Source organism: Niastella sp. OAS944 (genome assembly GCA_024809215.1).
Lineage (GTDB): Bacteria > Bacteroidota > Bacteroidia > Chitinophagales > Chitinophagaceae > Niastella.
Genome location: JANUBW010000002.1, coordinates 57,672 through 519,044, shown reverse-complemented (window position 1 = coordinate 519,044; position 461,373 = coordinate 57,672). Strand labels below are relative to the sequence as shown.

The window sequence follows — 461,373 nt, the reverse complement described above, 5'->3', positions numbered from 1 at the left end:
CGCTAAGCATGATGACGGTGAAGCGTTTTAGTTTTTTCAAACCAAAAAATATGATGGCCCGGGAGTAGAAGATAACAAAGGCCAGAAATGCTACAATAAAGGGTAGCAATATGAAAAAATTAGTCGGTAATAGTTTCATATGATAACGGATAAGTGTATAAACTTAAAATCCGTCATTTTATTATATAGATTGATATGCCTGACCCAGAAAATCAATTAAATCTGTGGCAATTAGGGAAAATTGAGAGGAATAAGCCGCTGCAAGGTCGCCCGACCGGCCGTGCAGGAACACCCCGGCAATAGCTGCATGTAAGGGTGGATGCTTTTGCGCCAATAAGCCGGCGATAATACCAGTTAGTACATCGCCGGTGCCGCCGGTGGCCATGCCGGGGTTGCCCGAACTGTTAAAATATCCTTTGCCATCGGGGGCCGCAATAAATGTATAACGACCCTTTAACACCAGGTATAAATTATGCTCTGCCGCTTTTTGCAGGGCAGTTTGTATTCGTTCGTAATCGTTGGCGGTTTTGCCAAACAGCCGCTCAAATTCTTTGGGGTGTGGGGTGAGAATAGATTGTGGCGGCACCTTTTTCAACAACATTTTATCCCCGGCTAAAGTGTTTAGCCCATCTGCATCAATGACCATTGGGCGGCGGTTCTGTTCAAAAACCGATTGTAAAAGATTACTGTTGCCTGCATGTGAACCCAGTCCGGGCCCAATGGCAATGGTGTCGTATTTGTCCATTTCCTGCGCCGGATGCGTTTCTTCGCCCGTTTTGCACATGGCTTCGGGAACGGAGGTCTGCATAATGGTGTATCCCGATGCCGGAATATGGCAGGTGAGTTTACCAACGCCGCTGCGTAAACAGGCGCGGGCGCATAGAACGGCCGCCCCCATCATTCCATAGCTGCCGGCAACAATGGCGGCATGGCCATAATCGCCTTTATGCGAAAATGGTTTGCGGGGCGTAATTATGTGGCCCACCATCGCCTGGTCAACAAGTTCAAAGGGAGAATCCTGTATTTTAAGGAAACCAGGGTGTAAGCCTATATCGAGCAAATGCACCTGGCCAATGTGTTCGGCATTTTCGGGCATCAAAAAAGCCGGTTTAAAACATTGAAAGCTAAGGGTGTTTTGCGCTTTAACTACAATATTGCCCCGGGCGCTGTGATCAACGAATAAACCGCTGGGGATGTCGATGGCAATCACTTCATTGCCGCTATTATTAATATGTTTTATAAGGCTGGCGGTAAGTCCGTCGGCCGGGCGGTTAATGCCCGAACCAAGCAGGGCGTCAATTACGACAGCTTTGGCGGGAATGGAATGGAGATTTTCTTCTGACGAAATAAACCGGATATCGGTATTGGTTTCGTGTAACCGGGCCAGGTTAATTTGAAAATCTTCTGTGCCCTTGTGGCCAAATTCAAGAATGTGTACCGTAACCTTATGATTGCTTTGGGCCAGCAGGCGTGCTATTACCAGGCCATCGCCACCATTATTACCTTTTCCGCAATAAATGGCAAAGCTGTGGTCTTTGTAATTGTTCTGTAAAAGCCATTCGTAGCAGGCCGTGGCGGCGCGCTCCATAAGGTCAACAGACGTAATGGGTTCGTGACGAATGGTGTATTCGTCCCAGGCTCTGATCTGTTCAGTAGCAAAAATTTGCATCCGGAAAATTAATTACTTTTTGGCAGTACCGCGGCGATGGGTGCTTTTCTTTCTTGCCGTAGCATGAGACTTGCGTTTTGCCTTTGGCTTTTCGGCAGCCGCTGCCTGCTGCGGAGCGGCGGTTGGGTCGTCGTCCTCATAGCGGTTATTGTTCTGCAAATAATCACCAAAGATGTCGGCCAGTTCCTTTACTTTATAAACGTAGCGGCAGTCGTTGTTACAAAGTGCGATGATGGTGGCGTTTTCGTCGTTCATGCGGTAGAACGAGGTGCGGTTGCCATGCCACCAGCCATTGTGGTACACCAGCTTTTTACCATTATTAAGCAGGTACATACGCCAGCCAAGCCCATAATTGTGAGTACCTGGTTTTTCAAAACTATAACCGGCATAAGCCTGTTCTAAAGTAGACTTTTTAAAGAAGTGCTCGTTTTTCAACGCCTGGTCCCATTTCAACAGGTCGCGCACGGTGCTGTACACGTTCTTGTCGCCATACACCGCATCGAGGAATTCGAACCTGTATTCTCTATTATTATAGTAGAAAGAAGGCATATAGCGGGCCGAGTCGGCGAGGGTGAACACATATGTATCTTTCATGCCCAGCGGATCGAAAAATGTTCTTTTCAGAAAATCGGGGTAAGTGGTGCCGCTCACTTTTTCAATAATGAGGGCCAGTAGCGCGTAGTTTGTATTGGAATAGCTGAAGCCGGTATTAGGCCGGGCGATAGGTATTTTTTTGTAGTTGGCAATAAGGAAATCAAGTACATCCTGGTTTGAGATCATCTTATGTTTATCCCAACCCATTTCGCCCATATAGTGATCGTACTTGGGAATACCACTGCGGTGGTTGAGCAAAAGCCGTACAGTTACGCCTTCCAGCGGAAAACCTGGTAAATATTTTGAAACGGGATCGTCGATATTAAGCTTGCTTTCTTCCCACAATTTCATGGTGGCCATGCCGGTAAATGTCTTTGATACAGAGGCCAGATGGAAAGGGGTGGAAGGAGTGATGGAGTCGCGCTGGGTGCGGGGATCAACAAATCCTTTGTATTCTTCAAAAACGATTTGTCCATTTTTTGCCACTAGTACACTGCCATTAAAGCGGCTTCTGCCCAGTGTAGAATCGAGATGGTTTTGCACCATTCGCTTGTAATAGTTCAACTCATCGGAGGTTAAAGGAGTTGCATGGGGCATAGATGAAGTATCACCTTCATTCAATGGGCCTGAAGTTACCTTTTTATTGTTAACGCGTGCACAACTCTCCAAAACCAATAGGGTTAGCAATAATCCGATTATGTTTTTCACCAGGACTGTCTTATTTTTTAGTTTCCGTAATTTGCGAAAATAGTTAAAGTTGGCCAGTTACGGCCCATGTATGCATTTTTCATGCCTAACTTTTTGCAACTATGAGCTATATTTGCAATCTTTTAACTAAGATAACGTAAAAGCAGTAGGATTCATTATGACCGACAAACAAATTACGAGTTATCCCAAGGAAAAGATAAATATTCTTCTACTTGAGAACATCAGTGACACGGCTGTTAAATTCTTTAAAGACAATGGTTACACGTCCGTTAAAAAGATAACGGGGGCATTAAGTGAAGAAGACCTGATCCGTGAAGTGAAGGACGTACATTTGCTGGGTATCCGATCCAAAACGCAGATCACTCCGCGTGTACTGGACGCTGCTAAGAAATTACAGGCAATTGGTTGCTTTTGTATTGGTGTGAACCAGGTTGATCTGAAATATGCTAAACAACAGGGTGTTGCGGTGTTCAATGCACCGTATTCCAATACCCGTTCAGTAGCAGAGTTAGTGATTGGTCTATCGATCCTGTTGATCAGACGCATCGTTGACAAGAATAAGGCCGCTCATGAAGGCGTATGGCTGAAGGATGCAAAAGGCAGTTACGAAATGCGCGGCAAAACGCTGGGTATTGTTGGCTATGGTAACATTGGTACACAGGTAAGCGTTCTGGCCGAAGCGCTGGGCATGCATGTTATCTTCTATGATACCATTACAAAATTACCCTTAGGTAATGCGGTAGCCAAGAAATCGTTGAAAGACCTGGTAAGCCAGGCCGATGTGGTTACATTGCACGTACCTGAGACCGATGCTACCAAGAACCTGATCAATAAGAATATCATCAAACATTTCAAAAAAGGTTCTATACTTATAAACTATGCCCGCGGTGAAGTGGTTGACCTCGATGCACTGGCAAAAGCCCTGCAGGAAGGCGCTATGAGTGGTGCCGCGGTTGACGTATACCCCTGGGAGCCGGAAAAGAACGGTGATAAATTCACTACGCCTTTACAAGGGTTGCCCAACGTGATACTTACTCCACACATTGGTGGTAGTACCGAAGAAGCACAACAGAACATTGGTGAAGATGTGAGCAATAAATTGTTCCAGTACCTCGAAATGGGTGTGAGTATTGGTTCGCACACGGTGCCACCGTTGAGCCTGCCGTTGCATGAAGATGCACACCGCATTTTGCACGTACACCGTAATAAACCAGGTGTGTTGTCGGCTATCAACACTACTTTAGCCAATAACAAGATCAACATCCTTGGCCAGTACCTGAAAACAAATGATGAAATAGGGTATGTGGTGCTTGACCTCGATCGTAAGATCAGTAACACAGCAGTACAGCTGTTGAAAGAGGTGAAGGATACTATAAAGGTGAGATTGTTGTATTAATACAGAATATTGATTAGTTTTGCGTTTGTAAAGGCGCAAAAAATAATTGGAAAAAGGTTATCAGTCATTTTATGATTGGTGGCCTTTTTTTATTGGACAAAGTGTTCGGCCTTTTTTAATTATTTAATTCTATTCATTATCATGAACTTGTTCCGACCCCTGGCAACCCTTGGAAGCATTGTGTGTTTTAGTGTTTTATTATCAATCTGGACTTCCTGTAGCAAAGACGGTAAAGACGAGAACGTACCGCCGGTAATACTTCGTGATTCTGCCAAACTGATCACCTACTTTTCTATTACTAAAGCAGGCGATGTTGCATTGGACCTTAAAGAAGTTGGTGTTGAAATTAAAAGCGACAGTATTCTGGTAGCTGTACCGGCTGGTACCGACCTTACCAAAATGACGCCCGCCATTACTTTTAAAGGCGTGATATTAACGCCTTCAGCAACCGTTGCCCAGGATTTTTCTCAACCGGTAACGTACACCGTTATAGCCGAGGATTCTACCAGCCATAAATATGTGGTGGTTGTAAAAAAACGCCCTATTAGTAATATGGTATTTGTAGGCGGCGGCGGCAATAACAAAAGCTTTTATGCGCTGAATGCCGTAACAGGCGCCAAGATTTGGGAATATACCGGCACTAAGGGCTTTGATTATTCATGCGCTGCTTTTAAAGACAGTATCGTGTATGTAGGCGGCCTTGACAATTATGTATATGCATTTCATGCCCTTACAGGCCAGGTACTTTGGAAGGTATTAACTGGCTCCACCGGTATTGAAGCACCGGTGACTGTTGATGGCAATACGGTTTACGTGGGTTGTAACGACGATATTTTTTATGCACTGGATGCACAAACCGGTAAAGAAAAATGGCGATATAATACCTTCGGCAACATTAGTACCGGCGCAGTAGTGGTAAACGGTACAGTATATTTTGGCTGTTCAGATGGCAGGGTGTATGCATTGAATGCAGAATCAGGAAAATTGAAATGGTTTTATGCCGCCTTTGACATGATCAACGCATCGGGCCCTGCGGTAGTTAACGGTGTAGTTTATTTTGGCAGCCGCGATAAATATTTGTATGCGATAGATGCCAATACCGGCGCTCACCTGTGGTGGTACAATTGCGGTGTGTCACTCGAAATGAGCAGTCCAACCGTAGTAAATGGCGTAGTATATATTGGCGGTTGGTATGATGTCAGCAATTTCAATAAAGCAGGAAGTTTATTTGCCATTAATGCCACTACCGGCGCCCTTGTTTGGGAGAAATTGCCAAATACCGGGTTCTCTTCAAGTCCTGTAGTGTCGAACGGTATGTTATATATATCCGCTGATGGCGGCAACTTTAATGCAATAAATACAACGACCGGCGATGTGGCGTGGAGCAAACGAATACTTCCGAACGGCGCCGATCCTACAGTTGCTGACGGCGTAGTGTTTGTAGGCGGTGGTGGTAATTTCGGTTTCTTTAGAGCATATGATGCTGCTACTGGTGCCGAAAAGTGGAAGTTTGATACAAACAATACGGCGCTTACATTTTCGGGCCCCCTGGTGCTCGATTCATTAGGTAAGGCGCATTATCCGGGCGCATCGGGGATGCAGCAGTGATGAAGTTGACAAGTTAACAGTTGATAGGTTGACAAGGAGTTGAAAAGTTGATACAGTTGAAAGAGGAAATACAGAAAGCAGGTTGACAAGTTAACATGTTGACAGGTTGACAAGGAAATACAAACAGGCCTTTCGGTATACCGGAAGGCCTGTTTATTTGTTGGAACTTTGTAGCGAGTCCCGAAATAAGGAACTATGAACTATAAACTGAGAACTTACAAACTGTATCCGTGTCGCAAACCACCCCTTAAATTGTCCCTTACACACCCCGTTAAAGCTGTTTATTGATGTTAGTTTTGTTTCAACAAACAAACAAATAATCAACGCTTAAATTAATTTTTATGAAAAAGATCAATATTTTCTACTGGGTGTTTACCGGACTATTAGCTTTCTTAATGTTAGGTTCTTCAATACCTGATATTATAAGCCATCCTCTTGCTGTGAAAGGAATGCACGAAGAGCTGGGTTATCCGGTATATATTATTCCGTTCATTGGCGTGGCTAAGTTTTTGGGTGTGGTGGCTATTCTTACCCCCGGATTCCACCGGTTGAAAGAATTTGCCTATGCAGGCTTTTATTTTGATCTCATCGGCGCTACATATTCTATTGCCATGATAGGCAAACCCGACTGGATGTTTAATGTATTGCCTATTGCTTTGCTTACGGCTTCATATGTGTTCTACCAAAAAAGAAAGAAATTGCTGGCTACCAAAGCAGAAAATCAATCTTCTGTAGCTTTTAAAGGAGCAATAGCTTAAATACATTCAGGTGTGCCACATATTGTGGCATGCCTTTTTCTGCAAGTCTGGTAAATATTAAACCATATGAGCCAGACCACCGTTGGTAAAACCTATCTTAAAGAACTGGAAGCCGAAGTAACAGCCACCCGTAAATGTTTAGAACGTATACCGTTGGAGGTGTACAAGTTCAAACCCCACGAAAGCTCCATGGAAATGGGATATCTCACCCTGCTGGTAGCAGATATTCCCCGGTGGATGGCCCTTATTGTTGAACAGGCCGATATTGATTTTGCCACCGATGAAAGGTTCACACCTGCCACCGCCGAGGATGTTGTAAAGCGTTTTGATGAAAATGTACAACGCGCTAAAAAAGCATTATCAAACGTACAGGATGAAACGCTTCAGGAAACATTCTCGCTGAAAAACAGCGGCCAGGTCCTTTACAGTTCGCCCAAGCTATCGCAGTTGGAGCAAACCGTAAATCATATGGTGCACCATCGCGGACAGCTTACCGTTTATATGCGGATGAATAAAATAGCAGTTCCTTCAATATATGGACCATCTGCCGATGAAAGGAATTTTTGATAGTGAGTGGTGAGTGGTGAATGGTGAGTAGTCTCCGAAGTTCCAGGAGTCTGAAAAACTATGGGCATCGCAATTGTTCAGAGATCTAAAAAAATAGCGAGCCAACTCACCACTTACCACTCACCACTTACCACTCACTCATTTCAAAAATCTATAAGTCCATTTCACCAAAAATATATTCCTCGCAGCCTGGTTATCAAATGCGTTATTGAACAAACTCTTTGGTAGGGCTACATCTTTTTCAAGATCGCCATTGGCATCGGGCGTATTGCTTTGCGACCATACCAGGTATAGCTCTGAACCGGGTTTATATTCCCACCGTACTACAAAGTTCGATCTGAATTGAACGAAGTTGAAATCGGGTTTGCTAAAGCTATAATCAATGATGCCATCATTTTGTTCGTCTACCTCATACCTGCCGTTCTTTTCTGTGATCTCGCCATTATTGAATACATGAAAACGATCGTTGAGGTTTTTAGCCATTGGATCTGTTACATAGGCAAAGTGATTATACAGGGGGCGGTTGATGTATGGTTGTCCGTAGTATTGCAAGGTAAGATCAGGTGTTATATTATAGCTCAACCGGCCTACAAACCGTAACGTATGTTGCTTTACTTCACCTACAATGGTACGAAGGGTATTGCCATAAGATACATTGCTTACAAACTGGTCCTGTTTGCGCCATGAGTAACTATAGTTTGCACTCAGGCTGATACGCATAGCATTGATGGGTTGATAGTATAACGTCAATTCCGAGTTGCTGTTTTTCATGGTGCGCTGAAATCCCCAGAAAGTGTTGGTATTAAAGTTTACGTAAAACTTTTTGCGATAATCGCTGGTAACATAAAAGTTATGATTTATACCCGGCAGGCGCTTAATGGCCGCAGCACCGCGTAATGCATTGTTTGAGATCCCAAATACGGCCCAGGTTGCACCGGTGCCGGTTTGCCAGTTGTTGTTGAAGGTAGCGTGCGAATTAAAGTTGAATCCCTGGTAAATGAATTTGCCACTGAAATCCCACCGCGACCAGTGATTGTAATTCAACCGGGCCTGCCTAAAGATGAGGAACGATTTGGGCCAATGAAAACCTGCCCAGGTAAAATGGTTTATTTCATTGGACGTAAGCATAAAGCCAATATCATTAAGTTCTAACTCGGGTGAACGGGTAGTGATGCCCGTTTCGAATTTAAACAGGCGCCCGTGTTTACCCGATTTGCCGCCTTGTTTACCAAAACGGAAGGTAGCGCCTGTGCCCGTAAGAGAAGTACGGTTACTGTCAACCGATACCTCGCTGGCATCAGGACGTTGAAAAAGATGTTCAAAAGAGGTTTGGGTATTGAGGATGGCTGTTTTACTACCCTGTACCTGGCTAAACACTACGTTACCACGTATGTACCAGATCCGGTTCTTCCAGGTATGAAAAAAATCGAGCCCGCCCGAGTAAGCGCTGCGATGCAACAGGTCGTTCAGGCCATTGTCGCGGTTGACGGCGGTAAAAATACCGCCCAAAACAGTTTTACCGCCATTGATATCTTTTTGCAGGCGGCCTACAAAATAGCTGGTGAGTGGTTCTACCAGTTCTTTTCTTTTATCACCGCTATTATCGATGGTGGCCATTTCGCGCTCGGTAATACTTTCCAGTATGCCTATGCTCCAGCCTTTGCGGGTTTTACCGCTGAACTTGGCAGCGCCAAGGATAGAGGTGTTCTGTGGCATTTTCACATACTCGTTGTTTCCCAGCGTGGGGGAGGTGTGTGGTGAGCTGCCTACCCGGCGGCTGTAAAATAGCAGGTCTGAATCGTAGTCGCCACCGGCCTCTGAGCCGGTGAGCTGGTAATCGAAAATGTTGCGGCTTTCCATAAAAAAGGGCCGGCGTTCTTCAAAGAAGTTTTGAAAGCCGTCGATGCGTACCTGCGATGGATCGGCTTCTACCTGACCGAAATCGGGGTTTACCGTAAAGTCGAGAATAAGGTCGTTGGTAACGGCAAATTTACCATCGAGGCCACCGGTTACCCGCGAGTCGAACCCCGTGGCAAAGGGGTTGCCGTTTACCTTTTTATATTTATCGGCCTGTATGGTTACGTAGGGGGCTATTTCTACCTGGCGGTGCAGGGGAATGTTCTTTAAACCGTTCAATTCGCCAAAACGGCTTACCCATACGCCCGAGTTTTGGGGAATATATTGCCAGGTGCTCATTTCGTCCTGGCGAAAAATGCGCCTGGTTACCTGTATGCCCCAGGTTTTATCGGCTTCGTTGCCGTAACGGAGCTGGCTGAACGGAATCTTTACTTCGGCCGTCCAACCGGTTTCACCAATATGGGTTTTGGCAAACCAAATGGGATTCCAGTTCACATCCCAGTTATTACCGTCGTTTGAAACGAATTCATCACCGCGCACGCCCGATACCGATAGTGTGAAGGAAAATGCCGTTCGTTGGTCGTGGTAGCTGTCGATATTTATTTCAACCCAATCGCCGGGGAACTGGTCGCGGCGGTCCATACGTTTAATAATGGAGTCGGGGTACTTATCAATACAATGATAGGCTACGTATAAATATTTTTCGTCGTACAGGATCTTGAATTGGGTAGGTTGGGCCGGCGCCTTGCCTTCATTGGGTTTCCATTGAATGAAGTCGCCCGACCAGGGAACCGAATTCCAGGCTTCTTCGTTTGGGATGCCATCTAATGTTACAGTACCTTGTATATGCTGGGTGGTATAGGATCGTTTTACAACCGTTGTATCGGCGAAATTACTCATGGCGGTTGTGGAAAGTGCAAAACAGATTAGCACAAGCAGTATGCTCCGGTTCATATATCAAGTCTACTAATTCTTATAAATCTTTTCATGTTAAAGTATAACAACGGTGTTTTGTTAAAAAGGGCCGGGGCGCACATTTTGCTGTGGTAGAGGGGAAAGCGCGGCCGGTATAATTGATGAAAAAAACGTATTTTAATGATGAGCGGAAAAGAGCAATTAGCTAATGTGATAATATGCTAATTTGCTAATGCCGAACGGCCCCATTAAAAGCGAAGTTTCCGCTAAAAAGATCTTTTCCTGTATTCAATTATCATATTATCAAATTATCAAATTGAGTTATCTCATTGTTACTTATATTTATTTTAAAACTTGCCGTTATGAGTTCTCGTCGAAACTTTCTACAACAACTGGCTGCCTCGGTAGTTGCATTTCCTTTGATACCTGCCGAAGCCTGCGCACTACATGAAAACACTGATAAAACAACCTATGACGGTGCGCCATTGCGCGTAGCCATTTTAGGACTGGGTAGTTATGGTACCCGCGTGGCCGAAGCCATGAAGGATTGCAAACGGGCCCGGTTAACCGGTGTAGTTAGTGGAACGCCTGCCAAGATCACCAACTGGCAACAGAAATACAGCATTCCCGAAAAGAACTGTTATAATTACGAGAACTTCGATAGTATAAAAGATAATCCCGATATAGATGTGGTATACGTAATAACGCCCAATGCGCTGCATAAGGATTTTGTGATACGGGCCGCAAAAGCGGGTAAGCATGTTATTTGTGAAAAGCCTATGGCGGTAAATGCAAAGGAAGGCCAGGAAATGGTTGACGCCTGTAAGAAAGCGAATGTAAAACTGCTGGTTGGCTATAGAATGCACTTTGAACCTAAAACACTTGAGATCATTCGCATGCGAAAAGATGGTGAGTTGGGTAAGATCACTTTCTTTCAGGGGCTGAGCGGCTTTACGGCCGGCGATCCCAACCAATGGCGATTGAATAAAGCGCTGGCCGGCGGCGGCGCCATGATGGATATTGGCATTTACTCAATTAATGGTGCGCGTTATATGGTTGGCGAAGAGCCGGTGTGGGTTACAGCGCAGGAAACAAAGACCAACCCCGAAAAGTTTAAACCCGGTGTTGATGAAACCATACAGTTTCAGCTGGGTTTTCCGAGTGGGGCAGTTGCTTCGTGCCTCAGTACCTATAACATGAATAACCTCGATCGCTTTTTTCTCGATGGCACCCAGGGCTATGCAGAGCTGTGGCCCTCTACAGGTTATGGCCCCATAAAGGGAAGAACAAACAAAGGCGAACTAACACAGCCGCATATGACACACCAAACAGTACAAATGGATGAAATGGCGGGGATTATATTAGATGGTAAACAACCTGTAGTACCCGTTGATGGCGAAGAAGGGGTACGGGACCTGAAAATAATAGATGCTATTTATAAGGCAGCCAGTACCGGAAAGAAAGTTGAGTTAAAGTAAGAAGATAAATTGCGCGATTTAGGGATTTAGAGATTTTGAGATTTGCCTTAATGCTGCCTCAAAAGAAATCTCAAAATCCCGAAATCTCAAAAATCTCAAAACTGTTTGTACATGCCTGTATCTTTGTTGGTATGAATGTACATCAACAATTTATAAACAGGTGTTTTGAGCTGGCGCAAATGGCCGTTGCAGAAGGAGAAAGTGCTGTAGGCAGCTTCTTACGCAATAAGGCATTATAAAATAAGTGCGGTGGTGTTTACAAAATTATCAGGTGAGTCGGGCGGTACCAGACAGCCTTTTAATGTGCTTACTACAACAGAGCTCGGTTTATGGGGCCAACCACCAACAGTGATACATTTTGTAAATAACGGATAGTATTCTACTTTGCAAAAAAAATACCGCTTAGTATCTAAATATGAAGAAGGCCGAAGCAACCAGGTTGAGCATTTTGCAAAAGTCATTTGAGCTTATTTATGTAAAGGGTTATCAAACAACCAGTATCGATGATATTCTGGCCACTACACAGGTAACAAAAGGCGCCTTCTATTATCATTTTAAAAATAAAGATGAAATGGGTTTGGCAATTATTAATGAATTGCTGAAACCCGCTTTTGCTGCAACATTTATGCGGCCGCTTCAATCGGGCGGCAACCCGGTTAAAGTGCTCTATGATATGATGTATGAGATACTGATGAAAGATAAATTTATGAAAGTAGAGTATGGGTGCCCAGCTGCCAACCTCACCCTCGAAATGGCGCCCTGGCATAAGGACTTTACCATTGCGTTAAACAACCTGTCGGAAGAATGGAAGAAGTCCATTATACAATGTATTAAGAATGGAAAGAAAAACGGCGACATTAGGGCCGATGTAAAACCTGAACAGGTTGCCGTATTTATAATGTCCGGTTACTGGGGCATTAGAAATATGGGAAAACTGGAAAACAGTAAATCTGTATATCTCATCTACTTAAAGCAACTGAAAGACTACCTTACTTCCCTCCGTTAATTTTTTTTCTTCAAAAACATACTACTTAGTATGTTTTATTATAGCTTTGCGCAAGTATGTACCACATTCTTATTGTTCTGCATTCTTATGTAAGATGGTTTGTCTTGCTAAGTATGATCATTGCCGTAGGCAAAGCATTCAATGGATATTTCTCTAATAAAGTGTTTTCAAAAGGTGATAACGCCCTGCGCCACTGGACGGCCACCTTTGCGCATATACAATTGATGATCGGTATGATCTTGTATTTTCAAAGCCCGGTTATCAAATATTTCTTAAAGAATAAAACGGAAGCGGGTTCCGATTATTCATTCTTTGGCATGATACACAGTACGCTTATGCTGGCGGCCATTGTAATTGTTACCATTGGCTCGGCACTGGCTAAAAGAAAGGAAAACGATAAAGAGAAATTTAAAACAATGCTGCTGTGGTATTCACTGGCGTTAGGCGTGATCTTTATAGCCATACCCTGGCCATTTTCTCCATTTGCTAACAGACCCTATTTACGATAAACTATGCAATCATTATTAAAAACAAAAGTTGGCCGCTTACGTATACTCGGCTTCGTTGAAGGAATTTCGTTGTTATTACTGTTGTTTATTGCAGTGCCAATAAAGTATGGCGCCAATGACGACACCTATACAAAACTGCTTGGCCCCATTCATGGCGCCCTGTTCCTTCTTTTTATAATAAATACATTGAGTGTGGGTGTTGAACAAAAATGGGCATTCGGTAAAACCACCTGGAAGGTGATACTGGCGTGTTTTGTTCCCTTTGGTACCTTTTATATCGATAGAAAGATATTGAGTAAAGTATAAGCTTACATATTGCGCGGGTTCTTCCAGCCTTTCAATAACCGGTCGAGTGTATCGGTTACCCGTTGCTTACGGGTCTCTTCCGGTTTGGCAGTAACCACCCATTCAACATACTCCTTTTTATTGGTAAATGAAAGCGACTCAAAAAAGGAACCGGCCTTTTTGTTTTTTGTGAGCAGCTCTTTTAAGTCATCGGGCAGGCGAACGATCTTTTGTTTGGGATCAATGTAGTCGAGAATAGGCCGTTCTTTTGGTTTGGCTTCTTTCTTTACATCGGCATCGGTTTTCTGGCGAAAAGCAAAGGCCGACCAGGTATCGTTAAAGGAGATCAAACTGATCCAATGAAATTCCTCGTGTTGAAGCAGATTGTCCCACCCTTTATCGCGGGTAAGATCGGTTTGCAGGTTGCTGGTGCCTTTGGGATAATAACACCAGCAAAGCACATCGCCCTTTACCAGGGGCATTACTTTAGGTAATTCTTTATCGAGCTGGGCCTTGTTAAGCACAAACCAATGGACCTGCTGAAAATTCTTTCCGCTGTTTGTAATGGTTACATCATTTGGCAGGGCGCCGAGTTGTTTTTTAAAATCGGCCGGCGCATTGATGGTGCGCAGGGTAAAGCCTTCTTTTATTTTGAACTTTTGTGCAAGGGAAGTGGCCATGGGTGAAGGTTTATGGCTAAGTTAGGTATTTAGTTAATATGTTTGCAAGCTGAAAACAGATAGTAGCATTGTATACAAATAATGTCTTTCTTTATACATTATAAATAAAGAACGATGGCTTTAAAAGGAAAGCCTAAACACTAGCACGTCAACAAAATGCAGGTGTGAACTGTATATTATTATTAAACAGCCTCAACATGTCTATAGCAACCGCAGAAGAATTAACCGGTATGAAGGAAGCAAGTGAAGCCGTAGCCGTAACGCTTCGCGAAATGAGAGCCTATGCACAGCCCGGGATGAGCACTTTAGAACTGGACCAGTACGGACGAAAAATGCTGGAAGGGTTCGGCGCCAAATCGGCCCCGGCGCTTACCTACAATTTTCCCGGGTATACCTGTATTAGTGTAAATGAAGAATTTGCGCACGGCATTCCCGCAACACACAAAATATTAAAGGAAGGTGATCTGATAAATATCGATGTATCGGCTGAGTTGAATGGTTTTTGGGCCGACAATGGCGGTTCTTTTGTTTTGGGTAACGACATTCACGGCCATCAGCGCCTGGTTGATGCTTCAAAAGCCATATTAGAAAAAGCAATAAAGAATATCAAAGGCGGTGTTTATGTACGTGATATTGGCCATTTAATAGAAACTGCAGCCAGTAAAGAGGGCTACAGAGTAATCAGGAATCTTACCGGTCATGGCGTGGGCCGCAGTCTGCATGAAGCGCCACATGAAATAGCCAATTTCAGGGACAAGCATAACCGCACCCGCTTTCGTAAAAATAGTGTTGTGGCGGTAGAAACTTTTATTGCAACTACATCTACCATGGCCAATACCGGTGCAGATGGTTGGACCTTAACCGGCAACCGTGGCGGTTTTGTTGCCCAGCACGAACATACCATTGTGATCACCGATGGCATACCCATGATCCTCACAGAAAAGAATGAGATCTGGAATTGAGTATTATGTCAGACAAAAAACCTTTATCGTCGGAAATATACGGTGATGCCGCTTTTGCGCAACAGTATGCAGCGAATATAATAGACAATGCATGGAACGCTTATTATGAGCGGCCGGCCAGTTTGTCGTTGGCGGCTGCTGATCTGCACAATAAATCGGTTTTAGATGCTGGTTGCGGACCCGGTATTACAACTGCCTGGTTTGTAAACCAGGGAGCTAATGTTACGGGCATCGATTACAGTGAAGAAATGATATCGATAGCCCGTAACAACACAGAAGACAGGGCAAGGTTACTTCGACACGATTTGAACCAGGAACTAAATATGTTCAACCAGTCGGAGTTTGACATTATTTACTGTTCCCTGGTAATACATTATATAGATGACCTGGATCTTTTGTTTAAAGAATTTTCGAGGGTGCTTAAGCCAAACGGTATCCTCATTTTTTCAACCGATCATCCCAATGCTCCATTTGTAAAAGCTATTCCGGTTAGTGGCCGCGAACAGAAGTCTTTTTTCTGGAACAACTTCGGCATTTACATGGATGCCTATTTGCGACCCTGGAACCACATTACCGATAGCCTTGAAAAAAATCAGTTCGTCATCGATAAAACAATCGACCCTGTTCCAACTCAGGAATGTAGGGTTAAGTTTCCCGATATATATGAACAGCTTATTGCTAACCCCAATTTTATCTGCGTAAGAGCTATCAATAAAAAGTGAATCCTTTAGCCATTTGTTGAGCAATGTTGACAGCACTGTTATAATTATATATATACCATCTCCACTTATTCCTCTTTTACATTCACCAAACTGTTAACGTTTTTTCGAACAGTAGTACCCGTCGTAGGGGTGATGCTCCACTCAAACTTATGCAAGTGTTTGATTTTCAATTTTAATGTTTTGGCTTGATGAGGTTTTGTAGTACCCGATAATTTTAACAATTCTTCATTTATACCAAAATTGCAGGAGCGTTTTTACAACGAGTCAGCCTTTTTAAACCAGGTAAAAACCCCAACGAAATGCTTGTCAACTTTAAGATCTATTTCCCGCGTGGGCGCGGGATCATACGGCCTCCTTCATAGGATCATTCTGCACGCTCCCGATTTTCAGTTTAACTAAAGTGTTTCAGAACAAATTTCATTACTAACCAAAACAACTTATGAGAGTTATGAACAAAAGACAACTTTTGTGTCGGCTTCTGCTATTTTTTCTGGCGCTTGTTGTTCAGCAACAAAGCATCGCTCAAAGCAGAAAAATTAGTGGTACCATTAAAGATGATAAAGGAACGCCGTTGAGCGGCGTATCTGTAGAAGCTATTAAATCATCTGGCAATGGTATTGGCACCGCCACAGACGCTCAGGGGAATTTCTCACTAACGATTGATGCTACATATAAATTATTGAGTATAACCGGTATAGGTTATACTGCGCAGGATATAGCTATAGGTTCAACAAACAATTTTACTATTACCCTGCTAAAGAACGAAGCGGTTAACTTAAGCGATGTAATTGTGGTGGCGTACGGCCAGCAAAAAAAGGCTTCTGTAACTGCGGCCATCAGTACCATCTCTGCCAAAGAAGTGGTGCAGTCGCCGGTAGCCAACATTAGTAATGCACTGGCAGGCCGTTTACCTGGTTTGATCTCTGTACAAAGTACAGGTAAACCTGGCGCCGATGCTTCAACCCTTTACATTCGCGGGCTTGGTACATATGCCGGTAGCACGGCGCCATTGATCCTTATCGATGGAATTGTACGCGATTCTTACAACGACATTGATCCCAATGAAATAGATAATATCAGCATTCTTAAAGATGCTTCGGCTACAGCCGTATTTGGCGTACGTGGCGCTAATGGCGTAATTATGATCAATACAAAGCGTGGTAAAGAAGGCACACCCAAAGTAAGCGCAACCACGCAAACGGCCATTAACCAGTTTTCGAGAATGCCCGATTACGTAAATGCCTACCAATACGCGCTTTTGCGTAATGAACAAACTGAGCAGGAATACTGGCAGAAGCGTGCCAATGACGCCGATATAAAGGGGCAGGATAATGGATGGGCTGCTTTCATACATAAAAAAAACATTGGTTATGATAATTATTCGCTCCCAAATTCCGAGGAGAAACTGAAGTATTATCAAAACGCACATACGCCTACGTTGGCCGATGGTTCGCCCAATCCTTATTACGCTCCGTATGATTATCCCGACCAGGACTGGCAGGCACAGCTTTATAAAAAATTTGCACCGCAAAGCCAGGCCAACGTTAATATTACCGGTGGTACCAAAGGCCTGAAATATTTTCTTTCTGCCGGTTACCTAACCCAGCGCGGTCTTTTCAAAACCGATTATATGCCTTTCTCCAAGGAAATGGACTACAGAAAGGACAGGTATAACGTAAGAGGCAACTTTGACTTTGATGTAAACGATGCATTCAAAATTTCAGTTGATATAGGCACCCAGTTTGTTCAGATCTCGGGTATGAATAACGACGGGTATAACTATGAGAAGAACCTGATGTGGACCAATCCCATGGGTTCACCCGGTTATGTAAATGGAAAGTTCTTGTTCATTGAAGATAGAGAGCAGGAACAAAACAATCCTTTGTATAGCCTGGCCATGCGTAATGATTATAACATCAATAATAACAGTACCCTTAATTCAGCTATTCGTTTAACGCATAAGCTAGATTTCATTACAAAGGGCCTTTCTGTAAACGTAAGGGCTTCTTACGATAGTTATTTTTCAAGTACATCGGGTGGAAAGTCGTTCCCGGTATATTATATAGTTCGTCCCAATCCTAATGGCGATAAGTTGAACCCCCTTATCATTCAAAAGAACATTGAGCAACCTTCGCAACGCTGGCCTAACTGGTATACTTATAAATGGCGTACCTGGTATACCGAATTCGCTTTGAACTATAACCGCACTTTTGGCGATCATAACTTTACCGGTTTGGCAATGGGTAACCTGAGCAAGAAGTTTGATCCCAGATTGAAATATCACCTGCCACACGCTTACCAAAGCCTTGTTGGCCGTTTAACCTATGCGTACAAAGGAAAATACCTGGCCGAATTTAATATGGGTTATAACGGATCAGAAAACTTCCCTGAAGGAAAACGGTTTGGTTTCTTCCCGGCTTATTCACTGGGTTGGGTAGCAAGTAAAGAAGGTTTTTGGCCAGAGAATGACTATGTTACTTTTCTGAAAGTTAGAGGATCGTTGGGTAAAGTAGGTAACGATGAAGTGAATGGCGATCGTTTCATGTACCTGCCCGATGTGTGGTCTTACAATGGTGCATCGGTGGGCGGCTATTACTTTGGCCAATATGGGGTTAACCGAAACAATGTGCGTGCCGCTGGTGAAAGTACATTAGGTAATCCCAATATTACCTGGGAAACTTCGCAAAAAGCAAATATTGGCTTTGAAGCCAATTTGTGGCGCGATAAACTCAATATAGTCTTTGATCATTTTGTTGAAAACAGAAAAGACATTCTTTCTCCCAGAGGTACCATTCCAGGTATTGTTGCAGCCACCCTGCCCAGTTATAATTTAGGTGAAGTAAAAAATTGGGGTAATGAATTTGAGTTCACATACCGCGACCGGGTTGGAAAAGATATTAACTACTGGATAAAGGGAAATATCGCTAACAACAAGAATAAGATCGTTTTCCGTGATGAAGCCATAGCACCTGGCATGGAATACCAGGCTGAAACCGGCAAACCAATAGGGCAAAAGAAATTATTTCAGGCGGCTGGCCTGTATGGTTCATGGGCCGAGTTATATGAAGTAGATGCTAATAATAATCCCATTTTGTCGAAACCGGTATTAGCTAAGGGACCAGATGGTAAAGCTTATCAAAATGCGGCAGGACAGAACGTTTATGAAAAAGACCTTTCGTTCACCGATATACCGCTGCAGCCGGGGGATATTAAAATGAAAGATATCAATTACGATGGCGCCATCAATTCAAGAGATCAGGTAAGATCGGGGTATACGAATATTCCAAGGATCACCTATGGCGTGTCGTTGGGTTTTGGTTATAAAGGCTTCGATATGTCGGTATTGTTCCAGGGAGCAAATGGTGTAGCCAATAATCCCATGCCTGGCACCAACCTGCATTTTAACGGTACCACAGAAGCATTGTTTGAGGTTGACTGGACACGCTTTACTCCTGAACGTTATGCCGCCGGCGAAAAGATCAACTTTCCCATACCTGCTTATAACCGAAAGGCATATCAAAGCACCTACTTCAATTTAAATACATCATACCTGCGTTTGAAGAACGTAGAAGTGGGTTACACTTTTTCACGTGGTTTAGTGGGCAAAGCCGGACTTGGTTCTGTTCGGGTATATGCTAACGGGTTCAACCTGTACACCTGGAGCAAGAATAAGATCTGGGGCGATCCTGAAAATCTGGGCTTTATGGGTTATCCGCTTACCCGTACCTACAATGCAGGTATCAATGTTGGATTTTAATTGTTGACAAGAAAAACGAACGAATAATGAAAAGAATATACATTCCTTTTATGCTTGTAGCCGTGATCGTTACGGCCGGCATGATGACTGGTTGTAAAAAGGATTTCCTTGAAAAACCCAAAGGGGGCGATGTAACGGTTGATACTATTTTCCATACACAAAAACAGGCGCAATATGCGATAGCAGATATGTATAACTGGTGTGTGCCAACGGGTTTTGTAATGAACAATTCGGCCGATAGCCGTGAAGATGTTCTTACCGACCAGGTTCATTTATTATTGCCCGGTGCGGCCTGGGTTGCCGGTAACTTAAACTATCAGTATTATATAGCTGCTGGTATGGCCCCTGCTTACAGCATCGACAGAGGCCCAATTACACAACGTGGTAACACCGCTGCCGTTGCATTTGTAGGTTGGTATAAATCCATCAGAAAAGCAAATCTGGTGTTGAAGAATATAGATAAAGTAGGAGATGCTTCTCCCGAATGGATCTCTGACGTAAAAGGGCAGGCCATTTTTTGCCGGGCTATGGCTCACTATAGTGCATTTCGCCTGTATGGCGGTATTCCGCTTGTAGCGGAAGTGCTGGGTGAAGGAAAAGTGCTTTATCAGCGTGCCGCTATTCAGTCGGTAGTAGATACACTTGTTAAATGGTGCGATATGGCTGCGGCTTTGTTGCCTCCTGCAAGACCGTCGAACGATTATGGAAAAGTTACCAGCCTTGCAGCGCTGGCATTAAAAGCAAGAGTATTGTTATATGCCGCAAGCCCGCTGTACAATACGCCGGCCGATTTGAAAGCTGCCATAGCCGGCGCCCGTTATAATGATGGCAGAGATACTTTGTTATGTTATGAAACCTATAGTAAAGAACGATGGAAAAGAGCCGCCGATGCTGCCAAAGCAGTGATAGATGCCGCTGGTGCTTCTGGTGTTGTTTTATATAATACCGGCAAACCAACTACCACCGTTAAAACTGATAATTATGCCGGTTTGGGCGATTATGAAGCTGTATGTAACAACGTAATGGGAACTACCGGTACTTACGGCAATCCCGAAATGATATTGGTGAACACCTACAACCAGAACGACCCTAACCGCGATGGCTGGGCCGATTGGGGCCGGTACAACACTTCTAAAGTTCGTCAAATGGGCTGGGGCGCTAAAAACGATGTGCCTGTTGAGTTCCTCGAAATGTATGAGAAAAGAGATGGCACTAAATGGACCGCCACTCCAACAGGAACTGATTTTAAAACTTACTGGGAAGGATTGAACCTTGACCCACGTGCCTACCAATGCCTTGCCTGGGCCGGCCAATGGTATAATGGCGGTAAAACATTCCTGGCTTATTACAAAGGAACTGCAGATGGTACAACTTATGTAAAAGGCGGCCTGGTTGATGACACCAATGCCGGCGATAATACCGGCAGCGCCATTGAATGCTCAAAATTTGTTGCCCGTGTAGATAATAATAACGATGCCCACTTTGCATGGCCGGTTTTCCGTTTGGCCGAATTTTACTTAAGCTATGCCGAAGCATTGAACGAATATGCCGGACCTTCGGCAGATGCGTTTACTTATTTAAATCTCGTTAGGCAACGCGCAGGCATGCCCGATAAAACGGCCGCCATGCTGCCCGATCAAATAGCATTCAGAACAGCTGTTCAAAACGAGCGTTCAATAGAATTAGCATTTGAAGACCACAGATATAACGACCTGCACCGTTGGTTAACTGCGCACGTTGTATTAAACAAAAGCTTTCGTGGGTTTGCTGTAACTGCATCAACAAATGGTGTTAGTCCAAAACCAACCAATCCATTCCTCAACTGGAGCCTAGTTTCCTATGGCTCAAGAAATTTCCCTGTCAACTATTACTATGTGCCGTTTCCTTTGGCCGAAGTTAGTATGCGGTATTTAGGTGGCAATACATGGGATGGTCAAAACCCGGGATGGCAATAATGCTTATTGAACGTTTAATCTGAAAACAATGAAATTTAAAAATATAAAGCTTTCTGTTTTACTGGCCCTGTGCTCAGGGGTAACGGCAACGCAGGCGCAAACGACAAACGCCAGCCAGCCCGATACTATAATAATACCCTCGAAATTGCCTGCTAATACCATTGACTATGGTATTAGAAAAGAGCAAAGCTGGCGAACCACAGGTGCTGTGTTTTCCATTACGGGTGAAGAACTGGCAAAGACCAATGCCGGTAACTTATTAAATACATTACAGGCAAGAATACCCGGGTTAACTGTAGCAACCGGTTCGGGCGAACCCGGCTACGATAATCCTACTTTGTACGTACGCGGACAAAGTAGTTGGAATATAGCGGGTAATGCGCTGGCTATTTATCTCGATGGGTTCCCTATTGATGCGAATGCCTTAGCGGCCCTGTCGCCATTTGAAATAGAATCCATCACCTTATTGAAAGATGCTGCAGCGTTATCAATGTACGGTTTCAACAGCGGCGCCGGTGTATTGACTGTTCGCACCAAAGAAGGTACTGCCGAAGGCAAAACCAAAATTGAAGTGAATGCCCGCTATGGCAACCTGCGGCCAATAGCCATGCCTAAAGTAATGGATGCCTATGGGTATGTAACGGCTTATAATAAAGCATTACAAAATGACGGATTGCCAATTAAGTATTATAATCCTGAATTGTATAAAGCCAGCGACGATCCTTTTCATCCCAATGTGAACTGGTACGATAAAATGTTGACCAACAGCTCGGCCACACAGGATTATAGCATTTCTTTCAGAGGTGGTAACAGTAAGGCCAGGTATTTTGTAATGGGCGGTTATACCGATTTTCAGGGCGCCTATAGAGATGCAGATGCCATAGATATTGATTATGGTACCAATGCCAAATACAAAAGGCTTAACCTGAGAACGAACATTAACTTGCAGTTGAATAAGAACCTCTCAATAAAAGCAACCGTATCGGGTATTACCGAAGACCGTAAAACGCCATCCGGTTTTACCGCTTCAACATTATTTTCAAATTTATTACGGATACCGGCAGCTGCATTTCCGGTAAAGAATTTAAATGGCACCTGGGGTAATAACTCAGTTTACGATTTTAACCCCGTACAGCGATTAAGACAGTACGGTATTTACAACTCACATACAAGAAGCCTGGGTACCAATTTAAGCTTCAATCAAAAACTTGATGCGTTGGTTAAGGGGCTGTCATTTAATGGCGCAATTTCATATACAAACCTTTATATAGGTATTCTTGACAGACAATTTACGGTACCGTCGGCAGAAGTACCAAAGGATGCGTATGACAACCCGATCTTAGATGCCAGTGGCTATGTAACGTATAAAACCATGGGAGCTGTAAGCCAGCCCGAGCCACCAGATGGCGGTAATGTGCACTGGAACAGGAATACAACCCAGGTAGGATTTGGGTACGACAGAACTTTTGGTAAACATGCTTTCACCGGTATGATGCAGGTGTACCGTCAAAGCTATAACCACGACGGGCAGTATTACCCTGTGGTTGAACAGGGATTGCGCGGTGCAGTTAGTTATGATTATGACCAGAAGTATATAGCCGATGTGTCATTCTCTTATGCTGGTTCAGGCGATTTTGAGAAAGGTAAACAATATGGTTTGTTCCCCGCAATAGGCCTGGGTTGGGTAGCCAGTAAGGAAGCGTTCCTCGCCGATAACGGTGTTGCCGACTTCCTGAAAGTAAGGGCATCTTACGGTGTAACAGCCAATACCAATGAAGATTTTCGTTTCTTATACGAACGTTGGGGTGTAGGCGATGATGGCGTTATTATAGGAAATGCTACCACTGCAAATGGCGGCCGTAGTGAAGGCCCTTATCAAAACAGCAATTTTACGTGGGAAGAAAAGACGATCGCCAATATTGGTTTTGATGTAACCCTGCTGCAAAAATTAAATGCAACGGTTGATGTGTTCAGTGAGAAACGCACCGGTATACTGGAAGCGCCGGTTGGGGTTCCTGCCTACACGGGTTTTGAATTTAGAAATACCAATACCGGCAAAGCAACAAACAAAGGGGTAGAAGTAGCCCTGCAATACCGCGACAAAGCAAGTTCGGGCTTTGAATATTATGCCGGCGCTGCTTTTTCTTACGCCCGTAACAAAACAACTAAGCGGGCACAGGATGCACAGCCATTCGATTACCTGTACCTGAAAGGTCAGCGAATAAACCAGTTCAGGGCATTGCAGGGCGCCGGGTTTTACCAGGTGGAAGATTTTGATGCCAATGGAACGCTTAACCCCGGTGTTGTTAAATCAAGCTATGGTGCTGTACGCCCCGGCGATCTGAAATATGTTGATGTAACCGGTGATAGTATCATTAACGATTATGATAAAGTACCTATGAAATTTACCAAGCTGCCTGAAATTACCCTCGGCTTTAATGTGGGCTTTAAATATGCAGGTTTTGATTTTGATGCGTTTGTTCAGGGAGTATTGAACAGAACGGTGAGCTTGCTTGATGATGCATTTGCTTATACACATCCTTTGGCTAGCAATAATAATAATATTACCGCTTTTTCAAACAACCCATGGACACCCGAAACAGCCGGCACTGCTACTTCACCAAGATTGAGTACACTGGCGAATAACAACAACAACCAGGCGGCCGATTTCTGGCTTCGCAGCGGTAATTTCTTCAAATTGCGCAGTGTTGAAGTGGGATATACACTCCCTGCTAAAAGTTTCCTGAAAAAATTTGAGTTGTTCAGATTGTACCTGAGCGGTAATAATTTGTTAAGCACAAAGATCGAAGGACTGGAAGCCGAAAGACTATCAATGGGCTATCCTTTGATGAAAACGGTTACCCTGGGAGCTAAAGTAAAATTCTAGTACGAACAATGAAATCTTGCAGAATGAAAAAACATCATTATATCATATTTATAATATTTGCGGTATTCAGTCTTGCTTCGTGTAAGAAGGATTTTCTGGATGTAAAGAATATACCTGCTGATATGCCCATCAACCTGTTATACAAACAATACGATTATATACAGGGTATTGTTTGGAATGCTTACAGCTATTTACCCGATGGGTTTGAATGGGTTGATATGGAAGCTGCAACCGACGATGCTTACCATACCAACGTTAATAACAGGTCGCATACGTTCAATTATGGCGTTTGGGACCAGTTCAATAACCCCGATAATGCATGGGCCAATTGCTTCAAAGGTATTTACCAGGCGAATTTGTTTTTGGCGCATAGAGGCGAAGTAGATCTGTCGGTGCAGTCGGCTGCTATAAAGAACAACGATTCAACGCAGTACAAAAGAACGGTTTTGAACCTGAAGTTCATGGAAGGGGAGTGCTATTTTCTTAAGGCATTTTTCTACTTTGAACTGGTAAAACGCTATGGCGGCGTTCCTATTATTGATAAGGCGTTGGATTATAATGATGCCAGCAGCTGGAAAGACCTGCCAAAGAACACAGTAAACGAATGCTTTAGATACATTGTTTCATTGTGCGATAAAGCGGCTGTTATTATTCCTGATAGCGTACGCACCAGCTCGGCAACAAGTTTTTACGAATCGGGCCGCGCTACAAATGGCGCCATAAAAGCGCTAAAGGCAAGAGCGATCCTGTACGCTGCCAGCCCTTTGTATTATGAAGCGGGTTCTTATACCTGGGTAGATGCAGCCGCTGCAGCAAAGGATGTAATTGCCATGAACGCATATAGCCTCGATGCTTCGTATACAAACCTTTCCAGCGCCACCAACTGGAACTCTCTTGAAACCATTTATCATAAGAAATATGGTAACACAAATAGTTTTGAAAAGAACAATTTTCCTATTGTGTTTGAGAACAGCAATGGTAACAGTGTTACGCCCACCCAGAACTTTGTAGATGAATTTGAAGTGAAGAACGGAAGCCTATCGGTGCCGTTCGACTGGAACAACCCAACACATGCTTCTAACCCATATGCTAACAGAGACCCACGTTTGGCCGCAACAGTTACATATAACGGTGCTTCATTTAAATCAACCACTATTCAAACCTACTTCGGTGGTAATAGCGGTCAGCCTAAATTGAATGCTTCCAAAACGGGGTATTATTTGGTAAAACATGTTAACTCAACGGTTGACCTGGTTAACAATACCAATACTACACACCAGTGGTTGTATTTCAGATATGCAGAAGTTTTATTGAACTATGCCGAAGCCATGTTTAATGCTTATGGCGCCAATCTCGACCCGTTGAATTATGGTATGACGGCTGTACAGGCTATCAACAAAGTAAGAGCACGTAGCACTATGCCTAACCTTACTGATTTAAATGACGATGCTATAGTTCATGAGCGCCGGGTTGAGCTGGGCTTTGAAGGCCATCGCTGGTGGGATATTCGCCGCTGGCAAAAAGGAAGTGTTTTCGCTAATCCTGTAAGAAGAATTTCAATTACACTCAACGGATCAAACTTTACGTATACCCCTGTTAAACTCGAAGACAGGGTGTATGATAAGGCCCGCATGAACTGGTATCCCATTCCACAAAGTGAGATCACCAAAACCGGGTGGTCGCAAAATACAGGCTGGTAAGAAATTTAGAGATTTAGGATTTGGGGATTTTGGGATTTGTCGGAAGGCAAAAATCTGATGAGATCCCGAAATCCCTAAATCTCAAAATCAGAAATCGTATTTAATGATTATCGTAAACACGTTTAAAATTAAGATCATGAAATCATCAAAGGTTCTCAACATATACAAACCCCTGTTTCCTTTGATCCTGTGCGCATTGATACTTGTTGGCTGCAACAAAGAATCGAATAATAGCTATGAAGTATATGCACCGGTTGATAGCCTGGCAGCAGCTTTTACCGTAACACCTGTGCCTGGTAACGATACCAAATTTGTGATCACCAATACCACGCCCGGTGAATTTGTTGGCACCCGGTGGGACATAGGCAAGGGGAGTGGGTTACAAATGGGCAAAACGTCAGATACTGTTTTTTATCCTCAGGCCGGCACGTATACCATCAAAATGCAGGCTTTGGATAAAAGAGGTAAACTGTACAGCGCAACACCAATAAGCTTAACTACTACAAAAAGCGACCCATTATTTGATAACCTGATAAAGGGTGGTAAAATGAATGCCGGCGACGATCAGTATTGGGGCCGGTACGATGCAACTACCAATAAAATAGTATGGACACTGGCAAACAATGCTTATACTGCCACAACGGCTACAAGACCGGTAACCTCACAGGTCAATGGCGGCACTTATCAGGCCGTACAGGTAGTGGCCAATAAAACCTACCGGTTTAAAATGAATGTATCGTATGCCGCGCCTCAGGATGCCTGGCTGGAATTATATTTTGGAACAGCTGTACCTGCTGAAGGCAAAGATTATGTTGATAATAAGAAGTTAAGTCTTATTGCCTGGGGCACCTGGGTTGGATTCACCGGTGAAAAATTTGTTGATGTTACCTTTGGAGCAAGTGGGACCATTTATGTAGTAATTAAAATGGGCTGCAATTCTCCTAGCGGCGGATTTAGCCAGCAGGGCATTGGTATCAGCAATGTCGATTTTCGTCGAATACAGGAATAAGTAATATATAGTTGACACTAAGTAAAAATCCCTCCCGATGCATCGGGAGGGATTTTTACTTAGTGATATTGGATCTTTTAAATATCTTATTCAATCAGTTTTGTAACACTGGGATGTCTTTCCAGGGTGTCGATAGTGGCAGTATTAATGTCTAAAGGCACAACCGTTTGCTTGCGTGCCACCGTCCATCTGCCCAGGGTAATATTGTAAGTTCCCCCCATCATATTATACAAACCGGCATCGCTGACAATTGACCCAAATACAGGGTAGGGCATACTGGTCATATTTACAGCGGAACGGTAATGCAAATAAGGTACTATCGTGGGCTTATAAGTACCCTGGTCAATAATTACCGAATACATCGAGTACCAGTCGTTGTTACAGATCCTGTAGCCAAGTATGGGCGATTTAGTTGCGTCGTATACAGTGGTGGTGCCACCTGTTGCAATAAACAATACATCTTCTGGTACCGATGTTTCGGTAATAGAAGTTCCTTTAAACAGCGCTACGCCACAGGTGTTTCCGATGTTGGCAAAGGGACCCGATGTTCCATGTTCACTTACTTTTACAAGCCCGCCATCGCCAATATTTGGAAGATTTACAGCACCTGTAACCGCATTATTTCCGCTGGTAATGTATGATTTTTGATAGAAGGTAGCTCCCGGGAAAGTATCGATACTGTTGGGGCCATTTATTTTTTTAGTTTGAAAACCAAAATAAAAGAACTTCCCTTTTTTTACACTCATTGATGTAATGTTGTATTTGAGCGTACGTTGGCCACCGGTAGCCCAGCCGGCAGTAAGCGGTGTGGCAGAACTGGAATTGCCTGAATTAATGCTAAATACAATACAGTATGGCGTAACTGCAAAGTCTATATCTTTTGTAGCCAGCATTTGTACGTATTCACAACCTCCGTCGCCACCTTTGGGATCGGTTTGAAGGCCGGTTATCAGCAGGTCCTGTGCCGATGATCCCATATCTACTATGTCATTTACGTTCCTTATTCTAAGCTGTATACCTCCTTCGTTGGTTCTCAAAGGAATTCCCACATAAGCAGCCAGCCCATAAGGCGCATTATGGGCAAAGCTTACCTTGGTATCAGTATAAAGGCTAACATTTTCGAACCCATCATTGATCACTTTCGTTCCACTTATTACGTCGCCTGGTTTTGGCGAAGGATTGAAACTGGATTTATTCAGCAGGCAGAGTGTGCTTTCATAGATGTCGGGGTTGGCATTCAACTGCTTTGAGGTAATTGCGTTAATATCAACTATCCCTTTACCTACAACGGTAACCTGCGATGCTGTTACGCCGGTAATGGTAAGGATACCATTTTTACGGGTTAATGTACCTCCGTCTATCTGTATCATTACCGAGTCGCCCGGATGGTAATTGGCTGCAGCAGCGCCCAGCTCTATTGAAATACCTCTTATGGTGTTAAGCAGGCGGCGGCTGTCCTGTACTATCAGCAGGCCCTCGGGAAGATTTTTTTCTGTATGGTCAGAAATAACTACTGCAGCCAGTTTGGTGCCGCCATATAACACGTCTTTAGTAAGCGTTACATCTTCGCCTTTATAAACAGGACGTACATCTACAATAGAAATTACGTCGTAAGGCGTAGCGCCGAAATAATCTTCGTAGGTATCTCTGTTGCAACTGTTCAAAGCTGCTGCAATGATCATTATTGAAAAAAGATTTACTAAATATTTCATCTTTATGATTTTTTAGAATGATACACTTAAGGGCGCTGCCACCAAACCTGTGTGTTTATTTCATCAAGGCCCTGTGCAGCTACTGCAGCTTTATAATTGCCGGGGTTGGTAGCCTGAACGTACACGGGGTATACCAGGCGGGCGGGCATTATACCGCCGTTCGACAATCCCTTTCCTTTAGGTAGAACCGGATGCCCAGTGCGCCGGTATTCAAACCACTGTTGATGGTCGGTCATAAACAGCGCAAAGTATTTCTGTAAGTGGATCATTTCCATTTGTTCTTCTAAAGAATAAACAGCATTATCTTTCCAAACTATACCTCCGGCATCGAGGTTGTCGAGGTGTTTGCCAAACTCAACTGAAGAAATATTTTCGGGAAAGGCAGCCACCCAATAATTAATGGCCGATGCAATGCCCTGGTAAAAATAGGTTTGTGCCTTGCCTGCTATCCATCCCCGGGCAGCAGCTTCTGCAAGTATAAACTGTACTTCTGCGTATTGCATTATGATACCTGTTAACTTACTTTGCTGAAGCGACAATTCGCCGCCTGTGGATGTGTTATCGTTGCTTTGAAAATAACAGCCTTTTGTATCACCCTTGCCGGGCTCGTATCCGCTTGCTACACCATACCAGCCGCCACCGCTTGCCTGCGAAATGCCAAACCGGCCTATGCTGCCATTTCCATACGGAAGTGAAGAAACATAACGAGGGTCGCTCCACGCAATTAGCTTGTCTATGAAGAAGCTGCAAATAGCCGTGGCGCGAAAATCCTGCGCGCGTACGTTGTTTACATACGGCGATGTGTATGGGTCGGTAGTGCTTGTGCCGCCGCTCCAAAGTATTCTGGCGCCGTCTGCATTACTCTGAAAGATCGGATATTGGGCAGGGTTCTCCACGATCTCTTTAATTTTTGCAACACATTGCTGTTGAACCTCGCTTTTGCCCGATACGCGCAACAAAAGACGGAGGTATAATGAATTGGCAAATTTTCTCCATTTAGCGATATCTCCTTTGTAAACCGGATCGCTGGACACTACAATAGAAGCGCCTTGCGAAAGCAGGGTATTGGCCTCTTCCAATTGCCTGAACATATCGAGGTAGATCTCTTTCTGACTGTCAAAAGGCGGTATTACATTGTTTTGATCGCCTTCCAGTGCGTGGAAGTAAGGAATATCGCCGTAAATATCTGTAAGCATAGAGAACAGCCATACTTTGCCTATTTTTCCGATACCCTGGTAAGAGGTGTTGGCGGTTTCTTCGTTTACACGCGCCAGACTGTCTACCTGTTTAAAGTTGGTCAGTTGTACATAATATGCATTCCATAAATAGTCTGACCAGTTATCCCTGAATGCAAATCTGAATACGGAATTATCACCGTCGCTTTGTGCTACGGTCACCTGCATCAGTTCGTTGTTAAAGCTCCGGTTGCGGTTCATACCGGGCCAAATGGCATTAACCAGCGCCGGGGCCAGCAGTTTGTCGGGTGTAGTGCTGGTAATTCTAACGGGGTCTGTGTTCAACTCCTCAAATCCTTTTTTGCACGAATAGAGTGTTGGCACCGCCATCGAAACCATACATGCTATAATTAAATTCTTTCTCATCCTTATGTTTTTACTTTTTTTATTACTGATCAGATCTTATGTTATTAAAATCCGAACGATAAATTAAAGCCCATCGTGCGGGTGGAGGGAAGCTGTCCGGTTTCAAAACCTCTTACAATGTCCGATCCCGCCAGTGTACCAAATTCCGGATCGAATATGGGCCATGGTGACCAAATGAACAGGTCGCGACCGTAAATACCAATGGTTGCCGAGGCCAGGCCAAGCCTTTTAAGTAATTTGGGTTTGAAGGCATAGTTTAACGAAGCCTCACGGAACTTCACAAAGTCGGTACTGAAAGTGCTTCCTTCAGCATTGAAGCTACCCATGGAGTATTGATAATACTTGTCGATATCGGTTGCCACCACATCGTTGGTACGGTATTTCCCATCGGCGGTTTCAACTACACCGTTGCCAATAATGCCATTGTACCTGCCCGGTAGTGTTGATTTAAGTTTGCCCTGCTCAACCATTTTGTAATGGGTAAGCGAATAACCCACTGCTCCCACCTGTGCATCGAACAGTACATTTAAGCTGAAGTTCTTATAGCGAAAGGTATTACCAAGGCTGAACTTGTATTTGGGTATTGTATTGCCCAGGTAAATAATACTTTCAGTGAGCTTGGGAAAGCCGGTAGCTGCATCAAAGATCACCTGTCCGTTGGGACTGCGCTGATAACCGGTGCCATACATATCGCCCATGCTGCCACCTTCGGTAAGTACTATTTGACCATTGGCTATATTGCCGGCCCGCAGTACCAGCGAACTATCGGGCATTGAAATAACCTTGTTCTGGTTGTAAGAAAAAGTTCCAAAAATGCTCCAGTCGAAGCCGGATTTACTTATAAAGGGTTTGACATTAAGATTTAACTCTATGCCATTGTTCCTTACTTTACCCGCATTGATAATGGCCGAAGTGTAACCCGAAGAAGCGTCTATGGTCCTTGTGAAGATCTGATGTTGCGTGTTACCGAAATATACGGTTACATCTAACCCTAACCTGTTCTTGAAGAACTGTAATTCTGTACCCAGCTCAAATGTTTGGGTGGCAAGTGGTTTTAAGTTAAAGTTAGGCAAAAGGGCAGGGGCTTGTACGGCACTATCGGGGAAAGTACCATTGTTTGCCGGTGAGTATCTATATGAAGTTAAATAGGCTGAAGTACCGCCACTGCCCACGGCTGCAAATGATGCCCTTAACTTGGCATAGCTGATAATATAGGGTAGGTCTGCTACTTCCGACAATACAAAACCGGTATTGATAGAGGGATAGAAAAACCCTACGTTGCCCGTTCTTTTTGTTTGGGCCAATGTACTGCTCCAGTCCTGCCTGCTGGTGATTTCTGCATTCAGGAAGTTTTTATAGCCCAGGTTTATGATACCGTATAAACTGTTTATTTGATACTGGCTTATATCATCGGGCATATGAATAAGACCGTACTCCGTATTCTCAAGGGTATATATACCGGGTAAGTGTAAACCGTCGTTGCGTACATCCGTCTTTTTATAATCGTTACGCAACTGGCTGCCGCCAAGGGTCACGCCAAGCCTTACATTGGGGTTCAGGCTTTTATTGTACCTGGCCATGAAGTCGTAACTCTTTTCCTGCGAATTGATGTCCTGCCTTCTTACAGATCCCTTGGGGAGGCGTACGCCTGCATCCCATGGCCTGTCCTGCTCACGTTTATCACCCGCCCAGTCGAAATTACCACGCAGCATCAGGTTCAGGTCTTTGGTAAGCTGGTAGTTGAGGGTAACGTTGCCGGTTACGTTGTTCCTTCTTGTTTTATTTAAAAATTCGTATGCTATTGCATAAGGATTTTCGGGGTAAGAAGAGAATGGATATTTGATCAGTTTGTAAAGGCTGTCGGTTGCCCAATAGTTTTTCAGCCAGTTAACATCGGCATTGGGCTGCCAAAAGATGTACCAGTACATCAACGACTGGTTCCCATATCCTGCTGCAGGCAGGTTATCACTGTTCCTGAAACCGTAGTTTACTTTGGTTGAAAGTTTTAATTTTTTGGTAAGCTCTGTATTAGTGGTAAGGCTCATGTTCTTGCGCACCATACCCGTGTTGGGTACTATCCATTTGTTGTTTTCTGTACTCATGGTTACCCGAATACCCGTACTACCCAGTTTACCATCAACGCTGATATTGTTCCTGAGATCGCGGCCCAGGTCCCAAAAATCATTGATATTATCGTAGGGCACCCAAGGTGTGCGTTCTTTACCTGCCTTTTGGGTGGTGGGGTCGTATTGGTAGAACGACTGGCCATCGAACTTGGGTCCGTAAGCTGAACTGGTGCCGTTGGTGCCGGCGCCATCATCGGTTGTGCCGTAAGAATAGTAAATGGCTCCCCCGGTACCCTGGCCGTATTCATATTGCAGGTCGGGATATCTGTTCACCTGTTCAAGGTTTCCGTTAGCGGTGTAGCGTACGCTAAAATGGCCTTTCTTTTTTTGTTGAGAAGATTTTGTGGTGATAACGATGGCGCCGTTAGCTGCCCGTTGGCCGTATAATGCGGCAGCTGCGGGGCCGGGCAGAACAGAAACACTTTCTATATCCTGCGGGTTAATGTCATTTACAGAGCTGCCATAATCTGCCGGCAGGTTATCGGCGCCGGTAGCATACACCTGGTCGCTGGCGTTGGCCGAACGGCGACCGCTTCCATTATTGATCACCACATTATCCACTACTATCAGGGCTTCATTATCGCTATTAAGGTTGTTTTCGCCGCGAAGAATGATCTTGCTTGAAGCGGCAGGGCCCGAGCCGGAACGAACGAGGTTCAAACCGGCTACTTTACCCGAAAGAGCATCGAGCCAGTTGGAAGACGCCGCATCGGTAAGCTGGTTGCTATCTACTTTGGTAAGTGAATAACCCAGCGATCTTTGCGATTTTTTAATACCCAATGCCGTTACCACCACATTCTGCATTTGCTGATCGTCTTTCTGCAACACGAGGTCTAAAGGTTGCGCATCGGCAGTGAATTTTTTTCTCAGTGGTTTGTAACCAACGGCAGTGATCTCAACAAAACCACCCGATACAACCGGCAGGGTTTTGCTGAACTGTCCATTGTCATTGGCTATGGACACCACATTTTTTTGTCCTTCCTGTTTAATGATCACAGTAGCGCTGGGAACAGGAGCGCCACCTTCCATAATGGTACCTTTCAATACCATGGTAGCTGCTTTTTTAGGTGCATCACTTTTTTTGATGACCCAGCTGCTGCCGCTGGCGGTGGCTGAAAAGCCGCCGGGTTCCAATACTTTATTCAATAACTCACCAACACTGCCTGCCTCATACGATGCACCGGGCACCTGTACTGCAGCCAGTTCATCATTTGCATAAGCCAGTTTCACTTTAAATACACGGCCAAATTCTTCAGCAATTGCGGCTAAATTACCAGCTGCATGCCGATAGTGCAATTGCGCCGTTTGCGCCTGCAGGTTAATAAACCCTGCCATAAGCAATAATAGAAGCGCGGTGAACGGTTTAGTTAGTTTTACGTGTTCCATATATTCATTTACATTATAAACAATACAGTGCCGCTCCGCTTTTCAGCAGATCAAAAAATGGGTGTTGGTAAGGATGATTAGTGGATATTGAAACCGGTCAATGTGTTCAGCACCGTTAAATTATCGTGCAAAGAAATCGTCAGGTCCCAGGTTAGCGTTACCTTTTTTTTATCATCAACAGTGTTGTGTGTAAGCTTAACCTGGTAATATGTTTCAATTCTATTCAGCAATTCGGATAACGTAATGTTTTGCAATCGTACTTGTTGTTTCAGCCACCAGTCTGCCGAAACCGGGTCAATGGTATGCACCGTACCCGTTATAGCATTGGTGGTAACCACCTGCTGGCCTGCTGTGAGCAACCGGTTGCCGCTTGTGTTTTTCAATGACACTTTACCTTCTTTAACGGTAAGTTGCAGATCAACCGAATCGAGTTTACGAATGGTAAATGCTGTACCTACAACTGTTACCTGTTGCCGGTTAATATCAATGGTAAACGGATGTTGTGCATCTTTTGCCACGCTGAAAAAAGCCGTTCCCTTTAATAATACCGTGCTGCGCTGTTTTTGAAAATCAGTGTGCACTTTTACCGTTGACCCGGGCGCCAGCCAAACAACCGAACCATCATCAAGCATGATCTTCTTTGAGCTGTCGGTACTGGCCAGCTCCTGCCATGGGTTTGTATTTATCTGCGAACCATTACCTGGTATCTTAATAAAGATGGCAATTAGTATGGCGGCTGCCGCACTTAAACCAATAAAGAAGAACTGCTTTTTATGCTTCTTCCGGTTATCTATGCGATCGTTGATACTATTTAGCAACAGTTGCTTTTTTTGCATGCCCATATCGCCGGGTGATTTCCATGCCTGCTGCCATTGCTCATCGTTATTACTTATATTATCCTTGTTGTGCCTTGATTTACGGGGCATGCAAAATAGCTTTAGTTAAAAGACGTTGGTTGAAACAAACCGGTACTAGAATAAATGTTGAGTTAACAATTTGGTCACATAGCTAAATTCCAAATCACAAGTTCCAAGAACCAAATAAAAAATACAAAAACACAAAATACAAGAACCAATTATGAAATCTCAAATCACATGAACCAAAAAAGAAATCACAAAACCCAAAATGCAATGACCAAATAAAGCAATCCAAAGTCATATGGGATGATTAAGCCCTGTATTCTTTTGGAACTTGAGATTTGGATTTTGAGATTTTTGGGCGAATTTGAGATTTCTATTGGCGTAACATTTTCATCACCCTTTGGCCGGCGGTGTGTAGTTGGTTCTTTACCGTTTGTTCGCTCAGTTGTAATTCAGAGGCGATCTCTTTTACTGATAATTGTTCTTCGTTCTTCATGGAGTAAATGCGGCGCATTTGGCCGGGCAGTTTGTTGGTGGCATTTTTCCAGATATGATATACCTGTTTGTATTGATACTGCTCATCGGGGAGGGGCTTTTCTTCTATATACTCGGGAAACTCTTCGGTAAGTGTATATCTTTTTCTTTTAGAAGCCCGTTGGTGATCGCTGATGCAATGCTGAACGATGCGGTATAAATAGTTGCGGAATGAAGATTGGATAACAATAGATGCACGTTTGTTCCACAGGCGAAAGAAAACCTCCTGCAGAACATCATCGCCTTCTTCCGATCCGTTCAGCCGTGCACGTATGTACGTGTGAATGGGATCGGCAAACCGGTTAAAAATTTCATCAAAAGCAATTGGGTCTCCCTGTTTCAGTTGCGTCAACAGTTCATTTTCATCAGGAACAATTGGCTGAAAATTCATATGGGTGCAAACTTAACACCCATATTTTCTAACCTAAAGAAACCTATTTTACCAAATGTTTAAGTTTTTTAAAGTAGAATACGGGTTTTTCGCTTACATAATCGATTGTATGGTTTAATTACCTTATGCATCAGCCGCAAAAAGACGCAAAAATGAAACAAAAACACCGTTTGCGAAACCGGGAATGGTACCATTCAGGTTGAAAAACAAAAAAGTGTGTTGCTAAAGTGTCGCGCTGCCTGATTACACATTATAAGTGCGTAATTATGGTGTACAGGTGGCTGACTTTCCTGCGCGGGTGCGTATTTGTGGGCGGCAAGTGTGTTATCCCAGGCTGTAAATGTCACACGTTCCTTTTCAGGTGCGGCACTTACGATCAAATGCAGGCAGCAAACCTCCTAAGTGCGGCAGCAAAGCCATAATGCCAGCAAAAGAGTGGGGGGACGCACTTGTACAAAGAAGACGGTATCGAAATCTAAAACCTCACCGGGCAAATCACTCTCTCCTGGCTGCTATTGTTTTTTCTAAAGCTTTTAAACGTTAACCCCAATTCAAAACCGCCACGCATTTGGCTGCCTGTTTTTAAGGGGGATGTATTGATGTCATAACTTAACGAAACGGAAAATGATCGAATGTCCATTTTAACTACGGGAACAACCGCATCTTTATATCGGATAAATAAACCGCCATGCAGCACATAGGAAGGGTTGTCGGAAAAATCGCCTAACGTATTTGAATACCAGCCGCCACCAATAATTTCCCGAGACGAACCCTGTATGAATACGTCCTGGTGAAATGTGAAACTATGAAAATCGTCGATGGTAAATTTAAGCCCGGTTGAAAACACATATTTTGGTTTTAACTCAATAGCCGCATTTTTATAAAACGAGGTTTTAGGCCGGTTTATATGGTGGTAAGCTGCCCCAATAAAAAACATATGCTTATCCTCGCTACCTAAAGAAGTATTAAAATTCATTCCTACGCTTCCATCCCAATAGCCAATGGTAGGGTCTGTAAAGTATTCGCCGGTAGGCGCCCCTGCATTCCAGTTCTCATCATAATACTGGTTGTTGGTTGTTATTTTGGAATAGTCTATGCTTTTTTGGACCCAGCCCCCCATAAAACCCAATGAAATATAGCTTGTTCGTTGGGTGCTGAGCGACTTATGGTAATTTACAACTGGCAATATATGCGTGGTAGATTGAACGGCAGAACCGGCTTTATCTAATAGCAACTGTGCACCTACTGTGATAAAATCATCGCCGCCACTAACCGGCATTTTGTACTCGCCGTTGATGGAGGCGGTGCGAAATGAATTTGGTGTAACACTCTTCCACTGGTCGCGGTACACCATTTGCAAGCGCAAATCGCCATCAAATAAACCTGCCAGTGAAGGATTGCGCAATAGTGGCGCCTCAAAAAACTGGGAGAAATGTATATCCTGGGCATATGTGTGTGTTAGTGCCACCACTAATGCCAGGCTTGTCATAATTTTTTTGAATAGCGTTTTCATAGTTATCTTATCAACGTAACATCTCCTTTAAATGTTAGGGCTTGTCCGTTTTCACAAACCACTTCAACAACATATACAAATACATCCTCGTTTACCGGGGCGCCTTTATACGTACCATCCCATCCTTTTGAAGCATCGTTGGTGTAAAAGGCCAGTTGTTTAAATATTTCCTCGCCCCAGCGATTGTAAACGCGGAACCTTTGTATATACGAAATGCCTTTTCCTCTTGGGAAAAACACATCATTATTACCATCGCCATTAGGGGAGAAGGTATTGGGTATAAATATATTTTCTCCGTTACATACTACTAAAAGCGTAACAGAGCTTTCGGTTACACATCCACCTTCGTTGGCAACCTGCAGCTTATGTTGAATGGTTTGTTTGGGTGTACTTACCGGTGCCGCGCAGTTGGTGCAACTAAGCCAGTCGGCAGGCGACCAGTTGATGCTTACTACATCTGCTGAAAGCGTTGGCTGCAACTTCACCGAAGTGCCTACGATTACGGTCTTTTCCTTCTCCAGCGTTATTGTAGGATATGGATATACGACCACCGGTACATACGCCGTGTCTGCAAAACAATTGTTCTTATCCTTTCCAATTACCTGGTACAAGGTAGTTGTCTGCGGTTTAGCAATGGGGCTGGCATTTTGAGCATTATCCAATCCAATAGCCGGTGTCCAGTTATACAGATCGGTCCCACTGGCTTGTAATCTGTAGGTTTCACCTATACAAATGGTGTCGCCGTTATTGACCGCAACGGTAAATGGTTGTTGTACTGTTACCAATACCGAGTCGGTGGCCTTACAACCAAATGCACTTTCCCCTTCTACATAATATTTTACAGTTGAGGTTGGGTTCACCATTATACTGCTGCAGGTGGTGCACGACAGGTTGCCGGTTGAGCTCCATTTGTAATTTACAGCACCCGAAGCCTGTAATAGTTTGGGTTGATCGCGGCAAACTACAATAGGGTTACCTGCATCAATAGGAGGCAGCGGGTGAACAACAATTGGATAAACCATTTTTCCTGAGCAATTGTAGGAATTGGTAATCGTTAGCGCTACATTATAATTGCCCGCCCGGGTGTAATTAGCAAGCGGCGGATCTTTTACATTTGCCGTTTGTCCGTTATCAAAATCCCACGACCATGATAATGCATAAGGATTAAGGTTTAACAGGCTGCCGGCAAATTGAAAATTCACAGGTTCACAAGCCGAGGTTGGGCCGGTAATGCCTGCCTTGGGCGATGGTATTACCTTCAGGGGAACGGTTAACGCTGTATCGTGTTTACAATTATGCAGGGTGGTCACTTCCAGTTTTACCGGGTAATCGCCCACGGCCAGGTATTCATGAGAGAACGATTTGGTGGTAGCAGTAGTGCCGTCGCCAAGGGTCCATACATAACCAGTGATAAGATCATTCGTTATAGAAGCATCATTGAACTGAATGAAACCTCTGTCGCACAACGATTGTTTGTCTGTAGTAAAACCGGCCTGTATGCCATAAACATAAAGGGTATCTTTTCCGGCTACGGGTACCTGGCATCCCTGTGCATCTTTCAATATCATTCTTGGTAAATAGCTGCCGGGCCTGTCATACGTATGTGCTGTTGTAGGATTGACCGGGGTGGTTGTAGTTGTGGCGCCATCATTGAAATCCCATACAAATGATACGGCATCGGTGGTATTACCTGTAAAATTCACAGCAAGGGGCGCACAGCCCGGTGTTTTATTATAAGTTAGCGTGCCTTTGGGGCCGAGGATGGTAATTTTTTGATCGTGAATAATATCTACACAACCTCCCTTACTGGTTACTTTCAGTATGGGCCAGTACTCACCGGGATACGTATAAAAATGTGAAGGGCTGTTTAGGTTAGATGTATTGCCGTCACCAAAATCCCATTCAACACTTTCAGCATATTGTGAGGTGCTGGAGAACTTCACTACCAGCGGCGGACAGCTGCTTTGATTGGCGCTGATTGAAAAGGTGGCAACGGGGTCATTTATTTGAACATAATTCAATTTGGTAAACGAATTGCGACAGCCATACTGATCGGTATAGCCAAGTTTTATGCTATAGGTTCCCTGTTTGTTATAACTATGCACCGGGTTGGCGCCGGTGGTGGTTTGTCCATCACCAAAATCCCAGGTATAGGTATACGATGGATCACCAATACTTTTAAATGCAATATTTTTTAAAGTACAACTCATAGAGTCGGGCGACATAAAGCTTGCCTTCGGATCGGCAATAAGAATTTTTCCCGAAGTGCTGTCTGTACACCCTTTGCTATCGGTTACTTTTAACGTAATGGTATAATTGCCGGCCTGTGACCAGGTATGTCTAAAGGATACAGGGTTTATTTCATCGGGTGTTCCATCACCATAATTTATGGTTCGGCCAAAAATGGAAAGCGGCGCATCAACAGTCGACCAATCGGTAACAACAGCCGGTGCATTGATACAGGCAGCAGCGGGCGGAGCCAGGGCGGCGGTGGTTTTAATTACTTTTACCGGCAGGGCAATTTGTTTCTGACATTTATTGGTGTCAATTATTACGGCGTATACCGTATAGTTGCCAGGTTTAGTATAGGTTTCTGTAACAATAGATTGGTTGAACCAGCTGCGTACTGAATAGTTTGATGTAATATGTTTTGAGATCAGGTTGGTGGTATCGCTGATCGTCATGTTAAAGGTAATGTCTGTATTGGGGCAAATGGTGTCTTTTGTAGCCGTAAAGGTCAACGTATTGTCAACGATAAAAACATTTGTTGAGGTGGTATGACGGCAGCCGCCATTTACCACTGTTAAGGTTACAGTATACTTACCGGTAGCGGCATATACATGTGAAGGATATTCGAGGTTCGAAGTGGTTCCATCACCAAAATCCCAATGGAAAGACAGAGGTGCCATTGATCTGTCAAACAGGGAGGTATTGTCGAACCCTCTCCAGAAAGGATTACCGCAGCTTATTATTTGTTTGAAGCGGGCAATGGGCGGTGCTATCCTTACATAATTAGGATAGGTTATCCACGAAGCACAGCCATTGCTTTTTACCGTTAGTGATACGCTGAAACGGCCTGTGTCTGTATAAATATAGGTAGGGTTTTGTTGGTCGGCTGTGCCGCCATCGCCAAACTGCCAGAACCATTCTTCTATTTTATCGGTTGATGGCGGAATGCTTTTTGAAAGATCGGTAAAGTTAACCGGGTCCGAAGCGCATACCTGCAAGGGGCTGGCTGTAAAGGCCACCGTTACTTTATTACCTACTTTTATCAGATTGCTTTTACTGATGGTTTCCTGGCATCCATCCTTTGTTGTATATGTAACGCTGAGGGTATACAGCCCTTTTTGCGTATATACATGGGTGGGTTTGGGATCGGTACTGGTGGTGCCATCGCCAAAATCCCACAAATAGCTGATGATGGCTACAGGCGAATTAATATCCAGGGTGGGCGAGAAGTTATAGGGTACACAGCTTTCCTGAAAAATATCCACTATTCTTACTATCGGTTTTTGCACCACCACATAACCAGGCTTTTCAATTGTTTCGCTACAACCGGCACTATTGGTAATGGTAAGCGAAACTTTAAAGGAGCCTTCTGTATTATAAATATGAACAGGCGCCTTATCGGTACTGGTGGTGCCATCGCCAAAGTCCCATTTCCAGTCCACTGCATCCGGGGCATTTGCCTGGAAGGCGGCAGAGTAGGGGGCTTTACAGGATAACCTGTCAGGTGAGGTGAAATCAACGACAGACCGTTTTATAATTTGAATAGAACCGGTTCGGGTATCGATGCAACTTCCAAAATTAACTACCTGGGTAATTGGGTAAGTGCCTATGGCTGCATAGGCGTGGGTAACCGAGGCGCCGGTGGCAGTAGCGCCGTCGCCAAAATTCCAGAAAACGCTTACCGGATTGGTTGTCGATGAATTACTGAAAGTAACCGGTTTACTTACACAACTAATAGCGGGGGAAGTAAATTTGGCTTCGTTAAGGCCCACCTCAACGTTGTTGTTAATAAATGTATCGGTACAACCACTATTGTTTTTTATGGCCAGTTTTACTATGTAATGGCCGGCGGCAGTATACGTATGAAAAGGATCTTTAGCTGTGGATTGACTGCCGTCGCCAAAATCCCAGGCATAGCTCATGGTCCCTGTGCCGGTGCTTGTGTTGGTAAAGGGTACTGTAGCCGGCGCTTTACAACTGGTGGCGCTTCCCGCTGTGAATGCGGCTTTTACCCCTGTTTGAATATCTATCGCTTTAAGCCGGGTAACAGACGCGTTACACCCATTACTGTTTACCGACCGTAATGAAATGTTGTATTGCCCCGTGCTGCTGTATGTATGTTCGGGATGCTGCAGGGTGCTGGTAGTGCCATCGCCGAAATCCCATAAATAGCTAACGGCGTTACCGCTGCCAGGGATACTTTGGTTTGTAAAGGAAACTTTTAGCGGAAAACAACCCACCGTTGCCGATTGGGTAAAATCGATGACAGGCGAAGCATATGCGTTTATATATTGTGTTTTGGTTATTGAGGCGGAGGCAGTTCCTTTTTTAACAGTAAGTTTTATGGTATAAATCCCGGGATTGAAATAGGTTAATGAAGGATGCTGATAGTAGGAGATAGTACCATTGCCAAGGTCCCATTCCCATTGGTCGGGATTACCGGTAGAGGCGTCGGTAAAATTAACCAGAAGCGGCGCGCAACCTGCTACCGGCGTAGCAGAAAAGTTTGCAGTGAGCTGGGCTTGTATGTTATTGAAAAAAAACAGTAAACATAGGGCCACGCTGATCTTATACAGCGCAATGTTAGTTTTCATAAATATTGGAACGTGCTTAAGTAGGGTATTACTGGTAAAACGCTGCGTATAGTAATTAAAGTATTGACTGTTAGGGATTCTTACAGTATTTCAAGATAAGCAGGTAGTAGAAATACAACGATCGGAATAAAAATAAAATGTAAACCGGTATCAGGTAATGATTTATACTTTACAAAATGATTTATGCGGAAAATACGGAGTGTGGATTTTTTTTGATTTCGTTTACAGGGCCTTTTGTCATATTGCCTGGCACAAATTATGGATGATAAGTGAGGAGGGCTATGTATGCTATCTAACAGGGAAATAAGCCGTTTGCTAAGCCTGTATGCCGAATTGCTACAGCTACACGGTAAAAACGAACGCCTGTCGCATATTTTATCAGGCGCCGCTTTCCATATAGGCAGGCTGGGCAATGAACTGGCCACCATGTCAAAAAAAGAACTACAGGCAGAGCTGCGTCCAGAAACGGTAAAGATAATCCTGGAAGTAAGAGAAAAAGGTTCCATTGAAGAACTGGATGAACTTATACAGCTAACTCCGCCCGGATTATTCGATATGATGCGAATAAGGGGATTAGGGGGCAAAAAACTCCACGCGTTATGGCATATTGGAAAGATTGACAATGTTAACGATCTGCTGGCAGTTTGTAAAGCAGGAACGCTTGATATACCTGGTTTTGGTGAAAAATCGCAACAGAATATTATAAAAGCGATAGAAGCATTAAACGAGCAAAAAACGCTGTTCCATTATGCAAGTGTTGCCGATAGCGGTAACCAGTTGGTAAAAGCATTACAAACGCTATTCAAATCAAAGCTGGTTAGTCTTTGCGGTGCTATTCGCCGGCAAACAACTACCGTAGAGGGTATAGAGCTTATTATGGCTGTTACCACCGCTAAATTGAAAAAGACAACAGCTGTTAAACGGTGGCTGGTAATTGATTCGCAAACAACTGATATTACCAATGCTCATACCCTAGACGAACTTCCTGTAACTATTTATCATACAAACAAAGACAGTTTCTATGAACAACTGTTTCGAAGAACAGGTGTAGAAGCGCATGTAAGCAAAGTGCTGAAGAAAATAAAAGGTGCGCTGGCTGTTTCATCAGAAGCCGCAATTTATGAAAAGGCCAGGCTGCCTTATATAGAGCCGGAAATGCGGGAAGACCTGGTGGAATGGGATTTCCATCGCCGGAAAGAACATCTGCTAACGGTAAACGATATTACCGGTGTGGTTCACAACCATACAGATTGGAGCGACGGGGTTGACAGCCTGGAGGCATTTGTAAATGCCTGCAAAAGAAAAGGCTATCAATATTGTGTGGTGTCTGATCATTCGAAAAATGCTCATTATGCCGGCGGGTTAAAGGAAAAGGATGTGATAGACCAGATTGCGGCAATAACGGCGCTCAATAAAAAGCTGACACCATTCAGGGTATTTACCAGCATTGAATGTGATATTCTGGTGTCGGGTGAGTTAGATTATGATCCTTCCTTATTAGGTAAACTGGATCTGGTGATCATATCTGTTCATCAATTACTGAGGATGGATGAGCAAAAAGCTACTAAACGGCTCATCAAAGCGATAGAGAATCCTTATACAACTATATTAGGTCATATGACCGGCAGGCAATTACTGATTCGGCCAGGTTACCCTGTAGATTTTAAAAAGGTAATTGATGCATGTGCTGCCAATGGTGTTATTATCGAGGTGAACGCCAACCCTTATCGCCTCGATGTTGACTGGTTGCACCTGCCATATGCAATGGAAAAAGGCGTAATGATCTCTATCGATCCGGATGCACATAGCATTGCAGAGATAGATAATATCCGTTGGGGTGTAAGTGCTGCAAGGAAAGGCGGTTTAACAAAGGAACTGACCTGGAACGCCCAGCCACTCGACTGGATTGAGAAGTATTTAAAAAAGCGCAAAGGGGCCATAAAGCGTAGGAAGGAATAAATGAGTTTTAGTTAGGTATTAGGTTCGCGGAATCTGCAAAACTACTGTTTATGCAAAGTGGCAGTTTTTAGCATCATGAATGTATGATTAAATTTCTTTGTTCAACTCTTTGTTCTCTTTTGTGTTTACTGTTCGTTCAGGGACAGGATACAAAAGAAAATGCTGCTTTTTTCAACCTGATTCAGGATATTGTTGCTACTGAAAGGGTAGGCAACAATCTTGTTTATAGGTTAGACACTTTAAAAGCAAAGTTTATACCTTCAAGAAGTAACCTAAACGATTACTTCAACCGGGATATTGACTTCGGCTTTAAACACCGCCGGATCAATTTGAGGTTGAATTTTGCGAGGTATCAAATAGACCTTCTTTGCAGGAATGATACAATCTTTTTAAGCTCCATTTCATCTGCCGGCTACAAAAGCATCAACTACAACAACTACAATAAAGAAGTGATTGCTCTATTCTTAGAGGAGCGTAATAAACTTTATCGCTCACACAAAACTCCGGCAGAACTAATTAAAGATCTTTCATTGCCTGAAGAATATGCCTTTCATTGTGGTGACGGTATGCCAAAAACAAAAAAGGGGCAATACATTGAGCGCCTGGTTGATGAAGAAAACACCGTAGCCCTGATTGATATGCTGAAAAGCTTTAATTGTGAAACACAGGCTTATGGCGTCGCAGGATTGGAAATGCTTAAGAAGCAGGATTATCAGATTTCGGATGGTGCTCAAAAGCTAATTGACCATATTAAAAAGCGAAATTCAGACCTGATAGTATGCGCAGGTTGTTTGTCGGGGCTAATTGAGAAAGTGTATTCAAGGGAATAACGCAAGTGGGTATTTTGGGCATTTATGGCAATTGTTTGCCCCTCTGTTAATGATCAAGAATAGATTGCCTTACAACTGGCAAGCGTTTTGATAAACAAGCAGGATTTTATAATGCTCTATAGCCGTGCGTACTATTTCATCGAAATAATACGATACGCTATCACAGTAGAAACCAAATTCCCTGAATAAATATGAAAATGTCTATGCGCCCTATGCGAATTCTTATCGTGTTACTATTTGCGTTTTCCTCAACCTCGGCTTTTGCAAAACTTAAAATTCCTTTTGGTGAAAGAGAAGTATTAAAAAAAGTGTATGACCTGCCTGATACCGATTCATTCAAAGTAAAGGAAGGTCAATATTTTGATTTGGCTACACTTCACAAGGAATATAACATTGCCTGGTTTCTTCCATTATACATCACCGAAGAACCCAGGCTGGTGGGTTACGACGGACAGGCAGATAGTTATTATGATATACCCCAGGACGAGATAGATGCCATTTTAGCATCACAAAAGCTAAATAAAGCAAGCATCAACAAATTATCTTTCTATACAAGATATGGAGGTAAATTAGTTGGCTTGTTAATTCTTGGTCTTATCATTTATGGAGCTATTCCTTCAAAAAAGGAAAAGGTGGAACCTAAAACCGTTTAAACCAAACCTTACATTAGTTCTGTAACTTATGGACCCGATACTTTTTTTGATCCCGGTAGTATTGGTTATTGCATGTGTGGTGTTTATGGTCATAATGAACAAACGTCACAAGGCTGCAAAAACCGAAATAAATATTGACCAGGAGCGTGGGCATTATTCTTTATACAAGGATGAGTTATTGAAGCAGGATTTTTCTTTTCTTCATGAGTGGATGAATGGTAAAGCAATTGATGCATTCAGCGCTGCGTCTATACCTCAAAGCACCGCCAGTAAAGCGCAAACCTTTGTAGGTGACGGTCTCAAAAGGGCAGCGTTATCGGGTGTTGGAATAAAATTTTACCGGGTAGAAACGGATGCTTATTGGGTATTGAGTGGTAATGAACTGCATTTTTTTACAACCGATACCGAAGGAGAATTGGAAGAGCATTTGATCTTTGATAATTCGCGTATAGAAAAAGCGCAACTACAAAATGGTGGCGTATTAAAATCTCAATTGGGAGTATATGCGAAACAGGCAGAAGAATATTTACCCAAAGTTCATATTATCACATTCGATATTGATGGCACCCGGTTAGCGCTTGAAATTCATGATAGGTTAAAATACGCAGCAAACGCTGCAGATCTCTGGAATCTAAAAAAGCAACTTCAGGTTAGGGCCAAATATCAGGTGGTAGGGGAACGATTGGTAACGGAACTAAAATCGCGATTCTCTAATTTGACAGCTTAATGAAATAAAAAAGCCTCGATTTGATCGGGGCTTTTTTATTTATGCATATTTTACAAAACGACTTAAGAGCATTAACTTACCGCATCGTTTATGAACAACCTCCTGCAATCCTTTGCCGCGCTGCCCGAAACGCTTGTATGGGGCATCTTCCTGGCCGAAAACCTGCTGCTTACCGGATTGGTCCTTCTGGTGGGCCGCTTCATTCAGCGCTGCTACGATCCTGCAACGGTTACCCCTTACGTCGACAACAGGCGTGAATGGTTTATCTGCATCATCACGAATATCCTCAACACAATCATTACCTATCTTGGTTACTGGCTTTGGAAAAAAGGGTTCATAGTTACCGGCACAACCATTACCTGGCATATCATTATCGATTTTTTTCTGCTGTTCCTGGCCATGGACCTGCTGATGTACCTTTTTCACTTTCTCATACACAAAACAGTGCTCTACAAGCTGATCCATCAACTGCACCACGAAGCCGTACATCCCAAACCAATAGACCTGTTCATTCTGCATCCTATAGAAACGCTCTCCTTTGGCGCACTCTGGTTGGTGCTGCTCGTTTGCTATGCTTTCAATATCTGGGCTATCATTATCTATCTTACGGTAAATCTGGTATTCGGGCTTGCCGGTCACCTCGGTATCAAGCCCCTGCCTGTTGCTATAAGGCGCCTGCCTATATTCAATGTGCTTGGCTCCTCTACTTTTCACCACGACCACCACGAAGATGTAGCCTATAACTTTGGTTTTTATACCAACCTGTGGGACCGGCTGTTTGGAACATGGAAGCGTCCGTGAGATAATAATGCCATTGGTACTAATTGTATTACCGCCTGCAAACCGAATGTAAAGGTCATTAACAGTGCCGGACAAACGGTACCGCAGTTTACAAACCTGAGCACGCTGCCTTTATGTTCAACATATCTCGCCATTAACAATCTTTACCGGTTGCGACAACGTTTGCATAAAAAAAGTAGGTTAGGAACTTACAATACCACCAATGTGGTACCATACTTGAAGTAAGCGGGCAAATTAAATGTTCACATGAGAAAACAGTTCGTACCCTTACTATTTGGGGGCGCCTTATGCCTTATCAGTCCGTTTGCAAAAAGTCAATGTACCGTTACCGGCTGGGCCAGCCAGAATGGTGGAGTTACCGGTGGCGGTACTACCACTGCTGTAACGGTGACCACTTACGCAGAACTTAAATCAGCTATTACTACTTCCTCGGTAAAAAATGTGGCCGTTTCAGGCACAATTACCATCCCTTCGGGTGGCCGTATCAGTTTCCAGGACCAGAGCGGCAAAACCATTTTCGGCATGCCCGGCAGCAAACTGGTGTCAACCGATCTTACAGCAGATAATTCAGGCATCATCTACGTAAAAAGATGTACGAATATAATTTTCAGAAACCTCATCCTGGAAGGTCCCGGGGCGTATGATACAGACGGTTATGATAACATGACCCTCGATAATTGCAGCAATGTGTGGGTAGATCATTGTGAATTTCAGGATGGCCTCGATGGTAATTTTGATATCAAGAATATGAGTGATTACATCAACGTAACCTGGTGCAAATTCATTTATAACAAAGCGCCCATAGCCGGAGGGCCCGGTGGTGCCGACGATCATCGGTTCAGCGATCTGTTTGGCTCCGGCGATGGCGCTACAGCCGATCGGGGGCACCTGCGCGTTACCATGCAAAACAACTGGTGGGCGCAGGGATGTGTGGCCCGCATGCCCCGCGTGCGGTTCGGAAAGGTGCATATAGTAAACAACCTGTTCAACAGCACTGTTGCCAAACAATGTATACAGGCAGGTTTTGAAGCCGATCTGCTGATCGAAAGCAACGTGTTTGAAAATGTTGCTAAGCCTATTGATAAAATGAATAATGACTTTACGGCTATCACTGAGCAGAATAATATTTATACCAATACAACAGGTAATAAAACCGGAAGCGGCACGGCATTTACGCCGCCGTATACCCTTAATACAACACCTGTTGCCAATGTAAAAAGCCAGGTAATGGCCAGCGCCGGCGCCACCTTAACAGCCGATTGTATGATCGTACTTGACCTGCAACCCAAAAACAAACCATCTGCGCAGGAAGAGATAACACGCACGGTCATCTATCCCAATCCGGTGAAAGACAAAGTAACTATAACTGTTGCATTGAAAAAGAATGAACAGGCTGAGATCAGGATCTATGATGCACAGGGACGTCTGGTAGATGTGCTGCAAACCGTTACGGCTGTCACGGCCGGCACGCAAAGCATTCCTTATATAATAAAGGGTAATATACAGGGAATTTATAATGTAGTTATAACAACCAATCAGGGGATGAGGTCAACGTATAAGCTGATTGTGCAGTAATCGGCTTTTTTTAAATAAATAGCAATATAATAGCGTTAATAAGTAATGACGCAGGAAGAACAGTTTAGTAATATATGGAATACGAAGGACCTTTCTAAACAGATAGAAATGGCCGATAGCTATTTATCTGTGTATCCTGATATAGATTGTGTGATTGGTAAGGATATTTATTTTAAGAATTCACTCTTGCATTTAGCCTGTTCGGTTGATAATATTGATTTAGTGAAGTTCTTACTCGAAAGAAAGGCAAATGTAAATAAAGTTTATAGAGGTCAAAATCCACTTCATTCTGCTATAACTAATGGCAATAAACATAACAACCAATTTGAAATTATTAAATTACTAACAAAAAGCGGGGTTAATATTCGGCAACGAATTGAAGATGGATACAAGCAATCCTGCTTTCTTCTGGCTTTGCAATGCTGTAAGTTAGAGATTGTAGAATACCTGGATAAGAACTTTCCTGAAAGTTGTTCAAAAGGTATTGAATTTGTTTCCAGTGGGCTTCATGCTGCAAGCCACAACCATGCCAACTTAAAAGTACTAACATATTGTTTACAGCTGGACCAGGACGTAAACAAAGTTGATGAATATGGAAATACTCCAATACTGGATACTCATGGAAAAAAAGGTAACGTAGAACAACTCTTAAAGTATGGAGCAGATATTAATTTTCAAAACCCATATGGTTCAACAGTTTTACATGTGAGCGTTGGTACTGAAATTGAAACTTCAATAAATTATACGGATGAGTTAGATATCTCAAATACAGAATTTTTATTGGCTAATGGTGCAGATAAAACAAAAGTAAACGAAGATGGTTTTACAGCACTTGACATTGCAACGCTTGGTTATGGGGGCGGGTACCTGACTGAGATATATACTGAGTTATTTGCGAAATATTGAACATAAATAGCGATCGACCTTACCAAAACCGAAACCTATGACGACAGATAAGAAAAAAATGGGACTGGCCAAAGTTAAACCTAACTGGGACTTTTGGGGCATTATTGACCCTAACGGAAATTATGTACTTGAACCAATCTGCCATTATATTTTTAACTGGGCGGAGGGAATTGCCTGCCTTGAAAAAGTTCCCAGCAAAATTGATATAGGTAACAATTGGAAAAATCATTATAATGGAGAATATGGCTTTATAAATGCCGAAGGAGAAATGATAACGGATTTTTCCTTCGGTTATGCAAAAAGCTTTTACAATGGAATGGCTGCAGTTAACAAAGGTAAAAAGTGGGGGTTTATAGATAAAAAAGGAGAAATTATTTTTCCTTGTGAGTTCGATGATGTTCATCATTTTAACGAACTGGGTTGTATTGCATCACTTAACAATAAATGGGGGTTAATAGACAGGAGCGGAAAATGGAAAATTGAAAATACGTTTGAAAGTATATCGGGGTTTTCTTTTGGACTTTCAGTTGCTGCTACCAATGGAAATAGTTTTATAATAGACACTAGCGGAAATAAGATTGTTGACCTTCCTAAAGAATGGAATTGGTTTGAACCTGTTTCGGAAAAGTTGATTTTATTCGGCAATGCAAATTATTATACAGGCGGATATATTTATGGTTTTATGGACTTGCACGGAAGAGTTAAATCAAAACCTCATTTCTGCACAAGCGATGATTATTTTACTGCAGGATTTACCGATGGAAAATTATTTGTAGAAACCCTGGACGGGAAGAGTGGTTTTGTAAATGAAGAAGGCGAGTTTCAAATTTCAAGCGTAACTAATGTTACGAACGTAACGGCGAAAATCGAAACTCCCCAAAGACCATTTGACGAAGTGTTGAAATTCTCAGAAGGATTCGCAGTTGCCAGAAAAGGAGAGCTTTGGGGAGTAATTAACGAGCGCAATGAAGTGGTGATTGACTTTATATACAAACAATGGTTCGTGCGAAGTCGTGGTGACCAGGGGTTATTCTTTTCTGACATTTCTCCTGAATTCTCTTGCGGACTAATTGGCGTGTGTGAAGAGCGGGAGACAATATATTCAGGCTATATTGATAAAAGCGGCCAAACAGCAATTGAATTAAAATTTAGAATTGCCGAACCATTTTATTATTATAAAGAATAAATAAGACCGTGATTTATGTTTTAAAGGGGGGCTACCGAGATGCAGCAGACGCGCTTTTTGGCCAAAATAACACAGTTATTATCTAAAACAACGCACTTATTAGATTTCTTTCAATTGTTACAATCATATAATATCTTTACTACTGCCAGAATAGTGTTAGTACAATAATCTTATGAACCTGTTCCTGTTAAAAGTCCCCTGATGAAAACCTGTTTATTATTTATTACCCTGCACCTTTTCCTTTTATCCGCATTGGCCCAGGAAATTACGCGGCCGGTTCAATTGAAAAGTGGCATTCTTGCCAAATCAAAAGATCTTCGCAACCAATTTCATCTTACTGATTCGCTAAAAAAGTTTCATTTCAAAAACCGGTTTTATACCCTTATTCAGTTTAAAGAATTACCAGGTGCAACAGAACGACGGGCACTTGCACAGGACGGAATAGTTTTATACGACTATATTCCCGATAACACCTTTCTGGCCGAAATAAATGATAACATTGGGTTAAGCCGGCTTAAAAAAAGCAATATCAGCGGAATTTATACTTTACATACAACCGCCAAAATTGCTCCTGATCTTGTTCAGGAATTAAAGCACGCGGCAAGGGATGCGGATAAGGCGATAGCCGTAAGTTTTTATGGAAATATTGACAAAGCCGGCGCCATTGCCGAATTTAAAAAAGCAGGCGCCCAAATTATAGAAACAGCCATTGAGCCGGCCCGTGTTGTTTTTATTGATGCCTCAGCTGCGGTTGTACAAAAGATCGCGGCACTTCCTTTCGTATCTTACATAAGCAGCCAGTATTTAAAAACAACACCCCTTAACTATAGGAACCGCGGCGCACATGCGGTGAATCCGTTAAGCGCCCCGGCCGGTCGCAACCTGCAGGGTACAAATGTTACAGTGGGTATTGGCGATGTGGGCTATCCGGGTTCGCATATTGATCTTACTGGGCGATTATTAAACGAGGACCTTTCATTGGCCGACGACCATCCCACCATCGTAACAGGAAATGTAGCAGGTGGCGGCAACCTGAACCCAAAATATAAGGGTATGGCGCCGGAAGCCAATATCATTAATAAAAATACGTCTCAAATTGTTACAGACGCCCCGCAGCTGGTAACAAATTACAATATGGTGCTTACCAATAATTCTTATGGCAGCGGCCCGCCCGCTTGTGCAGACGGGGGCTATAATGTTTTGAGTAATTACATTGATGAGCAAATGAACACTTATCCCTCTCTGTTGCATGTGTTTGCCTCAGGGAACGCGGGCGAGACTGCTGTATGCACGCCTTACCCGGCCGGATTTGCTACTGTAGGTAGTGGATTTCAATCGGCGAAAAATGTGTTAACCGTTGGCGCTATAGACAATTACAATTACAACATTCCCGGTTTCTCAAGCCGTGGCCCCGCCGCCGATGGCCGCCTGAAGCCCGAGTTGGTTGCGGGCGGAGTCGCCATTGTGTCTACTCTTCCTGAAAATAAATATATTACCACTTATGGCACCAGCTGCTCGGCACCAACGGTAACCGGTATTCTGGCCCTGCTATATGAGCGGTACAAACAGCTGCACGGTGGCAGCAATCCCTCATCGGCATTAATAAAAGCGGTAGCCTGTAATGGTGCAGTTGATGTGGGTAACCCGGGACCCGACTATACATTTGGATTTGGGAATATAAACGCGCGCAATTCAGTAGAAGCTATTGAAAATAATACCTGGTTTACAGGTACCCTTGATAATGGCGGTGCTGCCAGCTTTAATGTTCCGGCTGTTCCGGCAGGCACAGCACAAATAAAAATATTACTATATTGGAATGATCGTGCTGCTTCTGTGAGCGCTACCAGTTCGCTGGTAAATAACCTGGACCTTACTGTTACAACCCCCGATGCTATGGTTCACTACCCCCTGGTATTGGACCCCTCGGCCGCCAACGTTAACAGTGTAGCCGTGGAAGGTATCGACAACAGGAATAATATTGAACAGGTTGTAATTAACAACCCGCCTGCGGGAAATTGTACCATAACTGTGAAGGGCAGTGGCATTGCCCAGGGGCCGCAGGAGTATGTAGTGGTTTACCAGGTAATTGAACCAGGTGTAAAGGTAGAATATCCTTTTGGCGGGGAAACGCTGGTGCCTGGTGAGCAGGAGATCATTCGCTGGAACGCATCCGCTGACAATACCAATTCTTTTACTATTGAATATTCGTTGAATAACGGCGGCACCTGGCTTACTATCGACAATAACGTGGCTGCCACAAACCGTAATTATGTATGGACGATGCCAGCTTCAATAGCAACTACTACCGCGTTGATACGGGTGAGCCGCAACAGTACGGCTTATACAGATGTAAGCGATTATAGTTTTGTTGTATTAGACACTACCAGCGTTGTTGTTACAGATACCAGCGCATTTGCAGGTAATGCCAGATTATTATGGAGCAGCATACCGGCTGCCACCAGTTATGAAGTTATGATGCTGCGGGGAAAGAATATGCAGGTGATTGCCAGCACCACTAATACCAGTTATTCGCTGAGTGGGTTAAGTGCCGACAGTACTTATTGGGTAGCAGTACGCGGTGTAATGGGATCAACTGCAGGTCGCCGTTCAACCGCTCAGTGCATTAATCCAAAGTTTGTTGCTCCGCCTGCTGACCTTGCTCTTGTATCGGTTACAAATTTAATCTGCGGCCGTAAAAATACTTCTTCACAATTAGGTATAGTGGCTCCCCAGGTGTATATAAATAACCGGAGGTATAAGATAACATCCGGTTCTGCCAGCATCAGCTACCAGGTAAATGATGGCATACCGGTAACAGAAACTGCTTCCATAAACCTTGCTGCCTATGGAAATACCATGTATACGTTTGCAGCCGGCTATGATTTTAGCAACACTGGAAATTACAGTGTTAAAGTGTGGATCGATTATCCCGGCGATATCGCGAAAAGCAATGATACTGTAAAATTCACCGTAAAACATTTAACAAACGATCCAATAGTATTGGCCCCTTCCTTTACTGAAGGATTTGAAAACGCTGCTGTACAAACGTATTCTAACGGCGCCATTGGGTTTAACGGACTCGATCGCTGCGACTTTTTTAGTAGCAGCCCAAATGGCCGGGCGCGAACATTTGTAGATGCCGCAATGGTTCGCACCGGCAACCGGGCAGTGACACTTGATCAGGACATTTATAAGGTTAACAGAAGTGCCGACAGCCTGATCATTACTTTTAATCTGAGTAATTATATTTCATCAGATAAAGACTTGTGGTTATTGCTTTATTTCCGCAATGAAGGAATAGATTTTTCTGCTGAGGGCAACAAAATATGGATCAGGGGAAGTGACCGGGATGCCTGGATACCTGTTTATACATTGCCTTACAACCCTGCAGATTTTGGCGTTTACCGCGCCATGCCTAAAGTTAATATTAATCAAACATTAGCCCATGCTTCACCGGTGCAAACAATTACCAGCAGCTTTCAGGTAAAATGTGGTCAGGAGGGATATTATTCTGTCATTTCTGTTGCACCTGGTGCTAACGATGGTTTTACTTTTGATGATATAACAATTGGGTTTTTGGATGATGACGTAAGTATGCAACAGCTGGTGGAACCAACTGCTGCGGGTGTGCCAGGTGGCAATCAGTCTATTACTGTTCAGGTTAAAAACCACAATCCTGCAGCGGCAATTACCAATGTACCGGTATCTTATAAGGTAAATAGTGCGCCAACCGTTACTGAAAATATACCTTATATAGCACCCGGCGCTACAGTAAATTATACATTTACCCAAACCGCCGACATGGCGCATTTCACGAAATATACAATTGCAGCATGGGTGTATTACAGTACAGATACTTTGCCAGCCAACGACACGCTCATTACCACCATTACAAAAACTGATACTTTACCTCCTATAACCAGTTTCCCTTACCTGGAAGGTTTTGAAAGCGCTGATCCGCGAGGCTGGTATGCAACCGGTACCAATAACAGCTGGTTATGTGGCGCTCCATCAGGTATCGTTATAAACAAAGCAGCCAACGGTAGCAAAGCCTGGGTCACTAATTTAAGCGGAAATTACAACAACAATGAATCGTCATACCTGTATTCACCCCGCTTTGACCTCAGCACGCTGGCACAGCCGGTATTATCATTCAGCCGTATTTTACATACGGAAAGTAACGACTATACTCAAGTTGAATACAGCACTGACGGACAAACCTGGCAAACCGCATATGGTTATATTGGAAGTATCTTCTTGCGGTGGCATGTGTCAAGTTTTGAGATTCCAACAAGAGCAACCAGCGTACGGTTCAGGTTCGCATTGCACAGCGATGAAAGTGGCACCGCTGAAGGCCTAGGTATCGACGATGTTCATATTTATGACAAAGCTTCCATGTACTTCAGCGAAGGCATCCCCGGCCACTCAACAAAGCCGGTAAGTGGTAATAACTGGATTGATTTTACTTCTGATGCAGGTTATGAGGGCTACAAGCTCTTCGCCTCCATCAATGCAAATGGGCAAGACCTTGGCAATGTCGACGCAAGCGTATACTTAGCTCAATTCTATTTTCCATACAACGATGGACATCAATATTATCTCGGCAGGAATATCGTAATAAAACCAACCAATCAACCTGCTGCTCCGGTAAAGGTTCGATTTTATTTTTCAGAAGCTGAGGTTGAGTCGCAGGATTATGTTGAGGATTGCAATAGCTGTACAAAACTGCCGGATGCATATGCCGCCGGAATTACGCAATACAGTAATGCCCCGGCCGAAGAGGACAGTACTTTAAGTAATAATATCAGCGGCACGTGGCGTTTTATTACGCCTTCGCAGGTAGAGGTTATACCTTACGATTATGGATATTATGCAGAATTTGAAGTAAGCAATTTATCGGAATTCTGGATCAATCCCCTTCCGCGGCTGACTGCGCCGTTACCACTGCAATTGGGCGATTTTACTGTTACAAGAGTTGCGAAAACCGCTTTATTACAATGGGCAACGTATTCAGAATCCAATACAAGCCAGTTTATTATTGAAAGAAGCACCGATGGTGTCAATTTCGTAGCTATAGGCGCTGTGCCGGCCAGCGGAAACAGTAATACTAAAAAACAATACCGGTTTACCGATGAACATCCGGCAAAAGGAATAAATTACTATCGCCTTAAACAAACCGATATTGATGGGAAATTCAGCCATTCGCCCATACGAAAAATAAGTGTTGATGATAATTTCACCATTACATTGAAACCTAACCCGGTAACACAAGGTGTGTTATTCATTACCAGCACAGTTAACTGTAGCCGAGTTGAGTTGCGTGAGGCAACAGGCAGATTAGTTAAAACGGCATCTGTTAATGCAATGCAAACGCAGTTGCCCGTACACGATGTAGCCAGGGGAATGTATTATATCACTGTAGTAACCGATAATGGCAGTGAAGTTAAAAAGGTGCTTATTGAATGATTGAATTAAACCGTTTCCTCATATCAAACATTTAACACTGTCGCCGGTGAAACCGTAAAGCCAGTGACACCGGTATCCTGTCTTCCAGCAACTCGTTTTTCACTAGTCCCCATACGCTGGCCGACTGGTAGGTGATCCCCCATTTCGTGCGGTCTATTGTAAGCGACGCTGTGGCAATAATATTCTCCCCATTCCTGACAATTGTGGCCGGGAAATGGATTTCCTGCGTTATGGCCCTCAAGGTCAGTTGGCCGGTAATATAATACGAAGAATCGTTGGAGGCTTTAACTGCCCTGGTTAATTGAAATGCACCCTTGGGATACTTCCTCACATCAAAGAAGTCGGGGTCTTTCAAGTGCGATACCAGTCCGTTATCGCTGCTCGTGTCTTTTTTGTCTGTAGTGGTAATTGTATTCATATCCAGTTCAAAATAGGCCCCTGCAATATTGCCGATGCCATCAAAAGCCAGGGTGCCCGCCAGGGGTTTGATATAGCCCTGATGTCCATTTCCGCCCATGACATGCATACCTTTCCAATTGACAAAGCTTTCTGCTATAACAAGGGAATACCCCACCACACTTCCTGCCTGGATGGAAGGAGCCGGGGCAAGTGTGGGGGCGTTGATAGCCGCCGCTGAACGGTCGCGGCAGGCGACGGTGCCTGTTAGGCAGAAGGAGGCATAGATGAAATATAAGATAGACCGCATAAGATGTTGATTTATGTGTTGACGCAAACCTACAGCGTCCGTCTCCGGGAGTGGTAAAAGCGAGGTAAAAACTTTGTAAACGAATGTAAAATCTGTGGTGTTACAGGGGGGCGAAATTTCCCATATTATACTATCTTGCGGATTATGGATAAGGAACTGTATATTATCAGGCATGGAGAAACCGATTACAACAAGTTGGGCATTGTGCAGGGGAGAGGTGTAAATAGTGATCTTAATGAGCTGGGAAGAGAACAGGGGGAAGCTTTTTACCAATATTATAAACATGTGCCTTTTGTTAAGGTATATACATCCGTTCTTAAGCGCACTCATCAAACAGTAAAAAAATTTATAGAAGAAGGTGTTCCGTGGGAGCAATTGCCGGGACTAGATGAACTGTCTTTTGGTATTTGGGAAGGGAAGGAAAGTAAAGAAGGTTGGGGAAACGCATTCCACGAAATGAGAAATTACTGGGAGAGTGGACAATGTGACTTGTCCTTTGAAAAAGGCGAAAGCCCCAACCAGGTTTCTGAACGTTTACAGGAAGCGCTGGACGTTATTCTTTCCAGGCCGGATGAAAAGCGGGTGCTAATCTGTATGCACGGTCGCTCATTGCTGATATTGTTGTGCATGCTCAGTCAATCACCTATCAGTTGTATGGCAAACTTCAGCCATAGTAATACCTGTCTTTATCGTGTGTCTTATAGTAATGGCCAATTTAGTATCCTGGAAGCAAATGATGTTCGCCATTTAACCAATTTCAAGGTAGTATAAGGCATTTTGCCAGTTAAACCCTGGCTGGCCCATTTTAAGGCAATAAAAAAGCCCTGTAAGTAAATGACTTACAGGGCTAATTGGTGCGTCTTTATTTTGTTATACAATTCTATCCTGAATGGGCTTTAGTTGATAGACTTTATAAAAAAAGCGATCAGCCTCATGTTGATCAGCCGCGAAATTTACCACTTCAACAATTTTTCCATCTACAATTTTCCAAAGCAGGCACCACAGTATGTCGATGTTATTGCCATCTTCCCGATTGCTCCATCCGCGATGGCAATCAATTACGTATTGGTCGTTTACTCCTAATACAATGGGGTCTGCTTTAAAATTCGATTTGCCAAGATGGGTGAAGAATGCAAGAACTTCGTCTATTCCCACTTTGGTGCCACTTAATGGATGGTGCCCGGGAATTGTCCATTTTACATTTTCGGCTACTACTTCACGCATGGCATTCAGATCAAATTTTCCATAAGCCTCAAAAAATCTGTTGATGATTGCAAGATTGGGATGCTGTTGATTCATTGATTGTTTAATATTTACTGCAATATAACTAAGTCATTTATTCCCATCAACAGCTTGTTGGTACCTGTTTAACGAACAATCATCAATTTTTTCGTTTCTTTATACATGCCACTACTTTTTTCTATAAAGTAAATGCCCCGTTGCAGCCCGGCCACATTTAACGATACCCGTTGTGCTGCCGTAATGATTTACTTTATATTTGCGCTGTAACAATAGCCCTTTGTATGAAAGCGATTAACATTTTTTCGATTGCCGCTTCAACCTTTGCCTTGGTATTTATTTTTAGTTGTAATAAGAACTCCGATATAAAATCTCCTTTGTTAAATCCTCCAGTCATTATCACGAGACCAGTCACCGTGATTAATTCCACGTCAGTTGTTTCAGGTGGGGAGTTCACTAATACCACTACCATTACAGACAAGGGAATAATATGGGGGACTGATAGCAGCGCCCTAACGGTTTCAACCATAAATAAGATCAGCAACGGAGCAGCTTTGGCGAATTTTATGGATACCATTCAAGTTTTACAGCCCAACACTACCTATTATGTAAAAGCCTTTGCTGTTTACAGTACGGGTGTAAGTTATGGTGCAGCTATTAAATTCACTACTCCACCGACAGTGTATACTGCAGGCTATCATGGCACGTCGGCAGCTTATTGGAAAGATGGCAAATTATTTCCACTTGCAGGAGGCACTTATGCTCATTCTATTTATGTGGTGGGGAATGATGTGTATGTAGCTGGTGAAAACAATAACGGAAATCTTCAGGCAGTATACTGGAAAAATGGGGTGCCAGTAATGCTGTCCAATGGAACAAATGCGGCATTAGCCAATTCAATTTATGTAGTTGGAACTGATGTTTATGTTGGCGGGTATGAACTTTATAACAACAATGCTATCTCTCCAGTTGCAAAATATTGGAAAAATGGCGTTGCTGTGTCACTTACCGATGCACCTGATTATAATGGCATTATTTCTTCAGTTTATGTAGTTGGAAACGACGTGTACGCAGCCGGATGGAAAGCCAGAGTTCCTGGTGGCTACCAGGTTGCAACCTATTGGAAGAATGGCATTGCTGTTCACCTCAATGATAGTACGACAACCATAGCCTCTGCACAGTCTATTTTTGTTAAAGGAAATGATGTTTATGTATGTGGCAAAGAACAAAGTCAAAATGGTGTTTTTGGGGGAATTCCTGTAGCAAAATATTGGAAGAATGGCATAGCAGTTTCTTTAACTGATGGCTTACAATTCGCTGGAGCCAATTCTATTTTCGTAAATGGAGGCGATGTGTATACCTCTGGCTATGAGTATAGCGGTGTCACTGGATATTCTGTTGCAAAGTATTGGAAGAATGGCGTGCCAACTTCTTTGACCGACGGTACTAAATATGGAAATGCTTATTCCATTTATTCAGTTGGAAGTGATGTGTATGTCGCTGGTGGCGAGGGGGATTACTTTAATGCCATGTGTTGGAAAAATGGAGTATCGCTGCCCATTGATATCAATGCACAGTATTCCAGGTCTGTTTCTATTTTTGTGCAATAAGTGTTTTGCCGCTATTGCTGGCTTACGAATAAATCCTCATCGAATGGGGACATTTTTTACAGAACAAACTTATACAAATGTGGATGCAGTGTTTGTGTTCGGATATTAAGGCTGTGCATAACAGGGTATTCCAGGAAATGCAGGCGAACAACAGTTGACAACATACGCCCAATACCTAAAACCAATTTGACTTGATCCGAATTTGCTCTATTTATATGAGCCTAAAGTATATGCAAACACTCACAATTCAAATAGCCAGCGATAACGGTCTCAAGGCAATACATGCTATTGAAGAAAAGCATCATATAAAGATCGTCGAGCTTTTTATGTGGCGTAAATAGCTATTTATGACGTTAGTTACTAATTATGCTGCGGCAGTAACTTATTATGACTCATCCCGGGCTAAGTATGACACGTTGGTAGCTAATAACGAAACATAAGTAGCTTTTTAAAGAACATCCCTAGGTAACTTTGGCTCATAAGTCGATTTTTTTGGAATGTTCCTCTCTCTTTTTGGATCTAAGTTTTTTATATACAATCGATATTTAAGTACCGATGTTCCATTTTTTCGTACTAACGAGAAAAAGTTAGCTACTGACGATCCATACAAAGTTATAGGTGCAGCGATTTTGGTAAGGGCTATATCATATTAACAGCCGGATGATCCAAAATAAGCGGGGAATGAGTCATTATAAGCACAGGATATTGCATAAATAGCCACCGACAGTAAATATAAAGTTTATGAGAAGATAAAGGGAAATCGTATAGTTTCTCATTTTAAGGTTAGGGTTATGGAGTGACTTTTAACAGACATTTTACTTTCATAACGAGACGCAAAAGGAAAAGATTTGCATATTTTACATAAGGCCAGAAAGGAATACATACAGAAACTATGAAATTACTTATTTTCCTTTTTTTTAATTTGTTTGCCCTTTTTTGCACTGCCCAGAAAAAAGTAAAATTTGAGTATGCTGGTGGGCATGGCTGCGTAGACAACTCTTTATTCCTGTACACTGACTCAACTTATGAATTTTCATCAAGTACAGCGTTTTTATTCAGTCATACCTCTACCCAAAAAGGTAATTACGTAATGAATGATACCTCTATCACTTTATATATCAAGAAGAGAATGGCATTTTTAATGCCCAAATCCAGGAGATATCATTACGATACATATCGAATTCGGGATAACAACATTTTGATGTATTCTGTGCAGGACGAGTTATCGAAGGATAGCAGTTTTATCAGGGCTTATCAAACCATGCATTTTCTGGAAGAAGAAACTGATTCAAACTAAAAGGCTTCAGGTCTAATGACTTAAAGCCTTTTTTTCGTGCCCGGATTGGAGCAAAATGTAATGTTGGCGGTCATTGTCAACAAAAATTCAACTAAAGTCAATGAGAACAAAAACAATCTTTACAATATTACTGCTGTTCTTAGCACAACTAACTTTTTCGCAATCAAATTTAAAGCGCAAAACGACATGGGCTCTTTCTGAAGTCAAAGAATGGGCACAAGACAACAAGAATACTCCGACCTGGCATGGTTGGCTACTTTATCAGGGTTCAGACACAGCAGCACACTATTTTATATCAAGGGTAATGGACGAATGGATATGGTTTACCGTCAATCGGACAGAACTTGCAATGAAAGACGAGCGACAACACAAAACAACATCGTCAGCGCGGTTAGGGTACTATTTCGTTGATGCCACGAAAGACTTTATAAAAATCAAAGATTATTAACACCGACTCAACTCTGAAATCGTTAATTGAAAAAAGCATGTAGATCACGAGGCATCTGCCTACCTCTTTCTTTACCCGATATTTGAGCACATGCGATGCTCATGCTTATATTTCAACTTGAGATACCCCTTCAGCCCAACACATGAGACCCTTCCGTGCATTTATAACCATTTTTTAGCCACAGATTCCCGGATATCTAATAGAGCATAAACTGATGCTGAAATAGCAGAGGTAAAGAAGGATATTGAGGCGAAAAAGAAGAAAGGGTAGTGGAGGATAGAAAAGAATGATAAATCTCAAGAGCATTACATTGAAGAGATTAAATTTGATAAAGAATGAAAGTCAGAGTATCGACATATACTTATAGGTTTACTATCTTATTGGGATTGGCACTTGCTTTTATCCTTTTTCAGTTTGTTACGGTAGCTGAAAAAAAATCTAAATCCAAAAAGGAATGAAAAAAGTAAAATATTCAATTCTCGTCTTCTGTAGTTTACTTGGTTTTCATATAAATACAAAGGCCCAGGCGGGGAGAGTAGTAAGCCATGTGCAGAAGTATGTAGACAGTATTGATCGGATGGTAGGAATAAATAAAAACGAATTATTGAAGGGGAGCGATTCTGTTATAATATTTCATCATAAAGGTTCTGTCTATCAGTTTACTCAAACTGCTGAAAGGTATAGAATTATCCAAATATTAATAGTTCACAAAAAGGTAGATGATAAAGGGAAGAAGGATTTTTTTAGACCTATAACCAAAAGAGATACGTTCTATTTTGCCAAAGAACTTAATGATAGTTCCATAAACAAGAGAGTGTTTAATGTATTGTTCAACCTGAATAACGCTACAGGTGATAAGTCATCATTGAAATTTGGAAGTATGGAGCCTAATACTCCAAGTATTTTTGACCTTTATCTTGAGTCTTTAAGCAATGGTGATTATAAATTCCGTGAGCTTTTGGTCTTTTTACTTGATGATATTTACTGCAATGAAGAAAATCTTAAACAATACCTGAAACGCCTGTTCATAAGACTTCATCATTGGGAGGGAATTGAAAAAATGGTGAAAGAAAATGGATATGGCACTTATAAATATGGAAAGTACGATATGGGTGTCATATTCGAATATTTGCCAGGTAATAATTATAAAGTAGCAGGGTATCCTAAACTAGTAAGTACGCTGCCAAAATTTTAAGATTTTAATAAACTAAATAGCTACTTGTAGAGGAAAACCCCGATTCTGCTCCTAAAATATACATCCTGAAATCAGCCGAAAAAACAGGAGGATGCTCTTTCAGTAATCCATGTTCCTGTGCCTTCCTGAAGGTAGGAGCGTGAAGAGCGTGCGCATTGCGTTCAAGAGGGCAAACGTGTGGGGCTTTGGTAAATGGCAGTCAAACCTAACTTAATGGTATTGCGCAACGGGTAGCCGCATACTATTTTTTGCAAAATGTTATATAAAGCAATACCAGGAATTGAAGGTAATGCTGATTTTTACCAGGATAAATCTTCCTTCTTCCGTTGTGATAATTCACCTGGTAGAATTTCCTGACTGCGCGCCGACGCAAGGTCTGCGTAATACCATTCAGTTATCTATTTAGGTTTGTTCTATTGGTTCTATTGTCCCTTCTTTTTAACCCAAAAAGACCGAGAAGTCCCAGAAGGCCAACCAGGCCCCACTTGTTTAAAACACCATTTAAAGCCTGCTCTGTGAGTGAAACAACAACTGTTGATGGGAAAAAAACTGGTTGGATGCACTATGAAAAAGACCGCTATTATTAGAGCGTTTATTCTGCGGTAAACGAAAGTGCTCCCTGGTTCGGCCGGTCAGGAATTTGTATTTTATAGTGGCGACAACAGTTGGTTCATTTATCCACAGGAACCTTCTTGTAAAATGAAAGTCATCTTCCTGCGCCTATAATCAAATATTATTTCATCTGGCCAAACTATTTACCATTTCTTATTTCAAAAATTTATTCAATGGACAATCCTTAACTGAACGTAAGCCTTCGACTACTGAGGCCGCATTCAATTCTGCACCCTTTTTATTGGTATGGGTATGATCGCCCGGAAAAAAGACTTTTACAGCGTCAGGCCCCATTTGCTCCCATTTTTTCACAATGATTTGGTTTATATCAATGAAATAAGCCCCTTCTGACCTGGCCACCTCCTGTGCCCAATTCACATATTCAATTTCACGATCTACTTTACCATTCTTCCATTTTTCTCTGGGCACCAGCGAACAAACAATAGGGGTAGTTCCTTTCTCTTTTGCTTCACGAATAAACTTTCGCATATACCATCCATAGGTATGTACAGTTTCCTGTGTTTTTGTTTTAAGGTTAAATATTTCCTGTATCTCTTCTCCTGTTCCTTTTATAGTTCCTTTGGCTCTGGAAGAATCATTAATTTCAGCCTGGTCGTTATGACCAAACTGCATGATCACAAAATCGCCGCTCTTTAATGTTGCCAGAACCTTTGTCCATCTTCCATCTGTAATAAATGTGCGGGTGCTGGTGCCAGATTTTGCATGATTACGTAATGTTATCTGCGTTGTATCAAGATAAGCATTTAATAATGTGCCCCAGCCCCAGTATTCATTCTTTCCGTTACCATCGTTATTCTGAACAGTAGAGTCGCCAATGATGTATAAAACAGGCTTCTCAGATTGTTTTAAGGATGTTAAAGTGAACAATAAAGAAATTGTAACTGCCAATTTACCGCCGGGTGAAAATAGGTAATGGAAAAGTTTCATATGGTTGTTATTTGTATAGGCGCTATTCAAATGCCTTATAATGGCGAATTTATTTGATGGTAGAAAAATGAAGGTTCAATTTTCGATATGATAGGTAGAATTTTGATTCGCAGTTTAGGACATTTACTGAAAACCAGCTTTTTACGATTGACGCATTTGCCGGCTTCAACACAGGTACGGCCATCCATTGCACCCGACCGGTTATCTGTGAATATGGTTGGCAGTCCCGAAACCCCGGTAGCGCAAAATAATTACCGTTTTGAAGACCTGGTTGCCACCGGCCGCCGCCAGTTTCCCAAATGGGACAGTGTTGACGTGTACTATTGGGCGCTTTCGAAAAAACAATACCATGGCCCTTATACAAGCGAGGCGTGGCAGGCCATGAGCGGCACCATGAGAATAGAAAATGCGCTGGCAAAAATCCTCGCGCCGGCCATTATACTAAAAGCCGATGCATTGCCTGAAGTGCGTAAAACCAATGAAGATGCCGCCCGGGTTATGCCGAAAGGGAAATTGGTTCATATTGACGGCGCAGGCCATAACCTGCATCATGATCAACTGGCCCGTACAGTAGAAGTGTTACAGTCATTTTTGTCAACACTGTAAAAGCGTATACAATATTTACTGCTACATATTAATAACTTAAAGCCCGGCCATTCCTGGCCCGGCTGATTTTATGTTTGGTTTTTGTAATTGATCAGCTTCAAAACTGCTTTTTTGTACTAAAAAGTACCCCTTTTGTGTGAATTACCCCCCTAATTCACCCCTTCGCGGACAATAATTTGCTACAGAATGTAATCGGTTACATTTTCCCCAACGATCATTGCTTAAACCAAACAATACGCATATGAAAATTAAGCTGCTTTTTCCCAAAGGGCCTTTGTTAGGCCTTCTATGGCTCATGACCCTTCTGTCATTTATTTCCAATGCGCAGGAAAAGAATAGGATCATAAGAGGTACTGTGCGTGGTGAAAACAATCAACCCGTTGCCGGTGCTACGGTTATGATCAAAGGTTCGCAAGCCGGAACTACTACAAACCAGCAGGGCGAGTTTAGCATTAATGCCCCGGAAAATGCTACATTGGTAATTACGGCTTTGGCCTATGAAACCGGTGAGATTCCGGTCAAAAACCGGATTGACATAAGTATTTCGCTGAAGCAGACTGAAAAGTCGTTGGGCGAAGTGGTGGTTATTGGTTATGGTACACAAAAGAAGAAGGATATTACAGGCTCGGTTGCCCGGGTGAACCTTGAAACCATGAAAAACTCTCCTAATACCAATCTGGGGCAGCTTTTGCAGGGTACCGTACCCGGGTTGAATGTAGGCGTTTCGACATTTGCCGGTGGTACGCCACCTATTTCAGTAAGAGGGCAGGTTACTTTAAATGGTAATACAAGTGTTTTGATCATCCTCGATGGCATTCAGTATAATGGTTCACTGTCCTCAATTAACCCCGATGACATTGCCTCCATTGATATATTGAAAGATGCCAGCGCCACCGCAGTTTACGGAGCCCAGGCTGCCAACGGCGTTATCTTAATTACCTCCCGAAAAGGACATGCCGGTCAAAAGCCACGTATTGCTTATTCAGGCTCTTACGCTTCCCAGCGTCCTTCTGTAAATCTCAGGCCGCTGAACCGCGATGAGTATTTGCAAAGGGTTACCGATGCGTTTTGGCGGCAGGCTTACCTGGCGCCCGACTATACCACGCCAAACCCTGCCTTTAACCTGGCTACCAAGGTCGATGCTTCCATGCGGGATGCTTCGGGCAATCTGCTTCCAAATGATTATGACTGGTGGGGCAATGCCACAAATCCTGGCAGCATCTGGGAAAACAGCCTAAGCATTTCCGGGGGTACCGATAATGTTAGTTATCTTTTGTCGGGCAGTATGGTCGATCAAAAGAATTTTATAATTAATGATATATTTAAACGCAATACGCTTCGGGCAAACCTCGAAATAAAGCCCGTCAAATTCTGGAAAATTGGTTTGGTATCTTCCGGGTCGTTTGTAAACCAGGATGGAGCTGAACCTACCATGAGCGAAATAATACGGCATTCACCACTGCTTGTGCCATTCGACTCATTGGGTAATCTCATTCCCAGCCCAACAAACACGGTTACATTCAACCCGTTCCGCACCTATTATGTCGACGACAGGGAACGCCATCAGTACTACTTTGCCAACATTTACTCCGATCTTGACATCCCTTTTATCAAGGGATTGAATTACAGGCTGAACTTCGGAAACAACCTTACAAACAATCAACACTATTTTGCCAGCAAATATGATGGAGGCTTTACAGGCCGGGCTTATAAGGACAACAGCCAATATTATGATTATACACTGGACAATATACTCACGTACACAAAAAATTTCGGCAAGCATGATGTAAGTGTAACAGCAGTTTACGGTGCTGTGGAAAGGAAATTTGAGCGCACCTATACGGAGGGCACCGGTTTTTCGCGTCTCAACCTTAGTTACAATGGTATTGGCAGCGCAAACACCATACTTACCAACCCCGACAAGTTAAGAACTACAAGTGACCCATATCCGTTTGGCTGGAATGAAACGCTGAACTATCAAATGGGAAGATTGAATTACAAATACAATGATAAATATTTAATAACGGCTACTTTGCGAAGAGATGGTTTTTCAGGTTTTGCCGAAAATTTTAAATATGCTTTGTTCCCTTCAGTAGGGTTGGGGTGGGTGCTTTCGGCTGAGCCCTTTATGCAAAAAATATCGATGGTAGATTTGCTCAAACTCAGGGCAACTTACGGATCTATAGGTAACCAAACCGGGCGTTATTCTTCACTGGCAAAAGTACAAACCAACGCAGCTTATGTGTTTGGTGATGGGGGCGGTACCGCATTCGGGCAGCAGGTGGTTTCATTACCCAATCCAAATTTGAAGTGGGAACGTACCAAAGGGTTAAACCTTGGTGTTGATTTTGGATTGCTGAACAACCATCTGAGTGGTACTCTTGAGTATTATAATAATAATACCTACGATCTCTTGTATTCTGTTACTTTACCTTCTGTTACAGGTTTTAGTAGTATTCAAACCAACCTTGGCCAAATTCAAAATACAGGGTTCGAAGCATCCCTCACTTATCAAATTGTTAATCATAAAGACTTTAAATGGTCAGCCACATATAATTTCTGGACAAACAAAAACAAAATAATTCAGCTCACGGGAGTTAAAGATGCTACTGGTAAAGAACAGGACCTGGTTGCAGATAATTTGTTTATCAATAAATCAATAGGGGCCATTTATAATTACCAGGCCGGTCCTATTTACCAGTTGAATGAAACGCCTATGCCTGGGTTTGTAACGGGCAGCCTAAGCGTTGTAGACCAAAATAAAGATGGTGATATTACCCCCGCCGACCGGGTATTTATTGGTACAACCGCTCCTAAGTACAAGATGAGCATATTCAATACAGTAAGTTATAAAGGAATTACACTAAGCTTTTTACTGAATACCATACAGGGTGGAAAAGATGGATACCTTGGCAATAACACCAGGCTTTTCTTCCGCGACGACAATGGCATTCGCGACAATGACCTGAGTGCCGTTGATTACTGGTCGCCACGTACGCCTAACGCCAAATACCCCCGTATTATTGATGGCAGCCATTCCAAAGTAGAACCTCCCATGTACCAAAGCAGAAGCTTTGTAAGGTTGCAGGATTTGTCGCTGGCTTATAACCTGCCAGCCAAAATACTTGCAAAGATAAAAGCGCAGGCAGTCAACGTATTTGTAAGCGGCAAGAACCTGGTTACATGGACGAATTGGGAAGGATGGGACCCTGAAGCCCTCAACGCCAACGGTGCCGTGCAGGGTCTGATACTGGACGGGCGGCCGGTAATGAGATCGTTATCCGTTGGTGTGCATATTACTTACTAAAACCTGCTTCTCATTCTGCAAAAAATATTTGATATGAAAAGATCGATGTTACCAATTATAATACTTCTCCTTATTGGAGGCGTATCGTGCAAAAAAAATTTCCTGGAGGAAACACCCGTGGATTTTTTAAGTTCCTCCAATGCGTTCCAAAATGCCTCAGACTTTGATGCATCAGTTAACAATTTGTACAAATTGTTACGTACCGAGCTTTATACAGCAAACGAGAACGACCCATGGGAATACGCTTACAGAACGGATATGGGAGTAAATGTTCCATCCGGTAATCCGCCCAATTTTACCGGCGAATACGACCCGGTAAATTCTTTTAGCAACAAACACTGGGACCCCTGGTATAAAATTGTAGCAGAATCCAATACCATTATCAGCCGTTTGCCCAAATCAAAACTTTCTGACAACGATAAAAAACTGTACGAAGCCCGCGCCCGTTTTTTCCGTGCTTTTGCTTACCGTAGCCTGGCTTATTTATTTGGCGGAGTTCCGCTTGAACTGGAAGAAGTGGTTGCACCCAAAACAGACTATACCCGCGCCAGCAGAAAAGATGTTTATAAACAGGTAATTGAAGACCTGGTGTTTGCTGCGGCTAATTTGCCAGGTATCGCTGCTGTTAGGGATGGTGAAGTGTCTAATCTGGCCGCTGATCATCTGCTGTCGGAAGTATATATCGCAGATGGTCAGTACCAAAAAGCAGTAGATGCTGCTACAATGGTAATTAACGATCCTGCAACAGATCTAATGACAACCCGCTTTGGCACCCGTAAATCAGAAACACCAGGCGATGTATACTGGGACTTATTCCGCCGGGGCAATCAGAACCGTAAATCTGCCGGTAATAGAGAAGCCATCCTGGTAATACAAATAGAAAACGATGTGCCCGGAGGCGCCGGGTCAACCACGCCAACCAGTTTTCCGTTTCCCGACCTTTATAATTTAGAGCGGGTACACGGACCATTGGTTCGGGACGTGAGACTGCCTGCCGGCGGTACCACTACAAAGCCTGCTTTCAACTGGCCGGCTGCTGATTATTCAAGCGGAGGAAGAGGGGTTGGATTTCTGGCACCCTCCATGTATTTTGCCCATAAGGCTTATCAATATCAGGGTACAGGGTCCACACCCGATTCAGTGAATGATATAAGAAACGCTAACCACAATTTTGTACGAAAGTTTAAAGTTACAACTGCAGGCAATCCGTTGTACCCTGTAGGCACTGAGATCGATTTTGACAATATTCCTGCGGGAACAACCGGGTTTAATGGAGCTCCGTTGGTTTCGGGCGATACCTATAACCGGTCGTTATATCCTTATCAAACTAAATGCACCGAACCCTACAATCCCCCGGCCAATTTGCTTGATCCCGCAAAGGCGTTCCCTTATCAATTGAAGGGCGTGGCAGCAGGCACTTACCGTGATGAATACCTGTTCAGGCTGGCAGAAACCTATCTGCTGCGTGCAGAGGCTTATTTGGGCTTGGGCAATACGACAGCAGCGGCAGCGGATGTCAATACAGTGAGAACCCGTTCGAATGCTTCGCCAGTAGCGGCAGGTAACATGAATATTGATCTTGTACTGGATGAAAGAATGCGTGAGTTTGGCGTAGAAGAAAAGCGAATGTTTACCCTTATGCGTACAGATAAATGGTATGACAGGGTAAAGAAATGCAACCCGTTCTATGCGCCGTCTGCCGATCCAAAATACAATCTCTGGCCCATTCCTCAATATGAAATTGAAAGAAACAGGAGTGCAAAGCTGGAGCAAAACCCTGGCTATTAGTGTTCTTAAACCCGTTAATTGTTCATGTAGCGTAAAAGCGAAGAGGGAAACCTCTTTGCTTTTTATAACATATAACGGCTATCAAATTTATTATCTGAATGAAGATCATCTTTATATTGTTTTTCTTATTGACCGGGCTGCTTTCACTTGCACAAAAGCAGAAAAGATATGATGCCATCTATTCCGGTATTTCCTGGTTCGATGAAAAAGGGAATACCGTTAGTGCACATGGAGCAAATATTGTAAAAGATAAAAGCAGGTATTATCTTTTTGGCGAACGTCATACCGATACCAGTAATGCTTTTGCCGGCTTCAGTTGTTATTCATCCACTGATTTGTACAACTGGAAATTCGAAAGTATAGCGCTCCCCGTTCAAGATAGTGGCAAGTTAGGCCCCGGCCGGGTTGGGGAACGGCCAAAGGTGATGAAGTGCCCGGTCACAGGCGAATACATCATGTATATGCATGTTGACACACTCGGGCATGTTGATCAATTTGTTGGTTATGCCACTTCAAACAATATTACCGGCCCATATACCTATCATGGGCCCTTACTTTTCGATGGCAGGCCCATCCGCAAATGGGATATGGGCACCTTCCAGGACAAAGACGGTGCAGGTTATGTGCTGCTGCACGGTGGTGACATTTATAAGCTGAACGATGATTATAAAACTATTGCACAGCAGGTATGCAAAAGTTTTACGAATGGTTTTGAATCACCTGCCATATTCCGAAAGAATAGCCTCTATTACTTTTTAGGCTCACACCTAACAAGCTGGGAGCGTAATGATAACGAATACTACACCGCTGCCTCTTTAGAAGGCCCCTGGATAAAAAGAGGAATGTTTTGTGCAGAAGGCTCACTTACCTGGAACTCACAAACAACATTTGTGCTGCCTGTTGAGGGCTCAATAGATACTACCTATATGTTTATGGGCGATCGCTGGTCTTTTCCCAAACAAACATCGGCAGCCACCTATGTATGGCAACCGTTAACGATTGAAGGCCCTTCCATTTCAATTCCCAGATATCGTGAGGCCTGGATGATCAATACTTCGTCTGGGGTTGCATCAATTGTACGGGTTAAAGGAAAAGAAATCAATAATACAGACAAAACATTAATTACCTATTCGGGGCGATGGATAAACGATACTTTGTCGATGATGAGCTCAGCCCTGAAGGATGCTTCTTTTACTTTAAAGTTTACTGGTACCCGGGTTGGTTTTTATGGGCTGGCCCGGCCCAATGGTGGTTATGCCCTGGTAACCATCCGCAACAGCAAAGGAAAAGTGGTGCTCACTTCCATTGTTGATATGTATTGTAAATACGCGGTGCAGTCGCTAAAGTTTTTAAGTCCGTTTCTGAAAAAAGATCATTACACTTTTACAGTTTCGGTAATGGGCGGGCATGGTAACTGGCATGACAAACGAAAGAACATGTATGGCAGTACAGGCAATGTTATTTCCCTTGATAAATTAGTGATCAACGAATAAGTATAACACATGAAACAGATAAGCAGTATACTATTGGTGTTCGTTATAATTGCATTTTGTGTGCCGGCAAAAAAGAAAATAAAGATCTTAATGGCGGGCGATTCAACCATGGCAATTAAGCAGCCCCGGGCTTTTCCTGAAACCGGTTGGGGAATGCCCTTTGTGTATTTTTGGGATAGCAGTATAACAGTGATCGATAAAGCTAAAAACGGAGCCAGCACAAAAACATTCATTTCCGACGGGCTATGGGAATCTATTATGCAAAATGCCGAAGCGGGAGACTATATTTTTATTCAGTTTGGTCACAACGATGAAGTTGCCACAAAAAAATCCTTTACAACAGAAAATGAGTTCAGTACCAATCTTATAAAATTCATTAGTGATTCAAGAAGCAAAAATGCAATTCCTGTTTTGCTTACTCCCGTTGCACGGCGAAAGTTTGATTCAGCCGGACAAATTGAAGGCACGCATGAAGCGTATTCGCAGTTGGTGCGCAATGTAGCGGCAGAACAAAAAGTGTTGTTAATTGACCTCGATAAAAAAAGCCAGGCGCTGTATCAACAATTGGGTAGGGAAGGGTCACAACTTCTTTTTATGCATTTACAAAAAGGGGAACATCCAAACTATCCGGATGGCAAGCAGGATGATACCCATTTTTCAGAATTGGGCGCCAGGCTGGTAGCTGAGTTGGTGTTACATGAAATTGAAGAAAATATACATGAACTAGCACAACGAATTGTATCCCGAAAAAGTTAAACGCATGAAAGCTTTTTTGAAATATTTCTTTTGGCTCACATTTATTCTTTATTCTTTTTCGCTATCAGCCCAGCTAAAATCTACCGGGTTCAATAGCAAACATATGGCTGCTGCACAGCATGCCACATTTCCGATTGTTACCAAAGCTAACAAGGTTACCATCGTTTATGATAAAAATGGCCCTGCGCTTGATTCTATTCTGGCCAATTTGCTGGCAGAAGATATAGAGCGGGTCACTTCTTGTAAACCCCGTGTAATAACAGCCGTTTCAGAAGCGAAGGGAAACGTAATAGTTATTGGCTCCGTTGAATTGGCATTAATAAAAAAAATAGTGGGTGAACAATCAGGTTTTATTAAACAACTAACCAAAAAGTGGGAACGTTTTGGGATAACGATCGTAAACAAACCATCAGCTGCTATTTCAAAAGCATTGGTAATTGCCGGAAGTGACGCGCGAGGCACTTCTTATGGCGTGTTTACACTTTCTGAAAAAATAGGCGTTTCACCCTGGTCCTGGTGGGCCGATGCGCCTGTAAAGAAAAAGACCGAACTGACCATTACGCAAAACAGTTACATTTCATCTGTTCCTGCTGTAAAGTACCGGGGCATTTTCATCAATGATGAAGATTGGGGGCTGCAACCATGGGCCGCCAAAACATTTGAACCGGAAACAGGCGACATTGGTCCTAAAACATACGCCAAAGTATTTGAGTTATTATTACGGTTAAAAGGCAATTTAATATGGCCGGCTATGCATCCAAGCACTAAAGCCTTTTTTCATTATCCGGGGAATGTTAAAGCGGCAGCAGATTATCAGATCGTCATTGGATCGTCGCATGCAGAACCTATGCTTCGTAATAATGTGGATGAATGGAATGAAAAAACGATGGGGCATTTTAATTACCTCACCAACAAAGAGCAGGTTGAAAAATATTGGGAAGACCGTATAAAAGAAACCAGCGGCATCAATGCTATTTATACACTTGGTATGCGTGGAATTCATGACGGGCAAATGGAAGGTGTAAAAGACATGAAAGAAGCAGTTCCGGTAGTAGAGCAGATCATTCGGGATGAACGTGCCCTGCTTTCGAAATACATTGACAGCAATGTAACTACCATACCCCAGGTGCTTACTCCCTATAAAGAGGTGCTTGAGATCTATGACAACGGTTTAAAAGTTCCCAATGATGTAACGCTTGTATGGCCCGATGACAATTACGGTTATATACACCGGCTCAACAATGAAAATGAAACAGGCCGTAAAGGTGGAGCAGGCGTATACTATCATGCTTCTTATTGGGGCCGGCCGCACGATTACCTGTGGCTGCCTTCTACCCATCCTTCTTTGGTAAGGGAAGAAATGATGAAGGCATACGAAACAGGCGCCAGCAGGCTGTGGGTACTGAATGCTGGCGACATAAAACCCCAGGAATACAACATACAGCAATTCCTTGATATGGCCTGGGACCCCGCACCCTTTAAAGACAGCAAGTATACCAAACAACATTTACTCAATTGGGCTACTTCAATATTTGGAAAAGAAACCGCACAAATAATACAGCCGGTTTTATGGGAATACTTTCAACTGGCTTTTGAACGGCGGCCCGAGTTTATGGGATGGAGCCAGACAGAACCTATTACCCAAACAACCTATACTGCCTACAATCATTTTTACTATGGCGATGAAGCGCAAAAGCGTATAGACCGCTATGATTCCCTGGAGGCAGCAGTGAAAAGGCTACGAAAACAAATAAGACCTGAACGGGTAAATGCATTTTACCAGTTAGTGTATTACCCCGTAGTAAACGCCTCATGGATCAACAAAAAGTTTTTATACCGTGATAAATGTTTTTGGTATGCGAAACAAAACAGGTTAAGTGCATACGATTACGCACAATTATCAAAAGCTGCATATGACAGTATTGTAAAGGAAACGGAATATTTTAATTCGCAGCTGGCTAATGGTAAATGGCAACACATGATGTCAATGAACCCCAGGAACCTGCCTGTATATCAACCGCCCGTTCTGCCTCCAATTGCTATTGACAGTACAATTGCCTGGAATATTATGCCCGAAGGCTATGCAACAAAAGATTCATCTCTTATAAGTGACAATGATCTTATGTCATTGCCTTCTTTCGATGATCTAAACAGGCAAAAGTACTTTGTCGATATTTTCCTGAGTAAAAATGAAACCCTCAAATGGATTGCAATAGCCTCTCACCCCTGGATCCGCCTGTCAAAAAGCAATGGGGTGCTTACCAGGGGACAGAGGCAAACACGCATTTGGGTAGATGTTGATTGGAACAGGTTCTCCAACAAAGAAAAGGCAGCGGGGGCAATTACATTTGCCGGTGGCGATAGAAAAATGGTAATAAGGCTGCAGGCGGCTACAATAAATAAACGCGAACTGGCCGGTTACAAAGGCTTCATTGAGAACAATGGCTTTATTTCCATAAGGGCTACGAATTTTACAAGGCAAACAAAGAGGGGCACCAGGCAATGGAATGTTATCAGCGACTTTGGATACGCCAGGAACGTGTTGCAGGCCTTTCCGCTTTCCATTAAAGGGAGACCGATTACAGCCCCGGACTCCGTTAAACGAATGAACGCTGTTGTGGAATACGATTTCTATACGCTTTCTTCAGCAACGCCATCCATAACCGTTTATGCAATACCAACCCATCCTGTCAACAACCACTTCAGCCTTCGCTATGCCCTTTCAATAGATGATGGGCCATTGAAGATCGTTGACATCAAAACAGTTGGCCGAAGCGAAGAATGGAAACAAAATGTTTTAAGCAACCGGGCCGAAAGGATAATACCCATGCCTTTCCTTAAAGCAGGAAAACATACGTTGAAAATATATGCCGTTGACCCGGGCGTTATCCTTGATGAAATTCGGATCGATACAGGTGGTTTAATAAAAGCATATAGTACTGTTCCTGAAACAAGAACCCTCCATGACCAGTAAAAAAGAATTGACCATATACGATCTGGCAGAGCGGCTGAACCTTTCTATTGCCACTGTTAGCAGAGCATTGAACAATGATCCTACTGTAAATAAAAAAACAAAGCGAAAAGTGTGTGAACTGGCAGAAGCGATGGGGTACAGAAAGAACAACTTTGCAAGCGGGCTTAGAATGCAAAAAACGAACACTATAGGAATTATCGTTCATGAGCTTAACAGCCATTTTATCGCTTCTGTTCTTAGTGGTATAGAAGAAGTGTTGACCGCCGCAGAATATATTATTGTTATAGGACATTCTTCCGAATCCTCTGTAACAGAAGTGGCAAATGCAAATAACTTATTTCATAAACGGGTTGACGGGCTGATTGTATCCCTTGCCAACGACACGGTTAATCTTGACCATTATGACCCTTTTGTAAAACGGGGGATACCCATTGTATTCTTTGACCGGGTAAGAAAGGAGGCGCCGGGTATTAAGGTTATCATCGATAACGAAAAGGCTGGTTATGAGGCCACCGCACACCTTATACAACAAGGTTGCCGCAGGCTCATGCACATAACCGGCAACCTCGCTCAAAATGTATATGTCGACAGGCTGAACGGATTTAAAAAGGCGCTGCGGGATAAAAATCTACCTGACGAACCAGGCCATGTTCTCGTTACCGATCTTAGTGAGAGAGCAGGGAGGGAGGTGGCCAGGCAAATATTGGAATTGAAAAGAAAGCCCGATGGGTTGTTTTTTTCGAATGACCTATGTGCAGCAGTATGTATGAAAACCCTTAAAGAGGCCGGTATAAAAGTTCCGCAGGAGATTGCTGTTGTAGGTTTTAATAACGATACCATCAGCAGGTTGGTAGAACCGCAGTTGAGTACCGTTAATTACGCCGGCAGCGAAATGGGCCGGGTTGCTGCAAATAATCTGTTATCTCAGTTAAACAGTTCTTTAGGTGTGGCCAGTTATACCGTTGTTCTTACGTCACAACTGATGATCCGGGAATCTTCCTTAAGGTATGCCATACTTTAAAAGTGTGGCAAACTGCTGCTTAATCTTTCGGCTTTTCCTTCAACACCTTCGTTGAGATCTGATAAGCCTTATTAAAAGGATCGCGGTATTTTTTTATATATTCAGATGGGTTCATGCCAAATAATATATTGAACTGCCGCCTGAAATACTTGGCATCATTAAAGCCCACCTGAAATGCAGCGTCATTTACGTTACAATTAGTCTTTATCATCAGCTCTGCCGATTTTTTAAGCCGGATGTACCTGATAAAACCTGCGACGGATTGTCCGGACATCAACTTTACTTTTTTGTACAGGTAAGAATGGCTCATTCCAATTTCCTGCGCCAGTACCTTTATTGAAAACTGGTCATCATGCAGGTGTTGTTCTACGATGGCAATGCATTTGTCGAGGAATGCCTTGTATTCAGGCGAGATCTTAAGGGTGTTTTTTTGTAGTGTAACCTCATTAAAGAAATACTTTTGAAGCTCACTGCGGCTATTAAAAAGATTCTCCACTTTGGCAAGCAGAATATCTTTATCGAATGGCTTGGTGATATAGGCATCGGCGCCGCCCTCGATGCTTTGCAGTTCCACATCATCCCCATTGCTTCCGGTGAGCAGTATTACCGGGATATGATTCAGGTTTTGATCCTGTTTTATTTGCCGGCAAAGTTCGATCCCGTTTAAGCCGTCCATTCTGATATCGCTGATCACCAGGTCGGGAAATTTTTCCTGTGCTGTTTTCAGCGCCTCCATTCCATTCTCCGCTTCCAGTAACTCGTATTTGTGCTTTAAGATCTGCTGCAGGTAGCGCCTTATAGCATCGTCGTCGTCTGCTAGCAAAATGGTTTGGCGGTCTGTGACCAGTTCTTCAGTTTTGGCCGTTGATTCACTAACGACTGTTTCGTCATGAACATCTTCAGTTAGTTCCGTTAACAGGGCTGTCTTCTCCTTCAGTGGCTCATTTACGATAAGCTGTTCCTTTAAATGCTTTTTATCTTTCTTTAAAGTTACAAGGAAAGTGGTGCCTTTTCCTTCCTCTGTATGGAAAGTGACTGCGCCATTATGAGCTCTCACAAAACGGTCAACGACATACAAACCAATTCCAAAGCCTGATTTAGCCGGTGCTTTTGGGGAGCTGGACTGGTAAAACTTCTCAAACAACCGGGACGCTGCCTCCCCTGAAATGCCATGGCCGTTGTCTATAACAGCAATGTTTACTTCCTCATTGGTTTCCGTTACACGGAAGATGATCTTTCCATGCTCGGGTGTATATTTAATAGCATTCGATATAAGGTTAAACAATGCTATTTCAATTTTTTCCCTGTCAACATACAGTTCCAGGTCCTGGTTCTCAAATTCAAACAGGTATTCCTGGTTATTGGCTTTTGCCTGTTGCAGAAAACAGATAAAGACCTCATTGCATAACTGGTAGAAATTGTGCCGCGAAAATTTCAGGTTATCGATTGCAGCATCTGCTTTTCGGAAAAGGAGCAATTGGTCTATAAGGCTTAACAAACGGCGTGCATTCCTATGCACAATATTTAATTCCTGCTGTTCATCGGGCGTGTCAATTTTTTGGATCAGGTCTTTGATCGGATTGATTATAAGGGTAAGAGGTGCGCGGAACTCATGTGAAATATGGGTAAAAAAGGAAAGCTTTTTTTCAGTTAACTCCTTTTCTTTTTCTTTTTCATAATTAGCCAGTTTGATCTCGTACCTAAGCCGTTCGTGCCGTTTATTATAGATTATATACAAATAAGCTGCTGATACAACAAGAACGGCATACATACAGTAAGCCCACCAGGTCCTATACCAGGGTGGAAGCACCACTACGGTGAGGAGGCTGGCGGCTTCGCTCCAGGGGCCAGCGCCATTGCTTACTTTAATTTTAAAAGAATAGGTTCCCTCGTGAAGTCGTGAATAATTGGCCGTGCGGGTGTTGTTTAAATAAATCCAGTTTTTATCCCATCCTTCTAATTTATATGCATATTTTATATTATCAGCAGCAACGTAATCCAGGGCCACATAATCGAGCGAGAGAATTGCCTCGTCAAATGGCAGCTCAATTGTTTCAATCCGATCCGAAGCCCTTTTGCTTACATAGGAATCATCTTCTTCAACAGGCTTGTTGTTAATTTTCAGTTCCGTGAGGTATATGTTGAAAGGTTCCTTTTTATCATAAATACTATCCGGATAAAAAATGTTAAATCCTTTAATTCCGCCAAATACAAATTCACCCGATCGTAAAGCCAGTGCCGCATTAAAGCCAAACTGAGTGCTTTGCAAACCATCGGATTTTGAATAGTTCCGGAAAGTGCGGTGGATGGTATTGAATTTACACAGGCCGTTATAAGTGCTCAGCCACAGGTTATTTTTATCATCTTCCAGCATGCGAAGGATGGTGTTACTCGGCAAACCATTTGAGGTGGTATATTGTTCGTAGGTCCCTTTTGTACAATCGAATAACAACAGTCCGCCGCCATCGGTTCCTACCCAAAGGTTTTTATTGCGGTCTTCGCAAATACTACGCACTGAATGTCCTACAGGCCACAACCGATGCTTTTTATTTACCAGGTCTATTTGCAATAAGGAGTTTCGGTAACCCGCTAAAATATTGCCCTGCCTGTCTTCCGCGATGCATAGAATAGTGGTTAATTTTTCATCAAAAACTTCGAAACGATTGGTGTTCCGATTGAATACATACAGCGCCCCGCCATTAGCAGTAGTAACCCATAATTGTTTGCGGGAATCTTCAAAAACCAGCCAGGCGTTTTTGTCAACAATGCCGGTGTAAGAATTATAACAACTAAAATGTTCAAAGTTTTTAGAACCTTTTTTTAGCCGGTTAACACCGCCAAGCCAGCTAACGGCCCATAGATCGCCCTGCGAGTCACAAACAACGTTGGTAATAAAATCACTGCTGATAGTAGCGTAATTGCTGGCATCATGCCTGTAAGTTATGGATGTATCATTCGTACGGTCCCAGTACCTCAGTCCTGCGCCATCGGTGCCAATCCATACATTACCTTTCTTATCTTCAGCAAAACAAAAAATAAAATCCTCAATACTGTTTTTTTGTCCGGTACCAGCATATGTAATATGGTTAAATAAATTGCGCCGTAGTTGAATCATCGTGATTCCTCCGTGCTTTGTTGCTACCCATTTATTGCCTTGAAGATCATCATAAATGGCGTATATAGAATTGCCATTGATCAATGAAGTGCCTGAAGCTGATAAATAAACAGCAGGCCTGTTTTCACCAACGCGCATTGACCACACGCCATTACCATCGCAGGAGATCCACAATACATGTTGCCTGTCTTCAAAAAGATGCATTACTCTGCCCCTGAAGGGTAATACATTGTTTGAAAAAACATTGGTGCTGATGTCGTAGTTAAAAAGTCCATTTTCGTTTCCCAACCATAAGTTGCCGTTACTGTCTAATTTTAAACAACCGGCCTTTTTAATGGACCCATTAATTAACTTCAGCTCTTTACTTTTTATATTATAAAGGCAAAGCCCTGCCTCCTGAATAAATACCCACGCCAGTTGCCGGTTTGCATCCAAAGTCATAGCTGTTACATCATATTCGTCTTCATGCCCTTTCCAGGAAAGGAAAGGAATTTGCACGCCCGTCGCGCTATTTTTTTCAAATATCAATAAACCGCTGTTGTGGGCGCCAACCAACATGCATCCATCTTTATCATTCTGCTGAATGGCGCTGATAGAATTTTCTAATGGTTTTAAGGATGTATTGTCACTGGATCTGAATTTTGCATTATAAAAGTTTGCTTTAACCGGGTTATAGACATTCACTCCTTTTGCGGTGCCTACCCAAAGATGGTGGTTGAGGTCTTCGGCCATTACCCTAATATAGTTGGATTTAAGAGAAGTAGTGTCACTAAGTACGTTGCGGAAAACCTTAAAGCTGTAACCATCGTAACGGTTGAGACCGTCAAAAGTACCAAACCACATAAATCCATTGTGGTCCTGAAAAATGCTGATGACACCATTATTGGATAGTCCCTGATCAATTCCCAGGTATTTTACCGGCGGGTCGCTAAAAGCAGCGCAAGGCGTTCTGGCAATTAAAAGAAGTATAAAAAAGATAAAAATAGTACTTCGGAACATCGTTTCTCTCCACGTTGGCATTGAGTTACATGAAAGTTGCAGGCGTATGAAAACAGGAAGTTATAAAAATATTTTTGAATAGGAAAGAATTGTCAATGTTACCTGAAATACGTCCCGCGCTTCTTCTGCAAAAACGTAATTGTATCCTGAACATTTGTTTTACGTCTGTAATGTCTGGTCCGGACCTATTGTGTCGTAAGAAATGTTTTATATTGCAAGCGTTTGGTTTCTAAGCCAGGTAAACCGCCTGCTATTTCAATCCTTCAGGAAAAATGTTATTTAAGTTAAAGTGTTCCATCGATGGCGATTACTTGTAAACATGGTGCGGGTTTGTTTGCGATACTTATTTTGTGCATGCTGAAAGCTGCTGCACAGCCAAAATGCAAAGTAGAGTATTATTCCACCGAACAGGGACTTTCGCACCAGGCAGTGACCTGCATGCTCAAAGACCGTGAAGGCTTTATGTGGTTTGGTACCTGGGATGGCATCAATCGCTTCGATGGTCATTCGTTCCTTTCTTTTAAATCTTTACCTGGCGACCACTCCCGGTTGGGTAATGGGCGGGTTGACCAGATCGTAGAAGATCAGTCGGATCACCTGTGGATTCAGGCTTACGACAGGCAGATCTACCGCTTTGATAAGAAGAGCGGCCAGTTCGCGCCGTTATCACCGCTCATTGATCCGGAGGACAAACAAAAAATAAATTTTAGCAGGATCTTATCTGCGGGTAACGGTTGGGTATGGCTGCAGTCGGTAAATGAAGGCCTTTTTTGTGTTTCTCAAAACGATCTGTCGACTAAGGGCGTTGTCCGGTATAATAAAGCATCTGCTCACGAATATCAATTGCCCGCAAACGCCATCAATTTTTTTCATGAAGACCACGAACGGCTGATCTGGATAGGAACGCCGGAAGGATTAGCCTGTTTGGCGCCATCAGGACCGGGTATTTATACAAACAGCAAAATAGCTTCATTGGAAATGGCTGGCAGAAATGACTTTACTGCATTTGATGAAGATGCCGGTTGCCTGTATTTTGGCACTGCCGACGGCCATCTCTTTATTTATGAGAAAAAAACAAGATCCTTTTCTGTTCGCAAGGTTGCCGCCAGCCGTTTAAATGCATTATTGCGATCGAAAAAAAGCGATTGCATATATACAATCACCAATGCCGGGGAGTTGATCAGCTGTCCCTTAAAAGATGGAAAAAATAAAACGGTCAGCTATCGCCGTAATGAGCCGCTTACAAATTTATATGAAGACAAAAAAGGCATTTTATGGATAGCGCCGGAAAAAGAAGGCGTTCTTCGTTTCGATCCTGCTGCCATGTCGTTCAATTATTATTTCCATGAGAACATCGACCGGTTAAACGTGCCAAGAAATCCTTTCAGCGTTTTCGAAGATAATAATGGAGTAACGTGGGTTTATATGAAGGGCGGCGGTTTTGGTTATTATAACGATGCTACCCGGTCGTTAAATTATATTCTACAAACGCCCGATGCAGGCAGCGCTAGCCTTCCGGCTACCTGTTACCGGGTATTTTACGACAGTACCGGTTTGTTTTGGCTTACTACCAATGAAAGGCAGCTCATCAGGGTTTTATTGCAAAGCAATGTTTTTGAACAACAGCTGTTGGTGGGGCATCCGGTCTCAAAATTCGATAACGAGATCAGGGGAATGTATTATGATAATAAGAACAGGCTCTGGCTAGGCGCGAAAAACGGTAAGGTTTATCTGTATCAACATGGTAAAAGGCTCACCGGCGTTTTTGACAACGAGCCGGCAGAGGGGCCAGGGCAGGTGTATGCCATTTTACAGGACAGCCGTGGAAATATGTGGCTCGGTACAAAAGGAAATGGTTTATATAAAGCGGCGCCGGTTAATAAAGAGGAAACGAAGTATCATCTCATACATTATTTTCCAAACAAAGCAAATGCAAATAACGCTGGTTTACCCTGCAATGATATTTATGCATTGCTTGAAGACAGGCGGGCACGCATCTGGATCGGTTCATTTGACAAAGGCCTCTTTCAGATGCAGGGCGTTGCCGATTCCATACAATTTGTGCAGAGTGGTGATGCCTTTAGAAATTATCCCCAGGAAACTTTTAACAAGATCAGGCATCTGGCGCTGGATTCCACCGGTAATATCTGGATTGGCACAACGAATGGATTATTGTTACTGAATGCCGACGACCGTAATTCACCGGTATACGGGTACACACCATACCGCAAAATTCCTGGCGACGGGCAAAGCCTCGGTAATAACGATATTCAATTTATTTACCGCGATTCAAAGAACCACATGTGGCTTTCCACTTCAGGAGGTGGATTTTGCAGAGCTGTCGGCAATCAGCCGTTTCGGTCATTGAGGTTCAAAAATTATACAACGAAAGACGGTATGCCCAACAATTATGTGCTGGGTTGTACCGAAGACCGCGCTGGTAATTTATGGATAGCTACTGAAAACGGGCTTTCCAGGTTCAACCCCCACAATGAAAGCTTCCGGAATTACGATTCTTATTATGGGTTGGCCCGGGTTAGTTTTTCCGAAGCGGCTGTGTGCCGTTCCAGCGATGGCCGGCTTTTTTACGGAAGTAACAGGGGGTATATAACTTTTGACCCAAACCAGATAAATAATAATAATGATAAACGGATAGCAGCCAATATCGTCTTTACGGCTTTGCGCATCAATAATGAAAAGGTGCAGCCGGGGTTGAATGCGCTATTGAAAGAAGACATCAATTATTTGACTGATTGTACGCTTCAGCATGATCAGAATATTATCAGTATCGATTACGCCATCCTCGACAACCGCTTAGGAAACCGGCAGGCGCTTGTTTACCGTTTACTTGGTTTTGATAGCGTGTGGCACGACGATGGCCTTCAAGGAAGGGCCACGTATACGAACCTGCCTCCGGGGCAATATGTTTTTGAAGTGAAAAGCAGCGCCATGGATCTGTATTCCAACGTGCCTTACCGGCGCCTGGCCATCACTATTTTGCCGCCCCTATGGAAAACATGGTGGGCATATCTTTTATATGCCATTCTCATTGGGTTAATACTGGTGTTCATCCGGCGTAACGCCCTGGCCATGGTGCGCCTGCGAAACAAGATAGCGGTAGAACAAAAACTGGCTGTGCTTAAAGCGGATTTTTTTACCAATGTCTCGCACGAGCTGAGAACGCCGCTTACACTTATTGTTAACCCGATAGAACAGTTGGCCAAAAAAGAAAATTTGTCTTCAGACGGAGCTGCTTATGTTGAAGTGGCAAAGAAGAACGCCGGCCGTATGATGCGTTTTATCAACCAACTGCTCGATCTGCGAAAGATAGAGAGTAACAAAGCAACGCTGCATATTTCGCGGTTGGAAATAATAAGCTTTGTAACAAACGTTGGCGAACACTTTAGGGTAGAACTGGAAAACAGGGGCATTCAACTAGATATTATGTCCGAACAACAGGAGCTCATTGCGTGGGCCGATGCAGAAAAACTGGACGTAGTGATCTTTAACCTGCTGGCGAACGCTGTAAAGTTTACACCCGAAGGAAAAAAGATAACGATCATTGTCAGGTCGCTTGCTGATGAAAACTGCTTTACCATTGAGGTTCGCGACCAGGGCCCGGGTGTTGACAAGGAAAAGCTTAAACAGATTTTCGAGCTTTTTTATGAAGGCGATCAGCCGCCCGCCAGCGGTCAAAAGGGATCTGGCATCGGCCTTGCACTGTGTCGTGAGCTGGCGCATTTACATGGCGGAAGCATTTATGCCGCAAATAATGCCGAGGGCGGCCTTTCAGTTACAGTAAAACTGAAGTTGGGCAACGACCATTATAAACAGGAAGAAATTACATTGATCGATGGAGAGCAGGCATCCCCGCAATATCAGGCACCACCGGTACAACCATTGCTCCGGGGGCAGGCCAATGCAGTGCCCGTACCTGTTAGTGAAGAGGCGCCGTTGCTGTTGCTGGTAGAGGATAACGACGACCTGCGCGCCTTTCTCGAAAAACAGCTCAGCGAGCGGTACCGGGTAGTGGTGGCCCCGGATGGTGCAGCAGGTTGCCGGAAGGCCATACAGCTGATGCCCGATGTGATCGTGAGCGATATCATGATGCCGGTGATGGATGGCATTCAAATGCTCGATAAAATAAAGAACGACATAAATACCAGCCATATTCCGGTAGTTCTTTTATCGGCGAGGCATTCAATAGAAAGCCAGATAGAAGGATTGCGATATGGCGCCGATCATTATATTACCAAGCCATTCAATAATGAGTTTCTGTTCGCTTCCATCGATAACCTGCTGCAGCAGCGAAAGAAATTGTTTGATACGCTGGTGAATAAAAAAACGACCCCTGAATTGATCACGGCGCCTTTATTCACCACCGGTGATGAAAACTTTTTGAAAGAGGTGATCGCCATAGTGGAGGAAAAAATGACCGATCCCGGCTTTACCCTGGAAATGGTTGCCGGAGACATGAAAATGAGTCGGAGCACTTTTTATAAAAAATTCAAAAGCTTAACCGGTATCATGCCGGTTGAATTTGTGCGGGATATGCGGTTGCTGCGGGCCAAACGGTATCTCGATGCAGGAAGCACCAACATTGGCGAAGTGGCATATTTGTCGGGCTTCAGCAGCCCTAAATATTTCAGCACCTGTTTCCGCGAAAAATATCAGCTTACTCCTTCCGAATACATAAAGTCGAAAGATAAAGTATAGCCATAGATTTTGAGCTTCAAAAATTATAGAACCTTGAGCCTTGAACCTTGTGCCTTGATTTCCAATAAATATTTTGCTTAAATACCCAAAATTGAACCATTAAATATCTTTTATTGAACCTTTTTAATGCGGCTTTCAGGGAGATTTGATGCTACCAATCAATTCTAAACTGCGAGCTTGCATATGAAAAGACAACTCTCTTTTTTCGTGCTCCTGATGCTTTGTGTGACTATAGCAAGGAGCCAGACGCGAATAGTTTCGGGGCGCGTTATTTCCGACAGTACAAAGAAGCCTTTGAGTGGCGTAACCGTCACTATAAAAGGCAGCAAAGCCGGAACTTCTACCGACAGTGAAGGGCAATATAGTATTGCCTTACCGGACAAGGAGAACACCATCCTTGTTTTCAGTTCCATTGGATATGTTTCCCATGAGGCGGCAGTGGGTCAGAAGACAACGGTGAATGTGAGCCTGTCTACCGCCTTTGGCGACATGAGTGAGATCGTGATCATAGGTTATCAGCCTGTTCGAAAAAAGGATTTGCTGGCCTCTTCCTCGGCCGTTACTTCAAAAGATCTTAAAGACAATCCATTGAATAATGCAGCGGAGGTGCTGCAGGGCCGGCTGGCCGGCGTTCAGGTAACGCTTTCAGAAGGGGCGCCGGGCGCCGATGCGGTTATCAATATCAGGGGACGCGGGTCCATTACACAAAGTGGCGATCCGTTGTATGTGGTGGATGGCATTCCTATGGACAATGCCCTTACGGTATTGAATCCCCAGGACATTGAAAGTCTCAACGTATTGAAAGATGCGGCTTCTACGGCCATCTATGGTTCGCGCGGCGCCAACGGGGTAGTGGTGATCACTACCAAAGGTGGAAAGAATACCAACGGTAAAACGAATGTTAGCTATAATATGTATTATGGCTTTCAGCAACTGGCGCAAAAAATTCCTATGATGAATGCCTATGATTACGTTTCATATCAATATGACCGTGCCTGGTGGCTGGGCGATACGGCCGGTGTGATAAAAAAATACATTCGCTTTCCAACCAATTTCGATACGCTTGCCTCTTATAAAGACAATCCCGGTTTCGACTGGCAGGAAAGAACCATGGGAAGAAACGCGCCGCAATGGTCTCATAATATTACGATCTCGGGCGGTAATGCCAATACCACCTATAACCTCAGTCTTACGGCCAATAAGCAGGATGGTATTCTCATCAATTCAGATCTCGATAGAAAGATCGCCGCCTTCCGGCTCGATCATAAGGCCAATGACCGGTTTAAATTTGGCGTCAATACGCGGTATACCCATCAGCTGATAAACGGCGCGGGCACTTCTGATGCAAGAGGCGGCGGCGCAAACCGGCTGAAGCAGTATACCCGCTACAAACCTTTATTAATGCCCGGTGAAGAAGAAGATTCCTACGATCCGGACCTCGATTTAAATAATGCAGGAAATGGATTCAATATACTGAACCCTATTTTGCTGGCCCAGGCAGAAACAAGAAGAAGGTACTATACACAATTAATTTTAAACGCCTACATCCAGTTCAATATCCTGAGAAATCTTTCTTTACGGTCAACCGCTGCCTATACAGTAAACAGTACGCGCAACAGGTCATTCGACGATACGCTTACAAACAATGCCAAAACCTATAACAAGCAACCGGTAATTGTTTTTGACAACAGCCAGTCGATACTGATAACGAATTCAAATGTGCTCACCTATACCAATTCTTCGCTGTTTGGTTCAAAGCATAGCCTAAGCGTATTGGCAGGGCAGGAAATACAAAAGACCACCAACAACGCCGACCGCACCGAACTTCGATATTTCCCTATTGGTATTACCGCCGATGAAGCGTTTAATAATTTACAGCTGGCGGCTGCTTCTACGCAGGCTAATCCGCAACCGTTGCCATCCTCTTCACAGGTGCCGGTATCGCTGGCTTCGTTCTTTTCTACCATTGACTATAATTATGCACAGAAATATTACGCCAAGTTTACCGTAAGGGCCGATGGCAGCTCCATATTTAATCAACAGAACAGGTGGGGTTATTTTCCGTCGGGTGTTTTTTCATGGCGTGTAAGCCGCGAAAACTTTTTCCCGCATGGTACGCTGGTCAATGATCTGCGTTTACGCTTTTCGTATGGTACGTCTGGAAATAACCGTATTACGCCATTTTCTTACAGAACACAATATTCATCCCCTGCCAATGGCGGATATGGATTGAATGGCGCTTTATATGGCGTATATAACCCAAGCAACCTGGGCAATGAAGAGCTGCGCTGGGAAAGCCAGGTGGCCCAGAACCTTGGCCTCGACATTTCTTTATGGAATGAACGTGTTACCGTAACCATCGATGCGTATTCCAATAGATCTGATAAATTGTTACTTAACCAAACCATTCCTTCATCTACCGGTTATATCACCCAGTTTCAAAATATAGGTTCTACCACCAACCGGGGAATGGAAGCACAGATCGCAGCAACCATGGTGCGGTCGAAAAATTTTAGCTGGTCGGGCAATTTCAATATTGCCTTTAATAAGAACAGGATCACCTCGCTGGGAGGCAATGATCAGATATTGCGTAACAGCGGTTGGTTCAGCACCAGCAATTTCCCAGCCGATTACGTGCTGAAAGTAGGAGAGGAAATAGGGGCCATGTACGGTTATATCAATGACGGATTTTATACCCTGGACGATTTTACATCTGCTCCTTATTCCAATACTGCGTACCCTCAGTATAATACCATCTATACGTTAAATCCGAAAGTGGCGTCGGCCGCAGGTATTCTTGCCAACCCGCTGCAACCCGGGTCGCCAAAATTTAAAGACCTGAATGACGATGGCAAAATAGACGCCGATAACGACCGCACGATTATTGGTCATGCACAGCCAAAATTCTTTGGCGGCCTGAGCCAGACATTTACTTACAAAGCATTTGATCTGTCGGTGTTTTGCAATTTTGTATACGGTAACGATGTGTTCAATGCCAATAAGCTCGAATATTCGAGTGCTTATGGTTCGGAAGTCAATTTATTGAATATCGATAACGGGCGCTGGCGCATGACCGATGAAAATGGAAAGCCGGTGCAGCGTACGATAACTACAGGCGGTGTAACCTCGATCCTTGGCGCCGACCCGGCCACGTTAGGGGAGGTAAATAAAAACGCGACCATCTGGTTCCCTTCAACCAGCATCAACGGATTTTACTCGCAGCGCTTTGCCATTGAAAACGGTTCTTACCTGCGTATCAACAATGTGACCTTAGGTTACAATTTACCTAAAAGCCTGTTATCAAAGGTGAAGATCTCGACATTCCGCCTGTATGCAACAGTCAATAACCTGGCTACCCTTACCGGCTATACCGGTTATGATCCCGATGCAAGCACCCGGCGTGCAGATCCTACAACCCCCGGTGTTGACTATGCGGCTTATCCACGGGCCAGGACCTTTGTTGCCGGCCTGAATATTACTTTCTAATCCACAAACCCGTGTCACGGTTCCCCCTTCGACGCCTTCGGCTTCGCTCAGGGCAGGCCGCTCAGGACGGTGGCACGGTAAATAAAGAAAACCGTGCCACGGTACCATAAAATTTGTCAACCATAACGAAAGCTTATGAAAAGGATGAAATCAATTATAAAGGTTGCGTTGATAGCCATGCTGCCAACCACCATTTTTATCTCGTGCAAAAAACATCTTGATCCCGAGGCCATCTCATCTTTCGACCCGGGATATGTTTTCAATAATATTCCCAATGCGCAAAAGGCGTTGCTGGGCGCCTATATGGCCATGGCCGGCGATTATGGATATGGTATCCGCCTGAGCGGTTACTGGGCCTACGATTCAGATGAAATGATGAAAGGAACAAATGCGGCGCCTACCGATGAGGGCCAGCTGCTGGCCAAGTATCTGGCTATACCCGGAAACCTGCAGATCACGAATCCTTTCAACCAGATGTACCAGGGTATAGAAAGGGCCAATCTTTGCATTTATTACATTCCTAAAATGAATGCCTATATCAACGGTTCCACGCAGCAGCAGGCGCAATTGAAACGCATGCATGGCGAAGCATTGGTATTGAGGGCGCAATATTATTATGAGTTGTGCCGCAATTTCGGCGACGTGCCGGCGCAATGGGGGCCCTCACAGTTCGAAGCGGATTTCTATAAGCCCCGCCTGAGCAGGGATTCAATTTACGACCGGTTGTTGGCCGACCTTGAACTGGCCGCAACAATGATGCCCTGGCGAAAGGATGTGGCTTCAACAGGCGATGCAATTGATCAGCGTTTTACAAAGGGTGCAGCCAAGGCCCTGCGGGCAAAGATCGCTTTAACAAGAGGCGGTTATGCATTGCCGGTTACCGGCGGCGCGTTGGTGCGGCCCGCGAACTACCGCGATTATTACAAGATCGCTCATGACGAATGTGCCGACATCATTGCCAGCGGGCAACATGGATTAATGCCTTCTTATAAAGAGCTGTTCAAAAAGCATTTGCTTGGTCACGATCTGAATGATCCGGCCGGTGAATTTATGATGGTGGCGTCCATGGCTTTCGGAACCAATTCTGATAGTAAGTTGGGCATACAAACAGGAACAAGGATGAACGGAGTTGGCGGAAACAACCTGTTTATTATACCTACCTATTTTTATATGTTCGATTCAACGGATATCCGTCGCGACATTACCTGTGTACCGTATGAAATAGTTTTTGATACCATCAAGATCGGTCATTCCATTAACGTCATGTATGATGGTAAGTTCAGAAGAGAATGGGTCACTAATCCTGGCTATATATTCAGCAGTGGCAAAGCCACCGAGTCGAACCGGCCGGCCATCAATAATAGCCTGCAGAATATGCAATTAAGCTGGCCGTTGATAAGGTATGCCGATGTGTTGTTGTGGTTTGCCGAAACGGAAAATGAACTCAATAATGGCCCCACAGCTGCCGCTATAGATGCTGTAAGCCAGATCAACTTAAGAGGGCATGGCGGATCTTATAAAGAAACTCCGCCTGTTATTCCAACTTCGAAAGAAGGTTTCTTTAAATTCCTCGTAAAGGAAAGAATGCTTGAATTTGGCAATGAGGGTATACGTAAATACGACCTGTTGCGTTGGGGACTATTGAGTACTGCCATCGCTGAAACAAGGGCCAGGCTCAATGCGTGGACCTCTGCAACGGCCACCAACCATCCTAAATTTTCCCCTTTTTCTTATATGGAAGATGGCCCTGCATATGCAATCGATGCCACACAGCTTCCCACTTATTTATATTTCTACAGCAAACCGCCCAGATCAAACATAGACGATTTCAATCCGTTTATAACATCATTTTATAAGCCGGTGCCAAGCCCTGCGCCCAACGGAGCTACAAGAGTGAACTGGTGGCTGGGCGGCAGCGTTCCGCAATCCTTTGCCAATGCATTTGCCAATGGTTTTAACACCGGAAAAAGCGAGCTGATGCCTATACCGCAAACGCAGCGCGACGCAAATCCAAATCTTTCGCAAAACTTCGGTTATTGATGGGAATGGTGAATCGTCAATGGTCAATAGAACCCGACTGTAGATGTTTCGAAACCAATAGCGAAATGCGAAATTGAGAGGGCCATTCACCACACACCACACACCATTCACCATTACCATTACGAACTATCTTTTTTCTTATTCAAACCATTTAACGATTTTATGAAAATGCCTGCCAGATTGCTGCTTTGTACTGTACTAACAGCAATGTATATTTCATGTACCCTTACTTCAGCTGCTCAAACGCCGGCTTTCCCGGGGGCGGAGGGCGCGGGGATGTACACGACCGGTGGCCGCGGTACTGCCACCATACCAACCACTGTATTTGAAGTCACTAATCTCAACGATGATGGCCTGCCGGGCAGTTTGCGGTATGCGCTTACAGCTTCGGCTACCTATCGTACCATCGTATTCCGCGTATCGGGAACCATTCATTTGAGTGCAAGACTTCACATTCCGGCTAATACGACCATTGCCGGACAAACAGCGCCGGGCGACGGTATTTGCATGGCCGATTATCCGGTATACATAACCGGCAACAATGTGATCGTACGGTATATGCGTTTCAGGCTGGGCGACAAAAATCAAAAGAAAACAGATGCCAATGATAACCCCGTTGACGGCAGTGGGGGCGATGATGCTTTTGGCGGTGCAGCCGTTAATAACATTATTATAGATCACGTAACAGCCAGTTGGAGCAACGACGAAGCGCTCACCATATACAGGGGCGATAACCTCACAATACAATGGTGTATGATGAGCGAGCCACTGAACTATTCTTACCATTTCGAAACCGGCGATACCGATTATGAGCACCATGGTTATGGCGGTATCTGGGGCGCAAAAAGAGGCTCCATGCACCATAACCTGTTTGCGCACTGCAAAAACAGGTCGCCGCGTTTTGCCGGCGTAAGCACCTATACGCCAGCCGTGCAGGGTGCTGAAATGGTCGACTTCCGCAACAATGTCATTTACAACTGGGGTATCAATAATATTTATGGCGGTGAAGGCGGTTACTACAATGTGGTGAACAACTATCTAAAGCCGGGACCTTCTACCACCAGCCGTAAAACACAAACTGTTTCGGTAGATTCAGGCAGTGGTTTTCCCTTTGCCAAATATTATTTAACGGGCAATTACATTACATCTTCTGCTGTTAATTCGAATAATAACTGGTCGGGGGCCACCATGGGAAGCGGAAAATTGTCCGATACCGTTTACTCAAAAGTGACCACACCGTTCGATTTTGGTTTTCCGGTAACCACGCAATCTGCAGCCGATGCATATGATGCGGTATTGAATTATGCAGGCTGTTCTTTGCCCAACCGCGATACGCTGGACCAGCGCATCATGAATGATGTAAGAAACGGCACCGGCAGCATTATTGATGTGCAGGGCGGCTATCCGCATGGCACTTCGTACGACCAAACGGTGAATGCCTGGCCTGCATTAAATTCAACTACTCCGCCAACAGACACCGATCATGATGGCATGCCCGACAGTTGGGAGATCAGTCATGGTTTAGATGCCAATAATGCGGCTGACCGGAACGGATCTGCAGCGAATGGTTATACTAATTTGGAGAATTATTTAAACAGCTTAACCAACGGTGCTGCAAGCACGAATGCAACCATTTATGCCAATCACTCATTTACGGCATTTGCACAAACCATTGGTTCGCCTTCAGCGGTACAAACGTTCCAGCTTTCCGGTACTAACCTTTCGGGCAATATAACCGTGACGGCTCCCGCCAATTATGAGCTTTCGTTGAACGGTACTACGTGGAGCAGCAATGTCACATTGACCGCCAATGCAGGGTCCGTGCCGGCTACCACCATCAGTGTTCGTTTGAACGCACCGGCCAATGGCTCCTACAGTGGAATTATTTCTGCCGCCAGTACAGGAGCAGCCACTATCAATATGCCGGTGAGCGGTACAACAGCCAATGCGCTTCCACCTGTCATCAATCAAAAACAAATTATCGGCGTATATCCCCTGATGGAAGGCGGTTTTGAAAATCAGCCTGCCGGCGCGGTGTCCACTGCTGTGCCTACAGGCGCAGCCAATCCTTCGCCAACGGTATGGACAACCAGCGGCAGTGCGAATATCGTAAGCGACGGAAGCGCCAGAACAGGTAATAATTATTTCACCTATACAAGCACCAGCCTTAGTACAAAAAATAATTTTTCACCTGCCGTTTCCACACCCATATTTACCAACGGCACCAAATATATTGTTCAATACTACTACCGGGCGCCGGCTCCTGCCACAGGGAACCAGATGAGCGGCCTTATTGCAGTTACCGATAATTCGGGAGCTACTAATTTTACTACCGTTTATAACTACCAAACGCCCGCTAATTCGAATGGCGGATGGCTGAAATTTACCAGTGTACAATCGGTAAGCCCTGCTTATACGCCTACCACTTCCTTTGGCGGTTTTCGCTTCAATGGCGGTGGCGCTGCCATTGCGAAACCTTTCGACATAGACGATTTCGTGGTGTATGCGGCCGACAACCAGGCTTCGCCTGCACCCGATGCAACAGCACCGGATGCGGCTAAAGCGCCAACAGCTAAGGAAAAGGCGGGCAGCATCGATGTTAGCTGGACCGCTCCGGCAACAGGCATTGATGGCGGCGGATATATTGTGGTAAGAAGCAATGCCGCCACACCACCGGTATTAAATGCCAACGGTATTTATTCAACCGGTCATACAATAAGCGCCGGAAATGTAATTGTATTCATTGGTACCAATACCAGCTTTGCCGATGATGGAACCGTAGCATCGGTAATAGCAGGCGCCACTTATTACTATCATATTTTTACCGCCGACAAAGCATTTAATTATTCAACGGCTGCAACGGTTTCAGGTGCTACTGCGGCTACAGGTCCGGTAGTGATCGTGTCGGGTAATGTAAGTTCATTTTCACAAACGGTGGGAACCCCGGCCGCTGCACAAACATTCACTGTACAGGGTAATAATCTTACAAGCAATGTTCAGGTAAGTGCACCTGCAGGGTTTGAATTATCCGCAGATAATAATGCCTGGAATTCTTCTATAAATCTGGCGCCTCAAAATAACAGCGTAAATGGAATCGCCTTTGTACGGCTGAATGCAGCCAATGCCGGTTCTTTCAGTGGCAATATTACCGTAGCCAGTTCGGGTGCAACCAATGCTACGCTGGCAGTGAGTGGTATGGCCGCTAATCCTGTACCCCAGGGTTATGATGTGGTGGTGGCGCAGGATGGCACTGGCAACTATATCAGTTTGCAGGCCGCAATTAATGCAGCGCCTGCTAACAGGACCACCCCCTACAGGATCCTGGTGCGCAAGGGAAAATATATTGAAAAAGTGACCATTCCCAATAACAAACCTTTTCTCTATGTAATAGGAGAGGGTATTAACGACGTGGTGTTTTCCTGGGATGATTATGCCGGAAAAGCGGGCGTAACAGAAATTGCCACCATTACCATTAATTCCAATGACTGTCTTTTTATGAATCTGACAGTTGAAAATTCATGGGGGCGTAAGAACGACGGGCCGCAGGCATTGGCGGTAAAAGCAACCGGGGACCGCATCATCTTTAAAAACTGTAAAATGGTGAGCGGGCAGGACACGGTAATGGCGCATGGCATTGGCAAAAGACAATACTTCCGTAATTGTTATATCGACGGTAATACCGATTATGTCTATGGCGCTGCCATTGCTATTTTCGACTCCTGTGTGCTGTTTAACAGAGATAGGGTAGATGGTAGCAACGGTGGGGTGTTTACGGCTGCCAGCACACCTGCGGGACAAACCTATGGGTATGTGTTCAGAGATTGTTTACTACCTAATAATAATGGCCAAACCACGTATACATTAGGCCGTCCCTGGGGCAATTCTGAACCGCCGCATACTTCAGAAACAAAAGTGGTATTTCTGAATTGCAGAATGGGTACAACAGTAAAGCCCGAACGCTGGCAGGTATGGTCAACAGGTACCGACACTTCGTTAATTACATACGCCGAATACAAAACAAGATATTTTAACGGCGGCCTGGTTGACCTTAGTAAACGGTTAAGCTGGACAAAAGAATTCAATGACGCGCAGGCAGCGCCTTATTTTGTGAACAGTAATATGTTCGGTTCATGGGATCCTTGCACAGTATTGGCAGAGGTGTGTGCGCCTTTTGCTGCACCCATTTCGCTGAGCAATTTCAGGGTGAACAGGTCTGCTTCGCTGTCGACCATTCTGTTTAATATCTGCTGGCCCATAAATGGTGTAACCTATGAGCTGCACAGAAGCACAGACAGTGTAAATTTTTCTGCTGTTAAATCATTTACCAGCACTACCGATACAACCGCAGCATTTCAGTTTACTGATGCGGTACCGGCAAAAGGTGTTTCATATTTTTATAAGCTCGTTGCGAAAAAGAGCGGTTACGTTACCTGCATTACCGATACTGTGATAAAAGTAAACACATCGGCGCCATTGACCAATGACTTCAGATCGGTGAACAACGGACCGGTGAACAACTCGATTACTACAACAGTTACCCTCAGTTCAGGTGGTGTTACAGGGGTTACAGTTACAGGGAGTGTGGAAGGGTTAACCGGTACGCCCACCTGTACGTTTACTGCAGCGCCATCGGGTGGCACAACAGCCACCGGTACAGCCGTGGTTACCAACGGCAAAGTAACCGGCGTTACCATATCCAATGCCGGTTCAGGTTATACTACGGCACCATCCATAACATGGAATTTTAGCGGAGCCGGCGGTAATACCGTGTGGCAAAAGTACAGCGGTACTGAATGGGTAAATCAGCCATTGGGCACAGCGCCTTCCAATACCAATGTTACCATTTCATCGGGTACTATAGTAACGCTTACGGCTTTAAGCGCCAACAATAACCTTACCATTGAAACCGGTGGTGTATTAAAGGGGAATGGAACCTCTCAATTATTCAGGCTGAAAGGTGATATTTACAATGATGGCGTTTTTGGCGGCGTCGATGCAAATGCGAACAAGTTAAGCCTGCAATTGGATGACCATACTGTGTTCAATAGCATTTGCAATATAAAAGGGGCCGGAACATATCAGTTCACCAATCTCACCTGCATGGAGCAGGTAAAGACCTGCGCCATCAATATAGCTACCGATCTTAATTTGGCCGGCACCTTACAGGGATGGTATAACAATTCGGCTGCAACCTTAAACAACGATGATTCCGTTACAGTAAATATATTACCGGGGGTTACTGTTATCGCTGCTTCATTGCACGCTTCCACAACTTCAATGAACTACAAAACCGCCGGCGTATATGTTTATAATATCGATGGCACCCTTGATATGAGCAACAGCACTACACTGAGCAGTCTCATACCACAAGATACCATCGTTGGGAATAGTGTGCGGCTAAATATCAATGGTATGCTGAAGACTGGCACCCAGTTCAGAACGGTGAGCACCACTACCGCTGCTTCCGGCAAAGTGAATCTTACTATTGGTTCGAACGGTATACTGGACGCTTCTAAAATTACAACAGTTGCCAACTTTACGGTGTTGCCAAATTTCTTTGTGGTTTCGCCGGGCGGAAAGATAATAAGGCCTGTAGCATCAACTGATGTGGTATTTCCAATTGGAACTTCGGCGGGCAACCCTAACCGCGCAACGCTGAAGAACAGCGGTATAGCAGATAAATTTTCTGTAACTGTAAAAAACACCTTCGATCACCCGCTTGCCGACCCAACCCGGGTAGTGAACAAACAATGGGATATAACCGAAGAGGTGGCTGGTGGCAGCAATGCAACGGTTTCATTAACCTGGACTACCGGCGACCAGGCTTCAACATTTGATCCTGCACAACCCGTTTTCGTTATACGCTATAACGGTATGGCCTGGGAGCAATATACAGCTACCGTAACAGGTGCGGGAACGGTAACGAATCCATATTCGGCCAGCGTTTCGGGCATTACCGGATTCTCTTCGTTTAGTGTTGCCAACTATATGGATACAACCGCACCTGTAATTACATCGTGTCCCGTAATGCCGGTACAATGTTATGCCGACAGTGGAACATACAGCATTCCCTTGCTGACGGCCACAGATAATTCGGGAAGCGTAAATATTAGTTACTCCATTAGCGGCGCAACCGGTCGAACCGGCCAGGGCCCTGATGCAAGCGGCAGCTTTAATGAAGGAGTAAGTACGGTCAACTGGACGGTCATAGATAACCGGGGCAATAAAGCCGGCTGTAAAACAACAGTTACAGTAAATCCGCGTATGTCAGTAGCGATCCCGGATGTGTATGCCATGAATCCTGCTGTGGATGCAAAGAATACCCTTTATATGGGCTATGGTCCTGCTTCCCTTAACATCAGTGCAATGCCTGCGGGCGGTACTTCGCCGTATACTTATCAATGGAGTAACGGACAAACTACGAAGGCGGTATCCGTTGCTGCGGCCGGCACCTATACTGTTGCGGTAAGCGATGTGAACAACTGTTCTGCCCAGGCCGGCATTGTGATAAAAGCAGCAGATGTAAGATGCGGTAAAGACAGCAGTAAGGTAATGCTCTGTCACAATGGTAAAGTGATCTGTATAGAACCGGCCTCGGTGCAGGACCATCTGAACCATGGCGATCGGTTAAACAGCTGTGACACGGGTGCAAGAATGGCCGACAGTACTTTAATTGGTAACAGAGTAGCGGGATATGTTAATGTATACCCCAATCCTGCTGTGGATATATTGAAAATACAGGTAGGCAACCTGGAACCTGGAGCAACGGTACAAATCTATGATCAAACAGGTATATTGGTGCGTTCTGTACGACTGGTGAATACAACACAAACTGTTTCTATAAAAGGCATCATGAACGGAATATATTTAGTGATGGTCAGGAACGGCGGTATGGTAACTACGCGAAAACTATTCATTCAATAGGTATTTTCCAGGAAAAATCCTTTGATGATTAACGAGGGCCGGCTATAAGTTTAGCCGGCTCTTCACCATCTCAGGTAGTTCGTAACCGCCAATATGAATAACACTAACGTCCCAACCATAGTCAAAGCCATTGAGGTATATATAGAGACGCTTTTTACCATAGATAATCACAATATTAAAAGCATACAATGCTGCAGAGCAGTTTTTATTACAGGCAATTGTATTAAATTATTTTCCCACCCTTACAGACCCGTTTGAAGCACATTATCTACAGCAGACCGCCATTCCTCTATTGAAACTTCTTTGAATGGAACATTGCCTATCGAGGCACTTGAAATTACTATTGTAGGTTCAAGATCTTTTAGAAGAAGAAGGCTATTCTTAATTTCTGATTTTGAGCCTCCGGCATATCCGTTTACCCGTGATTCCCAAATACCATTGCTCACATAGATTGTGTCTCCTGTGAAAAGATATTTTCTTCCATCAGCAGCATGTACAAGAAAGCATACACTGCCATCAGTATGACCGGGTGTTGGAATAACCTCAATATTGCCGAGTAGGGTTTCCCTTTTGTAGAATAGGTAGTCAACAGTTGCTATACTTTTAACAGAGCTTTCTTCAAGTTTGTGGCAGCAGAGTTTTGAACCGAATACTTCTTTAATTTCTGCTAATGAAGGTCCTACTTCATCTCTATGGCTTAGAAACTGGTAGGCAAGACCTCCCAACGCTTTAATTTGCGGATATTCCTGTTGTAAACCCGTATTATAAAAAAGAATGTTGCCTGTGTCTTGAACAAGCAGATAGGCATGTGTGCTACTTAAGGAAATTTTAAGCTATTTTATCACATACCTATATCCATAACCTTCACAGTAAATAATATTTTTAGCAGAGCGGTCAGCATCCAATAATTTTCCCTCTACCAAAAAGCCGAATTCAAGGAAACTACCATAGGACCGGATAGCACTGATTGATTTATTAAGTTTCCATCGCTTCGCATTTGTATCATATTTCATTTTCCATGCTTCATTATCTTTAGTCCAATTGTTAAAATTGGCAGAGACATACACGTTTTTCAGTGAACCGGAGCCACTGTAAAGAAATTCAATTGTGTCGTTGCTTATTTTATATCCATCCTGAAAAGTAGCAGAAGAAGAAGCAAATAGCGATAATATTAAACTTGGGTGTATCATAATATTTTAATTTGGTAATGAATAAATGATTTTCCCAAACATTGACTTTGACTACTTATTTGAGATTGCTTCCATAAAAGAACTTCCCGTCATTGGGATATGGTCAGGAATAATTTGCGTTTGAATATTTGTGAAATAAGCATCGTAAACCGTTGCTCTTTCGTGTTGCAATGGAGTTGGACAATAGCATAATTCAGTCCAATTGATATCCCCATTTCTATCAATTCTTGCTCTATTCATGGAGTTCACAATTTCCAATCCTTCAGGTTTTTGGTTCCCAATCGTTCCATCCGTTAATTCTTGATAGAATTGTTTTGATTTATTGAAGTTAAATTTTGCTTTTACTTGATATATCATAGGTGATTAATTAAAAGATTGTCTGAATTGAAGGGGCGAAAGGGTTGTTTTAGCTTTAAACAATTTGCTGAAAGATTGCGAATGCTCGAAACCCAATTCATAAGCAATTTCAGCTACCGTTAAGTTTGTTGTTGACAGTTTTTCCTTTGCTTTTTCAATTAGCTTGTCATGAATATGCTGTTGGGTATTTTTCCCGTTAATCACCCTTAACAGGTTGGTTAAATAAGTACTGGAAACGTTTAGTTTTTCAGCTACTAATTGAACGGTAGGCAATCCTGTTTTCAATATTTCATCACTATTAAAGTAGTCATCCAAAAATTCTTCCAGGCGGTTTAAGATTTGATGATTACTTATTTTTCTTGTTATAAACTGTCTTTGATAAAACCGTTCTGCATAATTTAGCAACGTTTCAATATTGGAAATGATAATGTTCTGACTGAATTTGTCAATATTAGAGTGATATTCCCGTTTAATATTCTGTACAACATTGTTGATTATACTTTCTTCTTTGTCAGAAAGAAACAGTGCTTCATTTACGGAGTAATCAAAATAATCGTAACGCTTAATTGATTTTGCAAGTGCTGTATTCCAAAGAAAATCAGGATGGATTAGCAACATCCATCCTGAATGTTCTGACGCTGTATCAATAGTAACAGTGAGCACCTGACCTGGTGCAATAAAAAACATAACGCCTTCGTCAAAGTCATATTCCTATTGCCCATACTTGAACTTTGTATTTAATGCTCTTTTTATGGAAACGGAATAGAAATTCATTGACCAGCTTATGTTTTCATTTTCCGGGGTAATTTTAATTAAGCTATAATCCACCAAACTTATTAAGGGATGTTCCGGCTTAGGTAAATCAAAAAGTTGATGGAATTGACTTATCGTTTTTACTTTAATGATTTTATTATTTGACATCTACTTTTATATTTCAGACAGCTATAAAATTATCAATTATAAAATCATTGATTTTCTTTCCCGAATTTTTTAGGCCTGTTTTTTTGATAATCAGCAAACATATGGCTCCTTAGATTTTTATTGTTTTTTAATCAACATAAGAGAAAAGTTATTTAAGGGCATTATACGCAGCTGCAAAATTTTCTTGTATAAAATCTTTTAGTTTCCTTTTCCCTAATGCCGCTGCAGGTTTGTTTTTATGATAATCCTCAAACATTTTTCCATTACGTCTCCATGCAGTCATTTCTACATAAAGTTTAGCTGATGCAGGTTTCATTCCTATTGAAATCATGCTTTCTAAAAGCTGTTCATCAGAAATTACTACCCAGTTTATTTTAGGCTTACCCACAGCCTCGGCTAACAGTTGAGCAACTTCAATACCAGTCAATTCTTCACTGGCTACATAAAGGATTTCTCTCTTTTCAAATGGCTTTTCCATTTCCTCTGCAATAACATTTGCGATATCCAATGTAGAAACCCAGGGTTCAGGTTCTATTCCTTCGTAATTAGCAAATATTGAATCCTGTGCTTTAATTGTTTGTATGTAATAAAATACATTTTGAAAAAAGCTGGCAGCACGAATAAACTTGATAATTACATCTTCTGGAAGCTGTCGTAAGATCTTTTCAACATTATGATGAATAACTAGTATCCCATTGTCTTTGTCTGTGTGTGCCCCATTACTGCTAAGGTGTACTATTCGTTTCACTCCCGATTGCTCAATAGCTTTCTTGAATTTAATACCAATGTCAGTTTTGGACGCCACAAAATCAAGATTGTGGTCAAAAAAATCACCAACATCACCCGGTTCCATTAAATATACTACATCAGCACCGGTAAATGTTTCGGTAAGAAAATCAACATCTTGTAAAGTTCCGATAGCAGCTTTAGCTCCCAAAGCTTCAATGTCTTTTTGTTTGTCTTTTTTACTGCTAATTACAGTTACCGAATGACCTTTTTGCACCAACTCCTGTGTTAATGGCTTACTTATGTTCCCTAAAGAACCTGTTACAACTATTTTCATTTTTTATTTGTTTTGTCGATGTAAAATTGATTCAAATAAAAAAAGAGGTTGTAGCCAAATTTGCTTTTGTTGTAGCCAAAACCAAGGCTTGATGTAAGACTCGCGTTGGACGGCTTGGCATTGTGGCGGTATTTGAAAAGCGTCAGCCAACAACTGTCGATTGCAATGGAAACCCTATGGCACGTTGTTTAGCGACATGGAGATGCTCGAAAAATATATTGGTGAATGAAGTGCAGATGATTTCGAATTTAGAAAAAAGATTCGTGACATTTCAGTATCATCACTAGCTAAAAATAATTCAGTCTTGATACGAACTGCTATTCAAGTGCTTATTGTTGTTGGTGATGAAAAGGACATGCAAGTAGTTCAACACTTTGTTGACAATGAAGATTTAGATATTAAAAATGGCGCTAAGTGTGCTTTATTTGAACATGGAATCAAACTAACAAAACCTAAATACGAATAGAATAAATTGCGCCCACTGGGTTTGGTTCTACACTTTGACGAATATGCTCTGGTATAAATATCGCCATAACCCCCCGCAACTGGAGGTAACGAACCGCTCTACCCGGAACCAGGAGATAGGGGATTTGGAACTTGTTTTTAAACTTAAACCGTTAATAAATAGATCAGCACGCAAATAACAAATCTATCTGAGGCAAGTCTGTATCACTCCTGTTTTACATTTCACTGCCCTTTGCTAACGACAATACCAGCCTAACCTACAATTCGGGGCAATAGGGTAGAAATGAAATTTTATTAATACATTTGATTTCGGTTACGTGCCAACGAATTAGGCCGTCTCCGTTGCCTCCCGTAATCCAACACCTAAAGATGAAAGAGAATGAATAATTTGAATAACAAATTTGACATTATTAGTTTTACTGCGGACAATAAACAATACTATCCTGCTTCAATGAAAAAAGAAAGCTGGATGCCAGACTCATACGTTAAACATACTGATATAGAGATACCTTTAGGACATTCCCGATATGGTGGACCGGTCATAGACCTTCCCAACGGCATTGAGCATCCTGAAGGCTTGCGATTCGCAGGACAACTTGACCTGGCTAGGTTGTCACCATTTGACAAAACCGAGCTTCTTCCTAAAACCGGCCAACTCATTTTCTTTGCCGACATTTTGAATGACACCGGAAAAGTGATTTATGCTGATGTAACAAACAACAGTTTGGTTAGAGTAATTAGAGAGCATGAAGACAATTTCTTTTTAGGCGTTTTGATTGACAATATTTTTTCGGATGAAGAAACTTTTTCTGACCGTTTTCGAGAAGTTGAAGACGAATATGAAGCAGAAGATGCAAATTCAGAAGGAAAACTTTGGGACGCCTTTGCTGGCAGCGACAAGTCAAAAATTTTTGGCATTTATACACATTGCCAATATGGACAAGAACAAATAGAACAAATTACTTTCTCTGACAAGCTTTTGCTTTTGCAGGTTGGTGAAAACGGATTTAATGACGAAGGTGTATTTAGTGTACTAATAAGCCGGGAAGACTTAGCAAATAGAAACTTCAACAATTGTGAATTTGCCTGGGGCCAATCATAGAAAAGGGAAAAAAAATCGCAAAGACGGGTTTGGTGCTTTTAATTTAGGAATCGAACCGTATAAATTATTCCGGATCAGGGATTTGAATTGTTGATAGTGATATAAGGAATTTAATGCAAACTAAAAAGGCCTCAAGTCCAACGACTTAAAGCCTTTTCTTTTTTGGTGCCCAGGACTGGATTCTCTAGTCACTGGTTTTCAATATTTTACAACCTCCGTGTGTCAAATTTGTGTCGCCGATCCTTAAAGAGCGCAAATGCGTGCCAGTTAGGCGTGCTTTTTCACGCTTTTACCTGTCGGGGCAAATATAAAAGATTAATCAATAACATTTTTTTGGCCTTCCAGTTTGATGCCCCACATTGTGAATTATCTAGCATCGAAATGGAGGATTTAAGCTGGATGCATGTTAATATCATTATATTTAAAGGAAGTGTTGAGTCTACTGGAAACGTTAAGATTATTTACCTTTAGTTTTCGGGGCCGTAAATTGTATTCGCTTAGTTAAGTCAATACCGATAACTTTGACTTCTTCTATGTTTGGATATTTTATAGATATTTTCTGCCAATGTTGCTGAAGAGCCTCAATTAATTCCGAGAATCCAGCTTTACGATTTCCTCCAATAATCTCCCATGAAACTTTTTCTCCTCTGTACACAAGTAAAAAGATTCCATATGGAGAACGTTTGTCACGTAAATAATCACCGCATAATTGATTTTCTAATCTTTCCTGCAATTTAGCACCGCTCCAATTATTATCTGCAAGTTTTAATTCTATTGGAATGGCGCAATCAAAACCGGATCCCAAAAAGCGAATATCAGATCTTTTTGAATCAGAAAACTCTTCTTCTTGAGGAACTGAATATTTTCCTTGAGATCGATCGCGACACCATCCACCAACATAATTCCTGATTTTTGTCTCTTCGGTAACATCAAGTAAAATTGGTGCGATACTGGTATCGCCATCTTCAAGATCATGCTTCAAATCTAAAAGGCGTTGCACTGCTAGATCAAAAAGTTCACGGGGATTAACTGGCGTGCTTTCTAAGGATTTGGTAAACTCATTAAATTTATCGATTGACCAAGGTGAGATATCTGCATCTAACTCAGCGCGCTCTTTTGCTACATTCATCATCCAAACCCTATGCCCCATAACTGGGTGGGACTTCGAAAGTTCTACCATAGCTAAATAAGATTCTTTACCAGGTATCTCTCTTAACATCGCAAACAATCTGCTTCGGGCCTCCTGTGCATCATCGCGTAAAGTCGGAGAATAAGCTCCTTTTCCAAATCTATCTAAATCTTCTGTAACCTTTATATATTGGTGCATTAGAAGATAAAGGCTCTTTAGATAACTTGCGGTTTTATAATTTTCTTTTGTTCGTGTTTCCGATTTTCTATCTCCAACCAAATTAACAAGTACCTGCATCGCAAGATTTTTTGCGCTTTCTTGATCGACATTGTCGATATTTGCCAAATGAGTAGCAAAAGTCTTAATAGAGTTTTCAGGATCAATCCCTATCCATGTAGCATACCAATAAGATAAATTCTCCATTGAAGTTAGAGTGTTACATTTTCTAGCTGCTAGCTCGCACAGTTCATTTTCAGAAACAGTTGAACTTCCTTGTATTATTTTCAGTGCATGTCCTAATTTTTCACCACTGAGACATTCGTTTTCCATTTTTTTAAAAAGACTAGGGGCCAGGTCATTCCACATCCATTCACAATTCCAGCTAACCTTACTTATTATATAATAACTTGGCTCTTCCTTTTTATCATTGCTTAATTCCCAATCAATTTCTTTTAAGAGAAGTTGAATTACAATTCTTGGAAACTTATTATATAAATTTGAAAACCAGTGAGGGAAATCATTTAGCTCTTCTAATGCATAGCGACATGCTAATTCAGCTTCTTTATCGTTTAAATTGCTCGGCCAGCCTTTCGTTTCCAATGATTCGACTTCCAAACCTGATAACCCAAATAATACAGCAAATGGGATTTTGTTTTTTTCGACTTTTTCAGAACGAAGATATGGAGTATAATTTCGCCAGAAAGCTAGTAAGCCGTCGTGAAATGCGGTGGCTACTTCCACTCCATATTCTTTGATTAGAGATTGCCAATTACCATTAGTCCACTTTGATGAATTTTCATTATAGTCCCTCATTCGTTCATATACGTAACGCTGAGAATTAGACACAAGGCCTTTTTCCAAACCATTATTTCGTAGTTCCTGATAATTTGCACGAAGCCATTCTGTAGATTTTATGTGATCTTCTTCTTGTCTTCTTCTAAGCTTGTTATCACGTCGATCCCATTGAGCTTGCTGCTGTCTCAATCTTTTCATTGCAGGAGATTGTGCAGGAGGATGAAGAAGCTCTTTAAGTCTTTTTTCTAATGCCTCATTATTTAATGTAGCTTTTTTTAATTTAGCTAGGTATTTCTTCGGTCTGTCATTTTCTTTATAAAGCTGAAATGCTAACGATAATGCAACGAGTTTGTCATCTAAAAAATCGCGTATCGTTATGTCATTTATAATTGTATTAATGTCTTTTATGCTAAATTTCCAATAGCTGCCACGAATAAAAATTTGCCAGTAGTTAATTAATGGCTCTTCGTTTTTTTGATATAAGACTTTTCTAGTTTCTTCGATACTTTTCCAGAATAGCCTGTGATTTAATTCATTCCATTCTGTAATCAAGATAGAAATATCTTGGTTAATAAAACTATTTTCAAAATCTCTATAATCTTGAAAAGCGGGAAAGAGAGTAAAAATAAAAAGACTTTCTTCGCTTAATGAAAATGGATGTCGATTAATAATTAGCTTTTCGACAGCTTTTAAACCGATTGGCATTAACCAACCAAACTTCTCAGAAATTTCGCAGTATCTTCTTTCAATAAAAGGTTTTTGTTGTAATAATTTATCTATACCTTTTATTAATGTAGGAATTACCTCTAATTCTGAACGCTCTACAAAGTTTAAAAGGGTCTGACTAAGGCCATCATGCTCATGCCTTTTCTTATCTTGAGTATTTTCTATTGCTTCAAATATCCATGTTACCATTTCTTCGGTAGAATCTATTAAAGCGATTATCTCGGCCAATACTCTTCGATCGTGTTTGCTTTTTTCAGAACCAAAAGATTTTAAAATATCAGAAAAATCTTCATTTGCGCCAATTTCTTTTGTAGCCCTAATTGCTGCAGTTCTATTATATTTTTCCGTTAGGGGATTTAATGCAAGCGATTTTGATTCGGGAAGCGCTTCTTTTATGCGTCCCTGCCAGATCATGCGTAACAAATATGAAAGTACGTTATTGTTGGTTTTAAATCGGCACATTAGCTTTTTGATTTCATCACTAAGCTCTTCGGACGCAAAGCGTTGAACTGCTGAATGGTCTCCAATCTCCTTACTAGAAGTGCCTAAAGAAATTTTCTCGCAAATTGTTTGAAGTATATCTTTTCTTGTTTCAAGAGGAAGTTTACTAGGATCTCCGCCTTCTAGAATTATTTCTGGCTCAATATTATAAACTTTTTGCATGATCTTGTCATCAAACAAGACCAACCAAGACAATACTGGTTTCATTGATGGTATTACTACCTGCATCCCATATTGATTTCTAAAAAGTAAATCCTCGATTTTCTGACGAGATCCTGCTTTTTTAAGTAATTCAAACAGCCATTCGGCGGTAAGATATTCTCTTACCGATCTATGATGGAAACGAACAGACCCATATATTGCCTCATCAAATATTGGACGACTTAACAAGATTTGACATTCTTTATCATTCCAGCCTGATAATATGGATTTCGCATCAATCCCCTTTGAGTTATTTGCGCCATCAGGAACTCTTATTGTAGATTTGTGAAGCAATGTACATGCCGCAGCAAGTAACAATACTCCTTCTCGAGCTTTTTCTAAAGAAAGTGGATTAGACTCTGCTCTATCCTCGTCTCTTTCTTTAATCCTTCTCGCAACACTATGCTTCATTAACTCTAAACGCGTTCCGATCCTTTTTTGATCTGTCCAAAATTCTATAATCTCCTCCAAGTCTTGCGGCCGAGTAGTAAACGCCCATGCATCTTGCCTTTCAATTTCTTCTAAAAATTTGATATCGTCTATAATATTTTTAGCTCTTGCGAAACGGCAAATTTGATCACGCGATAAGTCAGTTAAAGAATATATTTTAAATCCTGGGATATTGTCAGTTTCTACTTCTTTATGCTTTTTTGTAATGCTTTGCCGTTTTACTGAAGACTTTAGCATACCGTCATTACTATCTGATACTTCCTGTTCATTTAGTTGTAAAAATGGAAATCGAAGATTGCACGTCGATAAATCGGTATTAGGTCTCCATGCAGTTACTCTTGAGGTTATGAGAATATGTGCACGTTGTAAAGCAGGAGAAATTTGAGAAGAAAGTTTTTTGATTGCACTCTCAAAATCTTTAATGTTTTTTAGCCGTGCTTCATCAACTGAATCAAGAAAAATCCAGCCCTCCTCATTTGAGTGGAGCCAATTTTTAAATTCCTGAAATGAACCTTCTTCAAATGCTGTATCAAAATCGGCGGTGATGTGTTCAAGGCGTAAGAAAAAGGCAAATTTACTGTCAGCTATTAATTTCTGCGTTATGTGACGGATTTCCTGGGTTTTTCCAGCACCGGCTTCGGCTAACAGAATGACCCTGTATTCTTTTAGTAAACCATCCCAAGCTATCGTATTTCCTATACGGAAATCGAGGCGTTCCTTTATATCAATATCGTCAGTTTTAGCACCTTGACCATAATCAGACGGTAGTTGATAGAATGTTCTATTAAGTTCTATGTAGTTTTGCAATGGCTTTTAATATTAATTTAAACTACTATTACTATTTTGGATGCCAATTAAATAAATTTTAGTGTATACACCTTGAACGTTCGTCAGTCTTTCTACAGGTCGTTATAATAGTCATTGCTTTGTTTTTCATCTAGAAAACGTATGGCTTCATCATGAACACCTTCAAAATAGTTCGTCATTTTAATTATAATTTCCTTTAGATTGCTTAAGTCAATAGTAAATGAAGGCGTAGAATATTTAACTGGGTCGTTTATTTTTTTTGCTCCAACGAAGGGATATCTAAATCCAAAAGAGCTTTTGTCTAAATTTTCTATTTCAGTAATAACCGATTCAACAGCTTTGTTTGTATTTAAGTACTCCTGCCTGCTATTCCCTTCGTAGTATTCAATGTTTTTTTCCAAAAATGGCTTCAGTTCATTCCAAAGATTAAGCAAAGAATGAGTACTTACGTACCCAACTTCATCAGAATATGAATTATTATTCAAAATATTATAATAACGAATAGTACTTTTAAGAATAGCTTCGAGATAATGCCTAAAAAGAAATAGAATTGGATAAATTTTACTGTCAATCTTCAGCCAATCTATATCTTTATCGTTCATTAAATTTGTTAACAAATCTTTTGTTGATTCTCTATACCCCTCAATTATTAAAAATTCTGAATGATGATTATTTAATCCCCTTGTTCTATTAATTGATGCATAATCATAATCAAGGCCGTCCTTTTCTACAAATAGCTTATTTCCAATTTCAGGCAAACCTAATTCTAGTTCTTCTCGTGACATTTTTTAATTTTTGATTAACTAATGGCTATAGCAAACATTTTTATACGGCGTATATATACATTTATCTAAAACGGATTGACTAAATACTCATAAATAGCTCCCTCAACAGGGTGGTTCATCGAAAATATAACCTGAACAATGGGTACTGATTGTCCTTTGTCATCAAGTATTGTGCTTTGGGAAAAATTCATTGGAGTTACTTCGCCCATATAATAAAAATCTGATCCCTCGTCGTTGCCCTTTTTAACAAAGAGAGACAGTCGTAAGCCATCTTTGTAATTTTGAATTTGGATGATTTCTTTACTTTCTAATGTCCTACGAGACCTAGACATCCATCGGAATTCATAGTTATTTATAAAGCCATCTTCATATTTGGTGGTACTTACTATATCTTCTTCCTTGTGGTAGTTTACGAAAATGGGACAGGCGTCATTCTTGATTTTATAGCCATACATTGTTGTATGCTCATCCTTCTCGTAATTTAAAATTCTACAAACGTCTTTTCTCGAATATTTATGATATAGGATAAACCCATCAATGTATTTCTTTTTATCAAAATGCTGATCGTATTGGATCTGCGCATAATCTAAGGCATCGTTAAGGAATCGACTAAAACAGTCATTCTTTAACAGCGCTAAAATCTGATCGTGAAAGCGGAATATGTCATTCTCTACATAAACAACTTTCTGGGGTGTGTTAACAAATTCGAAATTGATATTAGTAATACAGGAAGCTATTGTGGCGTCACTAACCTGAACGCCGTATTTATTAAAGAATATTTCTTTGAATGTAGATGTTCTTACTGACCCATTGGTGATGATTTCTTTTAAAAGAATAACTTCTTCAATTCGCTTTGCGTCAGCAATATTTAAAGAAATAAGTTCTATCAATTTTATTTCCAATAATGATAACTTGCCTAATAAGCTATTCTCCTGTTCCGAAATAAAATTGAAGTAAGACTTGGAATAGTCTACATACTGAAACGGATCGCGTGATCCATGTTCGATAAAATCTACCATCATCGGTATCTTACCAATTTTATATTTCAATAAATGATAGTCTTTGATAAGATCTCTTCTTAAGCTTAAATTGGCCGTATCTATAGCTTTAAAAATTCTTTCGCGAGCTATTTTATCAAAATTAACTGTTGAGGCGCCTGGAATTAAACTGCTGCCTCCTTTCATTAATTTCCGAAGGGTATCTTTATTGTACGTAGTGTCACCAAACAAGGCGATTGGAACCATATAGTTATTGCTATAATTTCCAATAAAATCAATGACGGTTAAATAAGCCTTGTCATCTGCTTTACGTAATCCTCTCCCTAATTGCTGTACGAAAATGATGGCTGATACAGTAGGGCGGAGGAGGATTATTTGATTTACTTTAGGAATATCAATGCCTTCATTAAAGATATCTACAGTAAATATATAATCTAATTTTTCACTTTCATTATTACTTTCTAGACGTGTAATAGCCGCTGCTCTTTTTTCTTCGCTGTCTTCTCCGCTTAATGCAACGGTTCTGTAGCCCTTTTTATTGAATGCTTCGGATAATGCTTTGCTTTCTTTAATGGAGCTGCAGAATATTAACCCTCTAACGCATCCATTATCGCAGCCATAAAGGATCGCTTTTTCAATAACTTTATTCACGCGCTCATCAGATACCAATAAGTCGAAAGCCACATCCTCTTTTAATGATCTTTCCTCAACTATAACATCGGTAATGCCATAGTAATGAAAAGAACACAACATATCTTCCTCTAGCGCTCTTTGTAATCGAATTTCATAGGCAATGTCGTGATTGAATTGCTTAAATATGTCAAAGCCATCGGTTCTCTCAGGAGTAGCCGTCATACCCAATAAAAACTTAGGCTTGAAATAATTTAAAATTTTCTGATACGATTCTGCACCTGAGCGATGCGTTTCATCAATGATTATATAATCAAAAGCGTCTTTATTAAACTCAAGTAAGTTGGTTTCTTTAGATATTGTTTGAACCGTGCAGAACAGGAAATCGGCAGTTGTTTCTTTTCTTTCTCCAGAAAACATGCCCATTGTTTTCGTGTTACCGAATATTCGTATAAAGCTTTCCATAGCAGCTTCTGCGATGTTCGCTCTATGCACAATGAACAAGCATCTTTTAGCGCAAGTCTCCTTAACATCAAATGCCGACAAATATGTTTTTCCTGTTGCTGTAGCCGAGATAAGTAATGCTTTTTCTTTATTTTGCGCTCTCAGCAGTTTTAAATTGGCTAAGGCTTCTGTCTGCATCTTATTGGGCTTTATACCCAACAATTGCATGGTCTCGTGTGCAACAGTATGATTGTTCCTGCGGGTCTTTTGTTCTTTATATTTGATTTCATAATCTTGAATAAATTTGGCGTTAACTAATTGCGCATTCTTAAATTCTCTATTAAATTCAACCAGTGCATTGTGTATAATGTCACTATTTTCAGTAGCGGAAATTTTTATATTCAATTCTTTGTTTACACTCAAAGCTTTATCGGTAAGGTTGCTGCTGCCAATTATAAGACTATAGCCGTCTTTCTTTTTGAAAAGATACCCCTTGGCATGAAAATCACCTATTACGGCCATCTTCAATTGAATATTGGTAAGTTGCAAAAGCGTTTTTAATGCTTCTGGTTCGGTAAAGTATTGATATTGGGAAGCTAATATTTTGCCCGTAATTCCTCGTGCTTCAAGCTCTTTAAGCGTATTTATGATGGTTGCCACGCCTCCTTTGGTTACAAAGGCGACAGAAAACCAAAATTCTTGGCACTCACTTAATTCTTTAAGTATGGTTGTTAAAACCTTTTTTCCATCGGCATTAACAAGCAATTGTGGTAGATGCTCCTTTTTACAAGGGATATGTTGATCCAGAAAGCCCGTTTTAATACTTTCTGCTAAATCATTATAAAATAAATTCATTCAAGGCAGTTAGGCTGTCATTAATTTATCAACGATAGGAATGTCCGCAGCCGCCCAATCAAGTGATTTTAATTCGGTTTTATTAAGCCATTGAAAGGCGACATGTTCTTTGAGGTTGAATTCAGTTGTAGCAGAATTACATAAGAAGCTATGCATTGTCAATTTAAAATCCGGGTATTCATGCTCAACAGTTAAATATTGCTTCTCCAGTGAAATATCTAAATCAAGCTCTTCTTTAATTTCTCTTACCAAGGCAGCTTCATTAGACTCGCCAGGTTCAACCTTGCCACCTGGAAATTCATATTTATAAGATAGGTAAGCATGTTTACTGGAATTCCGTTGCATACATAGGAACCTATCTTCATGTTTAATTATCGCTGCTACTACGGTGTAGTGTTTCATAATACCTTGCTACTTTTTTCTAAAAGTAAAAATAAGAGAAGTGACATAGTATAATAATTATTCACAAGATAATCCCATTTTAGGTTTGATATTCAGCGCTTTAAAGCACTTGACCTTAATGGTAATTGGCGAGAAATTAGAAAAATGGAAAACTCCTTACAAGTCAAGAAGTAGGTTTATATTGATAATCAAAGCATTACGATTTAGGATTATAAGGACGCTCAAATTTCCACACGCATTGCAACTTTGCTATTTTTTTGTAATAAATGAGTGATTTTCATAAAATTTTAAATAAATTTACGCATTGCATCTTTGCGATAATATTGTTATGAAGAATGATTTTAATATAGATAACCTAATTCTTGATCTATTTAGTCCAGATACCCTAAAAGACGTATTTGAGAAACGGTTAACAGAGTTAAAAATTTCAACCACTACCGCTTCGGAAATATTGGATATTGACTATCGTGCAATGATTAACATTATACATGGCACTAAAAAAATTGCCGACTTTACGAATCTGATAAAGATTGCCAATTTTCTGCAGTTATCTACTTCTGAAGTAGCAAGACTTTATATCAACACATTGGAAAAGAATTTTCCAGAGCAATCCATAATTTCTCCTGAAGAAATTAAATTTATTAAAGAGAACTTTGATCTAGCTGCTTTAAAAAAAGCTAAATTCATAAAAAGCATAACAGATTTCAATGAGATAAACACAAAACTAACTAAAGCCTTGGGCTTAAGGAGCATTTTAGACTATCAAAAGCCATCAGGTGACGTAGCTTTTTCTGCCGGAAAACGTAAGCCTAAAACTGAAAATAACCGTTCTCAGTGGATTGCTTTCGCAAAGGAAACATTCGAGGAGATTCATAATGAACATGACTATGATAGGAAAGAATTAGTCGAGTATTTCCCTAAGATAAGATGGCATTGTACAAATATTGAATTTGGATTGCCTTCTGTAATAAAAGATTTATTTAAGATGGGAGTAACGGTAATTTATCAAGAGGCCCTTCCTGCCTTACATTTACGTGGTGCAACCTTCGCTGTTTATGATAAACCTTGTGTGGTCCTAACCAATTACAGAGGTTTTTATCCTACTCTATTTTTTGCCTTAATCCATGAGCTGTTTCACGTATTGTTTGATTGGGAAGAGATTAAAGTGAATGGCTATCATTTATCAGATGACGACGAAAATGAATTATCTGTTAAGGCAAAGGAAGATGAAGCTGACAGTTTTGCAAGAGAATATCTCTTTTCAAAAGAGAAAACAAAATTTCTAAAACCTTATTTGAATAATAATCCTGCTTTTGTAGAAAAGTTCACAACAGACAACCATGTACATCCAAGTTTTGCATATGTATTTAATGCCTTTGATCTTGGAAAAACACATAGATGGGCATGGGCACTGGCAAACAGTTTTAATCCAAAAAATGAAATGGAGGTTTTATTGGGAAAGCTAAGAAATCCGTGGGAAAACCTACAACCTGTGAAAGAGCATGCTAGATATTTAAAAAATATATTTAATTATTAAAAACAATGGCAAAGAAAAAAAAGATCCAGCCAATAATAGACACGAATCAGACTGGTAAAGTTGATGACAGGTATTCATTACCGAGTTTACTAATTAAGGGTGCAGAAGAAGAGGTTTTAAAACAGTATTCGGACTATCAATTAGACCGCGCTAATGAAAAATTCCGGCTTTTAAATGGCGATGAAACTTCTTGGAAAGAACTACTTGAAGCCCACTTAAAGTTTAAAAAATTTTTCAACGCAAAACAGAGAGAGTGGCAGTTAACATTTCCTGAAGAGATTTATCGACAGTGGAGGAGGTTAAATGGCTGGGATATGAATTCTAAAAGTCGACCCATGTTATTTGCCGCCTATACTGTTCGGGATATTTACGGAAGCTTACCTAAAGAAATCTATTCAACCCTAGACGGAATAAATGAATATATATGGCCTGGAATAAGGAGATATAAACACTTTCAACTTTTAACTGAAGAATGTCATGATGATGTGAGGAAGATAATCAAAACAGCGATTGACCTGGCTAAATCTTCGAATGACCTATATGAATATCGGGTGAAATTGGCCTCAATTTATGGTACCCCTTTTAGCAAATCGGTATGTCAATTAGATGCTTTTAGGAATAATGACGATATTATTAAAACTATATAAACTTTCTCATTTTATAAGCTGCTTTTGCCAATCATAAGAGCTCCTTTGCTATTCGTCCTTTGGCATCGTTTTGCCGTTTTTAATCCTACCATGTACTGAATACGATTACCCGCTTTAGTTGGAGAGATTTCCTATTTACCCACAAAGAAATATATAAACCATTAAACCACTGGTCCCTTTCAGTAGGCATCTTAGCATACTTATAATGAGGTACCTATTCAAAAGCCCACCGATAGATATCAGTGGGCCACACCTACTAACGCCCTGGTGCGTATAATGGGCTATTTCTGGTTAATAATTATCCAGTGGAAAGAATATTTCTGGTCCAAACCGAGTTTGGCTATTTGTATTTGGTTTATTACGATGCTCTGCTATGGTAATACCTGCGAGACATATTGATACCAAAATGCCTGAAGGTTCGTCCTGGCAGGACATTATAGCTGCTTTTTAATTTGATATAGGGGCTTACTACCCCATAGCATTTGCTTAGGTACTATTTCTCTTTCTTCTTTTTAATGGTGGCATTAGCCGATTCTGTGAAATGGGCTTACCCAACGTCTGACACAACCGAACCATTTCTTGTACACAATCATCCAGATAACTATCGTTATTACCATCATAAGTCACCTTTGTTTCTGCGTACTCCATTGATTTTTCAATGATCTTGGAAATTTCCGAAACACCTATTCCGGCATTCTTTAGAGTAACAGTGAAATGCTCTATATGGTGCATCATACAGGTTGTTTCAATTATACAACGAAGATGCATCATTCTGAGAAACTCAATGGCAAAAAACGTTTCGGCCACTTTCAACTTTCCTTCAAAATTTTTAATGGCGAAAGCTATTGTCATAGCGATACCTGTCATCAATTCATCAAAGTCGTTTATTTTAACGTCAAGCTTCTTTAATACATCGAACGCCTCCTTTAAAATCGCTTCTGTTTCCAGCTTACTGGCATTCTCAAATAACTCCATTTTGTATTTGTCAATAAGCCACACCAAACGCTCTCCTATATATACAACATCCTTTTCATTCTTTAGTGGAATCCTTGCTTCTATTCTTTCACCGATGTAGTTAACAGACGCTTTTACAGATTTCGATTTTACCATATTAATTTTGAATTGAAAGGAAAATAAATGCTGCCCTAGTATAAATTAAAAGACGGTATGATTTTAAATATGCCCACCGATTGAAATCGGTGGGAGTTTTCTACTAAAAAAATGGACCTCATCAGCAAAGATGTGTTATACTTATGGGTTAGTAGAGTGCCTGTATTATTTAAATGGCGGTTCAGTGAGGTTGTATAAAACTCTTATATTGATTATGGAATAAAAAGAATCCCGTTCAAGCTGGTAAAAATCAGAATAGATATAAAAATATAGATTGCCGAGATTTGCCGGGCTGACAAGACGACCATTCGGCATATGTAACCATTCAACAGAGTAATCACCGGTAAAACCTAAATACACATTTTTGCATATTCCCTGGGCAATAAGATCTATATACTTTTTTTTAAAATCATCCAACGGGCATATAATAGCTGGAGGGCCTTGTAAACGAAAAATCAATGTGTCATTGATACGATCGGAAGTGGCATTTATCTCGCCTGAATAGTTTTTAGCCATGCTAGCCAAAAAAGCAGGGATATCTTGATTACTTCTTGTCTCTGACTTGTTATTTTCAATACTCTTATTACACGAGCATAATAATGTTACAATCGTTATATAAATTATAAAATTCATAGGGCAAGATTGATTATTTCGAATTGTTATTGCAAAACAGCTTTCAGTTCCGTAAGAGACACAAGGGTGGCTTTGATTTCACTTACGCCATCTGCTTTAGAAACTACAGCATGAGCGCCGGCAACTTTATCATTTCTCCCTTTGATAATGCTCATAGAAAATACCATGATCTTAATTTGTGGCCATGATTTACTGAGTATTTTAATGGTTTCATATCCATCAAGCTCCGGCATATTAATGTCAAGAATGCATATATCTGGCATGTTTTCATCTGATATCTGATCTAGTAAATTCTTACCATTACATGCTTGTATTATAACCGAATAACCCCAAAGGGTAAGGCAGTTATATAAACATTCACGTATCATAGTGTGATCATCAGCGAATGCTACTTTTATTGTAGCCAAAGGGGATGTTGTCATATAATTAAGGTTTGTGTTAATAGGAATAAGTGATAAGGTTTAGTTTTTATGCTTCACCTGTCTTTTCAGATTTTTATTGTTGTAACTATTTCGACAGTTATAGTGACAGAATTTTTTATCTGGCCGCCCATCAAATTCTTTGTTACAGAATAAGCAATAGCGTTTCATTACGCTTTCGGCGTTCAATTTTGAAACATTACGCATAAGCACACTTTATTTGTGAGTATGGCCGATAGAAGTCAATGAATCATGAATTTTGCCAGGTCAATTCTCACCCCATTGTGTTGGCAGATTGTTACAACGTTTAGTAACCAGTCTGAAATAAACTTAGTTTCATCTAGCGGGTGCGATATTTTTTCGTCAATTCTATCTAGCGCCATTCCTAATACGTCCTCCGGGTCTTCAACATGATGAGTTCTCAACTTTCGATGGAATACATGGTAAAACTTTCTTATTATATCATCAATTTCCATATAACGCGCTTTAAAATTTATTACAAACTGTTGACAAAAAAACTCTTCTGATACAAGGAGCGTTGCGTTTTCCTGCTTCATTGTTTCCAAATACACGCAGGCTACCTGTTCAACTAATTTGTCTACAGTATTAATCTCAAAGCGTCCTTCATGGATAGAAATGGTGTTAAATATTTTATCAATAATTCTCAGACAGAAGCATGGTTCTGCATTATTAAAAAACTCTTCGGTAAAATCACAAGACATCCAGTTGAACTTTGATTTAGCATAAGCTATTCTACTGGAATCATGTAACGGTAATCTTTTGTGTAATCGGGTAAACGAGAATGGAATATCCGGTTTGAGCATACAATCAATTTTAGGGTAAAAATTAATTGAGCGATAACCAGGTGTTTTCAAAGGGATGGATAGCTAACTATAGTTATGATGGCCTACTAGTCAGAGAGGGAAGACTATGTGGAGAATTTTATTCCCTCCAGCTTGATTACTATATCGTTTTTTTCTTTTATTGTATAGAATGAAATACTTTGTATATCTACAGTATGACCTTTTCGTGTTACTCGCTCTGAATCATTTTCTGGGATTATTTCATTGCCAAATTGTTCAGCGCAACTACGCAATCGTTTAATGGCTTCATCAACTTGGTTTTCCAGCCATTTTAAATCCTCTTCTTTAAGTGGGCTATTTGCTACAGACGGAATGTCAGTGCCTTTGGCAAATTCTTTAATAAGTCTTTTGGGAAGATCAGTAAGCACAGCGATTTCCTTCCATACAAAGCCAAGGTTAGTTAATAGTGTAATTTTCTCACGAATAGAATCCCTTATGGCGATAGCCAATTCGTTAGATGAATTTTCTTTCATGAAGTATATATTTTAATGTTTATTAATCTGCATAAATGATACTACAAGCCAGATTGACAATTGCAGGTTATTCCAACCCTACCCCCGCCTGACATGTCCAGGCGGGGAGGGCAATCAAAACTCTCCTTTGGTCATAGGGTACGGACCTCTCCGTAAACGGTAGTAACCTGTTAGAGTGGGTCAATTAACTGTTTGTAATTACTAGAAGGCCAAATTGGCTTATGAACAAATTCAAAAGGAGTCTTTGGAGAGAACCAATGCGGAAAAAATTAGGCGCAGGCCTCTACTTACTGCTACCGAGGGTTACCACACCCTTGAACGCAAGTAAGCGAGTACCCACGCCCAAAGCGTGGGCATTCTACTTACAAGGCTTGCGTTCATTGAAAAGTGGTAATTTCGGTAGCAAGACTTTAAGCGAATGCTTCAATTATTTTATGAAGAAACGCGAAAATACAATTTGTTACATAAATTTGATATAAGGTTTATGCTTCATTTTGCTTAATTAGAATGCTAAAGTGTGAATTTCTTTGGATAAGTAGGCAATTTTTGCGTTAGTTTTACCTCTGTTTATATCAGTCTAAAACAAGTCAACATATGAACCATTTGGATGAAAATACCCAGTTTACGGTTCTGGAGAATAAAACAATCGGTAGGAATATCTCTTTGTATAGGAAAATACGTGAAATGAAGGCGTTAGAGGTTGCAGATTTACTAGGAATGAAAGAGGCGACATATACCCGATATGAACGAGGCGAGGCTTCAATAACTATTGATTTTATTCAACAGGTATCGCAGGTTTTAAAAATTGACCCAATTATGCTGTTATCGGTTCCCCCTGGTAGTATAGTTGACAGCGGAAATAACTCTCCTAACGCAATTGTTGCCCTGAATGCCAGTAACTGTCAAACGACAAACCCTGAACAAAACCAAATGATGCTTAAATTGATTGAAAGCACAATGGAATTAAATAGGAGGATGATGGAATTACTAGAAAAAAAGGATAAATAATATTATTATTTTACAAAATATATTGAAGTCATAGAGGCTGTCTCAACAGTAAGAGACAGCCTCTTTTTATTCGGGTACCTGATGGAGACAGGTAGTCGTTTAAGCGATTCTCAGGGCCTTCGTTTACTTTTGATACAACCTCTATTATTAGGAAAGTATTTCATTAAACAAAGTTATGTGCCAAATACAGGAACCACTTTCTTATTAACTGATGTCGGCTTTTTAACTTGGACAGTTTCATATTCTGCTTTTTCTACGATGGCTACAATCTCAACCATTACTGCTATTCCATAAGTAGAATTAGGATTTTTGATACCCAAGAAAAAATTATTGCTTGTACAGCAGTTACGTACCTGTACAATTCCTGACATCAGGTTTGACCGAGATCCTTCACTAGCATATCGCCATTTACCATCTTCCTTATTCAGAAAGGACGCTCTGTTAGCAGCGTCTAGCAAATAAATGTCACAATAATCTGCACCTGGTGGTTGGGTAAGTGCGTTTATTCCAAATGCCAAGCTACCAGTCTGGTCAATTACTCGCGTTAAATCGCTGAATAATTTCATAGTCGATTTCGTAGCCTGCACTGCGCTTTTATTTCGGGTTGCGGCAAAACTATAATACCAGGAAATGGTATTTTCCGGGAGCATGATAGGGATATCAATTCTTGATTTACCTCCCAATAAAGTAGCGTTACTACCACTATTAACAAACATATCGATGGGTGCTTGTAGGGTTACCGGTTCATATTTACTTGATACTTTTCTTTTTTCTTCTACAATTGTAAAAGTGGTATCAGAAATAGTTTTCCAGGCTACATTACAGTTAAAGTTTTTGGTAGAATCTGCGGCAGGAATACGTTTGAGGCTCACCTTGCACTGCCGGTCGAACATGTGATTAGTAGCAAATTCAAATTTATAAACATTAGACTTGGTAACTTTTATTCTAACTCCATCCAATGTTTGAAACTGATTATTGGAATAGACAATTGAATTACTGCCATATTCCATTACCTCTATTATTTGGGTTCCTTTTTTATTATCCGTTGTAAAATCGATGATAATTTCGTCTCCGGCAGCAAATCCATAAACCAGCTTTGGATATTTAAAATTTTCCTTTGGGTGGTCATTTTTCCAGTTGGCAACAGCTAAGCCACCAGGAATTGTAATACTTTGGGTAGTTACAGCAATAGGTTCATTGGACTGGCTGAATGAAGTTATGCAGGATAGCATTCCTGCAAGCAAAGCGATCGGTTTCATAATATTGGCGTTTAAGGGCTTGGTATCGATTATAAATAAACGCCAAGATAAAAATGCTATTGCATAGACACAATAAGGTTTATCTTTTAGTGCAACATGTACATATTACAGTATAGCTAAGTGTAAATACATAACAATTCTGTATCAATCTCTTTAGATTGATTATCATATATCAGAAGAAACAAAAGCCTTTTAAGAAGCAACCTTTTATTACTTCTTAAAATTATTCATTCATCTAGTGCTTTTAGCCCTTGTGCTTTTTATAGGTATTAATGTGAAGTAGTCCAGGTTCTCCGGCTTATTTAATATCATCCAAATTAGACGGGATGCCCAAAAATGTGAAAATAGTTTTCACCTGTTCAACAGAATAAAAATGACCTTTTCGTTCGCCAATCTTAACCTTAAAAGGAATAAGCCATTTGGCAAATGTTTGTTTTGATACGCCATACAGATCTGCTAGCTCTTTGTGTTTGTACGGTTTGATTTGTTTAACCAAGGGAGTCATCGGTTCGGGTTTAAGTTCGCAATAAGTATAAGTCCTGCCATTTACGTGTCAGTGAAATAAGGTTTATGCACATTTCCCTTAGCCGGGATAGGTTTTCCCGTTATAACTGAGTTGCTGGAGTTGAGTTGCTTACCGTTGGGGTCTGATTAAATATCTGATTATAAATTAGAGAAAAATGTTGCATTAACCTGCATTCAAATAGTTAAAAAAAACAAATTTTGGTAATATTTTCAGAAAACAGCGTGTTTTTAATATCAAACACCAGAAGTTCGGCGACGCATTATTGGTATTTTGAATGTTTTCAGGGCTTTCTAAGGAGAACTAAATGATTTTTTAAAGCAAATCGAATGTTTTGATATAATTCTGAATTGATTCCAACATATCCGTAAAAGTTAGGTAACTGCATAGAATAACCGATACAAATTGAACCAAATTATACAAAATTGAACATTATCGTAAAATATCGATTGCATTCGCGCAAAAGTGTATATAATCGATAACCTGGTCTTCCTGGCTGTCGGATATTTGATCTACAAAGACAGCAACATGACTAAGATTATCCAACTCAAAAATCGTTTTCAGAAACTTACTACAGATGTCTATATAGCAGCAGCCTGGAACTTTGCTCTTATTGCACTCTGGCCTTTTGAAAAAATTTCGAAAAGTAGAGTAAGGATTTGTCAGTCTTATATTAGACGATATCTGCTCAGTAATCCTGACATACAAGTATCTTTTACTACCTTCTGTGAAAAAGTACTTTTAATTAATAGAACACTCTCTATTACTAATCCATATATTATTGACCCTCCTATAATTTGGCTAAATCCAGATTTTAAAGATGGGTATGCATCCACGGATGAGTTACACATATTAATAACAAAGAATCGGGATGTGCCCGCCCATTATTTAGAAGGAATTACTTTTTTGGCAAAGGGATATTGGGATTTTATAAACCAGCCAACATCTTCGGTTTTATTAAAAATACATGAACGTCTTTTCTATCTCCGGCAATACGACTTAATAAGCCTTCTCGGCCAGGTAGCACTTAAATATATTTTAGTCTCTAAAAAGCTTATATGAGCCAGAGAAAAAAGGAACATGCAATACCCATAAGGCCGTACACATTGAAAGAACTCGCTGGTTTATACTGTGTCAGTAAACTAACTTTTAAAAGATGGCTGAAGCCTTTTGAAAAAGACATCGGCGATAGGAACGGGTACTTTTATTCAATTCAGCAAATCAAAACCATACTTGCAAAACTGGGCACGCCGGACGGTATAGATGACCGTGAATAAAATTGCTAATAGTAAAATCCAATATTATGAGGACTGAAACCACCGCCTATCAGGGTGCAATCAATAATGTATTTCTACCAGGAACAATTCTGCTTGCCAATATTGATGTTACCGGTCTTTTGGAGTATGCTTTAAAAGCAGGTGTTGGCGGCTTTATTTGGTTAGGTTTTAAGTTGGCCGGCGAGTACCTGGAGCGAAAGAAAAAGCTTGAACAAAAACAGGATGCAGGTAAGCCATTCCGTAAGCGGAAATAAAAAAAATCAAACAATGGCATCGCTGAATAAAATTGTATTGGGTACCGCTGTTGGTGCTGGTATTATTGCACTAATTAGTTACTTCTCAAGAATGAAAAGAGCTTCGGTTCAACTAGAAGTAATACCCAGCGCATCCATTCATTCTATTAGTCTGACGGGGTTAACAATTAAAGTAAATGCAATCCTTAAAAACCCTACAGCGGCCAATTTTAAAGTAAAATTTCCTTATATAAAAATAAGCCATAAAGACACAACGCTGGGAAGTAGTCAGGTAATTAATAAGGATATAGAAATTCCTGCTTATGGGCAAGTTGTAATTGATAACATGTTGGTGGAGATTGGGACTTTGAGTTTTTTATCTGTGGCATATGATGTTATAAAAGCACTGAATAATAAAGAAAGCATAACACTTATAGTCCAGATTATAACCACCATTGATTTGGGCTGGTCGAAAATTCCCTACGAGGAAAAGAAAGAAATAATGCTCAAAAAGTAAATCATGGAAGCCGCGTATAAAAGGAATATCAAACAAGGGCGGGAATATGATTATCTGTTTCCTGAAGCTCTGAATAAAGACAAGACCGTAAAAGAAAACGCTACGCTGGAAGACACGATTGCGTTTATTCATAAAGTGGTTGGTAAAACACTGGCTCAAACAAAAGGTATCGCTCAAAAACTGGCAGGTAAAACGCTACACGAAACATGCAGTAATATTTGGCACTTTGTATACGACAATGTAGCATACAAAAAAGATGATGACGGTTTTGAACAGATCCGTAGCCCGCGCAGAACATGGAGGGACAGGAAAACAGGCGTTGACTGCGATTGCTATAGCACTTTTATCAGCAGCATTCTTACAAACCTACGTATACCACACAAACTGCGAATAACAAAATACAAACGGGACCATTTTCAACACATTTATCCCGTGGTACCAGATGGTGGGCGGTTTATTACAATTGATTGTGTAACTGATCAATTTGATTACGAAGTTCCTTACAGTGAAAAAAAAGATATTACTATGGACTTACAATATTTAGATGGTTTACAGGGAAGCAGTTTTGGCGACCGGGGTAATGACCTGGTTTTTGATGGGACGTTCAGCATTGGCGAACTGGGTAAAGCAAAGGGGAAAAAGAAAGGCTTTTTTAAAAAAGTAATAAGCAAGATTAATAAGATTAACCCGGCTACAGTTCTATTGCGAAATGGCTTCCTTGCTGCCATGAAACTTAATCTTTTTAAGGTTGCCAGCAGGATTAAGTATGCCTACCTGACACCAGAAGAAGCCACAAAGCGTGGCATACTTGCAGACAAGTTCCAGAAGCTGGTTAAGACCAGGGAGAAGCTGGAAAACATTTTTACAACTGCCGGTGGTAATATTAATAATCTGAAGAAAGCCATATTAAAAGGTAAGGGTAATAAAAATAATGAAGTAGCAGTAAGTGGTTTGGGGTTTCTTGGTAGTGACGCATCTGTTTTATATATGGACACTAACACACCATTATCTCAATTACTTGGACCTGATATTTATTATGACGAGAATGTGCGAGGAATGGAAGGATTTGAAGGTTTGGGTGAATTAGGTATAGCCACAAGTGCCGCTGTTGCAGCAGCATCTGGCGCAGTAGCGGCTATCGCCAAAATTTTATCAAGCATCGGAAACATTTTTGGTGGTAATCAAAAAGGTGCTGAGGATTTTTCAGAAGGTGAAGCCGCGGCGGCCAATAAGGAAATAACAGACATTCCCCCAGCGAGCAATACCAACACCTTGTTGCCTGCTGCAACCGTCCCTGCCACATCTTCACCGGCATATCTACCTGCTGCGCCTGATTATGCTGAGGGCGCAAGCGCTGCCCAGGTTTTACCAGAAAGTACAAGTTCAGCTGCTCTTGTAGATACTGACCCGGAAAGCAGTGCGAGTTTACCGGTTACGTCTGCCACAACCATGAATGCTACCTCAACCAATACTACATTGACCGATGCATCATCAGCTACAAAAGATGGTTTTTGGAAGAAAAATAAAAAGTGGTTGTTACCCACAGTGATCGGTGTCGGTGGAATTGCGGCCATTGCTATTGGGATGAAATTACTTAAACCTACGCATAAGCCTGTTAATGGGCCACTTGCAGGAACTCCCAGGAAAAGAAAATCGCCTAAGAAAAAGAATGGAGGAAAAAAGAAAGGTGGCAAAAAGAAGGCAATAAGTCTTCTGTAATAATTGAGATAACAATATAAAAATGTCCTATGGCAAAAAATAAATATGCAAAAAAGGCAGAGCGCGCTCAGATTCTTGCTATGACCAGTAAGCTGGAAACAAAAGGCAATATTAAAAATACGCTGATTGAAACCGGTAAAGATCTGCTGGTGGCAGTGATAGCTGGTGGTTTTGCGGGGTCCGCAATCGGTAAACCAAGCCTGGCGATTGGTGCCGGAGTAACAGCGCTTGGTCATTTCAAAGGTAGCCGGCTATTGAGTTTGCTCGGTATTGGAATGATGGCTGCAAATGGATTTCAAACTTCCTCTGTAAGTGGTGTCGAAGAACAAGGTATGGATGGAGTAAAAGACCGGGTGATGGCATTTAAAAACTCCTTTAGTCAAAAGCTATATCTCGATAAGATAATAAAGAAGAAAACAGCTTCAGTGGCAGGTATTGGTAATCTCCAGTATTTCAACTATGCCAATGAGATTGCAGGATTAGAAGCACTCAGCAATGTTGAAGAACAAATCGAAAACAGTGCTTTAAACCGGCTTCAAATGAACGGCACCGGTATAGGTTCTGCGGATGATGCACTCCCTGGTATGCAAGGGCCTCTGGCAGAGCTTTCAGATGTATCTGATTACATTCTTTAATCCACCTTATTATAAACTTTAAAAACATACTATTATGTTAGGACTTGATGGCCTGGCTGCAATTGAAGAATATAACAATCAGGGCGCACTATTAGGAATTGATGGCCCTGATGGAGATGAGCTTATCGGCGAACTGCGAAGAATGAATCCGGTAAAACGGCAGCGTACAATTAATAAACTGGCAAGCACCGGTGCGCCCAGTAAAGGTTCACGGGCTGAAATGGAAAAGTTTTTTGCCGAATTGCCCGCTTCTATTAAAGAATCACTTGTTAAAGGCGAATTGCGTCTGGCAGATACAATGGTTTATTCCATAAAGCCTGTCAATTCGAAAACTATTAAGATGTGGGAAACCCAGGATGACAAAGAAGTGGGTTTGCGAAACATCAGCAATGCGAAGCTGCCTAAAAATCAAGCCCTGCTTGTTTCCGGTATCGTACTACTTGCAGCTACAGCGGCAGATGGTTCAAAGGATAAGATCATTGCAGCCGATTATAAAGGACTGGAGAATTTTCCCGCATTACTTAATGGTGAGTTTAACCTTAAGTATAACAAAAGGCAAATAGTTCCCGAAACTTCAAATTATGTTTTCCGCACCCAATCATATAACTACGTGCCATTGGGCTATTATAAACTTGCTAACCCGCGTCTTATAGTAGATGATGTGTTGATTGAATTAACAATTGAACTAGGTAGTACTGACGGAATACCAGCCAACACTTTTGTATACGCTGGTTTGCATGGAACAATAACTACGCCCTAGTTAATTTTTGTGGTACCGTTTATGTCATGATAGGCGGCAGGTGTCTACCTGCTGCATTTAAAAAAATCCTATGAGCATTATTGTAAAAAAGCGTTTTGATGTGGCTATTACTGCTGCTGACAAAGTGTATTCCCAGTCTTTTGAACTTGATAAAACAATCACCTTCATTAAAGGTATTCTGCTAACAGCAGATAAGGAAGATCTGTTGTATTATCGTGGCTCCCAAAAAATTGAGGTTAATAAGCAGGAAGTGTTTCCAGAAGACTATGCAAGCAAGCTGCTAATGACCGGCATAAATATTTCCCCCAATCAACGCTATTACGACACTGGTAATTTACCTGTAGGAAATGGAATCGTTAAAATTGAGTACAAAGATCAAAATGATACCCGGTTGGCATTTGAGCCATATCGAATCAGTATCTACCTGGACTGTGAACAACGCGAACTATGAATGGCAATATTCTTATAGAAAAGCTTTTGGTTACCCGCGCCAGTCAACAACAATATTTCCAGTTTAATATTCCACGGGATGTAACCACTATAACAGGCATTTTGACTACCGTTCAGCTCATTGATGTACCTGTGGTATCTGGAACTGGACAAGTGGGTTTCCTCCAATTGCAGTCCACAGGTAAAGCAAACGGATGCTACAATTCAATTGTGAAGCTGGAGCCGGCGGTTGCCCTAAAATCGGATTTAAGTCTAAAATCATATCAGGCCGGCTTTACGCAAACAAATGCGCTGTTATTAAATGGCCTGGCACAACGAGGTATAACAAAACCGGAGATCATTAATCTGTCTGCCTGTAACAATGTATATGGTAATTATAAGGATTTGTTAGGGAAAATATTATCAAAAGACATTCAGTACCGTGTAGCCATTACGTTGTGGACTAAAACCATAAGACTATGACAACTGCATTGGCGCAAGATTACCTCCGGGGAAGAATGCAAGAACTTGGGTTTGCCGATCAATATTATTTAAGGCTTCGGCATTTTGTTTTGAGGCCCAAGGAAAAAGTTTCCATACATGCAGATGTTCACTTATACCTGCTCATTCACCCGCCGTTTATGGTTCGAATACAAAGTTTGTATGGTATTTATGATTTGACAGTGGACAATGTAAACGAACTACAGTATGAACACCAGGGTATTATTGAGGTTGAAAATTATGCCAGTCATTTACAACATGTACAATTTATTCAGGTAATTATTCAAAATAACGACTATGCCCCTCCACGACCTAAAGTTTGATCAACATAAGATCGATAGCTTGAAACGCTATTTGCAACGGGAAGCTGAAAAAGGTAGAACAAAAGACTATGAAATTATAATAGATGGTTTTCGCGTTGTTTCCCGGACCGATGATATCACGGAGTTTGACGATTACGAACAGGAGATAAAAAGTGATACCAGGAATATCAGTATTCTAATATTCGACGGACCGGGTACAAACCGCAATACCCGGTATTCCTTTTCGCTTCAAAGTGATTCATCAAACAGGTCAAATGGTTCCTTAAACGGCTTAGGTGAAATAGAACAAGTTATTGCCGACAAACTTGCAGAGCGGGAACGTGAACACGATCTACAACAGGTAAAAGAGCAACTAAAAGCCACAAAACAACAATTAGCAGAATCTGAAGAGTATTCAGAAACATTAGAGCAACGGATAAAGGATATGGAATCGAAACGGTTTACCAATGCTGTTTCAATAGGTGAAGTGGCAAGCCTTGTTTTAAATTCTCTTATCAAAAAGAACATTGATCGTATACCTGGTGGCCAGGCTTTGGCCGGGCTTTTAGGAGCAGATGAACCGGATGAAAGTACATCTTCTCCAAACTCATCACCTGCACCGGTGAGTTTTGAAAAACAGTCAGGTGGTAACGGCCTTGATGAGCAAACCCAAAACCGGCTGGCTTTGATTGAACAAATGCAGCAGAATTTTAATGAACAACAAATGATCGGGGTATTTAGCATTCTGGATATACTGGTTGCCTCACCTGATAAAATAGATGTGTTATTAATGCAATTGCAACCAGGCGCAACAATGCAGACTGCGGCTTAATTCCTTCATCACTTAATTTCAATCATATGAAAGAGCACAATTACAATATCCGTATACCGGCAGTGTTGGAAAAGGAAGCGGACGAAAAAATAGCAGCCCTGGCAATTTTAGCCTCTCAGTTGACCGCCAAAGAGCTGACTAAACTCGCTCATATTGTTAAAACCGACCCGGTTAAAACGGCATTGGCAAAAAAATATCTGGGCGTATGATAACGGGCAAACAAACTTTAATACTTCTTTCTTCAGGTTTGGGCTTAGGTATTGGTAGTTACTTCCTGTTTAGGAAATCAAATACTCAACTGAAACGTGAAATACTTCAAAAAACACCTGATTATGATAAAAGCCAATTTGCGTCTATTCTTGATCAAATGACTAGGCAAGAGCTTTTAGATACGGCGCAGATCATTCAATACACAGAAAGCACACCTAAAAGCATTACTGATAAGATAGACCCGTTACTTAAAGTTAGGCTTGCAGCTATTTCGAAGAAGTATAACATATTTACTTAATAATGGCCTTATGCCGTCTTCTCAATCATCTGAATTAACAACACGCGAAAAAATACAGTATGGTCTAATAGGTTTAGCCGTATTAGGTGGAGCTGCTTTTCTGATCAACAATCTAATCAAAAAATCCAAGTCCAATTTGGAAGAGCGTTTAACCCTGGAGGATGGCGGCGCTGCAACTTTCGCCAAACAATTGAAAATGGCGTTTGAGAATGACGGATGGTTTGGGACTGATGAGGAAGCCATACGACAGGTATTGCGGAAGGTTGCCAGTAAAGAAGATTTTCAAAAAGTGATTGATTCCTATCAGCGCCTGTATAGTAATAGTCTTTTGCGTGATATGAAAGACGAACTATCCTCCAGTGAATACGCTGAAATGATTGCAATCATAAGCTCTAAACCTGATCGATATGACAAAAATGGACAGGCGCAAGGAGTAACAGCATTACAACATGTATCATGGGCCAGGCGATTAAAAGCAGCTTTTGATTATTTCCCCGGTACTGATGAAGATGCTATTCGGGCTGTTTTTATAGAAATACCAACCCAAACGGATTTTCAGCAGGTGGCCAGCAGTTATCGTTCAGAATATGGTGCTGATTTAATATCCGACCTGCGAGGTGAACTTGAATTTTGGGAGTATGGGGCAATGATGAAATTAATAACAGACAAGCCAAAATAATTTTTCCTATGAAAACCACGGGTAAACACAAACCCACCAGGAAAGTTAAACCGTCCTCCACTCGTAAGACGGCTTCTAAAAAGAAAGCTAAGAGTAAAATAGTACTTACAAGTCTTGCAGTGGGGGCGGTTGGCATCCTGGGTTATCTGGCATGGCAGTTTTATAAAAAGCGTAGGACATCAAATTTCTCAAGAAGTGCAAGCGCTGATTATATTTTGCCAACTGCCGCAGCAGCGGTGGTTTATCCCACTTCTGCAAGTACATCGTCGGTTAGTCCGTCGGCTTCTATACCAATGCCATCGACACAAACCAAGACTAAAAAAGCAACCACAGCCACCAGTAGTTTTCCGCTTAAAAAAGGAAGCAAGAATGAATTAGTAAAAAGCCTTCAGTTAGCCTTGATTGCCAAATATGGGGCAGGTGTTCTTCCTCGCTATGGCGCGGATGGCGACTTTGGCTCTGAAACGGTGGCAGCACTTACGAAAGCGGGGCTACCTGCAACTATTGATGAAACCACCTATTATGTATTAATTCAAGGCAGCAGTAGTGTTAGTGATAAAAGTGCATTGGCCATCAAATTTCTCAATGCAGCGGCAGGTAGTGATTTTAATGCAGTTCTTGCTTTGTTAAAACAACTAAAGAGTAAAGAAGATTATCGGCAAGTAAGTGAAGTTTTTGTCCAATACAGGCTTCGAGGTGTTCGGCAGACGCTTGTAAACGGCCTTCTTAACACATTCACCAATGAGAAACAAAAGGAGCAGATCAGATATGAGTTCATCCGCATGGGCCTCAAATACGATGGCAAGCAATGGTCACTTGATGGATTTGATGGCCGGCCTATAGTAACTACAGAGCCTACAAATGTATGGATAAGTGCAACTGAAAATGTGGGCGTACAGGCAAGTGTGGTTTTAGGTGCAGAGGTTAGTCGAAAGCTGGATTACACATTGTTTGAAAATAACGGCAGGTATTTCCTTGTTGCTACTAAAAGCATTAGATACCTGTGATTAAATAACCAAATTACCCATATGAAAACTCAAAACCATTTGGTAAGCTATATAATCGTTCATATCATCCCTTTGAATGTTTGGGCTACCATTCCTTACCAGGAGAAAAAACGTTATCATCATGTGGTTACAGTTAGTGGTAAAGCTGTTAAACTAAAAAAGTTACTTTCCTCTGATGGTTGTATTGAGGTCGTTTTTATCGGGAGCGATAGTTATGCGCATGATAGCGGTGCATTATTTTCTTTGCTCATTGACCTTTGGATTAATCACCCTGTAGCTAAAATTATTTATGCGACAGATTTGTACAATAATACCATGAAAAGCCCAATTATTTCCGCTGCCCATTGGTTAATTATGCATATGCCAGTTTGGCTTCAACGCAGATTGCCCAAATGTAGTAACCTGGTTACTCTTCACTCATTACTTCCGCTCATTTTTTAAACTTCAATTATATGGAAAATATATTGTATCTGGCCCTTGTACAACGGGGGTATAAGGTAGCCATGCGCCCGTTCGAATTAAACGTTATTGGTATTAGGTCAAATACCAGTGTGCCAAACGTATTTAATGATAGTCTTAACGTACTGTTTATGGATAACACAGGTAGGTTGGCAAGTGTTAGCTGGAGGGCAACCACAGATCCAGGTACCTATTGGCTCAAAAGTCCTATGAATCCGCAGGGAACTGCTATTTTAAAACCCGGCCAGTATGTGGGTAGTCATGGGCTAGGTATGCATAGAGGTAAATACCTTGCTTTAGTGCAAATTCGTCCAGTTACCGTTATTCGGGATTTCAATCGCGATGGCAAATTAGATTATACTAGTGGAAAAGAAGAAACGGGGCTTTTTGGCATCAACATACATAGGGCTATGGTGGAAGGAACTACCAAAACAATTGATAAATATTCTGCCGGATGCCAGGTCTTTGCTAACGCCAATGATTTTTCAGTATTCCTGTCATTAGCGGAACGTCATAAGAATCTATACGGAAACAGTTTTACCTACACACTACTGTCGGGTTTACCTGATGGCAGTATACCTGAATTTGATAAATACGGAAAGCCGATTTCAAAAAAAAATTGATGCTAGGTCTGGCTGGGTTACTGATTGCGGCCAGTCTGTCCATGATAACCTATCACTATATCAATAATGACACATGAATGCCAAAGACTTTTTCCGACAATTACTTAAAGATAAAAATCATAGTTACAGTTTACGGGAATTTGTTGTCGCTGTTTTGTTACTGGTTTTAATTATAAGTTGGATAGGTCAGCAATTCTTCAACAAACCTGTATCTGATAATATGTTTTTCACCTTTGCAAGTCTTATAGCAACGGGTTGTTTTGGCTATAGCTTTGAAAAGAAGAGTGGCTCGGATTGCCGACCTCCTCAACAATAATTGCTCATCATTTTAATTCATATCCCTATGAACCTAACAAGATTCAGATTAATCTTAGCTATTGCTATTGCAATAATCGTTATTCTGTTCTGCACGCGATTTTTATCCTGTAATTACAATTCCGACAAAAAGGTTATTATTGATAACACCGCTCAACTTCGCAAAGACTTGAACCGGCAGGAGGCAAATTACAATGCTAAATTAGATTCCATCAATCAGGTGAATCAAACCCTGCGTTCTCAGTCGGTCAGTTCACAGTCAGCTATCCTTAAAGTAAAACAGGAAAATCGTTCACTAAAAAGAACGATAAAAGATCTGCTTACTGTTCATTATACCACAACTGATACCTCCATTAAGTTGCAGAATTGTGATAGCCTGGCAGTGGTTCTTCAGGAAACAGAAGTATTAAGCAATAAAAAGGACAGTATTTACGAAAGCTTGACCGGAAACCTCCAAAGGCAGCTTGAAATACAGGATAGCGTAATCGATATACAAAAGTTTCAGAACGATAGTTTGCAAACAAGCTACCATAATCTACTTGATCAACAAACCGCTTTATTTAAAGAGAATGCTGAACAACGTAAAACCATAAAGAAGCAGAAAAGGAATAAAGTCTTTTTGGGTGTTGCGGTAGGCGTAGTTGCTGGTTTGTTTACCTGGCATTCACTTAAATAACCCTATATATCATTTGTATGGAAAGTCGGGAAAGAGCTGTGATCGCAACCACTACGCTTATCAGCTCACTTGCTTTTTATTGGTATGCTCAAGCGAAGGGAAAACCCGAAGCGCCATATCTTTTACTTGGTGGTTTTGTCGGGGCTATCATTGCTGAAGTTGTTATTACTCAAACAAAAAAATAATAGAACAATGAGCGTTCAAATATACAGTTATAACGGGTTCGTTCGTCTTGTAACAGATAGTAGTGTGTTGTTACTGGCTAAGACCCAGATAAAAAGTATAGAAGCAGTTCGGGATGACAGCGTAAAAATTAGCTTGGGTGAAGGCCCTTTAAATGAGATTGTGGTTAAGTTATCGGATGTTACGATGCCGTCCGGTCTTGTAGACGTGGCTGCATTAAGGGATGCGATAGCCCACATGCTTGATCATGCAAATCTATATGAAGATGAAGCATTAATAAAACTGCAATCGCAAATAGACCAGTTAATTGAGATTAAGCATCTTTTTAATCTTTGGCAGGGCAGCCTTCAGGTTGACCTTAATTTTCAACAATTACAGGTAAATGCGTTGGTAGCAATCAATAACCGACTTTTAGAATCGAAAGAAAACGATGAAAGGCTTATTAATCAGGGGCATGATCAGTTTACCGAAACAAAAGCGCAAACGCTACAACTCGTTTCTATTGGTAACGGTGTAGAAAGCATAAAGGTAAGTAATCAAACTGCTCTTAGTAATCAAGAAGTTCAAACGACTGAATTAAGAAATATTATTGCTCAGATAGTCAGCTCCAATAGTTATTTGACCGCTGTTCAGGGGTTGATGAACACCAATTTAATAAAGCAGGATACATTAATTGCAGTTTTAAATGAAATGAAAAACAGCCTTACCGAAATTTCATTTTACACGCAAGCTCTGACTGGTGAAATATCTACTAATACAATGATGTTAGTGGATATTAAAGCTCAGAATGCGTCCATGTTGCTTAAAGCTGATAGTCAGGTTACTTTGCTAACTGGTATTCTCAATGCCCTGAACAACGGTTCAACCCCTGTTGTGATAGATGATGGTAATTAGGTAAAATAGAAGTGCATGAAACAAAAAGAGTTTGTCAGGCGGGTGGTTGCTACATTAAGCAAAGGCATTGCAACTAATAAGCGTTCCGTTGAACGTGAGGCTGCAACGTACGGCATCACCGACAAAACAATGGTTAAGGAACTTACGGAGCTAGCCATTGTAAAGTATGCTCGGATTATAGCTCACCAAACTTTGTCACTCAACCAGAAATATGAAAAGATTGTTGAATTATATAACCGGCAGGTGAATTTGTCTCACCGTACAAGCCAGTCGATTTTACTTCAGCAATATTCCACGCCTGCGCCGATTGGTTTTCTTGCAGGTGTATTTTGTGGCTTAGATAATTTGCAAAATTCATTTGGTCTTGCATTTGAACCATCGGCAGGAAACGGTTTGCTGACCATTGCTGCCAATGCTGATCGTGTATATGTAAATGAAATTGACAACGTTCGAAACAGTAATTTGCTAACTCAGGGTTTTGCTAAGGTATTAAAACAGGATGCTACTCGTCCATTTATAGGTTATGAGAAACGCTTTTCCGCTGTTCTGACTAATCCTCCTTTCGGCTTCATGGACAAACCTGTTTACTATGAAACTTATAAGATTACTACCCTTGAGCAAATGATGGCATTGCGGGCATTGGACACCATGACAGATAATGGTAAAGCTGCTATAATCATTGGCGGACATACCAGATGGGATGATAAAGGCCGTATTCAGGCCGGAAGGAACCGGATTTTTTTCAATTATCTGTATAGCCGCTATTATGTAATTGATGTGATCAGTATCGATGGCCATAAATTATTTTCCCGACAGGGAACCTCCTTTAATGTTCGATTGATACTTATTGCTGGCCGAAAAGCAGTCCCATCAGGTGCGTCCCCGGTTTACAACTCAGAAAAGGACCTGGTAGTTAAATCCTTTGATGCGCTATATGTAAGGGTAACGGATGCAATGGATAAAGCAAAAGGTATCATTACCACTTACCAAAATGATGACAATATGAAACGTTTAGCCCTGGAAGCAGAGGCGCTGGCCCTGGAATTGGAATTGCTAGCAACCGGCGAAGAGGAGTTGGGTGCGCCCTATATACCAGCATCTGAATCATGTATAGTGCTGAATACACAGGTGCCGGACAGTATGGCGTTTGAAACACAAACGGCTATTCAACAAATTAAACAGGAAGTGGGCGGCGATATAGACAATTTTGTAAGGCACAGGTTACGATACCCCACAAAAACGGCGCTATGTAGGGTATTATCTGCCGAACAGATAGACGCCGTGGCAATGGCTATTTACAATATTGAAGCACGCAGCCAGGGAATGATTATCGGTGATCAAACCGGCATAGGTAAAGGGCGGGTGGCTGCGGCCATGATCCGCTACGGTGTTTTGCAAGGGATGAAGCCTGTTTTTCTGACAGAAAAAGCCAATCTTTTTTCTGATATATACCGCGACCTGGCTGCTATCGGTTCCGCTCATTTAAAGCCATTTATTGTAAACAACCGGGAATCAAAAACAGATATTAAAGATGAAGACGGTAACGTTATCTATCAGGCTCCAGCGCCGGTGGAACAACAAAATATTATTCAGAGCAGAACCGTTTCATCAAAATTTGATTTTGTAGTAGCTACCTATTCGCAATTCAATTCCATCGAAAAAAAACCGGAAAAACCTCTCTTTTTAAAAGCTATAGCTGAGGACAATATCTTTATCATGGATGAAGCTCATAATTCCAGCGGCTCAGGGAATACCGGTGAATTATTGCAGAGCGTTGTGCGAAATACCAGGGGTGTTGTTTTCTTGTCGGCCACTTTTGCCAAAAGGCCCGATAACATGCCTATCTATGCAATGCGTACTGCCATCAGCGATTGTAACATGACAAAAGATGACCTGGTAGAAGCCATAAGCCGGGGCGGGGTGGCTTTGCAGGAAGTATTATCCTCGCAATTGGTGGCCGAAGGACAAATGTTACGCCGGGAAAGGAGTTTTGAAGGCATTGAAGTGAACTATGGTATATTGGAAGAAAAGGCTCAGGAACATAAAGCCATTTCAGATAACATAACCGATATATTACGGGATATAATTGCTTTTCAAGGTAACCACATTAACACAGAGATTGAAGAACTGGATAAAATAGCTGTTGCTGAAGGCAAGGAAGTGGAAATAAGGGAAGGAACGTCACAGGCGGGTGTAGATAACATGCCGTATTTCTCCAAAGTGTTCCAGGTGATAAATCAAATGCTGTTTAGCCTGAAAGCCGAAGCTGTTGCAGAAAAGACCATAGAACGTTTGAAAAATGGCAAAAAAGTAGTTATAGCCTTTGCGTCTACTATGGGGAGCTTTATAGAATCAATGGAAAATGAACAAGGGATGCCTGTAAGCGATGGAGATGCCATCAATGCCGACTTTGCCGAAGTGTTGAAACGGGGATTAGAGGGAGTATTGAGGTATACGGTAAAAGACGTAGACGGCAATCCGATTTATAAAATGTTTTCCATAACGAATCTTTCATCCGAAGCACAAGCGGAATATAGACGCATTATGGAAAAGATTAAAAGTGCTTCTACAGGTATTACCATTTCTCCAATAGATGCGATCATTCAAAAATTGAAGCAAGCTGGATTTAGTGTTGCCGAAGTTACTGGGAGGAAATTTGAGCTTCAGCTTAGTCCTAACGGGAATAAAGCACTTGTATTATCGCGAAAACGAGTGAATACTAATGATGCCTTCCGGCGGTTTAATAATAATGAGGTTGATATATTAATGATTAACCAGGCTGGTAGTACGGGTGCATCCGCCCATGCTATACCAACTGCCAAAGTCCCTCCAGAACAGGTAAAGCAACGTGTAATGATTGTGTTACAGGCGGACTTGGACATAAGTACCGAAGTTCAAAAAAGAGGAAGGATAAATAGAACTGGACAAATTTTAAAACCCATCTACGACTATATATCGACAGCGATCCCTGCAGAAAAACGGTTAATGATGATGTTGCAAAAAAAATTAAAATCGCTTGATGCCAATACTACTTCCAATCAAAAGCAATCCACCAAAATATTAGATGTGCCTGATTTTCTTAATAAGTATGGCGATAAAGTAGTCTCAGAATACATATATGAGCATCCAGATATAAACGCTTTACTTGATTATCCTTTAGATCGTAACAATTATACAAAAACCAAAATTATTGACAACTCCAGCATTGTTGATGATGCAGCTATGAAGGTCTCGGGGCGTGTGGCAGTGCTTTCTTCCAAAATGCAGGAGGAGTTTTATAATGAGACTGTTGAGCGGTATAGTGATTATGTAGAATATCTCAAGCAGGTCGGTGAATATGATTTGGAAGTAGAAGCCATGAACCTGGAAGCCGAAACTATTTCCAGTAAAATATTTAAAATGGGCAAAGGAGGAGAAAGTGCATTTGGTGATGACAGTATCCTTGAAATTATACGAGCCAACGTATTAAAGAAGCCGTTTACCCAAACAGAGCTGGAAAACCTTATTAAAGAATCTTTAAAAGGACAAGATGCGTTAACGCTACAGAGTGAAATTATGGCAGAATATTCCGGTGATGCTAATAAAAAATTAGAAGAGTTGAATGAGGAAGCCAATGCCCGGTATGATCAATTGATACAGGAAATACCCAATGAAAAGAAAATCAAAAATATGGAAGGCGATCATGCCGCCTGGCAAAAAGCCGTAACAGAAAGGGAAAAGGAGTTGAATACGGCCAGAGAAGAACAGCTCAAGCATACGCAAAAGACATTCAACAACCGAAAGGATTATATAGAAAGAATATTAAAGTATTTCTATGTTGGCCGCCTGCTTAATTATCCGGTAACAAGCTTTGACAATGGCAGTGAAATGATACCGGCTGTATTCCTTGGTTTTATTATCGACCGGAAAAAGAATAATCCATATGCCCCGTCTGCAATGAAACTTCGATTTGCCATTGCAAATGGCAATAAATACCTGGCCATGCCGGGTTCATACTCAGAAGAGATTATGGCCATAATAGGTGCAAGTGCAGATCTACGGCAACCAGGCATAGAAAAGTTGCTCACTGATTGGGATGGCTATACCAAAGAAAACAATGTAGACCGTAAAATTCGTTACGTCATTACCGGGAATCTGTTACAGGCATTTAGCGATATGAAAGGAAAGCTGGTGAGTTACACGACCTCATCCGGCCAGGTTAAAAAAGGAATACTGCTACCGGAACACTGGAATACTGGTGAGAAGGTACAGGATAAAGTGTTAGTGCCGATCCTAAAAGCATTACCCATCATTAAATCACTTACAATAAATAACCAGGTAGAAACCAATAATGGGTTATCTATTTTACGAAACGGTAATAATTTCAAGCTTATTATTAGTGCTGCCAGGTCAAAAGGCGGCGATATATACCTGGATAAAGACATTTTGAAGCTGGTAGAGAAAAACAATTTTGAAAAGACATCTGATAAGATGGTTGCTATGTTGCCGGAAAGTAAAATAGATAACCTGGTTGCATTATTACAGAATAACCATAGTAGCTCTATTGCCATCGGTTCACACCAGCTAAAAGACCTGCAACATAAAGCAATCATTAGCAATAACAGGAAGCGAATTGAATTACCACCGCCTGAGCATGAAGATACCAGCCAAAGGAATAATGTTATTTCCCTCTTGGAGCTGGAAGCTGAAGCACTGGTATTGGAATTAGAGTTGTTAGCAGCTTAACCCAACCTTATGTTTACCATTGAGAATTATTTCGACGGCATACGTCACATTGATTTTTCCAAGTACCCCGAAGCTATACAAAAGGGGCATGAGTTTGTATTAAAAATTACAAGCAACGGAGCTAACTGGGATAACTACCATGCAAGTAACGCCATTAAGAAAACGGTAGATATTTACCTGTCGAAGCTGAATGCCTTTGTCAATGGTAATACTACCGGCAAGCAGGAAAAGAAAAGAAAGATAGCAGCGCCCCAAAAGCATATTCCCAAAGAAAAAGAACCTGAACAGCCGGGCACGCCAATAAACCTGGTTGAACGAATACCGGAAGAATTGCGGTTTATAAAGCGATTTGTGAACCTTGATGGAAAAACAAAAACCAAAGAAGAATTGTTGCGGTTCATAAATTCATTACAAAAGGCCATCCTGGAAAAGCGAATCCGCAAAACGTCCACTTGGGCCGAACAGATCGTTTATATACAGGAAAGTCTTATCCAGGTGTACAACACCATGAAGCAAAAAATTAAAATTGAACTCAAACCGGAAACAAGGGATAAGTTCAGGCAACTGGCCGGCGATGAAAAAGTGTTGCCATCTATTGGTTTTATAAAACGGTACATTGGCTTAAACGGTAAAACAGGCATAAAAGAAAAAGCCCGTAAACTATTAGATCAGATCAACAAGACAATGGACAAGGGTAAGATCACCGATTACGACCGGTATATATCAGAAATACATACCATCAAAAAGAACCTGAAGGCGTTCATTTCTCACAAGGCAGAAAAGACACTGGAAATTGAAAAGGCCGAATTAAACGGATTGCAAGGCATTTTAGGTTGCAACTGCCAGCAGCTAAACGGTAATGAATAGTGTTGATTTTACAAAACTGGAGTTTGATACGATAGGCTTAACCGGTAAATGGCGGGAACTAATAGGTGACCCTTCCCGAAACTTTACGGCAATGGTATTCGGCAAACCCAAGATGGGCAAGTCGTACCTATGTATTGATTTTGCCGGATACCTGGCCCGCTATCATGGAAAGGTTTTGTATGTAGCGAATGAAGAAGGGCTGGATATGACCTTGCAAAAGAAGTTGCAGGATAAACGTGTGGTACACCCCAATCTTTTTGTTGCATCCGTATTGCCAGCCTCATTAGCCATGTACGATTTTATTTTCCTGGATAGCGTAAATAAGCTCGATCTATCGCCCGGCGATCTGAACAGGCTCAAACAAGCCAACCCCTCAAAATCATTCATATTCATTTTTCAAACAACCAAAGACGGCAAGTTCCGAGGAACCAACACCTTCCAGCATGATGTGGATGTAGTGATTGAGATACCGGAAAAAGGAAAGGCTGTACAATTTGGCCGGTTCAACCAGGGCGGGGAAATGGATATTTTCGCTGCTGCGTTATAGATACACTATTGTAAATGCTTTAAAACCAATCCTATGATAAAGCGTGAAGAATTAATTGCCATGCGGGCAATAGCATTATGTTTCAAACCGTTTTTGAAGCCGGAAGAAGCATGTATTTACACCAATTTAGGGAGAACCCAGTTCGTAAAGAAATGTGAGGCGTTTGGGGTTTATAAAAATAATAACGGTTACTACAAACGAGAAGAAATTGATAAGATGTTGGCTGGGGAGGATATCTCATTAAAGGAACCTGTAATTCGAACGATTAAAAAAACGTGAAAAACACCCATTTTCAGTTAATTAAATATTGGTAAAATAACCCTGAAATCAAATACACTTTATAATGAGGAGCTGAATGGAAATATTCCCATTTCGTATTTGTGCCGTAACAATGAAAAAGGCGAATATTAAAACATTGACTATCAACAATGATTCTTTACAAATAGAAGTGGTTACGGCACATATTTATGCGTTAGGCACAATTCTAAACTACCCAACAATAAACAATAAACCTAGTGAAAAAAAGCACTCTTGAAAGAATTTTAAAAGTCACAGTAATACTTACGGTGATAGCAATTTTAGTATTTCAACTAATTGGAATAAATATTTTTACAAAGGCTGGAGTAATAAAAATTCCAACTTTGATTAGCTTAGTTGTGCTTTTTTGGATTTCTATATTAGCATTGGCTGGAAATGGCCGTTGTTTAAGTATATTGTATATCAAGAAAATATTAACGGTACGTGGCTTGGGACTTATTCCTCAACCGACTTTACGACTGAACAAAAGTATAGTGGCGAAATTGCCATAGTGATTCGCCAATCTTTTTTAAGGATAGATGTGAAATCATTGACTATTAACTACATTAATTATTCCTTTGGAGAGGCTTTTACACATGATTCAAAAAGCGATTCAAATCAATTGATTTATTTGTACTCTCAAAGTCAGTTCAATCCCGCTGATGACACAATAAGAAAAGGGACATCTGAGTTGATGTTACATTTCAATGTTAACCAAAAAGAATTTTTTGGAGACTTTTGGACCAACCATAACTCTAAAGGAAATTTAAATTTAAAAAAAGTAACAAGTAAGCATGCCAAATCATTTTTAGAAGCTAAGAAATTTGTAAAATGAAATACATATACATAGACGGGGATAACATTGGATTAAAGATTGAACAAAGTTTTTTGAATAACGATGAAGAGAAACTTAGTATAACTAATTTAGAAGTAATAAACGCCGTATCTCAAATTTCTTCCTATTTGGGGAACAAAAAACAACAAATAATATTTGCAGGAGCTGACGGAATAATAGCGAAAGGACAAGAATTGGAAATATGTGAGTTGCTTCAATTTGTTCGAAATGTTCAACCTAGCCTTACTTTTTCGATTGGTATTGGAGTTAATTTGAAAGACTGTTACATGGCATTAAGATATGCGAAATCCTTTGGTAAAAATATCGCCGTCGACCATTCAGACAAATCCGGCTTCATAGTAATTGAGAAATAAGAACTGTGCCTAACAACTAAGGTTTGCCGCAAGGCTGGCGGACGGAATAACAATCGGCAGTTGTACTTCTATCAGCTAATATCGGGCTTGACCGAATACTATTCGTCTTTTAGTTGTTAACTTCAACATCAGTAATTTTAATCGGCTTCAGTTGCCGGGCAGACAGTTATAAAATATCAGCCCTGCGGCAAGCCTCGAACGTTGTGCGGTATGCTTGTGGACATTACATTCTTCGATAATTATCTAATAAATAAATCCATTGAAAGAGAGGCAAAAAGAACATTTCAAACATTTGAAAGAAGAAGAAGTTAAAAAATTGACGCAAAGTGTCGACTTGATTAATTCATTTAAGCAGCAATGTGAAAAAAAAGGAATTGTTTTAACAGACCAAAATTTTAAATACGTTCAGACTATAGGAATTGTTGCTTGCTATCCAAATCTTGTTGAGCATTTATGTACTGATTTTTCAAAAGACAAAGAGGGATTAGTTGACTTTGCTCTATTAAATAACAAATTTCAGAGACAGCCTTTTGCTAAAGGCTTTTTGTATAGTGACAAATACATGTTAATGGCTCATCCTTATTTTAGGCGGGGATTTCATGAAAACAGCAACTTTGCACCAAGATTCATAGAATTATTTTGGAGCTTTAACGACCCTAATATTGACTCTTATATTTCACTTGATTACAATAGGGTTCGTATAAATGTTGACAATTCTGCCTACATGGAATTTGATACATGGTATGGTGCTCAATTTACAAATGACATAAGTAAAATATCAGATGGTGTAAGCAAACTAAAGCCGCCCCCAGACTTAGATGACTTTACCAATTCATTTCTTTTCGCCGATGCTTATTCCTTAGATATAAAATGGGAGACAAAAAATGGCATTAAATCCTTTCAGGCAGAAGAATTCAAAACAGACAAAGAAAAATTAACCAAGGATGGAAAAGAATATTTCCCAGTAAGGTATATTCATGCTGAGTTCGATACAACAAAAAATACATTTCGACATTTCGATGGAGCAATTCATCTTTATACACAAGAAGAATATTATGACAGAAGAGATTCTGACTTCAATTACAATGCTAAAAATAGTCTCAAAATAAAAACTGCTTCGGAAAAATTATTTAAAATGAACGGAACTGTTAGTGTTGAAAATTGGATTAAATTCTCAAGTCATTTTCTAACAGGAAACCCTTTATTAATTGAATACTTTGAAGGGAAATATCCTGACAATGTTTCAGAAATTTTAGAAGCCTTACGTAAAGCAAAGGAAAATGGAGCATAAAGACCTGCTCGTTACCAGCAACCCTAACAGACAACGTTAAACAGAAACAACAATGGCAATATTTACACCACGAGGACTAAAAATAAGATTAGCTACTGACTTAGCTTTTACATATATCGCCAGGCTACAACCGACATTTACAGCGTTCCAAGTATTAAAAACGGTTGAAGGAATTGAATTAATTCCTAGTACTTTTGCATTTATAACTGGACTATATCTTTTCCTTAATAACTACTCCCCGACAGACATCGCAATTTATGTGGGCGTTGGTGCCGTAATTGGTGGGTTGATTACGACTTTTGGACTTTACGTAATTCCGTTTATGGTTCGGTTTATTACGGGACTAAGCTATCTACACGGTTTCGGAATTTTCACTATAGGAATAATAATATCAGGTTTGCTAACAATAGGCTGGAAAGGAGTAGTATTCTACTTCATCGGAAGATACACTGCTTCGTTTATTCTCTTTATCATAGACACTTGGCAAATGAAAATGGCACACAAGAAAACCGGCTTTGCACTGACAGCAAGTGAAAGGAATTTCTTTAACTCATACAGACTACACGCATCTCGTATTGGTGTGACAACAAGTTTAGAATTAGAGAACGGAGAACTTGAAAGTGAAAAATGGAAACTACCATATATGATGTTAGAACAAAAGTGGCCGAAAGTTACAGCTCGGTTTACAGACAACTAAAATAGACAAAGTGAATTTTTATTGGAAAGGGCTGTCTTGATTTAGAAGACAGCCCTTTTGCTTATTTGCCTATGTTTAAGAAATACGGCGCCTGCTCCGGCGATGGTAGCTGACTAATGGTTTCCGTCTGATCCTTCGGGCGATGCCTTTTATACGTTTTCCTCACCTGATCTGTGGTAGTATGCCCCATAAGGTAAGCCACGGTCGCATCATCTACATTTTTATCCTGCAACAGTATCGAAAAGCTCAACCGTGCGCATGACCAGGTAATGTACTTGTCAATGCCGGCTGATTTTACCCAAGCATCCAGTATCTTATTAGCGCCGTCTGCAGTTGGTAGTGAAAACACTTCCGGGTTCTGGATCTTGACCGCTTCCAGCTTTGCTTTTTGTTTTTCAATGGTGGCTTTTGCAATTGGATGCAGCGTCAACGTTACCGGCTGGCCGGTTTTCGCCTGGATGATCCGGGTAGTAAGAACATTACCCCTAATATCTTTCCATCCCAGCTGTTTTACATCTACCCAACGCAGACCGGTATAACAGCAAAAAAGGAAAGCCGCCTTTACTTCTTCATTTAAGCAGGGAGTAGTGAGCAGTTTCAGATATTCATCCACCTCCAGGTTCTCCTTTAATTTACTGCTGGGGTTTGATTTTGAATTTACCTTTTCGGTAGGGTTCTTCTGAAAATACCCATCGCTTTCCGCTGCGCTCACTGCCCATTTGAACCGGGAATAATAATTACCGGGTGTTTCCCCTGTATACTTGTCTAATAGGAACTGCCGAAATCGCTTACAGAAGTTTTCGGTAATGTCAATGGGCGCAATGAAATCACGTTTTATAAATAGCTTAAACTGCGCCAGGCTATTAGCCAAATGCCGGTTCCCTTTACGAGCGTTCAGCTTTACATATTCCTCATAATACTCCAGGAAGTTAGCTTTGAACTTATGAGCAGGAATAAACGCACTGCCAATCGCCTGCTGGTCAATTGTTGCCTGGCTTTTTTTAACCTCCAGCAGTTTTAAAGCCTCTTTGTTATGATTCTTTTGAATCTGATCTTTTGGATTGGTATAAATGAAAATACCGGTAGATGGTCGTTGACCTGGGCCACGACCATAGTCATACAGGAAATAGATTTTATCGCCCTTTTTGTTTGGTCTTTCAAGGATATTCATAGGATTGCGATTTTAAAGGTGATAGAATCGTGGTTCAATGAATATGCCGAATACCCCGCGTGTGTCAGAAGCTGTGCCTGATTTGACACACGGTAATGAGTAGCGGTAAAATGTGATGAAAAATGAACGAAAAAATTTTCTTTAAAACTCGCTGTAACTATTGTCAGTACTGACATTTCAGCGGATTGACTACTGTCAAAAGTGTGTGTCAAACCGTGTGTCAAAAAAGGTGGAGGAAGCGTGTGCCTGAAGGTCGCTTTTGGCGTGTTTTGCAGTTTTCGTTGTGCCTGACCGAAATGGTGTGCCGGTCGTGTTCCTGCGGTTGTGCGTGTCATTGAGTGTGTCAATTATGTGTCAGAAATAGTGGTAGAAAGCGTGAAAAACGACACATATTTGACATACAGGAAATAAAAAAGCCCTGTAAATCAATGACTTACAGGGCTAAATGGTGCCCAGGACTGGATTCGAACCAGCACACCCTTGCGAGCGCTGCGACCTGAACACAGTGCGTCTACCAATTTCGCCACCTGGGCATTTCAAATCTATTATAAAAATAGAAAGAACTTATTGATTTCCGAACCTTTTCGCCTCATTTTCAGTGGCTTGTTTTTGAATTCGGGTTGCAAAGATAACCGTAAATGTCAATTGACCAAAAAAAAGTAATAATATTTTAAAAAAAATGCGCGCTATGGGTTTCTAACCAGGCGGTTGCAGCTTCACTTTGGATAATTTTGAACCTCATGAAGCAGATCTTTGGCGGGAACCGATCTTACCTGCCCGTCTTTATCCTCTATCACCAGCTCTTCATCATTGTTTGCACTGGTTTCAACAAGCTTTCTCATCGCTTTTTTCAAACCATATAAAAGCTTTTCGGAAAATTCATCAAGGTAAACTGTTTTATCTTCCATAACATTTCGTTGATTTAAAAATGCATTCCAAACTTCGGAATTTAAAATCATGTTATCATCAGTCATAGCCCCCTTTGCAATAATGGTGGGCCCTACATTCATATTATCAAATACGGTCCACTTGTCAACGATAGGTATATATAAGTTCAGCAAATTTGCTATTCCTCTGTAATACCGGCGTTCTACAACCTCATCAGGAATATGATGTCCGCCCTGGCTCACTCTTTTAGCCACACGTTGTTTGGCAAAATCAGGCGACCTCAACCAAAAGGAAAGCAATGTAATTTTATATCCATTTATTCTGGCTTTCTTTATGAATGATACATAGCTTCGGGTGCTTAAGGTTGTTTCAAAAGCAAAATCTTCTTTATCCTCCACTAGCCGTTGAATTCTTTGCAGCATTATACGCCCGGCTTCAAAGGCCACACTTTCCACATTAAACGGAGAAAGCCCCGCTGCAATACTATCTGCATTTACAAACTCCTTACATTTTAAAATTTCAGGAAGGATCGTAAAACTGGCTGTTGTTTTGCCTGCGCCATTGCAACCGGCTATTATGTACAAACTCGGCATCAAAAATGCTTTTTCTAACCATGAATATACTAATCATCTCCACACCTAACCAAAGTCAATCTTTCTTTTATACAATCCTGTAATTTTACCTTCGCTTAAGCATACATAATGAAATATTTTATCGTTTTGGTTCTCGTCATACATTGTATTGGCTGTACCCAACCGGTTATTAAAGCCGGGCCGGCAGTGCAAATTGATAATATGCCTGGTCAATGCCCATACCTTACCAAAGATGAAAATGGCAATACGGCTATCAGTTGGGTGCGTATGATCAATGATAGTACGTCTGCATTTTGTTATGCCATTAGTAAAGATGGAAGATCATTTGGTGCGCCTGTTGTAATTCCGGGTAGCGGTAATATTCAACCTCATGGGGAGAATCTTCCCAAGATCATCTTTAAGCCATCGCATGAGATCATTGCCTTATGGGGCGCCGCTAATCCAAATCCTAAGAATAAATACTCCGGACTGATATTTTATGTGCAGTCTTTTGATGAAGGTAAAAGCTGGACGGCCCCAAAAACGCTGGTGACCGATACGGCGAGTTATGATCAGCGTTATTATGATATTGCCTTATTGCCCAACGGTGAAGCAGGCATCATCTGGCTCGATAATAGAAAAACGGTAACAAAGGAAGGGTCGGGGTTATATTTTGCAACTACCAATGGTAAAAATGGTTTTGAGAACGCGCGCTTAATAAGCCAGCCTTGTTGCCAGTGCTGCCGTACCGATCTTTTTGTTGACAAAAAAGAAAATGTGCATGTGTTGTACCGTGGCATCATTCAGGACAGTATTCGCGATATGGTGCATATTGTATCTACCAACAAAGGACAGTCGTTTAGCGCTCCCGAAAGAATTAGTAATGATAACTGGGTTATTAGTGGTTGTCCGCATACCGGCCCGGCCTTGACGGAGAATGCCGATGGCCTTCACTTCGCCTGGTTTACCGGTGGAAAAAAGCATGGTTGTTTTTATACCAGATCAACCGATAATGGCGCCACGTTTATAATGCAGGATAGTGTAAGCGCAGCTGGTTCGCACCCACAGCTTACGTCGCTTACTAATGGCAATGTGGTAATTGTTTGGGATGAATCTATGACGATCGGTAATAAACCTGGTAAAAAGATCGGTATCCAGGTAAGAAATAAAGAGGGGAGAAGTGAGTTGAGAACATACCTTACCGATGATAATACATTGGCAAGCTACCCGGTATTGTCGCCATTAAATGAGCATACATCTATTGTTGCTTACACCGCTAAGAGTGGTGATAAGCCATTTGTTTCTTATCAGTTGGTTGATATTAAGTAAGGCTATATTCTTCACTTTGCAGTAATGATCCTGATCATTGTTGGCACGCGGCGATGCGTTGCTGTGATGCTATGACGTTTTGTAGACGCGTTTGCTGAGATCGCAGTGCTGTTACGACCTCATCCCGCGCCGTTTGGTGACGTCGCAGGCTTGCAATAATAAGCTCCCGCGCTGTTACGTCACGTCGCAGTGACGGGGCGTGGTCGGAAACGCGTTGATACAACTTCTTGCCGCGCCGTTAACCGACGTTGCGCTCACACTTCCTAACAACGCTGCAATGCGTCGCAGCAAGCCTGCAACGCCGGGAAAACAACAAACAACGTTTATATACTGGTTAACAACCAACCCGAAAACCCGTTGATGGAATAAAACAACTTATCCGGATTTAGCCGCTGCAACTTTTCAGGTTCGGCAGTGCCGGCCCAGGCAGCAGCAATAACAGGTATTCCTGCCTTTCTGCTGGCTATAATATCGCTGGGCGCATCACCTACATAAATTACTTCCTCTTTGTTTATACCTGTTAGCCCGTCTAAAATAAGTTGTATGCCTTCGGCTTTTCTGGCTCCTTTGGGCGAACCGGTTTCAATAGCCTCAAAATAATGGGTAAGCTCAAAGTGTTTTAACGAAATAAATGTACTGTGTTTGCCCTTGCCCGTTACCATGGCAATTCGAATGCCTTTCTCCTGTAAAGCTTGCAGCAGTTCTTTCATACCCTCAAATGGCACCGGGCACATACCATGTAAATTTTCATAAAAATGCAGGTAATCGGCAACGCCTTTATCATAATGATCGGGAGCAAGCGCCATAATGGTACCTTCTTCCGAAGGGCCAAAGGTGGCAATAATTTCTGCGTCGGAAACTGACCGGTTTATAAGCGGTTCCACCGATTGGCGAAATGCCTGTATGCAAAGCGGCAACGTATCGGCTAAAGTTCCATCAAGGTCAAAGATTACAGCTTTAATTCTTTTCATTCTTATTCTGGTATGATTATTCCGGGACTTTGCTAATTTAACGATCTTATTTCCGAAAGCTTTGCTAAAACTATATTTTTGTTTATACCTATGAGTAAAATGATCGATGCGATCCGCAACTTTGAAAATGACACCAATGACCGGGGCTTGCTTATTGAGTTTACCGAACCTATGGCTATGGAGCAAATAAGAGCCGTAGAGGAAAAATTTGACTTTACATTTCCCGAGGAATATTCCACATTCATTTCTACTTATGGTTTGATGGGGTTTAGAAATGTAAACACAGACCGAACGATGTGCGATATGCTTGCCCCCTGGGAAATTGCAGAAGATATGGAGTTTGTGCTCGATGCCGAAGGAGAATGGAGTGGTAATGTGGTCGTATTTCAAAAGTTCGATCTGCCCGACCGGTTCGATTTTTACGCTTTTCGAAAAAACGGCAATACTGTTGACGTTGTTTCGTATTTCGACGATGGCGCTGAGGTAAGAATGGTGGCCACAACTTTTGCTGAACATATCGAAATGCTGGTTAAGAGTATGGGCGATGGATCGTACCGCAATAAATACACGCCGCATCTGCCATACGATAAAGACGCTTTTGACGCAGCTGAACAACAAAAGGCTAACCAGGCAGCTATGCTGGCCACCTTTCAGCAGGCGGGGCAGTTCTTTAAAAAGTACAACAATAAAGAAAGTTTGCTAAAGGCGGTTGAACTGTACAATGAGGTACTTACCTGGTTTACCTCGGGCAAGGTGGCAGACGATCACGTTTTTCTAAACACCCATTACCTGAAATCCAGGGCTTATGTTTACCTTAAAGCCTACTGCAGTCAGCACTATACCCCAAATGAATTGAATGAGCTTAGGAAGCTGATCGTTGATCAATCGCGGTATACGCTTTCCCTGGTTCCGGTCGCAACCGAATTACCCTATTACAAAGATATTATAAGAGCGTGCTGTAACTCCGTTGCCTGGAATATGGCCGAAGCGGCTACTGGTACCAATGAGTTAGAACAGGCGCTTAATAGCTTACAGCAAGGCCTTACCCTTATTGAAATACCAGACCATTATTTTCTATACGATACACAGGTAAGGATACTTTTAAAACTGGAACGGAAGGAAGATGCATATGTGATCGTAAAGACGGTATTGACGCAATTGCCCGATTTTGGCGATTTTCAGGATATTAAACAAGATGCAGATTACAAAACCTGGCTACAAAATTAGATCATGAAAAAACTATTATATCCCACATTGTTCTTAGCCATCATTGGCGGAACCGGAAAGGCGCAACAAAACAGCCACAAACAGACCTCTGGCAATCCCGTTTTCCCAGGTTGGTATGCCGACCCTGAGGGGGCCATCTTCAACAAACAATATTGGATCTATCCAACCTATTCGGCGCCTTATAACCAACAGGTGTTTATGGATGCCTTTTCGTCGAAAGACCTGGTAAACTGGACGAAACACGAACGCATTATTGATACCGCCGCCATTAAATGGGCAAAGCGGGCCATGTGGGCGCCGGCTATTGTTCATAAAGACGGCAGGTACTTTTTGTTCTTTGCCGCCAATGATATTCAAAACGAACAACAGCCCGGCGGTATTGGCGTAGCGGTAGCCGGCAAACCCGAAGGGCCGTTCAAAGACTACCTGGGTAAACCCCTGCTCGATAAAATTGTGAACAAGGCCCAACCCATCGATCAGTTTGTGTTTAAGGATAAAGACGGGCAGTATTACATGATCTATGGCGGTTGGGGGCATTGCAACATCACTAAACTAAAAGCCGATTTTACGGGCTTTATGCCGTTTGAGGATGGCAGCACTTTTCGCGAAATAACACCTAAGGGTTATGTAGAAGGGCCCATTATGTTTATGCGTAACAATAAATATTATTTTATGTGGAGCGAGGGTGGCTGGACGGGCCCCGATTACCGCGTAGCCTATGCCATTGGCGATTCACCGTTTGGCCCATTTGAGCGTATTGGCACCGTGCTGCAACAGGATGCGGCCGTGGCAACCGGCGCCGGCCACCATTCGGTGCTTCAATATCCCAATAGCAATGAATGGTATATTGTTTACCATCGCCGTCCGTTAGGCGAAACAGATGGCAACCATCGCGTAACCTGTATTGAAAAAATGGAGTTTGATGAAAAAGGTTTCATTAAACCGGTGAAAATAACTTTTGAGGGGGTTAGTAAGAAGATGTTGAAGTAGGTTTGTTTTTTCTGCGACTTCTTTCATAATAAAATATGGGTAGTTTTCTATGTTCCACAGGAATATGCGAATTGATAATGTCTACAATTTTTTTAGCTGTAGTATCTGGTGCATTATGTAGGTTGAATACCATTTTCTTTTCATCAGTATCTATACGAATACTGATGGCAACACCGCTCATGATTAGGAGATTGGCTTTATCAATAACTGAGTCTTTGATTGGGTTAATAAGATTTTTTATTGAATCAATTGCTGATGGCCTGAAATCACCCTTTAACAACGTGTCTCTTTTGATTTCTGTTTGGTCTGGCATTCGCCAAACTTCTTCTGATGTATAAACGAATTTTGTTCCCTTTATCCTGAAGATCGGTTGCATTTTCCACATGTTAGACCCAAACCCAATGCATACATACTCCAGTGTAAAATTTATGTCTGGTTGCGGGATCGGTTGTTTTGGTAAGTTAAAAACAAAGAGCAATAAATAAAGCAGAGTTAGTTTCATTACAGTTTGGGATAAGGACCAAAGTTATTTATTGGTATTAATCCTAACTGTTAAAGATCTCATTAAAAAAGCCTTCCCCGCGAACAGGAAAGGCTTTTTTATAACATAGTGTAAGTAATTACTGACACGCTATTTCCTGCAATACTATTGAAGAACCAAAATTGAGGGATGTAATATCTTTGAATTTCATAGCGCCATTCTCCTCAACAGATTCGCCATAACCTTCAACATACGTATTGCCCACTTTTTTGAATGCCACCTGCCTGATCGACTTTGTTCCTTCCGAATTAAAGGTATAATCAGCCACCAGGATATCTCCCCTCATAACGCCCTGAATAGTTCCCATGTTCCTGTCTTTCTCCTTAAATAAATAAACCAGCGATCCGGAATAAGAATCCCCCAGGTGTACCAGTTTCAGGGAAACCGTGTCGCCCTGGCTTGCATACTGATAACACGTCATAGGGATCTCTTCTTTTGCCTTCTCCTGCGTGTTGGATTGTTTCTCTGTTTTTTCAGGTTGTGAGCCGCATGAAGTTAATAGCGCCAGTGCAATAATAATAAAGCTCGTCGTTTTCATATTTTGTAGTAGGATTAAAACTTGATGTTGAGTTTCTGCGAAACCAGTTTGCCGTCTTTATAGTATTCAAAGATCCATTCACCGTCTTTCTTAAACACCACGCCATTGGCGCCTTCTGCAATAAAATGGTCCTGCACACTTGTTTTCAGCAGGGTCAATACTTTTTTAGGCGTAGTGTCAATTAACTGAAAGCCATTGGCTGTAGGCTGTGCATATAAAATGCCGGTGGCATCGGTAACTGCTACAGCAGGGGCGGGTGCAGGGGTAGTAGGCTGTGGTGTTATCTGAGCCGGTGCAGCCGCAGCAACCTGTTGGGCTGGCGCCTCGGTAGTGCTATCGTATTTGTACGGGGTGTTTTTAAGCGAGGAATAAGCATCTCTCAGCGCCTCATCGTATGCTGTTGGCCATTCTTTTTCCCTGCTTTTTCCTTCCTTGCTTTTGAAAACCACATTACCCTGGCAGTCTTTTAAGATCAGGATCACAGTGGTTACAAAGAATCCTTTTTTGTCTTCCAGTTCCGCTTTCAGGGCGTTACACTTGTTACCGGCTAAATGGGTTGGTAATTCTGAATTATCCATATAAACAGTAAAGCCTTTATCTTCCAGCAGCAATTTGGTCATGGTATTCATGCCATACTGGTTATCTGTTTTAAAAATGCCAAACCTTTCGGGTACCAGTACATACTTGTAATTGTTGATGGTCTTTTGGGAGTAGCCAGCTACGGTAAATAGTACCGAAATAAATAATGCAAGTGCTTTCATATAATAATTTGCTTCGTATTGTTACGAAAATATACAAAACTTGTAAAGTCCGGCAAAAAAAATGAATATATGCCTATGTATATGAAAAGGCGAACTTCAAAAATGAGGGTTGGTAGAATAAAGATGTGAAATAAGAAGTAGGAAATAAGAAGTATGAAGAGCTTGAAATTCCAAAAGCGCAAATGATCACGAGCCTCGTGTATCGGGTTTTTCCTACTTCCTACTTCTTATTTCTTATTTCTTTTATCTCAGCAGTATCACAGTTCCCTTTCTGTTCAATGGCCGGCCTTTGTAATCGATGGCCGATGCCACATACACATAGGTGCCGGCTTCGGCTTTCTGGCCTTTGACCGTTCCATCCCAGCCTTCGTTAAAATTCGTTGTGCGAAAAACCAGTTGTCCCCAACGGTTATATACCGCAAAATAACTAAACGACCTATAACCCACCGGTTTCACTTTTAACCTGTCGTTAATGCCGTTGTTATCGGGCGTAAACGCATTGGGAACATATAAGTCGGGCCCTGCAAAACGCTTCACCAGTATTTGTGATTGCTTTTTACAGCCCTGCGCACTTACCGAGTACAGGAAGTAACGCTGGTCGTGGTCGAGGGTGGCAATGGGCTTTTCAATATCCCAATGGTTGAGGCCGGTAGCCGGTGACCAAACATATTTCATATTGGGTTCACCCTTTGCATCCAATTGCACCGGCTCCATAAATGCCGCCAGGGTATCTTCGCCCGCAAAAGAGTTATTGGTGTACAAATAGAATGGCCGGTAAATAGTATCCTTACATCCTTTGTCGGTAAACGTATATAAGGTGAAGGGCCTTTCGCCTGCAGTAGTGTATGTTTTTGTAATGCTGGTAAAACTTCCTGGTTCTTTTACAGCCCCTTTTAAATACCATTTGTAATCTACCACATTACCCACCAGGTCGGTTGCCGAAATGGTAACGGGCACATAAATACAGGAATCTGAAATATCGAGTTTTACAATTGGTTTTGGGTATATTTCAAAACTACGTTCTGCTGCTTCGCTTTTACAACCCGCGGCGCTTTCAGAAATAAACTTCACCTTATGGGTGCCCGCAGTAAAAAAGGCCCTGGGGTTTTGAGGTGTTGTAGTAATGGTATTATCATAGGTCCAATACCATTTTGATACGGTTTCGCCACTGGCGCCGGGTGCAAAATAAGATCTGTCGGTAAGTTTAATGACCTCATTATTACACATAAGATCACCTACATCAAATGCTGCTTTCGGATTATAGTGCACATTTAAAACAGTGGTATTGGTATCTGACTTACAGCCCTCTACAGTAGATACTGCAAGCCTTACCGGATAAGGGCCTGCGGGCGGGGCTATATTCACGGGTATCGTTTTGCTTTGTATAATAGTACCATTTACATTCCACCACCATTTATTTATAGTAGAAAAACCCGTTTGAACCGAAGACAGGTCAGTTAAAACGATGGGTGTTTTATTTTCACAGATCGGCGTTGGAAAAGAGAAGGCTGCTATTGGTTTAGGTATTACCGTTACCGGTTGTTTGCTTACGCTTGCACAGCCATTGGCGTTCATGGTAGTGAGCGATACATTAAAAAAGCCAAAGTTCGGGTAGCTGTACACAGCCGAGGTATTGGGTGATGTTTGGGTTTGCCCGTCACCAAAGTCCCAGGTATACGAAGGGCTGTTGAGGTTGGTTGAAGTGCTTTTGAAACTAAAGCTGTTACCTACCTGGCATTGTCTTGTGTTACTGTTTATGTTAAATGAAGCAGCCGGGGTGGGGGAAATTTGTACCGTAATTTCACGCCTGAAACCTTCACAGCCAAACAGGGCTTTTTGCGAAACATACCATTTAGTGGTTCCCGGGCTGGCTGTTGATGGTACGGGTGCCGTACCATCGCCAATTCCACCCACATTACTTGTGTACCAAAGTAAGGTATGGCCAGGCATAGCTTTGGCCGTTAATGGCGTTGAGGTTGAAAACTGGCAATAATCTATCAGTATTTTGGCGTCGGGGGTATCGGGTACCGGCATTGGTTTTACATACGCCTGTAAGGTGTCGCGGCACCCAAAACCGGGATACGGTATTACATCAACGTAAAAAACACCCTGGGTGGCCGGGGGCGGACTGATAGTCATTGACTGGCCAGAACCTATTATTTGTGAAAAATCTGAATTATACCAGGTATAGCTTTGAAAGCCAAATGGCGCGTCGAGAATGAGTGAATTGGTCTCTATACAATAAGGCGCTGTAGCCAAAATGTTTGAGCAGGCGCTGGCGATATCAAGATAGGCATAGCCAAAATGACCGGTACGGGTACAATCGGCCGTACGGAACTCAAGGCGAACGGTATGGCCGCCCAAACCGGCAAATTGCAGCGAAGTGGGGGTCCACCCCTTAAACAATACCTCGGGGTCCATCGTAGATTGTTTAAAACCGGGCAGCCCGGAAGTTGAAACATAATCGAAAGAAGCGCAGTTAATAAGATCGCCTGTTCCCACATCATAAGCCGTCACAAAAAAACGGGGCTGTTCGGGCAGCGCGTGTTGCGGGTTCTGAAAAACTACTGCATAAAAATAGGTGAATGTAAACGTATCGACGGTAGTAGGTACCTGAAACGTGTACGAAAGTCCTTCGGCCTGGGAGCCGGTTTGTTCATTTCCCAATTTTACCGAATAATTGCCGCCATAGGGACATAACCTGGGAAACTTACCAAAATAATCAAGTTCGGGCATATCGGTAGCAGTGATGATCGTGTGCCTGCCAGGCGTGGGGTCCGAGGGACTAAGCAACATCCGGTTTTTACCGTCGATGGTATCGGTGCTACCAACAAAACATTGCCATCCCGAAAAGTTGCCGTCCTCAAAATCAAGATTGGGCGGACAAGACGATTGCGTATAGCCTTTGGTTAGAAAGCATAGAATAAATAATAGACAGACTGCTACAGATCTGAACATCGGCTAGGGGTTAAATGGTTTGGGGAAAACCACAAAATTCTTAGGGTTAAATGCTGACACGGATTAATTCGCGGTTTAAGATAATACCTTTTTTAGAGAAAAAAAATGCCACAACGATATTGGCCGAATTTCAAATTAGATTTTAATGTAATCATTGAAAAAAACATTCTATCTTTATTACAAATAACAGGACTTCCTTTTTCCAACATCTTCTGAATACTCCACTTTACATCTTCTTTTTGATTTGTGCGCCCCTAAAGACTTTCAATTTTAAAGTGTTAATTCATTTCCTTTTAGGCCGATACTGGTCCATTTTATCTATGGTGTAAAACCTTATTGAAAGCTATGTGCTCACCTTTGTAAAAAGATGCTTTCATGAAATGGTATGCTCTTGATTGTCGCGATCGATTTATCAACCAAATTAATTCGAGTATGAAAGTTAATCTACCCGCTAACGCCAGCCGTGCCACGTTTAAATTTTTACAACCAGGCGTATTAGTTGTATTAAGTGTATTGTTGATACAAAGTTGCCAAAAGTCTATTTCGCATGATCTAAGGACCCTGGATATGCAATTAGTAGCAGAGGATTTTGTATCGCCTATTCAACTGGTTTCTTCAAACGCCAGCCAACGGCTTTATGTAGTTGACCAAATTGGTAAAATATGGACCATTGACAAGGACGGATATAAAAATCCAACTCCTTTTCTCGACATTAGCAGCAAAATAGTATCGCTTAATCCAGATGGTGATGAACGGGGTTTACTGGGGCTTGCTTTTCACAAAGACTTTAAGACCAATGGGCGCTTTTTTATTTACTATCAGTTGCCACCCCGCGCCGGCGGTCCCGTACCGGGCGCTACCTGGAATAACCTGAGCCGTGTTTCTGAATTCAATGTTATACCCGACGCAATAAGGGCTGACCCCAATTCTGAAAAAGTGATCCTGGAGTGGGACGATCCGCAAGGTAACCACAATGGGGGCTCGCTGGCGTTTGGTCATGATAATTACCTGTATATAGCCGTTGGCGATGGCGGTGGCGCTAACGATGTGGGGCCGGGTCATTTCGACGACTGGTATACGCCCAATGCCGGTGGCAATGCACAGAACCTTGAAGCCAATTTTCTGGGTAAGATCCTGTGTATTGATATTGACGTCGCATCGCCGTATGGAATTCCGCCAGCAAATCCTTTTGTAGGCAAACCTGGTCTCGATGAGATCTGGGCATTTGGCTTCCGCAATCCTTATCGTATGTCGTTCGATATGGGCGAATCGAAAGAGTTAATTGCAGGTGATGCCGGCCAGTCGTTATGGGAAGAGATCGATGTTGTTAAAAAAGGCGGTAATTATGGTTGGAATGTTAGAGAAGGCAGGCATTGCTTTAATGCCGCTGACAATACAAAGGAATTGGCTGGCTGCCCCGATGTTGATGACAGAGGCAAAAGGTTACTCAATCCCGTAATTGAGCTAAACAACTGGAAGAACCCGGCTGGTGGAAAAGCCACTACAATTATAGGTGGATATGTTTATCGCGGCGAAGCCATAAAAGAATGGCAGGGCAAATATATTTTTGGCACCTTTTCGCAAACAGCAACTACCCCCGATGGACAATTGTTTATAGCAACACCAACAAACTGGGACAATACCGGCTCCTGGGAATATAAACCAATTTCGCTTGCCAGCCATACCTATGATCTCGGCTATTTCCTCCGCGGCTTTGGCCAGGATGAAGATGGTGAAGTATATATAACTGTTTCATCAAACGCCGGCCCACAGGGTAATACCGGCAAGGTGTATAAGTTAGTGAAAAATTAAAAGTCCCTTTTACAGAGCAGGAGCAGGAGTGAAGAACTTTCTGGCTCCTGCTCTTCCATTTTCAACCAGCGCCATTATTGTTTTCTTAGGCAACTTGCGTACCCGCCCCGACATATTCAGGTTATCAATGGCAATGGTCCTGCGCAAACTGTTAGGATGTGTTACTTCCGGGTTGGCTTTATCAATAAGTGTATGGTACAGGGCTTTTAAATAATCGTTCATGCTATAAATGGCAAACGGATAAATGCCTGGCTGTTGCGTATTGTATTGGATCTGTTGAGGTATTTCCATTAGCAAACCCAGTGTTTCGGGGTTTTCGGTAAAAGAACCGGCAATAGGAATATTGCTGTTTATATACTTGGTTGAATCGAATAGGAATAATGGGTAATTACTCAGTACGCCACCGTCTACCATAACATGCAATAGTTGTTTGCCATCGGGCCTGTCGTAAATTTTACCCTCATCGTCCATTAATACAGCACGGTAATACAAGGGTATTGATAATGAAATACGCACTGCATCGCAGATGCGCATATTGGGATAATTTTCATAAGAGAACACCCGCAACATTTGATAGGTAAGGTCGGTACCTGTTATATACAGGTCTTTGTAACCCTTTTCGGCACTTTGTGCATGTAGTTCTGCAAAGGTGATTTGGCCGTTACCGGTTTTGGCTTCAATCAGATCTTCAATCCATTTGGCTATTTTTTCACCTTTATACCACCCGAATTGTTTACGCAGCCGGCTTATACCGCCCGCAAGCATCCAGGCGCCATCGTTGAATTGTTTTAAAGGAATATGGGACGTGAGCTCAATAATTTCATTGGAAGAGTAACCAACCGCAACCAGGGCGCCCTGAATGGCCCCAACAGAGGTCCCTGCTACCCGTTGAATGTCCTTTAATATGCCCATACTGTCGAGCACCTGAATAGCGCCTGCATAAGCAAACCCCTTCACGCCGGCACCTTCCATTACCAGGTTGCGGTATTTTACTGTTTGAGAACGGCCAATGCCAAATGCCGTGATCAGTATGGCTGCTAACAGTATTTTTTTCATTGGGAGGAATGTTTGGCATACAAGATACAGGAATCGATGGGTACCAGGCAAGCGGTAAATGACAATAAGCAGTTAAATATTTACTTATTCTTACCTTAGCCCCATGTACCAAACAGCACTTCCCACACCCGGCCTGCGCAATTATGTTTCCTGTTTTTGGGAAGGGGAGTTAATCATGGGCCAACACCAAACCCATACATACCATGCCATTGCAACAAGTAAAGTAGAATGGCTTTTTTGTTATGCAGGTAACTATTCAACCAATAACATATACGGACAACAGGTAAAGCTGCCTGCAGCTTGTTTTTACGGGCAATCAAACAGCTGTAAACAATATACCTCAACCGATACTACCAATGCTATTTTCGGTGTTCGTTTATATGCCCACGCTATACCGCTGCTTTTTGATCTTCCGGCAACGGAGCTAACCAATCAATATGCGGATATTTCTTCTTTACTGAACAATCGTGGTAAAGAACTGGATGACGAAATACGGCAGGCCAGTACATTTGAAAAAAGAGTGGCCATCATTTCTGGTTTTCTTGAATCGCAAATTCAAAACAGGTTGGCAACCTTAAACAGGTTCGAGGTGTTCATTACCACAATGCATAAAACAGGCTTGTCTGTAGGTGAGCTGTGCAGCCAGGTGAATCTTTCGCAACGGCAGTTTGAGCGGCATTTTAAATACCTCACAGGTTTTTCGGCAAAGGCATTTTTTAAGATAGCGCGTTTTGAAAATATGATAGAACAGTTGGGATGTTGCACAGGTAATGTTCCGCAAAACCTCACAAGTATGGCGCTTGAACATGGTTATTACGACCAGAGCCATTTGAACCGCCATTTTAAAGAGTTTACCGGTATGGCGCCTGGTGGTTATCTAAAGTTGATAAGTTGATAGAGTTGATATAGTTGATAAAGGTAATACAGAGTTGACAGGTTGACAAGTTAACAGGTTAACAAGTAGGTTGAATAGGTATATAGGTGATAAGGCAATACAGAGTTGAAAAGTTGATAGAGTTGATATAGTTGATGGAGGCAATACAGTGAATATTGTTATAAGATTAGCGAGTCTGACAATTAATCAGGCTTCTCAATTATAAGATTCCTCTATCAACTCTATCACCTTTATCAACGTGTTAACTAACAATGTCGCTTCCGTACAATCTCAGGTGAAGGCAGATCATGAACTTTACTCCATGACTCTAGTAAAGACACCACACTACGCCCTTCCATTATTGCCATGCATAAGTATAAACGAAACAGAAACTTTTTACAAAGCATTAGGCGCTATAGTAACCTATAAGCAAAAGGTGCCTAATAATTATATCGGGTTCAGCTTAAGTGGCATTGAGGTGCATTTCTTTGCCATGAAGCAATTGAAACCGGCGGAGAATTACAGTACCTGTTACCTGTATGTTACAAACATCGATGTGCTTTATGAAACCTGCCGGGCCGGTCTTAAATCCTTATATAACAAAGTACCGCTGAAAGGAGTTCCACGCATTAACCCGTTAAAAGATATTCCGGCCTATGGCGTAAGGCAGTTCATTATAGTTGATTGCAGTGGTAATTATATCAGGATCGGGCAACCTATTACAAAAACAGACAGCCTGATCTTTACTGAAAACAATAAAGCACCGGTGACGGGCACGCCATTGGCAAAGGCCTATGAATTGGGAAGCCGCCTGGCCGATTCGCATGGTGATTTTGAAATGGCAGCACGAACGCTTGATAAAGCGCTTACTAATGCCGAAGAAAGTGATCCTTTGAATTTGCTAAAGGTATTGTTATTGCGTGCCGATGTAGCGCAGCGGCTGAGTGACACAGCTCGCTTTACCGAATTGATTAAAGCGGCTGAGAAATTGTTGGTGAGTTTTTCTCCTGCAGAAGTAGAGGAGGAGAGGAGATTGTTTGCAGAGTTGAAAAGTTGATAGAGTTGATATGGTTGATAAAGGGAATACAGGTTTAAGATTAGCGAGCTTAGCTATTAGTCATGGATCTCAGGTATAGGGTCCTCTATCACCTCTATCACCTTTATCAACGTATCAACTTTCTTCTACTTATTCAATCTGTTTCAAACCTATTCCCTGCGTTTCAAAATAGAACACGCTGCCCATCGAGCCTGCTAAACAACGAAATTCGTAGTACACTTATTTACATTAAACTTTTTTCTATGACCAAACCGATTGCTGTACTACGAAACGTAGCCATATGTGCATTGCTGCCTACATTGGCAGCGGCCCAAATAAACTGGCCTGCCGGTCAGTTGTTGCCTTCTTTTCCTGCAGCAGCGCAAACGCAGGACCTCATCACATTACGCGAATCATCAACACGTTGGGAAGGCGAGGGGCCATATCTCAGTCATAAGACCGGCCGCCTCGAAACCGATGGCTGGCTTTGCCAAACGGGTATCGATGCTGCCAACGATCACATGATCTATGGTCCCTACGATGCCAGCATTCCATCGGGACCTAATGTGGCAGAGTTTAGAATGAAGATCGATAACAACACGGCTAATAACGATCCGGTTGTTGATCTCGATGTCAGGAATGCTACTACCGGTGCTATATTGGCCAGCCGTACCATTACGCGCCAGCAATTTCCCATTGCTTCAGCGTATACCAATTTCACGCTGGCTTTTACCATGCCGGCTAATAATCAGTCTATTGAGTTACGGGTATACTGGCGGGGTACTGCTTATACCAAGGTCGACTGGGTAGCAGTACAACAAAACAATACTTCTGCCGAAATGTACTTGTTTGCTTCCCTCAAGGGCATTGTTAACAAAACCCAGCCCCGCATTTTTTCTTATGAAGGCGATGCATTTGCCGAAGGGCCATATACCTGGTTGCAGTCGCTGGGCCTAAGCTATACAGAGGTTACCGACAAATGGACCCTCATCACCAAATACCGCAATGAGCTTTCGGGCCTCATCATTTACGATCCCAATCAAATACATACCGTAAACCTGGCCACTATGCTGGCTAAAAGTAAGAACGCATTAATTGCTTCACCAGCGCTTTCAACAAAACTCACCACTGCGCCTTACAATTTACCCGTGTTGCTCGATCTGCGTGGGCAGTTTACCAGCAAATTACAGGTATACCAAACTCTATATAACACGTATTGGCCCAATATCGATCACCGGTTGTTGATAGGCCTGAACCCCGAAGTTCATAAAGCCGCCTTACGCGAATATGCTACTGCGTTGGGTGCCGCCGTTATTTGGCTCGATCCCAATGTTGCAGCAGAAAGCACTTTGCTGAACAGCTTTTTGTCATCTATGCCTTCAGGTTCAAATGTAATGGGCTGGTGGCCCGAAGAAGCGCCCGGGGTGCAAAGAGCATCGCAATATGGTATTGCCACCATTGCCAGCGACTGGTGCGCTAATCTTACAGTACATAGCGGTACAAGCAGAACGGTGAACCTGAAACAGCCGCCGCCAAAGCCAGCCTTGCAAAACAAGATCTATGTTGCATTTATCCTGAGCGATGGCGATAACCTGCAATATATAGAGCACCTGATGCGCAAGCTTTGGAACAATGCCGACCGTGGCTCGGTGCCCATGGGCTGGACACTTTCGCCTGCCATGCTCGATGCTATGCCCGGTGCGCTTAACTTTTATTCGCAAACGGCTACCAATAACGATAACCTCATCTCTGGCCCATCGGGTTATGGGTATGCTTACCCAAACAGTTTTCCTAACCAGAGCCTGCTCGACCAGTTTGTTGCCAAAACAGAAAACTACAACAAGCGGGCAGGTTTTAAGGTGATCACCATTTGGAATACCATTACAGGCGGCATCAATCAAAACGTTGGGCAATCATTTGCTGCCAATGCGCCAACCCTGCTTGGATTAACTGCTCAAAATACCGGCGGCGGGTTAACCATTTATAATAACAGTTTGCCCGGTATGGCGCTCTCCTGTAACTACTGCACCAGCGAACAGGCCATGAAAGACCATATTGCCACTGCTTCTGCCGGTTGGAACGGCGCCCAGCCGCGTTTTGTGATCATTCAGGCCCAACCCTGGACAGACATAAAGCCTACCAATTTCAAAAATGTGGCCGCTTCGCTCAACGCTAATTATATAGTGATTAGGCCCGATCATATTTTTCAACTTATAAGGGAAGCCAACGGATTGCCGGTGAATCCTGGGGCAACTCCCATCACCAAAATGGGTGCTACCACTTGTACCGGGCTAACCAACACGGGTATTACTTCAGGAAAAAAGCAGGAGTAACAAAGTATAACAAGGAATTACTACGGAGCTTTCAAGGACCTCATAAGGACTTAACAGGGATTTTGCCCTTGCGAGGTCCCTGTGAGGTCCCTGTTATGTCCCTGCCAGGTCCTGTTATTCACGCCTCATTCTGGCCCCAATCCCTGTCAACATGTAACCAATTACTCAAACCGCAGCACAGAGGAAACTCTCGTCATCTCGCCAACCCTTAGTCAACCCGCTGCACAGAAACCCTCTATCAACTCCATCACCTTTATCATCTTTTCAACTATCAACCTGCTGCACAGAAACCCTCGTCAACCCGTTAACCCGTCAACTCCTTCTATTAGGTACATATGACACTTTTTTGTCAGAGAGGTGCTTTTTAAGTTAATTTGTTCCTGTAACCAGACTTGCGAATGAACTTTAACTCACCTGAGAATAAGCGGGAAGGGGAATATTTTGACGATTGGCTGCTTGACGGTGCTTCCTTTGAGGAGTTCTTCAAAAAGCACTTCTTGTCCCTTTGTGCGTACTGCCAGTTTAAATTCAGCCTCGACCTGCAAACGGCCAAAGAAGTAGTACACACCGGGTTTATAAAACTATGGGACGCCCGGCAAAACCTCACCGCCGGCATTTCGCCAAAATCGTACCTGTACAAGATCATCACCAATAATGTGCTCGATATATTAAAACACCAGAAGGTGCGGCAGCAATATGTTCAGTTTGTTTTACAAACGGTACCTGAGGAGGCTGAAGTAAATGGTTTTGATCAGGTTGATATAAAACAATTGCAGGCCGATATAGATGCCGCCATTGCTGAGTTGCCCGAACAAATGCGTCGCATTTTTGAAATGAGCCGTTTTGAGGGTTTGAAGTATGCCCAAATAGCCGAACAGTTGAACATTTCCATTAAAACGGTAGAGACCCAGATGAGCAGGGCGCTGGTGAAGTTGCGTGAAAAGCTGGGTGCCTACCTTTCCAGCATCATTATCGCATTGATTCTCACTATGCTTTTAAATAAATAACATTTTTTTAAAAAACCTGTAAGGGTAAGTCCTTGCTGAGTCGTATCAATTGTTAGTGCAATGGAACGAAATAATCAAATGAAGGAGCTGATAGTAAAATACCTGGTAAATGAACTGAGTGAAGAAGAAGATTCGCTTATTGTTGAATGGATCAAAGCAAGTGAGGAGAACCGGCGCTATTTTAATGATATAAAAGAAGCCTGGCAGCTTACGGCAATAAAGCTTACGCAGCAGGTGAATGAAGAAGCTGAATGGGATGTTTTTAAACAACACATTGCCGCAAGGGAAACGAAAGTTGTTACCCTCGATGAATATGCAGAAGAGGAGCGTGTACAGTTCAAGCGGGTCATTTATCGCAGAATAGGAATGGTGGCAGCAGCCGTTGCCGCAGTGCTGGTCATCGCTTTAGGCTGGAATTACTTTTTTACCGGCAGCAATATGCCCGAAGTAATTACCAAGACTGATAATAGTAAGGACGAAGTTGTAAAACCGGTATTACAACATGAAATAAATACAACCGGAAAAGAAAAGAATATAAAACTGGCCGATGGTTCGGTGGTAGTGCTGTTCAATAACAGTGAGCTCATTTTTGAAAAACCATTTGTGCGCAGGAATATAAAACTAATTGGCAAAGCGTTATTCAGAGTAGCAAAAGATGTTACAAAACCTTTCACTGTTGAAAGCGGAGCAATTGCTACCACGGCGCTGGGTACTGAATTTACGGTTACTGCTTTTGCTCACAAACCACAATTGTTGGTAAGGCTGTATGAAGGTAAGGTGGTTATTAAACCAACTGAACAGGGCAACAGTTTAATGAAGAACGATGTGTTCCTGATACCCGGTGAGGAGTTTGTTTACGGGCCCGACAAAACACTGGTAAGAAGTTTCAAAACCGGTCAAAACCAAACAGCCAAAGAACAAATGGCTGCCGACAATCCTTCTTTGCCGGTAAATGCCAAAGGCTCGTGGCATATGTACAATAACCAGGCCCTGTCGAAGGTGTTTGATCATTTGGCTGCGGTGTATAACGTAACCATTTTGTACGATGAAAAAGATGTGCAGAAGAAATATTTTGTAGGGCAATTTAAAACAACAGATTCTATAGCAACGATATTGAACTTAATAACCAAGGCGAATAAACTAAAATATACCAGAGAGGATCATATTTATATAATCCATCAGTAAGGACATCATTACCATTTACCTGATTTAGACCATCAAAATTTTTTTATACGGTGCCCAGGATAGGAGAAACTGCTTCCTGCCCTGGCAATAGGACCGTTTTATTTAAAAATTGCACGCTATATGAGATTAACGATTGTTAAATCCAGGGCCATTGTATTGCCCCTAATCATTCTATGTCAACTACTAATGCTTTCGCAAGCCAACGCCCAGCAAAAGACCAGTACGGTCACCGGCGTTGTTTCCAATGAAAAGAATTTACCATTGCCAAATGTTACCGTGGTTGTACGGAACGCTGAAACAAATTTTATGGCCGGTACCACTACCGATACGGCAGGCGTATTTTCGTTCAACAACCTGCAGGCGGGCGGGCCGTACAATTTTTCATTTTCTGTAGTAAGTTATAAAGCACAGAACATGAATGGTTATACGCTGAAGGCAGGCGCTTCCTTATCACTTGTTGTTACACTACAGGAAATTGAAAACTCCTTAGACCAGGTAGTGGTAGTGGGTTATGGTACCCGTAAAAAAAGTGAAGTAACCAGTTCTATCGTAAGTATAAATGCAGAAGATATCCGCTCGCGGCCGGTAACCAATGCCATGCAGGCATTACAGGGCAAAGCAGCCGGTATCGACATCACTTCTAACGAGCGCCCGGGGGAAATGGGCAAGGTGCTCATCAGAGGCGTTCGTTCTTTAGCCTCTACTCTTACTCAACGCGCCAATGACCCATTGTATGTAGTTGATGGTATTCCACTCAACTTTGGCAACCAGGGTAATGTGGGTGCTATAAACCCAAATGATATTGAGACCATCGACGTATTGAAAGATGCATCTGCCACGGCCATTTACGGATCGAGAGGCGCAAATGGGGTAGTACTTATTACCACTAAAAAAGGTAAGAAAGGAACTATCAACCTCGACTATGTAGGAACACTTACTGTTGAAGATATTCAGGACCGGATGGACCTCATGAACGCCGGGCAATATATTGAGCTCCGTCGTGATGCCTATCGCCGGGCAAAGTACCTCGATCCCAAAGCTATTGCATCTGCAACATACCCCGATGCGCCAACGATAACAGACGATCAGCGGCTTTTTGGTACCGATACCTACGCCTGGGAAAACGTAAAGAAAGGCTGGGCAAACGGTAGCTGGGATGGCAGCCTGGTAAATACAACCGACTGGCGCAGCCTGGTAAAACAAACCGGCATAACCAACGATCATACCATTAGTATTAGCGGTGGTTCCGATAAAATTAGGGCCTATGCATCGTTCGGGTATCTGAAGCAAAAGGGTACTCAGCTTGGTCAGGACTATACTCGTTATTCTTCTAAGTTCAATATAGAGATTACGCCATTAAAGTGGTTCAGTATGGGAACAAGCATAACCGCTACCTATGGTTTGCAGAATTATGGGTTCTCAAGCGGTAGCGCAACCGGTCCCGGTTCATTGTACGCAGCAGCGGCTGGTATGTTGCCTTTTGCCGTACCGTACGACAATGACGGTAAACGTATAAATTTACCAGGTGGCGATATTAATATCAATAGCCCCATAGGCGAAGAAAATTATAATATCAACCTACGCAAAAACCTGCGTGGCCTGGGCGCGTTCCATATTGATTTCACGCCCATCAACGGTTTGCGTTACCGGGTAAGCTTTGGGCCCGATTACAATAACTTTTATAATGGACGCTACCAGGATTCCATGTCAATCAACCGGGGTAGTGGTCAACCCGGCTCAAGCAATTATGCTCAATTAAACCAGGATAACAGTTTTGCATGGACGCTCGACCATTTACTTACTTATAACAAATCGTTGGGTGGCGGTCACGACTTCGGCGCCAGTTTCCTGTACAGTTCAACCAAAATACGGGAAGAAACTTCAAGCATTACGGCTTCAAAGCTGCCCTGGAGCAGCCAGAAATGGTATGCGCTGAACTCTGTAGGAACCCCCGATGCCTATAGCTCAGGTTTAACGGAAAGATCGCTGCTTAGCTATATGGGCCGTCTCAATTATTCGTACAAAGGTAAATATTACCTTGATGTATATACCCGCGGGGATGGCGCTTCACAGTTGGCTGAAGGTCACAAGTGGGATGTATTCCCTGCCGCTTCACTTGCATGGCGCGTGAGCGAAGAACCTTTTATGCAATCGGTGAGTTGGCTTAGCTCATTGAAGTTACGCGCAGGGGTAGGTAGTGTAGGTAATGCCACTGTTAACCCTTATACTACAAAAGGTGCCTTGCAAACCCTGTACTATACCTGGGGCAGTGCAGTAGATGCCGGTTATGTATCATCAGACCCTTCATCGGCCAACCCGGTATCACTGCCTAACAAAACTTTGAAATGGGAACGTACCACCCAGGCAAACGTAGGTATCGATTTTCGGGTGCTGAATGGAAGGATCGATGGTACCGTTGACCTGTATACTTCAAGAACAAAAGACTTGCTGATGTTGCGTTTGATCCCTTCCATTTCGGGCTATACACAATCGCTCGACAATGTGGGAGTAACTGCTAACCGCGGTATCGACGTGAGCCTGAACACAGTGAATTTACAACTGCCGGATTTCACCTGGAACTCAACGATCAATTTTTCTGCCACTCGCGACCGCGTAGTTGAAACGGCCTATGGTAAGAACGATGACCGTAGTAACCGTTGGTTTATTGGCAAACCGCTTAACATATTTTACGATTATCAGTACGAAGGCATTTGGCAGGAGAGCGAAAAGGATGAACTGCAAAAGAACTGGAACCCGGGTTTGGCCTGGGAAAAGTGGACAACCACACCGGGTATGATCAAAGCGAAAGACCTGAATGGCGATTATAAAGTAGATGCCAATAATGATTATGTAATTGTTGGAAGAGCGCAACCCAAATGGAATGGGGGTATTACCAACGAGTTTAATTATAAAAACTGGAGTTTGAATGTATTCGTTTTCGCTCGCTGGGGCTTCACTGTTGAAAGCGGCGCCGAATCATTGCAGGGCCGTTATGCACAACGGGTAGTAGATTACTGGACGCCTTCCAATACCGGCGCCAGATACCCTGCGCCTAACTATGCCAACGCTACAGGCGATGCCCGCCGTACTGCCCTGAATTACCAGGATGGTTCATTTGTGAAGATCAGGAATATCTCCCTGTCGTACAGAATGCCGAAAGGTGTTATAGACAGGCTGAAAATGAAAAACTGCCGCCTATACGCACAGGCTATGAACCCGGGTTTAATATACTCAAGGGTCGACTGGATAGATCCGGACCTGGGTGGTTCAACCTGGAACAGAGGTTTTGTATTTGGTGTGAATGCCGGCTTTTAATTACTAACGATTTAATACTTACATATGAATTTGTCCAAAATATTGATACCTGCCAGTGCTATAGCCCTGTTGCTAACGGCAGGGGCCTGTAAAAGATCATTTCTCGATGAAGAGCTTATCACTTCAAGAAGTACCCAGGATTATGAAACACAAGTAGGGTTAGATGGACTGGCTACCGGTATGTACCAAAGTCTTCGGTTTCATTTTAACTATGAGTGGGCTTACGCCAGCACCAACTATGGTGTTGATGAATTTACCGTAGGTGGCGACCCTGTAATGGAAATGTGGAATTCATACGGCCAGAACCTGAACTCCACAACTACAGATGTAAGAACAGTTTGGGATAACATGTATGGCGCTATCAACTCGGCAAACATCCTTATTGAGAATGTGCCAAAGTTTTATGCCGAAGGGCCTAACAAGAACGTTCGTTTAGGTGAAGGCTATTTTATGCGGGCGTTTAATTATTTCAAGCTCGTAAATCAGTATGGCGGAGTGCCATTGAAATTGAAGCAGTCTGAAAGTGTTGAGTTCGAATATACCCGCGCCAGCGTGCAGGAAGTGTATGATCAAATTATAAGTGATATGAAACAGGCTTATGACCTGTTGCCTACTACAGTTGCGCAACGGGGCCGCATCACCAAATGGGCCGCTGCCCATTACCTGGCCAAAATTTACCTGTTCCGCGCCAGCGAAGTGAACAGCAGCTGGAACAGCGCTACCAAAGCCGCTGACCTCGACAATGTGATCAAATACGGCAATGAGGTGATCACAAGCAGCGGTCATAAACTGGCTACTAATTTCAAGGACCTTTGGGAATACACCGGGCCCGATGGAGCCAATGAAACAAACGCCGAGATCATTTTGAGTGCCCAGTTCAGCAATAACACAACTACTCAGGGCCGTTATGGCAACCAGATGCATTTATACTACCTCAGTATTTATCAAACCCTGCCGGGCATGGTGCGCGATATTCCCGGTGGCCGCGAGTTTCAACGGCTGCGTTCAACCGACTATGCCATGGATGTGTATGACCGGGTAAATGATTCACGTTTCTGGAAAAGTTTTAAGACACGATACCTGTGCAATAATCCGAAAGGTGCGCCTATATGGGATACAGCCTTTGCACCGCCGGGCGAGATAGGTAAACAGAAGTTCGCCGGTGGCGATACCTCTATCCTGTATATTGTAAACGACGCAGGTGATAACAGGTATACGGTAGATACACTTAAGCGCCGCAGGCCACATATGTTCGTACGTTATTTTGTTGGTCAAACGCAGGACTATCTGAGCAATCATGGAAATTACACAGGGAGCCGTTTTGTTGGCTTATCGAAGTTTGCCGATGGCTCAAGAGCCGACGTTGCCAACCAGTTTGGCCGCCGCGATGGTATACTGGCCCGTTTGGCCGATACCTATTTGATGGTTGCTGAAGCGTATGGCCGTAAAGGACAGTATACCGATGCGCTGCCCTTTATAAATGCCGTGCGCGACCGGGCTGCTTATAAAGCCGGCGAAGACCGCAGCGCTTATGTTGACGGTGGGGTATCATACAAGAACAACACGGCTGCCAATACCGCGGCATTTGTGTCGTATAGCGACAAGAACACCTATTACGAATCGAATAATAATATGGCGGTAACAACAGCCAGCACACTTGCCAGTATGCACCTCAACAGCGCGGCAGATATATTAAACTCTACCCGCGACTTTTATAACGTGCTGGAGGTTGGAAGCGATGCAGATAAATTCCTGAACTTCATCCTGAATGAACGTTCACGTGAATTGATGGGTGAGATGTTTCGCTGGGAAGACCTGACCCGCACCAGAACGCTGGTTAAGCGTTGTAATGTTTTCAATGCTGCAGCAAAACCCCAGGCCAATAAAGATTACCTGCGCCCGCTGCCGCAAACCTTCCTGGAAACTATTAAAACCGCTGGAAGGCCTTTAACCGCAGAAGAAAGAACCGCCATGCAGAATGCTGGCTGGTAAAAGTTTATACGTTTAAGCTCTGATTTAAGCAAGGTGAGTTGTTTGCCAGTCGGCAGACGGCCCACCTTTTTTATTGCTGATTTCGGGATTTTGAGATGTTGAGATTTCATTTAATGCAGGCCCTCCGATACATCGCTAAATCCCTAAATATCCAAATCCCGCAATTGCATAATCGCTAATTTTCTTACTCTCCTTCGTGGTTATTCGAAGTAACCCTACTACAGTCTAAAACATAATGTAATACATACGTTTTTTTTCAATGTCTGGTATTGTTTTTGCTCCCAAGAAGCCATACTTTGCAGAAAGTATAAAATTTCTAATCCATTACCAATGAAAATGAATGTCCCTATTGCCATTTGCATAATGGCTGTTTTCGCGTCGTGCACTGCCGGCTACCAGGTACAAAAAAGTGTATGGACAGTACAGGAGGTGCAACAATGGTACAATAAAGACACAGCCAAAGCTAACACCAACAGCATTCTTTACCGCGGGTCCGACACTCAGCAACATTTTTTCTTAAGTCAGTTTGTTGACAAATGGGTATTCCTTACCGTCAAGAAAAATGAACTGGCTATCCCTGAAGAAAAGCCTTACAAAGTTGATTCAGTTGTAAAGCTGGGCTACTATTATGTTGACCCCAACAATCATTTCGTAAAAATCCGGGACTTTAACTAATTGGGCGGAGCAGGCCGGGTAAATATACGTTTACCAGCCCTGTCTGTATCCTCCGTATTATTCCACATAGGCACAAATCAATTCCAAAGGACAGGAAAATGGTTTTGTCCTATGTGGTTTAAAAAAATATAAGCGGAACCATTGCATTTGTTATACCTAATAATTAAATTTCAACATTAATCTAAAATCCAGTACCATGTGGAAATCACTTGCCAACACCCAACGGGTTATCCAAGGAGATAAGATCCGTTTCAACACTTCTCGTCGCGATCTCAGCACCGACACATTATTCCAGGTTGTAAAAGCAGATGAACATTACTTTGAAGTATGCCCCATTTCTCAGGAATGTGATGTCTTACAAGAGTTTGCCCGGAAAATTGTACGTTACTTCGATATCGGATATTACGTTCAAATTGAGATTTGGAATGAAGAGCCTGCCATAGCGTAGGAAATTTATGCACCGGTAAAATAATGTATGAATTAAATAAATAACATATCTTAGCCTCCTCGTAAACAGCTGACTTTCGGTTATACTTACCCAACCCCTGTTAACAATCCCGTATAAAAGTCCGGCCCGTAGCACTATTTGTTTATAACCAAATAAAAGAGTGTTTATGCTGGACAATCTATTTAACCTCGTTAAGCAGCAGGCCGGGGATGCCATCATCAACAATCCTGCAATTCCCAATCAAAAGAACGATGAAGCCGTACAGGCTGCAGGCAGTTCCATTGTGGATACGCTTAAGAATGCACTGGCGGGCGGTCAAATTACTGATGTAATGCATTTATTTGCCAATGGCCAGGCTACTGCAGACCAACCCGTGGTACAGCAGGCTACAGGCAATTTTATGGAAAAACTCCAAACACAGTTCGGGCTCAATGGCAGCCAGGCGGCTGGTGTTGCCAATAACCTCATCCCGAACGTAATGAACCAGTTTGCGCAAAAAACGGCAAATCCCGCCGACAACAGCTTCGACGTACAACAGATCTTCAATCAACTTAGCGGTGGTAAAACATCGGGCATGAACATCCAGAGCCTGATAAACAAACTTAAAGGCGGGCTCGACAAAGACGGAGACGGCGATGTTGACCTCCAGGACCTGAAATCCCTGTTTGCGGGCGGCGGGTCGGTTGTTGACAAGTTAAAAGGTTTCCTGGGCTAACCAGACCCATCCCAATGCGCACTATCTCCATCTTTCAATAATTATTCATTGATCATAATGCCGGCATCGTAATTATGCCGGCTTTTATTTTTTATCTTCATAGGGTTGTATTATATTAGTAGCACAGCGGCTATTTCACTGCCGATTGATCATACACATTGCTCTGTTGCCCAGCTCTGGCAAGACTTTTTTATTACACTATTTATTGTATCGTCCCAACTAAACGGCATTCAAACATGCGCGAAAAAACAGCGTTGAAAGATCAATGGTTGAAAGATATTGTACCTGAACAAAAAACGGGGCAATCTTCTTTTACCCATAGCCTGCTTGAATGCCGCAACAATACCCATGCAAAGGAATGTTACACCATTGCTTCAACCCGCTTACGTAATGTAAACAAATGGAATGATTTTGCCGGTAAACCAACGGCTACCTTTCAATTGTTTGATGAAAGCGGCAATGCAGTGAACAGGACTGTGCAAAAAGGCGATTACCTGCGAATAAATATTCCCGGTCCCGATAACCCCGAAGGTGATGGCGCCGATTGGGTACAGGTACAACAGGTAGGCGAAATGCTTAACGATGAGCGCCAACTTACATTCATTACAGTAAGGGCTTCCTCCAATCCATTAGTGAAGGATACAACACCTTCACATTTTTTCGACCGGCCGGCTACATCAACGTTCCTCATTTATAGAACACAACTAACCATTATGGCTGCTGTGTTTGGCAGGAACGAACATAGCAATCGGAGTAGCTCAAATTTATTAACAAGGATAAGGAACTGGTTTGTATATATAGGCGCCCAATTGGGTTTAGCCAACCTGCAATGGAAGGCATTAACACTTGGCTTATTAAAATAGAACTGCTTAATATTTTTTTTCAACTAAATGCTGCTGTATGATCCGTTTTATCTTATTGTTCTCTTGTTGTATTGGTCTGTACACTACTGCCTGCAAAAAAATGATCTGTGGCGAAGGACCTATGGACAGGCTTACTACCATTTTTAAAGACGATACTTTTCAACTGACCGGGGTGGCTGTTTCGCCGCAGGGCCGTGTGTTCACGAATTATTCATTGGGACCATCTGTTTATAAAGATGAAATCATAGACGCAGACGGGCGGGTTAGTGCACAGGCAATATATGCCGATGAAAATAATTATTTATGGGTAGTTGATCCCGCTTCTCTAAAAATGGAAAATAGTCATAAACTGGTGAAAATAAATCTGGCCACCAATGCCATTGAGCGTACTTATTTTTTTGAAGGTGTGGCTGGGGCAATAAGTTATGTTAGCGATGTGCGGGTTGATAACAAACTGCAGGTTGCCTATCTTACCAATTCGGGTGAAGGCGGTATTATAATAGTGGACCTGGCTACAGGAAAAGCGAAACAGGTATTACAGGATCATTACTCAACTAAATCTGATCCTGAGTATAACCTGATGATCGACGGGCATGAATTGATGAAGAACGGTGTGCCGGTAAAAATACATTCAGATGGTATTGCGTTAACGCCCGATGGCGACTGGCTGTATTACAAACCCCTTACCGACGATAAACTGTATCGCATTCGAACCGGGCATTTACGTAGCGATACTATGAGCAACACCACATTGGGCGAAAAAGTGGAAGATCTGGGGCATTTTTTCCCTACCGATGGAATGATCTTCGATGCAAAAGGCAATTTATACCTGGGCGATGTGCGTACAAACTCTATTAAACGAATATCGCCCGATCTAAAAGTGCTCAACCTCATTACGGACGAACGGCTTATTTGGCCCGGCAGCTATTCCATTACAGAAGATGGTTATTTATACATCAGCTGTTCGCAAATGCATAAACAATCCGAATATAATAATGGCGTTAACAAACGCACTACACCGTATGCTATTTACAAACTAAAAGTGTTTTGACGTTGTTATAATTAAAAGCCCTATTTAATGGTTGAGTTTATTTCAATATTTGTGATAATAGGGGTTATTGCTTTTATAATTGTTGCCATTGTTTTAAGGAGAAAAGGGCAGGACTTTGGAGAAAGGGACCAGAAATAAAAGCTGCTTGCAGCTTAGGCCAGGTATTTTTTATAATCTTCTATTTTTTGCATCAACCGGTTAGCCAGGTATTCATTGCCATCTTTCAGGTGGAGGTGAATGGTTTTGGCTTCTTCGAGATAACTCAGTTTTTTCTGATTGTCCCAATAATAGGGTGGGGCATACAAATTACAAATACGGTCGGCCAGTTTAACCGCCCAAACTTCTTTGTGTTGCGCTTTTATGCGGGTAAGGCTATCGATCATTTGCTGGTCTTTGGGTTTGTTCTTGTCTTTTGTAAGGGCCAGAACACCGGCGGTTACCTGTTCGCCATACAATTGTTTTAACTCTTCAATAGTCAGTGTGGTATCTTCAATAGAATCGTGGAGCAATGCACAGCTTACGGCCAGTTCGCCATTGAAGTTTTCGGTGTGGGCGCATGCGTTCAGGATCTCAAATACAACGCTGCCGATGTGATTGATGTATTCAATTTTTTCGTCCTTGTGCTGCCCGCCATAGGTTTGTCCGCTGTGGAGTACAGTTACTTTTTGCCACATCTGCTGCAGCCTGTCGATGCTGAGGGTACTATTCATTTTATTAATTTATATAATGTAAATATGTTAGCAATTTAATCAGGTGAAATAGATTACGGCCTTCTTTTTTTCGTAATTTTTCTGAATAATAATGCTCAGCAACCAAAAATCAATACTATGAACCTTCCTCAGCAAATAGCCACCAATTTCAGAACGGTATACTTTGGTAAAAACTGGACAGATGTGAACCTGAAAGATTCGTTGGCCGGGGTTGACTGGGAACTGGCCACCACCCAGATCTATTCATGCAATACCATTGCAGTGCTTATATACCATATGAACTATTATGTAAGCAATGTATTGAAGGTGCTGCGTGGACAATCGCTTGAAGCAAGTGATAAATATGCTTTTGATTGCCCACCCGTAAAAAACCAGCAAGATTGGGAGAATTTACAGAAACAGGTGTTTGCCGATGCCGAAGCGCTTGCCGCTGAAATTGAAAAACTACCTGAAAGTAAATTATGGGAAATTTTCGAGAATGAGAAATATGGTAACTATTACCGCAATATTCATGGAATAGTAGAGCATAATCATTATCATCTGGGGCAGATAGTGTTGTTAAAAAAGATAATAGGTCAACTGGAATAGGATTTCTGATTTCTGATTTCGGGATTTTGAGATTTGGAGATTTCACGGACAAAATTCCAAATCTCAAATCACAAGATCCAAATAATAAATTCCAAATCTCAAATCACAAGATCCAAATAACAAATTCCAAATTTCAAATCACAAGAACCAAAGAAGAAAACACAAATCCCAAAACCGGTTAGATGACTTAATTGGTGTTTTGTATTTTTTATTTGGATCTTGGTGCTTGATTCTTGGAGTTTCCCGCCGCAGGCGGGCAATTTATTGATGTTTGGGATTTGACTTTTTGTATTATTTTTTTTGGATCTTGGGATTTGTGATTTGAGATTTGGATATTTTTGACGGATAACCCAAAACCTTGAAAAAGTTTCCCGTACTGCTTGTAGTGCTGTTATCGTACTTTACTGCTTTTGCCCAACCTGTTTATACCTTAAGTGACAGTGCAGCTGTTAAAATTAAAAGCTATGCCTTGTTGCCAGATGGGGGTTATAGCTTTAACAGGATACTTACTGATTCATCATTACCTTTTATCGTAAGCGATTCGTTACGGCCGGCACAGTATAATAAATACTGGCTAAAACTGGTTATTGCCAATCCATTTAAAGAAGCTATTCCTTATAGTTTACAGATAAGCCCATCGCTCAATAATGTACTTTATTATTACGATGCCAATGCCCGCAACTGGGTGAATAGCGAGGCGGGTATACTTAATATTGAGGCACAAAGCCGAATTAATAATACAGGTATGAATTGTATTATGCAGGCGCAAACCACCAATACGTTTTATGTACTTGTAGATGTAAAAGCAATTGAAAAGGCCGGTTATGCGCTGGAGCCCGATGTGCGCCTTGAAAAAGGAGTGGTGGCCGAAGAACAGGAAAGGACCATCCGCATCACCTGGATAACTTCCCTTACCGTGCTATTGCTGTTTTTCCTGAACAATGTATATGTATGGGTAAGTTTTAAAGACAAAACGGTTCTTTCATACCTTACTGCGCAATTGGGCGGAATGGTGTTTATAACTGCGTATAAATATATTTTTCCCGTTCTATTCCATTGCCCTGTTTATACCATCGACGTGTGGCCAAACGGAACAATGACCTCTTATAGCCTGAACGATGTTTTGCTGCACCTGAGCATTTTGGTTGTAATGTACAGTATGGTGCAATTCTGCCGTTCGTACCTTAATACCCGGCAATTGCTGCCCCGGCTCGATGCCCTGCTTAAATTCAGTTTATATACGTACCTGCCATTGAGCTTTGTATTTATTGTCATAAATACCTTATTTGTTTGTACAGAAACTTATTACTGGTTGGTTGATAATATATTTTCAGGTGTTTTATTTGCTGCCATTATGTATACAGGGTGGGTGGGGTACAGACGCAAACTGCCGGCATCACGCGTTTTTTTGCTGGCCAATATTGTATCAATCGGGTTTATGCTGGCCCTGCCGGTGTATCATTTGTTGGCCAACTTCAATAATGTACATTATTCGGTGGTGAAATCGTTGCTGCCCGACCTCATCATTATTACCCAAACCTTTGGTTTTTCGGTAGCACTGGTGGCCCGTACCCGGGCCATACAACGCGAGCTGGCTGCAAAAGAAGAAGAAGCCAGGCAATTGGAAACCGACCTTCGGGAAATAGCTTTGCGCCATGCAGAAATTGACCAGGAAAACCAGAAGATCACAAATGAAATAGCACAGGAGAAAACCCGCAATGGGCAATTACAGGAAAAACTCGAAGCCAATCAACGCGAACTGGCCTCTTCTACTTTGTATATGGTGCAGAAGAATGAATTGCTTACCCGGTTAAAGGCGCAGATAAAAGAATTGAATAATTTAAACCCCGACCATAAAAAACAGGAGTTGCAGCATATTGAATCAACCCTGCAAAAGAGTATGTACCTCGATGCCGATTGGGCAAAGTTCAAGCTGCATTTTGAGCAGGTGCATCCGCATTTCTTTGCCGACCTGCAATCGCAACATCCAACACTTACCAGGAATGAGATCAGGCTATGCGCCTATTTCCACATTAATTTATCTACAAAAGAAATAGCCTCACTGCTCAACATCGATCCCGCCAGCGTACGCCGTGCTAAAACCCGTTTGTATAAAAAAATGGGTGTCAATAATCCTAATAAAGTGGGGGAAGAGGAAGAATAGGCCTTTAAATTACGGAATTAACAAACTTGTCTACACTTTGTCTATGGTCCTTTTCATGATTTAGGAAAGGAAAAAGGTTGCTTTGCAGCCTGAGTTTTTTACTACCTGAATTAGCCATGAACAACAGGTATTGTGGTATGTGATGAAATAACCAACTTTTTTCATCAGGGTACATAAGGGTCGTCCGTTCACCTTCCGGGCGGCCTTTTTATTGTATGATGTAGTAACCAGCCATTGCCACCAATGCCCCAATAAGCGTATTTAAAAAATTTACCTGGTCGTTCTTTAACCAGTCTTTGCGTTCAAGGGAAGCACCAAGAACTGAGTCGGCCATATTGCCAATAAAACCCGCCAGCACCATCCAAAATGCAAGTGGGCTGTAGCCATAGGCGATCACAAAGATCAATGCGATCAATGCGCTGCCGGCAATACCCCATAAAGTGCCTTCAAGGCTTATTACGCCGTCGAGGCCACACTTGTCTTTTTTAAAGGTGAGAATATTATAGAACGATTTGCCATATACGCTGCCCATTTCCGAGGAGAGCGTATCGGCGCTGGCTGAGGCCAGGGAACCCGCAATGGCCATTTGCCATAACGAGGCTTGTTGTGGATACAACCAGGCGAGCAAACCCGCTATTGCGGCTACGCCGCCATTGGCCAGTACCTGCCAGGCATTCCGTTGCCCTTTGTTGTTTTCTGCTATGCCCAGTTGTTCTTTTCTGTTACGGCCAAAAGCAGTTGCTGCCGAACCGGCCACAAAAAAAGCGCCCAGCATAACAATACCGGTAATGCCTGCTCCTTTGTACAGCAGGCCTGCTAAGATGCCGCCTGTAAGGGCGCCAGCCACCGTTAATTTGCGAAAAACAATACTGGCAGTAACTATGGCGCAAATAAAAACCAGAACGATCCAGTCCATTGTATGCATCGGGGCAAATATCGTAAAACGGCAAATCCCGACAAAGTCGGGACAGGCTGTGAAACGTGAAAGGGAACGCCTAATTTCGTGGCTCGCGCCTTTTTCGGCAGTCGGCAATCATAAATGGCAAATACACCCAGACTGCTTTTAAAAAATAAGTGTTTTGGTGATCGTGAAAGATTGCTTCAGGTTACCCACCTCAATGGTGAACGTGCCGGCTTCCAGGTGTTTTTTCAGGTCTACGCCTGTAAAGGCCAGGTCCTTTAAAACTAAATGAAACTTTATCGTTTGTGATTCGCCGGCCTGCAATTCCACCTTTTCAAAGGCCCGTAAGCGTTTTACATCGGGTGTTAATGAAGCAACCAAATCAGATACAAAAAGCTGCACCACTTCTTTACCTGTTTTGCTGCCTGTATTGGTAACTTTTATTGTAATGGTTGCCACGGCCGCCGGGTCATAGCTGCTTTTATCTATTGTGAGCTCACTATATGCGAAGCTGGTATACGATAACCCAAACCCAAATGGGTATTGCGGCGCTGTGGCTCCGCCTTGCGGATTGCCACTGCCCTCTGAAGGTTTATGAATATAACCGGCCAGGTCATTGGCATAGCGCGGATAGGTGATAGGTAATTTACCACTTGGGTTAACCGTGCCGGTAAGCACATCAGCCAATGCATCGGCGCCAAAATTACCTGGTAAGTAAATATCAACAATAGCCGCTGTGCCGGGTTCTATTTGACTGATGATCCGCGGCCGCCCTTCATTCAGGATATAGATCACAGGCTTACCTGTTTTTATTAAAGCATTGGCCAGCGCCGTTTGATTGGCCGATAAGCTGAGGTCATTTGTATTGCCCGGTGTTTCGGTATAACTGTTCTCCCCAATGCACAATAGAACGTAATCTGCATTGGCTGCTGCCTGTACGGCCGCTTCAATATTTACAATGGAATCTTCAAAATACTGCCCCTTCATTTTATACGCAACTCCTTGTTCATACACCACATTTGCTGCACCCAGTTTCTTTTGCAGGGCTTCAAGTATGGTATTGTATTTTGCGGCATACTCATCGGTCTTTTCACCCTGCCATGAGTAGGTCCACCCGCCGTTAAGAGTGCGCATACTGTTGGCGTTGGGACCGGTTACCAATACTTTTGCATTGGCTTTTAAAGGCAATGTATTGTTGTTATTTTTTAAAAGAGTAATAGATTCTGCTGCGGTGTTGTAAGCCGCCTGTTCAAATTCGGCACTGCCAAATTTGGGGTAATCTTTTAACCAGGTTACCGGTGTTTCAAAAATACCAGCTTCATGTTTTACGCGAAGTATTCTTCTTACCGCATCATCAATTCTGGTTTGTGGTACCACGCCTTCTTTTACCAGTGCAATAAGATCGGTGCAAAATGATTTATAATCATAAGGGATCATCGACATATCGATGCCGGCATTGATGGCCAGCCCTATGGCTTCTTTGATACTATTGGTCATTTTATCGCGGCGGTATACGTTCTCAATATCCTGCCAGTCGGTAACGATGAAACCGGTAAAGTTGAGTTCTTTTTTTAAGATGTCGGTAAGGATGTGTTTATTGATATGGGTGGGAATGCCATTGATAAGGGCTGAATTTACCATCACATTCCTGGCGTTTGCCTGAATGGCTTTTGTAAATGGCGGCAGGTGATATTCGCGTAAATAATGTTCGGGTATCCAGGCGTCGGACCTGTCCTTACCAGATTTAGGGTCGCTGTAAGCCATATAGTGTTTAAGGCTTACGATCAGTTTTTCTTTATGGCCCAGGGGTTGTTGTACGGCGTTTATAAACTGGTTGCCAAGTTCTGAGATCAGGTAAGGGTCTTCGCCATAACCCTCCCACATGCGCGGCCATAGGGGATTGGTGCCAAGGTCTAACACGGGCGAGAAGGTCCATGGTACGCCGGCCGCCCTTGATTCATAAGCGGTGATCTCACCACAGGTATGTACCAGCTTACGGTTCCAGGTAGCCGCCTGGCCTATTTGTTGAGGAAACAGGGTAGAACCGCCTACATAGTTTACTCCGTGAATATCATCGAGACCGTATAGAACGGGGATCTTTAATTTGGTTTGTTTGGCTGCTTCCTGAATTTCGGCTATGATGCGGTTCCAGTCGGCAGCGGTTTGCAGGCCAGGTGTGTTTAGAATAGAGCCGATCTTGTAGTTCACTACGGCATCTTTCATTTTATCGGAAAAGGAGAATACATTGTTGTTGGTGGCACCCAACGATTCAATAGATACCTGCGCCATTTGGCCAACCTTTTCTTCAAGGCTCATTTGTTTTAACAGGGCATCAACTTTCTTTTCAATAGCGGCATCAATTCTTTGCTGCGCCTTTGTTTCACAAACAGGCAAAAGAAACAGCACCATGCTGTAAGCAAGGCCGTTAAACCAGGACATTTTCATATAGCTTTATTTAGGCGGTTGCAAGCTATTGATAATTGCAGTAACCTGCATGGCTAACTGTTTGAGAAATGTTTTTCTGCAAAGATTTGCATAGTAAAGGCAAAAAGAATACAGCCCCAAAACCCGAAACTAACGTCCTGGCAACACTGGCTGCCGCATTTTCCATGGTTGCGCGGTTATAGATTCCAGAAAGGCTATAAGATCGGGAATTGCTAAAATGCAAAAATGGTCCCTTTTTGAAGGACCATTTTACCCCAACCGGGAAATTACCGTATTACCCAGTTACCTCGTCATTATTCAACTACAGTAATGCCGCTAGCCGTAAACCTGATCTCTTTCTTTGGTTGTGTAATGGCATTGATCTCGGCCTGTGATTTTTTGGCGTCTTTGGCGTAGTGTTGTAACTCACTTACACCCGTTGTCAGCATCTTTACTTCGCCATCCAACACAATGGTTTTTCCTTTTACTGCGGTTGGTAAAAAGAATGCATAATCTTTCATTTTTACAAACGCCGTAGTGCTGTCGTTAACAGCCAGTTTTAACCAGCAGCCTTTTTTCGGACAAACATCCAACACCTTTGCTTTTACTTTGGTGTTTAAGGATTCCTTGTCTTTCAGTTTCGCCGGAATTTGTGCAATGTCGATGGCATTGGCAATGTCTACTTTCTCGCCATACCAATCACCAGGTTTTGCATCACCGGCCGGTGGCTGTGCAGATGCTTTTATAATGCTAAAGGCAATAAGTGCCGTGAGGATTAGTTGTTTCATGTAACAAATTTAAACAAAAAAGTAAGACCTGTTATTCGTTAACTGAACTTACTGTTTAACTACCTTCACCGTCTTCACACTATTATCAATACGTGTTAACTTAATAATATATACGCCTGTATTCAATGATTGAATATTGATGCTGTTGCCAGGATTGTTTACTTTCAGTACTTCCTGTCCCTTAAGATCATACACTGCCAGTGTTTGCACTTTTTCATAACCTTTCAGGTACAGCTGGTTGCGAACCGGGTTGGGCGAAATGGTCAATGCACTGTTTTCTGCCACTGCCGGTTGTTGCTGAATATTTTGCATAGCCAGGCGGGCCGATAAATTATCAGTTATGGTGAAATAATTAATGTTGAAACCGCCGGTAGCAGTAGCAATACCAATAGAGTAAGTACCCGCTGGTAATGTAACATTGTGTGCTACGTTCGTCCAGTTTTGCCAGCCACCGGTATTAGGAATGGTCACTGAACCTAATTGCGTGGCGCCGGCATCTTTTTCCAAACGTAGGGTAGTGCCGGTGTTGGGGCTGGCCACACGATAAATAACGCGATAGGTGCCTGCCACCGGAATAGTTACAGTGTACGACATCCAGTCGCCTGCTTCTATATAACCCACATTCTGTCCGCCGCCGGCATCTGTGGTGGTTTCTTTTTCAACACCGGCCATATAGGTATAGTCTTCAGCCTGTATCACAGTTGAGAACGATGAACTGTTTGTTTCTACTTTTAGAGATGATGTAGAATCATTAAAGCTGTCGTCAACCAGGCAGGCGTCGTCACCGGTTTTTACAACGGTGCTGCCGCCAAAACTGTCGTGCTTGTACAGCGTTACTTTATAACCACTGTTTACTTTTAATGAAGAAATATCATCGTTCAAAATACCAGCTGCATTCAGTTGGCTTAACGTGTATGAACCCGTATTCAATGCTACAGCAGTACCGCCATAGTTACAATCTTTGTAAAAAGTGGCTACACCACTTGTTGGTAAACCGGCAAAACCGCCAATGGTAACAGTGGCGCGTATAGGCGATGATGCATTGATGGTTGATGATTTATCAAACACGTCATCATAGCAGAATGAATACGTTAAACTGTTAAGGCTGATATCGGGCTGGTGCCAGAATTTACAATACCAGTTATAGGGCGCCGTTACATAGTATTTTGAATCGGTAGCAAGATCCTGTGTAACACCGGTAGCCAAAGTAAGGTCAATAGCATGCCGGTTAATGGCTGCGCAAACCTGGGCCTGCACCACTTTATCCCATTGACCACCGCTGGCCATTACACCGCTGCCTTCCATGGCTTCGAGTTGTGTGGGCTTGTTTGAAATAACACCTACAGCGCCGTCCGACGTTCTGGTAAACGTAAATACATTGCCCGATACGCGACCACTCCAGGTGCCTGCATCGCCGGCATTGAAGATGAGGTTGCCACTGGTGTATTTAGACCAAATTGCATCTATATACGAGCTCAAATAGCTGGCCTGTGCGCCACCACTTTGAAAGGCACTTGTTTTTGATGGGAATTTAATAATGCCATTCGTGGCATCGTAACAGCCGGCAAATGCAGCAGGCGCCTGTGATTGCCATTGCGCCAATATTTGCGAATGGGTTTTTAATTCACCTACCTTTTTGTAGAAGTTATTGTTGCCCCATACTTCAAGACCCATAGGGTATTGGTAGGAATCGACCCGCGTGGTATTAGCCCATAAACCATTGGCGGCATTTGTAAGTTCTATCATTTCATACCTGATGCCCTGGTTAGGATCGGTAGGGTTGGCCAGGTTAGGAGCGGCATAACCACTGGGTGCGCCCGACGCGCCAAAAAAGTACAGGTATAACTGTGAGTTGAACGAGATCAATATACGGCAGCCTGCAATGCCGGGAATATTGATGGTCTTATTGGGCACCTCGCTCAGTTTAGCAAAGCAGTTGGCATATTTGCCATTGCCGCCCGGTCCCTGGTTGCCGCCAATTACCGGTCCGGCCACTGTATTGTCAGCGGCGCTCATCAGGTGCACAACGCCTGTTTTGGCATCTATCCACGCATGATTGTCGTTGATAATACCTACCACAGCCACATATACATTGGCATCGGTAAACGCGCTGTTGTTGCTGAAGGTAAATGGTACCGTAGATTGACTAAAGCTGTTGTTCACAAATAGGAAGGAGAGAAGCATAAACACCATCCGGCGGCTATGGGAAATAGCCCGCAAGGAAAAAGGTTTTGTCGTTTTCATACAGATAAAATGGTTTGTTAACGGATAATAGATCAAAAGCTCCAAATCTCAAGCTCCAAATCACAAATGAAAATCACAAATCACAAAAAAGCACCAAACGACAAACCCCAAATCTTAAAAATGATCCCTGGGATTGGTTCTGCCTTTGGTGTTTGAAATTTGTTATTTATTTGGAGCTTGGAATTTGTGATTTGGAATTTTTTTTGGTTCTTGGAATTTGTGATTTGGAATTTTTTCAAAGTTACCTTTATTAGCTTCCTCAAATTTTCTTGTGGAAAAGTAAGCAGACTTATACAACTAAGGTAAACTAACATATGCCTTTGAATATATGGGTAACGGTAATATGTAGTGCTAAACTTCATTTTTACAATAAAAAACCCGGCCTGCTTTTCAGCAAACCGGGTTGTCAATTGGCAAAGAGCAAATGCTATTATTTGCCTATTGTCTATTGTCCATTGATATAAAAAATTAAGATCAGGTAATATTGTTATTAAGACGATCAGTTTGTTAGCTTGTAAATAGCCGGCACTTCAAGCCCCTGTATCTTGGCAGCTTTTGTTGCCGTAGCATTGGCCGGGTCTACAGCATAAATACGTGATTCACCGGCTATGGTTGAAGTAATAGACACATACACCTTTCCATCTTCTACCAGGCCCTGGCTACCATACTGGCCGCCATGATCGGGAATGTCGTTCACTATTTTAACTGTTTTATTGTTCAGGTCAATAACCGCTATCTGGCAAATAGGGTTGGTAACGTCAAATAAGCCCCAGCCGCCAACAGCCGCCGTGTCGGTACCTGCTTTTTGCACTCTTGCCACCAGCAAACCGCTGCCGGCATAGGTGGCCGACAATAATTTTGCGCCGCCTGTAGCTGCTTCCACATCAAAGAAATAGGAGGGATCAAATTGTGTGGTTCCGCTATTGATACGCAGAATGCCTGAGTGTTTTGTAGTTTGGCTATAACCAGCTGCAAGGGAGCTGGGCGAGAATGTATAAATATCGCCGTTCTCTGCTTTTACCATGTTTATCTGGTTGCCATAATAACCAATAGGACCGGTACGAATATCTTTTATAGTGGTCAACGAATCAAGACCGGGGTACGTGAAAATAGCTACATAGGCGGTATCGGTGAGGTCGGTAGCCCAGCTTGCACCATCTAGCGGATAAAACGATACATACAATTTATTATCATTTACCACAATAGATGTTGGCCATTTATTCAGTACATCTAATGCATCGCGCATGTATAATGGAGTAAGTTTCTTTTTCTTTATTCTTATATCGCGGGTATCTATCAATTGTATCTGACAATCGTAGCTGCCACCGCCCCAGGGCGCGCCTATGGCAATAATTGTGCTGTCGTCGCCTTTGCCAATACAGTCCATACGTTCAAAGGCAATTCTTCCCTTTTCATACAGCCTTCCACTTTCGGCCAGTCCGTAACCAACCGCAACGTTGCTGGTGCCATAACTAAAGCTCATTACGGTATTACCAGTGCTTCCGAAATAACTCCAGGCCAGTTGCTCAATACCATTACCGGTTGACGATATGGTTTGAAGACCAGTATTGATGCTGTTTGCCGTAAGCAGGTAATCGGTTGTATTGTTACCGCTTCCCTGGGTACGTAAGCCAAGTACATAGTTGCCGCCTTCCTGCTGAAATTTGTTCTTTTCTTTATAACAACTGCCCAATAACATGGTGGCAGCCAGTAAGACCAATATGGTGCGGGTATATTTTGAGTTTGGATTATACATGTTGATAAGCTTTGCCTTAAGAAATTAGTTATGTATAAAGTATCTGAATTTTACACTGAATGCGCGGCCGGGTTTCTGCAGTTTGAAGTTATCGTACACTTTTGCGTTCGACAGGTTGCTGCATTGCATGGCAATATTATACCTGCCGTTTTGCAGCGAGTAGGTTACTGATGCATCCTGGGTAAACTGCTGTGGAATTATGAACTTGGTTTCAGTGCTGCCCTGGCTTGGCCAAAAGAGGTAGAACTTCTCTACAAAATTGCCACCAACACCAATGGTAAGCGCATCATGACCAACAAAGGCCTTTTTGAAGCGGTAAGATGCATCGAAGCTGCCAAACAAATAAGGAATATTAGGCAGGCGGTCCCAATAAATATAGTTGGGAAGGCCCTGCTCAAAGTTCTTTATGTTCAGCGTGTTTTGGTAAGTGCTGTTCACCTCAAGCATTAACGCGTCGTTATAGGTATAACGTACGCCCCATTCAATACCTGATGTTCTTACACTGTCGAGGTTTGAATAACGGCTGATCTGGCCATCACTTTCCAACCTGATAAAATCACCGCTTTTGCGGTACAGGTAATTTATCTCGCCTTCAAATTTGTGTTTGTTAAAAGTTTTCGATACAGCTAAGCCTACATTTATATTATGGCTGTGCTCGGGTTTTAAATAAGGGTTGTTGGCCAACAGCAATCCATTACCAAACATTTCTTCGCCTTCAGGTAAGCGCCAGGTACTTTCGTATGAAGCTTTTACCTGGGCAAACGGGAAAATGAAATAAGTGGCGGCAACACCGTACCCCTGTTTGCTGTAGCTGCTGCTCATGGCATCGTGGGTTCCCCATTCGGCATCAACGGTGTTTGCCTTCATGCTGAATAGTTTGGTGAACACCGTTGCTGAAAAGCGATTGTTGATGGTTGAATACTTATATGCTAAACCGGTAACGTTTTTTGATAAGGTGTTGGGATCGCTGAATGGAATAGGGTCAACAGCGATAGGGTCTTCACCCTGACGACGTGCGTAAGTATAATTATGGTTGAGGCTAAAGCTATGTTGCTTACTTATTTCATAAGTTAAATTGGCTGTAGCCAGTGCATTGCGGTCGTTGAACCTGAATTTTGTTTTGTAGTAAGAGATCTCGCCTGAGTTACTACCGAATGTTTTCACGGTGTAATTGTTATACCAGTCATACATACGTGAGCTGGTATCGGTAATACCCGATTTTATAAAGCTCATGTTGGCATTGGCAGTTAAAGAAAGCCCTTTTATGAACAGGTTCTCTTTTTTATACTTCAAGGTGGGAATAAGCGAGCTGCTTGTGGTGAAAACATTACCGGCCACCAGGTCCATGTTCAACCCGGTTTGTACTTCTTTTCTGTTCTCTGCAACTATTAAACCTACCAATAACTTATCGGCAAATGGTTTGTTTACAAAACCAACTTCTACCTGTGCCATAGATGAGTGGTAGGCGTCATGAAAACGTTTAATCTTTACAGGATCGCCATAGTTACCGGTTTGCGGATCGGGGATCTGTACATCAATTTTATAATTGTTATCGCTATAGTTGTAGAACCCGTTCATGTTTACAGTGAAACCATTATCGAAGGTATAGCGTGAGTTTAAAGAAGCACGGTGGGTATTGAATGAACCGATGCTGTAAGAAGCATCGAGGTATTTTTTTATCTTTTGATTGGTAACCACGTTAACGGCGCCGCCCAGGGCATCGGAACCTAATGAAACCGGCACTACGCCTTTGTATACTTCAATTCTTTCGGCCATATTGATGGGCAGGTTGTTCAGCGAAAGGGCTGAACCGAAATTGTCCATTGGCATTCCATCTAAAAAGAAACGTACCTGTTTGCCGGTAAATCCGTTAAGCGAAAAAGTATAGTTGGAGCCGAGCCCGCCTTCTTCCCTGATCTTTATACCGGTTGTATGGTTTAAAACCTGGTTAATATCTTTAGTAGTATTATGCAAACGGGTAGCGTCGATGGCTGTAACGGTGTAGGCTTGTTGTTTTACAGCACGCATGTCCGATTTTCCGGTAACCGTAACATCTGTGAGTTGTTTGTTGGCCATCTTCAGCAAAATGGCAGGCTGAGTGGTTTTTCCGGCGTTCACCTTAACGGTTTGCGTTACTGGTTCGTGCCCAATAAGGGTGATCACCAGTTCGTAAGAACCCGGTTGCAGGTTGGCAATTTTAAAAATGCCATGGTCATCGGTGGTAACAGTAATTTGTTTTGCTGTTAGAATTACTGATGCGGAAGGCGCAGGTTTGCCATCGGCATTTAAAACAACTCCTTTAATGGAGCCGGTATTGTCCTGTGCATTTGCAGAAAGAATAACACAGCTGCATAGGACCAGGAAAGCTACAATTTTGTTCATAAATACGTTCGCGGGCTTTGGTTGCTTTATATAATCGCCGCGAAAGTATTCCTGTTCATAATAAATGGGGATCGCGATCGGGAAATTGGTTTACGAAAGGCGTAAAAATTGCCACCGGCATAGTTAAAAATAATTATATGACAGCGTTATATACAAACTTTTATTTATTGTCATTTGGACAAATACGGGTATTCTTCACTGTCGGTCAAACGAACACACACACATAGAGCAGTCCTGCTCAGTGCGCGATGAAAAAAAATGAAGGGTACGGATTAATACAAATCAGGTAAACAGTGTAATTAAAAACGGGACCTTGTGGGTGAAAAGGGATTAGGGACAGAAAATTAAATCTCCGAAGGCGTGAACATAGGTGATCAGATAGCTTGAGTTGCTTGTTTCCCGTACGCATAGCTAATCATTTCTCAACCTGAAGAAATCATTCATAAGAGAGCACTGCTTTCGCAGGGATGGGAGTATATCCTGGTTTTTCAATAATCTATTTTGACAAGGATAATTTGAGTTTGCGTATCAACTAAGAGTATACTTGTAAGTTACAAAAAAAAACAATACAAGTATTCAAATAGCATATTAAATAATGTTGACGTTAGATTCTTTTGATTTATATCAAACTGTAAAAGTTGTTTCTATATTTTTATGAGCTTATGTGTGCCTAACCGCTTTTGCATGCTGTAAACAGTTATTTGTATGCGCCGATGAACTTGTGCCCACATCGTTTTTGCAGCTGTTTGTTATAGGTGTTATGTGTAAAGTGAACGCGCAAACGTTATTCCGATGATTCAACACTAACAGTTAATCGGAACGCTTTCTGTTTTTTATTGTGTTGAAAAAATAACTATAAACGGAGTAGAAGATGGTGAGGCGTAAGGCTAAATGCGACGATTGATCTTGGTCAATTATTGGTTTATAATACATATTGGCTTTAGCAGCTAACAGAAATATTGATATTGGTAGGACTCATACCGATATCGAATATAATTGTAATCCTGATAGGTCAGGGTGTAAAATGCCTATTACCAAAAATGCATGGTGGGGAGTGTGATAATACATAAAAGGCCAGGGCCTCCCAATTTATTAATCATGTAGCATACACGCCCATTTGGCTTATTTTAAAAAAAATACCATCAATGTCTAAAACATCGTATCTTTAGTGCACTTTCTCACTTTCGATACCCACCTGAAATTATACCTGATTTGTTTGTGATCCTGATTGGCGAAGCCATTTCCTTTCAATACTTTAAATAACTCAATTTCACCTTTTAGCTGAGGTAGATAATACTATTATAATAGTATACTGGAAATAACTTTTTCCGATATACTGAATATTGCTGTTTTACTCTTTGGAAAGCGCAGAGATCAATAGGCAAAAAGCAATAGGCAATTGGCAAGAATTAATTTGCCTTTTGCCTATTGTTGCTTATTGCCTATTGTCAATTGCCTATTGACTTAACACAGGCAACTTTAAATACGCTTCGGTATAATATAGTCCCGATTTATATAATTGTTCTTTTTGTTGCTGTGTGAGATCAAAATCGGTGGCGGCAATTCCAAAGTCATCGATCTTCACCGATCTTTTTTCCATCGATTCATTGTTGTCGAAATCTATCACCTGTGAGTCGAGGAGGGTTTCAAAAAGTGCTTTACAATATGGAATAAGCTCATCGTATGCAAGTGTATTGGGCTTTTTATTACCATTTTTGTCGTACAGGAAAAAGCCCAGCGTTTGTGGGTTATCGGGTGCCTGTGGTGAATCGAATACCGTGATAGGATAATTCAACACCACACCTCCATCTACATAAATATGATCATCGGGCAGGTTATTGCTGAATTTCCATGCCTTGAAGAACATGGGTATCGACATAGATGCCCTTACTGCTTCGGCTATAGGCACATTGGGCGTATCGAGATGCGAGAACTGTTTTACATCATAAATATTGAGGTCGGTGGCAAATACAAACAACCCAATACCGTTTTGATCGTACAGGTCGGCAAAGGTGGCAGTTGCACCCTTGTTTGCTTTGGCAGCGATCATTTTCTGGATCCAGGTAAGGAAACTATCACCTTTATACAATCCATATTCTGTGGGCAACCGAAGTGGGTCCCAGCCATCTTCAAACTGTTTAAAATCCATTGACATAATAATGGACTTTATTTCCGGTGCTGTATAACCCAGCGCCACAAGCGTAGCGGTAATAGCCCCGGCTGAAGTGCCTGCCACCTGTTTTATTTGGGACAGAATACCGCAATCGGTTAAAACCTGCAGTGCACCTGCATAGGCAATCCCTTTTACACCACCGCCTTCAAATACAAGATTGGTAAAATTGTAAGACATCGTTTAGTTTTTAATGGTTAATGTGATGACAACAGTTGGTATGGGGCCGGGCGGCCCGTAGGTTCTGGCGCTACAACAGGCAGGATGAAACTGTTCACAAATGTGCGGTATTTCCCGGGTGTTCTGTGGAGTTATTACACGTTTTATTTATAAAAATTGATCAGGGTCATTTAAACAGCTCAATGAGCGGCTAATTTTTCTATTTTCTTCTGAATAGTTAATTTATCGGTATTTGTCTTGGCCATGGAAAGCGCTTTTTCAAAATGTTCTTTTGCTTTATCATTGTTTAACCCTGTATATAACTCTCCAAGTAATGTAAAATAAAAATGGTTACTGGTAAGGTTTAGTTTTTCTGCTTCAATTATAGCTTCTCGTTTGCCATTGGCTTTCGATAAGGCAAATGTGCGGTTAAGGGCTGCAATAGGGGAGTATTCAATTTGCAACAGCCTGTTATAGAGTTGTAAAATGTTTTCCCATTTTTCATGGGTGTCGTCTTTTTGCGTGTTCCAGTAGGCAATGGCGGCTTCGAGGTGATAACGCGAAAGCTGGTTGCCCGTAGCCGATAGGTTCAGGAAGTAACCGCCTTTACTTATAAGATCAGCATCCCACAGGCTGGTATCCTGTTCATCATACAAGATCAGTTCTCCGTTTTTATTTACCCGTGCTTCGAATCGCGATGCATGAAAACACATAAGCGATAACAAGGCATTTACAGGTGGTTTGTTGGTGTGTTTATTTTCTATCAACATATAACTAAGCCGCATGGCCTCGTGGCAAAGTTCTTTTCGCAGCGTTTTGTTATTGCTGATAGAATAATACCCCTCGCTGAACATAAGGTAAAGTGTTGCCAGCACAACGTTAAGCCGTTCATCTATTTCACTAAGGCTGGGCAGTTCTATTGCAATGTTTTCTTCCCGTAGTTTTTCTTTAGCCCTGTACAGGCGTTTATTAATGGTTTCTTTGTTGGAAAGAAAGGCGTCTGCAATTTCTTCTATGCCAAAACCGCATAAAATGCGAAGTGATAAGCCTATTTGCGCTTCGGGTGCAATGGCGGGGTTACAAATAGCAAACATCATCTGTAGCTGGCTATCGATAATGTTCTGGGGCGAAAGATCGAGTTCGTATTCGGGAAGAGTGGATGCGTTATCTCTGATAACAGTTTCAGGGACCACTTTATTTTTAAACGTGGCCTGGCGGTGCAGAAAATTTCGGGCTTTGTTTTTGGCCACCGTATACAACCAGGCAACAGGATGTTCGGGAATGCCCTGTAAGCCCCAGGTTTGAGCAGCGCTCATAAAAGTATCGCTGGCAATGTCTTCAGCCGTTTCTATTTCATCGAAACCAAAACGTTTGCACAACACCGCAATGATCTTTCTGTACTCAGTTCTAAATAAATGTGGTATTAATTCCTGTTGCTGCATACGATAAACAAAAATGCTGATCCCGACTTTAGTCTGGATTAGCATATTAGCATATTAGCACATTAGCAAATTAGCATATTACATTACGCTTATTTCTCTTACTTCAACATTGCCACCCATGGTCAACACGGGGCAACCTTTGGCAAGCTCTATAGCTGCTTCGTATGAATCGGCTTTGATGATTGAATAACCACCAATAGTTTCTTTTATTTCGGCATATGGGCCATTGGTGACCATGTTATCGGCTTTAAGCACTTTGCCCGATGCATCGAGCCGGTTACCGCGATCAGTTAATTTGTTTTGAGCCGCAATGCTTCCAATCCAGTCCATCCAACGTTTTGTATTTGCCTGTGCTTCTTCGGGTGTGCGGGTGCCTATAAAACTAAAGTCGGCGCGGTAGATCAATAAATAATCTTTCATATTTCTTTTTTAAGAAGTTGTCATTGTATTAATGTAATCCATCGTTTTTGGCCAGTCTTCTAACTTCCACACTATTGCCTTCGCCCTGCAGCACGGGGCAGCCTTTGGCAAATTCAACGGCTTCTTCAACTGAAGTAGCCTTTACGGTAATATAACCGCCCAGGGTTTCTTTTATTTCGCCAAATGGCCCGTCGGTAACAACGCCATGGGCCCATACGGTTTTGCTGCCATCGAACAGCAACCCATTGCCACCCACGAATTTACCTTTTGCCGAAATGCTGCCAATCCATTTCATGGTTTGGTCCATCCAGATCTGCATTTGTTCGGGCGAAGCCACTTTGCTTCCGTCTTCATGTCTGAAGATCAACATGTACTCGTCCATTTTTTTCTGTTTTTAAGTTATTGAATATAATTATTTACCTCTATAACAAATGAGGTTTGTTGAATAGGACAAAGGAGAATTAAAAAATGGAGTTGAAAAGTTGATACAGGTGATAAAGTTGATATAGATAACAGAATCTGTGTTATTAAGCCTTGTCAACTTGTTAACTTGTCAACATATCAACTCGGCGGCCGAAGGCCGCCGCTCATGTATTCTAATTTTTCTTTCGTATTATTTAGCGTAACTTATAAGGACTAAATAACTAAGCTATGAGAAAAGCAGCGTTAACCGGTATGGTATTCGTTGCCTGTGGGTTTGCAACGAATGCCCAACTCTCAGTTACTCCCAGGGTGGGTATTGAACAAGCTTTTACCTGTGTAAAGTACAACAACACTTCCTGCATTTCGCCCATGAATGCAAATTTCTCTCCGCAAGTTGGCCTTCGGGCAGATTATTTGTTTGGCAAAAAACATGGTCCATTTTTGGGCGTTGCCTCTAACCGTTCTGTTGTAACCTATGAATTCACTGATCCTGAAACCGGCGATAAACAATTCACTTCCGATCAGGGCGACTGGAAGCTTAGGCTCGAAGCCGGATACCAGGTAAGCACTAAAGCCATTTCGTTGACAAGAACTGCGAAAACCCCTGCCAAACAGGTTGAACAGGCAAGCAGTCCCTGTGCTGCACGCAAAATGATGCTGGCGCAGGCAGCAGCCTCTAAAAAACCTGCTATGAATATGCGCATACAACCTTACGCCGGAATGGCTTTTGTACCAAACCCGCAAACAGCCCTTGTAAGTGCTACCAGATCAAATGAAATGGTGTATCAGTACAGTGCCGGCAACTGGACATCGGCATTTATTTCCGGTGTTAACCTGGCCTTTGCCAAGGGCGATATAAACAAGTATGTAATAGGGGTGCAATACGTACTGGGCATTAGTAATTTGGGTAAAGAAACCCTGAGGGTGCCGCTCGATGGTAAAGAAATGAATACCCAATTGTCTTCATCGGCATCTGCCTGGAATATAACAGTAGGTATGCCGCTTAATTTTACTAAGAGCAAACCGGCTGCGCAAAAAGTAGAGCCAGTTAAACGGGCGTCTGTAGTGCAGGAACTTGAACAAGCAAAACAGGCACCAGCCGCAGCTGCTGAAGAAAAACCGGTTAAGAAAAGTTGCGGATCTTATCAGAAACGTTGCGGTAACTGGTAATTCGATAATTCGATAATTTGATAATGTGATAATGGAATACAGGTTACAGCCATTTCGTGAGGTTACGGAAAGGCGGGATGCAGAAACAGAAAGAATTATCACATTATCACATTATCACATTAGCACATTAGCTAATTGACTAACGGGGATGGTGTTTTATAGACAACGCCTTGTAAACATGGTTTGCAAGGCGTTTTTTGAGGCCCTAACTCAGGTTTTGCTTTCCATACTCTTTTTGGGGGGGCACCAACGCAAGTTTTGCTTTGCACAACTCATTTTCTGAATTGCCCAGCGCATTATGTGAATTGCCCAACTCTTTTTCTGACTTCTCCAGCGCAATATGTGAGCCGCCCAACTCTTTTTCTGGATTCACCAATGCAAGTGTGGTTTACCCAACTCATTTTTTGCTTTGCCCAACGCAAGTTTTGCTTCCCATAACTCATTTTCTGAATTGCCAGAGCAATATGTGAGTTGCCCAACTCTTTTTCATGGTTCCCTAACTCATTTAATACCTCACCAGTTTTGTTTTTGCTTCCACAACTCAGGTTCATGCCTCCCTTAATTAGTTTTGTGGTGCCAAAAGTTATTTTCTGGCGTCAGCAACTTGTTTTTGATCGTCCCCGAATAATTGAAGGCCCTCTTCAATCGATTTAAAGCTATCACCAATCAATTTTGACCGTCCCCTGATCAAAATAGGACGTGCATGAATCAGGTTTAGTGGTCCACAGCTCAAGTTTACCCTTGCATGAAGTTAGTATTGAGGCAAACTTGCTCTGTGAACGCTGAAAGTAAGTTAGTGAAGGTAAAAAATGAGTTATTGTAAGTTGAAAATAACCTGTGGAGGTGAAAACAAACTTTGTTGAGGTCAAAACTAAGTTGGTGGCGAGAAAAAATAACTTATGAAGTCAAACATTTGGCAAAAGCTTTCAAATAATGAGTTGGGGTAGGGTGCAAACTGAACAAACCTTTCAAAAACCGGGTTAAGGTAGGCCGCATCTTTAATTCCGCTTCCAACCAATGAGTATCACTCCTGAAATAACCAGCAGGGTGCCCACAATTTGCGATGGGAAGATCTTTTCATTTAATATAAAATGCGCCTGAATGATGGTTGATACCGGTCCAATCGCAGATATAATGGCCACATTATTTGAACCGATCCTTTTCATTCCGTTCGACATCATAAAAGTGGGCAATACGGTTGCTATTATTGCAAGCAAAATGCCGTACCAGAAATAGGAGCCCACATCACTTAGCATTTGTACGTTGCCGCCTTTAATGGCAAAATGCACAAACACGCCGGCTGTGGAGGCAAGCATGGCATAAGCAGTAAAACGCGTAGCGCCCACAGTTGGTATCATGCGGCCGCTGCCAACAATATAAATACTATAAGTAATAGAACACAAAAAGATGAGAAAACTGCCCCAAAGAAAATTGGGATTGTCGATATCGACATTTAATTCACCCAGATAGGCAATGCCTATTCCTGCGTAGGTAAGAAACAATGCAATTTTTTGCGTACGTACAACAGGTTGTTTAAAAACAAAAGCATTGATAATAACGGCAAAGGTGGGATAAAGAAAAAGTATCAACCGCTCAAGGCCGGCAGTAACATACTGCAGTCCAACAAAATCAAAAAGGCTGCTGAGGTAATAACCAAAAAGTCCGAGCCCTATAACAATCAACCACTGGCGGCGGGTAAGCCGGGGCAGGCCTTCTTTACGGGCAAACCATATGGCGCCAATATAAAAGGGAAGGGAAAAAGCCATCCGCAGCATAAGCAGGGTTATGGCATCCATCGATGGGTTCGCGCCATAGGCCACCTTTACAATGATGGCTTTGGTTGAAAACAAAATGGAACCAATTAAAGTAATGAGGAATCCCGCTAGTTGAACGTTATGTTTTTTCCCTTCCAAATCAAATATTAAATCTTATACTGATACATTGAAATCTCTCAGCGCATCATTCAAACTTGTTTTCAAATCGGTACTTGGTTTGCGTTGGCCAATAATGAGCGCACAGCTAACATGGTATTCGCCTGCTGGGAATTTTTTAGCATATGTACCAGGAATAACCACGCTACGTGCCGGTACGCGTCCTTTATATTCAACCGGGGTATCGCCACTTACATCAATGATCTTTGTACTTTGTGTTAATACCACGTTGGCGCCCAGTACGGCTTCTTTTTCAACCACTACGCCTTCAACCACAATACAACGGCTGCCAATAAAACAACCATCTTCAATTATAACAGGAGTAGCCTGTAAAGGTTCCAGCACGCCCCCAATACCTACACCACCGCTCAGGTGTACGCCTTTGCCAATTTGTGCACAGCTGCCCACGGTTGCCCAGGTATCAACCATGGTGCCTTCGTCAACATAAGCGCCGATATTTACATAAGAAGGCATCAGCACCACGTTTTTGGCAACATAGGCACCATAACGCGCTACTGCATGAGGTACAGCACGTACACCCAGTTCTTTATAATTTTTTTTGAGCAGCATTTTGTCATAGAACTCAAATGGCTCCATGGTCCATGTTTGCATGGGCTGAATGCCGAAATACATCAAAATGGCCTGTTTTACCCATTCATTCACCGTCCATTTGCCATCGACAGGAGATGCCACACGCAAACGGCCTTTGTCTACTTCTTCAATTACGGCTTTTACCGCATCGGTATATTTTTTTTCTTTTAATAACTCGCGGTTGCCCCAGGCTTCGAGTATCAGATCTTGCATTTCGTTAATTTTTTGCAAACATACAGTACAGATCATAAATCAGTTAGAAAACGTTCTGGCTTTTTGGCCGTTTTCATTATTTTTATCGCCTTCTAAACCTCTGACATCATGCGTATAGCCGTCTTTATCCTGTTTTTCCTGTTCAGTATACAGGTAATGTCGCAAAACAAACAGTTTGTAGAAAGTATCGGCTGGTACGGAAAGAAACTGGAATTACATACCGTTTTAAACAGAACCAAACAAAGCAGCTGTTCCTTCCTCGTCAGCAGCGATAGCATCAGAGCATTTGTATTTACCGGCGCGTTGAAATTAATGCGGCAGTTTAGTGTGCCCCGCAGACCCGACACAAAATTACTGGGCGGTTTTATGCGCGATTCTTCCGTGTATATGTTTACCGAAGCGTCGCGCGCTGATAAATTATATTGTTCGGCGCTGAATGTTATAACCGGAAATGTAAGCGAAACCGATATACCCTTCGATCCCGAAAATGAAAAAACAGTTACCCATATCAGTGCCGGCAACCATTTCCTGTATGTTACGGCAAGTAATAAAAGAAATGAATTGATCGTATACGACTTTATAAACGGCCGGGCCGGTACAACATTACGTTATCAGTTTGCCGATGATCAGTGGAAAGAACTTACCAGGCCGGGTTTCCTTGGTCGCAATGTGCGATTGATAAAGATTGAACAGGATGGCGATCTTAACCTCGATAATCTTGCCAAGAAAAATAAATTATACCTGAATAATGAGTCGCTGATGCTGGTTATGAATAACCACATTGACTCAACCCGCATAGTCAATTTCGATCTGAAACAACAAAAGGTAAGTTCCTGGGTGGTTGATCACAATCCCGGCTTTTCCTGCTCAAAGAACTTTGCCTATTCCGATAACTCCTTTTTGTTCCGCAATAAATTATACTATGTGCGGGCTACCAGCGATAGTTTACAAGTACAAATTGTTGACCCCTATAGCGGGGCTGTAAGCAAATCGTTCTCTGCACAAAGCGATAAGGAAATTACCTGGAAGAATACAGCCATTATTGATGAAGAAAATGGTGGTTCCCAAAAAGGTGTTCGTAACAGGGAAAATACCAGGCAGTTGCTGCGCAAAATGATAAGAGATACCGCGGTGATCATGGTGCGGCCCTATGGCAATGACCAGATTGAAGTGGTGATAGGGGCGTACGCCAGGAAAACTGCGTACATGTCGGGCGGCGCCCCCGGTGTTGCCGGTGCTGCCCTTGGCGCCGCTGCAGCCGGCGCATACGTTGGGCCACAATATATTTCACCAGCCATGAGCAGCGGCGGTTTTTACCGGAGCACCTGGACCAAATCAATGCATTTTAAAATGCTGCTGAATGCCGACTATTCAAATGCGCCGGGAGAGCCGGTCAGTACCATGGCCGAACGTATTGAACGGTATACGGCTAATCTGCGTACACCACCCGAACAGGAAAACATCTTTGTAACCAATGGCCAGTATTATTACGCCTGGTATGACAAAGGAGAGCGCAAGCTGGTGGTAATGAAGTTTTAAACCCTGTAAACCCTGAAAAACGATGCGCCCCATTATTTTCTTCCTTTTATTGTGTTGCAGTATACAGCTAATGGCTCAAAGCAAACAATTTGTTGAGTTTATAGGCTGGACGGAAAAGAAGATAGAACTGCAAACCATTTCAAACAGAACCAAACAAAGCAGTTGCACTTTTGTAGTGAGCAGCGATAGCATCAGGGCATTTGTATTTACCGGTCAGCAGCTGCGATTAATGAAGCAATTTGGTTTGGCCCGCAAGGGACGCGAGAAATTACTGGGTGGTTTTATGCGAGATTCTTCTGTATATATGTTTACCGAGCAGGTCGAAAAAGGGGTAATGCACTGTATCGCATTCAATGTAGTTACCGAAGAAAAAAAAGAAACCTTTATCAGGCTCGACCTGGCCCGGGAAAGATTGGTGAACTATATAAGCGCCGGCAACCATTTTATATATGTAACTGCTAACTACAGAACAAAGGAATTGTCGTTTTACAATTTTACCAATGAGAAGCCTGGTGCCGGTTTGCGTTACCAGTTCTCCGATTCGTTTTGGCGCGAGTTACTTTCGGGCTTTGGGGGCCGCGGCAAGATACAACTGGACGTACTTGATCAGGAAGGCGATGTAGACCTGGAGGCGCTTGCCCGAAGCAATAAATTATATATAACCAACGACACGTTATTGCTGGTGATGAACAATCACATCGATTCAACCTACATAACCTGTATTGACCTGCAACAATTTAAGGCCGAGAGCTGGCTGATTGAGCATAAGCCGGGGAGGCAGCCTGCCAACCGCAGCGCTTATTCCGATAACTCGTTTTTGTTCCGCAATAAATTGTACTACGTGTGCGCTACCAACGACAGCCTGCTGGTACAGGTGGCCGACGTATATACAGGTGAAATACTCAAAACTTTCTCCACTGAAAGAAGAGATGATATCACCTATAAGAACACGCCTTTTATGGAAGAAAGGACCGTTGATGAAAGAAGAAAAGACCCCAAGGACCTGAGCAAAACCAGTTCGTTCCTGCGCAGAATGGTTGATGGCAATGCGATGATAATGGCCAAGCCCTTTGGCAACGATCAAATTGAAGTAATGGTTGGGTCGTATGAAAAAACGATTGCCAACACGTCTGTGGGCGGTTATCCGGGGTTTAACAGTATGCCCTATGGCGGCTATGGCTATGGCCCCACGATGATGCGTTCGCCCTATTATAATAACAGTTACAACCCGGGAAGATATATTCGCAGTACCTGGACCAACTCTACCCATTTTAAAATGTTGCTCAACGGCGCCAACTTTGCGCACGTACCGGGGGAGCCCGGCAGCTCGGTAAACGAACGCATCGATCGCTACACCTCCAAAATGAAGATCGATCCGGATTCGGAAAGCCTGTTTGTGACCTATGGGCAGCACTATTACGCCTATTACGACAAAGGCGCGTACAAGCTGGTGGTATTGAAATTTTGACCCTACATTTGCAGCATGGATTTTTCGCACGATATTGACCATTGTTTAAAAGTACTACAGGGAGGCGGGCTGATACTTTACCCCACAGATACCATTTGGGGTATTGGCTGCGACGCCACCAATGCTGCGGCGGTGAACCGCATTTTTAACCTGAAACAGCGGCCCGATTCGAAAAGCATGATCATTTTGCTGGCCGATGAAAAGGAGCTGATGCAGTACGTGGCGCATATTGACCTGGCAGTGTTCGACTACCTGGCAAAAACAAAAAAGCCCACAACGGTAATTTACGATGGCGCCCTGGGGCTGGCCGATAATGTGATCAGTGCCGATGGGTCGGTAGCCATTAGAATTGTAAAGGATACCTTTTGCAAACATTTGATAAAACGGTTCCGCAAACCCATAGTTTCTACCTCTGCAAATTTAAGTGGCGACCCTTCGCCCGCCACTTTCAGCGATATTATGCCGGCCATTTGGCAGGGCGTTGATTATATTGTTCAACACCGGCAAAATGATAATATTCCTCATGCTGCTTCTTCTATTATTAAATGGGGTAAAGATGGCAGTATAACCATCATAAGAGAGTAAAAGTTTATGGTTTGTGGTTTGTTGTTTGTTGTTCTTTAAGGCAAGTTCGAAATTTATTTTGAGCCTCAAAGCGCGGCAGCAACCACAAACGACAAACTACAAACAACAAACTGAATGAAATTCCTTGTTATACAAACTGCCTTTATTGGCGATGTGGTGCTGGCAACCGGCATTGTGGAAAAACTGCACCGGCATTTTCCCGATGCAGAAATTGATTTTCTGGTAAGAAAAGGCAATGAAGGGCTGCTGCAAAACCATCCGTACCTGCACGAAGTGCTTATATGGGACAAGAAGAGCGGCAAACTGAAAAACCTTTTTAAATTATTAGGGTTTATCAGAAAACGCCGCTACGATAAAGTAATAAACGTGCAGCGTTTTGCCGCCACCGGTATACTTACCGCATTTTCAGGCGCCCGCGAAACCATTGGGTTCGATAAAAACCCCCTGAGCTGGCTGTTCAGCAAAAAAATAAAACACGTCATTAGCGACGTACATAATCCCATACACGAAGTAGACCGTAATAACGAGCTCATACGGGCCTTTACGAACGACGAGGTGATGAAACCCCACCTGTACCCATCGGCGCAGGATAAAGCAGCTGTAGAAGCGTATAAAAAGCATCCTTATATTACTATTTCGCCGGCATCGGTTTGGTTCACCAAACAATTCCCGAAAGATAAATGGATAAGCTTTGCCAAAGAGGTGCCTTCCAATTATACTATTTATTTGCTGGGTGCACCCGGTGATGTAGCGTTGGGTGAAGAAATTCGTACAGCGGGTACTGCCGCTACGGTAGTAAACCTGTGCGGCAAGCTAAGCTTTTTACAATCGGCCGCGTTGATGAAAGAGGCAGTGATGAATTACGTAAATGATTCGGCGCCCATGCATTTTGCTTCATCGGTCAATGCGCCGGTAACGGCCGTATATTGCTCTACATTGCCTTCATTTGGGTTTGGACCATTATCAGACAAGCGCTTTATTGTAGAGATACAGGAGCCATTGGCCTGCCGGCCCTGCGGTTTACATGGAAGACCCGCTTGTCCGCTCGGGCATTTTAAGTGTGCGTATGATATTACCAATACACAATTATTAGAAACTTTGGTGGATAGTTGACGAGTTAATGAGGAGTTGAAAAGTTGATGGAGGTGATAGAGTTGATAAAGGGAAATACAGTTCTGAGTTTTTAGTTTTCAGTTTTTAGTTCTTTAAATTCGGAGCTCATCTGTATTTGCTTTCAGCTTATAGCTTATAGCTGTATTTTGTATTTGCCTTTTGGCTTTCGGCTTTATGCTTTCAACTTTCAGCTGTTTTTGCCTTCGGCTGTATTTGCTTGTAGCTTGCAGCTTATGGCTTGCAGCTGTTCTTCCTTCGGCTTTAAAATTATACATTTGCATTCGCAATAAGGAAAATTTGAATGGACATTAAGTGCAACGATAAGGAACTGTTTGTTTTTAAAAAGATAGCTCATGCCGCTGAGGAATTGGGCGTGCCCGCGTATGTGATAGGTGGTTTTGTGCGCGATAAATTGTTGGGCCGGCCAACAAAAGATGCCGATATTGTTTGTGTAGGCGATGGCATACAGCTGGCGCATAAAGTGGCTGAACGGTTCCAGCCAAAACCCTCTGTTGCGTTCTTTAAGAACTTTGGCACCGCGCAAATAAAACTTAAACACTTTTACGAAGAAAAAGCAGAGGAAGTAGATCATACGCATCTTACTGGTGAGAACGGAGAACCCGTAGAAGTTGTAGAGGAGACCCATGAAAAAGCCGCACTGGAAATAGAGTTCGTAGGCGCCCGTAAAGAAAGCTATCGCTACCATAGTCGCAATCCCGAAGTGGTGCCCGGTACGTTAAAAGACGACCAGGACAGAAGGGATTTTACCATCAATGCCATGGCCATTTCTTTAAATGGCGACGATTATGGCAAACTGATAGATCCCTTTAACGGGTTGCAGGACCTGGAAAAAAAGATCATTCAAACCCCGCTCGATCCCGGACAAACATTCAGCGATGATCCGCTGCGTATGATGCGGGCCGTTCGGTTTGCTTCACAATTGAATTTTACTATTTCACCGGTCACTTTTCAAAGTATAAAAGACCAGGCAGAACGTATCAGGATCATTTCGCAGGAACGTATTACCGAGGAACTGAATAAGATACTGCTGAGCGCCAAACCATCCATTGGCTTCGATCTCTTATATCAAAGCGGACTACTGCATATTATTTTCCCGCAAATGATTGACCTGGCCGGTGCAGAGTACATAGATGGCCTGGGGCATAAAGATAATTTTTATCATACCCTGCAGGTGGTTGATAATATTGCAAAACATACCAACGACCTGTGGTTGCGTTGGGCAGCCCTGCTGCACGATATTGGTAAACCTGCCACAAAGAAATTTGAAAAAGGCCATGGCTGGACGTTTCATGGCCATGAAGTAGTAGGGGGCAGAATGGTGCCCAAACTATTCACTAAATTAAAGTTGCCGCAGAACGAGAAATTACGCTTTGTACGTAAACTGGTGGAGCTGCATTTACGGCCAATTAGTTTGACAAAAGAAAATATCACTGATTCTGCCATACGTAGATTGTTGTTCGATGCGGGCGATGATATAGATGCGTTGATGTTGTTGTGTGAAGCCGACATTACTTCGAAGAACAAACAAAAGGTCATTCGCTATTTAGAGAATTTTGAGCTGGTACGCAACCGGTTAAAAGAGGTAGAAGAAAAAGACCGTATACGTAACTGGCAACCACCTATTACCGGTGAGATCATTATGGACATATTCAACCTTTCGCCATGTAAAATAGTAGGTGACCTGAAAAACAGCATCCGCGAAGCCATTCTGGATGGTGAAATTGATAATACCTACGACGCCGCATATGATTTTATGATGAAAAAAGCAACAGAAATGGGGTTGCAGCCGGTTGATAAAAATAAGGATTGAAATTTGAACTCTATGCGGTAATTTCCCGGGTTTAGTTTTGTTTTATTTGCATAAAACAGTATTACTGTGTATGTTCGGGCATTTTGTTGCTATGCAAATGCAACTTAAATTGCATACTTTGATAGTTGGGGAATTATCTTATTTTTGGCACCGGGGCATGAGGCAGGGTAGATAAACAGGCCATAAATACGGCTGGCACGATTATAGGGATTATATTTTTCGAATACACTCCGGGATCAGCACCGGGTAAATAAAAAAGAAACAAGTAACCTGAAATATAAAGTATGGCTGTTTTAAAATTCAGAATTTATTTTGAGGAAGACGACAGTATCTACCGGGATGTTGCCATCAAGCACACACAAACTTTTTTACAGTTGCACCAGGTAATACTGAAAGCATACGAGTTTGATAGCAAACATCAGGCTACGTTCTACCGCAGCAATGACAACTGGCAACGCGGTCGTGAAATCAGTTTGGCCCAATACGATAAGCAATACAAGGTAGCGCCATTGCTTATGGAAAACACTGTGATAGGTTCTGAGATCAAAGATCCTAATCAGAAGTTTATATACGTGTACGATTTCGTAAAGAACTGGTCATTCCTGGTTGAGCTTATTAGTGTATCGAAAGAAGAAAGCAGCAAGATCGATTACCCCGCACTTATAAAGTCGGAAGGTATTGCGCCTTCGCAATATGGAACTAAAGGTATTGCCGGCGATAAGCTTACCGAAATGGAAGAAAAATACGATCTGAAGGCCGGTACTGAAGGCTTTGGCACCGAAGGCGATGACGATGATGATTTAGGTGAAGGTGAGGGCGAAGAAGCCGAAGAAGGCGGACAAGACGACGAAGTGTAAATACAATTTCTGATTTAGGGATTGCGAGATTTTGAGATTTCCTTATTTCGAAAATCATAAGTAAATGCAAACTCAAAATTTTGCGATCCTAAAATTTAGAGATTTGAAAATTAATAGAGAGGTAAGCGATTTCGGTAAATCCCAAAATCGCGAAATCTCAAAATCAGGAAATCGCTTTGTTTTGGGTTCTCTACAAGCTCAGACAAACTATGAATGAAAAAACTTGTGTAATTATTGCGGGGCCTACAGCTGTAGGTAAAACCGCTGCAGCAATAGCAATAGCCCGGCATTTTAATACAGCCATCATTTCAGCCGACTCCCGTCAGTGCTTTAAAGAAATGACCATCGGCGTTGCCAAACCTTCTACCAGCGAGCTGCAACAGGCACACCACTATTTTATCAATTCCCATTCAATTTACGACGATGTAAATGCTGTGGTATTTGAGCAATATGCTTTACACGCAGCCAATGAAATATTTCAGCACAACAATGTTGCTGTTGTATGTGGGGGAACCGGTTTGTATATAAAAGCTTTTTGCGAAGGGCTCGATGATATGCCGCCCGTTTCATTAACCATTAGGCAGGCTATTACTGAGCAGTACGAACAGCAGGGACTTGCCTGGTTACAACAACAGGTACAACAGCAGGACCCTTTATATTATTCCACAGGTGAAATACAAAATCCCCAACGGCTTATCCGGGCGCTTGAAGTAAAACAGGCCACGGGCGAGTCTATACGAACCTATCAGCAGGGACGAAAGGCTGTACGTCCGTTCAGCATCATAAAGCTTGGGCTCGAGCTGCCAAAACCTGAACTGCATGCCCGCATCAATACCCGCGTTGATCAAATGATGGAGCAGGGGCTGCTAGATGAAGTAAAACAACTCCTTCCTTACAAACACCTCAATGCGCTGCAAACCGTTGGCTATAGCGAACTCTTTGAATACCTCAATGGCAACATATCGCTTCAACAAGCCATTGAACAAATAAAAGTCAATACAAGGCATTATGCGAAGAGACAGATGACGTGGTTTCGCAAAGATTCGAATATGCAATGGTACTCGCCGGATGCTATCGATGCTATGGTAGAGAAGTTGACGAGTTAACGAGTTAACGAGTTAACGAGTTGACGAGTTGACGAGGTAAAGGCAGTTCTTAGTTCTCAGTTCATAGTTCATAGTTCTTTCATTCGAAGCTCAAGAGCAATTGCAGACCTCGCAATTTGTAGTTTCAAGTTTCGAGTCTTAGGTTTCGGTTTACGCGAAGCTGTATTCTGTATTTGCTTTTGGCTTTAGGCTTACAGCTTTCGGCTATATCCCTTTCTCGTTTTACGATAACGAGGCCGTACAGCCAGGAACCATTGCCGATTGCCGATTCACGATTGCCGTTTTCACCAGCCATTTACCACTATACTAGCCCTTAGTAATAAGAAAATTTACTTAACACTTTCACGATTATATAAATAGCGCCAAACAATAAGCGCTCATATTCTTCTGCAGGCAGGTGAATACTCCGAATTTTACGCTGCGAAGCTAACAGATAGTTAATAGTCCGATTTTAATCCGTAAACGACCGTGAAAACTGCCCTTTAAAAAAAGATCCCTCCCGATTTATCAGGAGGGATCTCTTGTTAGTAATCAGTTGTATTACCTCGTCAACTCGTTAACTCGTTAACTAATATATTTTAAACCCAAACGTCAACAAAAATTGCCCGATCGTGCTTTTTGTGTCGGCGTAGGTTTGAAATTCTTTATCCTGTAAACGGTATGGGAAATTTACATCTTTATAAATGGTATGCGCATAGGTAAGGTCAATAAAAATACCTTTATCGCGATATCCGATACCGGTGCTGATAATTGATCTGCTTGCTTTTAAAACGTCATCATCATATGGGTTGCCATAATGAGCATAACCTCCTCTAACCATAAAGGTGTTAAATTTCAGTTCGCCGCCAATCCGCAGGTTCAAGGCGCCTTTGTAGAGATTTTTTACTGTTTTGTTCAGTTCATCATAAAAAGACTGATCATCATTTTCTTCCGAAGGGCTGAACCGCGAAGAGCCATAAGTTACCCATTCAGCGTCGGCGGTAATAAAACCGCGTTGAACCGTAACATCTTCTACAGCATTAAAAATATAAGCGCCGCTAACTATGAACTTCCAGGGAGAGGTCATATCAAATTTGTAAACGGGCTGCTGGTTGCCGGTATAATAGTCAGATGTAATGCTGTCAATGCCCGGATCGTTCGGGTTAGTGCGTTGAAAGAGCTTTTCCACATCGGTTACCATTTTGCTCCATACCTTATCTCTTAACCCATAAATGGTGGGGGTATGTATGGCCGCTCCAATGCGTAACTGTTGAATGGGTTTAAAGATCATACCCAGTTTGGCGTTCAAACCAACACCGGTGGTGGTTAGTCTTTCTTCGTATCGTGAGAATCCAAAGTAATTGTCTTTATTATTGGTAGGGTCCGACTCAGTGAATTCAAGCCGGCGTTCATATTTTACAATCGGTACGCCAATGCTACCCCCTAAATAAAATTTATCCTTGTTATTTGCGGCAAAACCAAGGGCAATTTCAGTGATACCACCTTTGGTGGTTATACGGTTTTGTTGAACAACTGCGTCGAGGTATTGTTCTGGTTTACCCAATACTTCCAATCCGTTCGGTGTTGTGGCCGTATCGATCAAATATGTGTAAATGGCCATTTTGGTAGGAATGGAAAGCACAGGGCTCGATCTTACATCGTTGATAGCAACCCCCGATCTTGAAAATTCTTCGGCATATTGTTCTGAAAAGGAGCTGTAATCATTTACGCCTTTGTAGTAAATGGCGTTATTGAAATTGGCTGTACGGTTTACCGCAATACTAAAAGCCTTGCTTACCCAATTGCGACCGGGCTCATTGGTAGCCGAAACAAAACCTGTGGTGCTAAAATTGAACCTGTTTAAATTTTTACTGGTGGCATCTGAACCCCAGTAATTGCTTGTGCTTTTGGCCATAGTGAAACCGGGGGTAAGAACAATTTCACTCACTTTATACATACCCAGGCCGGCCGGGTTTACAAAGGTGGAGGTTAAATCGCCACCCAGCGAACCCATAGCGCCGCCAATAGCCTGGCTGCGGGCTGTGCCTGAAGGCGAGGTATAGTGCAACCGCATTACATCATCGGGTAACTGGGCCATTGCCGAGCTGCCGGCAAATAAAAGAAATGCTATAGAAAGGGTGTTCTTCATGTATGATCTTTGAGCGTAAAACGGGAAACGTGAAACGGCAAAGCTATCTCGCGAAAGTGCTTTAACCTTCAACCACCGTAGCCTCGCGATAAAGCCGCGGGTCTGAACCTGTTTTACGTTAACGATAGAGAAAATGATCTTATATCTGTAGAATTGGAATACACTACAGGCATTAATTTATAAAAAGTAATTAGGAATTACATGCTGCACTTTCGTGAGGCATCGGTATAAAGTGAAACTGGCAAATAGGACATCCGTTTCACGTTTCACGTTTGCCGTTTCACGCCGCTTATCTTCCGCCCCGGCTTGGTCTGCTGCCGCCGCTGCTACCACCACTGCTTCCACCTGAAGAACCGCCCGATGAAGATGGGCTGTAGCTTCTAACCGGTGCTGAAGGCTGGTAAGACGGTTGCTGGTAAGACGGTTGATAACTATCGCTTCTGCCGCTGCTGCTGCTTTGGCTGGGGTAAGTCCTGCGCAAACCGCCACTTGAATTAGGATTGTTATAGTAGCTGCCACTGGTGCTCGACCGGGCATTGTTATAAATTGGTCTGCCTGTACCCCCGTTGCTGCGGTTTATATACGACCGGTTATTGTAGCTGGAAAGGTTGGTAGCGCTGCGCACTGAATTATATACAACCGGGTTACTTTTACCACCTACAATAATGCCACCGCAATACGGGTTGTAGTAGCTGTTCCAGGCGTAATAACTGTTCCAGTATGAATTGAACGACCAGGGATTATAATAAGCGTATGGTCCAAAACCCATTCCTAAACCGTAGCCATATCCACCATAGCCGTAACCGCCGTAGCCATAAGAACCATAACCATATGGACTATACATTCCATAAGGGCTATACATTCCGTAGTAACCGCCATTGTACTGCCAGTCGTTATAGCTGTCAAAGCTATTCCAGCGTGAGCTTGAGCGGTCCCGTACCTTCATGCGCAGGGCATTGTCATCGGGGTCGGTGTTATCGTAACGGCTATAGCCGCTCGCGCCTTTTTTGTAATTATTTACGGCTACATAAGAATCTTCTTCAGCGGGAGCCGGTGAGTAATATACATCGTCGGGTGTTTGGCCCGTACGGTAAACCGAACAGCTACTTAGGGCAGCTATCGCAAGTATTACAGGGAGTATATTTCGAACCTTCATAGTAATGGTTTTATAACGTTTTACTTGGTAAAGTGCTACTTTTGCGTTTTTCCGAATTAAAGTTACAATAAAAAGACAGCCCGGGGTAGTATTTTATTGCAAGGCGAATGTTAAAATTTATCGACAAAATGCCTGATAATGAGGGCGGAAGGCCGTTCGGGAAAGGAATTAAATCGTCATTAAAAAGAAAGGTAGAAAGTACGATCTATATAAAAAATAAAACATGAGCAAAGAGATCACCAGCCGAAGCACAGATTATTCGCAATGGTACAACGATTTGGTTATTAAAGGCGGCCTGGCCGATTATTCGGCCGTAAGAGGTTGTATGGTAATAAAACCTTATGGGTTTTCCCTGTGGGAAAACATGCGCGACGCCCTTGACAAAATGTTCAAGGACACCGGGCACGTAAACGCCTATTTCCCGTTGTTCGTTCCCAAAAGTCTGTTCGAAGCCGAGGAAAAGAACGCCGAGGGGTTTGCCAAGGAGTGCGCAGTAGTAACGCATTACCGGTTAAAAACAGATCCTTCTAAAAAAGGCGCCCTGATGGTTGATCCCGAAGCAAAACTGGAAGAAGAACTGGTGGTTCGCCCAACCAGTGAGGCCATTATCTGGAATACCTACAAAAACTGGATCCAGAGTTATCGCGACCTGCCACTGCTTATTAATCAGTGGGCCAACGTGGTTCGTTGGGAAATGCGCACCCGCTTATTCCTGCGTACCGCCGAATTTTTGTGGCAGGAAGGACATACCGCCCATGCTACCGCAAAAGAAGCCGTGGAAGAAACAGTGCAAATGCTGAACGTATATGCCGATTTTGTGGAGAACTGGATGGCATTGCCCGTAATAAAAGGAGTTAAGACCGAGAACGAACGTTTTGCCGGCGCCGTTGATACTTATTGTATCGAAGCCCTGATGCAGGATGGCAAAGCCCTGCAGGCTGGTACTTCGCACTTCCTGGGGCAGAATTTTGCCAGGGCATTCGACGTGAAGTTCTCTGATAAAGAGAATAAACTCGATTATGTTTGGGCCACCAGCTGGGGCGTAAGCACCCGTTTGATCGGCGCCCTGGTAATGGCGCATAGCGACGATCAGGGTTTGATACTACCGCCCAAAATAGCTCCGCTGCAAGTGGTTATTGTACCTATTTACAAAGGAGAAGAACAAAAAGCGCAGATCGATGTAAAAGTGCAGGAACTGGTGAAGCAATTAAAAGCTGCCGGCGTTCGCGTAAAATACGATGATAACGACAATGCACGCCCAGGTTGGAAGTTTGCCGAATATGAAATGAAGGGAGTGCCTGTTCGTGTAGCGTTAGGGTTGAGAGACCTCGAAAACAATACGGTTGAACTGGCCCGCCGCGATACAAAGGAAAAACAAAGCGTGTCAATGGACGGTTTACCAGAGCGTATTGTAAACCTGCTGGCCGAAATTCAGCAGGCTATTTACAACAAGGCGCTGGCTTATCGCGATTCGCATATAACCAGGGTAAATACCTGGGATGAATTTGTAAGCACCCTCAACGAAAAAGGCGGTTTTGTTTCTGCATTCTGGGATGGCACCAGCGAAACTGAAGATGCTATTAAGGACAAAACAAAGGCAACCATTCGTTGTATTCCTTTAGATAACCCCGAAGAAGATGGCGTTTGCGTATTCTCTGGCAAACCCGCCAAACAACGGGTACTGTTTGCGCAGGCGTATTAAGCATTTCGATAAAACTTAACAGGAACAAGGGTTGCCGCATTCCGTGGCAATCCTTGTTTTATTTTAAGCTATTGCATGGCAATTTTATATCTTGTATCTTAACCCTTTCATTATTTAACCAAAATCCAGTAAACATGGAACAGTACGTTCAAACCGCCCCTGACAATTCAGAATCAAGTTTATTTGAATTAGAAATAGATCATGAGCTTTCTGGCACCCTCACCAATATTGCAAAATGGGGGAAATTTATAGGAATAGCAGGATTTATAATAACCGGCTTATTTTTGATCATAATACTGCTTCTTGGTAAAATGTTTTCTGCGCTTTCACCTTTAGGCAGCTATGTAAGCGCTGGTGGCGCCGCAGCTACCATCATCTATGTTATTATAGCAGCCATGTTCTTCTTTCCCAGTTTGTTTGTATTTAACTTTTCAAGAAAAGTACATTATGCATTACGAAATACCGATCAGCAGGCGCTGAACAATGCATTTGCAAATCTTAAAATACGGTTCATGATCACCGGTATTTTTTGGATCGTCCTTTTTGCATTTTGGTTACTGGCAATCTTTAGAAGTATGTAATTAGAATAATCCTCATAGAAATAGCAAGGCCTCTCGATTGGATCGGGAGGCCTTGCTATTTTTATCGAATTCTTTAATTGGTAGAGTAGTAGTTGTAATCTTTGAGCAGGGTTTCTAAAAACGCCAGCGAATCCTGGTCGGTGCGCATTTTAAGTTTTCCCTGAATGCGATCGGCGATCTTAAGCGACAGATCATAGTCACCGCGCTTTTTCACTGTTTCAATAATATTTTTCAGAGTATTGATGTCGCGGTCGCTCAGTTGCATTACCTGTGGGTAGCGGGGTTGATAGGTTGATTCTACCTCGGTAAAAACCGTGTCTTCCCACGAGGTGCGCTTCTTCAGATCAATTAAAATAGTGCCTGCCAGCAGGTCGCCAATCCGTTGCGATTTTGGTGTTGCAATTGTGCATATTAATCCGGCAAATAAAAACAGTACAACCCACCAGTTTGAGTAACCGCTTAATGTACCCAGGAACAGCAGAATAGGAAAGTCAATAATGCGAAATAACCAGCGAATAAGGTACTGGCTTACCGAAGGCTCACCGCCCTGTAAGGTCATCACCTTTATTTGCATAACCATTTTGCCAACACTTTGTCCATTCATGCTGATCTCCGAGATCAGGTGATACAAAATAAAAGGCAGTACAAACAGCACTACAGCCCAGGTATCGTTATCCCAGCTGTACCCGGCCAGCGCGTTCAGCAATTTATTACCCAGCCACAGGTAGGTTACCTGTATGGTAACATCAATGAGCCAGGCAAAAAAGCGCCGGTGAAAGGGACTGAGCGGAAACTCTACCTCAATGTTAAAACCGGTATCTAACTTAACTAATAACATATGTCTTAAATATACAAATTACAGGTTCTAATAACCGGAAAAAATTCCAAATTCCAAATCTCAAGATCCAAATAAATCCAAATCTCAAATCTCAAGCTCCAAACCCTATACAAAATTCCAAATTCCAAATCTCAAGATCCAAATAAATCCCAAAACTCAAATCTCAAGGTCCAAACCCAATACAAAATTCCAAGAACCAAATCTCAAGATTCAAATCTCAAAATCAAAAATAAGTCCCAATACGGAATCGGAAGCCTAAGGTTGGGTGCTTTAGGGCTTTATTGCGATTTGGAATTTGGAGCTTATTTGAAATTTGGATCTTGGAATTTGGAATTTAATATGTTACATTCAATAAATCTGTCAACCTTAACACGAATTATCTGTTTACCAACGTTATAACGTTCAAAATTTGACTATTATATTTATTTACCCAATTAATTTGGGCCCGAATAGGTAGATTTGAAACCAAAAATACGTCTGAGTGAGAGAAGGACTATTTATAAAGAAAAATATTGATAAGTGGCGGAAGTACCAATATGAAGCACCAACGGATCCTGATGAAATGGCGCAACAGTTTACCGAACTGGTAAACGACCTTGGTTATTCCAAAACCTTTTATCAGCACAGCAAGGTTACCCAGTATTTGAACGACCTGGCTTCACGCATTTACCTCACTATTTACAAGAACAAACGGGAAGAATCGTCCCGTATTACCCGTTTCTTTAAAACGGAATTACCGCTTACTATTTACAAGCATCACCGTGAAATTCTGTATGCGTTCCTCATTTTCACAGGGTTTGCAATAATGGCGGCCTTTTCCGCTGCGCATGATGAAACTTTTGTAAGGGGGGTGCTTGGCGACCGGTATGTTGAAATGACGGAAGATAATATTTCCAAGGGCGACCCCTTTGGCGTGTACAAGGGCGAAAATTCGCTGAATATGTTTGCATACATTGCCCTGAACAATATTTATGTATCGTTCCAGGTGTTTGTATGGGGCTTTTTCATTGGGCTGGGTACCATTTACATGCTGTTCTCCAATGGGGTTATGGTAGGTTCTTTTCAATACTACTTTTTTGCCAAGAATCTTGGCTGGCAGTCGGTACTGGTAATTTGGACACACGGCACACTTGAAATATCGGCGATCATTTTATCGGGTGCTGCCGGTTTGATCTTAAGCAACAGCATCCTGTTCCCCGGTTCACATAAACGGTTGCATTCCCTGATGCATGGGGCAAAAGATGGTTTAAAGCTAATGATTGCCCTGGTGCCCATACTATTGGTGGCTGCGTTCCTGGAAGGCTTTGTTACCCGGTATTCTTATTCGGCCATGCCTTACTGGATAACCATAACTATTCTGGTTGCCTCATTTATTTTTATTGCCTGGTATTTTGTATGGTATCCCATACAGGTACAACGTAGAACAAAAGCCGAAAAAAGCCGTTGGATAAACTATTCGCCCATTCGATGAACTATTTCGTTTCATACAGGTTACTGTTTCCTGCGGTAAAGACCTTCAGGTTAATACTGTGCTTTGCGCTAATGGTTTTTTGCGCCTTACAGGTACAGGCACAGGATGATGAGCCGGTAGCTGATTCTGTTACCCCCGATATTGTACTACCCGACATAGAATACCACGATGATAAATTAGAAAGATCAACCACCACCAGGGCTGAATTCAGGCAGGTGCCCGACTCAACCATCCAGGGATTAAAGAACCGGAAAGAATTTTCCTATGCCAATGATCCCAATTTCTGGAAACCCGAACCGCCCATAGAACGATCGGGCAAAAAAGGCTTTTGGGAACATTTCTATGACTTCTTCTCTATAGATGGGGTTAGAATGATAGCTTATTTCATACTGATCGCGTTTTTTATATTCATTATCTACCGCATCATTGTAGTAAATAAGCTGTACCTGTTTTATAATTCCAAAAAGGTAAAAGTGACAGACGAGGGTGAGGTAACTGATTTACAGGACCTCAATCTCGATGAAAAAATACAACAGGCGCTGGCTGCCGGCGATCACCGCATGGCGGTACGGTACATGTACCTGAAGGCGCTGAAGCTGTTGAATGAAAAACAATGGATCAGCTACCATGCCGATGGTACCAACCATGAATACGTGAGCCAGATGAGCGGCCGCAAACTGGCCAGTGAGTTTGGTTTTCTTACCCGGATATATGATTATGTGTGGTATGGCGAATTTGCAGTAACAAGGGAACAGTTTGATATAGTACATAACAATTTCAGCCACTTTTACAACGCAGTCAAGTCTTGAAACCAATAACACGATACCGCATTTTAATATGGCTGGTGGCATTGACCGGTTTGTTGAGCAGTTGTGGGTCAAAAAGCCTCAATAAACGGGTAACCCTTTGGCGGGGCGACAAAATACCTTATGGTACTTATGTTGCCTATGAAAACCTGCACCATTTGTTTCCCAATGCGTCGGTTGTTCTTAATAAAAGATCACCCGACCGCTATAAAAACAATAACGCCTTACATTTAAAGGATGGTGATGATGGTGAGAATTATGAAGATCACAAAACATCCTATGTTATTATTTCAACAGAGGTAGAGCTCGATGAAAATGAAGCGGCTGCCATTTTAGGTATGGTATCGCGGGGCCAGCATGTATTCATTTCCGCTTTGCACATCAGCGATATTATGTTAGACAGCCTGCATTTGAAAACGGCTTATTATTCGGGCGGTTTCAATATTGGCGATTCGCTAACGGTAAGTGTCTATAATCCTGAAAGCAACGACCGGGTGTCATACTCATATCCTGGTAAGGCGCTCGATAATTACTTTGTATCGTTCGATTCTACCTTTACCACCGTTTTGGGCCGCGATCAATACGGACATCCGGATTTTGTGCGGTTCGATTATGAGGGCGGCGGCACCCTGTATATTCACCTGGCGCCGATTGCATTCTCCAATTTCTTTTTACTGCATAAGAACAACAAAGCCTATTACGATAATGTACTCTCGTACCTGCCAAAGAACAGCGATGTAATACGGTGGGACGATTATTTCAGGTATCATAAAGCAGGCAACGATAATAGCTCACAACAGGGAAAGGGGTTGTTTGGCGCCGGCAGCTGGCTCAGCAAACAACCTGCGCTTGCGCAGGCAATGTGGTTGTTGTTGCTTTTATTACTTATCATTTACCTTTTCGAAAGCAAACGCAAACAACGGGCGATACCTATAATACAGCCATTGAAGAACGCATCGGTTGATTTTGTAAAGACCATTGGCCGACTGTATTATCAACGGCACGATAACCTGAACCTGGCGCAAAAAATGACGGTTCATTTTCAGGATTACGTTCGCAGCAAATACGGCATCCGCACTTCATTACGCGACCCCGAATTTGAAAAGCGACTGGCCTGGAAAACCGGGTACGATATTAAAGCATTGAGCGACCTGTTATACTACATAAATATGTTACACGATGCGCCTTCTGTATCGGATGAAGGCTTACTGGAACTGAATCATAAATTGGAGCATTTTTATAAACACGCATAATACATGGAAAACTTTTTCGATGTCAGGACCGATCTCAGCACACTGCAACAATCGGTACACACCTTAAAAACGGAAATAGGTAAAGTGATCGTTGGGCAGGAACAGATGGTGGAATTATTGCTGGCTGCGGTACTGGCCGACGGACATGTGCTTATTGAAGGTGTGCCTGGTGTAGCCAAAACCCTTACAGCCAAGTTGCTGAGCAAAAGCATTTCGGTTGGTTTTTCACGTATCCAGTTCACGCCCGATCTGATGCCAAGTGATGTAATTGGAACGTCTATCTTCAATCCAAAGGATTCAACTTTTCAATTCAATAAAGGCCCAATCTTCAGTAACATCGTGCTTATAGATGAGATCAACCGCGCGCCGGCAAAAACCCAGGCGGCCTTGTTTGAAGTGATGGAAGAACGCCAGATAACAGTCGACGGCCACTCATACCAGTTATCTACCCCTTTTATGGTGGTAGCCACCCAAAACCCAATAGAACAGGAGGGAACCTATCACCTGCCCGAAGCACAGTTAGACCGCTTTCTGTTTAAAATAATTGTTTCGTACCCAACCGCCGAACAGGAGTTCAGGGTTGTGTTGCAACATCACCAGCAAAACCTGAATGACATGATAAACCAGGTACAGGCGGCCCTGTCGGCCACTCAAATTCAGGAACTGCGCAAACAGGTACGTACTATACACGTTGAAGAAAAGCTCATCAGCTTTATAACAACCATCGTATCCAATACGCGCAACCATAAATCAATTTACCTGGGCGCCTCACCGCGGGCATCTATTGGTATTTTAAACGGCGCCAAAGCGCTGGCCGCTATGCGTGGCCGCGATTTCGTAACACCAGATGATATTATTCATGTTATACCGCCGGTATTGCGTCATCGTATTGTATTAACGCCCGATAAAGAAATGGAAGGCGCGTCTACTGATGATGTTATACAGCAGATCATCACTTCAATAGAAGTACCCAGGTAGTTAACAAGTTGACGAGTTAACAAGTTGACGAGTTGCCGCCACGGCTTGCAGCTTATGGCTTACAGCTTACAGCCTGTTGTTAGAAGTAATTCATTTACCATTTATGTGATAATGAAGTTTTATAAAAGATTCATATTCCCCCTGTTCTTCGGACGCCTCTTTTATTGGTCGTTCGTGGGGGTTATATTATTGTTTGTATTGTCGTACAACTGGCCGGTGCTTTTGCCCGCAGCGCAAATAAGCATGTGGTTTGTACTGGCCATGGTTGTGCTCGATTATGGTTTGTTGTTTCACAAAAACGGGTTGAAAATAGAACGCATTGTAAGCGACAAGTTCAGCAATGGCGATATCAATAAGGTGGAACTGGCAATAACCAACCTGTTCCATTATCGCATCGGTTTAAAGATCATTGATGAAATACCGGTACAGTTTCAACAACGCGATTTTTCGGTAAATGCCGTATTGAACAGTGAGGAAACCAGGAACATCTCTTATACGTTACGCCCGGTTGAGCGTGGCGAATACATTTTTAATGATACCAATGTATTTATAAAAAGCCCACTGCAACTGATCGTACGCCGTGTAAAGAAAGAAGGGCAGCAAATGGTAAAAGTATTACCATCATATTTCCCATTGCGCCAGTTTGAACTGCTGGCCTATTCAAACAACCTGGCCGAAGCCGGTAGCCGTAAGATCCGTAAAATAGGGCATAGCCTGGAGTTTGAACAAATTAAAGAATATGTGACCGGTGATGATATCCGAAGCATTAACTGGAAAGCCACTGCCCGCAAGGGCGGACAGCTGATGGTAAACAATTTTACCGATGAGCGAAGCCAGCAGGTATATTGTATAATTGATAAAGGCCGCGTAATGAAAATGCCATTCGAAGGCATGACGCTGCTCGATTACGCCATCAACGCCACGCTTATTTTGTCGAGGGTAGCCCTGATAAAACAAGACAAGGCCGGACTGGTAACCTTTGCCGAAAACATCAGCCATTTTTTACCGGCCGACCGTAAGGCTTCGCAAATGGGCACTATTTTGGAAACCCTGTACAACCAGCAAACAAAATTCCTGGAAAGCGATTTTGAAAAGCTGTATGCACATGTGCGTACCCGTATTTCGCAACGCAGCCTCATAGTGTTATTTACCAATTTTGAATCATTATCGGGTTTGCAACGGCAGTTGCCCTACATCAGGCATATTGCCCGCAACCATTTGGTGCTGGTGGTATTTTTTGAGAATACCGAATTGCGCCAGTTAACCGATGAAAAGGCAAACGATATAGAAACGCTGTACACCAAAACCATTGCAGAAAAGTTTGTGTATGAAAAGCGCCTGATCGTAAAAGAGCTGCAGCAACATGGCATTTTCACCATTCTTACCGCACCGCAAAACTTAACGGTGAATACCGTAAACAAATATTTGGAACTGAAGGCAAGGCAGGCGATATAGCAATAATTCTTTACTTTCGCGCCAATGCAAGACGCGCAACAAAATATTTTTGCTGAAGGACAGGTTTTATTGATCAATAAACCGCTTGAGTGGACATCCTTTGATGTTGTTAGAAAGATCCGTAATACGATAAAAATAAAAAAAGTAGGGCATGCAGGTACGCTCGATCCATTGGCTACCGGTATGCTCATTCTTTGTACCGGTAAATTTACCAAGCGCATTAATGAGTATATGGCGCAGGAAAAGGAATATACCGGCACCTTCACCCTGGGCGCTACCACGCCTACCTACGATCTCGAAAGCGAGCCCACCGATCTTAAAGATTACAGTTCCGTTACGCCTGAACAACTGCAGGCCATTGCCCTTCAGTTCACCGGTGAGTTAATGCAGGTGCCGCCCATGCATTCGGCCATTAAAAAAGATGGTAAACGGGTGTATGAACTGGCGCGTAAAGGGCAAACCATTGAGCTGGAGCCGCGTAAAATAACCATTAAAGAGTTTGAGTTTACAAAGATCGAACTGCCTGTTGTGCATTTCAGGGTGGTGTGTTCAACCGGAACGTATATCCGCAGCCTGGCCAATGATGTTGGTAAAGCCGCAGGTTGCGGCGCCTATCTCAGCAGCCTTTGCCGCACCCGTATTGGGGCGTTCACTTTAGATAAAGCAATGACCATGGAGCAGGCGTTTGAGTGGATTAAGAAAGAAGTAGGAAGTACGAAGTAGGAAGTAAGAAAACTGCATAGTAGCGAGGCTCATGATAATTTATGAGCCTCGAATATAGACTTTCACGTTTCATCCGCCAGCTGGCGGACCGTTTCACGATTGCCGATTGCCGACGAAAGTTAAAACCACACAAGTTACAATTCAAACAATATCATTGTTAAAAGGGATAACCGATGCCCAACTGAAACTGCCCATTCAGTATTCTTAGATCATTGAACCACCCATCGTTCTTATTGGCATATAATGGGTCTTTTATTTTATAGGCCCAGTCGAGCCTGATAAGGAAGAAGTCAAAATCGAACCGCAAACTGCTGCCGGCGCCAATGGCCAGGTCTTTATACAGCCGGCTGAAATTGAACGAAGCTTCCGGTAGCTTTCGGTTGGTGGAGTCATATTCAGTGCTCCATATATTCCCCATATCAACAAACAGGGCGCTGTTCACTTTAATACCGGCAATGGTGGTTATATTAAAACGGAATTCGGTATTCAACTCAATTTGCATATTCCCAAAACGTTCGGCACTGGTACCGCCCTTTTCATATGCATCGGAAGAGCCGGGACCTAAACGCCTTATCTGCCAGGCCCGCATACTGTACGGACCGCCCGCAAAATAGGCCTTAAAAAAGGGCAGGTTGTTCTCTTTTACAATGGTGCCCGTGTCGGTTTTACCATAAACAAATCCATAACCGGCAAAAGCCCTGAAGGCCCAGCTTGAGTGGGGATTATTAATATAATGTTTAAGCTCACCGTCTATCTTTATAAACCGGGCCAGCGAACCCAGCTCCAGTTTTTTTATGAAGCCAAACAGGGCCCCGCTTTCTTCTATGCGGCCCCGCAGCAGGGTAAGTTTATTGTCTTTCTCAATACCGGTCGACAGGCTTAGCACCTGGCTTATGATTAATCCGTCGTTAAATGCATATTTATAAGAACTGATCTTTTTTTCCAGTTCCCTTAAAGTATCTGTTTTTATTACGTCGGTGTACTCATAGTTAAGAGGGATATACTGCCAGGTCTTGCGCCATCTTTGTCCAACCTGGTCCTGGTCTTCGCGGCGGCGGCCTTTTACCCACTCATACCCCCAGGAGGCATTGAACGATCTTGATTGAAACAGTAATAACCTGTCGGTGTATGATGCGTTCAGGTTTAACAGGGTGCGGGGAGCAATAAGGCTGTCGGTACGTATTTTAACAGGCGTAATGAACTTGGGAAAGTTAATGCTATGGGCCAGGCTGGCCTGCAGGGTTTGAATGATATTTGTACCTAATTCTATTCCAAACCGCGCATTGGTAACTGTTTGTATGGCTTCGCGATAGGCATTACGGTTTAGCAGGCGGCCGTTCAAACCAATACCAAACAACTGGCCAACTGCAAGAATTTCGCTTACGTTTCGGCTGGTTTCAATTGAAGTGTTCATGTTATACTTCGTATTGGGGTACAGCCGTATTTTGGTATCGAGCATTGGTAAACTGCTGTCTTTACCTTTACGTTCCTGCATTTCAATATCCACGTTTTTCCAGGCCCCCAGGCTGGTAAAAACATTATTGGTACGAAAATACCGTCGTTGTGAATAGAGCGCGCCCGGTCGCAGGCCAACATTATTGGCTATAAAGGGCAGTTTAAAACGCCGGGAATTATAAATGATGGTATAGTTCTTTATTTGGGCCGTATCATGAATGGTTGAATCGAAGGGCTCGTAACTGGCATCGGGGTAAACCGTTATATTACCGATGTAGTATTTTTTCAGGCGGCTGCTGTCTTTTACCGGGTGTTGTTTAAATACGACATTGATGGTTGGGTTTTCCCTTTTTTTACGCAGCGAATCCAGTAGCCGTATCTGTTCAAACGGATCCAGGGAAGGGTCAATAAGCGCTGCCACTACCGTATCTACTTCTGCAAACAGGTCTTCCTTGGTTAGTTTATAATAACCGTTGTTGCGAAAAACGGTCACCAACCTGTCGAGCTCATCCGATACTTTTTGTATGGAATAAGGTTCGGTCTTTTTCAATACCGATTTATCAACCTGCCGCAAGGCCATCCGCTGTAGCTCGGCGTCCCGGAAGGCATAGCCTATAGAATCGAGCCGCAGCACTTTACCCGGCGTTACTTTAAAATGTACATGAGCCCGGTATGGGTATTTACTTCGCACCGTATCGATGTGAAAGGTATCGGTTATTACCGGGCTAAAATATCCCATTGAATGCAGCAGGCTGGTCATGAATATGCGCGACCGGCCAATATTTACCGAATCAAATACCGGCGGTTTTTTCAGCGCCCGAACAATCCCCAGGTACGTGATAACACGAAGTTTAAGGCTGTCGTCGAGCTGGTTTTGCAACCTTTCGAGCAGCTGAGGCTTGTCGGCCACATTGCCGTTGATATCAATTATGGTCTTATAAACAAAGGGCTTATCCTTTTGAGCATTATTAGTGATTGTGCAGGAAGTTATAAACGCCGAAATGAAAGCGCAGTAAGCTATCCACCGAACCAATCTAAATACTGTAACTTGCCGGGCTAATGACAACATATTTTGTTTAAACGGAATGCAATGTTGATTAAATCGCAGGTCAAATATATTCAAAGTTTAAGCCACAAAAAATTGAGAGATAGCGAAGGGGTGTTTGTGGCCGAAGGTCCAAAGCTAATTAACGAATTATTAAGTGCCCGTTTGCCGCTTCAGGAGCTGTTTGCGGTAAAGGAATGGATGGAAGCGCAGCCGCAGCCGCTACCCACTACCGTAACTGAAATAAGTCAGGGGGAGTTGGAACGTATCTCGCAGCTGCAAACGCCTAACCAGGTGCTGGGAATTTTTAAAAAGCCCGATTTTTCGGCGAATAAGCCTTTACGAAATACCGTTTCCCTCATGCTCGACACCATTCAGGACCCGGGGAATTTGGGTACTATTATCCGTTGTGCCGACTGGTTTGGCATTTCTCACGTGTATTGCAGCACAGATTGTGCCGATGCCTGGAGTAGTAAGGTGGTACAGGCTACTATGGGCAGCATTGCCCGGGTACAGGTGGCTTATGGCTCATTGGAGCAGTGGCTTGAGCAGGCCCCCGGTTTACCAACCTATGCCGCCATACTTAATGGCACCGATCTTCGCAAGCAGCCGCCCATTAAAGAGGGTATTATTATTATTGGGAATGAATCGAAGGGCATCAGCGATGCCATACTGGCCCGGTGCAGCAACCGGATAACCATCCCGCGTCACGGCCAGGCCGAATCGCTGAACGCAGCAGTAGCGACGGGAATTATTCTTTCGCATATTATTTGACGGACGTTATAAGTTACAGTTACCGGTTACCAGTTACCTGTTACCGGGCCTTGAATTTCGGGGTGCCCGACAACCAAGCGAGCACACTGCAATGGAAGCCCTGGAAACCGGAAACCGGTAACTGGTAACCCGTTTCTATTCTTTCCTGATCACGATGCGTTGGGTTTCATCCAATAAAATATCATCAAAGAATTTTTTTACATCGGCATAACCCGCCGCTGCGATCTTATGTTGTTTTAATGTAAGTGTGGTTGAAACGTACACCGCCTTTTCGGTTTCGTTGTACCAGTATCTGGTGCTGTAGGTGGCATTGGGATTGGTGAGTTCTTTTGCCTTTGGCAGCGCCTCTACTGCAAAACCGGCCGGCAGTTTGAAAACCGTAGTGTCGTTATGTTCAAACGGAAAAGAGAAATAAAAATCCTGGCGGCGATCTTCGGCTTTGGGAAGCACCGTGGTCCAGAATTTATAAATGCGCGGACTAATAAATAATTTATTGCCTGCATTGAATTCATGTATCTTTTCATAAGCGGTTTCAAGCGTGGTCGTATACGGCCCGGTACCTTCTTTTAACCTGAGTAAAAATTCATCGGGTTGTTTAAAGTTCAGGGAGTGCACGATGTATTCTTTTTGATCATCGGTTTTTTCCTCGATGATGTATTTCATTTCGTCTTTGTACTCCCCGGTTGTTTTAAACGTCGTAAAGGCTGTGCCCGAGCCGTCGTCCTGTAGCTTTATTGCCGTATGCACATAGAAGGTGTTCTCTGTGCTGGTGCTTGTTGGGGTGGCCACCAGTACGCCACCGTTTTCGGTTATCAGCAGGGCATTGCGGTTTTCGGTAAATGGCCCCAGCACATTATAATCATTGGTGTTGCTGGTGCACTCAAGCCAAACCGTATCTTTTTGGAGCGGTACGCATAAAATAACATGGTTGCTGAATTTGGAAGGAAAATCTGAATCCATAGCCACCGCATTTTTTCCCGCATTAATTACTGCGCTGTAGCTATTGATGCCAACGGCCGAAAGCATAGCCTTCATGCAATTGCTAAGTGCCTTACAATCGCCATATTTTTTCTTATCGGTGAATTCGGCTGAAAAAGGCCGTAAGCCGCCAATACCCAGTTGAATACTTACATAGCGAAAATTCTTCTGCATGTATTCGTACAGTTTTTTGATCTTGTCGTGATTGTCGGGAATGTCTTTTACCATGTCCTTAAAAAAGGCTACCCGGTCGGGTGGTAATTTGTCGAGCCCTTTGTACAGGTTGGCGTACCATGAGCCAAAATTCTTCCAGCTGCTTAGGTCGCCTTCAAAATCGTCGAACTTAAACCGGTTGGGCGCCAGCATTACATAAGGGTAAGGGCTAACCGCGCCGGCTTCGTGTTTTATGGCGGGCAGGTTTTTGATGGTCCAGCGGTAGGTTTTATAATCACCTTCCTCCGCCGTTTCAGGTTTTATGGTTATGTTCTTTTCCTTATACCGCAGATCGAGGTTTTTAGGCACTTTAACCGTAAACACCGATGATTCCACGCTTTGGTTGGCATCCTGTATGTCATAATTGGGGAACATCAGGTTGCCTTTAAAACGCACCGTATATTTTAGTTCGTAAGTAACCGGGTAGGTGGCAGAAGAAAAGCTCACCGAAGTGACCTTTCCGTCGTCGATAAGGCCGCTGAAGCTGGCCTGTGTGATCATATCTTTTTGTTTGTACCGGTTCACTGGCCGGCCAAAAGCGTCGAATATTTTTACTTCGGCATCTTCCAGTATCCGGTACTTATCGGTGTATTCTGCAAAATGTAATGCTTTTTTACCCTTTTCGTTCATTACCGTAACAATCTGGTGTACTGTGTATGAGCTTCGGTCAATATCCTTTACTTCAAACTCTATATTTTCATATCGTTTGATTATGTCGGCGTCTTTTTTTACTATATCGGGCATCGACGACAGGGCGTACAGGGTGGTTACCTGGGCTTGCGTGCTACAGGTAACAAACAGGGTGGCTACTATCAATAAACACTTTTTCATATGCTACAGTGTTTTCTACGTTCGGCGTTTTATCCTTTCTTTTTAATGGTTATTTGTTCACTCAAAATGGCAAATAACTGTTTGTAAAATTCCTTAAAATCCGGGTATTCCTGCACGGTAAAGAAAGGTTTTTTAAATTCCAGGCTCACTCTTACCGACAGTCGGTTATCTTCTGCCACCAGGCGCCGGGTTATGGCAATGCTGGTATCGGGCATTATCATTTTCATATTCTTTGGCAGTGTTTCAAACGAATAAGCCTCAGGTATTGTTATATTGGCAACAATGTTATATGACTGGTTTACGCCAAAGAAAACGTCTGAAAAACGCGAATCGGCCAGGAAGGGATTTTTCTCGAGGCGGGTGAACAGGTTGGTTGAAAAGTATTTGTATTCGCCGGAGGCGCTTACCGGCAAGCTGAATTTTACTTTTTGAATGAGTGGCAGGGTATCATTGTCGAGGTTCTCTAAAGCAAGGCTGTCGACCTTTACACTTTGGGTGGCCCGAAAGTATTTTTCAAGGAATTTGGTTTTGTCCTTTCTGGCTTCTTCAACCCGTTGCACCCGGTCGTAATCGTAGCTGTACATAGCGGCATTGCCATTCATAACACCGTTATCGTCGACGTTTGCCATCATAATGAGGGTGTTCTTCATCATGGTCTTATCGTTCCATAAAGGCCGCCAGCCCCATTCAAAGGTTTCGGGTTTTTCAATGACCAGTCCTTCAGAATACATTACGTCCATGGGGATAAGGCCCGAGGGGGTATTTTTTTCAGTAGCGTCAAGCACATAAACCTTGTCGCCAATTTCAACATAGGCCATTACTTTATCAAATTGCGCCATATCGGCAACAGCGCTGGTAATAACCCCGTGTTCGCGGGTGCTTACCAAAATGGCATGTGCCTTTAGACCGGCATCTTTAAGCAGGTTAACCAGTATGAGGTTGATCTCGCCGCTGGTACCTTTTTTATCTTTCCAGGCCGATTTAACGCCATTCAATGCCCAAATGTTCCGGTACCCGTTCCATTCCATATTCTTGCGAACATATTCATGTATGGTAACCATTTTACGATATGGGTCGGTTACCTGCTTTAACTGTTCATCAAGATCGGTTGTACGCGGAATGTTTCTTTTTAACTGCACCCCAAAATCTTCATCTTCCATCAGGCTTTTGATCTGTTGGGGCCAGGTTTTAACCAGGTTTTGGCGGTAGGTAGGAAAGTTGATGGCCTGAAACCTGAGATCTATACGTTGCAGGTAATCTCTATCGCAGCTGATGTAGGGCTCATCGCGCAGGGCCGGTATGTTCTTCATGGAATAGGTTTGAATGCTGCGGTTTCCCTTGCTATCTCTGTTGTTTTCATATGGCAGCACGCAAAGCGGTGATGCATACACTTCAATTTCGTTTGGAAAATCAAATCGGTAGCGGCTGTATTTTACCGGTATGCTCCGTTGAAAATACCAGTTCTCCAATGTTAAACTGCTCCATACCTGTAGCCATTTGTATTCAATGATGCTGCCCGCCTGCACATCGGGAAAAGTGAAAACCTGTTCGGTACGGTATTTATCGATGGGCTTTTCGTAAATAAGCTTTTTTTCCAATTTGGTGGTTACAATATTGCCGACGGCATCGAGGTTATAGGTTTGTGCAGTGAGGTTTTTGATATACTCAATATTGCGGTAGCTTACATAAGGCAGGTGAATATCGGCCTGGCTTTTCCCTTTGTCTTTTAAAATTTTTATGCGTATATGTCTTTCGAGCCGCATGGTGCTGGCCATTGCGTTAAGATCGAAGTACAGTTCGCCAACGTCGAACAGTACTACCGCTTCGGCTTTATCATCAAAGTCGCATGATCTCAATTCCAGGTCGGCTTTTTCTACTTTTCCAAAGGCTGGCACATCGCTGCCCTTTTGGGCAAACAACGATAAGGTGGTGGTTAGGCAGGTAACCATCATCAGTGACTTGAACATAGTGGGTTTATTATGGTTTAATTTTCGTGAAACGGCAAACGTGAAACGGCAAACGGCAATGCCAACTACCGGCCTGCTTCGCTAAGCAGGCAAATCACTTTTCCCTTAAACCTTTTCCCCTGGTTTTATATTAATTTCCGCCGAAGGCGGCCTTTCATTATCACATTCGTTTCAACACAATTTGTTCATTCATGATCTCAGCCATTTTCTTATAGAAACTTTTTACATAGTCATATTCATCGGCAGTGAATACACTACGGGCTGTTGTTATGGCGTACTTCACACTTAGTATATTATCTTTTACCTGAACGTACCTGCTTAAGGCAATGCTGGTATCGGGCATTATAAGCCTGATGTTTTTAGGCACCGTCTCCAGCTTCATCGATGAGGGCAGTGTAATGCTCTCTACAACTGTATATGATTGCAGACACCCATAGTCGATATTGGTGAACCTGATGTCTGAGATGAATGGGTTTTTGGTAATACCGCTGAACAGGTTCAGGTTTATCAATTTGTAATCGCCGCTGGCTGTTGGCGGAATAAAGAAATTAAACCGCTGGTCAAAGGGCAGGGAATCATTGTCGAGGTTTTTCACCACCAGGCTATCAACTGTTAAACCGGCCTGGTACGAGGTGTAGTATTCTTCCTTAAAGCGGTCTTTATCGCGTTCCCAGACCCGCAACCGGTTAAGCCGGGCGTAGTCGTAGCTTTGAATAAGGGCCTCGCCCTTTATATTTCCGTTTTCGTCAATGGCGGCGGTGATGTTTACCAGGTTCCTGTCCTGCTTTTCGGTTTCAGTTAAAGCAACAATGCCGCCTTTCTTACGGTGTACAACAAAGGCATTTGTATTGATAACAGAGAATGGTATCATAAACGGCGGCGTGTAAGGGCCTGCCGCATCAAGCACATATTTTTTGTCGCCAATGACCACATAGGCCATTACTTTATTGAACTGATCGAGAAAAGGTACTTCGGGATTTACTTTACCATTACCTCTTGTGCTTACCAGCAGGGGGTATGCTTCCAGCCCGCTTTCTACCAGCAGGTTTATAAACATCAGGTTTATTTCGCTGCTGCTGCCTTTTCTTTTTTCCCAGGTATCCTTAACGCCATTTTCTGTACCAAGGCCGCCAACGCCGGTCCAGGTGAAATTCTTGAACACAAAGTGGTAGATAGACGTCATTTTTTCATAAGGCGTGCTCATGGCCTTTACCTTGCTGAGCCAGTCGGCCCCAACGGGAATGTTCTTATTCAGCTGTAGTCCAAATGACTGGTGTGTTAGTAATTCGCGGGTAAGTTCTTCCCAATTGGTTCGCGTTTTTGTAGTGCCGCCAAAAGTACCCTGGTAACCCGAAAGCTGAAACTCCACATGTTGCAGGTAATCTTTTTCTGCATCCATATACGGTTCATCGCGCAAACCGGCAATACTGTCCATGCCAAAATAAATTCGTCCGGAATTTTTCTCCTGTTTTATTTCAATAGGCAACAGATCGCTTTTGCGTACCCGGTAGGCAAATTCGTAGTTGGGCATAACTACCAGGGAGAACCGGCTGTGCATTACGGGCAGTTCGCCCTGAAAATACCAGTCTTCGAGATGGCTGTAATATTTTATAGTGGTGGTGTATTTATATTCTATGATGCTGCCGGGCTGTACATCGGGCATGGGAATTCTTACAACGGAAAGTATGTCGTTTATTTTTTGCCGGTAGATGGCAGATGCGGGAACATTTTTGATCTCAGGAACATTATTGCGGTAATTGCAGGTGTAGGCTTCTATGCCATTGATGTATTCTAGATCGTCTTTGTGATAGTAACGAATTGAAATATCGCCGTGCCGGGTTCCTTTGGGTTTAAGTATTTTCAACCTGATCCTGCGGTTTACAATAAGGTTGTGCTGGTCGTTATTGTCGGCCGATGCTTCGTCGAAGAGTACTACGGCATCGGCTTCTTTATCGAATGAACATTCGGTAAGAGTTTGTTCGGGATAGGGAATTTCTCCAAATTCGGGCAGGGGAGTTTGCGCCGCACACAATTTTACCATTGCCAGCCACAAACAGCTACAAACAAAACGTTTCATGTACAAATGCTTTAAGCAATAATTGGTTATGAATACAAAATAAGCAACACGCATTTGAGCAAACAATTTGCCCCGTACAGCCGTTTAATATTCTTATCGGTATTCAGGAATAGCGTGTCTGATTCGTTTATTCCGGTTACCCTGATCTTGTAAATTTATTCGTTCATTTCAACAAGCCGGTTTAGCTTTGTTGACGCACCTCTTTAGATAGCTGCAACCAAAATTATATTAGAGTGGATATGCCTGGTATATGGAGGGTGGCAGGGTTTCATATGGGTGTAATTAATTTATGCAAGTATAATAAAAAAAAGAACCATATTCACCAGGTAGGATAAAAGCAAGCAAATATGTTATCGAAAAAAGCAAGTATGTTAATTTTTTATATAGCAGTAGCTATGGCCTCATTTGGGCAACAGCCTGCCAAACCGGGCAAAAAGGTATCGGCGCCGGCGCCAAAAGCGACTTCTAACCAATTAGATAACACATTGTTATGGAAGATCAGCGGAAATGGGCTTTCACGCTCGTCCTATTTGTACGGCACCATGCATGTATTGTGTGCCGGTGATGCCACTATTAGCGATAGCCTGAAACTGGCCATCAAATATGCCGATCAAATTTACTTTGAGCTTGATATGGACAATATGGGCGAAATGCTGGGCGCCATGAAATACCTGCGGATGAACGACGGCAAGAAGTTATCGGAATTGCTGAGCAAGGAAGATTATGCCAAGGTGGAAGAATATTTTAAACATAACGCGGTTCCCCTGCCATTGGCCATGATGAACCGGTTCAAACCCTATTTTATTTCAAGCCTTATTGGCGAGCAAATGATGAGCTGCGATCAAAAGAACGGGATGGAAGAGCTTATTATGCGTGAAAGCAAAAAGTACAACAAAGAAATAAAGGGGCTTGAAACAACCGAATTTCAGGCTTCGATCTTCGACAGTATCCCATATGAAAAACAGGCCAAAGACCTGGTTAGTTATATCGATAGCATCGACAGCTACAAACAGGTGACCATGGAAATGGTAGAAGTATACCGCGAGCAGAACCTGGAGCGGATGGATTCGCTGATGCACAAAAGTGATCCCGGAATGGATGAGTACATGGACATATTGTTGTATGGCCGTAACCGCCACTGGGTTGATCAAATGCCCGAGATCATGAAGAGCAAATGTATTTTGTTTGCCGTAGGGGCGGGGCATTTGCCCGGCGAGCAGGGGGTGATCAGTTTGCTAAGAAAGAAAGGGTATAAGGTTACGCCGATGGGGAATTATAGTAAGAAAACGGAGAGTTTGTAGGCAGTTGACGAGTTGACGAGTTAACAAGTTGACGAGGAAATACAAAGTCAAAATCTCATAATAAAGAGGCCCCGACGGTAACGTCGGGGCCATTATTTTTTAAGCTGCACAGAGTGACCTTGTCAACTGTCAACTTGTTAACTTGTCAACTAAACTAGAATTGCTCCAGTCCGCTAAAGAAGAAATTACCTTCAATAGCCGCATTTTCATCGCTGTCGCTGCCGTGGATGGCGTTTTCGCCAAGTGAAGTAGCGAATAGTTTGCGAATGGTGCCGGCTTCAGCCTGGGCGGGGTTGGTAGCGCCGATCAGGGTGCGGAAGGCAGAAACTGCGTTATCTTTTTCTAATATGGCGGCAATGATAACTCCGCTGCTCATAAACTCAACCAGTTCGCCATAAAAAGGCCGTTCTTTATGCACGGCATAGAACTCTCCGGCTTTTTCCTTGCTTAATTTGGTCAATTTCAACGACACAACGCGGAAACCTTCCTTAATGATCCGGTCTAAAATGGCGCCGGCATGCCCGTTCTTCATGGCGTCGGGCTTAATCATGGTAAACGTGCGGTTACTCATACTATCTTCTTATTTTGGCCGCAAAAGTAAGGAGTTTCCAGTTACCGGTTACCAGTTTCCGGTTTTCATGGTAACCGGCGTCCCCGAAACGTAAGCGGCCGTTGCATGTTACAGGGTACATGTTGCAGGGAGTACAAAACACATGGAGGCAGTCTCTGAAACCTGTAACCGGCACCCCACAACTGTATTTTGTTTCCGGGTAACTGGCAACTGGTTTTACCTGTAACCTGTATCCTGCAACCTGAAACAGCTTGTTTGCTCCTTAAAGCCTGTAAACAGTACCCGGTAACCTGAACCCGGGAACCGGCAACTATTCTTTTGGCAATTGACCTTTATTTCCGCAACTTTGCTGCCGCTTCATGAAACCTATACAAGACATATACCCACTACTAACAACCCCACACAATGTGGTGATTACCACGCATCAGAAACCTGATGCGGACGCCATGGGCAGTTCGCTGGCCATGTACCATTTCTTAACCTCTTTCGGGCACTCTGTAACCGTAGTTTCACCTACCAACTGGGCCAAATGGCTCGATTGGATGCCTGGCTCTGCCAATGTGATCGACTATGAACTACAGCGCGACCGCGGGGAAGCCGCCTTACAACAGGCCCAATGGGTGTTTTGCCTCGATTTTAATGTGCTGGTACGTATAAAGCACATGGCAAATTCGGTACGCAATGGTTCTTTTGACCGCATTTTGATCGACCATCACCAGCAACCTGAGTCGGCCGTATTCACCTGGGGCATCAGCGATACCGGTAAAAGCAGCACCTGCGAAATGGTGTATGATTTTATCGTAGGGTCGGGCTATAGCGACCGTATTACGCCCGCCATTGCCGATTGCCTGTATGCCGGGGTTATGACCGATACCGGTTCGTTCCGGTTCCCTTCGGCCAGTGCCGCCGTTCACCGCATGGTAGGCGACCTCAAAGAACGCGGGCTGAAACATACCATCGTACACGAGAATATTTACGATAATTTCCTGGAAAACAGGCTCCGTTTTATAGGGCACATTCTGCTGCACCGGATGGACCTGTATTATGAATATAACACAGCGCTGATCTATATTCCCAAAAAAGACCTGTTGCGCTATGAGGTGAAGACCGGCGATACCGAAGGGCTGGTAAATTATCCCCTGAGCATTCAGGGTATAAAACTGGCTGCCCTGGTGATCGACCGCGATGAGGAACGGAAATGGAGCTTCCGCAGTAAAGGCGATTTCGATGTAAATACCTTTGCCCGCACTTATTTTGAGGGTGGCGGCCATTATAACGCTGCCGGCGGCCGCAGCAGCGATCCGCTCGATGTAACCATACAACGTTTCATTGAAGCCATGCGCGAGAACGCATTGCAATTACAATAAAATTTTATTTAAATATTCAAATGAAAAAAACAACTTTAATATTAAGTGCCTTATCAATACTGGCATTGGGAGCCTGTAAGAACAGCGGGTTCAAAAAAACGAAGAGCGGCATGCTTTATAAGATCATCGAAAATGGCAAAGGTCCATTGGTAAAACGTGGTGATGTTATTAAGATCCAGTTCGTTCATAAATTAAGGGATTCTGTACTGGCCAGCTCTTATGAGCAAATGCCTTTCTATGCAAAGGTAGACAGTGTAGGCCCCGTTTACGATCCGCAAGAGATCTTCACCATGCTGCACAAAGGCGACAGCGCTGTGGTGATCCGCCTGGCCGACAGCCTTGCTAAAAAAGCAGGTCAGCTGCCTGAGTTCATCAAACCAAAAGATAAGCTCATTTTAACATTAAGAGTTGTAGAAGTTTTCACTGCTGATAGCCTTGCACAAAAAGACCAGATGGCTGAAATGCAAAAAGCACAGCAACGTCAGGCCGAAAAACAACAAAGCCTGAGAGCTCCTAAAGTAAAAGAGATCGAAGATTACCTGGCTAAAAATAAGATCAATGCAACAAAAGCACCCCAGGGTACTTATGTTGAAGTAAAAGAGGTGGGAACCGGCGCCCAGGTTGATTCTGGTAAATATTGTTCTATTCGTTATACCGGCAAAAACTTCCCTTCATTGAAGGTGTTTGAAAGCAACATGGAAGCTGGTAAAGAACCTTTCAGTGTAGTAGTTGGTACACATGCCGTTATCCCTGGTTGGGATGAAGGTTTGAAATATTTCAAACAAGGTGGAAAAGGTACATTGTACATTCCGTTCTTTAATGCCTATGGTGCTCAACCTGGTCCTGGCGGTCAGCAGTATGAGAACCTGGTATTTGATATTGAAGTGGTAGGTGTAAGCGATTCAGCGCCAAAACAACCACAGGCTCCGCCAATGCCAATGCCTCAGGGACAACCGCAGCAGCACGGCGCAGGCGATGGTCATAATCATTAATGGTTTGTGGTTTATGGTTTGTAGTTTGTAGTTGCTCCGCGCTTTGGAAAGCATTACTAAACTCAGCAGACTAAAACTTTGAATAATAAAAAAAGCATGTTACTTTACTGGTAACATGCTTTTTTTATTTTGAGAACAGCTATTGTTAACGACTGCCGAACCGGAGACAACCACAAACCTCGACCCACAAACTACAAACTACAAACTAACCTTATTACTTCTTTCGCTTCTTTCACATCATGCACCCTTATTATATTAGCACCATTCAACAATGCCACGGTATTTAAAACAGTAGTTCCGTTAAGGGCTTCAGCGGCGGTTATGCCCAGGGTTTTGTAAATGGTAGATTTACGCGAAAGACCAACAAGTATGGGTTTATTGAGCATTTTCAATGCAGCCAGTTCTTTAAGCAGCGTAAAATTGTGGGCAGGGGTTTTGGCAAAGCCAAACCCGGGGTCAATAATGATATCGGTAATGCCCGCCTGATGGCATTCTGCGATCTTTTGAATAAAGAAATCGAGCACCTCGCGGGTCAGGTTTTCGTAGGTTGCGTGTTGTTGCATGGTGGCCGGAGTGCCTTTTATATGCGAACATACATAGGGCACCTTTAGTTCCCCGGCAACGGTTAAAATGGCCGGGTCAACCAGTGCCGCGCTGATATCGTTGATAATGGAGGCGCCGGCAGCTACCGCTTCCCTTGCCACATTTGCATAATACGTATCTATTGAAATTATGGCTTCAGGAAAATTATAATGTAACGACTCTACAGCACCCGCTACCCGCTGCAATTCTTCTTCAGCGGAGATCACAACGCTGTTGGGACGCGTGCTTTGTCCGCCAAGATCCAAAATATCTGCACCGGCCTTCAGCATTTGTTCGGCTTGTTTTAAAACGCCGCTTTCGCCCATAAAACGGCTTCCCTCGTAAAACGAATCGGGCGTGGTGTTAATGATGCCCATTACCAACGGTTTATCAATCACCAGTAACCGGCCTTTACAATTCAATGTATACATTAATGTTTGTTCGTTATTTTTAACCACAAATGTAACATACTCATTTGTATGTTATATTTGGTTGTTAGTTGACGAGGAGTTGACAGGTTGACAAGTTAACAGGTTGACAAGGAGTTGAAAAGTTGATAGAGGTGATAAAGTTGATAAAGGCATTCTGTGCGGCGGATCGTTTTACAATAGCGAGGCTTAAATTTTCGAGAATTATTGCCGATTGCCGATTCACGATTGCCGACCCACGTACCCTAAATCTATAAATAGACTAATATCTTGTATGAGAATATTACTGAACATAACCCGTATCATCGTAGGCGTTCTTTTTATTTTTTCCGGATTGGTAAAAGCCAATGATCCCCTGGGGCTCAGCTATAAAATGCAGGAGTTCTTTGAGGTATGGGGCATGGGTTTTCTCGATAGTTATACCTTAACTTTTTCTGTGCTGATGATCGCGTTTGAGATCATCGCCGGCGTAGCTGTGCTGGTAGGCTGGCAAATGCGCCTGTTCAGCTGGCTGCTGTTGATCCTGATCGTTTTCTTTACCTTCCTTACGGGTTATGCCCTGTTCAGTGGAAAGATCCGTGAATGCGGTTGCTTTGGCGATTGTATTCCTTTAACGGCCGATCAGTCATTCATGAAAGACCTGTTACTGCTGGTGCTTATTGGTCTTATCTTTTGGCAGCGTAATAAGATCAAACCTTCGCTTAATATCACCTACAGCCTGGTAGCGCTTTTCTTTACAACTGTATTCTCATTTGCATTTCAGTGGTACGTGCTGGTACACCTGCCGGTAAAAGATTGTTTGCCTTATAAAATTGGCAATAACATTCCCGAAAAAATGCAGGCGCCGCCAGGTTCTATCCCGGATAGTACAGTGATCACTTTTGTATATGAAAAAGGTGGTAAACAAATAGAGTTTACGGCCGATAACTTCCCGGCCGATTATGATGATGCTACTTATAAATTCGTAAAGCGGTACGATAAACTGGTACGTAAAGGCAATGCTTCACCAGCCATCAGGGATTTTGCATTAAAAACTTTATCGGGCAACGATTCAACCCAGGCATTACTGAACGAAGATAAGTACCAGTTGTACTTCTTTTTGAAAGATGGTTACAAAGTAAAAGAGGAATGGACGAAGTTGCTCACGCTCATTATGGTGAAAGCGGCTGAAAAACATATCACTGGTTACATGGTAAGTAATGTGCCTATAGAAAACCTGCGTGTGAACCCGCCAGATGTGTTTAAAGTATTTATGCCCCTTAGCTGCGACCCCGTAGCCATTAAGACCGCAGCACGTGCCAACCCTGCTTTATTCTTAATAAAGAAAGGTACTATTATAAATAAATGGAGCCATGCAGACTTTGATCAGGCATTGTTGGTGGTTAGTAACCTTCCTGGTATTTAGGATATGTTGCAAGTTACAGGTCGCAGGTTGCAGGAGCCCTGAAACCTGTAACTTGTAACCTGTAACTGATTCTTAGTAGTAGAAAAATGTTTTAAATAGTTAAGCATTGATAAAATACTTTACACGACGCATTTTGTATGGCATCCTGGTGATGCTGGGCGTTATTGTCGTTGTGTTTTTATTATTCCAGGGATTTGCCGATCCCTCGCGGCTTGTTATGGGCCAGCGGGCCGATGCGGCCACGCAGGAGAACATCAGGCGTGAACTGTACCTCGATCAACCCAAATGGAAACAATTTGTGTTGTTCGTAAACGATCTTTCGCCTATTGGTATTCATACCGATAGTGAAATAGAAAAGAAACAACTGAAAGGGTTCTTCATAGGCAGCGATATTAACCTGGGGCTTAAAGTGCCCTACCTGCGCCGTTCTTACCAAACAAAGAAAAATGTGGGCGATGTATTGATGGAAGCCCTGCCCGGCACCTTATTGCTGGCGGTGGCAGCCATGTTCATTGCCGTTGCACTTGGTATTCCATTGGGCGTACTGGCAGCGGTGAAAAAAGATACCTGGATGGATACTTCCGCCATCTTTACCAGCGTGTTGGGCATATCGGCGCCTTCGTTCTTTATGGGTATCGTTATTGCTTATTTGTTTGGGTTTGTTTGGAGCCATTACACCGGTTTACATATGACCGGCAGCTGGCGCGATATGGATGAATTGACCGGACAACCATACTGGTCATTACAACATTTATGGTTGCCTGCTATCACATTGGGAATTCGTCCGCTGGCCATCATTACCCAGCTTACCCGTAGCTCTATGCTCGATGTGCTGAACCAGGATTATATCAGAACCGCATATGCCAAAGGGTTGTCGAAAAGGGTAGTGGTTTGGAAACATGCTTTACGCAATGCATTGAACCCTGTTATCACCGCCATTACAGGTTGGTTTGCCGAGTTGCTGGCGGGTGCGTTTTTTGTAGAGTATATCTTTGGCTGGAAGGGAATAGGCAAGGTGACCGTAGATGCGCTTGAAAAGCTCGATTTTCCGGTAGTGATGGGGTCGGTATTGATCACCTCATTCTTCTTTATACTGGTGAATGTATTGGCCGATGTGTTGTACGCGGTGGTTGATCCACGGGTACGTTTGGAATAACTCAATTAAAAATCATTATGCATAAACTTATTCTGGCAACTGCTGCCATTGTAATTGTAACTTCTTGTCACAGGAAACATAATCCCCAAAAGGAGTTTAGTCAATCGCTTTTTAGGGCATATGATCATACTGCCGAGAATTTATTTACCCGCAATTGCGAAGGGCCGGCGGTGGATAAAATGGGCAGGTTATTCGTTGTAAATTTTCAAAAAGACGGAACCATTGGCGAGGTATTGCCAGATGGAAAAGTAGAATTGTTTTTAACACTGCCGGGTAAAAGTGTAGGCAACAGCATTCGGTTTACTGCAGAAGGAAAAATGCTGGTAGCCGATTTTGTTGAACACAATGTGCTGGAAGTAGACCCTGCCACCAAAAATGTAACGGTGTATTGCCACGACGACCGGTTTAACCAACCCAATGATATTTGCATCAGCAAAAAGGGCGTGGTATATGCGTCGGACCCCAACTGGCAAAAACAAAACGGACAGATCTGGAAAATAGGCGCCGACCGCAAAGCCGTATTGCTAAAAGAAAACATGGGCACCACAAATGGCATTTGTTTAAGTCCCGATGAAAAGATCTTGTATGTAAATGAAAGCGTTCAACGGCGCGTACTGGCCTTTGAACTCGATAGCAAGGGTGATATAAAAAGCGAAAAAACTTTTGCCACTTTTACCGATTTTGGTATGGATGGTATGAAGTGCGATAGCAAGGGTAATTTATATATTACCCGTTATGGTAAGGGCACCGTTGCCATCTTCAACAATGGTGGCCGCCAAATACAGGAAGTTGAATTGAAAGGTAAAGACGTAAGCAACATCACCTTCGGCGGCAAGGATGACAGAACCTGTTTTGTGACCTTGCAGGATAGAAAGTGTATTGAGAAGTTTAGAACGGATATTGGGGGGAAGTAAACAATTAATCTATTATAGGAAAGGGGACATCTTTAAGCGGATGTCCCTTTTTTTGTATTTTTTTATAAACTAATATAATACTAACACTAATACCACCACGGTTTATACCCGTACACAGTTATTGCCAAAATCTACACGTTTATTGCTATAAATGCACGGTTATAAACTGGTGCTTTGTTTTTTAAATGGAATTATTACATTTAAATACAAATATTACCAAACCTAACCTTATCAAAATGTCCGCAAAGCGATGCCTTGCCATTTGTAAGCGTATATCCCCATTTCTGCTACTTCTCGTTTTATTAAGTTGTGTCATTCATTCTGCCGAGGCGCAAAATCAGTACATACCTAAAATAATTCCGCCATCCCCCAACACTGCTACTTTATTTAAGTTTAGCGATGTGCCGGTGAGCACGTACACCGGTACCGCCAGTGTAAATGTGCCTATATACACCATCCATACGAAAGCATTGAGCGTTCCTGTCAGTCTCGATTACCATACCGGTGGAATAAGGCTTAAAGAAGAGGCCGGCTGGGTTGGGTTAGGCTGGGCGCTAACTGCGGGCGGCGCAGTAACCCGTACAATTATGGATGATGACGATTTCGGAACAAATAAAAACTATTTTACTTCTGTTGTACCGCAGCTGGAGGGCGACATAAGTTCCATTCAAAATCCGGGAACTACATTCACGCCTGTTTTTGGTCCGTACTTCTGGCAGTTTATATGCAATTATCAGATGAATACAACCGGCGGTGTGGCCGATTACACCAATGCCCTAAACAGCGCCGTACCGCCTTATGACATGGAGCCGGATATTTTTAGTTACAACTTTCCCGGTAAAAGCGGATCGTTTATCATTACCCGCGACTGAAAAAAACTGTAACGGACGTTGTTATTATGACGGTTTCAGGAAATGTAAAGATTGATGGGGGCGATAAGGTTGCCCGTTCCTCAAATTCAAACCCAAGCGACAATACCAATTATAAACCAAAAATAAATCTGCCACGTGGGCTGTAATGTTTATGAAGAAAAAATCATTAATTGGGTTGATAATCCTGGCACTTTGCGGAATACTGGTATATTTTGGGCTAAAAGCTATTATTACGCTTATGATCATTGCCTATAATGGTGAAAAAGTGCAGCTGCCGGTTGTGGAAGTGCCATCAAACTGTGACAAGTATAACTACATAAAAGTTTTATACAAAGGCAATGTTGCAGCGGTGAGTATCGGCAAAGCCAGTTGTGTTGAAAGGGAATACAGGGTAGGGCAAAAAGTAACGCTTGTAAAACATCCGGCCTATGATGCCTTTGTATGGCCCGATAGCCATCCCGAAGTAGTACTGATCTTATTTGTTGGTTTACTGGTTTTCTTATATTTCAGTACGAGAAAATATTATCACCCACCTAAAAAAGACGCACGGCCAAAGACGCGTTCAACTTTTTAAATATCTCCCTATCTTCATTCCCAAATACCACCACCATGGCCAAACACAAACTCACAGCCGAAGAGCGCGAACAGTTGCTCAAAACATTGAAAGCCCGTTTTGAGAAAAACAAAGCTCGGCATAAGAGCATCGATTGGGCCGATGTAGAAGCCAGGCTAAAAGAAAAAAGCGATAAACTTTGGTCGCTGAGCATTATGGAAGAAACCGGCGGTGAGCCCGATGTGGTTGGTTATGATAAGAAAACAGGCGAATACCTTTTTTACGATTGTTCGCCTGAATCGCCTAAAGACCGCAGAAGTATTTGCTACGACAATGATGCACTGGAAGCAAGAAAGCAAAATAAACCGGCAGACAGCGCCATGGAAATGGCAAAGTCAATGGGCATTGAAATGTTGAATGAAGAACAATACCGCGAGCTGCAAATGCTGGGCAACTTCGATACAAAAACCTCCAGCTGGTTAAAAACACCAGATAATATCCGCAAGTTGGGTGGCGCCATCTTTGGCGATTACCGGTACGGACAAGTATTCATCTATCATAACGGCGCTGATTCTTATTATGCTGCGCGAGGATTTCGTGGGTCGGTAAGCGTGTAGTTTGGCCTTGCAGTACTGCAAGAACATGTTGTTTGCTTGTTAGGTCACGTTGCAGGCGCGTTTCTTCGTCAATGCTTACCAATTTGTCATACTGCAGTCATGCAATAATCGACACCCGCGCCGATAGGTCACGTCGCAGGCATGCAAAGAACAACAAATGCTTTATTCCTTCACATTGCAGGCACGTTTCGTGCCTGTATCGCGTTGCAACGAGGTCTGTTCGGCTTGCAACATCATGTAGCAGTCAAACTCCGGCGCATTGTTGCGCAGCAAGAACGCATTGTTGCACTGCAATGTGACGTTGCTGCATGAGTGGAGGGTTCCCGCACCGTGTTTACTGCTCGTTCCGCTTTGCTTACACCAGGAAACGCGCCTGCGATGTGAAGCTCCGCTTCGTTTACTCCAGGAAACGTGCCTGCATCCTCAGGAACCGCGTTTACATAATATCTTCGCTAGCCTGCAAGCTGTAGTAACATGCCTGCAACGTAAGTAAACAGCGCAGCAATGTATAGTAGCAGTGCTGCAATGTACCGGAGCTACGCAGCAATGACGCATTGTTGCACTGCGATGTAACGTTGCTTTACGAGTGCTTGAGTAATGGTGCGTTTACTACTCGTTCCGCTTTGCAGAAACCAGGAAGCGCTGCTGCTATGTGAAGCTCCGGCTCGTTTACTCCATGAAACGTTCTTGCATACTCAGAAGTCGTGTTGACATAATCTCTTCGCAGGCCTGCAAGCGATAGTAACATGCCTGTGATGTCAGCGAGCAACACTACAACGATCAGGAAGCAGTAAACAAGGATTGGAACCATTATTCGTAAAATAACAAACCGCTCTTCGTATTTACCCTATACGTTAGTGTTTCACCACTTAACATTCTTTATTATCTATTTTAAATTGTCAGGATGTTTATTAACTTTGCGCGCACCAGAAAAGAAAGGGAATAGGGAACCGGACTTAATTTAAATATTTTATGAAAAAATCATTGATTCCCATTCTGTCCTTGTTATTTATTATTTCGCTTGATTCGTGTAAAAAAGATTCAGACAAACAACCAGAAGACACTACGCGGGTGGTAAAGGTTAGCAATTACTACACCGGCAGCAACGGTGATGAATACGATGCTACTATTTTAGAGTATGATAAGTCGGGAAGGGTCATTTCGCTTAAGGATACTTCAGATCCCAGCTCTGGTTTCACTGTCAGTTACGTTGGCGATGAAATTATTTTGCAGCAAGCACAAACCCAGCCAGGAAGTAATGTTTATTCAGCACGTTACAAACTGAACAGCAATTACCTCCCAATTCAGCGTATTACTGCTGACGGCAGGAATGATATGACTGCGACTAATCCCAGTTTTGTGTTATACGCCGATACGACCAAATTTGAATATGACGCTGCCGGCTTATTAGTTAAAGCCACAGGTGCTGGTTATGATACCACCTGGGCAAAATATAGCAGTACACAAACTTATATTAGTGCTAGCAGAAAGGTGTATACAATAAGCTATACCAACAACGATGGTAAGTTAATGGCTGTTAATATTAATGAAGCAGAAACGTATAGAACTATGCAGGTAGGAAGTAACAACTCTTCAAGTTCAAGCGCCTACAACAATGAGGAAATCTACTCGTTTGAATACACGAAAAACTACGCCAATAAAGTTGATAAGATCAACGCATGGCTGTTTGCCGAACTGGGGCTTTTATATAAAGGAAAGATCCCTATGATCAAATACGCCAATTTGCCCGACAAAATGAGCCGTATAAGAAAAACCACTCATGTTGCAAGTGGTAGTACAAACACTATAATAGATGAGCCACGAACCACTGAGGTACAATATTTACCATCAGGTTATATTTCTTCTATTACTTACACTGATAAATATGACGTAGATAAGTACAATTTTACTTATAACAATCAATAGAATTTAATAGTAAAAAGCGGCTGTATCCGCCAGCTGGCGGATGCAGCCGCTTTATTATTTTACTGAGCTTGTAGAAGAATTAATTTACTGTATCACCACATTATTAATAGCATTTTCGCCCAAGGTTTCATTTACTCTTTTTATAATGCTTTCCTTTTGATAAAGCAATTCCTGTTTCAGCGGGGCCATGCTGGTGGTAATGTACAAGGTTTTACCCTGTATTTGAATTTTGTCGGTATACTTGGCGATGGTTTTTCCCATGATCTGTTCCCACACATCTTCTATTTGCATTGCCTGCATAAAGCCTTTGAGCTTGCTATGTTTTAGAAAATGATTTAGTGCGTCGCCTAGTGAGTATTCGCCCATGGGTGGTTTTTAGTTTCTTTAACGAAGGTATGTATTTCCTACTTCTTACATCTTATTTCGTACTTCATTTTCCAGGGTAATTACCTGGTACTTCATTCCTAAATTATCAAAATGTAACTTGATCCTATCAGGGTGCGTATCCGTAATAAACACCTGCCCCAGGTTCTTTACACACACATAGTCGAGCAGGTTATGCATTCGGTCGGCATCGAGTTTTTCAAACACATCGTCGAGCAGCAGCAGGGGCGGGAATTGTTTGGCCTGTTTCAGGGTGTCAAATTCGGCCAGCTTCATGGCAAAAAGCAAACTCTTTCGTTGTCCCTGCGAAGCCAGCGCTTTGAATGGCTGGTTGTTGAGCTGGCAATTGATATCGTCTCTATGGATACCGCCGCTGGTGCGTTGAACTATGATGTCTTTCTGTCGGGTGCGTTGCAACAGATCGGTGAATGAACAATCGTGCAGCTGGCTGTCGTAATGCAGGACCAGCGACTCGGTTTGTCCGGCAATTTGTGTATAGAATGAACTCACCAGGGGTAAAAATGCCTGCAGGAATTCATTTCTTTTATTATATACATAGGCGCCATACCGGCACAGTTGCTCGTCGTATACGTCGAGGAGATTGTAATTGGTAATTCTTTTATCGGCCACAGATTTTAAAAAGCCATTGCGTTGCTGCAATACTTTATTATAATCCATCAGGTGTTGCAGGTAGCCGGGGTCGAGCTGGCAAAGCAGGGCATCGAGCATGCGGCGGCGTTCTTCGCTTCCACCTGTAATTATTTGCACATCGTCGGGGGCAATGATAACACAGGGCAGCCGGCCAATATGAGCGGCGAGTTTTTCATACGGTTCATCATTGGCCGAAAATTCCTTACGACCGGTTTCGCGTAAAATGCAAACAACTTTCAGGGGATCGCCCTGAAGGGTAAAATGCCCCTCTATGCGAAACCCGTTGGTGTTGTGCAACACGTTCTGGCTATCGCTGCGGGTAAAATAGCTTTTGGTGAAACAACAATAATAAATAGCGTCGAGCAGGTTGGTTTTGCCCACGCCATTTTGTCCGCAAATGCCTACGATCCTTTCAGTAAATGGAAAGTTGCGGGTTTGGTAGTTCTTGAACTGGGTGAGCGATATGTTATTTAGGTTCAGCAAATCCTGATAAAAAGCCTGCAATATAACACTGTTTTCTTCGTGAGGGTATTGTTAAATCGTTTTGCTAATTCAAGCCTTGTAGTATACCCCAAAATATACCGATCGGTATATGCAATTTCGTCGTTGCTCCGTTACTTCGGACCATTGCTGGCTTGCAATGGAGCATTGTTGTCTTACAATGGACCATTGCTCCCTGACATTGCGGAATTGCAAGGCTGCTACGGACCAGAAGTAAGTTACAATAATCAATTGCAACGACTATGATCGTTTAGCCAGTGCAATAAACTGAAATTGCAAGCAACAATAGTCCATTGTTGCGTAGCAATAGGTCATTGTTGGGTTGCAATGGTGCGGAGTTGCGTTGCAATGGTCGTTGCAGTGGCGAAATGGAGCATTGTTGCATAGAAATGGTGTATTGCAGGCCGGCATTACCTTATTGCAGCGTAGCAACGGTGTATTGCAGGTTTGCAATAGGGTAAATACAGCTACTTACGCGGCAAAGTTGCGAAGCAACGGTTCGAAGTAAGAAAACACTGGCGTATAACCCAAAAGCAATGTGCCGAAGCTGTCACCCAGCACATTCAGGACGGTAACCAACAATAGCGAGCATCGAAATTAATGCCCGGAAACAGGAAACTGGTAACCGGTAACCCTGGAACCTGGAACAATCTCTAAAAGTGTCATTTTTACTAAAATTTTGCCCAAAAACGGGCAACGGCCTGCATTTTACACCCAAATAACTGGCAATCAAACCATCTATTAGGCCTAAAATATCATTTCCCCATTCCATATTTCCCTTTCTTACCCTATCTTTGCCCCCGCCTTTGCTAGGCTCAGTCCCGATGGAATCGGGAGGCTTCGGCGGGGTTAAAACCTCAAATTTTTTATACAGTGGCTTCGAAATTCTCAAAAGAAACGTATTTGTACTGGTATGAGTTAATGCTCTTAATCCGTCAATTTGAACTGGCAGCCGAAGAAAAATATAAAATGGAAGGTAAGATCCGCGGCTTTTTCCACGCCTATGTAGGGCAGGAAGCTATTGCTGCCGGAGTTATGACCGCTACCCGCCAGGAAGATCCATTTGTAACCGCTTACCGCGACCATGGTTTAGCCCTGGCCAAAGGTATGAGCCCTGAAAGCTGTATGGCCGAGCTGTATGGTAAAGCTACAGGTTGTGCTAAAGGTAAAGGTGGTAGCATGCACTTTTTTGGTAAAAAAGAATACTTTTTCGGTGGTCACGGTATCGTAGGTGCACAAATTGGCACCGGCGCCGGTTTGGCCTTCGCAGAAAAATATAAAGGTACCGACAACTTATCTGTGACTTTCTTTGGCGACGGCGCCGCCCGTCAGGGAATTTTGCACGAGACCTTCAATATGGCTATGACCTGGAAATTACCAGCCATATTCATTTGTGAGAACAACAACTACGCCATGGGTACCTCTGTTACACGTACCAGCAACGTACACGATATTTTCAAACTGGCCGATGCATATGAAATGCCAGCCGATTCAGTAGACGGTATGAGCGCTGAAGCAGTTCATGAAGCCATGAGCCGCGCTGTAAAAAGAGCACGCGAAGGCGGTGGACCAACTTTACTGGAGATCAAAACTTACCGATACAAAGGTCACTCAATTTCTGACCCCCAGAAATACCGTACCAAAGAAGAAGTGGAAGAGTACAAACAACGTGACCCCATTGCACTGGTACTGGCTACCATCACAAAGAATAAATTCGCTACGAAAGACGAGATAGCAGCAATTGACAAACGCGTGAACGATAAAGTGGCCGCCGCTGTGAAATTTGCAGAGGAGTCACCATTCCCGGCTGATGATGAAGTGCTGAAAGATATCGTGATGACGCCTGATTATCCGTTCATCGTTGACTAAGCGATAAAAACCTTTAGACCCGTATTAAACAACATTCTCAACTAAAACAAACATAATTCATGGCCACTGAAGTTAAACAAGTGCCTGAACAACCGATTGAAAAATCAACCGAAGAAAGAGTGGTGGATTCGGCCCGCGACTTTTGGGGTAAGAACAATAAAGTGATTACCTACGCTGTCGTTGGTTTGATTGTAGTTGTTGGCGGTTACTTTGCCTATACGAAATTCTTTAAAGGACCTGCAGAAGCCAAAGCGGCTGAAGCCATCTGGAAAGCAGAAGACTATTTCAGACAGGATTCATTCAAACTGGCTTTAAATGGCGATGGTAAGAACCCCGGTTTCCTGAAAGTAATTTCAGCGCACAGCGGAACAAAAGCCGGTAACCTGGCTAAATTCTATGCCGGCGCCTGTTACGTTCAGCTGGGCGAATTCCAAAAAGGCATTGAGCAGCTAAAAGATTTTTCAACCAGCCAGGTTGAAGTTGAATTGCGTACCGCCGGTTTACTGGGCGACGCTTATTCTGAACTTGGTAAAAAATCAGAAGCTGTTGATTATTACAAAAAGGCTGGTACCATGTTCGATAAGGACGATGTTAACTCACCCGAATACCTGTTTCGCGCAGCCATGCTGTTGAGCCAGGATGGTAAGAACAAAGAAGCTATCGACCTGTTGCACCAGATCAAGGATAAATACCCCAACAGCCAACGTGCTTTTGAGGTAGATAAGCATTTAGGAAAGTTAGGTGATCTTAACTAAAGTCACCAGGTACCAGTTGCCAGTTACCGGGATTTGAAAACCGGGAACAACTGGGAACCGGAAACCGGGAACCGGAAACTTAAAAAGATGGCTGAAGTAAGCAATAGTAAATTATTACAGATAGATGCAGGCATTCTAAACACGAATGCCTGTGTTGTTATTGTACGTACCGAATGGAACGCCGCTATTATTGATGAACTTGAAAAAGGATGTCATACCGTTTTTCAAAAGTATAATGTGAAAGTGATAGTGGTTAATGTTCCCGGTGCATTTGAAATTCCTTTTGGTATAAAAAGCTACTGGGACGCGAACAAATATAAAGATGACCGCCCTTGTGCCTTTATAGCTCTTGGCTGTGTGCTGCGTGGCGACACCCCACACTTTGAATATGTTTGCCAGGGCGTAACAAACGGGGTAACCCAATTAAACCTTTCACTGCCGGTGCCAACCATCTTTGGCGTTTTAACGGTAGATAACGATCAGCAGGCGCAGGAGCGCATTGGCGGAAAACATGGCCACAAAGGCGAAGAAGCCGCCATCACTGCTTTAAAGATGATCGCACTCACACATTCGTATAAAAATCATTAATAGCTTTGTTAGGTGGGTATCCGCCAGCCGGCGGATGCTCACCTTATTTTCATTTAAAGGGGATTTGATATGAAGGTTCAATTATTTATTCCCTGCTTTGTAGATCAGTTGTTCCCGACCACCGCTTTTAACATGGTTAAAGTGTTGGAGAAAGCAGGTTGTAAAGTGACTTACAATACCAATCAAACCTGTTGCGGACAACCCGCTTTCAATGCCGGGTTCTGGGACGATAGTCGGGAGGTTTGCTCAAAATTCATGAAAGACTTCGCCGGCACAAGCACCGATTATATTGTTGCGCCCAGTGCATCGTGTGTGGGTTTTGTAAGAAATTATTATCCCACACTTTTCGAGAATACACAACAGGAAGTTGAGGTAAAAAGATTGGGTGAAAGGACCTATGAATTCACCGACTTTATGGTAAATGTGCTGAAGGTAGAGAATGTAGGTGCAAGCCTGTACACCAAGGCCACTTACCACGATTCGTGCGCCGGTTTACGTGAATGCAAGATCAAACAGGAGCCACGTAAATTACTGAGCCATGTAAAAGGATTGGAACTGGTAGAAATGAACGATGTGGAAACCTGCTGCGGTTTTGGCGGTACTTTTGCCGTTAAGTTCGATCCTATTTCAATTGGTATGGCCGATCAGAAAAGTCTCAATGCCAAAAATACCGGTGCAGAATGCATCATTTCAACAGACCTGTCGTGCCTGATGCATATTGACGGGCATATACGCAAAAAGAACATGGGACTGCAAACCATGCATATTGCTGATGTGTTAGCGAGTGGGTGGTAGTTATTCAGTTCTGAGTTCTTAGTTTTCAGTTCCTTTGTTCGGGACTCGCGATTATACTCTTGCATCAAGCATTTTAGGAGGTCCCGGAAACTGGTAACTTATAACCGGTAACAGTGTGTTAAAAAGCCTATCGCTACAATTGTTTAACTAATTAAACTATTTACAAATGGGTATCGCCGATCGTTTATTTCAACAGAAAAAAGAAAAAGCAGAAGCTAACCTGAAAGCGGGTAATGAGTTTCTGGAAGCCAATAAACAAAAACCAGGTGTGGTTGCATTACCAAGCGGATTGCAATACGAGATCATTACTGAAGGCACAGGGGCCAAACCCTCAGCCACCAGTAATGTAACCTGTCATTACCACGGTACGCTTATCGATGGCACCGTATTCGACAGCTCAGTACGCCGCGGCCAGCCAGCCACCTTCCCCTTAAACCGGGTTATCAAAGGCTGGACGGAAGGTTTACAACTGATGCCTGCCGGTAGCAAATGGCGCTTCTTCATTCCGCCACATTTAGGTTATGGCGAACAACAGGTAAGTGCGCAAATAGGACCAAACAGTACGCTGGTGTTTGAAGTGGAGTTGTTGGGAATAGGGTAGACGAAACATTATAAGATGTTAAAGCCGCGGTGTTCTAAGAATGGCGTGGCTTTTGTATTATATATAGTTGGTTTTGTGTTAGTTGTGCCAGTAGTAAAACTGCGGCTTATTTGGAAAAAAGGGATTTAAAAATTATATTTGTATAAACGAGCGTGTGTATGGCATATTCAACAATTGATAAAGAGCTGATCAGCTATTTTACATTGCTTGATGAAAAGCAAAAAGAATCGTTATTGGAAATGATCAAAAGCTTTTTAAAGCCAGGCAATAGTTCAACTGAACGAGTTACCATTGAACAATATAACAGAGAGATAGATGAAGCTGTTGAAAGAATTGAGAATGGAGAATTTGTTACTATGGAAGAGCTTCTAAAGGAAATGAAGAAATGGTAAATGTTCAATGGGAAATTGTATTTGACAGCATTGCTAAAGAGCATTTAAAAGAGGCTTACGATTACATTAAGAACGACTCTCCACAAAACGCTGTTAAAGTATTAGCCCGAATAACAGCCTCGATAAGTAAATTGGCAAAAGATCCCGAAAAATACTCTCCAGATAAATATCGTCTTAAAAATGATGGGTCTTATAGAGCTTATGAAATAGATAGATACCGGATTACATACAAAATATCTCCTCCGCAAATCTTCATTATTAGAATACGGCATACCAGTAGAGAGCCTTTGAAATACTGAAATTGATCTCAATGTATTCCCTTCTTAACAACAAGCAAAATGGGATGGGGTATTACAACAAATATAATTGGTTGTGTTGCCTTACTATTTAAACTCTACCAAAAATTCATCTTTGGGTGTACGCACTTTTTTCATAGCGCCCAACCAATCGCGGGTGTTATCGGCATAGCCTACATACATTAATGAAACGCTTTTTAATCCAAGTTCATTCAATCCCAGCACTTCATCAATTACCTTGTTATCAAAACCTTCCACAGGTGTAGTGTCTACCTTCAACTCGGCTGCCTGCGCAAGGGCCAGGCCCAGTGCCAGGTAAGTTTGTCGGGCGGTATGTACAAAGTTTGCCTCCTCCGGTTGATCGAGGTAAATAGACTTCAGTTTATTTGTATAATTAACGAACCGTCCCTGCGGCAATCCTCTTTCCTCTGTTGTGAAATCATAAACACGATCTATCCGCTCGGCCGTATATCTGTTCCATGCAGCAAAAATAATAACGTGCGAACATTCGCGCATACAATCAGGATTTAATGCATTGGCCGTCATTTTCTCTTTTAACTGCTGGTTTTCCACTACTATTACGCGAAAAGGCTGCAGGCCCGATGAGGTAGGAGCTAATCTGGCTGCTTCTACAATTTTATCAATGTTTTCCTTGCTTACTTTTTTAGTTGGGTCGTATGCCTTTACCGCATGCCTCCACTGTAAATCATTTATCAACGACATTTTGTTCCTTATTTTAAGATCTTAATTAAATGTTTTTATGCGGGCATTACAATTTCGTTGTTCGAAACGGTTAATGCTACTTCAATATTTCCCCTGGTTGCATTTGAATAAGGGCAAATCTGGTGTGCTTTTTCAACTAAAGCCCGGGCCTCTTCTAATGAAACCTGTGGAATATTGGCATGTAACTCAACGGCCAATCCAAATCCTCCATTTTCAAGTTGACCAAGGCTCACGCTGGCAGTGACAGCAGTTTCGCCGGTTGCCACTTTTGATAACTTTATAATGCGATTTAAAGCGCTGTCAAAACAGGCCGCATAGCCGGCGGCAAAAAGCATTTCCGGATTAGCATATTCATCATTGGTGCCGCCCAGGGCTTTGGGCATTCTTACCTCTACATCTAAAATCCCGTTTTCACTTTTTACATGGCCATTTCTTCCTCCCCGCGCAGTAGCGCCGGTAGTATACATGCTTTTCATAAGTTTCGTTTAATTATAATTCTTTAATATTTTTTCAATGGTACTTTTCAAAACAAGCAGGTCGTTTTTTGAAACCTTCATTGATGCTACCAGTTGTGATGGAACAGACAGGGCTTTTGCTTTTAATTTTTTTCCCTCCTGAGTCAGCGTAATATTTACTACACGTTCGTCGCCTGTATCTCTGGTCCTGGCCACCAATCCTTTCTGCTCCATTCTTTTCAGCAATGGCGTAAGCGTGCCGCTATCGAGCTTAAGTTGTTCACCCAGCTGGTTCACTGTTTGCTCCTGTTCTTCCCACAGCACCAGCATAACAAGGTATTGAGGATATGTTAAATCCAAATTCTCCAGTAATGGCCGGTAATGATTTATAATTTCTTTGGCCAGTGTATACACCGGAAAACATAACTGGTTGGCTAACTTCAATTTGGCTTCCATGCTGTGCTATTTAAACACAAAGGTAGCGTGAAATTAAATTGTGCGCAATATAATTACGTAAAATTAAACTCATTTTAATGTCGCAACAGGTAGTTTCATTAAGTTGTTATATTATTTAAATATGTTATCGGTTAATCGCAATAAAATTGATTTGATTAAAAAAGTTAAATGGTATTATTTTGATTTTTGAATCAAACCATTAGTATTGACTACTAAACAACTGTTCCTGCAGGTTGCTGAGGGTAATGAAAGAGCTTTCGAAACACTGTTCAATACATTCCTTCCCAAACTATATCCATTTATTATAAAATTTATTAAATCGGAGCCGGCTGCGCAGGAAATTGTACAGGAAACATTTATTCGGGTATGGTTATCGAGAGATAAATTAAGTGAAATAGATAACCCCGGCGGCTGGTTGTATAAAGTAGCTTCCAATGAATGTTACAGTTATTTGCGAAAAAGCATATTGAATAATAAATTTTTTAATCCCTTAACATTTGAACCTGAACCGGTCAATTCAACACATGAAGGCTTTGCATTAAAAGAATTGAACCGGCTTATAGGTGAGGCCGTCGATAAACTACCTGCACAGCGAAAAAAAATTTACCGCATGAGCCGCGATGAGGGGAAGAGCATTCCGGAAATTGCTTCTATATTAAATATATCTCCCAATACCGTTAAGAATGCGCTGGTAGCATCTTTAAAATTTATACGGGAATACCTTGTTAAATATGGTGTTATCTTCATTCTGTTGCTACTTACAGAAAAAAATAAAAATATTTTTATCGCCGATAGTCCTAAACAGTCCCATGCTCTTCTTATTAATAACACAGGCGAAATTAAATAAATGGACCAACAAAGATTAACCTGGCTACTGGAACAACACCTGGCCGACAAAGCAACTGAGCATGAACGACAGGAGCTACTGGACATGGTGAAAGCCAATGTCAATGAGGAGTTATTTAAACAGGTGATGTTCGAGAAAATGCAGGAAGAAATACCAGCGTTTCCTGCTAATGCATCTTCCTGGCAAAAAATGGTACAGGATGTTGTGAACATCGACAAAACACCTGCTGCAAAGCAATCACCCCGGGTGTTTACTTTATACCGGTGGATGGCGGCAGCGGCTGCTGTGTTGTTGCTAATAGGTTCGGTGGCTTATTTTATTATGGGTCGCACCTCTAACGCCGGGTTGGCTGCTTCACAAAAAGCTTTACCTGCATTGGTTGTAACGCCGGTAAACAAAAGTTTGTTGCAGCTTTCAGATGGTTCCCGAATTTGGTTGGATGATGTTAAAAACGGTAAAATAGCCAGTTATGAAAATACAACCATAACCAAACAGGATTCACAAATTATTTATACAACCACTAATCATAGTGGAGCCACCCATTACAATGTGGTGTCAACAGCGCGCAGCAGCCAGTATGAAGTGGTGTTGCCCGATGGCAGCCGTGTATGGTTGAATTCAGGTTCTTCTATCCGGTTTCCGGCATCTTTTAGCAGTAAAGAAAGATCGGTGGAGCTGTTGGGTGAAGCCTGGTTCGATGTACTGCATGCCAACGAAATTCCATTTGTTATTCATTCAGGCAATATCGTTACTTCAGTAATGGGAACTGCCTTTGATATTAAAGCATATCCGGGTGAGCACGCGATGATTGTGGCAGTACAGCGGGGCAGGGTAAAAGTACAGTCAGGAAACAGATCGCTTGCCACTTTGGAAAAAGGACATCAGGTAAAAGTAATGGCCGATGAAAGCTATTTTCAAAGCACTATTGATACTGCACATATAGCCGGCTGGAAGAAAGGCGATTTGTATTATAAAGATGAAATGCTTGCCGATATTGTGGCCGATCTGCAAAGAGTTTTTAACGTTTCCATTCAAATAAAACAGGCCTCACTGAAAAAAGTAATAACTACCGTTTCATTCAATAAAAATACAGGCCTTCGCAAATCGCTTGATATTATTTGCCGCATTACAGATGCCCGGCTTTCTGAAAGCAATGGAACATTCATTATAGAATAAAACACCCTCACATACCAATTTGTATGAAACAAATGAAACCAGTAATGGTATTCATATGCTGTACCTTATTGTCAATCGGCAACACCCGTGCACAGGATATGGATAAAACGATCATTAGTATTGACCTCAAAAATGCTTCTCTGGAAGAAGCCTTTGCTAAAGTTGAAAGCCTTACGCCTTTTAAATTCAATTATAAAACGGCTGATATAGCCGGTATTAAAAACATTAACTACCGGCAACAGCGTGTTTCAGTAAGAAAAATATTGACCGATATAACAGCCAATACACCCTTGTTATTTGAACAGATAGATAATTACATACTGATAAAAACGAGCCGCAACGGGCGGCCACATTCAGTAACCCTGTATGGATTTGTTACCGCAGTTAATTCAGGTGAATCATTGATTGGTGCTACCGTAAATATTTCGGGCAACAAAAGCTATTCAACCGTTACCAATGCCTATGGTTTTTACTCGTTAACATTTCCTGCTGGCACCTATAAGCTGAATTGCTCCTATGTGAGTTTTGAAGACAATGATACAACTGCCGATCTTCAACATACCTTTCAGAAAAATATTCAACTGGCCCTTAAGGAGAATGCACCGCTGAAAACGGTTGTTGTAGTAACAAAAGCAACAGATACGAGAAATAATGTTGAAAGAACAGGTACAGGTTATCACCGGTTAAGTATTGCAACCATTAAGAAAATAGCTATGCCCGGCGGTGAGCCCGATGTGTTAAAAAGCTTACAGTTTTTGCCTGGTATACAAACTTCGGCGGAAGGAACTACCAATTTATCGGTGCGCGGCGGATCGTATGATCAAAACCTGATCCTGCTCGATGAAGCGCCGGTATACAATCCTTCACATACGCTCGGTTTCTTTTCCGCTTTCAATACAGATGCCCTTAAAGATGTTGCTATTTATAAGGGCGCATTCCCTGCCTGGTATGGCTCCCGGTTATCTTCGGTGGTAGACATCCGGATGAAAGAAGGCAATTTTAAAAAACACACGGTAACCGGTGGACTAGGTTTTCTGGCCAGCCGCTTAACGATCGAAGGCCCAATAAAAAAAGAAGGTTCGTCCTTTATGATCTCGGGAAGATACAGCAATATAGGCGCCCTGTTAGATCTGTCGCGGAAATTGAATTTGCTAAAAGTGAATACAGAAAACAACAGAGTTTCATATTACGACCTCAATGTAAAGATCAATAAGATTATTGGTACCAAAGACCGGCTTTATTTATCTGCCTATACCGGCTATGATAACTTTTTCCTGAGCCCTCTTGAAAAATCCACTGAAATGAATTGGGGTAACACCACGGTTACCGCCCGGTGGAACCATATTTTCAATGCAGCATTGTTTGCCAATACATCCATTCTATACAGCAACTATAGATATTCATATGATCTGCTGGAAGACACCCGCAATTTTACCTGGCGCGCCAATTTAAGGGAAGTAACAGGCAAAACAGATTTCGATCTAATGATCAACAGCAACAACCAGATAAAATTTGGTGCAGGCGCTACTATGCAGGATGTATTGCCGGGCAGGGTAATTCCCAAAGGTAAAAATTCAGCATCGCGAGAAGTAACGCTCAATAACCGCAGCTCGGCTCAGGTATTTGCCTATATAAATAATGAACAAAAATTAAGTAAACACATCAACTTATCTTACGGACTTCGGGCTACGTGGTTTGCCGCCCTGGGCGATGCATTTGTTTACCAGTATAATGCAGACACTTCAGCTGTGGTCGACAGCACTTTTTATTCGAAAGGGAAAATTATTAAATCGTATGTGGGTTTGGAACCAAGAGCAACTGCCAGAATATTACTATCTCCTACAGCTTCGTTGAAATTTTCATATAGCAGGAATTACCAGTTCCAGCACCTGTTAACGAACTCTTCTGTTGGTTTGCCAACCGATATGTGGTTGCCTTCCGACACTTACTTTAAACCCCAGTATGCCGATCAGTTCGCTGCCGGTATTTACAAAACCATATTCAATGATTCCTATGAAGGCAGCATGGAAGGTTTTTATAGTAAATCTTATAATATCATTGACTTTAAAGATAACGCAGAAGTTTTTCTGAACGATAAAATTGAAACGCAGATCCTGACAGGGCAGGGGAAGGGATATGGACTTGAATTCCTGCTGAAAAAGAACAGCGGAGTTTCAACCGGCTGGATAAGTTATACCTGGTCAAAATCGCTGCGCCGCATTAATGGCGTAAATAATAATGAATGGTACCCACCCACCTTTGATCACCGGCACAGCATTTCGGTGGTGTATGCACATACAATAAGTGAAAGGGTGAATTTATCGTTAAACTGGGTTTATAGAAGCGGCGGCCGCACCACCATACCAATAGGCACTTATATTTTTTATGGCAGCAGGTACACGTATTATGGCTCAAGGAACAGCTATCAGCTTCCCGCCAATCACCGCCTCGATGTTAGTGTTACATGGAAAAACAAGTTAAACCCGAATAGAAGATGGAAGGGTGAATGGGTGTTTAGTATTTATAATGCATACAACAGGAAAAATTTATTTGCGCTTTATATAAACCAGTCGGTAGATTTTAGAAATACAAAAGCTACCCAGGTATACCTCACCAGTATTTTGCCATCAATAACCTACAATTTTAAATTTTAAAAGCTCAATATGCAAATGCGATGGTTTTTTATTAGTGCTGTTTTGTTTTTAGCTGCCTGTACAAAAGAATATAATTTCAAACTGGACGATACGAAGCCGCTTTATGTAATAGAAGGCCGGATCAGTGATTTAAAAGGCCCTTATTTTATTCACATAACAAGATCAACGAACCTGTTTGGTTATCCCCTGGTTGTAACAAACGATGCCGATAGTTTTGATGCTGTTCAGGGAGCTGAGGTAATTATTTCCGATGATATGGGAACTGTTGATACGCTAATTCCCGCGGTTGACAAATTGCCAAGATGGCATTATCGGTACAATGAGGGAAAGTATGATTCTATGTATTTTAATCTTTTCCCCAACAAGGTCGTAACGGCTAAACGCGGGTACTATCAAACAACAAAAATTCAGGGTAAACCCGGCCATACTTACCACCTCCATGTTCGCATTGGTGATTCAATATTTCAGTCCTCGGCATATATGCCGCCTGTGCCTACACTTGATTCTGCTGTTGTAGAAATGGATGCCGTTGTTAATGCAGCCGGGGATAAAGGTTATTTGCCATTGGCCTGGTTCAAAGAACCGCAAAACGAAAAAAACTATTATATGCTGCAATTTTATCCGCATATAACCGAACACCCATTCGACATGTTTACAATAGAGTATAATAATTATAACAGCATACCTTTTGTGGTTGATGATAATATATTACCATCAGAGGTGAACGGGTTATCAGTACAATTAATATGGCCCGATAGCTATCCCTATCCCGGACCAGGACCTTATCTGAATTTCCATCCCTACATGTATGCTTCTCATATAAGATTGTGTTCCTTAACAAAGGAAGCATATGGCTATTTCAATGAACTTCGAAAGCAATTAAAGGCCGATGGCAATGTGTATAAGCCGGTGCCGGCTTCAGCAAATGGTAATATCCGGGGCGGCGCACTGGGCCTTTTCTGGGCATCTGGTATTTCCTATAAATTGATCTGGCCAAACTGATTTGATCACCTAAAAACGCCAATTTGTTGACTGCCAAACCACCATAAATTCAATAAAGTCCCCATCTCGGGGAACTATCATCCCGCCACTCAGGCAACAGTTTTGCTAGCCATATTCAATGACGAAAATCACTGAACAGGAGAATACAGCAGCACTGGAATTTTATAGGGAGGCACTGCAACTGCTTGAAGAAAGTGGCGCCAGGTTTATGCTCGGTGGCGCTTTTGCCATCTTTCATCATACCGGCATTTACCGCAATACAAAAGACCTCGATGTATTTTGTCCAGCCAACGAATACCCAAAGATCTTAAAGTACTTTGGCGCCAAAGGCTATCGTACAGAGCTTACCGATGTACGCTGGCTGGCTAAAGTATTTAAAGGCGAATACTTCCTCGATATTATTTTCGATACCGTAAACAACATCTGCCGGGTTGACGATGATTGGCTGCAACACGCACACCAGGCCGAATTTTTGGGTTATAATATAAAAATTCTTTCACCCGAAGAACTGGTATGGTGTAAGATCTATGTTCAAAACCGCGAGCGGTACGATGCTGCAGATATAAATCATTTGCTTTTAAAACAAGGCCGCAGTTTCGATTGGAAAAGGCTTTACCAGAAAATGGACCAGCACTGGCATCTTTTACTTACCCAGATCCTTTCTTTTCAATTCGTTTATCCTTCAGAGTTCCATAATATAATTCCAAAATGGCTTTTTGATGAACTGCTTGTAAGGGCAGCGGAACAGTATGAACTGCCGCCCCCAATGGAAAAAGTTTGCCGGGGCCCCGTTATCGATCAAACCCAATACGAGATAGATATTAAAGAATGGGGCTATAAAACATGTACCATTAAAACAGTTTAACTATGACTGGTGAAAACAAAACGCGCGTTGCCGCTATTGCCGACATTCATATTGCTGAAACAGACAAAGGTAAATGGGTTGAGTTCTTTACTGATGTTTCAAAGAATGCCGATGTGCTCGTTATTTGCGGTGATCTTACCGATACCGGCGATGAATCGGAAGCGCATATTTTGGTAGATGAATTAAAGTCCTGCTCAATTCCGGTAGTAGGCGTTCTGGGGAACCACGACCATGAAAAGAACCGGCATAAACTTATAAGACAGATCGTGCAAAACCATCCCAATGTGCATATACTGGATGGTGAAGCGGTGGTAATTGCCGGTATTGGCTTTGCCGGGGTGAAAGGGTTTGGCGGCGGTTTCGATAACCACATGCTTTCGATGTTTGGTGAAGGCGCTATGAAGGCCTTTGTACAGGAAGCTGTGGAAGAAGCATTACATCTCGATCGGGCGCTTGCCCGCTTAGACCAGGACCACAACAATATTAAAAAGATTGCCCTGATGCACTATTCGCCCATAAAAGAAACGGTGCTGGGCGAACCTGAACAGATCTTCCCTTTTTTAGGTTCTTCGCGTTTGGCAGAACCTTTATTGCGCCGTAATGTAGAAGTGGCATTCCATGGGCATGCACATATTGGCGTGCTCGAAGGCAGCATTGCCGGTAAAGTAAAAGTATTTAATGTGGCCAAACATGTGCTGAAAAAATCAGGGTATGCCCGACCGTATTTCATTTATGAAATTTGATGCTTCGCTAAAATCCGGAACTTGTTATATTTGATCATGACCAAGATTGTGAAACGTGTCTTAATGATAGTGATATACCTATGCATGATACAACTTACAGGGTTCGCTCAATTCAATGACACGGTTAGCCACTACATAAGTTTTTCAGGAACGGGTAATTTAAACAGAACAACGCCGGGTGGTACAACGTATCTGCTTAATAATGCGGTAAAGTTTCAAATAGATAAAAAGAAAATTTCGCTTAACAGTATGGCCAGCCATATATATGGCAAGAACCCGGCTGCGAAAACCAATGATGACCTGCTGGCTATTATGAACCTCGATGTTTTAAAAGGTATTCAGAAGTTTTATTACTGGGCACTTACCAGTTTTGAAAAAAGTTATTCTTTAAAGGTCGATAGCCGGTTTCAGGCCGGTGTTGGTGTTGGGTATTCTTTCGTGAATAAGGATAATGCCAACCTGGAAGTGAGTGATGGTTTTTTATATGAGACCTCTAATCTGGCTGTTACCGACAAACTCGGGCGAACAAGCTATAGAACCGTTCGTAATTCACTTCGATTGAAATACCGGTTTATTATTAAGGAGATCTTCCGTTTTGATGGTCTTCATTTTTACCAGCCTTCCTTATCAGATGGCGACGATTATATTCTGAAACTAAACACCAGCTTTTCGGTTAAACTGTATAAATGGCTAAGCTTCACCACCGGGTTTAATTACAACCGACAGAATATTACCTCTACCGAAAACTTATTGATAACTTATGGTTTAAGCCTGGAAAAATACTTTTAGCCGGGTTTAAAAGAACACTGCCAGCTTCATTCTTGCAAAGAACGGTGTGCCTGGCGTAAAATGAATTTCTGAAACAGGATCAGGTTCATCCTTCAATCGTGATTCGGTATCAAACTGTGTTTCATTCCATTTTACATTGAACAGGTTTTCAATGGCCAGTCCAACCTCGTATTTCTTCTTTGTATAATTCAGGGAAAGATCGGTAACAGTATAGCCTTTGGCAATAACCGACTTGTCTTCATTAGCCGCACGATCGTGCATATACCTATAACGCAAACTGCCGTTCAACCCATTCTTTAACTGCCAGTTCAAACCACCGGTGCTGGTAAACGTAGGCGCAAGCGGAATATAATTTTCTCCCTTTGGTTCTTCTACACTGCGTGGTTTGGCCAGATTTACATTTGCGTCGGCAAACAGCCAGTTGTTGAACTGGTAACGGGCGCTCACATCAATACCAATACGCCGGGTTTTACCGCTGGGCTCTACTACGCCTTCATCGCCTACATAAACAAACTCCTGTTGCAGGTACAAATACCAGGCAGCAACATTTACCAATAGGTTACGGGTTGGTTTTAACAACACGCCAAGGTCGGCGCCATAAGCGGCAGGTAAAATATCGTAGCCACGGTTGAACACCACTACCCGGGCATCGTTTGAGTGAAACCCTTTACCGGTCTTTACATACAACTGTGTTTTTGTATTGAGCGTGTACTGAACGTTTAATTTAGGACTTACAATAACTTTTTGCTGGTCGGGCAGTTGATCATTGCTGAGCTTATCGTTGTAATGAAAGTTAAAATGATCGAACCGTGCGCCTACATTGAACCGCCATCTGTTCTTCTCTATGCTTTGATCGGCATAGGCAAAAGCGTTTGTTTCGCGAATGTTACCCAACTGGTTATAATCAAGTACTGTATTGCGATCGATGGTATGCGACAATTCCGTATTGCGCGTTTGATCGAGCCGGAAGCCGGCGCCATATAATGATTGCAGGTTCCAGCTGCCGAGGGTACTTTCATGTGAGAGTTTGGAATGATAACCTGCAATATTTCTTCCTTCCCGCTGGCGGATCTGATCGCCATTTACCGGGTCATTTAAAAAGAAGGTGAAGTTGGAATGCAGGTTGAAATTATAATTTGAATAAAATGCCTGGTTCTCCCAGGTTGTATTGGGCGATAGATAACTGGTAAGCTGGGCGCTGGCATTGGTACGGTTGGTATAACCACCTTCGGTATTATCAATATAACCAAAGCGGTCTATTTGCCCGCTTTTCACCGCACGTTCGGGAATTTGTCCGGATGCGTCCCAGTTGCTGTTCAGGGTAGAAGCGATCAGCGTTAGCTTATTTGAATTATTAAGTTGTGTATTGAATTTGCCGAAGAGGTTAAACCGTTTAAAGTGTTGCGGCGATTCAAACGGTCCGTCGGAATACAGGAACTCGCTGGCCACATAGGCATTGGTGCCTTTTTGTTTTTGGCGCTTGCTTAACAGGTCAATCATTGCCAATGCCCGCATGGTATTGAACTGGCCGCCTTCGAGCTTTACAGTGCTTTTATCAAGACTGTTCACCGTATTCATGCTAACATAACCGGCGGTGCCCAGGTTGCCGTATTGGGTGTAGTAGGGGCCTTTGCCATAATCAACGTTACCGGTAAGTTCGGGAATAAGAAAATGCAGATCGGCATAACCCTGGCCATGCGCGTGAGATACCATGTTCACTGGTAATCCGTCTACTGTTACATTGATATCGGTGCCGTGGTCAATATCAAAACCACGTAAGAATATTTGTTCTGCTTTACCACCGCCCTGGTGCTGACCAATGAACAAACCGGGCACAGTACGTAGTATATCCTGTGCAGATCGTACCGGTTGCAGGTTGAGGTCGATTTTACTAATGGTATGAAATGAAGCGGCGGTCGATTGCGGGGTGATCACTACCTCTTGTAAGCTTATGGGGCCTTTTTCCATTTCAACTACTATAGGGGAATTGCCGGCAGCTTTAACCTCTTTAGTAGCAAAACCTATAAATGTAATGATCAGTGCGGCATCGGTTTCAGCTGTGGTTGTATTTAGGGTGAAGTAGCCCTGTTTATTGGTAACAACACCCTGTTTGGTATTACTCCAGCGAACATACGCCAGTTCAAGCGGCTCCTGGCTATTTTTATCTATAACTCGTCCCTGTATAGCGCTCTGGCTAAAAGCGGCAGTTGCTAAAAAACAGGTGAAGGCAATTATTATAAACTTTTTCATGATCGGTTACAGGGTTTTTAAGGTTTCAGCGATCCTGCCGCTTATTACAGGGCCCAGTTCATACGAGCTTTCCTGTGCAGTAGTTAAATACTTCCGGGCTTTCGCGTTGTCGCCACCGGCCTGGTATATTTTACCCAGGTAGAACAAGGCGCCGGGTTCAAAGCATTTACCGATTACATGCGCCTGAGCGGTAGTTATGGCTTTTGATACCTGGCCATTTCGACAATACGCCCAGGCCAGCCAGCTGTAAGCCTCGGGTGTTGGCCGGTGCGCTACTTCTTCCAGTGCAATATGCAAACTACCGGCGGCATCGTTCATGTCATTGGCTTCAATATTGAAACGGTATTTGTTATACATGCCGCCATAAAGCCGGTTACCGGTTGCGGCCATAAATGCTGTTATATGTTGTTTATATTGAATGCTATCTTTCTCCACAGCTGCCATTTGCGAAAGTAATAAATCATAATCAGGAACGGGATGCCGCAGCTTTAAATACGCCACAATTTTGCGGGCGTTCGCCACATCTTTATCGTGCGAGAAGGCCAGCCAGGCAATGCCTTTCAGTGCATGGTAATAATGCGGGTCGGTAGCCAGTACATCGAGATAGCATTTATACGATAGCTGGTAACGGTTGGCATGGCCATAAAAATCGCCCAGGTTCGATCTTATCCAGCAGTAAAGCGATGGGTTATGGGTGTCTTTTATTTTGTCGCAGGCCATTTCCATAAGGCTGATCGCGGCATCCAGGTCGCCTTCAACATGGTCTTTATATTTTGCCTGGCGTATCAGGTAATCGAAACTGCTTTTATCGGTTATACTGTTCAATGCTTTTTTTGCCCGGTATTTATCGCCCAGTTCCATGGCCACATCAAATTCCATGAGCACGGTAAGGTATTTATCATCGCCTAATGCCAATGCCGAATCAATATATTGTTTCGCCTGTAGAAAGCGGTGTTGTGTTATACAATTGGCAGCCAGCGAACGAAAGGTGCCCGAACTGGTGGTATGGTTTAAATAATTTACCTGGCGGTACAGGCTATCGGCGCAATGTATTTCATTTATGTTACCGGAATATGAAAAGCGCCTGGTATACAAACCGGCTATTTTGTTTTCTGAAATAATATCGCCGGGGGCTTTGTTTAGTTTGTTTTGCCAAAAGCCAAGCTCCTCATCTATTTGTTGTAAGCGGGTGTTTTGCGTTGGTTGTAAATAGCGGGAATAATCTTTGGGGTTGGTAATGGGTTGTTGGCAGGCGGTGAGGATTATTAGAAGGGAAAGATATATATACTTCATGGCTTGTGGTGTTAGTTTTGAGAAGTAGGAGGTAAGAAATAGGATATTGGATAAGCGTGCCACGGTTCCAAACCGTGACACGCATAGTTCTAATGAGGTGTAGCCAAATATGGGAATGATGCTAAGAACGCCTTATCGTTACTATTTACCTTATCGCTTGTTAAGCCCGGATTGGCTGTACCATTGGGGCCACCAAAGATGAGGGTAAGCTCAACATCAATAACATCATCGGCAAGTGCCCGGCCGGTAAGCACATTAGTGCCATCATAGAAAGTAGTGGGTGCTGTTGTGGATGCGTTCAAAACATCAGTTACCAAAACATTGCTAAACTGATCGGCGGTTAATCCCAACAGGTTGGTGGTATAACCGGCATTCAATGCCATTAGTCTTGCTTTGAACTTACTGCCAAAGGCCGCATTCATGGCCGAAGGTACGGTTGTGTTGAACATATCTTTGTCAGCGGCTGATACAAACACCGTATTGATTGCCGGGCGCGCCATTTGGTCCTGCGTTCCGTAATAATTAGGTTTTCTATCGTCGTCGTCGTCATCCTTATCGCAAGCTGAAAACACAATCATACCCGATACGATAAATAATAAGCTATATAGTTTCATAAAATTATGTTTGATTTTAAGCGTTAGATTTTTTTCTTTGTTTCTAGCCAAACGTTGAGTTTACCATTGGTGGCATTCAGCATCGATTTAGGAACTTCTACAACAAAACTCAATACATTGGTACCGGCAAAGGCATCGGAACCGGGATTGTTAAAGCTGGTTGCAGTACCGGCAATGATCTTTTTAAACTGGTTAAGATCAAAAAAGAATGGATCATCGCGTGGGCCGGCAAATACTTTTAATCCACCGCCTGTACCAATATTAGCCGACGAACCATAGGGGCTAACAGCTACTTCGGCAGTTGCACTGCCTTCCAGCTTACTGCGGCTGCCCGTTTCTGATGGTTTTATTGGGCCATATACTTTCATCATGCCATTGTTGTAAATGCCTTGTATCACCAGGTCTTCCACGTTATCGTTGTTATTGTCGATATTGAATTCGATGAGGGTGTTTTCATCGAATTTGGCAGCGCCGGTTGCATTTGGCGACAGAAGTCCCTGCGTATTGGCAACAAATACGAGGTTGTTTACATCCTGCCCTCTGAATACATACACATCGGTAATATCGGTAGATTGATTGGTTACTGCGGGTGCGTCAATATGATCGGCGGCATATACCAAACCACCTGCCGTAATACCTGCTGTAGCTAAAACCGCGAACAGCATTTTCTTTTTTTTCATGATTACTTTTTTTGTGTTGATAAAAGAGTGCCTGTACAATCTGTTACATAAACAAATTGAAAAAGCCTTAGAATAATAAAACAGGGAATTTTAGAGTGCTAAAACCAGGCGGGGATCTGGAAATTGAACCATTATCAAATTAGCAAATTATCACATTATCACATTAGTTTTTCGGTAACACCACATGATCGATTACGTGAATAACGCCATTGCTTTGATAAACGTTTGAGATGGTAACGGTGGCCATGCCGCCTTTTTCATCGGTAAGCATAATTTTATTACCCTTCATCCAGGCCCATAGTTTGCCACCGGCTACAGTGGTTAACTCAGCTTTACCACCGGCGGCTTTAATGAGTTTCGATAATTCACTGCCATCGAGCCTGCCTGGCACTACATGGTAGGTGAGAATAGTAGTGAGCATTGTTTTGTTTTCAGGTTTCAATAAAGTTTCAACGGTGCCTTTAGGCAGCATATCGAACGCTTTATTGGTTGGGGCGAATACGGTAAACGGACCAGCTGTTTGTAATGTCTCCACCAAACCGGCAGCTTTTACGGCAGCTACCAGCGTTGTATGATCTTTAGAGTTAACGGCATTTTCTACGATGTTTTTAGTAGGGTACATGGGTGCGCCACCAACGTTTACCGTTTTTTCCTGTGCAAAAGATGCGTTCATAATAAAGGCTGCTGCCATCAGCATGGCCATACTTTTAACCGATTTCATAATAGTGTTTTTAAGAAGGAATGTTTTTGTGTTTATTGATCATGTACCGGTAATGAATTCAATATCATATACGGAAAGCTGAATTACCTGGATTTAACATTTCGAAAAAAATTATCATCGTTGAAAAAAGTAACAAATAGGCAATTGACAATTGGCAAATTCAATGCTTGCCTATTGCTTATTGCCAATTGCCCATTGCCCATTGATTTAGCCTGTTACTTGAAGGATGCATCTTTTTTATTAACTTTCGCCCTTAATTGTAACAATATGGCATACTGGCTCGTAAAATCAGAACCTTCTGTTTATTCATGGGAGCAATTTGAGCAAGACAAACAAACCTTTTGGGATGGTGTACGCAACTATGCGGCCCGTAATAACCTGAAGGCAATGAAAAAAGGCGATGAGGTATTATATTATCATAGTAATGAGGGTTTGGAAATTGTAGGTATTGCCAAAGTGGCTAAAGAGTTTTACCAGGACCCCAGTACTGATGATGACAAGTGGGTTGCGGTTGACCTAAAGCCTTATAAAAAATTGAAACACCCCGTTTCATTAAGCGCTATAAAAAAAGATAAGCGTCTTGCCAACATGGCCCTCGTGCGCATTAGCCAGTTATCGGTACAACCCGTTACCGATGATGAGTGGGCAGCGGTTATGGAATTAGCTAAGTTGTAAGTTTGTTTAACGGAGTTATTTTCTGAGGAGGATAACTCCGTTTTCTTTTTAAGGGCTTTCACTGTTCACAGTTCATAGTTCACTGTTCATAGTTGTTCAGTTATTCAGTTGTTCATTTTAAGTTTCATTACGCTTCGCTACGCCTTTCTCCTCGTTAACTTGTATTCCCTCTTTCAACTTATACTCAAGCTGCTGCACAGAGATTACCTTGTTAACCTGTCAACTATTGATCCACCCGCCGCACAGAACCCCAGTCAACCCGTCAACCCGTCAACCCGTTAACTCGTCAACTCACCTTAACATTTCCTTTAGGTTACCTTTTCACCACTGGCGTAATTAATCACTACAGGTAACCGGTGACCTGTGAACTAAAAACTAAGAACTAAAAACTAAGAACTAAAAACTTAGAACTTCTTATGTAATTTCTAACAACCTGCATCTAAATACTACGCACACCTAAAAACCCAGTCATGAAAATTGTATGTAAACTGCTTGCAGCATTGCTGCTATGGATCTTTATTGCCTGTAACGATACCGGAAAAGGAAGCGCTGAGACTGAAAGACGCGCCGATAGTGGGGCTGCTGCTGCCGATATGATGGTGGCTCCCCATGAAACTGCCGACGCTTCGGTTGTTATGCCGCCTCCACCAGTAGAAATGAATAAATTTACGCCACCCGTAATTGTAAAAGATGAAGAAGCAGGCGCCGGTGTAGCTGAACTACAAAAAGTGGAAGAGGAACCAGTTAACACAGAAGATTACGATCATATTGTTGAGAACCGGTTTCTTGCTGCCGCACAAAACCCGCTCTCCACGTTTTCTATAGATGTTGATGAAGCCGCCTACAGTAATATTCGCCGTTATATAAATAATGGCAGCATTCCACCGGCCGGGGCTGTACGAATAGAAGAAATGCTCAATTATTTCGATTATACCTATCCGCAACCAGCCAACGACAATCCCTTCTCGGTAAATACCGAATTATCAGAATGTCCCTGGAATGCGCAACACCGCCTGGTGCATATCGGTTTACAGGGAAAAGAAATTCCCTTACAAAATTTGCCCAATGCCAATATTGTATTCCTGATAGATGTATCGGGCTCAATGGAAGAGCCTAATAAATTGCCGCTTGTAAAAGCATCGATGAATTTACTGGCCGATCAGTTACGTGCCGATGATAAAGTAGCTATTGTAGTATACGCCGGTAATGCCGGACTGGTTTTACCAGCCACCAGCGGCGCTAATAAAACAGCCATTAAAGAAGCCATCGATCAATTGCAGGCAGGCGGCAGCACTGCCGGTGGCGAAGGTATTCAACTGGCATATAAGGTAGCCCGGGAGAACTTTATCAAAGGCGGTAACAACCGGATTATTCTCGCAACCGATGGTGATTTTAATGTAGGGGCAAGCAGTGATGATGAACTGGTTTCGCTGATTGAAAAAGAAAGAAAAAGCGGTATTTTCCTTAGCGTGCTGGGCTACGGTATGGGCAACTACAAAGACAATAAAATGCAACAACTGGCCGACAAAGGAAATGGCAACCATTCGTACATCGATAATATAAACGAAGCCCGCAAAGTATTGGTTTCGGAGTTTGGCAGCACGCTGTTCACCATTGCCAAAGATGTAAAAATTCAAATTGAATTCAATCCCGCCAAAGTACAGGCTTACCGACTTATAGGTTATGAAAACCGGGTACTGGCAGCCGAAGATTTTAACGACGATAAAAAAGATGCGGGTGAGCTGGGCTCGGGCCATACCGTAACAGCTTTGTATGAAGTGATACCTGCAGGTGTAAAAAGCGAATTCATTGCCAAAGTTGACGAGCTGAAATATCAACCGGTTAAAAATATGGTTGCGGTTACCAGTGGCGGCGATGAATTAATGACCATTAAACTCCGCTATAAAAAGCCCGATGGCGATGTAAGTAAACTGATCGTTCATCCCGTTACCGATTCACATATTGCGCTGGCAAATACCTCTGATAATTTCCGGTTCTCTGCTGCCGTGGCTTCCTTTGGTATGTTGTTGCGTAATTCTGAATTTAAACAAAGTGCTTCTTTTCCGCAGGTGATCAGCTTGGCGAAAAGCGCCAAAGGAACTGATGCAAACGGCTATCGCCAGGAATTCATCAACCTGGTGCAGGCAGCCGGTTCATTAACTGTAAAAAAATAATCCATCTTAAACTATCCATCATGCTATCTAATTATAAACCGGTGGTATTGTTTGCAGGAGCACTGTTGATCGTGCTTGTTGCCTGTAAAGCCAAAAGCCCCAATGAAGAAAAAGCTGTGGCTGTTGCGGCTCTTCAAACGCAGGAAAGGGCTCCTGAAGAAAATAATAAATATTTTTTGCCGGCTGCAGACTCCACGACTCAGGTGGTAAACAATGATCAACCGCCCAAAACACAGCAAGCAACGCCGGCTCAGCATATTGACTGGGATAAAAAGATAATCAAAAATGCTGTATTGAATGTTGAAGCAAAAAATTATAAAACGTTCAACGATCTGGTGCACGAGCAGGTTAAACAAGCCGGTGGTTATGTGGCCGGCGAAGAACAATCCAAATCGGAATATAAGATCGAGAACATTGTAACCATCAAGGTGCCTGTTGATCAGTTTGATAACCTGGTAAAATCAATCACCTCTACAAAAGATGAAAATGTAGTGTCGCAAAAAGTTACTTCGCAGGATGTGACGGGTGAAGTAATTGACACCCGTTCAAGAACGGAAGCCAAGCGGCAGGTGCGTTTGCGCTACCTCGATCTGTTGAAGCAGGCGAAGAATATGGAAGAGATCCTGAAGGTGCAGGAGGAGATAAACAACATTCAGGAAGAAATTGAGGCCGGTTCGGGCCGGGTAAGCTATCTCACACATGCAGCCGCTTATAGCACCATTGAGCTAACATTTTACCAGGTACTAAATGCGCAGGCGGTGCAACCAAATACGCCTGGTTTTGGCGCAAGGGTATTAGGTGCGCTTGGTAATGGGTTGAACTGGGTGGGTGAAATGCTGGTATTACTACTTACCCTGTGGCCATTGTGGTTATGTGCCGGTGGCCTTTGGTGGTTGATAAAGAAATACCGGGCAAAACCAAAAACGGCTCAGTAGTTAGTTTCTAAATAGGGTTCATTCAGGTGGGTTTCTCTTTATGAGGAACCCATCTTTTTGTATATTTGAGCTATGAGCAAAAAGAAGAAAATAGTAGTATTGACCGGCGCTGGAATTAGCGCCGAAAGTGGATTGAAAACCTTTCGTGACAGCGATGGTTTATGGGAAGGGCATGATGTAACAGAAGTGGCAACACCCCGCGCATGGATAAAGAACCCCGCCCTTGTGCTGGAGTTTTACAATCAGCGTCGTAAAAACGCAGCAGAAGCAAAACCAAATGCAGCCCATTTCGGTTTGGCCAGCCTGCAAGATGATTTTGATGTTTCGATCATTACCCAAAATATAGACGATCTGCACGAACAGGCAGGATCAAAAATGGTATTACACCTGCATGGTTCTATTTTTGAAATGCGCAGCGAACAGGATGAATCACTGGTATACGAGATCCGCGAGGATATTAAGCTGGGCGATAAAGCCGAAGATGGCGCGCAACTGCGTCCCAATATCGTTTGGTTCGAAGAACAGGTACCTATGATCCAATATGCTATCCCGTTGGTGCTTAGTGCCGATTTTTTTGTTGTCGTTGGTACTTCCCTGGTGGTATATCCGGCGGCGGGTTTGCTTAATTATGCACCCATAGAAATTCCAAAATATGTGATCGACAAAAAAATACCACCTACCAATGCGATCAATGTTACCAATATAGAGAAACCTGCTACAGAGGGCATCAAGGACCTGATTGCTTTACTGAAGGGATAGTCGCCCGCAAAAACCTGCAAGTATTATTAAAAGCATTTTAATGGCTGCCGCCATTGCTCATAACATTTCGTTCACATATTTTTGTAACGAGTGGTAGACGTTTTGCATTAGTTTAGTTGATGCTTCTCTCTAAAAATGCATGCAATGGTAATTCCATCAGTAACAACATCCTTGAAAAAGTACAAAGGCAAATGGGGCCGGGCCGAAGTAAAACATTTGCTTAAACGCACCCTGTTTGGGGCCGGCAAAGAAGATATTGATCATTTTGCTTCAAAATCGCTCAAACATGCCATTCATGAACTGCTGAACACTACAGAACCAGTTCCGGCGCCTCCCGTTAACAATTATAACGACGACAAATACACTGACGAAGAAATTCAGCCCGGCCTAACCTGGATCACCGCTACTAAACTAAGCGGCATGAACAGTGGACGCCGGCGGAATTCCTTCAAAGCCTGGTGGATGGGTTGTATGATCAACCAACAACACACCCTTCGCGAAAAAATGGTGCTGTTCTGGCATAATCACTTCGCTACCGAAATGAGTTCGGTCGATAATCCTTTCATGATCTACAAACACAACGTACTATTACGACAATATGCGTTGGGTAATTTCAAAGCCATGGTACGGGCAGTTACATTAGACCCCGCCATGTTGAAATACCTGAACGGAAATGCCAATACAAAAAAAGCACCCGACGAAAACTATGGTCGCGAATTGCAGGAGTTATTTACAGTAGGAAAGGGACCAGGTTCGCAATACACCGAGGCCGATGTAAAAGCCGCCGCCCGCATACTCACCGGTTTCCGCATCGATAATAAAATACTGCCCGATGTACATGGCATCTTCGATGCCGGCCGTCACGATGAAAGCGATAAACAGTTCAGCGCTTTCTACGGCAACAAAGTAATCAAAGGCCGAAAGGGAAAAGAAGGGGAGAGCGAGCTGGATGAATTGCTCGACGTTATTTTTCAACAACCCGAAGTAGCCCGTTTTATCTGCCGTAAATTATACCGCTTCTTTGTTTACCATCAAATAGATGAGGAAACAGAGAAAACCATTATAGAACCACTTGCCCACACTTTTCGCGAAAACAATTATGAAATAAAACCGGTGCTTGAAAGATTGCTGAGCAGCCGCCATTTCTTCGATATAGGCAATCGCGGTGGTATTATAAAAAGTCCTGTAGATTTTGCGGTTGGCCTCGTGCGTGAATATAAGATCCCTTTTCCCGGTGAAGACAGCTTTCCGGATCAGTACGGGTTCTGGTACAATATTCAAATAACGGCCTCGCAAATGCAACAGAATATTGGCGACCCGCCCAATGTTGCCGGCTGGCCCGCTTATTACCAGGAACCATTGTACGATAAATCGTGGATCAGTTCCGATACACTACCCAAGCGAACGGCCTTCACCGATAGAATGCTGATCAATGGCTTTGCACGTAATGGCAGGAAATTGCTCATTGATCCGGTTCAATATGTGAAGCAAATACCTGTTGCCGGTGATCCTAATAAACTTATCGACGAGCTGGCCCTGTTGTTATATGCAGTTGATATTCCGGTTGAGGAAAAACAGTATATGAAAACGGGTATATTACTGCAAGGTTTGCAGGGCATGGCCAGTGATCATTACTGGACGGATGCCTGGAAAAAATTACAGGACAAGCCCGACGATGCTGCCAACGCAAAGAACGTTACCAACAAGTTGAAGAACCTGTTGAAATATATGATGAGCCTGCCCCAGTACCAGTTAATGTAAAACCACAACTATGAAAAGAAGAAAATTTTTAAGGGATACTATCACGGGTGTTGTGCTGCCCTCGTTTTTGCAAGGCGTTTCGCTGAAAGCGCTGGCTGGTTTGCCGGGCGTTCATGCCAGGCATGCTGCGCAAAATAACGACCGGGTGCTGGTGCTTATTCAACTGGCAGGTGGTAACGATGGCGTAAATACCGTAATTCCTTTCGATCAATACAGCGCTTATACAGCGGCGCGGCCGAACATCTATCTTCCGCAGGAAAAAGTGCTTCGGCTGAATGGGTTCGATGCTACTGCATTTAACCCGGCCATGGCCAATATGCACCAGCTGTTCAATGAAGGTAAGCTGGGTGTAGTGCAGGCAGTGAGTTATCCCAAACCAAATTTTTCACACTTCAGGGCAACCGATATTTGGATGACCGGTTCTGATAGCGATAAAATAGTATCGAGCGGTTGGGCCGGCCGGTTCTTAAATGATGTGTACCCGCAGTTTCCTGATAATTATCCAAACGAGGCCATGCCCGATCCGCTGGCCATTCAGGTGGGATCTGTGGTATCAACAGCATTACAGGGACCTTTATTCACTATGGGAATGGCCATAAGTAATCCTGCAGGTTTTTATAAACTGGTAGAAGGAAAAGTGAATGTGAATGCCAATTCGCGCTGGGGCGAACAGCTCGATTATATTGAGCTTATGAGCCAGAAAACCGATCAGTATGCATCTGTTATTAAAAAGGCGGCGCAAAAAGTGCCAACGCAATCACCTGCTTATCCGGCTGCAGGTAAAAATCCCCTGGCCGATCAGTTAAAGATCGTTGCGCGTTTAATAGCAGGCGGCTTAAAAACAAAAGTGTACATGGTTAGCACCGGCAGCTTCGATACACATGCCAAACAAACGGAAACCGATACTACCACCGGAACACATGCGAAACTGTTACAACGCGTATCTGAAGCCATTGGTGCATTTATGAGCGATCTGCAATTTCTGCAAATACAGGACCGGGTAATGGGTATGACGTTCTCTGAGTTTGGGCGTAGAATTAAAAGCAATGCCAGCGGCGGTACCGATCATGGCGTAGCGGCGCCGGTTTTTTACTTTGGCAATAATGTAAAATCAGCAGTGATCGGTTCTAACCCTGTGATCCCCGAAAAAGCAACAGTGAATGATAATGTGCCTATGCAACATGACTTCAGATCGGTATACGCTTCCGTGTTGCAAAACTGGTTGAATATGCCTGCACAGGAAGTGCAGCAAATATTGCTGGGTGATTTTCAGTTACTGCCTATTGTATAATAGTATCGGCATCATGAAAACGAATGCCGTATTTTTCCAATTCTAATAATAAGGGAATATATACTGAAGACATGACCGGTATATGTAAACCGGTTTCTTTGATATTGCCCTGAAGTATTTGTTTGGCTGCCATTCCCAATGGCAGTCCTGCTGTTTTATCTATAGCGGTGTTCAAATGATCTTCGCCTTTTACCAGCAGGCTGCTATTGGCTATATGTTTGTTCCCGTCCAATTCATAGCCTATCTCGTGATGTAATACCACCAGGTCTTTATCGGCCGGTTGCAACAAAAGTTTTTGCTCCATGGCAAATTGCAAAACATCTGCTGCGCTGCATTGTCCTTTGTTTATAAAAGTTTCGTTATCATCCATACCCAAAAAGAAAAGCTGTTTCATCGACAGGTTGGCTTCGTGCATTTGTCCGGCCACGGTGGCTGCTGCCTGGGTTTTAATGGAATCAAGGTTTACATCCATCAATTGTCCATTGTTATCAACCATCATAAAATCCTGCAAGGCTTTTCTTTCATCCTCATTGGCTTCCTGCTCTGCGTCTAACAATTGTTGCAGCTTTTCGAGCAATTGTTTTGTTTGCGCAAAACGGGCCGTCAGTTGCTTTTCTATCCATTCGCCAAAACCATGCAGGGCAAAATGTGTTTGGAAAAACTCCTGCAGGGTAAGTCCGTTTGTTTGGTATTGACTGGCTGCATCGGTCAATTTTAATTCAACCAGGTTCTTCCAGCCAAAACAAAATTCAGGATACTGCAATGTGGTGCGCATAAATGTGCTGGCATTGGGCAAACCGTACAAGGGCATATATTGTGTTGAATCGCGGTTAGGATACCAGGCCAAATAACCAATTTCAGGAATATTTATAACCCGGTTGGCATCGAACAATTGCTCGTTGGGCCAGTTAATTACTGAACCATTCTCTTTAAATACAGCGCCATCTTTATAGGCCTGCACAATGCCCGGTTGCGTACCCGTTAGTTTATAATGCCAGGGATTGTCGTTGCTTTCAGGTGAAACCAGTGCGCCACAATACGATCTGAACGAAGTAATGTTGCCGCCAATAGCTTTGATGCGGTGAATGTGCCGCATGGCATTCATATGATCTATGCCGGGCTCGAACCCCATTTCGTGCAGGAACAACAGTTTTTGTTGTTTAATGGAAGTGCCAAGTGCGGCTGTAGATCCGTCAATATATGACGGTGTAAGTAAATGCTTTTTATAATGTAAGCAATCGGTAACTACCAATTGATGCAGGGCAGCAGGCAGTAAGGAGATCACCAGGTCGGCGGTAGCTATAAGCTGGCGGCGGGCAATTTCATTATTGAGTTGAAATAATAAAAGCTCAATGCTGGCAGGTAATGGATAGTCGGGTAAACTGGAATTGGCAATGGTAACATTCCAATTATTGGCAGCAGCTTCTTTTGCAAGATAGTTGATCAGCGAATGAGCCATGCTGCCCGATGCCAATATTAGAATATGCTTCATTAATTAAAGATACTAATACTTCAAATGTGAGATTTATTAATTAGAGTGGGTGTTGCAGGTTACATGTTGCAGGTTGCAGGGGCGTTGGGTGCTGTATTAACTTGTAACCTGAACCCTGTAACCTGGAACCCCTTCTTTACAGCTAAATGTAACCAGTATGACCGACTGGGATCTGGTAACTGGTAACCGGTAACAATACAAAGAGCCGGTGACGAACACCAGCTCTTTTGGTTTTGAACCGTCCCTTATTTAATATTTTTAATTCAGAATGATCGTTCCCATATCAAGGGTGCTTCCTTCTACTGCTTCAACCAGTTTTCCTTCCTGGTTCTCTGCGTGCGGCGCCACTGTTACCATCCACGAACCCGGCTTTACTGTAAACCGGAACCTGCCGTTATTCACCATCGTCTTTAAGGAGTCCTTTCCATTCACTGCAAATACCCAAATTGAATCCTTTTCTGTAAATGCTTTTACTTTTCCTGTGATATTTGTTCGGTGCATGGCGCGGGATGCATGAAGGCCTATAACCACACAAACCACCCCGATAAACGTGGCAACAGTTTTATCCATAAACAAGGTTTTTAACTCCCCTTATGTGTATCAATTTTGATTGCACATAATTCTTTAAAAAACTGTGCCAACACTTTTATAAGATCTAAAAACTATGCCAGAGGTAAGAAATGTGGAAAAACGTTTGTCAACTGTAGAATCTTACTCAGAAGCCGGTCTTCGCTAATCCTAACGCTTTAGAGTTAATGCTTATAACTGAACATTCGATGGTTTGGCCTCTATTGGTTTTAGGCACTTCGAGTGTTCTTCTTTTACCTGGAGGTACATTATTGAAGATGATAGTTTGTGTTTTTACCAGCTTCTTTTCCATACCATAATACTTTACTTCAACTGCTACCTGGTCGAGGGTATACAGGCTGGTGTTCACTAAGGTTACATCGAGGTCCGATACACCGCCGAATACGCCAACTTTATAAGCGCTGGCTTCGGCCCTTACCTGTTCATAAATGTTTTTGCGGGCTTTCTCAATTACTTCGGGGTTTATAGGCTTTTCCCTTGTTTCCATAACAGCAGGGGTAGCTTCAACCTGTTGGGGCGATGTATTGCTGGCTGGCAATGCTATTGACTTGTTGTTTTGCACCGGTGGTGGCGGAACAACGATATTGTCTTTTTTAATAACTGATGGCCGTTGTTGTTGCTGGTTGCCCGAAGCATTGTTTACAACAGTGGTATTCGGTGCCGCCGGGTTGGCAACGTTTTCTGCCCCTTCATTATTATTGGCTTCTTCGTCCCGCCGGGCATTGTTATGCTTTTTGTTGTTGCTATGTTGAGTTGTTTCAGCCGAAGGGGCGCTATTATTATTGTTGGCTTTCTCGTTCTGTTGGTCCCTGATCTCTTTCACCAGGCTTTCCAACACCTGGGTGTCGGGTTGTTGGTTGCCTTTATTTATGACCAGGCCAATTACTACCCCGCCCAATATTAAAACCACAGCTACCAGTACACGGGTGAGGTTCTTATTGTTCTGCAAATATTTTCCCGATCCTGCCAGCAATGCTTTCAGGTCGAATTGTTCTTTCTTCTTTGGCGTTGACCAGCTTTCCTTTTTGGGTGTAACCGGTTTTTCAGCTACCGTTTCTTTTACGGCTGTGGTTTCTTTTACGGCTGCGGCTGAACCGGCGCTTTTACCTTTTGAATAAGCTGCCTTTCTTGATTCGTAGTCATTCAGGAAACTATTGTTGATCTCTTCATCTTCTACTTTCCTGTTTTTATATCCTTTCAGTAAACTGCTGTTCAATTCATCGTCTTCTTCAGAAATGATGTATGAGGAGGACGCGGCGGCAGATTTGGCGCTCTTTTCGTTTTGCTGGGCAGCCGGTTTAACGGCTTCTTGTTTTTTGGCTGCCTGTACCTTGGCGCCGCCAGGCATAGTAACGTGAATGTGTTTGCTGGTTTCAACCTTGGCTATGGGCTGGGTTTCCTGAACTGTATTGGTGGTTTCGGTCGATTGCCCGTTTTCCTGTTTTTTATAGAAACGATCGTAGGGCTGCTCCTCAACAACAGGGGCAAAGGCCTTCAATTCCTCAATTTCGCCGGGATAACGCCAGGCTGCGCTTCTGCCTTCCAACCATACCAGGTCATAAGGTTTCAAACCTTTTTCTGCCAGCTGCTGGGCTGTGTATGGGCCTGTTTGCTTGTTATCGCGTAATAGTAGATACTTATTCATAACTATAAAAACTCTGTAAAAAATATTACAAGCAGGTAGCTGTAGTATAGCTACTTCGTAACCGAATTTCTTCAGCGGGTTGCGGGCTCAGTGGTTAAAAGGGATTTTTAAATAGGATACCGGGGGTAGATTGATAGTAAATGCAAGTTAACAGTTGGCAGTAATTGTACCAAATACTCCAGTTAAAATGTTATAAAAAGAGACGTTAAAAATGACAGTAGTTTTCCACCATAACACATTCACTACCCGGTTTTCATAAGTAGTAACCAGTAACCTGTTTTAAAACCTTTCTGTAATATGGATAACACTGATATATAACGATTGTTTATAAGGTATGAATGCCCCATTTTTATACCGTCTAATATCCTTCCACGTTCACAACAACGCGCATAATGAAAGCTGATATACCTGTTAACGAAAGCCTAAGATTAGCCGATCTTCATCAATATAACATTTTGGATACTCCCGAGGAAGAGGAGTTCGACCACCTGGTAAAGTTAGCTTCCCGTATTTGTAACGCCCCCATATCGCTCATTTCGCTGCTCGATGCCGAACGGCAATGGTTCAAGGCCAGGGTTGGTATGGATGAACAGGAAACCTCGCGCGATATCTCATTCTGCAGCCATGGCATTTTGAATGGCAATATCTTCATTGTGCCCGATGCCACCATCGATGCCCGGTTTACCAACAACCCATTGGTTACCGGTAACAAGGGCATTCGTTTTTATGCCGGCGTGCCCCTTACTTCCGAAGCCGGGAACAACCTGGGCATGTTGTGCGTTATTGATACCGAGCCCCGCCATTTGACCAATGAACAACAGGAGGCGTTGATGATATTGGGCAAACAGGTGGTAAAGCAAATGGAATTGCGGCTAAAGAACCAGGAGCTGGAGCGTATAACCGAAACCCAGCGCCGTATGATCAGCATCATAGCACATGATGTTAGAAGCCCGCTGGCCTCCATCGTAAGCCTGTTTCAGCTATACCTGAACAAAACGATAGACCCCGAAAGGTTTAACAATTTTTTGAATGTAAGCAGCACACAGCTGCACAGTACCATGGCTTTACTGGAGAACCTGGTAGAGTGGGGGAGCATACAATTGCAGCCCACGCTGAATGTTCCCGAAATGTTTCAGCTAAAAGAGGTGGTTGACAAAGTGTTTACCGAATTGACCGTACAGACCAACATGAAGGAGAACCGCCTGCTGAACCAGGTGCATGCCTCAGTAAAGCTCGATGTAGATGAAAACATTTTGCGCTTCATTTTGCGTAACCTGCTTACCAATGCCAATAAGTTCACCGAAAAAGGCAGCATTACGGTAGATGGTTTTAACTTTGGCCGAAAGGTGGTGCTAAGAGTTACCGATACCGGTATAGGTATGCCTGCACGTATGAGCGAACGCCTGTTCCTGAGCAAAGAAAAATACAGCCGCCGCGGCACCCAAAACGAGTCGGGGAGCGGGCTTGGGCTGGTTCTTATAAAAGAGTTTGTTGAAAAAGGCAATGGTTCTATACAGGTACAAAGCACCGAAGGACATGGCACCAGTTTCATCATTGAACTTCCTTTACAACAGATTTGAACATACTCGTTGCAGGTTTGCCGGGTATCCTAAAGGAGCTGGTTACCGGTTACCCGGAACCAGTTGCCAGGTGTGCCCGATTATCGGGGTGTTAAAATTTGATCATTAATCTGCAATAAAGACCTGGTAACTTGTAACAGGTAACCGGTAACTTGTATTTTGCATTTCCCTGCAACTTGTAACCTGTACCTTGTAACCTGTAACTTGTATTAACCCGGTAACCGGCACCTGGTAACTGGTGGTCTTCTTCTGTATTTCTTAACATTCGTGGATAAAATTTAGGCTTAAAAAACCCTTACAAAGAACGGGTTTTCACGCTTAAATAGGGTATTTTTGCCACCCATCCAAAGGACCACTTAAACGGATGTAAATCATATCTGTAAAACAAGTATGGAAGAAAACTTCACACCACAGGAAACAAACGATGAGAATCGTATAATACCTGTAAATATCGAAGAGCAAATGAAAACGGCGTACATCGATTACTCTATGTCAGTGATCGTAAGCCGTGCCTTGCCCGATGTACGCGATGGTTTGAAACCGGTTCACCGGCGTATCCTTTACGCCATGAACGAACTGGGCCTGAACTACAACAGAGCGTATAAAAAATCGGCGCGTGTTGTAGGAGAGGTGTTGGGTAAATATCACCCGCATGGCGACTCATCCGTGTACGACGCCATGGTGCGTATGGCACAGGAATGGAGCATGCGCTATACCCTTGTAGATGGCCAGGGTAACTACGGTAACCAGGATGGCGACGGCCCTGCCGCCATGCGTTATACCGAGGCCAGGCTCGACCGGTTAGCTGAATATATGTTGATGGATATCGATAAAGATACCGTTGACTTTCAGCCCAACTTCGACGACTCAGAAAAAGAGCCTACAATTCTGCCCGCCCGTATTCCCAACTTATTGGTGAACGGTTCAAGCGGTATTGCGGTTGGTATGGCTACCAACATGATGCCGCATAACCTCAGTGAAGTAATTGACGGTTGTATTGCCTATATCGATAACCGCGAGATCACCATCGATGAACTGATGGTGCATATCAAAGCGCCCGACTTCCCAACCGGTGGTATCATTTACGGTATGGAAGGTATTCGTGCCGGTATGCATTTTGGCCGCGGAAGGGTTGTGCTGCGTGGTAAACTGACCATCGACACCAAACCAAGCGGTCGCGAAACCATTATTGTAACCGAAGTTCCTTACCAGGTTAACCGCGATGCATTGTGCGATAAGATCGGCCAGCTCGTAAATGAGAAAGTGATCGAAGGTATTGCACACGTAAACAACGAATCGAATGCCAAGGAAGGCACCCGTATTGTAATAGATCTTAAACGCGATGCTATTGCCAACGTGGTGATCAACCAGCTTTATAAATTCACCGAATTACAAACTTCATACGGTATCAACAACGTGGCCTTGTCAAAAGGCCGCCCAAGAACACTGAACGTAAAAGATATGATCAGTGAGTTTGTGGAGTTCCGTCATGAAGTGGTAGTGCGCCGTACGCAATTCGAATTGCGCGAAGCGGAAAAGAAAGCCCACATTTTACAGGGTTATCTCATTGCGCTCGATCACCTCGATGAAGTGATCGCCATGATCCGCGCTTCTGCTACACCAGAAATTGCCCGTGTAAGTTTGATCAATGCAGGCTGGGGGCTCGATGAAATTCAGGCAAGGGCCATCCTCGAGTTACGCTTGCAAAGGTTAACCGGAATGGAACGTGATAAGATCAGGGAAGAGTTCGAAGAGCTCATGCGTCTGATCGGTCACCTGCGTGAAATCTTAGGCAATGAAGGTATGCGCTACGATATCATTAAAACGGAATTGACCGAGGTTAAAGAAAAATTCGGCGATGTTCGCAAAACCGAGATCACTTACCTCGATAACGAAGTACGAATAAAAGACCTCATTAAGGAAGAAGATGTGGTGATCACCATCTCGCACCTGGGTTACATTAAACGTACCTCTGCTACCGAGTACCGCGCACAACGCCGCGGCGGCCGTGGCGCCAAAGGTGGTAAAGCCCGTGAAGAGGATTTTATCGAGCATCTGTTCGTAGCTTCTTCGCACCACACCATGCTGTTCTTTACCGAAAAAGGACGCTGTTACTGGTTGAACGTTTACGAAATACCCGAAGCCGATAAAACGGCTAAAGGCCGCGCCATCCAGAACCTGATCCAATTACCGCCCGACGATAAGATCAGAGCGATCATTGATATCAAAGACCTGGAAGATGAAGAGTTTGTAAAAGGCCACAACATTGTATTGTGTACCAAAAAAGGTATCATAAAGAAAACGACACTGGAAGATTTTAGCAACCCACGTAAAACCGGTGTAAACGCCATTACCATTGTTGAAGGCGATGAATTGCTGGTAGCCAGGTTAACAACCGGCAACAGTGAAGTTATGATGGCCGTGAAAAGCGGTAGAGCCATTCGCTTCCCTGAAGAAAAAGTACGTGCAACCGGCCGTGGAGCCATAGGTGTTTCGGGAATTGACGTAGACGATGAAAATGATGCAGTTATTGGCATGATATGTGTCTCAAAAGAAGACAACTCTCGTAGTGTGTTGGTAGTGAGCGAAAAAGGCTTCGGAAAACGTACCCAACTCGAAGAGTATCCAATTACAAACCGGGGCGGAAAAGGGGTGAAGACCCTCAACGTTACTGAAAAGACCGGTTCGCTGGTTGGTATGCTCGATGTGGCTGCAAAAGAAGACCTGATGATCACCTGTAAAAGCGGTATGACCATTCGTATGCCGGCAGGAGGCATTAGCGAACTGGGCCGTAACACACAAGGTGTTAAATTAATTCGTCTCGATGATGGCGACGAAATTGCCGCCATCACCCAACTGGATGATAGTGAGGATGAAGTAAATGGTGAAAATGGAGAAGTTGAAGCACAGGCCGACGGTAATATAGTTGCACAGACAACCGAAGGCGGTGAAGTTGCATCTGATGTTAATGAAACAAGTGCTGATGCTTCCGGTGAAGGTGATGAACCAGCAGCGGAAGAAAATCCGGAGAACGAATAATAGAGTTGGATTCTATTAAGCACTTTGGCTAAAACAATAAATACATTCTCAGATGAAAAAAATGGTTCTGACAGCATTGCTTGCTGCAGTTGGGTTCTTGTCACAGGCCCAGAAGATCGAAAAGGCGAAAGACCTTTTGTCAAAGAAAAAACTGACAGAAGCTAAAACAGAGATCGACGCAGTACTGGCAGTTGATAAAAATAAGACCAGTGCCGACGCATGGTATCAAAAAGCAAAAATATATGGCGCTATTGCCGGTGATTCTTCTTTGAAAGGTACCGTGCCTGATGCCCGTAACACTGCTTTCGAGGCCATGAAAACATACCTCGACCTGGAATCAAAAGAAAAAGATGCGGCTAAAAGAAATATCCAGCTTACCCTGGATAACAATGCTCCTTTGATTGACCTGTACACCGGTTATTCAAAAGATGCTGCTTCTTTTTATAATGCCAGCAACTACAACGACGCCTTTGTAAACTTTAAAAATTCACTGGCTATATTCGACCTCATGAGCGCCCGGAATATTATTCCCATTAAGTTAGATACCACTACAACCCTGTATGCCGGTATTTCAGCCGAAAAAGCGAATAAACCCGATGATGCCGCTGTTTATTATGGCAAAATTGCCGAGGCAAAAGCAAAAGGCGAAGGTTTTGTAGAGATCTATAAGTGGTTGGCCGACTATTATCGCAGAAAAGATGATGTTGCCAACGCTTCTAAGTTCTCTGCACTGGGCCGCGAAGTATATCCTGCCGATCAGTTCTGGACCGGCTTTGAGCTCGATATGGCTCGTGAAAAAGGTAACAAAGATGACCTGTTCAAAAAATACGAGCAGGTTATTAAGGAAAATCCTGATAACTTCCTGTTCCTGTTCAACTACGGTGTAGAATTATACCAAACCGGTTATGATCCGGATGCCAGCAAACGTCCGGCCAACTCCAAAGAACTCATTAATAAAGCTATTGAAGTAATGGGTAAAACCCTGGAGAAAAAGCCTGATTATGCAAATGCCAACATGGTGTTGGGTCAGATCTATTATAACCAGGGTGTAGAGATCAACAACGAGAACAAGAACATTCGCCCTCAGGGTAATGTAAAACTCACTCCCGATCAGTTGAAGAAGAAAGAGGAATTGCGTGTTGAAACTGCCAAAAAATTTGACCAGGCTTTACCTTACTTAGTAAAGGTAGATGAACTGCTCGATGCGCAAGGCAAACTGAAAATGGAAGATAAAGACAACCTGAAGAATGCGCTCGACCTGCTGATCATCATCAACGAAGAAAAAGTAAATCAGCTTGAACAAAAGAAACGTCAGGCTGAAGCTAAAAAAGATGTAGCAGGCGTTAAAGCTATCGATGCCGATATTAAGAAAATGCAGGATAGTGTAACCAAGTATACTGATAAGTATAATAATATCGATAGAAAGCACTAAGAAGCATAAACGAAATTAATAATAGAAGGTGGGTCGCTCTTTATGAGCGGCTCACCTTTCTTCTTTTATGACCATACATCAGCCGGGGGGACGCATTCATGTATGATGAGGTTGCATAAAGTGTATTTTAATTCTGTTTTAATTAAATGATGGTACCCAAATGAGTGTTGGAAAGTACCTTTACTCCATGCGCTGAACAATCGTGCGCATGGGTTTAAGGGTTTAATTTTTCAATCAATTTGACGCAGCTTTTCCAAGCTGCGTTTTTTATTATCTTCGCATCGCTTATCTTTATTTGCCGCTACATGATGACTTCCTTCCAGCACCAGGGAAGGTTACATATTCTAATTTAATACAACATACATGAAGTCATTATTGGTAACGATTGGCATTTTAGCAGTATATCTTTCACAAGCACAGTCAGGCAGTAAAACCGATTTTCATAGTTGGGCGCCCACACCGCCAATGGGGTGGAACAGCTGGGATTGTTTTGGCCCTACTGTAACAGAAGCAGAAGTTAAAGCCAATGCAGATTATATGTCAAGCCGGTTGAAGTCGGCGGGCTGGAACTATGTAGTGGTTGACATCCGCTGGTATGTGGCCAATGATAAAGCCCATGGTTACAATGAAAAAGATCCTGATTATGCAATCGATAGCTTTGGCCGGTTTGTACCAGCTGTAAACAGGTTCCCATCTGCCGCCGGGGGCAAAGGCTTTAAACCCCTGGCCGATTATCTTCATAAAAAGGGATTGAAATTCGGTATTCACATAATGCGGGGCGTACCTGTAGTTGCTGTAAAGAATAAGCTGCCTGTAAAAGGCACCAAACTCACCGCAGCTGACATTCATTCAATTGCCGACCAATGCCGCTGGCTGCACGATATGTACACCATTTTACCCGATAAAGCCGGCGCTCAGGAATACTATAATTCTATTTTTGAGTTGTATGCTTCATGGGGACTTGATTTTGTAAAGGTCGATGACCTTTCGTCGCCAATATATTTTACCGGCGAAGTAGAAATGATCAGGAAGGCCATTGAGCGCACAGGCCGTAAGATCGTATTAAGTACATCGCCCGGTGAAACGCCCATCGATCATGCTGCACATGTACAACAGAATGCCAATATGTGGCGTACCGTAGGTGATTTTTGGGACAGCTGGCGCCAGCTGAAAGAACATTTTGAGGTATTTGAACGCTGGAACAAATGGCGGGCATACGGTGCTTATCCCGATGGCGATATGTTACCGCTGGGCCGCATTGGCATTCGTGCCGAAAGAGGCGACCCACGAATGACGAACTTTACAAGAGATGAACAATACACCTTAATGACATTATGGAGCATTTTTAAATCGCCCATGATGTTTGGTGGAAACTTCCCCGATAACGACGCCTTTACAGATTCGCTTATTACCAATAAGAATATGCTGTATGTATTGAACAAAAGCATCAATAACAAACAGCTTTTCCGTAACGAAAAACAAGCAGCGTGGATAGCCGAAGACCCCGCCAATGGCGATAAATTCTTAGCCGTTTTCAATTGTGAAGACCGCGAAGAAATGATTGAAAGCAAAGCAATTTGGAAAAGTGAGATCGTGAACACACAGCGGTCTTCAGAATCGATAGATATAAAGTTGAATGGCAGCCGAAAATTGTACCTGGCAGTTTCTGCGGTAGAAAACACTGACTGGGACCATGCCAACTGGATAAACCCCGTATTACATAAAGGAAATGATACCGTTTCACTAACCTCATTAAAATGGGTAAAAGCAAGCTCTGGCTGGGGCAAAGCACGGGTTAATAAATCAGTATCGGGTGGCGATTTGATCGTTGATGGTAAGAAATATGAGCAGGGGCTTGGGGTACATGCCAATTCAGTGATTGAATATGATCTTCCTGAAGGGGTAGACCGGTTCACTGCAACAGCCGGCCTCGATAAAGCCGGCGCCGATCAAAATGCAGGCGCCACCGTTCGCTTCCTGGTATTTACCGAACAACCTTCGGGGCCCGAACCACCAGCTGCTACAACTATAAAGATCGATCTGACGGATCTGGGTTTAAGATCGGCCCGGGCGCAGGACATGTGGAACGGTAAACAACTGGGCGTTTTTGACAATAAATTTTCAGTGAACATCAATAAACATGGCGCTGGTTTGTATAGGTTGACCGGTGTAAAGAAATAGGGTATCTTTAGCACAGAAAACGCTATTGAACATTATGCATGCTGCGCTGCTACAAGAGATACGGAAACATGTTAACCTTACTCCTGAAGAAGAAGAACTAATAACCACCTCATTCAGGTATAAAAAAGTCAGGCGGAACCAGGTAGTGGTGCAACCGCCTGACATTGTTATTTATGATCACTTTGTTGTCAGCGGCTGCCTGGTTCAATATTATATAGACGACAACGGTATTCAGCATACCTTACTGTTTGCTCCCGAAGGTTGGTGGACAACAGACCTGCCCGGCTTTTTAACGGGACAGGAAGCAAGATATCATATTGAAGCACTGGAAGACAGCGACCTGTTGATCATTTCAAAACAGGTGCTGGATAAACTGCTGGTTAAAATACCCTTACTCAACAACTTCTTCAGAATATTATATCAGAATGCTATTATGGCGCAGGAAGAGCGGCTACTGAATGTGTTAAGCACCAAAGTAGAAGAGCGCTATTTGCGTTTTATAAAAAAATATCCGCAATTGCAAAACAGGGTGCCGCAATATTTGATCGCTTCATACCTGGGTGTAACACCCGAATTTTTCAGCAAGGTGAAGGCGCGTATGCATAAATAAACTTCTTAACCTAGTACAAGTTTATTTCTTAAGCTAGCTTATTGGGCTGCGGGCTGCTGGTTCTCAACTTTGTTCCCGTAAATAATTTATACAAATGAGAACATTTATTCAACGGCTTGCAGTTACAGAGCCGCAGCTTTCACCCTTGATCTTAAGAATAGTATTTGCCATTGTATTATGGCCGCACGGCGCCCAAAAATTACTGGGTTTCTTTGGCGGTTATGGTTTTACGCCTACCATGCACCATCTTACTACCGATGCGGGTTTACCATCGCCAATCGCTTTCCTGGTTATATTTCTTGAATTTTTCGGCAGTTTATTTATTGTGTTTGGGTTGTTTACCCGGCTGGTTGCTATTGCACAAATTATTCTTTTCATAGGCATGATCGTTACTGCGCATTTAGAGTTCGGCTTTTTTATGAACTGGTTTGGCGCTCAAAAAGGCGAGGGGTTCGAATACCATTTGCTGGCTATTGGCCTGTTGGTATCATTGATCATAACAGGGGCCGGCAAAGCGAGTTTGGATGTTGTTATAACAAAAAAAGATCCCGCCTTATAGCGGGGTCTTTTTTATTAATGATATTCATCAATCCATTCCCTGGGGTACCAGGTATATAAATTTTGTAGTAAAGCCTGGAGCTCATTATCTTTCTTACGGTCTTTAAGAAAGGAGCCCAATATCCAGATATTACTTCTTTTTTCTGGTACGTCTGTTTTAACATCGGCAAATGTTGCCAGCGTACTCAACGCATTTGTTCCTTTATTCAACATCAGTATAAACAAAAATCCCCAGAAAGTTGCGTTACTTGTTAATGGACCATGATGCAGGAATTGCATCCGGTGCAGGGTGTGAATGATCCTGGCGACAATTCCGTCCTTTTGCGCATAGGGTAGAAATTTGTCGGGTTTACCGCGCATACCCGGCAAATTTGTGTATTTATTGCATTGCAGTATCACTTCATGGTATTGAAGGTACTCAGCATACCCGGTTTGAAACACACGGGCTGTATCTTCTTCCGCAATAGCATCAAACAAAAATGCCATTTCAAATTTGGAAAACATATTTCGGGGATAACCCAGATCTATTATTGGCAGCAATTTTTCAAACGCCCGTTGTTGCAGCAGAAATTGTTTTTCATCTACCGGTTTAAGCCGGCTACCCAAACGCAATAAATGGAAGTAGAGCATAACCACTTCGTCGTCGGATATTTCTTTTGGCAGTTTTTTTATGGCACCGCTCAGGTGATGGTGGTTGCTGGGGTAAAAACCGCCCTGTTCGTTTTGCGCCAGTGCAATATCTTCATCGGCTATAAATTGCCTGATTATTTCTATTTTTTCCATGGATACGATATATAACTCTTTTTGCGTTGAAGATAACGTCAAAAAAACAATTTGCGTATTCATTTATAAGTTAAGAATGCATTTATTCAAGGCAAACATTCTGCTGTATCTTTCCTTTAATGTAATTGGGTATTTTTTCATGTTCATCAGCGTTATGGGCACTCCCGGAATGCTGGATGAGGAGAAACCAGGTACAAAACATTTGATAAAATTAATGGGCATTTTATTGCCGGCCGCCTGGAAGGGAATGCCGCTTTTACTGGTAACTTCCGTTGTTGCTTTTTATTTTCAATACAACCTTGTGGGCAGGTTCTGTTCTATTACAAGCCTGTTGCTGGGGCTTGGCGTGTTGCTAACCCAGATAGGCATCTACAGAACGCAGTCACGAAAAGGCTAGAAGCGTTTTTACTTTATTTCTTCGCCTGTATATTCACTGGGTGTTTTGCCAAACTGCTTTTTAAATTCCCGGCTAAAATATTTGCGGTCACTATAGCCTACGGCATAGGCCACTTCATACACCGTCATTTGCTTTTTCAATAATAGCTGCGCTGCCTTTTTAAGGCGAATGGATTTTACAAATTCATTCACCGACATATCGGTCACCGCTTTTATTTTCTTGTATAGCACAGGTGCGCTCATGGCAATTTTCCTCGAAAGCATTTCCACGCCAAAATCAGGGTTGTCCATATGCTCGTCAATAATCGCTAATACTTTTTGCAAGAACGCGGCATCAACGGTATTGGAAACATTTTCAGTAAACGTTTCACTGGTTGTATTATGGGGCAGGGAAGGGGCAACGATCTGGCTGGAAAATCTTTGGCGAAGTTTTTCGCGGGAAGCCAGCAGGTTGCGCACATTGAGTTCAAGAATGCGGGTGCTGAATGGTTTGGTAAGATAGAGATCTGCACCTGTTTCCAGTCCGCTCACCTGATCGCTCTGGGTGCTTTTGGCCGTTAGTAAAATAACCGGTATATGGCTTGTCCTTTGATCTGTTTTTAATTTTTCGCATAAAGTAAAACCATCCATTTCCGGCATCATCACATCACTAATGATGAGGTCGGGAATTTCAACAATAGCCGTTTCCCAGGCCTGTGATCCATTTTGGCATTCAAGAATATGGTATTGCTGCACAAATGTTTCTTTTATGAGGAGACGCAACTCATCATTGTCTTCTGCCAGCAGAATGGTAAAGTTTTTATCTACAGGTTCTGCCTGCGCCAAAGCAGGGGTTGAAATGGTTATGCTACCTGGCTTTATTTTCTCTGGCTGTATAGGCGCTTTATCCATAGGAACAGCAAGCATATTGGCAGTTGCAAAATGACTGTTACCTTGTTTAAGGCTCACGGTAAATACCGTTTTGCCTTCCCTGTTATCAGTTGCTGGTTCGCTTTCCACACTAATACTGCCCCGGTGCAGAGCTATAATATTTTTCGATAATGCCAGGCCAATACCATACCCCGTATTTTGCAGTCCATGATCGGCCACCTGAAAGAAATTCGTGAATAATTTGTCTATGTATTGCGGTGCAATACCCCGGCCATTGTCGGTAACCGTTACTGTGATCTTATTGTCTTTCTGTTCGGCCATTAAAACAACCCTTCCGCCTGCCGGGGTAAACTTCAACGCATTGGCAAGCAGGTTAAAGAAAACTTTTTCCAACTGCTCTTTATCGTAATACAGATACATTTCTTCTGCATTATGAATAAATGACATGTTGATCTCTTTGGCTAGTGATGTTTCCCTAAAGCTTACATAAATATCCTGCAGAAAGGGCACCAGGTTATAGCGGCCAATGTGAAGCTGCAAATGATCTGTTTCGGCCTTGCGAAAATCCATGAGCTCGCTTACCAGTTTCAACAGGCGGTCGGCATTCTGTTTTACCTGACTTAGCTGTTGTTGTACCAATGTGTCGTGCTGTTTGTTGTCGAGCATTTTTTCAACAGGCGCCATGATCAGCGTGAGGTGGGTGCGTATTTCGTGCGATACATTGGTAAAGAAATTAAGTTTTACCTGATGCAGTTCGTCTTCTTTTTTAAGCAGGGCGCGCAGGAAAAAATAGCGTAGTACAAGGAACAGAATGCCTGCCAGCACCAAAATATAAATACAGTAGGCCCACCAGGTAAGCCAGAATGGCGGCAGTACTTTAATAGCAATGCGGGCGGGTGCGCTCCAGATGCCATCGTTATTGGCGCCTTTGACGTAGAAGATATAATTGCCCGATGGCAGATTGGTATAGGTGGCGGTATTGTTGGTTACCTCATTCCAGCCTTTATCAAACCCTTCAAGCTTGTATGAATATTTATTCTTGCTGCTTTTGATATAATTGAGCAAGGCAAATTCAATGGTGAACACATCCTGGTTGTAACGGAAGGTGAGACCGGGCGAAAGGGTTATATTTTCATTTAGTATTTTGTTGTCATCGTTGATGCCTATATAATTATTAAATAGTTTGAGCCCGGTGAACACAACAGGCGCGGTGTAATTATTGGTTTCAATACCTGCGGGGTAAAAATGGGTGATGCCATTAAAGCCACCGAAGTACATTTCTCCTCGGCTGTCTTTGTAATAAGAATTATTGTTGAATTCGTTACCGGCAAGGCCATCGCTCATGGTATAGGTTTGTGCGCTGTTGCGCGCCGGATTATACCTTATCAATCCCCTGTTACTGCTTAACCAAAAATTGCCCTGTTCGTCGTCAAGTATGCCTACTACGTTTATATTGGCTAACACATCCTTATTTCCATAGCGGGTATAACTATTGTTATTGGGGTTGTATTTTGCAAGCCCGCCAAAGTTCAATCCCAACCATAAATTCCCCTGGTTATCTTCCCGTATGCAATTCACATTATAGTGGGTATCTACTTTCAGCACCGTGTTACCGGTTATTTTATATAAGCCGGCCGCACCGCCAACCCACACATTGCCGGCGCGGTCGGTGTACACAGTAGTAGCAAAACCGGGTAGGGAAGGAAGCATCGATCGTTGATCGGTTGATTCCAGTTTGGTGCCATTGCGCTGAAATATGGAAATGCCCTGCTGACTTACGATCCAAAGCCGGTGTTGCGGATCTTCGGTAATGGAAATGAATTCGGCCGAGAGTGTTGCCGGATCGTTTTCTTTATATAAGTACCGTTTGAATGTTTTTTCGTTTCGGTCGTAGACGTTCAGGCCACCGCCATGGGTGCCGCACCAGGGATTGTCGTCTTTATCGAGGTACACAACTTTTACCAGGTTGGAGCCCAGGCTGCCGGCATCGTTCAATTTGTTTTTATAGGCGGTGAAGCTGCCATTACTTCTATCGTAATAGTTGAGGCCGCCGCCTTCGGTGCCCATCCATAGATTATGCTGCCGGTCTTCCACAATGCTGCTCACCACATTATTGCTAAGGCTTGCGGTGCTTTGTTTGTTCTGTATGGTTTGAAATGGCGTGTTGTAAGAGTAAGTGCTGTTAACACCGCCAAAATAAGTGCCTACCCAAAGGGAACCATTGGCGTCTTCCAGCATACTATAAATAGAATTCTGGCTCAGGCTTTTGGGGTTGGCGGCTTCATGCTGGTAAGATTGAATGGCTTTTGTTTGCGGATCAATGATACTTAACCCTTCCTGTGTGCCTACCCATATTTGTCCGCGGCTGGTGCTAAGGACCTTGCGAATATTATTATTAATTATACCCCATTGATTGTTGGTATGTGTGTAGTTGGTAAACGTATTGGTGGCTGGGTTGTAAAAACTAATGCCATCGTGCTGCGTTCCAATCCACAGGTTGTGCAAGGTATCTTCGGCAATACTGGTTATATAATTAGCGATCAGGCTGTTTGCATTACCGGGTTGGTTACGGAAGGTGGAGTATTTGACTTGCCCGTTCACCCATTGCATTTTGGTTAGTCCGTTGTTGGTACCTACCCACAGGTTGCCGGCTTTGTCTTCGATAACAGACCTTACAACATTACCGGCGATGCTGTTGCCGTTGACGCCGGCGTAAAACGACTGAAAAGTTTTTTTAACCGGGTCGGTAAGCAGGTGCAGGCCATTGATGCTGCCGATCCACAGCCGGCCTTTTTTATCCTCGTAAATGCAATGAATATTTCCTATGCGTTTGCCATTGATCCAGATCTTTTCAAATGCGTCTTTTTGAACATTGTAATGATCGAGGCCGCCGGAGGTACCTGCCCACAAATTGTTGGCTTTATCGCAATAAAGGGAGGTGATATTACTGGAAGGGAGGTACACTTTAAAACGGGCGCCATCGTAGCGGGCAAGGCCAATTGATGTGCCGAACCAAAGAAAGCTCTGGCGGTCCTGTGCTATGGACAAAACGGAGTTGCTAAGCAAACCATTTTCAACAGTAAGCCGATTGAAGGTTAACTGCTGACCAGCGCCTGTTAAACAACAAGCCAGCCAAAGCAGTAACCCGGCAGTTCTTTTTAACGCAACAAGTTTTACATTCCGACGACAAGCAGTTTCAACCATCATACCCCCATTGTATGGTACTGTAAAGGTAGGGGGAGTAATCAATTCAAAGTAAAAAACGTTTATTGGTAATCAACTGATTGAACTGCATTTAAGAAATTCCCCCCATTCTTTTAGGATTCTCACCCCGGCCCACAAGCAGGCAGGTGCATATTGCAATCATAACGATGCTGCTACCTGAATTAACTGTACTATGCTTCGCCATAAGCAGCATCGGTTCGACCATTTTATTTATTTAAAACAACTGTTTATGCTGCTGAAAATTGATTGCGCCAGGCTCCCCGGCAAGTTTTTATGGGGGCTGTTGGTTGTTCTGCTTTTCCCTGCCTTTGTACTCGCTCAGGCCAAACCTGTTACCGGTGTGGTAACAGATGAATCGGGTAAACCGCTGCCCGGTGTTTCAGTATCTCTAAAAAATGGAAATGGTGGAATAAGCACCGATAATGCCGGTAAGTTTTCGTTGAATGCCGCTTCTGGTGATGTTCTTATTTTTTCTGGTGTTGGTTTTGAAACGGCTGAACAGCCTGTGGGGCAACAGGCCAATTTTTCAATTACTTTAAGATCTAAAAGAGATGCATTGAATGATGTAGTGGTTGTGGGTTATGCCACGCAAAAACGGTCGAACCTTACTGGTGCCGTTACCACTGTTTCGGCCAAACAATTAGACGACCGGCCAATTACCAATGTATCTTCTGCCTTATCGGGTTTAATGCCGGGGGTATCTGTTATGCAGGGCTCTGGCGATCCGCGCAGCGATGGCGCTACCATCCACGTGCGTGGTACAGGAACTATGAGCAGCAACAATTCACCGTTGGTGGTGGTGGATGGCATCATTGGTGTAATGGATGCGGTGAACCCGCTCGATATTGAAAGTGTAACTGTGTTAAAAGATGCGGCGTCTGCATCAATCTATGGTACCCTGGCCGCGAATGGCGTAATACTTATCACTACCAAAAAAGGCCAGAAAAATAAGCTGATCGTAAATTATAGCGGCAATGTATCAATGACGCAGCCGATGAGAAAACCGGAGTTTGTTACTAATTATGCCCGGCACATGCGTTTGATGAACGAGGCGCATACCAATGTATCCCAGGCAGCTCCTTTTAGCCAGGCAACTATCAATGTGTGGGACTCGGCCGGCAAAATACCAAATGAATTAAATGCCATCGGCGTTCCTAACTATATTGCTTACCCCAACGTTGACCAGGCCGGCGAGTTGTTTAGCAACCGGTTGCTGCAAAACCATACCATCTCTATTAATGGCGGGTCCGATAAGGTGGGTTATCTTGTTTCTATAGGTTACCTCGATAATGAAGGAACCATTGCAAACTCAGGTACCAAACGTTATCAGTTCAGGGCCAACCTCGATGCGCGCGTGAATAAATTCCTCACGCTGGGTACACAAACTTTTGGTTCGGTGCAGAATTTTGAAATGGGCAATACATCCAGTGCATTCAACTTTCTGCGTCAGTCAACGCCGGGTATTGTACCTTACTGGAATGGCCGTTATGGTTTTCCTTCTGCACCCGGTGAATCGGGTACCGCAAACAATGTGCTTGCTTTTTTAAATAATACCCTGGGTGATGATGAAACCACCCGTTTCAATACTACCCTTTATGCAACGCTCCATATTATAAAAGGACTGAGCCTTGAAAGCAAGGTCAACTACCAGGTGCGTCAGAATGAAACTAATTCGCATAACAATCCCGATGTGAGCCTGCGTTATGATTTTGCTACCGATCAGTTGAAGACGGGCCTGCCTTCACTGGCCAATTCAACTACGTATTACAGCTTTGATAAGAACCGTCAGCTAACCTTCGACAATGTGTTGCGCTATAATACACAGCTGGGCGATCATGACCTGGGGGCGCTGGTTGGTTACAATCAGCTTTATTACAACCTGTACAATTTCAACGCTACTAAAACGGGATTGATCGATTATAATCTTACAACGCCCGGTGCGGTGCTAACACCCACAACCATTAACGGTGGTGAATCAGATTATGCCATCCGTTCGTGGTTTGGCCGTGTGAACTATGCCTACAAGGGTAAATACCTGTTGGAAGGCAACCTGCGGTATGATGGCGTTTCCCGCTTTTCGCCCGATACCCGCTGGGGTTTGTTCCCGTCTGTATCTGCCGGCTGGCGTATTTCAGAAGAGCACTTTATGGAGTATACCCGTAGCTGGCTCACCAACCTGAAGTTGCGTGCTTCCTGGGGACAATTGGGGAATAATGCAAGCGGCAATTATGACTGGCAGAATGGGTATGTTACCCGTTTGTATTCTTTCAACAATACCCAGGTAGCCGGTTTGGCCGTTGGCAGCTATGCCAATCCCGATCTGCTTTGGGAAACTTCTACCAATACTGATCTTGGCATTGAAGGTTCTGTATTGAACAACAAACTGTTCTTTGAGTTAAACTTCTATAAACGTGTTACCTCCGATATCCTGAATGTTCCACCCGTATCGCTTACAGCGGGAATTGCATCGGCCCCAACAGTGAACGGAGCAGAAGTAACCAACAAAGGCATTGAGCTGAACCTGGGTTACCGCAACAAGATCGGTGAATTCAATTTCAGTGTGGGTGGTAATGTTGCATACAATGTGAATGAGGTCACTAAATTTAAAGGCGCCCTGAAAGAAGGTTGGGCGAAAGATGCCGGTGGCAACGATATATACCAAAGCAATCTGGGAGCCGTTTCCACTGGTGCCGAAACCCGCCGGGTGGAAGGCCATAAGATCGATGAATATTATTTGTACCAGGTATACAAAGGTTCTGGCAGTTATAATAATGCCGACGGTAGTGTGAATGTAAACGGAGGTCCACGCGATGGAATGATCCGCACAACAGAAGACCTCGACTGGGCAAAGGCCATGATCGCAGCCGGCCATCCTTTACGGCCATCCAATAATGTTAGCAAAACGGCTATCTGGTATGGCGATCTTATTTATGCCGACCTGAACGGTGATGGCGATTATGGCAACTCTTTCGATCGTTATTTCACGGGAACTTCTTCTTTGCCCAAATATGTTTTTGGAATGAATGCCGAGCTGAGCTGGCGCCAGTTTGATCTTTCAATGATCTGGACAGGTGCGGCCGGGCATAAGTTCTACTGGAATGCCGACAACTACAACAATTCTTTTGCAACCAATGGTAATGCGTTTGCAACCCTGTATGCAGATGATCACTATTTCTACGATCCTGCAGCACCAGATGATGCGCGTACCAATATAAACGGCAAATACACCCGCTTAAAAACCAGCGATCCCCAAAACCGCGCTGTTACCAGTGATTTCTGGTTGTACAATGCCAGCTGGATCAAGTTAAAGAACCTGCAGCTGGGATATAACCTGCCGGAAGCCCTCACCAAAAAAGCATTTCTGCAAAGGGCGCGGGTATACTTCTCCGGTGAAAACCTGTTACTGATCACTTCTTTTCCGGGGCTAGATCCGGAAACAGGTAGCGGTGTAGGTTATCCCACCATGCGGCAATACAATTTTGGCGTAAATCTTACTTTCTAACATTATCAAAATGCATTGGAATATGAAAAAGTTTATCTGGATCAATGCTGTGCTGGTATTGAGTTTGGTAAGCTGCAAAAAAGACCTGCTCGATACAAAGCCTTACGACCAGCAGCCTGCTGAAACCATGTGGGGTACCGACAATCTTACCGAAGTAGGTGTGAATGGAATTTATAATGCCCTGCGCCTTGGCAACCAAACCGGTGGCGCATCGGGGCTGGAGATCTATCAATACGACCGTTTTGCTTTTACTGGTCAAACCCGCGATGCAGAAGCGATGTTGCAGGGAACAATAACACCGGGTAACGCTTTGTTCAGTAATAACTGGCGCAACCTGTATGAAGGTGTTATAAGGGCCAATGATGCCATCACTAACATTCCCTTAAAGTCGCCTTCAACTGCTGCAAGAAAAGCAAGGTTTATAGCAGAGTCGAAATTCTTACGAGCCTATTTCTATTTTAGATTGAACCAGGTTTGGAAGGGCGTTCCCATTTACCTGGAGCCTGTGCGGTACGATTCATTTATGCGGGCACGATCTTCTGAGCAGGCGGTATGGGATGTGGTGTTGAAAGACCTTACCGATGCTATTAATGAACCCGAGCTGCCTAGCCGTTATACCAGTGGTGCTGATTATGGCCGTGCTACCCGTGGCGCTGCTTTTGCGCTGCGCGGTAAAGTGTACATGTACACGAAGAACTGGAGCAAGGCGGCAGCTGATTTTGATTCTGTACGAAAACAGGGATTTACCTTGTTCCCCAATTATACCCAGTTATTCAAAGAGGCTAACGAAAAAGCATCAGAAATGATCTTTTCTATCCAGAATATTGGGGTAACCGGACTGGGCTCTACCACGCAATGGTATTGTGGCGGCCGTTCCTCTTTCGGGTTTAACTGGAATACTTATCTCGTATCGCCTAACCTCGTTGATCTGTACGAAAAGGCCGATGGCAGCAAGTTTAACTGGGATGATGTGCTGCCTGGTTATTCAGGCATGACACCGGCAGCCCGGCAGGTGTTTTTCCTGCGCGACAATCTTACTGCAACGGAAAAGAGTGCTGCTGCGGCCCGCGGTGCCGATATGAGCAAATACCTGACCGTAGGTAATGAAGCGCGCATCAAAGCCGCTTATGATAACCGCGATCCGCGGTTGGCAGCCAACGTTATTACGCCTTATTCTTCTTTCTCTGGTGTGCTGGGCGGTACGGCAAATAACCAAACGGTGGTAAGCCGTTTCCCATATCGTGCCGAAACTGCACCTACGCTCGATTATCGTACCGATACGCAGGCTTTCTTTTATTATCTCTATCGCAAGTTTGTAGGCGAGAATAACAATGAATTGCTCGACCGTGCCTTCGGTCCCATAGATATGCCGTTGATCCGTTATGCCGATGTATTGTTGATGTGGGCCGAAGCCCTTAATGAATTAGGTGATGTGCCCGGCGCCATCAGTAAGGTAAATGAAGTTAGGGCAAGGGCCGGCATACCTAATCTACAACAGGCAGATAATACGAAAGGTACATATGTAAGCGGACAAACTGAGATGACAGAACGCATTCGCAATGAACGTCGTGTTGAATTTCCAAATGAAGGCATCAACTACTTTGATGAATTGCGTTGGAAAACCTGGCAAAGCAGCACCTTTAAAAGCGGAAGTGGTGTGCAACAGGTATGGGGACAAAGTACAGTACCTTATACCTGGGGTGGCGATTATTTATATGCCTGGCCAATTCCCTCAGCAGAGATCGAAAGAAACCCCGCACTGGAACAGAATCCCGGCTGGCCGAAATAATGGTTTTATTCGAAGAGTACTTATACAGCAATTATAGTTTTACAAAAGCACCTGTTTTTCCAAACGGGTGCTCTTTCCAAAAAGTAAATTTTATTTATGAAGCATTTTGTTTTGTGTAGCGGCATATTTTCATTGTTCCTACTGGCTTTTACGGTACGAAGCAGTGAAACAGATTTTGTAAAGGAAAATTTCACCTATGCCGGTCAACAGTTGAGGTTCATGCTACAGGAAACGGCGTCTAAACCGAACTCATTTCCGCGTACCATTAATAAAGCAGGTAACCTGGTAACTACGAATATGTACGATTGGACACCCGGTTTCTTTCCCGGTAGTTTGTGGAATGCCTATGATTACATGAAAGACACGGAAATGAGATCAGCGGCCAGGGAGTGGACCGAACAGCTGGAACCACTAAAAACATTTACCGGGCATCATGACCTAGGCTTTATGATGTATTGCAGTTATGGAAATGCATTTCAATTAACAGGAGATGAAGCGTATAAAAAGATATTGGTACAATCGGCGCGTTCCCTCAGCACCAGGTTCAATGCGGTTACAGGTTGTATTAAATCCTGGAACAGTTTCAGATCATGGCATGGCGATAAAACCTATAATTTCCCTGTGATCATTGATAATATGATGAATCTGGAACTGTTGTTCTTTGCTTCAAAAGTAACGGGTGATACGGCTTTCAGGCATGTGGCGGTTACCCATGCGCTTAATACCATGAAGAACCAGGTGCGGAAGGATTATAGTTCGTTTCATGTTGTATGTTATGATACCGTTACCGGCAAAGTGGCCGGCCGCGAAACTGCACAAGGGTATGCCGATAATTCTACCTGGTCGCGCGGACAAGCCTGGGGCATTTATGGTTTTACCATGGTGTACCGCGAAACAAAAGATCCACGCTTTTTGAAAACGGCACAGGGCATGGCCGATTATTTTATCCATCACAAAAACCTGCCGGCCGATAAAGTGCCTTACTGGGATTTTAATGCCGGGCAAAAAGGGTACACACCAGGTGTTAACTCCAATGCCCGGAAAATAACCCGGCCTTACCGCGACGCTTCGGCAGCTGCCATTGTTGCTTCCGCTTTACTGGAGTTGAGCACTTATTCAGGCGCTAAAGGCGGGGAATATAAAGAGGTTGCCATCAAAATGCTGCATGCTTTGGGCAGTGATGTGTACCGTGCAAAACCCGGCACCAATGGCAATTTCCTTCTTATGCATTGTGTAGGCAGCATTCCGCACAATGGAGAGATAGATGTGCCGCTGGTGTATGCGGATTATTATTTCCTCGAAGCATTAAACCGGTATGATCATCTTCTAAAAGGCGAGTCATTGTTTGCTAAAAAAGATTAGTCAACTAATTTTGATTTACTAAAAGCTTTTATGAGATCTGCTATAAAATTATTCATTACACCTGTGGTGTTGTTGTGTGCAGGAGAAAGGGTAGAGGCGCAAGCGAAAAAAGTACAGACTGCAATTGCAAATAAGACTGTTACTGCCGAAGCTGTGAAAACAACCGGGGCGCAGGACCGTTTGTACTGGAGTGAACTTTTATATAAAATGGCTTCGCCGGTGATCATGAACCTGGCCAATGGAACGTTGAAAAAAAATATGCCGGTTGAAAAATCGCCCACGTATAGCCTGAATGCTGAAAAAGTTACTTATCTCGAAGCTGTGGGCCGCACCATGGCGGGCGTGGCGCCCTGGCTGGCGCTGCCAGATGATGATACAAAAGAGGGAAAACTAAGAGCCTTGTTACGAAACGCTTTATTGAAGGGAATTGCCAATGCAGTTGATCCATCCAATCCTGATTATCTCAACTTCCGTATAGAGAAGCAGCCCATTGTAGATGCGGCTTATATGGCGCAGGCTTTTTTGCGGGCGCCGAAAGCTTTATGGGAGCCATTGGATGCTACCACCAAACAACGGGTGATCGAAGAATTCAAAACTTTACGTACACGCACCGGTGCATATAACAATTGGTTACTGTTTGCCGGTGTAAATGAAGTTTTCCTGCTGAGCATTGGTGAGCAACCCGATCCCGCACGAATTGAATTTGCCAAACGTAAGATGCTGGAATGGTATGAAGGTGATGGCTGGTATAGCGATGGACCATCTTTCAGTCTCGATTATTATAACAGTTATGTAATTCATCCAATGCTGGTTGACTTTCTAAAGGTGTTGCTCGATAAAAAACAGGTAAAAGAAGAGGAGTATACAACCGCCCTTAACCGGATGGTGCGTTATGCCGAATTTCTGGAACGTTTTATTGCCCCGGACGGAAGTTACCCGGCTTTTGGCCGTTCGATCACGTATCGTACGGCAGCCTTTCAGGCGTTGGCGCAAGCTGCTTTAATGGATAAGTTGCCCGAAGGAGTGGTGCCTGCGCAGGTGCGGTGCGGGTTGTCGGCTGTTATGCACCGCATGTACGATCAGTGCAATAATTTCGATAACAATGGCTGGCTGGTATTGGGCTTTTGTGGGCATCAGCCTATGATTGCCGATTATTACACGTCAACGGGAAGCTTGTATATGGCCACACTGGGTTTTCTGCCATTGGGTTTGCCGGCAAACCATAAATTCTGGACTGATGCGCCTGCTGACTGGACTTCGAAAAAAGCATGGAGCGCTCAGCCGTTCAAGAAGGATTATCATGTGGAGTATTAGCCGGGAATGTTTTAAAAGAGAAATCCCGCCGGTTGAGGCGGGATTTCTCTTAAAGAGCCTATTTAACATAATATTAATTATAAATTGCAATTAGGAAAAACCTGTAAACATGTGGATCTGGTTTAATAACTTCTCAGAACCTGGCATTTGCCCTGGTTAAACACAGTTGAGATCCTCAGTAAATAAGAGATCGGTCGGCCGCGCAGGCTGGCCGGTACATTTTTATCGTTGTTGTACTTTTTCAGCAGCTGCAATGTTTTATTGTCGTAGTAAGGATCGTTGGCGCTCATGGCAATACCAGAGGTTACAACATCGCCTTTAGGGTCGAGTAATAGCGCAATTGTTATGCCTTTTATAAGCGGCTCGTCAGATTTGGCTGTAGTATCGGGTTTAATTTTTCTGAGGTCATTACAAATATCACTTTCCATGGTTGGTGACGCATCGCAATCTAAATAGTACGATTCGCCTCCTATTTTTATATAACTAAACGGTCCATGTTTCATTACTTTCGCGTTAATGAAGTATTTGCTGCCATCCAGCTTATTTATAAAGCCGATTTTAATGACATCTCTTTCGCTGTTTTCTTCCATCAAATAAATTGCATCACCCTTTATATCCGTTTTTTGGGCAATAGCCGATTTATGAGCATTGAAACAGAGGAGAAACAAAGTAACAATTCTTAGGATCGTTGTTATCCGTGATAAGTAATTCATGTTGTTTTATTTTAAGATCAGTGAGTCAAAATAATTCCCCTGCCCGAAGGATCATAAGTTCCAACAGGAACACTTTTGCAGCACCAAAAATGCTACAGCAAGTGCCAATCTTTTTTCAGCAACTATACTTTGTTGTTTTAGTTATCTCCGCCTTAATGAAGAAGTTTCATTAACGTCATAGTCGTTTGAAAGCACGTAACGCCGGCATTAAAGCAATTATGAAAGGTTAACAGTGTTATCCCTGATCCACGGTTGGCAAAAAGCAATCATTCATTTAAATATTGGCAAACATTTTCTGCGGGCTTGGGCTTTATGACCCTTAAAAAGAAAGAAATGAAGAAGGTCTGGCACGAATCTGTTTCTCTTAAACAATATATATTTCTTTATCCACTTTTTTAAATATATTTTTTTTACAAGTGTGTTATTTTGGCGATAACCGTGTTGTTTTGACCAACTTTGGGAAATTCGGGAACATGATGCTGATCAAGTTAATGGATTTTAGTTCATATTTAGCTGGTATAGGGAAACTACTTATACTAAAATAAAGGCTTTATGCGTTTAATAAGCAGTCCAAATCCTTGTAAAATTCAGCCTATGCTTGGTTTAATTTCCCTGATTTTGATCCTGCTTATACCGGTAATTTTTATCTGGTTAAGCCAAAGTAGCAATAAACGGTTCAAAAATTTCCGTTGATCACTCTCCTGTCAATTTTAAGTGAAAATTCATAAAAAAATCCCCGGCGATACCGTCGGGGATTTTAAATTTTTGCTCATTCTGGCAACATAGCTTTAGCTAACCCAGTTAACTTTTTCCTGAACCGGTTTTCGTTTACCCGAAACAGATGGCACTTTAACATAACCCAGGTAAAAGAATCCCATCAGCTTGTCATCGGGCCCCAGATCAAACAGCGGTTTGGCTTCTTCAATAAACGTAATGCCGCCGGTGCTCCAATAACCGCCAATTTCATCGTATGCCGAAACCGTGAGGTAAATATTCTGCACAGCGCAGGCTACCGCTGCAATTTCTTCCATTTCCGGAAGCTGGTCGGCATGCCTTTTACAGCCAATGGCTATAACGTGCGAACACTGCTGCGGCGTTACCAGCATTTGTTCATATTTGTTTTGTTTGAATTTGGCGCCGGCATATTTTTTATAGATGTCAGCCTGTTGCTCGGCCAGCTTTTGTAATCCGTTTCCTGTAAAAACGGTAAAGCGCCAGGGTTCTGTGAATTTATGGTTGGGCGCCCAATTGGCGTTCTCAAGGGCTTGCCAAATGATGGCATCGGGAATTACTTTTCCCGGCTCAAATTGCTGCGTAAACACACTTCTGCGGGTGCGTATAAGTTCGTTGATCAATTCACTTTTTATCATAACGTAGCAAAAATAACAAATCTCAAATCCCAAGATCCAAAAAAGAAAACCCAAATCCCAAATCTCAAGATCCAAATAAATCCCGATAACCTTCAAAGGCCAATTCCTGTTTTAGCTGCATTTCTTTGGAATTTGGAATTTGGGTTTTATTTGGAGCTTGGAGCTTGGTGCTTGGAATTTTTTCCCCTTAACTTTGGAATTATGCGAATAATTGTATTCCTGATCTGTTTGTTTATAGGCTCTGTTTTACATGCTGCTGATACCAACAGGCTTGATAGTTTGCTGAACCGCCGCCATTTTTTTGAGTTGAAACGTGAGCTGGAAAGCAGTACATACGCCAATTTACCTGTCTTTAAAAAACTGTATTACCAGGTATTTTTACATAATTTTTTTCACGATCTTACTACATCCAATGAAGAAATTTCGCTTTTGTTGGAAAAATACAAAAAGCAACTGACCGATAACCAGATCGGCAACCTGCTGATGAAAAAGATCGATAATCACGTTAAGCTGTACCAATATCAGGATGCTCATATAACCACCCAGCTGTTGCTTCGTAAGTATAAACATGCATTGACCAGCGAAGAACGCGACGATGTACGTAACTCTGATCTTATTTGGAAAGGCCTGCAAAATGTGCCGCCACAAACAACGACCATCGATAGTGAAACCCAAATCGCCTATCGTGGCGACCTGGCCGGACTAATGAACATTCCGGTAAGTTTTGCCGACAGCACCTATTATTTTGTTTTCGATACCGGCGCAAATTTATCGGTTATAACGGAATCATATGCACGTAAGTCGAACCTGCGCATGCTGAATGTGAAATTTAAAGTAAGGGCCATTACCGGTTTGCAGGTGCATGCCAGTTTGGGTATTGCCGATGAATTAAAACTGGGCAATATCAGCGTTAAAAATGCAGTGTTTATGGTGTTTCCCGATAGCGCGCTTTCTTTTGCCCGGGGCGTTTATACTATAAAAGGAATTATTGGTTTTCCCATTATTGAGCAATTACAGGAAGTGCGCATCAGTAAAAATAACAGAAAGGCCGCAGAGTCTGGGGGTACCATGACCATTCCACAAACGGCTGTAGATCGTAATATTCGCAATTTTGGTGTTGATGAATTATTACCGGTTATTACGGTGGCTTACAATACCGATACGCTTGCATTTACTTTTGATACCGGCGCCCAGTTCACCTTTTTAAACGAACCATTTTATCATCAATATAAAAAACTGATCGATACGGCCGGTAAATCGATGGATATGCAGATCGGCGGCGCCGGTGGTATCACAAAAACAAAAGCTTACAGGTTGCAGACAGTTGAAATTAATGTGGCAGGGCAGCCGGCACTTATAAAAGATGTTTCGGTAAAAACAACCAGCACTACCCCCAAGGACAAATTGTACTACGGCAATTTTGGGCAGGATATAATGAACCAGTTCAAAGAGATGGTCATTAATTTTAAGTATATGTACGTGGATTTTGTACCGAACACACCAACCCCCTAATGGGAAATTAGAAATTAAAAATTAGAAATGAGAAATGAAAAAGTGAAATACATTAGCATTTTACTTTTTCATTCCTCATTTTTCATTTCTCATTCTTCATTTCATCTTAATCCCTGTCTTCATTTTCCTCTCTTCCACCACCATTCTTCTTAAACAACTGGAAATCTGTTTTGCCGAATTTGTAGGTGAACGTAGCTCTGAAGCTGCGCACGTCCCAGCGTCGGTATGAATCCTGGTAAAAATTCTCCGTATCGTTTATGGTACCACGTTTTCTTGAGTTGAACACGTCGTTTACGTTAAAGGTAAATGTGGCTTTGTTTTTAAGGAACTCTTTTCGCAATCCTAAATCGATACCATACATTTCCTTACGTTTACCTTGTGGAATTACCTCGGGCGATTCGTAACCCCCGGTTGCCTGAAAGCTCCATTTGTTCCAGAACGCAGGTTTTGCCACCACCCGGTAATTGATGATCAGTTTTGCTTCATAATTAAAACCTTCATTGCTGAGGTCTACATTGTTTACAGTACTAACTACCTTTTTGTATTGCACATCGATGGTTGGCGTAATATCGAGGTTCTTTCCTACTTTTTGTTGCAAGGTAAGTTCTGAACCCCATCTGTTCTGATACTTCGCATTCACGAATGTATTCAGTATAGCGCTGGGATCAATGGCTGCATTATTCAACTGTTGATATTGGGCTGCCGTAATGGTATCGCTATAACGGGTAATATCGCCTTCGGTATTGCGGAAATAAATTACACCTAAAAAGCTGCCGGTTGTATAGGTTTTATTATAGTTGAATTCAAACGAATTGGTGAACTCAGGACGTAATGCCGGGTTACCCTGCCGAATGTTCAACGGATCGTTGATATCAACAAACGGGTTCATTTGCCAAAAATCGGGCCTGCGAATGCGGCGGCTGTAGTTCAGTTGTAATTCCTGTCCTTCGCCAACCGATTTGCTTAAATATAAGCTGGGGAATAACGCGTCGAATATATTATCTAATTGTTTGGGAAACTGGTAACCAAATTTGCGGGCGCTGTCAACCAGTTCGCCATCGAATTTTGAATGCTCGGCACGCAAACCGGCCTGGTAACCTATGCCTAATAATTTACCGGTGTAGGTTACATAGGCAGCATTCACCATTTCGCGGTATTTGTAATTGTTGCTCAGCGGTAATTTTATTTCGCTGCCATTGTTTACCGAAAAGGCGTTAAAGGTGCTGTTAAAATCATTGATATAAGTGCGCACCCCTGTTTCCAGTTTGTCGTTTTCGCCATTAGGGTCAACATAATCAACCTGAAAGGTAACCTGGTTGTTACGGCCCGATCCGCTATTATGCACGCGGCTATCATTGGCATACATGCTGCCGTTGGGGAAAGCATAGGTGTTGAGAATATTTGTATTGTCGCTATTGGTACCGTGGTTGTAATTGATATCGGCGCTTATTGATTTTCCGCTTTCAACAAAATTATGCTTGAACATAAATTGTGTGCTGCTGCGTTGGTTTTGGCCCTGGCTGCCCGAAGTACGAAGACCAAAATGTTCGGCTTGTTTATTTATATCGAGGTATTCCTGGTTTTGCTCTTCATCGCTACCGAATTTACCTGCGTTAAAATTTTGTGTAAGTGTAAACGTGTTGCGATTGTCTAAAAAGAAATCCATTCCAAAACGAACGCCATGGAATTTACGGCTGCGATCGGTAAAAGCAAATTGGTTAAAGTAATTCTCGACATTACCATTTTCTTTGTTTATTCGGTAGGTTTCTGATTTTGCCCGTCCGCCAGACTGGTTGTAATTTCCATTTACAAAAAAGTTGAACTTGCCCTGGCGTAAATTGAGCGCCAGATTACCATTATAAATTTCCGGTGAACCAATGCCGGCCGAAACAAGACCGTTCAATCCAAGCTTTTTATTTTTCTTCAACACAACATTAATGATACCGCCGGTGCTGGCCGCATCAAATTTTGCCGATGGGTTGGTAATAAGTTCTACCCTTTCAATATTGTCGGCCGGAATTTGATCGAGCGTAAGTATAGTAGGGCGGCCATCTACAAAGATCTGGGGTGAGTTGTTGCGCAACAGTACATTGCCATCAACATCAACGGTAACAGACGGAATATTCCGCATTACATCTATACCCGTACCCCCTGCCGAAGCCAGGTTCTTTTCAACATCAAAAGTTTTACGATCGATGCCCATTTGCAGGGCCGGTTTTTGAGCAACCACTGTTACGGCGCCCAGGTATTGCGATTCGGCAGCTAATTTAATATTGCCCAGGTCTTTTTCAACAGGGGCGCCGCCTTTGGCTTGTTTATCGAATGTTATTATCAATTCCTGTTTTGCATAACCAATAGCCGTGGCTACCAGGCGGAATGTATCGGTTGTTGAAATATTGCTGATATCGAAATCGCCGTTGGCTTTGGTAAGCATGCCTCCGGCCAAAACATCTGTTTTCTTTTGAAATAATTGTACAGAAGCGGCATCGATGCCTTTATTGTTCTTGGCATCAACGATCCTTCCAAATAGTTTACCAGTGCCGGCGGCAGCTGGTTTGTTTCTCGGAGCGTTTTCCTGGGCACTTACGGATGTTGCAAATAGTGTTACTAATAACAGAGCTAATACAGGTTTCATCACCACAGTTATAATTGTTTTTTAAACACCGGTTTTTTGAATTTTTACCCGGTGTAGGCTAACTAGACGATGAAACAGCTCAACACGTTTGCTTGGGCTGAAAATTAATATTGATTTAATAAGTTTGCTAACAATGTTTTGCAACTTTTCTGTAAGCTAACTGTCATTTGTTAATACTCCTCCGACTTCCATTCTAATTGCAATTTGTTTAAGCTTTTATACAAACCATCTTCCAGGGCTATCAATTCCTGGTGTGTGCCGCTTTCAACAACATGGCCTTTGTCGAGCACAATGATCTTATCGGCATTACGAATGGTCGACAACCGGTGTGCAATAACAAATGAGGTGCGATTTTTCATCAAATTTTCCAGTGCTTCCTGAACCAACGATTCCGATGCAGAGTCGAGTGAACTGGTGGCTTCATCCAACACTAATATAACCGGGTCTTTTAAAATGGCGCGGGCAATGGCAATACGTTGTCTTTGTCCGCCCGATAATTTAACACCCCGCTCCCCTACCACCGTTTCATATGCTTCAGGAAAGCTCATTATAAAATCATGGGCATTTGCTTTGCGGGCAGCATCTTCAATGTTGGCCTGGGTGGCATTGGGTTTGCCATAGGCAATATTTTCTTTTATAGTTCCGCCAAACAATAGCACATCTTGCGGAACAAGCGCCATTTGTTTACGAAGTTGCGAAAGCGGAAAGTTGCCGGCTGGCTTACCATCGAACAGTATATTGCCGCTATCCGGATGATAAAATTGTAACAACAATGCGGCAATGGTTGATTTACCGGCGCCGCTGGGACCAACAATAGCAATTTGTTCACCCGGCGCCGCGGTAATGGTCACTTCTTTTAAAATATGCAGGTCTTTACGCGAAGGGTAGCTGAATGCAACGCGATCAAAGGTAACAGCGCCATTTAATTTATTTACTTCCTGTACCGGTTCATCGGTAATGGTTACCGGTTCGGTTTCATCGCGTAATATTTCACGAACGCGTTGGGTGGCGCCCAATGTTTTTTGAAACTGGCTGAACAGGTCGGCAAAGCCGGCCATGCTGCCGCCAACAAAAGCTGTATATACAACAAATGCGGTGAGTGCGCCAAAAGTAAACGTGCCACCGCTGGTGTGCACCAGGGTAGTTCCGTACCATACTACCAGAATAATAGTACCAAACACACTCATTAGTATAAACGATACAAACAAACCACGGAACCTGCCATTACTTACTGCCAGTTTTACTGCCTGGTGTAAGCTATTGGTGTAACGGCCTATTTCATACCACTCATTGGTAAACGATTTTACGTTACCAATACCTTGTAAAGTTTCCTGAACAATGGTATTTGAATCGGCCAGCTGATCTTGTGTATTACGTGAAAGTTTTCTGATGCGTTTTCCAAATATAACGCCTATAATAACGATCACCGGCACCACCGATAGCATAACACCTGCCAGGGCGGGCGATAATACAAAAATTAAGATCATACCAATGACAAGGGTAAGTATGCCACGCAAAATTTCTGCCAGCATACCAGTAACGGCATCCTGTATCTGCGAAAGATCGGCGCTTATGCGGCTCGATAACTCCCCTACTCTTCGCTGGGCAAAGAAATTCATGGGCATCATGATCATTTTGCGATATACATCTTTTCGCATATCCGCCAACGCGTATTCGCCTGCATATGAGAAAAGATATACCCGCATAAAGGAGAAGATCATCTGCAGCGATAAAATGCCCAACATCCATAAGGCAATAGTGCCGGGCGAAACGGCGTCTTTACCCAGGCTTAGCGACTGTGCACTATCAATAAGTTTTTTTAGAAAATATGGAAAGGCCATTGTGGTGGCGCTCGATAGCGCAATAAAAAATAAACCCGATACAAACGTCCACCTATAAGGTTTAAGATATCTGAAAATTAAAAAAGCTTCTTTCAAATTTTCTTTGGTCAGTCTTGCTTTTGGCATATCCGGTTTACGGATACCGTTATCCTGTCTGTTACCACGAGCCATAAATTCCTTTACACGTTTAATGTTTATAAATCAATGTTGCAAAGAATGAAATGATCCTTTGATAATTACTACTTGGCCGGTAGTTTCTTATTAGGGTAATAGGGTATTTTATGGTTGACGAATGAGCGGGACGAATATTGTATCTGAAAATATATCTTTTACATTATCAATAAATAACAAAGATTGTTTCAAGCAGGTTGCGCCTCATTAAACTATTATTCTCACTATCTGATTACGTGCTTTTTAAATACTGAATTATTTTTTGGCATGATTCTTATTAATTAAATACTATCCTAAGGATTCTAAACTACGAACGATTGCTTAATTCCTGATTAGTAGCCACCGCCCCCATTACGTAGTTATTTACATTTTTTACATATTAAAAACTCAAAGTTATGAAAAGAAGCTTTTTTGCGGCAGGCATTGGTATTTGCATTTTCGCTATTACTATGGTAGTTTCAAACCATCCGGTTCAGGCAGAGGTGTATAATGGAAATTACATCCAACAGGATACAACTCCGAAGAAGAAAGATACTACCAAAAAGAAACCAGATACGATGAATCTGAATTTGTCAGCCACTAACACACAAAATTAAAGTGATAAACAAAAATGCCGTCCCAATTCAGTCGGGACGGCATTTTTGTTTTATATACATTTAATAACGATCATGGTTATATTAAGTAGGCGCCATAGTATGCCGCGCCTATGAGGCCAGTCTTATCATTTTTTATTATTCTGATAGGAATATTCTCCAGCAGGTGTTGCATGCGGTCACAATCCATATAGTGCTCCATAAATGCTGGCTGCAACAATAATGGTGCTATTTTGGGTGGAATGCCGCCACCTAAGAACAAGCCGCCGGTAGCTTTCATTTTCAGCACAAGATTACTTGATTCTCTTGCCAGGTATTTTACAAACAGTACCATGGTTTCAACACAAATAGGCGCCTTTTTTTCTATGGCTGCGCCACTGATCACCGCACTGTCGTTCTTCTCCTGTTCCAATGCATCTTTTAGCCAGGTTGGTTCTTCCATCTTTTGTACATCGCGCAAAAAGCGATAAATATCTACAATGGCGGGGCCGGCCACTACTTTTTCCCAGCTAACAACACCATATTCTTTTTGCAGAAATTTCAGTAAAGCAAAATCTACCTCGGTACGTGGGGCAAAATCGGCGTGACCGCCTTCTGTAGGAAATGGAAAATGGTTCACACCATTCCAGTATATGCCAGCCTGGCCCAAACCGGTTCCGGGTGCATTGATGGCCATATTGCCGGCATTGTTCTCATTGCCCTTGTGAATGGTTATAAAATCTTCTTCTGTTAAACCCGCCAGTCCATACGCCATCGATTCAAGGTCGTTCAACAGGAACACCGCTTCTACTCCCATTGTATTTTTCACTTCGTGAATATCAATACTCCAGTTCAAATTGGTGAGTTCTACTTTGCCATTCAGCACCGGGCCCGCAACGCCCAAACAGATCCTGTCGGGCCTGGGAATATTGTTATCCGATAAAAATTGTTGCAGTATTGCAGTGCACGATGAATACTCCGCCGAAGGGTATCTGCCGCTTTGTAATGCTTTCAATCCGTTTTCTGTTGCCTGGTAAAAGGCCAGATTGGTTTTTGTGCCGCCAATATCGCCGGCCAGTACGGTAATTCCTTTTTCGCCGGGTTTCGAACGCTTTGGGATATACAGATTTTTTATTGACATAGCTGTTGTTTGAACGTGGTTATTTCCTTCCTTTTTGCAATAATAGGCTATATTGATTTCAGAACTTATACTATGAAACATTTTCTGTTTACACTGGCCATTGTACTGCAAATTTTATTCGCAGCTGCCCAAAACAAAAAGCCGGTAATATATTATCCGCAACCGGGTAATTGGGAACATCGCAGCGCCCCCTCAGTTGGGTTCGATTCTGTTCAACTGCAGGAAGCAGTTACCTATGCAAAGGAGCACGAATCGAAAGAGCCGCGCGACCTGAAGAAGGCGCATTACCAAAGCGCTTTTGGGCGGGAACCATTTGGCTACCCTGCCGGACCATTAAAAGATCGCGGCCCGGCTACCGGTTTAATTATAAAGAACGGATACATAATTGCCGAATGGGGCGAGCCCGCGCGGGTTGACCAAACCTTTAGCGTAGCCAAAAGTTTTTTATCGTCGGTGGCCGGTTTGGCTTATGACGCCGGCATGATCAGCAATGTTGATGATAAAGTGCATCCTTACATGGCGCCGATAATTCCGTATGAACCGGGGCGGCTGGCCAGCAATAAAGCTGATGCGCTGGAACAGAAAGATGTGATCGAGTTGTTCGATACCGAGCATAACCGCACTATTTCGTGGGACCATTTGCTTCGCCAAACCAGCGATTGGGAAGGCACCTTGTGGGGCAAACCCGATTGGGCCGACCGGCCCGGTCAAAACCCGCAGGAATGGATGACCCGCAAAAGGAATGCGCCCGGCTCGGTTTACAAATACAACGATACCCGGGTAAATGTACTGGCGCTGGCCCTGTTGAATATTTGGCGGCAGCCTTTGCCGGTGGTGTTAAAAGAAAAGATCATGGACCCCATTGGCGCATCGCGCACCTGGCGCTGGACGGGTTACGAAAATTCGTGGGTGGTTATGGATGGTCAACTGGTGCAGTCGGTAAGTGGCGGATCGCATTGGGGCGGCGGATTGTTCATCAATGCCTACGACCAGGCCCGGTTTGGCTACCTTACGCTACGAAATGGAAAATGGAAAGATAAACAGCTCATTTCCGAAGCCTGGTTAAAGATGGCGCGAACGCCCACGCCGGTTCAGCCAACCTATGGATTTATGAACTTTTTCATGAATACCGATAAGAAGTTATATGCCAGCGCACCTGCCTCAGCCTTTGCTCATATTGGCGCAGGTAGTAATATAGTATATGTTGATATTGACAATGACCTAATCATTGTTGCCCGCTGGATTGAAGGCAATGCCATGAATGGATTGATTGAAAAGGTATTAAAGGCGGGTATTTCTAAATAACATGGGGGAGTTTCCGGTTTGAAATGCTGCCTGGTAAGTTGGCAGCGGTTATTTGCCAATTACAAATGATTTCTGGCCGGTTAAAAGCGACCGTTTTCCAGTTGGAAATGATATAAAAATCCGGGAAACAACGTTGTTTCCCGGAAAAATGACCCATTTCCTATCCGCAATTATATAATTGCCACTGGCAATTGACCATTTTCCCGGAAAATCGATACAATTCTCCGGAATTTTCGTTTGTTTCCCGGAAGAATGGACCAGTTCTCCGGGAAATAAACTGTTTTTCCGGAAATATGAACTGTTTCTCAATGGAAATTGAGCTTTGGCAAATTGCCTTGTGTCGGGTTATGATAGAAAAGAAGTGAAACAAAGCGCAGCTATCCGTTTTCAGGTAGAAATAAATAGATCGTACCAGGAAAATGAGTTAAAGTCAATTCGCAATAGTTTAAAGCCTTGTGGCAATTTGTCTACGCCATTTTTCCTAACGCTAAATCTCATATCAAACGATTAATATTCAACGCTCCCCTGTTCTTTCCTGTAATTAAACCTCAAAGGGTGTCAAGTTTTTGGGCGAAATCAGATGAATGAATTGGCTATTAGCCAAATTTTCTGCCCCCAATAAGCGCCTGGCGGCCATTTATATTCTTTTAAAGAGTAAATGAGTAACGCAATTAGTTATAAGTCAATAGTAATTTTCATTCAGAAGTGATGTAAAGTCTTGCTTCGCTTTCGAATAATTACCTGTGCCTTTTACTCGTTTGATTATCCACTGATTAGCCAAAAATGTGTAAAAATTAATTTGGTTTTTTCCTACGCACTACAATATTCCACTCAGGTCCGCTGTTAATATGAAAAGAATCGGCCATATTCCCCATGTTTATGGCCAGCGAAAAGTTCATAAGGCTGTTCATATAGGCCAATATTTTACCCTCTGGTACGTCGCCAAACGTATGCACAAATTCAACATCCTGAGTAAAGACCGGGATGCCATTCTTGTTTATATTTACCTCTATTTTTTCTTTAGGTTCCACGTGTAACACTTTGAAAATCGTATCGTTAATGTTAGTCCAAATATTGCCATATTGAATGTCGAGAATGGGGATGTTACCCACTATTGAATCGCCCTGAGCCACAGGTTTTTGGTAAGAAATGGTCACTACTTCGGGCGATAATTCTTTACCCACCTGGTCGAAGTTGATGACTCCTGCCGCTAACCTGGCCCCGGTATAAGCATACACGTCGCGGCCATGAAATGTATAGTTGGCTTGTGAGTTCTTTCTTCTATTTAAAACCTCGTCTATTTCGCGTACCGACTCTATTCCAAGTGATTGAGCTATTAAGGTGAGGGTGCCATTGTCGGGAGTTACGAAGTAATGTCCCGATTTTGTTTTTAGTACAACCGACTTGCGGCTGGTGCCCACACCCGGGTCTACCACCGAAACAAACACCGTTCCGACGGGCCAAAAAGGAGCGGTTTGTTGTAACCGGTACGCCGCCTCCCAAATATTGTAGGCCGGAATTTCATGGGTGAGGTCGTATAGTTTCAGGTCGGCATCAACTCCCGTGGCCACGCCTTTCATGGCGCTAACCGCTCCGTCCTTTAGACCGAAGTCGGTTTGAAAAACCACAATGCCATGTTTGCCGGGTGCGGTACAGCCAAAAGTTGCAAAAATTGCAAATGCGGCCAGTGTGTAGATCTTTTTCATTTTTATTATTGGAGCCTGTTTTGGATTTTTATAATGGCTAATTTCAAATTTATATGGATTTATTAAAAGAGATAGAAAAGGAGCATTCCAAAAGCCAGACCGAAAAGATCATAAAGTATGTGGGTGCAAACAAGGACCGGTTTGCCGAACTGATGAAGCTGTTTTTAAAAGGTGAATATCGCGTAACCCAGCGGGCTGCCTGGCCCATGAGTTATTGTGTATGTAATCATCCCGAACTGATTACCCCCTATTTTAAACAGATTGTTGATCTGTTGGAAAAACCGGGTGTTCATGATGCCGTGAAAAGGAATATCGTGCGGCTGCTTCAGTTTGTTGAGATCCCGAAAAAGTATCATGGCCAGGTGATGAACGCCTGTTTTGATTTTATTGCCGATGTGGAAACGGCCGTGGCCATTAAAGCATTTTCGCTGACCATTCTTGACAACCTGTCGAAAATATATCCCGATATCAGGGGCGAACTAAAGCTGATCATTGAAGAAAGGTGGGAGCATGAAACGGCAGCGTTTACGAGTAGAGCAAAAAAAATATTAAAGTCAATGAAAAGTTAGTTCATGGTTCAAGGTTCCCTGCCCGCCACATTCGCGAGCCTGGAATATAGTTCCTGTGAACTATGAACTGTGAACTATGAACTCCAAACTGAACAACTGACTAACTGAATAACTCAATAACCAGCCCCCTAAAACAAATTAACTGATCAACCTTTTCTTATACACACTTATATCAGACCCTTCTGCCAAAAACACTGATCGTGGAGTTTGATCTTTCAGGGCCGAAAAAGCCGGCCCATATAATTGGGCGAAGTTGCAATCGATGGTATATTGGTTAACCGGGTAAACATCCCAGCTGGGGTGCGCTACCTGGTATTCGCCGCACATATTTGCATTGATGTGGGAGTAGCCCCAATAGTGTTCGGTAATGAATTCTTCTTCGCTGCCGGGCTGAATGGGAAATTTATTCAAACCGGTTTGCACTTCCAGTTTGTTCCATTGGTTTTTAAATTTCCAAGAATAGCCAACCTGCTGCAATTGCTCCGTGGTATGCACGAAGGTCTTCATGGGCAGGGTAACATAGTTTTCTTTAAACAGGGTGTTGGCAATAAATGTAATGGCCTGCCGGGGAACTATTTCCTTTATAAACACCACACCCCTTTTCACTTCGTCATTTTCTTTGTACCGAACATAAAAACGCAGGTTCACTTCGGGAAAGGTAGCATGAAACGGAACGCGAAAGCCCATCACCCTTGTATCATGAAACAAAAAGCCAACGAGGCTTACATAGGTGCGGCCATTCCAGGTATCGAGCTCGGTTTTGGCGGGAACAAAGGGTTGCAGAATGGCGGGGTCTACTTCATAATTGGCCATTATAAGCCGAAGCCATTGGGCGGTAAGGAATTTGCGTTGTATGCTCATTGAGGAGCAAAATTATTGATCTGGAGCTAATAAATCTCTACTCACCTTATGTAACTGGGCAAATACTTTTCCCTGCTGCTTCTGATCATTCACCGGGAACTGGTTCCATAGATCTGTACTCAGGAATACCTCATTGGTGTCGATATTCCATATACCGGCATGCTCACCGCCGTTGAGCTCGGGCTTATGATTAACAATTACTGTAACCGGTTCATTAAAACCTTTGGGTATGAAAATGATTGTTCGCTTCATAATCGGGTGGTAAAGATAAGGCCTACACCCATACCGGTTTTGGTACCATAAAATGGTTCAATCCCCAACAAGTCATACCGGCCAATAGAAATATACCCACGATAGCTGCCGCCAACATTGCCATGAGCGGTGCCATACACGGTAATAAGTTGTGGACTATCATTACCAAGGTCGGTGAGTTTGAATACCACGCGTCCGGCTACATCAAAATCGGTAACTGTTTCGGTATTTCCTTTTGCATCCAGGTGTTGCTCACTGTAAAGAACTGGTCCGGCCAGTACGCCAACACGACCGTCAACCGGCCATAAGCCAGCTTCCATATTAAAAACAAAACCAGTTTTAGAATAAGCGGGAGCGAGGGAAAAAACAAAAGCGGTCTTTTGATCGCATTGTCCACAAACGTTTAGTGTGCAAATTATGCACACGGCAATTAATAGGCTTTTCATATTTATTGATGTTTAAGGAGCTTTCGTAAGGTATTGATGGTTTGCGCAAGGTACCAGAATAAGTTGAAGCGGGTGCTGGCCAACATTACATCTAACTTAAATATCTGTTATGCAGAAATGGTGCCTGTTGATAAATACTGAGTTGTACTTTTAGCGACATCAATGGATTTTACAGGTGAATGATTAAAATTGTAATTTGATTACTCAACCAGCCTTCCATATGAAAATTCATTTATTACTTCTTTGTTGCAGCATGGCCTGTCATTGCATTGGCCAACAATCGTTTCCATCTAATACAGATGAGTCAAAAGTGCAATCATATACTTTACCCGATGTACTGAAAATGCCCAATGGAAAACAGGTAAGCTCGGGTAAGGAATGGGAAAAAATACAACGCCCTTATATTTATCATTTATACGAGGAATATCAGTTTGGCCGCTTTCCTGCTACTGAAACTGCCATTCGTTTTCGGGTGCTTGAGGTAAACCAAAACGCATTTGATGGCGTGGCAACCCGCAAACAGGTGCGTATTTATTTACACCCAACAGATACCACTGTATATACAGATGTATTGATGTATATACCCAATAAGATAAAAACGCCGCCGGTATTTCTGGGGTTGAATTTTAGCGGCAACCATATAATTGCTACCGATAAAAATATCATACTCAGCAACAAATGGGTGTTCGCAAGGGCAAAAGGAGCTATTAATAATCGGGCGACAGAAGCGTCGCGCGGCACCGATACCGCCAGCTGGCAGGTGCGCACTATTTTAGAAAAAGGCTTTGCACTGGCTACTGCTTATTATGGCGACTTTGAGCCCGATACCGTTACCGGCTACAAAACGGGTATTAGAACCACTATGAAAGATGTGTTGAACATTCAACCCAATGAATGGACGGCCATGGGCGCATGGGCCTGGGGCTTGCACAAAATTGTAGATTACCTGGAAAAGGATAAAAGCATCGACGCGCACAAAATCGCTTTGTTGGGGCATTCCCGTTTGGGTAAAGCCGCCTTGTGGGCTGCCGCTTCGGACCAACGTATTGCCCTCATCATTTCCAACGAATCGGGCGAAGGTGGTGCCGCCATTTCAAGAAGATGGTATGGCGAAACGGTGCAGATCATCAATGCCAAATTCCCACACTGGTTTGCCGCCAGCTACAAACGCTATGGTGATAGTGTAAATGCGTTGCCTGTTGACGGACATATGTTATTGTCGTTAATGGCGCCGCGCCCATTATATGTTGCCAGTGCAGAGGAAGATACCTGGAGCGATCCCAAAGGAGAATTTTTGAGCGCTTACGAGGCCGGTAAAGTATATGCTTTATTGGGAAAGAAAGGTATAGGCGCCAACGTTATGCCCGGCTTGCATCAACCGGTTGGTAAAACTGTACGTTATCATATTAGAAGCGGTAAGCATGCGGTTACGGCTTACGATTGGACGCAGTATTTAGAATTTGCAGCAAGGTGGTTTAAATTTTAAGGTTGAAAAGTTGATAAGGTTGATAGAGTTGATAAAGTATTCCATTTAGGCCTTTATCAACATTATCAACTCTATTAACTCTATTAACTCTATTAACTCTATCAACTTCTTTCAAGATTTGTTAAAAAACTGGTTTTGTAACAAGTTAACTTAAACTGGCGCGATAGTTTCGGTTCTAATAGGAACAAACCAGTAATTATGAAATTGACTTTAACATTACTTTCAGCTTTTGTTTTGATCTTTTCCGCCTGTAAAAGTACCGGGGATATAAAACAGCCGGAGTTCCGTGATATCAGCAATGTACGGCTTATTGAAACAGGTGTGCTGAAAACAACCGTAGGGGCTAATTTAATATACTTCAACCCAAACAATACCGGTATAAAATTATCGGCAGCAAGGGGCGATGTGTATGTTGACAATGCTTATTTCGGCAGCTTTGTGCTTGACCAGGAAATTCAGGTAAAAAAGAATGCAGAGTTTGAACTGCCGGTGACCATTAAAATTGATAATATAGGCGCCGTTAAAAACCACACGGATATCTATAAAAAGAAAGAAGCACTGGTTCGCATTGAAGGCCGGGCCTTTGTAAAGAAATCGGGGATCTCAAAGGAAATTCCTATCAGGTATGAGCAAATGCAAAATCTCGACAAATTAAGAGCGTTGGTTTCAAAATAGTTTTTTATCATAAGTAAAAGCGGCTGTGCTGAAAGTATTTCGGCACAGCCGTTTCTCATTATTCACTTCGTAATGCCTTCACGGGGTTGGCCAATGCGGCTCTTGCACTTTGAATACTTACTGTTATAAACGCAATGATCATAAGCAATGCCGGTGCAAGAATGAATACAGCCCACCCTATTTGAATATGAAAGGCAAAATTGTTTAACCATTTGCTGGCAACCAGGTAAACAACCGGTATGGCAATAACGGCCGCAATACATACCAGTTTTATAAAATCACTGAAGAATAAATATACAATACCCTGCACGGTAGCGCCTAATACTTTGCGAATGCCAATTTCTTTTGTGCGCAGTTTTATGGCAAAGGTTGATAAACCGATAAGGCCAAGACAGGCAATCACGATGGCCAGAACGGTGAAAAGCACAAATATATCGCCAAACCGTTCATCCTCCTGGTACTGGTGATTGAAATACTCATCGAGGAAGAAGCTTTCAAAAGCATTACCCGGAAAGAACTTGTCGTACTGTGCTTTAATGTAATCAAGTGTTTTGCCGGCGCTTTTTGTATTCATACTAACGGAAAAGTGTGCCCAGATCCTGTTGTTATCCTGGTAGTACATCATAGGATGAATAGGGTCTTTTAATGAACGCTGATGATGATCTTTCAGCACACCTACCACTTCGCAGGATATATCGCCGAAGTAGGAAACCATCAGGATATTTTGATGTAAGATCTCTTTATTACTGGTATACCCAAGTTCTTTTACCATTTCCTCATTTACGAGCGCTTTTGTTTTTAACGTTTGAAAAATTTCGCCCGATTGCTGTTGGGGCAGGTTATCGCCCGCCGCCAGTTGCATTTGATAGGTTGGTACAAAATCATGATCGATTGCGATGAGGTCACCTACCAAACCTTCTGATCTTTGCTGGTTAAACCTTCTTACCGTGTTCCTTGCCCAAATAGTTTTACCGGGTATTTCTGTAGAAGGCGCTACGTTTTTAATGTTCGGATTTTGTTGCAGCGTTGTTTTAAATGCATTGGCTTTAGCAGTAAAAGTAGAATCGAAGACCGACGGCGCTTTTACTACTGCCACCTGATCAATATTATAACCCAATTGCTGATTGTGCATAAACGATAATTGCCGGTACACGATAATGGTGCCGGCGATCAATAAAATGGAAAGTACAAACTGGCCCGACACCAATATTCTTCTTACCGCAATGCCCTTATTGGAGCGCAGGAACTTCCCTTTCAATACCATGGCCGGTTTGAAAACCGATAACAAAAACGCAGGATAGATACCTACCTGAATGGCGCCTGCTATAAAAATAAGCAATGCTGCTACCCAGAATTTCCACATGCCCAGTAACCCTGAATTCAAAAAGCCGGCGCTTATTTTTTTACCAGTCAGCTGATCGAAAAAAGGAGCAAAAGCAAGAATTAATAAAATGCATATGAACAGCGCAAAACAATTTACCAGGAAAGATTCAAAAATGAATTGAAGTATTACCTGGGCACGGGTGGCGCCAGCCATTTTACGCAACCCCACTTCGCGGGCCCGCTCCATTGATTTGGCAGTAGATAAATTAATATAGTTGATCCAGGCAATCACCAGCGTTAATATGCCCAGCACCGATAAGAAATAAACTGTTCTTTCGCTGCCATTGGGCTCCGGCTCTCCTTTGAAAGTTGATCTAAGGTGAATATCTGTGACAGGTTGTATGTGGAATCTTGCTTTGAAGTTAAATTCCTTCATTTTGGCGGCCAGGTGCTTTTCGGTAAAGGCCGGCAACCTGGCTTCCACTTTTTTAGGGTCGGCGCCGGGTGCAAGTTGTATATATGTATAGAATTCAGGCCACCCCCATTCTGTATAAGCCCATTTTTCACCGGCAGTGGCAAGTGAAAGCAGCATATCGAATTTGATATGTGAGTTGGGTGGAACGTCTTTAAATACCCCGGTTACTTTTAATGGCATTTCATTCATGACCAGAACTTTGTCCAATGCATGCGTAGTACCGAGATATTTTTTAGCAGTAGATTCAGAGATCACAATGGTTGCCGGTGCAGTTAATGCTGTTGCAGGGTTTCCTTCAATAAAAGGAAAAGAAAACATGGATATAAAAGCCGCATCGGCTATATAGAAATTGGCTTCATTGAAAATTTTTTTCTGTCCTTTTTCATTGGTATACCACATGGTGGAGTTTGGGCTGAAGGTGCCTGGTTTTGCCAGGCGGGCAAATTCAACTACCTCCGGAAATTCAGCTTTCATAGCAGGCCCTACAGCTGGATGTGTGGTGGCAATGCCGTTAGCATTGCCATGATAACTCATTGGGATGCGATACAACCGGTCGCCATTTTTATGAAACTTATCATAGCTTAATTCAAACCGAACATACAGGAAAATAAAAAAGCAGGCGGCCATACCTATGGCCAACCCAACGATATTGATTGCTGAATATACCTTGTTGCGAAAAATATTTCGAAGGGCGATGGTAATGTAGCTTTTCAGCATGAGCATGTTGTTTCCCAATGGCAACAACTTCGTTGCCATTGTAATAAAGCATTCATTTTTAGAAAATTAAATATTAACTGTTTGATGCTGTTGTTCGAAAATGAACAGTGGCCGTTCGTTTTTAACTATACCTGTCATTTCTCCACGGATAGGCTGTGTTAGAGTAACCCCTTTCTTCCCAAAAGCCCAAAACGTTTTCTTTAAGGAATTCAATTCTACGGATCCATTTCGATCCCTTCCAGGCGTATAGTTGTGGCGTTATCATGCGAACCGGGCCGCCATGCTCTTCGGGCAGGGGCTGCCCATCGAAGGTATGAACCAGCAGTACATCGGGTTTTAACGCTTCTTCCAATGCAACATTGGTAGTGTAATCGTCGTACGCATAACAAAGTATATGGGTGGCCGTTTCTTTTGGTTGCACCAGCGCTGCAATATCCATCAACCGCACGCCCTTCCAGTTCATATTTAATTTTGACCAGGTAGTTACACAATGAAAATCTGACGTGTCTTCTGTTTGTGGCAGGGCCATAAAATCGTTCCACGTAAGGGTAACGGGGTGTTCCACTTCGCCATCAACTATCAATTGCCATTCATTTAACGGCACTTCTGGTTGTATGCCCAGGTCGAGCACCGGCCATTTCTGTGTTTCCGTTTGCCCTACCGGTATTTCGGGCATCCCATGCCTGTTTATTTTTCCTTTACCCATAGGCCGTTCATCGGCAACAGAGGGTGTTTGTTTCATTTTTTCTTCGAACCGGTTCTTCAGTTTCATTCGTGCTTCTACTATCCGGTTGAGTTTGTCGTTTTGTTCCATATTATGAAAGTACGAAAAAAGCAAATGGCCAGCGGTGTATTCCCACCAGCCACTTACTATTCACCACTCGCCTGCTCCCTATTGTATCAAAATCTTAACCGCCTCCAATCGCTTACCATCTGCATTCGTAGATAGCCAATAAACACCCTTGCCCAACTGGCTGGCAGGTATGGTAACTATTCTATTATTATATGCATTCACCGTGGTTTGATAAACGGTTTGTCCCGTACCGTTCATTAGTGTTAACCTGAATTCACCGGTACCATTTATTTTTAACCTTATGTCGCCGCGGGCCGGGTTGTTCATAACAAATACCCGGGCGGCATTGTCGTTTTGAATAATGGCCAGGTTCGAGATGGTTTCTGTATTATTCTTATCAACCGTTACTACACGATAATAGGTGGTTGAATGATCGTCGTTATCATCTTCTTCATATTCGTACCCTGCGGCTGCCGAACCCCGGGCATCGATACGGCCGCCCACAGCTGTAAAATGTTTACCGTCCTTGCTTTTTTCCAGTTGGTAATAAGCGGTATTGGTTTCAGGGCCTGTTGTCCATTGCAAATGATTGCCATGATGACCGTGATGGCCATGTAAAACAAAACCACAGAACCTTTCGGGTTTTGCAAGATAATCAACCGAAGCGCAGATCAAATTGTTGCGCACATTGTCATCAACAATGGCTTCTATAGGAAAACCAAAATACAAAACACGAAAGCGGCCTTTATAACCAACACCGGCGCCCGTGCCGGTTCCACCCGTATAATTCAGTACCAGTTCCGATCCGCCGGTAGTATCTATCACATCGGGAAAATCTACATTGTACGAACCGTTAGTACCGTTGCCATAAGTGCCCGAACCTCCATTAAAAAAGTTGGCAGTTCCGTTAAAGTTATAAGTACCAGCGCCGTCGCTAACGTATACGGCTTTTAAATAATCGCTGTAAAATGTGCTGTCGGCATTGGCAGATGCAGCGCGGCCAAGGTCCCACCCAAGTTCAGAGCCGCTTATAAGTAAGCGGCCGCCTTTGTTGAGGTAATTTTTTATGCGTGCTTTTTCGGTTGAATCGAGCGATTTACCCGTTGTGCTTTCTTCCCCAACAAACCAGTCAACTGCAAAGTATTTCGATAGCTCCACCTTACCGGCGCTTACCACTTCGTTCTGTACCCCGTCAAAAGCAACATCACAACTGGCGAGGCCGTTGCCATGTTCAACCATATAACTGTAATTGTTCATGCTGTTGAGCACCATGCGGCGCACATTGCCAAGGGCGCTGCTTTCAAATTTCAGCAACATGGCCGATGCATCGAGCCGGTCGAACCCATCGACAAGCAGATAGTTTACCGGTTTGTGTTTATGTGAGAAAGAATGACGTGGCGTGCGGGCCGCAACCACACCCGATGCAAACGATTCACCGCCGGCATTAACGGCTGTTATCTTAAAGAAATAGGTCCTGTTAGGTTTTGCCTTAAAAAGAAGGCTGGTGTCGGTTACATCAATGGCATTGGCAAAACCGCGACCGTTCTCGCTTACATATACGCGATAACTGGTAGCAGCATCGCCATAGATACCACCGCTTACCGGTGGCGCCCAGCTAACCCGAATTTTTGCATGTTCGGTATTGCGGGCGGCCACCAGTGTTGGCTCTTCCGGCAAGAAGGTAACCGGAATGCCATCGCGGTATTTAAAGAATTTCAAAATGCCTTTGTACACGGCGCGGGCTGCCAGGCGGCGAAACTCTGGTTCGCGCATAGCTGCCGCATCGCCCGTATGATCATGAAAACCCAGTTCAATTAGCGTACCCGGAATGGTGCGTAATTCTCTCAGTTCGCCCAGGTTACTGGTTTTAACTCCTCTGTCGGTCCAGGTACTGCGCCAGCCGGCCCTGATGTCGGCAATAAGCTGGCGGTGGATGCTATCGCGTAACTGCGTACTGCCGGCCGTTATGTTTGGTTGCGAGGAACCCAGTCCGTTATACCGGTAACTTTCGGTACCGGTGCCGCCGCCGGCATTGGTATGAAAGGAAACAAATACGGCATTGTTTATTTCACTGGCCAGGCCCTTACTCAATTCCCATTCGGTATATATGGGGCGAACCGTTACATCTTCGCGGCAGGGCGGATGACCCTGGAAGCGGGCATACTGCCGGGCAGCTTCTTCAAAACGTGGCCGGCCGCTGGCGGCGCCGCCATTAAGGCAATCGGGGGTTGCACCAATGCCACCGCCCAGCCTAACGGCATCCGCTATAATGGCCTGAGTACTATCGGCCGATTCGTTACTGATTATAATTTTATATTCACCACCGGCGTAAAAATAGAATTGTCCCAGGTACACCCAGGTATCGCCGTGAATTTCCTGGTTAACGGTAAATTTTGTGGTACCGCCTGCGTGTTTAACGGCGTATTTTACGTCGGTGGCGCGATTGACGCCACTGATATAACGGATAGAAACCCAGTACAAACCGCTGGTTGTAACCGTTGGTTTAAAAACTGCGGTGGCCGTGGTATGTGGGCTGGCCACATTGGTACGGTAAGTGCCGCCATAACCGGCGATGGTACCATTGGCCCAGGTACCTGTTTCGGTATAGGCCGGCGCGCCGTCGTCGTTATTTACAATGATCTCAGTGGTATTCATATCGCGTTCGCGCACACTCCAAACATTGGCACCGGCATTAATAAGGTAATTCAACAGGTAATAGTCAACGGTTTCGGCAGTAGTAAAATCCTCAACCAATTGGTTCGATGTACCGCGCTGGGTAAGAAATCCTAAACCGGTGCCGGTATTTTGCCAGCCATGGCCGGGACTTAACCATACTGTTTTACCACTTAATGCGCCTGTGCCTACAGGTTGTCCGGCGCCGGGGAAGATACGTGCAGCTTCATTACCTGCTGCGCCGGGTTTATCGGGATAGGGATCGTTATTCTTTACCGCTTCATATTTTTCAATGGGTGGGGCCAGTACAAAATAGTCGAGCGTTTTAAACCCGCCGGTGAGTTTGTCTTTTGCCAGCAGCAAAATATTTCGACTGTCGGTATCGGTGATCAGGTGCAGGGCCAGTTCTGTAAGAACTTCCGATTCGGTTTCGGAAATGTCGCCGGGAGCGAAGGATGCATCGGTATTGAAAAAGATGTGCAGGTCGTTGTTGAGTTTAGTAACGCTATCGACCCGAAGGTGAATGACAGGTTCCTGCGTAATAAGTTGGTTAAGATGGTTTACAAGGCTTGTATCGTTTTGCGCCAATGAAAGCGAGGCCCTGCAGAGGACGCAGAGCAGTACCAGGTATAGTTTTCTCATTTGACAGGTTGGTGTTTGATTGGAGATAAATCTATTGATTATTTGGTTGCGGTTTTGAAATTCTATAGCGCAGAAAAACGCATGGGGGTTAAAGTTGATAAGTTGACGTGTTAACGAGTTGACGAGTTGACCAGGTGGATTATGGGCGTAGCGAAGCGTAGCCGAAAACATATGTTGGCGATAGCCAGCATAAAGGTTCTGGTTGAGCGAAGCGAAACCTGATACAACTGAACAACCGAATAACTGAACAACTCAATAACCCACCTATAACTACCAGGCATTCAATTAAGACACTGTGAACTATGAACTATGAACTAATCAGAATTATTTAGAAAAACACCAATTTAACCTTATGGAAAGTTTAAAGCCCCGCATCATATCCCAAACTACTGTTCTATGGATTCACTAGCCCTTCCCGTTGTACACCCCGCTTTTCAAAAGCTGAAAGGCGCTGGTCGTTTTTTGCATTTAGCTGCCGGTGGATTGATCCTTGTTCATGCATTGTCGCACATAAATCAGCCCGACAGCAGTCCCGTTTACCTCGGCTGTTTGCTTTTTATGGCCATCGACATTTTTATACTTGCCGTAGCCGCAAAAAATATTGCGGCCGATATGCCCATTGTGAACCTGTTCTTCAGGTTTGTGGAGATCATCTTTTTTCTGGGAATTGGTATTGCCTGTTTAATGAACCGTGAATGGTGGACCGGCGGCGGCCATATTTTGATGTCGCTGGCTTACCTGTACCTGTTCCGGTGCGAAAAAAGAATGCTTACCACCGAATATGTGGCCCTGCATCATACCGGCATCACCATTCCGGCCCTGCCCGACAGTCATTTTCTTATTTGGTCGCACGTCGATCGCATTGAGGCTCAATATGATTCAATAACAATTGCCGCTTCTGACAATAAATCATATCATTTTGATCTGCGGAACAATCTTCAATTCGAAGAACTCGATCAAATTCACGAATTTTGCAGACATTATTTAAAACAGTTCTAAGTTTAAAGTTCTTAGTTCTAAGTTTCAGGAGGCTATAGCCATGAATTTTAGAACCAACTGACTTCTAAAAACTTAGGACTAAGAACTTAGAAAAAAGATGTCTGTATTAAAGAATTCGCCGTATTTGTTGTATTCCGACGGGAAAGGGAACATTTTTGAAGATACCAGCCTGTATGCCACCGGCAGGGCTGGTTGGGATGCCTATGAGGTGCCGGTTGAGGATTGGATCGCTTTGCCCGATGGCGGTTCTTTATATGAATTACCCGGTCGCCGGGGTATTGGTATTGATGTTATTACCGGCGATATGCGCCTGTGCGATAAAGGCTGGGCCGTAGCCGCGTTTATTCCACCCGCACATACCGGTTTATACCTGGCCGCTTATGAAACGGCCCCCGATGCACCCACTTTGCCGCTTTTCTGCTACACTGCTGTTGGCTGGCACAACGATCAGTTCTTCGTTCCGGCTGTGCGTATTGAACAGGATATCCGCCAGGAGTGCGCCGGGTTCGACACCAAAAAAATTGAAACGGGTGTTAGCACTTACTTAAAAGCGTATCCGCACAACCGCCTGGTAAAACACCTGGCCGAAAATTGTTGCTTAACGTATAATTGTCCGGCTGCCCGTAACTACTTTATGGGCCGGTGGGAATGCCCGGTGCCTTCATCGCCTGCTTGTAATGCCAATTGCATTGGGTGTATTTCGTTTCAACCACAGGAAGAAGAAATTGTTTCAACGCAAGACCGTCTCACCTTTAAACCAACGGCCGAAGAGATCGTTGAGTTTACGGTGCCTCACCTGGAGTCGGCGCCCTACCCCATTGTAAGTTTTGGCCAGGGTTGCGAAGGCGAACCGCTGCTAATGTGGGAAACCATACGCGAGTCTATCATTCAAATGCGTAAGCATACCAATAAAGGCAGCATTAATATAAATACCAATGGTAGTAAACCAGCTGCGGTAAAAGCCTTGTGTGAAGCGGGTTTAAACTCCATAAGGGTGAGCACCAACTCGGCCCGTAAACATATTTACGAAGCTTATTACCGCCCCAATAACTATCAGTTTGAAGATATTGTTGAAAGTTTGAAAGTGGTGCGCAGCTACAATGGCTGGACGAGCATCAACTATTTTACTTTCCCGGGCATGACCGACAGTGTGGAGGAATATGAGGCATTACGCAAGCTGATCATCGATACCGATTTGAACATGATCCAGTGGCGTAATTTCAACATTGACCCCGATTGGTATATGGGAAGAATTGGCGCTTATGAAATGGGCGACCTGCTTGGCGTAAAACAATTGCAGGAACTGATACATGAAGAATTCCCGAACGTGAAGTTTGGTTACTTTAACCCAAGTATGGAACGGATATCGGGGAACTACGAAGAAGATTTCGCGCACTGAGCGTAGTAATAAAGGTCTCTCTAAAACGAGTTACTCTAAAGGGTAGCTCGTTTTTTTTTCAGCTGTTACCGGTAACTAAAATAAAAAAGCGTCGGAACCACCGACGCCTTATAAAACACTCTATGATGATTGACTGAACTGCGTAGCTTATTTAACCTTGTTCACCAAAGTTTCTTCAACATAGCTGTGGCTTCTGTTGATAGAGTATACTTCAGTTGTATTTGCATTTTTCGATTTTACTGTTACGTTCAGGGCTGCATCACCGAATTCTTCTGATCTCAGAATGAACTTCTTTGAAAGACCAGCGCCTTTGAATTTATCGCTAAACAGTATGTTACCGTATTCATCGCGGAAGGTTACCGTGTACTCATCTTCTACTTTGTTAGCCAGGTTCAGTTCGAACACCGGATGATTTTCCATGTTACCGATGAACTTCAATTCTGTCTTTGGATTGTCTTTGCCACCCTCATTTGCCAGTAAAGGAGTTGTAAAAGCTAATGATAAAGCAAGAGCAGCGATAGCCAGTTTTCCAAAGTTACCCGAATCGATTTTCATAATTTTATTTTTTAAAGTTTGTTTCGTTGTTTGATGATGCAAACTTACTGCGCGTTTTACCCCTGTCGAAATCAACTCAGGCTCATTTTTAGGATGGTTAAGGCCTGTATGAAATGTTAAAACCAGCTGTGGAAGCGGGTTTCGTAAAAATAGCACCATGATGCCCAAGGCCCTGAAAGGCATTTAAAATGTTTTTTTAACACGTAAAATTGTTGCTGGAATGTCTAAAGGCAAACGTTTGTAAGTTTAGTTAACTGGTTAACGAGTTAACGAGTTGACGAGTTAACTTACCTTTGTGATCCAAAATAAACCTGTATGCAGTTTGAAATTGAAAAAGCATTACCTGTGCTGGAAAGAACACCCCAGGTGATTGAATCATTATTATACGGACTGCCCGAAGAATGGATAAACAACAACGAAGGCGGTGATACCTGGACGCCTTTCGAAATTGTTGCGCATTTGATACACGGTGAAAAAACAGACTGGATCCCCCGCACACAGATCATATTGGGTGAAGGCAGTAAAACGTTTAACCCTTTTGATATGGAAGGTCATATTGAAGAAGGAAAAGGGAAAATAATGGCCCAGTTGCTCGATGAATTTAAGATCTTACGCAAAGAGAACCTGGCGCAATTAAAAGCGGTTGAGTTCTCGCCCGAAATACTCGATAACACGGGCATACATCCCACGCTTGGCCCGGTAACTTTACGTGAGCTGTTAGCGGCGTGGGTGGTACACGATCTAACCCATATACATCAGTTAAGCCGGGTAATGGCAAAACAATATGATGAAGCGGTGGGGCCGTGGAAGCAGTTTATGGGAGTGTTGGGTGGTAGACGGTAGCTTACAGTTCATAGTTAAGTGTTTCGAGTTTTTAGTTCTTAGTTTTTAGTTTTGCTTGGAGCTTGCAGCTTGTAGCTGTATGCCTGTATTTGCTTTTAGCTTTAGGCTTACAGCTTTCAGCCGTTTGTTATATCGAATAAATTATCCTCATGACCCTATTTCTCTTATGTGTATTCGCATTCCTGGCAGGTTTTACCGATGCAATTGCCGGTGGTGGCGGATTGATACAAACCCCTGCAGCCCTGGTATTATTGCCACAATATCCGTTGGCTACCGTGTTGGGAACACTAAAAATACCTTCTTTTAGCGGCACCAGTATTGCCACCGTTCAATACATACGCCGGGTACCGGTTAACTGGTTATTGATTGGCTTAATGACCATTGTGGCATTTTGTGCGGCCTTTGCCGGTTCTACCCTATTGACCCATGTGAATAACAGCTTTATGAAGCCGTTATTACTGTTTATGCTCATCATTGTAGCCATTTACACCTTCACCAATAAACGGTTTGGCGATCATACCGAAAAAGCCCACAGCTTCAGGCAGCAGATCGTATATTCTTTGCTGATAAGCCTCGTCATTGGTTTTTACGATGGGTTTATTGGTCCGGGTGCCGGCAGCTTTTTGATCTTATCTTTTATAGGACTATTGGGTTTTGATTTTTTAAAAGCCAGCGCACACGCCAAATTCGTTAACCTGGCCACCAACCTGGGATCAATAACGTTTTTTGCACTCACTGGTAAGATCATATTCGCTATTGCGTTGCCAATGGCGGCGTGTAATGCTATAGGTGGCTGGGTAGGCGCCCGCCTGGCCATATTGCGTGGCAATGCATTTATAAGAATATTCTTTTTGATAGTTATATGTGCTACCATCATTCGCTTTGCCTATGATGTGTGGTTCCGGTAAACATTCTGTTAAAGTTTGCCTTCGCTACAACATCAACCTCTTTTTGTTGTTCATTTAGCATTATAGTTGCAATAAAAACTAAACATTGGTATCTTAGTAGTATCAATTAACTGATAACATGAATCAGGAATCAGAATCAAAGAAAAATGTGCAGGCCGGCAGTTATACCGCACTGGTGTGTGGGTTAATGCTGGTTATTTTCTTTTTTGTAAAATGGGGCATGCCGCCATTGCCTGAACCGCCTGTTGAAGAGGGGCTTGAAGTGAACCTGGGCAATAGCGATATAGGCAGCGGCAACGATCAGCCTTTTGAACCGGGTTCTCCTGCCCCGGCCAGTGAGCAAACTGCGTATGTGCCCCCTAAAGCAGAACCTGCCAAAGAAGATGTAAAAGATATTGAGACCGACGATAAAGATGAAGATGCCCCGGTTATAAAAAAGCCGCCAGTGGCAAAACCAGAGGCAACCAAGGTGCCCGAAAAGGAAGTAGTAAAAAGTAAACCGGTAAAGAACCCAACACCGGTTGAAACACCTGCTCCCCCGGCCCCCAAAGCTAAAGCGGTATTTAAAGGAGTAAATGGAAATGGTACCGGCGGTAACGAAGCTTCTACCTATAAAAAAGGCGGTAGCGAAGGTATTGCAGGCGGACGTGGCGATCAGGGCGCACCGGGTGGTAACCCCGATTCAAAGAATTATAGCGGCGGTGGCAGAGGTACAGGTATTGCGATCAAAAGTGGTTTAAGTGGCCGTTATATTGCCAAGGCATATTCCTATACCGATGATTTCAATGAAAATGCCACTATAGCCGTTGATATTAAAGTTGATCAAAGCGGCAACGTGGTAAGCGCCACTTACCAGCCAAGAGGTTCTACCAGCTCCGATAGCTTTTTCAAGACAAAAGCCGTGGAAATGGTACGTAAATCAAAGTTCAACGCCAATCCAAACGGGCCCGAAGAGCAAACCGGTACCGTATTGGTAAGGTTTAAGGTAAGAGGTTAATTTTCGATCCAACGACTTACTAATCCTGTATATATAAAGTCCGAAAGAAAGGTCCCTTTTTCTTTCGGACTTTTCTTTTAGCTTTGTCGCCCCAATTATTCCAATGACTTACGAGCAAGCGACCAATTACCTGTTTACCAGGCTGCCCATGTTCAGCCGTATAGGCGCAGCAGCCTATAAGAAAGACCTCAGCAATACGCTCAGGCTTTGTGAATATTTAGACAACCCTCATAAAAAAATAAAGACCGTTCATATTGCCGGTACCAATGGTAAAGGTTCCACCAGCCATATGCTGGCGGCTGTGCTGCAAACGGCAGGTTATAGAACCGGTTTGTATACATCGCCGCATTTGCGCGATTTCAGGGAGCGCTTCAGGGTCGATGGTGAAATGATAGACAAAGATTTTGTGGTTGATTTTGTAAAACGCATTCAGCCCGCCATCGACGAAATTGAACCTTCGTTCTTTGAGATCACCGTAGCTATGGCATTCGACTACTTTGTATATAAACAGGTAGATGTTGCCGTAATAGAAACAGGGCTTGGCGGCAGACTGGATTCAACAAACATTGTTACACCTGAAGTGGCTGTTATTACCAATATTGGCTGGGACCATATGAACCTGCTGGGCAACACCCTGCCGGATATTGCTTATGAAAAAGCAGGCATCATTAAACAACAGGTGCCGGTTATTGTAGGAGAAACAACTGCCGAAACAAAAGGGGTGTTCGAAAAAGTGGCCAGTGAAAAGCAGGCGCCGCTGGTATTTGCCGATAAACAACGTTATGTGGCAGAATGGAAATACGAACATCATCAGCTGGTGTTACAGGTTTCGCCAACCGGTTCTGACGAGCGTACTACTTATCATTTAGATCTTCCCGGTTTTTATCAAACCAAGAATTTTATCACTGTTCTTGAGACCATACATCATTTACAAAAAGCAGGTTATAAAATAACCGATGCCCATGTACATGATGCTTTGCGGCAGGTAAAAAAGCTAACCGGTTTACATGGCCGTTGGGAAGTTATTCATGCCAATCCGGTTGTAGTGCTCGATGTTGGCCATAATGAGGATGGCATAAAGCAAATAACCGCGCAAATTGAATTAAGCGATCATCAGCATTTGCATATTGTGATAGGTATGGTAAAAGATAAAGAAGTTGAAAAGGTGCTGGCCCTTTTACCAAAGGAAGCCACCTATTATTTTACCCGGGCACAAATTCCGCGTGCATTGCCCGAAACCGAACTGGCTGCAAGGGCGCAGGCGCTGGGTTTGAATGGCCATTCGTATGGCGATGTGAATGTGGCTTTACAGCAGGCGCTTGGTAAAGCGGGGAAGCAGGATTTAATAGTAGTGTGTGGTAGTGTATTTGTAGTTGGTGAGGTTAACTTGTAGAAATAAGAAGTAGGAAGTATGAAGTAAGAAGCTCGCTAATTTTGCAATGCGCTTTCTTTTTTTACTTAAGACCTCGTACTTCTTACCTCCTACTTCAATTCCTTAAAAAGACTAATACTCAATTAAAACGTGATCTCTCCTAACTTCCTCAATGCATAAAATAAAGCAGTAACGTGCATTGATTGTATGATCTCGTTATTACGCAACATTTGTTTTAATTCTTCAAGTGAGGCCAGGTGTACCTCTATATCTTCATTATCATCAAACTCCTGCTCTTTTACTTTTTTACCACCGGTTGCCAGGTACATATGCATCCAGTTATTATTGGTAGAAGGATTGGCGCTGGTTTTACCCAGGTATTCGTAATGTGTAAATGAATAACCGGTTTCTTCAAGTAATTCGCGGGCAATGGCTTCTTCATAGTTTTTATCGGTGTCATCAACACAACCACCCGGAATTTCGTAATTGGTTTCTCCCAGGCCATGACGGTATTGTCGTTCCAATATCACTTTTCCATCTTCGGTCAAAGCCACAGCAGTTACCCAGGTTGGGAATTCATATACATAATATGGGGTAACAATTTTTCCATCGGGTCTTTCGCAGGTATCTTGTCTTACCGTAAACCAAAGGTCTTTGAACAAATATTCAGACTTGATCGTCTTCCACTTTAAATCTCTCATTATTTATTTTTATCGGCCAACAATTATTTAGGGTGCTGCACAGAGGACCCTTGTCAACTTGTTAACCTGTTAACTTGTCAACTTAATTACCAACCATTTCTATCCCTTAATGAAGTAATATGCGCCACATGATGACGGCCATGCCATGAATATGAACCAAGCATGTAGTATAGAGACATCTCTTTTTTGCTTGCAGGATGAAATACTGTGCGGTTCCAGGCATCTGCAGGCAAATTCAACAGAGCAGCATGCCAGCGTGTATGCAAAGCATATAACAGCGTAATGGAAATATTGATGGGTACCTGTTTTACATCGTTCAACTCGGCCCACAATCCTTCTTCATAAGGCTTAATGGTAGGATTGTTTTCTGTTAAACACAGTTTCATTCTAATATAAGCGTTCATATGGCTGTCGGCCACATGATGCACTACCTGTTTAACATTCCAGCCGCCTTCGCGGTAGGGCGTGTTCAGTTGTTTTTCGTCCAGGTTTTCTATGGCCGATTCCAGCATGCCTGGTAAGAACTGAATGTCTTGGAGCCACTCGCGTTTTTGTTTGTCAGAAAATGGCTGTGGCTCATATTTACCGATGGGATAACGTAAATCCATAATATGCTGATTTGGTAATGTGCTAATGTGCTGATGAAAAACCAACTACTCTTCGCGTAGTGTATGCCCGGTTAAATGGATGAACACATCTTCGAGGTTGGCTTTTTTTACTTCTTTGGGCCGTTCAAAACCGGTGGCCACCAGGTCGTCGATCAGTTTATCGGGTGTTTCCAATGCAATGATCTTCCCTGAATCAATGATGGCAATACGGTCGCACAACACCTCGGCTTCATCCATATAATGGGTGGTAATGATCACGGTGGTACCCTTTGCCCTGATGTTCAAAATAAGGTCCCACAGGTTGCGGCGGGCTTGCGGATCGAGGCCGGTAGTAGGTTCATCAAGGAAAATGATCCTGGGATCGTTGATGAGTGTGGTAGCTATTGAAAAGCGTTGTTTTTGTCCGCCGCTAAGGTCTTTGAATTTAGCTTTGGCCTTGTCTTCGAGGTTTACCATTTTCAGCAGATCGCGGGTATTTACCTTACGGTTGTATAAACCGGCAAACAGGTCTATCAGTTCTACCAGGTTCAGCCCGGGATAGAAACCAGATGTTTGCAATTGCACGCCAATAAGCTGTTTGATGGAGTTGGGTTCTGTATCGAGGTTGAACCCGTTTACATATACTTCGCCTGATGTTTTTTCGCGCAGGGTCTCAATGATCTCAAGCGTTGTTGATTTGCCTGCGCCATTGGGGCCCAGCAGGCCGAAGATCTCGCCTTCAATAACGTCGAAACTAATGCCTTTCACTGCTTCGAACTGTCCGTAATTCTTTTTGAGGTCCTTTACCGAAATGATCACCTTACTCATTGGGCTTATCCTGTATTTGGCCCACAAGATAGCGTGAAATGTTGATTTTGCGGGGCCGGAATTAAGATTGCCGGTAGGCCGGTTGAGAACTTAGTTCCTTGTTCTAAGTGTCAGGTTTTGTTCGTCGCCTGCGGTTCCTTACTTTTTCACCCACTGCACCGGCTTGTATTTCCTCTATCAACTCTGTCACCTCTATCAACTTTTTAACCTGTATTCCCTTGTCAACTTGTCAACATGTTAACCCGTCAACTTACTTCGCAAAGATCTGCGTAAAGTACAGCTGATTCTGCATATTCCTGGTCACTCCAATACCTGTATACTTATAACTGCCTTCCATATTCTTGCGGTGTTCGTCGCTTTTAATCCAGCCGTTCACAACGGCCTTGGCCGACAAATTACCATAGGCCACATTTTCGCCAACAATGGTAGCCCCGGGCACTTTCTCCTGAATATATTTTATGCGAAACGATAAACCCTGGTGCCCAAATGGAATACGGTGGGTGCCCATATCCATACTATGGCGGCGCGCCTGGTATTCGATGGCGGCATTGGTGCTCAACGGCGCCAGCTTCTTTGTTTTGCGGTAATCATTTACCAGGCTAAGGATCTCGCGCTCCAAACCCGGCGCCAGGTTGGCTTCAACAACTGGAGTAGAAGGTGTTACGATCACCTTTTTTTCAGTAGATGTTGTTGGTTTGGATGTGCTGCCGCCTTTGCTGGTGTTGGAATTCGTTGAGCTGGATGACTTTGTAGATTCGCAACCAACTATTGTTAAAAATATGCAAATGAAAATTGAATTAATACTGAGTAGTCTACACATATCCCGTTTCATGTAATGGCTTTGATCCCCAAGATGCTAATTCTATACCAGAAAAAAGGCTGAAGGCTAAAAGCTCAAAGCCAAAAGCGAAATACAGCTGCAGACACGGCAGCAAGCTCAAAGAAAAAGCTGAAAGCCTGAAGCATCTACTGTATTTGCTTTCGGCTTTCAGCTTTTGGCTTTATGCTGTATTTAATGTTTCAGGCATTCATCCAGCTCATCCATCATGCCTTTGCTGCCAATGAAAAGTGGCGTACGTTGGTGCAGTTCGGTTGGCACAACATCCAGGATCCTTTCTTTACCATTGGTAGCGCGACCGCCAGCCACTTCTGCAATAAATGCAAAAGGATTGGCCTCATACAACAAACGCAGTTTGCCTTTAGGTTTATCAATAGTACCGGGATACATGAAGATGCCGCCCTTGATAAGGTTGCGGTGCACATCGGCCACCATGCTGCCTATATAACGTTGCGTATACGGGCCGCCGGTATCTTTGTTCTTCTTCTGACAAATATTTATGTATTTCTGTACAGGCTGTTCGTACTGAAAGAAATTACCATGGTTTACTGAGTATATCTTTCCAAACTCAGGACATTTTATATTGGGATGGCTTAAGCAAAACTCCCCAATGGAAGGATCGAGGGTAAAGCCATTTACGCCGCGGCGGGTAGCATACACCAACATGGTAGAGCTTCCATATACAATATAACCTGCTGCCACCTGGTATTTACCTGCCTGTAAAAAATCTTTTTCTGAAGCAATGGTGCCTTTTTCACTTACCCGGCGGTATACGCTGAAGATAGTACCAATAGATACATTCACATCAATATTACCACTACCATCCAATGGATCGTATAAACATACGTACTTCGAATTTTTGCTTACCGCATCATCAAACGCTACATATTCATCGAGCTCTTCACTGGCAATACCGGCGCAGCTTATGCCATGTTGTAATACCCCGGTGAATTGGTTATTGGCAAATAAGTCGAGCTTTTTTACGTCCTCACCCTGAACGTTAATGGAGCCTGCATCGCCAAGGATGTCTACAAGCCCGGCCTTGTTAACTTCTACGTTCACCCTTTTAGCGGCCAGTCCAATATCGCGTAACAAACCGCTAAGTTCACCGGTGGCATGGGGAAAATCCCTTAACTGCTGAATGGTAAACTCGTCAAGGGTCAATACATTTCTGTTGATAGTGGTCATAACTTTCAATCCATTGTTTTGGTTAACAGTTGTTAGCTGGCGAAGGTAGGGAAAACTGATGTACGAAGTAGGAAGTAAGGCGTAAGAAGTACCCGAATTTTCAGGTTTCATACTCTTTTCCTGCCTCGCACTTAGCACTTCGTACTTTCCAGGTAAACTGTTAATTGACTTTTATAAATTTTTTAAAATGGCCGCTTCGTATATGTACTACATCTAATCCTATATTTCTGCTTCTTACTTCTTACCTCCTACTTCTCATTCCTAGTTTTACTACTTTTGCAATCCATCAACCAGTTTAACTAGCATAAACAATGAAAGTTTTTAAATTCGGCGGCGCCAGTGTAAGCAGTACTGAAAGGATCCAACAGGTTGCTCATATATTAAAATCATACCAGGGTGAGGAATTGCTCATTGTGATCTCGGCAATGGGTAAAACCACCAACGCGTTGGAAAAAGTGGTGGAAGCGTTTTATGATAATAAGAAAGATGAAGCGCTGCAGTTGTTTGAAGCGATTAAACATGCCCACATTACCACTTCTAAATATCTGTTGGTTAAAAATTTCAATGAAACACTCGATCGGCTGACCGATTTTTTTACCGAGGTTGAATGGTTGCTCCACGATAAACCTGTACAGGGATTCGATTATTATTACGACCAGGTGGTTTGTATTGGCGAATTATTATCTACTGTTATTGTAAGCGCCTATTTGAACGAGGTAGGTTTCAGTAATCATTGGGTTGATGTACGGGATATCATACGCACCGACGATAATTTCCGGGATGCCAATATCGACTGGCATTATTCCAGTGGAAAAGCCGAAAATGTAGTGGTGCCCCTGCTCAAAGAGCACAAGGTGATAATAACGCAGGGCTTTATTGGGTCTACCGATGAAATGGAAAGCACCACCCTGGGCCGTGAAGGCAGCGATTATACCGCCGCTGTTTTTGCCAATTTATTAAATGCCGAAGGACAATACATTTGGAAAGATGTAGAAGGTGTGATGAATGCCGACCCCAAATTGTTTCCCGATGCCCAATTGCTGAGTGAACTGAACTATGATGAAGTAATTGAAATGGCTTATTACGGCGCACAGGTTATTCACCCCAAAACAATAAAACCGCTGCAGAATAAAGGCATTCCCCTGTATGTAAAATGTTTCTTAGATAAAGAGCTGCCCGGTACCGTCATTCATAAAAAAAGCCTGAAAGGGCTGCCGCCGATCGTTGTGTTGAAACAAAACCAGGCATTGATTCAGCTGCATTCATTAGATTTTTCATTTGTAGGTGAAAAGCCGGTTGCCGATCTGTACCAACTGTTGGCCGATAGCAAAATAAAACCCAACCTGATGCAAACAGGTGCGGTAACCATTCAGGTTTGCCTGGATAATCAAACCGAAAAAATTGAAAAACTGGCCCTTGCCGCCGCTGGTATCTTCGATGTTCAGGTAGAAACAGGATTGACGCTGCTTACTATTCGTCATTATACTCAGGAAGTATTACAAAAGATGATAGCAGGGAAAACGGTTGAATTATTACAACAGACGCCTGAGACGGTGCAGGTTGTTTTGAAATAGTTACCAGTTACCGGCAACGGGTAACTGGTAACCGGTACCTATTTCAAATATTTTTCGAAATCCAACTTACCATAGAATACTTTATCTCTTACCAATTGGATGTATAGAACAACTTCCCGCCACCGCATCATCCAGCTTTCAAATGAGCGCCAGGTAAATATTTTTCGCATGGGCAGCAGGTCGTATTCATAACCATTGAACGCCAGGTTCAGGGCTTCCATGTATTTTCTATGGTAGGCGGTAACCTTGTAGAACACCCTTTTGCCAATACACATATGCGAGAATATTTTGAATTCGATACCGCGTAAAAAAATAAACGCCGTGGTATGTATTTGAATAGGGTAATTGGCATGATCGAGCCTGGTATTGGCCGGTAACTCCACTACCCTGCCGGTATGAATATTTATGTCGTAAATATATTTTGTTGCCCCGCCTGCCGAAAGCACATAAGTAAAGTGAACATGCCTGAAGTAACGCCTTATGAAGAAGGGTAAACTGGCTGAAAAATTTTTAAAGTAATCGATCACTACCTGTTTGTCGATAATGGTTTTGTCTTCCTGTTCATAAAACCTTTCAAGGCTTTCGCTTTGTTGTTGTAAATATTCTGCCAGTAATGTTTCGCGGTTGGTGAACCAGTCTTTTTCGCTGATGCGAAACCCCGTTTCTGACGACCAGCTATCGCCCGACACCATAACTTTGGCAATGGGCGATTGTATGTTGTGTTGTTTAAAATAGCCTTCAACCAGCAACGGATGTTGAATATACTTGTTGAAATGAAAGGAGTCTTTGTGTAAATGACAATGGTTGCTGGCAAAGGGAATGGCGTATTTGGCGCCTGTTGCCTGAGCAGTTTGTGCAAATTCTTTTATGTACCTGTTTAAGTCATCCACCGGTGTTTCGGGTTCATCAACAATTTCATACGACAGCCGTTCATTGGCCGAGCTATGGCTTCTGAATACAAAATCTATGGGGCGATGCTTACGGGTAATTTGCTTTAATGTAAGACCCATATGTTTTGAATCGTTCAGGTTTAGCAGCTTCACCCCATCACATTCAATCAACAGGGCGCTATCGAGGAACATCCAAAACTGGTAGGAGGTAATATAGAAATTGTCGTCGATCCTGAACCGCTCACCATGTTTTAATTCAATGATGTTGTTATACCCCAGATAATACAGATCGTCTTTCATGCGCGTGTAATTCCCCTTGGGAACAATGATGGGAATATTGGCCGGAAAGCGTTTTAAAGAGTCGCCATGAAAATGGTCCCAGTGAATATGGGTGAGATAAATATAATCGGGTTGAAGAGAATTGATGAGGTCTTTACTTACGGGCGGATAATTCCACCACGATCGCCAATAGCTACTTCCTACAAGCCAGGGATCACATATTAATGACTTTCCCGGTTTATTTTTTATTAATAAACCGGCATGGGATAAGATTTGAAACTCCATTTGACAGAACCGTTTAACTAATCTAAAGTTAAAGTTTATAACAGTATAATACAAGTGAAGTTTGTGAGTAATTTGATACATGAGTGCTCATCGTAATATTTGGGATTATTTATATAAAGCAGCACGTAAAACGTGAAACGTGAGACGGCAATCGGCAATCGGCAATCGGCAATCGGCAATCGGCAATCGGCAATCGGCAATAAATTTCGGGCGGCGCAAGGTCGGACATTAATCTCAACATTCGCGAGGCCACTCACCACTCACCACTCACCACTCACCATTCACCATTCTCGACTTAACTTACCTATCTTGCATACCGAAAAATCATTATACCCACAATATTCATTATGGAGCAGCCCATAGCTTTTTACGAGAAAAATACATCGAAATATATTGATGACCTTACGCAATTAAAACCTATGGCCGCACTGGTGGCAATTTTGCGGCTGGCCTGTTTTCTTGTATTTGCCTGGGCTACCTATAAATGGATTGCCAGCCATAGCACCGGTTGGATGGTGACAACGCTGCTGCTGGCGATTGCCTTTGTAATACTGGTACGCATTGCCTGGCGCATGAACGATCGTATTGCCCTGCTCGAAAAATTGCTGTTCATCAATAATAATGAGTTGAACATACTACGGCACATTCAGCCCAATTTATTTGATAATGGCGCGGCTTTTTCCTCAAACGACAATAATTCAGGCGATCTTGATATTTTCGGCCCCAACTCCCTGTACCATTTGCTTAACCGTACCACAACCTGGCATGGTAAACAACAACTGGCGGCCATGTTACAACAACCCCTGCTGGAAAAAAATGAAATAGAGCTGCAACAACAGGCGGTGAAGGAATTTAGCACGCAAAAAGAGTTACGACAGCTTTTGACCGCACATGGATTGTTGAACGAGGAAAAAGAAGGCAATCTGCACGACATTGGCAACTGGTTGCAAAAACCGGCTATTATACATGATAAAAAATGGATAAAATGGATGCGCTACCTGGTGCCGGCTTACAGTATAATTTGTTTTATTATATACCTGTTTACCCAAAATTATTCGCTGCTCATACCCATTGTACTCATTAGCTGGGGCATCATTGGTTCATTTGCCAAACGTATACAGGACCAGCATAATTTGTTGGGAAAGAAACAATCGATATTAGATCAATATGCTACTATTTTATCGTTGTTCAGCAAGGTAGAAACGGGTAATGCCGCCCTTTTGAAAAAAGAAAAAGACATAGCCATTGCAGCGCACCAGGCGGTTAAAAAGTTGTCGAGGTTGTCGGCCATGTTCGATCAGCGGTTAAACCTGATCGTAAATATATTTCTCAACAGTTTTTTTTTGTACGATATCCAATGCCTGTGGGCGCTGGAAAGCTGGAAACAAAAACACAAGGCCCATTTTAACGACTGGATCCATGGTGTGGGCATGATAGAAAGCCTGAACTCCCTGTCAACATTTGCATTTAATAACCCCAGCAATCATTACCCAACAGTAAACGCCGATACTATTTCCATTGCAGCAACCCAACTGGCGCATCCACTGATAAAGGTCGATGAACGGGTGGCCAACGACTGTACATTCGGAATAGATGAAAAGCTGGTGCTGGTAACCGGTTCAAATATGTCGGGTAAAACCACCTTCCTGCGAACGCTGGGGGTTAATCTTATTCTGGGCCAATGCGGCGCCCCGGTGTGCGCCACTTCATTTGCATTTACACCCATGGTCATTCGCAGTTCAATAAGGGTAAGCGATTCGTTGCAGGAGCATACCTCCTACTTTATGGCTGAGTTAAAACGGTTGCAGCAGATCATTCATTACCTGCAACAGAACGAGGTACCGGTGCTTATTCTTATTGATGAGATCTTACGTGGCACCAATTCAGAAGATAAAACCCACGGATCGGAACAGTTTATAAAAAAGCTGGTGCAATACCGTTGTCTTACCTTGTTTGCCACGCACGACCTGGCGCTTAGCCGGCTCGAGAACGAGATGGCCGGCCAGGTAAATAATTATTGTTTTGAAAGCACCATTCGCAATAACGAGCTGCTGTTCGATTACAAATTGCAACGCGGGGTTGCCAAGAATAAAAATGCTTCGTTCTTGATGCAGAAAATGGAGATCATTTAATTATCTTCATTTTCTGCACTTATTATTTATCACAGCTATTGCCTGCTATTCTATATAGTCAAGTTTTATTGTAAGTTTTATAGACGTGCTGGAAACACGACATTCTACGGGTAAGTTATTGTCGTCGTAGAAATATGTATTATCATTATACAAGGTTGACGGAGTGAATACACCAGGGCCAGCGCTTGTACCATAGGTAAAGACTGTCATATTATTCTGGCAATAGCCCGGTGCCAGGTATGAAGGAAACCCTAATGGGCTGTTTTTTACCATTGTAATTGCAATATTCATTTTGCTTAACGGGTTCACCTTGTCGTCATAATTATATTTATAGCCGTTTCCCTGAGGATAAGAGTAGAATGTATAAGTCTCCGTAAGATTGTGGTTTGCCGTCATGCATGAATCCAAATCCCATGATACGATATTGGTGCCGTTATAAGTTTCTTTTAGTATAATGATCTTAGCGGAGTTATAAGAATACTTTTTTACTACCGTCCGGTTATAGATTTGTGTGGGTAAAGACGAATCCCTGACCAGATTGCCGTTATTGTAAAAATAGAACGTTTCAGGGCCTGCCTCGCCTATTATGCCGCCAATTGATTTATATGGTTCTTTCTCATTTCCATTGTAGTAGTACGTGATACTACGTTGTTTTGTATTTTTTATTTCAGAGCCTGTTGAGTCACCGGCGTAATAATTAATTTCCTTTACCCGTTTTTCATCGTCATAAACAAATTCGGTTGTAATAATACCTTTTGACGGAGTTGCGTTATTCCACTGTATCAGTTTTGACAACCGGGTTTTGATCGGTTTGGGGTCATCTTTATCCTTTTTACAGGAAACGATACTTAAAACTAGCACAAGGGTACTTAAAGTACGGATTAAACTGTTCATAAAAGGGGTTAAAATTTTTAATTGGGCACACTATAAAATGGAGATCATTTAAAATTCGTCGTAGGTGTATTTAATGGTATAGGTCTCTAATCGGTTGGTTATGGTACAGGTTTCGGGCAGGCCCTCTTTTGTATAGGTAAATATATAGGGTTGGGGTTCACCATCTGACCGCCCGCCACTATATGAAATTGTACCATACGTATAGGCCGTCATATTGTTTTTGCAAATGCCCGGCGCAAGAATATCGGGAAATATTTGGAGGCCTTCCACTATTTTAACGGCGGCAATATTTAATTTACTTAATGGGTTTATTTTGTCATCGTAAGAAAATTTATAATAATAACCAAGTAATCCAATTGAGCCGGTCCAATACACCACTTCTGCAATATTGTTGTTCTTTATAACAACGGAATCTGTAAATGTACCTCCGTATACTCCTCCTGTGGAAATGGTTGTATATTTTCCCGTTTTTACTAAAATATAGTTGGGAGTATACGTGTAATCGTGCGTTCTTACCTCCATGCCAGCACCTTTTGCTGAATCACGTATCAGTTGGCCCGCGTTATTATAAGTATAAAAAATGTCTGCATAAAACCCATTCGATACCTGTCCGCTTGCTTTGTAAGGTTTTTTATCTGTACCGTTATAATAATAGGTAATGCTGGTTTTGGGTTGGGTATTAAGGCTGCCGTTTACCATTTCTTCATAGTAATAAGTTATTTCCTGAACCCGCTGCTGATCATCGTAAATAAAATCGGTCACATTTACTTTTTGCGGTTCTCTAACGGTCGATTGCGCTATTCTCGAAATGCGTAACTTATCGGGGCTACGGGTAGCATCATTCGACGGCTTTCTACATGCGGTTATGCCTGCAAGAAATAGCAATAAAATACGGATTGACCAGTTCATAAAGGGTGGCAACTTTTAATTGGGCGCAAGATATACACGAACTTTCACCGATGGAAATCAATTAAATATTCGCGTTAAACTGGCAATAAACGCGTTGATTTTACCAATATTCGTGTAAAACAAAAAGGCCCCAACAGTATCGTTGGGGCCCCTCGTCTTTTATAATCTCCTGTCCTTATTTCACTTCTTCGTACTCGGCATCGGTTACGTTTTCGCCGCCGCCATTGTTGTTACCACCGCCTTGCTGACCGCCACCAGGTTGCTGGCCACCGGCCTGATCGCCTTGTGTGGCTTTGTACAACTCTTCGCTGGCTGCTGTCCAGGCATTGTTCATTTCTGTAGTAGCAGCATCAATAGCGTCAACATCCTGCGATTTGTGCGCTTCTTTCAATTTGTTCAGCGCTGTTTCGATAGGAGCTTTTTTATCGGCCGGGATCTTGTCGCCGTATTCTTTCAATTGTTTTTCGGTTTGGAAGATGAGACTATCGGCCTGGTTAATTTTGTCAACCTTTTCACGGGCAGCCTTATCGGTAGCCTCGTTGGCTTTTGCCTCGTTCTTCATTTTTTCGATCTCGTCTTTGCTTAAACCGCTACCGGCTTCAATACGGATCTTTTGTTCTTTACCAGTGCCCTTATCCTTGGCTGTTACATGCAGGATACCATTGGCATCGATATCGAAAATAACTTCGATCTGCGGAACGCCGCGGGGCGCAGGTGGAATATCTGTAAGCTGGAAGCGGCCCAGGCTCTTGTTCTGATTAGCCATTGGACGTTCGCCCTGCAACACATGTATTTCAACACCAGGCTGGTTATCGCTGGCGGTAGAGAATACTTCAGATTTCTTGGTAGGAATGGTTGTGTTTGAATCGATCAAACGGGTCATTACGCCACCCATTGTTTCAATACCAAGGCTCAGCGGAGTAACGTCGAGCAACAGTACATCTTTTACTTCACCGGTAAGAACGGCGCCCTGAATTGCAGCACCAACGGCAACTACTTCATCGGGGTTCACTCCTTTGTTAGGTTTCTTACCAAAGAACTTTTCCACGATCTCCTGTACTTTGGGGATACGGGTGCTACCACCTACCAGTATCACTTCATCAATTTGTGATACGCTCATGCCTGCATCTTTCAACGCCTGCTCGCAGGGTTTCAAACAACGCTCGAATAATTTATCGGCCAGCTGTTCGAATTTGGCACGGCTCAGTTTTTTTACCAGGTGTTTAGGCACACCGTCAACTGCAGTAATGTAAGGCAGGTTGATCTCTGTTTCGGCTGAAGAAGATAATTCTACTTTAGCTTTTTCAGCAGCTTCTTTCAAACGTTGTAAAGCCATAGGGTCTTTACGCAGGTCAACACCTTCGTCGGTTTTGAATTCAGCGGCCAGCCAGTCCATGATCACTTTATCAAAGTCATCACCACCCAGGTGGGTATCACCATTGGTTGATTTTACTTCAAATACACCATCGCCCAATTCGAGTACTGAGATATCGAATGTACCACCACCAAGGTCAAATACTGCGATCTTTTGGTCGTGTTTACCTTTATCGAGACCGTAAGCCAGCGCAGCAGCGGTAGGCTCGTTCACAATACGGCGAACATTCAAACCGGCAATTTCACCGGCTTCTTTGGTTGCCTGGCGCTGTGCGTCGTTAAAGTAAGCCGGAACGGTAATTACTGCTTCATTTACTTCCTGACCCAGGTAATCTTCGGCCGTTTTCTTCATTTTCTGAAGGATCATGGCACTTAATTCCTGGGGTGTATATAAACGGCCGTCTATGTCAATACGTACCGTATTATTGTCACCTTTTGCTACTTTGTAGCTCCAATGGCTGATCTCTTCTGTCACCTCGTCAAAACGGCGGCCCATGAAACGCTTAACGCTCATGATGGTATTGTGGGGGTTGGTGATGGCCTGGCGTTTTGCAGGGTCACCCACTTTACGTTCGCCGTTTTTAAGAAAAGCCACTACCGACGGGGTGGTACGGCGTCCCTCGTCGTTGGCAATTACCACCGGTTCATTTCCTTCCATTACTGCAACGCAGCTGTTGGTGGTACCGAGGTCAATTCCTATTATCTTTCCCATATTAGCTGAATTTAATGTTCGATTATGATTATCAATCATTATGCCGTGCGGTATTGGAATGTTAAAATGTCAGTTTTGACAGTCAATCTGGTAGAAAAATGTGATAATGTGATAATTTGCTAATGTGATAATGCTTTATGTGCGGCAGTCTGACGTTCCGCATCCTCTTTTTTGCACAGCGTTCAAATTGCTCTTGCGTCAGCATTCAACACGCTGTATTTTTATTAGCACATTATCACATTAGCAAATTAGCTAATTGGTATCCTTTTTTCCGTAAAACTACCTGTTGTACATATAGCTTTCAATTTATATCTTCATATCCCCCTACACACCGCCGTAAGTGATACCCATTAGTTTGTGAAATCCGGCATTCCCTTTGAAAGTAAAGGGATTGTCAAAAACATAGTCCCTTAAAAAATTACCTATGGTTTTTCAGTTCTGGGCCCTATTTGCCATTCTTACTGCAGGCGTAGTTGTTTGTGACCGCAAGTTCAACATGCTTCGCGACCTTAGTAAAGCCAGCCCCCGCCCCTACAGTTGGTCAAGAGTGCAACTCGCCTGGTGGTCGGTGATCATTTTAACGGCTTTTACAACCATCATAATTCAAACCGGCCATGCGCCCAACCTGCACACCTCTACACTTGTACTGCTTGGCATTGCTGCCGGCACTACGGCTGCCGCCCGTGTCATTGATTTGGCCGATCAGCAGAACTCGCTGATCTTCCGGCATCAGGATCTTAAGACCAGCAATTTTTTTCTGGATATATTAAGTGATCAAAACGGGGTAAGCATCCAGCGCTTTCAGGCAGTTATATTTCATGCCATCTTTGGCATCTGGTTCATTGCTTCTACCCTCGGCAATTTGGGCGATCCCAGCTTTTGCCTGTCAGATTTTGCCAAAGGCGATCCTAATTTAGCCAACTGCCTGTTGCATTCTACCGACTTTTTTATTCCAATTGTGAGCGACAATAATTTGATACTGCTTGGATTAAGTTCGGCTACCTATGCAGCTTTGAAAATAACCGAAAACAAAGGAACTGCTTCGGAAACCCTGTCGGAAAAAGTGGTGGATGAAGCCTTGAACACACCTGCACAGGGTTAAAACATACATATGAACATCACTTCTGTTTTAAGTCCCAATTTTACCCAGGGAAGAAGGACCTACCGCCCCGAAGCCATTGTTATTCATGTTATGGATGGCACCCTAAAAGGTACCGACAGTTGGTTCAGCAGCCCGTTGTCGCAGGTATCGGCCCATTATGGTATTGGCAAAAATGGCGAAGTACATCAATATGTTGAGGAAATTGATACCGCCTGGCATGCCGGCCGTATTCACGACCCTACCTGGCCTCTTATAAAAAAGACTTCCGATGGCATGTTTATAAACCCCAACTATTACACTATTGGGGTTGAACACGAAGGCAATGAACAAAGTGAATGGACCGACACCATGTATGCCACCAGCGCCGAACTCATTCGCAAGATGTGCCAACGCTGGAGCATTCCAGCTGATCGTCTGCATATTATAGGGCATCATGAAATTTATTCTTTAAAGAACTGTCCTGGTTTGAAGGTAGATATGGATAAACTGATTGCCCTGGTGAACGGAAGCAGACAACATGTGAACGGACAAATAAGCAAAACCGAAAAGTTTGGCAAGGTAACCACACTAACGCGGCTGAACCTGCGCGCCGGCCCCGGTAAGGTTTATAAAATAACAAACATGGTGAATGCCGGTATACAACTGGCCTATGATGGGTTTACCATGCAGGGCGAAACGGTGAATGGTAATGGCAAATGGTTTTATACCGAAGAGGGTAACTGGTTTTGGAGTGGCGGAGTAAAATAATGTGATAATTTGCTAATGTGATAATGAATACAATAACTTGAGTGCTTCGCGTGAGCTATTTGACTGCTACGCAAAAGCGAGTATGCGGAACACCGGACTGCCGCACAGAACGCATTATCACATTAGCCAATTATCACATTATCACATTTTGATTTCTTCTTCCTCTTCCACTGTTTCCAAACCATTCTCTGGTCGTAACACTTCAGGTGTAGCAGCTTCTGCTTTGAAAGTAAAATTCTTTTGCGTGATGAAGCTGAACGCCACCACAATTAATGTAGTGAGTATTTTAGATACTGTGGGATATAAATGACACTGTTCTACAAACAGCTTAATGAAAATATAGTTAAGCGCAATACAACTGATCACCAGTAAAGAATACCTGAAAAGCTGAATGCGGCCACGCAGGGTTGAACCGGGAAATACAATGGTTCGGCTCATATAAAACCCCAGCGGAAAAGTTATGGTAAATGAAGTAAGGAATGCCGCAATATATGGCGACATGGGAATGCCTATTACAGGCACATGAATGAATTTATCTTTGAAAATAAGATTATAGCTGAAGGCGTACAATACGATATCCAAAATAGTATTACCACCACCGCATGCTGCATACTTAAAGGTTTGTAATGGCATGAACCGGCGAAAATAAGGATAAAAAAAGTTTATTACTGCATTGATCAGGTTCTTCACATTCGATTATTTGTACGGTACAAAGGTAATTGAATAACAACAAAAGCGGTTACCGTTCTCCATAAGGTGCATATTTAATAATCTTACGGGCCCGCGTACACACTTTAGACGCCGGTTTTTTGCCAAAATGGCGAAATCATGAACGTTTTATTAAGTGTCTTATTGACCTAAATCAAGAAAAATTAACAAATGTGTTAAATCTACTAAAATCCTACATATTTACGTTCAGTTTAACCCCTAAACACCTAAAGAGCCTTCCGCCGCGGGCGGGAGGCTTTTACCTCCCACTAAAAGGGGCTTATGTCGGCAGATGGCAGTGTAATCGCCCACAATTCTATGACCATCTACCAGAATTCAAACCTCACACCTTTATTCTCGTGCAGCTTGAACCCGTTTTCTTACCTTTGTGCGCTCAAAATCAACGCATGGCAATAGTTCCTGTTATTCAGTCGGCAGTTAGTGCACAGATCAAACAAATATACCAGGTAGACCTTGAACCCGCTTCCATTACGGTAAGCGAAACCAAACCTGAGTTTGAGGGCGATTATACCGTGGTGTTGTTTGCCCTGCTAAAAACCCTGAAAAAGAAGCCCGAAGAATTGGGGAATGAGCTGGGCCAGGCACTGGTGGCCGGCAATACCGCTCTTTTTAGCGGTTTTAATGTAATAAAAGGTTTTTTGAACCTTACCGTCAGTGATAGCTGGTGGCTGCAATTCCTGAAAGAACAATATAATAACCCCCATTATGGCCGTCAGCCACGCAACGGTCAGCGGGTAATGGTTGAATATTCTTCTCCCAACACCAATAAACCGCTTCACCTGGGGCATTTGAGAAATAACTTCCTGGGCTGGAGTGTGGCCGAAATTTATAAGGCCAATGGCTACGAGGTGGTAAAAACCTGTATTGCCAACGACCGCGGTATTCATATTTGTAAAAGTATGATCGCCTGGCAGCTGTTTGGCAATGGTGCTACGCCCGAAAGTACCGGCATAAAAGGCGATCACCTGGTAGGCGACTATTATGTGATGTTTGGTACCGAAATGAAAAAGCAGGTAAAAGAATTGATGGAGAAAGGCCTTACGCAGGAAGAAGCGGAGAAGGAAGCCCCCATTATGAAAGCCGCCCAGCAAATGCTGGTTGACTGGGAAGCCGGTAAACCCGATGTTATTGAGCTGTGGCGTATGATGAACAGTTGGGTGTACAGCGGTTTCGATATTACGTATAAACGAATTGGCAGCGATTTCGATAAAACCTATTACGAAAGCGAAACCTACCTGTTAGGAAAAGACCTGGTGGAAGAAGGCCTGAGCAAAAAAGTTTTCTTTCAGAAAGACGATGGCAGCGTTTGGATAGATCTTACAAAAGATGGTCTCGATGAAAAGATCGTTCGCCGCAGAGATGGAACGGCTGTGTACATTACGCAGGACATTGGACTGGCCGAAGTAAAACAAAATGAATTTCACTGCAACCGCAGCATATATGTGGTAGGTGATGAACAGAACTACCACTTTAAGGTTTTAAAACTTATTTGCCAGAAATTGGATATTGCCGGTGCAGACGGTATTTTTCATTTAAGCTACGGGATGGTTGAATTGCCTACCGGCAGAATGAAAACACGTGAAGGTACCGTGGTTGATGCCGATGATATTCTGGAAGAAATGACCCGTGAAGCAACCCGTAAAAGAGAGGAAAAAGAAAATGAGCAGGGTAAACCTTCGGGCTTAAGCGCCGATGAATTACAGATTTTAGATGAAATTGTTGGTACCGGTGCTATAAAATTTTTTCTGGTTCGTGTTGATCCTAAAAAGCGAATGATCTTTAACCCCGAAGAGTCAATAGACCTGCATGGCTTTACTGCCACTGCCGTTCAGTACACCTATGCACGTACACAATCGGTATTTAGAAAAGAAATGTATACCGGCGGTGAAATTGGCGCCGACCTGTTGCCGCTCGAGAAACAAATGATCATTTCGCTGGAAAGATATACCGATATCATTCGCCAGGCTGGTGATGAAATGAGCCCGAGTGTTATTGCAGGTTATATTTACGAGGTGGCCAAATTGTATAATACCTTTTACGTTCAACATAAAATGCTAAATGCCGAATCTGATCTTAAAAAGGAATTGCGTTTACAAATAAACCAATTGACTGCCCATGTTATTAAATCGGGTATGTCATTATTAGGTATTCGCGTTCCCGATAGAATGTAAAAAAGAAAAGGCGAGCCCGCTATTAGTTGCGAAGCTCGCCTTTTTATATTTCCTACTTCTTATTTCTTACCTCTTACTTCTAAATAGAACCCGGCATTTTCTTTTCTTCTTTCAAATTCTTTAAAGAAGGGTCCATTTGAATGGCTTTATCGCACAGTTGCTGCCCTTTTTCCTTCTCCCCTTTTTTCTGGTACGATAAACCGATCATGTACAGGGCGCTGGCTTTTGTTTTATCAATTTCCAATACTTTATCCCAATGGGTGATGGCATCGTCGTATTTGCCGGTATGATAATAGGCATCGGCAATATTGTCGAGCAACTCCATGTCTTGCGGTTTGCGTTGCAGCGCTTCCTTTAACAGCGCCAGACCTTTGTCATAATTCTTTGTATTCAGGTAGGCATTGGCGAGGTTCTCAATAAAATCATTGCTGCGGTTATAGCCTTTAGCGGCGGCTCTTTCGAACCAGTAAATGGCCTTTTTATCGTCGGGAACGGCATAGTAAACCAGCCCGGCCTCGTACATCCAGCCGGCCTTGGTGCTATCGCGTTCTATAGCCTGCTCAAAACAACCGGCTGCTTTTTTATAATTGCTCATTTCAACCAGGCTGCGGCCGGCAATGTAAGGTGTTTCGGCCCGTTTGGGATCTTCCTTAAAAGCCTGCTCGCAGTACTTAAGGCATTCTCCATAATTTCCCTGCTCATAAAAACTTTTGGCAATAATGAAGTTGGAAGAATTGCCGATCTTGGCTTCCTGCATTTTTTTAGCATAGGTAACAGCGTCGGCCCACTGGCGGGTGTTTAGTGAAATGGTAGCCAGTTGTTCAATAACCTCGGGGTTTTTGGCATCTATGGAATAGGCCGCTTTGTATTTTTCGCGGGCTTCCATGTAGCGCTTTTGTTCCAGCAGCGCCTGTCCCCAGCCTATTTGAACTTTTGCATCGTTGGGCGAAAAGCCGGCGGCTTTGGCAAAATTCTTTTCAGCTTCGCGAAAACGACGGGCATCTTTTTCAGCTATACCCTTTTTTAAATAAAATTCTGAACTGTCACTTTGTGCATAGGCAACGTTGGAAATAATTCCCAACATTAATAGAATGTTAATGTTTTTCATAGATATCTATTTTGTAACCGTGTCACGGCTCGTAATTCTTACTTCAATACTACAGCTCCCAACGGCGGCAGGTGCAAATTTATTTCATACATATTATCATTTTTGTCAAGTGGGGTTGTAATTATTTCCGGATTGAACACATCTCCGGTTCCCCAATAATGTTTGGCGTCTGAATTAAAGATCTCGCGCCATTGGCTTTTCCCGTGCGTATATACCTTCCAGTCGTGCCGGGCAACGGGCGTTAAGTTTAAAATGATCAACAGGTCATTGGCCGGGTCTTTACCCTTACGGCGATAGGCAACCACACATTCGGCCGGGTGGTTCAGGTCAACCCATTCGAACCCGTAAATATTGAACTGATTTTCATACATCGCGGGCTCGTTACGTAATAAATTATTCAGGTCGCGTACACAATCTTTCAGCATCCGGTGCGAATCAAATTGCAACAGGTCCCATTGAAGTTCCGATTTATAATTCCATTCATTCGTATCGCCGAATTCATTCCCCATAAATAAGAGTTTCCCCCCCGGGTGTGTAAACATATATGTATAGAGTGTGCGCAGGTTGGCAAATTTCTGCCAGTCATCGCCGGGCATTTTATATATCATGGGGCTTTTGCCATGCACCACTTCGTCGTGGCTTAAGGGTAACAGAAAGTTCTCGTCGTAATAGTACATCATGCTAAACGAAAACTTGTTTTGGTAATGGCGCCGGTGAATGGGGTCCATTTTGAAATAATCGAGCGTATCGTGCATCCAGCCCATCATCCATTTCATACCAAAGCCAAGCCCGTTCTGAAACGTGGGGCGCGAAACACCCGGCCAGTCGGTTGCTTCTTCGGCAATGGTTTGTACATCGTGAAAATCGCGGTAGAGGGTTTCGTTCAGGTCTTTTATAAAATTTATGGCCTCCAGGTTGCCATCGCCGCCGTATTCATTAGGTTCCCACTGACCGTGGGTACGCGAATAGTTCAGCTTTAGCATTGAGCTTACTGCATCTACCCGAACGCCATCGATGTGAAATTTATCGAACCAAAAGCGGGCGCTGCTGATCAAAAATGATTTTACTTCTCCCCTTTTGTAATTGAACACATAACTGTTCCAGTCGGGGTGAAAGCCTTTACGCATATCGGCATATTCGTAGGTGTTGGCGCCGTCGAACATAAACAGGCCGTGTGCGTCGTAAGGAAAATGCGAAGGTACCCAGTCGAGTATAACGCCAATGCCTGCTTCATGAAACGCATTCACCAGTTCCATAAAACTTTGCGGGTCGCCAAAGCGCGATGTGGGGGCAAAATACCCGGTGCCCTGGTAACCCCAACTGCCATCGAACGGGTGCTCCATCACCGGCATAAACTCCACATGGGTAAAGCCCATTTCTTTTACATAGGGCACTAAACGTTCGCGTATTTGATCGTAGGTGTTATATGATTCTTCGTCGTATTTATTGGGGCGTTGCCAGCTGGCCAGGTGAACTTCATAAATACTGCAGGGCGCATCGAGTGTATTATACCGCTTGCGGGTTTGCATCCATTCCTCATCCCGCCAGGTATAATTCAGGTCCCAGGTAATTGAAGCTGTGTTGGGACGTTTCTCCCAGAAATTGGCATAGGGATCGCCTTTATCGGTTTTAACGCCCTTAAAGCCGTCGATATGATATTTATATACTTCGCCTTTGGGCAAGCCGGGTATAAAACCTTCCCAGATCCCCGAAGAATCGAGCCGTACATACAGCGGATGGTTGGTGGGGTTCCAGTCGTTAAAATTACCTATTACCGAAACTTTGGTTGCATTGGGCGCCCAAACTGCAAAGTAGTAACCGGTTTTTCCCAACACTTCAATTTCGTGTGAGCCAAACAGATCGTATAACCGGTAATGTGTTCCCTGCTGAAAGTTGCGAACATCATTATCTGTAAAAAAAGAATAATTCCATACTTTTTTAGTGCTGTCTACAAAATGAACGTCTTCGTATTTTTTTGCCATATCCATGAGGGTGATCTGTTTGTTTAATTTCTGGTCTGTTGTTTACTTTACCCTACCTGATAAGTAGGAGGCTGCTTTAACGATTAATTAAGATATAGAACTGTTAGCTACGAAATTGTTTGTTGAACTTCGTTCAACCACAAAGGCAGTTAGGGAATATAACCTTAAACATATTATCAGGTTAATATGAATGAATGCTTTTGTCCCTGTCTAACCGCCATGAAAAAAACAACCGCAATCCTGGTCGTACTCTTTATTATTTCAATTCCTGTATTTGCACAGGAAGCTGCTATTAAAGGTACAGTAATTGACACTTCAGAAAAAAGAAACCTTTCTAACACCGTCATTGCATTATTGAGGCCAGCCGATTCGGTACTGGTACGTTTTACCCGCAGTAATAAGGATGGTAATTTCACCATGCAAAAGTTACCCGCAGGTAAATTTATTGTTATGGTTACCCGCCCTGCTTACGCCGATTTCTTCGATCAGGTAGAAGTAGCGCCTGGCGCTACGGTTGACCTGGGTAAGGTGGCCATGATATTAAAGAGCCAGCTGCTGCAGGAAGTAGTGGTTCAGCATAAACTGGGGGCCATTCGCATAAAAGGCGATACCACCGAATATATTGCCGATAGCTTTAAGGTTGCGGCTGGCGCAACCGTTGAAGATCTGTTGAAAAAATTACCCGGAATTCAGGTTGATAAGGATGGTAAAATAACCGCCCAGGGCGAAGCCGTTCAAAAGGTTTTGGTTGATGGCGAAGAATTCTTTAGCGACGACCCCACTATTGCCACCCGCGGATTAACGGCCGATGCTTTGTCGAAGGTGCAAACCTTTGACAAAAAAAGCGATCAGGCCGAGTTTACAGGCATAGATGACGGACAGAAAATAAAGACCCTTAACCTGCAACTCAAAGAGGATAAAAAGAAAGGCTACTTCGGAAAAGTGGAGGCCGGAACAGATTTCAATAAGTTCTGGAATAATAACGTAATGGTGAATGCCTTTAAAGGAAAACGTAAACTTTCGGCTTACGGTATTATGTCCAACAGCGGTAAAACCGGGCTCGATTGGGAAGAAGGGTCTAACTACGGCGGCACTAATGCCGAGGTGGGCTCCAACGATGATGGTGGCGTTTATTATATGATAGATGGAGGCGATGATGAATTTGGCGGAGGTAATTACTGGGGCGAAGGCCTGCCCAAAGGCTGGAGTGGCGGCCTGCATTATTCAAACAAATGGAATGCCGATAAAATGCATTTTAACGGCAGTTACCAGTTCAATAAACTGAATACCGTGGCGCAGGGAAATACCCTGAGCCAGTATATTTTGCCCGACTCTACTAATTTATTTACGAACGAGTTTGGCAATAGCTTTCGCAGCCGTGAAAGGAACCGCCTCAATGGTATGTATGAATTGAAAATTGATTCACTGTCGTCCCTGAAAATAACCGTGCAGGGTTCCAAAGGAACTAACTTCAGCAAAAGCAATTTTAACCAGGAATCGTTGAACGACGAAGGCGATACGCTAAGCGTTGTTAAACGCGAAACAACAGTTGATGGCAATAAGGATAATTTTAACTCATCGCTTTTATGGAAACAGAAGTTTAAAAAACAGGGAAGAACCTTATCTGTATCGGCCAAACAGAATTATACCGAGAACACATCGAACGGTATTTATTTCTCAGATAATAATTACTATAAAAATGGCATAAGGACAAGTGGTAAGGTGCTCGACCAGCAAAAACTGATTGAGAATACCAGCTCGGCAATCAATTCGCGCATATCATACACCGAACCGCTGAATAAACGGTCGCTGTTGGAATTTAATTATAGTATCGATAACAACCACCGGCAATCGAGCATTGCAACCCTTGAAAAACCGGCGCCAACAGCAAAAGAGTATGAACAGCGAATTGATACGTTAAGCAATGAATACAGCTTTAATGTGCTTACCCAATCGGGCGGTATTAATTACCGGTATGCAAAAGCCAAAAAGATCACGTTCTCGTTTGGGATGAATGTTTCGAATGCCGCGTATACCCGTAAAGACCTGAAAGGCGATTCGGCCATCAATTACAGCTTTACCAATTTTTACCCCCAGGCTAATATTAACTGGACGCTGCCCGGAAACGGTAACCTGCGGTTCTCCTATAACGGAAGCACACAGGCGCCCAATATTGATCAAATACAACCTATACAGGATATTACCGACCAATTGAACGTAAGGATGGGTAATCCCGATCTGAAACAGGCCTTCCGCCATAATTTCAACCTTCGTTTCGGTAGCTACAAATTCCTTTCTGAACGCAATATTTATGGCAGTATTTATTTTACGGCCACTCAAAACGATTTCAGCTCTATAAACATACTCGATCTTTCAACCGGTAAACGTACCACCATGCCGGTTAATGTGGATGGTAATTACCGCTCGAACGGTTGGTTTGGCTATGAAAAGAAAATAAAAAAGCTGGGTGTTTATTTGGGTATAAGCGGTGACTTCAATTATAATCATAACACCAACTTTATTGGAGAACAAAAGAACGAAAACAATAGCTATATGGTGGGTCTAGGGCCTACCATCAGGTATAGAAAGGATAAGAAGATCGACTTATGGATAAATACTGGTTTCAATCATAATGTTTCTAAAACATCGTTGCGAAGCGATGTGGTTACCAGGTACTGGACCATGGACCATTATATTGATATGACAGTATACCTGCCCTGGAAATTTGAGATTGGTACAAGCGCCAATATCAATATCCGGCAAAAAACAAGTGTGTTTGATAAGAACAATAACTCCATCAGGTGGAATGCGCGTATCGATCGCAAGCTGTTCAAGAACGATGTGGCCCGGCTGCGTTTAACAGCCAACGATATCCTCGATCAGAACATTGGCTTTAACCGGAATATCAACAACAACTTTATTTCTGAAAGAACATATGATACCATTAGAAGGAACTTTATGTTATCGTTCATTTGGAATTTTAGTAAGAACGGGAAGCCGATGAGTTGGTGAGATAGTTAACAAGTTGACGGGTTGACGAGTTGACAAGGTTACAAGTTTAGAACATAAAACAAGTATTAAGATAATGAAGAATCTTTTATATATAATAGCGTTGTTTGTCTCTCCTGCTCTGTTTGGGCAGCAACAACAGTTTATTACGCAGGGCAAAATTGAGTATGAGCGTAAAACGAACCAGTATGCTTTTATGGATGAAGGTAATATGTGGGAGGAGGCTGCCAAAAAGAACATGTCGAAATTTGTGACCTATTATTACGACCTTGTTTTTAAAGGCGATCGCACCTTGTTCAAAACAGGGCGTGAGCCGGAAACCAAACAATCGAAATTCTGGGGTGTATTTGATTCGGAGAATACCATTCTTACCCAGCTCGATAGCAGCGCTTCGGTTACCCAACGGTCTATTTACAATGATCTGTATATAGTTACCGACTCGCTGCGTACGGTTAACTGGAAGATAACGCCCGAAATAAGAAAGATAGCCGGGTTCGATTGCCGTAAAGCTGTGGGCCGTATAATGGATTCTATTGTAGTAATTGCTTTTTATACCGATGAAATATTGACCAATGGCGGACCCGAATCGTTTAACGGACTACCCGGTATGATAATGGGCCTGGCCATTCCCCGCCTGCATACCACCTGGTATGCTACTAAACTAACCCTGGTTGAGGTAACAGATAAAGACCTTGTGGCGCCCAAAAAAGGAAAGAAAATGACCGGCATTAGCTACCGGTCAGAAATATTGAATATTCTAAAAGAATGGGGCGAAGGTGGCCTTAAGCGACTGCCTGCGCTTTTGTTGTAAGGTCGTCCTGTGTATCGCCCAGTATTTCATCAATCATTCCAAATGCTTTGGCTTCGTGTGCTTTCATCCAGTGATCGCGGTCGCTGGCATCGTACACCTTTTCGTAGGGTTGATTGCTGTGTTTGGAAATTATGGAATAGAGTTCCAGTTGCAGCTTTTTTATTTCATTCATGGTGATCTCAATATCCGATGCATTGCCCTGTACCCCGCCGGAAGGCTGATGGATCATGATACGTGCATGTTTCAAAGCGGCGCGTTTACCACTGGCGCCGGCGCACAATAATACGGCGCTCATACTTAATGCAGTGCCTGTGCAAATAGTAGCTACATCGGGTGTAATGTATTGCATGGTATCATAAATGCCCAAACCGGCATATACCGAACCACCGGGTGAATTAATATACAATTGAATGTCGCGTTTGGCGTCGGCCGATTGAAGAAATAATAACTGCGCCTGAATAATGTTGGCGATCTTGTCGTCAACGGCGTCGCCCAGGAAAATAATACGGTCCATCATCAGCCGCGAGAACACGTCCATTTGTGCAACGTTTAATTGCCGTTCTTCTGTAATGTAAGGCGTCATGGCAGTAGGAATAAAACGCTTTTCCATGCGGTTTATGAATCCATCAACATACTGGCTGCCTATGTTGTGGTGATGTACGGCATAGGCACGAAAATCCTGTTTCATACTTATCATATGATTACGTGTTTAAGTTATGTGAGTAGCTTATTTTTTTGAGAATATACCCAGTATCTTACTGCGGAAAGAAATATGTTCCGGTTCGGTAAACAATTGTTGATGTACCGATTCAATTTCTTCTTTTAACCGGCGGCGGCTGTATTGTTCTATTATGTCATAGGTTTTTTGTTGCCATGCCAGGTTTTCCTGTAAAGCAGGTTGCAATATCAATCGGGCCTCAAACAGGGCGCGGTCGGCTTTACCGGCATATTGTAACAGGTAATCGTCTATATGTTTTATATCATTCAAGGAAGTCCTCATACGTCAACGATTTATCTTTAACAATGTCCCTTACTTTTTCAAGGCATTTGTATTTCTGTACGGTGGCCGATCGTTCGCTCGAAAACCTGAACCGTGCAGCTATTTTATGCATGGGTAGTTTATCGTAATAAAAGGCACGTAGTAGTTCCATGCATTTTTGTCCGGAGGTGTGCAACAGCTGCAATAACTTTTCGGCCGAAGACTGGCCGGCATTGCCTTCTATGGCTATACTCTGTATGGAGTCGGGTAACGAGGTATACCGGTTATTGAGTTTGTTTTTCTTTGCCCAGCAATGTTTGGCAATGCCCAGAATGTATGAGCGTTCGCTATATTTTAATGTTACGCCGGCGGTGGTGAGTTTTTCGTAATAAATAACCAGGGCGTCCTGAAAAACATCTTTGGCTTCTTCAAACGAACCACCCATAGCGTGCACATATTTTGCCACCAGCGGAAATGCCTGCTGGTACAAGTGCATAAAAAGGAGTTTCCTTTCTGCCGCAACATCTTCTATTTCCATTGTATGGGTCATAGGCAAATGCTTTATTAATAAGTGGCTGATTGGGGGCAAATATCACCTAAAAATTACAAAATTATTTTCAAATGAGGCGGCGGGTTGGGCAGTTACTGCCAGTAAAAACTATCGTCTTTAAGTTCAAATGCTTCAGGGTGAATTACTTCATCATCGCCATATTCAACCACATTGTGGAATGATACTTCAATGATGGAAAGCAGTTCGGCTGCATCTTCTTCATTTATATTAGGTGGCACGCACTCCCTGCCTTCAGCATACGGATACCGCAGGTTGAATTTTTTATAGAAGACGGTCAGTTTTTCAAGTATGGTTTGGTAGTTAGGATTTTGCCGGAAAAAGTTATAGATGGGTTTGCCGGCCATACGCAGTATTGTATCAATATCTTCCAGCTTTTTAAACAATTTAGCTTCTTCCAGCGATGAGCTTATGCCCATAACATTTCCTCTTGCTTCGCCTACTTCGAAAGCATTGTCGTTATACAGAAATCCTATTTTATGAACTACATACTGCGGCATATGATGGTTTTATCCCACAACCTTTCCGGCTGTTTTTTGTGCACTGGGCGGAATGGCGCTGCCATTATCCATCCAAAGTTTGAAAGCCATACGGTCGAAAAAATCGGCGGGCGAAATATTGAAGTTTTGAATGACGGGTTTTCGTTTCAGCACTTTGGGAACAATATCATTTATGAACCAGCTATTGTGGGTCAATAATAAAGAGGTAACGGAACCGGTATTGGCTAAAGGCGATAATAATAGTTCCGATAGCTCCGCATCATTCTCATAGCTGCGGGCAAAGTCCTGCAGTTTTTGTTCATCAGCATCGTGAGCATCGATGGCGCTAACAAAATCGGCCAGTGTGGGAATAAAGCGGTTGAGGTAATCGGGCAGAATATGGTCCTGTTCACAAAGATCTTTTACGTTGACGATCTTACCGTTGCTATTGGTAATGGTTTGCCCGAATATAGGCACCACCACCCTTCTAATGCCCCAATGGGTATGCAGAATACGATGGCGGTTGTCGCTGCATAACTCCTTGGTGCTGTCCATAAAATCGTGAATGGCCAGGTAATCTTCCACTACCCCGCCCCTGCGTTTAACGGAGATCTCAGCGTGTTTGTAAGCGTTCATACAAATGATTAAAATCCAAAATAATCGTCCGTGTTAAGTTCGTAATCGGCGGCATTGATCACTTCATCATCGCTATATTCAACAATATTGTGAAACGTAAGCTCCATGATTGACAGGAATTGCAAAGCCTGTTCATCGCTTAAGTTTTTAGGAAATTCATAATAAGGGGAACCTGTATTAATGGTGAGGTTGAACTCAGCTGCATAATACGCTACCATTTTTTTATCAATTTCCTGGTAGTTGTCGTGCTCAAGATAGAAAGTCACCGGGTTATCGGCATACAGGCCTTTTAGTGATTTAATGTCTTCGCTTTTTTTAATGGCCTGAGCTTCTTCCGGGGTTTTGGTTATAGCCATTAAATTGCCTTTTGCTTTGCCCACTTCGTAACCATCATCTGTATACCAAAAACCGAGCTTGTGAACTACGTATTGCGCCATCTTTTATATAATTGGTTGCTTTTAAAATCCGCATATTTCATCTTCTTCTTCATTAAATTCATAATCCGCGGTATTGATCACTTCATCGTCGGCATACTCAACAATGTTATGAAAGGTTAATTCCATAAGCGACAGCAAGGCAACGGCCTGTTCGTCGGTTATTGTTTGCGGGAGTTCCAGCCTGTATTCATTTTGTTTTTCAAAGGTTACGTTGTAGGTAGTTTTGAAATATTCTTTTATATTTTTATGTATCGTTTTGAAGTTGTCTTTATCGAAGAAAAAGTCAACGGCATTAAACCCGCCAACATTTTTCATTGATTTAAGATCTTCCCTGCTTTTTATGGTCTGGGCTTCTTCTAATGATTTTGTAATGCCCATTACGGTGCCTTTATCCTTTTCTACTACAAGAGCTTCATCTGTATAAAAAAAACCGATCTTATGAACTACGTACTGTGCCATGGGGTTGATTTTTGGTTGTTTAATTGTGCGCTAAAGTATAGTTCGCTTATCGTAATTGCAAGCGGGGATGGTACTATGTGAATTTATATTTCTTTAATTGTGGCAGGAAGGTGGCAGTTGGGGTCAAGTATATTAATTGGTAAAATTTCTTCGGGACTGCTTTTACCCTGCCAGAGTTTACCCTTCTTCGCAAATGGGACGTAAGTTACTTTAAGTTGCCATAAGTTGCTGTAAGTTCCTAAACAGGTAGTGCCCTATTTTTTTCCGGCGTATGTTTGTTGTGAGGTTAGCCCAGTTCTTTGACAGGTTGATTTACTGCCAGCTTTTGATCTAAATAATTATAAAAATAAAATCCGGGAGGTGGGTGGCTCCCGGGTTTTTAACTAATTTATTACGGCATCAAAAATATATCTACCAGCAACTTATTGTCCTTTCGCCAGCGGAGCCAGCCGGTTAAGGCTTCGGTGCATTTGCCAATATAGTTATGGCAGGGCTCACCTTCGTATTGGTTGTCTTCATCATTGTAATAACAATCGTATTGCACTTTTAACCAATCGCCCTGTACTTCCATGGGGCAAAACATTTCATGGCCAGGGGGCAGCGATATAGCATCTGCGCTATCCGCTGCAGATTTGCGCAAGGCGGTCAATGGTTTTTCGTTTTCGTCGGTTTCATCGGTTTTACGTCTAATGCCATGCGATTGCAATAGGTATTCGTTCCAGGTTTGAAACTGATATTCCTTTTTACGGGGTAAATACTTTGTTTGCGAATGATTGATCAACACCTGGTAGGCATTTTCAGTTTGCCCTACACAGGCAAAATGCATAAGCGAATATTCAGGATCAAATACCATGGTACAAATGCCCGATAAACTATCTGCCTGCTTATGCATATCAATAAGCTCAGGATTATCGGTAAGCGTACTGTCGTCGTACATAGCAAAACTTGAGGGGGCTAAAACCAGGCCTATTCCCAATGAGGCTACTTCATTTTCGATGGTACAATGCGGATTGGCTTTAACCATCCGATTGCTATCATGCTTAATAACGATACTGTCATTTTTAAGAATTACCGATTGCCCGCTTTCATTATTGCTATTACAAGCAAATAATAAAATGGCCGTCAGCGATGTGAGAACGGTTTTCATTTGGGTATGGTTTGGATTGTAATTTTCGTTTTTAACCAGGCAACCAATCGTTTCAAAAAATACAATGTGATCATTCCTCCTGTTAAACCCGCCACCAATCCGAACGCACTACCCAGCAATATAGCATCATCTACATTATACCACCCGGTGAAGAAATTCAAGGTATAGAGTGCTGTGCAGCCAAACAGGCCACCAACAACTATTGAGGATAAAATAAAAAACACTTTAAATCCTTTTGTTACCGACCTGGTATACAAACCAGCGATAATAGAGGCAGATACTATTCCAAAAGAAACCATGGCAAAAATGCCCAACATGGCTATGGTTGTCATTGCAACGCCGAACACCGCTGCACCTGCGATGATACCGATAAATACCAATGCGAACAATAACAAACCGGGGGCAAAATCATCTTCAGGTTCCAGATCATTGTTCATTGAATTGGCAACAGAATCTGTTTGTGCCGATCGTTGTTTTGCACTATCTGTTATCTGACCTTGTGTTATTAGGGTTGTTGTAAAGATCAGTATGATGATGGTGAGAAAATATTTCATTTAGTCTGGATACCTGGGATTTGGCCTGTAAAGTATAAAAAGGAAGAGGTATTTCAAAGCATATAAGGGAATTCTAATGTTAAATTGGGTGGTAAATGCAAATAAAAAGACTTCCGAATACACCGGAAGTCTCCATAATTAGCTTTATATTAATTTTATTTTAATGGAACCAGCTTCACATCACCGTCTAACCCTGCAGGTTGAACCTTCCAGTTAGCGGCATCAAAGTTCTTATAGTTTATATTCACGAAGTTTATTTCATGATAATTACGCCATACCTCGCCGTTGCGGTCCATATTGCGAATGCGATTGACCATCAGGTTACAAACCTCTATGCGAATGGTGTTATTACCTTCTTTTAAATACTTCCCTACTTTGAGTTCATATGGAAGGCTCCAGATAAGTCCCGCATCTTTTCCGTTGATGATCACACGCGCCGATTCATACAGTTTATCTAATTGCAGCAGATAATCATTCGCTTTGTTTTTAACGGTAAAACTGGTGGTATACACGCCAGTGCCTGAAAACGAATGGGTAGTTGAGTCATCGGTGAATGCCGTCCAGGGTTTTATACCTGTCGTTTTTTTCGTTGCCGGCCGTTGGGGCCCGCCTTCTGTAAATTGTATTTCCCAATTGTTATTCTGCAGGCTAATTGCTTCACCGGCGGGTTGCATATACCGGTATGGGATGGCCGTTTCTTTTGCGTTGCTCAATTTTATAACGGTAGTTTCGCCAGACTTCAACTGTAATCTCAACGCGGTTACATTACCTTGCTGATGATGTAACAATGAATTGATCTCCCCGTTCAGCGGATCCATACGGAACACGGTGCTGGCTGAATTTCGTAATACTACTGATTCATCAAAATCATTGGCGGTATTGTTTACGATGAAATAGTAAGTGCCATCCATTTTTTTACGGCGAATGAATTTCAAGCCTTGTTTGGCTATAGGTTCAGGGCGAAGGTCCAGGTAGTTAAGCGCTGCATTTACATCACCCACTACTATCTTTCCTTTACCTGTAGTGGCAATCTGTAGTTGATCTTTCGTTGTAAACGAAATACCAGCAATCAATGCTTTCAGTTCCTGTTTGCCTTTTTCCGGTTCATTATAACCGGGCACATCCTGCGGAAACTGTTCAATGATCACGGTGGCCCCTTCATTGGCCAGTCGTAGTATGTTTTTTAATGTAGCTACCGGCATTTTATCGCAGGCTGGCACAAGCAATACTTTATGTGGTGCGCCTTTGCTTACAATACGCACATCGCCGTTTTGCGGATGCGCCTGTTCAAGCATTTTGTCAGAAGCAAAGTCGAGCGAATAACCTGCGTTTTGTAAACTCGTCAGGTCTTTATAAAACCTGGTGGGGTGCAGCCAATGATCGATGTCGTGCACCTTCAAAGGCATATCCATACCTTTTGCATTGTGCCAGGCATCGTAAACCGGCCAGTAGATCAGTATTTCATTATCTGGTTCGCCGGCCTGTAATATACTCTGGCAACGGGTTATATATTCATTCAAACCTTTCAGGTGCGGCCATAAGCTGTTATTGGGAACAAAGTTCACCGATGCATAAAATAACCAACCCGGCCATTTGGCATCGGACGGACTGTACGTAGTTCCATGATAAAAAACATGATTAATACCCGACAGGAACACCTGGTCTACCTCGGGTTTGCATTGGCTCCACGATGTTTTAAAATGTTCGCTTAACCACGTAAAAGTTTCGCAGCTTGTTAACCGTTTACCATAAGCATGTGCTGCCGAAGAGGCAAACTTCAACATATTGGGATCGGGGTCAACATTGCGAATATCGGCGCTGTCTCTTCTTAGCCCACGAATGGGAAAATAACTGCTGCCAAAGGTCTCCGTTTCGGGTATATCGAATGCGCCATACAGATCGAGCAAATTGCCGGGCGATCCATGCGCCTGGTTTACCGAAAGTGTATTTCTTTTATTGGTCCATTGGGTGAATACGGTGCTGAAATTTTCGCGCATCAGGTCTGCCAGGGTTTCGCGGTAATCCGATTTCAGGCGTGCGGTGGCATCGTTTGAATCGGAAATGAACAGGTTGAGATAGTTCCTGAGATCGTACCCTCTTCTTTTTTTGAACTCGGTGAAAAAATCGGGTGTCCAATCGGCATTGTACACTTCATAGCTGTCGTTGAAAAAGGCTTTTACGCCGTGCGATGAATTGCCAAAGGCCGTATCGAATATTTTGAAATAGTTAGCTGTTGCTTCTTTTGAAAAATGGTCAATGGTAAATCCTTCACCACCGGGCGCCGCTCTTTTCACCGCCTGTTTTGTTTTACCGGTGAACACTGCATACAGTTTCAGATCACTGGGTGCATTGTATTGCAAATTACCATTACCGTCTACCTTGCCGGTAAGATCGATGGCTTCACCTTTGCTGTTAAACCCCATTAAGGCGCTTAATACGGCTGAGCTTTTTTGTTTGGCATCGGTGAAAGCGATGGATTGTGCCAGCGGGGTGCCGGCTTTTAATTCATATTGCTGAACAATAAGTTTGGAGGCTGCGTCCTGCACCGTTACATGCGAACCGCCAACGGGCCAGCCCGTACCTACAGAGATGTACACGCCCATATTGAGGGCGTTTGATTGCTGTACGGTATAGTCGAGCATTTTCATCCATTGTGGCGACAGGTATTTTATATACCGCTCCTCAAAGCCTTTTGCGCCATAAATGGGAACTATTTCTACCCCGCCTAAACCAACCTGGTTATACTGTTGTAAAGATGTGTTGAGGTTCTTTTCATCAACCGCGCTGCCCATCCACCACCAGCGGGTCCAGGGTTTGCTTTGCTGGGTTACTACGGGCCAGTTTGTTTGTGCAGATGCATGTGTGGTAAGCGCCATCACATAACAAGCGACTATCGTTTTCTTCAACATCCCGCTAATATAGTAGAATTTGGGATGCAGCCGTCCTATACTATCAGGTTCTCAATTCCAACACCCACAGCGTTTTTCCCGGAACTTTTAATTTGTTGGTGATATCTAGTAACGCCCCGTCAATTACATTCCGGCCTTTGATAAATGGTTTCACCCGCTCTTCAAACCTCTTCATATCTATTTCTTTTTCGGCATCGTTAGGGTTCATAATGCACATTACCGTTTGTTGCGCATTATACCTGAAATAAACGTATACGCCGTCTTCCGGCACATATTGCATCAGCTTACCGGTTGTAAGCGCTGTGGAGCTTTTACGAAAATTAGCGAGCGTTCTAACATAATTGAATACATCATTCTCTGCCGGGGTGCGGCCATTGGGTTCAAATTTATTGGCGGCATCGCCGGGCCATCCGCCGGGGAAATCGAGCCGCACTTTGCCATCGGGATCGGCATAATTCTTTATCAATATTTCGGTACCATAATACAATTGCGGTATGCCGCGGAAAGTAAGCAACCAGGCCAGCCCCATTTTTTGTTTGGCTATATCCTCTCCTACCATGCTAAAGAACCGGCTAAGGTCGTGGTTGTCTAAAAACAAAACATTTTTGGTGGGGTCGGTATATACAAAATCATTGGTGGCGGTAAGGTACAGGCGGTTAACGCCTTCCGTCCAGCCAAAACCTTGCGTTAATGCAGGTAATATACCATAGAGGTTGAGTTGAAAATCGGTTACACCAGGCAGATTGCTTTTATAAGGGATATTGTACCTGTTATTGGTAAAGAAGCTCTGGTTAGGTATGCCATGCACCCAGGTTTCGCCAAACATATGAAGTTGCGGATATTCGTCGAGCAATGCCTTATTGCAACGGTTCATAAAATTGAGGTCATTGTAGGCATAGGTATCTATACGCCAGCCATCGAGGCCAAATTCTTCGGTACACCAAAGGGCATGTTGTATAAGGAAACTGGCAACAAAGGAATTGTTCTGGTTAAGGTCGGGCATTACACCGGTGAACCAGCCATCGCTCATGCGTTTTTTATCAATGGCAGCGGCATAGGGGTCCATCAGCACCTGGTCTTTATAAGTTGTATTTGTATACACCGGCCACCAGTGAAACCAGCTGCTATCGGGCATATCGCGGTATAAAAAATGTTCTATGCCTATGTGATTATACACTGCATCCTGAATGATCTTCATACCCCGGTTGTGCAAACTGTCTATTAGTTCGTGATAGGCAGCTGCACCGCCCAGGCGTGGATCGATGGTATAATGATCGGTAAATGCATAACCATGTTCGGTGCGGTCGGGCATGTCGTTTAGAAGCACGGGGTTTAACCATAGTGCCGTAACACCCAGTTGTTGCACATAGTTGAGGTGGTTTTGAATGCCCTTTAGGTCGCCGCCATGGCGTTTAAAATAATCGGAACGGTCGAGGCTTTGATCGCGCAGCCCGGCAATGCGGTCATTGCCGGCATCGCCATTGCTAAAGCGGTCGGGCATTATAAGATAAATAAGGTCGCTGCTGTTTATGCCTTTAATGCGCGTTTTGCCGTTCTGGCTGCTGCGGGGTTTTAAGGTGTACGACATTTGCTTAACCTGGGTAGTGCCATTATTGAAGGTAAAGCTAAGGTTACCGGCAACGGCGGTTTTACCAATGTCCAGATAAATAGTAAGGTAATTGGGATTGGTGTGTGTTTGTACACTGGTGAGTTTTACACCGGTGTATGGTTTTAGCGCTACCCTGCGGGCTTCTCTAATGTTTGGCGAATGTACAAGCAATTGAATTTTTGATTGCTTCATGCCAACCCACCAATGCGTGGGATACGCCTTCAGGCTATCCTGGGCCGTTACATGTAAAACCAATAATAAGCAGGTAGCAAGGGCGAACGTTCTTCTAAAGAAGGTCATCTTGTGTTTTTTCTTTTACAATTAAAGCACATACAATTCCTGCTACCATCAGTAAGCTGCCACCAATTTGTACCGCCAGCAGGCGATCATTATGTAACACGTTTTCCATAATCTTTCCAAAAAACAACGAGGCAATGATCTCGGGTAATACAATAAAGAAATTAAAGATGCCCATATAAATGCCGATCTTGTTATCGGGTAAATGTCCGGCCAGCATAGAATATGGCATCGACAATATTGATGCCCAGGCAACGCCCACCATACTCATAGCTACGTATAACATAGAAGCATCGCTGATATATTTTACACAAAACAGTCCCAGTCCGCCGATAAGCAGGCAAAAAGTATGGGTCATTTTCTTACCCAGCTTCGCCACCCAAAATGAAAGTGTAAGTGAGAATAGAAATGTTACCAGGTTCAATACCGATGATGTGGCATTGGCATGTTCTATACCCTGCGTGTATAATTCGTTTGATGTATTGGGGTCGCCTTTAAAAATATCACGCGCTACACCGGTTGTATAGTAAAACCACATAAGGAACAAACCAGGCCAGGTGAGGAACTGTACCAGCGCCAGTTTTTTCATTTGCGCCGGCATATTAGTAATGGAAGAGGTAATCTCTTTTACTGCGCCGGCCATACCGCTGCCATGTTGTGCATTCAGCTGTTGCCGCCAGTTAGGATCGGTTGGCGGATATTCCTTACTGCGCAATACGGTATACAATACGGCAAACAGAAACATAATACCGCCAATGTAAAACGACCACATTATGTTTTGCGGAATGCCCCCGCCAACCTTTTCCCGCGAAACACCAAACCAGTTTACTAACAGGGAAGGTAAGAAGCCGGCAATAAAAGCTGCTGCGCCAATGAACATGCTTTGCATGGCATAACCAAAGGGCCGTTGCCGTTCGTTAAGGTTATCGGCTACAAAGGCGCGAAAGGGTTCCATACTAACATTGATGCATGAGTCGAGGATCCATAATGTGCCGGCCGCCATCCAAATGGCAGAAGCATTGGGCATAATAAATAACGCAAGCGAACTAAGGATGGCGCCAATCAAAAAGTAAGGCCTTCTTCTACCCCAGGTGGGGTGCCAGGTGCGGTCGCTCAAATAGCCAATAATGGGTTGAACAAGTAGGCCGGTCATAGGCGCCGCTAACCATAAGCCGGGTATTTGGTCGGCACTGGCGCCCAGGTACTCGTAAATGGCGCTCATATTGTTCATTTGTAACGACCAGCCAAACTGTATTCCAAAGAAACCGAAACACATATTCCAGATCTGCCAGAAGTTGAAATGGGGTTTACTTTGAATAGCATTTTCCGTATCCAATACTATCGGAGATGGTTCCATATGCAATCGCTTTGAGGGAGTAATTAACAGTAAGTTACAAAAAGAAGATTGAAGATGAATGAATTAATACGCTGTACTTATGGGTGAATGTTACATGTTGCAGGTTACAGGTTGCAGGGAAATACAACACTTTACAGGCCCCCTGAAACATGGAACTTGTAACCCGTAACTGCTTCTTAGGTTCAACCAGTATCTATTTACCAAAAGGCCTACTATTTTGGATTTTCTTTCCGTACAGTAACCGTATCAAAAACGAACAGTTTAGGCTATTGGGTTAACCATATTGTATTGATTAATAGATGTTAATAATCCGGCACCTCTTTAGCATTATTTAAAAACCGGAAAACCAACCCAATGCTTAAAAATTACATAATCATTGCCTTCAGGAAACTTTGGAAAAACAAAGTGTATTCCGGTATCAACATAATAGGTATGGCTATCGGGTTAGCGTGCTGTCTCACCATCGGACTATTTATTTGGGATGAGCTCAGTTACGACCGGTTTCATGCCCATGGCAATAACATTTACCGGGTAGTAGAGAAACAGGTACAGGCAGGTGATGTGTATAATGTAGCGGTTACGCCAATTCCGCTGGCCGATGCACTGAAGAAAGATTTTGCAGGTATAGTACAAACCTGTCGCATAGGTAGCCGGTCGGCATTTTTTCAACATGGCAATACAGTAACCGAAACGGGCAGCCTGCTTGTAGCAGATAATTCGTTTTTTAGTTTATTCAATTTTGAAATGGTACAGGGTGATGCCCAGAGCGCTTTAACGAAACCCGATGAAGTGGTGTTCAGTGAAACTATGGCCGAAAAAATGTTTGGAGCCGGCTGGCGTACATTGGGCAACCTCACCGGCCGGCCAATTACACTTAATAATAAACGTACTTTAATACTGGCAGGCATTGCTAAAGATGCACCTCACAATTCGCACATACAGTTTGATGCGCTACGCTCTTTCTCCTACGATGAGTTGAAACCTGATCTTATTAACTGGGATAATAATGAAGTACATACTTATATACAGTTAAGGGCCGATGCAGATGTTGCCCAACTGGCACAACAGGTATTTAATTACCACACTAAATTTATTCATACATCCTCAGTAAAGTTTTCGCTGCAGCCGCTGTTCGATATTTATCTTCATTCCGATTTTGCATTTACTACCGAATGGAGCAAGATAAGCGACATTACGTATATCAGGATCTTTACCGCGGTAGGATTGATAGTGTTATTGATTGCGATCTTCAATTTTATAAACCTGTCAACGGCACATGCCATACAAAGGGCACGTGAAGTGGGGGTGCGTAAGGCCATTGGCGCTTTTCGTATGCAGCTGGTGGTCCAATTCATAGGCGAATCATTAATTATGACGCTTATTGCCGTAGCAATTGCGCTGGTATTATTACAAGCATTTTTGCCATTGATGAACCAAATTTCAGGTAAACAAATATCTATTGCCGATACCAGTGCTTTCTTTTGGCTTACAATTGCCGGTTTTACCGTTTTGGTAAGTTTACTGGCCGGTATTTACCCTGCCTTTTATTTGTCGGCTTTTAAGCCAGATAAAGTATTGAAAGGTGTTTTTAACGTTCATGAGGGCCGGCTCTTCAGACGTACATTGGTTGTTGGGCAATTTATGTTTTCAATTATACTTATTATTGGGGCGCTTGTTATTTATAAGCAGCTGGTCTATTTGCAGAATAAAGACCTGGGTTTTGATAAATCGCAATTACTGGTCGTTAAGATGAAGAACGAACTGCGTAAAAAATCATCACTGCTGATGACCGATCTGCAAAAACAGCATAGTATTGCCAGTGTTTCAGCATCATCGGTGAACCTGATAGATGTGACCAGTTCAACTATTTCAATAAAATGGGAAGGCCAATCGCCGGATGAAAAATTTATAATGACCCAGGCGAATATTGATCCTGAATTTTTGGCAACCACGGGTATGAAAATAATAACCGGTAGAAATTTCAATGCAGGTATTACCACAGATACGGCTTCGGCTTACCTGGTTAATGAAACTGCCGCCAAACGTATGGGTTGGACGCCTGAACAGGCGCTTAATAAAACTGTTACTTTATGGGACCGGCCGGGTAAAATAATTGGTGTAGTGAAAGACTTTCATTTTCGCCCGCTAACAACTGCTATTGAACCCTTTTTATTCCACTACTGGCCCAAAGACCCCAGCAATACCCTGTTTGTAAAAACGAAGCCAGGTAAAACACGCGAAACCATTTCCGTTATAGAACAATTCTACAAGAAGTATGAAAAACAAACGGCCCCTTATTACGAGTTTGTTGACCAATCGCTAAATGAGCAGTATCGCGCCCAACAGCGCACAGGTAGCGTAGTGCTGTATTTCTCTGTACTGGCAATATTGGTATCGTGCCTGGGATTGTTTGGTTTGGTTACTTTTACAGCGAGCCAGCGGATAAAAGAAATTGGTATTCGCAAAGTGGTAGGCGCATCGGTCAATCATATAGTGATGTTATTAACTAAAGATCTTTTAAAATTAGTGATCATTGCCATTGTTATTGCTTCTCCCCTTGCCTGGCTTTTTGCCAACTGGTGGCTGCAGGATTTTTCGTACCGTACCAATATTAACTGGTGGATATTTATAATGGCTGGTTCGGCCGTTGTTTTTATCGCTTTAATAACAGTAAGCTTTCAATCGTTTAAAGTAGCCTTGACCAACCCGGTGAAAGCTTTGAGAAGTGAGTGACAAACAAAACGTATAAAGTAATAAAATTAGATCATGTTCAAAAACTATTTTAAGATCGCGTGGCGCGCCCTGGGCAAGAACAGGGCATCGGCTATTATCAATATTAGCGGACTGGCCATTGGAATGGCCGTGGCCATGCTGATAGGGTTATGGATCTGGGATGAACTGTCGTTTAATAAAGGAATAAAGAATTATAATACCATTGCCCAGGTAATGCAAAACCAAACCTTCAACGGCGAGGTGCAAACGTGGGGCTCACAGGCCATGCAATTAGGACCCCAGTTGCGTAACCATTATGGCAGCAATTTCAAACATGTAGTAGTAGCATCGTTTACAAATGACCACCTGCTTAGCTTTGGCGATAAGAAATTAGTAAAGCCGGGCGAGTATATGGAGCCTGAAATTACCGATATGTTAGCGTTAAAGATGCTTAAAGGCAGCCGGGGCGGGTTAAACGAACTTAACTCAATTCTGCTTTCGGGCACAATGGCCAAAACGCTTTTTGGAGATGCCGACCCAATGGGCAAAATTGTAACAATCGATAAAACGTTGCCGGTAAAAGTTACCGGGGTGTATGAAGACCTGCCCCTCAACAGCTCATTTTCAAACCTGAATTTTATAGCTCCATTTGAGTTACATGTAAAAAGTGAAAAGTTAGTTGAGAAGAATGTTAACTGGAGCAATAGCTGGTTCAGGGTGTTTGTGCAGATTGCCGATAATACCACCATGCAGTCTGTTTCAGCACACATTAAAGATTCCAAACTGAAAGGCGTGCTAAAGGCGGGTGATGACGATGACAGGTTTAAACCCGAAATATTCCTGTTCCCAATGAGCCGCTGGAATTTATATGGCGATTTTAAGAATGGCATTAATACTGGTGGTAAAATTAAATATATATGGCTGTACGGCACCATTGGCATATTTGTACTGCTGCTGGCCTGTATCAATTTTATGAACCTGAGCACCGCCCGTTCGCAAAAACGAGCCAGGGAAGTTGGCATTCGTAAAACAATTGGTTCCCTGCGGCGGCAACTCATTGCCCAGTTCTTTAGCGAATCGTTGATGGTTGTACTCATGGCGTTTGTAATTGCCATTGTGCTGGCGCAATTGTCGTTGCCCTTTTTTAATGAAGTGGCTGGTAAGAAAATGAACATTGCATATGCTAATCCTTTCTTCTGGTTTTTGTGTGTTGGCTTTTGCTTAATTACGGGAGTGATTTCCGGCAGTTATCCCGCTTTGTATTTATCTTCTTTTAAACCGGTTAAAGTATTAAAAGGAACATTCAAACCGGGCCGTTTTGCCGCCATTCCCCGCAAAGTGCTGGTGGTGGTACAGTTCACTGTATCTGTGATAATGATCATTGGCACCATCATTGTTTTTCGCCAGATACAATTTACCAAGGACCGGCCCATAGGCTACAATAACAATGGACTTATAAGCATACCTGTAAAAACTGATGCTATTCGCAACCATTACAATGTTTTTAGAAATGAATTATTGCAAACGGGTGTGGTTACTGAAGTGTCGGGTTCCGAATCGCCCATAACGGATGTATACGTAACGAACAGTGGTTATACCTGGGAGGGTAAGGACCCGCACATGACAGACGATTATTCAACCGTTGCCATTACCCATGAGTTTGGAAAATCGATCGGCTGGCAAATTGTTCAGGGACGCGATTTCAACAAAGCACTGGCCTCCGATTCAAACGGGTTGATCATTAACGAATCGGCCGTTCAATATATGGGGCTGAAACAACCGTTGGGTGTACAGGTGAAGAGAGGGCCCGAGCATTACACCATTATAGGGGTGGCTAAGAACATGATCATGCAATGGCCTTATGGAAAGGTGCGGCAAATGTTCTTCTTTTTAGCTTATGATAGAATCGGGTTCATCAATATAAAAGTTGCGCCGCAGGCGGGCATTAACGACGCCCTTAGTAAAATTCAGGCCATCTACAAAAGGTTTGACAATGATAATCCATTTGAGTATAGATTTTCTGACCAGGAATACGCAAAGAAGTTCGGTAATGAAGAACGTATTGGTAAACTGGCAGGTTTCTTTACGCTGCTGGCCATTTTTATAAGTTGTTTAGGCCTGTTCGGTTTGGCTTCCTTTACAGCCGAACAACGCACCAAGGAAATTGGGGTGCGTAAAGTACTGGGCGCATCGGTGTTCAATGTATGGCGCCTGTTGTCGAAGGAGTTTTTTATACTGGTGAATGTATCGCTGCTTATTGCAGTGCCCGCTGCATATTATTTTATGCATAGCTGGCTGCAGGATTATACATACCGTACCGATATTTCGTGGTGGGTATTTGTTGTTGCAGGTATTAGTGCATTGGGGGTAACGCTGCTTACTATAAGTTATCAGGCGATAAAAGCGGCTTTAATGAACCCGGTAAAAAGTTTGAGGACCGAATAAAACAAAGCCCCGACAGTATCGTTCGGGGCTTATTTATAGAGAACATTCATTCATATTAAATCACAAATCCATCCGGAAGGATAGAGCCTTTCTTTACGACCACAATGCCATCCTTTATAGTATACAACGAGTGATCTGTATTTTCAAGATGATTGCTGCCATTGATGCGTACATCGTTACCAATGCGGCAGTTCTTATCAACAATGGCATTACGAATATAACAACGTTCGCCAATGCCCAGCTTTGGCAAACCTCTTTCAACCGAGTGCTGCATTTCTTCAATGGTCTCAAAATAATCGGAGCCCATAATATAACTGCTTACCACCGTAGTGCCATGCCCAATGCGGCTGCGAATACCGATAACGCTGTTCTCAATACGGCTGGCATTGATGATGCTGCCTTCGGCGATAATTGTTTTCTCAAGTGTAGTACCGCTTATTTTAGCTGGTGGCAACATGCGGGCGCGGGTATAAACCGCGTTGCTGTTGTCGAACAAATTGAATGGCGGAATATCTGCAGTGAGCGCGAGGTTGGCTTCGAAAAAGGAATAAATGTTTCCGATATCCGTCCAGTAACCATCGTACTCGTAGCTCATTATTTTATGTACGCCTATTGATTTGGGAAGAATTTCCTTACCAAAGTCAGTTGCGTTCTTATGTTCTTCCAGCAATTGATCGAAGATCAGTTTGCGGTTGAAGATATAGATACCCATGGAAGCCAGGTATACCCTGCCCTGCTTTTGCATTTCTTCGCTGGTCTCACTTTTCCAGTCGGGCAAAAGGTCTTGCTTGGGTTTTTCTATAAAGGAAGTGATAGCACCGCCGTGATCGGCTTTCAGGATACCAAAGTCAGATGCTTCTTTGGCGTGTACCGGAATGGTAGCTACCGAAATATCGGCGCCCGATTCGCGGTGTTTATTGATCATATCCTGGAAGTCCATTTGATAAAGCTGATCGCCCGACAGGCACAGCACATAATCAAACTCATGCTGGCTGAGGTGTCGTAACGATTTGCGCACGGCATCGGCTGTACCCTGGTACCACGATGGGTTATCGGGTGTTTGCTCTGCCGCCAGAATGTCAACAAAGGCACTGCTGAAGATGCTGAAGTGATACGTGTTCTTAATGTGTTTGTTCAGCGATGCCGAGTTGAACTGCGTTAAAACGAACATGCGGTTGATACCGGAGTTGATACAGTTGGAGATGGGAATGTCTACCAAACGATATTTTCCGGCAATAGGCACTGCGGGTTTTGAACGGCTGGCGGTCAGGGGGTAAAGCCGTGTACCGGCTCCTCCACCCAGGATGACAGCAATCACTTGTTTGCTCATGGTTGATTTTTTTCCTAGTTCTTGATTCTTAATTTCTGTATTCTTCGATTGATGCTCCGTATTCAGGGATCAGGAAGTAGGACGTAAGAAATATGAAGTAAGAAATACAGTTGTATTTTCCTACTTCTTACCTCCTGCTTCTTACTTCAGACTCTTTCTAAAGTTATAGAATAATATTTATAATAATCCTGCATACACATCAATATACCTGCTTACACTGGTTTCCCAGCTAAAATCAAGCTTCATCATCTTTTGCCTGATGTGGTGCATTTTTTCTTTGTTGTGGTATAATTCGGCAGCGCGCCAAACCGCATGGGTAATATCGGGTATACTGGCATGGTTGTAACAGATACCGTAACCATTTACATCGCCAAAATCAATTACAGTATCTTTCAAACCGCCGGTACGTCGTACCATAGGCACGGTGCCGTAACGCATGGAGTACATCTGGTTCAATCCGCAGGGCTCTACCCGTGAGGGCATCAACAAAAAATCGAGCCCGGCATACATGGTATGACTTAACCCTTCATTATAACCGATAAACACATTGTAATCGTATTGTGATAATGGTTTTAGCGCATTCAATCCGGCTTCCACTTCGGGGAAGCCGCTGCCCAATACGAGGAAATTCATTCGCCGGCCAATATAGTATAACGAGTCGCCAATTACCTGTGGTAACAGATCGGCGCCTTTTTCACCAACAAGGCGGCCAATAAAGCCAATAAGCGGTTTGTCAAAATCAAGACTGAACTGGTCGCACAACAGCATTTTATTTTTTGCTTTGCCGGCTTCCAGGTCTTCTATGGAGAAGTGGTGTTGTAAATATTCATCTGTTTGCGGGTCCCACACATGGTCGTCGATACCATTGAGGATGCCCACGCATTTTCCTTTTTCATATTCGAACAGGGGTTCGAGGCCGTTACTCATCCACCTGAGCTCGTTGAGGTAGCTTGGACTAACGGTGGTAACCTTATCGGCACATTTAATGGCGCTGGCCAGTGGGTTAATGGTATTGTTCCAGTCGAGCATGCCCCATTTCCACATATCCCATTGGGGTATTAGTATGCTGCGGTTCCAGCCCATCCAACCCTGGTATTGGGCGTTGTGAATGGTGAGTACTGTTTTTACCTGCGAAAGTTTCCGGTACCTATAGCAATGCTTTACCATAAAAGGTATAAGCCCGGTATGATGGTCGTGCACATGGATGATGTCGGGCTTTTGGGCCCATGCGTTCAGCCAGTCAAGCACACAGATCTGAAAAGCAGTAAAACGTTCGTTGTCGTCGTTGTAGCCATACACTTTTTCGCGGTCGAGTAAACCGTTCACATCAACCAGGTACAATTCAAAACCCAGTTTATTGGTTTTTTCTTTAATGATGGTGAACTCGAACCACCAGTTGCCCATGTTGGTATTGCCTTTGTGAACAACCGTCCAGTCATTGGCGTACAAAAATTTGGTGCGGTACATAGGCATTACCACCCGGGCGGTATGCCCAAGGTCATTCATATACTTTGGTAAGGCCCCCACTACATCTCCCAACCCGCCTGCCTTAGCTACAGGGTAACATTCCGCGCTTACATGTAATATATCCATTCTTATAATTCAGGTTAAAGTAAAAAGGAAATGTGTGTTCAATATAGGAAGGATTTTGATTTTATGAGCCATATGTAAAAAAAATGATTACAAAAGGCATTGACTATGCACCCTACATTACGTGTTGCTGGTTGCGGAGATATAAAATTTCATGCCTGCATAAGTTGCTAAAGCGGTAATTTGGCAGGCGCAACAAAAGTGTTCATCGACAGTCGTAGCCAGCAATGGCGAAAATCTTATTACATTTAAAGCATCTTTTGACTAAAAATCAACCACTAAATGAGTCAACAAACCAAATGGTCGCAATTTGCCGTACTGATCTCTGTATTCTTTTTCTGGGGGTTCGTTGCGGCCAGCAATGACATCCTGATCCCCGTTTTCAGGGAAAAATTACACCTGGAGGCCTGGCAGGGCCAAATGATCTCTTTTGCATTTTATGTAGCTTATACTATTGGTTCTTTAATTTATTTCCTGATAAGTAAAGCCACTGGCGGCGATATTTTAAATAAACTGGGCTATAAAAATGGAATTGCTTTGGGACTGTTTATTTCTGCCCTCGGCACCCTGCTATTTTACCCGGCTGCCGAATCCCAGTCATTCCTGATCATGATCACTGGTTTGTTTATTGTGGGATTAGGATTTTCTCTGCAGCAAACGGCTGCCAACCCGCTGGCCATTGTAATGGGCGACCCCAAAACAGGATCACAGCGCTTAAGCCTGGCAGGGGGCATTAATAACCTGGGCACTACCCTTGGACCGGTAATTGTGAGCCTGGCCATTTTTGGGTCTGTTACCGGCGTAAAGCAGGTGGCCGATATAGGCGCAGTAAAAACACCTTACCTGATATTGGGTGCTGCTTTTTTAGTGGTAGCTGTTATTTTTAAATTCTCGCCTATTCCCAATAAAATTGAGCATAATGAAGAGATTGAGCTTGACCTCGACAAATCTTCTGAAGTGGCCGCCAAACCAATGCCCCCACACGGCAACGGAAAAAGTGCGTTGAAGTACCCCCAGTTGTGGCTGGGTATGATCGGCATTTTCATATATGTAGGTGTGGAAGTGGCTACCGCCAGTAACCTGCCACAATTTATGACCGAGCACCTGAAGGATGAGAATGGCCACGCATTTCCAACCGAAAGCATTGCACCCTGGGTTTCGCTGTATTGGGCCAGTTTAATGATGGGCCGCTGGACCTCCTCTGTTGGCGCCTTTGGTATTAGCGCAGGCGTTAAATCTGTACTGCGCTTTATTATGCCTTACCTGGCTTTTGGCGTTTTCCTGCTTATCAATAAAATAGCCAATCACGATATTACCCCCTTCTATATTTATGCTGGTATAATCGTAGCCCTGATCATTGGCGACCTGCTGAGCAAGGGAAATCCTGCGCGTCAGTTGCTTATCTTCTCCGGCTTTGGCATGGCTGGTTTAATTATCGGTATGTTGGCCGATGGCTGGGTGAGCGTTTACGCATTCACGAGCGTTGGGCTCTTCTGCTCTACCCTTTGGCCCTGTATTTTTACACTGGCCATTGCCGGTTTGGGCCAAAGGACCAACGAAGGCGCCAGCTTCCTGATCATGATGATCATGGGCGGTGGCTTTATCAGTTTGCTGCAGGGCTGGCTGGCCGGTCCGAATGTATTAGGAATTCAGGCTTCGTTTATCGTAGGCGTGCTTTGTTTTGCCTACCTGGCTTTCTATGCTATTCGCGCCAAGGCAATTTTAAAGACCCAAGGTATTGATTATGATAAACTAGAGAGCTCTGGTGGTCATTAATACGTAAATAGATGGTATCTTCACGCCGCAAAACGGTTCCTGGGACTGTTTTATGACCAAATCTAAGAAACTGAAATTTAGCAATGAGACAACAAGAGTATGCCATTGGGATTGATATTGGCGGTACCAACACCGTTTTTGGGGTAGTAGACCACCGGGGAACTATATCGTACCGGGGAGCTATTTCAACCCGCAAACACAATAATATTGAGGATTATATTGAAGAGCTGGCCGGCGCCCTGGCCCCTGCCATTGACCATGTAGGCGGTATTGATGCCATTCGTGGTATTGGTATTGGCGCACCAAACGGTAATTATTACAAGGGTACAATTGAATATGCACCCAATTTACCATGGAAGGGCCTCATACCTTTGGTTCAATTAATGAACGATAAGTTTGGGGTTCCCTGCTCACTTACCAACGACGCCAACGCGGCAGCCGTGGGTGAAATGATGTATGGTGTAGCCCGTGGCATGCGCGATTTTATAATGATAACCCTTGGTACCGGTGTGGGCAGCGGTATTGTAGCCAATGGGCAGCTTATTTACGGTCACGATGGTTTTGCCGGTGAATTAGGTCATACGACCATTATCCCCGGCGGCCGTTTACATAAAGGCACTGGTTTACGCGGTTCGTTGGAGGCATATGCATCCGCTACGGGTGTAACACTTACAGCGCTTGAGTTCCTCGACAGAGATCCTAACCGCGACAGCCTGTTGCGTAATTATGCCAAAGAAGAGATTGACAGCCGTGTTGTTTACGACTGTGCTATGCAGGGCGATGAAATTGCCAAAGAAGTATACCAGTTCACCGGTGAGGTGCTCGGGTTGTCACTGGCCAATTTCGTAATGTTCAGTTCGCCTGAAGCCATCATTTTGTTTGGCGGCATGACCAAGGCCGGCGATCTCATTCTGAACCCAACCCGCGAGCATATGGAAAAGAACCTGCTGCCTATTTTTCAGAACAAGGTAAAATTGTTGTTCTCTGAATTGCGCGAAGCGGATGCGGCTATTTTAGGTGCGAGCGCTCTTGTATGGGAAGTTAAAACAGATAAGGTTGTTTAGTGAAATAACAAGTAAGAAATACTAAATAAAAAAGCTGATTCAAAAAATGAATCAGCTTTTTTATTAGTTCACAGTTCATTGTTCATAGTTCACTGTTTTCAGTTATTGAGCTGTTCAGTTATTCAGTTGATCAGTTTTATTAGGCTACGCTTCGCTCGCCATTCATTGTATTCCTCGTTAACTCGTTAACCGGTTAACTCGTCAACTGTATTTCCTTTATCTGCTCTATCACCTTTTCAACTCATGGTCTTTCCTATTTCCTATACAGCTTCAACAATCACTTCTTTTTCTTTGAAACCTTCCTCGTAACCATAAACACACTAGCCACCGCCCGTTGCCTTCCTTCTGCAGGAACAATCGTTTCCTTTCCGTTTACCAGCATACAACTGCTGCTGCCACCATCGAGGTTAATGGCTTCAACACAACCCAGCTCAACCAGCAGGCGTGCTTCTTCTTCGAGTGTGGCGCCTTCGGCAATACCAGGTGCACGTCCCTGAATTACCAAAATGATCAACCGGCTGTTACGGGTATAACCAATGGCTGTTCGCGGGTGCAGGTCGTTCTTTTCAAATGCGTATAACTGTTCTTCTTTATTGGTGATGGTTACCATCCCTTCCTGTACCAGTACGGGGCCGCCGCCAATAGCCGTGTGCATCTTCCACCAGTTCCATTGTTCAATGGTATGCAGCTCGGTAAATGCGGGATCGGGGTTGCTTCCTTTTGAAATAATGGGGTGGCTTTGAAATGCATAAGGCCATCGTTTGGCCGTATCGGTAAACAGCCAGGCCACATCGGCCATGCGTTTTTTTGAAATGCCAAAAGCGCTGCGGGTGGCATAATAGAATGAATCGCTGAACAGGCTTTTCAATGCGGGAATATTATAGGCCACCATCTTACCATCGCGAATAATGACGTTTAGATTTTGATGGGTTTGAAAGGAGAAATACCCGCCGTTTATAACAATGTATGGCTTGCCTTCTTTAGAAAAATATTGTGATGGAGTATAACAGTTACCCTCGCCCGTTTGGGTGGTGAAGTCTAACTTTTTATCTTTTAGCTTAACCTCGGCGCACCAGGCTTTAAAGGGGCGGCCATTTAATGAATCGGAAGTTTTGAAAATGCGGATCGATGCGGGCAGACTATCGAATTCGTGGGTTGCTTTTATCCAGCGCACCTGGCTTGTGCCTATGGCGGGGGCAAGCAATACTAGAAATAATATTGAGTGGCCAATATTAATGTGAAATGGTATTAGTATTATGAAGTAAGATGTAAGAAGTACGAAGAACCTGTATTTCTTACCTCCTACTTCTTACATTTTACTTCTGTATTTTCAAGACTTAAATTATGCTGTAGTCAAATTCAATAAATTATTGAATCATCATTTCCTTCTGCTTCAACCATTGTTCTTTACCGTAACCTGGTATAACATGGCGTTCGCTGTGGTAGCTTGAACGTACCAGCGGACCGCTTTCAACATAGTCGAAGCCTATGTTGTAACCAAATTCGCGGAACTCGGCAAATTCATCGGGATGCACAAACCTCAATACAGGTAAATGCTTTTTGGTAGGTTGCAGGTATTGGCCCAGGGTAATAACGTCTACCCCGCTGTTACGAAGGTCTTGCATGGTTTGCATTACTTCTTCTTTTGTTTCGCCAAGACCGCACATGATACCACTTTTTGTACGCATACCACCTTCTTTCAACAGCTTCAGCACTTCCATACTACGACGGTATTTGGCCTGAATACGTACCTGGCGGGTGAGGCGTTCAACGGTTTCAATATTGTGTGATACTACTTCGGGGGCAGCGTCAATAATACGTTGCACATCTTCTGCCTTACCTTTAAAGTCGGGCACAAGGGTTTCGAGTGTAGTATCGGGATTCAATGCTTTTACGGCTTTGATGGTATTATGCCAAATGATACTGCCGCCGTCTTTTAGTTCATCGCGGTCAACAGAGGTCAATACGGCGTGTTTTACCTTCATAAGGTGAATGGCTTCCGCCACACGTTGCGGTTCGTCCCAATCAACGGCATCGGGCCGGCCGGTGGCCACTGCACAAAAACCGCAGCTGCGGGTACAAACATTACCAAGGATCATAAAGGTAGCGGTGCCCTCGCCCCAGCACTCGCCCATATTAGGGCAATTGCCGCTTTCACAAATGGTGTGGAGTTTATGTTGGTCAACCAGGTTGCGAACGTGGCGGTAGTTTTCGCCGGTTGGTAACTTTACACGCAGCCAGTTGGGCTTCTTTACAACGGAAGTTGATTCATTTACACTACTGATAACGGGTAATTCCTGCATATGTCTAATATAATTCTGATTAAACCTTTGGGTGTTCCTTAACCAGGTTATATAACATCCCAAAACCCAAAAGGTTGCTCACGCTAATTATAACAAATTGATATCTAGTAACCTATTGAAAATAGGTGTCTTTTTCGCCTACAAAAATAACACAAAAAAGGGTTAATGGAAGCTTTTAGTTATTCTGTAACTGTGTATAAATCAATTCATAGTTCATAGTTCATAGTTCCCAGTTCTCAGTTCATAGGTTCTTTATTCAAAGTTTATAGTTTGTGGTTCTTGGGTTAAAAGTTATTCAGTTGGTCAGTTATTCAGTTCGTAAGTTAATGGCAGCCCCGGGTTCGCGCCGCAGCGGCCGATGGAATAACTGACCAAAACGAAAGCCTATGAACAATGAACTATGAACTAAAAAGCCCAACAAAAAAGGTGAGCTTCTTTTTTAAGAGAAACTCACCTATAATTAGTTTAGTGTGCCTGGGAAACTAAGACTTTCGCCTTCCCAGCAGCAGCGAAATATACGCGTTGAAGAAAAAGCTTTTTTCGGGGCTGTAGGCCATTTGGGCCACTTTCCCGAAATAATATTCGGCGTTCAGCCCCACCTCAATGGCCGATACGGTTTCATTAAACCTACCATAGTCAAACCGCAGCGCACCCTTGGCCGATAAGCCCCACTTGGGTTGCACCTTGTCCCAACCAACGGTAAAACCCGAACCACCCTGTTCTTCATAATTGATGCTATCAATGATCTCGGGATAGGTTTTGCGATACCGTTGCTGGGTAGTTTTATCTACTATGTCAACGTAATAAGGCTTTTGCAAGCCAATAGCAAGACCACCGGTGTAAACAGCCATAACCGCTACCCCATTCTTGTTGCCTTTACCGCCAATAATACGTTGCTGGCCGGCGTTCAGCTTTACCTGGTAAAAGTTATTGAGCTTGCCATAAATAACGCTGTTGAAATTAAACCCATTCAAAAGCGAAGTGCGTTTTTCCTTCTTATGCTTTTTTTCGTTGATCTCGATCTGAAAGATGTTCGCCACCCGGGCGCTTTTAAACCGCCCGATCTCATAAGAAAGACCATAGCCATCGGTATTTAATTTTATTCCGAATGCGCTTTGTTTACTAAAAATTATTTCCCCTTCTTCTTCCTGCTTTAACAGGTTGTTGATCCTCTCTCGTTTTGCAGCCTGTTTGTCTTTTCTTGCTGTCGGTGATTTGGGAGTTGGATTATCTTGCGCCCATACATTGGATGCAAGGGTACCAGCCAAAAGGAACAAAACATATTTCTTCACTGGCTATGATTTGATTATTAAACGTAAATTTAAGGTAAAATATATATTATAATGACCTCAACAGTAGTTTACGAAGGAAATCTGAGAACGGTTTGTACACACGAAAAATCCGGGTCCGTTATTGAAACCGATGCGCCACCAGATAACCAGGGTTTGGGAGAGCGGTTTTCACCAACCGATATGGTGGCAACAGCGCTTGGCACCTGCATGTTAACGATAATGGGTATTAAAGCCCGCGATATGAACCTCGATATTAAAGGCATAAAGATCGACGTTGAGAAGATAATGAAGGCCGATCCCCGCCGTATTGGTGGCATAAATTTAACATTTCATTTTCCCGATACCCTGCAGGTCGATGAAAAACAAAAGACAATACTCGAACGTGCAGCCCATACCTGCCCGGTAATGTACAGCATTCACCCCGATATTGAAGTGAACGTTACCTTTAACTGGCGACCCGAAACAATAAGCAATTAGCAATAGGCAAGTTTTGATATTATTTTTTTTTGCCAATTGCCAATTGTCTATTGCCAATTATATTAAGCGTCCAATTAAACAGGGCGCTTTTTTATTATATAAAACAACCTTTTCAACTCAAATTGCTTCTTGTTGACATTAAAATTGCTATTAGATATGAAAAAATGGTCTTCGCTCCTTTTCTTATGCGCACTTGTAATTAGTTCTCATGCCGCCATCCGTTTACCCGCAGTCATCAGCAGTAATATGGTGCTGCAGCAACAGTCGAATGTAAAGTTGTGGGGTTGGTGCGGCCCCGGTGAAAAGATAGCCATCACCACTTCCTGGAACAACAAGACCGATACCATTAAAGGTACCCGCGACGCCAACTGGGCGCATAGCATAAAAACGCCTGAAGCCGGCGGACCGTTCACCATTACCATTTGGGGCAGCAATACGCCCGCGCCCATTGTATTAGAAAATGTTTTGATAGGTGAAGTGTGGGTTTGTTCTGGCCAAAGTAATATGGAATGGAATTATTATAACAAACTGCCCGATATTGCCGCCGAACTACCTACCTGTTACAATAAGAACATTCGCTTTTTTCATATCCCAAAAACAACAGCCACCAATCCTCAGGACGACTGCGCCGCCAAATGGACCATCTGCGATTCAAACACCCTGAAATTCTTTAGCGCCGTTGGTTATTTCTTTGGCAAAAAGCTGAACCAGGACCTGAACGTGCCTATCGGACTGGTTAATTCAAGCTGGGGTGGAACACCCGCCGAAGTGTGGACACCCGAAGAACAGGTTAACAATGATGCTGCATTGAAGGCAAGCGCCGCCAAGCTGAAAAATGATAGCCGCTGGCCTATTACCCCGGGGTATACCTACAATGCCATGATAAATCCTATCATAAATTACAGTATTGCCGGCGCCATTTGGTACCAGGGCGAAAGCAATGTTGAAATGAACGACACCTATGGCAAATTATTCACCACTATGATCGATAGCTGGCGCAAGGCATGGAACAAGGAATTTCCTTTTTACTATGTACAAATAGCGCCTTACCGCTATGGCGCCAACCTGAACGGTGCCCTGTTGCGCGAAGCGCAAACAAAAGTGATGTCGCATCCCAACACAGGCATGGTAGTTATTACCGACCTGGTTGCCGATACCGGCAATATTCACCCTACTAATAAACACGATGTAGGCGCGCGCCTGGCCAACTGGGCATTGCACAATACATATAAAAAAGAAGGATTTGCTTATGTAAGTCCCATGTATAAAAGTATGGAAGTAAAGAAGGGCAAAGCTTATCTCAGTTTCGATAATGCGCCCACGGGTTTAATGATAAAAGGAAAAACAGCAACAGAAGTATATATGGCCGGTAGTGATAAACAATGGTATCCGGCAGATGTGAAGATCGAGAATAACCAGCTGGTTGTTTCGAGCAAACTGGTAAAAGAACCCGTAGCCGTTCGGTATGGGTTTACCAATACTGGTGTAGGAAATATCTTTGGAAAAGAAGGCTTGCCGGTGAATCCGTTTAGGACGGACAATTGGTAAGTTCTTAGTTTTAAGTTTTAAGTTCTCAGTTAGGCCACTTTGTAGGGCTAACTGAGAACTCCAACCAAGAACTAAAAACTTAAAACTAATAAATTCTACCTCGTCCTTCAGCCGTATTGATCAACTGCTGAGCAAGTGTATCATCAAACACTTCAGCTTTATTGGCCAATACTTCCCTGAGAATATCATGAATGGTGATAATTCCCATAAACTTTCTTTCCTCCAGCGCTACCAGGTAGCGGGCTTTGCTTCTTATCATTGTTATCATGCAATGCTCTACCGTTTCTTCGGGACCCACCACCGGCAAATCGGTGGTCATTACTTCCTGTACATGGGCTTCCCTGCTGCTGCGGCCTTTTAAAACTACATTGCGACTGTAATCCTTTTCTGAAAAAACGCCCAGATATACATCTTCGTCCATAACTATCAGGTAACTCAGGTTTACCTCCTCAAGCTGATGCAGTGCATCGATCACCAATGCATCGGGCCTGATAATATTCTCCGGACGTGGTTTACTGGCTATAAGATCGTCTACCGTTCTCATGAAATGAACATTTGTTTAAAGTTCGTATTTTATTCTTTTCAAAGCTGATTAAAATCATATGCCAACCGACATATGGGGGATAAATTTATTACTTAATTTTTAGAAGCCTTCATGTGCTGTCCTGCTACGGCAAAAAAGGCATGCCGGGAATTATATGTGTGGCCGGGCTGGTGTGCCCGGAAACGCCTATTTTCGCAGCAACCAAAAACATGTATCATATGAATATTCAGGAGCAATTTGACCAGGCAGTAACCCGTAGTAAAACGCTTGCAGAAAAACCAGGTAACGATGTACTGCTGCAATTGTACGCCCTGTACAAACAGGCTACCGAAGGCGATGTAAATATTGAAGCGCCCACTAATGCGTTCGATTTTGTGGGAAAGGCGAAATTCAATGCCTGGGAAAGCATAAAAGGAAAGGCGAAAGAGAGTGCTATGCAGGAATATGTTGAGTTGGTAGGAAAACTGAAGTAAGTTGAATAGTTAACTGGTTAACTAGTTAACGAGTTAACTCCTGGGCGGACCTGTGAACTATGAACTGTGAACTATGAACTATTTAAATGAAAAAAACTTTCCTCTACCAGGTATGGCTCCATAATAAGAAGCTGTTTTATATAATGGCTATATTTACTGTTCTCACCGTGGGGGCTAATTTAGCCGGTGATCAGGTTACGCCTTTCTTCGTATGGGGTATGTATTCGGCAAAGGAAGAACCGGTTCGGCAGTATTCCATTTTGCAAACAACCATAAACGACAGTATGGTGGTAGATCCCTACGACCGGCCCATTTGCGATACCCGGTTCTACCTCACTTCTCCCCTGGCCTGGTATAAAAAAATAAAGGATAATAACAGTGTAGACCCTACTCAATCATTTCTGCAGGCAAAGTTGAGTCCTGCACGTTTTGAAAGCCTTGGCTTTTTGCAAAACGCCCTGTTCAATAACCGCCAACAGCAGGATGCCTTTTTCCCCTGGTATGCCCGCTACCTTACGCAGGTGACCACCACCCCCGTTCAATCGATACGCATCGATGAAATAAAAGTGCATTACGCCGGCCCTAAACTAGTTGTAGACTCTATTCACCTGTTCAACCGATGGGAAAAACCATAGCTCATATTCTTTTTTATACGCCCTGGGAACGAAAGCGCATAGCCCGGGTAGTGTTTGCATTAACGCTGGCATCGCTGGTATGGTCGTTCTTTTCCCATACTTTATTACACCAGCTACAGCAGCCAGTGCTTAAATTCCCATACGTTGATGTTACTTACTGGGTAATGCATTATTTGCAATTGCCCCAACTGATAACCGGTCATTTTTGGCTGGCCTGTTTGTTCGATCTGGCGCTTTTTACGTTTTGTGTACTCTGTTATATTTACCCCGAAAAGCGTTGGTATGTTTGGTCGTTTATCGGCTTATATCTTATCTATTTTATTACGTTCAATACGTTCGGCGGCCACCATACCAATCATAAGATCGGGTTTTTGCTTATGGCCATTCCCTTTACGGTTACCAATTACAAATCGTTTAATTATTTATGGCAGGGCCTGCGCTATTTCCTGTTATTCGCCTATACCGATGCGTTTTTGTGGAAGTTCTTCAGGTGGGCCTGGTTGCATGCAGACCAGGGTATGCTTATAATGAAGAAGAACCAGGCGGCCTATTTATACTTAAACCCCGATACTTTTTTTGCAGGTTTATACCGCTGGCTGCTACAACAACCCATGCTGGTAAATGGCGCTTATATTGCAGGAACGATCCTCGAAGGGGTGTTTATCATTGGCTTTTTTACACGCAAATACGATAAGTACTTACTTGTTTTTTCAATACTGTTGCCACTTGGTTTCTGGCTTACAGCCGATGCCTATTTCTTTGAATTTTTGGTGCTCAGTTTAACCCTTGTAAATTTTCATGCTATTTATGCACCCAGGCGTTTTGCAAATAATCTGAAAAGAGGAGCGCTTACACCGGTATAGCGTTTAGCGTAAAAGGCAAGCAGCATATTATAAACCACATTACTTATAAACATGGCCAGCGCCGCGCCGGTAATTCCCTGTACAGGAATCAGCAACCTGCTCAGCACTGTTAAAATGAGCACGTTCACCAATAAGGCAATGGCCGACAACTTTTCTTTTCCCTGCATCATTAATATAGTGTTAGCCGGGCCAAAGATGGCAAACAATCCGTTCGACAGGCTCATATAAATCAGCGCCGGGTAACCTTCTTTAAATGCTTCGCCAAAATAACCCAACAGCCAGTTGCCGGCCCCTATATTCATTAATAATAAGGGTAGCGAGGTGATGAAAATGATCCAGGTGCTTTCGGTATAAAGCTTTTGGTTATACGAACGTCCGGCATCGTGATGTTTGGCAAACATTTGCGGCAGCACCGCATGCAGTAAAAAGAACGGATATATAATGAGGTCAGAAAAGCGGGCTGCAATGTTAAACACTCCTATGGCTTTCTCATCGGTAAAATAAGGCATTATCAACATACCAATTTTGGAAGTAAGTAATTGCAGCAGGCCAATGCTTAAAAAATACAGGGTTTGTTTTTGCCAGCCCTCACCCTGGTAACGTGTTGTTCCCTTGCCTAAATACGGTTTTGTTTTTTGCCATACCAGCCAGGCAAGTACCGCTGCACAAATGCCCAGGTTTGCAACGGCTATACCAATAAGCAGGTTCTCATGTATGTTTACCGATAACCAGCCGGCTGCTATAATAAAAACGGTCAGCAAAAAAGGTTTTAACAGCCGTTCTATTACCTGGCTTAGTCTTATGAAGTTCAATGCCTGTAACGTCATTTGGTTGAGGCCCAAAAAAGCAGATAAATAAACGCCGAGCGATGCCATCAAAAACTGTGACCGGTACTCACTTAACGTTTCTATTGGGAAAATATAAATGAGCAACAGAAAAACAACGCTGATGATGATGCCGCTGATGGCCACCCTTATGTTGGCATGTTTAATAACCGCGCCTGCCTGCGCCTCATCGCTTTTTGCTTTGTATCTGGGAAGGCGGGTAACAATCATGTCGGCCTGCCCGTGCAATGCAAGCATGGTTAAAATACTGATCCAGTTAAACACATGTACATACACCCCATACTTTTCTGACCCAAACAATTTTACCAGTAAATAATTTCCGGCAAACACCAGTACCATCGATATACCCTGGATAATAAAAGAATGCACGATGCCTTTTATAAGCCTCATGCGATCTTCCTGCAGATCGCTGTTGGTGAATTTTTCAAGAATAGACTTTAAAAGCTTCATGCCGGGTTAATAGGGTTAATGTCGTGCATGTATATCTACCCAAAACGTTAATTGCTTGTTTTGGGTATGTACATAATAATCGTTAAAGTGAAACTCCAGGTATTGTCGGGTGGTTTCATAGCTGGCCCATACATTGGGTAACTGATCGCCAAACGGCGCGGTGGTTAAGCCACTAATGGTGGCTCTTTTTTGCGCCATTTTTAACCGGTTATTATAGCGGGCAGTATACAGCCCGGTTATGCGTTCCAGTTTGGTTCTTACCCGCGCATATAAGCTATGTATGCGGCTATAATGTTTGTTTGCAGTTAGCGGCAGCAGGCTATCCTGGTCAATTAACTGAAAAGCGGTGAAACCCGCAGCATGTAATAAGTCCAGATTGCCATACAACAGGCTGCGATCTGTATTTATTTGTTCAATAGAAAAACAACTGTGCTCGCACGAAAGGTAGCGGGGTATTTCAGTTTGGTTTACCAGGCTGTTGATGGCAAGGGCGTCGTTGCCCTCAATATCTATTTTACAGTAATATGGTGTACCGTATTTTGTAAACAACGAAGAAAGCCTGGCGGTGGTAACATCAATGGTCTTTACAAGGTGCCCATCCCTTTCGGCAAGGTGTTTCAGCGTAGAACTGCGGCCGTCTTCCTTACTGATATAAAAGGGTATTGTTTCATTGTCTTTACCGGTGATAGCGGTATTCACAACAATCAGTTTACCCTCGCCGATGGCCTGGCTAAACTGTTGTTCCAGCTTTTGGGCCAAAAGCGGGTTTGCTTCCACTGCCACTACCCTAAAGCCCTGCTGCAGGTACCAGCCGGTATCATCACCCTGGTGGGCGCCAATATCATAAATTAAACCTGGTTGTGTCATTATTGCCCACTGGTTTATAAACCCACAAATATATTATTTGCCTGCTGTAAATTCGCAATATGAAAACAGGCATATTTGAAATGGAGCATTTTGAAGGCGCTTACCCGGTTATTCAGCTTTTCGATGTGCCTGCCAACCAGCTGGTGATCTTTACCGACGCCTTTACCTATGAACGGTTTGCCGAACTGTTTAAACAGGATATGCAGCGTTTTCAATGGGAAGTGCTTGATAAAAGCCGTGGTAAATGGCGGTTCTTTCGTCAACTGTACAGGGCTGCTAAAAAACACCAACTCGATCTTTTTTATCTCAATACCATCAGCAATAATCATTTGTTCTACGCCTGGGTAATAGCACTTTTACGTGTTGCCCGCGTGGTGATAACGGTACACGATATAAACTGCCTGTTTAAAAGCAAAGGCGAATTAAAGGCCCGCCCCCTGATTCATCATATAGGGAAAAAAGCCCTCATAAAACGGGTGAAAGAATTCAATGTGGTGTCCGATACCATGGTTGATTATTTACGCGAAACCACCCATGGGCAAAAGCAGGTACATAATGTACCCGGCGCCGTGTTTGAAAGCGAACAAAATACTTTATCCATTACCGATCATCTTCATTTGGTAGTGCCCGGCTCACTCGATAAAAAACGCCGCGATTATCACCAGGTATTTGCCCTGCTAAAAGCAGCCGAGGAAAAACAATTACCGTTGCATGTTACATTGCTGGGCGGTTATATGGATGAGTATGGAAAAGCTGTTGTACAACAGGCGAAATCGCTTTCATTAAAATATGCCCGGGTTACAGTATATGATACGGGTCTTGTTAACCAGAATGAATTCGACAATCAATTGAATGCCGCTCATTTTGTGTTCATCCCTTCGGTGATTGATACGGCTATTTGTTTTTCAATACCAGAAGTATACGGGCTTACCAAATCATCGGGCAATATGTTTGATGTAATTAAACATGCACGGCCATTTATTACCCCGCAATCGTTGCGTATTTCAACCACGTTAGAAAGTAGTTGTTTTCGCTATACTTCCATTGATCATTTAATGGTCTTTTTACAGGAAATAATGCAGCATAAAGATGGGTATACCAGCTGGCAGCAACGGGCGCTTACCAATTCAAAGGAATATACCATTGCTAAAGTACGCAGCCGTAACCCTACACTTTTTGCAGCGGACTAATGCCGGTATACTGTAGAAATACACTAAATACGTCTTCTACCGAAATAGAATCAATTACATCCTGCGAAAAGCTGGTTTTGTAAAATGCCTGCGATAACAACGGGCTTATTACTTTTCTCAGTGTGCCGTAATCGTGGATCTCGGCGGGGCTTGTGCAATTAAATATGGCAATGGATGGAATATGATAGGCCATGGCCACATGCATGGCAAGGGTATCGCCCGAAATAATAAAACTGCACCCGGCAATATCATCGAGGTATTCAACAATGCTGTTGCGTTGTTCCAGTTGTTTACAGCTGAAACCAAGATCGTGCAGCTTGTTTATCAGGCTTGGGTAACCGCTCCAGCCTTTATTGGGCCAACGTGTCCCTACCCTTGTTTCAATGCCTATAATTCGCGGCATTGGCCGTATATGATTATTACGGTATATACAGTATTGTTCGCCGTTAAACGGAATATCGAACATGCTTAATAAAAGCTGCTGATACGAAGCGGTGTTTTGCTTTTTGGCCTCATTGGCGCAGGAAGGGCCTAATGAAGAAAGCAGGCTCATATCGTACCAGGGCGCAGAATCGGCGGTATAAATGAGCTGTTTATTTTCGAGGCAAATACCGGTTATTTTTTTTGTGGGAATTCTGCTGGCGAGTAATGCACAGTCAGCATCTTCTTCAAGGGAAATGGTATGATCAAAAATTTCGTGCTGTAAAACAGCCAATGCGTTTTCCAGTGGTACTACCCGTTGCAGGTTCGGATGCCAGACAGGTAAAATTCCCTGGTACCTGCTGTCAATTACCCAGGTAACAGCACCCTGAAGCGCATTTAGTAATACGGTAGTACGAACTACATCACCGGCAGCACCGGTTTTTATCAGCAAAATTTTTGTCATTGCAGGCGTAAATGTACACTTCCAATTTTAATTGGCTAAACATAATGACAAAAAATATTACAATGATCAACGTGCCGATGCTAATGAAATATTTAGCTGGGAAAGTTCGTTTTGTGGAATGTCTTCTTCCATTTTCCGGAAGATGATCTCATCTTCAAAATGGCTGTGCTGGTCTACCAGTTTTATGAAGGCTTTATACAGATAATAATCTTCATCATTGCGATTAAGCCGTTCGGCCAGTAGCCTGATGGTATCGTGTTCACGCTTTAGAATGTTGATGTAACTATGGCTGAACTGATGCTTCTGCAAAAAAGGAAATAATATCGCCTCTTCCGCATCCACATGCTTTTGCAGCTCGTTTTTCCAAAATTGAACGATACGCTGTCTGATGGCCGATTTATCGCGTTGTTGTTGGATGTCTCTTAAGAACTCGCGGCACTTAAGCCTGTCTTCCTTGTGTTGCCAGGATAGTACCTGTAATGACTTAGAATGTTCCATATAGCAATTCCTCCCTCATCATTTAAACAATAATCAAACCATTACTATTAAATGGGGAAAAGTTGGAACTGCTTATTTTGTTTAAATACTGTTAAAGTGAAGTCGGAAGTCAGATGTCGGAAGTCCGGAAATACAGGAAGTCTGAAATAAGAGGGAATTCAATGAGGTTTATCAGCGTTCTGACCTCTTACTTCAGACTTCCGGCTTCGCACGCCTATATTCCAAAAATCTTTTATTTTAAACTACTAATGATGGTAGTGAATTCTGCGGCATTCAACGATGCTCCTCCAACAAGTCCGCCATCAACATCGGGTTGAGAGAACAGTTCTTTTGCGTTATTTGCTTTTACACTGCCACCATACAGGATAGAAATTTCATCGGCAACGGCTGCGCCATATTGTTTGGCCAGTACGCTGCGCAAATGTGCATGCATTTCCTGTGCTTGCTCAGATGATGCGGTTTTACCAGTACCAATGGCCCAAATGGGTTCATAGGCAATAACCACGCGCTTAATGTCTTTTTCTGATAAGTGGAACAACGATTCTTTCAACTGAACCTCAACAAAACTGTTTTGGGTACCTGCTTCGCGAATGTTCAATGGCTCGCCGCAACAGAAGATGGGCGTAATGTCGTATTGCAGACTGAGGTCTACTTTCTCGGCCAGCATTTTGTTCGATTCCTGAAAATATTCGCGACGCTCGCTATGTCCCAATACAACAAATGGAATGCCTATAGATTGCAGCATTTCAACAGATACTTCACCGGTATAAGCGCCTGATTTTTTATTATAGCAGTTTTGGGCAGCTACGAAGTAGTTGTTCTCATTTTCCGTTTCACTTTTTGCCATTATCAGGTATGGGAAAGGAACGGCAAAAATGGTTTGCTGATGTTCTTTTAATGCAATGTTGGCTGAAAGGATATCATCGAGCAACTGTTCGCCCTGTTGATAGGTACAATTCATTTTCCAGTTAGCCGCAGCAATTTGTTTGCGCATAAGAATCGTCTTTTTTTATGTGAAGGCCTTTTTAAGATTGCCCAAAAATATGTTTCAATTGAGTTATTTCTTCTTCTGTAAGCGATTGATTTTTTAATTTTTTCCAGTTGGCTATGTCTTTCAGGGCTTTTTCAAATTCATAAAGGCTAAGGCCCTTGTTGCCCCAGGTAAAATTGGGGATGAATTTGGGCGGCATGCCATCACCAAAAACATTAGCGCAAATGCCCACTACGGTGCCGGTATTGAACGAAGTATTGATGGCGGCGCGGGAATAATCGCCCAGCAGCAACCCGCATTTCAGTCCCGCCTTCATATATTCACGGCTATGGAAGTGCCACACATTCACGTCACTGGCCGTGTTTTTTATATTTGAATTAGAAGTGCCGGCGCCCAGGTTGCACCACTCGCCTATTACCGAATCGCCGAGGTAACCATCGTGGGCCTTATTTGAATACCCGAATAAGATGGAATTCTTAACCTCGCCACCGATCATGCTATACGGCCCTACCGTGGTAGCCCCGTATACTTTAGCCCCCATTTTTACCAGGGCTCCTTCGCCCATGGCAAAAGGCCCCCTTATAAGCGCCCCTTCCATTACTTCGGCATTTTTACCTATATAAATAGGCCCGGTTGTGGCATTCAGAAAGCAATGGTTCAGCACAGCTCCTTCTTCAATAAATATATTACCGGCATTGCTGGTTTGAACCGTTTCGGGTATGGGCGCTGATGTGCGACCTTTGGTAATCAATTGAAAATCTTCACGTAAGGCCCAGTCGTTCCATTGAAAAATATGCCAGGGATACTGCAGAACCTTTACCGATGTGTAGTCGGGGTCGCTATTATTATCGAAAATTGATTGTATAAAGCTGGCTGTTGGTAGAATGTTGGCCGCAAAAACAATGGCATCGGCCGGCGCTTGCTCGTTGTGTTTGAGCAGTTTCACTGGTTGCTGTAATAATGCTTCCCATTTTTGCCTGATGGTAAGAATTCCGATGCGTATATCGGCAGCATGCCGGGTTTGCGCAAAAGGATACAGGTGATCGGCTACTTCTTTATCGGAAAGAAAGACTTGCTTGTTCATAGTTCTTAGTTCTCAGTTTACAGTTCACAGTTTGCAGTACACTGGTTTCCAGATGGTCAAACTTACTTCATTTTGCTCATTCCCATGCTTTAATCAGGTTGTTACATATGTGAATCATCGGTTGCAAGCGCTTAATTCAGGTATTTTTAGTGAAAGGTGTCAAAAACAATAAAAACCTGGCAGCAAACCATAAATGCTGATAACAATAGTGGAAACAGATCAATATCTAAGAAAAGCAGGTAACATCTAATGTATTAGATCAGTTTTTTATAAAATCTGATAACAATTATTAAAACCTGAGAGCCGGTAAGAAAAGTTGTCGGGTTACAACAAAACATAACAGCAATTCAAAAAAGCTGGCAACAATTACGGAAATCTATCAAACGCTGTGAAAAGCTGGCAGCTTTTCCAAAAAACTGATAACAATTCCAGAAACTTAGCAACTTTTAAGAAAAGCCATCAGATTATAGTAACAGATGGCAACAATTATAAAAAGTGGGCAGGGATTGAGGAAAACAGGCTACAATTCAAAAAAAGTTAACAAGCGCTGCTAAAAGCTGGCAGTATTTGATGAAAATGAGCAACAACTGAAAGAAGTTATCAAGAAACCGGAATAATCATCAATTCTAATTGAATCATGGTAAGATTTTGATGTGCGCATGCAATTAACCGCAACGTGCAGCCTTTGGCGAGGAATAAAATGGTAAAGCCTGGTGATCATTGATTGATGGGCGTGGCGATGAGTTTAACTAAGCGAAGATTTTTAATCCATTCATTATGTAGCAAAGAGATGCGGGTGATTAAAGTAATACTAAAGGTGGGCAGACAAATGTATGGCAGACATATATGGCCATGGACGCATTATACGAACAAGTGTGAGTGTAATAAACTAATTGAAGAATGAAGGTCGAATGAATTAAAGGAGCATTAACTTTTACTAAACAATAAAACGAAACACTTACTACGTTATTGTAATGGTATAAAAGAAAAATCCCCTTCCTGAGAACAGGAAAGGGAAAGTATAGCCATGAAAAACAAAAATGTTTGTATTGAAATTACGCTTTTTATTTTTTCTTTTCGTAACGTTTCTTGAATTTATCAATACGACCCGCTGTATCTACCAGTACATTCTGACCGGTAAAGAAGGGGTGAGATGTGTTAGAAATTTCTAATTTGATAAGGGGGTATTCATTACCATCTTCCCACTTTACAGTTTCTTTTGAGGGAGAAGTAGAACGGCTAAGGAAACTGTACCCGTTACTCATATCTTTAAATACAACGAACCGATAATTTTCGGGATGAAGACCCTTTTTCATAACTCTTTGATTTTTAATGTGCACCGATTTTGCGGTACTACCTGTTATAGTAATTGGTTATACTGGTTTTATCAGCAAAGCCGCAAAATTAGTTCTCCCGTATAACTCTGCCAAATTAAAATTTATTCCTGACTTTTTTAAATATTTATTAAAGATAATTGGAAAATTAATTAACCGGCGGGTAAAAATAAATTATTCAGGCAAGAATTTATAAAAAAAGAAAGCACCGGATCCATTTTATACCTGCTACGTGCACGTATAACCTGTATAATCCAATGCTTTCCGCTAGCCGCATTGAACCATTTTACTAGTCTGCTGCGACTTTCTATACCTAAGTTACTTATTATAATCTTTCAATCCCAATTTCGGGCAACTATGTTTTGCACCCGTTCTGCACGAAATTATCCACAGGCCCCTACGGGAAATGAAGAATGGGAAATGTAGAATTAGAAATGAAGAAGTGAATACAGTTTCGGGTTTTAATGCCGATTGCCGCTGTATTCTAGCTCCTCATATTCTCATATTGTAAAGGAATGCCTAACGAGGCATTGCGGCAGAGGGCGATCACTTCCTGCAGATCGTCGATCTTTTTGCCGGTAACCCGTACAATATCGTCATTGATTGACGCCTGTACTTTCAGGCCCGAGTCTTTGATAAGTTTTACGATCTTTTTGGCATCTTCCTGCTTCAACCCATTGCGTACCGAAACCTCCTGTTTTGTGTACTTACCGCTTTGGTAAGCCTCTTTGCTAAGGTCGAACGCTTCGGGAGCAATGTTCTGCTTGTGAGCACGGTTGATCAAAACATCTATCAACTGGCCCATCTTCATAGCATCTTCCGTTTCAATGTTGATCTTAAATTCTTTCTTGTCGAGATTGATCACCACGTGTGAACCTTTAAAGTCGAACCGGTTGGTGATCTCCTTGGTGGTAACATTCACTGCATTGTCCAGTGCCTGTCCATCCACTTTACTAACGATGTCAAACGAAGGCATAGCGTTTATTTAAGTGCTGAAAGCACGAATGTAGGAATAAGTTAACGAGTTGACAAGAGCCCCGGTGAGATCGCCGGGGCTTGGTGTTGCACATGAAACGGAGAAAACAATTTGCAATTGGCAATGGGCAATTGGCAATTGTTGCCGGTATTCGGGCTTCGCTAATAATCGCGAATCTCCGATTTGCCTATTGCTTATTGTCTATTGCCTATTGTTGCCCGCCGCCGGCGCGGTTCTGTTCTTCCGATGCGCCATTATTACGCTTTCTGGCCTGGGCTATAGACGTTTTACCAAAGCGGTAGCTAAAGGTGGCCGTAATATTTCGATTGTCCCACCGGTTATATATTTTCACATCAATATCACTATACAGGGTGCGGCCTTTGAATTGTTGCCAGTGAAAGGGATCCCGAATGTTTAACCGAACCGTACCCTTGCCTTTTATTACCGTTTTTTGTACCCCAAGGTTCATAAAGTACATGGGGTCGGCAATGGTAAGCTGCTCGATGGTTTTGCCCCGGTAAAAACCACTCACTTCCCCACTCCATCCTTTTTTAAAGCTAAAGGTATTACTAACGTTCACCAGTGCCGAAGTATAGCTTATGTCAATAGGATCGTTTTTGCCGGTGAATGAATTATAATAAACGCCTTCGTACCGGTTGTTGAACACATTTACAAACAGGTTCACATTCCAATTCTTTACAACCGTAAAGGGGGCATTTATGGCCAGGCCAATATTCTTGAACCGGGCTACATTATCGGCCGTAAGAAAAGTGATGCGCTTTTCGGTGTTCTGTTTTAATAATTGCGATATCACATCATCAGTTATCGTATAATTGATGGTAGTGGTATACTTTCCTTTTAAAGTATGCCGCAATTCAAAATTGTTGGCATATTGTGGTAACAGGTATGGGTTACCCTGGCGGTATTGTAATGAATCGAGGAACCAGATAAATGGGTTCAGGTCCTGGTAATTGGGCCGCTCAATACGCCGGCCATAGGACAAGGTGAATGTGTGCGATTTGTTTACTTCATAATTCACGTACATGGTGGGAAACAAACTTGTATAGTTGCGGGTGAAAGTTGAGTCGTTGGTGACCTGTTTACCTTTGGCGACTGTATTTTCCATACGCAGCCCCGCCTGCCCGCTCCATTTCTTCCACTTTTTATTTAAGCTTACATAGGCTGCATTAATGTTCTCCTGGTATATAAAGTGGTTCGAGCGGTCGTCGGGTTTCCAGGTGCCATCGTTATTTCGTTCGTATTTTACTTCGTTGTCGTTCTTTACATAACTTACTTTAAAACCGGCATCAAATCGCAAATTATTTTTAAGCGGGTGTACATAATCTGACTTGGCTGAATAAATATTAATTATACCGGGAATATCACCAAACAAAGTGAGGTGCCCAAGCGCATTGCCGTAGCCGTCATAAATATCCGTTATGAGTGTATTTTTGGCGTTGTTATTATAACCAATATAATCAAGGTCGGCGGTAAGCTCGCGGCCGGCCGAATCGAACGTATGCTTGTAGTTGAAGTTGGCTGAGTAATTAAAGAAATTATTTTTATTGATGTTTCTTGAGTTGAGCACCTGTTCGGTGCTGCCGTCGGCCCGGCTGATGGTTTGTATACTTTGCGGGGCTGGACGGCCAAAGAAACCAAAGCCATTCACTACTACACCAAAAACATTCTTTTTGTTGGCATAATAATCAAAGCCCATTTTTACTGTTTGGTTTATTCCGCGAAAAGAAAAGTTCGACATGGATGCAGAGGTGGAGTTCAATGAACCGTCTTTTTCAAAGAAGCGGCGTGTGAGATCGAGGTTTCCTTTTCCCTCACGGTAATTGTAATTGAAGTTCCCGAATAGGTTCCATTTGCCTTTGCGATAATTAAGGTTAAGACTGCTGTTGCCACGTACGGGCGAATACCAGGTGTCATGGCGTTTTAAGAACCCTACAGTACCGCCAATGGTAATACTTCCATTCAGGCCTTCGTTCAGGCTCTTTTTTGTTTTAATATTTATGATACCCGAATTGCCGCTGGCTTCATAACGGGCTGGCGGGTTGGTCATGATCTCTATTTGATCTAGTGCCGAGGCAGGTAGATTCTTAAGCAAATTTGCCAGGTCGGCCGGCGACAAATAAGTTGGTTTGCCATCGATCATAATGCGTACGCCCTGTTTGCCTTTTAAACTTATTTCTCCTTCATTACTTACTGTTACACCGGGCGATTTTTCCAATACTTCCAGGGCCGATGCGCCGGCATTGGTTGGTGCCGCTTCTACATTCACTACCATACGATCGATCTTATTTTCAATAAGCGGTCTTTTACCGGTAACAGTTACTTCGCCTAAAGTTTTAGCAGCAGATTTTTGTAATTGAAACGATGGTAATTTATAAGGTGATGTGCCTGATAATTTAAAAGGTTTACTTCTTTGTTTGTTAAAACCTACTGCCGTAACAGTGACAAAATATTCGCCTTCGGCCAGGTTGTCGAATTCGAAAAGACCATATTTGTCACTCACTGCCACTTTAACCAGTGCTGAATCTTTAGCACGCTGCAATGAGGCGGTGGCCGATTCAACAGCCTGTGCATCGGCATCGGTAATTACACCACTAATTTTACCAGTTTTGTTTTGTGCGGTTGCAATAATGGAGAGAAAGCATAATATACCCGTTATGCAGGTAGATCTATTTTTCATGTGCGATTTTTGAAGGGTTCTAACGGTAGGAATCTCTTATGTAAGTTGCTATGTATTTACGGAATTAAAAAACGATTAATGATAAAGCGTTTTAATTGCCCTACAGGGGGAGGAATTTGAGTATCAATACACCAACGGAAAATAATAAGGAAGAAAGGTGTAGTAGACTAGTTGATCACAATCAGTTATTTGTGGTGAATCATCTACATTCCTGTTTTACAATATTGAAGGCTTATCAAGAAGGAGAAAATACCTTACAAAAAAGTAAAGGCCCCATAGAAATGGGGCCTCGTTAACCAAAACTAACTGCTTATGAGAAAAACTGTATGACTGCTATTTATGAAGAAAGTTTATTTACTTAATTATTTATTTGCGGTTTACATATATGAAATTCCACATCCTACCAGGTACATCAGCGCTATTGCTATTAATATTATCTTTCTCATTGTCCATTCTATTTAATTATTCCTGCCTTCTATAATAAGACGTTTAAACAGGAAAAAGGTTTCATCAAACTCTGTTAAAAAAAACTAAATTACTTTTTACTAATTTCTTTCTTTTCAAACAGCTGCTAATACCTATTCAGAAATTGTGCCACGCTAACAGGAAGTATCTTAAAATCTTTTTAATGTCCTTCCCTTCTACTCTTGTTTCTCTTTCCTTTCTTATGACTTATTTACTATCACTTGGTTTAACGAATTTACTATAGCTATTTGTTAACTACCTGTTATCATATACGAGATGGGCAGCCGGATAGATTTGTTGGCTAATTTCCCATATTAACGCGGTTTTGTTCGTCGCTGGCGCCGCCTTTTTTACGTTGACCATTGGTGCTCTTTATAGGGTTTCCAAAGCGATAAGTAAAGGTTACATTAGCTACCCGGGTATCACGTGTATTGCGGAAACGTGCTTCGGTCTTTTTAAAGTTGATATCGCCATGCGGTATCTGTGTATAGAAAAGATCACGTACGTTCACCTTTATCGATCCTTTACCTTTCAATACCTGTTTTGAAGCGCCTACTGCCAGTTGTCCCATTGGTTCAAGAAGTATTTGTCCTTCTACACCTTTGCTTCTGTACCAGCCGCTTACTTCGGCGCCCCAGCCATTTTTGAAATTCATTTGGTTATTCAGGTTCAATTGTAAAGTGCCGGCAGCCATGTCAATATATTCGCCATACAGATCGCCTCTATAACGGATATAGCTATAGTTGGTGTACAGCATGGTTGTTAGCCATTTGTTAAAGGGAATTTGTGCATTTACTGCAATACCATAATTCTCGCGGCGGCCAATATTACCTCTTCTTACAATGGTTGCTTTTCCAAACTGATCGAACGTTTCGTTAAACAGGTCCTTGGTTGTACTGTAATTAAGCGTAGTGGTGAGCTTGCCTTTAAAAATATGTGTCAATTCAAAGTTGTTCGAGAATTGAGGTCTTAAGTACGGATTTCCCTGTTCATAGGTAAATGGATCGATATAGAAAAGGAACGGGTTCAGACTTTGATAACCGGGCCTGTCTATACGGCGACCATACGATACACCAAACTGGTTGTTCTTATCGGCACCATAACTGATATATACAGTTGGGAACCAGCTGTTGTAAGTACGTTTGAATGATGAATCGGGTTTGGTTGGGTTTCCATATTGATGGCCTTTATAGCTTGTATTTTCGTAACGCAAACCGGTTTGCAGGCCCCATTTTTTTGTGATCTGTTTGTTCAGGCTAATGTAAGCGGCATTGATGTTCTCATTGTAATTAAAGTAGTTGGTTTTGCCGTAGTCTGTTACCCATTCGTCGCTGTTAAAATTCAGGATGTAATAGTTTGCTTTGTTTACTGTTTCTACATAGCTTGTTTTAACGCCTGCTTCTATTTTAGCATTGCCTTTCAATGGATGGGTATAATCCATTTTGGCAGAATAAATGTTTACAGTTACCGGCAGCACGCCTTGTAATTGTTCTTCCCTAAGCATTACCCATTTAGGGTCGAAAGTGGAATTTATAAAATGCTGATTGTTCGTGTTGTCATAAACGATATAATCAACATCGGCGGTAAGTTCACGGCCGGTTGAATCGAACTGGTGACGCACATTCAGGTTCACGCTGGCGTTTTTCCAGGTGCCTTTTATATTTGAATTGGCGGTTACCATTGAATCAACTACATAATTCGGGTCCTTTAAGTAACTGGTGTTTTGGTTGATGCTGCTTTCGGGGTTATAAACACCACTTAACACAAAGCCTACGGTTGTTTTGTTGGTTATAGAGTAGTCCATACCCATCTTCAGGTTATGACCCATGTAACGGCGTTTCATATAGGCCGTTTGTTCAAAAATGGCTTCCGTTTCACCATTGTCGTCTTTATAGCGGCGAAAGATCTCCAGTTGTTGAAAGTTATTGTTACGATAAAAACTGTAAGTGCTGAACAAATTCACTTTGCCATTGCGGTAGTTAAGGCTAAGGCTTTCATTGTTTTTAAAATATACGCCCTGCCCTACACCGGCGCTTACGTTGCCGTTAAAGCCTTTGGTTTTGTTCTTCTTAGTTTTAATATTGATCACCCCTGCATTACCGGCTGCATCGTATTTGGCTGGTGGGTTGGTCATGATCTCAATTTGTTCCAACTGCGATGCCTGCATGCCTTTTAACATATTGGCCAGTTCGGCGCCGCTGATATAAGATGGGCGGCCATCGATAAGCACCACTACGTTCTGTTTTCCTTTGAGGCTAATGTTACCGTCTTTATCAACCTGTACGCCGGGCGATTTTTCCAGCGCTTCCAGGGCGCTGGCGCCGGTGTTGCTAATAAAGGCATCTACGTTCACCACCATGCGGTCGATCTTTTGCTCAACCAGTGGTTTGCGGGCACTTACGGTTACTGCCTTCAGGTCGCGGTTTCTTGGGGTAAGCACAATGGCCGTGAGCTCGGTAATTGGGCTTTCGGTTGATATTGTAAAAGGAGTTGAATATTGTTTTTCGTACCCTACGGCCGAAACGGCTACCAGGTACTTGCCTTGCTGCGGGTTGTCGAACGAATAATGGCCGTCCTGGTCGGTTACCGACATTTTCACAACGCTTGAATCTTTTGCCTTTAAAAGGGTTATGGTGGCGGCTGATAAGGCTGGTTGGTTGGTTGCGCTTACTTTTCCACTGAGCTTAAATGCTTGTTTGGTTTGCGCCCTGCCTATGAAAGATACTGACAACAGTATGATTATAAACAGGTTGGGAAGCTTTCTCATGGTTCTTTTATTGGTTGAAGAATACTTTGCTTAATTAATTACAGTTCAAAAGTAGGTACTATGCAATGTAAAGTACCTTATTTTATGTCCAGTGGTTGTTTTTGCTGATGTCCGGAAATAATTGGTATGCAGGTAGGACGTATAACTAACCTTTGGGTTACAGCTACATGGTTGTTTGGGATGGGTGGAAAGAATACAGGTTGAATGGAATTAATAGTTCACAGTTTATAGTTCACAGTTCTTAGTTTCCAGTTATTCAGTTGTTCTGTTATTCAGTTTGTAAGTAATTGCTGAAAAAACTGGAGGGGCAGTGATTGCCAGCGACAGGCCTAAAAGCAAAAAGCCCCCGCTATTCGCAGAGGCTCATTGAAATACTTCAGATTATATTAAGCTTTAGCTGTTTCTGTTTTAGCCGCATGCCTTTTCTTCATAACAAAGTATATGGCGGCGCCGGCAATGATCAATGCTACTGCAATGATCTCGGCCTGCGTGGGGTGAAAGCCGAAAATATCGTATTTGGTGTTAACGCGTATCTGTTCTACAAAGAAGCGTTCTATACCATTCACTATAAGGTATACGCCAAACAGCGTTCCCGGCACTTTCATTTTCTTACGCAACGACCATAAGAACAGGAAGAGGAAGAAACTCACCACCGTTTCATAAAAAGGCGTTGGGAAAACCGGAATGGGCAGCTGGTTACAATATTGTTCATCTTCGCAACCTGGAATACGCACCCCTTCATTCACCACATTATGCGGGTAAGAATAAGCGAATAACCAATTGGGCAGCCAACCGGGTGCTTTTACAGAAATATGAGGGATCTCGGAAACATTATTAACCTGAAAGGTCCGTAAATAAAAGCTGCTATGTGCCTGTAAGGTTTGTTGAAAGCGGGTGCTATCTACCATTTCAACCTTTGATGAGTTGCCTGGAACCGTTACATACTGGCTGTTCAAAACGCCCCAGTCGCCATCGCCGGCCACCTGGCAGCCAACCCGGCCTAACGAGTAAGCCAGTATGAGGGCGGGCGCAATAGCATCGCACAATTGACGGAATGAGATCTTATGTTTACGGCTATAAAAATAAATGGCAACGGCTGCACAGATCAAACCACCATAGAAGGTTAACCCGCTGAATGATAACAATGCCTCAATGGGGTTCGCTTTAAAATCCTGCCAGTTCTCGAGGTTATGAAATATTTTGGCGCCTAAGAATCCAAACAATGCTGCATAGATCACCAGGTCACCTACCCTGTCGTGCGGCCAAATACGAATGGTGCGCTCTTCGGGTTTATCGAGCTTTTGCTTATGTTTTTCCCACCATTTTAAGCCGGCAAACAATAAACCCAATGCAATACCAATGGGCCAGCTGCCTTCTGATGAGAAAATGAATTGTTGCGGATCGGCGGTTGTTTTGCTGTCTGAAAGAAATAAACCAATGATCTTGTATCCCAATAAAAAGCCCAGCATGAAGTTTAGTAATAATTCGCCTATACCGGCCTGTTTACCTACTACCATCTTCACTTCCTGGAACGACAATAAGCCTGCTCTTTCCTTCCGTTTTAATTCCAGGGTTAATATATATGCAGCGGCTAAAAAAGACAATGCAACAAAAAAACCAAAGGAATTTATAAAACGAAGTCCATTCAAGCTAACACCAAATAGATCCTTAAAAGCGTAATATAGGTTTGGATACATGTATCAGGAATAGATTTTATCTATCAATTGTTTAAATAAAGGTGCAATGATAAGAAAACAATTGCCAATTAGCAATTGACAATGGGCAATTGGCAATTTATTCCGAACCGGCATCAGTCTGCCTGAAATCGACCACTCTGCACTTCGCGAACCCTTGCCTATTGTTTATTGCCTATTGCCTATTGAGAAAAAAACCCTCTCAGGAATGAGAGGGTTCATCACTATGAACAAAGCTGAATTAATCAGCTAAGAAATTTTAACAATATTCTTCAAATGCTGCTATTAGGTTGTGAGCGATCAGCTGGGCCGGACGGCCTTCGATCATATGCCTTTCAATAAAGTGTACCAACTGACCATCTTTGAACAGCGCAATTGCTGGTGAAGATGGAGGGTAAGGTAATAAATGCTCACGTAACTTCTTTACAGCATCAACATCATATCCTGCAAAGCTGGTAGTTAAATGATCGGGCTTTTTGGGTGAATTGGTTACAGCCATCAATACGCCGGGACGGGCAGAACCTGCCGAGCAACCACATACTGAATTGATCATTACCAGGGTTGTTCCTTGTGCTTTAATTTGATTATCAACATCTTCAGGGGTTAACAGCTCCTGGAAGCCATTGTCTGTCAACTCCTCTTTCATTGGAAGTACTATTTCTGTTGGATACATTCTACTATTTTTTAATTGAAACGCAAAACTACGTAAAAAGTTTATTTTAACCCGAAATCGGAATTTATGTCAGTGTAAAATGAATTTGACTGTAATTATGTCGTTGTGTTTTTAGTGCTTTCTGTCATTCCGTACGCAAAACCGGTGCTTTTTTGCAATGGTACATTGTTTGGGAATTAGGTACACGTACGTCAAAATTTAAAAAACAATAAAAATTAATAATCATGACAGTAAGACTGCACCATCCCGCTAGAAAATCATTCGATTCAGTAGTTGATGATTTCTTCAATTCTATTCCTAATTTATGGAACGATGGTTATAATGGCATTAATCTGGCCCCGGTAAATATTACCGAAACTGCCGAAGGTTTTAACCTCGATGTTAGCGTGCCTGGTATCAACAAAGAAGACATTAAGGTAAATATCGACAAAGGTTTGCTTACCATTAGCTATGAAAAGAAAGAAGAAAGCAAAACGGAAGATGCCAAAACCATTCGTCGTGAATTTGGTCATCGCAGCTTCAAACGCACATTTACAGTAGCTGAACAGGTAAATGCCGATGCTATTCAGGCTAAATACGAGAATGGTATTTTAAAACTGTACCTGCCTAAAAAAGAACAGGTAAAAGATACACCTAAACAGGTGGTTGTTCAGTAAAATAAGCAAAAGAAATATTAAAATTTTAGTTTCATAAGCAGTTGGTTTTGGTTTAGAAGGCCATCCACCTTTTGGTGGATGGTTTTTTTTATGTTTTGTCCTAACTTCGGCCCCCATGAGAGAACTCACTTCCTGTATCCGAAAGACGTTGGGATTGATCGTACTATGTATATTTTCTGGCTTATGTTCTTTAGCGCAGGACAAGCCGGGCGATACCACTACGTATCATGGCCGCAAGCATATCGACACCATTCCATTTGTTGTTGATTCTGCTGAAGTTGCCTTGCGTATAAAGAATCTCAATCCCTACTTTACCCTGCATGTTGATTCTTCGCTGGCATACAAGCTGGAGATCAATAAAGACCAGTCGAAATATTACTGGTTCCTGCGTAATTCGCCCATTGGCCTGCGCATTAATAAGGATAATGGTTTATTGACCTTTAAGGCAGAAAAATCATTTTTCCTTTCGGGCAAGCTGAAATATGATTATCAATATAAGGTAAGTGTGGGCGTACAGAACCTTGAATCATCCAGTGACCATGTAGACACTTCTTTTTATATCACATTCTATAATACCGACATCATTCAGTCGAAGATAAAACCAACCATCGGTTCTACCGTAATGGTTGATGAAGGCGATACAATAGCTTTTAAGGTACTTTGTGAGAACGGTAACTTTCCTATTGAAACCATCACCTTCTTTTCAAATATGCCGGTGAAGGGCGCTACATTGGTGAAAAAATGCGATGATGATTTTATATGGTCGCCCGGGTTTGATTTTGTAAAAGAATCTGACCCAGGAAAAGAGCGTACGGTGATCCTGAGCTTTGTTGGCGCCAATAAATTTATGGTACGCGATACTGCACAGGTAAAAATAGTGGTAAAGGATGCCCTGAACTATCCATTGACCGTAGAAGATTTTAAGCTTACCGTAAATGTGATCAATGGCTATGTGCTGCGGTTGAAGTATACCTTCCTGCAACTCGATAAAGGGGTAAAGAACACCAAATCGACCCGGACTACTTTTGATATCACCGGTTCAACCACTGCTTTAACCGGTAGTATACTTTCGTCTTCGAAAGGCGCCAACGAACAAAATATTGGAAAGATATTACCGAGTGTGGGCATTTCGCTGGTGCCTGTTAAGGAAGCGGTAGCTCCACAAAAGGTTTCTGAACAGAACCAGGCTTCGCAGGTGAGAACAGCCATCAAAAGATTGGAATATATGGTGAGCGATAACGCCCTGGTGGGCGAACGTGACCCCGATATAGCAAAGAAAACCGCCAAGCTAAAAGAAGAGTTAAAGCAAATGCAGGTTCAACTGGTAGATATTCCCATTGAAATTACCAGCGAAATGAGCGAGAAGGAATTGAACCAATACTTTAATAGCCCCAAGGTTATGAAGAAGTATAGGGTAAAAAAATGAGATAATTAGCTAATGAGATAATTAGCTAATGAGATAATGGGCTAATGGAAATACAATAAAAAAATCCTCGGCAAAGCCGAGGATTTTTTTATTAGCACATTTGCATATTATCTCATTAGCACATTTGTTCGTTAGGTTGTTATTGCTTCAACTATTGTTTAGGCTCACAACTTTTTCTACGAGTATCAATCAGATAATTTATCTTCCAACCATCTTCAAGTTTTACTAACTGGAAAGAATTAACGCCGCAATGGTGAAACTTTCCCTTGTAATAGAACTCATAAGGCGCCCAAACCATTGCCAGGGGGCCGTCGATGCGAATGGTCTCAAATTGTACACGTTCATCTGCCTCCCCTGCTTTACCCTGACCGGTGATCTTTACAAAGTCAGGGTATTTTTCGACCCGAACGTATATCTTTTTCTTCTTATTCGTTGCAACAGTGTGCAAAATAGGGTCGTCGGTAAAGGCCGATTTAAGTATTACAGTATCGGCGTTCTTCATGCCCTCAAACAACCGGTTAATGGTAGCTTTTACCGAATCTTCGGTTGTTTGGGCCTGTGCTACGCCTGCCAGGGCCAAGGTTATCGTAAATAGAATCGCAAATCGTTTCATGTGGGGTAACTTGACAAAAATCGGTGAACTAATATCCTAATATCTTCAGCATGCTTTGAGCTGTTTGCTCTTTCGCATACACCCAGTCCACCAATTTACCGTTTTTATCGTGACCGACAATAACGTGTTTGGGCGATGGAATAAGGCAGTGTTTAATACCGCCATAACCACTTATCTGGTCCTGGTAAGCGCCGGTATGGAAGAATCCCAGGTACAGCGGTTCGCCATTGTTGATCTTTGGCAGAAACACCTCATTGATATGCTCTTCCGAGTCGTAATAGTCATGACTGTCGCAGGTGATACCGCCCAGCACCACACGCTGGTACTCCTGGTCCCATTTGTTGATGGGCAGCATCAGGAACTTTTCCCCAATACCCCAGGTGTCGGGTAAGGTAGTGATGAACGATGAATCGATCATATACCAGTTCTCACGGTCGTTCTGCGTTTTTTGGCCAATAACGCTATAAATATGCGCCATGCTCTCCCCTACGGTATAGCTACCAAATTCGGTAAAGATGTGCGGCATGGGTACATTGTTCTTTTTGCAGGCTTTTTTAATGTTACCTACAATTTCATTGATCATGAACTGGTAATCGTACTCAAAACCCAGCGAGTGTTTAATTGGGAAGCCTCCGCCGATATTGATAGAATCCAGTTCAGGACATATTTTCTTAAGCTGGCAATACAGGTTTATCACCTTGTTAAGCTCACTCCAGTAGTAGATATCATCCTTTATCCCTTTGTTAAGGAAGATGTGAAGCATCTTCAGCTGAAAGCGATCTTCATTGCCCTCAATTTTGTCGACGTAAAATTCCAGTACATCCCTGGCCCTGAAACCCAGGCGGGAAGTATAGAATGGGAAGGTGGGCTCTTCTTCGGCAGCTACCCTGATACCCAGTTTGAAAGGGCCTTTTACTGATTTTTTATAATGTTGCAATTCCTCCCTGTTATCGAGGATGGGAATTACGTTCTTGAAACCGGTGTTCAGCAAATTGGCTATACGGCTGGTATAGGTCTTTTGCTTATAACCGTTACAGATGATAAATGTGTCCTTGGTGATCTTTTTACGATCATATAGCTTTTTGATGATCTCGATATCGTAGGCGTAAGATGTTTCGAGGTGAATATCGTGTTTCAGCGCTTCTTCAACCACGAATGAAAAGTGAGAACTTTTTGTACAGTAGCAGTAATTGTATTCGCCCTCATATTTATGCTTTTTGATAGCATTGGCAAACATCTTTTTTGCCTTTTTTATCTGCATACCGATCTTGGGAAGATAGGTAAGTTTCATGGGCGTGCCGTGTTTGGCAATAAGCGCTTTTAGGTCGAGCCCGTTAAAGTGCAGATAATTGTCTTTTACATCGAACCCTTCCTGGGGAAAATTAAAGGTTTGGTGCACCAGGTCGGTGTACGAGTTGTTCATGTACTGATTCGGGTTGCTGATGGCTGTGAATTTTAATGGTCAGTAAAAATTGTACCCAAACTGAAAAATTATTTGCAAAAGTAATAGTTTGATCAGTTTTTCAAATAAAAAAATAATAAAGTGTTCCAGGACACGATTGCCGATTCACGTTCTATATTAATTAAAACAAGAAGCCCCTCACTGTAAAGTAAGGGGCTTCAATATATTTGACGCTTTGTAAGCTTACTTTACAGAAGCGATCAGGTTTTTGAAAGTTTCAGGCTCGTTCATAGCCAGATCAGCCAGGATCTTACGATCGAGGGTGATCCCTTTCTGGTTCAGTTTGTGGATGAACTCAGAGTAAGTGATACCTTCTGCGCGAACAGCAGCGTTGATACGAGCTATCCACAGTGCGCGGTATTCTCTTTTCTTTAATTTACGGCCTACATATTTATATTGTAGACCTTTTTCCATTACGTTTTTCGCAACGGTATATACGTTTTTACGTTTGCCGTAGTAACCCTTGGCAGCTTTCAGAATCCTTTTGCGGCGTGCCCGTGATGCTACAGCATTTACTGAACGTGGCATATCTTAAATAAGTTTGAAATTTGAAAATTGGTTAAATGGGATCACAAGATTACTTCAGTCTCAGCAAACGCTTAACGAAGTCAACGTTAGATTTGTGTACAACACCATCTTTGTTGAGTGCGCGTTTACGGCGTTTAGATTTTTTGGTAAGAATGTGACGCTTGAAAGACTTCTGGTGAGTGATCTTGCCGGTGCCGGTTACTTTGAATCTTTTTTTGGCACTGGAGTTTGTTTTAACCTTTGGCATGAGTTAACTACCTTTTGCTGTGATACCCTGCTGGCGCTCCCAAACTGATGGGAAACTTTTTGGGCCTTGTGGGCAATGTTTGTTTTATGGTTATAGCCAATAAAACGTAAAATGGAGCGCAAAGGTAGGTTTTTTTACAACAACTTACAAAAGATTAGCCGGAGAGTTTGAGAATTTGTTATGGCTGATTATTAAGGGGTTAGCTAGTTTACTCTTTATTGTACTTCTTAGCAGGGTTCCTTTTATTGTGATATACAGAAGTTATTAAAACTGTTTTCTTCTTTTCATCAACTAAATATATGAGATAAAACGGGTATTTTTTTAATGTGATCTCCCTAAGTTCTTTATAGCTTTTTCTGTAACGAAGTGGGTTCGCGCAAACCGTTTCAACAGCATCATCAACAGCGGCTATGAAATTTTCAGCGGCTTTTTCACTTCGTTCAATATACCATGAATAGGCTGCTTCATACTCATTGGCGGCAATCGGGTCAAAACGGAACTTATACTTCATCTATTTTGAGCCTTTTGACCTGATAGCTTTAAGTCTTTTTTTCATTTCGCTGGCACTAACCATTTTACCCCCGTTTCGGTAATATTCCACTCGTTTATCAAGTTCAGCCTTAAATTCTTCAGAATACTCTACTTCCTGCTCAATCTCATTTTCAAAAAGGGTATAAATAGCTTTTACCTTTTTCTCCCCAATCGAATCTATGAATTTATGAAGCTTCTCCCTTAATACTAAATTTGTCATATTCACGGCATTTGAAACAAATTTAAGTAAAATGAGCCCTAAAATAAAAAAAGCACCCCTCCTTGCGGAAGAATGCTTTTAAAGCTCGATTGTATTTTAACCCTTAGGCTTCTTTCGGTTTCTTCGATTTGCCTTTGGGCGAAATGATCATCAGCATGCGTTTGCCCTCGAGTTTAGGTAAGCCTTCGGGCTGTCCTACTTCTGCCAGGCGTTCTGCGAACTTCAACAATACCAGCTCACCCCGTTCTTTGAACATGATGGCGCGGCCTTTGAACTGCACGTATGCCTTTACTTTATTACCTTCTTTCAGGAAGCTTTCGGCATGACGGGCTTTGAAATCAAAGTCGTGATCATCTGTACCAGGCGTAAAACGGATCTCTTTTACCTCAGCCGTTTTACTTTTCGACTTCATCTCCTTTTCCTTCTTCTTCTTCTCGTACAGGAATTTATTATAATCAATGATCTTACAAACGGGTGGGTCAGCCTGCGGCGATATCTCTACCAGGTCGAGCTGTTGCTCTTGCGCCATTTTCATAGCTTCCTGAATAGAATATACTCCTACTTCTACATTATCGCCAACCAACCGTACCTGGGGTACGCGAATCATGTTGTTGGTGCGATGTTCCTGCTGTTGCTCTTTTCTGAATCTGGGATTGAAATTACCTCTCGGTTGTCGCGGTGGAAATGCCATTTAAATCTTTTAATTAAACAATTTTTTTAGTGTGGCGCCCAGGCTACTATCTGTTGCGCCGGTTTTGAATGTTGATTTTGTTTTCGAATTTATGTTACGGATACAACTGTTCCTCGTTCTAAGTTATGAAATCTAAACGAACTTGCAACTACAAACTTATTCTCCCCTGCGTTCTTTGATCTCGGCTTTTGCTTCGTTGATGAACTGTTCCAGTGTTTTGGTAATGTTACCCGCATCGCCCTTACCCTGCCGGCGTACAGCCACCTGTCCTTCATTCGCTTCTTTTTCGCCAACAACCAGCATGTAAGGCACTTTCATTAACTCGGTATCGCGGATCTTTTTGCCAATTTTTTCATTCCGGTCGTCCACTTCTGCACGAATATCTGCATTTTTCAGCGATTCCAAAACACTATTTGCGTACGGCAGGAACTTGTCACTTATTGGCAAAATCTTTACCTGAACCGGCGCCAGCCACAACGGGAACTTACCGGCATAGTGCTCCAGCAAAAAGCCAATAAAGCGCTCATGGGTGCCAAGCGGTGCCCGGTGAATGATCAATGGGGTATCTGAACCATTATCCTTATTGGTATACTCAAGTTTGAAACGGCGGCCCTGGGCAAAGTCAACCTGGTTGGTAGCCAGGGTAAATTCACGACCAATTACGCTCCAGATCTGTACATCGATCTTAGGACCATAAAAAGCCGCTTCATCGGGTATCTCTACATAAGGGATGTTCGATTCAATTAATACCTGGCGAACCATTTCCTCGGTTTCTTTCCAAAGCTCCGGTTCGTTCACGTATTTCTGTCCCAGTTTGGTAGGTTCGTGCAACGATAAACGCATCACGTATTTGTCTATACCAAATATTTTAAAGTATTTCTGGTACATGTCGTTCACTGCCTTGAACTCAGCAGCAAACTGTTCGCGGGTACAATAAATATGTGCGTCGTTCATGTGTAAACAACGTACACGCATAAGGCCAAACAGCTCCCCGCTTTGCTCGTAACGGTAACAGGTACCATACTCAGCAAGGCGCAGAGGCAGGTCTTTATAGCTTCTGAGCTCAGCACCAAATATTTTGTGGTGGTGCGGACAGTTCATTGCCTTCAGATAGTATTTTGTTCCATCCAGTTCCATAGGCGGGAACATACTATCCTGGTAATACGGCAGGTGACCGCTGGTTAAATACATGCTTTCTTTAGCAATATGCGGGGTTACCACCCTTTTATAACCGGCGGCTGTTTCGGTTTCTTTGGCCAGTTTTTCCAGCTCTTCAATAATGATGGTACCGTTTGGCATCCATAAAGGCAAACCAGGGCCAACATCATCATCCATGGTGAAAATGCCTAATTCCTTACCCAGTTTACGGTGATCGCGTTTCTTAGCCTCTTCGAGCATGGTGAGGTATTCATCCAGCTCTTTTTGGGTTGGGAAAGTAACGCCATATATACGGGTAAGTTGCTTATTGTTTGAATCGCCTTTCCAGTAAGCGCCGGCAATGCTGGTAAGCTTAATGGCCTTGATAGGCGCGGTTGACGGAATATGCGGTCCGCGGCACAGATCGGTAAAGTTACCCTGGGTGTAAAAGGTAATGCTACCATCTGTAAGGTTGCTCAACAGATCGAGCTTATATTCGTCGCCTTTTTCGGTAAAATATTGAATGGCCTCGGCCTTGGGCATTTCTTTACGAACGTAGTTGCTGTTCTTTTTGGCCAGTTCGTTCATTTTCTTTTCCAGGGTGGCCAGGTCTTCTTCCGTCAGTTTGCGGTCGCCCAGGTCCATATCGTAATAAAAGCCGGACTGGCTTTCCAATGCCGGACCAACCCAGAATTTTACACCAGGGAACAGGCTTTCGACCGCCTCAGCCATCAGGTGGGCCGAAGAGTGCCAGAAGGTTAATTTACCGTCTTTATCGTCCCACGTCAATAAATTAAGGGTAGAATCCGTGTAAATGGGTCGCGTGGCATCCCACACCTCGCCATTTACTTTTGCGGCCAATACTTTTCGAGCCAATCCTTCGCTTATCGACTTGGCTATTTCCAAACCAGTGGTTCCTTCGTTGTACTCCCGTACATTTCCATCCGGGAAAGTAATTTTAATCATTTTAAGACTCCCTTTTTGTGTGGACCGGTTATACAAACCTATTTCCGTTGGTGTTGTATTTCCGGAAGAACGGCAAATTTAACGAACAATTTGCAGACCACCATTTACGATATGTGTCGTAAAAAACTAATTATTAAGTAATTTGCCGGGTGGGGTTCCTGGTTCAGGGGAATATTATGGAAAGGGACCTGATATAAAATCAGCAAAATCAGATGAAATCAGTTTTACTTTTTGTGCTTTTGGGCATTGGCTTTGGCGTACAGGCACAGGACCTTACCGGTATATGGCGGGGAAATTTTAAAAGAACGCCTGTTGGGGCCAATGGGCGTATGCTGGAGCTATTGGGTGGTGATGAACGTTATAAATTTGAGGTTCAGTTAGATCAGAATAGTAAAAGTTTTCAGGGTGTTACCTACTCCTACCTTACCACGGTGTTTTATGGTAAAGCCACCTGCCAGGGTACGGTGAACCCTGCTACCAAGCTGGTACGCATTGAAGAGCTGAAAATTGTGGAAGTTCGTATGGCCGGCGGCAGCGACGCCTGTGTAATGACCCTGAACATGAAATATTCCAAAGAAGGCGACGAGGAGTTTTTGGAAGGAACCTACAGCAGCTTCAATACACGGGATTCAACCAATTGCGGCAAAGGCACTGTGTTTCTGCGTAAAGTAACCACTTCTGATTTTTATGAAGAGCCTTTTTTGGTTAAACGTAAAAATGAAAAGAATAAACCGGCAATAACCAAGATCGCTCCCCGAAAAGATACGGCAACAAAAACAGCTGTTGTAAAAACAACAACTAATACTTCAACGACACAATCCACAACAACTAAAAAGATCACTACTACTACTAAAAAGACCACCACCACTTCTGTAACCAAACAACCACAAAAAACAGACGTTACTAAGGCGCCTGCCGAAACCAAGCCTAATGTAAAAATTGTACAGGTTGATACGGTGAAAAAGGTTGATGTAAAAGTGCCGCCGCTGGCTAATATTCCTACGCCCAAAGTATTGGCAAGCCGCGAAAATGAACTGGTAAAGACCATTTCTACCAGCGCAACGGAAATTGAAATAAATATCTATGATAACGGTACCGTTGATAATGATACCATATCGGTATTCCTTGATAAAAAACTGGTGCTTTCGAAAAAACGGTTAACCGAAAAAGCGATTACCCTCAAGGTAAATCTCGATGAAAATGCTAATTATCATGAACTGGTAATGGTGGCAGAGAACCTTGGCGAAATTCCGCCCAATACTTCACTGATGGTAGTAAAAGCCGGTAAGCAGCAGTATGAAGTAAGGATCACTTCAACTGAGCAGAAGAACGCGGTGGTAGTGTTTAAATACGAGAAGTAACTACTTACATAAACGGTATCGCATGCCTTAATTTTAGTTGGTAAATTCCATTAAAATTAAGGCATGCGTTTTTTGCTACCCCTGCTGCTTGTATTAACAATGGATGCCAATGCGCAACTGCTTACGGGTGTGTGGGGTGGAATAAGAACTCAAAATGCGGGTGGTTGTTTTCCTGAGTACTCAACTGAGCTGCATATTATTCATATGCAAAACAACTCGTTCATGGGAAACGTGTACAGTTACGATCATGAACGCTTCACCAAAATAAATTTTACCGGCAAATACAATCCCCTCACCCATCGCATTGTAATAATTGAAAGCGCCGTTTTGCAGTATAACGTGCCCGATAGTTGTATTCCCTGCATAAAGACCTATGAACTTACCTTTTCAAAAAATGGCCTTAGTGATATACTGCAGGGTGAATGGCGCGGGCACGAAATGGGCAATAACAACAATTGCCAGCCCGGCAAAATATCGCTTTCGCGTTTAGCAAAAAGCAACTTTCCTATTGATGTTTATCAGAACGATACCCTGGCCAACATGCAAAAGAAACTGAAGTTACAGAACAGGGAAAAAGATGTGGTGCAAACCATTTCCATCGATACAGCCTTTATTAAAATTGAACTGTACGATAATGCCGAAATTGATGATGATACGGTATCGGTATTCCTCAATAATACTTTGCTGCTTTATAAAAAAAGGTTGACGGGCAAACCACTGGTGCTCGATGTTAATGTTTTTGCCAATACAGAATATGAGTTAATGATGTATGCCGAAAACCTGGGCCGCATTCCGCCCAATACTTCACTTATGGTGATCACTGCCGGACGAAAAAGATATCAGCTGCACCTGTCGTCGAGCGAGCAGAAAAGTGCGGTGGTGAAGTTTAAGTATGTTCCTTTATAACTATCTTTATCTCATATTCAATTTGACTCTAATACGCATTTAATGAGTTTAAAGAATTTTAAACCGGTTCATTGGTTATATAATCTCTTTCATTACAAACAATTACTGCATAATAAAAAAGCGTATAAGAAATACAACCTGCATAAATCGCTCATAGCTTCTGTTTCAAGCAAAGACTTTCCCGATAAGGAATCGCGTGCCTGGCTCGATGTAGGTGATTCTGCACTAATAGCATCAAAGAAGGAAGGCTTTGAACAGTTCTCGCCCCAAATTCAGCAGAATATTATTCAATGGAGTGAAAAGGGATATATGATACTGGAGAATTATTTTTCACCAGCTACCTGCGACGCCATTAATGAAGAAATTGATAAACTGATGAAGAACGGCACCCTGCAATTTAAATGGGGTAACAAATTGATGTTTGCCAATAAAAAGTCAGAACTCATACGCCAGGCAACTCAGGATAAAGTAATAAGCCGGCTACTTAATTTTTTGCTCGATAAAGAAATGGTGCCTTTTCAAACCATCAACTTTATAAATGGCAGCGGACAAAGGGCGCATTCAGACAGTGTGCATATGACAACCTACCCGCTGGGTTATCTTATAGCCATTTGGGTTGCGCTGGAAGATGTGCATGCTGATAGCGGCCCGCTCTTTTATTACCCGGGCAGCCATAAACTGCCCTATCTGCTCAATAACGACTGGAATGCCAATAACTCGTTCCTTTCATTAGGGAAAAATGATTACCCCGATTACGAAGATATGGTTGAAGAATTATTGGAAAAGAACAAATTTCCCCGGCAGGAACTGCTTGCTAAAAAAGGTGATGTTTTAATATGGCATGCCAACCTTATACATGGCGGAGCGCCTATTCGCAACAAGGCGTTTACCCGTAAAAGTATGGTAGTGCATTACTATGCCAGCGATGTTATTAAATACCACGAAATAACCGAACGGCCTTCTTTATTATCATAATCTTAGCAGCTAAAACCTGAAGTTCCAGGTAATGGAGGGTATAATGGGAAATAGCGATACCTGCTGGGTTTTCATGGTCAATGAACCGTCGTATGGGCTTCCATCCTGACTAAAATAAATAAAGTAAGGGTTCAACCTGCTGTATACGTTATAAATACTAAACACCCAGCTTTGCTGCCATCTGCGGTTAGGGTTTGTTTTGGGGGTAAGCGTGGCCGAAACATCCATTCTGTGATAAGGCGCCAGCCTGTATTGATTGATCTTGCTGTACTCCTGGGTAAACACGCCGCCTATTACATAAAAACGTTCGGGTAACGAAACGGCATTGCCACTTCCATATACAAATACGGCCGAAAGCTTCCATTTTTTGTTGAACTGGTAGGTTCCTACCACCGACAGATCGTGCCGGCGGTCATATTTCGACGGGTATTTTATGCCTTCATTAAGTGTATCGAACTGCCGCCAGGTCCACGACAAGGTATAACCTATCCACCCGGTGAATTTGCCCCTTGTTTTATTTATAAATAGTTCCGTTCCATAGCTCCAGCCTTTTCCAAAAACAAAATCTTCTTCGGGATCTTTTAATGATGGCGTATAACCCTCGCGGTATTCAATTTGATTGTTCATTCGTTTATAATACACTTCCAGTGAGGTTTCCAGCATATTATTGGCGAAGTTCCTGAACAACCCGGCTGCATATTGCCAGCTTGTTTGTGGCTTTACCCGGTAGGTGCTGGGCACCCAAAGATCGGTAGGCAGTGTTGACCCGGCATTACTAACCAGGTGAATGTATTGCATGTTTTTGGTAACAGCTGCCTTTAGCGAGGTTTCGTCATCAATGGCGTAGCGCAGCGTAAAACGGGGTTCAAACCCATGGTAACTTTCTACCGGTTTATTCCTGCCATAGGAAATGCTATCGCTTTTGTTACCATTAATGTCGTTTGAAAAGATCTTGTATGGCCCCAGTTGAACAAAACGGCTATACCTTATGCCGGCATTTAGTTTTATGCGCGGGCTAATTTCCCAGTCATCCTGCAGGTAGATACCGGCTTCACCGGCATATTTTTTCATTTCATTATTTGGGTAGAACCGGTTGTCGCCCTGATTGCCGCTGAGTACATTGGGCGTAAATGTATGATAGGTAAAAGCCGCGCCAAACCGCAGTTTATGTTGCGTGGAAGCATACAGGTCGAAGTCGGATTTGGCGCTCCAGTCGTGAATGCCCGATGACAATTTTATGTTGAAATCGTTTTGTGCGGCGCCAAATGAAAAAGCATAATCATTATATACTACTGTTGTATTGGCAAACAGTTTCCGGTTAAACACATGGTTCCATCTTAAAGTAGCTGTTGAATTACCCCAGGGAATATCGGCTTTAAAAGCCCGGTGCGAATTGCGGTAGGTGAATACATCTCTTCCAAAATAACCGCTCAGGTACAGGCGGTCTTTATCTGAAAAAATATAATTCACCTTGGCGTTGAAATCATAGAAGTAATAGCCCGAGCCATAGAAATCACTATTCTTCGAAATAAAAGGTTTAGCAATGAGGTCAACATACGTGCGGCGGCCCGAAATAATAAAGGAGGATTTGTTCTTTTTAAGGGGGCCCTGTATCGACAACCGCGAGGCGATGGCCCCAATGCCGCCTTCGGCTTCAAACTTATTCAGGTTGCCTTCTTTCATGGCCACATCGAGCACAGAAGATAAGCGGCCGCCGTATTGGGCCTGCATACCGCCTTTTACCAGCGAAATATTCTTTATAGCATCGGAGTTGAAGATGGAGAAAAAGCCAAACAGGTGCCCGGTATTATAAACAATGGCGTCATCGAGCAAAATGAGGTTCTGATCGGGGCCGCCGCCGCGAACATATAAACCAGTATTGCCTTCGCCGGCATTACGAACACCCGGTAATAATTGCAGGGTCTTTAACAGGTCGGTTTCACCCATGAGAACGGGCACCGATTTAACCTGGTTAATGGAGAGATCGATCTTGCCCATTTGGGCGTTGGCAACATTACCATCACGTTTACGTGCCGAAACGATCACTTCCTGTAGAACCGGCTTTGCTGTAAGTTGAAAGTTTTGTTCAATGTTCTTGTCGAGCGAAATGGTCTGTTGCTGCATTTGGTACCCGGCAAAGGTGGTTATTACCAGGTAACTGCCGCGGGGTAATGTTATAGAATAGAAACCAAACTGGTTACTTACAATTCCTTTTCCATGCCCGTTAACGGAAACCGTTGCACCAATAAGTGTTTCGCCCGACAGGGAATCCCTTACATATCCGCTCAATGTGAATTTGTCCTGTGCCTGGGCGCACAGGGCACTACATACCCCAAATACTATCGCAATTAATCTCAACATGTGCAGGAGTTTCCGTTTTCGTTTGCCGGCATACACCGGTGAACGGGAAACTACTCCTAATAGCTAAGTGAATCCTCGACCGAGCCGCAATTCAGCATTTCACTACCGAAGTAGGGATTTTTTATCTCCCGTTCTTTGCTGATCCAGTAAGCCCCTTTATTGTCAAAAGCCATTGGGCAATATTCCCAGTACAAAGGAGTTTGCCCGCTGTACCGTACCGTGCGAATAAGGGTATACATGGCATCAGCTATCATTGCAAATTCTTTTCTTTTATTTTTCAGGTCTTTTTCTGCTACCAAAGCCTGGGCCGAACCACTGATGGTGCTGGTATAAGTAACGGCAGTTTCCTTTATTACTCCGGTGCTGTCACCTTTAATTTCATTTACTCTCAGGCTATCGGCAGCGGTACGCAGGGTGAGCGCAGCGGCAGATGCTTTGGCTGTATCACTGGCTACCAGCGCATCTTTCAGGTTGTTGTAAGCATCGAGCAATTGGGTGAACGACTGTTTAAATACATCGCTATTGTCAGAGATCGATAAAGGTTTTTGTTTTTCGCCTGCGGCTGCTTTATCAGTGTTTTTATCCTCGTTTTTGCACAAAAAGGGGCGGGCAATCAAAACAATTACTGCTAGTAAAATAACTACGATTAGCGTTTTTTTCATCCTGTTAATGTTTAGTATTCGATCCGGATAAGGGTCAGTAGGCAATTCACAGAAATAATCCTGCCGGATTTCCGGGGCTGCGAGCCTTACCTGGGGTTTTATGGTTCAAAGATAAAAGAATAAGCTAACATTACTGGTTCATATACAGGGGATTTCGTATGAATTGACCTTTCGCAACTTTCTGTGCATCAACTTTGGCTATTATCTTTCACAACGGCCTTATTTGTTATATTTTTGCAGATCATTTGATGTAAAAATTTATGCTGGCAGGATTAACGAACGTAACTTTTGAATTTGGGGCCCGGGCAATTGTAGAAGATGCAACCTGGCATATTCAACCCAACGAACGTATAGGTTTAATTGGTTATAACGGAACCGGAAAATCAACCTTATTAAAGCTTTTAGTAGGTCAGTACCAGGCCTCGGAAGGTACGGTGGAACGCAGCCGCAACACGTCTATCGGCTATTTGCACCAGGATCTGTTAAGTTTTGATACCTCGGATTCCATTTTACAGGTAGCGCTTGGCGCCTTTGAGCGGGTAATGCAACTGGAAAAGGAAATTGAAGAGCTGGGCAAACAGCTCGAAAACTCCCCTACCAGCGGTATCAGCCAGGCCGAAACCGATGCCCTGTTACACAAATATTCCGACCGCTTACACGAAATGGATACCCTCGACGGGTACAACATTCACCATAAGACCGAAGAGGTTTTACAGGGGCTTGGCTTTTCGAATGCCGATCTGCAACGACCCTACCGCGAATTCAGTGGTGGCTGGCGGATGCGGGTTTTGCTGGCCAAAATGATCTTGCAGGCGCCCGACCTGTTACTGCTTGATGAGCCTACCAACCACCTTGACCTTCCTTCAATTGAATGGCTCGAAAAATACCTGATCCATTACCAGGGTTCGGTAGTTATCGTAAGCCACGATAAATATTTCCTCGACCGTATGGTTACCAAAATAGTTGAGGTATACCAACGGCAGCTGCATATTTATAATGGCAACTACACCTATTATGAAACGGAGAAGGTGCAGCGGGTTGAATTGCAGCAACGGGCATTTGAGAACCAGCAGGATTATATTCGCCAGCAGGAACGCTTTATTGAGCGGTTCAAGGCAAAGGCTTCAAAAGCCGCTGCTGCGCAAAGTGCCATGAAGCGCCTCGAAAAGCTCGACCGTATTGAAGATGTGGCCATTGAGCGCCCCAACATCCGCATCAACTTTCAGGTAGATAAAGTACCCGGAAAAGTATTGTGCGAGTTGAAACACATCACCAAAAAGTTTGGTAATAATACGATCGTTGAAGACGCACATGCCGAAATAAACCGGGGCGATAAGATCGCGCTCATTGGTGCAAACGGTAAAGGAAAATCTACCCTGCTGCGCATCATTGCCGGCACCGAGTCGTTTACCGGTGATCGCAAATGGGGCCATAACGTTGATGAAAGCTTTTATGCCCAGCACCAGTTAGAGGCGCTGGATGTAAACAATACCCTCATAGAAGAAATGAAGGCGGCCGGCAGCCAGAAAACCGAACAGGAGTTACGTACCCTGCTTGGTTGTTTTTTGTTTGGCGGCGATGATATTGATAAAAAGATCAAAGTATTGAGCGGTGGTGAAAAAGCCCGGATAGCACTGGCGAAGACCATCATCAGCAAAGCGAATTTCCTGATGCTCGATGAGCCTACCAACCACCTCGATCTACACTCGGTTGAACTGTTGATCGAAGCTTTGAACAAATATGAAGGCAGCCTGATCTTCGTTAGCCACGACCGGTATTTTGTATCGAAAGTGGCCAATACCATTTGGGAAATTGATAACCACGAAATAAAGACCTTTAGCGGTGGTTATGAAGAATGGAACGAATGGAAAGAAAGACAAAAGCAACGGGCTGAGGCGGCCGGTGGTCAAAAAGAGGGCGGAAATAAAAAACAGGAACCTGTAGCAAAAAAGGCAGAGCCGGTTCAGGAAGTTAAACAGCCCGTAGTGGAGGTAAAACCTCAGGGCCCCATTAATAAAGAACTGAAAAAGGAGTTGCAGAAACAGCAAAAAGTGTTTCAGCAGCTCGAGGAAAAGATAGCCCAACTGAACAAACAAAAAACAACACTGGAGGCCCAGTTAACGGCGCCGGATACTTATTCAGACCGCAATAAGTTTGTTCAAACAGAAACAGAATACAAAAAAGTGAGCGAGGAATTGAAGCTGGCGAATAAACAATATGAGGAGGTGTTTGAGAAGATAATGGAGCTGGAAGCGCAATCCTGATGTCCGAAGTCTGAGGCCTGAAGTCAGAAGCCTGAAGTCGGAAGTCTGAAAATGCAGAACTGTATTTTCTGACCTCTGACTTCTGACATCCGACCTCAGATATCAGACCTCAGTTCTACCCTTAAAAAACCATCCCATGAATAGTATTACCATCCGCAAAGGAACGGAGGCTGACTACCCGGCAATCATTCATTTGATCCATGAATTTGCTTTGTATCAAAAAACACCAGAAAGGGTAACAAATTCGGTGGAACAGATGAAAGCAGACAACAATTTGTTCCAATGTTTTGTTGCTGTAGATGACAATCAAAAGATCGTTGGTTATGCGGCCTGGTTCTTCGCTTATTTCTCCTGGACGGGTAAAGCACTTTATCTCGATGATCTTTATGTAGTAGAGTCGGCACGGGGGCAAGCCATAGGTACACGGTTGCTGCAAACAGTTATTGACCATGCGAAAGCCACGCATTGCGTAAAAGTACGCTGGCAGGTTTCTAACTGGAACAAACCGGCAATTGCATTTTACCGCAAAATGGGCGCCCTCATAGATGATGTTGAAATGAACTGTCATTTTGAGTTAATGCATTAAAAAAATCTCAAACTTCAAGCACCAAGAACCAAATAAAAAGTACAAAAATCCAACTCCCATAGACCAGGGCTTGCTAAGTATTTGGAATTGAGTTTTGTGATTTCTTTGGGATTTGCAATTTGTGTTTTGGGTTTACTTTTTTGGATCTTGTCATTTGAGATTTGTGATTTTATTTATGATAGTCAAAGGATACAAACCCGTATTGATTTGCTTTTTTTTACTGGTACAAACAGCTTTGTCCCAAACTCCGGCTCAACCACTGCCTCAACGCCCGCGTATAGGCGTAACCCTTAGTGGCGGTGGTGCTAAAGGACTTGCTCATATCGGTATTTTAAAAGCAATTGACAGCGCCGGACTGAATGTAGATTATATAACCGGCACCAGTATGGGTAGTATCATAGGCAGTTTATACGCCATTGGTTACACGGCCGACAGTATTGAAAAAATTACACGCACCATCGATTGGGACCTGCTGCTCAGCAACCAGTCTTCCCTGCGCAGTATTTTCATGGAAGAAAAAGATGAGTATTCTAAATATGTAATAGAGCTTCCCTGGCAAAATAACAATTTCAGATTGCCCAGCGGCCTGTTGCAGGGGCAGGAATTATGGCTCAAGTTCTCCGAACTATACTTTCCCGTACATCAACAAAAAGATTTCTCCCGTTTCAGTATTCCATTTCGTTGTATTGCTACCGATGTAGGCACCGGCGAAGCCGTAGTGATGAAGGAAGGAGAAATTATTTCGGCCATCCGCTCAAGTATGGCTATTCCCTCGGTATTTACCGCTGTTGATTTTAATGGCCGCCGTATGGTTGATGGTGGCGTTGTACGCAACTTCCCCGTGCGTGATGTAAAAGAAATGGGCGCCGATATAGTTATAGGCAGTAATGTGGCCACCGGTTTATTACCTTCTGAAAAAGTACGCAACGCGTTACAGATCTTATTACAGATCGCTTTTTTTAGAGAGGCGGAAGATGCCAAGACAGAAGTGCCGCAATGTGATATTTATATTCCACTCAAAATGGAAAGGTATAATATGGGCAGCTTTGGCGATGGCAATGCCATCTTAAACCTGGGTATTGAAGAAGGCCGTAGATTATATCCCCGGTTTAAACAGCTGGCCGATTCGCTGAATGCGATCTATGGGCCGGCGCCGCTTAAAAAGGACCGGCTGCCATTGGTAAACACTGCTGTTATTTCATCGTATGAAGTACATGGCGTAGAAAGAACTTCTTCCGAATTCTTTGTACATACCATGAACCTTGAACTGAACCGCACCTATACGGCGCATAAGCTTTCGAACATGGTTCGCCAGGCTTATGGCACCCGCTATTACAGCCGTATTATATATTCACTGGTACCCCAGCCCGATGGTACCTGTAAGATCGTTTTTGAAGTAACTGAAAACCCGTTCACGTTTGCGAAACTGGGTATTCATTACAACCGGTTTACGGGAATAGGCATCATTGGCAATATTACAGCAAGAAATTTTTTCATTACCAATTCACGAAGTCTTGTAACTGTCAATATCGGGGAAAGCTTTCGTATCAGAGGCGAGCACCTGCAATATCTTGGGCGCTTAAAGAACTTTGCGTTGGTAGGGGAAACCCAGTTCGATCGCTTTGAGGTAAATACGTACGATCAATACAAACAGGATGGATTGTACAAACAAACATATGCCAGAATAGGTGAAAAGTTCCAGTTCTCCCCTACGCGTAATTTTAGTATTGGCGCGGGCCACCGGTTCGAATGGGTGCATTATACGCCCAAGATCTCGAAGGGGGTTGAATTTAAAGGCAGCAACAACTTCAATACACTGTTTGGTTTTATATCGCATAACTCGCTCGATAGGGCCGTTTTTCCAAAGAATGGTGTAAAGATCTATGGCGAGGCCGGCCGGGTATTCGATCAGCACCCGAATGTAACTTTCCTGTCGAACGGTGTGCCTGTTGATCAGGATAGCGACACCAGCCGCGTGAGCACCTATCCATACCTGCGAACTACGCTGGATGTAGAGAGTTATATTACTGTAGGCCGACGTACTACGTTTTTGTTGAACGGCCAGGGTGGAATAAACTTCGACTATCAACGTAACATCATGAACGAGTTTGCCATTGGCGGGTTAACAAAGCTTTACCGCAACCAGATCACTTTTGCCGGTTTACAGGAAGGCACCCTGTACACGCCTTCGGTGGCTATGTTACAGGGTGGTATTCGAGTTAATGCGTTTGCCAGCTCTTATTTTACCGCCAGGGCCAATGTGTTGTTTACTAACTTTATAAGTACAAGCCAGTTTTTCACTAACCCAAGTTTTTTGTCGGGCTACTCACTCACCTACTCGTACAACTTCGCATTAGGGCCGCTTGAAATAAGCACCATGTATAGCGATCAAACGAATAAGCTGCAGTGGTATATTAATCTTGGGATTCCTTTCTAAGTTCCGCCTGGTATGCATCACTATATTCTTCGTGTGCTTTAACAAAGTCGCTCACCAGGTAACTGATCAGTTTACCAGTACTATCGTCGCTTCGACCATCGGCAAGGCGGGTAGCGCCTTCACAAATATGTAAATAGGCAACCTGGCTTTCGCGGGCTGCTAAAGTTACATACTGGCGGGCATGTAATGGTAAAATGCCCGATGGCGTCATAGCGCTCGATAAGGTATTTTCAATACAATCGAGGTCGAGCTCGATGCCGGTAAAATTTTCTTCGGTAAAACTGATGGCATGGGCTATGGCCTGAATGAAATTCCTTTTTTCCAGGATGAAGATATCTTCGTAGGTAATAAAATCAAGGAAGGGGTTGTTTACAATATCGAGCCATACGTTTTGTGGCAGATAGTTTTCGTGCAACCCAACAACACAGTACTTCTGCATATAGCCATCCTCTTCAGCATAACGAAAACCATTGCCACTGTGCCTGCCCTCCGACGGACGAAAATCGGAATGCGCATCGAGATTGATACAATTGATTTGTGCTAAAGGTAAAACTCCTGCTTTGTGCAGCCCTTTGGCTACCCCTTTTATCAATGGGTAGGCATTGTTATGGCCGCCGCCAATGGCTATAGGAATTTTATTATGGGTAGAAATGATCTTGGCCAGTTCTTCAACGGCATCATCAATTGTTACTACAGCATGCCGGTAAGCATCTATCTTTTCTTCATAGCCATAGGCATTTTGTTCTATCAGCTCGCTCAATTCGGTGAAGTTGAATTGTCCTAACAGCAGTATTTCTTCCCCATTTAAAAAATCATTGCTTTGCAGGTTTAAGAAAGCCGAAAGGAACGGTAGCCAGGCCGAGTCGGCGCCGCCGGTGCCATGGTTGGCGCGAATGCCAATATCTTCCGGAATTCCAAAAACTACATACTTTGCCGTTGATTGCTGTAAGGCGGTTTCCAGGTCGGTTTTCTCTGGTAGTACATGAACGCTTTCCCCCAGTTTGGTCTCAAAACGGCGTATTCTTGTAAGGTTCAGTACATCGTGCTTGTTGTAGAATTTGAAATGTTTCATCTGGAAGTATTTAATGTGTTTTGCCCTGTGATGAATTATGTTGTTTCGGTCCTTCGTTTTCGGGGTCTTATAAAGTCAAGCGGGTTGCTGCGAAAATATTTCCATAAGATGCGTAAAAAGCCAGGATAATCTTTTAGCCTGATGCCGCGCGAACGTACTGCTACAAAGAAGGCCAGGGAAAAGCTCACCAAAAAGTTCAGGAACCCTATACCCAGTACGCCTGCTACCACATTGGCCAGGTATCGGTAGTTAATATGTTCCCAACCTATTCCATAAGCTCCCAAAGAAGTGTTGGCCGCTGAAATGGTAATGTGCCTGATATCGAAAGGTATACCAAATATTTTACCTACAATGCCTGCGGTGCCAAGAAAAATTCCCAACGAAATATTACCGGCCAAACTGCCTCCGTTCTTATTTACATATTCCGCCATTCGCTGCAACCTGCTTTGCGGAAGCGATAACCGTAAAACCGGGTGCTCGGTAAGCCTTTTGCCTATGCGGCCGTAGTTTATTTTATTTTGTACATAACCGGCAATAATGCCGCTAAAGAACAGAAAGAAGCCGGTATTGCAGGCATATAGTAAAGAAAGGCTTTGCCAGGGATGCTGATCCTGTAATAATTGTACAGCTTTTTCGCCGGCTACCAATGGATGGCCAAACAACCAGTCGTAGAGCCAGGCCAGCAGCCAGGTAACCGGAAAAACAATAATAAGGTTACCAATAAATGAAGCGATCTGGCTGCGGCTCACTTTTGATACCGTTACCGCCAGGTTATACAGGTTAGGCGGTTCATCGCTTTTACTGGTATCTAACGAACTGGCTACAGCGCTTGCGGTAAATGCGGGTTGCTTGGTTGCCAGCGTTGCCTTTGTTTCTTCAATGGCAACAAACCCCAAGCTGTAATTAATGCTATATACAAAACCAGCCCAAAAGGGCGCCAGGTGTAGCAAACCCAGCAGGTTTTTAAAGATGGCCACAAAACAAATGATCAAACCGCCCCACATGGCGCTCCAGATCATTTGAAAATATTCCAACGGTGATGAAGTAATGTATTTGCTTCCTTTCTTTCCCTTATGTTCTGCAATTTGGTAGGCCAGGTAACCGGTTGTTTGTGATAAAAATTCCCTGATACTGTTCTTACGGTTCTCATTGCGCACAACCGTAATGAACATATTGGCAAACCGGCTTAGGTTTATCTTTTCATCGGCATCAGCTATGTCGAGCAACAGCACCATACGGTTCAGCTTTTGCTCTATTTGGAATAGAATAAAAGTTTGCGACAGGCTGGTGCCTTTATCGGCCGTTTCGTTGCGAATTTGCTGTACCAGCTCATTACACTGGGCCAGTATTTCATTTAATTCCAGGGCCAGCTCGCGAACCGTTTCGGGGCTTTGGTTATGCCGCAGCACCAGTTCTTTTATCTGGTAAACCAGGTGTTGCTGAACTGCAAAAGGATTATTGGGTGGTTGCCAGCGCGGCGGTGTATGATGGGTGATCTCATTTTCCCAACCCAGTTGGGCTACCCTGGCGCTTAAGATCTGTAAGGAAAGAATGGCCTGCTTAATAATAATTGGATCATTGCCTGAAAATGATAATTTGATCAGTTCAAAGAAGTGCAACCATTTTTCGCGGCCAATCTGTTCAACCCATTCATAATCGTTATGTTTAAAAAAGATGCGGTTCAACAGGTATAAGAAATCGTTAGGGTCTTGCGCTGCCGGTAAGAACTTATGTTTTAGCCGGGCATATAATTCGCGGCCTGCACCGCGTGATATCGTGATGCCGCTTTCTGTGAGCATGGGCACCAGGTTGCTATTGATGAGCTGCGCCATAATAGCAATACGCAGGTTGTTAAGTACCGATGGGTGCTGATGCACAAATTGTATGGTTTCCGCAAACTTCTTATTGGCCTTTTCAAATTCAGGTAAGTTAGGGCGTATCATTGCCACAAAAGCCACCAGATAATTCAGGGCTTCCTCCCGGTCTTTTATTGAAACCGAGTGGCCTTTTTCAAGGAATTCTTTTACCAGGTTTGTTTTCTTTTTTCTTCTGATCATTAATTTGTTGCTTGTTTAAGGCAATCGGCAATCGTGAAACGTGAAACGGCAAACGTGAAAGGACTTCCTAAATTCGAAGCTCGCTATTGTCGGCAATCGGCAATCGTCAATCGGCAATGGTGTTCGAAACTTATGGCCTCGCTGTCGTGAAACGTAAAACGTGAAACGTAAAACGTGAAACGTGAAAGAGTCGCTTAATTTCTAGGCTCACGCTCTTGTCGGCAATCGGCAATCGTCAATCGGCAATGAAGCCTGAAACTTATGGCCTCGCTATCCCCCTCGTTAACTCGTCAACTTGTTAACTTTTTTCATACAACCCACTCTCCTTTTATCATAACGCGTTCAATTAAATTCGACCCAAACGAATACGGCAAATACGCCAATGACGGCACTGGTTGGGTGATGATGATATTAGCCTTTTTACCAATGGAAATACTGCCCAGTTCATTGGCGCATTCCATGGCCCAGGCCCCATTGAGCGTGGCGGCATTGATGGCTTCTTCGGGTAACATTTTCATTTGAATACAACTCATGTTCACTACCAGGTTCATATTACCACTTGGCGAAGAACCGGGGTTGAAGTCTGAGGCCAGTGCAATGGCGCAGTCTGCATCTATGAGGGCGCGCGCCGGTTGAAACGGCATCCGTAAAAAGAAGGCTGCAGTTGGTAGCAGGGTGCCAATAGTCGATGAGCCGGCCAGCATTTTTATTGCCGCTTCATCCATGGTTTCCAAATGATCAACGCTAACAGCGCCTAAAGCGACACCAGCCTGTACCCCACCCGATAAATTTAGCTGGTTGGCATGGATCTTTGGTTTCAACCCAACCTGCATACCGGCCTTACAAATGGTTTCTGTTTCAGCTTGTGAAAAGAAACCTGTTTCACAAAATACATCTATATAGTCGGCCAGTTTTTCGCGGGCAATAACCGGTAACATTTCCTTAATAATAAGATCTATATAGCCCTGGTGGTTGTCTTTATATTCCACCGGGTAAGTATGGGCGCCTAAAAAAGTGGCTTTTATAGTTATGCCCGATCTTTCGCGCAGCTTTTTTATTACCCGCAGCATTTTCAATTCGCCTGCTACGGTTAATCCATAACCACTCTTTATCTCTATGGCGCCGGTGCCCAGTTTGCTCAATGCCGTTAAACGTTCCCAGGCCATATTGAACAGTTCATCTTCCGAAGCCTCGTTTAGTTTACGGGCCGAATTCAAAATGCCCCCACCTTTTGCAGCGATCTCGGCATAGCTAAGCCCTTTTAATTTATCAATGAACTCGTTTTCGCGACTGGCTGCAAATACTATATGGGTATGGCTATCGCACCAGGTTGGTAATACCAGTTTGCCGGTAGCATCAATTACATTGGCTGGTAATGCAATATCTGTTGATGCCAGTTGCTCCATAGGCCCGTAGTCGACTATGGTGTCATCTTCAATCAATAAAAATGCGTTGCTTATACATGGGAGTTCGGCCAGTTCTTTTCCTCTTAGTACAGACCATTGGCGCCGTACGTTAACGAGTTGTTTGATATTGGTGAGCAGTAATGCGGACATAAAGTGAAGATACTGTAATTTGAAAAGCAGCGAATAGCGCTAATAAAATAAAGTCCGGAAGAAACAACACGGTAGTGCGCTTCTTCCGGACTCCTTTCACCGTCGGACATTTTATCTTTATGATGTTTTTGCGTACTGTTGTTTATTAACCAGCGGTAACATTAGCTTTTTCAATAATTGCAATACTTTTATTTGCGAAAACACGGTGTATTGCGCGGCAGTAGGCCCATTGCTAACTTTAATACTATAGGCCCGTTCGCCCAATGCCTTGAACATATCTTCATCGGTTGTATCATCGCCCATGCATAGTACAAAATCTGGTTGCAGATCGTTCACTATTTTAAGGGCCATAATGCCTTTATCAAAACCCGACATGCGCACTTCCACCACCTTATTCCCATCTACCACCTGCAGCATGGTATTTTGTAAAAGCTGCGAAAGGTTGTTGATGAGTTCGCGCGAGCGGGTAAAACCCAGGTCGGGGTGCGTATTGCGGTAATGCCATGCCAGCGTATTGGTTTTTTCTTCTATGAATGAACCCACACAGTGTGTAACAAACAGCTGCATTATAGGACGGATCTCGTTCTTCCATTGATCAGGAATAGATACAGTCTGTTGCCACTGGTCGTTCTTTGGTTTAAAGCTGGCGCCATGTTCTGCTACCAGCATCAGTGGCAGATCGCCCAGCCAGGTTTCTAAAGTGCGTGCCTCGCGCCCGCTGATGATAACTACATTGTTTTTGGGATCGGCTGTTAAACCGGTCAACAACGCCCGCAGCTCTTCATTGGGTGTGGCATCTTTAGGTAGTTTCGCATAAGGAACAAGGGTGCCATCGTAGTCGAGCAGCAAACAACGGCTTTTGGCCATTTGGTAATGCAAATGAATTTGCGAGCTGGTTTTTTCATCCAGCACTTTTACCTGTTGTTTTTCCTGTTCCAGTTTTACGTTCGACAGTTGATCGAGAAAATCACTTACCCATTTAATAACGTCATAATCTGATAACCGCTGTTGCATTAAGATCATGCGGTGTTGTTGTTCTTCAACGGGCATTGTTAATGCCCGGTTTATTGCCCGCGATACTTCATTCGTGTCTGTTGGGTTTACCAGCAGTGCTTCATTGAGCTCGTTGGCGGCGCCGGCAAGTTCACTTAGGATCAAAACGCCTTTTCGTGCCGAACAACTTGCCACATACTCTTTTGCCACCAGGTTCATTCCATCGCGTAATGGTGTTATCAATGCTACATCGGCGGCTTTGTATAATGCGGCCAGTTCATTGAACGGCAGATGGGTGTATCGGTATATGATCGGCTGCCAGGTAATGGTTGACACCTTTCCATTAATGGTCCCTATCTTTTGTTCTATCTGTTGTTTTCTTTCGGTGTAAGCCTGAATATCATCGCGCGAAGGCACAATATTCAAAATGAAAACTACTTTTTCGCGCCACTCAGGAAATTGATCGAGGAAATGTTCAAATGCATGTAAACGGTCCATTAATCCCTTAGTATAATCTAATCTGTCAACCGAAAAAATGATCTTCTTTCCTTCGAAGTTTTTTCTGATCTCGGTCCAGTATTGTTTTGTTTCGGGATCGTCACATGCTTTATTGAATTTTTTATAATCGATACTTATCGGAAACAGATCGGCTTTTATAAGCCGGTCCTGGTACTGAATGTTATGAAAATTACTATCAACACCCAGGATCATTTTTACCGATTGCAAAAAGTGTTGCGCATAGTCGTGCGTGTGAAAGCCTATAAGGTCGCTGCCCAGTACACCACTTAATAACGATGATTTCCATTCTGCAGGTAGTGTTCTAAACAATTCATACGATGGGAATGGAATATGTAAGAAGAAACCAACGGTAATATCGGGCCTGGCTGTACGCAGCATTTCGGGCAACATCATCAATTGGTAATCGTGTATCCAAATGGTGTCGTCTGGTCTTAATAATGGAATTAATTTATCGGCAAAAGACCTGTTCACTCTTACATAGGCATCGTAGTAGTGCGCCTGGTAGTCAACCAAATTGGGAAAATAATGGAACAATGGCCACAATACCGAATTAGAAAATCCGTTATAGTAGTCCTTGTATACCAGTTTATTTAAGAATAAAGGAATGATCTGGAAGTCTCTTCCCTCTAATTTCTCATTAACTATTGTCCATTCGTTTTGGGGAAAATCTGCCACACCAAGCCACAGCTTTTCAGTAAAACCCCTGTTTGTAGAGCTATCGCTTTCAAAATAACTTTTTATTGCAGACACCAGTCCGCCGGAGCTTTGCCGGAGTGAAAGCTGATCTCCCTCATGGTCAATAGAAAAAGGTAGCCTGTTAGATATAATTATCAATCGTCCCATAGAAATTACAGTAAACCAGTTAAGAAATAGCCTCTTGAGTGCAGCAGCACTACAGGCGTGAGTTGGCTAGGTTAAATATTGTAGAAATTATAGTGCCAACTGGGTACGATTGCGGGCTAAGTGGGTTATTTTAAAGGAATTGTAATGTGGCTTTAATGTGGCATTAAAGAACCAAAAGCGTAGTTATTTGTTACGGCGTGTTTAAAAAAGAAAAAGGAGACAAAGGTTCAACCCTTATCTCCCTTTAATGTTGTATGTTCTCCTTGCCTTATTTGAAGTTCAGTTTCATCCGTTGGCGATACTGCTCACGTACTACACCACGTTGGTTGTAAGGGTTAGTAACCAGGAAAAATAAATACATTGGTTCATTAACCTCTGACATCTTCACTATTTTTTCTTTAACAGGGAAATACACCTGCTCAATAGTTCTGATAGCGGTCACTGTATTAGCGTCCACTGTTTTGATATCTCTGTCGAAGCGCCATTCGTTATTGGCTTTGTTATAAAACCAAAACGCCCAGCTGTCACCGGCAACAGCTATCTGTTTGTTAGGATTGAAATTGTCTTCTTTGGCAATTTTGAAAGGAATGTCTTGCAGGTCGGGTAACGGGGCTTTGTCGCCGATCTTGTATACGTTGTCGATAAAATCGGCATTAACGAAAACACCATCATAGGCATTTGCGTCAAAGGTGAATTCTACAGCAAAGGGGGCTTTCTTTAATTCATACTCTCCGTTCATAGGAGTAACAGCGGCACCATTTTGAATAATTTTCAGGCTTAACTTGGCTTGGGCAAAAGTGGCGCTAGCTATTAAAGCAAAAAAAAGCAAGGAAATGGTTGTTTTCATAATTCGGATTTTTCATACATGTTAATCTTCATACTGCTACAACGTACAGAATTGAAAGATATTTTGTCATCGTATAAATACCATTTTTTTCCGGGGGTCGGTGGTATCACGCAACAAAATAGAAAAAAAAATTTATCTATGAAACCGTTTTTTCAAATCAAGATCAAATTTATTTGAAGTTTCCTGTGCAACGTCATACCCCGCATCTGCATGTCGTATAACTCCCATGCCCGGGTCATTTCTTAAAACCCTTGCCAGGCGTGCAGCAGCTTCATCTGTGCCATCGGCAACGATCACCATACCTGCATGTATACTATAGCCCATGCCTACTCCACCACCATGATGCAAACTTACCCAACTGGCACCGCCGGCTGTATTTACCAATGCATTTAAGATTGGCCAGTCGGCTACTGCATCACTTCCATCAAGCATAGATTCTGTTTCTCTATTGGGCGAAGCCACAGAACCGGTATCAAGATGATCGCGGCCAATTACTATGGGCGCTTTAACTTTTCCTGTTCTTACCAGCTCATTAAATGCGAGGCCGGCTTTTTCTCTTTCACCCTGTCCCAGCCAGCAAATACGTGCGGGCAATCCCTGAAAGGCAATTTTTTCTTTGGCTAATTTCAGCCAGCGTTGCAATGATTTATTTTCAGGGAACATATTGCCTATCACTTCATCGGTTACGGCAATGTCGTTTGGATCGCCGCTTAATGCAGCCCAACGGAATGGTCCTTTTCCCTCGCAAAACAGTGGACGAATATATGCAGGTACAAAACCAGGAAAGTCAAAAGCGTTTGTTAAACCTTTTTCCTGCGCCCTTGCGCGAATGTTATTACCATAATCGAATGTGATGGCGCCTTTTTGTTGTAATTCTAACATTAATTGTACGTGGCGGTACATGGAGTTGTACGCATAGGCAATATATAGATCGGGGTTTTGCTCACGTAAAATTTTCGCCTGCTCATATGAAATTTCATGCGGCCAGTAACCGATCAACGGATCGTGGGCTGAAGTTTGATCGGTTAAGGTATCGGGCACAATATTTCTTTCAACCAGGCGTTCTAATAGGGCTACCGCATTGCAAAGCACACCTATTGATAGTACTTCTCCGTTTTCTTTTGCCTGTATGGCCCTGTCTATAGCTGCATCTATACTTCTTATTTTTACGTCGAGGTATTTTGTTTCAATGCGTTTGTCAATTCGCCATTCTTCTACTTCTGCTATTAACGCTACGCCTTCATTCATGGTAATGGCCAATGGCTGGGCGCCACCCATACCACCTAAACCGGCAGTTACATTTAAAGTACCTTTTAATGTACCACCAAAATGTTTGTTGGCTGCGGCCGCATAGGTTTCGTAAGTACCTTGTACTATACCCTGGCTGCCTATATAGATCCATGAGCCGGCGGTCATTTGGCCGTACATCATGAGGCCTTTTCTTTCCAATTCGTCAAAGTGTTGCCAGGTGGCCCATTTAGGAACGAGTTGCGAGTTGGAGATAAGTATCCGTGGCGCATTGGTATGTGTTTGTAGTATACCTACAGGTTTGCCGCTTTGAATAAGCAGGGTTTCATTATCATTAAGGTCTTTTAATGAACGAATGATCATATCGAGCGCTTCAAAATTCCTGGCAGCTTTACCACGGCCGCCATATACGATGAGGTCATCGGGCCGTTCTGCCACAGCAGGATCGAGGTTGTTCAGCAGCATGCGTAGTGCGGCTTCCTGGATCCAGCCTTTGCAGTTTAATTGTGAGCCGGTAGGCGTTTTGTATTTGGCGGCGTCGTATTTGTTTATTGTGGTATTGCTCATACTGTTCATTTAAAAAGTTACAAAATTTTCATCCCTCACACTTCAAACACCTCAAAACCCTTATTTAAATTGATCTTTTTCTCGTTGGCCAGCTCATTACAATGTTCTACAAACGAAAAATCACTGATGAGCTTTTTTATTTTATCAATATCCTCGGCAAATATGCGGTCCTCTTCGGCAAAACTTACAAACTGCCGCACATAATCATGGGCCGATTCTAGTAACTCACTGCTTTTTAATGGCCTTCTGAACTCAATGGCCTGACAGGCGCTCAGCAGTTCAATAGCAAGAATAAACTCCAGATTGTCTATCACCTGGTTTAGTTTGCGACCACTGATACTGCCCATACTAACATGATCTTCCTGTCCCAGTGAAGTGGGAATGCTATCGGCGCTTGCCGGAAAACACAAGGTCTTATTCTCCGTTACCAATGCTGCCGTAGTATATTGTGGTATCATAAAGCCACTGTTCAGGCCTACATCTTTCATCAATAACATGGGCAGTCCCCATTTTCCTTCGAGTAACAGGTAACAACGCCTGTCTGAAATGTTACCTGCTTCCGCTGCAGCAATACAGGCATAATCTAACGGCAGGGCCAATGGCTGCCCATGAAAATTACCGCCGCTGATGGTATCATCGGCGCTTAGGATAATGGGGTTGTCGGTAACAGAGTTTAATTCAATTTCGGTTAGTTGTTTTAAATGCAGCCAGGCATTACGGCTGGCGCCATGCACCTGCGGCATACAACGTAAACTATAGGGGTCCTGCACGCGACCGCAATCAACATGGCTTTGCATGATCTCGCTTTGGTGTAAGATCAGGCGCAGGCGTTGGGCTACTAATTCGTTACCGGCAAATGGTCGTAAGCGGTGTAAACGTTCATCAAAGGGGGCCTTGGTACCCGTGAGGGCCTCGAGGCTCATGGCGCCAATGATATCTGCAGCTTCTAAACTATAATGCATTCGTTGCACAGCCTTTACCGCATGTGCCAGTATGAATTGTGTTCCGTTTATTAAGGCGAGCCCTTCTTTGGGACCTAACTGAATTGGCGGCAGGTTGAAGCGTTGTAAAATTTCCTGCGATCTATATCTTACCCCTTTGTAAAATACTTCGCCCAACCCTATCAGTGGCAAACATAAATGCGCCAATGGGGCCAGATCGCCCGATGCGCCTACACTACCCTTTTCGGGAACCACCGGAATTACATCTTCTTCAATATGCCATAGTATTCTTTGCAGGGTGGTGAGTTGTGCACCTGAGTAACCACGTGCCAGGGCATGTACCTTGGTGATAAGCATTAGTTTGGCGATCTCTGTACTAACAGGTTCGCCCACGCCCACGCTATGGCTTTGTAATATCTTATGTTGTAAAATGCGTGTATCTTCTTCCGAAACCGGTTTGTTGGCCAGTACGCCAAAACCGGTATTGATGCCATATACGGTGCGGTTGTTCTCTACAATTTCCTGCACATGCTGCTGGCTTTTTTGAATGTTGGCAATGGCTTCCTTGTTCAACACACCTTTTTGCTTTCCGGCGGCAATGGCCAATGCGGCGCCAATGGTTAAATGATCGATACCGTAATTAAAATCCTGTTCCATACTATTTACTTATGGGGCAAAATGGCTTGCACCCGGTTAAAGACTGATTCGTTTTGTAAACCCTGTTCAATTTCGCCAATAGCGGTTAAAATGGTCTTGCTGTGTTTGCCTTCCTGCACCAACGCTTCCATAGCCTGCTGCAGGGCATCCCATACAGGTTGTACCTGTTGTTGCAGTTTTTTGCCTTTGGTGGTGAACGCCACTACTTTTTTGCGGGCGTCGTCGTTAGCGGTACTGGTCTTTATAAGGCCTTTTTGTTGCAGACTGCTTACCAGCTGGCTTACGGCTGAGTGCGAAATTGCCAGTTCGTCGGAAATATCTCTAATAGAAACCGTTTCCTGCCTGGCAAGAATATAAAACACCGGAAACCAGGCTGCATCGAACTGCAGATCGTGCGAGGCGTAGATCTGGTTCACATCGGAAAGAAATGCTTCGCTCAACCGGCGTAAACGGCTGCCAAAAACCAAAAATCCAAGCGATTCATAGAAGCTCATAAATTGTATAAGTACTTATACAAATGTACAAATACTGCTCTTATTTCAAAATATAAATCGGGCCGGCATTCATTGAGCGGGCTAAACCTTTTTTGTTGTAATTTCCATGCGTCGCACACAATACAGGTATTTATCAATCTTTAATGTGTTCGAAATAAGCGGAAACAATATCTTTAAAGCGAAAACCGAACGGTTCCCTCAAAAAATCAACCTGCAAATATGAAAGCTGCATTGCGCGCTCAACTTTCTGTAATGATGTTCCTGGAGTTTTTCATCTGGGGTAGCTGGTATACTACTATTGGTGTTTTTATGAGCAGTCATAACATGGGTACATTAACCCACTGGCCTTATACGGTGAACCCTGTGGCTGCAATTATTGCCCCGTTCTTTGTTGGGCTTATTGCCGACCGCTATTTTGCTACCCAAAAAGTGTTGGGCATACTGCATATTTTAGGCGCCGTGTTTATGTTCCTTGTGCCTTCTGCAACCGGCAATTCAACCTTGTTTATTTTATTACTGCTGGGCTATAACTTATGTTATATGCCAACCATGAGCCTGGCCAATACCATTTGTTTTCATAAAATGAGCGACCAGGAAAAGGAATTTCCTTTGATTAGGGTCTTTGGTACTGTAGGCTGGATCGTTGCCGGTTTGATCATCAGTTTTGTATTGAATAAATTTGTTGCAGCAAATGTGAAACCCGAAGAAACAGGTATGCAATTATATATGACGGCCGGCGCCAGTCTGTTGCTGGGTTTGTTTAGTTTCACTTTACCCAATACGCCGCCACCGGCCAAGGGTAAAAAAGTTTCGGCAGCCAGCATCATTGGCATTGATGCGTTTAAACAACTTGCCAGTCCCTCGTTCTTTATCTTCCTGCTTAGTTCATTCCTTATTTGTATACCGCTGGCAGCATATTATAATTTTACGCAACATTTTCTAGCTGCCACCGGTTTCGAAAAGATCGCTTCAACCCAAATACTTGGGCAGGTGTCTGAGACTGTGTTCATGACCCTGATACCTTTCTTTTTTATTCGGCTGGGTGTTAAAAAAATGCTGGCGGTTGGTATGCTGGCCTGGATCATACGGTATGCTTTGTTTGCACTGGCCGCGCCCGACCAAATAACTTCTTTGATCATCATTGGGGTGGTAATGCATGGTATTTGTTATGACTTTTTCTTTGTTACCGGACAGATATACGTTGATAAACGGGCAACGCCCCAGATCCGTGCACAGGCGCAGGGCCTAATCATTTTTGTTACTTATGGTGTGGGTATGCTGGTAGGTGCACCAATAGCGGGCTCGGTGTACAATAAATTCCTGGGCACATCTGAACACCTTACCTTACAACAATGGCAAAATTTCTGGTGGATCCCTGCCGGATTTGCTGCTGTAGTGTTGCTGTTTTTTATGGCCACTTTTAAGGAAAAAAGACAGACTGAAGCAAGTTTGTAAGTTATTCAGTTCGTGAGTTGTTCAGTTCATAGTTCATAGTTCACTGTTCACAGTTCACAGTTCTTTTATTCGGAACTCGCGACAACTGGCCGGCAGCCTGCGCAAACGGAACAACTGAACAACTGAATAACTCAATAACTGTGGATCTTTCTTAAAATCATAAAACAAGAATTTCAACCCATAAATAAGTTAATATGGCTAAGATTGCTATGCTCGGTTCAGGTTTTATCGGTCGTTTTTATGCCGACTCTCTTCAGGGGTACAGAAGCCGCGATAAGATCGTAAGTGTTTATTCGCGCCGTACCGAAAGCGCGAAGCGTTTTGCAGAAGACTACAACGTAGCTCATTTCACTACTAATATGGAGGAGGCCATTGCGCATCCCGATGTAGATATTGTTTGTATTTCGCTGCCCAATCACCTGCACGAAGCGGCGGTAATGTTGTGCTGTGTTCACCGCAAAGCGGTAATGACCACCAAACCGCTGGGCCGAAATGGCGAAGAAGCAAAGCGTATGTTGCAGGCCGTTGAACAGGCCGGTATTTTCAATGGTTATTTGGAAGACCTGGTATATACGCCCAAATTTATAAAGGCGCTTGAAAGTGTAAAGGCCGGCTCCCTGGGCCGCATTTTGTGGGCCAAATCGCGCGAAACACACCCTGGGCCCCATAGCGACTGGTTTTGGGATATTGAGCAGGCCGGTGGTGGTTGTATTCTCGACCTGGGTTGCCATTGCGTTGAAATAACCCGCAGTTATATAGGAAAAGATATAAAACCGGTAGAGGTAATGTGCTGGGCCGATACCCAGGTAAAACCCATCGATGCCGAAGACCATGCCATTGGATTGGTAAAATACGAGAACGGCGCCATTGGCCAGTTTGAAGTAAGCTGGACCTTCCGCGGCGGTCTCGATCTGCGTGATGAGGTAATGGGTTCCGAAGGTACCATTTGGATAAACAGTTTCCTGCGCACCGGGTTCGATATGTTCACCAGTGGCAAAGGGGCCGATTATGTGGCCGAAAAAGCCGAAAGCAACACCGGTTGGCTGTTCCCGGTAGGTGATGAATTGAACGAGCTGGGCTACAACCATATGTTTATGGATATGTTTAACGCCATGGAAGCCAATATAGACCCAAAGGAAACCTTTTACGATGGTTATGTGGTGAATTGTATCCTCGATGCCGCCTACCGTTCGGCTAAAACCAAGCAGTGGGAACCGGTGCAGCTCGACATCTGGCGCGGAAAAACCGGCGTTACAAAAGACAGTCACCTTACCGAATACGATTCTGAGCATTATCTCGTTAAAGAAGAGGTGACCCATTACGGCGCCAAAAAAGTAATTCTTAAAAACAAAAAAACAGGAAAGATCAGCGAAAAAGTACTGGAATAGTTGTGATGAAATAAACCGTCGTAATTTTTTCCGGGATAGTAGTGTTTTCTACTATTTTTGCGGTTCCAAAATTAAACCCACGAACATGAAAAGGCAATTTGTAGCTATAGTATTTATTTTTACCATTGGTCTGCTGGCGAATGCCTTCCAGGCAGATGCTCAAGGCAAGATCGGTTATATTAGCTTACAGGAACTCGTAAGCGCCATGCCCGAATACAAAAAGGCACAGGCCGAAATGCAGGATTACCAAAAAGCGTTGGTTCAACAGGGAAATGAATATCAGCAGGCTTTTATGGAAAAGCAGAAAGCTATGGGAACAGACTCCATCAAATGGACTTCTGCCGTAAAGGATGTAAAGAAGAAAGAATTGAATGAATTATATATCAAGTGGACCAACTTTGTTAACCAGGAAGCACAGCAAATGATGAATCAGCACGAGCAGGAACTGCTGGCTCCTATTCAGGATAAAGCGGTTACTACTTCGCAGGCTGTGGCCAAAGAAAATGGCTATGCTTATATTCTGCCTAAAGAGCAATTGATCGCTTTCCCGGCTGCTGATGATATTTTACCACTGGTGTTTAAAAAGTTGAATATTTCCAAAGAGGCGCCGGCGCCTGCTGAACCAAAGAAGAATTAGTAAGATCGGTCTTAGGAACAAACTAAGTCATTCTAAATAGCTGAAGTAGGAAGTAAGAAGTACGATTTCGTATTTTTTGCTTCCTACTTTTTTTATTTCTGATTTTGAGATTTCATTAAAAAAGGGAAGCTCCCCTTGAAGGGGAACCTCCCTTTTCGTTCCTTTATCAACTTTATCACCTCTATCAACTTTTCAACCCCTCGTCAACTCGTCAACTTGTTAACTCGTCAACTTACCTCAACCCCATATCCGCTATAATCCCCTGTATCCTCTTATCCAGCTCCCCATGCACCTGCATTGAATCGAATTCTGCTGCGCTCCTGATGGTGGTATTTACGCTGAAATAAAATTTGATCTTCGGCTCTGTACCGCTTGGGCGGGCTGAGATCTTGCTGCCATCGGCCAGAATGAATTGCAGTACATTCGATTTGGGTAATTTGATCTCCCACTCCTCGCCTGTTTGCAGGTTCTTTCCTTTATGTAATTCATAATCGAGCAACTGAACAACCGGTGAACCGTTGATGGTCACAGGCGGATTGCTGCGGTAGCCATCCATCATATCGGCAATTTCTTTTTGGCCGTTCATGCCTTTTTTAGTGATGGATATCAGGTGCTCTTTATAATAACCGTACTGAACGTACAGGTCTATCAATTTTTCGTACAGCGTTCTGCCTTTGTCTTTTTCATAAGCTGCCATTTCGCAAAGAAGGGCAACGGCCGAAACGGCGTCTTTATCGCGCAGCTGGCTGCCGATCATCAGTCCATAGCTTTCTTCACCACCAACCGTATAGTTTTCGGTGGCTTCTTTTTCTTTTATCAGTTCGGCAATCCATTTAAAACCGGTAAGCACATTGTAACATTTTACCTTGTTATCGGCGGCAATGCGGTCGATCATATCGGTAGTTACAACCGTCTTACATACAAAGTCGTTGCTTTGGGCAATGCCTTTGGCTTTGCGGGCTTCAATGATGTAATTGAAGGCCAGTACGGCGGTTTGGTTACCATTCATAAGCACCCAGTTGCCCTGTTTGTCTTTTATGGCAATACCAACGCGGTCGGCATCAGGATCGGTACCTAATAAAATATCGGCATCCAGCTCCTTTGCTTTTTTCAAACCAATGCTCATGGCTTCGCTTTCTTCGGGGTTAGGGTATACTACCGTTGGAAAATTGCCATCGGGTTTTGCCTGTTCATCTACAATATGCACATTGGCAAAGCCAAAGCGTTGTAACACTTCGGGCACCAGGGTTATACCAGTACCATGTATGGGGGTATATACAATTTTCAGATCGTGCTGGCGGGTGATCACTTCAGGATACACGCTCAGGCTTTTTACCATGTTTATATAGGCTTCGTCCAGTTCTTTGCCAACGATGGTAATATTGGCTTCGCCGCCGCTCCATTTCACTTCATCAACCGAAGCTATCTTTTCTACTTCTTTTATTACGTTTTTGTCGTGTGGCGGCACCAATTGTCCGCCATCGCTCCAATATGCTTTATAGCCGTTATATTCTTTGGGATTATGTGAAGCGGTACAAACCACACCACCCTGGCAACCCAGGTGCCTGATGGCAAAGCTCAGTTCGGGGGTAGGACGTAAAGCCTCAAACAAAAATACTTTGATGCCATTGGCTGCCATTACATTGGCCGTTATTTCGGCAAACTGGCGGCTGTTATTGCGGCTGTCGTGTGCAATAGCCACGCGAACAACGCCTCCTGGGTAGGTTTGATTTAAATAGTTGGCAAAACCCTGCGTGGCCATACCTACCGTGTATTTGTTTATCCGGTTGGTACCAATGCCCATAATTCCACGCAAACCGCCCGTACCAAACTCAAGGTTCCGGTAAAATGCATCGGCCAGCTCGTTAGGATTTTCTTTTTCCAGTCTGGCTATTTCCTGTTTGGCGGCTTCATCGTAATTTCCGTTTACCCAAACTTGTACGCGCTGCTTAATTGCATCATCCATAGTGCTCAATTTGATGTTTGTATTGAAGGTTTGAAGTTATATAATTTTATGATTTGGCGCTTGGTTTATTGGCAGGCAGCAATCAGTAACATGAAATTTCCTATCATACTATACCTTTGCAAATTCTTTAATCAGGTTTCACTAACCCAAATTGTATAGTTATTGTGGCTGATCCTATTCAAAAAGCATACCCTGGCTTTTTAAAAACAGCAATGGTTCTGGTGCTAATGGGCTTTCATTTTAATATGAATGCCCAGTCGGGAGACGGCAATCGGCAAATGGCCGATACTGCTGCGCCACTCCCCCCCACCCCCATCAAAAAACGGGTATGGGCGGTTGCCACCGCACATGCTGCATTATGGACGGCCTCTTACCTGGCCCTTGATAAAGCCTGGTATTCGGGATATCCCAAAAGTGATTTTCACTTTTTTAATGATAACGGCGAATGGAACCAGATGGATAAAGCCGGCCATACCTGGACGGCCTACCAGGTGAGCAGGATCTCCGCCGGGTTATGGAAATGGAGCGGATTGAGCGAAAGCAAAAGCGCCCTGCTGGGCGGTGTTAGCGGACTGGCCTATCAAAGTATTATTGAAATACAGGACGGCTTTAGCAGCGAATGGGGTTTTAGCTGGGGCGATATGGCTGCCAACTTTGTGGGCGCCGCCACTTATGTATCGCAGCAACTTGGCTGGCACGAACAACGGTTGCAGTTTAAATTGAGTTACTGGGCGTATGACTATGATACCGAAACCAAGGTGCGTCGCAACCAGTTGTTTGGCTCAAGCCTGCCCGAACGTTTACTGAAAGATTATAATTCGCAAACCTACTGGCTTAGCGCCAACATCGCTTCCTTTTTACAAAACTCAAAATGGCCTGCCTGGTTAAATATGGCGGTTGGTTATAACAGCAATGGCATGCTGGGTGGTTTTGGCAATGCCTGGACCGATAAAGAAGGCAACAACCATACGCGACCCGATATTGAAAGGGTACGGCATTTTGTATTATCGCCCGATATTGACCTCACAAAAATTCACTCCAACAAAAAGTGGGTGCGTACGCTGTTGTATGTAGCCAACATGGTGAAAATACCGGCGCCTGCTATAGCACTTAGTTCGAAGGGAAAGTTTAAAGCTTATGGGTTGTATTGGTGAAATAACAAACAGTTACCGGGTACCGGTTGCCAGTTTCCAGGTGTTCTGTATTTGTATTTCCCGGTAACAGGGAACCGGAAACCGGAAACCTGTATCTTATTCCAAATACGCCCCTGTGATAACGTCTCCATCAACTTCAACAAAAATATGTTCCTGTAATGTAGTGGCTACCGATAGCCCTACGTAATCGGTATTAACAGGGTATGCCTTGTGGGTGCGTTCAACCAGCGCCAGCGTTTGGATCTTTTTGGGCAAATAGGCCAGAAAGGGTTTTATGGCATACAGCATGGTTCGGCCGCTGTTGGCCACATCGTCAATTACAATAATGGTTTTATCGGTAAAATCGGTTTCACCACTCAGTTTTATATCGTGGGGCGATTTTTTATCGAGCGCAATATCAATATTCCAGATGTTGATATCGGGACTAATAGTACGTAGTATTTTTTCAATATTATGGGCAATGACGCTGCCATTTTCACGAATACCGGCCAGAATGATATTCTTTTCATCGAGGTTGTTCTCAATGATCTCATATGCTATCCGTTGTAATTTCCGGGCCACCGTTTCTTTATCGAGGATATAATTACGCGCCATGCTAAGTTGTTTGGGGCAAAACTATATAAAAGTTATGTTTTTGATTGTATAGTTTCTAATTCTTTCCAAGAAAGAGTTGCAGGTTTCAGGGTACAAGTTACAGGGAAAATACAGTTGCCGGTTACCAGATACCAGTTACCGGTTCACAAAATTATGAGAGTCCGATTACAGGCGTGCATGCTGCATTAGGCCCTGAAACCTGCAACTTGTAACCTGCACCTGTTTAATTGTAGTAATCGCCTACCAGCAAAGTACAAATTTGCTATCTTAGCTGAATGTCAATTATACCACAAATACTATTCATCATCATTTCGGCTGTGGCCATTTGGTTTTTTAGTAAAAAGATAATGACTATACGCCGCAATATTCTATTGGGAAAAGATGCCGATTACAGCGATCGCAGCAGTGAACGTTGGAAGAATGTGCTGCTGCTGGCGTTCGGACAAAAAAAGATGTTCCGCAACCCGCTTGTGGCAACATTGCACCTTTTTGTATATGTTGGCTTTGTCATCATCAATATTGAAGTGCTGGAAATACTTATTGATGGCGTATTCGGTACCCATCGTATTTTTTCGGAGTATGGCGGTGTAATATATCCGTACCTCATCAATGCATTTGAATTTTTGGCCGTAACGGTATTGATTGGTTGTTTAATTTTTCTCATAAGAAGGAACATTGTAAAAGTAAAACGGCTGGCCAGCCCCGACCTCAACGGATGGCCGCGCAGCGACGCCAATTATATTCTTATTACAGAAATTGTGCTCATGGCGCTGTTCCTTACCATGAATGCGGCCGATACTGTATTGCAACAACGCGGCTATGGCCATTATGGTGAGAACAGTACCGGTAACTTCCTTTTCTCTTCCCTGCTTCATCCTTTATTAAGCGGGTTGAGCGATGGTGCACTGGTTGGTGTTGAAAGAACCTGCTGGTGGCTGCACATCCTGGGCATCTTTGCTTTTTTAAATTATCTGCCCTACAGCAAACACCTGCATATATTACTGGCTTTTCCCAATGCATATTATACAAGATTGCAACCAATGGGAAAAATGAGCAATATGCCCGCTATTCAAAATGAAGTGTTGTATGCCATGCAGCCTGAATTAGCACCGGCCAATGCCACGCCTCCAGATAAATTCGGCGCCAAGGAAGCTACTGATCTTAGCTGGCGTAACCTGCTCGATGCTTATTCCTGTACGGAATGCGGAAGATGCAGTGCGGCCTGCCCTGCTACTATTACGGGTAAAAAATTATCGCCCCGTAAGATCATGATGAGCACCCGCGACCGGCTTGAAGATATTGGTAAGAATATTGACCAGAATGGCGAGTTTAAAGATGATGGTAAAACCCTGCTACACGATTATATTTCTGTTGAAGAATTACGCGCCTGCACTACCTGTAACAGTTGCGTACAGGAATGCCCCGTAAGTATCAGTCCGCTCGAGATCATACTCGAACTGCGCCGCTCACTCATTATGGAAGAAAGCAATGCACCCCAGGAGTGGAACGCCATGTTCAGCAATGTGGAGAATAACTTTGCGCCCTGGAAGTTTAGTCCCGATGATCGCGACAAATGGGTAAGCGAAATGGGCTAATGTGCTAATGTGATAATTTGATAATGAGAAGGCAGGTTCCGCATCATGCGCAATCTGCTTTTGATTTTATGCTTCAATTTATTTATTAGAAAGCAAAAGCCCCCACTTAAAAAAGCAGGGGCAAACAAACACTATTATTCTGTGACTAAGAAGCTTTTTATTATGGTAATGTTACATCGAAGGTTGTATTACCAATGGTAACGGTGCCTTTGCTATCGCAACCCGTGTTCCCATAATCCAATGTACGGGTAAGGCGGCCGGCCGGTGTAACATTCAGTTTACCACTTTCGAACCAGTAACAGTTCATTTTACGCACCAGCGGCTGGGTAATTGTGATGGTATACGCACTGCCTTCGGCAGTAGTACCACTGGCAGAACCGGTAATTGAATACGTGTCATCTAAAATGCTCAAGGTATTTGAACCAGTAACCCATTCGCGTTCACGTGTACTTTTCCAAAGAATAGTGCCACCGTTATTTGCTTTTACAATTGAACCATCCACTTCAATTTTATACACCAGGTGTTGGGCAGTGTTATATCCCAGGTTGGTGGTTTTGTGGGTGCCTTTTATTTGATTATCGTTTACAAAGTAATTGTCGAATGTGATGTTTACTACCGTGTTCTTATCGCGGTACTTGCCGTTCCAGGTGGCAAGGATCTTACCACGGCGATATCTTTCATCGGGTCCTTTACAGTTTGTTGTACCAAAATCAATGGTAAGTGTACAGGCTGTATTGGCGGTATCGAGCGTTACCTTGGTGCAGCCGCCCAGTACATCTTCTACCCTGGCGCCGCTTTCATTGGTAGCCTGGCGAAACGTAAAGCTGGCGCCCGCGTTTACCGATGCATCTACCATCATATTTACATCGTTATAATTGCCTTCGGCCAGGGAATTATCCTGTGCAGGCACAGTGTCGCTGTCGGTTTTATCTTTTGAGTCTTTTTTACAGGCTGTAAATGTAGTAGCAATCAGGCAGCAGCTCATGATGCCCAGGAGAATGGATCTTTTTGTTTGCATGGGGGTAGTTTAACCCTTTTAAAACGTATGTGACTTTTTTTTGGTGTGTTTGCTGGTAAATAAAAAAGTTTATTAATATAAGAGGCTGGTTCACAGTTTACAGGCCTGTAAACTATGAACTACTTTTTTCGTAGTATTCTCCAACTCATGATAATTGCGGTAACAGCAAAAACACCCCCAATTATCCAACTTATGAGGCCCTGATTGGCGTTTAGTTTGGTTACAATAAATTGTCCGCCGAAGATGAATACGGAATTGCCTAAGAAGGTGCCGATGCCTATGCCGGCTATATAAGTGTTATAATGATCGTTACGGGGCAGTAAGATCTTTTTGGTGAATAATGCAGTGCTCCAGCCAAACCAAAATGGAATCTGCGCCGGGTTAATGGCACTCATGGCCACGCCTAACCAAAAGCGGGGTATTGTGTGAGATAGAATAACGTTCTTTTGTGCGTGCGGACTGGCAGCTGCTACAAAGTTCGATACAGCCAGCGCTGCTATTATAAGTACTGTAAACCATTGCAGAAAGTTAAAAAACCTTTGTTGCCGTTGTACCCAATCCATTGCCACCAGCGAAATACGTACGTAAATGATCTCTACCAATAATGCACCAATTGAAAAGTAAATGGCCGGACTAATTCCATCACTTACCGAGATCTGCATGGCGGCAACGTTCAGCGTTCCCAGGGGTAATGTTCCCAGGAAGCTAATGAACATTCCCGTAAAGAAGATTCGTAGATACAATTTATTAATGTTGTGAATGTAAGTGGCAAATGTGATAATGTGATAATTTGCTAATGTGATAATGCTTTTTGTACAGCAGTCCAACATTCCACATCCTTGCTTTTGCGGCAGCAGTCAGATAGCTCACGCGCAGCATTCAATAAACCTGTATTCCATTATCACATTAGCAAATTAGCACATTAGCTAATTAGTCTACTCCGTCATTGCCGCCAACCTTTTATTCCACTCCTTATCCTCTTTAAACATAGCGATTCCCTCACTAAACGTCAGGTACCGATGTCCTTTCTTATGGTTCATGCGGCTGACCTTATACAAAATGATCCAGTGCCTGATGATCTCTTTCCAGGCAAAAAATAATGAGTGGCTATAAATATGCGTTGGTTCGGCCCCTGCCCCATTTACCTCTATAATTGAAAAATTGCGGCCTTCTTTCAATGCTTCCCAGGTGTCGAAACGAATGTCGAGCCGGCCATAATGAAAGCCTGGGACCTGTTTACAAATAGCATCAATGGCCATGGTCAATTGCTCGTCTATCAGGTGGCTGACATCTACGAATTTCGAACCGCGGGCATGGTTACCGAATGGCGATACAATGAGCTTTTCGCCTTCAGGTAAAATGCGGTTCAACCCATTGCCATGTATCTTTTGCAAACTGCTCAGGTACATAAGGGCGCGTTTATCTTTTTGCAGTAATTGTAAAATGCTGTGCTGGCCATCGCCGGTAACGGATAAAAATTCTTTGCTTACAATACCGGTGATGATGCCGTTTGGCTCATCGGGATAACGTATATAAAAAATACCCGCTTCATTTTTCCAGGGAACAAATTCCTGGATATGAAAATCCATATAGGCATGGCGGGTATAATCGATCACATCCTGTTCATTACGTAAAACTTTTACGCCGCGGCCACGGCCACCGATATTGGGTTTGCCTATGAGTGGAAACTGCAGATTGGCGCGTTGCAGATCGCGCAATACGATACTGCCATTGGCAGGAATTGAAAAGAAAACCGTTGGCGGGTGATACAATGGTGGAATAATAGTGATGATGTCTTTTTTGCTTTCGCACAGAAAGCCTCCATTCTTAATGGTAGGGTTACTGGCTGCAAAGAAAAAGAAAGAACGGGCGCGCAGGCAAAGAAGTATATACACCGGGTAAATGCAAAAGTATACACTTGTCATACTCCAGTATTCCCAGTTGAACAATTTTATAAAGAAAGGTCTGTGCAGGATGCGTTGTATACTATTCATTATCGGCCTGCCATTGATTTTTCTACTGTTAATTGCTGTTTGAATGCGGTATTGTTTTTCAGGTCAAGGTAATGCATTTGTGTGGTTTCATCGGTGAGCGCCATCAGGGTTACGCTAACGGTGAAAACCTGTCCGTTCCGGTTCATGCGAAGATCATTATGAGCATCGCCATCTCCGGTAAACTGGTGAAAGTGCAGTATGTCGTCGGGCGAAGGTTGTTTGTGTTGTTGCAGCCATTTATTGAACCAGCTTTTTCTTTTCTGCACTACGTCTTCATCGTACAGCGTAGCCGATGACCAGATGTGTGGTTGCGAAACCGGCAGCAGGGTGGCATATTTATGTGTGCCATCCCAACGGTATTCATATAACTGGCCATGGCTCCAGAGCACGGCGGTAAATGGCTCTATCTGGTGTAATGGTATTTTATTGAAAGTGGCTACAGGGTCGGGCGAATCTATAAGATCGAGCAGCACCAATCCCCTGCTTTTGCGATAAGGTGGTTGGGGCGTATGCCGTATAAAACCGCCGTTCAGGAATACGATGGCATTGCCGTTCTCATGGGCTGCTATCCAGGTGCCGCCGGCATCACCGTCTTTCGGGTATAACAGGTTGCCTGTTTTACCTGAATATAAAGCAGGTTGCAGAGCATTGGAACGCCAATGCTTTTCATCGCGGTTGGATGTTATATAGAGCTTATCCCCTGAAGGAATAAAGGTTACTGTGCACATTGTTTACGGTACTTAACGGTAGACGATGCTACCCCAAAATCATCTGGTAATTGAATGGTGGATATTTCTGTAATGCCTACACGTATCAGGGCCATGTGGTGAATGGTGTGTTCGAGGTTGTAGGCTACCTCGCGATAATAATTTGTTTCAATGGTAATAGGCTCGGTAACATGTTCGTCGTAAGAAGCTTCGAGGGTGAGTGTTTTATTGGCTTTGCCCAGCCCCCGGTGAATATCAAGCAACAAGCGACCCGCCAGCTCTTTATCGGTTTCTATCAATGTGTCGCGCTTACGTTTCTCATAGTTCACTATTCCTGAATCATATCCATTCTCAAGGCATTGAAACAACTCGATAATATGTCGCACATGCTGGCCAATCGTATTATTGAACAGGGTTGAACACGACTGGCTGTATTGCAATGCCGACAATTGACCGAGCGAGTCAGACAATTGTACAAAGATTGTGTTTACAGCTTGTTGTAATTGCATTGGTCGGTTTTGTTCTCTAAATTTAATATTATCTTTTCAATAAAATTTTTCCGTTGGTCTAATTTTACCGTGTACTTATCACTTATATTTTTCGCGCCGTAACCTTTAGCAATACCGTTAGATGATCGCTTACCGTGCTTCCGCCCCCCACTTTAAAATCGCGCCTGTTTATTGAAAACTCGCCGCTGAATAAATATCCGTTCTCAATGGGCTGTGCCGCAAAAGGGAACGATACATCTTTTGTAACCCCTTTCATGGTTAGCTTACCGGAAACAAATAATGTTCCGTTCTTTTTGGTATTGGTAACTTTTACCGATACAAACCTGATCTGTGGGTAATTTTTGACATCGAAAAAGTCCTCAGCCCTGAGGTGGTTATCACGCATGTCGTTACCTGTATTAACGGAATTGGCGTCAATATGCACATCAAAACTGCAGCCACCGGGGTCGGCAGGGTTAAAGGTTATAACGCCCGCCAGGCCGCTAAAGAAGCCGCTTGTGTTGAATCCCAGGTTTTTTATTTTAAATGAAACGCTCGATGCTGTATCAACCGGAGCAAAATTTTGGGCAGAAACAAAACTTGCTACAAACAGGGCCAAAAATGTGGCATATACATACTTCATATAAAAAACCTTTTAATGTAATGTAATGCCTACAGTATAAACCGATTGTTAAAGTTTTTAACAAAAAGAGGGGAAAAACTTACCCAAGAACCAAGTCCAAAAAATAAATCTCAAATTCCAAATCTCAAGTTCCAAATAAATCCCAAAATGCAAATCTCAAAACCCAAAGAATAAATCTCAAATCACAAAGCCTGCCCGCAACAGCGGGGAACCAAATAAATTCCAAGGTAACAATTAAAAAGCTTTTGCTTCTTGGTGCTTGGTGCTTGCGATTTTTATTTGGAGCTTGGTGCTTGGTTCTTGAGATTTTTGAGAATTGGAATTGTTCCTATGTATTTTATAAATAGTACCAGGCAGCATGCAAATACGATTACAGCATATGAAAAAAGTACTGCATCGCCATCAAAAACGATCCCCAGTTTTGTAAGGTGAAAGAAAATAGCGCCACCCATTAAACCCAACCCAAGTGCTGCGCCCCACCCGGTTGTTCGCGGGTAAAGTATAAGAATGGATGCTATTAGTTCCATTACCCCGGTGCCAATACGCCCCCAGGGTTCCATACCCAGTTGCGTGAACAATGCTACCGATTGCTCATGGCCAGTGAACTTAAAATACAGGGTTTGTAACATTATAACTGCGGCTACTAGCCGTAAAACCCATATGTAGATAGTATTGGCTTTCATGTAATGTAAGTTTGAGGGTTTAAATTTTCAATTTCTGATTTCGGGATTTAGGGATTTTGAGATTTCTTTTAGTGCAGCAACCCGACAAATCTCAAAATCGCGAAATCTCAAGATCCCGAAATGGTTTTCCAATTGGCGTCTGCTTTAGGCTGCAGCCCTTTCTCATCTTTATTCCATTCTGTAAGTGTATTATTGAAGAATTTGTTATAGAACAGGTACAATTTGCCGTTGGTTACCTTAAAGGTTTTGGGGTCAACCGATACCTTTTCTCCTTTGCTGCCCATGGCATATGCGCACCAGCCGCCATACTGCGGTTCATAAAGCGAAGGGTTCTTTTTAAACTCCTCTTTATTGGCTACCGATGAAAAATAATAAAGCACATCCTGGTGCGATACGGCCCATTCTTTACGGCCTTTTACCGCCTCGTGTTGTTTGAAATACGCTACTGGGTCATAACCTTCAATGGCCAGTTTGCCATCGAGGTTAAAATGTTTTAACCGCAAAGCATTATTCTGGCCATTGCTCACATTTACCTGTAGCAATAGCAAAACAAAAGCTGTTATCAGTTGCTTCATAACTTATGGTTGAAGTAAACAATTAATTACACTTCAAAGCTATAAGCTTGCAAACGGCCGTTTTGTCGGCTAAACGACAACTTCGTGGTTTTGTAATTTTTTAACATCGGGAAAACAGATCTCATTGCGGGTATAGGTGATCAGCTTTTCGGCAACCAGTTCATTTATCAGTGTGGTTACCGTTTGCCGGCTCGACCCTATAAGGCTGGCAATATCTTCATGGGTAAGATAATTGGGTATGCATACGGCTGTAGCACCCGGGGCAAGATGTTTTTGGGCCAGCTGCCACAGAAAATTGATGAGCCGGGTTTTAACGTCCCTGTTCAGCAGGTTTATAAGCCTGTTCTCTATTTGCCTTAGTTTGCTGCCCACCTGTTTGGTGTATTTTAAGGCAATGCCAGGTTTTTTCTGTAGCAGGTTTTGAAAATCTTCTATTGAAAACGCGCATAAGCTTACATCGCTTTTATAAGCCTGGGCAAATTCGCCGTTCAGGCTGTTCTTCTCAAGCGTAATTTGACCAAACAGCTCACCCTTTTGAATGATCTCCTTGATCACCTCGCGGCCGCTGTCGTCAATATAACCGATGCGTAAATAACCCTGCTTTACAAAATAAAGCTTGTTGTGCTGAAACGCTTCAAAATAAACATATTCGCCTTTTCGTGCTTCTACGAAATTGTGAACAATGTTCAGTTCTTCATAATCTTCATCGGTCAGTTGTGACCATAGATCATAATTGCGAATTAAAAGCCATTTTTGATCGGCAGACATGGAAGCAAAATTAGCTAATTTGCTAATATGCTAATGTGCTAATGAATTACCGCCTTATGAAGGCTTAGCACATTAGCCCATTATCGCATTAGCTAATTGGTTTTCATCAGCCTTAACACCACCTTATCTGCCCCCTGCACAATTACCGCATAATAAATGCCCGCACTAAGTTGCGCGCCCGTTTTTAGCGTTCCACTGGAAGGCAAATTGCTCCTTCTTTCTACCTGTTTGCCCATTATATCGGTAATTGTAATACTTACTGGATCATTATTCCCACTCCATTGCAGGTTGATGTACTGCGTGAACGAATTGGGGTAGGCCCATGCATGTAATTTTGCAGGTTCTGCCATTGCGCCTGATGTATTTGGCAGGGTTTGCTGCCGGGTGGTTATCAGCGGCGTTTGTGCATACTTTATAGTGGCATAGTCATAGCCTGTGCCAATGCCGGTGCTGCGCCCTGTTACATATACAAAGCCATCATCATCTACCGCAATGTCGGTGGCTACATCAACGCTGTTGGCCGGCCCATCATACCTGGTCAGCCATTGCTGTACGCCGGCGGTATTGTATTTAATTGTAACGTAATCGTCGGGAGTTATGTTACTTAACCTGTTGGCGCCTGTTACATAAACATTGCCGGCCGCATCCAATGCCAGGGCATTGGCTATGCCAAGGGCAAGCCTTGCGTCCCACTGTTGTGCGCCCGCGGTATTATACTTAACGGTGGCATAGTCGCCAGCGCTTCCGCCTGTTACAAACACATTACCTACCGCATCCACGGCTATATCTGTGGGCTCATCGATATCGGCTGTTCCATATCTTGCTACCCACAGCTGTACGCCTGCTGTATTGTACTTAATGGTTACATAATCTACTGGTGAAAATTCCATGGGATTGCCGGTTCCGGTAACATATACATTGCCCAAAGCATCCACCGCCAAAGCAGTGGCTTCTTCAGAAGTATTTGTGCCGGCGTTGTACCTTGCCACCCACAGTTCGTTTCCATTGGCATCATACTTGATAGTGGTATAGTCCTGGAAGGTCCCAATGCCCCGGCTCCAGCCAGTTACGTATACGTTGCCGTTTTGGTCAACGCCAATGGCAGTTGCACGGTCAAAAGAATTATCAGGACCATTATACCGTCTTATCCATTGGGTATTTCCATTATTATCGTACTTAATGGTAGCATAATCGTCGGATGTTCCACTACCCACACTGGTTCCCGTTACATACACATTGCCATTTGGATCAACGGCAATGGCAGTTGCCTGATCGAAACTATTGCCCGGGCCATTATATCTTTTCGACCATTTTGTATCACCATCAGCCCCATATTTAATAGTGGCGTAGTCGAGTGAGGTGCCCAGGCCATCGCTGTGCCCGGTTACATATACATTTCCCTGGGCATCCAGTGTGATGTCGCTGGCCTCATCGGGACCGTTACCGGGGCCGTTGTATGTTTTTTTCCAATCCCTGTCGCCATCACCATCATATTTGTAGGTGGTATAATCAAATCCGGTACTATTCTTCCTGATGCCGCCCGTTACATGCACATTGCCACCGCCGTCTACGGCAAGGGCAGTTGCATAATCATGGTCTCCCTTGAGTTCGGTGGGGCCGTTATACCTTTTTAGCCATTTTTGCCCGCCGCCTGGAGTATATTTAATGGTGGCATAGTCACCATTACCAAACCCGTCGAGCCTGCTTAGGCCGGTGATAAATACATTGCCATTACCATCGAGGCCTATGGCGTTTGCTTTGTCCAGTTCATTGCCGGGCCCGTCATAGGTAGCCACCCATTGCTGCACGCCATTGTTATTGTATTTGATGGTGGCATAGTCTGTAGCCTGTTCAATTGAAATGCCGCCTGTTATATACACATTACCTGAAGCATCCAATACAAGGTCAGTGGCTTCGCCGCTCTGGTCACCACCGGGGCCCGAAAATATGGAAGCCCATTGCTGCGCGCCGGCTGCATTGTATTTAATGGTTACATAGTCATTGTCGGGGTCTTCTTCTTCATTGCCGCTGAACCCGGTTATGTACACATTACCTGCAGCATCGAGCGCCAGGTCATTGGCTTCATCATGACCTTTGCGGTTATACATGGCCGCCCATTGTTGTATACCCGATGCGTTGTATTTAATGGTAGCGATGTCAAATAAGCTTCCATCCTCATCACTGAAAGTAGCGGTCAATCCGGTTACATACACATTGCCATTGTGGTCCACAGCCAGGGCATTGGCCCTGTCAAGACCATTAACAGGCCCATTGTACCTGGTTACCCATAGCTGATTTCCATTTGCGTTGTATTTAATGGTTGCATAGTCGGCACTGGTGCCGCTGCCGGCGCTTTGCCCGGTTACGTATACATTGCCATCATGGTCTACGGCAATGGCTGTTGGCAGATCGGTGGAATTAGCCGGGCCGTTGTATCGTTTTACCCATTTTGTGTCGCCATTCTCGTCATACTTAATGGTGGTATAATCGGTTGCTGTGCCGCTGCCTATACTCCATCCTGTTATATATACATTGCAATTCTCATCCACCGTAATGGCTACTGCCCGGTCGTTTTGATTACCGGGGCCATTATACCTTTTTACCCATTTGGTATTTCCGTCATAATCGTATTTAATGGTTGTAAAATCGTTGCTGGTTCCACTGCCTGTACTCCACCCTGTTACATATACGTTGCCCTTATGGTCCACAACAATGGCGGTTGCCTGGTCCTCGCCATTAACCGGTCCGTTATACCTTTTTACCCATTGCGTGTTGCTATTATTGTCATACTTAATAGTGGTAAAGTCGGCATTTGTGCCTTTTCCCTGGCTCGAACCTGTTACGTATACATTTCCATTATGGTCCACTTCCAAATCATTGGCCACATCGGGCGCATTGGGTTCGCCGTTTTGTCTTTGTACCCATTGTTGGGTAACCTGTGCAAAGCATAAAGCAGATGAAAAAAGAATACTGGCAAGAAGTAGTGGCTTCCTGAGAAGTAAAACGTTACTCATAAGTATAAATTAATGGTTAAGAATAAGGAGCAGTTAACCAGTTAACGAGTTGACGAGTTAACTGGTTAACTCGTCAACTCATTAATCTATCAACTCACTTAATTACATTGATCTTCCCGGTTTGCAACCAGGTTGTTTTTGCCGATCTCACCGTAATTCGATAATAATACACGCCATGTTGAAGTGATGATACATTTAATGCTGCATTTTGAGAACCTGCCGGTTTACTGGCTTCTGCCACGGTTTGTACCTGCCGGCCCAGCACATCAAAAAGCTGTATTGATACCCGGCCGTCTGCAGGCAGTTCGTACAATATTTTGGCTGTTGTAATAGCCGGATTAGGTATAACGGATACCCTGAAGCGCGCCGGCACGTCATTTATACTGGCGGTAGATCCATTACTGGCAATGCGGGCGCTTGTTATAGTAGTAGCGCATGCGCCCAGCTGATCACCGTGGGCAAGGTGTGCTGCCACATCTGAACTGTTAATACATAACGTCTTGGTCCCTTTATGACAAACCAGTATTTTATTGCCATTTTTACCACAGGCGGTTTGAAGCTGATTGTATTTAATAGTGGCAAAGTCACTACCGGTACCGGTGCCCTGGCTTCCGCCCGTTACATATACATTACCGGCGTCGTCCAACGCTATTGCAAAGGCAGCATTGCCCCCACCATTTGTGTAGGTTACGGCCCATTGTAGTTGGCCATTGCTATTCCATTTAATAGTGCCGTACTCTCCTTGTCCGGTTTGCCCGGTTACATATATATTGCCTTCGCTGTCTATTGCCTGGTCTTCAGCACGCCATTCATTAAAATCTGTTCCGGGTGGCGGGCCATATTTCGAAACCCATATTTCAGCACCCGTTAAGGCATTGTATTTAATGGTACCATAGTCAAGATCGGGTTCTTCTAACCGGGGCGGTGAATTGGAAATGCTGCCGGTCACTATCACATTGCCCAGGTTATCTAACTTTACTGATTCCGCAAAATCATCGCCGCCTTCATCGTGAGTAGATACCCATTGCACAGCGCCCGCACTGTTGTACTTAATAGTGGCCCAATCAAATAATTCTAAAGGAAAAGGATCGCCACTGGGATCAAAACCACTAATGATGGTTCCTGTTACATACACATTGCCTGCGTTATCCACTGTTAGGGAAACGGCTTCATCGCGGTTATTGCCTGCGCCATTATACCTCGATACCCATTCTATGGCGCCGGTGGTAATATTATGTTTTATGGTGGCGTAATCAAGATTGGTTCCGTCGCCTGTGCTGCTACCGGTTACATATACAAAACTATTGTCAATGACCAGGGCGGCAGCTCTGTCATTGCTATTGCCCGGTCCGTTATATCTGGTAACCCATTGCACCACACCAGCTGAATTATACTTGATGGTGGCATAATCTAAAACACTTCCAACCCCTGCGCTTAAACCTGTTACATACACATTGCCGGCTGCATCAACAGCGAGAGATGTTGCTGCGTCCGTTGAATCATTCGGTCCGTTGTACCTGGCTACCCATTGTACAACGCCGGCTGAATTGTATTTTATGGTGGCATAATCATCGTCGGTGCCATCGCCTGCCGACCGGCCTGTTACATATACGTTACCTGCATTGTCAATAGCAAGGTCTGCCGGTTCGTCAAAAAAATTGCCCGGGCCGTTGTAACGGGCTACCCATTGTTGTACGCCGGCCGAATTGTATTTGATGGTGGCATAGTCGGCGAAGGTGCCGGCGCCTGTAGAGCTTCCTGTAATATAAACGTTGCCGTCATCATCTACAGCTATATCTACTGCATTATCAGATGCGTTTCCCGGGCCATTGTACCTGGCTACCCATTCTTCACTGACCTGGGCCATAGTAACTGATACAAGAAGGCAGTAAGCAATTAGAAATGAAATTCTGAAAAGTAGCGAGTTTCTCATAATCATAAATTAATGGTTTAAGAATAAGAGGCTGATTAAACTAATCTACACTGATCTTGCCCGTTTTTAACCAAAGCTGTTTTGTCGATTTAACTGTGATCCGATAGTAGTACATGCCTTTCTGAAGTGGAGCTACATTGAAGCCGATGCTGTGGATGCCGGCTTGTTTATTTGTTTCGGTAAGTGTTGTTATTTCCCTGCCCAGCATATCAAATATTTTAATGGAAACACGGCCATCAACCGGCAATTCGTAAAATATTTTAGTGGTAACTACAGCAGGGTTGGGTATAACTGAAACCCGGAATTCATTAACGGCTGTAACGGTCTGGACTATCCTGGCATTATCGGCGCAGGCGCCCAATTGATCGCCATGTTTTAAATGGCCTGCTACAGCAGATTGGCTGATGCATGTTGTTTTTCCCTTATGGCATATCAGTACTTTATCGCCATTTTTACCACAGGCGGTCAGGGAGGCCTGTGAATATTTGATGGTCGTATAATCAAAACCAGTACCGATGCCGGTGCTTAACCCGGTTACATAAACATTGCCCAACGCATCAACGGCGAGGGAGTGTTGAGTAAAGAATCCTATGAAAATGCCGGTGCCATCGTTACCACTGGCAGGGCCATTATATTTTACTATCCATTGCTGAACCCCGGTTGAATTGTATTTGATAGTGGTAAGGTCATAAGCGGTACCCGTTTCCAGGCTTCTACCTGTTACATATACATTTCCTGCAACGTCCAGCGCAAGCGAGGTGGCCACATCGTCGCCGTTACCGGTTCCATTATATCTTGCCACCCACAGCTCAGTTCCGGTTGCATCGTATTTGAGGGTGATATAATCACCGTTTTCATAGGGCTCTGCTGCGCTTGTTCCCGTTACATATACATTTTGCGATGCATCAACAGCTATATCAAAGGGCACGTCGAAAGAATTGACCGGGCCGTTAAACCGGGATACCCATAGTTCATTTCCGTTGGTATCATACTTAATGGTTGCTATATCCTGTCCGTCTTCTGCGTTATTACCAGCGCTGCTGCCGGTAACATATATATTGCCTGATGCATCTACAGTTATAGCCCGCGCTTCGTCGGAAAAATTACCAGCAACAGGGCCGTCGTATCTTCTCACCCACAATTCATTTCCATTATTATCATACTTGATGGTAACATAATCCCTGTCTTCCTCATCTATATCTATTCCGGCGGGGCTTCTTCCGGTTACATATACATTACCTGCAGCGTCGATGGCAAGATCCTCCGCTGCATCATTATTGCCCGGGCCGTCATATGTGGCCAGCCATTGCTGAATTCCATTAGTATTATACTTAATGGTGATATAGTCGTTCCCAGGCCCAAAACCAACCGTTTCGCCCGTTACATATACATTACCTGCTCCATCTACAGCTATTGAATGGCCAAAGCCGTTGTGCGTTGCTACCCATTGCATCACACCTGCCGCATCGTATTTTATGGTAACCAAATCATTGGCGGTTTCATTTTGGCTTCTACCCGTGATGTATACATTACCATTGCCGTCTACCGCTATTGAAAATGCATCATCGTCCAAATTAGCCGCCCCATTGTACCGGGCTTCCCATTGTTTTACACCGGCTGCATTATATTTAATTGTAAGGTAATCATCGTTGGCGTCTGTTACAGACGCCGAACCGGTGACATATACATTTCCGGCGTTATCGATTGCCAGCGACCGTGCGCCATCATAAGGGCCTGGCGCCGGTTCGCGTACTACCCATTCTTCGCTAACCTGGGTAAAACCAACAGCCGAAAAAAGAAGTGTAGAAAAAAGCCATAACATCACGATAAGTACCATTTTTCTCATAGCTAAATTTTTAGATTATTTTAAAATGGTGAACCTTATCATAAGGCGGTATTACATTCCTTCATGGGGAAACGGGCGGTTGCTACAAACAGAGGGTAACCGGGGAATCAGGCCCTTTTAAAAGGAAAAATGAGGAATTATTGGATAGTTCAGGCGCGTAAGCCAATTAAGAGTGGAATCAATAAACGAGGTCAACAATTCGCTTTGATGAGCGAAAACACCACAAAGGACGGAAATTTGGCGATTATAAATCTATGAGATTAGTCAGGTTTCAGCTTACAGGTTTCAGGCGGTACCGGTTACCGGGTACCAGTTGCCCTGATACCGGGCCTTTAATGCCTACTCAAAACTATTTTTCAGCACTCTCCTGTGCAACTCCTGAAAACCGGCAACACAAGAGCTATCTAAACTAAAAAAACCGGCTCCAGATAGCTGGGAGCCGGTTCAATAACTTATAATATTTTTTAGAAAACTACGCTGCCAATGGCTTTTTGCCCAGTTCCTTTATCATGCGGTAATGCGAGGCAATGGCCTGTTGCATGGTGGGGAATTCGTTGTATTGGATGCCAAATTGCTGGCAGGTTTGTTTTACTATTTTGTTGATCTCGGGGTAGTGAATATGGCTGATGCGGGGGAACAAGTGGTGCTCAACCTGGTAGTTCAAACCGCCTACATACCAGCTAATGAATTTATTACGGGGAGCAAAGTTTGCGGTGGTTTTAACCTGGTGAATGGCAAACTCGTTCTCGATCTTCATATGATCTTCGCTGGCGTGAACAAACTCGGTGTGTTCAACCACATGCGCCAGTTGAAAAACCACTGCCAGGGTTAAACCCAGGGTCAAATTCAGGGCTACAAAACCAATAACCCAGGGTAACCAGCCCAATACCAGTATGGGTACTACCACAAAAAAGGCGGCATATAAGATCTTGCTTACCCAAAAAATGATATGTTCCCTGGTATCCATCTTTGTCATGGGGGTAGTATGCACCTTTTGGTTGAAATACTTGGTAAAATCCATTACAAAGAACCAGGCCAGTGAAGTGAACGCATATAGAACAAATCCATATATGTGCTGGAACCGGTGTGGCGGGAACCATTTTTGGGTTTCACACTGACGCATCAAAGGGCTCAGTGCAATATCGTCATCAACCCCATCGATGTTGGTATAAGTATGGTGAACTATGTTATGTTTGAACTTCCAGATGTAGGTATTGCCGCCCAGTAAATTTGAGCTCAGGGCCATGGTTTCGTTAACCCAGCCTTTGCTGCTGTAACTTCCGTGGCAGGCATCGTGCATTACATTAAAACCAATGCTGGCCAATACAAAACCTAAAATACAGCAAAGTACGATAGCCAAAATGGCCGACATGGGTAAGAAAAGCAATAATGAGTAAATGAGAATGGCCGCAGGTGCTAAAACAAGTGTTTTGGAATACAGGGCCCAGTTACCGGTCTTTTTTATTTGCTTGCTGGCAAAATATTGATCAACGGATGCTTTTAGCGTATTGAAAAAACTCTTGTCTTTGTTATTAAAGGTTACTTTAGGCATAATAATCCGAAAAAAAATTTATTTAAGTATCAACTTTAACTGCTACATAAAATGCGTCTACTGGAGAGCCTTTATTGCTGGTGAGGGTAGATACGTCTGATTTTCAAGTGTCGCAAAGGTAAAAAAAGAAATGTTAAGACGCCCCCAAATACAAAATGATTTCAATTTGATATTAAATTGATAATTATCATATGAATTTTGGGGAGAAAGGTTCGATAATTCCTAAATAACGCATTGCAAAAATTGCACCTATTAGTGTGCGATGATGTTCATATGACATTCGTGGAGAATTCATGCAAAATTTAATTTTTAACAGATAGTTTCCGTACTACGGGTTGTGCAAACACTATGCCATTACGGATGGTGGATTTTATTGATAAATTACTGGTTAATAACGAAGATTTTTGCTAATAGTTGTGTAGGGTTAAAATCTCAAATCACAAATAATAAGAATCAAATAAATTCCAAAATCCAAATTCCAAGCTCCAAATAAAAAATTCCAAAATCCAAATGTCAAACTCCAAAAATAAATTCCAAAACCCAAATGCCAAGCTCCAAAAATAAATTCCAAATCCCCAATTGCCAAGCTCCAAAAATAAAACCCAAATCCCAAAGGGTGGTTTTGACATTTGGTGCTTGAAGTTTTGTATTTTCTATTTGGTTCTTGGTGCTTGGTTTTTGTATTTTTTTATTTGGTTCTTGGTGCTTGGTTCCTGGAATTTTTTATTTGGAACTTGGGATTTGGAACTTGGGATTTTTACACAACCAACTGGTCGTGTAATCGATTAAGTGCCTCCTCGGGGTTGTTGCAAAATCCCGGATGCACACGCGATGTTTGTAAAATGGTGCTGCGTTGGGCCGTCAACCATCTGAAACGCGAAGGCATATCGAGTTGTGCAATGGGACCGCCATCTTTGGATCCCTTACAAATTTTTTCAAAAGCCTGCAGGTAAGATTGTATTTCGGCTATGTCTGCTTTTTCATCGAGACATTTTACCCGGGCCTCATTGATGGTGTATTTTGTTTGAAGGAATTTTTTGTCTTTAGAATACATAATGATGCCCACATTGCAGAATTCTTCCCGTTCAACCTTGGGCACAATGCGAATGACCGCATACTCAAATAGATATTTTTCCTGCATGTTGTTGGGCTTCTTTTACAAAAATGTGTGACGATGCAATTCGGGTTATTAAAAAGTCGGCGTACACCTGGCGGCGTTCAGCAATAGACGCTTCCTGTTCATCTGTTGCAAGCCATTCATCGGGTAATAAACCAACAATGGCGCGGATCTTTTCTTCGGTCAGTATCGCTTTAAATTCCGCATCTACTTCGTTCAGTTTTGTAGCTTGTGGAAGCAGTACATGGTCTTTAAACTGTACGAAAGGTTTTACCGCCTGGTCTTTCCAGCTTTGCCAGTTGTGATGAAAATATAAAGAAGCGCCATGATCAATAAGCCAAAGTTCTTTATGCCATATGAGCATATTGGTATTGCGCGCCGTGCGGTCAACGTTCATTAATAAGCCGTCGAGCCAAACAATTTTCGATGCCAGTTTTGCATCGGGCGTGGTAACTACAGGGTCAAAGGTAATGGCGCCCGATAAATAATGCAGGGCCAGGTTCAAGCCAACACTTGCTTTTAGCAGGTCCTGTATCTCTTCGTCGGGTTCGGTGCGCCCAAAGGCGGTATCTAAGTTGGCAAATACTATTTCAGGGATCTTCAATCCAAGTGCCCGGGCTATTTCACCACCTATCAGTTCGGCAATAAGGGCTTTTATCCCCTGTCCTGCGCCCCTGAACTTCAGCACATACATAAAGCCATCATCGGCTTCGGCAATGGCCGGTAAGGAGCCGCCCTCGCGCAATGGCGTTACATAGCGCGTTACGTTCACCGTTCTTATTTCTATTGATTTAGCCATAAAGGCGTTAAAAGTAGCAAAAAAAAACGTCCCACCGGCTAAACGGAGGAACGTTTCTCAATGTAGAAATAGTTCAGTTATTTTTTTAAGTTTATCGTTTGTTCATCATATGAATTAGCGCCGTAATAAAGAAAACGTCCCCTTTTTAAAACCAGGGGACGCTCCTGTATGTATGAAAACCGAATTTACTTGCTGAAATTATCTGTTTCTTCAAAAAAGTCACCGGCAGCGCTTTTGATGTTCCTGATATGCCATTGCATATTGGCATTGCCCATTTGGCTGATCTTAATTGTGTCGTGGTTATCGAGCACGATCAACTCACCGGGAAGTATTTTGAAAGAAAGTGTATCTCTATAGTATGGGGAAAGCGAAATAACACGACCGTCTTTGGTGAACTCGTACGACAATTCGTTTACGCTAAAACGGGCCGAGTCTTTATTATCGATACCATCGTAATGAGAGTTCCAGTAAGCGCTGGTCAAATGCCATTTGCCAACGAGTTGGTCTTGCGAAATGGTAGCAGTAGCGGTTTCTGTATCCTTAGTGCATGCATATGCCAGCGTAAACAAAGCCAGCGAGGATACGATCATGCTCTTTTTCATTGAGATCGGATAGTTTTTCGTTTTATTGAATTTACTGTTTCAAGAGTGTATTTAGTACAATGCTCTTTTTCAACTGGCAAACGCAATACTACTTTAGGGTATTGGTATTAATCCTATGTTCTGAGCCTTAACAGGCTGAGGGGCCAAAATAATAATAATCTTTCAATGATGCAAGTGAATCGGCAATGGCTCGCGTATGTGCAGGGCTCGCCAGGCTGGCAAACGTGAAATACAGTATGTCCTCCCCATATAACCGGGAGGACATACTCTTATTTATGATACTACCACTATTGCTTTTTATAATTAAACCAGAACTCTGTATACTTAGTAGAACTGTTAATAAGCTTTTTATACGCCTGCAATTCTGTATTGGCAAATTGGGTGATCTTGGTGGTATCGCCTTTCGTGGCGCCTTCCTCAGTTATGATCACATTTGAACCATTCAATTTAAAAAATCCGGTGTCTCTCGTTACGCCGCCAACGGAGCGACCGTGCCTTACAATTATTCCATTTTTTAAAAATTCCCAGGCTTGTAAACCTTCCGGTATTACTAGTGTATCGCGTTTGCCGATATTGTTGGTAACCACATTCCGGTATTGAACTTTCATCTCCCATTTTCCCAGAAGCGCTTGCTCGCTTAAACCATTGTTATCATCTTTATCTTTTTTACAAGCGAAGACCAGGGCTGATAGTGCCAGCACAGACAGGACAGTTTTTTTCATTTGATAGTTTGCTTTGGGTTTGTTTAGAAATATAAAGTTTGGTGGTTTTTACAGGATGGCGCTATGATATCAGAATGGCGAAACATTAAATTACATGTGTGTGATTACGTTATATAACGCATTGCGATAAGTGATAATGTTTGTTGTTTAAAAAAGCATGGAGGCGATACACTAAAACCAGGCCAAAATCGGTAATTACAAGTTTGTGCAAAAAAAAGCGCCGCCTGCCTGATAAATTATGCGGGTTTTTGCAGCATGCGAGGGAGGGATATGGGCGAAAGCGTTAATTGTCAGGCAGAAATAATGATTTTATTCACTCCCCCACCTGACAACCATCAGGTAAGGCATGTAACTTCCTGTATTACTTTTGAACTCTCAAATAAGGCACAATATGAGCACCGGAAAATATAGTACAGCAGCAGAAGCAGTTCAGTTAATACAATCTAATCAGCGGGTATTCCTGCATGGCAGCGCGGCCACTCCCGTACATTTGATAAAGGCATTGCTCGATCGCCATACCGAATTGGAAAATGTAGAGCTGGTAAGTATTACCACCTTAGGCGATGTTGATTTTAGTAAACCCGAATACAGCGAAAGCTTTTTCTTTAATTCATTATTTGTTTCGGGTAACGTACGCGATGTAGCCAATAGCGATCATGGCGATTATGTACCCGTATTCCTGAGCCAGATACCGCTTTTGTTTAAACGCAGTGTACTACCTATAGATGTGGCCTTAATACAGGTATCGCCCCCCGACCGGCATGGGTTCTGTACCCTTGGTACTTCTGTTGACATTGCCCGCTCGGCCATCGATACAGCCCGGATAATTATTGCCCAGGTGAACCCGTTGATGCCTCGTACGCATGGCGACGGTTTTATTTATATTGATAAAATTGACGTGCTGGTTGAACATGAAAGCGCTTTGCCCGAAGTAGATTATTCATTCAAAGTAAGCCCTGCCGTTGAGCAGATAGGTAAAAATGTAGCTTCGTTAATTGAAGATGGCGCTACCCTGCAATTGGGTATTGGTAATATTCCCGACCAGGTGCTGAAAAATCTTACCGGTCATAAGAACTTAGGCATACATACCGAGATGCTGTCAGACGGGGTGATTCCCTTAATTGAACAGGGCATCATAAACAACAGTTGCAAAAAGCTGAACATAGGCCGCTCGGTAACGGGTTTTATGGCCGGCACCCGCAAGCTGTACGATTTTGTGAACGACAATCCCGCCATTCGCGTAATGGCCATCGAATATGTGAACGACACCAGTATCATTCGCCAGAACCCTAAAGCAACGGCCATCAACAGCGCCATAGAGCTCGATCTTACAGGGCAAATTTGTGCCGACTCTATTGGTACGTATCAATACTCGGGTATTGGTGGTCAAATGGATTTTATGCGTGGCGCTTCTTTATCAGACAATGGTAAACCCATTATTGCACTGCCTTCTACCACTTCAAAAGGATTATCGCGTATTGTTCCCTTTTTAAAAGAAGGTGCCGGTGTGGTTACCACGCGTGGTCATGTGCATTGGGTTGTTACCGAATACGGCATCACCGATCTGTTTGGTAAGAACTTAAAGCAAAGAGCGAAGGCGTTGATCGAATTGGCGCACCCTTCGCATAGAGAAGATTTGGATAGAGCTGTGTTTGAACGGTTTTATAAACACTCAGTTCTTAGTTCATAGTTTTTAGTTCACAGTTCATTGTTCAAAGCGGACCGTTTTACGATTATAGCGAGGTTATAAGTTTCGGACTCTATTGCCGATTCATGATTGCCGATTCACGATTGCCGACTTGTTCGCCGAAGCCTTGGCGTAGGCGAATTGCCGTTTCACAACGTTAGTCAAAAAAAGAGAGCCACCCGAGTTGAGTGACTCTCCTATTAAGTTCCCCCTTTAGGGGGCAGGGGTATGTATTTTACTTTTCGCTCAACGCTACACCTACAGATACTCTTGTATCATCCATGAACAGGTTCAGTGCAGATGGTTTTGCACCGGCAGGGATCTTATATGTCCAGCTTTCTACTTTAGAAGTAGCTTCAGGTTGTGCTCTTAAGAAATCGGTACCGTTATCATGTGTAATGTTGGTGCCATTGTCTAATTGCAAACGTGAGTCTGCATAAGAAATTGAAACGCTGGAACCATCGCCGATATGTGTTTTATTGGTAACAGAGAGGTTTACGGTAAGTTCAATGCCATTGTCTTTACCATCGGGGTCGGTTAAAACAATTGCAGTAGCGCCGGCCACTTTAACCAGGGCTTCTTTTTTCTTACCTAAGATTGCTGAATCGGGTGTAAAAGTTACTTTGTATTCCTTGGGCGCATTGGCAGCCTGTTTGTGTTCTTCAGCCGGTGTGCTTGACGATGATGATTGTGTACCAGAAGCGTTATCGCCGCTTTCTTCTTTTTTACCGCCTTTACAAGCTGAGAAAACGAGTGCAGTCGCAATAAGACCGAGAGTAATAACTCTTTTCATAATTAATTGAGGTTTAAATAAGTCATAAGAAAAAGCATGCAAATAAACTGTATTTAATATAAAAGCTATATTAACTGATCAATAATACCTACTTACCTTGGTACCTATTAGCAGTTTTTATATCTCTTGCTATTTTCATACGCGTTATATGTTGTGCATTCGATGAAAATGTTACAGGTAAGTTTATATGGACCTCGAATTATTTTACTTCCACCCTTTTCAATCGCATGTAAGTCGGTCTCTTCGGAGAATGGATCCATTTCCCCGGAAAACGAGTATGTTTCAATGTAAAGCCTTTCATTTCCTTTTTGCATTGGGTCTTTTTCCCGGAAAACAAATACGATTCTCCGGGAAATAAGCCAGTTTCCCGGAAATATGATGCTGTTTTCCGGGAAATAACTCTGTTTTCCGGGAAATTTTGTAATTGCCGCTGGCAATAGATCGTTTTTCCGGAAAAATGACATGATTCTCCGGGAAATAAACTTGTTTCCCGGAAAAATGGGTCAATTCTCCGGGAAACAAACCGTTTTTCCGGAAAACTGATCTGATTCCAATTGGAATTGTATTTGTTCCCGGAAAAATGATACGATTCTCCGGGAAATAAACTTGTTTCCCGGAAAAATGAACCTATTCTCCGGGAAACAAACTGTTTTTCCGGGAAAACGAACCATTTCCACCCGGAATTAGGGCAATATTCCGGCACCCGGGTTGATCGTCGTCAAGTAATGGTATGAAAACCACGAAACTATTTACATTTACAACCTGCTTATATCGAAAGCCCGGCACGCACCATGTAATTCCCATTTGATATCACTTTCTGATTAGTAATTACCGGTTAAGTTTTGATCGTAGCGAACCAATTCATTATTGCAATCTCTTTATTCCAACTGCATGAACCGGATAACACACGAATACAGAAAATTTCAGGGAGAAATTGCCGTATTAAGTCACTTCGTCATTAGTTGTATGGAGAATAATGAAGCTTTTCCCGATCCGCCGGCAGCATTGGAAAAGCTCAAAAATCTGGTTCCTAAATATCGACAGGCATTAGCCGATGCCGCCAGCCGCGACAAGATCCAGGTATCGATTAAAAATGATATTAAGGCAGAAGTGCTGGGGTTATTACAGCAGCTGGCCGATTATGTTACCGTTACCAGTGGAGGCGACCGCACCACCATGTTGAGCAGTGGTTTTAATGTTAACAACGGAAACGGTAATAACAAAAAACCGCCAACTATTGAGATCCTGGAAATTGATCTTAAGGTTACCGGTCAGGCTACTACCCGGGTAAGAAAAGTAATGAGAGCTATTGCCTTTGTACATCAATATACCCCCGAGCCGCCAAACAAACAAACCATATGGATCTCTGAAGGCACATCTCTGAGCAGCTATACCTTTAAAGGATTAGAATCTGACAAACGTTATTGGTTTCGTGTAGTGGCTATCGGTTATTATGGATTGAGAAGTTACTCGGAAATTGTGTCGAAGGTGATTCAATAAAGCTGAAGGCAAAAAGGCAGCGAGCTGCAAAGCCCAGGGCTTAAAGCTATAGGCAAATACAGCACGCCGCTCTGTAAGCTATAAACTAAGCCTGCTCCACAACAATAATCGTAT

General features: G+C 43.1%; 369 protein-coding genes and 1 tRNA gene (2 of these 370 running past the window's edge). 194 read left to right on the top strand and 176 right to left on the bottom strand.

Annotated features, from left to right (window positions below):
- The 3 genes in view from GGD38_RS12670 to GGD38_RS12660 are tightly spaced (at most 42 nt apart) and all read right to left on the bottom strand, a layout consistent with a single transcriptional unit that may run on beyond the window.
- Positions 1-139, bottom strand: the beginning of a protein-coding gene (locus GGD38_RS12670; protein WP_375300472.1) for a hypothetical protein. 464 nt of this gene lie to the left of the window's left edge; only the first 139 of its 603 coding nucleotides appear in the window; its start codon is at positions 137-139; its stop codon lies off the left edge, out of view.
- Between the two features lie 42 nt (positions 140-181).
- Positions 182-1,669 (bottom strand): NAD(P)H-hydrate dehydratase, encoded by a 1,488-nt coding sequence (locus tag GGD38_RS12665; protein WP_375300473.1) that lies wholly within the window; start codon positions 1,667-1,669, stop codon positions 182-184.
- 12 nt (positions 1,670-1,681) lie between these two features.
- On the bottom strand, positions 1,682-2,971 hold the full coding sequence (locus GGD38_RS12660) for a serine hydrolase domain-containing protein (RefSeq protein WP_375300474.1): 1,290 nt from the start codon (positions 2,969-2,971) through the stop codon (positions 1,682-1,684).
- Between the two features lie 157 nt (positions 2,972-3,128).
- Between GGD38_RS12660 and serA the strand changes: the two genes are divergently transcribed.
- From serA to GGD38_RS12640, 4 genes are all read left to right on the top strand, one after another.
- Positions 3,129-4,367, top strand: a complete 1,239-nt coding sequence (gene serA / locus GGD38_RS12655; RefSeq protein WP_375300475.1) for a phosphoglycerate dehydrogenase — start codon at positions 3,129-3,131, stop codon at positions 4,365-4,367.
- Between the two features lie 141 nt (positions 4,368-4,508).
- Entirely contained in the window at positions 4,509-5,975 is a 1,467-nt protein-coding gene (locus GGD38_RS12650) for a PQQ-binding-like beta-propeller repeat protein (protein ID WP_375303828.1), read from the top strand.
- Positions 5,976-6,316: 341 nt separating this feature from the next.
- Complete coding sequence (locus GGD38_RS12645) at positions 6,317-6,733, top strand: DoxX family protein (protein ID WP_375300478.1); 417 nt, start codon at positions 6,317-6,319, stop codon at positions 6,731-6,733.
- Between the two features lie 66 nt (positions 6,734-6,799).
- Entirely contained in the window at positions 6,800-7,300 is a 501-nt protein-coding gene (locus GGD38_RS12640) for a DinB family protein (RefSeq protein ID WP_375300479.1), read from the top strand.
- A gap of 138 nt (positions 7,301-7,438) precedes the next feature.
- Here GGD38_RS12640 and GGD38_RS12635 read toward each other — a convergent pair whose 3' ends face one another.
- On the bottom strand, positions 7,439-10,111 hold the full coding sequence (locus GGD38_RS12635) for a DUF5916 domain-containing protein (RefSeq protein ID WP_375300480.1): 2,673 nt from the start codon (positions 10,109-10,111) through the stop codon (positions 7,439-7,441).
- 323 nt (positions 10,112-10,434) lie between these two features.
- Here GGD38_RS12635 and GGD38_RS12630 point away from each other — a divergent pair, with 323 nt between their 5' ends.
- From GGD38_RS12630 to GGD38_RS12615, 4 genes are all read left to right on the top strand, one after another.
- Positions 10,435-11,550, top strand: coding sequence for a Gfo/Idh/MocA family protein (locus GGD38_RS12630; protein ID WP_375300481.1), 1,116 nt, complete (start codon positions 10,435-10,437; stop codon positions 11,548-11,550).
- 415 nt (positions 11,551-11,965) lie between these two features.
- Entirely contained in the window at positions 11,966-12,556 is a 591-nt protein-coding gene (locus GGD38_RS12625) for a TetR family transcriptional regulator C-terminal domain-containing protein (RefSeq protein ID WP_375300482.1), read from the top strand.
- Positions 12,557-12,612: 56 nt separating this feature from the next.
- Complete coding sequence (locus GGD38_RS12620) at positions 12,613-13,065, top strand: hypothetical protein (protein WP_375300483.1); 453 nt, start codon at positions 12,613-12,615, stop codon at positions 13,063-13,065.
- A 3-nt stretch (positions 13,066-13,068) separates the two neighbouring features.
- Positions 13,069-13,371, top strand: coding sequence for a DUF3817 domain-containing protein (locus tag GGD38_RS12615; protein WP_375300484.1), 303 nt, complete (start codon positions 13,069-13,071; stop codon positions 13,369-13,371).
- Positions 13,372-13,373: 2 nt separating this feature from the next.
- On the opposite strand, the gene GGD38_RS12610 is transcribed toward GGD38_RS12615, so the two are convergent.
- On the bottom strand, positions 13,374-14,030 hold the full coding sequence (locus tag GGD38_RS12610; protein ID WP_375300485.1) for a YdeI/OmpD-associated family protein: 657 nt from the start codon (positions 14,028-14,030) through the stop codon (positions 13,374-13,376).
- 197 nt (positions 14,031-14,227) lie between these two features.
- Between GGD38_RS12610 and map the strand changes: the two genes are divergently transcribed.
- The 7 genes from map (at position 14,228) to GGD38_RS12575 (ending at position 27,022) form a co-directional block, all read left to right on the top strand.
- Positions 14,228-14,992: a type I methionyl aminopeptidase gene (gene map, locus GGD38_RS12605; protein WP_375300486.1), complete on the top strand. Its 765-nt coding sequence runs from the start codon at positions 14,228-14,230 to the stop codon at positions 14,990-14,992.
- Positions 14,993-14,997: 5 nt separating this feature from the next.
- Positions 14,998-15,714, top strand: a complete 717-nt coding sequence (locus GGD38_RS12600; protein WP_375300487.1) for a class I SAM-dependent methyltransferase — start codon at positions 14,998-15,000, stop codon at positions 15,712-15,714.
- A 448-nt stretch (positions 15,715-16,162) separates the two neighbouring features.
- Positions 16,163-19,471: a SusC/RagA family TonB-linked outer membrane protein gene (locus GGD38_RS12595; RefSeq protein WP_375300488.1), complete on the top strand. Its 3,309-nt coding sequence runs from the start codon at positions 16,163-16,165 to the stop codon at positions 19,469-19,471.
- A 26-nt stretch (positions 19,472-19,497) separates the two neighbouring features.
- Positions 19,498-21,426, top strand: coding sequence for a RagB/SusD family nutrient uptake outer membrane protein (locus GGD38_RS12590; RefSeq protein WP_375300489.1), 1,929 nt, complete (start codon positions 19,498-19,500; stop codon positions 21,424-21,426).
- A gap of 28 nt (positions 21,427-21,454) precedes the next feature.
- Positions 21,455-24,313: a SusC/RagA family TonB-linked outer membrane protein gene (locus tag GGD38_RS12585; RefSeq protein ID WP_375300490.1), complete on the top strand. Its 2,859-nt coding sequence runs from the start codon at positions 21,455-21,457 to the stop codon at positions 24,311-24,313.
- A gap of 23 nt (positions 24,314-24,336) precedes the next feature.
- Positions 24,337-26,013, top strand: a complete 1,677-nt coding sequence (locus GGD38_RS12580; RefSeq protein ID WP_375300491.1) for a RagB/SusD family nutrient uptake outer membrane protein — start codon at positions 24,337-24,339, stop codon at positions 26,011-26,013.
- 136 nt (positions 26,014-26,149) lie between these two features.
- Entirely contained in the window at positions 26,150-27,022 is an 873-nt protein-coding gene (locus GGD38_RS12575) for a PKD domain-containing protein (protein WP_375300492.1), read from the top strand.
- Between the two features lie 86 nt (positions 27,023-27,108).
- On the opposite strand, the gene GGD38_RS12570 is transcribed toward GGD38_RS12575, so the two are convergent.
- The 7 genes from GGD38_RS12570 to GGD38_RS12540 all read right to left on the bottom strand — a co-directional run bounded on the left by GGD38_RS12570 (position 27,109) and on the right by GGD38_RS12540 (position 41,968).
- Positions 27,109-28,734: a DUF5689 domain-containing protein gene (locus GGD38_RS12570; protein WP_375300493.1), complete on the bottom strand. Its 1,626-nt coding sequence runs from the start codon at positions 28,732-28,734 to the stop codon at positions 27,109-27,111.
- A gap of 26 nt (positions 28,735-28,760) precedes the next feature.
- Positions 28,761-30,335, bottom strand: coding sequence for a SusD/RagB family nutrient-binding outer membrane lipoprotein (locus GGD38_RS12565; protein WP_375300494.1), 1,575 nt, complete (start codon positions 30,333-30,335; stop codon positions 28,761-28,763).
- A 44-nt stretch (positions 30,336-30,379) separates the two neighbouring features.
- Positions 30,380-33,847, bottom strand: coding sequence for a SusC/RagA family TonB-linked outer membrane protein (locus GGD38_RS12560; RefSeq protein ID WP_375300495.1), 3,468 nt, complete (start codon positions 33,845-33,847; stop codon positions 30,380-30,382).
- Positions 33,848-33,924: 77 nt separating this feature from the next.
- Positions 33,925-34,773, bottom strand: a complete 849-nt coding sequence (locus GGD38_RS12555; protein ID WP_375300496.1) for a FecR family protein — start codon at positions 34,771-34,773, stop codon at positions 33,925-33,927.
- A gap of 307 nt (positions 34,774-35,080) precedes the next feature.
- Positions 35,081-35,632 carry an RNA polymerase sigma factor gene (locus GGD38_RS12550; protein WP_375300497.1) on the bottom strand — a complete coding sequence of 184 codons (552 nt, stop codon included), beginning with the start codon at positions 35,630-35,632 and terminating at the stop codon, positions 35,081-35,083.
- Between the two features lie 475 nt (positions 35,633-36,107).
- Complete coding sequence (locus GGD38_RS12545) at positions 36,108-37,145, bottom strand: PorP/SprF family type IX secretion system membrane protein (protein WP_375300498.1); 1,038 nt, start codon at positions 37,143-37,145, stop codon at positions 36,108-36,110.
- A 2-nt stretch (positions 37,146-37,147) separates the two neighbouring features.
- A complete protein-coding gene (locus GGD38_RS12540; protein ID WP_375303827.1) occupies positions 37,148-41,968 on the bottom strand; it encodes a PKD domain-containing protein in 4,821 nt (1,606 codons plus the stop codon).
- Positions 41,969-42,253: 285 nt separating this feature from the next.
- Between GGD38_RS12540 and GGD38_RS12535 the strand changes: the two genes are divergently transcribed.
- The 9 genes from GGD38_RS12535 (at position 42,254) to GGD38_RS12495 (ending at position 56,071) form a co-directional block, all read left to right on the top strand.
- Entirely contained in the window at positions 42,254-43,927 is a 1,674-nt protein-coding gene (locus GGD38_RS12535) for a hypothetical protein (protein ID WP_375300501.1), read from the top strand.
- 119 nt (positions 43,928-44,046) lie between these two features.
- Positions 44,047-44,757: a hypothetical protein gene (locus GGD38_RS12530; protein ID WP_375300502.1), complete on the top strand. Its 711-nt coding sequence runs from the start codon at positions 44,047-44,049 to the stop codon at positions 44,755-44,757.
- 212 nt (positions 44,758-44,969) lie between these two features.
- Entirely contained in the window at positions 44,970-45,410 is a 441-nt protein-coding gene (locus GGD38_RS12525) for a hypothetical protein (RefSeq protein WP_375300503.1), read from the top strand.
- 28 nt (positions 45,411-45,438) lie between these two features.
- Positions 45,439-46,137, top strand: a complete 699-nt coding sequence (locus tag GGD38_RS12520) for a hypothetical protein (protein ID WP_375300504.1) — start codon at positions 45,439-45,441, stop codon at positions 46,135-46,137.
- Between the two features lie 90 nt (positions 46,138-46,227).
- Positions 46,228-46,938: a sterol desaturase family protein gene (locus tag GGD38_RS12515; protein ID WP_375300505.1), complete on the top strand. Its 711-nt coding sequence runs from the start codon at positions 46,228-46,230 to the stop codon at positions 46,936-46,938.
- 246 nt (positions 46,939-47,184) lie between these two features.
- A complete protein-coding gene (locus GGD38_RS12510; protein WP_375300506.1) occupies positions 47,185-48,513 on the top strand; it encodes a T9SS type A sorting domain-containing protein in 1,329 nt (442 codons plus the stop codon).
- A gap of 108 nt (positions 48,514-48,621) precedes the next feature.
- Positions 48,622-49,419 carry an ankyrin repeat domain-containing protein gene (locus tag GGD38_RS12505; RefSeq protein ID WP_375300507.1) on the top strand — a complete coding sequence of 266 codons (798 nt, stop codon included), beginning with the start codon at positions 48,622-48,624 and terminating at the stop codon, positions 49,417-49,419.
- A gap of 37 nt (positions 49,420-49,456) precedes the next feature.
- Entirely contained in the window at positions 49,457-50,605 is a 1,149-nt protein-coding gene (locus tag GGD38_RS12500; protein ID WP_375300508.1) for a WG repeat-containing protein, read from the top strand.
- A gap of 201 nt (positions 50,606-50,806) precedes the next feature.
- Positions 50,807-56,071 (top strand): S8 family serine peptidase, encoded by a 5,265-nt coding sequence (locus GGD38_RS12495; protein ID WP_375300509.1) that lies wholly within the window; start codon positions 50,807-50,809, stop codon positions 56,069-56,071.
- A gap of 31 nt (positions 56,072-56,102) precedes the next feature.
- On the opposite strand, the gene GGD38_RS12490 is transcribed toward GGD38_RS12495, so the two are convergent.
- Positions 56,103-56,777 (bottom strand): YceI family protein, encoded by a 675-nt coding sequence (locus GGD38_RS12490; protein ID WP_375300510.1) that lies wholly within the window; start codon positions 56,775-56,777, stop codon positions 56,103-56,105.
- Between the two features lie 144 nt (positions 56,778-56,921).
- Between GGD38_RS12490 and GGD38_RS12485 the strand changes: the two genes are divergently transcribed.
- Entirely contained in the window at positions 56,922-57,548 is a 627-nt protein-coding gene (locus tag GGD38_RS12485; protein ID WP_375300511.1) for a histidine phosphatase family protein, read from the top strand.
- Between the two features lie 99 nt (positions 57,549-57,647).
- On the opposite strand, the gene GGD38_RS12480 is transcribed toward GGD38_RS12485, so the two are convergent.
- Positions 57,648-58,076: a nuclear transport factor 2 family protein gene (locus tag GGD38_RS12480; protein ID WP_375300512.1), complete on the bottom strand. Its 429-nt coding sequence runs from the start codon at positions 58,074-58,076 to the stop codon at positions 57,648-57,650.
- A gap of 224 nt (positions 58,077-58,300) precedes the next feature.
- On the opposite strand from GGD38_RS12480, the gene GGD38_RS12475 reads away from it, so the two are divergent.
- The 4 genes from GGD38_RS12475 to GGD38_RS12460 all read left to right on the top strand — a co-directional run bounded on the left by GGD38_RS12475 (position 58,301) and on the right by GGD38_RS12460 (position 62,566).
- Positions 58,301-59,626, top strand: a complete 1,326-nt coding sequence (locus GGD38_RS12475) for a hypothetical protein (RefSeq protein WP_375300513.1) — start codon at positions 58,301-58,303, stop codon at positions 59,624-59,626.
- 892 nt (positions 59,627-60,518) lie between these two features.
- On the top strand, positions 60,519-60,923 hold the full coding sequence (locus GGD38_RS12470) for a hypothetical protein (protein ID WP_375300514.1): 405 nt from the start codon (positions 60,519-60,521) through the stop codon (positions 60,921-60,923).
- A gap of 100 nt (positions 60,924-61,023) precedes the next feature.
- Positions 61,024-61,371 carry a hypothetical protein gene (locus tag GGD38_RS12465; RefSeq protein WP_375300515.1) on the top strand — a complete coding sequence of 116 codons (348 nt, stop codon included), beginning with the start codon at positions 61,024-61,026 and terminating at the stop codon, positions 61,369-61,371.
- A 454-nt stretch (positions 61,372-61,825) separates the two neighbouring features.
- On the top strand, positions 61,826-62,566 hold the full coding sequence (locus GGD38_RS12460; RefSeq protein WP_375300516.1) for a hypothetical protein: 741 nt from the start codon (positions 61,826-61,828) through the stop codon (positions 62,564-62,566).
- A 765-nt stretch (positions 62,567-63,331) separates the two neighbouring features.
- Here GGD38_RS12460 and GGD38_RS12455 read toward each other — a convergent pair.
- A complete protein-coding gene (locus GGD38_RS12455) occupies positions 63,332-64,126 on the bottom strand; it encodes a rhamnogalacturonan acetylesterase (RefSeq protein ID WP_375300517.1) in 795 nt (264 codons plus the stop codon).
- Between the two features lie 87 nt (positions 64,127-64,213).
- Here GGD38_RS12455 and GGD38_RS12450 point away from each other — a divergent pair, with 87 nt between their 5' ends.
- From GGD38_RS12450 to GGD38_RS12420, 7 genes are all read left to right on the top strand, one after another.
- The gene (locus tag GGD38_RS12450) at positions 64,214-64,732 is read left to right on the top strand and encodes an alpha/beta fold hydrolase (protein WP_375300518.1); all 519 of its coding nucleotides are present in this window, start codon (positions 64,214-64,216) and stop codon (positions 64,730-64,732) included.
- Positions 64,733-64,973: 241 nt separating this feature from the next.
- The gene (locus tag GGD38_RS12445; protein WP_375300519.1) at positions 64,974-68,039 is read left to right on the top strand and encodes a SusC/RagA family TonB-linked outer membrane protein; all 3,066 of its coding nucleotides are present in this window, start codon (positions 64,974-64,976) and stop codon (positions 68,037-68,039) included.
- 33 nt (positions 68,040-68,072) lie between these two features.
- The gene (locus GGD38_RS12440) at positions 68,073-69,827 is read left to right on the top strand and encodes a RagB/SusD family nutrient uptake outer membrane protein (RefSeq protein ID WP_375300520.1); all 1,755 of its coding nucleotides are present in this window, start codon (positions 68,073-68,075) and stop codon (positions 69,825-69,827) included.
- Positions 69,828-69,925: 98 nt separating this feature from the next.
- Entirely contained in the window at positions 69,926-71,320 is a 1,395-nt protein-coding gene (locus GGD38_RS12435) for a family 43 glycosylhydrolase (RefSeq protein WP_375300521.1), read from the top strand.
- Between the two features lie 9 nt (positions 71,321-71,329).
- Entirely contained in the window at positions 71,330-72,076 is a 747-nt protein-coding gene (locus GGD38_RS12430; protein WP_375300522.1) for a rhamnogalacturonan acetylesterase, read from the top strand.
- 4 nt (positions 72,077-72,080) lie between these two features.
- Complete coding sequence (locus tag GGD38_RS12425; protein ID WP_375300523.1) at positions 72,081-75,050, top strand: glycosyl hydrolase 115 family protein; 2,970 nt, start codon at positions 72,081-72,083, stop codon at positions 75,048-75,050.
- On the top strand, positions 75,040-76,071 hold the full coding sequence (locus GGD38_RS12420; protein ID WP_375300524.1) for a LacI family DNA-binding transcriptional regulator: 1,032 nt from the start codon (positions 75,040-75,042) through the stop codon (positions 76,069-76,071). Before GGD38_RS12425 ends, GGD38_RS12420 begins: the two co-directional genes overlap by 11 nt.
- A gap of 19 nt (positions 76,072-76,090) precedes the next feature.
- On the opposite strand, the gene GGD38_RS12415 is transcribed toward GGD38_RS12420, so the two are convergent.
- Entirely contained in the window at positions 76,091-80,206 is a 4,116-nt protein-coding gene (locus GGD38_RS12415) for a two-component regulator propeller domain-containing protein (protein WP_375300525.1), read from the bottom strand.
- 333 nt (positions 80,207-80,539) lie between these two features.
- Between GGD38_RS12415 and GGD38_RS12410 the strand changes: the two genes are divergently transcribed.
- The 4 genes from GGD38_RS12410 to GGD38_RS12395 all read left to right on the top strand — a co-directional run bounded on the left by GGD38_RS12410 (position 80,540) and on the right by GGD38_RS12395 (position 97,351).
- Positions 80,540-84,901: a two-component regulator propeller domain-containing protein gene (locus tag GGD38_RS12410; RefSeq protein WP_375300526.1), complete on the top strand. Its 4,362-nt coding sequence runs from the start codon at positions 80,540-80,542 to the stop codon at positions 84,899-84,901.
- Positions 84,902-85,084: 183 nt separating this feature from the next.
- On the top strand, positions 85,085-88,387 hold the full coding sequence (locus tag GGD38_RS12405) for a SusC/RagA family TonB-linked outer membrane protein (RefSeq protein WP_375300527.1): 3,303 nt from the start codon (positions 85,085-85,087) through the stop codon (positions 88,385-88,387).
- 135 nt (positions 88,388-88,522) lie between these two features.
- The gene (locus GGD38_RS12400; RefSeq protein ID WP_375300528.1) at positions 88,523-90,427 is read left to right on the top strand and encodes a RagB/SusD family nutrient uptake outer membrane protein; all 1,905 of its coding nucleotides are present in this window, start codon (positions 88,523-88,525) and stop codon (positions 90,425-90,427) included.
- Positions 90,428-90,589: 162 nt separating this feature from the next.
- Positions 90,590-97,351, top strand: coding sequence for a pectinesterase family protein (locus GGD38_RS12395; RefSeq protein WP_375303826.1), 6,762 nt, complete (start codon positions 90,590-90,592; stop codon positions 97,349-97,351).
- Between the two features lie 242 nt (positions 97,352-97,593).
- Here GGD38_RS12395 and GGD38_RS12390 read toward each other — a convergent pair whose 3' ends face one another.
- The 5 genes from GGD38_RS12390 to GGD38_RS12370 all read right to left on the bottom strand — a co-directional run bounded on the left by GGD38_RS12390 (position 97,594) and on the right by GGD38_RS12370 (position 100,882).
- Positions 97,594-98,076, bottom strand: a complete 483-nt coding sequence (locus GGD38_RS12390) for an MBL fold metallo-hydrolase (protein WP_375300531.1) — start codon at positions 98,074-98,076, stop codon at positions 97,594-97,596.
- A 108-nt stretch (positions 98,077-98,184) separates the two neighbouring features.
- Positions 98,185-98,541 carry a hypothetical protein gene (locus GGD38_RS12385; RefSeq protein WP_375300532.1) on the bottom strand — a complete coding sequence of 119 codons (357 nt, stop codon included), beginning with the start codon at positions 98,539-98,541 and terminating at the stop codon, positions 98,185-98,187.
- Positions 98,542-98,592: 51 nt separating this feature from the next.
- A complete protein-coding gene (locus GGD38_RS12380) occupies positions 98,593-98,898 on the bottom strand; it encodes a hypothetical protein (protein WP_375300533.1) in 306 nt (101 codons plus the stop codon).
- Between the two features lie 6 nt (positions 98,899-98,904).
- Entirely contained in the window at positions 98,905-99,585 is a 681-nt protein-coding gene (locus tag GGD38_RS12375; protein ID WP_375300534.1) for a helix-turn-helix domain-containing protein, read from the bottom strand.
- Between the two features lie 382 nt (positions 99,586-99,967).
- Positions 99,968-100,882: an NmrA family NAD(P)-binding protein gene (locus GGD38_RS12370; RefSeq protein ID WP_375300535.1), complete on the bottom strand. Its 915-nt coding sequence runs from the start codon at positions 100,880-100,882 to the stop codon at positions 99,968-99,970.
- A 304-nt stretch (positions 100,883-101,186) separates the two neighbouring features.
- Here GGD38_RS12370 and GGD38_RS12365 point away from each other — a divergent pair, with 304 nt between their 5' ends.
- Complete coding sequence (locus tag GGD38_RS12365) at positions 101,187-101,348, top strand: hypothetical protein (protein WP_375300536.1); 162 nt, start codon at positions 101,187-101,189, stop codon at positions 101,346-101,348.
- Positions 101,349-101,726: 378 nt separating this feature from the next.
- Complete coding sequence (locus GGD38_RS12360) at positions 101,727-102,449, top strand: DUF1963 domain-containing protein (RefSeq protein ID WP_375300537.1); 723 nt, start codon at positions 101,727-101,729, stop codon at positions 102,447-102,449.
- Between the two features lie 457 nt (positions 102,450-102,906).
- Here GGD38_RS12360 and GGD38_RS12355 read toward each other — a convergent pair whose 3' ends face one another.
- From GGD38_RS12355 to GGD38_RS12340, 4 genes are all read right to left on the bottom strand, one after another.
- Complete coding sequence (locus GGD38_RS12355) at positions 102,907-107,277, bottom strand: hypothetical protein (protein ID WP_375300538.1); 4,371 nt, start codon at positions 107,275-107,277, stop codon at positions 102,907-102,909.
- A 92-nt stretch (positions 107,278-107,369) separates the two neighbouring features.
- Complete coding sequence (locus GGD38_RS12350; RefSeq protein WP_375300539.1) at positions 107,370-108,062, bottom strand: hypothetical protein; 693 nt, start codon at positions 108,060-108,062, stop codon at positions 107,370-107,372.
- A gap of 65 nt (positions 108,063-108,127) precedes the next feature.
- A complete protein-coding gene (locus GGD38_RS12345) occupies positions 108,128-110,989 on the bottom strand; it encodes a DUF3427 domain-containing protein (RefSeq protein ID WP_375300540.1) in 2,862 nt (953 codons plus the stop codon).
- 9 nt (positions 110,990-110,998) lie between these two features.
- Complete coding sequence (locus tag GGD38_RS12340) at positions 110,999-111,391, bottom strand: (deoxy)nucleoside triphosphate pyrophosphohydrolase (RefSeq protein WP_375300541.1); 393 nt, start codon at positions 111,389-111,391, stop codon at positions 110,999-111,001.
- 328 nt (positions 111,392-111,719) lie between these two features.
- Here GGD38_RS12340 and GGD38_RS12335 point away from each other — a divergent pair, with 328 nt between their 5' ends.
- Positions 111,720-112,928: an ImmA/IrrE family metallo-endopeptidase gene (locus GGD38_RS12335; protein ID WP_375300542.1), complete on the top strand. Its 1,209-nt coding sequence runs from the start codon at positions 111,720-111,722 to the stop codon at positions 112,926-112,928.
- A gap of 5 nt (positions 112,929-112,933) precedes the next feature.
- Positions 112,934-113,575, top strand: a complete 642-nt coding sequence (locus GGD38_RS12330; protein WP_375300543.1) for a P63C domain-containing protein — start codon at positions 112,934-112,936, stop codon at positions 113,573-113,575.
- A 486-nt stretch (positions 113,576-114,061) separates the two neighbouring features.
- On the opposite strand, the gene GGD38_RS12325 is transcribed toward GGD38_RS12330, so the two are convergent.
- The 5 genes from GGD38_RS12325 to GGD38_RS12305 form a co-directional block, all read right to left on the bottom strand.
- Positions 114,062-114,685: a hypothetical protein gene (locus GGD38_RS12325; RefSeq protein ID WP_375300544.1), complete on the bottom strand. Its 624-nt coding sequence runs from the start codon at positions 114,683-114,685 to the stop codon at positions 114,062-114,064.
- Positions 114,686-114,850: 165 nt separating this feature from the next.
- On the bottom strand, positions 114,851-115,318 hold the full coding sequence (locus GGD38_RS12320; RefSeq protein WP_375300545.1) for a hypothetical protein: 468 nt from the start codon (positions 115,316-115,318) through the stop codon (positions 114,851-114,853).
- Between the two features lie 26 nt (positions 115,319-115,344).
- Entirely contained in the window at positions 115,345-115,740 is a 396-nt protein-coding gene (locus GGD38_RS12315) for a response regulator transcription factor (protein WP_375300546.1), read from the bottom strand.
- A gap of 239 nt (positions 115,741-115,979) precedes the next feature.
- Positions 115,980-116,561 carry a hypothetical protein gene (locus GGD38_RS12310; RefSeq protein ID WP_375300547.1) on the bottom strand — a complete coding sequence of 194 codons (582 nt, stop codon included), beginning with the start codon at positions 116,559-116,561 and terminating at the stop codon, positions 115,980-115,982.
- Between the two features lie 104 nt (positions 116,562-116,665).
- Positions 116,666-117,073 carry a hypothetical protein gene (locus GGD38_RS12305; RefSeq protein ID WP_375300548.1) on the bottom strand — a complete coding sequence of 136 codons (408 nt, stop codon included), beginning with the start codon at positions 117,071-117,073 and terminating at the stop codon, positions 116,666-116,668.
- Positions 117,074-117,667: 594 nt separating this feature from the next.
- Here GGD38_RS12305 and GGD38_RS12300 point away from each other — a divergent pair.
- Entirely contained in the window at positions 117,668-118,081 is a 414-nt protein-coding gene (locus GGD38_RS12300; RefSeq protein ID WP_375300549.1) for a helix-turn-helix domain-containing protein, read from the top strand.
- 173 nt (positions 118,082-118,254) lie between these two features.
- Here the strand turns inward: GGD38_RS12300 and GGD38_RS12295 are convergent, their stop codons facing one another.
- Together GGD38_RS12295 and GGD38_RS12290 are read right to left on the bottom strand one after the other, a co-directional pair.
- The gene (locus GGD38_RS12295; RefSeq protein ID WP_375303825.1) at positions 118,255-119,340 is read right to left on the bottom strand and encodes a hypothetical protein; all 1,086 of its coding nucleotides are present in this window, start codon (positions 119,338-119,340) and stop codon (positions 118,255-118,257) included.
- A 298-nt stretch (positions 119,341-119,638) separates the two neighbouring features.
- Positions 119,639-119,845, bottom strand: coding sequence for a hypothetical protein (locus GGD38_RS12290; RefSeq protein WP_375300552.1), 207 nt, complete (start codon positions 119,843-119,845; stop codon positions 119,639-119,641).
- A 546-nt stretch (positions 119,846-120,391) separates the two neighbouring features.
- Between GGD38_RS12290 and GGD38_RS12285 the strand changes: the two genes are divergently transcribed.
- From GGD38_RS12285 to GGD38_RS12145, 29 genes are all read left to right on the top strand, one after another.
- The gene (locus GGD38_RS12285; protein ID WP_375300553.1) at positions 120,392-120,925 is read left to right on the top strand and encodes a hypothetical protein; all 534 of its coding nucleotides are present in this window, start codon (positions 120,392-120,394) and stop codon (positions 120,923-120,925) included.
- Complete coding sequence (locus GGD38_RS12280; RefSeq protein WP_375300554.1) at positions 120,922-121,140, top strand: hypothetical protein; 219 nt, start codon at positions 120,922-120,924, stop codon at positions 121,138-121,140. The genes GGD38_RS12285 and GGD38_RS12280 overlap by 4 nt, the downstream gene beginning before the upstream one ends.
- Before the next feature lie 26 nt (positions 121,141-121,166).
- Positions 121,167-121,394 (top strand): hypothetical protein, encoded by a 228-nt coding sequence (locus GGD38_RS12275; protein ID WP_375300555.1) that lies wholly within the window; start codon positions 121,167-121,169, stop codon positions 121,392-121,394.
- A 13-nt stretch (positions 121,395-121,407) separates the two neighbouring features.
- Complete coding sequence (locus GGD38_RS12270) at positions 121,408-121,890, top strand: hypothetical protein (protein WP_375300556.1); 483 nt, start codon at positions 121,408-121,410, stop codon at positions 121,888-121,890.
- Between the two features lie 432 nt (positions 121,891-122,322).
- A complete protein-coding gene (locus tag GGD38_RS12265; protein ID WP_375303824.1) occupies positions 122,323-123,609 on the top strand; it encodes a hypothetical protein in 1,287 nt (428 codons plus the stop codon).
- Positions 123,610-123,638: 29 nt separating this feature from the next.
- Positions 123,639-124,244 (top strand): hypothetical protein, encoded by a 606-nt coding sequence (locus GGD38_RS12260; protein ID WP_375300558.1) that lies wholly within the window; start codon positions 123,639-123,641, stop codon positions 124,242-124,244.
- Positions 124,245-124,278: 34 nt separating this feature from the next.
- The gene (locus GGD38_RS12255; RefSeq protein ID WP_375300559.1) at positions 124,279-125,004 is read left to right on the top strand and encodes a hypothetical protein; all 726 of its coding nucleotides are present in this window, start codon (positions 124,279-124,281) and stop codon (positions 125,002-125,004) included.
- Positions 125,005-125,074: 70 nt separating this feature from the next.
- A complete protein-coding gene (locus tag GGD38_RS12250) occupies positions 125,075-125,455 on the top strand; it encodes a hypothetical protein (RefSeq protein WP_375300560.1) in 381 nt (126 codons plus the stop codon).
- Entirely contained in the window at positions 125,452-125,916 is a 465-nt protein-coding gene (locus GGD38_RS12245) for a hypothetical protein (RefSeq protein ID WP_375300561.1), read from the top strand. Before GGD38_RS12250 ends, GGD38_RS12245 begins: the two co-directional genes overlap by 4 nt.
- Positions 125,913-126,257 (top strand): hypothetical protein, encoded by a 345-nt coding sequence (locus tag GGD38_RS12240; protein ID WP_375300562.1) that lies wholly within the window; start codon positions 125,913-125,915, stop codon positions 126,255-126,257. The genes GGD38_RS12245 and GGD38_RS12240 overlap by 4 nt, the downstream gene beginning before the upstream one ends.
- Positions 126,232-127,068, top strand: a complete 837-nt coding sequence (locus GGD38_RS12235; RefSeq protein ID WP_375300563.1) for a hypothetical protein — start codon at positions 126,232-126,234, stop codon at positions 127,066-127,068. Before GGD38_RS12240 ends, GGD38_RS12235 begins: the two co-directional genes overlap by 26 nt.
- Positions 127,069-127,094: 26 nt before the next feature.
- A complete protein-coding gene (locus GGD38_RS12230; protein WP_375303823.1) occupies positions 127,095-127,277 on the top strand; it encodes a hypothetical protein in 183 nt (60 codons plus the stop codon).
- The gene (locus GGD38_RS12225; RefSeq protein WP_375300565.1) at positions 127,274-127,576 is read left to right on the top strand and encodes a hypothetical protein; all 303 of its coding nucleotides are present in this window, start codon (positions 127,274-127,276) and stop codon (positions 127,574-127,576) included. The genes GGD38_RS12230 and GGD38_RS12225 overlap by 4 nt, the downstream gene beginning before the upstream one ends.
- A gap of 10 nt (positions 127,577-127,586) precedes the next feature.
- Positions 127,587-128,255, top strand: a complete 669-nt coding sequence (locus GGD38_RS12220) for a hypothetical protein (RefSeq protein ID WP_375300566.1) — start codon at positions 127,587-127,589, stop codon at positions 128,253-128,255.
- A gap of 8 nt (positions 128,256-128,263) precedes the next feature.
- Positions 128,264-129,262 (top strand): peptidoglycan-binding protein, encoded by a 999-nt coding sequence (locus tag GGD38_RS12215; RefSeq protein ID WP_375300567.1) that lies wholly within the window; start codon positions 128,264-128,266, stop codon positions 129,260-129,262.
- A gap of 21 nt (positions 129,263-129,283) precedes the next feature.
- The gene (locus GGD38_RS12210; RefSeq protein WP_375300568.1) at positions 129,284-129,703 is read left to right on the top strand and encodes a hypothetical protein; all 420 of its coding nucleotides are present in this window, start codon (positions 129,284-129,286) and stop codon (positions 129,701-129,703) included.
- A gap of 11 nt (positions 129,704-129,714) precedes the next feature.
- Positions 129,715-130,344 (top strand): hypothetical protein, encoded by a 630-nt coding sequence (locus GGD38_RS12205; RefSeq protein WP_375300569.1) that lies wholly within the window; start codon positions 129,715-129,717, stop codon positions 130,342-130,344.
- Positions 130,345-130,417: 73 nt separating this feature from the next.
- On the top strand, positions 130,418-130,660 hold the full coding sequence (locus GGD38_RS12200; RefSeq protein ID WP_375300570.1) for a hypothetical protein: 243 nt from the start codon (positions 130,418-130,420) through the stop codon (positions 130,658-130,660).
- Positions 130,661-131,335, top strand: coding sequence for a hypothetical protein (locus GGD38_RS12195; protein WP_375303822.1), 675 nt, complete (start codon positions 130,661-130,663; stop codon positions 131,333-131,335). It abuts the gene before it with no gap.
- 17 nt (positions 131,336-131,352) lie between these two features.
- Entirely contained in the window at positions 131,353-131,520 is a 168-nt protein-coding gene (locus GGD38_RS12190) for a hypothetical protein (RefSeq protein ID WP_375300572.1), read from the top strand.
- A gap of 7 nt (positions 131,521-131,527) precedes the next feature.
- Entirely contained in the window at positions 131,528-132,412 is an 885-nt protein-coding gene (locus GGD38_RS12185; protein WP_375300573.1) for a hypothetical protein, read from the top strand.
- Between the two features lie 15 nt (positions 132,413-132,427).
- Entirely contained in the window at positions 132,428-137,137 is a 4,710-nt protein-coding gene (locus GGD38_RS12180; RefSeq protein WP_375300574.1) for a strawberry notch C-terminal domain-containing protein, read from the top strand.
- 9 nt (positions 137,138-137,146) lie between these two features.
- Positions 137,147-138,004, top strand: a complete 858-nt coding sequence (locus tag GGD38_RS12175) for a hypothetical protein (protein ID WP_375300575.1) — start codon at positions 137,147-137,149, stop codon at positions 138,002-138,004.
- Positions 137,997-138,551, top strand: a complete 555-nt coding sequence (locus tag GGD38_RS12170) for a hypothetical protein (protein WP_375300576.1) — start codon at positions 137,997-137,999, stop codon at positions 138,549-138,551. The genes GGD38_RS12175 and GGD38_RS12170 overlap by 8 nt, the downstream gene beginning before the upstream one ends.
- A gap of 33 nt (positions 138,552-138,584) precedes the next feature.
- A complete protein-coding gene (locus GGD38_RS12165) occupies positions 138,585-138,830 on the top strand; it encodes a hypothetical protein (protein ID WP_375300577.1) in 246 nt (81 codons plus the stop codon).
- A gap of 385 nt (positions 138,831-139,215) precedes the next feature.
- A complete protein-coding gene (locus GGD38_RS12160; RefSeq protein ID WP_375300578.1) occupies positions 139,216-139,683 on the top strand; it encodes a hypothetical protein in 468 nt (155 codons plus the stop codon).
- On the top strand, positions 139,680-140,057 hold the full coding sequence (locus GGD38_RS12155; RefSeq protein ID WP_375300579.1) for a mCpol domain-containing protein: 378 nt from the start codon (positions 139,680-139,682) through the stop codon (positions 140,055-140,057). The genes GGD38_RS12160 and GGD38_RS12155 overlap by 4 nt, the downstream gene beginning before the upstream one ends.
- Positions 140,058-140,316: 259 nt before the next feature.
- The gene (locus GGD38_RS12150; RefSeq protein WP_375300580.1) at positions 140,317-141,348 is read left to right on the top strand and encodes a hypothetical protein; all 1,032 of its coding nucleotides are present in this window, start codon (positions 140,317-140,319) and stop codon (positions 141,346-141,348) included.
- 52 nt (positions 141,349-141,400) lie between these two features.
- Positions 141,401-142,045 (top strand): hypothetical protein, encoded by a 645-nt coding sequence (locus tag GGD38_RS12145; RefSeq protein WP_375300581.1) that lies wholly within the window; start codon positions 141,401-141,403, stop codon positions 142,043-142,045.
- Between the two features lie 61 nt (positions 142,046-142,106).
- Here the strand turns inward: GGD38_RS12145 and GGD38_RS12140 are convergent, their stop codons facing one another.
- The 3 genes from GGD38_RS12140 to GGD38_RS12130 all read right to left on the bottom strand — a co-directional run bounded on the left by GGD38_RS12140 (position 142,107) and on the right by GGD38_RS12130 (position 144,697).
- A complete protein-coding gene (locus GGD38_RS12140; RefSeq protein ID WP_375300582.1) occupies positions 142,107-143,216 on the bottom strand; it encodes a site-specific integrase in 1,110 nt (369 codons plus the stop codon).
- Between the two features lie 446 nt (positions 143,217-143,662).
- A tRNA-Leu gene (locus GGD38_RS12135) sits at positions 143,663-143,749 on the bottom strand.
- A gap of 183 nt (positions 143,750-143,932) precedes the next feature.
- The gene (locus GGD38_RS12130) at positions 143,933-144,697 is read right to left on the bottom strand and encodes a zeta toxin family protein (protein WP_375300583.1); all 765 of its coding nucleotides are present in this window, start codon (positions 144,695-144,697) and stop codon (positions 143,933-143,935) included.
- 108 nt (positions 144,698-144,805) lie between these two features.
- On the opposite strand from GGD38_RS12130, the gene GGD38_RS12125 reads away from it, so the two are divergent.
- Entirely contained in the window at positions 144,806-146,005 is a 1,200-nt protein-coding gene (locus GGD38_RS12125) for a hypothetical protein (protein ID WP_375303821.1), read from the top strand.
- 323 nt (positions 146,006-146,328) lie between these two features.
- Here GGD38_RS12125 and GGD38_RS12120 read toward each other — a convergent pair whose 3' ends face one another.
- Positions 146,329-146,976 carry an HAD family hydrolase gene (locus GGD38_RS12120; protein WP_375300586.1) on the bottom strand — a complete coding sequence of 216 codons (648 nt, stop codon included), beginning with the start codon at positions 146,974-146,976 and terminating at the stop codon, positions 146,329-146,331.
- Between the two features lie 90 nt (positions 146,977-147,066).
- On the opposite strand from GGD38_RS12120, the gene GGD38_RS12115 reads away from it, so the two are divergent.
- Together GGD38_RS12115 and GGD38_RS12110 are read left to right on the top strand one after the other, a co-directional pair.
- The gene (locus tag GGD38_RS12115) at positions 147,067-148,203 is read left to right on the top strand and encodes an SMI1/KNR4 family protein (RefSeq protein ID WP_375300587.1); all 1,137 of its coding nucleotides are present in this window, start codon (positions 147,067-147,069) and stop codon (positions 148,201-148,203) included.
- Positions 148,204-148,206: 3 nt separating this feature from the next.
- Entirely contained in the window at positions 148,207-149,193 is a 987-nt protein-coding gene (locus GGD38_RS12110; protein WP_375300588.1) for a glycoside hydrolase family 43 protein, read from the top strand.
- Here the strand turns inward: GGD38_RS12110 and GGD38_RS12105 are convergent.
- The 4 genes from GGD38_RS12105 to GGD38_RS12090 form a co-directional block, all read right to left on the bottom strand.
- A complete protein-coding gene (locus tag GGD38_RS12105; protein WP_375300589.1) occupies positions 149,171-149,695 on the bottom strand; it encodes a hypothetical protein in 525 nt (174 codons plus the stop codon). The genes GGD38_RS12110 and GGD38_RS12105 overlap by 23 nt on opposite strands.
- Before the next feature lie 118 nt (positions 149,696-149,813).
- Positions 149,814-150,272, bottom strand: a complete 459-nt coding sequence (locus GGD38_RS12100) for a hypothetical protein (protein WP_375300590.1) — start codon at positions 150,270-150,272, stop codon at positions 149,814-149,816.
- A gap of 14 nt (positions 150,273-150,286) precedes the next feature.
- Positions 150,287-151,033, bottom strand: coding sequence for a hypothetical protein (locus GGD38_RS12095; RefSeq protein ID WP_375300591.1), 747 nt, complete (start codon positions 151,031-151,033; stop codon positions 150,287-150,289).
- Between the two features lie 243 nt (positions 151,034-151,276).
- Positions 151,277-153,991 carry a PKD domain-containing protein gene (locus GGD38_RS12090; RefSeq protein ID WP_375300592.1) on the bottom strand — a complete coding sequence of 905 codons (2,715 nt, stop codon included), beginning with the start codon at positions 153,989-153,991 and terminating at the stop codon, positions 151,277-151,279.
- A 432-nt stretch (positions 153,992-154,423) separates the two neighbouring features.
- Here GGD38_RS12090 and GGD38_RS12085 point away from each other — a divergent pair, with 432 nt between their 5' ends.
- The gene (locus tag GGD38_RS12085) at positions 154,424-155,803 is read left to right on the top strand and encodes a PQQ-dependent sugar dehydrogenase (RefSeq protein ID WP_375303820.1); all 1,380 of its coding nucleotides are present in this window, start codon (positions 154,424-154,426) and stop codon (positions 155,801-155,803) included.
- A gap of 9 nt (positions 155,804-155,812) precedes the next feature.
- On the opposite strand, the gene GGD38_RS12080 is transcribed toward GGD38_RS12085, so the two are convergent.
- The gene (locus tag GGD38_RS12080; protein WP_375300595.1) at positions 155,813-156,859 is read right to left on the bottom strand and encodes a patatin-like phospholipase family protein; all 1,047 of its coding nucleotides are present in this window, start codon (positions 156,857-156,859) and stop codon (positions 155,813-155,815) included.
- A 103-nt stretch (positions 156,860-156,962) separates the two neighbouring features.
- On the opposite strand from GGD38_RS12080, the gene GGD38_RS12075 reads away from it, so the two are divergent.
- The 12 genes from GGD38_RS12075 to GGD38_RS12020 all read left to right on the top strand — a co-directional run bounded on the left by GGD38_RS12075 (position 156,963) and on the right by GGD38_RS12020 (position 172,353).
- Entirely contained in the window at positions 156,963-157,754 is a 792-nt protein-coding gene (locus GGD38_RS12075) for a DUF6597 domain-containing transcriptional factor (RefSeq protein WP_375300596.1), read from the top strand.
- Between the two features lie 301 nt (positions 157,755-158,055).
- Complete coding sequence (locus GGD38_RS12070; protein WP_375300597.1) at positions 158,056-158,790, top strand: bleomycin resistance protein; 735 nt, start codon at positions 158,056-158,058, stop codon at positions 158,788-158,790.
- A 242-nt stretch (positions 158,791-159,032) separates the two neighbouring features.
- The gene (locus GGD38_RS12065) at positions 159,033-161,102 is read left to right on the top strand and encodes a hypothetical protein (protein ID WP_375300598.1); all 2,070 of its coding nucleotides are present in this window, start codon (positions 159,033-159,035) and stop codon (positions 161,100-161,102) included.
- Positions 161,103-161,500: 398 nt separating this feature from the next.
- Positions 161,501-162,109 carry an RNA polymerase sigma-70 factor gene (locus GGD38_RS12060; protein WP_375300599.1) on the top strand — a complete coding sequence of 203 codons (609 nt, stop codon included), beginning with the start codon at positions 161,501-161,503 and terminating at the stop codon, positions 162,107-162,109.
- A 60-nt stretch (positions 162,110-162,169) separates the two neighbouring features.
- Positions 162,170-163,294 (top strand): FecR family protein, encoded by a 1,125-nt coding sequence (locus GGD38_RS12055; protein WP_375300600.1) that lies wholly within the window; start codon positions 162,170-162,172, stop codon positions 163,292-163,294.
- A gap of 120 nt (positions 163,295-163,414) precedes the next feature.
- A complete protein-coding gene (locus GGD38_RS12050) occupies positions 163,415-166,609 on the top strand; it encodes a SusC/RagA family TonB-linked outer membrane protein (protein ID WP_375300601.1) in 3,195 nt (1,064 codons plus the stop codon).
- Positions 166,610-166,633: 24 nt separating this feature from the next.
- Positions 166,634-168,601, top strand: a complete 1,968-nt coding sequence (locus GGD38_RS12045; protein ID WP_375300602.1) for a RagB/SusD family nutrient uptake outer membrane protein — start codon at positions 166,634-166,636, stop codon at positions 168,599-168,601.
- A gap of 330 nt (positions 168,602-168,931) precedes the next feature.
- Complete coding sequence (locus GGD38_RS12040; RefSeq protein ID WP_375300603.1) at positions 168,932-169,276, top strand: hypothetical protein; 345 nt, start codon at positions 168,932-168,934, stop codon at positions 169,274-169,276.
- Positions 169,277-169,472: 196 nt separating this feature from the next.
- On the top strand, positions 169,473-169,724 hold the full coding sequence (locus tag GGD38_RS12035; RefSeq protein ID WP_375300604.1) for a hypothetical protein: 252 nt from the start codon (positions 169,473-169,475) through the stop codon (positions 169,722-169,724).
- Between the two features lie 166 nt (positions 169,725-169,890).
- A complete protein-coding gene (locus tag GGD38_RS12030) occupies positions 169,891-170,439 on the top strand; it encodes a hypothetical protein (protein WP_375300605.1) in 549 nt (182 codons plus the stop codon).
- A 236-nt stretch (positions 170,440-170,675) separates the two neighbouring features.
- Positions 170,676-171,302, top strand: a complete 627-nt coding sequence (locus GGD38_RS12025) for a hypothetical protein (RefSeq protein ID WP_375300606.1) — start codon at positions 170,676-170,678, stop codon at positions 171,300-171,302.
- A 37-nt stretch (positions 171,303-171,339) separates the two neighbouring features.
- Entirely contained in the window at positions 171,340-172,353 is a 1,014-nt protein-coding gene (locus GGD38_RS12020; protein ID WP_375300607.1) for an SMP-30/gluconolactonase/LRE family protein, read from the top strand.
- 152 nt (positions 172,354-172,505) lie between these two features.
- Here GGD38_RS12020 and GGD38_RS12015 read toward each other — a convergent pair whose 3' ends face one another.
- Entirely contained in the window at positions 172,506-173,063 is a 558-nt protein-coding gene (locus GGD38_RS12015; RefSeq protein ID WP_375300608.1) for an HD domain-containing protein, read from the bottom strand.
- A 117-nt stretch (positions 173,064-173,180) separates the two neighbouring features.
- Here GGD38_RS12015 and GGD38_RS12010 point away from each other — a divergent pair, with 117 nt between their 5' ends.
- Entirely contained in the window at positions 173,181-173,651 is a 471-nt protein-coding gene (locus tag GGD38_RS12010) for a DinB family protein (protein WP_375300609.1), read from the top strand.
- 358 nt (positions 173,652-174,009) lie between these two features.
- Entirely contained in the window at positions 174,010-175,815 is a 1,806-nt protein-coding gene (locus GGD38_RS12005; RefSeq protein WP_375300610.1) for a 7TM diverse intracellular signaling domain-containing protein, read from the top strand.
- A gap of 208 nt (positions 175,816-176,023) precedes the next feature.
- Here the strand turns inward: GGD38_RS12005 and GGD38_RS12000 are convergent, their stop codons facing one another.
- From GGD38_RS12000 to GGD38_RS11955, 10 genes are all read right to left on the bottom strand, one after another.
- Complete coding sequence (locus GGD38_RS12000; RefSeq protein WP_375300611.1) at positions 176,024-176,740, bottom strand: TIGR00297 family protein; 717 nt, start codon at positions 176,738-176,740, stop codon at positions 176,024-176,026.
- Positions 176,741-176,878: 138 nt separating this feature from the next.
- Complete coding sequence (locus tag GGD38_RS11995) at positions 176,879-179,161, bottom strand: glycoside hydrolase family 3 N-terminal domain-containing protein (protein WP_375300612.1); 2,283 nt, start codon at positions 179,159-179,161, stop codon at positions 176,879-176,881.
- A gap of 293 nt (positions 179,162-179,454) precedes the next feature.
- A complete protein-coding gene (locus GGD38_RS11990) occupies positions 179,455-179,928 on the bottom strand; it encodes a DUF4920 domain-containing protein (protein ID WP_375300613.1) in 474 nt (157 codons plus the stop codon).
- A gap of 48 nt (positions 179,929-179,976) precedes the next feature.
- Positions 179,977-182,172 (bottom strand): beta-1,3-glucanase family protein, encoded by a 2,196-nt coding sequence (locus GGD38_RS11985; RefSeq protein ID WP_375300614.1) that lies wholly within the window; start codon positions 182,170-182,172, stop codon positions 179,977-179,979.
- A gap of 499 nt (positions 182,173-182,671) precedes the next feature.
- Positions 182,672-183,928 (bottom strand): DUF4374 domain-containing protein, encoded by a 1,257-nt coding sequence (locus tag GGD38_RS11980; protein WP_375300615.1) that lies wholly within the window; start codon positions 183,926-183,928, stop codon positions 182,672-182,674.
- A gap of 24 nt (positions 183,929-183,952) precedes the next feature.
- Positions 183,953-186,310, bottom strand: a complete 2,358-nt coding sequence (locus GGD38_RS11975; RefSeq protein ID WP_375300616.1) for a TonB-dependent receptor plug domain-containing protein — start codon at positions 186,308-186,310, stop codon at positions 183,953-183,955.
- Between the two features lie 1,456 nt (positions 186,311-187,766).
- A complete protein-coding gene (locus GGD38_RS11970; protein WP_375300617.1) occupies positions 187,767-188,660 on the bottom strand; it encodes a patatin-like phospholipase family protein in 894 nt (297 codons plus the stop codon).
- Positions 188,661-188,839: 179 nt separating this feature from the next.
- Positions 188,840-190,126, bottom strand: a complete 1,287-nt coding sequence (locus GGD38_RS11965) for an RNA polymerase sigma factor (RefSeq protein ID WP_375300618.1) — start codon at positions 190,124-190,126, stop codon at positions 188,840-188,842.
- Positions 190,127-190,159: 33 nt separating this feature from the next.
- Complete coding sequence (locus tag GGD38_RS11960) at positions 190,160-190,501, bottom strand: YciI family protein (protein ID WP_375300619.1); 342 nt, start codon at positions 190,499-190,501, stop codon at positions 190,160-190,162.
- A gap of 28 nt (positions 190,502-190,529) precedes the next feature.
- Positions 190,530-190,883: a YciI family protein gene (locus GGD38_RS11955; protein ID WP_375300620.1), complete on the bottom strand. Its 354-nt coding sequence runs from the start codon at positions 190,881-190,883 to the stop codon at positions 190,530-190,532.
- A 269-nt stretch (positions 190,884-191,152) separates the two neighbouring features.
- On the opposite strand from GGD38_RS11955, the gene GGD38_RS11950 reads away from it, so the two are divergent.
- A complete protein-coding gene (locus GGD38_RS11950) occupies positions 191,153-192,094 on the top strand; it encodes a hypothetical protein (protein WP_375300621.1) in 942 nt (313 codons plus the stop codon).
- A gap of 205 nt (positions 192,095-192,299) precedes the next feature.
- Here the strand turns inward: GGD38_RS11950 and GGD38_RS11945 are convergent, their stop codons facing one another.
- From GGD38_RS11945 to GGD38_RS11935, 3 genes are all read right to left on the bottom strand, one after another.
- On the bottom strand, positions 192,300-192,470 hold the full coding sequence (locus tag GGD38_RS11945; protein WP_375300622.1) for a hypothetical protein: 171 nt from the start codon (positions 192,468-192,470) through the stop codon (positions 192,300-192,302).
- Positions 192,471-193,092: 622 nt separating this feature from the next.
- Complete coding sequence (locus GGD38_RS11940; protein ID WP_375300623.1) at positions 193,093-194,007, bottom strand: DMT family transporter; 915 nt, start codon at positions 194,005-194,007, stop codon at positions 193,093-193,095.
- Between the two features lie 15 nt (positions 194,008-194,022).
- Positions 194,023-194,829 (bottom strand): 2,3,4,5-tetrahydropyridine-2,6-dicarboxylate N-succinyltransferase, encoded by an 807-nt coding sequence (locus GGD38_RS11935; RefSeq protein ID WP_375300624.1) that lies wholly within the window; start codon positions 194,827-194,829, stop codon positions 194,023-194,025.
- Between the two features lie 108 nt (positions 194,830-194,937).
- Between GGD38_RS11935 and GGD38_RS11930 the strand changes: the two genes are divergently transcribed.
- The 7 genes from GGD38_RS11930 (at position 194,938) to miaA (ending at position 203,328) form a co-directional block, all read left to right on the top strand.
- Positions 194,938-196,368: a hypothetical protein gene (locus GGD38_RS11930; RefSeq protein WP_375300625.1), complete on the top strand. Its 1,431-nt coding sequence runs from the start codon at positions 194,938-194,940 to the stop codon at positions 196,366-196,368.
- A 22-nt stretch (positions 196,369-196,390) separates the two neighbouring features.
- A complete protein-coding gene (locus tag GGD38_RS11925; protein WP_375303755.1) occupies positions 196,391-197,836 on the top strand; it encodes a hypothetical protein in 1,446 nt (481 codons plus the stop codon).
- Between the two features lie 15 nt (positions 197,837-197,851).
- Positions 197,852-198,421: an L-threonylcarbamoyladenylate synthase gene (locus GGD38_RS11920; RefSeq protein WP_375300626.1), complete on the top strand. Its 570-nt coding sequence runs from the start codon at positions 197,852-197,854 to the stop codon at positions 198,419-198,421.
- A gap of 114 nt (positions 198,422-198,535) precedes the next feature.
- Positions 198,536-199,534: a glycosyltransferase family 9 protein gene (locus GGD38_RS11915; RefSeq protein WP_375300627.1), complete on the top strand. Its 999-nt coding sequence runs from the start codon at positions 198,536-198,538 to the stop codon at positions 199,532-199,534.
- 301 nt (positions 199,535-199,835) lie between these two features.
- Positions 199,836-201,365, top strand: a complete 1,530-nt coding sequence (locus tag GGD38_RS11910; protein WP_375300628.1) for a CCA tRNA nucleotidyltransferase — start codon at positions 199,836-199,838, stop codon at positions 201,363-201,365.
- A gap of 284 nt (positions 201,366-201,649) precedes the next feature.
- Positions 201,650-202,222, top strand: a complete 573-nt coding sequence (locus GGD38_RS11905) for a hypothetical protein (RefSeq protein WP_375300629.1) — start codon at positions 201,650-201,652, stop codon at positions 202,220-202,222.
- Between the two features lie 209 nt (positions 202,223-202,431).
- Positions 202,432-203,328, top strand: coding sequence for a tRNA (adenosine(37)-N6)-dimethylallyltransferase MiaA (gene miaA, locus GGD38_RS11900; protein WP_375300630.1), 897 nt, complete (start codon positions 202,432-202,434; stop codon positions 203,326-203,328).
- Positions 203,329-203,896: 568 nt separating this feature from the next.
- Here the strand turns inward: miaA and GGD38_RS11895 are convergent.
- Positions 203,897-205,456 (bottom strand): OmpP1/FadL family transporter, encoded by a 1,560-nt coding sequence (locus GGD38_RS11895; protein WP_375300631.1) that lies wholly within the window; start codon positions 205,454-205,456, stop codon positions 203,897-203,899.
- 289 nt (positions 205,457-205,745) lie between these two features.
- On the bottom strand, positions 205,746-206,612 hold the full coding sequence (locus tag GGD38_RS11890; RefSeq protein WP_375300632.1) for a hypothetical protein: 867 nt from the start codon (positions 206,610-206,612) through the stop codon (positions 205,746-205,748).
- A gap of 223 nt (positions 206,613-206,835) precedes the next feature.
- On the opposite strand from GGD38_RS11890, the gene proS reads away from it, so the two are divergent.
- Together proS and GGD38_RS11880 are read left to right on the top strand one after the other, a co-directional pair.
- Positions 206,836-208,314, top strand: coding sequence for a proline--tRNA ligase (gene proS / locus GGD38_RS11885; protein ID WP_375300633.1), 1,479 nt, complete (start codon positions 206,836-206,838; stop codon positions 208,312-208,314).
- 134 nt (positions 208,315-208,448) lie between these two features.
- On the top strand, positions 208,449-208,895 hold the full coding sequence (locus tag GGD38_RS11880; RefSeq protein ID WP_375300634.1) for a DUF5362 family protein: 447 nt from the start codon (positions 208,449-208,451) through the stop codon (positions 208,893-208,895).
- 73 nt (positions 208,896-208,968) lie between these two features.
- Here GGD38_RS11880 and GGD38_RS11875 read toward each other — a convergent pair whose 3' ends face one another.
- Positions 208,969-209,733, bottom strand: a complete 765-nt coding sequence (locus tag GGD38_RS11875; RefSeq protein ID WP_375300635.1) for an RDD family protein — start codon at positions 209,731-209,733, stop codon at positions 208,969-208,971.
- Positions 209,734-210,214: 481 nt separating this feature from the next.
- On the opposite strand from GGD38_RS11875, the gene GGD38_RS11870 reads away from it, so the two are divergent.
- Genes GGD38_RS11870 through truB form a run of 6 tightly spaced genes read left to right on the top strand, consistent with a single transcriptional unit; the run spans position 210,215 to position 216,419 of the window.
- On the top strand, positions 210,215-211,204 hold the full coding sequence (locus tag GGD38_RS11870) for a stage II sporulation protein M (protein WP_375300636.1): 990 nt from the start codon (positions 210,215-210,217) through the stop codon (positions 211,202-211,204).
- Positions 211,201-212,013 (top strand): DUF4129 domain-containing protein, encoded by an 813-nt coding sequence (locus GGD38_RS11865; RefSeq protein WP_375300637.1) that lies wholly within the window; start codon positions 211,201-211,203, stop codon positions 212,011-212,013. The genes GGD38_RS11870 and GGD38_RS11865 overlap by 4 nt, the downstream gene beginning before the upstream one ends.
- A complete protein-coding gene (locus GGD38_RS11860; protein ID WP_375300638.1) occupies positions 212,010-213,263 on the top strand; it encodes a DUF4350 domain-containing protein in 1,254 nt (417 codons plus the stop codon). Before GGD38_RS11865 ends, GGD38_RS11860 begins: the two co-directional genes overlap by 4 nt.
- Positions 213,264-213,266: 3 nt before the next feature.
- A complete protein-coding gene (locus GGD38_RS11855; RefSeq protein WP_375300639.1) occupies positions 213,267-214,241 on the top strand; it encodes an AAA family ATPase in 975 nt (324 codons plus the stop codon).
- 54 nt (positions 214,242-214,295) lie between these two features.
- Positions 214,296-215,696 carry a DUF58 domain-containing protein gene (locus GGD38_RS11850; RefSeq protein WP_375300640.1) on the top strand — a complete coding sequence of 467 codons (1,401 nt, stop codon included), beginning with the start codon at positions 214,296-214,298 and terminating at the stop codon, positions 215,694-215,696.
- Between the two features lie 24 nt (positions 215,697-215,720).
- A complete protein-coding gene (gene truB / locus GGD38_RS11845) occupies positions 215,721-216,419 on the top strand; it encodes a tRNA pseudouridine(55) synthase TruB (protein ID WP_375300641.1) in 699 nt (232 codons plus the stop codon).
- 157 nt (positions 216,420-216,576) lie between these two features.
- Here the strand turns inward: truB and GGD38_RS11840 are convergent, their stop codons facing one another.
- Positions 216,577-218,784: a BamA/TamA family outer membrane protein gene (locus tag GGD38_RS11840; protein ID WP_375300642.1), complete on the bottom strand. Its 2,208-nt coding sequence runs from the start codon at positions 218,782-218,784 to the stop codon at positions 216,577-216,579.
- A 180-nt stretch (positions 218,785-218,964) separates the two neighbouring features.
- Here GGD38_RS11840 and GGD38_RS11835 point away from each other — a divergent pair, with 180 nt between their 5' ends.
- Positions 218,965-219,693 carry a TrmH family RNA methyltransferase gene (locus GGD38_RS11835; protein ID WP_375300643.1) on the top strand — a complete coding sequence of 243 codons (729 nt, stop codon included), beginning with the start codon at positions 218,965-218,967 and terminating at the stop codon, positions 219,691-219,693.
- 135 nt (positions 219,694-219,828) lie between these two features.
- On the opposite strand, the gene GGD38_RS11830 is transcribed toward GGD38_RS11835, so the two are convergent.
- The 3 genes from GGD38_RS11830 to GGD38_RS11820 form a co-directional block, all read right to left on the bottom strand.
- A complete protein-coding gene (locus GGD38_RS11830) occupies positions 219,829-221,715 on the bottom strand; it encodes a DUF3857 domain-containing protein (protein WP_375300644.1) in 1,887 nt (628 codons plus the stop codon).
- 29 nt (positions 221,716-221,744) lie between these two features.
- Positions 221,745-223,682, bottom strand: a complete 1,938-nt coding sequence (locus tag GGD38_RS11825; RefSeq protein ID WP_375300645.1) for a DUF3857 domain-containing protein — start codon at positions 223,680-223,682, stop codon at positions 221,745-221,747.
- Between the two features lie 160 nt (positions 223,683-223,842).
- Positions 223,843-225,759 carry a DUF3857 domain-containing protein gene (locus GGD38_RS11820; RefSeq protein WP_375300646.1) on the bottom strand — a complete coding sequence of 639 codons (1,917 nt, stop codon included), beginning with the start codon at positions 225,757-225,759 and terminating at the stop codon, positions 223,843-223,845.
- 368 nt (positions 225,760-226,127) lie between these two features.
- On the opposite strand from GGD38_RS11820, the gene GGD38_RS11815 reads away from it, so the two are divergent.
- Entirely contained in the window at positions 226,128-227,060 is a 933-nt protein-coding gene (locus GGD38_RS11815; RefSeq protein ID WP_375300647.1) for a TraB/GumN family protein, read from the top strand.
- Positions 227,061-227,214: 154 nt separating this feature from the next.
- Here the strand turns inward: GGD38_RS11815 and GGD38_RS11810 are convergent, their stop codons facing one another.
- A complete protein-coding gene (locus tag GGD38_RS11810; RefSeq protein WP_375300648.1) occupies positions 227,215-227,631 on the bottom strand; it encodes a nucleoside-diphosphate kinase in 417 nt (138 codons plus the stop codon).
- Between the two features lie 359 nt (positions 227,632-227,990).
- On the opposite strand from GGD38_RS11810, the gene GGD38_RS11805 reads away from it, so the two are divergent.
- Complete coding sequence (locus GGD38_RS11805; RefSeq protein ID WP_375303819.1) at positions 227,991-228,998, top strand: bifunctional oligoribonuclease/PAP phosphatase NrnA; 1,008 nt, start codon at positions 227,991-227,993, stop codon at positions 228,996-228,998.
- Positions 228,999-229,018: 20 nt separating this feature from the next.
- Positions 229,019-229,990 carry an FKBP-type peptidyl-prolyl cis-trans isomerase gene (locus tag GGD38_RS11800; protein ID WP_375300651.1) on the top strand — a complete coding sequence of 324 codons (972 nt, stop codon included), beginning with the start codon at positions 229,019-229,021 and terminating at the stop codon, positions 229,988-229,990.
- Between the two features lie 191 nt (positions 229,991-230,181).
- On the opposite strand, the gene folP is transcribed toward GGD38_RS11800, so the two are convergent.
- Entirely contained in the window at positions 230,182-231,003 is an 822-nt protein-coding gene (gene folP / locus GGD38_RS11795; protein ID WP_375300652.1) for a dihydropteroate synthase, read from the bottom strand.
- A 271-nt stretch (positions 231,004-231,274) separates the two neighbouring features.
- Between folP and GGD38_RS11790 the strand changes: the two genes are divergently transcribed.
- The 7 genes from GGD38_RS11790 (at position 231,275) to GGD38_RS11760 (ending at position 238,443) form a co-directional block, all read left to right on the top strand.
- Positions 231,275-232,405 carry a BT_3928 family protein gene (locus GGD38_RS11790; RefSeq protein WP_375300653.1) on the top strand — a complete coding sequence of 377 codons (1,131 nt, stop codon included), beginning with the start codon at positions 231,275-231,277 and terminating at the stop codon, positions 232,403-232,405.
- Between the two features lie 106 nt (positions 232,406-232,511).
- On the top strand, positions 232,512-233,561 hold the full coding sequence (locus GGD38_RS11785) for an ABC transporter permease (protein WP_375300654.1): 1,050 nt from the start codon (positions 232,512-232,514) through the stop codon (positions 233,559-233,561).
- Positions 233,562-233,578: 17 nt separating this feature from the next.
- Complete coding sequence (locus GGD38_RS11780) at positions 233,579-234,475, top strand: SMP-30/gluconolactonase/LRE family protein (protein ID WP_375300655.1); 897 nt, start codon at positions 233,579-233,581, stop codon at positions 234,473-234,475.
- A gap of 236 nt (positions 234,476-234,711) precedes the next feature.
- Positions 234,712-235,347, top strand: coding sequence for a hypothetical protein (locus GGD38_RS11775; protein ID WP_375300656.1), 636 nt, complete (start codon positions 234,712-234,714; stop codon positions 235,345-235,347).
- Between the two features lie 151 nt (positions 235,348-235,498).
- A complete protein-coding gene (locus GGD38_RS11770) occupies positions 235,499-235,921 on the top strand; it encodes a hypothetical protein (RefSeq protein ID WP_375300657.1) in 423 nt (140 codons plus the stop codon).
- 35 nt (positions 235,922-235,956) lie between these two features.
- On the top strand, positions 235,957-236,517 hold the full coding sequence (locus tag GGD38_RS11765) for a DUF4256 domain-containing protein (RefSeq protein WP_375300658.1): 561 nt from the start codon (positions 235,957-235,959) through the stop codon (positions 236,515-236,517).
- 972 nt (positions 236,518-237,489) lie between these two features.
- Positions 237,490-238,443 carry a hypothetical protein gene (locus GGD38_RS11760; protein WP_375300659.1) on the top strand — a complete coding sequence of 318 codons (954 nt, stop codon included), beginning with the start codon at positions 237,490-237,492 and terminating at the stop codon, positions 238,441-238,443.
- A gap of 84 nt (positions 238,444-238,527) precedes the next feature.
- Here the strand turns inward: GGD38_RS11760 and GGD38_RS11755 are convergent, their stop codons facing one another.
- Together GGD38_RS11755 and recF are read right to left on the bottom strand one after the other, a co-directional pair.
- On the bottom strand, positions 238,528-238,809 hold the full coding sequence (locus GGD38_RS11755) for a DUF721 domain-containing protein (RefSeq protein WP_375300660.1): 282 nt from the start codon (positions 238,807-238,809) through the stop codon (positions 238,528-238,530).
- A 45-nt stretch (positions 238,810-238,854) separates the two neighbouring features.
- The gene (gene recF / locus GGD38_RS11750) at positions 238,855-239,982 is read right to left on the bottom strand and encodes a DNA replication/repair protein RecF (protein ID WP_375300661.1); all 1,128 of its coding nucleotides are present in this window, start codon (positions 239,980-239,982) and stop codon (positions 238,855-238,857) included.
- A gap of 870 nt (positions 239,983-240,852) precedes the next feature.
- Here recF and pdhA point away from each other — a divergent pair.
- The 7 genes from pdhA (at position 240,853) to GGD38_RS11715 (ending at position 245,278) form a co-directional block, all read left to right on the top strand.
- Positions 240,853-241,848, top strand: coding sequence for a pyruvate dehydrogenase (acetyl-transferring) E1 component subunit alpha (pdhA, locus tag GGD38_RS11745; RefSeq protein ID WP_375300662.1), 996 nt, complete (start codon positions 240,853-240,855; stop codon positions 241,846-241,848).
- 59 nt (positions 241,849-241,907) lie between these two features.
- On the top strand, positions 241,908-242,603 hold the full coding sequence (locus tag GGD38_RS11740) for a tol-pal system YbgF family protein (protein WP_375300663.1): 696 nt from the start codon (positions 241,908-241,910) through the stop codon (positions 242,601-242,603).
- Positions 242,604-242,690: 87 nt separating this feature from the next.
- Complete coding sequence (gene ribH / locus GGD38_RS11735; protein ID WP_375300664.1) at positions 242,691-243,191, top strand: 6,7-dimethyl-8-ribityllumazine synthase; 501 nt, start codon at positions 242,691-242,693, stop codon at positions 243,189-243,191.
- Between the two features lie 69 nt (positions 243,192-243,260).
- Complete coding sequence (locus GGD38_RS11730; protein WP_375300665.1) at positions 243,261-243,986, top strand: (Fe-S)-binding protein; 726 nt, start codon at positions 243,261-243,263, stop codon at positions 243,984-243,986.
- A 166-nt stretch (positions 243,987-244,152) separates the two neighbouring features.
- Positions 244,153-244,587 carry an FKBP-type peptidyl-prolyl cis-trans isomerase gene (locus tag GGD38_RS11725; RefSeq protein WP_375300666.1) on the top strand — a complete coding sequence of 145 codons (435 nt, stop codon included), beginning with the start codon at positions 244,153-244,155 and terminating at the stop codon, positions 244,585-244,587.
- A 158-nt stretch (positions 244,588-244,745) separates the two neighbouring features.
- Positions 244,746-244,979, top strand: a complete 234-nt coding sequence (locus GGD38_RS11720; protein WP_375300667.1) for a hypothetical protein — start codon at positions 244,746-244,748, stop codon at positions 244,977-244,979.
- Complete coding sequence (locus GGD38_RS11715; protein WP_375300668.1) at positions 244,973-245,278, top strand: type II toxin-antitoxin system RelE/ParE family toxin; 306 nt, start codon at positions 244,973-244,975, stop codon at positions 245,276-245,278. Before GGD38_RS11720 ends, GGD38_RS11715 begins: the two co-directional genes overlap by 7 nt.
- Before the next feature lie 84 nt (positions 245,279-245,362).
- Here GGD38_RS11715 and GGD38_RS11710 read toward each other — a convergent pair whose 3' ends face one another.
- From GGD38_RS11710 to GGD38_RS11700, 3 genes are read right to left on the bottom strand one after another with little or no spacing between them, the layout of a single operon-like run.
- Complete coding sequence (locus tag GGD38_RS11710) at positions 245,363-245,998, bottom strand: nitroreductase family protein (protein WP_375300669.1); 636 nt, start codon at positions 245,996-245,998, stop codon at positions 245,363-245,365.
- A gap of 35 nt (positions 245,999-246,033) precedes the next feature.
- Complete coding sequence (locus tag GGD38_RS11705; protein ID WP_375300670.1) at positions 246,034-246,474, bottom strand: organic hydroperoxide resistance protein; 441 nt, start codon at positions 246,472-246,474, stop codon at positions 246,034-246,036.
- 9 nt (positions 246,475-246,483) lie between these two features.
- Positions 246,484-246,909, bottom strand: a complete 426-nt coding sequence (locus GGD38_RS11700) for a MarR family winged helix-turn-helix transcriptional regulator (protein WP_375300671.1) — start codon at positions 246,907-246,909, stop codon at positions 246,484-246,486.
- A 205-nt stretch (positions 246,910-247,114) separates the two neighbouring features.
- Here GGD38_RS11700 and GGD38_RS11695 point away from each other — a divergent pair, with 205 nt between their 5' ends.
- The 7 genes from GGD38_RS11695 to GGD38_RS11665 all read left to right on the top strand — a co-directional run bounded on the left by GGD38_RS11695 (position 247,115) and on the right by GGD38_RS11665 (position 254,985).
- The gene (locus GGD38_RS11695; RefSeq protein WP_375300672.1) at positions 247,115-247,756 is read left to right on the top strand and encodes an RNA polymerase sigma factor; all 642 of its coding nucleotides are present in this window, start codon (positions 247,115-247,117) and stop codon (positions 247,754-247,756) included.
- Positions 247,757-248,932 carry a FecR family protein gene (locus tag GGD38_RS11690; protein ID WP_375300673.1) on the top strand — a complete coding sequence of 392 codons (1,176 nt, stop codon included), beginning with the start codon at positions 247,757-247,759 and terminating at the stop codon, positions 248,930-248,932.
- Positions 248,933-248,955: 23 nt separating this feature from the next.
- A complete protein-coding gene (locus GGD38_RS11685; RefSeq protein ID WP_375300674.1) occupies positions 248,956-251,586 on the top strand; it encodes a carboxypeptidase-like regulatory domain-containing protein in 2,631 nt (876 codons plus the stop codon).
- 9 nt (positions 251,587-251,595) lie between these two features.
- On the top strand, positions 251,596-252,588 hold the full coding sequence (locus GGD38_RS11680) for a DUF4249 family protein (protein WP_375300675.1): 993 nt from the start codon (positions 251,596-251,598) through the stop codon (positions 252,586-252,588).
- A 118-nt stretch (positions 252,589-252,706) separates the two neighbouring features.
- Positions 252,707-253,453 (top strand): nucleotidyltransferase, encoded by a 747-nt coding sequence (locus GGD38_RS11675; protein WP_375300676.1) that lies wholly within the window; start codon positions 252,707-252,709, stop codon positions 253,451-253,453.
- A 2-nt stretch (positions 253,454-253,455) separates the two neighbouring features.
- Positions 253,456-254,196 carry a metallophosphoesterase gene (locus GGD38_RS11670; protein ID WP_375300677.1) on the top strand — a complete coding sequence of 247 codons (741 nt, stop codon included), beginning with the start codon at positions 253,456-253,458 and terminating at the stop codon, positions 254,194-254,196.
- 84 nt (positions 254,197-254,280) lie between these two features.
- The gene (locus tag GGD38_RS11665; protein WP_375300678.1) at positions 254,281-254,985 is read left to right on the top strand and encodes a DUF481 domain-containing protein; all 705 of its coding nucleotides are present in this window, start codon (positions 254,281-254,283) and stop codon (positions 254,983-254,985) included.
- Positions 254,986-254,991: 6 nt separating this feature from the next.
- Here GGD38_RS11665 and GGD38_RS11660 read toward each other — a convergent pair whose 3' ends face one another.
- The 5 genes from GGD38_RS11660 to GGD38_RS11640 all read right to left on the bottom strand — a co-directional run bounded on the left by GGD38_RS11660 (position 254,992) and on the right by GGD38_RS11640 (position 260,543).
- The gene (locus GGD38_RS11660) at positions 254,992-257,235 is read right to left on the bottom strand and encodes a TonB-dependent receptor (RefSeq protein WP_375300679.1); all 2,244 of its coding nucleotides are present in this window, start codon (positions 257,233-257,235) and stop codon (positions 254,992-254,994) included.
- Positions 257,236-257,241: 6 nt separating this feature from the next.
- A complete protein-coding gene (locus tag GGD38_RS11655; protein WP_375300680.1) occupies positions 257,242-258,528 on the bottom strand; it encodes a tetratricopeptide repeat protein in 1,287 nt (428 codons plus the stop codon).
- Between the two features lie 89 nt (positions 258,529-258,617).
- Positions 258,618-259,142 (bottom strand): DUF4331 family protein, encoded by a 525-nt coding sequence (locus tag GGD38_RS11650; RefSeq protein WP_375300681.1) that lies wholly within the window; start codon positions 259,140-259,142, stop codon positions 258,618-258,620.
- Between the two features lie 23 nt (positions 259,143-259,165).
- Positions 259,166-259,822 carry a DUF4331 family protein gene (locus GGD38_RS11645; RefSeq protein WP_375300682.1) on the bottom strand — a complete coding sequence of 219 codons (657 nt, stop codon included), beginning with the start codon at positions 259,820-259,822 and terminating at the stop codon, positions 259,166-259,168.
- A 163-nt stretch (positions 259,823-259,985) separates the two neighbouring features.
- Positions 259,986-260,543 carry a fasciclin domain-containing protein gene (locus GGD38_RS11640; protein ID WP_375300683.1) on the bottom strand — a complete coding sequence of 186 codons (558 nt, stop codon included), beginning with the start codon at positions 260,541-260,543 and terminating at the stop codon, positions 259,986-259,988.
- Positions 260,544-260,810: 267 nt separating this feature from the next.
- Here GGD38_RS11640 and GGD38_RS11635 point away from each other — a divergent pair, with 267 nt between their 5' ends.
- The 6 genes from GGD38_RS11635 to GGD38_RS11610 all read left to right on the top strand — a co-directional run bounded on the left by GGD38_RS11635 (position 260,811) and on the right by GGD38_RS11610 (position 268,138).
- Positions 260,811-261,218: an EVE domain-containing protein gene (locus tag GGD38_RS11635; protein ID WP_375300684.1), complete on the top strand. Its 408-nt coding sequence runs from the start codon at positions 260,811-260,813 to the stop codon at positions 261,216-261,218.
- A 470-nt stretch (positions 261,219-261,688) separates the two neighbouring features.
- On the top strand, positions 261,689-263,392 hold the full coding sequence (locus tag GGD38_RS11630; RefSeq protein ID WP_375300685.1) for a von Willebrand factor type A domain-containing protein: 1,704 nt from the start codon (positions 261,689-261,691) through the stop codon (positions 263,390-263,392).
- A gap of 20 nt (positions 263,393-263,412) precedes the next feature.
- Complete coding sequence (locus GGD38_RS11625) at positions 263,413-264,327, top strand: DUF4349 domain-containing protein (RefSeq protein WP_375300686.1); 915 nt, start codon at positions 263,413-263,415, stop codon at positions 264,325-264,327.
- A gap of 72 nt (positions 264,328-264,399) precedes the next feature.
- Positions 264,400-265,086, top strand: coding sequence for an NAD-dependent deacetylase (locus GGD38_RS11620; protein WP_375300687.1), 687 nt, complete (start codon positions 264,400-264,402; stop codon positions 265,084-265,086).
- Positions 265,087-265,257: 171 nt separating this feature from the next.
- A complete protein-coding gene (locus GGD38_RS11615) occupies positions 265,258-266,847 on the top strand; it encodes a DUF1800 family protein (protein ID WP_375300688.1) in 1,590 nt (529 codons plus the stop codon).
- Between the two features lie 10 nt (positions 266,848-266,857).
- Entirely contained in the window at positions 266,858-268,138 is a 1,281-nt protein-coding gene (locus tag GGD38_RS11610; RefSeq protein ID WP_375300689.1) for a DUF1501 domain-containing protein, read from the top strand.
- Here the strand turns inward: GGD38_RS11610 and GGD38_RS11605 are convergent.
- From GGD38_RS11605 to GGD38_RS11595, 3 genes are all read right to left on the bottom strand, one after another.
- Positions 268,128-269,630, bottom strand: coding sequence for a saccharopine dehydrogenase C-terminal domain-containing protein (locus tag GGD38_RS11605; protein ID WP_375300690.1), 1,503 nt, complete (start codon positions 269,628-269,630; stop codon positions 268,128-268,130). The two genes, GGD38_RS11610 and GGD38_RS11605, sit on opposite strands and share 11 nt — an antisense overlap.
- Before the next feature lie 258 nt (positions 269,631-269,888).
- Entirely contained in the window at positions 269,889-270,200 is a 312-nt protein-coding gene (locus GGD38_RS11600; RefSeq protein WP_375300691.1) for a hypothetical protein, read from the bottom strand.
- Between the two features lie 145 nt (positions 270,201-270,345).
- Positions 270,346-271,863 (bottom strand): hypothetical protein, encoded by a 1,518-nt coding sequence (locus tag GGD38_RS11595; protein ID WP_375300692.1) that lies wholly within the window; start codon positions 271,861-271,863, stop codon positions 270,346-270,348.
- 392 nt (positions 271,864-272,255) lie between these two features.
- Here GGD38_RS11595 and GGD38_RS11590 point away from each other — a divergent pair, with 392 nt between their 5' ends.
- The 6 genes from GGD38_RS11590 (at position 272,256) to GGD38_RS11565 (ending at position 281,264) form a co-directional block, all read left to right on the top strand.
- Positions 272,256-273,443: an ATP-binding protein gene (locus GGD38_RS11590; protein ID WP_375300693.1), complete on the top strand. Its 1,188-nt coding sequence runs from the start codon at positions 272,256-272,258 to the stop codon at positions 273,441-273,443.
- A 390-nt stretch (positions 273,444-273,833) separates the two neighbouring features.
- Positions 273,834-276,482 (top strand): DNA gyrase subunit A, encoded by a 2,649-nt coding sequence (gene gyrA, locus GGD38_RS11585; RefSeq protein WP_375300694.1) that lies wholly within the window; start codon positions 273,834-273,836, stop codon positions 276,480-276,482.
- A gap of 52 nt (positions 276,483-276,534) precedes the next feature.
- Complete coding sequence (locus GGD38_RS11580; protein WP_375300695.1) at positions 276,535-277,914, top strand: hypothetical protein; 1,380 nt, start codon at positions 276,535-276,537, stop codon at positions 277,912-277,914.
- A gap of 363 nt (positions 277,915-278,277) precedes the next feature.
- A complete protein-coding gene (locus tag GGD38_RS11575; protein WP_375300696.1) occupies positions 278,278-280,095 on the top strand; it encodes an NPCBM/NEW2 domain-containing protein in 1,818 nt (605 codons plus the stop codon).
- A 34-nt stretch (positions 280,096-280,129) separates the two neighbouring features.
- Positions 280,130-280,705, top strand: a complete 576-nt coding sequence (locus GGD38_RS11570) for a Crp/Fnr family transcriptional regulator (protein WP_375300697.1) — start codon at positions 280,130-280,132, stop codon at positions 280,703-280,705.
- A 94-nt stretch (positions 280,706-280,799) separates the two neighbouring features.
- Positions 280,800-281,264, top strand: a complete 465-nt coding sequence (locus tag GGD38_RS11565; protein WP_375300698.1) for a DoxX family protein — start codon at positions 280,800-280,802, stop codon at positions 281,262-281,264.
- Between the two features lie 14 nt (positions 281,265-281,278).
- On the opposite strand, the gene GGD38_RS11560 is transcribed toward GGD38_RS11565, so the two are convergent.
- Positions 281,279-282,046, bottom strand: a complete 768-nt coding sequence (locus tag GGD38_RS11560; protein WP_375300699.1) for a hypothetical protein — start codon at positions 282,044-282,046, stop codon at positions 281,279-281,281.
- A 76-nt stretch (positions 282,047-282,122) separates the two neighbouring features.
- Here GGD38_RS11560 and GGD38_RS11555 point away from each other — a divergent pair, with 76 nt between their 5' ends.
- On the top strand, positions 282,123-282,443 hold the full coding sequence (locus tag GGD38_RS11555) for a hypothetical protein (protein ID WP_375300700.1): 321 nt from the start codon (positions 282,123-282,125) through the stop codon (positions 282,441-282,443).
- An 8-nt stretch (positions 282,444-282,451) separates the two neighbouring features.
- On the opposite strand, the gene GGD38_RS11550 is transcribed toward GGD38_RS11555, so the two are convergent.
- The gene (locus GGD38_RS11550; protein WP_375300701.1) at positions 282,452-286,519 is read right to left on the bottom strand and encodes a two-component regulator propeller domain-containing protein; all 4,068 of its coding nucleotides are present in this window, start codon (positions 286,517-286,519) and stop codon (positions 282,452-282,454) included.
- A 247-nt stretch (positions 286,520-286,766) separates the two neighbouring features.
- Here GGD38_RS11550 and GGD38_RS11545 point away from each other — a divergent pair, with 247 nt between their 5' ends.
- The 4 genes from GGD38_RS11545 to GGD38_RS11530 all read left to right on the top strand — a co-directional run bounded on the left by GGD38_RS11545 (position 286,767) and on the right by GGD38_RS11530 (position 294,504).
- Positions 286,767-290,039: a SusC/RagA family TonB-linked outer membrane protein gene (locus GGD38_RS11545; RefSeq protein WP_375300702.1), complete on the top strand. Its 3,273-nt coding sequence runs from the start codon at positions 286,767-286,769 to the stop codon at positions 290,037-290,039.
- Positions 290,040-290,061: 22 nt separating this feature from the next.
- Positions 290,062-291,828, top strand: a complete 1,767-nt coding sequence (locus GGD38_RS11540; RefSeq protein ID WP_375300703.1) for a RagB/SusD family nutrient uptake outer membrane protein — start codon at positions 290,062-290,064, stop codon at positions 291,826-291,828.
- 96 nt (positions 291,829-291,924) lie between these two features.
- Entirely contained in the window at positions 291,925-293,190 is a 1,266-nt protein-coding gene (locus tag GGD38_RS11535; RefSeq protein WP_375300704.1) for a glycoside hydrolase family 88 protein, read from the top strand.
- Between the two features lie 30 nt (positions 293,191-293,220).
- Positions 293,221-294,504, top strand: a complete 1,284-nt coding sequence (locus GGD38_RS11530; protein WP_375300705.1) for a DUF2264 domain-containing protein — start codon at positions 293,221-293,223, stop codon at positions 294,502-294,504.
- A gap of 122 nt (positions 294,505-294,626) precedes the next feature.
- Here the strand turns inward: GGD38_RS11530 and GGD38_RS11525 are convergent, their stop codons facing one another.
- Together GGD38_RS11525 and GGD38_RS11520 are read right to left on the bottom strand one after the other, a co-directional pair.
- Positions 294,627-295,217 (bottom strand): hypothetical protein, encoded by a 591-nt coding sequence (locus GGD38_RS11525; RefSeq protein ID WP_375300706.1) that lies wholly within the window; start codon positions 295,215-295,217, stop codon positions 294,627-294,629.
- A gap of 788 nt (positions 295,218-296,005) precedes the next feature.
- On the bottom strand, positions 296,006-296,587 hold the full coding sequence (locus GGD38_RS11520) for a nitroreductase (protein ID WP_375300707.1): 582 nt from the start codon (positions 296,585-296,587) through the stop codon (positions 296,006-296,008).
- Between the two features lie 201 nt (positions 296,588-296,788).
- On the opposite strand from GGD38_RS11520, the gene GGD38_RS11515 reads away from it, so the two are divergent.
- Entirely contained in the window at positions 296,789-298,099 is a 1,311-nt protein-coding gene (locus GGD38_RS11515) for an aspartyl protease family protein (protein WP_375300708.1), read from the top strand.
- 106 nt (positions 298,100-298,205) lie between these two features.
- Here the strand turns inward: GGD38_RS11515 and GGD38_RS11510 are convergent, their stop codons facing one another.
- Positions 298,206-300,734 carry an outer membrane beta-barrel protein gene (locus tag GGD38_RS11510; RefSeq protein WP_375300709.1) on the bottom strand — a complete coding sequence of 843 codons (2,529 nt, stop codon included), beginning with the start codon at positions 300,732-300,734 and terminating at the stop codon, positions 298,206-298,208.
- Positions 300,735-300,904: 170 nt separating this feature from the next.
- On the bottom strand, positions 300,905-302,746 hold the full coding sequence (locus tag GGD38_RS11505; RefSeq protein ID WP_375300710.1) for an ABC transporter ATP-binding protein: 1,842 nt from the start codon (positions 302,744-302,746) through the stop codon (positions 300,905-300,907).
- A gap of 395 nt (positions 302,747-303,141) precedes the next feature.
- Here GGD38_RS11505 and GGD38_RS11500 point away from each other — a divergent pair, with 395 nt between their 5' ends.
- The gene (locus GGD38_RS11500) at positions 303,142-303,342 is read left to right on the top strand and encodes a hypothetical protein (protein ID WP_375300711.1); all 201 of its coding nucleotides are present in this window, start codon (positions 303,142-303,144) and stop codon (positions 303,340-303,342) included.
- 76 nt (positions 303,343-303,418) lie between these two features.
- On the opposite strand, the gene glk is transcribed toward GGD38_RS11500, so the two are convergent.
- Positions 303,419-304,459 (bottom strand): glucokinase, encoded by a 1,041-nt coding sequence (gene glk, locus GGD38_RS11495; protein WP_375300712.1) that lies wholly within the window; start codon positions 304,457-304,459, stop codon positions 303,419-303,421.
- 72 nt (positions 304,460-304,531) lie between these two features.
- Between glk and GGD38_RS11490 the strand changes: the two genes are divergently transcribed.
- The gene (locus tag GGD38_RS11490; protein WP_375300713.1) at positions 304,532-305,764 is read left to right on the top strand and encodes a serine hydrolase domain-containing protein; all 1,233 of its coding nucleotides are present in this window, start codon (positions 304,532-304,534) and stop codon (positions 305,762-305,764) included.
- A gap of 794 nt (positions 305,765-306,558) precedes the next feature.
- Here the strand turns inward: GGD38_RS11490 and GGD38_RS11485 are convergent.
- Positions 306,559-307,470, bottom strand: coding sequence for an S-adenosyl-l-methionine hydroxide adenosyltransferase family protein (locus GGD38_RS11485; RefSeq protein ID WP_375300714.1), 912 nt, complete (start codon positions 307,468-307,470; stop codon positions 306,559-306,561).
- Between the two features lie 53 nt (positions 307,471-307,523).
- Here GGD38_RS11485 and GGD38_RS11480 point away from each other — a divergent pair, with 53 nt between their 5' ends.
- Entirely contained in the window at positions 307,524-308,039 is a 516-nt protein-coding gene (locus GGD38_RS11480; RefSeq protein WP_375300715.1) for a hypothetical protein, read from the top strand.
- Positions 308,040-308,177: 138 nt separating this feature from the next.
- Here GGD38_RS11480 and GGD38_RS11475 read toward each other — a convergent pair whose 3' ends face one another.
- The 3 genes from GGD38_RS11475 to GGD38_RS11465 are packed head-to-tail and all read right to left on the bottom strand — an operon-like array spanning position 308,178 to position 309,598.
- On the bottom strand, positions 308,178-308,900 hold the full coding sequence (locus GGD38_RS11475) for a YqjF family protein (RefSeq protein WP_375300716.1): 723 nt from the start codon (positions 308,898-308,900) through the stop codon (positions 308,178-308,180).
- Positions 308,901-308,912: 12 nt separating this feature from the next.
- Positions 308,913-309,152 carry a hypothetical protein gene (locus tag GGD38_RS11470; RefSeq protein ID WP_375300717.1) on the bottom strand — a complete coding sequence of 80 codons (240 nt, stop codon included), beginning with the start codon at positions 309,150-309,152 and terminating at the stop codon, positions 308,913-308,915.
- Entirely contained in the window at positions 309,149-309,598 is a 450-nt protein-coding gene (locus GGD38_RS11465; protein WP_375300718.1) for a hypothetical protein, read from the bottom strand. The genes GGD38_RS11470 and GGD38_RS11465 overlap by 4 nt, the downstream gene beginning before the upstream one ends.
- Positions 309,599-309,818: 220 nt before the next feature.
- On the opposite strand from GGD38_RS11465, the gene GGD38_RS11460 reads away from it, so the two are divergent.
- Together GGD38_RS11460 and GGD38_RS11455 are read left to right on the top strand one after the other, a co-directional pair.
- Positions 309,819-311,084: an alpha/beta hydrolase family protein gene (locus tag GGD38_RS11460; protein WP_375300719.1), complete on the top strand. Its 1,266-nt coding sequence runs from the start codon at positions 309,819-309,821 to the stop codon at positions 311,082-311,084.
- Positions 311,085-311,282: 198 nt separating this feature from the next.
- On the top strand, positions 311,283-311,759 hold the full coding sequence (locus tag GGD38_RS11455; protein WP_375300720.1) for an LEA type 2 family protein: 477 nt from the start codon (positions 311,283-311,285) through the stop codon (positions 311,757-311,759).
- A 58-nt stretch (positions 311,760-311,817) separates the two neighbouring features.
- Here GGD38_RS11455 and GGD38_RS11450 read toward each other — a convergent pair whose 3' ends face one another.
- From GGD38_RS11450 to GGD38_RS11440, 3 genes are all read right to left on the bottom strand, one after another.
- A complete protein-coding gene (locus tag GGD38_RS11450) occupies positions 311,818-314,313 on the bottom strand; it encodes an ABC transporter permease (RefSeq protein ID WP_375300721.1) in 2,496 nt (831 codons plus the stop codon).
- An 82-nt stretch (positions 314,314-314,395) separates the two neighbouring features.
- On the bottom strand, positions 314,396-315,088 hold the full coding sequence (locus GGD38_RS11445) for a sulfite oxidase-like oxidoreductase (protein WP_375300722.1): 693 nt from the start codon (positions 315,086-315,088) through the stop codon (positions 314,396-314,398).
- Positions 315,089-315,166: 78 nt separating this feature from the next.
- Positions 315,167-318,382, bottom strand: a complete 3,216-nt coding sequence (locus GGD38_RS11440) for an N-acetylmuramoyl-L-alanine amidase (RefSeq protein WP_375300723.1) — start codon at positions 318,380-318,382, stop codon at positions 315,167-315,169.
- A 396-nt stretch (positions 318,383-318,778) separates the two neighbouring features.
- Here GGD38_RS11440 and GGD38_RS11435 point away from each other — a divergent pair, with 396 nt between their 5' ends.
- The gene (locus GGD38_RS11435; RefSeq protein WP_375300724.1) at positions 318,779-319,381 is read left to right on the top strand and encodes a hypothetical protein; all 603 of its coding nucleotides are present in this window, start codon (positions 318,779-318,781) and stop codon (positions 319,379-319,381) included.
- Between the two features lie 97 nt (positions 319,382-319,478).
- Positions 319,479-320,780: a radical SAM protein gene (locus GGD38_RS11430; protein WP_375300725.1), complete on the top strand. Its 1,302-nt coding sequence runs from the start codon at positions 319,479-319,481 to the stop codon at positions 320,778-320,780.
- 147 nt (positions 320,781-320,927) lie between these two features.
- Here GGD38_RS11430 and GGD38_RS11425 read toward each other — a convergent pair whose 3' ends face one another.
- Positions 320,928-321,335 (bottom strand): hypothetical protein, encoded by a 408-nt coding sequence (locus GGD38_RS11425; RefSeq protein ID WP_375300726.1) that lies wholly within the window; start codon positions 321,333-321,335, stop codon positions 320,928-320,930.
- 315 nt (positions 321,336-321,650) lie between these two features.
- Here GGD38_RS11425 and GGD38_RS11420 point away from each other — a divergent pair, with 315 nt between their 5' ends.
- The 4 genes from GGD38_RS11420 to GGD38_RS11405 all read left to right on the top strand — a co-directional run bounded on the left by GGD38_RS11420 (position 321,651) and on the right by GGD38_RS11405 (position 325,476).
- Positions 321,651-322,178 (top strand): DinB family protein, encoded by a 528-nt coding sequence (locus GGD38_RS11420; RefSeq protein WP_375300727.1) that lies wholly within the window; start codon positions 321,651-321,653, stop codon positions 322,176-322,178.
- 149 nt (positions 322,179-322,327) lie between these two features.
- Positions 322,328-323,086 (top strand): TSUP family transporter, encoded by a 759-nt coding sequence (locus GGD38_RS11415; protein WP_375300728.1) that lies wholly within the window; start codon positions 322,328-322,330, stop codon positions 323,084-323,086.
- A 118-nt stretch (positions 323,087-323,204) separates the two neighbouring features.
- Entirely contained in the window at positions 323,205-324,083 is an 879-nt protein-coding gene (locus tag GGD38_RS11410; RefSeq protein ID WP_375300729.1) for a hypothetical protein, read from the top strand.
- A 103-nt stretch (positions 324,084-324,186) separates the two neighbouring features.
- Entirely contained in the window at positions 324,187-325,476 is a 1,290-nt protein-coding gene (locus GGD38_RS11405; RefSeq protein ID WP_375300730.1) for a bifunctional folylpolyglutamate synthase/dihydrofolate synthase, read from the top strand.
- Positions 325,477-325,598: 122 nt separating this feature from the next.
- Here the strand turns inward: GGD38_RS11405 and GGD38_RS11400 are convergent, their stop codons facing one another.
- From GGD38_RS11400 to fbp, 5 genes are all read right to left on the bottom strand, one after another.
- Complete coding sequence (locus GGD38_RS11400; protein ID WP_375300731.1) at positions 325,599-326,156, bottom strand: NUDIX hydrolase; 558 nt, start codon at positions 326,154-326,156, stop codon at positions 325,599-325,601.
- 86 nt (positions 326,157-326,242) lie between these two features.
- The gene (locus GGD38_RS11395) at positions 326,243-326,764 is read right to left on the bottom strand and encodes a YfiT family bacillithiol transferase (RefSeq protein ID WP_375300732.1); all 522 of its coding nucleotides are present in this window, start codon (positions 326,762-326,764) and stop codon (positions 326,243-326,245) included.
- Positions 326,765-326,809: 45 nt separating this feature from the next.
- Positions 326,810-327,571 (bottom strand): ABC transporter ATP-binding protein, encoded by a 762-nt coding sequence (locus GGD38_RS11390; protein WP_375300733.1) that lies wholly within the window; start codon positions 327,569-327,571, stop codon positions 326,810-326,812.
- A 250-nt stretch (positions 327,572-327,821) separates the two neighbouring features.
- Positions 327,822-328,391 carry a CAP domain-containing protein gene (locus GGD38_RS11385; RefSeq protein ID WP_375300734.1) on the bottom strand — a complete coding sequence of 190 codons (570 nt, stop codon included), beginning with the start codon at positions 328,389-328,391 and terminating at the stop codon, positions 327,822-327,824.
- Positions 328,392-328,583: 192 nt separating this feature from the next.
- Positions 328,584-329,708: a class 1 fructose-bisphosphatase gene (gene fbp / locus GGD38_RS11380; protein WP_375300735.1), complete on the bottom strand. Its 1,125-nt coding sequence runs from the start codon at positions 329,706-329,708 to the stop codon at positions 328,584-328,586.
- Positions 329,709-329,908: 200 nt separating this feature from the next.
- Between fbp and GGD38_RS11375 the strand changes: the two genes are divergently transcribed.
- Positions 329,909-331,171 (top strand): aspartate kinase, encoded by a 1,263-nt coding sequence (locus tag GGD38_RS11375; RefSeq protein ID WP_375300736.1) that lies wholly within the window; start codon positions 329,909-329,911, stop codon positions 331,169-331,171.
- A 38-nt stretch (positions 331,172-331,209) separates the two neighbouring features.
- Here GGD38_RS11375 and GGD38_RS11370 read toward each other — a convergent pair whose 3' ends face one another.
- Positions 331,210-332,625, bottom strand: a complete 1,416-nt coding sequence (locus GGD38_RS11370) for an MBL fold metallo-hydrolase (protein ID WP_375300737.1) — start codon at positions 332,623-332,625, stop codon at positions 331,210-331,212.
- Between the two features lie 347 nt (positions 332,626-332,972).
- Between GGD38_RS11370 and GGD38_RS11365 the strand changes: the two genes are divergently transcribed.
- On the top strand, positions 332,973-334,757 hold the full coding sequence (locus GGD38_RS11365) for a hypothetical protein (protein WP_375300738.1): 1,785 nt from the start codon (positions 332,973-332,975) through the stop codon (positions 334,755-334,757).
- Positions 334,758-334,802: 45 nt separating this feature from the next.
- Here the strand turns inward: GGD38_RS11365 and GGD38_RS11360 are convergent, their stop codons facing one another.
- From GGD38_RS11360 to dnaK, 3 genes are all read right to left on the bottom strand, one after another.
- On the bottom strand, positions 334,803-335,651 hold the full coding sequence (locus GGD38_RS11360; RefSeq protein ID WP_375300739.1) for a hypothetical protein: 849 nt from the start codon (positions 335,649-335,651) through the stop codon (positions 334,803-334,805).
- 48 nt (positions 335,652-335,699) lie between these two features.
- A complete protein-coding gene (locus GGD38_RS11355; RefSeq protein WP_375300740.1) occupies positions 335,700-336,560 on the bottom strand; it encodes a hypothetical protein in 861 nt (286 codons plus the stop codon).
- 175 nt (positions 336,561-336,735) lie between these two features.
- The gene (gene dnaK / locus GGD38_RS11350; RefSeq protein ID WP_375300741.1) at positions 336,736-338,646 is read right to left on the bottom strand and encodes a molecular chaperone DnaK; all 1,911 of its coding nucleotides are present in this window, start codon (positions 338,644-338,646) and stop codon (positions 336,736-336,738) included.
- Between the two features lie 424 nt (positions 338,647-339,070).
- Between dnaK and GGD38_RS11345 the strand changes: the two genes are divergently transcribed.
- Positions 339,071-339,748 (top strand): hypothetical protein, encoded by a 678-nt coding sequence (locus GGD38_RS11345; protein ID WP_375300742.1) that lies wholly within the window; start codon positions 339,071-339,073, stop codon positions 339,746-339,748.
- A gap of 9 nt (positions 339,749-339,757) precedes the next feature.
- The gene (locus tag GGD38_RS11340) at positions 339,758-340,495 is read left to right on the top strand and encodes an N-acetylmuramoyl-L-alanine amidase (RefSeq protein WP_375300743.1); all 738 of its coding nucleotides are present in this window, start codon (positions 339,758-339,760) and stop codon (positions 340,493-340,495) included.
- 141 nt (positions 340,496-340,636) lie between these two features.
- Here the strand turns inward: GGD38_RS11340 and GGD38_RS11335 are convergent, their stop codons facing one another.
- The gene (locus GGD38_RS11335) at positions 340,637-341,185 is read right to left on the bottom strand and encodes a GtrA family protein (protein WP_375300744.1); all 549 of its coding nucleotides are present in this window, start codon (positions 341,183-341,185) and stop codon (positions 340,637-340,639) included.
- 425 nt (positions 341,186-341,610) lie between these two features.
- Here GGD38_RS11335 and argS point away from each other — a divergent pair, with 425 nt between their 5' ends.
- Positions 341,611-343,395 (top strand): arginine--tRNA ligase, encoded by a 1,785-nt coding sequence (gene argS / locus GGD38_RS11330; protein ID WP_375300745.1) that lies wholly within the window; start codon positions 341,611-341,613, stop codon positions 343,393-343,395.
- Positions 343,396-343,474: 79 nt separating this feature from the next.
- Here argS and GGD38_RS11325 read toward each other — a convergent pair whose 3' ends face one another.
- Both GGD38_RS11325 and glgB read right to left on the bottom strand, forming a co-directional pair.
- Positions 343,475-344,503, bottom strand: coding sequence for a tetratricopeptide repeat protein (locus GGD38_RS11325; protein ID WP_375300746.1), 1,029 nt, complete (start codon positions 344,501-344,503; stop codon positions 343,475-343,477).
- Positions 344,504-344,541: 38 nt separating this feature from the next.
- Positions 344,542-346,485: a 1,4-alpha-glucan branching protein GlgB gene (glgB, locus tag GGD38_RS11320; RefSeq protein ID WP_375300747.1), complete on the bottom strand. Its 1,944-nt coding sequence runs from the start codon at positions 346,483-346,485 to the stop codon at positions 344,542-344,544.
- Positions 346,486-346,704: 219 nt separating this feature from the next.
- Between glgB and GGD38_RS11315 the strand changes: the two genes are divergently transcribed.
- Together GGD38_RS11315 and GGD38_RS11310 are read left to right on the top strand one after the other, a co-directional pair.
- Positions 346,705-349,497, top strand: a complete 2,793-nt coding sequence (locus GGD38_RS11315) for a TonB-dependent receptor (protein ID WP_375300748.1) — start codon at positions 346,705-346,707, stop codon at positions 349,495-349,497.
- Positions 349,498-349,570: 73 nt separating this feature from the next.
- Entirely contained in the window at positions 349,571-350,305 is a 735-nt protein-coding gene (locus GGD38_RS11310) for a GLPGLI family protein (protein WP_375300749.1), read from the top strand.
- Here the strand turns inward: GGD38_RS11310 and GGD38_RS11305 are convergent.
- The 12 genes from GGD38_RS11305 to GGD38_RS11250 all read right to left on the bottom strand — a co-directional run bounded on the left by GGD38_RS11305 (position 350,277) and on the right by GGD38_RS11250 (position 361,736).
- Positions 350,277-351,002: an ATP-dependent Clp protease proteolytic subunit gene (locus GGD38_RS11305; RefSeq protein WP_375300750.1), complete on the bottom strand. Its 726-nt coding sequence runs from the start codon at positions 351,000-351,002 to the stop codon at positions 350,277-350,279. The genes GGD38_RS11310 and GGD38_RS11305 overlap by 29 nt on opposite strands.
- A gap of 30 nt (positions 351,003-351,032) precedes the next feature.
- Positions 351,033-351,305: a hypothetical protein gene (locus tag GGD38_RS11300; protein ID WP_375300751.1), complete on the bottom strand. Its 273-nt coding sequence runs from the start codon at positions 351,303-351,305 to the stop codon at positions 351,033-351,035.
- Positions 351,286-351,834, bottom strand: a complete 549-nt coding sequence (locus GGD38_RS11295) for an RNA polymerase sigma factor (protein ID WP_375300752.1) — start codon at positions 351,832-351,834, stop codon at positions 351,286-351,288. The genes GGD38_RS11300 and GGD38_RS11295 overlap by 20 nt, the downstream gene beginning before the upstream one ends.
- 92 nt (positions 351,835-351,926) lie before the next feature.
- A complete protein-coding gene (locus GGD38_RS11290; RefSeq protein ID WP_375300753.1) occupies positions 351,927-352,352 on the bottom strand; it encodes a hypothetical protein in 426 nt (141 codons plus the stop codon).
- Positions 352,353-352,361: 9 nt separating this feature from the next.
- A complete protein-coding gene (locus GGD38_RS11285; RefSeq protein ID WP_375300754.1) occupies positions 352,362-352,967 on the bottom strand; it encodes a hypothetical protein in 606 nt (201 codons plus the stop codon).
- A gap of 8 nt (positions 352,968-352,975) precedes the next feature.
- A complete protein-coding gene (locus GGD38_RS11280) occupies positions 352,976-353,404 on the bottom strand; it encodes a hypothetical protein (protein ID WP_375300755.1) in 429 nt (142 codons plus the stop codon).
- 21 nt (positions 353,405-353,425) lie between these two features.
- The gene (locus GGD38_RS11275; protein WP_375300756.1) at positions 353,426-353,863 is read right to left on the bottom strand and encodes a hypothetical protein; all 438 of its coding nucleotides are present in this window, start codon (positions 353,861-353,863) and stop codon (positions 353,426-353,428) included.
- 391 nt (positions 353,864-354,254) lie between these two features.
- Complete coding sequence (locus tag GGD38_RS11270; RefSeq protein ID WP_375300757.1) at positions 354,255-355,010, bottom strand: hypothetical protein; 756 nt, start codon at positions 355,008-355,010, stop codon at positions 354,255-354,257.
- The gene (locus GGD38_RS11265) at positions 355,007-355,564 is read right to left on the bottom strand and encodes a hypothetical protein (RefSeq protein WP_375300758.1); all 558 of its coding nucleotides are present in this window, start codon (positions 355,562-355,564) and stop codon (positions 355,007-355,009) included. The genes GGD38_RS11270 and GGD38_RS11265 overlap by 4 nt, the downstream gene beginning before the upstream one ends.
- Before the next feature lie 155 nt (positions 355,565-355,719).
- Positions 355,720-358,473 carry a glycosyl hydrolase gene (locus tag GGD38_RS11260; RefSeq protein WP_375300759.1) on the bottom strand — a complete coding sequence of 918 codons (2,754 nt, stop codon included), beginning with the start codon at positions 358,471-358,473 and terminating at the stop codon, positions 355,720-355,722.
- A 43-nt stretch (positions 358,474-358,516) separates the two neighbouring features.
- The gene (locus GGD38_RS11255) at positions 358,517-360,382 is read right to left on the bottom strand and encodes an alpha-amylase family glycosyl hydrolase (protein ID WP_375300760.1); all 1,866 of its coding nucleotides are present in this window, start codon (positions 360,380-360,382) and stop codon (positions 358,517-358,519) included.
- Positions 360,369-361,736 carry an MFS transporter gene (locus GGD38_RS11250; RefSeq protein WP_375300761.1) on the bottom strand — a complete coding sequence of 456 codons (1,368 nt, stop codon included), beginning with the start codon at positions 361,734-361,736 and terminating at the stop codon, positions 360,369-360,371. The genes GGD38_RS11255 and GGD38_RS11250 overlap by 14 nt, the downstream gene beginning before the upstream one ends.
- A gap of 354 nt (positions 361,737-362,090) precedes the next feature.
- Between GGD38_RS11250 and GGD38_RS11245 the strand changes: the two genes are divergently transcribed.
- Both GGD38_RS11245 and GGD38_RS11240 read left to right on the top strand, forming a co-directional pair.
- Positions 362,091-364,469, top strand: coding sequence for an ABC transporter permease (locus GGD38_RS11245; protein ID WP_375300762.1), 2,379 nt, complete (start codon positions 362,091-362,093; stop codon positions 364,467-364,469).
- Between the two features lie 33 nt (positions 364,470-364,502).
- The gene (locus tag GGD38_RS11240; protein ID WP_375303818.1) at positions 364,503-366,893 is read left to right on the top strand and encodes an ABC transporter permease; all 2,391 of its coding nucleotides are present in this window, start codon (positions 364,503-364,505) and stop codon (positions 366,891-366,893) included.
- Between the two features lie 55 nt (positions 366,894-366,948).
- On the opposite strand, the gene GGD38_RS11235 is transcribed toward GGD38_RS11240, so the two are convergent.
- The gene (locus tag GGD38_RS11235; protein ID WP_375300765.1) at positions 366,949-368,223 is read right to left on the bottom strand and encodes a glucose-1-phosphate adenylyltransferase; all 1,275 of its coding nucleotides are present in this window, start codon (positions 368,221-368,223) and stop codon (positions 366,949-366,951) included.
- 177 nt (positions 368,224-368,400) lie between these two features.
- Complete coding sequence (locus GGD38_RS11230; RefSeq protein WP_375300766.1) at positions 368,401-369,816, bottom strand: glycogen synthase; 1,416 nt, start codon at positions 369,814-369,816, stop codon at positions 368,401-368,403.
- A 279-nt stretch (positions 369,817-370,095) separates the two neighbouring features.
- On the opposite strand from GGD38_RS11230, the gene GGD38_RS11225 reads away from it, so the two are divergent.
- Entirely contained in the window at positions 370,096-371,589 is a 1,494-nt protein-coding gene (locus GGD38_RS11225; RefSeq protein ID WP_375300767.1) for an MFS transporter, read from the top strand.
- A gap of 83 nt (positions 371,590-371,672) precedes the next feature.
- A complete protein-coding gene (locus GGD38_RS11220) occupies positions 371,673-372,653 on the top strand; it encodes an ROK family protein (protein WP_375300768.1) in 981 nt (326 codons plus the stop codon).
- A 277-nt stretch (positions 372,654-372,930) separates the two neighbouring features.
- Here GGD38_RS11220 and GGD38_RS11215 read toward each other — a convergent pair whose 3' ends face one another.
- The 3 genes from GGD38_RS11215 to GGD38_RS11205 all read right to left on the bottom strand — a co-directional run bounded on the left by GGD38_RS11215 (position 372,931) and on the right by GGD38_RS11205 (position 376,248).
- The gene (locus GGD38_RS11215; RefSeq protein ID WP_375300769.1) at positions 372,931-373,857 is read right to left on the bottom strand and encodes a phosphodiester glycosidase family protein; all 927 of its coding nucleotides are present in this window, start codon (positions 373,855-373,857) and stop codon (positions 372,931-372,933) included.
- A gap of 163 nt (positions 373,858-374,020) precedes the next feature.
- Positions 374,021-374,956, bottom strand: a complete 936-nt coding sequence (gene lipA, locus GGD38_RS11210; protein ID WP_375300770.1) for a lipoyl synthase — start codon at positions 374,954-374,956, stop codon at positions 374,021-374,023.
- 482 nt (positions 374,957-375,438) lie between these two features.
- Complete coding sequence (locus tag GGD38_RS11205) at positions 375,439-376,248, bottom strand: hypothetical protein (RefSeq protein ID WP_375300771.1); 810 nt, start codon at positions 376,246-376,248, stop codon at positions 375,439-375,441.
- A 51-nt stretch (positions 376,249-376,299) separates the two neighbouring features.
- Between GGD38_RS11205 and GGD38_RS11200 the strand changes: the two genes are divergently transcribed.
- Positions 376,300-376,725, top strand: a complete 426-nt coding sequence (locus GGD38_RS11200) for an OsmC family protein (RefSeq protein WP_375300772.1) — start codon at positions 376,300-376,302, stop codon at positions 376,723-376,725.
- A gap of 156 nt (positions 376,726-376,881) precedes the next feature.
- Positions 376,882-378,273: a sialate O-acetylesterase gene (locus GGD38_RS11195; RefSeq protein ID WP_375300773.1), complete on the top strand. Its 1,392-nt coding sequence runs from the start codon at positions 376,882-376,884 to the stop codon at positions 378,271-378,273.
- An 85-nt stretch (positions 378,274-378,358) separates the two neighbouring features.
- On the opposite strand, the gene GGD38_RS11190 is transcribed toward GGD38_RS11195, so the two are convergent.
- On the bottom strand, positions 378,359-378,817 hold the full coding sequence (locus GGD38_RS11190; protein ID WP_375300774.1) for a CBS domain-containing protein: 459 nt from the start codon (positions 378,815-378,817) through the stop codon (positions 378,359-378,361).
- Positions 378,818-379,035: 218 nt separating this feature from the next.
- Here GGD38_RS11190 and GGD38_RS11185 point away from each other — a divergent pair, with 218 nt between their 5' ends.
- The 3 genes from GGD38_RS11185 (at position 379,036) to GGD38_RS11175 (ending at position 380,788) form a co-directional block, all read left to right on the top strand.
- On the top strand, positions 379,036-379,290 hold the full coding sequence (locus tag GGD38_RS11185; RefSeq protein WP_375300775.1) for an acyl-CoA-binding protein: 255 nt from the start codon (positions 379,036-379,038) through the stop codon (positions 379,288-379,290).
- Between the two features lie 86 nt (positions 379,291-379,376).
- Positions 379,377-379,925 carry a hypothetical protein gene (locus tag GGD38_RS11180; protein ID WP_375300776.1) on the top strand — a complete coding sequence of 183 codons (549 nt, stop codon included), beginning with the start codon at positions 379,377-379,379 and terminating at the stop codon, positions 379,923-379,925.
- A complete protein-coding gene (locus GGD38_RS11175; protein ID WP_375300777.1) occupies positions 379,910-380,788 on the top strand; it encodes a hypothetical protein in 879 nt (292 codons plus the stop codon). The genes GGD38_RS11180 and GGD38_RS11175 overlap by 16 nt, the downstream gene beginning before the upstream one ends.
- On the opposite strand, the gene GGD38_RS11170 is transcribed toward GGD38_RS11175, so the two are convergent.
- A complete protein-coding gene (locus GGD38_RS11170) occupies positions 380,731-382,083 on the bottom strand; it encodes a lipopolysaccharide biosynthesis protein (RefSeq protein WP_375300778.1) in 1,353 nt (450 codons plus the stop codon). The two genes, GGD38_RS11175 and GGD38_RS11170, sit on opposite strands and share 58 nt — an antisense overlap.
- A gap of 15 nt (positions 382,084-382,098) precedes the next feature.
- Positions 382,099-382,950: an FkbM family methyltransferase gene (locus GGD38_RS11165; protein ID WP_375300779.1), complete on the bottom strand. Its 852-nt coding sequence runs from the start codon at positions 382,948-382,950 to the stop codon at positions 382,099-382,101.
- Positions 382,951-383,009: 59 nt separating this feature from the next.
- On the opposite strand from GGD38_RS11165, the gene GGD38_RS11160 reads away from it, so the two are divergent.
- A complete protein-coding gene (locus tag GGD38_RS11160; protein WP_375300780.1) occupies positions 383,010-384,140 on the top strand; it encodes a glycosyltransferase in 1,131 nt (376 codons plus the stop codon).
- Here the strand turns inward: GGD38_RS11160 and GGD38_RS11155 are convergent.
- The 10 genes from GGD38_RS11155 to GGD38_RS11110 all read right to left on the bottom strand — a co-directional run bounded on the left by GGD38_RS11155 (position 384,118) and on the right by GGD38_RS11110 (position 398,206).
- Entirely contained in the window at positions 384,118-385,026 is a 909-nt protein-coding gene (locus GGD38_RS11155; protein ID WP_375300781.1) for a glycosyltransferase family 9 protein, read from the bottom strand. The genes GGD38_RS11160 and GGD38_RS11155 overlap by 23 nt on opposite strands.
- A gap of 66 nt (positions 385,027-385,092) precedes the next feature.
- Positions 385,093-385,524 carry a hemerythrin domain-containing protein gene (locus GGD38_RS11150; RefSeq protein WP_375300782.1) on the bottom strand — a complete coding sequence of 144 codons (432 nt, stop codon included), beginning with the start codon at positions 385,522-385,524 and terminating at the stop codon, positions 385,093-385,095.
- Between the two features lie 232 nt (positions 385,525-385,756).
- Positions 385,757-386,518 carry a triose-phosphate isomerase gene (tpiA, locus tag GGD38_RS11145; RefSeq protein ID WP_375300783.1) on the bottom strand — a complete coding sequence of 254 codons (762 nt, stop codon included), beginning with the start codon at positions 386,516-386,518 and terminating at the stop codon, positions 385,757-385,759.
- A gap of 31 nt (positions 386,519-386,549) precedes the next feature.
- Positions 386,550-387,599 (bottom strand): putative sugar nucleotidyl transferase, encoded by a 1,050-nt coding sequence (locus tag GGD38_RS11140; protein WP_375300784.1) that lies wholly within the window; start codon positions 387,597-387,599, stop codon positions 386,550-386,552.
- Positions 387,600-388,663: 1,064 nt separating this feature from the next.
- Positions 388,664-388,915, bottom strand: a complete 252-nt coding sequence (locus GGD38_RS11135; RefSeq protein ID WP_375300785.1) for a type B 50S ribosomal protein L31 — start codon at positions 388,913-388,915, stop codon at positions 388,664-388,666.
- A gap of 502 nt (positions 388,916-389,417) precedes the next feature.
- A complete protein-coding gene (locus tag GGD38_RS11130; RefSeq protein ID WP_375300786.1) occupies positions 389,418-389,909 on the bottom strand; it encodes a YajQ family cyclic di-GMP-binding protein in 492 nt (163 codons plus the stop codon).
- 208 nt (positions 389,910-390,117) lie between these two features.
- On the bottom strand, positions 390,118-392,607 hold the full coding sequence (locus GGD38_RS11125) for a TonB-dependent receptor domain-containing protein (RefSeq protein ID WP_375300787.1): 2,490 nt from the start codon (positions 392,605-392,607) through the stop codon (positions 390,118-390,120).
- 766 nt (positions 392,608-393,373) lie between these two features.
- Positions 393,374-395,839 carry a TonB-dependent receptor domain-containing protein gene (locus tag GGD38_RS11120; protein ID WP_375300788.1) on the bottom strand — a complete coding sequence of 822 codons (2,466 nt, stop codon included), beginning with the start codon at positions 395,837-395,839 and terminating at the stop codon, positions 393,374-393,376.
- Between the two features lie 386 nt (positions 395,840-396,225).
- Positions 396,226-397,536 carry a prolipoprotein diacylglyceryl transferase gene (locus tag GGD38_RS11115; RefSeq protein ID WP_375300789.1) on the bottom strand — a complete coding sequence of 437 codons (1,311 nt, stop codon included), beginning with the start codon at positions 397,534-397,536 and terminating at the stop codon, positions 396,226-396,228.
- Positions 397,537-397,792: 256 nt separating this feature from the next.
- On the bottom strand, positions 397,793-398,206 hold the full coding sequence (locus GGD38_RS11110) for a BrxA/BrxB family bacilliredoxin (RefSeq protein WP_132564923.1): 414 nt from the start codon (positions 398,204-398,206) through the stop codon (positions 397,793-397,795).
- Positions 398,207-398,430: 224 nt separating this feature from the next.
- Here GGD38_RS11110 and GGD38_RS11105 point away from each other — a divergent pair, with 224 nt between their 5' ends.
- Positions 398,431-398,862, top strand: coding sequence for an Hsp20/alpha crystallin family protein (locus GGD38_RS11105; RefSeq protein ID WP_375300790.1), 432 nt, complete (start codon positions 398,431-398,433; stop codon positions 398,860-398,862).
- Between the two features lie 115 nt (positions 398,863-398,977).
- A complete protein-coding gene (locus GGD38_RS11100) occupies positions 398,978-400,288 on the top strand; it encodes a hypothetical protein (protein ID WP_375300791.1) in 1,311 nt (436 codons plus the stop codon).
- Between the two features lie 151 nt (positions 400,289-400,439).
- Here the strand turns inward: GGD38_RS11100 and GGD38_RS11095 are convergent, their stop codons facing one another.
- The 8 genes from GGD38_RS11095 to thrS all read right to left on the bottom strand — a co-directional run bounded on the left by GGD38_RS11095 (position 400,440) and on the right by thrS (position 406,683).
- Positions 400,440-400,901, bottom strand: coding sequence for a nuclear transport factor 2 family protein (locus GGD38_RS11095; RefSeq protein WP_375300792.1), 462 nt, complete (start codon positions 400,899-400,901; stop codon positions 400,440-400,442).
- A 28-nt stretch (positions 400,902-400,929) separates the two neighbouring features.
- Entirely contained in the window at positions 400,930-402,324 is a 1,395-nt protein-coding gene (locus tag GGD38_RS11090) for an arginine decarboxylase (RefSeq protein ID WP_375300793.1), read from the bottom strand.
- Positions 402,325-402,546: 222 nt separating this feature from the next.
- Complete coding sequence (gene rplT, locus GGD38_RS11085) at positions 402,547-402,891, bottom strand: 50S ribosomal protein L20 (protein ID WP_132564908.1); 345 nt, start codon at positions 402,889-402,891, stop codon at positions 402,547-402,549.
- 49 nt (positions 402,892-402,940) lie between these two features.
- Positions 402,941-403,138, bottom strand: a complete 198-nt coding sequence (gene rpmI, locus GGD38_RS11080; RefSeq protein ID WP_375300794.1) for a 50S ribosomal protein L35 — start codon at positions 403,136-403,138, stop codon at positions 402,941-402,943.
- 208 nt (positions 403,139-403,346) lie between these two features.
- Entirely contained in the window at positions 403,347-403,649 is a 303-nt protein-coding gene (locus GGD38_RS11075) for a type II toxin-antitoxin system RelE/ParE family toxin (protein ID WP_375300795.1), read from the bottom strand.
- Positions 403,650-403,889 (bottom strand): hypothetical protein, encoded by a 240-nt coding sequence (locus GGD38_RS11070; protein ID WP_375300796.1) that lies wholly within the window; start codon positions 403,887-403,889, stop codon positions 403,650-403,652. It lies immediately after the preceding gene.
- Between the two features lie 103 nt (positions 403,890-403,992).
- Positions 403,993-404,580 (bottom strand): translation initiation factor IF-3, encoded by a 588-nt coding sequence (gene infC / locus GGD38_RS11065; RefSeq protein ID WP_375300797.1) that lies wholly within the window; start codon positions 404,578-404,580, stop codon positions 403,993-403,995.
- A 156-nt stretch (positions 404,581-404,736) separates the two neighbouring features.
- Entirely contained in the window at positions 404,737-406,683 is a 1,947-nt protein-coding gene (gene thrS / locus GGD38_RS11060; protein ID WP_375300798.1) for a threonine--tRNA ligase, read from the bottom strand.
- Positions 406,684-406,895: 212 nt separating this feature from the next.
- Here thrS and GGD38_RS11055 point away from each other — a divergent pair, with 212 nt between their 5' ends.
- The 3 genes from GGD38_RS11055 to GGD38_RS11045 all read left to right on the top strand — a co-directional run bounded on the left by GGD38_RS11055 (position 406,896) and on the right by GGD38_RS11045 (position 409,925).
- Positions 406,896-408,044, top strand: coding sequence for a hypothetical protein (locus tag GGD38_RS11055; RefSeq protein WP_375300799.1), 1,149 nt, complete (start codon positions 406,896-406,898; stop codon positions 408,042-408,044).
- A 63-nt stretch (positions 408,045-408,107) separates the two neighbouring features.
- Positions 408,108-408,950, top strand: coding sequence for a hypothetical protein (locus GGD38_RS11050; RefSeq protein ID WP_375300800.1), 843 nt, complete (start codon positions 408,108-408,110; stop codon positions 408,948-408,950).
- A 42-nt stretch (positions 408,951-408,992) separates the two neighbouring features.
- Complete coding sequence (locus GGD38_RS11045; protein WP_375303817.1) at positions 408,993-409,925, top strand: phytanoyl-CoA dioxygenase family protein; 933 nt, start codon at positions 408,993-408,995, stop codon at positions 409,923-409,925.
- A 9-nt stretch (positions 409,926-409,934) separates the two neighbouring features.
- Here the strand turns inward: GGD38_RS11045 and GGD38_RS11040 are convergent, their stop codons facing one another.
- Together GGD38_RS11040 and GGD38_RS11035 are read right to left on the bottom strand one after the other, a co-directional pair.
- Positions 409,935-412,286, bottom strand: a complete 2,352-nt coding sequence (locus GGD38_RS11040; protein WP_375300803.1) for a TonB-dependent receptor domain-containing protein — start codon at positions 412,284-412,286, stop codon at positions 409,935-409,937.
- 56 nt (positions 412,287-412,342) lie between these two features.
- On the bottom strand, positions 412,343-412,948 hold the full coding sequence (locus tag GGD38_RS11035) for a DUF3347 domain-containing protein (RefSeq protein WP_375300804.1): 606 nt from the start codon (positions 412,946-412,948) through the stop codon (positions 412,343-412,345).
- 260 nt (positions 412,949-413,208) lie between these two features.
- On the opposite strand from GGD38_RS11035, the gene GGD38_RS11030 reads away from it, so the two are divergent.
- From GGD38_RS11030 to GGD38_RS11020, 3 genes are all read left to right on the top strand, one after another.
- Entirely contained in the window at positions 413,209-415,212 is a 2,004-nt protein-coding gene (locus tag GGD38_RS11030) for an ABC-F family ATP-binding cassette domain-containing protein (RefSeq protein ID WP_375300805.1), read from the top strand.
- 136 nt (positions 415,213-415,348) lie between these two features.
- Positions 415,349-415,798 carry a GNAT family N-acetyltransferase gene (locus tag GGD38_RS11025; protein WP_375300806.1) on the top strand — a complete coding sequence of 150 codons (450 nt, stop codon included), beginning with the start codon at positions 415,349-415,351 and terminating at the stop codon, positions 415,796-415,798.
- A gap of 175 nt (positions 415,799-415,973) precedes the next feature.
- On the top strand, positions 415,974-418,235 hold the full coding sequence (locus GGD38_RS11020; RefSeq protein ID WP_375303816.1) for a patatin-like phospholipase family protein: 2,262 nt from the start codon (positions 415,974-415,976) through the stop codon (positions 418,233-418,235).
- Here the strand turns inward: GGD38_RS11020 and GGD38_RS11015 are convergent.
- The 8 genes from GGD38_RS11015 to GGD38_RS10980 all read right to left on the bottom strand — a co-directional run bounded on the left by GGD38_RS11015 (position 418,213) and on the right by GGD38_RS10980 (position 430,029).
- Positions 418,213-419,307, bottom strand: coding sequence for a formimidoylglutamase (locus tag GGD38_RS11015; RefSeq protein ID WP_375300808.1), 1,095 nt, complete (start codon positions 419,305-419,307; stop codon positions 418,213-418,215). The genes GGD38_RS11020 and GGD38_RS11015 overlap by 23 nt on opposite strands.
- 35 nt (positions 419,308-419,342) lie before the next feature.
- Entirely contained in the window at positions 419,343-421,364 is a 2,022-nt protein-coding gene (locus GGD38_RS11010; RefSeq protein WP_375300809.1) for a site-specific recombinase, read from the bottom strand.
- 308 nt (positions 421,365-421,672) lie between these two features.
- The gene (gene hutI / locus GGD38_RS11005) at positions 421,673-422,920 is read right to left on the bottom strand and encodes an imidazolonepropionase (RefSeq protein ID WP_375300810.1); all 1,248 of its coding nucleotides are present in this window, start codon (positions 422,918-422,920) and stop codon (positions 421,673-421,675) included.
- A gap of 117 nt (positions 422,921-423,037) precedes the next feature.
- Positions 423,038-425,275, bottom strand: a complete 2,238-nt coding sequence (locus tag GGD38_RS11000) for a bifunctional alpha,alpha-trehalose-phosphate synthase (UDP-forming)/trehalose-phosphatase (protein WP_375300811.1) — start codon at positions 425,273-425,275, stop codon at positions 423,038-423,040.
- Positions 425,276-425,543: 268 nt separating this feature from the next.
- Entirely contained in the window at positions 425,544-426,122 is a 579-nt protein-coding gene (locus tag GGD38_RS10995; RefSeq protein WP_375300812.1) for a hypothetical protein, read from the bottom strand.
- A gap of 132 nt (positions 426,123-426,254) precedes the next feature.
- The gene (gene hutU, locus GGD38_RS10990; protein WP_375300813.1) at positions 426,255-427,937 is read right to left on the bottom strand and encodes a urocanate hydratase; all 1,683 of its coding nucleotides are present in this window, start codon (positions 427,935-427,937) and stop codon (positions 426,255-426,257) included.
- Between the two features lie 35 nt (positions 427,938-427,972).
- Entirely contained in the window at positions 427,973-429,535 is a 1,563-nt protein-coding gene (gene hutH / locus GGD38_RS10985) for a histidine ammonia-lyase (protein WP_375300814.1), read from the bottom strand.
- A gap of 5 nt (positions 429,536-429,540) precedes the next feature.
- Complete coding sequence (locus GGD38_RS10980; protein WP_375300815.1) at positions 429,541-430,029, bottom strand: MarR family winged helix-turn-helix transcriptional regulator; 489 nt, start codon at positions 430,027-430,029, stop codon at positions 429,541-429,543.
- A 219-nt stretch (positions 430,030-430,248) separates the two neighbouring features.
- On the opposite strand from GGD38_RS10980, the gene GGD38_RS10975 reads away from it, so the two are divergent.
- The 3 genes from GGD38_RS10975 (at position 430,249) to GGD38_RS10965 (ending at position 433,509) form a co-directional block, all read left to right on the top strand.
- On the top strand, positions 430,249-431,484 hold the full coding sequence (locus GGD38_RS10975; RefSeq protein WP_375300816.1) for a nucleoside permease: 1,236 nt from the start codon (positions 430,249-430,251) through the stop codon (positions 431,482-431,484).
- Between the two features lie 194 nt (positions 431,485-431,678).
- On the top strand, positions 431,679-432,872 hold the full coding sequence (locus GGD38_RS10970; protein ID WP_375300817.1) for a Gfo/Idh/MocA family protein: 1,194 nt from the start codon (positions 431,679-431,681) through the stop codon (positions 432,870-432,872).
- 85 nt (positions 432,873-432,957) lie between these two features.
- Positions 432,958-433,509: an OmpH family outer membrane protein gene (locus tag GGD38_RS10965; protein ID WP_375300818.1), complete on the top strand. Its 552-nt coding sequence runs from the start codon at positions 432,958-432,960 to the stop codon at positions 433,507-433,509.
- 232 nt (positions 433,510-433,741) lie between these two features.
- Here GGD38_RS10965 and GGD38_RS10960 read toward each other — a convergent pair whose 3' ends face one another.
- Positions 433,742-435,475 (bottom strand): phospho-sugar mutase, encoded by a 1,734-nt coding sequence (locus GGD38_RS10960; protein WP_375300819.1) that lies wholly within the window; start codon positions 435,473-435,475, stop codon positions 433,742-433,744.
- Positions 435,476-435,639: 164 nt separating this feature from the next.
- Between GGD38_RS10960 and GGD38_RS10955 the strand changes: the two genes are divergently transcribed.
- Positions 435,640-436,629, top strand: a complete 990-nt coding sequence (locus GGD38_RS10955; RefSeq protein ID WP_375300820.1) for a DUF2279 domain-containing protein — start codon at positions 435,640-435,642, stop codon at positions 436,627-436,629.
- A 96-nt stretch (positions 436,630-436,725) separates the two neighbouring features.
- Here the strand turns inward: GGD38_RS10955 and GGD38_RS10950 are convergent, their stop codons facing one another.
- Positions 436,726-437,223, bottom strand: coding sequence for a phosphoribosyltransferase family protein (locus GGD38_RS10950; RefSeq protein ID WP_375300821.1), 498 nt, complete (start codon positions 437,221-437,223; stop codon positions 436,726-436,728).
- Between the two features lie 275 nt (positions 437,224-437,498).
- Here GGD38_RS10950 and GGD38_RS10945 point away from each other — a divergent pair, with 275 nt between their 5' ends.
- Entirely contained in the window at positions 437,499-438,818 is a 1,320-nt protein-coding gene (locus GGD38_RS10945; protein WP_375300822.1) for a 4Fe-4S dicluster domain-containing protein, read from the top strand.
- A 160-nt stretch (positions 438,819-438,978) separates the two neighbouring features.
- On the opposite strand, the gene GGD38_RS10940 is transcribed toward GGD38_RS10945, so the two are convergent.
- From GGD38_RS10940 to GGD38_RS10850, 19 genes are all read right to left on the bottom strand, one after another.
- Complete coding sequence (locus tag GGD38_RS10940; protein ID WP_375300823.1) at positions 438,979-439,836, bottom strand: hypothetical protein; 858 nt, start codon at positions 439,834-439,836, stop codon at positions 438,979-438,981.
- Positions 439,837-439,955: 119 nt separating this feature from the next.
- On the bottom strand, positions 439,956-440,552 hold the full coding sequence (locus GGD38_RS10935; protein ID WP_375300824.1) for a LysE family translocator: 597 nt from the start codon (positions 440,550-440,552) through the stop codon (positions 439,956-439,958).
- 219 nt (positions 440,553-440,771) lie between these two features.
- Positions 440,772-441,830 carry a hypothetical protein gene (locus tag GGD38_RS10930; RefSeq protein WP_375300825.1) on the bottom strand — a complete coding sequence of 353 codons (1,059 nt, stop codon included), beginning with the start codon at positions 441,828-441,830 and terminating at the stop codon, positions 440,772-440,774.
- Positions 441,830-442,558: an NRDE family protein gene (locus GGD38_RS10925; RefSeq protein ID WP_375300826.1), complete on the bottom strand. Its 729-nt coding sequence runs from the start codon at positions 442,556-442,558 to the stop codon at positions 441,830-441,832. Before GGD38_RS10925 ends, GGD38_RS10930 begins: the two co-directional genes overlap by 1 nt.
- Positions 442,546-443,046, bottom strand: coding sequence for a hypothetical protein (locus tag GGD38_RS10920; RefSeq protein ID WP_375300827.1), 501 nt, complete (start codon positions 443,044-443,046; stop codon positions 442,546-442,548). Before GGD38_RS10920 ends, GGD38_RS10925 begins: the two co-directional genes overlap by 13 nt.
- Positions 443,047-443,128: 82 nt before the next feature.
- Positions 443,129-443,668, bottom strand: coding sequence for a YceI family protein (locus GGD38_RS10915; RefSeq protein ID WP_375300828.1), 540 nt, complete (start codon positions 443,666-443,668; stop codon positions 443,129-443,131).
- A 275-nt stretch (positions 443,669-443,943) separates the two neighbouring features.
- On the bottom strand, positions 443,944-444,351 hold the full coding sequence (locus GGD38_RS10910; RefSeq protein WP_375300829.1) for a DoxX family protein: 408 nt from the start codon (positions 444,349-444,351) through the stop codon (positions 443,944-443,946).
- A 107-nt stretch (positions 444,352-444,458) separates the two neighbouring features.
- Positions 444,459-444,926, bottom strand: a complete 468-nt coding sequence (locus GGD38_RS10905) for a YHS domain-containing (seleno)protein (protein ID WP_375300830.1) — start codon at positions 444,924-444,926, stop codon at positions 444,459-444,461.
- A 69-nt stretch (positions 444,927-444,995) separates the two neighbouring features.
- Positions 444,996-445,694 (bottom strand): Crp/Fnr family transcriptional regulator, encoded by a 699-nt coding sequence (locus GGD38_RS10900; protein WP_375300831.1) that lies wholly within the window; start codon positions 445,692-445,694, stop codon positions 444,996-444,998.
- Positions 445,695-445,786: 92 nt separating this feature from the next.
- Entirely contained in the window at positions 445,787-448,708 is a 2,922-nt protein-coding gene (locus GGD38_RS10895; RefSeq protein ID WP_375300832.1) for an SBBP repeat-containing protein, read from the bottom strand.
- Between the two features lie 94 nt (positions 448,709-448,802).
- Entirely contained in the window at positions 448,803-450,641 is a 1,839-nt protein-coding gene (locus tag GGD38_RS10890; RefSeq protein WP_375300833.1) for an SBBP repeat-containing protein, read from the bottom strand.
- A gap of 40 nt (positions 450,642-450,681) precedes the next feature.
- Positions 450,682-452,487 (bottom strand): SBBP repeat-containing protein, encoded by a 1,806-nt coding sequence (locus GGD38_RS10885; protein ID WP_375300834.1) that lies wholly within the window; start codon positions 452,485-452,487, stop codon positions 450,682-450,684.
- Between the two features lie 472 nt (positions 452,488-452,959).
- Positions 452,960-454,039: a fatty acid desaturase family protein gene (locus tag GGD38_RS10880; RefSeq protein ID WP_375300835.1), complete on the bottom strand. Its 1,080-nt coding sequence runs from the start codon at positions 454,037-454,039 to the stop codon at positions 452,960-452,962.
- A gap of 437 nt (positions 454,040-454,476) precedes the next feature.
- Positions 454,477-454,668, bottom strand: coding sequence for a hypothetical protein (locus GGD38_RS10875; protein ID WP_375300836.1), 192 nt, complete (start codon positions 454,666-454,668; stop codon positions 454,477-454,479).
- Positions 454,669-454,796: 128 nt separating this feature from the next.
- On the bottom strand, positions 454,797-455,180 hold the full coding sequence (locus GGD38_RS10870) for a DUF3037 domain-containing protein (protein WP_375300837.1): 384 nt from the start codon (positions 455,178-455,180) through the stop codon (positions 454,797-454,799).
- A complete protein-coding gene (locus tag GGD38_RS10865; RefSeq protein ID WP_375300838.1) occupies positions 455,158-455,955 on the bottom strand; it encodes a HipA family kinase in 798 nt (265 codons plus the stop codon). The genes GGD38_RS10870 and GGD38_RS10865 overlap by 23 nt, the downstream gene beginning before the upstream one ends.
- A 185-nt stretch (positions 455,956-456,140) precedes the next feature.
- Positions 456,141-456,557, bottom strand: coding sequence for a hypothetical protein (locus tag GGD38_RS10860; RefSeq protein WP_375300839.1), 417 nt, complete (start codon positions 456,555-456,557; stop codon positions 456,141-456,143).
- A 127-nt stretch (positions 456,558-456,684) separates the two neighbouring features.
- On the bottom strand, positions 456,685-456,822 hold the full coding sequence (locus GGD38_RS10855; RefSeq protein ID WP_375300840.1) for a hypothetical protein: 138 nt from the start codon (positions 456,820-456,822) through the stop codon (positions 456,685-456,687).
- Positions 456,823-456,844: 22 nt separating this feature from the next.
- Positions 456,845-457,279, bottom strand: coding sequence for a hypothetical protein (locus tag GGD38_RS10850; RefSeq protein WP_375300841.1), 435 nt, complete (start codon positions 457,277-457,279; stop codon positions 456,845-456,847).
- A gap of 391 nt (positions 457,280-457,670) precedes the next feature.
- Between GGD38_RS10850 and GGD38_RS10845 the strand changes: the two genes are divergently transcribed.
- A complete protein-coding gene (locus GGD38_RS10845) occupies positions 457,671-458,969 on the top strand; it encodes an acetyl-CoA hydrolase/transferase family protein (protein WP_375300842.1) in 1,299 nt (432 codons plus the stop codon).
- A gap of 232 nt (positions 458,970-459,201) precedes the next feature.
- On the opposite strand, the gene GGD38_RS10840 is transcribed toward GGD38_RS10845, so the two are convergent.
- Positions 459,202-459,759: a hypothetical protein gene (locus tag GGD38_RS10840; RefSeq protein WP_375300843.1), complete on the bottom strand. Its 558-nt coding sequence runs from the start codon at positions 459,757-459,759 to the stop codon at positions 459,202-459,204.
- A 107-nt stretch (positions 459,760-459,866) separates the two neighbouring features.
- Entirely contained in the window at positions 459,867-460,223 is a 357-nt protein-coding gene (locus tag GGD38_RS10835) for a hypothetical protein (protein ID WP_375300844.1), read from the bottom strand.
- Between the two features lie 427 nt (positions 460,224-460,650).
- On the opposite strand from GGD38_RS10835, the gene GGD38_RS10830 reads away from it, so the two are divergent.
- Positions 460,651-461,259 (top strand): hypothetical protein, encoded by a 609-nt coding sequence (locus GGD38_RS10830; RefSeq protein ID WP_375300845.1) that lies wholly within the window; start codon positions 460,651-460,653, stop codon positions 461,257-461,259.
- Between the two features lie 85 nt (positions 461,260-461,344).
- Here GGD38_RS10830 and GGD38_RS10825 read toward each other — a convergent pair whose 3' ends face one another.
- Positions 461,345-461,373 carry the end of an alpha-L-fucosidase gene (locus GGD38_RS10825; RefSeq protein WP_375300846.1) on the bottom strand. The gene runs 1,291 nt beyond the window's last position, so only the last 29 of its 1,320 coding nucleotides appear in the window; the start codon falls outside the window, past its right edge; its stop codon occupies positions 461,345-461,347.

Coding starts and splice junctions, on each gene's coding strand:
- GGD38_RS12665 (WP_375300473.1), bottom strand. CDS start 1,669: ATGCAAATTTTTGCTACTGAACAGATCAGAGCCTGGGACGAATACACC.
- serA (WP_375300475.1), top strand. CDS start 3,129: ATGACCGACAAACAAATTACGAGTTATCCCAAGGAAAAGATAAATATT.
- GGD38_RS12650 (WP_375303828.1), top strand. CDS start 4,509: ATGAACTTGTTCCGACCCCTGGCAACCCTTGGAAGCATTGTGTGTTTT.
- GGD38_RS12645 (WP_375300478.1), top strand. CDS start 6,317: ATGAAAAAGATCAATATTTTCTACTGGGTGTTTACCGGACTATTAGCT.
- GGD38_RS12640 (WP_375300479.1), top strand. CDS start 6,800: ATGAGCCAGACCACCGTTGGTAAAACCTATCTTAAAGAACTGGAAGCC.
- GGD38_RS12635 (WP_375300480.1), bottom strand. CDS start 10,111: ATGAACCGGAGCATACTGCTTGTGCTAATCTGTTTTGCACTTTCCACA.
- GGD38_RS12630 (WP_375300481.1), top strand. CDS start 10,435: ATGAGTTCTCGTCGAAACTTTCTACAACAACTGGCTGCCTCGGTAGTT.
- GGD38_RS12625 (WP_375300482.1), top strand. CDS start 11,966: ATGAAGAAGGCCGAAGCAACCAGGTTGAGCATTTTGCAAAAGTCATTT.
- GGD38_RS12620 (WP_375300483.1), top strand. CDS start 12,613: ATGTACCACATTCTTATTGTTCTGCATTCTTATGTAAGATGGTTTGTC.
- GGD38_RS12615 (WP_375300484.1), top strand. CDS start 13,069: ATGCAATCATTATTAAAAACAAAAGTTGGCCGCTTACGTATACTCGGC.
- GGD38_RS12610 (WP_375300485.1), bottom strand. CDS start 14,030: ATGGCCACTTCCCTTGCACAAAAGTTCAAAATAAAAGAAGGCTTTACC.
- map (WP_375300486.1), top strand. CDS start 14,228: ATGTCTATAGCAACCGCAGAAGAATTAACCGGTATGAAGGAAGCAAGT.
- GGD38_RS12600 (WP_375300487.1), top strand. CDS start 14,998: ATGTCAGACAAAAAACCTTTATCGTCGGAAATATACGGTGATGCCGCT.
- GGD38_RS12595 (WP_375300488.1), top strand. CDS start 16,163: ATGAACAAAAGACAACTTTTGTGTCGGCTTCTGCTATTTTTTCTGGCG.
- GGD38_RS12590 (WP_375300489.1), top strand. CDS start 19,498: ATGAAAAGAATATACATTCCTTTTATGCTTGTAGCCGTGATCGTTACG.
- GGD38_RS12585 (WP_375300490.1), top strand. CDS start 21,455: ATGAAATTTAAAAATATAAAGCTTTCTGTTTTACTGGCCCTGTGCTCA.
- GGD38_RS12580 (WP_375300491.1), top strand. CDS start 24,337: ATGAAAAAACATCATTATATCATATTTATAATATTTGCGGTATTCAGT.
- GGD38_RS12575 (WP_375300492.1), top strand. CDS start 26,150: ATGAAATCATCAAAGGTTCTCAACATATACAAACCCCTGTTTCCTTTG.
- GGD38_RS12570 (WP_375300493.1), bottom strand. CDS start 28,734: ATGAAATATTTAGTAAATCTTTTTTCAATAATGATCATTGCAGCAGCT.
- GGD38_RS12565 (WP_375300494.1), bottom strand. CDS start 30,335: ATGAGAAAGAATTTAATTATAGCATGTATGGTTTCGATGGCGGTGCCA.
- GGD38_RS12560 (WP_375300495.1), bottom strand. CDS start 33,847: ATGGAACACGTAAAACTAACTAAACCGTTCACCGCGCTTCTATTATTG.
- GGD38_RS12555 (WP_375300496.1), bottom strand. CDS start 34,773: ATGCCCCGTAAATCAAGGCACAACAAGGATAATATAAGTAATAACGAT.
- GGD38_RS12550 (WP_375300497.1), bottom strand. CDS start 35,632: ATGAATTTTCAGCCAATTGTTCCTGATGAAAATGAACTGTTGACGCAA.
- GGD38_RS12545 (WP_375300498.1), bottom strand. CDS start 37,145: ATGAAAACGCTATTCAAAAAAATTATGACAAGCCTGGCATTAGTGGTG.
- GGD38_RS12540 (WP_375303827.1), bottom strand. CDS start 41,968: ATGAAAACTAACATTGCGCTGTATAAGATCAGCGTGGCCCTATGTTTA.
- GGD38_RS12535 (WP_375300501.1), top strand. CDS start 42,254: ATGCTATCTAACAGGGAAATAAGCCGTTTGCTAAGCCTGTATGCCGAA.
- GGD38_RS12525 (WP_375300503.1), top strand. CDS start 44,970: ATGCGAATTCTTATCGTGTTACTATTTGCGTTTTCCTCAACCTCGGCT.
- GGD38_RS12520 (WP_375300504.1), top strand. CDS start 45,439: ATGGACCCGATACTTTTTTTGATCCCGGTAGTATTGGTTATTGCATGT.
- GGD38_RS12515 (WP_375300505.1), top strand. CDS start 46,228: ATGAACAACCTCCTGCAATCCTTTGCCGCGCTGCCCGAAACGCTTGTA.
- GGD38_RS12510 (WP_375300506.1), top strand. CDS start 47,185: ATGAGAAAACAGTTCGTACCCTTACTATTTGGGGGCGCCTTATGCCTT.
- GGD38_RS12505 (WP_375300507.1), top strand. CDS start 48,622: ATGGCCGATAGCTATTTATCTGTGTATCCTGATATAGATTGTGTGATT.
- GGD38_RS12500 (WP_375300508.1), top strand. CDS start 49,457: ATGACGACAGATAAGAAAAAAATGGGACTGGCCAAAGTTAAACCTAAC.
- GGD38_RS12495 (WP_375300509.1), top strand. CDS start 50,807: ATGAAAACCTGTTTATTATTTATTACCCTGCACCTTTTCCTTTTATCC.
- GGD38_RS12490 (WP_375300510.1), bottom strand. CDS start 56,777: ATGCGGTCTATCTTATATTTCATCTATGCCTCCTTCTGCCTAACAGGC.
- GGD38_RS12485 (WP_375300511.1), top strand. CDS start 56,922: ATGGATAAGGAACTGTATATTATCAGGCATGGAGAAACCGATTACAAC.
- GGD38_RS12480 (WP_375300512.1), bottom strand. CDS start 58,076: ATGAATCAACAGCATCCCAATCTTGCAATCATCAACAGATTTTTTGAG.
- GGD38_RS12475 (WP_375300513.1), top strand. CDS start 58,301: ATGAAAGCGATTAACATTTTTTCGATTGCCGCTTCAACCTTTGCCTTG.
- GGD38_RS12470 (WP_375300514.1), top strand. CDS start 60,519: ATGAAATTACTTATTTTCCTTTTTTTTAATTTGTTTGCCCTTTTTTGC.
- GGD38_RS12465 (WP_375300515.1), top strand. CDS start 61,024: ATGAGAACAAAAACAATCTTTACAATATTACTGCTGTTCTTAGCACAA.
- GGD38_RS12460 (WP_375300516.1), top strand. CDS start 61,826: ATGAAAAAAGTAAAATATTCAATTCTCGTCTTCTGTAGTTTACTTGGT.
- GGD38_RS12455 (WP_375300517.1), bottom strand. CDS start 64,126: ATGAAACTTTTCCATTACCTATTTTCACCCGGCGGTAAATTGGCAGTT.
- GGD38_RS12450 (WP_375300518.1), top strand. CDS start 64,214: ATGATAGGTAGAATTTTGATTCGCAGTTTAGGACATTTACTGAAAACC.
- GGD38_RS12445 (WP_375300519.1), top strand. CDS start 64,974: ATGAAAATTAAGCTGCTTTTTCCCAAAGGGCCTTTGTTAGGCCTTCTA.
- GGD38_RS12440 (WP_375300520.1), top strand. CDS start 68,073: ATGAAAAGATCGATGTTACCAATTATAATACTTCTCCTTATTGGAGGC.
- GGD38_RS12435 (WP_375300521.1), top strand. CDS start 69,926: ATGAAGATCATCTTTATATTGTTTTTCTTATTGACCGGGCTGCTTTCA.
- GGD38_RS12430 (WP_375300522.1), top strand. CDS start 71,330: ATGAAACAGATAAGCAGTATACTATTGGTGTTCGTTATAATTGCATTT.
- GGD38_RS12425 (WP_375300523.1), top strand. CDS start 72,081: ATGAAAGCTTTTTTGAAATATTTCTTTTGGCTCACATTTATTCTTTAT.
- GGD38_RS12420 (WP_375300524.1), top strand. CDS start 75,040: ATGACCAGTAAAAAAGAATTGACCATATACGATCTGGCAGAGCGGCTG.
- GGD38_RS12415 (WP_375300525.1), bottom strand. CDS start 80,206: ATGCCAACGTGGAGAGAAACGATGTTCCGAAGTACTATTTTTATCTTT.
- GGD38_RS12410 (WP_375300526.1), top strand. CDS start 80,540: ATGCTGAAAGCTGCTGCACAGCCAAAATGCAAAGTAGAGTATTATTCC.
- GGD38_RS12405 (WP_375300527.1), top strand. CDS start 85,085: ATGAAAAGACAACTCTCTTTTTTCGTGCTCCTGATGCTTTGTGTGACT.
- GGD38_RS12400 (WP_375300528.1), top strand. CDS start 88,523: ATGAAAAGGATGAAATCAATTATAAAGGTTGCGTTGATAGCCATGCTG.
- GGD38_RS12395 (WP_375303826.1), top strand. CDS start 90,590: ATGAAAATGCCTGCCAGATTGCTGCTTTGTACTGTACTAACAGCAATG.
- GGD38_RS12385 (WP_375300532.1), bottom strand. CDS start 98,541: ATGATACACCCAAGTTTAATATTATCGCTATTTGCTTCTTCTTCTGCT.
- GGD38_RS12380 (WP_375300533.1), bottom strand. CDS start 98,898: ATGATATATCAAGTAAAAGCAAAATTTAACTTCAATAAATCAAAACAA.
- GGD38_RS12375 (WP_375300534.1), bottom strand. CDS start 99,585: ATGTTTTTTATTGCACCAGGTCAGGTGCTCACTGTTACTATTGATACA.
- GGD38_RS12370 (WP_375300535.1), bottom strand. CDS start 100,882: ATGAAAATAGTTGTAACAGGTTCTTTAGGGAACATAAGTAAGCCATTA.
- GGD38_RS12360 (WP_375300537.1), top strand. CDS start 101,727: ATGAATAATTTGAATAACAAATTTGACATTATTAGTTTTACTGCGGAC.
- GGD38_RS12350 (WP_375300539.1), bottom strand. CDS start 108,062: ATGTCACGAGAAGAACTAGAATTAGGTTTGCCTGAAATTGGAAATAAG.
- GGD38_RS12345 (WP_375300540.1), bottom strand. CDS start 110,989: ATGAATTTATTTTATAATGATTTAGCAGAAAGTATTAAAACGGGCTTT.
- GGD38_RS12340 (WP_375300541.1), bottom strand. CDS start 111,391: ATGAAACACTACACCGTAGTAGCAGCGATAATTAAACATGAAGATAGG.
- GGD38_RS12335 (WP_375300542.1), top strand. CDS start 111,720: ATGAAGAATGATTTTAATATAGATAACCTAATTCTTGATCTATTTAGT.
- GGD38_RS12330 (WP_375300543.1), top strand. CDS start 112,934: ATGGCAAAGAAAAAAAAGATCCAGCCAATAATAGACACGAATCAGACT.
- GGD38_RS12325 (WP_375300544.1), bottom strand. CDS start 114,685: ATGGTAAAATCGAAATCTGTAAAAGCGTCTGTTAACTACATCGGTGAA.
- GGD38_RS12320 (WP_375300545.1), bottom strand. CDS start 115,318: ATGAATTTTATAATTTATATAACGATTGTAACATTATTATGCTCGTGT.
- GGD38_RS12315 (WP_375300546.1), bottom strand. CDS start 115,740: ATGACAACATCCCCTTTGGCTACAATAAAAGTAGCATTCGCTGATGAT.
- GGD38_RS12310 (WP_375300547.1), bottom strand. CDS start 116,561: ATGCTCAAACCGGATATTCCATTCTCGTTTACCCGATTACACAAAAGA.
- GGD38_RS12305 (WP_375300548.1), bottom strand. CDS start 117,073: ATGAAAGAAAATTCATCTAACGAATTGGCTATCGCCATAAGGGATTCT.
- GGD38_RS12300 (WP_375300549.1), top strand. CDS start 117,668: ATGAACCATTTGGATGAAAATACCCAGTTTACGGTTCTGGAGAATAAA.
- GGD38_RS12295 (WP_375303825.1), bottom strand. CDS start 119,340: ATGAAACCGATCGCTTTGCTTGCAGGAATGCTATCCTGCATAACTTCA.
- GGD38_RS12290 (WP_375300552.1), bottom strand. CDS start 119,845: ATGACTCCCTTGGTTAAACAAATCAAACCGTACAAACACAAAGAGCTA.
- GGD38_RS12285 (WP_375300553.1), top strand. CDS start 120,392: ATGACTAAGATTATCCAACTCAAAAATCGTTTTCAGAAACTTACTACA.
- GGD38_RS12280 (WP_375300554.1), top strand. CDS start 120,922: ATGAGCCAGAGAAAAAAGGAACATGCAATACCCATAAGGCCGTACACA.
- GGD38_RS12275 (WP_375300555.1), top strand. CDS start 121,167: ATGAGGACTGAAACCACCGCCTATCAGGGTGCAATCAATAATGTATTT.
- GGD38_RS12270 (WP_375300556.1), top strand. CDS start 121,408: ATGGCATCGCTGAATAAAATTGTATTGGGTACCGCTGTTGGTGCTGGT.
- GGD38_RS12260 (WP_375300558.1), top strand. CDS start 123,639: ATGGCAAAAAATAAATATGCAAAAAAGGCAGAGCGCGCTCAGATTCTT.
- GGD38_RS12255 (WP_375300559.1), top strand. CDS start 124,279: ATGTTAGGACTTGATGGCCTGGCTGCAATTGAAGAATATAACAATCAG.
- GGD38_RS12250 (WP_375300560.1), top strand. CDS start 125,075: ATGAGCATTATTGTAAAAAAGCGTTTTGATGTGGCTATTACTGCTGCT.
- GGD38_RS12245 (WP_375300561.1), top strand. CDS start 125,452: ATGAATGGCAATATTCTTATAGAAAAGCTTTTGGTTACCCGCGCCAGT.
- GGD38_RS12240 (WP_375300562.1), top strand. CDS start 125,913: ATGACAACTGCATTGGCGCAAGATTACCTCCGGGGAAGAATGCAAGAA.
- GGD38_RS12235 (WP_375300563.1), top strand. CDS start 126,232: ATGCCCCTCCACGACCTAAAGTTTGATCAACATAAGATCGATAGCTTG.
- GGD38_RS12230 (WP_375303823.1), top strand. CDS start 127,095: ATGAAAGAGCACAATTACAATATCCGTATACCGGCAGTGTTGGAAAAG.
- GGD38_RS12225 (WP_375300565.1), top strand. CDS start 127,274: ATGATAACGGGCAAACAAACTTTAATACTTCTTTCTTCAGGTTTGGGC.
- GGD38_RS12220 (WP_375300566.1), top strand. CDS start 127,587: ATGCCGTCTTCTCAATCATCTGAATTAACAACACGCGAAAAAATACAG.
- GGD38_RS12215 (WP_375300567.1), top strand. CDS start 128,264: ATGAAAACCACGGGTAAACACAAACCCACCAGGAAAGTTAAACCGTCC.
- GGD38_RS12210 (WP_375300568.1), top strand. CDS start 129,284: ATGAAAACTCAAAACCATTTGGTAAGCTATATAATCGTTCATATCATC.
- GGD38_RS12205 (WP_375300569.1), top strand. CDS start 129,715: ATGGAAAATATATTGTATCTGGCCCTTGTACAACGGGGGTATAAGGTA.
- GGD38_RS12200 (WP_375300570.1), top strand. CDS start 130,418: ATGAATGCCAAAGACTTTTTCCGACAATTACTTAAAGATAAAAATCAT.
- GGD38_RS12190 (WP_375300572.1), top strand. CDS start 131,353: ATGGAAAGTCGGGAAAGAGCTGTGATCGCAACCACTACGCTTATCAGC.
- GGD38_RS12185 (WP_375300573.1), top strand. CDS start 131,528: ATGAGCGTTCAAATATACAGTTATAACGGGTTCGTTCGTCTTGTAACA.
- GGD38_RS12180 (WP_375300574.1), top strand. CDS start 132,428: ATGAAACAAAAAGAGTTTGTCAGGCGGGTGGTTGCTACATTAAGCAAA.
- GGD38_RS12175 (WP_375300575.1), top strand. CDS start 137,147: ATGTTTACCATTGAGAATTATTTCGACGGCATACGTCACATTGATTTT.
- GGD38_RS12170 (WP_375300576.1), top strand. CDS start 137,997: ATGAATAGTGTTGATTTTACAAAACTGGAGTTTGATACGATAGGCTTA.
- GGD38_RS12165 (WP_375300577.1), top strand. CDS start 138,585: ATGATAAAGCGTGAAGAATTAATTGCCATGCGGGCAATAGCATTATGT.
- GGD38_RS12155 (WP_375300579.1), top strand. CDS start 139,680: ATGAAATACATATACATAGACGGGGATAACATTGGATTAAAGATTGAA.
- GGD38_RS12145 (WP_375300581.1), top strand. CDS start 141,401: ATGGCAATATTTACACCACGAGGACTAAAAATAAGATTAGCTACTGAC.
- GGD38_RS12140 (WP_375300582.1), bottom strand. CDS start 143,216: ATGAATATCCTTGAAAGACCAAACAAAAAGGGCGATAAAATCTATTTC.
- GGD38_RS12130 (WP_375300583.1), bottom strand. CDS start 144,697: ATGCCGAGTTTGTACATAATAGCCGGTTGCAATGGCGCAGGCAAAACA.
- GGD38_RS12125 (WP_375303821.1), top strand. CDS start 144,806: ATGAAATATTTTATCGTTTTGGTTCTCGTCATACATTGTATTGGCTGT.
- GGD38_RS12120 (WP_375300586.1), bottom strand. CDS start 146,976: ATGAAAAGAATTAAAGCTGTAATCTTTGACCTTGATGGAACTTTAGCC.
- GGD38_RS12115 (WP_375300587.1), top strand. CDS start 147,067: ATGAGTAAAATGATCGATGCGATCCGCAACTTTGAAAATGACACCAAT.
- GGD38_RS12110 (WP_375300588.1), top strand. CDS start 148,207: ATGAAAAAACTATTATATCCCACATTGTTCTTAGCCATCATTGGCGGA.
- GGD38_RS12105 (WP_375300589.1), bottom strand. CDS start 149,695: ATGAAACTAACTCTGCTTTATTTATTGCTCTTTGTTTTTAACTTACCA.
- GGD38_RS12100 (WP_375300590.1), bottom strand. CDS start 150,272: ATGAAAACGACGAGCTTTATTATTATTGCACTGGCGCTATTAACTTCA.
- GGD38_RS12095 (WP_375300591.1), bottom strand. CDS start 151,033: ATGAAAGCACTTGCATTATTTATTTCGGTACTATTTACCGTAGCTGGC.
- GGD38_RS12090 (WP_375300592.1), bottom strand. CDS start 153,991: ATGTTCAGATCTGTAGCAGTCTGTCTATTATTTATTCTATGCTTTCTA.
- GGD38_RS12085 (WP_375303820.1), top strand. CDS start 154,424: ATGAAAGTTAATCTACCCGCTAACGCCAGCCGTGCCACGTTTAAATTT.
- GGD38_RS12080 (WP_375300595.1), bottom strand. CDS start 156,859: ATGAAAAAAATACTGTTAGCAGCCATACTGATCACGGCATTTGGCATT.
- GGD38_RS12075 (WP_375300596.1), top strand. CDS start 156,963: ATGTACCAAACAGCACTTCCCACACCCGGCCTGCGCAATTATGTTTCC.
- GGD38_RS12070 (WP_375300597.1), top strand. CDS start 158,056: ATGACTCTAGTAAAGACACCACACTACGCCCTTCCATTATTGCCATGC.
- GGD38_RS12065 (WP_375300598.1), top strand. CDS start 159,033: ATGACCAAACCGATTGCTGTACTACGAAACGTAGCCATATGTGCATTG.
- GGD38_RS12060 (WP_375300599.1), top strand. CDS start 161,501: ATGAACTTTAACTCACCTGAGAATAAGCGGGAAGGGGAATATTTTGAC.
- GGD38_RS12055 (WP_375300600.1), top strand. CDS start 162,170: ATGGAACGAAATAATCAAATGAAGGAGCTGATAGTAAAATACCTGGTA.
- GGD38_RS12050 (WP_375300601.1), top strand. CDS start 163,415: ATGAGATTAACGATTGTTAAATCCAGGGCCATTGTATTGCCCCTAATC.
- GGD38_RS12045 (WP_375300602.1), top strand. CDS start 166,634: ATGAATTTGTCCAAAATATTGATACCTGCCAGTGCTATAGCCCTGTTG.
- GGD38_RS12040 (WP_375300603.1), top strand. CDS start 168,932: ATGAAAATGAATGTCCCTATTGCCATTTGCATAATGGCTGTTTTCGCG.
- GGD38_RS12035 (WP_375300604.1), top strand. CDS start 169,473: ATGTGGAAATCACTTGCCAACACCCAACGGGTTATCCAAGGAGATAAG.
- GGD38_RS12030 (WP_375300605.1), top strand. CDS start 169,891: ATGCTGGACAATCTATTTAACCTCGTTAAGCAGCAGGCCGGGGATGCC.
- GGD38_RS12025 (WP_375300606.1), top strand. CDS start 170,676: ATGCGCGAAAAAACAGCGTTGAAAGATCAATGGTTGAAAGATATTGTA.
- GGD38_RS12020 (WP_375300607.1), top strand. CDS start 171,340: ATGATCCGTTTTATCTTATTGTTCTCTTGTTGTATTGGTCTGTACACT.
- GGD38_RS12015 (WP_375300608.1), bottom strand. CDS start 173,063: ATGAATAGTACCCTCAGCATCGACAGGCTGCAGCAGATGTGGCAAAAA.
- GGD38_RS12010 (WP_375300609.1), top strand. CDS start 173,181: ATGAACCTTCCTCAGCAAATAGCCACCAATTTCAGAACGGTATACTTT.
- GGD38_RS12000 (WP_375300611.1), bottom strand. CDS start 176,740: ATGCATACAATGGACTGGATCGTTCTGGTTTTTATTTGCGCCATAGTT.
- GGD38_RS11995 (WP_375300612.1), bottom strand. CDS start 179,161: ATGAAAATGTCCTGGTTTAACGGCCTTGCTTACAGCATGGTGCTGTTT.
- GGD38_RS11990 (WP_375300613.1), bottom strand. CDS start 179,928: ATGAAACAACTAATCCTCACGGCACTTATTGCCTTTAGCATTATAAAA.
- GGD38_RS11985 (WP_375300614.1), bottom strand. CDS start 182,172: ATGAAAACGACAAAACCTTTTTCCTTGCGGGCTATTTCCCATAGCCGC.
- GGD38_RS11980 (WP_375300615.1), bottom strand. CDS start 183,928: ATGTATAATCCAAACTCAAAATATACCCGCACCATATTGGTCTTACTG.
- GGD38_RS11975 (WP_375300616.1), bottom strand. CDS start 186,310: ATGAACAAAATTGTAGCTTTCCTGGTCCTATGCAGCTGTGTTATTCTT.
- GGD38_RS11970 (WP_375300617.1), bottom strand. CDS start 188,660: ATGTCTTACAATTTTACCAATCTTGTATTTGAAGGCGGTGGTGTAAAA.
- GGD38_RS11965 (WP_375300618.1), bottom strand. CDS start 190,126: ATGCTAATCCAGACTAAAGTCGGGATCAGCATTTTTGTTTATCGTATG.
- GGD38_RS11960 (WP_375300619.1), bottom strand. CDS start 190,501: ATGAAAGATTATTTATTGATCTACCGCGCCGACTTTAGTTTTATAGGC.
- GGD38_RS11955 (WP_375300620.1), bottom strand. CDS start 190,883: ATGGACGAGTACATGTTGATCTTCAGACATGAAGACGGAAGCAAAGTG.
- GGD38_RS11950 (WP_375300621.1), top strand. CDS start 191,153: ATGAGAAAAGCAGCGTTAACCGGTATGGTATTCGTTGCCTGTGGGTTT.
- GGD38_RS11935 (WP_375300624.1), bottom strand. CDS start 194,829: ATGCAAGATCTGATACTCGAAGCCTGGGGCAACCGCGAGTTATTAAAA.
- GGD38_RS11930 (WP_375300625.1), top strand. CDS start 194,938: ATGCGTATAGCCGTCTTTATCCTGTTTTTCCTGTTCAGTATACAGGTA.
- GGD38_RS11925 (WP_375303755.1), top strand. CDS start 196,391: ATGCGCCCCATTATTTTCTTCCTTTTATTGTGTTGCAGTATACAGCTA.
- GGD38_RS11920 (WP_375300626.1), top strand. CDS start 197,852: ATGGATTTTTCGCACGATATTGACCATTGTTTAAAAGTACTACAGGGA.
- GGD38_RS11915 (WP_375300627.1), top strand. CDS start 198,536: ATGAAATTCCTTGTTATACAAACTGCCTTTATTGGCGATGTGGTGCTG.
- GGD38_RS11910 (WP_375300628.1), top strand. CDS start 199,836: ATGGACATTAAGTGCAACGATAAGGAACTGTTTGTTTTTAAAAAGATA.
- GGD38_RS11905 (WP_375300629.1), top strand. CDS start 201,650: ATGGCTGTTTTAAAATTCAGAATTTATTTTGAGGAAGACGACAGTATC.
- miaA (WP_375300630.1), top strand. CDS start 202,432: ATGAATGAAAAAACTTGTGTAATTATTGCGGGGCCTACAGCTGTAGGT.
- GGD38_RS11895 (WP_375300631.1), bottom strand. CDS start 205,456: ATGAAGAACACCCTTTCTATAGCATTTCTTTTATTTGCCGGCAGCTCG.
- GGD38_RS11890 (WP_375300632.1), bottom strand. CDS start 206,612: ATGAAGGTTCGAAATATACTCCCTGTAATACTTGCGATAGCTGCCCTA.
- proS (WP_375300633.1), top strand. CDS start 206,836: ATGAGCAAAGAGATCACCAGCCGAAGCACAGATTATTCGCAATGGTAC.
- GGD38_RS11880 (WP_375300634.1), top strand. CDS start 208,449: ATGGAACAGTACGTTCAAACCGCCCCTGACAATTCAGAATCAAGTTTA.
- GGD38_RS11875 (WP_375300635.1), bottom strand. CDS start 209,733: ATGTTATTAGTTAAGTTAGATACCGGTTTTAACATTGAGGTAGAGTTT.
- GGD38_RS11865 (WP_375300637.1), top strand. CDS start 211,201: ATGAACTATTTCGTTTCATACAGGTTACTGTTTCCTGCGGTAAAGACC.
- GGD38_RS11855 (WP_375300639.1), top strand. CDS start 213,267: ATGGAAAACTTTTTCGATGTCAGGACCGATCTCAGCACACTGCAACAA.
- GGD38_RS11850 (WP_375300640.1), top strand. CDS start 214,296: ATGGCTTACAGCTTACAGCCTGTTGTTAGAAGTAATTCATTTACCATT.
- truB (WP_375300641.1), top strand. CDS start 215,721: ATGCAAGACGCGCAACAAAATATTTTTGCTGAAGGACAGGTTTTATTG.
- GGD38_RS11835 (WP_375300643.1), top strand. CDS start 218,965: ATGTTGATTAAATCGCAGGTCAAATATATTCAAAGTTTAAGCCACAAA.
- GGD38_RS11830 (WP_375300644.1), bottom strand. CDS start 221,715: ATGAAAAAGTGTTTATTGATAGTAGCCACCCTGTTTGTTACCTGTAGC.
- GGD38_RS11825 (WP_375300645.1), bottom strand. CDS start 223,682: ATGTTCAAGTCACTGATGATGGTTACCTGCCTAACCACCACCTTATCG.
- GGD38_RS11820 (WP_375300646.1), bottom strand. CDS start 225,759: ATGAAACGTTTTGTTTGTAGCTGTTTGTGGCTGGCAATGGTAAAATTG.
- GGD38_RS11815 (WP_375300647.1), top strand. CDS start 226,128: ATGTTAATTTTTTATATAGCAGTAGCTATGGCCTCATTTGGGCAACAG.
- GGD38_RS11810 (WP_375300648.1), bottom strand. CDS start 227,631: ATGAGTAACCGCACGTTTACCATGATTAAGCCCGACGCCATGAAGAAC.
- GGD38_RS11805 (WP_375303819.1), top strand. CDS start 227,991: ATGAAACCTATACAAGACATATACCCACTACTAACAACCCCACACAAT.
- GGD38_RS11800 (WP_375300651.1), top strand. CDS start 229,019: ATGAAAAAAACAACTTTAATATTAAGTGCCTTATCAATACTGGCATTG.
- folP (WP_375300652.1), bottom strand. CDS start 231,003: ATGTATACATTGAATTGTAAAGGCCGGTTACTGGTGATTGATAAACCG.
- GGD38_RS11790 (WP_375300653.1), top strand. CDS start 231,275: ATGAGAATATTACTGAACATAACCCGTATCATCGTAGGCGTTCTTTTT.
- GGD38_RS11780 (WP_375300655.1), top strand. CDS start 233,579: ATGCATAAACTTATTCTGGCAACTGCTGCCATTGTAATTGTAACTTCT.
- GGD38_RS11775 (WP_375300656.1), top strand. CDS start 234,712: ATGTCCGCAAAGCGATGCCTTGCCATTTGTAAGCGTATATCCCCATTT.
- GGD38_RS11770 (WP_375300657.1), top strand. CDS start 235,499: ATGAAGAAAAAATCATTAATTGGGTTGATAATCCTGGCACTTTGCGGA.
- GGD38_RS11765 (WP_375300658.1), top strand. CDS start 235,957: ATGGCCAAACACAAACTCACAGCCGAAGAGCGCGAACAGTTGCTCAAA.
- GGD38_RS11760 (WP_375300659.1), top strand. CDS start 237,490: ATGAAAAAATCATTGATTCCCATTCTGTCCTTGTTATTTATTATTTCG.
- GGD38_RS11755 (WP_375300660.1), bottom strand. CDS start 238,809: ATGGGCGAATACTCACTAGGCGACGCACTAAATCATTTTCTAAAACAT.
- GGD38_RS11740 (WP_375300663.1), top strand. CDS start 241,908: ATGGCCACTGAAGTTAAACAAGTGCCTGAACAACCGATTGAAAAATCA.
- ribH (WP_375300664.1), top strand. CDS start 242,691: ATGGCTGAAGTAAGCAATAGTAAATTATTACAGATAGATGCAGGCATT.
- GGD38_RS11730 (WP_375300665.1), top strand. CDS start 243,261: ATGAAGGTTCAATTATTTATTCCCTGCTTTGTAGATCAGTTGTTCCCG.
- GGD38_RS11725 (WP_375300666.1), top strand. CDS start 244,153: ATGGGTATCGCCGATCGTTTATTTCAACAGAAAAAAGAAAAAGCAGAA.
- GGD38_RS11720 (WP_375300667.1), top strand. CDS start 244,746: ATGGCATATTCAACAATTGATAAAGAGCTGATCAGCTATTTTACATTG.
- GGD38_RS11715 (WP_375300668.1), top strand. CDS start 244,973: ATGGTAAATGTTCAATGGGAAATTGTATTTGACAGCATTGCTAAAGAG.
- GGD38_RS11710 (WP_375300669.1), bottom strand. CDS start 245,998: ATGTCGTTGATAAATGATTTACAGTGGAGGCATGCGGTAAAGGCATAC.
- GGD38_RS11705 (WP_375300670.1), bottom strand. CDS start 246,474: ATGAAAAGCATGTATACTACCGGCGCTACTGCGCGGGGAGGAAGAAAT.
- GGD38_RS11700 (WP_375300671.1), bottom strand. CDS start 246,909: ATGGAAGCCAAATTGAAGTTAGCCAACCAGTTATGTTTTCCGGTGTAT.
- GGD38_RS11690 (WP_375300673.1), top strand. CDS start 247,757: ATGGACCAACAAAGATTAACCTGGCTACTGGAACAACACCTGGCCGAC.
- GGD38_RS11685 (WP_375300674.1), top strand. CDS start 248,956: ATGAAACAAATGAAACCAGTAATGGTATTCATATGCTGTACCTTATTG.
- GGD38_RS11680 (WP_375300675.1), top strand. CDS start 251,596: ATGCAAATGCGATGGTTTTTTATTAGTGCTGTTTTGTTTTTAGCTGCC.
- GGD38_RS11675 (WP_375300676.1), top strand. CDS start 252,707: ATGACGAAAATCACTGAACAGGAGAATACAGCAGCACTGGAATTTTAT.
- GGD38_RS11670 (WP_375300677.1), top strand. CDS start 253,456: ATGACTGGTGAAAACAAAACGCGCGTTGCCGCTATTGCCGACATTCAT.
- GGD38_RS11665 (WP_375300678.1), top strand. CDS start 254,281: ATGATACAACTTACAGGGTTCGCTCAATTCAATGACACGGTTAGCCAC.
- GGD38_RS11660 (WP_375300679.1), bottom strand. CDS start 257,235: ATGAAAAAGTTTATAATAATTGCCTTCACCTGTTTTTTAGCAACTGCC.
- GGD38_RS11655 (WP_375300680.1), bottom strand. CDS start 258,528: ATGAAGTATATATATCTTTCCCTTCTAATAATCCTCACCGCCTGCCAA.
- GGD38_RS11650 (WP_375300681.1), bottom strand. CDS start 259,142: ATGAAACTATATAGCTTATTATTTATCGTATCGGGTATGATTGTGTTT.
- GGD38_RS11645 (WP_375300682.1), bottom strand. CDS start 259,822: ATGAAAAAAAAGAAAATGCTGTTCGCGGTTTTAGCTACAGCAGGTATT.
- GGD38_RS11640 (WP_375300683.1), bottom strand. CDS start 260,543: ATGAAATCGGTTAAAAGTATGGCCATGCTGATGGCAGCAGCCTTTATT.
- GGD38_RS11635 (WP_375300684.1), top strand. CDS start 260,811: ATGGCATACTGGCTCGTAAAATCAGAACCTTCTGTTTATTCATGGGAG.
- GGD38_RS11630 (WP_375300685.1), top strand. CDS start 261,689: ATGAAAATTGTATGTAAACTGCTTGCAGCATTGCTGCTATGGATCTTT.
- GGD38_RS11625 (WP_375300686.1), top strand. CDS start 263,413: ATGCTATCTAATTATAAACCGGTGGTATTGTTTGCAGGAGCACTGTTG.
- GGD38_RS11620 (WP_375300687.1), top strand. CDS start 264,400: ATGAGCAAAAAGAAGAAAATAGTAGTATTGACCGGCGCTGGAATTAGC.
- GGD38_RS11610 (WP_375300689.1), top strand. CDS start 266,858: ATGAAAAGAAGAAAATTTTTAAGGGATACTATCACGGGTGTTGTGCTG.
- GGD38_RS11605 (WP_375300690.1), bottom strand. CDS start 269,630: ATGAAGCATATTCTAATATTGGCATCGGGCAGCATGGCTCATTCGCTG.
- GGD38_RS11600 (WP_375300691.1), bottom strand. CDS start 270,200: ATGGATAAAACTGTTGCCACGTTTATCGGGGTGGTTTGTGTGGTTATA.
- GGD38_RS11595 (WP_375300692.1), bottom strand. CDS start 271,863: ATGAATAAGTATCTACTATTACGCGATAACAAGCAAACAGGCCCATAC.
- GGD38_RS11590 (WP_375300693.1), top strand. CDS start 272,256: ATGAAAGCTGATATACCTGTTAACGAAAGCCTAAGATTAGCCGATCTT.
- gyrA (WP_375300694.1), top strand. CDS start 273,834: ATGGAAGAAAACTTCACACCACAGGAAACAAACGATGAGAATCGTATA.
- GGD38_RS11580 (WP_375300695.1), top strand. CDS start 276,535: ATGAAAAAAATGGTTCTGACAGCATTGCTTGCTGCAGTTGGGTTCTTG.
- GGD38_RS11575 (WP_375300696.1), top strand. CDS start 278,278: ATGAAGTCATTATTGGTAACGATTGGCATTTTAGCAGTATATCTTTCA.
- GGD38_RS11570 (WP_375300697.1), top strand. CDS start 280,130: ATGCATGCTGCGCTGCTACAAGAGATACGGAAACATGTTAACCTTACT.
- GGD38_RS11565 (WP_375300698.1), top strand. CDS start 280,800: ATGAGAACATTTATTCAACGGCTTGCAGTTACAGAGCCGCAGCTTTCA.
- GGD38_RS11560 (WP_375300699.1), bottom strand. CDS start 282,046: ATGGAAAAAATAGAAATAATCAGGCAATTTATAGCCGATGAAGATATT.
- GGD38_RS11555 (WP_375300700.1), top strand. CDS start 282,123: ATGCATTTATTCAAGGCAAACATTCTGCTGTATCTTTCCTTTAATGTA.
- GGD38_RS11550 (WP_375300701.1), bottom strand. CDS start 286,519: ATGATGGTTGAAACTGCTTGTCGTCGGAATGTAAAACTTGTTGCGTTA.
- GGD38_RS11545 (WP_375300702.1), top strand. CDS start 286,767: ATGCTGCTGAAAATTGATTGCGCCAGGCTCCCCGGCAAGTTTTTATGG.
- GGD38_RS11540 (WP_375300703.1), top strand. CDS start 290,062: ATGAAAAAGTTTATCTGGATCAATGCTGTGCTGGTATTGAGTTTGGTA.
- GGD38_RS11535 (WP_375300704.1), top strand. CDS start 291,925: ATGAAGCATTTTGTTTTGTGTAGCGGCATATTTTCATTGTTCCTACTG.
- GGD38_RS11530 (WP_375300705.1), top strand. CDS start 293,221: ATGAGATCTGCTATAAAATTATTCATTACACCTGTGGTGTTGTTGTGT.
- GGD38_RS11525 (WP_375300706.1), bottom strand. CDS start 295,217: ATGAATTACTTATCACGGATAACAACGATCCTAAGAATTGTTACTTTG.
- GGD38_RS11520 (WP_375300707.1), bottom strand. CDS start 296,587: ATGATAAAAAGTGAATTGATCAACGAACTTATACGCACCCGCAGAAGT.
- GGD38_RS11515 (WP_375300708.1), top strand. CDS start 296,789: ATGCGAATAATTGTATTCCTGATCTGTTTGTTTATAGGCTCTGTTTTA.
- GGD38_RS11510 (WP_375300709.1), bottom strand. CDS start 300,734: ATGAAACCTGTATTAGCTCTGTTATTAGTAACACTATTTGCAACATCC.
- GGD38_RS11505 (WP_375300710.1), bottom strand. CDS start 302,746: ATGGCTCGTGGTAACAGACAGGATAACGGTATCCGTAAACCGGATATG.
- GGD38_RS11500 (WP_375300711.1), top strand. CDS start 303,142: ATGAAAAGAAGCTTTTTTGCGGCAGGCATTGGTATTTGCATTTTCGCT.
- glk (WP_375300712.1), bottom strand. CDS start 304,459: ATGTCAATAAAAAATCTGTATATCCCAAAGCGTTCGAAACCCGGCGAA.
- GGD38_RS11490 (WP_375300713.1), top strand. CDS start 304,532: ATGAAACATTTTCTGTTTACACTGGCCATTGTACTGCAAATTTTATTC.
- GGD38_RS11485 (WP_375300714.1), bottom strand. CDS start 307,470: ATGAAAAAGATCTACACACTGGCCGCATTTGCAATTTTTGCAACTTTT.
- GGD38_RS11480 (WP_375300715.1), top strand. CDS start 307,524: ATGGATTTATTAAAAGAGATAGAAAAGGAGCATTCCAAAAGCCAGACC.
- GGD38_RS11475 (WP_375300716.1), bottom strand. CDS start 308,900: ATGAGCATACAACGCAAATTCCTTACCGCCCAATGGCTTCGGCTTATA.
- GGD38_RS11470 (WP_375300717.1), bottom strand. CDS start 309,152: ATGAAGCGAACAATCATTTTCATACCCAAAGGTTTTAATGAACCGGTT.
- GGD38_RS11465 (WP_375300718.1), bottom strand. CDS start 309,598: ATGAAAAGCCTATTAATTGCCGTGTGCATAATTTGCACACTAAACGTT.
- GGD38_RS11460 (WP_375300719.1), top strand. CDS start 309,819: ATGAAAATTCATTTATTACTTCTTTGTTGCAGCATGGCCTGTCATTGC.
- GGD38_RS11455 (WP_375300720.1), top strand. CDS start 311,283: ATGAAATTGACTTTAACATTACTTTCAGCTTTTGTTTTGATCTTTTCC.
- GGD38_RS11450 (WP_375300721.1), bottom strand. CDS start 314,313: ATGGCAACGAAGTTGTTGCCATTGGGAAACAACATGCTCATGCTGAAA.
- GGD38_RS11445 (WP_375300722.1), bottom strand. CDS start 315,088: ATGGAACAAAACGACAAACTCAACCGGATAGTAGAAGCACGAATGAAA.
- GGD38_RS11440 (WP_375300723.1), bottom strand. CDS start 318,382: ATGAGAAAACTATACCTGGTACTGCTCTGCGTCCTCTGCAGGGCCTCG.
- GGD38_RS11435 (WP_375300724.1), top strand. CDS start 318,779: ATGGATTCACTAGCCCTTCCCGTTGTACACCCCGCTTTTCAAAAGCTG.
- GGD38_RS11430 (WP_375300725.1), top strand. CDS start 319,479: ATGTCTGTATTAAAGAATTCGCCGTATTTGTTGTATTCCGACGGGAAA.
- GGD38_RS11425 (WP_375300726.1), bottom strand. CDS start 321,335: ATGAAAATCGATTCGGGTAACTTTGGAAAACTGGCTATCGCTGCTCTT.
- GGD38_RS11420 (WP_375300727.1), top strand. CDS start 321,651: ATGCAGTTTGAAATTGAAAAAGCATTACCTGTGCTGGAAAGAACACCC.
- GGD38_RS11415 (WP_375300728.1), top strand. CDS start 322,328: ATGACCCTATTTCTCTTATGTGTATTCGCATTCCTGGCAGGTTTTACC.
- GGD38_RS11410 (WP_375300729.1), top strand. CDS start 323,205: ATGAATCAGGAATCAGAATCAAAGAAAAATGTGCAGGCCGGCAGTTAT.
- GGD38_RS11405 (WP_375300730.1), top strand. CDS start 324,187: ATGACTTACGAGCAAGCGACCAATTACCTGTTTACCAGGCTGCCCATG.
- GGD38_RS11400 (WP_375300731.1), bottom strand. CDS start 326,156: ATGAGAGATTTAAAGTGGAAGACGATCAAGTCTGAATATTTGTTCAAA.
- GGD38_RS11395 (WP_375300732.1), bottom strand. CDS start 326,764: ATGGATTTACGTTATCCCATCGGTAAATATGAGCCACAGCCATTTTCT.
- GGD38_RS11390 (WP_375300733.1), bottom strand. CDS start 327,571: ATGAGTAAGGTGATCATTTCGGTAAAGGACCTCAAAAAGAATTACGGA.
- GGD38_RS11385 (WP_375300734.1), bottom strand. CDS start 328,391: ATGTGTAGACTACTCAGTATTAATTCAATTTTCATTTGCATATTTTTA.
- fbp (WP_375300735.1), bottom strand. CDS start 329,708: ATGAAACCTGAAAATTCGGGTACTTCTTACGCCTTACTTCCTACTTCG.
- GGD38_RS11375 (WP_375300736.1), top strand. CDS start 329,909: ATGAAAGTTTTTAAATTCGGCGGCGCCAGTGTAAGCAGTACTGAAAGG.
- GGD38_RS11370 (WP_375300737.1), bottom strand. CDS start 332,625: ATGGAGTTTCAAATCTTATCCCATGCCGGTTTATTAATAAAAAATAAA.
- GGD38_RS11365 (WP_375300738.1), top strand. CDS start 332,973: ATGGAGCAGCCCATAGCTTTTTACGAGAAAAATACATCGAAATATATT.
- GGD38_RS11360 (WP_375300739.1), bottom strand. CDS start 335,651: ATGAACAGTTTAATCCGTACTTTAAGTACCCTTGTGCTAGTTTTAAGT.
- GGD38_RS11355 (WP_375300740.1), bottom strand. CDS start 336,560: ATGAACTGGTCAATCCGTATTTTATTGCTATTTCTTGCAGGCATAACC.
- dnaK (WP_375300741.1), bottom strand. CDS start 338,646: ATGGGAAAGATAATAGGAATTGACCTCGGTACCACCAACAGCTGCGTT.
- GGD38_RS11345 (WP_375300742.1), top strand. CDS start 339,071: ATGGTTTTTCAGTTCTGGGCCCTATTTGCCATTCTTACTGCAGGCGTA.
- GGD38_RS11340 (WP_375300743.1), top strand. CDS start 339,758: ATGAACATCACTTCTGTTTTAAGTCCCAATTTTACCCAGGGAAGAAGG.
- argS (WP_375300745.1), top strand. CDS start 341,611: ATGGCAATAGTTCCTGTTATTCAGTCGGCAGTTAGTGCACAGATCAAA.
- GGD38_RS11325 (WP_375300746.1), bottom strand. CDS start 344,503: ATGAAAAACATTAACATTCTATTAATGTTGGGAATTATTTCCAACGTT.
- glgB (WP_375300747.1), bottom strand. CDS start 346,485: ATGGCAAAAAAATACGAAGACGTTCATTTTGTAGACAGCACTAAAAAA.
- GGD38_RS11315 (WP_375300748.1), top strand. CDS start 346,705: ATGAAAAAAACAACCGCAATCCTGGTCGTACTCTTTATTATTTCAATT.
- GGD38_RS11310 (WP_375300749.1), top strand. CDS start 349,571: ATGAAGAATCTTTTATATATAATAGCGTTGTTTGTCTCTCCTGCTCTG.
- GGD38_RS11305 (WP_375300750.1), bottom strand. CDS start 351,002: ATGATAAGTATGAAACAGGATTTTCGTGCCTATGCCGTACATCACCAC.
- GGD38_RS11300 (WP_375300751.1), bottom strand. CDS start 351,305: ATGAGGACTTCCTTGAATGATATAAAACATATAGACGATTACCTGTTA.
- GGD38_RS11295 (WP_375300752.1), bottom strand. CDS start 351,834: ATGACCCATACAATGGAAATAGAAGATGTTGCGGCAGAAAGGAAACTC.
- GGD38_RS11290 (WP_375300753.1), bottom strand. CDS start 352,352: ATGCCGCAGTATGTAGTTCATAAAATAGGATTTCTGTATAACGACAAT.
- GGD38_RS11285 (WP_375300754.1), bottom strand. CDS start 352,967: ATGAACGCTTACAAACACGCTGAGATCTCCGTTAAACGCAGGGGCGGG.
- GGD38_RS11280 (WP_375300755.1), bottom strand. CDS start 353,404: ATGGCGCAATACGTAGTTCACAAGCTCGGTTTTTGGTATACAGATGAT.
- GGD38_RS11275 (WP_375300756.1), bottom strand. CDS start 353,863: ATGGCACAGTACGTAGTTCATAAGATCGGTTTTTTTTATACAGATGAA.
- GGD38_RS11270 (WP_375300757.1), bottom strand. CDS start 355,010: ATGAAAACCGTTCTCACATCGCTGACGGCCATTTTATTATTTGCTTGT.
- GGD38_RS11265 (WP_375300758.1), bottom strand. CDS start 355,564: ATGAAATATTTTCTCACCATCATCATACTGATCTTTACAACAACCCTA.
- GGD38_RS11260 (WP_375300759.1), bottom strand. CDS start 358,473: ATGTTGAAGAAAACGATAGTCGCTTGTTATGTGATGGCGCTTACCACA.
- GGD38_RS11255 (WP_375300760.1), bottom strand. CDS start 360,382: ATGACCTTCTTTAGAAGAACGTTCGCCCTTGCTACCTGCTTATTATTG.
- GGD38_RS11250 (WP_375300761.1), bottom strand. CDS start 361,736: ATGGAACCATCTCCGATAGTATTGGATACGGAAAATGCTATTCAAAGT.
- GGD38_RS11245 (WP_375300762.1), top strand. CDS start 362,091: ATGCTTAAAAATTACATAATCATTGCCTTCAGGAAACTTTGGAAAAAC.
- GGD38_RS11240 (WP_375303818.1), top strand. CDS start 364,503: ATGTTCAAAAACTATTTTAAGATCGCGTGGCGCGCCCTGGGCAAGAAC.
- GGD38_RS11235 (WP_375300765.1), bottom strand. CDS start 368,223: ATGAGCAAACAAGTGATTGCTGTCATCCTGGGTGGAGGAGCCGGTACA.
- GGD38_RS11230 (WP_375300766.1), bottom strand. CDS start 369,816: ATGGATATATTACATGTAAGCGCGGAATGTTACCCTGTAGCTAAGGCA.
- GGD38_RS11225 (WP_375300767.1), top strand. CDS start 370,096: ATGAGTCAACAAACCAAATGGTCGCAATTTGCCGTACTGATCTCTGTA.
- GGD38_RS11220 (WP_375300768.1), top strand. CDS start 371,673: ATGAGACAACAAGAGTATGCCATTGGGATTGATATTGGCGGTACCAAC.
- lipA (WP_375300770.1), bottom strand. CDS start 374,956: ATGCAGGAATTACCCGTTATCAGTAGTGTAAATGAATCAACTTCCGTT.
- GGD38_RS11200 (WP_375300772.1), top strand. CDS start 376,300: ATGACCTCAACAGTAGTTTACGAAGGAAATCTGAGAACGGTTTGTACA.
- GGD38_RS11195 (WP_375300773.1), top strand. CDS start 376,882: ATGAAAAAATGGTCTTCGCTCCTTTTCTTATGCGCACTTGTAATTAGT.
- GGD38_RS11190 (WP_375300774.1), bottom strand. CDS start 378,817: ATGAGAACGGTAGACGATCTTATAGCCAGTAAACCACGTCCGGAGAAT.
- GGD38_RS11185 (WP_375300775.1), top strand. CDS start 379,036: ATGAATATTCAGGAGCAATTTGACCAGGCAGTAACCCGTAGTAAAACG.
- GGD38_RS11180 (WP_375300776.1), top strand. CDS start 379,377: ATGAAAAAAACTTTCCTCTACCAGGTATGGCTCCATAATAAGAAGCTG.
- GGD38_RS11175 (WP_375300777.1), top strand. CDS start 379,910: ATGGGAAAAACCATAGCTCATATTCTTTTTTATACGCCCTGGGAACGA.
- GGD38_RS11170 (WP_375300778.1), bottom strand. CDS start 382,083: ATGAAGCTTTTAAAGTCTATTCTTGAAAAATTCACCAACAGCGATCTG.
- GGD38_RS11165 (WP_375300779.1), bottom strand. CDS start 382,950: ATGACACAACCAGGTTTAATTTATGATATTGGCGCCCACCAGGGTGAT.
- GGD38_RS11160 (WP_375300780.1), top strand. CDS start 383,010: ATGAAAACAGGCATATTTGAAATGGAGCATTTTGAAGGCGCTTACCCG.
- GGD38_RS11155 (WP_375300781.1), bottom strand. CDS start 385,026: ATGACAAAAATTTTGCTGATAAAAACCGGTGCTGCCGGTGATGTAGTT.
- GGD38_RS11150 (WP_375300782.1), bottom strand. CDS start 385,524: ATGGAACATTCTAAGTCATTACAGGTACTATCCTGGCAACACAAGGAA.
- tpiA (WP_375300783.1), bottom strand. CDS start 386,518: ATGCGCAAACAAATTGCTGCGGCTAACTGGAAAATGAATTGTACCTAT.
- GGD38_RS11140 (WP_375300784.1), bottom strand. CDS start 387,599: ATGAACAAGCAAGTCTTTCTTTCCGATAAAGAAGTAGCCGATCACCTG.
- GGD38_RS11135 (WP_375300785.1), bottom strand. CDS start 388,915: ATGAAAAAGGGTCTTCATCCCGAAAATTATCGGTTCGTTGTATTTAAA.
- GGD38_RS11130 (WP_375300786.1), bottom strand. CDS start 389,909: ATGCCTTCGTTTGACATCGTTAGTAAAGTGGATGGACAGGCACTGGAC.
- GGD38_RS11125 (WP_375300787.1), bottom strand. CDS start 392,607: ATGAAAAATAGATCTACCTGCATAACGGGTATATTATGCTTTCTCTCC.
- GGD38_RS11120 (WP_375300788.1), bottom strand. CDS start 395,839: ATGAGAAAGCTTCCCAACCTGTTTATAATCATACTGTTGTCAGTATCT.
- GGD38_RS11115 (WP_375300789.1), bottom strand. CDS start 397,536: ATGTATCCAAACCTATATTACGCTTTTAAGGATCTATTTGGTGTTAGC.
- GGD38_RS11110 (WP_132564923.1), bottom strand. CDS start 398,206: ATGTATCCAACAGAAATAGTACTTCCAATGAAAGAGGAGTTGACAGAC.
- GGD38_RS11105 (WP_375300790.1), top strand. CDS start 398,431: ATGACAGTAAGACTGCACCATCCCGCTAGAAAATCATTCGATTCAGTA.
- GGD38_RS11100 (WP_375300791.1), top strand. CDS start 398,978: ATGAGAGAACTCACTTCCTGTATCCGAAAGACGTTGGGATTGATCGTA.
- GGD38_RS11095 (WP_375300792.1), bottom strand. CDS start 400,901: ATGAAACGATTTGCGATTCTATTTACGATAACCTTGGCCCTGGCAGGC.
- GGD38_RS11090 (WP_375300793.1), bottom strand. CDS start 402,324: ATGAACAACTCGTACACCGACCTGGTGCACCAAACCTTTAATTTTCCC.
- rplT (WP_132564908.1), bottom strand. CDS start 402,891: ATGCCACGTTCAGTAAATGCTGTAGCATCACGGGCACGCCGCAAAAGG.
- rpmI (WP_375300794.1), bottom strand. CDS start 403,138: ATGCCAAAGGTTAAAACAAACTCCAGTGCCAAAAAAAGATTCAAAGTA.
- GGD38_RS11075 (WP_375300795.1), bottom strand. CDS start 403,649: ATGAAGTATAAGTTCCGTTTTGACCCGATTGCCGCCAATGAGTATGAA.
- GGD38_RS11070 (WP_375300796.1), bottom strand. CDS start 403,889: ATGACAAATTTAGTATTAAGGGAGAAGCTTCATAAATTCATAGATTCG.
- infC (WP_375300797.1), bottom strand. CDS start 404,580: ATGGCATTTCCACCGCGACAACCGAGAGGTAATTTCAATCCCAGATTC.
- thrS (WP_375300798.1), bottom strand. CDS start 406,683: ATGATTAAAATTACTTTCCCGGATGGAAATGTACGGGAGTACAACGAA.
- GGD38_RS11055 (WP_375300799.1), top strand. CDS start 406,896: ATGAAATCAGTTTTACTTTTTGTGCTTTTGGGCATTGGCTTTGGCGTA.
- GGD38_RS11050 (WP_375300800.1), top strand. CDS start 408,108: ATGCGTTTTTTGCTACCCCTGCTGCTTGTATTAACAATGGATGCCAAT.
- GGD38_RS11045 (WP_375303817.1), top strand. CDS start 408,993: ATGAGTTTAAAGAATTTTAAACCGGTTCATTGGTTATATAATCTCTTT.
- GGD38_RS11040 (WP_375300803.1), bottom strand. CDS start 412,286: ATGTTGAGATTAATTGCGATAGTATTTGGGGTATGTAGTGCCCTGTGC.
- GGD38_RS11035 (WP_375300804.1), bottom strand. CDS start 412,948: ATGAAAAAAACGCTAATCGTAGTTATTTTACTAGCAGTAATTGTTTTG.
- GGD38_RS11030 (WP_375300805.1), top strand. CDS start 413,209: ATGCTGGCAGGATTAACGAACGTAACTTTTGAATTTGGGGCCCGGGCA.
- GGD38_RS11025 (WP_375300806.1), top strand. CDS start 415,349: ATGAATAGTATTACCATCCGCAAAGGAACGGAGGCTGACTACCCGGCA.
- GGD38_RS11020 (WP_375303816.1), top strand. CDS start 415,974: ATGATAGTCAAAGGATACAAACCCGTATTGATTTGCTTTTTTTTACTG.
- GGD38_RS11015 (WP_375300808.1), bottom strand. CDS start 419,307: ATGAAACATTTCAAATTCTACAACAAGCACGATGTACTGAACCTTACA.
- GGD38_RS11010 (WP_375300809.1), bottom strand. CDS start 421,364: ATGATCAGAAGAAAAAAGAAAACAAACCTGGTAAAAGAATTCCTTGAA.
- hutI (WP_375300810.1), bottom strand. CDS start 422,920: ATGTCCGCATTACTGCTCACCAATATCAAACAACTCGTTAACGTACGG.
- GGD38_RS11000 (WP_375300811.1), bottom strand. CDS start 425,275: ATGGGACGATTGATAATTATATCTAACAGGCTACCTTTTTCTATTGAC.
- GGD38_RS10995 (WP_375300812.1), bottom strand. CDS start 426,122: ATGAAAACAACCATTTCCTTGCTTTTTTTTGCTTTAATAGCTAGCGCC.
- hutU (WP_375300813.1), bottom strand. CDS start 427,937: ATGAGCAATACCACAATAAACAAATACGACGCCGCCAAATACAAAACG.
- hutH (WP_375300814.1), bottom strand. CDS start 429,535: ATGGAACAGGATTTTAATTACGGTATCGATCATTTAACCATTGGCGCC.
- GGD38_RS10980 (WP_375300815.1), bottom strand. CDS start 430,029: ATGAGCTTCTATGAATCGCTTGGATTTTTGGTTTTTGGCAGCCGTTTA.
- GGD38_RS10975 (WP_375300816.1), top strand. CDS start 430,249: ATGAAAGCTGCATTGCGCGCTCAACTTTCTGTAATGATGTTCCTGGAG.
- GGD38_RS10970 (WP_375300817.1), top strand. CDS start 431,679: ATGGCTAAGATTGCTATGCTCGGTTCAGGTTTTATCGGTCGTTTTTAT.
- GGD38_RS10965 (WP_375300818.1), top strand. CDS start 432,958: ATGAAAAGGCAATTTGTAGCTATAGTATTTATTTTTACCATTGGTCTG.
- GGD38_RS10960 (WP_375300819.1), bottom strand. CDS start 435,475: ATGGATGATGCAATTAAGCAGCGCGTACAAGTTTGGGTAAACGGAAAT.
- GGD38_RS10950 (WP_375300821.1), bottom strand. CDS start 437,223: ATGGCGCGTAATTATATCCTCGATAAAGAAACGGTGGCCCGGAAATTA.
- GGD38_RS10945 (WP_375300822.1), top strand. CDS start 437,499: ATGTCAATTATACCACAAATACTATTCATCATCATTTCGGCTGTGGCC.
- GGD38_RS10940 (WP_375300823.1), bottom strand. CDS start 439,836: ATGCAAACAAAAAGATCCATTCTCCTGGGCATCATGAGCTGCTGCCTG.
- GGD38_RS10935 (WP_375300824.1), bottom strand. CDS start 440,552: ATGTTCATTAGCTTCCTGGGAACATTACCCCTGGGAACGCTGAACGTT.
- GGD38_RS10930 (WP_375300825.1), bottom strand. CDS start 441,830: ATGAATAGTATACAACGCATCCTGCACAGACCTTTCTTTATAAAATTG.
- GGD38_RS10925 (WP_375300826.1), bottom strand. CDS start 442,558: ATGTGCACAGTAACCTTTATTCCTTCAGGGGATAAGCTCTATATAACA.
- GGD38_RS10920 (WP_375300827.1), bottom strand. CDS start 443,046: ATGCAATTACAACAAGCTGTAAACACAATCTTTGTACAATTGTCTGAC.
- GGD38_RS10915 (WP_375300828.1), bottom strand. CDS start 443,668: ATGAAGTATGTATATGCCACATTTTTGGCCCTGTTTGTAGCAAGTTTT.
- GGD38_RS10910 (WP_375300829.1), bottom strand. CDS start 444,351: ATGAAAGCCAATACTATCTACATATGGGTTTTACGGCTAGTAGCCGCA.
- GGD38_RS10905 (WP_375300830.1), bottom strand. CDS start 444,926: ATGAAGCAACTGATAACAGCTTTTGTTTTGCTATTGCTACAGGTAAAT.
- GGD38_RS10900 (WP_375300831.1), bottom strand. CDS start 445,694: ATGTCTGCCGATCAAAAATGGCTTTTAATTCGCAATTATGATCTATGG.
- GGD38_RS10895 (WP_375300832.1), bottom strand. CDS start 448,708: ATGAGTAACGTTTTACTTCTCAGGAAGCCACTACTTCTTGCCAGTATT.
- GGD38_RS10890 (WP_375300833.1), bottom strand. CDS start 450,641: ATGAGAAACTCGCTACTTTTCAGAATTTCATTTCTAATTGCTTACTGC.
- GGD38_RS10885 (WP_375300834.1), bottom strand. CDS start 452,487: ATGAGAAAAATGGTACTTATCGTGATGTTATGGCTTTTTTCTACACTT.
- GGD38_RS10880 (WP_375300835.1), bottom strand. CDS start 454,039: ATGCCTAAAGTAACCTTTAATAACAAAGACAAGAGTTTTTTCAATACG.
- GGD38_RS10875 (WP_375300836.1), bottom strand. CDS start 454,668: ATGTCAAAACCACCCTTTGGGATTTGGGTTTTATTTTTGGAGCTTGGC.
- GGD38_RS10870 (WP_375300837.1), bottom strand. CDS start 455,180: ATGCAGGAAAAATATCTATTTGAGTATGCGGTCATTCGCATTGTGCCC.
- GGD38_RS10865 (WP_375300838.1), bottom strand. CDS start 455,955: ATGGCTAAATCAATAGAAATAAGAACGGTGAACGTAACGCGCTATGTA.
- GGD38_RS10860 (WP_375300839.1), bottom strand. CDS start 456,557: ATGAAAAAGAGCATGATCGTATCCTCGCTGGCTTTGTTTACGCTGGCA.
- GGD38_RS10855 (WP_375300840.1), bottom strand. CDS start 456,822: ATGTCCTCCCGGTTATATGGGGAGGACATACTGTATTTCACGTTTGCC.
- GGD38_RS10850 (WP_375300841.1), bottom strand. CDS start 457,279: ATGAAAAAAACTGTCCTGTCTGTGCTGGCACTATCAGCCCTGGTCTTC.
- GGD38_RS10845 (WP_375300842.1), top strand. CDS start 457,671: ATGAGCACCGGAAAATATAGTACAGCAGCAGAAGCAGTTCAGTTAATA.
- GGD38_RS10840 (WP_375300843.1), bottom strand. CDS start 459,759: ATGAAAAGAGTTATTACTCTCGGTCTTATTGCGACTGCACTCGTTTTC.
- GGD38_RS10835 (WP_375300844.1), bottom strand. CDS start 460,223: ATGTCATTTTTCCGGAAAAACGATCTATTGCCAGCGGCAATTACAAAA.
- GGD38_RS10830 (WP_375300845.1), top strand. CDS start 460,651: ATGAACCGGATAACACACGAATACAGAAAATTTCAGGGAGAAATTGCC.